332 protein-coding genes, 7 tRNA genes, 3 pseudogenes and 2 riboswitches (1 of these 344 only partly in view) are annotated in these 406119 nt (G+C 60.7%); of the genes and pseudogenes, 146 read left to right on the forward strand and 196 right to left on the reverse strand.

What is annotated here, in order from left to right:
• The 4 genes from pstA to OC537_RS08910 form a co-directional block, all read right to left on the reverse strand.
• On the reverse strand, positions 1-76 hold the beginning of the coding sequence (gene pstA / locus OC537_RS08895; RefSeq protein ID WP_262110819.1) for a phosphate ABC transporter permease PstA. The gene continues 1574 nt to the left of window position 1, outside the view; 76 of the gene's 1650 nt are visible here — the first part of the coding sequence; it begins with the start codon at positions 74-76; its stop codon lies off the left edge, out of view.
• 51 nt (positions 77-127) lie between these two features.
• A complete protein-coding gene (locus OC537_RS08900; RefSeq protein WP_163149793.1) occupies positions 128-2365 on the reverse strand; it encodes an ABC transporter permease subunit in 2238 nt (745 codons plus the stop codon).
• A 204-nt stretch (positions 2366-2569) separates the two neighbouring features.
• The gene (gene tadA, locus OC537_RS08905) at positions 2570-3109 is read right to left on the reverse strand and encodes a tRNA adenosine(34) deaminase TadA (protein WP_106886378.1); all 540 of its coding nucleotides are present in this window, start codon (positions 3107-3109) and stop codon (positions 2570-2572) included.
• The gene (locus OC537_RS08910) at positions 3106-3267 is read right to left on the reverse strand and encodes a hypothetical protein (protein ID WP_262110820.1); all 162 of its coding nucleotides are present in this window, start codon (positions 3265-3267) and stop codon (positions 3106-3108) included. The genes tadA and OC537_RS08910 overlap by 4 nt, the downstream gene beginning before the upstream one ends.
• Positions 3268-3520: 253 nt before the next feature.
• Here OC537_RS08910 and OC537_RS08915 point away from each other — a divergent pair.
• The 4 genes from OC537_RS08915 to aceA all read left to right on the forward strand — a co-directional run bounded on the left by OC537_RS08915 (position 3521) and on the right by aceA (position 7692).
• A tRNA-Pro gene (locus OC537_RS08915) sits at positions 3521-3597 on the forward strand.
• Positions 3598-3854: 257 nt separating this feature from the next.
• Positions 3855-3995, forward strand: a complete 141-nt coding sequence (locus OC537_RS08920) for a hypothetical protein (protein WP_163153711.1) — start codon at positions 3855-3857, stop codon at positions 3993-3995.
• Positions 3996-4698: 703 nt separating this feature from the next.
• Positions 4699-6306 carry a malate synthase A gene (gene aceB, locus OC537_RS08925; protein ID WP_262110821.1) on the forward strand — a complete coding sequence of 536 codons (1608 nt, stop codon included), beginning with the start codon at positions 4699-4701 and terminating at the stop codon, positions 6304-6306.
• A gap of 72 nt (positions 6307-6378) precedes the next feature.
• Positions 6379-7692, forward strand: coding sequence for an isocitrate lyase (aceA, locus tag OC537_RS08930; protein WP_262110822.1), 1314 nt, complete (start codon positions 6379-6381; stop codon positions 7690-7692).
• A 110-nt stretch (positions 7693-7802) separates the two neighbouring features.
• On the opposite strand, the gene hda is transcribed toward aceA, so the two are convergent.
• From hda to upp, 3 genes are all read right to left on the reverse strand, one after another.
• The gene (gene hda / locus OC537_RS08935; protein WP_162520047.1) at positions 7803-8504 is read right to left on the reverse strand and encodes a DnaA inactivator Hda; all 702 of its coding nucleotides are present in this window, start codon (positions 8502-8504) and stop codon (positions 7803-7805) included.
• 102 nt (positions 8505-8606) lie between these two features.
• Positions 8607-9635: a DUF2066 domain-containing protein gene (locus OC537_RS08940; RefSeq protein WP_262110823.1), complete on the reverse strand. Its 1029-nt coding sequence runs from the start codon at positions 9633-9635 to the stop codon at positions 8607-8609.
• Between the two features lie 143 nt (positions 9636-9778).
• The gene (upp, locus tag OC537_RS08945) at positions 9779-10405 is read right to left on the reverse strand and encodes a uracil phosphoribosyltransferase (RefSeq protein ID WP_005302745.1); all 627 of its coding nucleotides are present in this window, start codon (positions 10403-10405) and stop codon (positions 9779-9781) included.
• A 175-nt stretch (positions 10406-10580) separates the two neighbouring features.
• Between upp and purM the strand changes: the two genes are divergently transcribed.
• Both purM and purN read left to right on the forward strand, forming a co-directional pair.
• Positions 10581-11618 carry a phosphoribosylformylglycinamidine cyclo-ligase gene (gene purM, locus OC537_RS08950; protein WP_262110824.1) on the forward strand — a complete coding sequence of 346 codons (1038 nt, stop codon included), beginning with the start codon at positions 10581-10583 and terminating at the stop codon, positions 11616-11618.
• A gap of 8 nt (positions 11619-11626) precedes the next feature.
• A complete protein-coding gene (purN, locus tag OC537_RS08955; protein ID WP_162520046.1) occupies positions 11627-12265 on the forward strand; it encodes a phosphoribosylglycinamide formyltransferase in 639 nt (212 codons plus the stop codon).
• A 109-nt stretch (positions 12266-12374) separates the two neighbouring features.
• On the opposite strand, the gene OC537_RS08960 is transcribed toward purN, so the two are convergent.
• The 5 genes from OC537_RS08960 to OC537_RS08980 all read right to left on the reverse strand — a co-directional run bounded on the left by OC537_RS08960 (position 12375) and on the right by OC537_RS08980 (position 18333).
• Complete coding sequence (locus OC537_RS08960; protein ID WP_410050467.1) at positions 12375-13136, reverse strand: Nif3-like dinuclear metal center hexameric protein; 762 nt, start codon at positions 13134-13136, stop codon at positions 12375-12377.
• 142 nt (positions 13137-13278) lie between these two features.
• The gene (locus OC537_RS08965) at positions 13279-14613 is read right to left on the reverse strand and encodes a sigma-54-dependent transcriptional regulator (RefSeq protein ID WP_262110825.1); all 1335 of its coding nucleotides are present in this window, start codon (positions 14611-14613) and stop codon (positions 13279-13281) included.
• 55 nt (positions 14614-14668) lie between these two features.
• Positions 14669-15703: a sensor histidine kinase gene (locus OC537_RS08970; RefSeq protein WP_106886368.1), complete on the reverse strand. Its 1035-nt coding sequence runs from the start codon at positions 15701-15703 to the stop codon at positions 14669-14671.
• 105 nt (positions 15704-15808) lie between these two features.
• The gene (locus OC537_RS08975; RefSeq protein WP_262110826.1) at positions 15809-17230 is read right to left on the reverse strand and encodes a sigma-54 dependent transcriptional regulator; all 1422 of its coding nucleotides are present in this window, start codon (positions 17228-17230) and stop codon (positions 15809-15811) included.
• 254 nt (positions 17231-17484) lie between these two features.
• Positions 17485-18333, reverse strand: coding sequence for a DUF2726 domain-containing protein (locus tag OC537_RS08980; protein ID WP_262110827.1), 849 nt, complete (start codon positions 18331-18333; stop codon positions 17485-17487).
• A 257-nt stretch (positions 18334-18590) separates the two neighbouring features.
• On the opposite strand from OC537_RS08980, the gene OC537_RS08985 reads away from it, so the two are divergent.
• From OC537_RS08985 to ppx, 3 genes are all read left to right on the forward strand, one after another.
• Complete coding sequence (locus OC537_RS08985; RefSeq protein ID WP_106886366.1) at positions 18591-19103, forward strand: glycine cleavage system protein R; 513 nt, start codon at positions 18591-18593, stop codon at positions 19101-19103.
• Positions 19104-19179: 76 nt separating this feature from the next.
• Entirely contained in the window at positions 19180-21249 is a 2070-nt protein-coding gene (ppk1, locus tag OC537_RS08990) for a polyphosphate kinase 1 (protein ID WP_111910114.1), read from the forward strand.
• A complete protein-coding gene (gene ppx / locus OC537_RS08995; protein WP_106886364.1) occupies positions 21239-22729 on the forward strand; it encodes an exopolyphosphatase in 1491 nt (496 codons plus the stop codon). The genes ppk1 and ppx overlap by 11 nt, the downstream gene beginning before the upstream one ends.
• A 59-nt stretch (positions 22730-22788) precedes the next feature.
• Here the strand turns inward: ppx and mgtE are convergent, their stop codons facing one another.
• From mgtE to OC537_RS09065, 14 genes are all read right to left on the reverse strand, one after another.
• The gene (gene mgtE / locus OC537_RS09000) at positions 22789-24132 is read right to left on the reverse strand and encodes a magnesium transporter (protein WP_262110828.1); all 1344 of its coding nucleotides are present in this window, start codon (positions 24130-24132) and stop codon (positions 22789-22791) included.
• A 124-nt stretch (positions 24133-24256) separates the two neighbouring features.
• Positions 24257-24426, reverse strand: a riboswitch (M-box (ykoK) riboswitch).
• A 155-nt stretch (positions 24427-24581) separates the two neighbouring features.
• A complete protein-coding gene (flgL, locus tag OC537_RS09005) occupies positions 24582-25790 on the reverse strand; it encodes a flagellar hook-associated protein FlgL (protein WP_163149759.1) in 1209 nt (402 codons plus the stop codon).
• A gap of 3 nt (positions 25791-25793) precedes the next feature.
• Positions 25794-27782: a FlgK family flagellar hook-associated protein gene (locus tag OC537_RS09010; protein ID WP_163149756.1), complete on the reverse strand. Its 1989-nt coding sequence runs from the start codon at positions 27780-27782 to the stop codon at positions 25794-25796.
• A gap of 3 nt (positions 27783-27785) precedes the next feature.
• Positions 27786-28898, reverse strand: coding sequence for a flagellar assembly peptidoglycan hydrolase FlgJ (gene flgJ / locus OC537_RS09015; RefSeq protein ID WP_262110829.1), 1113 nt, complete (start codon positions 28896-28898; stop codon positions 27786-27788).
• Positions 28899-29016: 118 nt separating this feature from the next.
• Positions 29017-30114 (reverse strand): flagellar basal body P-ring protein FlgI, encoded by a 1098-nt coding sequence (locus OC537_RS09020; protein ID WP_262110830.1) that lies wholly within the window; start codon positions 30112-30114, stop codon positions 29017-29019.
• A 61-nt stretch (positions 30115-30175) separates the two neighbouring features.
• Positions 30176-30847 carry a flagellar basal body L-ring protein FlgH gene (gene flgH / locus OC537_RS09025; protein WP_111910119.1) on the reverse strand — a complete coding sequence of 224 codons (672 nt, stop codon included), beginning with the start codon at positions 30845-30847 and terminating at the stop codon, positions 30176-30178.
• 26 nt (positions 30848-30873) lie between these two features.
• Entirely contained in the window at positions 30874-31662 is a 789-nt protein-coding gene (flgG, locus tag OC537_RS09030) for a flagellar basal-body rod protein FlgG (RefSeq protein ID WP_033131136.1), read from the reverse strand.
• Between the two features lie 93 nt (positions 31663-31755).
• Positions 31756-32502, reverse strand: a complete 747-nt coding sequence (gene flgF, locus OC537_RS09035; RefSeq protein WP_111910120.1) for a flagellar basal-body rod protein FlgF — start codon at positions 32500-32502, stop codon at positions 31756-31758.
• A 146-nt stretch (positions 32503-32648) separates the two neighbouring features.
• Entirely contained in the window at positions 32649-34007 is a 1359-nt protein-coding gene (gene flgE / locus OC537_RS09040; protein WP_106886358.1) for a flagellar hook protein FlgE, read from the reverse strand.
• Between the two features lie 10 nt (positions 34008-34017).
• Positions 34018-34755 (reverse strand): flagellar hook assembly protein FlgD, encoded by a 738-nt coding sequence (locus OC537_RS09045; RefSeq protein WP_106886357.1) that lies wholly within the window; start codon positions 34753-34755, stop codon positions 34018-34020.
• A 105-nt stretch (positions 34756-34860) separates the two neighbouring features.
• Complete coding sequence (gene flgC, locus OC537_RS09050) at positions 34861-35280, reverse strand: flagellar basal body rod protein FlgC (protein ID WP_005329775.1); 420 nt, start codon at positions 35278-35280, stop codon at positions 34861-34863.
• A complete protein-coding gene (gene flgB / locus OC537_RS09055; RefSeq protein ID WP_005329774.1) occupies positions 35280-35678 on the reverse strand; it encodes a flagellar basal body rod protein FlgB in 399 nt (132 codons plus the stop codon). The genes flgC and flgB overlap by 1 nt, the downstream gene beginning before the upstream one ends.
• A 62-nt stretch (positions 35679-35740) precedes the next feature.
• Positions 35741-36565 (reverse strand): CheR family methyltransferase, encoded by an 825-nt coding sequence (locus OC537_RS09060; protein ID WP_005329773.1) that lies wholly within the window; start codon positions 36563-36565, stop codon positions 35741-35743.
• Positions 36566-36582: 17 nt separating this feature from the next.
• The gene (locus OC537_RS09065) at positions 36583-37494 is read right to left on the reverse strand and encodes a chemotaxis protein CheV (RefSeq protein WP_025327540.1); all 912 of its coding nucleotides are present in this window, start codon (positions 37492-37494) and stop codon (positions 36583-36585) included.
• 237 nt (positions 37495-37731) lie between these two features.
• Here OC537_RS09065 and flgA point away from each other — a divergent pair, with 237 nt between their 5' ends.
• From flgA to OC537_RS09080, 3 genes are all read left to right on the forward strand, one after another.
• Positions 37732-38337, forward strand: a complete 606-nt coding sequence (gene flgA, locus OC537_RS09070) for a flagellar basal body P-ring formation chaperone FlgA (RefSeq protein ID WP_316044153.1) — start codon at positions 37732-37734, stop codon at positions 38335-38337.
• A 94-nt stretch (positions 38338-38431) separates the two neighbouring features.
• Positions 38432-38752, forward strand: a complete 321-nt coding sequence (gene flgM, locus OC537_RS09075; RefSeq protein ID WP_025327542.1) for a flagellar biosynthesis anti-sigma factor FlgM — start codon at positions 38432-38434, stop codon at positions 38750-38752.
• A complete protein-coding gene (locus tag OC537_RS09080) occupies positions 38749-39165 on the forward strand; it encodes a flagella synthesis protein FlgN (protein ID WP_168234730.1) in 417 nt (138 codons plus the stop codon). The genes flgM and OC537_RS09080 overlap by 4 nt, the downstream gene beginning before the upstream one ends.
• Positions 39166-39198: 33 nt before the next feature.
• Here OC537_RS09080 and yfcE read toward each other — a convergent pair whose 3' ends face one another.
• Both yfcE and OC537_RS09090 read right to left on the reverse strand, forming a co-directional pair.
• Positions 39199-39753: a phosphodiesterase gene (gene yfcE, locus OC537_RS09085; RefSeq protein WP_262110831.1), complete on the reverse strand. Its 555-nt coding sequence runs from the start codon at positions 39751-39753 to the stop codon at positions 39199-39201.
• Positions 39754-39763: 10 nt separating this feature from the next.
• Positions 39764-41401, reverse strand: coding sequence for a peptide ABC transporter substrate-binding protein (locus OC537_RS09090; protein WP_262110832.1), 1638 nt, complete (start codon positions 41399-41401; stop codon positions 39764-39766).
• A gap of 300 nt (positions 41402-41701) precedes the next feature.
• On the opposite strand from OC537_RS09090, the gene OC537_RS09095 reads away from it, so the two are divergent.
• Positions 41702-42613 carry a DMT family transporter gene (locus OC537_RS09095; protein ID WP_139744494.1) on the forward strand — a complete coding sequence of 304 codons (912 nt, stop codon included), beginning with the start codon at positions 41702-41704 and terminating at the stop codon, positions 42611-42613.
• Positions 42614-42794: 181 nt separating this feature from the next.
• On the opposite strand, the gene rsuA is transcribed toward OC537_RS09095, so the two are convergent.
• Complete coding sequence (rsuA, locus tag OC537_RS09100) at positions 42795-43487, reverse strand: 16S rRNA pseudouridine(516) synthase RsuA (protein ID WP_262110833.1); 693 nt, start codon at positions 43485-43487, stop codon at positions 42795-42797.
• A gap of 174 nt (positions 43488-43661) precedes the next feature.
• Between rsuA and OC537_RS09105 the strand changes: the two genes are divergently transcribed.
• Positions 43662-44849, forward strand: coding sequence for an HD-GYP domain-containing protein (locus OC537_RS09105; protein WP_163135163.1), 1188 nt, complete (start codon positions 43662-43664; stop codon positions 44847-44849).
• Here the strand turns inward: OC537_RS09105 and OC537_RS09110 are convergent.
• Entirely contained in the window at positions 44846-45034 is a 189-nt protein-coding gene (locus tag OC537_RS09110) for a hypothetical protein (protein WP_005331455.1), read from the reverse strand. The genes OC537_RS09105 and OC537_RS09110 overlap by 4 nt on opposite strands.
• Positions 45035-45249: 215 nt before the next feature.
• On the opposite strand from OC537_RS09110, the gene OC537_RS09115 reads away from it, so the two are divergent.
• On the forward strand, positions 45250-46143 hold the full coding sequence (locus tag OC537_RS09115; protein ID WP_163153923.1) for an EamA family transporter: 894 nt from the start codon (positions 45250-45252) through the stop codon (positions 46141-46143).
• 137 nt (positions 46144-46280) lie between these two features.
• Positions 46281-48086, forward strand: coding sequence for an extracellular solute-binding protein (locus OC537_RS09120; RefSeq protein ID WP_410050472.1), 1806 nt, complete (start codon positions 46281-46283; stop codon positions 48084-48086).
• Positions 48087-48172: 86 nt separating this feature from the next.
• On the opposite strand, the gene OC537_RS09125 is transcribed toward OC537_RS09120, so the two are convergent.
• Positions 48173-48565: a DUF2750 domain-containing protein gene (locus OC537_RS09125; RefSeq protein ID WP_005331447.1), complete on the reverse strand. Its 393-nt coding sequence runs from the start codon at positions 48563-48565 to the stop codon at positions 48173-48175.
• A 94-nt stretch (positions 48566-48659) separates the two neighbouring features.
• Positions 48660-49217, reverse strand: a complete 558-nt coding sequence (locus OC537_RS09130) for a hypothetical protein (protein WP_262110835.1) — start codon at positions 49215-49217, stop codon at positions 48660-48662.
• A gap of 248 nt (positions 49218-49465) precedes the next feature.
• On the opposite strand from OC537_RS09130, the gene OC537_RS09135 reads away from it, so the two are divergent.
• Entirely contained in the window at positions 49466-49714 is a 249-nt protein-coding gene (locus tag OC537_RS09135) for a TIGR02647 family protein (protein ID WP_025327553.1), read from the forward strand.
• On the opposite strand, the gene OC537_RS09140 is transcribed toward OC537_RS09135, so the two are convergent.
• The 7 genes from OC537_RS09140 to OC537_RS09170 form a co-directional block, all read right to left on the reverse strand.
• A complete protein-coding gene (locus OC537_RS09140; RefSeq protein ID WP_262110836.1) occupies positions 49701-49997 on the reverse strand; it encodes a hypothetical protein in 297 nt (98 codons plus the stop codon). The two genes, OC537_RS09135 and OC537_RS09140, sit on opposite strands and share 14 nt — an antisense overlap.
• Before the next feature lie 95 nt (positions 49998-50092).
• The gene (locus tag OC537_RS09145) at positions 50093-50302 is read right to left on the reverse strand and encodes a cold-shock protein (protein WP_005331438.1); all 210 of its coding nucleotides are present in this window, start codon (positions 50300-50302) and stop codon (positions 50093-50095) included.
• Between the two features lie 205 nt (positions 50303-50507).
• Complete coding sequence (locus OC537_RS09150; protein ID WP_106886347.1) at positions 50508-51608, reverse strand: dihydrolipoamide acetyltransferase family protein; 1101 nt, start codon at positions 51606-51608, stop codon at positions 50508-50510.
• A 94-nt stretch (positions 51609-51702) separates the two neighbouring features.
• On the reverse strand, positions 51703-52689 hold the full coding sequence (locus OC537_RS09155) for an alpha-ketoacid dehydrogenase subunit beta (protein WP_106886346.1): 987 nt from the start codon (positions 52687-52689) through the stop codon (positions 51703-51705).
• A gap of 68 nt (positions 52690-52757) precedes the next feature.
• Positions 52758-53855 (reverse strand): pyruvate dehydrogenase (acetyl-transferring) E1 component subunit alpha, encoded by a 1098-nt coding sequence (gene pdhA / locus OC537_RS09160; RefSeq protein WP_106886345.1) that lies wholly within the window; start codon positions 53853-53855, stop codon positions 52758-52760.
• A 261-nt stretch (positions 53856-54116) separates the two neighbouring features.
• Positions 54117-55133: a succinylglutamate desuccinylase gene (gene astE, locus OC537_RS09165; protein WP_234569732.1), complete on the reverse strand. Its 1017-nt coding sequence runs from the start codon at positions 55131-55133 to the stop codon at positions 54117-54119.
• Between the two features lie 273 nt (positions 55134-55406).
• Entirely contained in the window at positions 55407-55616 is a 210-nt protein-coding gene (locus OC537_RS09170) for a DUF1127 domain-containing protein (RefSeq protein WP_005331430.1), read from the reverse strand.
• 523 nt (positions 55617-56139) lie between these two features.
• On the opposite strand from OC537_RS09170, the gene OC537_RS09175 reads away from it, so the two are divergent.
• Positions 56140-57033, forward strand: a complete 894-nt coding sequence (locus tag OC537_RS09175; RefSeq protein WP_262110837.1) for a DNA replication terminus site-binding protein — start codon at positions 56140-56142, stop codon at positions 57031-57033.
• Between the two features lie 119 nt (positions 57034-57152).
• Here the strand turns inward: OC537_RS09175 and OC537_RS09180 are convergent, their stop codons facing one another.
• The 33 genes from OC537_RS09180 to rfbB form a co-directional block, all read right to left on the reverse strand.
• Positions 57153-60995, reverse strand: coding sequence for a DEAD/DEAH box helicase (locus OC537_RS09180; protein ID WP_262110838.1), 3843 nt, complete (start codon positions 60993-60995; stop codon positions 57153-57155).
• 217 nt (positions 60996-61212) lie between these two features.
• On the reverse strand, positions 61213-61866 hold the full coding sequence (locus OC537_RS09185) for a YceH family protein (RefSeq protein ID WP_042649459.1): 654 nt from the start codon (positions 61864-61866) through the stop codon (positions 61213-61215).
• 172 nt (positions 61867-62038) lie between these two features.
• Positions 62039-62491 carry a glycine zipper 2TM domain-containing protein gene (locus OC537_RS09190; protein WP_139744481.1) on the reverse strand — a complete coding sequence of 151 codons (453 nt, stop codon included), beginning with the start codon at positions 62489-62491 and terminating at the stop codon, positions 62039-62041.
• Between the two features lie 177 nt (positions 62492-62668).
• Complete coding sequence (locus OC537_RS09195; RefSeq protein ID WP_262110839.1) at positions 62669-64396, reverse strand: PglL family O-oligosaccharyltransferase; 1728 nt, start codon at positions 64394-64396, stop codon at positions 62669-62671.
• Between the two features lie 86 nt (positions 64397-64482).
• Positions 64483-66567 carry a YjbH domain-containing protein gene (locus OC537_RS09200; protein ID WP_262110840.1) on the reverse strand — a complete coding sequence of 695 codons (2085 nt, stop codon included), beginning with the start codon at positions 66565-66567 and terminating at the stop codon, positions 64483-64485.
• Positions 66564-67319 (reverse strand): capsule biosynthesis GfcC D2 domain-containing protein, encoded by a 756-nt coding sequence (locus OC537_RS09205; protein ID WP_316044150.1) that lies wholly within the window; start codon positions 67317-67319, stop codon positions 66564-66566. The genes OC537_RS09200 and OC537_RS09205 overlap by 4 nt, the downstream gene beginning before the upstream one ends.
• The gene (locus OC537_RS09210; protein WP_262110842.1) at positions 67316-67987 is read right to left on the reverse strand and encodes a YjbF family lipoprotein; all 672 of its coding nucleotides are present in this window, start codon (positions 67985-67987) and stop codon (positions 67316-67318) included. The genes OC537_RS09205 and OC537_RS09210 overlap by 4 nt, the downstream gene beginning before the upstream one ends.
• Before the next feature lie 70 nt (positions 67988-68057).
• Positions 68058-68288 (reverse strand): hypothetical protein, encoded by a 231-nt coding sequence (locus OC537_RS09215; RefSeq protein WP_262110843.1) that lies wholly within the window; start codon positions 68286-68288, stop codon positions 68058-68060.
• Between the two features lie 154 nt (positions 68289-68442).
• Positions 68443-70620: a polysaccharide biosynthesis tyrosine autokinase gene (locus tag OC537_RS09220; RefSeq protein WP_262110844.1), complete on the reverse strand. Its 2178-nt coding sequence runs from the start codon at positions 70618-70620 to the stop codon at positions 68443-68445.
• Between the two features lie 62 nt (positions 70621-70682).
• Entirely contained in the window at positions 70683-71111 is a 429-nt protein-coding gene (locus tag OC537_RS09225; protein WP_262110845.1) for a protein tyrosine phosphatase, read from the reverse strand.
• 65 nt (positions 71112-71176) lie between these two features.
• The gene (locus OC537_RS09230; RefSeq protein WP_316044151.1) at positions 71177-72292 is read right to left on the reverse strand and encodes a polysaccharide export protein; all 1116 of its coding nucleotides are present in this window, start codon (positions 72290-72292) and stop codon (positions 71177-71179) included.
• Positions 72293-72483: 191 nt separating this feature from the next.
• Positions 72484-73662: a glycosyltransferase family 4 protein gene (locus OC537_RS09235; RefSeq protein WP_262110847.1), complete on the reverse strand. Its 1179-nt coding sequence runs from the start codon at positions 73660-73662 to the stop codon at positions 72484-72486.
• Positions 73663-73696: 34 nt separating this feature from the next.
• Positions 73697-74782 carry a glycosyltransferase gene (locus OC537_RS09240; RefSeq protein ID WP_262110848.1) on the reverse strand — a complete coding sequence of 362 codons (1086 nt, stop codon included), beginning with the start codon at positions 74780-74782 and terminating at the stop codon, positions 73697-73699.
• Positions 74779-76203 carry an O-antigen polysaccharide polymerase Wzy family protein gene (locus OC537_RS09245; protein WP_262110849.1) on the reverse strand — a complete coding sequence of 475 codons (1425 nt, stop codon included), beginning with the start codon at positions 76201-76203 and terminating at the stop codon, positions 74779-74781. Before OC537_RS09245 ends, OC537_RS09240 begins: the two co-directional genes overlap by 4 nt.
• 7 nt (positions 76204-76210) lie before the next feature.
• Complete coding sequence (locus OC537_RS09250; protein WP_262110850.1) at positions 76211-77278, reverse strand: glycosyltransferase family 4 protein; 1068 nt, start codon at positions 77276-77278, stop codon at positions 76211-76213.
• Between the two features lie 38 nt (positions 77279-77316).
• Positions 77317-78363 carry a glycosyltransferase family 2 protein gene (locus OC537_RS09255; protein ID WP_262110851.1) on the reverse strand — a complete coding sequence of 349 codons (1047 nt, stop codon included), beginning with the start codon at positions 78361-78363 and terminating at the stop codon, positions 77317-77319.
• Positions 78364-78367: 4 nt separating this feature from the next.
• On the reverse strand, positions 78368-79483 hold the full coding sequence (locus tag OC537_RS09260) for a polysaccharide pyruvyl transferase family protein (RefSeq protein WP_262110852.1): 1116 nt from the start codon (positions 79481-79483) through the stop codon (positions 78368-78370).
• Positions 79484-79505: 22 nt separating this feature from the next.
• Complete coding sequence (locus OC537_RS09265) at positions 79506-80531, reverse strand: nitroreductase family protein (protein ID WP_262110853.1); 1026 nt, start codon at positions 80529-80531, stop codon at positions 79506-79508.
• Positions 80532-80553: 22 nt separating this feature from the next.
• Positions 80554-82071: a hypothetical protein gene (locus OC537_RS09270; RefSeq protein ID WP_262110854.1), complete on the reverse strand. Its 1518-nt coding sequence runs from the start codon at positions 82069-82071 to the stop codon at positions 80554-80556.
• A gap of 85 nt (positions 82072-82156) precedes the next feature.
• Complete coding sequence (gene wecA / locus OC537_RS09275; protein WP_262110855.1) at positions 82157-83236, reverse strand: UDP-N-acetylglucosamine--undecaprenyl-phosphate N-acetylglucosaminephosphotransferase; 1080 nt, start codon at positions 83234-83236, stop codon at positions 82157-82159.
• Between the two features lie 470 nt (positions 83237-83706).
• Positions 83707-85692 carry a polysaccharide biosynthesis protein gene (locus OC537_RS09280; RefSeq protein ID WP_262110856.1) on the reverse strand — a complete coding sequence of 662 codons (1986 nt, stop codon included), beginning with the start codon at positions 85690-85692 and terminating at the stop codon, positions 83707-83709.
• Complete coding sequence (locus OC537_RS09285) at positions 85689-86714, reverse strand: MraY family glycosyltransferase (protein ID WP_262110857.1); 1026 nt, start codon at positions 86712-86714, stop codon at positions 85689-85691. The genes OC537_RS09280 and OC537_RS09285 overlap by 4 nt, the downstream gene beginning before the upstream one ends.
• Positions 86714-87670, reverse strand: a complete 957-nt coding sequence (locus OC537_RS09290; protein WP_262110858.1) for a UDP-glucose 4-epimerase family protein — start codon at positions 87668-87670, stop codon at positions 86714-86716. The genes OC537_RS09285 and OC537_RS09290 overlap by 1 nt, the downstream gene beginning before the upstream one ends.
• Entirely contained in the window at positions 87670-88437 is a 768-nt protein-coding gene (locus tag OC537_RS09295) for a glycosyltransferase (protein ID WP_262110859.1), read from the reverse strand. The genes OC537_RS09290 and OC537_RS09295 overlap by 1 nt, the downstream gene beginning before the upstream one ends.
• Positions 88438-88548: 111 nt before the next feature.
• Positions 88549-89976, reverse strand: coding sequence for a glycosyltransferase family 39 protein (locus OC537_RS09300; RefSeq protein ID WP_262110860.1), 1428 nt, complete (start codon positions 89974-89976; stop codon positions 88549-88551).
• 380 nt (positions 89977-90356) lie between these two features.
• Positions 90357-92570, reverse strand: coding sequence for a glycosyltransferase (locus OC537_RS09305; RefSeq protein WP_262110861.1), 2214 nt, complete (start codon positions 92568-92570; stop codon positions 90357-90359).
• Between the two features lie 4 nt (positions 92571-92574).
• Complete coding sequence (locus tag OC537_RS09310) at positions 92575-94083, reverse strand: GT99 family glycosyltransferase N-terminal domain-containing protein (protein WP_410050468.1); 1509 nt, start codon at positions 94081-94083, stop codon at positions 92575-92577.
• 17 nt (positions 94084-94100) lie between these two features.
• A complete protein-coding gene (locus OC537_RS09315; RefSeq protein ID WP_262110863.1) occupies positions 94101-95417 on the reverse strand; it encodes an ABC transporter ATP-binding protein in 1317 nt (438 codons plus the stop codon).
• Complete coding sequence (locus tag OC537_RS09320) at positions 95407-96225, reverse strand: ABC transporter permease (protein WP_111910156.1); 819 nt, start codon at positions 96223-96225, stop codon at positions 95407-95409. The genes OC537_RS09315 and OC537_RS09320 overlap by 11 nt, the downstream gene beginning before the upstream one ends.
• Before the next feature lie 82 nt (positions 96226-96307).
• A complete protein-coding gene (rfbC, locus tag OC537_RS09325; protein WP_111910157.1) occupies positions 96308-96850 on the reverse strand; it encodes a dTDP-4-dehydrorhamnose 3,5-epimerase in 543 nt (180 codons plus the stop codon).
• Between the two features lie 60 nt (positions 96851-96910).
• On the reverse strand, positions 96911-97789 hold the full coding sequence (gene rfbA, locus OC537_RS09330; RefSeq protein WP_111910158.1) for a glucose-1-phosphate thymidylyltransferase RfbA: 879 nt from the start codon (positions 97787-97789) through the stop codon (positions 96911-96913).
• A 115-nt stretch (positions 97790-97904) separates the two neighbouring features.
• A complete protein-coding gene (rfbD, locus tag OC537_RS09335) occupies positions 97905-98792 on the reverse strand; it encodes a dTDP-4-dehydrorhamnose reductase (RefSeq protein ID WP_262110864.1) in 888 nt (295 codons plus the stop codon).
• Positions 98792-99877, reverse strand: coding sequence for a dTDP-glucose 4,6-dehydratase (rfbB, locus tag OC537_RS09340; protein ID WP_262110865.1), 1086 nt, complete (start codon positions 99875-99877; stop codon positions 98792-98794). Before rfbB ends, rfbD begins: the two co-directional genes overlap by 1 nt.
• 970 nt (positions 99878-100847) lie before the next feature.
• Between rfbB and OC537_RS09345 the strand changes: the two genes are divergently transcribed.
• The 7 genes from OC537_RS09345 to OC537_RS09375 all read left to right on the forward strand — a co-directional run bounded on the left by OC537_RS09345 (position 100848) and on the right by OC537_RS09375 (position 119959).
• Positions 100848-101522 (forward strand): response regulator, encoded by a 675-nt coding sequence (locus OC537_RS09345; RefSeq protein ID WP_042649691.1) that lies wholly within the window; start codon positions 100848-100850, stop codon positions 101520-101522.
• On the forward strand, positions 101522-102904 hold the full coding sequence (locus OC537_RS09350; RefSeq protein WP_162627184.1) for an ATP-binding protein: 1383 nt from the start codon (positions 101522-101524) through the stop codon (positions 102902-102904). The genes OC537_RS09345 and OC537_RS09350 overlap by 1 nt, the downstream gene beginning before the upstream one ends.
• A 182-nt stretch (positions 102905-103086) precedes the next feature.
• Positions 103087-114228: a VCBS domain-containing protein gene (locus OC537_RS09355; RefSeq protein ID WP_262110866.1), complete on the forward strand. Its 11142-nt coding sequence runs from the start codon at positions 103087-103089 to the stop codon at positions 114226-114228.
• A 15-nt stretch (positions 114229-114243) separates the two neighbouring features.
• Complete coding sequence (locus OC537_RS09360; RefSeq protein ID WP_262110867.1) at positions 114244-115773, forward strand: TolC family protein; 1530 nt, start codon at positions 114244-114246, stop codon at positions 115771-115773.
• A complete protein-coding gene (locus OC537_RS09365; protein WP_262110868.1) occupies positions 115757-116527 on the forward strand; it encodes an efflux RND transporter periplasmic adaptor subunit in 771 nt (256 codons plus the stop codon). The genes OC537_RS09360 and OC537_RS09365 overlap by 17 nt, the downstream gene beginning before the upstream one ends.
• The gene (locus OC537_RS09370; protein ID WP_262110869.1) at positions 116520-117860 is read left to right on the forward strand and encodes an efflux RND transporter periplasmic adaptor subunit; all 1341 of its coding nucleotides are present in this window, start codon (positions 116520-116522) and stop codon (positions 117858-117860) included. Before OC537_RS09365 ends, OC537_RS09370 begins: the two co-directional genes overlap by 8 nt.
• Positions 117860-119959 (forward strand): HlyD family efflux transporter periplasmic adaptor subunit, encoded by a 2100-nt coding sequence (locus tag OC537_RS09375; RefSeq protein WP_262110870.1) that lies wholly within the window; start codon positions 117860-117862, stop codon positions 119957-119959. The genes OC537_RS09370 and OC537_RS09375 overlap by 1 nt, the downstream gene beginning before the upstream one ends.
• A 204-nt stretch (positions 119960-120163) precedes the next feature.
• Here OC537_RS09375 and glk read toward each other — a convergent pair whose 3' ends face one another.
• The gene (glk, locus tag OC537_RS09380; protein WP_262110871.1) at positions 120164-121132 is read right to left on the reverse strand and encodes a glucokinase; all 969 of its coding nucleotides are present in this window, start codon (positions 121130-121132) and stop codon (positions 120164-120166) included.
• 345 nt (positions 121133-121477) lie between these two features.
• On the opposite strand from glk, the gene OC537_RS09385 reads away from it, so the two are divergent.
• Entirely contained in the window at positions 121478-122335 is an 858-nt protein-coding gene (locus OC537_RS09385) for a MurR/RpiR family transcriptional regulator (RefSeq protein WP_041204309.1), read from the forward strand.
• 161 nt (positions 122336-122496) lie between these two features.
• Positions 122497-123936 (forward strand): pyruvate kinase, encoded by a 1440-nt coding sequence (gene pyk / locus OC537_RS09390; protein WP_106886329.1) that lies wholly within the window; start codon positions 122497-122499, stop codon positions 123934-123936.
• Positions 123937-124002: 66 nt separating this feature from the next.
• On the opposite strand, the gene OC537_RS09395 is transcribed toward pyk, so the two are convergent.
• From OC537_RS09395 to OC537_RS09410, 4 genes are all read right to left on the reverse strand, one after another.
• Positions 124003-125037: an efflux RND transporter periplasmic adaptor subunit gene (locus tag OC537_RS09395; RefSeq protein WP_262110872.1), complete on the reverse strand. Its 1035-nt coding sequence runs from the start codon at positions 125035-125037 to the stop codon at positions 124003-124005.
• 14 nt (positions 125038-125051) lie between these two features.
• A complete protein-coding gene (locus OC537_RS09400; protein WP_262110873.1) occupies positions 125052-128114 on the reverse strand; it encodes an efflux RND transporter permease subunit in 3063 nt (1020 codons plus the stop codon).
• A gap of 162 nt (positions 128115-128276) precedes the next feature.
• Positions 128277-130601, reverse strand: coding sequence for an acyl-CoA dehydrogenase (locus tag OC537_RS09405; protein WP_106886327.1), 2325 nt, complete (start codon positions 130599-130601; stop codon positions 128277-128279).
• Positions 130602-130648: 47 nt separating this feature from the next.
• Complete coding sequence (locus OC537_RS09410; protein WP_106886326.1) at positions 130649-131302, reverse strand: TetR/AcrR family transcriptional regulator; 654 nt, start codon at positions 131300-131302, stop codon at positions 130649-130651.
• A 463-nt stretch (positions 131303-131765) separates the two neighbouring features.
• On the opposite strand from OC537_RS09410, the gene OC537_RS09415 reads away from it, so the two are divergent.
• Both OC537_RS09415 and OC537_RS09420 read left to right on the forward strand, forming a co-directional pair.
• The gene (locus tag OC537_RS09415; protein ID WP_106886325.1) at positions 131766-132506 is read left to right on the forward strand and encodes a phosphatase; all 741 of its coding nucleotides are present in this window, start codon (positions 131766-131768) and stop codon (positions 132504-132506) included.
• An 86-nt stretch (positions 132507-132592) separates the two neighbouring features.
• A tRNA-Thr gene (locus OC537_RS09420) sits at positions 132593-132668 on the forward strand.
• A 246-nt stretch (positions 132669-132914) separates the two neighbouring features.
• On the opposite strand, the gene OC537_RS09425 is transcribed toward OC537_RS09420, so the two are convergent.
• The 4 genes from OC537_RS09425 to OC537_RS09440 all read right to left on the reverse strand — a co-directional run bounded on the left by OC537_RS09425 (position 132915) and on the right by OC537_RS09440 (position 140020).
• Positions 132915-133910 (reverse strand): sulfate ABC transporter substrate-binding protein, encoded by a 996-nt coding sequence (locus OC537_RS09425; RefSeq protein WP_106886324.1) that lies wholly within the window; start codon positions 133908-133910, stop codon positions 132915-132917.
• 341 nt (positions 133911-134251) lie between these two features.
• Positions 134252-135667: an efflux transporter outer membrane subunit gene (locus OC537_RS09430; RefSeq protein WP_262110874.1), complete on the reverse strand. Its 1416-nt coding sequence runs from the start codon at positions 135665-135667 to the stop codon at positions 134252-134254.
• Positions 135660-138809 carry an efflux RND transporter permease subunit gene (locus tag OC537_RS09435; protein WP_059168624.1) on the reverse strand — a complete coding sequence of 1050 codons (3150 nt, stop codon included), beginning with the start codon at positions 138807-138809 and terminating at the stop codon, positions 135660-135662. The genes OC537_RS09430 and OC537_RS09435 overlap by 8 nt, the downstream gene beginning before the upstream one ends.
• 17 nt (positions 138810-138826) lie before the next feature.
• The gene (locus tag OC537_RS09440; protein ID WP_163135250.1) at positions 138827-140020 is read right to left on the reverse strand and encodes an efflux RND transporter periplasmic adaptor subunit; all 1194 of its coding nucleotides are present in this window, start codon (positions 140018-140020) and stop codon (positions 138827-138829) included.
• A gap of 152 nt (positions 140021-140172) precedes the next feature.
• Between OC537_RS09440 and OC537_RS09445 the strand changes: the two genes are divergently transcribed.
• The 3 genes from OC537_RS09445 (at position 140173) to OC537_RS09455 (ending at position 142878) form a co-directional block, all read left to right on the forward strand.
• Positions 140173-140814: a TetR family transcriptional regulator gene (locus OC537_RS09445; protein WP_059168626.1), complete on the forward strand. Its 642-nt coding sequence runs from the start codon at positions 140173-140175 to the stop codon at positions 140812-140814.
• A gap of 99 nt (positions 140815-140913) precedes the next feature.
• Positions 140914-141582, forward strand: a complete 669-nt coding sequence (locus OC537_RS09450; RefSeq protein WP_262110875.1) for a class I SAM-dependent methyltransferase — start codon at positions 140914-140916, stop codon at positions 141580-141582.
• Between the two features lie 117 nt (positions 141583-141699).
• Entirely contained in the window at positions 141700-142878 is a 1179-nt protein-coding gene (locus OC537_RS09455) for a dicarboxylate/amino acid:cation symporter (RefSeq protein WP_025327613.1), read from the forward strand.
• Between the two features lie 66 nt (positions 142879-142944).
• Here the strand turns inward: OC537_RS09455 and tesB are convergent, their stop codons facing one another.
• From tesB to rnm, 6 genes are all read right to left on the reverse strand, one after another.
• The gene (gene tesB, locus OC537_RS09460; RefSeq protein ID WP_103244559.1) at positions 142945-143808 is read right to left on the reverse strand and encodes an acyl-CoA thioesterase II; all 864 of its coding nucleotides are present in this window, start codon (positions 143806-143808) and stop codon (positions 142945-142947) included.
• 205 nt (positions 143809-144013) lie between these two features.
• Complete coding sequence (rluB, locus tag OC537_RS09465) at positions 144014-144937, reverse strand: 23S rRNA pseudouridine(2605) synthase RluB (RefSeq protein ID WP_103244558.1); 924 nt, start codon at positions 144935-144937, stop codon at positions 144014-144016.
• A gap of 111 nt (positions 144938-145048) precedes the next feature.
• Positions 145049-145621 carry an SMC-Scp complex subunit ScpB gene (scpB, locus tag OC537_RS09470; RefSeq protein WP_262110876.1) on the reverse strand — a complete coding sequence of 191 codons (573 nt, stop codon included), beginning with the start codon at positions 145619-145621 and terminating at the stop codon, positions 145049-145051.
• Between the two features lie 100 nt (positions 145622-145721).
• Positions 145722-146618, reverse strand: coding sequence for a segregation and condensation protein A (locus OC537_RS09475; RefSeq protein WP_171276470.1), 897 nt, complete (start codon positions 146616-146618; stop codon positions 145722-145724).
• On the reverse strand, positions 146611-147231 hold the full coding sequence (locus tag OC537_RS09480; RefSeq protein ID WP_103244556.1) for an L-threonylcarbamoyladenylate synthase: 621 nt from the start codon (positions 147229-147231) through the stop codon (positions 146611-146613). The genes OC537_RS09475 and OC537_RS09480 overlap by 8 nt, the downstream gene beginning before the upstream one ends.
• A 138-nt stretch (positions 147232-147369) precedes the next feature.
• Positions 147370-148251, reverse strand: coding sequence for an RNase RNM (gene rnm, locus OC537_RS09485; RefSeq protein WP_262110877.1), 882 nt, complete (start codon positions 148249-148251; stop codon positions 147370-147372).
• A 421-nt stretch (positions 148252-148672) separates the two neighbouring features.
• Here rnm and OC537_RS09490 point away from each other — a divergent pair, with 421 nt between their 5' ends.
• The 11 genes from OC537_RS09490 to OC537_RS09540 all read left to right on the forward strand — a co-directional run bounded on the left by OC537_RS09490 (position 148673) and on the right by OC537_RS09540 (position 160331).
• On the forward strand, positions 148673-150310 hold the full coding sequence (locus OC537_RS09490; RefSeq protein ID WP_262110878.1) for an anthranilate synthase component 1: 1638 nt from the start codon (positions 148673-148675) through the stop codon (positions 150308-150310).
• Complete coding sequence (locus OC537_RS09495) at positions 150303-150902, forward strand: aminodeoxychorismate/anthranilate synthase component II (protein ID WP_262110879.1); 600 nt, start codon at positions 150303-150305, stop codon at positions 150900-150902. Before OC537_RS09490 ends, OC537_RS09495 begins: the two co-directional genes overlap by 8 nt.
• Before the next feature lie 9 nt (positions 150903-150911).
• Positions 150912-151925 carry an anthranilate phosphoribosyltransferase gene (gene trpD, locus OC537_RS09500; protein ID WP_262110880.1) on the forward strand — a complete coding sequence of 338 codons (1014 nt, stop codon included), beginning with the start codon at positions 150912-150914 and terminating at the stop codon, positions 151923-151925.
• Complete coding sequence (gene trpCF / locus OC537_RS09505; RefSeq protein WP_262110881.1) at positions 151922-153409, forward strand: bifunctional indole-3-glycerol-phosphate synthase TrpC/phosphoribosylanthranilate isomerase TrpF; 1488 nt, start codon at positions 151922-151924, stop codon at positions 153407-153409. The genes trpD and trpCF overlap by 4 nt, the downstream gene beginning before the upstream one ends.
• Positions 153410-153606: 197 nt before the next feature.
• Positions 153607-154800, forward strand: coding sequence for a tryptophan synthase subunit beta (gene trpB, locus OC537_RS09510; protein WP_262110882.1), 1194 nt, complete (start codon positions 153607-153609; stop codon positions 154798-154800).
• Entirely contained in the window at positions 154797-155603 is an 807-nt protein-coding gene (gene trpA / locus OC537_RS09515) for a tryptophan synthase subunit alpha (RefSeq protein WP_262110883.1), read from the forward strand. The genes trpB and trpA overlap by 4 nt, the downstream gene beginning before the upstream one ends.
• 1099 nt (positions 155604-156702) lie before the next feature.
• Entirely contained in the window at positions 156703-157569 is an 867-nt protein-coding gene (locus OC537_RS09520) for a toll/interleukin-1 receptor domain-containing protein (RefSeq protein WP_262110884.1), read from the forward strand.
• Between the two features lie 114 nt (positions 157570-157683).
• On the forward strand, positions 157684-158106 hold the full coding sequence (locus OC537_RS09525) for a VOC family protein (RefSeq protein WP_262110885.1): 423 nt from the start codon (positions 157684-157686) through the stop codon (positions 158104-158106).
• 290 nt (positions 158107-158396) lie between these two features.
• Complete coding sequence (locus OC537_RS09530) at positions 158397-158690, forward strand: helix-turn-helix domain-containing protein (protein ID WP_262110886.1); 294 nt, start codon at positions 158397-158399, stop codon at positions 158688-158690.
• On the forward strand, positions 158674-159990 hold the full coding sequence (locus OC537_RS09535; protein WP_262110887.1) for a HipA domain-containing protein: 1317 nt from the start codon (positions 158674-158676) through the stop codon (positions 159988-159990). The genes OC537_RS09530 and OC537_RS09535 overlap by 17 nt, the downstream gene beginning before the upstream one ends.
• 98 nt (positions 159991-160088) lie before the next feature.
• The gene (locus OC537_RS09540; protein WP_005332143.1) at positions 160089-160331 is read left to right on the forward strand and encodes a DUF3297 family protein; all 243 of its coding nucleotides are present in this window, start codon (positions 160089-160091) and stop codon (positions 160329-160331) included.
• 38 nt (positions 160332-160369) lie between these two features.
• On the opposite strand, the gene OC537_RS09545 is transcribed toward OC537_RS09540, so the two are convergent.
• Together OC537_RS09545 and OC537_RS09550 are read right to left on the reverse strand one after the other, a co-directional pair.
• Complete coding sequence (locus OC537_RS09545) at positions 160370-161005, reverse strand: DMT family transporter (protein WP_262110888.1); 636 nt, start codon at positions 161003-161005, stop codon at positions 160370-160372.
• 98 nt (positions 161006-161103) lie between these two features.
• Positions 161104-161592 carry a DMT family transporter gene (locus OC537_RS09550; protein ID WP_262110889.1) on the reverse strand — a complete coding sequence of 163 codons (489 nt, stop codon included), beginning with the start codon at positions 161590-161592 and terminating at the stop codon, positions 161104-161106.
• A 100-nt stretch (positions 161593-161692) separates the two neighbouring features.
• Here OC537_RS09550 and OC537_RS09555 point away from each other — a divergent pair, with 100 nt between their 5' ends.
• Together OC537_RS09555 and OC537_RS09560 are read left to right on the forward strand one after the other, a co-directional pair.
• The gene (locus OC537_RS09555) at positions 161693-162586 is read left to right on the forward strand and encodes a LysR family transcriptional regulator (protein WP_262110890.1); all 894 of its coding nucleotides are present in this window, start codon (positions 161693-161695) and stop codon (positions 162584-162586) included.
• Between the two features lie 148 nt (positions 162587-162734).
• Entirely contained in the window at positions 162735-163838 is a 1104-nt protein-coding gene (locus OC537_RS09560) for a YdcF family protein (protein WP_262111027.1), read from the forward strand.
• 153 nt (positions 163839-163991) lie between these two features.
• On the opposite strand, the gene OC537_RS09565 is transcribed toward OC537_RS09560, so the two are convergent.
• The 8 genes and pseudogenes from OC537_RS09565 to OC537_RS09600 form a co-directional block, all read right to left on the reverse strand.
• Positions 163992-164360 carry a DUF1428 domain-containing protein gene (locus OC537_RS09565; RefSeq protein WP_103244539.1) on the reverse strand — a complete coding sequence of 123 codons (369 nt, stop codon included), beginning with the start codon at positions 164358-164360 and terminating at the stop codon, positions 163992-163994.
• Positions 164361-164417: 57 nt separating this feature from the next.
• A complete protein-coding gene (locus OC537_RS09570; RefSeq protein ID WP_262110891.1) occupies positions 164418-165779 on the reverse strand; it encodes an MFS transporter in 1362 nt (453 codons plus the stop codon).
• Positions 165780-165947: 168 nt separating this feature from the next.
• Positions 165948-166841, reverse strand: a complete 894-nt coding sequence (gene cyoE, locus OC537_RS09575) for a heme o synthase (protein ID WP_106886300.1) — start codon at positions 166839-166841, stop codon at positions 165948-165950.
• Positions 166842-166851: 10 nt separating this feature from the next.
• On the reverse strand, positions 166852-167184 hold the full coding sequence (locus tag OC537_RS09580; protein ID WP_202046727.1) for a cytochrome o ubiquinol oxidase subunit IV: 333 nt from the start codon (positions 167182-167184) through the stop codon (positions 166852-166854).
• Between the two features lie 75 nt (positions 167185-167259).
• Positions 167260-167907, reverse strand: a pseudogene (locus OC537_RS09585) (cytochrome o ubiquinol oxidase subunit III); the annotation flags it as partial.
• On the reverse strand, positions 167876-169852 hold the full coding sequence (gene cyoB / locus OC537_RS09590) for a cytochrome o ubiquinol oxidase subunit I (RefSeq protein WP_262110892.1): 1977 nt from the start codon (positions 169850-169852) through the stop codon (positions 167876-167878). The gene cyoB and the pseudogene OC537_RS09585, both read right to left, overlap by 32 nt.
• 3 nt (positions 169853-169855) lie before the next feature.
• Positions 169856-170974, reverse strand: coding sequence for a cytochrome o ubiquinol oxidase subunit II (gene cyoA / locus OC537_RS09595; RefSeq protein WP_163154034.1), 1119 nt, complete (start codon positions 170972-170974; stop codon positions 169856-169858).
• A gap of 499 nt (positions 170975-171473) precedes the next feature.
• Complete coding sequence (locus OC537_RS09600) at positions 171474-171917, reverse strand: carboxymuconolactone decarboxylase family protein (protein WP_262110893.1); 444 nt, start codon at positions 171915-171917, stop codon at positions 171474-171476.
• Positions 171918-172035: 118 nt separating this feature from the next.
• On the opposite strand from OC537_RS09600, the gene OC537_RS09605 reads away from it, so the two are divergent.
• On the forward strand, positions 172036-172944 hold the full coding sequence (locus tag OC537_RS09605; protein ID WP_262110894.1) for a LysR family transcriptional regulator: 909 nt from the start codon (positions 172036-172038) through the stop codon (positions 172942-172944).
• Positions 172945-173035: 91 nt separating this feature from the next.
• Here the strand turns inward: OC537_RS09605 and OC537_RS09610 are convergent, their stop codons facing one another.
• Together OC537_RS09610 and OC537_RS09615 are read right to left on the reverse strand one after the other, a co-directional pair.
• Positions 173036-173365, reverse strand: a complete 330-nt coding sequence (locus OC537_RS09610) for a DUF3634 family protein (RefSeq protein WP_163135299.1) — start codon at positions 173363-173365, stop codon at positions 173036-173038.
• A gap of 93 nt (positions 173366-173458) precedes the next feature.
• Complete coding sequence (locus OC537_RS09615; protein ID WP_262110895.1) at positions 173459-174427, reverse strand: nucleoside hydrolase; 969 nt, start codon at positions 174425-174427, stop codon at positions 173459-173461.
• Positions 174428-174692: 265 nt separating this feature from the next.
• On the opposite strand from OC537_RS09615, the gene OC537_RS09620 reads away from it, so the two are divergent.
• Complete coding sequence (locus OC537_RS09620) at positions 174693-175250, forward strand: HutD family protein (protein WP_111910189.1); 558 nt, start codon at positions 174693-174695, stop codon at positions 175248-175250.
• Positions 175251-175282: 32 nt separating this feature from the next.
• Here OC537_RS09620 and OC537_RS09625 read toward each other — a convergent pair whose 3' ends face one another.
• Together OC537_RS09625 and azu are read right to left on the reverse strand one after the other, a co-directional pair.
• Positions 175283-175486, reverse strand: a complete 204-nt coding sequence (locus OC537_RS09625) for a hypothetical protein (RefSeq protein ID WP_106886293.1) — start codon at positions 175484-175486, stop codon at positions 175283-175285.
• Between the two features lie 209 nt (positions 175487-175695).
• Positions 175696-176136, reverse strand: coding sequence for an azurin (azu, locus tag OC537_RS09630; RefSeq protein WP_163147912.1), 441 nt, complete (start codon positions 176134-176136; stop codon positions 175696-175698).
• Positions 176137-176437: 301 nt separating this feature from the next.
• Here azu and OC537_RS09635 point away from each other — a divergent pair, with 301 nt between their 5' ends.
• On the forward strand, positions 176438-177475 hold the full coding sequence (locus tag OC537_RS09635) for an FAD:protein FMN transferase (protein ID WP_262110896.1): 1038 nt from the start codon (positions 176438-176440) through the stop codon (positions 177473-177475).
• Between the two features lie 42 nt (positions 177476-177517).
• Here OC537_RS09635 and OC537_RS09640 read toward each other — a convergent pair whose 3' ends face one another.
• Positions 177518-177943: an Hsp20/alpha crystallin family protein gene (locus OC537_RS09640; RefSeq protein ID WP_262110897.1), complete on the reverse strand. Its 426-nt coding sequence runs from the start codon at positions 177941-177943 to the stop codon at positions 177518-177520.
• A 257-nt stretch (positions 177944-178200) separates the two neighbouring features.
• Here OC537_RS09640 and OC537_RS09645 point away from each other — a divergent pair, with 257 nt between their 5' ends.
• The 7 genes and pseudogenes from OC537_RS09645 to OC537_RS09675 all read left to right on the forward strand — a co-directional run bounded on the left by OC537_RS09645 (position 178201) and on the right by OC537_RS09675 (position 187913).
• On the forward strand, positions 178201-179847 hold the full coding sequence (locus OC537_RS09645; RefSeq protein WP_111910192.1) for a tetratricopeptide repeat-containing response regulator: 1647 nt from the start codon (positions 178201-178203) through the stop codon (positions 179845-179847).
• A gap of 59 nt (positions 179848-179906) precedes the next feature.
• On the forward strand, positions 179907-180869 hold the full coding sequence (locus OC537_RS09650; RefSeq protein WP_262110898.1) for an ion channel: 963 nt from the start codon (positions 179907-179909) through the stop codon (positions 180867-180869).
• 112 nt (positions 180870-180981) lie between these two features.
• Entirely contained in the window at positions 180982-181788 is an 807-nt protein-coding gene (gene xthA / locus OC537_RS09655; protein ID WP_262110899.1) for an exodeoxyribonuclease III, read from the forward strand.
• Positions 181789-181969: 181 nt separating this feature from the next.
• Positions 181970-182419: a hypothetical protein gene (locus tag OC537_RS09660; RefSeq protein ID WP_262110900.1), complete on the forward strand. Its 450-nt coding sequence runs from the start codon at positions 181970-181972 to the stop codon at positions 182417-182419.
• A 297-nt stretch (positions 182420-182716) separates the two neighbouring features.
• Positions 182717-184225, forward strand: a complete 1509-nt coding sequence (locus OC537_RS09665; RefSeq protein WP_262110901.1) for an efflux RND transporter periplasmic adaptor subunit — start codon at positions 182717-182719, stop codon at positions 184223-184225.
• Between the two features lie 153 nt (positions 184226-184378).
• Positions 184379-187506: pseudogene (locus OC537_RS09670) on the forward strand (efflux RND transporter permease subunit).
• A 44-nt stretch (positions 187507-187550) separates the two neighbouring features.
• On the forward strand, positions 187551-187913 hold the full coding sequence (locus OC537_RS09675; protein WP_262110902.1) for a copper-binding protein: 363 nt from the start codon (positions 187551-187553) through the stop codon (positions 187911-187913).
• A 69-nt stretch (positions 187914-187982) separates the two neighbouring features.
• Here OC537_RS09675 and OC537_RS09680 read toward each other — a convergent pair whose 3' ends face one another.
• The 11 genes from OC537_RS09680 to OC537_RS09730 form a co-directional block, all read right to left on the reverse strand.
• Positions 187983-189677 (reverse strand): pyridoxal phosphate-dependent decarboxylase family protein, encoded by a 1695-nt coding sequence (locus OC537_RS09680; protein ID WP_262110903.1) that lies wholly within the window; start codon positions 189675-189677, stop codon positions 187983-187985.
• A 173-nt stretch (positions 189678-189850) separates the two neighbouring features.
• Positions 189851-190867 carry a lipoate--protein ligase A gene (locus OC537_RS09685; protein WP_262111067.1) on the reverse strand — a complete coding sequence of 339 codons (1017 nt, stop codon included), beginning with the start codon at positions 190865-190867 and terminating at the stop codon, positions 189851-189853.
• Between the two features lie 173 nt (positions 190868-191040).
• Positions 191041-192240, reverse strand: a complete 1200-nt coding sequence (locus tag OC537_RS09690) for an ABC transporter permease (protein WP_262110904.1) — start codon at positions 192238-192240, stop codon at positions 191041-191043.
• A gap of 90 nt (positions 192241-192330) precedes the next feature.
• The gene (locus OC537_RS09695; protein WP_262110905.1) at positions 192331-193539 is read right to left on the reverse strand and encodes an ABC transporter permease; all 1209 of its coding nucleotides are present in this window, start codon (positions 193537-193539) and stop codon (positions 192331-192333) included.
• On the reverse strand, positions 193540-194229 hold the full coding sequence (locus OC537_RS09700) for an ABC transporter ATP-binding protein (protein WP_262110906.1): 690 nt from the start codon (positions 194227-194229) through the stop codon (positions 193540-193542).
• Positions 194222-195361 (reverse strand): efflux RND transporter periplasmic adaptor subunit, encoded by a 1140-nt coding sequence (locus tag OC537_RS09705; RefSeq protein ID WP_262110907.1) that lies wholly within the window; start codon positions 195359-195361, stop codon positions 194222-194224. The genes OC537_RS09700 and OC537_RS09705 overlap by 8 nt, the downstream gene beginning before the upstream one ends.
• Positions 195362-195443: 82 nt before the next feature.
• Positions 195444-198605, reverse strand: a complete 3162-nt coding sequence (locus OC537_RS09710) for an efflux RND transporter permease subunit (protein ID WP_262110908.1) — start codon at positions 198603-198605, stop codon at positions 195444-195446.
• The gene (locus OC537_RS09715; RefSeq protein ID WP_262111069.1) at positions 198598-199632 is read right to left on the reverse strand and encodes an efflux RND transporter periplasmic adaptor subunit; all 1035 of its coding nucleotides are present in this window, start codon (positions 199630-199632) and stop codon (positions 198598-198600) included. The genes OC537_RS09710 and OC537_RS09715 overlap by 8 nt, the downstream gene beginning before the upstream one ends.
• Before the next feature lie 41 nt (positions 199633-199673).
• Positions 199674-200120: a YeeE/YedE family protein gene (locus OC537_RS09720; protein WP_234569052.1), complete on the reverse strand. Its 447-nt coding sequence runs from the start codon at positions 200118-200120 to the stop codon at positions 199674-199676.
• A gap of 13 nt (positions 200121-200133) precedes the next feature.
• Complete coding sequence (locus OC537_RS09725) at positions 200134-200547, reverse strand: YeeE/YedE family protein (RefSeq protein ID WP_262110909.1); 414 nt, start codon at positions 200545-200547, stop codon at positions 200134-200136.
• Entirely contained in the window at positions 200547-200861 is a 315-nt protein-coding gene (locus tag OC537_RS09730) for an ArsR/SmtB family transcription factor (RefSeq protein WP_262110910.1), read from the reverse strand. Before OC537_RS09730 ends, OC537_RS09725 begins: the two co-directional genes overlap by 1 nt.
• Positions 200862-200953: 92 nt before the next feature.
• Between OC537_RS09730 and OC537_RS09735 the strand changes: the two genes are divergently transcribed.
• The 3 genes from OC537_RS09735 (at position 200954) to OC537_RS09745 (ending at position 202816) form a co-directional block, all read left to right on the forward strand.
• Positions 200954-201139: a DUF2892 domain-containing protein gene (locus OC537_RS09735; RefSeq protein WP_106886276.1), complete on the forward strand. Its 186-nt coding sequence runs from the start codon at positions 200954-200956 to the stop codon at positions 201137-201139.
• 365 nt (positions 201140-201504) lie between these two features.
• On the forward strand, positions 201505-201870 hold the full coding sequence (locus tag OC537_RS09740) for a hypothetical protein (RefSeq protein WP_262110911.1): 366 nt from the start codon (positions 201505-201507) through the stop codon (positions 201868-201870).
• Between the two features lie 217 nt (positions 201871-202087).
• Positions 202088-202816, forward strand: coding sequence for an MgtC/SapB family protein (locus tag OC537_RS09745; RefSeq protein ID WP_025327670.1), 729 nt, complete (start codon positions 202088-202090; stop codon positions 202814-202816).
• Positions 202817-202885: 69 nt separating this feature from the next.
• Here OC537_RS09745 and OC537_RS09750 read toward each other — a convergent pair whose 3' ends face one another.
• The 5 genes from OC537_RS09750 to OC537_RS09775 form a co-directional block, all read right to left on the reverse strand.
• Positions 202886-203896, reverse strand: coding sequence for a substrate-binding domain-containing protein (locus OC537_RS09750; protein WP_139744916.1), 1011 nt, complete (start codon positions 203894-203896; stop codon positions 202886-202888).
• Between the two features lie 27 nt (positions 203897-203923).
• Positions 203924-205339 carry a glycoside hydrolase family 32 protein gene (locus OC537_RS09760; protein WP_410050469.1) on the reverse strand — a complete coding sequence of 472 codons (1416 nt, stop codon included), beginning with the start codon at positions 205337-205339 and terminating at the stop codon, positions 203924-203926.
• Positions 205339-206703, reverse strand: a complete 1365-nt coding sequence (locus OC537_RS09765) for a sucrose-specific PTS transporter subunit IIBC (protein WP_163147894.1) — start codon at positions 206701-206703, stop codon at positions 205339-205341. The genes OC537_RS09760 and OC537_RS09765 overlap by 1 nt, the downstream gene beginning before the upstream one ends.
• A gap of 83 nt (positions 206704-206786) precedes the next feature.
• Positions 206787-207743 (reverse strand): aminoimidazole riboside kinase, encoded by a 957-nt coding sequence (locus OC537_RS09770; RefSeq protein WP_262110912.1) that lies wholly within the window; start codon positions 207741-207743, stop codon positions 206787-206789.
• 115 nt (positions 207744-207858) lie between these two features.
• Positions 207859-209349 carry a carbohydrate porin gene (locus OC537_RS09775; protein WP_262110913.1) on the reverse strand — a complete coding sequence of 497 codons (1491 nt, stop codon included), beginning with the start codon at positions 209347-209349 and terminating at the stop codon, positions 207859-207861.
• A gap of 290 nt (positions 209350-209639) precedes the next feature.
• Here OC537_RS09775 and OC537_RS09780 point away from each other — a divergent pair, with 290 nt between their 5' ends.
• The gene (locus OC537_RS09780; RefSeq protein ID WP_262108247.1) at positions 209640-210602 is read left to right on the forward strand and encodes an IS1595 family transposase; all 963 of its coding nucleotides are present in this window, start codon (positions 209640-209642) and stop codon (positions 210600-210602) included.
• A gap of 49 nt (positions 210603-210651) precedes the next feature.
• Here OC537_RS09780 and dnaJ read toward each other — a convergent pair whose 3' ends face one another.
• The 3 genes from dnaJ to grpE form a co-directional block, all read right to left on the reverse strand.
• On the reverse strand, positions 210652-211779 hold the full coding sequence (dnaJ, locus tag OC537_RS09785) for a molecular chaperone DnaJ (protein WP_042649830.1): 1128 nt from the start codon (positions 211777-211779) through the stop codon (positions 210652-210654).
• Between the two features lie 112 nt (positions 211780-211891).
• Positions 211892-213817 carry a molecular chaperone DnaK gene (gene dnaK / locus OC537_RS09790; protein WP_042649831.1) on the reverse strand — a complete coding sequence of 642 codons (1926 nt, stop codon included), beginning with the start codon at positions 213815-213817 and terminating at the stop codon, positions 211892-211894.
• Positions 213818-214151: 334 nt separating this feature from the next.
• A complete protein-coding gene (gene grpE / locus OC537_RS09795) occupies positions 214152-214727 on the reverse strand; it encodes a nucleotide exchange factor GrpE (RefSeq protein WP_042649832.1) in 576 nt (191 codons plus the stop codon).
• A 264-nt stretch (positions 214728-214991) separates the two neighbouring features.
• Between grpE and nadK the strand changes: the two genes are divergently transcribed.
• Positions 214992-215876, forward strand: coding sequence for an NAD(+) kinase (gene nadK, locus OC537_RS09800; protein WP_262110914.1), 885 nt, complete (start codon positions 214992-214994; stop codon positions 215874-215876).
• A gap of 39 nt (positions 215877-215915) precedes the next feature.
• On the opposite strand, the gene OC537_RS09805 is transcribed toward nadK, so the two are convergent.
• Positions 215916-217076 carry a sensor domain-containing diguanylate cyclase gene (locus OC537_RS09805; protein ID WP_262110915.1) on the reverse strand — a complete coding sequence of 387 codons (1161 nt, stop codon included), beginning with the start codon at positions 217074-217076 and terminating at the stop codon, positions 215916-215918.
• Positions 217077-217399: 323 nt separating this feature from the next.
• On the opposite strand from OC537_RS09805, the gene recN reads away from it, so the two are divergent.
• The 8 genes from recN to OC537_RS09845 all read left to right on the forward strand — a co-directional run bounded on the left by recN (position 217400) and on the right by OC537_RS09845 (position 228478).
• A complete protein-coding gene (gene recN, locus OC537_RS09810) occupies positions 217400-219064 on the forward strand; it encodes a DNA repair protein RecN (protein WP_262110916.1) in 1665 nt (554 codons plus the stop codon).
• 502 nt (positions 219065-219566) lie between these two features.
• Positions 219567-220460 (forward strand): DHHA2 domain-containing protein, encoded by an 894-nt coding sequence (locus tag OC537_RS09815; protein WP_262110917.1) that lies wholly within the window; start codon positions 219567-219569, stop codon positions 220458-220460.
• A gap of 387 nt (positions 220461-220847) precedes the next feature.
• Entirely contained in the window at positions 220848-221288 is a 441-nt protein-coding gene (locus tag OC537_RS09820; RefSeq protein ID WP_163135351.1) for a universal stress protein, read from the forward strand.
• Between the two features lie 247 nt (positions 221289-221535).
• Positions 221536-222699 (forward strand): efflux RND transporter periplasmic adaptor subunit, encoded by a 1164-nt coding sequence (locus OC537_RS09825; protein WP_262110918.1) that lies wholly within the window; start codon positions 221536-221538, stop codon positions 222697-222699.
• A complete protein-coding gene (locus OC537_RS09830) occupies positions 222696-224753 on the forward strand; it encodes a MacB family efflux pump subunit (RefSeq protein ID WP_262110919.1) in 2058 nt (685 codons plus the stop codon). Before OC537_RS09825 ends, OC537_RS09830 begins: the two co-directional genes overlap by 4 nt.
• 2 nt (positions 224754-224755) lie before the next feature.
• A complete protein-coding gene (locus OC537_RS09835; RefSeq protein WP_262110920.1) occupies positions 224756-226171 on the forward strand; it encodes an efflux transporter outer membrane subunit in 1416 nt (471 codons plus the stop codon).
• Positions 226172-226304: 133 nt separating this feature from the next.
• Positions 226305-227111, forward strand: coding sequence for a siderophore-interacting protein (locus OC537_RS09840; protein ID WP_262110921.1), 807 nt, complete (start codon positions 226305-226307; stop codon positions 227109-227111).
• Between the two features lie 260 nt (positions 227112-227371).
• Entirely contained in the window at positions 227372-228478 is a 1107-nt protein-coding gene (locus OC537_RS09845; RefSeq protein WP_262110922.1) for a 3-deoxy-7-phosphoheptulonate synthase, read from the forward strand.
• Positions 228479-228953: 475 nt separating this feature from the next.
• Here OC537_RS09845 and OC537_RS09850 read toward each other — a convergent pair whose 3' ends face one another.
• Entirely contained in the window at positions 228954-229361 is a 408-nt protein-coding gene (locus OC537_RS09850) for an H-NS family nucleoid-associated regulatory protein (RefSeq protein WP_025327689.1), read from the reverse strand.
• A 393-nt stretch (positions 229362-229754) separates the two neighbouring features.
• Positions 229755-230699 (reverse strand): DNA-binding transcriptional regulator DsdC, encoded by a 945-nt coding sequence (gene dsdC, locus OC537_RS09855; RefSeq protein WP_262110923.1) that lies wholly within the window; start codon positions 230697-230699, stop codon positions 229755-229757.
• A 230-nt stretch (positions 230700-230929) separates the two neighbouring features.
• Between dsdC and dsdX the strand changes: the two genes are divergently transcribed.
• The 3 genes from dsdX (at position 230930) to OC537_RS09870 (ending at position 234117) form a co-directional block, all read left to right on the forward strand.
• On the forward strand, positions 230930-232267 hold the full coding sequence (gene dsdX, locus OC537_RS09860) for a D-serine transporter DsdX (RefSeq protein WP_111910220.1): 1338 nt from the start codon (positions 230930-230932) through the stop codon (positions 232265-232267).
• 16 nt (positions 232268-232283) lie between these two features.
• The gene (locus OC537_RS09865; RefSeq protein ID WP_262110924.1) at positions 232284-233615 is read left to right on the forward strand and encodes a D-serine ammonia-lyase; all 1332 of its coding nucleotides are present in this window, start codon (positions 232284-232286) and stop codon (positions 233613-233615) included.
• Between the two features lie 325 nt (positions 233616-233940).
• Complete coding sequence (locus OC537_RS09870) at positions 233941-234117, forward strand: hypothetical protein (protein WP_106886258.1); 177 nt, start codon at positions 233941-233943, stop codon at positions 234115-234117.
• A gap of 84 nt (positions 234118-234201) precedes the next feature.
• Here OC537_RS09870 and icd read toward each other — a convergent pair whose 3' ends face one another.
• Both icd and OC537_RS09880 read right to left on the reverse strand, forming a co-directional pair.
• A complete protein-coding gene (icd, locus tag OC537_RS09875; RefSeq protein WP_139745922.1) occupies positions 234202-235455 on the reverse strand; it encodes an NADP-dependent isocitrate dehydrogenase in 1254 nt (417 codons plus the stop codon).
• 190 nt (positions 235456-235645) lie between these two features.
• Positions 235646-236521, reverse strand: coding sequence for a helix-turn-helix transcriptional regulator (locus OC537_RS09880; RefSeq protein ID WP_262110925.1), 876 nt, complete (start codon positions 236519-236521; stop codon positions 235646-235648).
• A gap of 129 nt (positions 236522-236650) precedes the next feature.
• On the opposite strand from OC537_RS09880, the gene manA reads away from it, so the two are divergent.
• Together manA and OC537_RS09890 are read left to right on the forward strand one after the other, a co-directional pair.
• Positions 236651-237850 carry a mannose-6-phosphate isomerase, class I gene (manA, locus tag OC537_RS09885; protein WP_262110926.1) on the forward strand — a complete coding sequence of 400 codons (1200 nt, stop codon included), beginning with the start codon at positions 236651-236653 and terminating at the stop codon, positions 237848-237850.
• 164 nt (positions 237851-238014) lie between these two features.
• A complete protein-coding gene (locus tag OC537_RS09890) occupies positions 238015-239103 on the forward strand; it encodes an alpha/beta hydrolase (protein ID WP_262110927.1) in 1089 nt (362 codons plus the stop codon).
• 99 nt (positions 239104-239202) lie between these two features.
• On the opposite strand, the gene OC537_RS09895 is transcribed toward OC537_RS09890, so the two are convergent.
• Entirely contained in the window at positions 239203-239352 is a 150-nt protein-coding gene (locus tag OC537_RS09895; protein ID WP_106886253.1) for a hypothetical protein, read from the reverse strand.
• 673 nt (positions 239353-240025) lie between these two features.
• On the opposite strand from OC537_RS09895, the gene OC537_RS09900 reads away from it, so the two are divergent.
• Positions 240026-241927 carry a PTS fructose transporter subunit EIIC gene (locus OC537_RS09900; protein ID WP_262110928.1) on the forward strand — a complete coding sequence of 634 codons (1902 nt, stop codon included), beginning with the start codon at positions 240026-240028 and terminating at the stop codon, positions 241925-241927.
• A 212-nt stretch (positions 241928-242139) separates the two neighbouring features.
• Here the strand turns inward: OC537_RS09900 and OC537_RS09905 are convergent, their stop codons facing one another.
• From OC537_RS09905 to OC537_RS09920, 4 genes are all read right to left on the reverse strand, one after another.
• Positions 242140-244461, reverse strand: a complete 2322-nt coding sequence (locus OC537_RS09905) for an Ig-like domain-containing protein (RefSeq protein ID WP_262110929.1) — start codon at positions 244459-244461, stop codon at positions 242140-242142.
• 277 nt (positions 244462-244738) lie between these two features.
• On the reverse strand, positions 244739-245596 hold the full coding sequence (locus tag OC537_RS09910; protein WP_262110930.1) for an aldose 1-epimerase: 858 nt from the start codon (positions 245594-245596) through the stop codon (positions 244739-244741).
• Positions 245593-247044, reverse strand: a complete 1452-nt coding sequence (locus tag OC537_RS09915) for a sugar porter family MFS transporter (protein WP_262110931.1) — start codon at positions 247042-247044, stop codon at positions 245593-245595. Before OC537_RS09915 ends, OC537_RS09910 begins: the two co-directional genes overlap by 4 nt.
• Before the next feature lie 90 nt (positions 247045-247134).
• Positions 247135-250413, reverse strand: coding sequence for a DUF5107 domain-containing protein (locus OC537_RS09920; protein ID WP_262110932.1), 3279 nt, complete (start codon positions 250411-250413; stop codon positions 247135-247137).
• 119 nt (positions 250414-250532) lie between these two features.
• On the opposite strand from OC537_RS09920, the gene OC537_RS09925 reads away from it, so the two are divergent.
• Both OC537_RS09925 and OC537_RS09930 read left to right on the forward strand, forming a co-directional pair.
• Positions 250533-251747, forward strand: coding sequence for an ROK family transcriptional regulator (locus OC537_RS09925; RefSeq protein ID WP_262110933.1), 1215 nt, complete (start codon positions 250533-250535; stop codon positions 251745-251747).
• 130 nt (positions 251748-251877) lie between these two features.
• Positions 251878-252159 carry a hypothetical protein gene (locus tag OC537_RS09930; protein ID WP_262110934.1) on the forward strand — a complete coding sequence of 94 codons (282 nt, stop codon included), beginning with the start codon at positions 251878-251880 and terminating at the stop codon, positions 252157-252159.
• Between the two features lie 544 nt (positions 252160-252703).
• Here OC537_RS09930 and OC537_RS09935 read toward each other — a convergent pair.
• Positions 252704-253576, reverse strand: coding sequence for a LysR substrate-binding domain-containing protein (locus OC537_RS09935; protein ID WP_262110935.1), 873 nt, complete (start codon positions 253574-253576; stop codon positions 252704-252706).
• Positions 253577-253674: 98 nt separating this feature from the next.
• Here OC537_RS09935 and OC537_RS09940 point away from each other — a divergent pair, with 98 nt between their 5' ends.
• The 15 genes from OC537_RS09940 to OC537_RS10015 all read left to right on the forward strand — a co-directional run bounded on the left by OC537_RS09940 (position 253675) and on the right by OC537_RS10015 (position 273506).
• The gene (locus tag OC537_RS09940) at positions 253675-254088 is read left to right on the forward strand and encodes a hypothetical protein (RefSeq protein ID WP_080741044.1); all 414 of its coding nucleotides are present in this window, start codon (positions 253675-253677) and stop codon (positions 254086-254088) included.
• A 975-nt stretch (positions 254089-255063) separates the two neighbouring features.
• Positions 255064-256968 carry a fructose-specific PTS transporter subunit EIIC gene (locus tag OC537_RS09950; protein ID WP_111910234.1) on the forward strand — a complete coding sequence of 635 codons (1905 nt, stop codon included), beginning with the start codon at positions 255064-255066 and terminating at the stop codon, positions 256966-256968.
• Between the two features lie 453 nt (positions 256969-257421).
• The gene (gene uhpT, locus OC537_RS09955; protein ID WP_262110936.1) at positions 257422-258828 is read left to right on the forward strand and encodes a hexose-6-phosphate:phosphate antiporter; all 1407 of its coding nucleotides are present in this window, start codon (positions 257422-257424) and stop codon (positions 258826-258828) included.
• Between the two features lie 212 nt (positions 258829-259040).
• Positions 259041-259346 carry a PTS fructose transporter subunit IIB gene (locus tag OC537_RS09960; RefSeq protein WP_139745935.1) on the forward strand — a complete coding sequence of 102 codons (306 nt, stop codon included), beginning with the start codon at positions 259041-259043 and terminating at the stop codon, positions 259344-259346.
• On the forward strand, positions 259347-260114 hold the full coding sequence (locus tag OC537_RS09965) for a PTS sugar transporter subunit IIA (RefSeq protein ID WP_262110937.1): 768 nt from the start codon (positions 259347-259349) through the stop codon (positions 260112-260114).
• Positions 260115-260250: 136 nt separating this feature from the next.
• Positions 260251-261183: a pseudouridine synthase gene (locus OC537_RS09970; protein WP_410050470.1), complete on the forward strand. Its 933-nt coding sequence runs from the start codon at positions 260251-260253 to the stop codon at positions 261181-261183.
• The gene (locus tag OC537_RS09975) at positions 261180-261647 is read left to right on the forward strand and encodes an NUDIX hydrolase (protein WP_262110939.1); all 468 of its coding nucleotides are present in this window, start codon (positions 261180-261182) and stop codon (positions 261645-261647) included. Before OC537_RS09970 ends, OC537_RS09975 begins: the two co-directional genes overlap by 4 nt.
• Before the next feature lie 319 nt (positions 261648-261966).
• A complete protein-coding gene (mnmA, locus tag OC537_RS09980; RefSeq protein WP_106886237.1) occupies positions 261967-263073 on the forward strand; it encodes a tRNA 2-thiouridine(34) synthase MnmA in 1107 nt (368 codons plus the stop codon).
• A 23-nt stretch (positions 263074-263096) separates the two neighbouring features.
• Positions 263097-263708 carry a high frequency lysogenization protein HflD gene (hflD, locus tag OC537_RS09985; protein ID WP_041205352.1) on the forward strand — a complete coding sequence of 204 codons (612 nt, stop codon included), beginning with the start codon at positions 263097-263099 and terminating at the stop codon, positions 263706-263708.
• Positions 263709-263744: 36 nt separating this feature from the next.
• Positions 263745-265115: an adenylosuccinate lyase gene (gene purB, locus OC537_RS09990; RefSeq protein WP_111910240.1), complete on the forward strand. Its 1371-nt coding sequence runs from the start codon at positions 263745-263747 to the stop codon at positions 265113-265115.
• Between the two features lie 152 nt (positions 265116-265267).
• On the forward strand, positions 265268-266398 hold the full coding sequence (locus OC537_RS09995) for a cupin domain-containing protein (RefSeq protein ID WP_262110940.1): 1131 nt from the start codon (positions 265268-265270) through the stop codon (positions 266396-266398).
• A 380-nt stretch (positions 266399-266778) separates the two neighbouring features.
• Positions 266779-268191 carry a pyruvate kinase PykF gene (pykF, locus tag OC537_RS10000; protein WP_025327713.1) on the forward strand — a complete coding sequence of 471 codons (1413 nt, stop codon included), beginning with the start codon at positions 266779-266781 and terminating at the stop codon, positions 268189-268191.
• 148 nt (positions 268192-268339) lie between these two features.
• Positions 268340-271660, forward strand: a complete 3321-nt coding sequence (gene mscK / locus OC537_RS10005; protein ID WP_262110941.1) for a mechanosensitive channel MscK — start codon at positions 268340-268342, stop codon at positions 271658-271660.
• A 129-nt stretch (positions 271661-271789) separates the two neighbouring features.
• The gene (locus OC537_RS10010) at positions 271790-272398 is read left to right on the forward strand and encodes a LysE family translocator (RefSeq protein ID WP_025327715.1); all 609 of its coding nucleotides are present in this window, start codon (positions 271790-271792) and stop codon (positions 272396-272398) included.
• 97 nt (positions 272399-272495) lie between these two features.
• Positions 272496-273506 carry a beta-propeller fold lactonase family protein gene (locus OC537_RS10015; protein WP_262110942.1) on the forward strand — a complete coding sequence of 337 codons (1011 nt, stop codon included), beginning with the start codon at positions 272496-272498 and terminating at the stop codon, positions 273504-273506.
• Between the two features lie 72 nt (positions 273507-273578).
• Here the strand turns inward: OC537_RS10015 and OC537_RS10020 are convergent, their stop codons facing one another.
• The 3 genes from OC537_RS10020 to OC537_RS10030 all read right to left on the reverse strand — a co-directional run bounded on the left by OC537_RS10020 (position 273579) and on the right by OC537_RS10030 (position 276521).
• On the reverse strand, positions 273579-274145 hold the full coding sequence (locus OC537_RS10020) for a YSC84-related protein (protein WP_106886231.1): 567 nt from the start codon (positions 274143-274145) through the stop codon (positions 273579-273581).
• A 251-nt stretch (positions 274146-274396) separates the two neighbouring features.
• Positions 274397-275137, reverse strand: a complete 741-nt coding sequence (locus OC537_RS10025) for a dienelactone hydrolase family protein (protein WP_262110943.1) — start codon at positions 275135-275137, stop codon at positions 274397-274399.
• Positions 275138-275282: 145 nt separating this feature from the next.
• Positions 275283-276521, reverse strand: coding sequence for a uracil-xanthine permease family protein (locus tag OC537_RS10030; protein WP_162520060.1), 1239 nt, complete (start codon positions 276519-276521; stop codon positions 275283-275285).
• A gap of 295 nt (positions 276522-276816) precedes the next feature.
• Here OC537_RS10030 and OC537_RS10035 point away from each other — a divergent pair, with 295 nt between their 5' ends.
• The gene (locus OC537_RS10035; RefSeq protein WP_262110944.1) at positions 276817-278013 is read left to right on the forward strand and encodes a Hint domain-containing homing endonuclease; all 1197 of its coding nucleotides are present in this window, start codon (positions 276817-276819) and stop codon (positions 278011-278013) included.
• A 110-nt stretch (positions 278014-278123) separates the two neighbouring features.
• Here OC537_RS10035 and OC537_RS10040 read toward each other — a convergent pair whose 3' ends face one another.
• Positions 278124-279833: an NAD-dependent malic enzyme gene (locus OC537_RS10040; protein ID WP_106886227.1), complete on the reverse strand. Its 1710-nt coding sequence runs from the start codon at positions 279831-279833 to the stop codon at positions 278124-278126.
• A 268-nt stretch (positions 279834-280101) separates the two neighbouring features.
• Here OC537_RS10040 and mobA point away from each other — a divergent pair, with 268 nt between their 5' ends.
• The 3 genes from mobA to OC537_RS10055 are packed head-to-tail and all read left to right on the forward strand — an operon-like array spanning position 280102 to position 282619.
• Complete coding sequence (mobA, locus tag OC537_RS10045; protein ID WP_262110945.1) at positions 280102-280731, forward strand: molybdenum cofactor guanylyltransferase MobA; 630 nt, start codon at positions 280102-280104, stop codon at positions 280729-280731.
• On the forward strand, positions 280728-281483 hold the full coding sequence (gene mobB, locus OC537_RS10050; protein WP_262110946.1) for a molybdopterin-guanine dinucleotide biosynthesis protein B: 756 nt from the start codon (positions 280728-280730) through the stop codon (positions 281481-281483). Before mobA ends, mobB begins: the two co-directional genes overlap by 4 nt.
• 59 nt (positions 281484-281542) lie before the next feature.
• Positions 281543-282619: an FUSC family protein gene (locus OC537_RS10055; RefSeq protein ID WP_163147863.1), complete on the forward strand. Its 1077-nt coding sequence runs from the start codon at positions 281543-281545 to the stop codon at positions 282617-282619.
• Positions 282620-282692: 73 nt separating this feature from the next.
• On the opposite strand, the gene OC537_RS10060 is transcribed toward OC537_RS10055, so the two are convergent.
• From OC537_RS10060 to OC537_RS10100, 9 genes are all read right to left on the reverse strand, one after another.
• On the reverse strand, positions 282693-284066 hold the full coding sequence (locus tag OC537_RS10060; protein ID WP_262110947.1) for an HD-GYP domain-containing protein: 1374 nt from the start codon (positions 284064-284066) through the stop codon (positions 282693-282695).
• An 87-nt stretch (positions 284067-284153) separates the two neighbouring features.
• Positions 284154-284711 (reverse strand): DUF3332 domain-containing protein, encoded by a 558-nt coding sequence (locus tag OC537_RS10065; RefSeq protein WP_171276551.1) that lies wholly within the window; start codon positions 284709-284711, stop codon positions 284154-284156.
• A 160-nt stretch (positions 284712-284871) separates the two neighbouring features.
• Positions 284872-286167: a methyl-accepting chemotaxis protein gene (locus OC537_RS10070; RefSeq protein ID WP_262110948.1), complete on the reverse strand. Its 1296-nt coding sequence runs from the start codon at positions 286165-286167 to the stop codon at positions 284872-284874.
• A gap of 193 nt (positions 286168-286360) precedes the next feature.
• A complete protein-coding gene (locus OC537_RS10075) occupies positions 286361-286825 on the reverse strand; it encodes a GNAT family N-acetyltransferase (RefSeq protein WP_139745249.1) in 465 nt (154 codons plus the stop codon).
• Between the two features lie 62 nt (positions 286826-286887).
• Positions 286888-287343, reverse strand: a complete 456-nt coding sequence (locus OC537_RS10080; protein ID WP_234570534.1) for a DoxX family protein — start codon at positions 287341-287343, stop codon at positions 286888-286890.
• Entirely contained in the window at positions 287340-288092 is a 753-nt protein-coding gene (locus OC537_RS10085; protein ID WP_262110949.1) for a DNA-binding domain-containing protein, read from the reverse strand. The genes OC537_RS10080 and OC537_RS10085 overlap by 4 nt, the downstream gene beginning before the upstream one ends.
• On the reverse strand, positions 288085-288927 hold the full coding sequence (locus OC537_RS10090; protein ID WP_262110950.1) for a DUF692 domain-containing protein: 843 nt from the start codon (positions 288925-288927) through the stop codon (positions 288085-288087). Before OC537_RS10090 ends, OC537_RS10085 begins: the two co-directional genes overlap by 8 nt.
• A 61-nt stretch (positions 288928-288988) precedes the next feature.
• A complete protein-coding gene (locus tag OC537_RS10095; RefSeq protein WP_025327732.1) occupies positions 288989-289252 on the reverse strand; it encodes a DUF2282 domain-containing protein in 264 nt (87 codons plus the stop codon).
• 363 nt (positions 289253-289615) lie between these two features.
• Entirely contained in the window at positions 289616-289954 is a 339-nt protein-coding gene (locus OC537_RS10100; protein ID WP_410050473.1) for a hypothetical protein, read from the reverse strand.
• 467 nt (positions 289955-290421) lie between these two features.
• On the opposite strand from OC537_RS10100, the gene OC537_RS10105 reads away from it, so the two are divergent.
• Positions 290422-291351 carry a DUF1837 domain-containing protein gene (locus OC537_RS10105; protein WP_262110952.1) on the forward strand — a complete coding sequence of 310 codons (930 nt, stop codon included), beginning with the start codon at positions 290422-290424 and terminating at the stop codon, positions 291349-291351.
• Entirely contained in the window at positions 291344-293437 is a 2094-nt protein-coding gene (locus OC537_RS10110; RefSeq protein WP_262111073.1) for a DEAD/DEAH box helicase, read from the forward strand. The genes OC537_RS10105 and OC537_RS10110 overlap by 8 nt, the downstream gene beginning before the upstream one ends.
• Positions 293438-293616: 179 nt before the next feature.
• On the opposite strand, the gene OC537_RS10115 is transcribed toward OC537_RS10110, so the two are convergent.
• From OC537_RS10115 to OC537_RS10130, 4 genes and pseudogenes are all read right to left on the reverse strand, one after another.
• On the reverse strand, positions 293617-293883 hold the full coding sequence (locus OC537_RS10115; RefSeq protein ID WP_244073210.1) for a hypothetical protein: 267 nt from the start codon (positions 293881-293883) through the stop codon (positions 293617-293619).
• Positions 293884-294284: 401 nt separating this feature from the next.
• Positions 294285-294710, reverse strand: a complete 426-nt coding sequence (locus OC537_RS10120; protein WP_262110953.1) for a YybH family protein — start codon at positions 294708-294710, stop codon at positions 294285-294287.
• Between the two features lie 116 nt (positions 294711-294826).
• On the reverse strand, positions 294827-296101 hold the full coding sequence (gene thrC / locus OC537_RS10125; RefSeq protein WP_262110954.1) for a threonine synthase: 1275 nt from the start codon (positions 296099-296101) through the stop codon (positions 294827-294829).
• A pseudogene (locus OC537_RS10130) lies at positions 296098-296352 on the reverse strand (homoserine kinase); the annotation flags it as partial. The pseudogene OC537_RS10130 and the gene thrC (OC537_RS10125), both read right to left, overlap by 4 nt.
• 559 nt (positions 296353-296911) lie before the next feature.
• Between OC537_RS10130 and OC537_RS10135 the strand changes: the two are divergent.
• The gene (locus tag OC537_RS10135) at positions 296912-297097 is read left to right on the forward strand and encodes a hypothetical protein (protein WP_262110955.1); all 186 of its coding nucleotides are present in this window, start codon (positions 296912-296914) and stop codon (positions 297095-297097) included.
• A gap of 149 nt (positions 297098-297246) precedes the next feature.
• On the opposite strand, the gene OC537_RS10140 is transcribed toward OC537_RS10135, so the two are convergent.
• The 6 genes from OC537_RS10140 to OC537_RS10165 all read right to left on the reverse strand — a co-directional run bounded on the left by OC537_RS10140 (position 297247) and on the right by OC537_RS10165 (position 304535).
• Positions 297247-298197, reverse strand: coding sequence for a transposase (locus tag OC537_RS10140; RefSeq protein WP_262110956.1), 951 nt, complete (start codon positions 298195-298197; stop codon positions 297247-297249).
• A gap of 128 nt (positions 298198-298325) precedes the next feature.
• Complete coding sequence (locus tag OC537_RS10145) at positions 298326-298727, reverse strand: YybH family protein (protein WP_262110957.1); 402 nt, start codon at positions 298725-298727, stop codon at positions 298326-298328.
• Positions 298728-298845: 118 nt separating this feature from the next.
• Positions 298846-300120 (reverse strand): threonine synthase, encoded by a 1275-nt coding sequence (thrC, locus tag OC537_RS10150; RefSeq protein WP_262110958.1) that lies wholly within the window; start codon positions 300118-300120, stop codon positions 298846-298848.
• Positions 300117-301085: a homoserine kinase gene (gene thrB / locus OC537_RS10155; protein ID WP_262111074.1), complete on the reverse strand. Its 969-nt coding sequence runs from the start codon at positions 301083-301085 to the stop codon at positions 300117-300119. Before thrB ends, thrC (OC537_RS10150) begins: the two co-directional genes overlap by 4 nt.
• A gap of 40 nt (positions 301086-301125) precedes the next feature.
• A complete protein-coding gene (gene thrA / locus OC537_RS10160) occupies positions 301126-303585 on the reverse strand; it encodes a bifunctional aspartate kinase/homoserine dehydrogenase I (RefSeq protein ID WP_139745240.1) in 2460 nt (819 codons plus the stop codon).
• A gap of 260 nt (positions 303586-303845) precedes the next feature.
• Entirely contained in the window at positions 303846-304535 is a 690-nt protein-coding gene (locus OC537_RS10165) for a tRNA/rRNA methyltransferase (RefSeq protein WP_168234623.1), read from the reverse strand.
• Positions 304536-304729: 194 nt separating this feature from the next.
• On the opposite strand from OC537_RS10165, the gene aceK reads away from it, so the two are divergent.
• Entirely contained in the window at positions 304730-306457 is a 1728-nt protein-coding gene (aceK, locus tag OC537_RS10170) for a bifunctional isocitrate dehydrogenase kinase/phosphatase (protein ID WP_111910042.1), read from the forward strand.
• Positions 306458-306540: 83 nt separating this feature from the next.
• Here aceK and OC537_RS10175 read toward each other — a convergent pair whose 3' ends face one another.
• Positions 306541-306930 (reverse strand): META domain-containing protein, encoded by a 390-nt coding sequence (locus OC537_RS10175; protein ID WP_111910041.1) that lies wholly within the window; start codon positions 306928-306930, stop codon positions 306541-306543.
• Positions 306931-307097: 167 nt separating this feature from the next.
• Between OC537_RS10175 and OC537_RS10180 the strand changes: the two genes are divergently transcribed.
• Complete coding sequence (locus OC537_RS10180; RefSeq protein WP_111910040.1) at positions 307098-307574, forward strand: hypothetical protein; 477 nt, start codon at positions 307098-307100, stop codon at positions 307572-307574.
• A 4-nt stretch (positions 307575-307578) separates the two neighbouring features.
• Here OC537_RS10180 and OC537_RS10185 read toward each other — a convergent pair whose 3' ends face one another.
• Positions 307579-308058, reverse strand: a complete 480-nt coding sequence (locus OC537_RS10185; protein WP_262110959.1) for a putative 4-hydroxy-4-methyl-2-oxoglutarate aldolase — start codon at positions 308056-308058, stop codon at positions 307579-307581.
• A gap of 115 nt (positions 308059-308173) precedes the next feature.
• Positions 308174-308572 carry a DUF3293 domain-containing protein gene (locus OC537_RS10190; RefSeq protein WP_262110960.1) on the reverse strand — a complete coding sequence of 133 codons (399 nt, stop codon included), beginning with the start codon at positions 308570-308572 and terminating at the stop codon, positions 308174-308176.
• 385 nt (positions 308573-308957) lie between these two features.
• Between OC537_RS10190 and arcA the strand changes: the two genes are divergently transcribed.
• Positions 308958-309677, forward strand: a complete 720-nt coding sequence (arcA, locus tag OC537_RS10195) for a two-component system response regulator ArcA (protein ID WP_010673581.1) — start codon at positions 308958-308960, stop codon at positions 309675-309677.
• Between the two features lie 121 nt (positions 309678-309798).
• Here arcA and OC537_RS10200 read toward each other — a convergent pair.
• Both OC537_RS10200 and OC537_RS10205 read right to left on the reverse strand, forming a co-directional pair.
• Positions 309799-309873, reverse strand: a tRNA-Gly gene (locus OC537_RS10200).
• Positions 309874-309977: 104 nt separating this feature from the next.
• Positions 309978-310051: transfer RNA gene (locus OC537_RS10205), tRNA-Gly, on the reverse strand.
• A gap of 201 nt (positions 310052-310252) precedes the next feature.
• Here OC537_RS10205 and cydD point away from each other — a divergent pair.
• The 4 genes from cydD (at position 310253) to OC537_RS10225 (ending at position 314684) form a co-directional block, all read left to right on the forward strand.
• The gene (gene cydD, locus OC537_RS10210; RefSeq protein ID WP_262110961.1) at positions 310253-312022 is read left to right on the forward strand and encodes a heme ABC transporter permease/ATP-binding protein CydD; all 1770 of its coding nucleotides are present in this window, start codon (positions 310253-310255) and stop codon (positions 312020-312022) included.
• Complete coding sequence (cydC, locus tag OC537_RS10215) at positions 312015-313760, forward strand: heme ABC transporter ATP-binding protein/permease CydC (RefSeq protein WP_262110962.1); 1746 nt, start codon at positions 312015-312017, stop codon at positions 313758-313760. Before cydD ends, cydC begins: the two co-directional genes overlap by 8 nt.
• Positions 313761-313916: 156 nt before the next feature.
• Positions 313917-314288: an Rcs stress response system protein RcsF gene (rcsF, locus tag OC537_RS10220; protein ID WP_005325859.1), complete on the forward strand. Its 372-nt coding sequence runs from the start codon at positions 313917-313919 to the stop codon at positions 314286-314288.
• A gap of 9 nt (positions 314289-314297) precedes the next feature.
• Positions 314298-314684, forward strand: coding sequence for a DUF488 domain-containing protein (locus OC537_RS10225; protein ID WP_262110963.1), 387 nt, complete (start codon positions 314298-314300; stop codon positions 314682-314684).
• A gap of 71 nt (positions 314685-314755) precedes the next feature.
• On the opposite strand, the gene OC537_RS10230 is transcribed toward OC537_RS10225, so the two are convergent.
• Positions 314756-315748: an NAD-dependent epimerase/dehydratase family protein gene (locus OC537_RS10230; protein ID WP_262110964.1), complete on the reverse strand. Its 993-nt coding sequence runs from the start codon at positions 315746-315748 to the stop codon at positions 314756-314758.
• Positions 315749-315956: 208 nt separating this feature from the next.
• Here OC537_RS10230 and tsaA point away from each other — a divergent pair, with 208 nt between their 5' ends.
• Positions 315957-316661 (forward strand): tRNA (N6-threonylcarbamoyladenosine(37)-N6)-methyltransferase TrmO, encoded by a 705-nt coding sequence (gene tsaA / locus OC537_RS10235; protein ID WP_262110965.1) that lies wholly within the window; start codon positions 315957-315959, stop codon positions 316659-316661.
• Positions 316662-316735: 74 nt separating this feature from the next.
• On the opposite strand, the gene OC537_RS10240 is transcribed toward tsaA, so the two are convergent.
• From OC537_RS10240 to OC537_RS10250, 3 genes are read right to left on the reverse strand one after another with little or no spacing between them, the layout of a single operon-like run.
• Positions 316736-317857, reverse strand: a complete 1122-nt coding sequence (locus OC537_RS10240) for a beta-ketoacyl-ACP synthase III (RefSeq protein WP_262110966.1) — start codon at positions 317855-317857, stop codon at positions 316736-316738.
• Between the two features lie 55 nt (positions 317858-317912).
• A complete protein-coding gene (locus OC537_RS10245; RefSeq protein ID WP_262110967.1) occupies positions 317913-319076 on the reverse strand; it encodes a vWA domain-containing protein in 1164 nt (387 codons plus the stop codon).
• Entirely contained in the window at positions 319077-319919 is an 843-nt protein-coding gene (locus tag OC537_RS10250; protein ID WP_163147334.1) for an AAA family ATPase, read from the reverse strand. It abuts the gene before it with no gap.
• A 163-nt stretch (positions 319920-320082) separates the two neighbouring features.
• On the opposite strand from OC537_RS10250, the gene cysK reads away from it, so the two are divergent.
• The 5 genes from cysK (at position 320083) to OC537_RS10275 (ending at position 324895) form a co-directional block, all read left to right on the forward strand.
• Positions 320083-321051, forward strand: coding sequence for a cysteine synthase A (gene cysK, locus OC537_RS10255; RefSeq protein ID WP_262110968.1), 969 nt, complete (start codon positions 320083-320085; stop codon positions 321049-321051).
• A gap of 440 nt (positions 321052-321491) precedes the next feature.
• Positions 321492-321749, forward strand: coding sequence for an HPr family phosphocarrier protein (locus OC537_RS10260; protein ID WP_005303128.1), 258 nt, complete (start codon positions 321492-321494; stop codon positions 321747-321749).
• Between the two features lie 44 nt (positions 321750-321793).
• On the forward strand, positions 321794-323521 hold the full coding sequence (gene ptsI, locus OC537_RS10265; protein ID WP_262110969.1) for a phosphoenolpyruvate-protein phosphotransferase PtsI: 1728 nt from the start codon (positions 321794-321796) through the stop codon (positions 323519-323521).
• Between the two features lie 43 nt (positions 323522-323564).
• Positions 323565-324074, forward strand: a complete 510-nt coding sequence (crr, locus tag OC537_RS10270; RefSeq protein ID WP_005325875.1) for a PTS glucose transporter subunit IIA — start codon at positions 323565-323567, stop codon at positions 324072-324074.
• A gap of 275 nt (positions 324075-324349) precedes the next feature.
• On the forward strand, positions 324350-324895 hold the full coding sequence (locus OC537_RS10275; protein ID WP_262110970.1) for a cytochrome b: 546 nt from the start codon (positions 324350-324352) through the stop codon (positions 324893-324895).
• A 69-nt stretch (positions 324896-324964) separates the two neighbouring features.
• Here OC537_RS10275 and OC537_RS10280 read toward each other — a convergent pair whose 3' ends face one another.
• The 3 genes from OC537_RS10280 to OC537_RS10290 all read right to left on the reverse strand — a co-directional run bounded on the left by OC537_RS10280 (position 324965) and on the right by OC537_RS10290 (position 330479).
• Positions 324965-328723 carry an AAA family ATPase gene (locus tag OC537_RS10280; RefSeq protein ID WP_262110971.1) on the reverse strand — a complete coding sequence of 1253 codons (3759 nt, stop codon included), beginning with the start codon at positions 328721-328723 and terminating at the stop codon, positions 324965-324967.
• Positions 328720-329946 carry an exonuclease SbcCD subunit D C-terminal domain-containing protein gene (locus OC537_RS10285; protein WP_171276575.1) on the reverse strand — a complete coding sequence of 409 codons (1227 nt, stop codon included), beginning with the start codon at positions 329944-329946 and terminating at the stop codon, positions 328720-328722. The genes OC537_RS10280 and OC537_RS10285 overlap by 4 nt, the downstream gene beginning before the upstream one ends.
• Before the next feature lie 104 nt (positions 329947-330050).
• Positions 330051-330479, reverse strand: a complete 429-nt coding sequence (locus OC537_RS10290; RefSeq protein ID WP_106886193.1) for a GNAT family N-acetyltransferase — start codon at positions 330477-330479, stop codon at positions 330051-330053.
• Positions 330480-330659: 180 nt separating this feature from the next.
• Here OC537_RS10290 and rdgC point away from each other — a divergent pair, with 180 nt between their 5' ends.
• On the forward strand, positions 330660-331571 hold the full coding sequence (rdgC, locus tag OC537_RS10295; RefSeq protein WP_106886192.1) for a recombination-associated protein RdgC: 912 nt from the start codon (positions 330660-330662) through the stop codon (positions 331569-331571).
• A gap of 84 nt (positions 331572-331655) precedes the next feature.
• On the opposite strand, the gene OC537_RS10300 is transcribed toward rdgC, so the two are convergent.
• The gene (locus tag OC537_RS10300) at positions 331656-332270 is read right to left on the reverse strand and encodes a GDSL-type esterase/lipase family protein (RefSeq protein ID WP_262110972.1); all 615 of its coding nucleotides are present in this window, start codon (positions 332268-332270) and stop codon (positions 331656-331658) included.
• A gap of 115 nt (positions 332271-332385) precedes the next feature.
• Here OC537_RS10300 and ggt point away from each other — a divergent pair, with 115 nt between their 5' ends.
• On the forward strand, positions 332386-334167 hold the full coding sequence (ggt, locus tag OC537_RS10305) for a gamma-glutamyltransferase (protein WP_262110973.1): 1782 nt from the start codon (positions 332386-332388) through the stop codon (positions 334165-334167).
• Between the two features lie 189 nt (positions 334168-334356).
• Here the strand turns inward: ggt and OC537_RS10310 are convergent, their stop codons facing one another.
• Positions 334357-335658, reverse strand: a complete 1302-nt coding sequence (locus OC537_RS10310) for a sigma-54-dependent transcriptional regulator (protein ID WP_262110974.1) — start codon at positions 335656-335658, stop codon at positions 334357-334359.
• Positions 335659-336027: 369 nt separating this feature from the next.
• Here OC537_RS10310 and OC537_RS10315 point away from each other — a divergent pair, with 369 nt between their 5' ends.
• The 5 genes from OC537_RS10315 to OC537_RS10335 all read left to right on the forward strand — a co-directional run bounded on the left by OC537_RS10315 (position 336028) and on the right by OC537_RS10335 (position 340443).
• A complete protein-coding gene (locus OC537_RS10315; protein WP_234570209.1) occupies positions 336028-336606 on the forward strand; it encodes a hypothetical protein in 579 nt (192 codons plus the stop codon).
• Positions 336607-336693: 87 nt separating this feature from the next.
• Entirely contained in the window at positions 336694-337788 is a 1095-nt protein-coding gene (locus OC537_RS10320) for a hypothetical protein (protein ID WP_262110975.1), read from the forward strand.
• 54 nt (positions 337789-337842) lie between these two features.
• Positions 337843-338520: a C39 family peptidase gene (locus tag OC537_RS10325; RefSeq protein WP_106886187.1), complete on the forward strand. Its 678-nt coding sequence runs from the start codon at positions 337843-337845 to the stop codon at positions 338518-338520.
• A gap of 7 nt (positions 338521-338527) precedes the next feature.
• The gene (locus OC537_RS10330; protein WP_106886186.1) at positions 338528-339187 is read left to right on the forward strand and encodes a hypothetical protein; all 660 of its coding nucleotides are present in this window, start codon (positions 338528-338530) and stop codon (positions 339185-339187) included.
• Positions 339188-339249: 62 nt separating this feature from the next.
• Positions 339250-340443, forward strand: coding sequence for a transporter (locus OC537_RS10335; protein WP_262110976.1), 1194 nt, complete (start codon positions 339250-339252; stop codon positions 340441-340443).
• Between the two features lie 460 nt (positions 340444-340903).
• Here the strand turns inward: OC537_RS10335 and OC537_RS10340 are convergent, their stop codons facing one another.
• Together OC537_RS10340 and puuR are read right to left on the reverse strand one after the other, a co-directional pair.
• Positions 340904-342181 carry an NAD(P)/FAD-dependent oxidoreductase gene (locus OC537_RS10340; RefSeq protein WP_262110977.1) on the reverse strand — a complete coding sequence of 426 codons (1278 nt, stop codon included), beginning with the start codon at positions 342179-342181 and terminating at the stop codon, positions 340904-340906.
• Between the two features lie 49 nt (positions 342182-342230).
• Positions 342231-342842, reverse strand: a complete 612-nt coding sequence (gene puuR, locus OC537_RS10345) for an HTH-type transcriptional regulator PuuR (protein WP_111910023.1) — start codon at positions 342840-342842, stop codon at positions 342231-342233.
• A 309-nt stretch (positions 342843-343151) separates the two neighbouring features.
• On the opposite strand from puuR, the gene OC537_RS10350 reads away from it, so the two are divergent.
• The 4 genes from OC537_RS10350 to OC537_RS10365 all read left to right on the forward strand — a co-directional run bounded on the left by OC537_RS10350 (position 343152) and on the right by OC537_RS10365 (position 349477).
• The gene (locus OC537_RS10350; protein WP_262110978.1) at positions 343152-344615 is read left to right on the forward strand and encodes an NAD-dependent succinate-semialdehyde dehydrogenase; all 1464 of its coding nucleotides are present in this window, start codon (positions 343152-343154) and stop codon (positions 344613-344615) included.
• Positions 344616-344846: 231 nt separating this feature from the next.
• The gene (gene gabT, locus OC537_RS10355; RefSeq protein ID WP_262110979.1) at positions 344847-346145 is read left to right on the forward strand and encodes a 4-aminobutyrate--2-oxoglutarate transaminase; all 1299 of its coding nucleotides are present in this window, start codon (positions 344847-344849) and stop codon (positions 346143-346145) included.
• Positions 346146-346351: 206 nt separating this feature from the next.
• A complete protein-coding gene (locus tag OC537_RS10360; RefSeq protein WP_262110980.1) occupies positions 346352-347731 on the forward strand; it encodes an APC family permease in 1380 nt (459 codons plus the stop codon).
• Positions 347732-348166: 435 nt separating this feature from the next.
• Positions 348167-349477 carry an APC family permease gene (locus OC537_RS10365; protein ID WP_106887887.1) on the forward strand — a complete coding sequence of 437 codons (1311 nt, stop codon included), beginning with the start codon at positions 348167-348169 and terminating at the stop codon, positions 349475-349477.
• 94 nt (positions 349478-349571) lie between these two features.
• Here OC537_RS10365 and OC537_RS10370 read toward each other — a convergent pair whose 3' ends face one another.
• On the reverse strand, positions 349572-350027 hold the full coding sequence (locus OC537_RS10370; RefSeq protein ID WP_262110981.1) for a hypothetical protein: 456 nt from the start codon (positions 350025-350027) through the stop codon (positions 349572-349574).
• Between the two features lie 296 nt (positions 350028-350323).
• Here OC537_RS10370 and OC537_RS10375 point away from each other — a divergent pair, with 296 nt between their 5' ends.
• The 5 genes from OC537_RS10375 to OC537_RS10395 all read left to right on the forward strand — a co-directional run bounded on the left by OC537_RS10375 (position 350324) and on the right by OC537_RS10395 (position 357665).
• Positions 350324-351478: a Na/Pi cotransporter family protein gene (locus OC537_RS10375; RefSeq protein ID WP_262110982.1), complete on the forward strand. Its 1155-nt coding sequence runs from the start codon at positions 350324-350326 to the stop codon at positions 351476-351478.
• Between the two features lie 152 nt (positions 351479-351630).
• Positions 351631-352101 carry an FKBP-type peptidyl-prolyl cis-trans isomerase gene (locus OC537_RS10380; RefSeq protein WP_106886177.1) on the forward strand — a complete coding sequence of 157 codons (471 nt, stop codon included), beginning with the start codon at positions 351631-351633 and terminating at the stop codon, positions 352099-352101.
• Positions 352102-352348: 247 nt separating this feature from the next.
• On the forward strand, positions 352349-353116 hold the full coding sequence (locus OC537_RS10385; RefSeq protein ID WP_262110983.1) for a DODA-type extradiol aromatic ring-opening family dioxygenase: 768 nt from the start codon (positions 352349-352351) through the stop codon (positions 353114-353116).
• 161 nt (positions 353117-353277) lie between these two features.
• Positions 353278-356490 (forward strand): response regulator, encoded by a 3213-nt coding sequence (locus OC537_RS10390; protein ID WP_262110984.1) that lies wholly within the window; start codon positions 353278-353280, stop codon positions 356488-356490.
• 212 nt (positions 356491-356702) lie between these two features.
• Positions 356703-357665 (forward strand): IS1595 family transposase, encoded by a 963-nt coding sequence (locus tag OC537_RS10395; RefSeq protein ID WP_262110985.1) that lies wholly within the window; start codon positions 356703-356705, stop codon positions 357663-357665.
• A gap of 48 nt (positions 357666-357713) precedes the next feature.
• Here OC537_RS10395 and OC537_RS10400 read toward each other — a convergent pair whose 3' ends face one another.
• Positions 357714-357914 (reverse strand): YbfA family protein, encoded by a 201-nt coding sequence (locus OC537_RS10400; protein WP_025327782.1) that lies wholly within the window; start codon positions 357912-357914, stop codon positions 357714-357716.
• Positions 357915-358128: 214 nt separating this feature from the next.
• Between OC537_RS10400 and OC537_RS10405 the strand changes: the two genes are divergently transcribed.
• Positions 358129-358422: a hypothetical protein gene (locus OC537_RS10405; RefSeq protein ID WP_262110986.1), complete on the forward strand. Its 294-nt coding sequence runs from the start codon at positions 358129-358131 to the stop codon at positions 358420-358422.
• 75 nt (positions 358423-358497) lie between these two features.
• Here the strand turns inward: OC537_RS10405 and OC537_RS10410 are convergent.
• Together OC537_RS10410 and OC537_RS10415 are read right to left on the reverse strand one after the other, a co-directional pair.
• Positions 358498-358571 (reverse strand) — tRNA-Cys (locus OC537_RS10410).
• A gap of 57 nt (positions 358572-358628) precedes the next feature.
• Positions 358629-358704: transfer RNA gene (locus tag OC537_RS10415), tRNA-Gly, on the reverse strand.
• Between the two features lie 248 nt (positions 358705-358952).
• Between OC537_RS10415 and OC537_RS10420 the strand changes: the two genes are divergently transcribed.
• On the forward strand, positions 358953-362390 hold the full coding sequence (locus tag OC537_RS10420; protein ID WP_262110987.1) for an ATP-binding protein: 3438 nt from the start codon (positions 358953-358955) through the stop codon (positions 362388-362390).
• Between the two features lie 23 nt (positions 362391-362413).
• On the opposite strand, the gene OC537_RS10425 is transcribed toward OC537_RS10420, so the two are convergent.
• Both OC537_RS10425 and OC537_RS10430 read right to left on the reverse strand, forming a co-directional pair.
• Positions 362414-363256: an SPOR domain-containing protein gene (locus OC537_RS10425; protein WP_262110988.1), complete on the reverse strand. Its 843-nt coding sequence runs from the start codon at positions 363254-363256 to the stop codon at positions 362414-362416.
• 460 nt (positions 363257-363716) lie between these two features.
• The gene (locus tag OC537_RS10430) at positions 363717-364601 is read right to left on the reverse strand and encodes a LysR family transcriptional regulator (RefSeq protein ID WP_262110989.1); all 885 of its coding nucleotides are present in this window, start codon (positions 364599-364601) and stop codon (positions 363717-363719) included.
• Positions 364602-364808: 207 nt separating this feature from the next.
• Here OC537_RS10430 and OC537_RS10435 point away from each other — a divergent pair, with 207 nt between their 5' ends.
• The 4 genes from OC537_RS10435 (at position 364809) to OC537_RS10450 (ending at position 369939) form a co-directional block, all read left to right on the forward strand.
• A complete protein-coding gene (locus tag OC537_RS10435) occupies positions 364809-365945 on the forward strand; it encodes an alpha/beta hydrolase (RefSeq protein WP_262110990.1) in 1137 nt (378 codons plus the stop codon).
• 100 nt (positions 365946-366045) lie between these two features.
• Entirely contained in the window at positions 366046-367551 is a 1506-nt protein-coding gene (locus tag OC537_RS10440) for a cyclophilin-like fold protein (protein WP_262110991.1), read from the forward strand.
• Between the two features lie 32 nt (positions 367552-367583).
• Positions 367584-368777, forward strand: coding sequence for an MFS transporter (locus OC537_RS10445; RefSeq protein ID WP_262110992.1), 1194 nt, complete (start codon positions 367584-367586; stop codon positions 368775-368777).
• 100 nt (positions 368778-368877) lie between these two features.
• Positions 368878-369939, forward strand: a complete 1062-nt coding sequence (locus tag OC537_RS10450; RefSeq protein ID WP_262110993.1) for an NAD(P)-dependent alcohol dehydrogenase — start codon at positions 368878-368880, stop codon at positions 369937-369939.
• A 464-nt stretch (positions 369940-370403) separates the two neighbouring features.
• Here the strand turns inward: OC537_RS10450 and OC537_RS10455 are convergent.
• Positions 370404-370493, reverse strand: a tRNA-Ser gene (locus OC537_RS10455).
• A 373-nt stretch (positions 370494-370866) separates the two neighbouring features.
• Between OC537_RS10455 and OC537_RS10460 the strand changes: the two genes are divergently transcribed.
• Both OC537_RS10460 and OC537_RS10465 read left to right on the forward strand, forming a co-directional pair.
• Complete coding sequence (locus tag OC537_RS10460) at positions 370867-371784, forward strand: L,D-transpeptidase family protein (protein WP_106886166.1); 918 nt, start codon at positions 370867-370869, stop codon at positions 371782-371784.
• A 19-nt stretch (positions 371785-371803) separates the two neighbouring features.
• A complete protein-coding gene (locus OC537_RS10465; protein ID WP_262110994.1) occupies positions 371804-372802 on the forward strand; it encodes a DUF481 domain-containing protein in 999 nt (332 codons plus the stop codon).
• A 63-nt stretch (positions 372803-372865) separates the two neighbouring features.
• On the opposite strand, the gene OC537_RS10470 is transcribed toward OC537_RS10465, so the two are convergent.
• The 3 genes from OC537_RS10470 to OC537_RS10480 all read right to left on the reverse strand — a co-directional run bounded on the left by OC537_RS10470 (position 372866) and on the right by OC537_RS10480 (position 375422).
• The gene (locus tag OC537_RS10470) at positions 372866-373588 is read right to left on the reverse strand and encodes a MaoC family dehydratase (protein ID WP_262110995.1); all 723 of its coding nucleotides are present in this window, start codon (positions 373586-373588) and stop codon (positions 372866-372868) included.
• 252 nt (positions 373589-373840) lie between these two features.
• Entirely contained in the window at positions 373841-374782 is a 942-nt protein-coding gene (gene rlmF, locus OC537_RS10475) for a 23S rRNA (adenine(1618)-N(6))-methyltransferase RlmF (RefSeq protein WP_262110996.1), read from the reverse strand.
• A 151-nt stretch (positions 374783-374933) separates the two neighbouring features.
• Positions 374934-375422 carry a C40 family peptidase gene (locus tag OC537_RS10480; protein WP_025327795.1) on the reverse strand — a complete coding sequence of 163 codons (489 nt, stop codon included), beginning with the start codon at positions 375420-375422 and terminating at the stop codon, positions 374934-374936.
• Positions 375423-375698: 276 nt separating this feature from the next.
• Here OC537_RS10480 and OC537_RS10485 point away from each other — a divergent pair, with 276 nt between their 5' ends.
• Both OC537_RS10485 and OC537_RS10490 read left to right on the forward strand, forming a co-directional pair.
• The gene (locus tag OC537_RS10485) at positions 375699-376421 is read left to right on the forward strand and encodes a 4'-phosphopantetheinyl transferase family protein (RefSeq protein WP_111910004.1); all 723 of its coding nucleotides are present in this window, start codon (positions 375699-375701) and stop codon (positions 376419-376421) included.
• Positions 376418-377266 (forward strand): tetratricopeptide repeat protein, encoded by an 849-nt coding sequence (locus OC537_RS10490; protein WP_262110997.1) that lies wholly within the window; start codon positions 376418-376420, stop codon positions 377264-377266. Before OC537_RS10485 ends, OC537_RS10490 begins: the two co-directional genes overlap by 4 nt.
• A gap of 132 nt (positions 377267-377398) precedes the next feature.
• On the opposite strand, the gene OC537_RS10495 is transcribed toward OC537_RS10490, so the two are convergent.
• Both OC537_RS10495 and ribB read right to left on the reverse strand, forming a co-directional pair.
• Positions 377399-377641, reverse strand: coding sequence for an Lpp/OprI family alanine-zipper lipoprotein (locus OC537_RS10495; protein ID WP_025327798.1), 243 nt, complete (start codon positions 377639-377641; stop codon positions 377399-377401).
• 223 nt (positions 377642-377864) lie between these two features.
• A complete protein-coding gene (ribB, locus tag OC537_RS10500) occupies positions 377865-378518 on the reverse strand; it encodes a 3,4-dihydroxy-2-butanone-4-phosphate synthase (RefSeq protein WP_262110998.1) in 654 nt (217 codons plus the stop codon).
• Between the two features lie 104 nt (positions 378519-378622).
• Positions 378623-378782: riboswitch (FMN riboswitch) on the reverse strand.
• Positions 378783-378991: 209 nt separating this feature from the next.
• Here ribB and purU point away from each other — a divergent pair.
• Positions 378992-379828 (forward strand): formyltetrahydrofolate deformylase, encoded by an 837-nt coding sequence (purU, locus tag OC537_RS10505; RefSeq protein WP_005326970.1) that lies wholly within the window; start codon positions 378992-378994, stop codon positions 379826-379828.
• Positions 379829-379892: 64 nt separating this feature from the next.
• On the opposite strand, the gene OC537_RS10510 is transcribed toward purU, so the two are convergent.
• The gene (locus tag OC537_RS10510) at positions 379893-381161 is read right to left on the reverse strand and encodes a YdgA family protein (protein WP_262110999.1); all 1269 of its coding nucleotides are present in this window, start codon (positions 381159-381161) and stop codon (positions 379893-379895) included.
• A gap of 107 nt (positions 381162-381268) precedes the next feature.
• On the reverse strand, positions 381269-382750 hold the full coding sequence (cls, locus tag OC537_RS10515; RefSeq protein WP_168235567.1) for a cardiolipin synthase: 1482 nt from the start codon (positions 382748-382750) through the stop codon (positions 381269-381271).
• 96 nt (positions 382751-382846) lie between these two features.
• Here cls and OC537_RS10520 point away from each other — a divergent pair, with 96 nt between their 5' ends.
• A complete protein-coding gene (locus OC537_RS10520; RefSeq protein ID WP_161507403.1) occupies positions 382847-383398 on the forward strand; it encodes a DUF1439 domain-containing protein in 552 nt (183 codons plus the stop codon).
• On the opposite strand, the gene OC537_RS10525 is transcribed toward OC537_RS10520, so the two are convergent.
• Entirely contained in the window at positions 383389-383829 is a 441-nt protein-coding gene (locus OC537_RS10525; protein ID WP_410050471.1) for a GNAT family N-acetyltransferase, read from the reverse strand. The genes OC537_RS10520 and OC537_RS10525 overlap by 10 nt on opposite strands.
• A gap of 326 nt (positions 383830-384155) precedes the next feature.
• On the opposite strand from OC537_RS10525, the gene OC537_RS10530 reads away from it, so the two are divergent.
• Entirely contained in the window at positions 384156-384854 is a 699-nt protein-coding gene (locus OC537_RS10530; RefSeq protein WP_168236563.1) for a lytic transglycosylase domain-containing protein, read from the forward strand.
• Between the two features lie 505 nt (positions 384855-385359).
• Here the strand turns inward: OC537_RS10530 and aqpZ are convergent.
• The 4 genes from aqpZ to OC537_RS10550 all read right to left on the reverse strand — a co-directional run bounded on the left by aqpZ (position 385360) and on the right by OC537_RS10550 (position 388355).
• Positions 385360-386046, reverse strand: a complete 687-nt coding sequence (gene aqpZ / locus OC537_RS10535) for an aquaporin Z (RefSeq protein ID WP_025327805.1) — start codon at positions 386044-386046, stop codon at positions 385360-385362.
• A 315-nt stretch (positions 386047-386361) separates the two neighbouring features.
• On the reverse strand, positions 386362-386883 hold the full coding sequence (gene ruvC, locus OC537_RS10540; protein WP_106886154.1) for a crossover junction endodeoxyribonuclease RuvC: 522 nt from the start codon (positions 386881-386883) through the stop codon (positions 386362-386364).
• A gap of 266 nt (positions 386884-387149) precedes the next feature.
• Positions 387150-388055: a Gfo/Idh/MocA family protein gene (locus OC537_RS10545; protein ID WP_262111001.1), complete on the reverse strand. Its 906-nt coding sequence runs from the start codon at positions 388053-388055 to the stop codon at positions 387150-387152.
• Between the two features lie 63 nt (positions 388056-388118).
• Positions 388119-388355, reverse strand: a complete 237-nt coding sequence (locus tag OC537_RS10550) for a hypothetical protein (protein ID WP_262111002.1) — start codon at positions 388353-388355, stop codon at positions 388119-388121.
• A 455-nt stretch (positions 388356-388810) separates the two neighbouring features.
• Between OC537_RS10550 and OC537_RS10555 the strand changes: the two genes are divergently transcribed.
• Positions 388811-390535: a hypothetical protein gene (locus OC537_RS10555; protein WP_262111003.1), complete on the forward strand. Its 1725-nt coding sequence runs from the start codon at positions 388811-388813 to the stop codon at positions 390533-390535.
• Positions 390536-390647: 112 nt separating this feature from the next.
• Here OC537_RS10555 and OC537_RS10560 read toward each other — a convergent pair whose 3' ends face one another.
• From OC537_RS10560 to OC537_RS10575, 4 genes are all read right to left on the reverse strand, one after another.
• The gene (locus tag OC537_RS10560; protein WP_262111004.1) at positions 390648-393086 is read right to left on the reverse strand and encodes a YgiQ family radical SAM protein; all 2439 of its coding nucleotides are present in this window, start codon (positions 393084-393086) and stop codon (positions 390648-390650) included.
• 101 nt (positions 393087-393187) lie between these two features.
• Positions 393188-393559: a hypothetical protein gene (locus tag OC537_RS10565; protein ID WP_106886146.1), complete on the reverse strand. Its 372-nt coding sequence runs from the start codon at positions 393557-393559 to the stop codon at positions 393188-393190.
• Between the two features lie 94 nt (positions 393560-393653).
• Positions 393654-396791 carry an efflux RND transporter permease subunit gene (locus tag OC537_RS10570; protein WP_106886145.1) on the reverse strand — a complete coding sequence of 1046 codons (3138 nt, stop codon included), beginning with the start codon at positions 396789-396791 and terminating at the stop codon, positions 393654-393656.
• Positions 396791-397843 (reverse strand): efflux RND transporter periplasmic adaptor subunit, encoded by a 1053-nt coding sequence (locus tag OC537_RS10575; protein ID WP_163153455.1) that lies wholly within the window; start codon positions 397841-397843, stop codon positions 396791-396793. The genes OC537_RS10570 and OC537_RS10575 overlap by 1 nt, the downstream gene beginning before the upstream one ends.
• Before the next feature lie 210 nt (positions 397844-398053).
• On the opposite strand from OC537_RS10575, the gene OC537_RS10580 reads away from it, so the two are divergent.
• Together OC537_RS10580 and OC537_RS10585 are read left to right on the forward strand one after the other, a co-directional pair.
• The gene (locus OC537_RS10580; protein WP_262111005.1) at positions 398054-399610 is read left to right on the forward strand and encodes a sensor domain-containing diguanylate cyclase; all 1557 of its coding nucleotides are present in this window, start codon (positions 398054-398056) and stop codon (positions 399608-399610) included.
• Between the two features lie 33 nt (positions 399611-399643).
• Positions 399644-400507, forward strand: a complete 864-nt coding sequence (locus OC537_RS10585) for a patatin-like phospholipase family protein (RefSeq protein WP_262111006.1) — start codon at positions 399644-399646, stop codon at positions 400505-400507.
• Between the two features lie 68 nt (positions 400508-400575).
• On the opposite strand, the gene OC537_RS10590 is transcribed toward OC537_RS10585, so the two are convergent.
• Together OC537_RS10590 and OC537_RS10595 are read right to left on the reverse strand one after the other, a co-directional pair.
• Entirely contained in the window at positions 400576-401937 is a 1362-nt protein-coding gene (locus tag OC537_RS10590) for a sodium-dependent transporter (protein WP_262111007.1), read from the reverse strand.
• A gap of 195 nt (positions 401938-402132) precedes the next feature.
• Positions 402133-402399, reverse strand: a complete 267-nt coding sequence (locus tag OC537_RS10595; protein ID WP_005298604.1) for a helix-turn-helix domain-containing protein — start codon at positions 402397-402399, stop codon at positions 402133-402135.
• Positions 402400-402657: 258 nt separating this feature from the next.
• Between OC537_RS10595 and OC537_RS10600 the strand changes: the two genes are divergently transcribed.
• The 3 genes from OC537_RS10600 to ompA (OC537_RS10610) all read left to right on the forward strand — a co-directional run bounded on the left by OC537_RS10600 (position 402658) and on the right by ompA (OC537_RS10610) (position 405993).
• Positions 402658-403251 carry a hypothetical protein gene (locus tag OC537_RS10600; RefSeq protein ID WP_262111008.1) on the forward strand — a complete coding sequence of 198 codons (594 nt, stop codon included), beginning with the start codon at positions 402658-402660 and terminating at the stop codon, positions 403249-403251.
• Positions 403252-403559: 308 nt separating this feature from the next.
• Complete coding sequence (gene ompA / locus OC537_RS10605; protein WP_025327822.1) at positions 403560-404579, forward strand: porin OmpA; 1020 nt, start codon at positions 403560-403562, stop codon at positions 404577-404579.
• A gap of 415 nt (positions 404580-404994) precedes the next feature.
• Positions 404995-405993 (forward strand): porin OmpA, encoded by a 999-nt coding sequence (gene ompA, locus OC537_RS10610; protein WP_106886139.1) that lies wholly within the window; start codon positions 404995-404997, stop codon positions 405991-405993.
• The last annotated feature ends 126 nt before the right edge of the window (positions 405994-406119 follow it).

Below are 406119 nucleotides of genomic sequence, written 5' to 3' on the forward strand. Positions count from 1 at the left end.
CGGCTACCAGACTCAGGCTGACGGCGCCGCCTGTCATCCAGATCCAGGGGGCCCCTGATTTAAACCACTTACCCATTGTTGATTCCTTGTCCATATACAGAACGCCGCTTTTTAAGAGAACGGCTCATTACAGAGAGCTGTATTTTTCGCGCAACCGCTGACGAATGAACTCGGCCAGGGTGTTGAACATAAAGGTGAACACAAAGAGGACGAAGGCCGCGAGGAAGAGCACCCGGTAGTGGGAGCTGCCCACTTCCGACTCCGGCATTTCCACCGCTATGTTCGCCGCCAGGGTACGCAGCCCCTGGAACATGGAGAAGTCCATGATGGGGGTGTTGCCGGTGGCCATCAGCACTATCATGGTCTCGCCCACGGCGCGGCCCAGGCCCATCATCACCGCCGAGAAGATGCCCGGACTCGCGGTCAGGATCACCACACGGCTCAGGGTCTGCCAGGGGGTCGCACCGAGCGCCAGTGACCCTTGAGTCAGGTGCTTGGGCACCGAGAAGACCGCATCTTCGGCGATGGAGAAGATGGTGGGTATGACGGCGAAGCCCATGGCGATACCGACCACCAGGGAGTTGCGCTGGTCAAACTTGATGCCCATCTCATGGGTCAGCCAGATGCGCGAATCGCCGTGCATGAAGGCATTCTCGATGAGCGGGCTCAAGGCGAAGGCGCCCCAGCCAATCAGCAGCAGCACAGGAATGAGCAGGATGGCGTGCCAGCCCTCCGGCAGCCAGGACTTGCCGCGCTCCGGCAGGTAGTTCCACACCAGGGCGGTGAGCAACATGCCCATGGGCAGCAGCAGCAGCAGCAGGATCACCCCGGGCAGCGCACCCTCGATGATGGGCGCCAGCCACAGACCCGCCAGGAAGCCGAGGATGACGGTCGGCAGCGCTGCCATGATCTCCACCGTCGGCTTGACGTATTTGCGCAGCCCCGCCGACATGAAGTAGGCGGTGTAGATGGCACCGGCCACGCCGAGCGGTACCGCAAACAGCATGGCGTAGAAGGAGGCCTTGAGGGTCCCGAATACCAGGGGCACCAGGCTCAGCTTGGCTTCGAAGTCGTTGCTGGCAGAGGTGGACTGCCACACATACATGGGCTCGGGATAACCTTCGTACCACACCTGCTGCCACAGGGCCGACCAGGTCACCTCGGGGTGATCGTTCTCCACCTCAAAGACCTTGAAGTCATTCCCCTGCTGGGTCAGCAGCAGGTTGTGGCGGGGAGAGATGGCCAGGGCCGCCAGGGCGCCGCCTTCTATGGTCTCGCCGAGCAGCTTGGCCTCGCCGGTGGCGTGGAAGAAGTTGATGGTTCCGTCTTTGGCGGCACTGATGAAGCCCTTGCGGAAATGCTCCGGGGTCAGCAGCGCGACCGGGCCGTCGCCCTTGAAGTCACGAATCTGGGTGAACTGGCGCTTGCCGTCCTTCGCCACCTCGAACCACTGGGAGATGACGCCATTGTCATTGCCTACCAGCAGGGAGGAGGCGCCGGAGAGCAGGGCAACCTGGGTCACGTCGGCGTTGGGAGCATTGATCTCCATGACGTCGCGCAGGGAGATGTCGCTCAGGTTGTGGATGTCATAGACCGACAGGCGATTGCCTTCACGCACGAACAGGATGCGCAGGTTGGGGGTCAGCAGCATCTGATCCACGTGACGAGGCAGGGAAGGAATGGCGTAGTTCTGGCTGCTCCACTCGACTTCCCCGGAGAGGAAGTTCTCCTCACCGCTCATCACCGTCATCACGCCGCGGCCATCCTCGGTCACGGCGGCGGTGGCCATCTTGTCCTTGGTCGCTTCGAACACCATGCGGGTCAGCGCCTTGCCTTGGGGATCTATCACCACAGGCTCTTCGCCGAAGGGATATTGCAGGCTGGGCTCGATGACGCGCACGTCGTTCGGATAGGAGACCTTGAACGAGGGCTGCACCACAGTGGCCTTGCCGTCGGCAAAGCCATAGGCGATGAGCTTCTGGCCCGGTGCCGGCACGGCGACGGCGGTGACGTCACCGGCGACACTGGCCTGGCCCAGCACTTGGCCTACCTTGACGCCGCCATCCGCCTTGACGGCGAAGAAGCTGACCTGACCCTGGTCGTTGAAGCGATACCCTATCTCGTTCTGCTCCTCGACCCCGAGCCAGGCGGTCTTGCCCTGCGTCGGCAGGGTAAAGGAGGAGGTTGCCTCTACGCTGGCGCCATTGAAGATGGGTTTCACCACATAGAGCAGGTAGAAGAAGATAAGCAGCAGGGCCACCAGTACCAGGGCTCCCCCTGTGGTGACGCCGTATTTGGCCAATTTATCCTTGATCCGGCGTTTTCTACTGCCCGCCATGACCAGGTTTAACGATTCCGATGACATGCAAGACCTCAATGTGAGCTAGGCTTGGCGGCATTATATGGCGGTTGCATGACAGTTTTGTTACATCAGGAGCCTCTGTGAAGAGGTTATTTCAGGGGGGATACAGGCAGGAGAATGAGGGCAAACAGCAGTGCCAACCCTCTGTTTTATATGAGGATGTGTGAAGAAATTCAGAGCGGGGGCAAGATGATGCCCCCGTCTGCCTCAGAGGGCGGGGCCACCACTTTGTTTCAGCGCCTCTCTGGCCGCCTTCTTCTCGGCGCGCCTCCGCTTGAAGAAGTCCGACAGCTGGGCCGAGCAGGCCTCTGCCAGCACCCCCCCCGTCAACGCCACCCTGTGGTTGTGGCGCGGGTCCTGCAAAATGTCGAACACCGAGCCCGCCGCCCCCGTCTTGAGATCGCGGGCCCCGTAGACCACCCGCTTCACCCGGCTGTGGATGAGGGCGCCGGCACACATGCAGCAGGGCTCCAGCGTCACATAGAGGGTAGTGTCGAGCAGCCGGTAGTTCTGCTGCGTGATGCCGGCGGCACGGATCGCCATGATCTCCGCATGGGCGCAGGCGTCATGGGCGCTGATGGAGCGGTTCCACCCCTCGCCGACCACCTCGTCCCCCAGCACCAGCACGGCACCGACCGGGATTTCGCCTATCCCTTCCGCCCTGGCCGCCAAGGCCATGGCATGACGCATCCAGCGCTCGTCCTGCCGTGCCTGATCAAAGACATCATTGTTTTCTGATGGCGTCACGCCCTTACCTCTCTGTCGCTATGCAACCTGCGCACCTCGGACAACAGCACAGTGCCGACTAGGATCTCACCCGTTTCCCCTTCCGCCCTGGCCGCCAAGGCCATGGCATGACGCATCCAGCGCTCGTCCTGGGTGATCTGCATCCCGGCTGCGTTCATCTGTGCTGGCTCCACGGCCGTTCCTCTCATTTATCTGTATTCATCATCAAAGACGGCCCTGTCCGCTCGGCCCGGATACAGGGCATCGGCACCGGGCGAGGTGGGCGGCGATTATGCCAAAACTCCCGCCAAGGCCCAAGTTGCATCTTGGTTGAGCAATAAAGAAGCAATCGGCATCTCCCTGATAAAAAAGGAGTTGCACCCTTAGGATCATCCTATTAGACTCCTTTCCCGTCAGCCGAGCTGACTCCGTCGGTGTGTAGCGCAGCCAGGTAGCGCATCTGCATGGGGTGTAGAGGGTCGGAGGTTCGAATCCTCTCACACCGACCATTTTCCCCGAAAATAGCCCAGTCAAACGACTGGGCTATTTTTTGCCTGTTTTCTGCCCGTCCCCTGCACGTGCTCTTCTTATCTCACCCCTGTGGCTTGCACAGAGGCCGTGCCGGCATAAATTTTATACAGAACCACTTGAAGCTTTCATAAAGTCCCGCTAGGATACGCAACTTTTCCGCCGGCCATCAGACAGGGAGGTGGCGTCAGGGTGAGGGAATCACCAACCGGCTTGCAATCCATTGAGGCAAGCACCCATGAATCAAGCAGTCGACACACAGCCCGATCAGCCCCTTCTCTCCTCACCCCATTCCGATCTCGAATCCACAGACACCGGCCTCGGCGGCACAGTGCATCTGGACGTGATCGATCTCGCCGCGCCGGATGATGACTACTGAGGCGGATCTGGCCCAGTCCCTCTCCAACCCTGCGGACGAAAGGCCGGTTTTGCTGTCCGGCACCCCGTCCTGACCCGGCTAAAAAGCCGTCAACGAAAATAACCATAAAATGCTGATAAACATCCAGGGATTGGTGTTATTCACTACTCCGTTCCCCGTCATCTCCCTCCCCCCTGCTCCAGCCCCTTGATACAAACCTACGTTATTGCTCGTCATTTCAACCACTCGCTCTGCGCTGCCCCCGCTTCGCAAGATTTGACCATTTGGTTTTAAACAGCAGTTCACCTGTCAATGGCTTCACATGCCAGATGCCGACTGTGTTGGCAGCAGGCATTTCATACAGCTGTTTTCGCAAAGCCTGGAGTAAGGTCGGGATTTGTTTTTGCATTGGTAATTTTATTACGTAATTAATTACATATTTGATGTGCCGCACCTGGCTCTTTCATCCCCCCTGACGGCCTTGCCAGCCGAGAGCATAACCATCTGCGTAGAGCTTTTATGCTAATCACGTAAACACTTTAAAAACATCGACTTAAATACCAACCAAAAACACCTGTTTTAAAAATCAAGTTGACGAACCAAGCATTATTTTGCACCTTATGAGTCGTGTTACCCCGCTGTTACGGGGAGTTTAAGAGAAACGGATATAGACGTTAGTCGTAGTTAGTAAGTTCAAAATGTAACTTTCAAAGGAGTGAAACCTATGTCGGCACCGGCCCAGACCATCAGCAGCACCCGTCTGCGCATCCAAGGCGAGATGCTTCCCGATTACGCGCAGATCCTGACGCCGGATGCGGTGGCCCTGGTGTCCGAACTGGTGGAACGCTTCGCTCCTCAGCGCAATGAACTGCTGAAACAACGGGTGGCTCGCCAGGCCCGCATCGATGGCGGCGAGTTGCCGGACTTCCTGCCCGAAACCGCCCACATCCGCGAAGGCAGCTGGACAGTGCGTGGCATCCCCGCCGATCTGCAAGACCGCCGTGTGGAGATCACCGGACCGGTCGAGCGCAAGATGGTCATCAACGCCCTCAACGCCAACGTAAAAGTGTTTATGGCGGACTTCGAGGATTCACTGGCCCCCGCCTGGAACAAGGTGATCGAGGGTCAGATCAACCTGCGCGATGCGGTCAACGGCACCGTCTCTTACACCAGTCCGGAAGGCAAGGCTTACACCCTCAATCCCGATCCTGCAGTGCTTATCTGCCGGGTGCGCGGCCTGCACCTGCCGGAAAAACACGTCACCTTCGATGGCGACGCCATCCCTGGCGGCCTGTTCGACTTCGCCCTCTACTTCCTGCACAACCACAAGGCGCTGCTGGCCAAGGGCTCGGGCCCCTACTTCTACCTGCCCAAGCTGCAGAGCAATCTGGAAGGACGCTGGTGGAGCGAGGTGTTCGCCTGGACCGAAGACAAGTTCGGCCTGCCCCGCGGCACCATCAAGGCCACGGTCCTCATCGAGACCCTGCCGGCCGTGTTCGAGATGGACGAGCTGCTCTATCAGATGAAGGATCACATAGTCGCCCTCAACTGCGGCCGCTGGGACTACATCTTCAGCTACATCAAGACGTTGAAGAACCACCCTGATCGCGTGCTGCCGGACCGCCAGGTGGTGACCATGGACAAGCCCTTCCTGTCGGCTTATTCACGGCTGCTGATCAAGACCTGCCACAAGCGCGGCGCCCTGGCCATGGGCGGCATGGCCGCCTTTATTCCGGCCAAGGATCCGACAATGAACGCCGAGGTCTTTGCCAAGGTGAAAGCGGACAAGGAGCGTGAAGCCAACAACGGCCACGACGGCACCTGGGTCGCCCACCCCGGCCTCGCCGATACCGCCATGGCGGTGTTCAACGCCGCCATCCCGGCTGGCGCCAAGAACCAGATAGGCGTACTGCGCGAGCAGGATGCCCCCATCACGGCCGCCGAGCTGCTGGCCCCTTGCGAGGGCGAGCGCACCGAGGCGGGCATGCGCACAAACATCCGGGTCGCCCTGCAATATCTGGAGGCCTGGATCAACGGCAACGGCTGCGTGCCCATCTACGGCCTGATGGAAGATGCGGCCACCGCCGAGATCTCCCGCACCTCCATCTGGCAGTGGATCCGCCACGGCAAGAGCCTGTCGAACGGCCAGGTGGTGACCAAGGCGCTGTTCCGCCAGATGCTGGCCGAGGAGCAGCAGGTGGTCAGACGCGAACTGGGCGAGACCCGCTGGCAGTCAGGCCGCTTTGCCGAGGCGAGCGAGCTGATGGAGCAGATCACCTGCGCCGACACCCTGATCGATTTTCTGACGCTGCCCGGTTACGAGCGGCTCTGAATCCGGGCCCCGGAAGGGACTCGTCCATAACAAATCAATGGAAACGTGAAATCAATGAAAGAGGGAACTGATATGGCACTGACCCGTGAGCAACAGATCCAGGCTATCGAGAAAGACTGGGCAGAAAACCCCCGCTGGAAAGGGATCAAACGCGGCTACAGCGCCGAAGACGTGGTGAACCTGCGTGGCAGCCTGCAGCCGGCACACACCCTGGCCCAGCGCGGCGCCGACAAGCTGTGGGAGTTGATCCACGGCGGCGCCAAGAAAGGCTACGTCAACTGCCTCGGCGCCCTGACCGGTGGCCAGGCGGTGCAACAGGCCAAGGCAGGCATAGAGGCCATCTACCTCTCCGGCTGGCAGGTGGCGGCGGACAACAACCTCTCCTCCACCATGTACCCGGATCAGTCCCTTTACCCGGCCAACTCGGTACCGTCCGTGGTGGATCGCATCAACAACTCCTTCGCCCGTGCCGACCAGATCCAGTGGGCCAACAAGGTGGGTCCGCAGGATGCCGGTTTCATCGACTACTTCCTGCCGATAGTGGCGGATGCCGAAGCCGGTTTCGGCGGCGTGCTGAACGCCTTCGAACTGATGAAGGGGATGATTGAAGCGGGCGCCGCCGGCGTGCACTTCGAAGATCAGCTGGCCTCGGTGAAGAAATGCGGCCACATGGGCGGCAAGGTACTGGTCCCCACCCAGGAAGCGGTACAAAAGTTGGTCGCCGCCCGTTTGGCAGCCGACGTCTGCGGCACCACAACCCTGGTGATTGCCCGTACCGACGCCAACGCGGCCGACCTGCTGACCACGGACGCCGATCCCTACGATGCTGGCTTCCTGACCGGGGAGCGCACCGCCGAGGGCTTCTACAAGGTACAAGCCGGTATCGAGCAGGCCATCTCCCGCGGCCTGGCCTACGCCCCTTACGCCGACATGGTGTGGTGTGAAACCGCCAAGCCGGACTTGGACGAGGCGCGCCAATTCGCCGAAGCCATCAAGGCGCAGTACCCGGACACCATACTGGCCTACAACTGCTCCCCCAGCTTCAACTGGAAGAAGAACCTGGACGATGCCACCATAGCCCGCTTCCAGCAGGAGTTGTCAGACATGGGTTACAAGTACCAGTTCATCACCCTCGCGGGCATCCACAACATGTGGTTCCACATGTACGAGCTGGCCTACCAGTACGCCCGTGGCGAAGGGATGAAGCACTACGTCGAGATGGTGCAGCAGCCGGAATTTGCCGCCGCCGAGCGTGGCTACACCTTCGTGGCACACCAGCAGGAAGTCGGTACCGGTTACTTCGACAAGGTGACCACCGTCATTCAGGGTGGCCAATCTTCAGTGACAGCCCTGACCGGATCCACCGAAGAAGATCAGTTCCACTAATCACCCCATGACGCGAGCCACCTCGCTCGAACAAAAACCCCGGCCTGATGCCGGGGTTTCTTTTTGCTCGCCACTCAAGGATGTGGCGCAGACAGGCAATCACCATTGTCTCAGAGTTCGAGTATCTCTTTGACAAAGGGAATGGTGAGCTTGCGCTTGGCGCGAAAGGAGGCGTTGTCGAGCTGATTGAGGGTGGTGAGCAGGGTGCGCATGTCGCGGGACAAACGGTTGAGCAGGAAGCGGCCCACGTCTATGGGCAGTTTGAAGCCCCGCAGCTCGGCACGCAGCTGCAGGGCACTGAGCTTGCCTTCGTCATCGAGCTCGTCGAGATGGAAACTCACTCCCCAGTCGAGGCGGGAGGCGAGATCCGGCAGTTGCAGCCCCAGCTTGCGCGGCGCGCTGCAGCCGGTGACCACCAGTGTCCCCTCCCCCTTCTCCCGCCAGCGATTGTAGAAGTCGAACAGGGCCCGCTCCCAGAGCCCATTGCCGGCGATGGCTTCCAGGCTGTCGAGACAGACCAGGGGCAGGCTTTCGAGGGCGTCGAGCATGCTGGGATCCAGCTGTTCGAACTGATCCAGGGAGAGATAGGCGGCGGCGGCGTCGCGGGCATTGACCTCGGCGCAGGTGGCGTGCAGCAGGTGGGAGCGTCCGGAGCCCTTGGCTCCCCAGAAATAGAGGAAAGGAGCGCCCTGACCGATGGCCGCATTCTTGAGGGCGGTGATCAGATGGGCGTTGTTGCCGGGATAGAAACTGACGAAGGTTTCATCATCCGGTAATTGTACGGCTAAAGACAGTTGGGCCGGTTGCTTCACTCGTTGGGCTTTGACTGTGATATTTGCGGGCAAGTGTATCACCAGAGCGGCAGATAGAGAACCGCCCGGGTCATGCCGGGCGGTCTGGAACTTCCCCTGGGATCAGGGCTGCGACCATTGGTAACGCAGACCGCTCTCATTGTCTTCGATCTGGTGCAGGCGGCTCTCCAGTTGCAGGCCCCTTACCAGCTCGGCCTTGTCCCCCTGCAGCGACAGGTTGAAGGTGACCTTGTCCCCCTCCAGCTTGCCGATCGCCACCTTGGTGACGCTCGCCATGCCCTGCAACATCTTCTGTATCTGGATCATGCCGTCGATGCCGGACAACCCTTCCACCACCAGGGTCTGGCTGGAGACGACCCCGGACAGGCGAGTGCCGTACTGCTGTACCAGCCAGCCCGCCAGGGCATCGGCCATGCCCTGCGCCACCTCGGCCTGGGTACCTGAGCCGGCCCCCTTGGTCAGCTCGGTCAGCTCTGCGCCGCCCGAAGCTCCCGGCTTGGCGCCATAGAGCCCCCAGTCGATGCTCCACTTCTCCCCTTCCGGCGTCAGCTTGCCCAGCACCACCATCTCGGCGCCATAGCGCTCGCTCGCCTTGAGGATGGGGTCGGCAAAACGGCCCCAGACATCGGTGGCACTGACCGCCATGTTGTCATCGAGGTCCATCAGCGGGATGCTGACCGGCAACCCCATGGCCTGGGCCTGACCACGCAGGGCGGCGGACCAGCCGTCGCTGGACTGATCAGGCAGTATGCGACGCTCCCCTTCATCTATTACCAGCCAGATCGCCATTTGCGGGCGGACGGGTCCGAGCAGGGGGAACTTGCTCTGGCCTACCAGGGCATTGACCTTGGCCACGTTGAAATCGGCCTTGAGAAACTTGACCGGCCCCACATCCTGATAGCCGTAGTGCTGCACATAGTCACCGGGAGTCGCCAGCGCCTTGACCACCTCGGGCTGGGTGAGGATGTCGCGCCTGCCGGTCACCTTGACGAGCACCTCCCCCAGTGCCTGGGACTGGGCGGCCGTCATGTCGCCGCTGGTTGGCGCCTTGCCCTGATAGAGGTCGGTCACCTGGGCAGCCGACACCATGAGTGGCAGACAGCAGAGGAGAGTCGCTAAGCGTTTCAGCATAAAGAAGATTCTCGAAATGGGGGATGCTGCTTATGGTAGCGGCAAGGCGCGTATGGCAGCAAGCAGGAGGGCGGGATAAACGACGGAGCCGGCAAGTTGCCGGCTCCGTTTGCGCTCAGAGAGAGCGGCTATGACGTCAGGGGTTACTTGGTGCCGAAGATCTTGTCACCGGCATCCCCCAGACCCGGGACTATGTAGCCCTTCTCGTTCAGCCCCTGGTCGATGGAGGCGCAGAACAGCTCCACGTCGGGGTGAGCGGCTTCCAGCGCCTTGATCCCTTCCGGGGCGGCAACCAGCACCAGCACCTTGATGGACTGGCAGCCCTTCTTCTTCAGCAGATCTATGGTGGCTATCATGGAGCCGCCGGTGGCCAGCATGGGGTCGATGACCAGGGCCAGACGCTCTTCGATGTTGCTGACGATCTTCTCGAAATAGGGAACCGGCTGCAGGGTCTCTTCATCGCGATAGATGCCAACCACGCTGACACGGGCACTCGGCATGTGCTCGAGCACGCCATCCATCATGCCAAGACCGGCGCGCAGTATGGGCACGACTGTGACCTTCTTGCCCTTGATCTGGTCAACTTCCACTGGCCCGTTCCAACCATCGATGGTAACTTTCTCGGTTTCGAAGTCAGAGGTCGCTTCGTAGGTCAACAGACTGCCCACTTCCTTGGCCAGTTCACGGAAACGCTTGGTGCTGATGTCGCCTTCGCGCATCAGGCCGATCTTGTGCTTGACCAGGGGGTGTTTGACTTCAACGACTTTCATTATTATCTCCTCGAACCGGCGCCAAAAAATCGCGGAATCATACAACAAAAGCCACGGCTTGTAGAGCTTTTCCACGTAAAAACGCGCAAACGATTTTCTTTCTGCTTTTACCCGCCCACTGGTAGAATACGCCCCGAATTTTACCCTCCACTTCTCTATATGACGGGGAATACGCGTGACTGACAAAACCTCACTGAGCTACAAGGATGCTGGCGTAGATATCGATGCCGGCAATGCACTGGTTGAACGTATCAAGGGCGTGTCAAAGCGCACTCGTCGTCCTGAAGTCCTTGGTGGTCTTGGCGGCTTTGGGGCCCTGTGTCAAATCCCTGCTGGCTACAAGGAGCCGGTACTGGTATCCGGTACCGACGGTGTGGGCACCAAGCTGCGTCTGGCCATCGACCTGAAGAAGCACGACACTGTGGGCATCGATCTGGTGGCCATGTGCGTCAATGACCTCATAGTGCAAGGCGCCGAACCCCTGTTCTTCCTCGACTACTATGCCACCGGCAAGCTGGATGTGGACACCGCCGCCGCCGTGGTCACCGGCATAGGTGCAGGCTGCGAGCAGTCCGGTTGCGCCCTGGTGGGCGGCGAGACCGCCGAGATGCCAGGCATGTATGAAGGGGAAGACTACGACATCGCCGGTTTCTGTGTCGGTGTGGTGGAGAAGAGCGAAATCATCGACGGCAGCAAGGTCGGCGAAGGGGATGCCCTGATCGCCCTGGCCGCGAGCGGCCCCCACTCCAACGGTTTCTCCCTGGTGCGCAAGATCCTGGAAGTCTCCCAGGCCGACGTGCATCAGCCGCTGGGTGAGACTACCCTGGCCAACGCCCTGCTGGAGCCAACCCGTATCTACGTCAAGCCGGTGCTTAAGCTCATCAAGGAGTGCGAGATCCACGCCCTGTCCCACATCACAGGTGGCGGCTTCTGGGAGAACATCCCCCGCGTGCTGCCCGCCAATACCCAGGCGGTGATCGACGAGCAGAGCTGGCAGTGGCCGGCGGTGTTCAGCTGGCTGCAGCAGGCCGGCAACGTCACCCGCCACGAGATGTACCGCACCTTCAACTGCGGCGTCGGCATGATCATCGCCCTGCCGGCGGATCAGCTGGAGAAGGCACTGACCCTGCTCAAGGCCGAAGGCGAGAATGCCTGGCACATAGGCCATATCGCCAAGGCGGCCGATGGCGAAGAACAAGTCATCATAAAATGACCTCCCCTATGAAACGGATCCTAGTGCTGATCTCCGGCAACGGCAGCAACCTGCAGACCCTTCTCGACCACTGCGCCAGCGGCAAGATTGCCGGTGACGTGGTCGGCGTCATCAGCAACAGGGCCGATGCCTATGGGCTGGTACGCGCCAAGGAAGCCGGGGTGGCCACCGCCATCCTGGCCCAGCAGCAGTTTGCCAGCCGAGCCGAGTATGACGCCGCCCTGCTGGCGCTGATGGCGGACTATCAGCCGGATCTGGTGGTACTGGCCGGCTTTATGCGGATCCTGAGTGCCGATCTGGTGCGTCACTTCGCGGGAAGGATGATCAACATCCACCCCTCGTTGCTGCCGAAATACCAGGGCCTGCACACCCACCAGCGCGCCATCGAGGCGGGGGACAGCGAGCACGGTGCCAGCGTCCACTTCGTGACCGAAGAGCTGGACGGCGGCCCGGTGATCCTGCAGGCTCGCGTCCCCATCTTCGAAGGGGACAGTGCCGACGAGGTGGCGGCCCGTGTTCAGGCCCAGGAACACAGCATCTACCCCCTGGTGGTGCAGTGGTTCTGCGAGGGACGGCTCAAGATGCAGGAGGGCGCAGCCCTCTTGGATGGCGCCGAACTCGGCCCCGCGGGCTATGCCAGCGAGTAACCGCTACTCGCTGCATGCAAAATGTAACAAGGGAGGCTTTGGCCTCCCTTGTCATTTCTACCTATTGCTGCTGTCACGTCCGATGACGCCGCTACGCGGCCAATCGGCCCTACACCGGGTTGTCGATATCGATAAAGGTGACCTCCAGGCCATGTACTGTGGCAAGCCACTCCCCCAGCGCCTTGACGCCGTAGCGCTCGGTGGCGTGGTGGCCGGCGGCGTAGAAGTGCATCCCCATCTCCCGGGCGGTGTGTATGGTCTGCTCCGAGGCTTCCCCCGAGATGAAGGCATCTATGCCCTGCTCGGCCGCCTGATTGATGTAGCTCTGGCCACCGCCGGTGCACCAGGCCACCGAGCTGATGAGCTCGGGGCCGCTGTCGCCGCAGTGGAGTGGCTCGCGGCCGAGGCGCTCGGCAATCAGCCTGGCGAAGTCGCTGCCGCTCATGGGGGTTTCCAGCTTGCCCACCATGGCCACGCTCTTGCTGTTCCAGGGCTCCAGGCCGCGGCGCACCTTGATGCCGAGCAGCCTGGCGAGCTGGGCGTTGTTGCCCACCTCGGGGTGCACGTCCAGCGGCAGGTGGTAGGCGAAGAGGTTGATGTCGTGGGTCAGCAGGGTCTTGAGACGGCGCTGCTTCATGCCGGTGATCTGGGGCGGTTCCCCGCTCCAGAAGTAGCCGTGATGGACCAGGATGGCATCGGCATCCAGGGCCACGGCCGCATCGATCAGGGCCTGGCTGGCGGTGACACCGGTGACCACCCGGCGGATGCGCTCGCGCCCCTCCACCTGCAGCCCGTTGGGACAGTAGTCCTTGATGGCGTGAGGCTCGAGCAGGTGATTGAGCACGGTTTCCAGTTTGCGATGAGAGATCATAGGAGTCCCTTGTAAAGGCGCTGCTCCCCCTTGTCTGCGATCAGACTCTTGTCTGCAGTGACAACGGGGCCCAGGCTCATGATGCCGAGGGCCCCATGATAATCGAGCCGGGCCGGCAAGGCCATGACACCGGCAACAGGGGCTAGGCGGGCAGCTCTATGCCGGCGTCACGCATCTGGGCCAGCTTGTAGCGCAGGGTGCGCGGGCTGATGCCGAGCTTGTCGGCCACCTCCTTGCGGCTGCCGTTGCACTCCTGCAAGGTGTCCAGGATGATCTGGTGCTCCTGCTGCTTGAGCTCGCCCCCCAGTCCCTCCCCCGACAGACGCTCGAGAGGGCGCACCAGCTCCTCGTCCGTCTCCTCCAAGATCAGATGTTCGCAGCCGATGAGCCCGCCTGGGCAGAGGATCAGGGCCCGCTGCACCACGTTGTCCAGCTCGCGCACGTTGCCGGGCCAGGGGTGGGCCAGCAGGCGCTCGCGCGCCTCATCGGCCAGCTGCGGCGTCGGCAGCCCCTGCTGACTGGCATGGAGCGCCAGCAGGTGCTCCGCCAGCGGCAGTATGTCGCCGGGCCGCTCCCAGAGGGAGGTCCAGCGCAGGGGGAAGACGTTGAGACGGTAGTAGAGATCCTCGCGAAACAGGCCATCCTGCACCGCTCTTTTCAAATCCCGGTTGCTGGTGGCGATGACCCGCACATCCAGCGGGATCATCTTGCGGCTGCCGAGCCGCTCCACCTCTTTCTCCTGCAATACCCGCAGCAGCTTGGCCTGCAGCCCCAGATCCATCTCGGTGATCTCGTCGAGCAGCAGGGTGCCCCCCTGGGCCTGCTCGAACTTGCCCGGGCACCCCTGCACAGCGCCGGTGAAGGCCCCCTTCTCGTAGCCGAACAGGGTCGCCTCCAGCATGTTTTCCGGGATGGCGGCGCAGTTGATGGCGACGAAGGCCTGCTCGGCGCGGCTGGAGTGGTCGTGGATGTAGCGAGCCAGCACCTCTTTGCCCGTCCCGCTCGGGCCTGTCACCATGACGGTGGCCTCGCTTCTGGCCACCCGGGTTGCCAGCTGGAACAGCTCGGCGGTCTTGGGATCCCCGTACACCACGGCGCGCTTCTCCACCTTCTGGGCCGGCACATAGCGGCTGACCTGGTTGAGCAGCACCTCGGGGGAGAAGGGCTTGGCCAGATAGTCGATGGCCCCTTCCCGCATGGCGCGCACGGCCCCGTCGATGTTGGCGTAGGCCGTCATCAGGAGTACAGGCACCTGGGGATATTGCTGGCGGATGTTGGCCAGCAGGGTGAGGCCGTCCATGCCTCCCATCTGAATGTCGGAGATCACCATATCAAAGCGCTGGCGGGAGAGCGCCAGCAGGGCCCGCTCGCCGCTGTCCACCTCGCGGCACTCGTAACCGCCGAGCAGCAGGGTATCCACCAGCGCCTCGCGCAGACCGTTGTCGTCTTCCACCACCAGAATGCGGGCCTGGGTCATGCCACACCTCCAACAACCGGCCCGCAGGCCTTGCACCACAGGGACAAGATGGGATTCATGCTACACCTCCAAGCTGCACCGCTTGCTGATGCAGGGGGAACGACAGGGTAAAACAGGTCCCTTCTCCGGGGACCGAGGCCACGCTGACCTCCCCCTGATGGGCACGCACCACGGATTGCACCACGGCAAGCCCGAGGCCTGTGCCCTGGGAGCGGGTGGTGAAGAAGGGTTCGAAGATCTGGCTGAGCAACTGGGCAGGCATCCCCTTGCCATTGTCGAGGACGCGCATCTCCACCCGGTTGCCGCTGCGCACCGCGCTCACCAAGAGCGAATCGGCCCCGGCCTGTCTGGCGTTGGCGATCAGGTTGTTGATGGCACCGGCCAGGGCGCTGCTGTTGGCGAGCAGGCAGAGATCCGGCTCAGGCGCCTCCATGTGCAGCGCGCAGCCCTGCTGCTGGCAGAAGGCCTCGGCACCGGCCTGCACCTCCGCCAGCAGCCCCTGTACCGAGACCGGGGCCACCACCTGGTTGTCGCCGTTGCGGGCAAACAGCAGTATGTCGTTGATCTGCTTCTCGAGATCCTGCAGCCGGGCCATCAATTTTTGCTGGAACTGGGTGCGGGATTCCGGTTTCAGGGTGCGATTCGCGAGGTTTGCCGCATAGAGCATGGCGGCGGAGAGGGGGGTGCGGATCTGGTGTGCCAGGGAGGCCGCCATGTTGCCAAGGGCCGACAACCGTTTCATGTGGTTGACCCTGTCCTGCAACTGGCGCGTCTCGGTGAGATCCGTGATGAACACCAGCTGGCCGGGCTGATCCGGCAGCGGCTGGGTGGAGAGTTGCACCCGGCGCCCATCGCGCAGGGAGATCTCGTGACCGTCGTCTTCCCTGGGCTGGAAGCAGCGGGCGATGATCTGGCGCCAGGCCTGCCCCTCCAGCGGCTCCCCCAGCAGGGTCAGGGCGGCCGGGTTGGCGCGGGTGATCCGCCCCTCCCCATCGAGCAGCAGCACGCCGGTCGGCAGTGCCGTGAAGATGGCATAAAGCTGACTCACTTCGTGTGACTGGAGCGGATTGTCCTGCTGCGAGATTGTCATAAAGCTGACCTCAAACTGGCGATTGGGTCAGCTTATTCAATTTCCATGCCAGTAAATTACTGGTTATATATCAATACCTTGACTCTGGCCGTCAAAGCATTGACCTCAGTTGTCCTTGCTCATGCCGTATTTTTTCATCTTCTCAACCAGGGTGGTGCGGCGCATGCTCAGCAGGTCGGCGGCCCGGGCCACCACCCCGTCCTGGGATTCCAGGGCCTGACGGATCAGCTCCACCTCGAGATCCGCCAGCATCTCCTTGAGATTGAGCCCCTCCTGGGGCAACTGCATGGGCAGCGGCGCGGCCAGGCCGGGATCCAGCACGGGAGGCGTCTGGAACACGGCGGCCAGGGCATCCCGCTCGTCCATCTCGGTGAGCCGCTCGTCCCTGGGCTCGCTTGGCAGCAGACGGTAGCGACCTGGCAAGTCCGCCACGTCGATGATCTGGTTCGGGTAGAGGATCAGCAACCGCTCGATGAGGTTCGACAGCTCCCGCACGTTGCCAGGCCAGGGGTACTGCATCAGGGATTCCATGGCCCGCTGGGTCAGGCGGATGATCCCCCTGTGCTGCTCCGCATGGCGGTTGAGCAGCTCCTGCAGCAGCAGGGGGATGTCGTCGCAGCGCTCGCGCAGGGGCGGCGTCTCTATGGGGAAGACGTTGAGGCGATAGTAGAGATCCTCGCGAAAACCCTGGGTACGGATCATCGCCTCCAGATCCCTGTGGGTCGCCGCTATGATACGCACATCGGCCTGGATGGGCTTGCCGCCCCCTACCCTGTCGAACAATCGCTCCTGCAGCACCCGCAGCAGCTTGACCTGCATCGGCAGCGGCATGTCGCCGATCTCGTCGAGGAACAAGGTGCCCCCCTGGGCCAGCTCGAAGCGGCCGCGACGGGCGGCGATGGCGCCGGTGAAGGCCCCCTTCTCGTGGCCGAACAGCTCGCTCTCCAGGAGCTCCGCCGGAATGGCGCCGCAGTTGATGGGCACGAAGGGGCCCGAGCTGCGGGCAGAGAGTTCGTGGATGGCGCGGGCCACCACCTCCTTGCCGGTCCCAGATTCCCCCAGGATCAGCACGTTGGCGTCTGTCTGTGCCACCTGGCCTATGAGGCGGCGCACCTCCTGGATCCCCCGCCCCTTGCCCACCAGCAGTCGCAACAGGGTCTGGCCCTTGTCGTGCACCTGCTGACGGGGATGGAGGGAGATGAAGGCCTGACAGAAGTGCAGGTGACGTGTCAGGGACTCATAGGTATAGGGCTCGTCGCTGCCGCCGATGAAGTTGCTGTTGGGGTGATCGGCCTGCATCAGGGAGAGGAAGGGGATGCGGGGGAAGGCGGCCAGCAGCTCACCGAGGGAGCGCTCCAGCAGCTTGCCCGTCAGTATCCCTTGCAGCGGGCCGGAGGATTCGATGGCCACATCGAGATCGGCTTCCACCACCTCCTGCCAGGGGATCCCCATGAAGGAGAGCACGGTTCCCAGTTGCTGACGCCGCTGTTCATCGGCATCAACGATCAACACCCCCATAGCCATCATAATTTATCTTCCTTACACACCTGACGCCAACTTATTGTTTTTTAAGTGCTTATGATATTGAGCTATGCACTGTGTTGCAGAGGGCACAAAGTGCCAAAATTCTGGCGGTTTGTCAAAACTTGTCGCGATCAGCGCGGTCCGACCGGGATGGGGATCACACTCAGACAGCCTCTGTCGGCCAGACGCCCTGGGACGGAGTGGAACGCGGTGCAGGAGGTGCAAGGCGCCGGCCACTGCCGGCGCCAGAGAGGGGCTCAGTGCCTGGCCTGCTCCTGGGGGGCGGCGTAACGGCACTCGGGGAAACGGCTGCAGGCCAGGAACAGGCGGCCGGCATGAGGACCCTTTTTCGCTTCCCGGGCCACCAGGGGCGCCGCGCAGCGGGGGCAGTGGGGCGCCGAGGCGGAGGCGTCCTCCTCTTCCTCATCCGGGCCGATGAAGGGGTTGTCCATCAGCACCGGCTCCTGCTCGTCAAGCTGGGGCGGCTCGGCCTGTGGCGCCCTGGGCATGCGCCCCCCGTGGTGGGAGGCACTCAAGTCCACCCCATCGAGCAGCAAGGGGTTGAAGGTCGGCTCGCGGCGCTCCCCCGGCAACAGATCCTCCACCGGAAGGCTCGTCTTGACCAGCAGGGGCAGCAACTGCTCGCGCAGCTCCTCGACCTGGTAGTGGCTGCTGGCCGGGATCTGCAGCAGCGGCAGGCCGGCACTGTCACAGGCGGACTTCAGCAAGAGATCCCGCACCTTGCGTTTCTGGTGGCGATGGGCACTGTCATCGAGTTCGACGGCGCAGAGGAAGGAGAGATCCGTCGGGTGGCAGAGCAGATAGTCAAAGCGCTTGGCGCTGATCATGTCGAACGCCTGCTGCCACTTGCCCTTGCCCAGGCGCGCCTGGGGGGTCAGCACATCCGCCACCCTGACCTTGGCAAAGACCCGGGCCTGGTCGCCGACCGCCAAGTCCAGCACCCCGAGGAAGGCGCGCTCCGCCGGACTGAACAGGGTCTCCTGCAGCTCATAGGGCTCGGCCTTGCCCCTCTTGCTCCTGCGCCAGAGGATCACCAGCAGGAGCAGCACCAACAACACGGATCCCGATACGACAAGGCTATTCATAAACACATACCCCGTTCACAAGACATATCCAGTTCATCAAACACGAAGGGGCAACACTCTACCACGGGGGAACCCCGGCAGGCAGAGCTGAAATCACCGCTGCTCCGGCATTCGCGTTTTTTCACTAAATTTGCGTGGGGCGGGCTTCATATGGCCTGTCGCAGCAGGCACAATGCTAGAGCCTATGGACGTTTCGGCGCACAGAGTCGCAGCCAGACGTCAACCGACCCCAGGCAGTCCCATTCAAGGAGAGCAGGATGCAAAAGCAATTGGTCGTCACCGTGATCGGCGCAGACAAGCCCGGCATAGTCGAGAGCCTGGCCGACACCATCACCCGGCAGCAGGGCAACTGGCTGGCCAGCTCCATGAGCGAACTGGCGGGGCAGTTTGCCGGCATCCTGCACGTCGCCGTGCCGGACGAACACTACCGCAGCCTGTGCGAGGCACTGGTGATGCTGCCGGGTCTCACCGTGAGCTTCGCCGAAGGCCAGCTCAGCCCCGAGCCCGCCCATCAGCTGATGCTGAGCGTCACCGGCAACGACAGGCCCGGCATAGTCCACGAGGTGGCCAGCATATTGCGTCAGCTCAACATCAACGTCGCCGACCTCACCACGGGGTGCGAGCCAGCCCCCCACTCCGGGGCCCCGCTCTTCTATGCCCATGCCCTGGTGGCCCTGCCGCCCCAGCTCGAACTCGACGATCTGATCACGGCGCTGGAGTCCCTCTCCGACGATCTGGTGGTCGACATCGATCACGATCTGACCGAATAACGCGGGTTGTCATAAATTTGTCATGGTTTGACGCCATAACTTCCGCGCAGACGCAACCTGAGTACAGAGGCACCAGATGAGCACCGACAAGCAGTATGAAGAGAAAGAGCTTAGCTGGCTCTCATTCAATGAACGGGTGTTGCAAGAGGCGATGGACAAGACGGTCCCCCTCATCGAGCGGGTCCGTTTTCTGGGGATCTTCTCCTCCAACCAGGATGAGTTCTTCAAGGTACGGGTCTCGGACGTCAAGCGCCGCATCCTCATCAACGAGGTGCACGGTGGCGATGACGAGGCCAAGGTGTTGCTGCGCGCCATCCAGCAGAAGGTGATGGCGCTCGGCGAGGCGTTTGACAACACCTACAAGGAGTTGCTGATCGCCCTGGCCCGCCACAACATCTTCCTGGTCAACGAGAACCAGCTCTCCGAGTCGATCCAGCAGTGGCTGCGGGTCTTCTTCAGGGAGAAGGTGCTGCGCCACATCATCCCCATCCTCCTCAATAAAGAGGTCAACCCGGTCAAGTTCCTCAAAGACGAGCACACCTATCTCGCCATCGAGATGAAGAAGAACGGCCAGGTGATCCAGTACGCCCTGGTGGAGGTGCCGACCGACGATCTACCCCGCTTCTTCCAGCTGCCGCCGGAGGGGACCCGCCGCAAGAAGCAGATCATCATCCTGGACAACGTCATCCGCTTCTGTCTCGACGAGATCTTCAAGGGCTTCTTCGACTACGACGAGATAGCGGCCTATGCGGTCAAGCTGACCCGGGATGCGGAGTACGATCTCTCAGACCAGCTGGACCTGAGCCTGGTGGACAAGATGAGTGATGGCCTCAAGCAGCGCCTCACCGCCATGCCGGTGCGCTTTGTCTACGAGCGGGAGATGCCCGCGGCCATGATTAGCTTCCTGAAACTCAAGCTGCAGATCAGCTCCTACGACGCCATCATGCCGGGCGGGCGCTATCACAACTTCAAGGATTTCATCGGCTTCCCCAACGTGGGCCGGGACTATCTGGAAAACCCCAAGCTGCCGGCCCTCGATTGCCGCGATTTCGACGGTTTCGTCAACGCCTTCGACGCCATCACCAAGCAGGACATACTGCTCTACTACCCCTATCACAAGTTCCACCACTTCACCGAGCTGGTGCGCCAGGCGGCGTTCGATCCGGCGGTGAGCGCCATTCGCATCAATATCTACCGGGTCGCCAAGAAGTCACGGATCATCCACTCCCTCATCGACGCCGCCAACAACGGCAAGAAGGTGACAGTGGTGGTGGAGCTGCGCGCCCGTTTCGACGAGGCGGCCAACATCGACTGGGCCAACATTTTGACCGATGCGGGGGTCAAGGTGGTGTTCGGGGTGCCGAGCCTCAAGATCCACTCCAAGCTCTGCCTCATCACCCGGCATGAGCATGGGGAAGCGGTGCGCTACGCCCATATCGGCACCGGCAACTTCAACGAGAAGACCGCCAAGATCTACACCGACTTCTCCCTGCTGACCCGCCACCCGGACATCACAGCCGAGGTGGAGGGGGTGTTCGAATACATCGAATACCCCTATAAACGCTACAAATTCAACCACCTGCTGGTCTCCCCCATCAACAGCCGCCGCCAGCTCTATCGTCTCATCGACAGCGAGCTGGCCAACGCCAAGGCGGGCCAGCCCAGCGGCATCACGCTCAAGATCAACAACCTGGTGGACAGAGACCTCATCAACCGCCTCTATGCCGCCGGCCAGGCGGGGGTGCCCATCCAGATGATCATCCGCGGCATGTGCGCCCTGCGTCCCGGGGTGCCTGGCCTGAGTGACAACATCCAGGTCATCAGCATCATAGACCGCTTCCTCGAGCACCCCAGGGTGATGGTGTTCCACAACAAGGGCAACCCCCAGCTGTTCATCTCCAGCGCAGACTGGATGAGCCGCAACATCGACGGCCGCATCGAGGTGGGCACCCCCATCTACGACGATCGGCTGAAACAACGCATCCTGGACATCCTCGAACTGCAGCTGAGCGACACCTGCAAGGCGCGCGTCATCGATGCGGACCAGAAGAACGAATACGTGAAGCGGGGCAACCGCCGCAAGATTCGCTCCCAGGTTGCGATTTACGACTATCTCAAACGTATCGAGTCAAACAATGGACAATAGTCTGTACGCCGCTGTCGATCTGGGGTCGAACAGCTTCCACATGGTCATCGCCCGCCTCAACGAGGGGCGGATGCAGATAGTCGATCGCATCAAGGAGCGGGTTCGCCTCGCCGAAGGGATGGATGAACAGCGCCGCATGTCGGCGGAAGCCATGGCCCGGGGGCTCGACTGTCTCGCCCTGTTCGCCGAGCGGCTGACCAACATCAAGCCGGATCAGATCCGCATCGCCGGCACCTACACTCTGCGCCGCGCCAGCAACGCCCGCGACTTCGTGCGCGAGGCGGCCGAGGTTTTGAACCATCCCATCGAGATCATCAGCGGCCAGGAAGAGGCGCGCCTCATCTATCAGGGGGTCGCCCATACCCAGCACATCGAAGGCCAGGTGCTGGTGGTGGACATCGGCGGCGGCAGCACCGAACTCATCATAGGTGAGGGCTTCGAACACAAGGCCCTCACCAGCCGCAAGATGGGCTGCGTCAGCTTCACCCAGAGCTTCTTTGGCAACGGCAAGCTGAGCGAGAAGGCCTTCAACAGCGCAGTGCTGGAGGCGCAGCATCAGCTCGCCCCCATCATCAACCAGTACCGCAAGCTCGGCTGGCAGAGCTGCCTCGGCAGCTCGGGCTCCATTCGCACAGTGCGCGACGTCTTGCAGGGGGAAGAGTGGACAGATGGCGCCATCACGCTGGCGGGACTGGAGCGGCTGAAAGAGGAGATGCTCAGGCACAAGCGGGTCGACCAGCTCAAACTCGCCGGCCTCACCGAGGAGCGCCAGGGGGTCTTTGCCGCCGCCGTGGCCATACTGCTCGGGCTCTTCACCTCATTGCCCATCGATCGGATGGAGTACTCCGACGGCGCCCTGCGCGAGGGGCTGCTCTATGAGTTCGAGGAGCGGCTGCAGCACCACGACATTCGCGAGCGCACCGCCCTGGCCCTCAGCTCCCACTACCACATCGACAAGCGCCAGGCCACCCGGGTGGAGCAGAGCGTGCTGGCCCTGTTTGATGCCCTGAGCGATCCCTGGGAGATGCCCATCGAGCCCTATCGCGCCATCCTCGGCTGGGCGGCGCGGCTGCACGAGATCGGTCTGGCCATCAACTACAGCGGCATCCATCGCCACTCCGCCTACATCCTGCAGAACACGGATCTGCCCGGTTTCAACCAGGACGATCAGGCTCTGCTGGCCGCCCTGGTGCGCTTCCAGCGTAAGGGGCTCAAGCTCTCCGAGCTGCCCGCCCTGCCCAACCACGACGAGCAGACGGTGCTGCGCTGCATCCGCATACTGCGCCTCGCGGTGGCCGCCCACCACAGGCGCCAGGACAACCTGCTGCCAGAGTGGCGAGTGCAGGCCGCCGGGGATCAGCTGGTGGTCACCCTGCCAACCGACTGGTGCGAGGAGAACCGCCTGCTGATCCAGAACCTGGAGAAGGAGCACCGCTATTGCCAGGAGCAGGGCTGGCCCCTGCTGTTCCAGCTCGGGTGATCGTTCACCTCAAACGAAAAAAAGGCAGCCGATGGCTGCCTTTTTGCTTTCTGTCGTTGTCACTGCAGCTCGGGCAGCAGCCACTTGGCGATTTCGAAATAGATGATGAGGCCGGTGCCATCCACCAGGGTGGAGATGAAGGGGGCCGACACCACGGCCGGATCGATGCGCAGCCGACGCAGCACCATGGGGATGATGGAGGCGACCGTCGCGCTCCAGAGTACGATGGCGATGATGGTGAGGGTGACCACCATGCCGATCTCGGGGCCCACTCCCAGGCTCCAGGCCCGCACCCAGGCCGCGATGGCGATGGCCACCGAGATCAGCAGACCGGTGGAGAGCTCCTTCTTCAGCACTGTGCCGAGGTTGCGCAGACTCACCTCCCCCACCGCCATGGCCCGTACTATGGTGGTGGTGATCTGGGTGCCGCTGTTGCCGCCGGTGCCGATGAGCAGGGGGATGAAGAAGGCCAGGGCGATGGCCGCCTCCAGTTGCTCCTCGAAGGCCCGCAGCACTGTGCCCGTATAGGCCTCCGCCACGAACAGGATCAGCAGCCAGCCCACCCGCTTGCGCCACAGCTGCCAGGGAGTGGCCTGCAGATAGAGGGTATCCAGGGGGGATGAGCCCCCCTGCAACTCCGCATCTTCGGTGGATTCGAGCTCCAGGATGTCGGCGGCGTCATCCACGTGGAAGACCCCCACCAGACGCCCCTGATCCTCCACCGGCAGGGTCGAAATGTCGCGATCGATCAGCAGACGGGCGGCCAGCTCCTGATCCGCCCGGGCGTTGATCCGCACCGCCTCCCGCTCCATCAGCTCGCTCACCGGCCGCAGGGGATCGGCGATCAGCAGGGATTTGAGGGAGACGCTGCCGAGCAGGCGCCGCTCGCCGTCGACCACATAGAGGTGCTGAAACAGCTGGGCCTTGTCCCAGGCGTCGTGGATCAGCCGCTTGGCGCTCTCCACCGTGGTCCCCTGGTCGACGGCCAGGTATTCGTGGCGCATGTTGGCACCGACCGACTCGCTCGGCCAGTCCAGCAGGGAGGCGTAGATGGCTTGCGCCTGGGTCGGGAAGCGGGCCAGCAGCCTGGTGCGATCCTGAGAGCCCAGCTTGCGCAAGATGGCCACCATATCGCGCCGGGGAATGGCCTCCTGCAGCACGCCCACTATGCTGCCATGCAGGCGCAGCAGCAGCTGGCCTGCGCTCTCCGCCGACAGGGAGGCGAGCAGGGCGGCCCCTCGCGGCGCAGGCAGGGTATCGAAGACGCAGTTGAGCTCTTCCGGGCGCAGGGTCAGCAGTTGATCGGCACGCTGCACCGGGTCCAGGTTGTGGTCTAGCCAGCCCTGCAGGGCGGCGAGATCGAGCAGTTGATGACGGTTGAGCAGGGTGTGTGTTTTCTTCATCACAGATATCCTCATGTGATTTCAGGCAGGGCCTGAAGGCAACCGGCTCGCACCGGTCGCTGTCGACAAGAAAACAGCAATTTGATTGACGAGTAACAGGCAGGAAATGACGCCGTCCGGCGTGTTTTCATCCCCACGTACCAGCTTTAGCACTGCATAACGTATCCGGCACGCCGGAAGCCACTTGGGTTGACACCTTAATCCGATGAAAACTGTCCTGATCTTGGGCGTCTCTGGACGTCGTGAGATCAGTGGCCTGTGTTTATGCAGGAGCCTCGCCTAACGAGATGCTGCGAAAAATGCGCGCCACCTGGGTGGTGCGGGCGGCATCATCTGTCCGGGGCCTCCCCGAGTCAAGGCCATTGGGCTGCTGGCAACGGGTTGTTACAAATTGGAGGGGAAAGGGGCAGTAGGTAGAGCGGACTCCCCCTGCCCGGGGGAGCCAGCCATCAGCGGATGTAATCGAACAGGGTCAGCTTGCTTATCTTGCCGAAGGCGAGCTGGGAGGCGCTCATGGCAGCGTCCTCCTTGGAGAGCGCCGCAATCACCTCGTACATGTCCGCCTCGGAGACCTTGGCCCGCGCCTGCTGGTTCAGGGTACTGAGCCCGTCGTTCGACCCCATCACCTGCTCCAGGCTGTTCATCCGGCCACCCAGCTCGCCGAGCCCTCTGTCTATCTTGGTCCTGGCGTTGTTCATGTGGGTGGTGGCATCCGCCACCGCCAGCTGGAAGCCGTCAGCCGAGAGGCTGGGGTCGCGCAGGGCAGTGAGGAAATCGGACATGCCGTTGAGCACGCTGTCGTTCTTCGGCTTGTCCAGCACTAAGGTCTGATCCGCCCCCCCTGCCGGCAGGTCCAGGGTCAGCTCCAGTCCGTTGAAGGCTATCTTGTTGCCCGCGCTGTAGTCCCCGTCCTGGATCAGACCACCGCCGCTGTCCCGGATCTCGTACCTGTCCGGCGGTCCCACCTGAGTGCTCACCGTGAACTGGTTGCTGGCAAGAGACGAATCGTAGTTGTTGCGATAGAAGCTCTCGAAGTTCCCCTGATCCCCCACCCCCACCTTGATGTTGGCGCTGGTACCACTGGCGGTGCGCCGGGTCGCCACCATCTCGAACAGATCGAAGCCGGAGTCATTGGCCGGGATCTGCACGGTGGAGGAGACCTGGATGCTGCGCTGCCCGGTGTCCCCCTGGAACACATAGTTGCCGCTCGCATCCTTCACGAAGGGCTGGGTCTTGCTCTGGTTGCCGCCGAAGATGAACTCCCCCTGGGAGTTCTTGCTGTTCATCAGATCGAACATCTGCTTTTGCAGCCCCTCCAGCTCGCTCGCGATGGCGTTGCGCTCCTCCGAACCCATGGCCGAGCTGTTTGCCTTCTGGATCAGGGTCTGGGCGCTCAGCATGGCGTTGTTGAGGGAGGTGAGCACAGTCTCCTCGTGGCCCAGGCTGTTCTCCAGCAGGCTGCCGTTGACGCCGTACTGCTTGAAGAGATCGATCTCCTTGGTCAGCGCCAGCTTCTGGCTCATGCCGGCGGGGTCCTCCCCCGCCCGGGAGAATTTGTCCCCCGAGATCAGCTGCTCATAGGCGGTATTCTGGCGCTCGCTGACCTTGCCCATGGAAGCAAGGTTGCGGTCATAGATCATGTTGGTGGTGATGCGCATGACTTACCTCACGGAAGACAACAGGGTATCGAAGATGGTCTTGGCGGTATTGACTATCTGGGCCGAGGCCGCATAGGACTGCTGGAAGCGGATGAGGTTGGCCGCTTCCTCCTCCAGATTGACCCCGGAGACGCTCTCGAAGATGGCGGTGCTCTGGGTCAGCTTGGCCTCATTGGCCTGCAGCAGCGTCTTGGCCTGGCTGGCCTTGTTGCCCACCCCGGTCACCAGGGCGCTGTAGGCGTCGTTGAAGGTCATCTTGTCGTTGCTGGTGGCGGCGTTGTTGTTCTTGCGCACCAGCTCCTTGTTCTGCAGCTCCGCCAGCGCCAGCCCGTTGCCGTTGTCGGCAAAGCCATCCTTGTTGTAGCTCAGGGTGAAGCTGTCGTTTGCCTCCACCTTGCCGGTGATGCTGAAGTCGTAGCCCGGGGTCAGGGCCGGCACTATGGGCGTCCCCAGCGGCATCTCGAGGGCGGACATCAGGTTCTGCCCCTTGCTGGAGGCAGGAGCCACCCCGAGCAGGTTGTTGTTCTTGTCATAGACCTCGTAGTTGCCGCTGCCGTCGATCTTGATGACCTGGGGAGCGTTCGGGTCCAGGGCATTGGTGCCAAAGCCAGACCCAGTGCCTGTGTTGTAGACACTGTTCACCTTGATCTCGCCCGAGCCCAGGTTCTGGGAATTCTTGTCCGCCTTGATGGGGGATGCCAGGGCAATGTCTTCCGGCCTGGTAGCGGCCTGCTCCATGCCAGCGGCGGCGTGCTTGGTGGGTTGCAACACTATCTTGTCGCCCCCGACCGGGGTGCCGGACAGGTCGATCTCGATGCCGTGCCCCGCCACCTCGAACTTGGCGGGGGGGGTGGTGCCAGTCGCCACCGAGGTCCGCTGGCCTGAGCCGTCGATGGAGAAGACCTCATAACCGGTGGCGCTGTTGAACTGCACTTCGTAATCGAAGGTGGTCACCTCTGAGCCCTTGCCGGGCACGAAGTTCACGCTGGCCGCCCCGTTGCCCTGGTTGCCGGCATAGGGGAGCCCCTGGCTCCCCTTGAGGGAGAAGAGATCACCCCCCAGCTCGTTGTCCAGATCCATGCCGAGGCGGTTCTGCTGGTTCATGGCATCGGCCATGGCGACCGCCAACTGGCCCAGCTCCCGCTTGGCGGGCTCCAGATCGTTGCGCGCCGTGAAGAGGCCGCCGATGGCGCCCCCCAGATCCTTGTCATTGATGTTGGCCTGGTTGGCCCCCAGGGTGAGTTGCAGCCTCGCATCCCGGGAGTCCGGGCTGCCCGGCACCACCTTGAACTGGGCCACGCCGCCGTCCAGCACCAGGGAGTGTCCCGTGCTCATGTTGACCAGCATGCTGCCGTTGGGCTGGGTCACGGTGCGGACTTCCATCTTCTCGGAGAGCTGGCGGATAGCCTCGTCACGCTGATCGAACAGCATCAGGTTCTCCTCCGGCGAGCCCTGGGTGCGGACTATGGCCTGGTTCAGATCGTTGATGCTGTTCAGCAGGCTGTTCACCCTGTCCGTCTCGTCCCCTATGGTGGAGTTGATGGTGTCGCTCTGCTTGTCGAGCTGGGCGGAGAGGGTGTGGAAACGGTCAACCATGCCGCTGAGCTCGCTCAGGGTGGTCTTTCGCCCGCCCACTTCCGCCGGCGATTCGTTGGCGGTGTGGAAGGCCTTGAAGTAGGAGGTGATGGTGGTGCCCACGCTGTTGCTGGCATCCCCCAGCAGGCTGTCGAGCTGGAACAGCTGATCGTAGCGCGAGCCTGCGGCATGGTAGGCGGAGGTATCGCGGCGCACCTCAGCCTGTGCGTAGGCGTTGATGACCCGCTCGCTCACCATGTCGCCCGTGCCCAATCCGACGGAATTGGTGTAGATCAGGGTGCGTTCACGTACATAGCCCTGGCTGTTGACGTTCACTATGTTGTTACTGGTGGTCTGCAGCAGTCGCTGCTGGGCCAATACACCCGAAGTCCCGATTCCAAGCAGATCGCTTGCCATAGCTTACAGCTCCATCTCTGTGTTCCTGGTCGCAGCGTTGCCGGGCATCGAGTAGCCGGCGATGGCATCACTGCGCAACACTTGTTTAAGTTTGCTGGCGTACTGGGGATCGGTGGCATAACCGGCCTGCTGCAGCGCCTCGAAGTAGCGATCCGGGCTGTCCACCTTGGCCAGCGCCCCCTTGTAGCGGGTCCCCGAGGTCAGGAAGTCCACATAGTCGTTGAAGCTCTCTTCAAACGACTCGTAGGAGCGAAACGCCGCCTTCTGGCGCGACGCCACCCCTTGCTCGTACTCCAGGGTGCTCACCACGGCCTTGGGCCCTTCCCAGCGGGGATCGGCCTTGATGCCGAACAGGTTGTGGCTCATCTGCCCTTCCCCATCCTTGATCACCCGCTTGCCCCAGCCGCTCTCAAGGGCGGCCTGGGCCACCAGCACAGCCGGGCTCAGTCCCAGCTTGTCCGCCGCCTTCTTGGCCAACGGCATCAGACGCTCGACAAACTCCTCCGGACTGTCGAACACCTTGGCGCTCTCATCCAGGGCCGAGGCCCGCGGGCTGCTGCCCATGGGAGGCACGGTGCGATGGGGGCGTCTGGGCAGGTTCAACGGAGACTCGGCCCCATTCAGCTCACCCTTCATCTCGCTCTTCATTTCGTTATCAGCAAAATCTTTGCCAACTTTGGAGGCTGCGATCAGATCGTTGGAGGCGCTGGGGGCTTCATAGGGTTTGTAGACCCGCTCGGTGCGCTGGGGCAGCTTGAGAACCCGGCCGTCGTTATGGGTGAAGGTCTTCTCGGGAGAGAACTGCTTGGCCACCATCTCGGCGATGCCAAGACCCCCCTTGCTCGACATATCGGAGACCCGCTGCTCGTCCAGCATCCCCTCGTAGAACTGGGTGTAGCTGCTGTTCATCGGGTTATCCTGGGTCAGCACCGAGTTGGCCTGGCGCATCCCCTTGAACAGGGTCTGGGTGAAGATGGACTCGAACTGGCGGGCCGCCGCCATCAGTGCCTCTTGCTTCCCTTCCTTGCTGTGGCTCATCTGGCGCAGCTTGTCCAGGTTCTGAACGTCCTGCACCATGCCAAGATTGATACCACTCTGGGTGTCGAACTCTGCCATAACCTTCCTCTTTGCCGCCCGTGGCAACCTCTTGCCGCTCAAGAAATGACTGTATTACCTATTGGCTCTCTGGGCTGGCTGCTGCGCCGCCAACCCAGAGACTCGCCGGGACAGCCTGTTACAAGATGACCAGCTGTCCCTGAATGGCGCCCGCCTGCTGCAGGGCCTCCAGGATAGCCATCAGATCCCCCGGGGCTATCCCCACCTGATTCACCGCCCGCACCAGATCGTCCAGGGTCGCCCCCGTGTCGAGCTTGAACATACGCCCCGGATCCTGCTGCACGTTGATGGTGGAGTTGTTGGTGACCGCGGTCTGCCCCCCCGCCAGCGGATTGGGCTGGGAGACCTGCTGGTTCTCGGCTATGGTGACCGTCAGGCCCCCATGGCTGATGGCGGCAGGCCGCAGCTTGACCTCGCTGCCGATGACTATGGTGCCGGTGCGCGAGTTGACGATGATCTTGGCGGACTCGGTGGCCGGATCCACTTCCAGGTTTTCGATGGTCGCGAGGTAGGAGACCCGCTGGCTCGGATCCCGTGGGGCAAACACCTTGATGGAGGTGGCGTCCAGGGCCTGGGCCGTATTCGGACCCACCAGATCGTTGACCACGTCGGCCACCCGGCGGGCCGTGGTGAAGTCGGGCCGGTTCAGGTTGAAGGTGATGGTGTCCCCCTGGGAGAAGGAGTTCGGCACTTCACGCTCCACTGTCGCCCCGTTGGCGATGCGCCCCACTGTCGGGGTATTGACCACCACCTTGGAGCCATCCGCCCCCTCGGCCCCGAGACCACCGACCACCAGGCTGCCTTGGGCCACCGCATAGACGCGGCCGTCCAGCCCCTTGAGGAAGGTCTGGAGCAGGGTGCCGCCCCGCAGACTCTTCGCCTCGCCGATGGCGGAGACGGTGACGTCTATGGTCTGGCCCGGCTTGGAGAAGGGGGGCAGATCGGCGTGAATGGCCACGGGCGCCACGTCCTTGATCTTGGGCTTGATGTTGTCCGGCACCTTGATGCCGAAGTTGTTGAGCATGGTCCTGAAGGTCTGCTCGGTGAAGGCGTTGTTCTTCTCGCCCGTGCCGGGCAGGCCCACCACCAGACCGTAGCCGATCAACTGGTTGCTGCGCACCCCTTCCACCGAGCTGAGATCCTTGATGCGGGAGGCGTGCGCCAGCCCAAGCGGCAAGATACAGCACAGCAGGCCGAGCAAACGGAGTCGGTTCATGACATCTCCTAACTAAACCATTCCGGCTTCGGGTCGCCACTGACGATCCGGAGCCCGAGTATTAAATGGGCCACCAGGGACCGTTGAAGAAGCTGGTCAGCCACCCCTGTTCCTGGGTGTTGGCCAGATCGCCGGTGCCGCCGTAATGGATGCGCGCATTGGCGACCCGCTGGGACGAGACGCTGTTCTCCGAACTCACGTCCTCCGGGCGCACCAGACCGGTGATGCGGATGTATTCGTTGCCGTTGTTGAGCATGATCCACTTCTCGCCGCGCACCAGCAGGTTGCCGTTCGGCAATACCTTGATCACGCTGACCGAGATGTTGCCCTGCAGGCTGTTGCTCTGATCCGCCTTGGCCTGGCCCTTGAACGCACTGCTCTGGCCGATGGAAGCCGACAGATCATAGGCGCCTGCCGTCACCGGCACCCCGCCCAGAGTGACGGGTTCCAGCTCCATCTTGTTGTTCTTGCCGCTCTGGGTATTGGCCTTCTTCGACGCCGAGGTCGATTCCGCCAGCTCTATGGTGATGATGTCACCCACCCGGTGGGCCTTGATGTCCGAGTAGATGCCGTTGACCTGTTCGGGCTGGAAGATGGCCCCGGTCGGGCGCACCGACACCGGCTCCGACTCGCCATACACGGGGGCAAATTCGGGGTCGTCGGGTCTGGCGGTATTGGGAGTGCTGGTACAGCCTGCCAGTGTCAGCAGGCCCAGCATCCATAGGGCTTTCATCATGGGCCTCCGCTTATGTTTCAGGATTAGGTGCGCTGGGTCAGGAAGGACATCATCGAGTCTACTGCCGAGATGACCTTGGAGTTCATCTCATAGACGCGCTGGGCCTGAATGAGGTTCACCAGCTCCTCGGTCACGTTGACGTTGGAGGTCTCCAGCATCCCCTGCTTGACGACCCCCAGGCCGTCCGCACCGGCAGTGCCCTGGATGGGGGCGCCGCTCGACTGGGTCTCGAGGAACAAGTTCTCCCCCATGGGTTGCAGGCCGGTCGGGTTGACGAAGTCGGTGGTGTTGATCTGGCCCACCACCTGGGACTGGCCATCCCCCTTGAGCTGGACGGACACCTGGCCATCCTCCCCCACCGTCACGCTCTGGGCGTTCTCGGGGATCTGGATCTCCGGCTGCAGCGGGTAGCCGTTGCCCGGGGTCACTATGGTGCCCTCGTCATTGAGGGTGAACTGGCCGTTGCGGGTGTAGGCCGCGCTGCCGTCCGGTAGCTGGATCTCGAAGTAGCCGCGGCCGCTTATCATCAGATCCAGGGAGTTGTCCGTGGTCTGGACGTTGCCCTGGCTGTGGTTTTTCTGGGTGGCGACCACCTTGGCCCCCGCCCCCAGCATCAGGCCGGAGGGCAGCTCGGTATCCGCCGAAGAGCGACCACCTGGCTGGTTGATATTCTGATAGAGCAGATCCTCGAAGATGGCGCGGGCCTTCTTGTAGCCCACTGTGCTGGCGTTCGCCAGGTTGTTCGAGGTGACCGAAATGTTGGTCTGCTGGGCATCGAGGCCGGTCTTGCTGATCCAGAGTGCAGGATTCATTTCATCTTCCTTAATTAGCGGATCTAGGGTGCAGGGTCATGTCATCTTTTGATGTGCGAATCCAGAGTGCAGAGTTCATGTCATGCTCCTTGATTAGCTGATACGCAGCAGCTGGGTTTGGGCCTCGTCATTCTCCTCGGCGGTCTTCATGATCTTGACCTGAGTTTCGAACTGACGTTGCAAGCGAATAAGGTTGGTCATCTCGTCGACCACGTTGACGTTGCTTCCCTCGAGGGAGCCGGCGATCAGGCCGACCTCGGCAGAGGCTGCCTCCTTCTGGCCATCCTTGCGACGAAACAGGCCATCCTGGCCCTTCTCCACCGCATCGCTCGGGGGATTGACCAGCTTGATGCGCTGGAAATCCTCCGGCAGGTTGGCGGCGGCCCCCTCGGGACGGCCGCTGATGGTGCCATCCCGGTTGATCTCGATCTTCTCCATGGGCAGCGGCAGCACTATGGGCTGACCGGCGTCATCCACCACGTTGAGCCCGGTGGAGGTCTGCAGATTGCCGGTGGCATTGAGCTGCAGATTGCCCATGCGGGTATAGGCCTCTGCCCCATTGGGATCCTGCACCGCAATCCAGCCCTGGCCGTCGACGGCGACGTCAAGATCCCGCCCCGTGGTCTGCAGCAGGCCGTGCTGCAGGTTCTGCCCCGGCCGCTCGGTCATGGCGAACACCCGCGTGGGCAGTCCTTCGCCAAACGCCTGCATGCTGCGCGCCTGCTCGAAGTCAGACTTGAAGCCTATGGTGTTGGCGTTGGCCAGGTTGTTGCCACGCACAGCCAGGCTGTTCATGTTCTCCTTGGCCCCGGACATGGCGATATAAAGCAGGTGATCCATGGGATCCTCCGTCAAACAGATGACTCTCGCAGGACAACTGCAAATTGAGTGCCAAGAGGAATGGAAAGGGTGAAACAGCGGAGGAAAAAACGCCGCATCGGAAACGACAAGGGGCGCATGAGCGCCCCTTGTCACCGCGAAAAACCTTAGCGGATCTGCAGTATGTTCTGCTGCAGTGAGCTGTTCACTTCCAGCGAACGGGAGTTCGCCTGGAAGTTGCGCTGGGCGGTGATGAGGTCCACCAGCTCAGTGGTCAGATCCACGTTGGACTGCTCCAGAGCAGACGACTTGATGGAGCCGAAGGTGCCGGAGTTCGGGGTGCCCGGCAGGGCATCACCGGAGAGCAGGGACTGGCGCCAGGAGGTGTCCCCCACCTGGGTCAGCCCCTGGGAGTTGGCGAACTTGGCCATGGCCACCATGGCCACCTTGACGGTGGTGGCGTTGCTGTAGGTCGCCGAGACTATGCCGTCAGCTGTGATTTCGACCTTGGTCAGCCGGCCGACGGTGGAGCCATCCTGGGTCAATTTGTTGACCTCGAACGGCGAGGCGTACTGAGTCACTGTACCGAGCTTGAGCTCGATCTCCTGGGTGCCATCGGCGCCATTGTTGATGATGCCGGCGCCCGGGGTGCCCAGCGGCTCTGTCTTGATGATGGCCGGCGTGGTGGGGGTCTGCATCTTGCCGGAGGCATCGAAGGTGACGCGGGCGCTCAGGGGGGCCTGGCTCAGGCCGGTGGCCATGGTGGTGGCGGCACCACCCACGACGTCGATGGGCTTGTCCCCTTCATACATATACATGCGCCAGGCCGTCGGGCTCGCAGGCTGGGTCAGGTTCGCGGGATCCGCCTCCTTGACGAAGTACTGGGTGATGGTGTGCGGCTCCCCCAGGGAGTCGTAGACCACCACAGAGGTGGAGGAGGAGTAGGTGCTCGAATCCTTGGGGTCGAACTTGGAGGCATCGGCGGCGCCATTGCCCGCCGCCAGCGGCGAGGCGGTGGACGGCAGGTTGAAGCTGGCCTCTATCTGCGAGGTCTGGACCGGCTCACCGGCCTTGTCCGGGATCTGGATGGGCTTGGTCGCGTTGATGCTCACCGCCTTGGGAGTGCCATCAGAGTTGATCTCGTACCCCTGCAGGTAACCGCCGGAGTTGCTGACCATGTAGCTGCTCTCGTTGAGCTTGAAGGCACCGGAGCGGGTGTAGCTGCGATCCAGGTTGGTCAGGCCATCGGAAGTCACGAAGAAGCCGTTGCCCTGGATGGCGAGATCCAGCGCGTTGTTGGTGAATTGCAGCGCCCCCTGGTGGAACTGCTGCGCCACCGCCCCCGTCGCCACCCCGTTGCCGACCTGGGTCTTGGCGTTGACGAAGATGGAGTTGGCGTAGACGTCGGCGAACTCGGCGCGGGACTCCTTGAAGCCGGTGGTGTTGACGTTGGCAATGTTGTTCGCGGTGACGTTCAGGTCTTTTTGAGCCGCATTGATGCCGCTGAGGGCATTGTTGAATGACATGTCTTTCTCCTTAGATCACTGCGTTAGGGGTCGGCGTCGGTGTCGCAGTCGACTTGCCGGTCGTCCCGCCAATTTCCAATACGTCGGTCAGATAGATGCCACCCAGTCCCTTGAGCTTGAGGGTGCTGGGGTTGGTGCTGGTGCCCAGGGTGACGCTCTCCACCTTGGCATAGGTCAGGGCCGGCACGCTCTCGGACTTGCCATTGACGGTGGCGTGCGCCTCTATCGAATACTTGCCGCTCTTGGCCAGGTTGCCGTCCTTGTCCTTGCCATCCCACTCGAAGGCCACATTCCCCTTCTGGTCCCCTTCGATGGAGAACTCCTTGATCACCTGACCGCTCTCGTCCTTCACCGTCACCTTGACGTTGCTGCCACCGTCCCCGGTGGCGATGACGCCGGAGAGGGTGCTCCCCTTCTCCAGATAACCGGTGTTGGAGGGTATGAGCACGTTCTGACCCACCAGGGCCGAGGCCTGCAGCGCCTGGCTGGAGGTCATCAGGCTGTTGAGGCTCTCCATCTGGGTGGAGAGGCTGCTGATCCCCTGGGACGTCGACATCGAGGTCATCTGGGAGAGCATCTGGGCGTTATCCACCGGCTTGAACGGATCCTGGTAGGAGAGCTGCATGGTCAGCAGCTTCAGGAAAGACTCCTGATCCAGCTCCTTCTTCTGGGTCGGGGTGTTGGTGGTATTGGTCTGGGCGGACGACGTCCGGTTGACCCCCAGCAGGCTGTCATAGGTATCTGCCACTTATGATTCCCCCTCTGTCCGGGTTTGCCGGGCGCCGTTCAGGTCGAACCCATGGTCGCGGTCATGCAGACCGTCACTGATCTCTCTCATCCGGGTTCACCTCTATCAGGACTTGCCGAGGCCGAGCGTCTGCTGCAGCATCTTCTTGGCCGCATCCGCCACCTGGACGTTGGTCTGGTAACTGCGGGAGGCGGCTATCATGTCCGCCATCTCCTCCACCATGTTGACGTTGGGCTTGAAGATGAAGCCATCCTTGTCCGCCATGGGGTGGTTCGGGTTGTACTCCTTGAGCAGCGGCGCATCACTCTCGACTATGCCCTTCACATCCACCCCTACCGAGGCCTGCTTGTCTGACATGGCCTGATCCAGCTGGGCGGCAAAGACTGGCCGCCTGGCATGGTAAGTTTTTTCCACGCTGGAGCTGACGCTGTCGGCGTTGGCCATGTTGCTGGCCACCGTATTGAGACGGACGGACTGCGCGCTCATGGCAGAGCCTGCAATGTCAAAGACCTTGAACAAACTCATTACTGATCTCCTTTCAACGCCTTGAGCAGGCCGCTTATCTTGCCATTCATGAATTCGAGGGAGGCCTGGTACTCGAGGCTGTTGCGCAGAAACTCGCTGCGCTCCTGCTGCACATCCACGGTATTGCCGTCACCTGTATCCGGTTGCAGGGGGTTGCGATACTGGGTCGACCCGGGGGCATCCATCTGCAAGGCGAAATGCTTCTCGCTGGTGGTGGACAGCCCGAACCCTTGCTGGCTCTGGGCATCCTGCAACGCCTGGGAGAAGTTGATGTCACGGGCCTTGAAGCCCGGCGTATCCGCGTTGGCGATGTTGCTCGATAACACCTCCGCACGCTTGGCGCGAACGCTCAGCGTGTACTGGTGAACACCGAATGCCTTGTCGAATGAAATTGCCATAACGCACCTCCTGCTTCACGAATGTTTAGCAAGAGGTGTGCCAAAGAGGGACGAGGGGGGAGTTATTTGACCTTGTAGACGATGCCGGGGTTGCAGCGGATCATCTCGAACTTGTCGGTGAGGCCCGCCAGGGACTCCGAGGCCCCCAGCATCAGATAGCCGCCAGGATTGAGGCTGCTGGCAAACTGGTTGAGGATCTTGGACTTCACCTCTGGCGCAAAGTAGATGAGCACGTTGCGGCAGAAGATGATGTCAAACTTGCCGAGCAGGCTGTAGCTCTCCAGCAGGTTCAGGGGCCGGAAGCTGGTCAATTTTCTGACACGCTCCGATACCCGCATCTTGTTGTCGCCACAGGGCTCAAAGAACAGCCGCTTGCGCTCGGGTGACAGGCCGCGAGCCAGTGCCAGGCTGTCGTAGACCCCTTCCTTGCACTGGTTGAGCATGGTGCTGGAGATGTCGGTCCCCACTATCTGCACCCCGCCCGGCAAGGTGCCGGGACGTTTGACCTGCTGCTCCAGCGCCGTCATGGCGATGGAGTAAGGCTCCTGCCCGGAGGAGGAGGCCGCAGACCAGATCTTGATGGGACGACCACTCTTGCCGAGCTCGGGGAAAATCTTGTCACTCAGCAGCTGGAACGGGTAGGTATCGCGAAACCACAGGGTTTCATTGGTGGTCATGGCATCGACCACGGCCATCTTGAGCTCCCGTTCACGCACGTTCATCGCCCGGGTCACCAGTTCAGACAGACTCTCGATACCAAACTGAGTCATCAAGGGCGACAGACGGCTCTTGACCAGATACTGTTTGTTGTCACCCAGCACTATGCCGCTCTGCTGCGCCAGAAAATTGCTGAATTGCCTGTATAAGTCGTCCGAAAGTGTCTTCATGCAGTTGTTCTTCTTTATTAGAGAGCGCCTTGTACGGCCTTGGCCAATTCATCAGGCTGGAATTTGGCAATGAAGTTGTTCGCACCAACTTTCTGCACCATGGCCTGATTGAACACCCCACTGAGGGATGTGTGCAGGATAACATGCAAATCCTTGAGGTTGGGATTGTTGCGGATCTCGGCGGTGAAGGTGTAGCCATCCATCTCCGGCATCTCGATGTCGGAGATGACCAGGGCAATCTGATCGAGGATGGGGCCCTGCTTGGCCATCTCCAGCAGCATGTTGAGGGCCTCCCGTCCATCCTTGGCCAGCACGCACTGCACCCCTATGGCCTCCAGCGCCCGCTGTACCTGCTTGCGCGCCACCGAAGAGTCGTCGGCGACCAGCACAGGACGGCCGTGGGGATTGCGCTCCACGCTGGCTTCCACCAGCTCGGCACTCACCTCGGTGGAGACCGGCGAGATCTCGTTGAGAATGCGCTCCACATCCAGGATCTCCACCAGCTCGCCATCCACCTCGGTCACCGCCGTCATGTAGTTGATGCGACCGGCGCCCTTGGGGGGCGGCAGTATGGACTCCCAGTTCATGTTGATGATGCGCTCGACCGAATGGACCAGGAACCCCTGAACGGATCTGTTGTATTCGGAGATGATGATGAAGCACTTGGAGATGTCCTGGATGGGGCGCTTGCCCATCGCCATGCTGAGATCGATCACCGAGATGGTCTGGCCGCGAATGTGCGCCACACCGCGAATGCAGGAGTTGAGCTTGGGCATGACGGTCAAGGGAGGGCACTGCAGCACCTCACGTACCTTGAATACGTTGATGCCAAATCTTTGACGTCCGTTGAGACGAAACAGCAGCAGCTCCAACCGGTTTTGTCCCACCAGCTGGGTCCGTTGGTTGACCGAGTCCAGAATACTCGCCATAAACACTCCCTAAAAAAACGCTTGGCACTGATCGTGCATGTTGTGTGTGCATGCACATTGGCTTGCATCAGACTATCGATGTCTCGACAACCGAAATCTGCAGCAAGCATAGTTAACTGCGATGGTGTACGTGAACAACTTATCGACCGGTAAGCAAAAATGATTAATAGACTTTTCCTCATCTTACTGCCGTTTTGCAGCCTCTCTCACGCCATGGCATCCGAGGTGACCGACTATCTGCAGGAGCAGGCACAGACGTTCGTCCTCGACCAGTTGGATGTCCCCCTCGATGCCCAGGCCGAGGTGACCGCCGGTACCATAGATGAGCGCCTCCCCCTGAACCACTGCGAAGAGGGGCTGACTATATCTCTCCCGGCCAAGATGGAGATCCGCCGCAACACCACCGTCTACCTCAAGTGCGAGGGAGACAAACCCTGGGATCTCTACCTCCCGGTGCGGGTCAGCATCCAGAAACCCTATGTCACAGTCGCGGCTCCCGTGGCCAAGGGGGACATACTGAGCGAGTCCATGCTGACCCTGGCCTACCAGGATCAGACCCTGATCCGCGGTGACTACCTCACCGACCCGGCCTCCCTCATCGGGGTGCGCAGCAAGCGTGAACTCAAGCCGGGCCAGCCAATCAGGCTCACCCAGGTCTGCGTGGTCTGCAAGGGGGACCAGGTCACCCTGAGTGCGGAAAACAGCAGCATGCAGATCAAAACCATGGCCCGAGCCTTGCAAGATGGCAGCTTCGGAGACATGATCAGGCTCGTCAACATTCGTTCGGGCAGAGCGGTGCAGGGCCAGGTGAGTGCCGTCGGCTCTGTGGTGGTCACATTCTGACTGTTTTATTAATGCAGCAATATTTTTCTAAAGTTCTGACCGCCGTCACCGATAAACAGGTAAGCGAACAGTAAAGCAGACGAAGGTAAACCGTATGGCTATCAACAATATCAACAACTTGGCAAACAGCCGGTTGCAAAACAGTGGGACCAGTCAAGGTGTAGCCACCAAGTCCGCGACCTCTGCCGAGAGCAATCGCGCGGCGACCGTCAAGACCGACTCTGTCTCCTTGACCAGTGAGGCGCAGCAATTGCAACAGATGCAGAAGACCCTCAACACCGCCTCCACCGGTAACGAGAGCCGCGTCGAAAGCCTGAAGAAGGCCGTGGCAAGTGGTGAATACAAGGTCAACAGCGAAGCCGTGGCCAGGAAGATGTTCAGCTTCGAAGCGGATCTGGACAAACGGCTGGGATGATGGACCTGCCTTCGCTGCTGCACGCCCAGGACGACAACCTCTCCCAGATGCAAGGTTTGCTGGCAGAGGAATTTGACCTGCTCAAGGCACACCGGGCCCTGGCCTTGCCGGCGCTGGCCGAGCGCAAGCAGCAACTGCTTGAGGCCATCGAGACCCTGGACAAGAGATTGGCCGAGCTGCCCGATCTGCAGCAACAACTCGGCGCCTTCCCGACCCAGTTGCAGGCCCTGCAAGCCAAGCTGGAAGCCTGTCAGGAGCAGAACAACCTTAACGGTCGGCTGCTCGAGCTCAGCATCATCTCCAATCGCCGCCTGGCGAGCTTTCTCAGCAAGTTGCGAGACAGCAACTCCCTGACCTATGACGCCAAGGGCAATACCCGCTCCGGTACCCGCTCCCTGGGGATCAAGGCCTAATTCTCTCTCCTTCCTTCTCTTGATACCCTGCCGTCAGAGCACCAGTTCCATCAGCCTTGCCCCATCGCGGCAAGCATGAATGCTCATGACGCCATCCTCATACCGGCCATAGCTGGCCGCCCATTCTCCCCTCGGAAAGCAGATGGAACCCGGGTTCACCAGCACCAGCTCCCCTCCCTGCCGCGCTTCTCGTCGCAATATGGGCAGGTGGGTATGGCCGCTGATGAAGAGGCTGCCCGCCGGCAGAGGCACCGCCTCGGGATCATAGAGATGTCCATGGCTGACGAACCAGCGCCGCCCGTCCACCAGCAGCTGGTTGTAGGGGGCCGTGATGGGGAAGTGCAGCAGCATCTGATCCACCTCGGAATCGCAGTTGCCCCGCACCGCCATGATCCGGGGGGCCAGCTGGTTGAGCCGCGCCGCCACGGCGGCAGGATCATAACCCGCCGGCACCGGATTGCGCGGGCCGTGGTTGAGCAGATCCCCAAGCAACAGATAGTGATCCGGCTGCCAGGGTGCAAGCTGCGCCAGCACCTGCTCCAGGGCGGTCAGGCTGCCGTGCAGATCGGAAATGATGGCTATCTTCATCGCACACTCCTCATGGCTGGCTGAAGTAGAGATCCTTGGTGGCGATGGCCCCCTTCAGGTTGCTGCTCGGCAAGCCGCGCAGGGCGGGGTCCACCAGCCTCATCTGGTTGTAGTGATAGACGGGGATGACAGGCATCTCCTCCATCAGCAGCTGTTCGGCCTTGCGGTAGAGCCCGGTTCGGGCGGCGCCATCCAGGGTGTCCGCAGCCTGTTGCAGCAGGCCGTCGAAGGCCGGATTGCAGTAGCCGCTCTCGTTCTGGGGATCCTGACAGCGGAAACTGCCCAGCATGGACGAGGGCTCCACATAGTCACCAAACAAGAAGGAGCGGGCCAGCATGAAGTCGCCGCTGTCCTTGGCCACCTGATAGGCATTCCACTCCATGTTGTCGAGGCTGACCTCCACCCCCAGCGGCTTCCACATGGCCGCGACCGCCAGGGCCAGCTTCTTGTGGTTCTCCGAGGTGTTGTAGGTCAGTGTCAGCTTGAGGGGGTGGGCACTGTTGTAGCCCGCCTCCGTCAGCAGGGCGGCAGCCCTGGCCAGACGGGTCGGCATGTCCTCCAGGGCCAGCGCCGAACCCAGCTCTTCGTAATCCGGCATGCCGGGCAGCAGGGACCAGGCCGGCCGCTCCCCTTGGCCGCTCACCTTCTCGGTCAGCAGGCGGCGATCCATGGCCATGGAGAGCGCCTGACGCACCCGCACATCCTGCAGCTCGGGGCGGCGCAGGTTGAAGGTATAGAGGTAGGTGCCCAGCAGCGGCAGACCCCAGATCCGCTCCGGGGTCTCTTCCATGGTCTTCTGGTAATACTCCAGCGCCACCTTGTTGGTGAGCTGGATCTCCCCCGCCTCGTAGCGCAACCGCTCCGCGTGCTGGGAAGCCAGGGGCAGATAGGTCACCCGCTGGATCCGGGTGTGGGCATCATCCCAGTACTGGGGGTTGCGCTCGGCTTCGATACGCTCGTTCGGCACCCAGTTCACCAGCCGGTAGGGGCCGTTGCTGACCAGCTTGCCAGGCTGGGTCCACTGCTTGCCAAACTGGGTGATGGCCCGCTCGTTGACCGGCACGAAGGGGCGCTGGCTGATGAGCTGCAGGAAGTAGGGTACGGGCCGCTCCAGGGTCACCTTGAGGATCTGATCGCTCTCGGCCTCCACCCCCAGGGCATCGAGATCGAGGGCTCCGGCATAGATGGACTGGGCGTTGTTGATGCCGGTCGCCAGCATGAGACCGGCGGAGGGCGAGGCCTGCGCCGGGCTCAGCAGACGCCGCCAGGCGTAGACGAAATCCCGGGCGGTGAGCGGCTCGCCGTTGGACCACTTGAGCTGCGGACGCAGGAAGAAGCGCCACACCAGGCCATCCTCACGCGTCTCCCAGCGCTGGGCCTGAGCCGGCACTATCCTGCCCTGCCCATCCTCGCTGACCAGCCCCTCGAACAAGTCCACCAGCACCACCTCCCCCGGGAAACCGGAGCGGATCTGGGCAGGGTCGAGGGATTCGGGTTCGGCGCCGTTGCCCTTGACCAGGGTCTGCCTGTCAGAGAGCGCAGGCTGCTGCACCACTGTGGTCGCCTGCAACGGCGGCGCCAGCATCAGTCCGAGCAGCAAGGGAGAGAGCCAGCGACGGGCTGGCCGGGCGGCGAAACGGTAAAGCATGACATCAACCTCGTTCAATTCACTTTATTTCAAGAAGGGGAAGGCCGGCGGCGCGCCTTAAAACGAATGCATGATGCCGCGCTTGTTATCCCCGAAGACGCCCCGTATTGTATCGGGCTTGCCCGGCAGATGGAGTCTTTCGGGCTATTTTTTTCAGGGGATTTTTCCCAAATATCAGCCATGGGTGCGCAAGATCGCCTGAGGGCCCCCTCGACTCGCCTCGCATGAAGGTCAGTCAGGCCGCCATGGCGCTCGATACTGGCATCAGCCCGGCTGATTTTTACCGTTTCAGGGGTCTTTATGGGGTATGAGTGGCTGGCGCTGGCTGCCGCCAGTTTATGGGCAGTCGCAGCCCTGATTTCCGTCAAACCGGCGCGCCATCTGGGGGCCTTTGCCTACAGCCGCTGGCGGATGTTTCTGGTCAGCCTGATGCTGGCCAGCGCCAGCCTGGTCACGGGCGGCTGGCAGACACTCACCGAGAGCGCCCTGCCCCTGCTGGCGTTGTCGGGGCTCATCGGCATCTTCGTCGGTGACACCGCCCTGTTCGCCTGCATGAACCGGCTGGGGCCCAGGCGCAGTGGCTTGCTGTTCTCCTGCCATGCGCTCTTCTCCGCCCTGCTCGGGCTCTGGCTGTTTGGGGAACAACTCGGTGGCTGGCGTCTGGTGGGGGCCTTGCTGGTGCTGGCCGGGGTCATGCTCGCCATCCTGTTCGGCCGCCGTGGCAACCCGCAGCAGGCCCAACAGCACAACGAGTGGGAGCAGGTGCGCGGCCACCTCGCCGTCGGCATCGCGCTTGGCCTGACCGCGGCCCTGTGTCAGAGCCTGGGGGCCATCATCGCCAAGCCGGTGATGATGGCTGGCAACGTGGACGCGGTGAGCGCCTCCGGCATCCGCATGGGGAGCGCCCTGCTGGCGCACTGTGCCTTGCGGGTGCTGCGGGTGCCGCTCGCCATGCCGCACAACCCCATCAACCGCCAGGTGCTGGGCATGATAGGCATCAACGGTTTCCTGGCGATGGCGCTCGGAATGACGCTCATCCTGGTTGCCCTGCGCCAGGGGGACGTGGGCATGGTGGCCATCCTATCCTCCACCACCCCGGTCATACTGCTGCCCCTGCTGTGGTGGCACTCAGGGATGCGCCCTGCCCTGCCCGCCTGGGCCGGTGCCCTGCTGGCCACCCTGGGCACGGCCATGGTGTTGGGAGCGGGGTAAGTCGGGGGTTGATGTTGGGCTTAGCTTCGCGCCAACCTACGCCCAATCCTCAGGATCGTCCGAACAGGCTTCGCTATTCGAATCTACAAAATTCAATTGGTTCTGCAGGTTCGATTAGCCGCGTCGCGGCGTCATCGGACGCGGTAACATCATTGCGAACGTTCGCCGTCGGATGGCGTGATTAGAACTGGGCCACTTCCTCGGCGGTCAGCTCCCGGTATTCCCCCAGTGCCAGCTCGTCGTCCAGGCCGAGCGCCCCGATCCGCTCCCGATGCAGCCCTATCACCTTGTTGCCGATGGCGGCAAACATCCGCTTCACCTGATGGTACTTGCCCTCGTGAATGGTCAGCCTGGCCTCGCACTCCCCCAGGATCTCCAGCTGGGCGGGGCGGGTCTTGTCGGTCTCGTTGCGCAGGTAGACGCCATCTTCAAACAGCGAGATGGCCTCTTCGCTCACGGGGTCGGCCAGCCAGACGTGATAGGTCTTGGCACACTCGTGGCGCGGCGAGGTGATGCGGTGGGACCACTTGCCATCGTCGGTGATCAGCACCAGGCCTGTGGTGTCAAGATCGAGCCGGCCCACCACGTGCAGCTTGCCCATGGCGGGCTCATCCAGCAGGTGGAAGACGGTGGCGTGATCGGGGTCCTCGTTGGAGCAGACGTAGCCTTCCGGCTTGTGCAGCATGAAGTAGCGATTCTGCTGATTCAGGGTCAAGGTCACGCCATCAAACTCGATCAGGCTCTGCTCATTGATGTGGAAGGCGGGCTGCTTGACCAGGATACCGTCCACCATCACCTCCCCCTGACGGATCAGCTTGCCCGCCTGGGAACGGGTCAAATCGGAGCAATCGCAAAGAAATTTATCGAGCCGCATGCACAAAACCTCGGAATCCAACGTTATCAAGGGGCGTCATTATATAGGCCGGCCCCCACAACGCCAGCACTAAGGGAGAAGTTAGGCAGATGGCGCCTGACGCCATGATGTGCCAGTGATAGACTGCCGACAGAGCGCCGACACCACGCATAATAATAATCCCAGGAAGCCACCATGAAGCCGACTCAGCCTCATCCCGTCATCCCCGTCAACCAGTTGCAACCTGGCATGTACGTGCTAGCCATCGCCAGCCAGACCGGTGCCATGGAGATAGCCCAGACGGGGCTGGTGACCAACCGTCAGCAGGTGGATGCGCTGATCCGGCGCGGCGTGCTGACGGTGAGGGTGGATCTCGCCCGCAGCAAGCTGCCCGGGATAGAGCAGGTCGTCTCCCCGAGCCCGGCCCACAGCGCCGGCTCGGCGCGTCCCGCAGGCAGTGGCGAAGGGCGCGAGCTCAAGATCCGCCGTCTCTATCAGGAGGCGCGCGAGCTGCAGGGCAAGTTCATTCGCCACCTCAAGGCCGGGGAACCCATCGACATCACCCCGCTGGCGGCGGTCGCCGAGGAGATGGTGGACACCATGTTCACCCATGGCGACGCCATGCTCTGTCTGGCGCGGATCCGGGCCAAGGATGCCTACCTGATGGAACACTCCATGAACGTGGCCATACTGCTCGCCAACTTCGGCCGTTATCTCGGGCTTGAGCGCAACGTGCTCAAGGAGCTGACCCTGGGCGGCCTGCTCCACGACGTGGGCAAGATCATGACCCCGGACGAGGTGCTCAACAAGCCGGGCAAGCTGACCGACGAGGAGTTTGGCGTGATGCGCCAGCACGTGGTGCACAGCTACGACATCCTCAGCAATACCGCCGGCATCACCCCCACCATGCTGGAGGTGGCCGCCAACCACCACGAGCGCCTCGATGGCACCGGCTATCCCCAGCGGCTCAAGGGGGAACAGCTCTCCCTCTATACCCGCATGAGCGGCATCGTCGATGTCTACGACGCGGTGACGGCAGACAGGGTCTACAAGCAGGGGATGCAGCCGACCCAGGCGTTTCGCATCCTGCTCAAAGGCATCGATCAGCACTTTGATGCCGAGCTGGTCACCAAGTTCATCAAGTGCATGGGGGTCTATCCGGTGGGCACCCTGGTGCAGCTCTCCAACCAGCGGCTGGCGGTCGTGATGCAACGCAACGAACAGCAGCCTCTCAAGCCGGTGGTCAAGGTGATCTATCACGCCACCCAGCGCCACTACCTAGAAGTGCAGTGGCTGGATCTCGCCAGAAATGGGGGGCAGGAGAGCATAGAGAACACGGTCGATCCCAAGGAGTTTGGCATCAACCTGGCCAACTTCGTCTAGCGAGCCTGGGACTCAGGTGCCTGCTCGCGGCAATAGCGGAGGAGGAACTCCTCATCCAGCGGGGAGAGATCGAAGCGGACGCAGGCCTCTTCGATGGCCCGGATGTCGTGTTCATGGTGTTCGCTGAGCCAGCGTACGGCGCGGCGCAGATCCTCACCATGGGGCAGCAGGGTATGGTCGCTCATGGTACACCTCCAGTCAGCCATAGAAACCCGCCCGTCACATCGAGCGCTCTCCTACTAGCTTAGTCCTCCCCCGACATGCCGCCCTCTCCTCCCGAACCACCCGGCGCGATCGCACGCCACCCCGCTTGCGGCTTGACGCCGACCACCCCATCGAGGGTATGCTCGTTGCCTTCCGGCGCCATCTCATGGCTCTGCTTCTCACACAAGGACGCTGTATGCAAGCCAAGGACAAGTGTCTGGCTGCCCTGGTCATTCTCTGCTGGGGACTCAACTTCGTGGCGATCAAATGGGGGCTGGAGGGCATACCGCCGCTGCTGCTGGGAGCGCTGCGCTTCGTCGGCGTTGTCTTCCCCGCCATCTTGCTGGTGCCCAGACCCGCCATGCCCTGGCGCTGGCTGCTGGCCTATGGCGGTGCCATCAGCCTGGGGCAGTTTGCCTTCCTGTTCTGCGCCATGAAGTTCGGCATGCCGGCGGGCATGGCCTCCCTGGTGCTGCAATCCCAGGTGGTGTTCACCCTGCTGTTCGCCATGATCTGGCTGGGGGAGCGCTGGCAGCCCCACCACTGGGTGGCGCTGCCGCTGGCGGGGGCCGGCCTCTATCTCATCGCCACCAACGGCGAGGGCAACCTGACCCTGCTCGGCTTCGTGCTGACCCTGTGCGCCGCCGCCTGCTGGGGCCTTGGCAACGTCATCAATCGCCAGATTGGGCTGCGCTATCAGACCTCATTACCCAGCCTCATCGCCTGGGGCGGCCTGGTGCCCATACTGCCCTTCTTCGCGCTCTCCTGGCTGTTCGAGGGGCCCGATGTCATTACCACCAGCCTGCTCAACTTCAGTTGGCAGGGGCTCTTGTGCGTGCTCTATCTGTCCCTGGTCGCCACCTGGCTTGGCTACGGCCTCTGGGGGCGGCTGCTGATGCGCTATCCAGTGGCCCAGGTGGCGCCACTCTCCCTGCTGGTGCCCTGCGTCGGCATGGTGGCGGCCGCCCTGCTGCTCGATGAGCACCCCACGACCCTGCAGTGGCTGGGCTCGGGCCTGGTGCTGCTCGGCTTCGTGGTCCATCTGCTGGGCGGAAAAATGAGGCTGTTCAAGGCACAAGCCGAACATTGACCTCGATGGGGAAACTTCCCATGATGGATCAGGCCCTCACGGGCCTCACAACTTGACCCCGGCAGGACGCCAACCATCAGGAGAGCAAGGACATGCTGCACAGTTCACCCTCGGTCATCCCCACTTTGCCGCGTGTCATGCGGGTCGCGGCCGTGATGCTCCCCCTCTGCTGGAGCGCCTTCGGCTGGAGTGTCACCCTGCCGGCGGATCTCAAGTGGGAGAGCAACGACACAGACCCCGTCTATGCCGATCCACAGGCCAAACGGGGCGGCACCTTCCGTGACTTCATGTCGAGCTTCCCGCTCACCTTGCGCAAGTACGGGCCCGACTCCAACGGCAGCTTCGCCGGTTACGTTCGTGAAACCAATCTGCCCCTGCTCGCCACCCATCCGGTGACCGGCAATCCCATCCCCATGCTGGCCAACCAGTGGGCTTTCGGCGCCGATCACAAGACCCTCTATTTTCGCCTAAATCCCAAGGCGCGCTGGTCAGACGGCCAGCCCGTCACCGCCGATGACTGGCTCTTTACCCTCAAGATGATGCGCAGCAAGGAGATAAGCGACCCCTGGTACAACAACTACTACAGCACCCAGATAAGCGAGGTGACTAGGTTCGATGATCACACCCTCGCCATCACCAGCGGCACCGAGAAGAGCCGGGAGGATTTGCTGGAATCCCTGCCGTTCAGCCCGGAGCCGAGCCATGCCATCCAGCTCACGGCCAACTGGGTCAAGGAGTACAACTGGAAGGTGCTGCCGGTCACCGGTGCCTACCAGATTGGCGAGCTGAAGAAGGGCAAGTCGGTCACCTTCAACCGGGTCAAGGATTGGTGGGGTGACGGGGAGCGCTACTTCCAGCACCGCTTCAACCCGGACCGGATAGAGATCAAGGTGCTCAGGGATCAGAACATCGCCTGGCAGCACTTCCTGCGTGGCGATCTCGACAGCTTCCCGCTGGTCATGCCCAACTGGTGGCACGACAAGAGCAAGACAGCCGAATTCGAGAAGGGCTATATCGAGCGGCTCTGGTTCTACAACCAGACCCCGCAGTCCCCCATGGGGCTTTACCTCAACACAGCAGACCCGCTGCTCAAGGATCTCAATGTGCGGCTCGGCATCCAGTACGCCCTCGCCCTCGACAAGATGATCGCCACCCTGCTGCGGGGAGACTACCAGCGCCTCAACAGCTACGGCTCGGGCCAGGGGGCCTTCACCAACACCGACATCAAGGCACGCCCCTTCGATCCCAAGATCGCGCGAGACTACTTCGCCAAGGCGGGCTTCACCAAGACGGGGCCGGATGGCATCTTGCAAAACGACAGGGGCCAGCCCCTCTCCCTTAGCATCACCTACACCACGGCGGAGCATGCCCAGCGCCTGACCCTGCTGCGGGAAGAGGCGAAGAAGGCGGGTCTCAATCTGGAGCTGAACCTGATGGATGCCTCCGCCGGCTTCAAATCCATGCTGGAGAAGAAGCATCAGAGCGCCTGGATGGCCTGGAGCAGTGGCCGTTACCCCGCCTACTGGGAGCACTTCCACAAGGTCAACGCCAACAAGCCCCAGACCAACAACATCATGAACCTCGATGACGACGCCATCTCGGCCCTGGTGGAGCAATACGACAAGGCCTTCGACTTCGGCAAGAAGGCCGAACTCTCACGCCAAATCCAGCAGCGACTCTATGAGCTGGCCAGCTTCGTCCCTGCCTATCAGGTCCCCTATACCCGGGCAGGCGCCTGGCGCTGGATAAAACTGCCCAAGATTCCGGCAACCCCCCAGAGCGATCTGCTTTACTGGCCCCTGGATGGCGCCAACTCGGGCTACAGCTTCGGTGGCCTGCTCTGGATTGACGAGGAGCTGAAAGCGGAGACCAAAGCCGCCATCAAGCAGGGCAAGACCTTCCCTCCCGTCACCCTGATCGACACCCGCTATCAAAAGCCCTGAGCCCTCTCCACGCTCTGGCTCGACACAAACAAAAGACCCCGCACTGTGGCGGGGTCTTTTTTGTGGCAGCAGCGCCTGGGCGGGACTTAGCCGCGCTTGGCCTGCTTTTGCGCGATGGCGTCGGCCACGTCGGCCGGATCCAGCACTATGCCTTCCTGCTCCGGGGTCGGGAACACGGCCACGCAGAGCTCGTCCTGCTCCATGCCGTCGACCCAGCGATCCAGCCACACCTTGAGGGTGATGGACTGCGGCTTGCAATCTGCCCACTCGCCTTCGGCCCACGCCTTGGCGTATTCCGGATGCGGCCAGACCGGGATGCAGTCTTCGTCTTCGGTGGTCAGCATCATGACGCCGTGCTCGTCGGTCAGAACAAACAGCTCTTCGTGCTCGACCAGCTTGCTGATGAAGTGATCAAAGCGGTAGTCGGCGTTCAGTTGCAGCGCGGCATTGCGCTCGGTGTCGCTAAGTTCATAGCTCATTGGTCAAGTCTCTCATTCAATAAAGGGCGACATGTTCACATCTTGCTGGCGCCTTGTCCAGCAAGAGTGCTCAGTCACTCCTGTTTCGGCTATCTCAGCCCAGCACCGGGGTCACCAGGGTGATCTCCGCCGTCTCGCAGAAACGCTGGCGCAGCCAGTAGGCGGACTCCACCTCCACGAAGCAGAGCTGATCCCGACCGGCCCAAGCCCCTGCCATGATCTGCTCGAAGCGTCTCTGCTGCTGCTGCTCCCAGGCGACCGCCAGCTTGGAGCCATGGGCTTCATCCACCACCCCACGGCGCAGCTCGAACAGGTTATCGGTGATCGGGCTGTTGATCTTGCCAGGGCTGTGCCAGTACATCAGCAGGTTGTCCAGCATCTCTTCGTCGTAACTCGCCAGCGCGTCCAGCTCGGGAGTCTCATCCTGGCCGCCAGCCCCGAAATCGCACCACCCCGCCGCCAGAGGGGCCAGACTCTGGACCACGCTCCCCTTGGCATGCTGGCGCAGGGCGGCGACATCCGCCCCCTTGATGGATGGCAGCCAGAGATCCCCCTGATGCTCATCGAGCAAGGGGAGCAACAAGGAAGGTGCATAAACAGGAAAGCGGGGACCTAGGGTGTGCAGCAGAGATACCAGTGTGACAGTGATCATGAGACGCGCCTTGAGCTGGAAGACCTGGGTTCATACCTGGCCAGGGGGATAAAAGAGAGGCTATTCTACCATGTTTGCCGGCACGCGGACTCTGCTCGTCCAACCAGCCGTGGCGTGACGCTTCCGGCCAAAAAAGCAGCGTTCGGGCAACCCCGGCCCAGACAAAGCCCAATACTTTGAGCCAGCGCCCACTAAAGTCAAACCGGGAATGCTAGTTTGCATACATCTTTAGCGTAAGGAGTGCATCCATGAGTGGGATCGACCAGGTTTCTGACGATTTTGTGAATGAGCTGAAAATACTGGCATGCTTTGATCCGGCAAACATGAGTCTGGGGATCAAGTTACGCAGCGACATGTCTGAAGAGTTGTGCCTCGCGGCGCAACGCCTGCATCAACAAGGCATGATCAGTGCCGTCGATGGCGGCTATCTGACCCCCTTCGGCATGACCATGCTGGAGCATCTTCAACACCTGCTGGTGGCACTCAAGCCGAATTGAGTTCCTGCGGCGCCCAGAGCGAGAAGTTGAGCAATTCCCAGCGCTTTCCCTGCCGCAGCAGACAAGCAAACAACAAAGGACCTTCGGGTCCTTTTACCTTGCCATCGATCAACCACTCCCCCGCCCGCTTCGGGACAGGCTGCACCTTGATCTCCTCGGGCTGCTCAGCCTTGCCCAAACGGACCTGCACGAATTGCTGGCACACTGTCACGGCCTCGTTTGCCGCGGGATCCGGCACGGGAGTATTGGCAAGCGCCACGGTCAACAAGAGTGATGGGAGCATGATGATGGTCATTGGCAAAGGTGACTTATGAATATGCCATAAAACAAAAAGCCGTGGCACCAGAGGTACCACGGCTTTCTTAAATTCTGTAAGAATTACAGAGCAGTTACGTTCTCAGCCTGCGGGCCTTTCTGACCTTGGGTCACGGAGAACTGTACGCGCTGACCTTCAGCCAGGGTACGGAAACCGTTACCGCTGATAGCGCTGAAGTGAACGAAAACGTCCGGGCCGTTTTCTTGCTGGATGAAGCCAAAACCTTTGGTTTCGTTGAAAAACTTAACGGTACCGGTGATCATGTTAGACATATCTTTAACCTGTATTCAAAATAATTACTTATGCTTTTCAGCGGATAAAGCTCAAAAACGGGATTAACTTATGAACAACAGGAAAAGATGCAAAACATCATATTCATTGACATAACTAACGCCCTTTCAAGCTGGTTTAGATTATACGTGCCTTTGTCGATTACGCAACCAAATTTGCACCCTGCCAGGGGCAGGGTGCAATCACTTACGCATCCGCCGCTTCCAGTGCCTGAACCAGGGCTTTGAGGAAGCGCGCCGCCTCCCCGCCGGTACAGGCTCTGTGGTCAAATGTCATCGACAAGGGCAGTGCCCGGACCGGTCGTGCCTCCCCATGGATGAAGACCACTTTTTCGAACAGCTTGCCCGCCCCTATGATGGCCACCTGGGGTGGCGTGACGATAGGACTGGCAAAACGGCCTGCGATGGCGCCAAAGTTGGTGAGGGTGATGGTCGCCCCCTGCAGCATCTCCCGCGGCACGGCGCGCGCCTTCACATCGGCGATCATCCGATCCAGCCCGTGCCGAATGTCCGCCCTCTCCCGCTCGGCCACGTTCTCCATCACCGGCACATAGAGCCCGTGTTTGGAGTCAACCGCGATGGCCACATTGACCTCCTTGAACAGCCGTCTCGACAGGGTATCCCCGTCAAACCAGGCATTCATGGAGGGCTCGGCGCGACACGCCACCCCGATGGCCTTGATGAGACGCACCGTCACGTCTTCGTCTGCCCGCCAGTGACGCAGGTCCACCTCGTCGGTGATGCTGACCGGCACCACAGTCTGATGGGAGTGTTCCATCGCCTTGGCCATGGCCCGGCGCGAGCCCTTGAGGAACTCGTTGCCGCTGCTCTGCAACGCTTCGAAGGCGCCCTGCACATCCTGCTCGGTCACCATGCCGGCACTGCCAGTGCCTTTGAGCCTGTCGATGTCCAGCCCCAGCTTTTGCGCCAACAGACGCACCGCCGGCATGGCCTGCACCAGGGCGCCACCGGGCGCCATGGCACCCACTACGAAGTGATCCTCGATGTGCTGTTGATGGGCGCTGACCTTGCCCACCACGGTGCCGTCGTCCTCCCCCCCCTCGAACTCCACCAGGGGAGCGCCGATGTGGAGTATGTCTCCCTCCTGGCCGCACAGCCTGGCGATCACCCCCGCCACCGGCGAGGGCACATCCACCAGTGCCTTGGCAGTTTCCACCGACAGCAGCACCTGATCGACACTCACGGTGTCGCCGGCACTGACCTTCCATTCGACTATCTCGGCCTCGGCCAAGCCTTCGCCCAGATCCGGTAATTTGAAAAATTTCATGACCAGTTCTCCATCCGCGGGAACATCACCAAAGATTGACCGACTTCATGGCTCTTCCTTGCTCGGGCGCCTGGGCGCCAACCGTTGAAAAACGTCATAGCCACTTGTTCTCCATCAGTTGGTGAGCCGCATCCGCGATATCCTGCTCGGTGATGAGGTAATACTCCTCGTTGCGATAGTAGGGAACGGCGGCATCCACCCCGGTGAGCCTTCTTGGCGGCGCCTTGAGGGAGGTCAACGCCTCCTCGGTGACCCGCGCCACGATTTCGGCACCGACCCCGAAGCTGCCACAGGCCTCGTGCACCACCAGCAGACGCCCGGTCTTGCGCACCGAGGTCAGGATACTCTCCATGTCCAGCGGCTTGATGGTAGCGAGATCCAGCACCTCGCACTGGATATCCTGCTCCGCCAGCAGTGCGGCGGCTCTCATCACCTCCTGGATGCAGGCCCCCCACGCGACCACGGTGAGATCCCGTCCGGGCCTCAGGGTGAAGCAGACATCCAGCGGCAGGCCGACGCCGTCATCCACCACATCCGATTTCATGGAGCGATAGATGCGATCCGGCTCGAAGAACATAACCGGATCCGGATCCCGAATGGCCGAGAGCAGCAGGCCATATGCCCGTCTCGGGCTGGAGGGGATGACCACCCTCAGACCCGGGATATGGGCAAACAGGGCTTCGACGCTCTCGCTGTGGTGCTCGGGCGAATGGATGCCGGCGCCATAGGGGGAGCGGTAGACGATGGGACAGGAGAGCCGGCCACGGGTGCGGTTGCGCATCCGCGCCGCCTGGCAGATGATCTGCTCCATGCCGGGGAAGATGAAGCCCTGGAACTGGAACTCGGCCACGGGTTTAAGTCCCTGGGTCGCCATGCCGACCGCCACCCCGGCGATCAACCCCTCCGCCAGCGGCGTGTCTATCACCCGCTTGAAGCCGAACTTGTCGCGCAGGCCCACGGTGGCGCGAAACACACCGCCGTTGACCCCCACATCCTCACCCAGCACCACCACGTCGGGGTCGTGCTCCATCTCGTGATGCAGCGCCAGATTGATCGCTTCGAGCAACGTTATTTCACTCATGCAGCCTCCCCAGACCCAGAACCATCTCGTGATGCATTGTCAGGTGAATCGCATCGCGCAGTGTCATGTCACTCATGGTGTGTCTCCCCGCCGCGCTGCTGCATGCCCTTGGCGATGATGCGCTGACGCTGGGCACGGTACTCCCTCGGCAGCTCTGCAAACTGGTAATCGAGCAGGGTTTCCGGCGCCTGGGGTGCCATGCCTTCATAGGCGGCCACGGCACGCTCGACCTCCCGGCTCGCCTCCGCCAGCAACGCCTGCTCCTGATGCTCGTCCCACCAGCCCTGATCGGCCATGAACTGGCGTAGCCGCTTGACCGGCTCCTTGGCCCAGGCGGCTTCCACCTCGGCGGCCTCGCGATAGCGGGTCGCATCGTCGGCAGTGGTGTGATCCCCGAGCCGGTAGCTGACGGCTTCGATAAGCGTCGGCCCCTTGCCGCTGCGGGCCCGCTCCATGGCGGCGCGGGTCGCCTCATAGACGGCCACCACGTCGTTGCCATCGACCTGCAGGCTGCGCACTCCGGCCCCTATCCCCTTCTGGGCCAGAGTAGGCGCGCTCGACTGCAGCTTGCGCGGCACCGAGATGGCCCACTGGTTGTTGTTGATGATCATCACCATGGGGAGGTGCCAGACACCGGCGCAGTTGAGCCCCTCGAGAAAATCTCCCTTGGAAGTGCCGCCATCGCCTATGGTCACCACGGCGACCCTGGGCTGGTTGCGCAGCTTGAAGGCGGCCGCTATGCCGGCGGCATGGGTGATCTGGGTGGCGATGGGGACGCAGATGGGCAAGTCTTCCGACAACTCGCCATCGGCCTTGTAGAAGACACTGCCTCGTTCATCTCCGCCCCAATATTGCAGGTTCTGCTCCATGGGCACGCCCCGCACATAGAGGGTGGGCATGTCCCTGTAATAGGGCACATAGACATCCTCCGGCCGCATGGCGAGACCGACCCCGATTCCCACCGCCTCAGCCCCCAGATGGGAGGGAAAGGTGCCGAGCTTGCCGGTTCGCTGCAGTGCTATCGCTTTCTTGTCGTAACTGCGCACCATCACCATGTTGCGGTAGAAGGTGTGCAGCATCGCCTTGTCCAGCCAGGTCGGCAGTGTCGCGACCGGGCGCCCCTCCTCATCGAGGTAACGAAGGAAGGGGATGTCGACATGGGTCATAACTGGCTCCTTGCCGTTGTCAGCGTCACCACCATGAGGTGACCCTTAGAATGTAAATAAGATGTTAAGCAAAGGACAAGGTGATTCAGTCAGGTAAGACCAGTAGAAACTTCTTTAATTTCAGAAAGAAGATGAGATTTTCGGCGAGCAGAAACGAAGAAGGGAGCCCTTTCGGGCTCCCTGTCAGGGCGAGTTCGGGATCACGTCCATCTTGGCCACGCCGCCTGGGGCGCAGGGTTGACGTGAAAATATAGGCTCAGATCACTCCCACAGACGGGTCGGCACCACCAGCAGCATGGTCCGCTGGCCGATGGCCACGTTGGCATTGGGGAAGACCACCGCCTCCCGCGCTTTCTCTACCCTGTACTGCCGATCCCCGTCTTCCGCCAGCACAAACCCCTGGGGAAATTCGGTGAAATTGTCCACATCGCTGGCAAACAGGAAACGAAACGCGGCCGTTTGCTTGTTAATCACCCGATCGATGGCAAAAATCGTGAAGTCATCTGCCCGCCAGGGCTCGAGCACCACCTCATCCTGAGTCACCAGCTCCTGCAACGCCTGACGCGCCTCGATGAAGCGGGTCATGTCGTTCTCGCCAAAGGGGCGCACCTTGCCGAGCTCCACCGTGAAGGCATGGGCGCCATGCTGGTGCGAGCTGTAATAGCTGAAGGTGGTGGTCGGGCCGCTCGAGAGCAGTATGGTGCGCACCCCGCAGGCCCCGAGGAACTGCACCTGCTCCTTGCAGTGCGGCCGCTCGTGAGGAAAGGGGTAGACCGCAAACTTCTCGTGGCGGGAGCCGCGAATGGCGGTGTGCAGATCGTAGTGATAACGGGGCCGGGCGGGATCGGCGAAGAAGCGGCTCACATACTGCTCCAGGCGCATGGCGCGAATGCGCTCCCTGTTGCACAGCCCCTCCCCCTTGCTGTGGGCTCCAGAGAAGAGCCGGTTCATGTTCTCCTCCACCTCGCGCGCCCCCTGATTCATGGCGGCCGGGTTGCCAAAGAGGAAGAGCACCCGGTGGCGGGCCTGAAGCTCCCCGCCGAGCAGCCGGGTCAGCAGCTGGTTGCAGATCTCGATGGGGGCTGTCTCGTTACCGTGAATGCCGCAGGAGAGCACTATGTCCTTGCGCCCGCCAGGAGACTCACCCACGGGCTCCAGGCAGAGCACGCCGGTGTCCCACACGCTCACCCGGGTGCCGTTGGCCAGGTCGAAGGCAAAGGGCTCGAGCTGCCACTCGTGGCGGCGGGTCAGGGCCAAAAAGTCATGCTGGGGAATCATCCATCTCACCCTCTTGTCTGGAATGCTATGGCCGGATTATACGCAAGGCAGGCGGGCTTAAAATCAATTTTTAAACAAATTCAAACAGTAAGGATACAAAGTTGGCGAGGGATGATGACAACTCATGCCGCAGGGGGCAAACAGAAGGAAAAACAGACAAGGGGAAATGACAGGAAGCGGCAACAGGGAAAAAGTCAGGCCCGTTTGAGGGCGAACAACATCAGGCAGAGCAGTTCAGATCAGCAAGAAAACGAGGCATCCATGCCCGGTATATCAACCACGCCAGAACGGCTTGGTGGTCTCTTGATAGCGGTCAGCTTCGTTCAGACCAATGTCCTTGAGCAGGTAGGCGGGCAGCTCGGAGAGCTGGCGACGGCTGCGGCTGCGTTCCAGCCAGGTCAGGACGGTCATCTTGACGCGAGCAACCAGATTCGATTCGCTGGAATCCTGGTAACCGGCTTCGGTATAAGTCATGTTGGCCATGATATGGCTCCTCTCTCTAGTTCTGCGCAAGGCTCGGATTTGATGCGCAAAGCTTAGTCAGGACGAGGAGGTGCCTCAATTGACGAATTTTGATACATGAGATTAGTAAAAGTAATGGCTGATCTCGCCATGGGGCAAAATACAAATTATTGATTTATATGTGAAATATTAGCCAGAGATTCCCCCTCCCAGCCGTGCAGCATTTTCTCCTGCCCCATCGGCTTCTAACTATGCAGTTTCCCACGTTAGCTATGCAGAGCCCGAGTTCGAGACAGGACGCTGCCACCCCTGCCGCACCGCCAATTGTTAACCATTGGATCACTTAAAGATCGTTATTTAACAGGATGATACAGACAGGCAACTCCCGAAAGGCGGCCACGGCAGCCGCCCTTGCACCGCGCTTGAAAGGCGACACTTGGCGCCTTCCCGTCATGCTGGTATGGTTATTTATACAGTGGTTTAATCATGCCCCCTGATCGCCACCTTTAGGGCGACGGATTGGGGAAACACACAGGATATGCCGATGGACACCTTTACCCCCACCGCCGCCCTGCGTCAACAGATGGACGCGCTGGAAGACGCCCTTGCCCGTCTCGCCAGACTGCTCGGCCAGCTCGAGTTGCTGGAGGCCCATGTCTATCCCCTGCCCGCCGTGCCGCAGGGGGAAGAGCATGACCCTATCGAGGCCATCGAGGTAGGTTATCTCTCGGGCGAGGCGGCACTGGCCGCGGCCGTGACGGCCTTTCAGGATCACAGCGCCCGCCCCGGCTGCTCCACCAAGGCGACTCACCGCCTGCCTGGCTGGTTGCGCTTCCCCGCCGCCAGCGCCCCCTTGCTGCACCCGCTGCTCGACGAGATCAACGGCCACAAGCTCGCCTTCAAGGCCCTGGTGCAGGCCGCCGGCGGGCGAGACGAGAAGTTCGAGCTGGTGCACAGCGCACTGCCCGGGGTCATCACCCTGCAGGTCTATCGCAAGCTGACCCTGCTCACCGGAGAGCTGCATTCCCTCGGTTTCACCTGGGCCGACAAGCAGAGCATCAGCCGGCTCAGCCGCGAGCAGGTGCTGGAGATGCTGGAGCGCAGCCGCCGCTATGTACCGGCGCTCTCCAGCAACGAGGAGTGGAGCAAGATGGTGGATCAGGAGGTGTATGACATTCGCCGCCTGCCGGCGGATGCGCAGCTGCGGATCCGCCGACCGGTCAAGACCCACCCCATGATCAACCTGCTCTGGCTGGACAGGGAGCCGCGCAAGCAGCAGCTCAAGGCGAGCCTGCCCCTGCTGCTCTGCTCGGACAACCCGCCCAGCGTCACCCACCTCGGCCACTATCCGCCCAAGCTGCGCCAGGCGCGGCGGGATCGCAAGATTGGCGGCGAGGCCATCATAGAGCGGCTGCACCTCTATCGCTATCAGGGCTAGCGCCTCTTAATCAGACCCATGAGAGGGGCCCCAGACGCGGGCAATGAGCCCCTGAAACAGAGAAGGGGGATGGTCACCAGGACCATCCCCCTCTCGCACCCAGGCAGGCAGCACCGCTCCTAGCTCATCAGCAGGGCGCGCAGGCTCTCCACGTCCAGGCCACGCACCTCGGACTGGCCGCTCAGCAGGCCATCGGCCAGGGCCCGCTTCTCGTCGTGCAGCGCCACTATCTTCTCCTCCACCGTCTGCTCGCACACCAGTCGATAGACTGTCACCGGCTGGGTCTGGCCCATGCGGTGCGCCCGATCGCTCGCCTGATCCTCCACCGCCGGGTTCCACCAGGGATCCAGGTGCAACACTGTATCGGCCTGGGTCAGGTTGAGGCCTGTGCCCCCCGCCTTGAGGCTGATGAGGAACAGAGGAACCGGTTCATGACGAAAACGCAGTATGGACTCCTGGCGGGACTTGGCGGAGCAGCCCCCGTCCAGATAGCAGTAGTCCCATTTTTTGAGCTCGATGCGGGCTCGCAACAGGCTCAGCAGATCGACGAACTGGCTGAACACCAGCACCCGGTGGCCGCCATCTATGGCTTCCTCCAGGAGCGCCATGGCCTCGTCCAGCTTGCTGCTGGTCTGGGACCACTCCGGCATCACCAGCTCGGGGGAGCAGCAGAGCCGCCGCAAGCGGGTCAGGCCGCTCAGCACGTGCATCAGGGCGCGGCCATCGGCGCTTTGCACCTGCTGCACCACCTCGCGCCTGGTCGCCTCGTAGAGCTGACGCTCTTCGGGGGAGAGGCTGATATGGTGGATGATCTCGGTCTTGTCCGGCAGCTCGGTCAGCACCTGCTGCTTGAGGCGGCGCAGGATGAAGGGGCTGATCACCGCCCGCAGCAGCGCCATGTGCTGGGGATCCTTCACCGCCTTGCCGAAGCGGCGCTTGAACTCGCCGAGGCTGCCGAGCAGGCCCGGGTTGATGAAGGTGAACAGGCTCCACAGCTCCCCCAGGTGGTTCTCGATGGGGGTGCCGGAGAGGGCCAGGCGAAAATCCCCCTCGAGCTGGAACAGCAGCTTGGCACGCTGGGTGCCGGCATTCTTGATCTGCTGCGCCTCGTCCAGCACCATGCTCGCCCAGCGGCGGGACTTGAGGGACTGGGCCAGGCTGCCGAGCATGCCGTAGTTGACCAGGATGATCTGGCCCGCCTTGGCCTCCTGGATCAGGGTCTCCCGCTCGGCGGGATTCTCGAACACCACCACCTCCAGCTCGGGGGCGAACCGGGTCACCTCCTCCTGCCAGTTGGTGACCACGGACTTGGGCACCACCACCAGGGCTGGGCCGAGGTGCTGGCGCATGCGCAGCACCATGAGCGCCTGCAGCGTCTTGCCAAGGCCCATGTCATCGGCGAGACAGGCGCCAAAGCCATGGTGGGCCAGGGTCGCCATCCAGCGCACCCCGTCCTTCTGATAGTCCCGCAGAGCCGTCAAGAGCTCGGGGGCACACTCCACCTCCTGCTGCCACTCCTGCTGCAGGGAGTGCCAGGCATCATCCCCGGCCGTGGTCACCGCCGACAGCAGGCGAGCCAGGGGGTAGGCCAGCTTGTTGTTGATGCGCTGCTCGGTGTCCAGCATGGCCCCCAGCATGGTGAGGCGCTCCACCAGCTTGTCGCTCAGCATCAGGCTGGTCTTCTCGTCGAGCTGAACGGTGCGCTGACCCGGGGTCAGCTGGCGCAGGATGAGGCGCAAGTCGAGGATCTGGTGTTCGTCCAGCGCCAGTGCCCCCTCCACCTGGAACCAGTCCTGGCGACGCTCGATGCGCAGGCTCAGGGCCGCCTCGTCGAGGCTCTTGAGACGGGCGCTGTCCTGATGCCAGTGAACGACCACTCCGGCGTCCACCAGCTCGGGCAGCGCATTGACCAGGGTCAGTGCCTGCTCACCGTCCAGCTTCCATTCGTTGCCCGGCAGACCTATGGGCAGCTGGTTGCGCAGCAACTGGGCCTCGGCCTTCTCGGCAGCCAGATCCCGTTGCCAGTAGTGATAGTCCCTGACGCCCTGGCGCACTATGGCCTCCCCCTTGCCAAGGGGCAATGGCGGCAGCTCCCCCTCCCGGGTCACCAGCTGGACCAGCAGCTGACCATCCTGCCAGTCCAGCTGGACCGAGGGCACTCCGGGCCAGGGGGTCAACTCGGCATTGCCACTGAGCCCCTCGACCTGGCTGTGCCAGGGCAGCTCGGGAATGGCGTCCAGGGTGCGTTGCAGCTCGGCGAGCCCGTCCGCTGGCAGCAGCGGAATGGATTCCAGCGCAGGCAGTCTGTCCAGCAGGGCCTGCGGGGTCAGGATGAGCTGCCAAAGATCCTGGGCCAGCGGCACTATGTGCGCCCCTCGCGCCGCAGCGGCCGGGCTCAAGACGGCGCTCATGCCCTGCTCGGTGGCGACCACCTGCAGCAAGGGGGCGCTGATGGCCAGTTGCAGCTTCTGCCCCTTGGCGTTGAACAGGCGCGGATGGCTGGCCAGAGGGGCCCAGGCGTCCCGCGGCAGCTTGCTCATGCCCCGTGGCAGGGTGCGCACCAGAGCCCAGTCCGCCTCGTCTAGCAGGGCGGCATACTGGGTGGAGAGCAGGGCAGGATCGACCCGGCGCCCGGCGGTCCACTCCCCCTTGGTGCTCTGCTTCTGGATCTTGCACTCGAGCTCGGGCCCTTCCGCATGGAGCAACCATACCAGCCGCTCCTGCGCCTTGCGCACGCCGCTGGAGCGCCCCAGCCCCTGCAGCCAGTTGAGCCAGCTGGCCGAGGCGGGGGTCTTGTCCTCATCCTCTACGTCGCTGGCCGCCTCGGGGGCTGGGGTGGCACGCAGTTGCTGCAACGGGGGACGCTCGGCCCCCTCTCCCAGCAAGAGGCGCAACAGATCCTGGCAGAAGGCCATCAGGCGATGACGGGGCTCGGCCTCCAGCACATGGGAGAGATCCCACTTGTGCAGTATGGCCACCTGGGGGCTCTGCTCGCCGTGGCGCGCGAGGGCGCAGAGATCCAGCCAGAGGTAGCCCCAGTGGAGCTCCTCCAGCGGCAGTTGCAGGGTATCGAACAGGCCTATCGCCTGACCGTGGCGATCACCGGCCCACTGTCCCAGCAGATCCGAAAGCAGGGGGAAATGGTTGCCAAGGCTGCGCTGCCACTTCTTGCGCTGCTCGCTGGCGAGCACGGGATCGGCCTGCTGCAGCCAGCCAAGCCAGAGCAGGGCGCTGAACATCCTGGGCCAGGGCTCTTGCGCCGCCGCGGCCTGCCACTGTCCCAGCGCGCCGAGTAGCCGCTCCGCCAGGGGCTGTTCATCCCCCCGCTCGGCCAGTTGTTGCAGGGCCGGCCAGTGAGTGGTCACCTCGCCGGCCAGCGGGCCGCAGAGCCACTCCCACTCGCTGGCCAGCGCCTCGAGCCGGCTTGCCAGCGCAGGGGCGCAGGCCGCGGTCACGGACGCCAGCGGCCAGTGCGCTTCAGGCTCGGCGTCGAGCAGGGTCTGCAGGGCTAAGTGTTCCAGCAACAGTTGTTGCCAGGCGAGGCTTGAGCCCGGCAGCAGGCGGTGGGCATCGGGCAGGTCCAGCAGGCTCAAGAGATCCGCGCTCTGGTAGTAAGCGGGGATCTGCCCCGCCTCCCCCAGGCAGAGTTCGCGCACCACCCCTTGCGCCATCTCCTGACCCGTGACCGAGGGGACCCGGGTCCAGTCCGGCATGGGGCAGGCCCCTCCCCGCACCGCCAGGATCAGGGTCAGGGTGCCCTCCGCCGTCAGGCTCCACTGCTGCTCGTTGCGCAGCCGTATCAGTCCCTGTTGTTGCAACTGGTTCAGCGCGTCCGTCAGCGCCTGCCCGGGCGAGCGCTGCGCGTACAGCGTCTCTTGCAAATAACGGGTACTGGCGGCGCGCTGCAGTTGCAGCTCGCTGAGCAGGGCATGGCAATCCGAAGAGAGGGTGAAGGCTGACATCAGAACTCGCGGGCAGGTGCAAAGGCGGAATTTTAACGGGAAAGCGGCGGCGGCTCGACCCTTAACCGCGAATTAGTACAAAAAAAGCGGCCAGGCTCATAAAAGCGGGGACAGGGGGCCGGCGGACCATCCTCTGCGAGGCGCTCTGCGGGCGGCCAACGGGGCATGAAAAAAGGCGCCGCAGCGCCTCTTGATGGGGTAAGCAAACTCGCTGGATTCAGCCTTCCAGGTGCGCCAGACGGGCCTCAAGGGCCTGCAACTGCGACTTGAGGCGCTCAACCTCCTCTTCCAGCTGGCTCAGGCGATCGGCGGCAGGAGAGGCATAGCTGCTGGCGGGGGCGGCCTCGGCCAGGGCTTCCAGATCGATTTCGCCACCAAACAGGTGGGCATAGCGGGATTCCCGCTTGCCCGGCTCCCGGGGCAGCTTGACCACATAGGGGCCCCGCTCGACCAGCGCGGCCAGCACCGCATCCACCTCGGTCACATCGTCGAAGCTGCACAGCCGGTTGGTGCGCGAGCGCAGCTCCCCCGGGGTCTGGGGGCCCCGCAGCAAGAGCTCGCAGATAATGCCGAGCTCCTGGGCGCTGAACTTCAGTTCACCGAACTCGGTGTTGCAGAAACGGTGCTGATAGCGGGGCACCCGGGCATTGAAGCCGGCGGTGTTGACCACCAGACGGCGGCGGATCAGTTCGTCGATGACGGCGCGGATATCCAGCTCGGCGAGCTCGAGCACGGGTTCGCGGTTGCTCTTCTGGTTGCAGGCATTGACCAGTGCATTGAGAGAGAGAGGGTACTGATCCGGCGTGCAGATCTCTTTCTCTATCAGGCAGCCGATCACGCGAGCCTCTAATGGGCCTAGTACTATCTCCATTTCATACTCCCTTGCCAAACAAGACGTTAAGACGGTTATCTTAGCCAAGGCGCTCTCGCCGTCCAGCACTGAACCGCATTTTTGCGAGCCGATGAAACCCTTGATGAAACATCGTACAATCCGGCCGCAACCAGGGGGCTAGCCCCCGGACATCATACCGCCAGGCAGCCCCCTAGACGGACTTGTCGACCCGGGTATCGGTTCCCGTGGTCAGGATGCGCACCTTGTCCCCCTTGTTGAACGTGAGCGCGGGATCCTGATCCTGCACGACGTTGAGCAGTTTTCCCGCCTCGGTCTTGATCAGCAACTCGACCGTCTGCTTGCCCTGCACGCTCTGCTGGTTGCCCTGACGGCGACGGGAAGCCTCGGCCCCCGCCACTGCCCCCACTGTGGTCGCGACTGTCTGACCCGAGCCACCACCAAATTGGCTGCCGACGGCCGCCCCCAGGGCCGCGGCCCCTATGGTGCGAAGTGGCCGGGTTCCGCCCTGCTGGGGCGCCGCCTCTTGGGTCAGGATGCGGCTCTCTTGCACGGTGCCGTATTCCACCTGGGCGCTGGTGCCTGCTAGGGCCGGTGTGCCCATCAGAATGAGCAGGCTGGTAACCATGAATGCAATCTTCTTCACTATGTCGACTCCGATGACGACTGAGACCCGATGGCGCCGGCACCGCACCTGCGCGGCCCCGCCATCCCCATTCGGGAGACTACACCGCCGATCCTGACTGTGAGCTTGCCTGAGGTGGAAATGATCACGGCCGCAAGGCGGCCGTGATGGGAGAAGGGAAAGCGGTGCCCGGCCCGCTCATGAGGAGGGCTTGGGCTCCAGGGTAGCGGCGACCGAATTGGCCGCCGAGGCGGTGAGCAAGGGCTCACCCGGATAGAGCATCAGCGCCTGGGTGCGCAGGCGGTCGGCCTCCTCGGTCCGCCCCAGCGCATTGAGGGCAATCACCATGTTGGCGTAGATGTTGGCCCTGGGGGTATGACGCACGAACGCCTGCCCCCAGTCGAGATAGGCTTCCAGCTCTGACTTGTTGTTGGCCTGCAAGCCCACCATCAGGCGCACCGCGTTGACGTCGAACTCCACCCGGGTCAGCCAGGCCATGGGGTTGACGATGTCGAGCAGCAACGCAGGATGCTTGTAGCCGCCGCGCTCATACTTGGTCACCACCCAGGCGGTATGCAGAGCCGTCAGCATGAAGGGGACGACGATCAGGGGAATGCCAATGGCCAGGAAACGCAGCAAGAGCCAGGGGCGGTAGACATACTCCCGCCAGTTGGCGTGGCCAGCCGTTCCCCCCTCCTCCACTTCCGCATCCAGCACATGGATGAGCAGCAGCAGCGCCCACCACAGGGCGATGGCGTGGTAGAAGGGATACTCGGTCTGGGTGTGCAGCAGTATGGGGATCACCAGCGCCAGCAAGGCTGCCCCCTTCACCCAGCCAGCCCTACCCAGTCGCCACAGCAGAGCCCCGCCCATCAGCGCCATGCCGAGCATGGGGGCAAGCCCACCTTCCACCGCCCAGTAGAGAAACTCGTTGTGGGGGTGATCCAGGTTGTACTCGATCTGCACCATGGCGGGATTGAGCGCCTTGTCCGCCATGTAATGCTGGAGGAACACGGACTCGAAACTGCCATAGCCCCAGCCGGTCCAGGGCGCCTCGGCAATCAACTTGGCGGCATAGGGCCAGTAGATGGATCTCATGCCGCCGGACTGATATATCTCCAACCCCCGCCTGGCCCCCGCCATCCAGTACTGGGATGCCAGCCCGAGCGCTATGCCCAGCCCAATCAACCCCAACACCCGGCCCAGCTGCCGCTGGCGATAGAGCTGCGGCGCGAGCAGGAGCAAGGCCAACAGCCCGCCAAGCTGCCCCACCCGCGACTGCAGCACCACCAACAGCAGGCTGGCTGCCAGGATCACGCCATAGCGCAGTCCCCGCAGCCAGCCGTTGGCCAGCCCCCGCAGCTCCAGCCAGATCGCCAAGGCAAGCCCGGTCGCCATAAAGCTCGCCATCACGTTGGGTTGCTGGAAGATGCCGTAAGGGCGATTGGTCCGGGTGTCGTAGCCTATCCAGTTGCCCGGTACCAGCAGGTAGTACTGTACCAGGCCGAGCAGCGCCTCTATGGCTACCGCCCCCAGCAGCAGGTAGAGCAAGCGAGCCCGCATCTGACGGTCCAGTCGCCATTGATAGAGACAAGCGAGAAACAGCAGACCGGCAAACAGCCCCAACAGGCGGGGGATGGCATAGTCCTTGAGCTCGAAGCCCGGATAGGCCATGGGCAACAACAGCAGCAAAGCCCCCAGCCACAGGACCGTCAGCAAAGGCGAGACCACCAGCCGCTGGCAGAGAGTGACCTGCCACAGTCCCAGCGCCATCACCAGGCTCGCGAATATCCAGCCCCAGGCGTTGAAGGGCAGATAGAGCCCGGCCCCGCCCGGGTTGTGCATGAAAAAGTGCATGCCCAGCAGCCAGTACAAGACCGATGTTCCCCAAAAAACCTTATGAACCAAACTGCACTCTCTTCCCATCTATGCCTCATCATGCATAAAAAAGCCGTGACAGTGAAAACACTATCACGGCTCATCAGACTAGCGAATCAATACCGAGAAAGGATTTACAACGGCAGGCGTTCAGTCATGTCATACAAGGTATGACTACGGCTGAGCATTTGCCCCCCATCTCTTGTCAGAGGAACCCACCCAATGGTTCCTTTGGATGTGGTGGGGCGAATCAACATGAGATCAAAGGGAATCGTGATGTAAATGCCTTTGGTGAAACTGCCTTCCCCATACTCTTCGGCCGAAACATCCGTCAAAGTTGCGTATGCACCCATCACAATCCCGGAGTCAAAGCGCTTGGAGAAATCAAAAGTGGCACCCAGGTCACCAGCCAGATAGCGTCCGACAGCTACCTTGGCGGTGACATTGTCCATGAAAGGCAACTGCCAATAGCCAGTCAGGTGACCTGTTGCGACATCGTAGTCAGCCATCTTCAGGGTATTGTTCCAATCACGCTGCTTGACCCAGTTAGTATCCAGCCCCAGAGCCCATGACTGACCGAAAGGACGATAAAGCACCTCTCCCCCGACCCCGGCGTACATCATTTCCAGATATCCACCGTATGCCTGGCCATACCACTCCTGACCAAATTGCTCCATATGGGTTAACTGGAGATTATTCAGCAGGACATTGGACGAGTCGACATACTCTCTCACCCAGGTTCGCACTCTCGGCAGTGCATCAGTGTCTGCTGGTGGTGTCTTGTAATTAAATTTGTCGTAGTTATTAGCGATGTTAAAGAACAACGTACCCTGTAACCAGTCTTTATCAGTAAGGCGCAGCTCACTGTTGGCATTGATACCGATCTGATACATATAAAATGATTCAGGACCCCCGAAAGATTGGGTCAGAGTCGGATCAAATGAATAAGAGAACCACTCTGGTTCAGATTGGTAGCGAACATCCCCCTGAACCGCGTCTGGCACTTTTTGATGATCTTTTGCCACTATCTCCTGCCCAAGGATCTGGGGCTGGTTAGCCTTTCGCACAGAATCAAGATCAATCACTGTCTCTTGCAGCTGGAAGTCACGCTGGCGTTCGATAACTCTCAATTCGTCGATAGTCTCAGGCAGATGGTTAACCGCAACCAAAGCCGTACGGTCGAGAGTTTCTTGCTGGTCTCTGTATTTATGCTGTTGTCCCAGCAAGGTTACAGTATTATGTTCACTATAAAGTGATGCCGAATTCCAACCAGCATTGCTTTCAAACTGCCCCGCCATTGCTGACCAATCGACCTTAGAGGTATCAGCTGGGACCTTATTCTCTGAATATACAGGGCGTGGTTCATCCAAATGATTCTGGCGTAGATCATTAAAATTGGTACGAAGAGTGACACCCCACATCAGAGTGTTTCCTCTCTGATAACTAAGATGGGTGTCCATGTAATCAAACAGGCGATAAACAGCACCTATATTGATGGGTGATGAATGATCTATTTTCCCAGCAAATTCATTACTATAATCATTACCATCATATTCCAATTTTAACCGGAGTGGCTGCCAAGGCGTTTGGTATTCCACACCACCAAACAATGCAGCATTGCCATGAAACATATTCCCAGTTTCAAACTTACCACCACCACTGGAATAACTATCATCGCGGGAGCACCAATCATCCTTCCACTTGCAAAAAGGATTAGTAATATTTCCGCTTTCTCCCATATTCCCCCAGCCCATGCCAAGGGTGAAGTCAAACGGGCCAACACGCTTGGTGCCAACAACATACTCGCTGTCAAACAACCCCGTTCCCATCAGGTCACGGAATCCCAGAGAAATATTCGGAATCCAGGTAGATTCTTCCAGCAACCTGACTTTGACATCCATTCCTTTGTCTTTGTAAGTCTGGTCACCACTGAAATCGGGGTTTGCACTATAGAGGCGGGTTCTCACATCGGTATAACGCAGAGTGGCCTCAAGCCAGTCGAACGGCTGCACTGACATGGACCAGCGACGGTACTGATCATCATCAAAATAATTGACACTGAATTCACCCGTCTTAGCCATTCTGGCGGTTGGCATTTGCAACAGGCCAACTCCGCCGAAGTCACTTTGTGATGGTCCCAACGGCTCAAAAATGTCAGCATCGGCGTGGGTTGCAAAGGATACCAGCAGGGCAATCAGTGAGAGTCTTGGGTAGGTCATTTGGGCATCCGATTCGCTAACAACGTCAACATGCGTTTATTCAAGTCTTGATACTGCTCAGGCAGCACACTTGGCGCAAAACCGACAAACAGGGTCGCTCCCGGCATGGCTTCGACATGGCGTTCATTCCAGATAGCAACGGGGATCCACTCAGGTTTTCCACTGGGTGCAATCAGATAAGCACCGGTGTCATCACTCCCCGACAAGAGATCCAGCTTCTTCCAATACTCTCGTAACCCTGCAGCAGGCAAAACGGGGCCTTCGCCGGGGTGACCGATCAAACCGGCCAGATAAATTTGCGGGCGACGAGGGGCCAGATAGAGCTGATAATCCCCTTGCAATACGGGGTTGACACCTGAAGGTACCAGGCTGATATCCGGATCCACAGGCAATTCGAAACGACCCGTCAAATGCAATTGCTGTAACTGTTGATGCAACTGTAAAGCGGAATGGGCGAGTTCATCTTCATCATGCTGTTGCCAGTACGTTGCCAACAAGGTGAGATCTTTCAGCAAGGCTTGCTGTTGATACTCAATATCCTTTTGACGCGCAGGCGTAGATATATGCGTGACAGGCCAATAGTTATCGTACTGTGTGACCACGGGGTCTAACAATGCCTCACTCAACAGCATGGACTGGGGATGAGTCATTGTTGCTGTCGGTTGACCTTGCCACCAAATAGACACGGACACATCAGCCATAACGGGGGAAGGCCCCAAGGTGGCGAGCAATATGCTATATATTATTTTCATGATGAATAGGGCTTAAGGAATGTCATTTCTATCATTGGCAAGGAAGGGCCTAATTGCTGCTGGAATTTACGAACTTGACCTGTCTGCTCATCAATCCAGAAATGATTCAGCCATCGCTCTTCATTCGGGGCTGTAACGACGTGTTCTTCTACAATCGTCGTCTTATAGGGACGATCCATAATATTCAGGACCTCATGACCCGCCTGAGTGTAATGCATGCTCAAGGGATAGCCACTGGTGTATTGCTTCGACCACTCAGCTACGCTATACCACACCATTGATGGCGTCTTATCTACACGAGAGGTCTTCAATGGATCCTTATCCAGACTCCCCAGATAGCGCAAGTCATTTGGCAAACCCACTGTTTTAATCAAGCGCCCATGTTGGGTCACGAACATAGCACCATCGGCACTCATCCATGACATGCGCGGGCCATTGACATAAGCCAACACGACCAAGGCCTGGGGTAAATCCCCCACCTTGATATAGGCACTCGCATAGGGCAACGCTCTCAATTCGGATGAGGTCAGTACAATATCATCAGGCTTGTTAAACACATAACCCAAGGTTTCGATTGTCTGATGGGTCGAGGTGCTGCATCCAGCCAATAAAAAAGTGGCTGACAATGCCAATAATCGGGAGGGGAAATAAGATAAATGCTGTGCCACGTACAATAAACCATCCATGAGGGATAAGAAGAAAAACAAGGCTGCTCAAACTGAGCAGCCTTGTTGAATGTTATCGGGTTGACGTGGTGGTGCTGGTATTATCGTTGCGGTTATTTGACTCAGACACGGCAACAACAGCCACCAGTGCGGCAGCAGCGCCAACGACGATGGTAGTGGTAGCCACACCAGCAGCAGCACCGGCCGCGCCAGTACCAGCAGCTCCGCCAGCAGCTTCCTCTACAGCCATGGCATTAGCAGAAACAGCCAGCAGGGCGGCCAAAACAAACGCAGTCTTCTTCATACTATCTTCCTTTTTGTTGACATAGCTAAAACATAATACTGAGAAGGTGAAAACTCCCAGCCTTATCTAGTATTACTCAAAGGAGGCATCAATTGAACCTTCAATTTCGCCTCACTGACTATTACCAATCCCTTATCTATTATCTGCGGCCGGATCAAGCTTTGGTTTTATCACCATAGCTATATTGATAATATCCGTAATTACCGTAATAACTGCTGGCTTTCTTTTCTACCGCATTGAGCAGAATGCCCTTGATCACCACGCCATTTTGCTCGAAGCGACGAATCGCCACTTCCACCTCTTTCACCGCTGTCTTGGCAAAACGCGCCACCAGCAAGGAGGCCCCCACATGCTGGCCGACGATGGCCGCATCGGTGACCGCCAGGATCGGCGGAGAGTCAACGATAACAAAGTCATAATGCTCGCTGGCCCAATCCAGCAAGGCCTTGAAACGAGGGTGCATCAGCAGTTCAGATGGGTTGGGCGGCACGGCGCCACGACAGACAAAATCGAGCCCATCAAAGCCGGTCTTGCTGATCACCTGCATCATCTCGGTCTGACCAGCCAGATAGGCGCTCAAGCCCGCCCCCATCTCCTGTCCCATGACTTTTTGCATATATCCCTTGCGCAAGTCAGCATCGATGACCAGCACCTTTTTGCCCCCCATGGCCAGGGTGGCGGCAAAGTTGGTAGACACAAAGGTTTTGCCTAGGCCGGGACCAGGACCAGAGATCATCACTATGTTGTTTTTGGCCTCCATCATGGCGAAATGGAGACTGGTACGCAGGCTGCGCAGCGACTCCATCGCCAAGTCTGCCGGATTACGGGCAGCCAGCAAGGCTTCATTGAGTGGCATCGCATGGCGCCGTTTCTTCTTCTGTTGCTGCTCTATCTTGGCCTGATCCTCTGAATAGGGGATCGTGGCATAGACGGACAGCCCCATCTCTTCCAACTGCTCGGGGCTCTCGACACCGCGGTGGAATGCTGCACGCACCAGGATGAGGCCCACAGACAGCATGCCCCCAAGCAGAGTGGCCAGTACCACGATCAGCGGCTTCTTCGGCTTGACTGCCCGGGTTTCGACTGCAGCATCGTCGATGATCCGCACATTGCCGATGGTGCCCGCCTTCATGATATTGAGCTCCTGCTGCTTGTTGAGCAGCTGGACGAAGATCTCCTGACCGACTTGCACATCACGGGTCAGACGCAAAATCTCCTGTTGGGTTTTTGGCAGACGCTTGATCGACTTGTTGATCACATTTTTGGTATTCATCAAGGTCTGGCGCTTTTCCATCAGAGCGATGTAAGCGGGGTGCTGGCGGGTATAGAGTTGCTGCAACTCGGCTTCACGGAAGGTCAACTCATTGAGCTGCTTCTCGAGGCCCACCATGGTATCCAGTGCGGCTTTAGCTTCCAGCGACAGATCGACCGACTCATTCTGCTGGCGATATACATTCAACAGCTCTTCAGAACGATTCAGCTCATCTTTGACCTGAGGCAGATGAGTCTGCAAGAAATCCAGGCTCTTCTGGGCCTCTTCGGTCTTGCGCACCACGTTCTGCTGCAGGTAGTTCTGGCTGATGTTGTCGAGCACCGCACGAATGCGGCCCTTGTCTTCCCCTTCCAGCGCCAGCGAGATGATCCCGGTACTTTTGCCCTTTTCACTGACCTGAAGAGCACGCTGCAGCTCTGCGATCACATCCAGTACCGGCTGCTTGACTAGCATGAATACTTGCCCCTCATCGGCAGCCACATCAGACAGCAACAGGGTCACATCATCTTTCTCAAGCAGCTTACCTACTTGCCCTTCCAGCACCCGCCCTTCAATTTCGAGGGTAAAGTGTTTGTCTGCGTCAACCGTCAGCGTTAGCGGCGTCCCCACCAACTCCGGCGCCACCTCAAAACGGCTCACCGCCATCTTGGGATAGGGATGCCCCATCAGCCGCGACAGGCCACGGCCAACCAGCGGGAAGAAGTCGGGTGTCACTACGGTATCGAGATGAAGCTCTTGTACCGTACGGCCAAGCACCATACGAGAAGTCAGTAGCTCAATCTCGGCGGCAGCATCAGGCTGTTCACCGCCCAATACATCAGCCATATCCCCGAGCAGCGCAGCACCACTGGCTTTTTTCTCCACCTGCAGTAAGGCGTTCGCCTTGAAGACTGGGGTCGCCAACAGGGCATACGCAACGCCAAGTACCATAAACAGAGCGGTGATAGTCACAATCCACCAACGGCCATCGATCAGGTAGCCCAGCAGGCGCCCCAGATCGATCTCGTCATTCTCCACCGCGGCACTGCTCTGCCGGGACGAAACAGAAGAAGTCGTCATTAAACACAATCCATTTTTATTGTCAGATAGAACCTGAACACAGACCCAGACTGCAGCTGTTGTTACAGTTTTTTCGCCCACCCATCGGCACTACGCACCAATAGCTGGTAAACATGTTCATAAGCTTCCCGGCTAAGACGATAGGGATCGGGCACTTCGCTCTCCCCCTGCCAGTGGCCAAACAGCATGGTTTTGCCACGGGCCCCCGGGTCAATGGCCGTGACGGCAGAAATATGCCCTTTCTCCATCACCAGGATCAGATCGGCATCCTGACAGAGTGCGCGGGTCAGTTGGCGCGCCGAGTGTCCATCAAGGGAGAGACCATGCTGCTGTGCCACCTCGCTCGCGACCTTGTCGGCTGGTTTATCAACCAAGGCACTGACCCCGGCAGAACTGATATCACGGTCGGGTAAACGCTCGCGCAGCAGGCGCTCACCTGTCGGGGAGCGGCATATATTACCCACACACACGACTAGAATCTTCTCAAACATATTGCTGTCGCTCTTTCATCTTCCACCCGGCACCAGAGTACACCGAGTCAACACCACACAGAGATTTACCAGTTGCGAACCCGCAGCATGCCTTCGGTCAGCTCGTTAAAGCCGTTGATGGAGGGCACCAGTTGACTCAACACGCGATTCCAACGCGTCACCGGGGCCGTGGTGACGTAGACCACATCGTATGGTTGCAACGCAAACTCGGTCCCCATCACCAGCGCGGTGGCATCACTCAGGTCAAGCTGATAAATGGTGGCTTTCTCTTGCGCTTTCGCGGCGGGGCGCAATACGAAGATGCCGGTTGCATTGGCTGCATTCTGGTTAAGGCCCTCGGCACTGCTCAGCGCTTCGGTCAGGCTCATCCCCTCACGACCAATAGTCAGGGTCGATGCCTTGTTGACCTCACCCATCACAAAAACTTTCTGGGCATCGTTGCGCGGCACATAAAGCATGTCGCCGTCACGCATCAACTGATTGTGAGAGAGATCCCCATACTGCAGCAGATCCTGCATGGAGAGCGGGAACTCCTTGCCCTGGCGGGTCAACACCACATGGTGCCAATCCGCAGTGGGGGTCAGTCCACCAGCCAGATTAAAGGCATCGAGCAGGGTCATCGGCACATTGGTGATGGGCTGAGCACCCGGCTTGGTCACCTCACCGGAGATATAAACCTTCTGGGAGCGGAAAGCAGCAATGCTCACATCCACCTGCGGGCTCTCGATATACTGGGCCAGACGCTTGGCGATATCGGTACGGATCTCCGCGACAGTTTTACCCACCACGGCCACCTTGCCGATATAGGGGTAGAAGATGGTGCCATCGGCATGCACCCAGTTGCCCGCTTCGCTGGCACTGCGGTAAGAACCGGCCGGAATGGTCAACTCGGGGTGATCCCACACGGTGACATTGAGGATGTCACCCACACCAATCCGGTACTCGTAACGGCTGATCTCGCTATTGAGCTCGGGGTTGGCCTTGCCCACCACCGGCGCCTTGCGTAGCTGGCTGATCAACGCCGGTGTAACCGGATAGACATCTGCCAGCTGATCAACATCAACGGAACCTGTAGCCACCTCGGTTTTGCCACTGGTGGAAAGATTGGTACCGGGCACCACAGTGCATGCACTGAGCAGGGCCACGGCCGACAACAGGGGAATGAGCTGAATCCTTTTCACTACCACACCTTATTAAGATTGCCATCAAGAACTGAACGGAAAAATCGCCGTATGATAGCGGATTTTATAAAAACTAGAGAGCATTTTCTCTCAGATTAAACTCTCTAACTCACATCAATTAAATATATGCCTAGCTTCTATGCATACAGCTAAAGTAACATGAGGAATATCAAAAACAGACGCAAACATAGCTAACTAAAAATGCTATCAATACGACTATCACTTTTTTTATTTATAGGTATTCCATCGGCACTCAAATTATATTTAGATAGCATGTCAATATATTTTTCTATCACGACTCGCTCATCAAACTTGTGAAGTACTAAATTTCTGCCTGCCATCCCCATGTCAACGCGTTCTTGTGTAGATTGGTTAATAATCAGCTCCATAGCTGCGGCAAGTGAATCCCGATTTTTGACTTTGCATAAGAATCCGGTCTTGCCATGAATAACAACATCTTTGCAGCCAGGTGCATCAGAAACGATAAGCGGTTTGGCCATCGCAGCAGCTTCTAACATCGTTCTCGGAATACCTTCTCGATAAGATGGCAACACCACACAATCAACATTGGCAATAACAGTTCTTACGTCATCTGTTGTTCCCAAATACTCAACAATTCCTTCTGATTCCCATACGCTTATTTGTTCACGACTGATAAGACTGGGGTTAGGAACATCGCAAGCACCGAGCAATTGAAAATGTGTCTTTGGATATTTACTTTTAATCACTCTCGCAGCTTCAATATATTCTCCGATTCCTTTATCCCACAACATTCTTGCAATCAGCAGAAATGTTGTGGGATTGTTACCTGACGAAGAGGATATGGGTGAAAAATGTGATACGTTTACACCTTCGCCATGCAGTAGTTTAGCTTTATTCTCACTAACCAAGCTATACGCTAAAAATGCTTGACGATCATCTTCATTTAAAAACCATACTTCTTTAGGGTAACGGAATGCCATTTTATAGAGCTGCCGTGCAATTTTGGCAATAAAATTGTCATTGACAAATGTATACCCTAAGCCAGTCGTAATCGCCAACGATGGTATTCCGGCCATTTTAGCAGCCAAAGAACCATAAATATTTGGTTTGATTGTGTAATGAATAATAAAATCTGGATTTAGCTTACGATAGTAACGATACAATAAAGTCACTAACTTTATATCGTCGAAAGGATTGACACCTTTGGCAGACATGGGCAGATCAATAACATCACAGCCCATGTCTTTAAGATTACCAGAAAATTTATCATTAGGGGCGACTACCGATATATTATACCCATCACTGAGTAATCGCTTTAATAAACCATAGCGAAAATTAAAAACAGACCATGCGGTATTGGCCGCGATGACTATATGATTTTTATTCACAGATACCTCTGAAAATCTAGATTTGGCGTCAACACTACTGATACAAATATATCCAACTCTCCGCCTGAGCATTCAACGAATAACATGTGACTATTCTATCTCTCGCTGCAACACCTATCATTTCAATCTCATTACTGCTCATCTGCAGCACTTTTTTAATTCCATCTGCCAACGCAAGATGATCTCTTGGAGGCACCAAAATACCACATTCTCCAACAACCTCTTTGACGCCACCACAATCAGTTGCAACCACAACCCGCTGACATGCCATGGCTTCGGCAACCACTAAACCAAATCCCTCCCAGGCAGATGAGAGAACAAAGAGATCTGCCGCACTCATCCAATCGTGTACATTCCGCTGCAGCCCCAAAAAATGTACTCGTGCGCTTAATCCTAATTGAGCAGTCAGTTCTTCAATCTTTGCTTGCTCTTCACCAATGCCAATAATCGCCAAATGCGCAGGATTTACATCGTGAGGCAACTGGCGAAAAGCAGCTAATAAGTTGGGATAATCCTTAGCCTCGGAAAAACGGCCCACCGCCAAGATAAGTGGCGTGTTCTCAGCCAGTTGTAATTGTGTTCGTAAACTAGAACGACTTATCGGATTAAAAGTAAAACGCTCACTATCAATACCATTTGGCATTGCTACCATTTTCTTTGCTGGTACCGCACCTTTGACAATAAAAGCATCAACAGCTTCTTGACTAACATTAGTGCTGAGATCACACACCCCATCAGTTACGCGATACGCCAACATGCGGCCACGCCCCCCCTCGTTCGAACTGTGGGCAGTACAAATTAGTTTTCGCATGTGGGTGCTGATACGTAGTAAACGAGTGAAAATGTTGGCGTGAACCATATGGCTGTGTACCACATCGGGCTTAAATTGCTTGATTAACTGCCGCGCTTGCCAATAGGCTTTAATAAATCCAAATGGGGTTTTAGCCATATTGAGCTCTGCGACGTCAATCTTGGCAGATAGCGGGCGGTTAACCGTTTCACCGGTCATCGAGATTAAAAATACTTCATGGCCTTTAGCGACAAATTGATCGGCTAAATCACACACTTGCCGTTCAGCCCCGCCCATGCCAAGACCGGTAATGATGAGGGTGATCTTCATTGTTGATAATGAGCCTTACATTTAGTGCTTAAAAAAAAGACAACCATCATAATAAAAATATAGATGGCAGAAACGAACAAGACATTAAAACCATTTCTTGGAGAAAATAGTAATATAGGAAATATTGCGATAATAAAGATTCTTGCTTTAATATTGGATAATGATTTTAGTTCTATCTTCCTTAATCCAAAACCTAATAAAAATGAACAGAATAAGAAAATGATGAATATCTTACCCGATAATATATATAACTCACCTATTATGGAGCTCCCCAAACCTGCGCCATTGAAAAACATAGCCGGATTGGCACTATGTGAGATAAATGTTGTAATACTTGAGTTGTAAAAAGGCTCATTGGGGGAAAACAATAGAAAAACTCTAGACGCCATTGGTATAAATGATTGCAATAAAGACTGAACTGGATACTCCAGATCTGCAAAACTAATATAGCCAACAACTGAGAGAGACACCCCTTGAGAATATATGAAATGCAAAAAAGAATTCAACATGTCACTATCGGCAGTTACATCATTAGCACGAGCTGAATATTGAAAAACAAGGGTCATACAAAAATAGCAAAACAACCCTAACAATAGTAATTTGACAAAATTAATTTTATTTTCACCAGTTAAGTAATAGACATACACCAATGTAAGTAGTGATGTTACTAACCCTCCCCTTGCTCCTGTCAATCCACTCAAAATTGCCATAATTAAATAAATCAGGAAATATTTTTTATTGTTATTTTCAACAAGTACCAATACTGAAAAACTGAAAAAATAGATTAAACCAATTATGCTAGATGAACTACCACCATCTATTTTTTCTTGATATAACGATAAATAACCACCACTAAAAGTGGATATGATCGCTTTAATTGTTGAAATTCCATTTATAAAGCATGACAATAAAAACATAACCTTTAAAAATAAGATTGCCTTAGCTGATATATGAAATTCAATTTTCTTATTATAGCTATTTCGTTGAAAAGGAGTTACATAACCAAGTGTAATAAACAACAAAAATGAATTAACCAATAACACAAGCATAACTTGGTCTTGCGGGCTTGGCGAAAATGATGTCATCCAAGTAACTTGCAACAATTCAGTTAACGAGTTAACCAAGTTTTCTTTCATACCCAACATTGATGAAAAAACAACCGCCACAAAACGCCCAAAAATAAAAAAGATAAATGAAATATAAAAAAATGTTATTACCGAGTTTATTTTTACACCATTAATTTTGCACAAAAGAAAAACAAACACTAGCGTTGTCAACGACAAAACCGACACATAAACATGTGTTATATTTTCACCAATAAATAACGAAGCATAAATATAAATAAAAAAAATGAACGTTAGGGTAAATGAAATTCCTTTTCGAGTATAACTATGCTTATACTGATTTTTTATTGCATACATACCACACTCACATTGACAAGAGTTTAATCCAACGCTCTGTTATTACAGGCAAAGAAAAGTCTTTTGAATTCTCAATTGACTTCGAGCTGAATTCATACCAATCAGCCTTAATGGCCATATTTATCCCTTCAGATAAAGAAATAATATTACCAGCTTCGCACAACCATCCAGTTTCTCCATGTTTAATAATTTCAGCTGGGCCAGTATCACAATCAAAAGAAACAATTGGTAAGCCATACGCTTGCGCTTCGATCAATACTAATGGTAAACCTTCGAATCTCGAGCTCATCACAAAAAATGAGGCTTGCTGATAATGCTCTGCAATATTGCTTGTTTTTGGTACAAGTTCTGTACTGGATTCAATATTTAGTTTGCATCGTAGTTGTTCGAGCAAGGTTTTGTCTTCCCCGTCGCCAACAATGCGCAAGCGCCAATCAGAGTGCTGCGGAACAACTTGTGCCCACGCTTGCAGCAATAAGTCAAACCCTTTGATATTAGTCAAACGACCAGCAGCCAAAAATAGCTTTTCTTTATGGGGATTAATTGCTGAAGGCAGTTCGATAGTGACAGGGTTTGGAATTGCGGTGATATTTGCTTTGCTGATGGTGTTAGCAAGCCAGAACTCTCTATCTCGTTCGGTTAAGGTTATAACATCATCGGCAAACAGTGCTGCGACTTTTCGTGCTAATCGACGAGCGAATTTACCTAAATCATTATGATAAAAAAAATGTTCCCAACAAATATGACGAATATTAAGCCCTATTACCGCTGGTAATGCATAGAGAGCCAACATCGAATCAACATCAACTAAAATATCGATTTTATGCTGCTGTAAGTAGCGGCGTAACTTTACAATAGCTGTTGGAAATCGCAGCATACCACGACCGATCTTTGTATACAGCTGACTTACCTGAATACCTTCGGCTAATTCAAAAAACGGTCTATCACCACATTGTAAACTCAGCATATGGACTTGATAACCATGGCACTGCAACTCGCTAGCAATAACTGATGAAACACGTTCAGTTCCTCCAGCTTGATTGAGATTCCCCACAAAAAAACAGATTTTTTTCATTTATCCCTTCTATCTAATTATTTAAAGCATAAATCAGATCAACTATGAGAACTTGGCATTAACATGAATTTCAGTTTTATTATGTAAAACATAAAGATGGAAGCCAAACCATATAATTTTATGTTTGCCATCATCATACAAAACTTAAAATGAGGTGGAATTTCTGCGGATAAAACATAAGGGTTGGCGTCTGGAAATAGTTGCCAAGTTTGCATACTCACGGACTTCCATTCACCATATATTAAAAATACCTTCTGCTTTATTTTGAATACCATCAAATCATGAGCATAAAAATCATTATCAGTAGCAGAGGTTAAAAAGTCACTGACGTAGTTCACCGTTGACAAAATGTCCTTTCGCTTAGATGAACTCATGCCTTTTGTAATGGAATTCGTATTCTGCTGATTGTAATTATATAAGTATTGCTCAACATGGATGATTTTATTAGAAAGATGGAAGCATTTCATTACGTAAATAAAATCCTCCAGATAATTAATTCCATCGATAAATGGGTGTTTGATCTTCATGATAATTTCACGGCTGATTAATTTATTCCATGTATAACCGCGTTGTTTATCACACAGCAGCTGCTTTAAACATGCATAACCTGTTTGCTCAGCTGGCATATGAATATGCTCTAGTTTATTAGCATATACAGCCGCATAATCACACACCACCACATCGGCGCTTTCTTCGATGGCTTTGGTGTACATGGCTTCTAGCCAGTTAAGTTCTACCCAATCGTCACTGTCGAGATGTATTACATAATCACCCGTAGCAAGCTCCATCCCTTGAGCGCGAGTTGCTGCAACACCACGATTCTCTCTGCTGATTAAGGTCACCAGCCCTTGCCGAGCGGGGTAACGCGATATTACTTGTTTGATGATATTCAGGGAGGTATCTTTGGAGCCATCATCGATGATAATAAACTGCACATCATCGAGGGTTTGTTCCATCAAGCTGATAATAGCGCGCTCGACATACAGTTCGGTGTTATACACTGGCACGATTACAGAAACTTTTGGTACAAAACTGTTGGGCGCTTGAACGTCGAGAACTAGGCTATGCGTCATGCTGTTATTCATCTTTTTATCTAGCTTTTAATGCTTGTTTTAAAAACGTCGCAGCAAATTGCTGTTTTTCGGCCTTTAGCTGATTTACCTTGGCGAAATCAATGGGTTGATTAATAAGCTCCACGCTTAAATCGGTTGGACTAAAAACCAACCGTTTCTCTAAACAAAACATCTTTAATACCGAGGTAAAACGCGCTAAGCCACGACCATGGTTTCCAATAGCGATAAAAGGTTTATTGAAAATAATCGAAAATACCACACCGTGGAATGAGTCAGTCACCACATACTCAGCATCCATAAATCCACGCAGCCATTGGGTGACAGGCGGGTACACGCAGTTTTGCTCTGGCATCACGGTAAAAGATGTTAATCCACGCTCGCTGGCCACTGCATTAATTATTTGCTGTTTTTCAGGAGCCTTATCGAGCACATACACCATCATATTGCCCTTGCTCGCGGGGGTATTATCTTGCACGACCAGTTGGCAATAAGCTTCTTTTTCTAACAATAAAGTTGGGTCAATCACATGCTCGACGGTTGTCCCAAAGTACTGTTGGCATAAATTTACCGCACTATCCTCGCGCACGCCAACAGCATCAAAGCGTTGCAATAACCGAGCATACTCCGCCAGTTGCTCAGCAGTAAATTCACCACAATTATCAATCCCGAACGAGGCAGCATAAGCAATGCGCTTGGCTGTTTCATTTTCACCTAAAAATGATAGAAAGAAAGCTGATATCCCAGGCGAAAAGGCTGGTCGCCAAACTTGATCACTCCCAACGATATAAGCATCAAAATGATAATTTTTTATATAATCTAACTCTGAAATAGAATATATATCTTGAGTCGTGCGAATATGCTCTGCTGTAAACCTGTTAGTATGCTGGCCAATCTCGCGTTTCTGCTCATCAGTTATTGGCAGTACACTACCAATTGGGCGTCGTAGAATATACTTCCTCACGACATTACCAATAACACTCTTAATACCAAGATAGGGTAGTTTATACTGCCAACCAAAATTCACGGTCAGCACATCATGGCCACTATTTTTTAAATGGTGCTGTAAAGCAAATGCTTGTAGTAAACCACCGTAGTTATTGTGTAAAGGTTGAGTTAAAATAGCAATTTTCATTTCGGTCACTTCAATAATTAATTTAAATTTTCACTAAAACTTCATTTAGTTCACGTCGTTGTGAAAGTGTTACTCTAAATTTATCTTTAGCGATACCTATTGGTATAACACAAATGATTTTTTCAGACTCAGAAATATCAACAATTCCAGTAAGCAGTTTTTCTTCTTGGATCAACTTTCCCCAGTTAGCAGGACAGTTTGCAATTTTATAGAAATGAAGAGCGTACAGCATATTCATCAAAAACATTCCACCATCAATATATAATTGATTTCGCTCACCTACTGTATAAAAATAATTACGATCAACTGTTAGCAGCAGCACTTGATTTATATTTTCGGTATATCCAGTCAAGCCACCTTGAATGGCTAATAATTTATCAATTCGCTCTTTATCTTCAAGTAAGTAAACTTTACATGCCTGGCGATTACACACCGATGGAGTATTAAGAGCTAAAGAGATAGATTGCTCAATCAGTGCGGCAGGGACTAACTCACCGGTGTATTCCCGAACACTTTTTCTGGAATTAGAAAAACATAAAAAGTCTGCTGAAACAGATGAATAAAAATCATCTCGTTGATAATCTATTGCGCCTTTAAATTCTTCCGAGTAATAATTTCCTAAAATATCTTTATATTCTATATATTGCGCTTGCGTGTAATAATCACTAATATCAACTCTCATTCTCTGATGCAACTCATAATATTCACACATAACTTGGTAAGCAACGCGAATTTGTGAGCGATTTACATTTTCTTTAATCAAATTCAAGGAAAGGCTTGGATGTAAATTTTGTATGCGTTGCTGTGCAAATCGTGGTTTAGTCTTACTAAATAACAGACCTTTTTCAACTGAATGATAATCAAGAATTAATTGACACTCTACTTTGTGAAGACCATGCTGATTGAAAACTGTCGAATGTTTCAAATACAGATTAAAGTCATTGATAAAATTGGACAACAACAGTCGAAAATTTCTAACGTCAGATATTTTTTTTATTCCATTAGAACCAATCAATTTTTTTATTATATATTTTATTTTGCTTTTCAAGCTACACTCCATTACTACCATATTAAAATATTTTGCGAATATGCTCTTTTACAAATTCACGTTCAAACTTTTCAAGACCGAATACATATATAAAAGTTAGTGTGACTATTACAATAACGGACGACATAAAAATGAAGTTTATAATGACATTATCGACATTCAACTCAACATATTTAAGAGTCAGGAGCGTTGATGCTAAAACAAGAGATATTCGACCGATGACTTTAATTAAAAATCCAGCCACATCGAGCTCTATCAAATTTCTTAAAAGTACAAATCTAAATAATAGTGCAATTATCGATGTACATATCGACACATAAAAAACCGAGTGTGCATGGAATCCATTGTTTAATAGTAAATACGACACGGGTAAGTTTACCAATAAAATACTGCCTACAATAGCCTGATAACGCCTGATATTACCTGTTGCTTGTACTGATGCCATCAGACTTCCCGACAAACTTGTTATTAGAGCATCAATCAAAATTAGTTGACAAAATAATACCGCATGCTCCGGAGGGTTAACCAACCACAGCGTTAACACAGTGTGTGTCTGCAACATTATTGGCAATGCCAGTGTATACAATAAGAAAAATGTATACTTTGACCCGCACATTATCAGCTGGTGCATATACGCATAATTACCACAAGCGTAAGACTTCACAATTTGCGGATTAATTGAAATCTGTAAACTACTGACAAAACCAGTGATAGCACTGTTAACCTGAAACGCAATAGCTCGAGCAGCATTAACAGCGGATCCAAAAAACAAATTAAGTAATATGTTTATTCCTTGGTTTGTTGCTACTGCGGCTAAATTACCAAACAAGTTCCAGCCTGTATAGTTAAGCAAGGTTTTAAATAGCACGGTATCCCAATACAATGAGAATCGTGCAACTGTAAATTTTCGATGAGCATAGGTATAATAGCAGCCAAACGTCAGCAGACTTACCGCTGTCATTAACAACGCATAAAACTGCAATCGGTCACCATCATGTGATACTAGTAAAAACACAACAACTAATTTAAGTAATACATCAACAATGCTGATATAAGCAAAAGCACTCATCTTTTCATATGCTATGATTGCGGCATTATATGGAACACTAATAACAGTACAACAAAATGAAAAAAGAGCACAATGAAACACTACATTTGCAGCAATGATTCGATCTACAGGAATGACCAGCTGAGTGTTTATCAACCACAAACCCAGAGTCTCGGCTATAACTACTATAATAAATATTATTAAGATATGAATATTTACACTCATCTTAAAAACATTAGCAAGCTGGTTTCTATCACCTTTGCCTAGCTCGAATGACAAAAACCGTTGAGTAGCTGAAGACATGGCCCCACTCAAAAAGGCCATCATGGTTACGACACCACCAACGACATTGTAAATACCGAAGTCCTCTACACCGAGAACGTTAAGCACCACTCTAGACGTATATAGTGTGACAACCAATGTGAGTATCATTCTAAAGTAGAGAAACAATGAGTTTTTAACTATACGGCTGTTTTTCTTTTGATTATCCATTAATAAAATTTTCCTTACGCCACACGAATGACCTGCATAAGCTGGCGAAGTTCTATGTTTCTCCGTTAATCTGCTTTCAGATGGATTAACTTCTTTTGGCTCGGGCAGAATCAGAGGATGGAGCTTTTATCCCTTTTACCCAGCGCCCCAACTTCCACGCATATGTCAGACAAAGCGAATAAGCCACAAACAGCAACAGATAGAGCCCCATCATCAGCCACTCTGGCAATTTGGCCTGTTCGGCCAGAATACCAAAGAACACCACACCGAGGTTGGCAACGACAATCAGCAATAGGGATTCGCGAGGAGTAAAACCGGCGTGCAGCAGAATATGATGCAGATGATTGCGATCCGGACGCAGAGGGGATTGGCCTTTGCGAATACGGCGGATCATGATGCCCACCATATCCATCAGTGGCAGGCCGATCAACCAGAGTGCGGTGACAGGGCGAAACGCCGGTTTCAGTTCGTGATGCTGTGAACCAAACAGCACCAGGTAGCCGATGATAAAGCCGAGGAACATGGAGCCGGCATCACCCAGGAAAATCTTGCGTTTAAAAGGAGGAATATTGAGATTGACCAGCAGATAGGGCACCAGGGCAATGGTGATGACCAGGCAGAGCTGAGCCATATCAGGCATGGTGTTGGCAAACAGGATAGAGAGCCCGACCAGCGAGATGCCGGCCATGCTGCCAGCCAGACCATCAATACCGTCCATCATGTTATAAGCATTGATGGCGGCGCAGACCGCCACAATGGCGACCAGCAGATCCACAAATGGAATGGTGAGATTACCAACCCCCAGCACATCACCAAACTGATGCAAGCTGATATCGGTCGAGAGGCAGAGCACCAGTATCAGGAGGGCTTGCAGGCTAAGCCGGATCCAGGGGGAGATATCCTTGGCATCATCAATAGCGCCAATCACCATCATGCAACCGGCACAGCTCAGCATGATGATGATCGAACTTTGCAAGGGAATCGTGAAGAAGACGCTGAGGTAAACCCCCAGGCACACCGCGATACCGCCAATCAGAGGGACTGCACCGACATGCTGTTTACGCTGATTAGGTAGATCAACGAGTTGTAATTTAGCTGACAATGGGCGCAAGCAGGCGATAGCCAGCGCGGTCCCAAAGAACGCAACCAGACCGGACGTTTCCATTTTTTTCATCCCTAGAAATTATCAGGTTCGCCTCTTGGCACGACCTGCTTTTAATTTTCCTGACGGCAGCCAGCATTTATTTAATGACAAATTTGACCGTAACAACCCAGAAAGAAACCGACTCAAAAAACAATAAATTGGCTACCGCCCCTGAGTTACAGCTCCCAGTGCGCTCGCAGTCCATATATTGTTAATTTTGCCAAATATTTATGACGGTTTTTGTTCCTGTACACCTTGACAAGCGAGACGGCAAGGCGCTCGTTATGCTTGTCCATCGTTATAACCATGATCATTCAGGCCCTATTCAGCACAAGAAGATACAGGATTAATTTTGAATTGGCGGGCGTGATTCTACCTGCGGTTTGCTCAAAATGGTAGCCAATCTGGCCTACTCAGGACTCAGGCGGTCAAAAAGCAACCAATCGGCTCATATACGAAAAACGCCCAATGATGGGCGCCTAAAAAGTGGGTCAGTGATTCGCAAGAGAAAAATCTATGCTGTGTGTGGGGAGTGGTACAACATTGTCACTTGAAAGACCGCGCTGTTTGGCCAGCCAGACCAGGTCACAGATGCCGTCCGTTGGCTCAAATGCGGCAGGCGCATGCATTAAGATCTCTCGTACTTGCTGCTGATCAAAATGGTGACAAGCCTCATCCAGCGAGGTCAACAAGGAACGCAAACGCTCCCATGGCAGCCAGCTCTCTTGTGCCACCATGACCCTGGGATGTTCGGTTCCTCTGGCATCATCACCAATCAGTAACTCTTCATAGAGCTTTTCACCCGGCCGCAGACCGGTCACTTCGATGGCAATATCGCCATCTGGTCGCTGCTCATCACGCAGAGTCAGCCCGCTGAGCCGGATCATCCGTTTAGCCAACTCCATGATCCGTACCGGTTGTCCCATATCGAGCACAAACACGTCTCCCCCTTTCCCCATGGCTCCCGCCTGGATTACCAGCTGGGCAGCCTCTGGAATCGTCATGAAGTAACGAATGATGTCGGGATGCGTCAGGGTTATCGGCCCACCTTTATCAATCTGCTGTCTAAACAACGGAACCACTGAACCGGAAGATCCGAGTACATTGCCAAAGCGAACCATACAAAAACGGGTGTTATGCTTCTCACGGGTCAAAGCTTGCAATACCAGCTCGGCTAGGCGCTTGCTGGCCCCCATGGTATTAGTCGGTCGTACCGCCTTATCGGTGGAGATTAGTACGAAGGTCTCTACCCCTGCCTCAATGGCAGCCTGAGCTGCGTAAAGAGTTCCAAAGACATTGTTGCGGACACCTTCGATGATGTTGAACTCGACCAGCGGCACATGTTTGTATGCTGCGGCGTGGTAGACAGTCTGGATGTGAAAGCTCTGCATCACAGTCTTGAGACGATGCTGGCGCTGTACTGACCCCAATAAAGGAACTAGTTCAGTTTCAATATCTTCACGCTGACACTGCTCGCGCAAGTCTTTATGTAAGATATAGAGGGCGTATTCAGATAGCTCGAACAATACCAATGTAGATGGCCTACACCGCAGGATCTGGCGGCACAACTCAGATCCAATAGAACCCCCAGCACCAGTCACCATGACCGCCTTGGCCGTTATATTCGCCTCCATCAATCTGGTTACGGGTTCTACTGGATCTCTGCCCAAAAGATCGTCTATGGAGACCTCCTTGAGTTGATCGATACGTGCAGAACCATTGACCAAATCTGCCATACCAGGGATAGACAATACTTCACAAGAGAGGGGTTCAAGTGCATTGATCACTTCCTGACGACGAGCCCTGGTGCTGCTCGGCATGGCCAGCAAGATCTTCTGTACCCCATGGTGGTCAATCAGGGTTGGCAGCTGAGCACTGTGATAAACGGTACAGCCCTGGATCACGCACCCCTGTTTGGCGGGATCGTCATCAATAAAGGCAACGGGATAAAACTCATTGCCTTGCAACAAGGCCATTTGCAGCTGTCGGCCAGAAGAGCCCGCGCCGTAGATCAACACCTGAGTACGAGCCAAACGGGTGGTATTAAGGAGCGCTCGGAAAAATAGCCGAACACCACCGACCAGCAGCACCAGAAAGGAGAGATAGATAACCGATACCGTTCTGGGCAGGAAGATATCGAAATAAAACGCAGAGATAACGAAGAAGCAGGTTGAAAGAAATGCCCCTAGTGAGATTGTCCATAACACCCGAAAGCTGACATATCGCAACACAGCGCGATACAGCCCCAGCCGCACAAACACACTGATACTAACGATAATAATTGCGCCGAGCAGTGCCCAGTGATGGGGGCTATCGATTGGCCAGTTATGTTCAAGCCGGATCCAGTACGCACCCCAATAGGTCATGGTGATCAGGATCATATCAACGGTGACAGATACGGCACGCTTGCTGGCACGTGAGAGGGAGCCCAGGCAAGTCAGTAGCCAGCTTCCACCGGGTAAAAGCTCATTTCTCATTCTGGAACTCCTGCATTCAGGTGATACGCAAGAAACGCTAACGGCAAGTAGGCAATAACCAGACCGATCACACCATCGAGCTGGCCCAATACAATCATGACAGCGATCGGTGCAAGCCAGAGGCAATTTATAAGAAGCACAGCCAATGTCACGTTTCGATGGCTCTGCCAACGCCTCGCCGCATACTGAAATGCATGGGTCCGATGAGCCTCGCTCAAACGACACTTCAGACGATAGCGATTCAGCAAAGTCCAGGTCGCATCAACCACAAATACCCCGAGCATGACGAGCCATGCCCACAGGAATTGAGGTGCAGAAGCGGCATCCAGCAGCATCAGGGAAGCCAACATCAAGCCAAGAAAACCACTGCCACCATCCCCCATAAAGATCCTGGCGGGCGGAAAATTCCAGCACAAGAAGCCCGCCGCCGAAATCCCCAGTAGCAGGATCAAGCTGGCAGACGACCACTCCCCCCCAACCAGATAATGAAATAACGCCATGAACAGGCAGACGACAACGGCCTCGCCTGCCGCCAAGCCATCGATGCCATCCATAAAGTTGTACAGGTTGATAAACCAGATCACCCCCAGCCAGGCCAGTAGATAACCGAACCAGGCGAGATCTAACTGCCAGCCAAAGAAAGTCAGCGCTGGCAAACCATCAACCGCAGATACCACCAAGGCTGCCGCCATGCTCTGCACAATCAGGCGGGTTCGGGGCTTGAGAGAGATGTGGTCATCGATAAAACCAACCAGTGCAATGCCCAGCGCCGCAGCCCATATCAATGCGAAGCTGCTCTGGGATATGCCGGAGGACAGTGGGATCAGGGTGACAAACAACGGGGCTGCCAGCAGAAAGGTCGCCACGATAGCCATTCCACCGCCTCTCGGGGTAGGCACCTGATGCGAACTGCGATGATTGGGTTGGTCAAGCAAGCGGGTCTGGGCGTAGCGCCTGAGCAGGCCGGTCATGGTGATTGAAAGAAAAAGACAAAACATCAACAACAAAACAAATGCCAGCATCAAGACGACTCACTATGGGAAGATGCCATCAGAGATAGGGTCTGAGAGAGCGAATAGGGTGCCGACCATTGTAATCGGCTCTGAGCCTTACCGGTATCCATTTCCAGAGAGCCATAAATCCGTTGTAGCTTGGCATCAATCCCCAAACAGCGTCCAAGCCCTCTTATCACTCCTGGTGGGAGATAAAACAACCGACAGGCAACCCCTTCTGTTTCTGCAATCGCCGCCAATAACTGCGACGTCGACACTGCGACCGGATCTGCGACCAGAAAGACCTGGTTCACTGCAGCAGGGTGCGCCATTGCATGGGCAATGAAGTCACACAGATTAGGCAACGCCAACAAACTGCGCGCATTGTTCAAACGGGCAAAAGGGAGTGGGATCCCTTTGCACACCCACGTCATCATGCTGGCAAAGTTAGCCTTCACCCCTTCCCCGTAAATAAGAGGAGGACGAATGATGGTTACCGCCATACCACACTCTTTCGCGAGTGCCATCAGCCCCTGCTCCGCCTCATACTTCGAGCGTCCATAGGGATCTTCTGGCGGACTCTGCACATTCTCATCAAATGGCTTGCCTGGCTCGGTCTGCTCGCCATTCACTTTGATCGAGCTAATAAAGATGAAGCGCTTCACCCCTGCCTCAGCAGCCTGCCGAGCAAGCGTGAGGGTGCCCTCAGTATTCACCGCTCGAAAAGCCGCCAGGGGATCTGTCGCGGTATCTGACATCACATGCACCCTAGCTGCACAGTGAACAACCACATCCACTTGTTGCAATTGGGCTGTCCAGTTTGCATCTGCAGTCAAAGAGGGAGCCTGAACCTGGTACGAAGCAAGCGGGTGACTTCGCACCGCACCTTTCACATTAGCCCCCAGACTAAGCAGGTGTTCACAGACCGCCTTGCCTACAAATCCGCTGGCACCTGTAACCAATACTGTACTTTTGATATCTGCCATTACCACCAACGCCAGCCGTGAATATTGAAGAAAGTCACCATGGAACGCCCAAACATCCAGATATGGCGCCAGCCTTTGCGCGATGCATGACCACCGTGATGGACAACCTTCACCTGAGGGACATAGGCAATCCGGCTGATCTTTCCTGCCCGCAAACTGATGTCAAAATCTTCAAAATAGAGGAAAAAGCGAGGGTCAAACCCTCCGAGCTTTTGCAGAACATCTGTACGAAACAACATAAAACAACCACTGACAATGGTTGGGTCCCACAGCACATCATGATTGTTGAGCTGATCTACCATTTCATATTTTGCCAGGCGCGCCTGGAATAACTTCTTCACACTCGCAGGAGCAAAACCACGCAGCAATAAATCAAATACGGTTGGATAGCGTTTGCAAAGCCGTTGTACCTCACCATCTTCCCATGTAGCAAAAGGCGTCAATAATCCGCAATCCGGATGTTGCTCCATAAATTCAAGCGCTTTTTTAAGCGCATTTGGTGCGACTTCTAGATCGGGATTCAGTATTAGATGGTACTTGGAATTTGTCAGCAAAGCTCGATTATGGCCAGCCCCGAAACCAGGATTTAATGGGTCAATGATCAGCTCACTATCACCTCCAAAATACTTAACTATATAATCAAATTGAATTGAGGAGTCTTGGGCAGGAGAATGATCAATAAGTGACAACAGGGCATGTATTTTAACACCAGAAATGCCATCAACTGCTTGTTTAAGCTTCTTTAGAGTCAGGGATAACATCGACATATTAGCACAGTACGTTACGATGCTAATAGATACGTCAGGCCTTGTCACATTATATCCCCCAAGAAATGCGAGTGCTTTTCATCAATAACTCACCATCTAGCATGCAGAGAGTCATGGCTTGGTGATCACAACAATACCATCAAAATTTACTCTCTTGTATGTGTGCAAGCAAGATTCAAATGCATTTATTACATCACTATGTGAATGATGTGCATATAGAACAACATGGCCGTCATTAATATAAGAGCATACCTTATTTACATCATTTACATTAGAAAGCATATCGATATTTACTTCATCAGATGCATAGTTTTCAAGGTAGTACCTATAATATGCTTCATTCGGGCTCCAGGTCGCATAGATTTTGTAACCTTTACCACTATATTTTTCTGATATAAATTTTGCGGCCTCTTTATATTGCTCGTTAGCATACACGTTCGCTTGAGTTCCTGCCGAGGGAGAAACAAATACGATGAGTGATGCTATCACCAAAATAAAAAATTTGTTATCAGACAGCGATAATGTTGCATTAAGTATAAGATAGACACACCAAGGTATAATGAATATAAAATGTCTAGGATGGAGTATTCCTGATTTTTTACAAACAAAAGCTAACACACATATTGAAACAGCAATACATATAGCAACTTGAGTTTCAGAAGTTTTTCGTTTGAAAAGAAAGTAAATTGCTGACAACAGAATTAATATGGAACTTAATCCAAAGTAACCATAAATCATATGCAACATTGACTGCAGTGCTTGTAGATATGATATTTGGGACCACGCGACCCCACCACTCGCGGTAAAAAGCAGGCTGTGATATGAGAGGAATATCCAACTAAAAACAAATGGAATTGGTATTAGAGGGAGTGCATAGCGTCTTTCCTTGAGATCACTGTAAGCAACAAAAACATATACAGCGCCAATAAAAACAGCCATGTAGTAATGTGTCAAAAATGAGATAGTGGCAAGAACATAAAAAGTAAAACGCCACATAGACTCATTACTACCAGCTTCTTTTATCTTATAAAAAACTAAAAGACATAATAAAGATAACATCAAGAAAAATATATAACTTCTCGCTTGTGTTGCATAATTTTGAGTCACAGGGTGCCACAGCATAACTAATGTAGTTACGGTAATCAAAATTCCAAGCGGATAATTTTTACGCCGCCAGCAAGATACGAATATGGTAATGGACGTCAGTGCAATGACGAAAATATTAAAACCACGTAGAGAGATCTCACTATCACCGAATAAAGAAGCCCATCCCTTTAAGGAGATATCATACATAGGAGGGTGCTGCTCTCCTGCTTTGACAGTCAAAAAGCTATCATCCATTTTAATCTGCATGACTGTTTTTCTTTCAAACTGACTATCTAAAATAGGATGGTAACGGACTACGGCCGCAGTGAACAATTCGTCAGACCAAAAACCTCTTTCATCAAGGGTCGGGATAACTTTCCAGATAGCACATAATGCTATCAGAAAATAAAAGGAAAGTTCCAATACTTTCCCAAAATTTGAACAACGCTTCATTATTAATTTTATCCGATTAGGGTTTTCAATTTACTTTCTTTAATTGTTTAAGAAAATTTAAGAATAACTTTATTATACTTTTATATACAGATTTTTATTGTGAGTCTGGAGTCAAAAAATAAAACCAGAGCTTTCAAACATACTAATTTACCAACCTGACACTATATTAAAAGTTATTCTCAATGACTTATTGTCAGGAGATGATAATTTAGTGAACATACTATTCCTCACTTTATTATTAATGGTCGCACGGCTACTTCAGATAAATTTTTAGCGTGAAGATTTACTCTCTGATAATGAACCGCATGACCAACCTTTATTATCGAAACAACCAATATAATTATAATTTTTGATTTTGTTAAATATGGTTTAAACCCATATCACTTAATAATTTCATGAATTGGTTTTCGACTCAACAAGCGCTTGATTGCTCTCTGCAATTTAAATGGAATAAAACGTGCGAATGAACTGACAATAGGCATGTTTCTAACTTTCCATAGATACTGTAAAAGTTGTTCTTTTCTTGATAACAGCACAGTACTAGGAGCAAGATTTAGCTTTTCATTCCACTTCTTGACCAATATAGAACCATCAGCAGGCGTCAAGACTGCCAAACCACTCAGGTATTTATCTTGATAGAAGATATCATCTCGCTCTATTTCATCACAAACTTCAGCTGAAACAAGGAAATTGCTTAGCTTGGCGCCCTGGGCATACGTACGCCAAAATGCTGCACAATCAATAGGTTTGATATTCCAGGGTAATAATAAAGAGTGATTTCTAGTTTCGATACGCTCGACAAAAGCACCAATATTCGGACAGACAACAGGGTATTCATGCTCAAGCGCAATTGAGAGTGTATAGCTGTATGTCTCAGGCCATAACGCAGGGAACCAGACAACATGAGGCTTAATACTATGAAGTTTTTCTTCAAGTTGATCCAGTCTATATGCACCATGGCTCACAACACCACGTAAAGGACGATAACCATAGCCTAGTAGATGAAACTCTATGTTATCTGGATCACACAGCAAAGCGACTTGTTCTAGTAGATCAGCTCCTTTTTCCCGACTCAAAGCACCAAGGATTAGTACACGAAGCGGATCACCCGGTTTATGACTCTGTTTAGGTTCAGAGTAGCAATAAGCATCTGGATGGTATGTCACAATTGCCTTGCTGGATAGCTCACTTTTATTCCCATATAGCCTACTAAATCGCTGATATACATCTTTACTGGGATAAATAATCCGCTCAGCTCGAGAAAGTAAAGGATATATACCACTGCGCCATTCCTCACCTGAGACACTGATCTGTGCTGCATCTCTACAGACATCATCATGATTTTGATTATCCTCACTCACAAATTGCCCATAACGGTCTGTAAGCGTTGGATTACCATTTAGCATATAGTAATCATGAATCGTCACGTCATAGGATACGCCTAGCGAACTAGGTAGTAACCAAGTTCGTGGTGGCAGCCCCATGCTGTGATGGAAGTGTACTCGACCAACTCTTAGATCTCGTAATAAACTCACTAATAATTCATATTCTGTGTGAACATTGAATACGAATGCATCACTCTTATCACCGTCCAAAGCGCTCAAATAAAGATTAACATATCCTTCTCGGCTCCCGGGGGTTAGGCGAAGAAACCATGCCTTTTCCAAATAATAAGATGCAAGCTCAGAAACATGTTGAGCTACTCCACCACCGAGGTGATGCGCGACAGCTAAGATAACTGGGAGGCCTGCCTCGGCTATGTATTTTATCTTAGCCATCAACCTAGCTTGTCTCGCCGGATCTTGTGCAATAAATGCCATGACATCGTGGGTATAATTAGGGTGTAGTGTGTTAAGTAACTCTAATGCACGAGCTTTTCTTGGGTCCCCTTCCTCCAGAAAACTGACACCGCCTTTGTGATAGGCAAACACATTTAATTGATGATAATTCTTCCACCCCAACTTGTGCGCGCGCTGGCACCAGTCATTTTCCTCACCATAACCTTTACCGAAGGTTTGCTCATCAAAATAACCAACCGAGTCCAAGCAATCTCTACGGATATACATGCAAAATCCGACGCCTGTAGGTACTTCAACGAGCTCGCGTTCAAGAGGAAGATTAGAGAAAAGGCGATCTAGCACATTAACATCCAAACCACAATACAGTTCATTATCCTGACAAAAATGAGGAAAGCTACATATTGTAGCATTATTGGAAAATGGAGTTAAGCTTGCAACCCGATCATGACTATATGCTGCTTTTCGCATTCTATTAAGCCAATCCAGATTAGAAACCTCTACATCGCTGTTAAGTAACAGTACGTCTCTATCTTTATTCAGGCTCATGCCATAGTTTACTGTACCGACAAAACCTTTATTAACCTCATTTTCATGTAACTCGAAGCCTAAATTACCAGATTCTTGTCTAAGCCAATTCGTTAACTCTGGCTCGGGTGAGCAATCATTAATGACTATAAGCTGAGCCCACGGTGGAATACTAGACAGCAACGAGAATATACACTCTTTGGTTTCATCAAGTCCACGATACACAGGTATAATAACGTCAAGATTTCTTATTAACATAAATTTACTCATAAATTCAAATAAAACGGCTTATATAAAAATTTAAAATTCTGTTGTTACGTATCTTGTTTAAAAGCTCATCACTCTCTTTGATTTTTTTATCACGTAAACGTAACTCATCAAGAGTGTCAGAATATTTTTTTGAAAGAGTATTGAATTGCTCTGTTATCTGCTCAACTACCTGAGTTACATGCCCGTGTGCCTCACCTTCTTCAACTAGCCGCCTATTAACGTCCGTGAGTTCTTGTGATAGCATATTTACCTGATCAGTGAGAGCTTGCAGTCTCTCGTTACGATGCACTCTAAGTTCATTACTTGCCCATACCTGAGCAATCAGTTTTGTTTGAAGATCGTCAAAATCATTCTCTTTTGGTAAAGTCATATCATCATCTCTCATATAACAATCCAAATGATATTCAATGATAGCTTTCTCACCTGGCTCACCTAGACGAAAACGCAGATAACGGGGGGACAACTGACATGCTCGAGGAACTAAATAAGCAAAAAGATAGAATGCCAAGCGTCTGACTAAAGATACAGAATGAGGTGATTCTTTTGCCAGATGACATAATGAGCTCTCACCGAAGATTGTCACCGGAACCCCTAGAAATAGAGCTTCTAGCGCAACACTAGAATTGATAGTCATTATTTTTTTACAACGAGCAACAAACTCTAGACTGGTTGGCGATTCATCGATTGGCATTCTTCCTTCACGTAGCGTAAAAAGGCTACCTGGATGAGGACGAATCAACAGGCTTGATGTAGCTGTTTGGCTGCGAGCAGCAAGTATAATGGACTGGTTATCCATTCCATTACCAAATGCAACTAAATTGGAATCATCTTCAACCTGAAGTGCTATTCCAATCTCAGACGTTTTCCCCGGCAAATGTTTAATAAAGCTAGGATCTTTCAAAAAAAACATAAGAAGATCATTTAACTTTATTCCATTTAGAGACCAATCCCTAAATTCACGTTCACGATTTTCAGCTTCAGAATTTCCATTGACGCCCTGAAAATCAACGTAAGCTGTATCACGATATATATGTCCACGCAGGGGGCCTAACTCCTGATGAATTACAGGAATACCAAGTCGTTGACAAACTGCGGAAAGTGATGGGACATTTAAAAATGTAATCACAGCTTCAATCTTATTTGGCGCAGAACATAACATCTCATGAAGTTCTTCTTCATAAGCAATATCACGCTCACATAAGAAATGACGAAAAACGGCTAAAGGGTTACTGTTATGAATACGCAACCATTCGTCAAAACGCCCTGTATCTAACCAAGCATAATGATGCTGTGGAGGCTGTGTATTTTTTGGTAATATATAATCAAGCCTTGTTGCAGCATCATCTGTGCACTCCCAGCGGTCTTCCCATTGCTCAATAGGACGCACATAGTCGCGCCCTGTAATGAACATACAAGATTCAGTAGCCCATTCACACAGTAGGCGATAATAACACCACAGATATGGTGCTGGTACGGACCTAAAAGGGTAAGCAGGTAAAAAGGCAGCTAACATTGTTAATACCGATGAGTTCAGGCCAGAACAGTAATTGGAGCATGTACAACACCGCCCAATTCTCGGGGAGACCAGAACTTGACCGCTCGCATTGGTCGGCGCTGATCAAGTTCTTCACGCATTCCTCCTCTGAGGGAGGCCAAGCCACAGTGCAGCAAATAATCACCACTATTGATTGGTAAAGTAACTTGATAAGTCACTATTTGGCGACCTGGTTTCAAAGTGAGAGAATGGCCGGCAGCAATATTGTTATCACCCCATATATCACCACCTTGAGTCCGACTCAAAGAAAGTCCGAGCACTACATCTTCAATAACCTCACACGCCAAGAGCTCAAAGCGCAGTGTTAAAGTCTCCCCAGATTTAACTAAAGGTTCTTCATGATAAGGTGTACCGTCACTTTTTAATATTGTCAGGCTAGTTATAATAGCGCGGGCAGAACCAAATCGTTTTTCGCCCAACACCATATTTGCTTCATTTTTTTGCATCTCAAGTAAGAGCGATTGCGATGGACATTCTCCGTCATTTTCACTGGCTACTGATGCAGATGTCTCTGCTTTTTCTTCCGACAATATCATCCCTTTTTCATACGCCATGACAGCTGCTAAGACATCAGTGGTATCACCAATCAGGCGCCCTCCTTCCATAACCAGGCATCTATCGGCATACTCTAGAATACTACCAGTCGAGTGCGTCACCATTAGAATAGTCACCCCCTTAGCTTTAAGGGCTTCCATTCGCTTGAAACATTTATACTGAAAACCTATATCCCCAACAGCAAGTGCTTCATCTACGATCAAAATCTCAGGGTCGATACATGCTTGTACTGCAAATGCAAGACGGACATACATACCACTAGAATAAGTTTTAACCGGTTGTTCCATAAAATCGCCGATGTCCGCAAAACGTGCGATTTCTTCAAACTTAGCATCAATATCTGCCTTACTTAACCCTAATACACTGGCATTGAGATACACATTATCACGACCACTGAATTCAGGATTAAAACCAGCCCCTAGCTCGAGTAATGCTGCAATACGCCCATTAACACTGATTTCACCATGAGAAGGATTTAGGGTGCCGCATATCAGTTGTAGCAATGTAGACTTTCCGGCTCCGTTATGACCAATGATACCAACGGTTTCCCCTTTCTTTATCGTGAAGTCAATTGATTGCAGAGCCCAAAACTCACGAAAGTACTGCTTAGAGGCACGTCGAAATAAACGTAACACACGCGGAATAATAAACTGTTTGAGTCGATCGACAGGTTGCCCATACACTTGGTAGCATTTGCTCAGCCCATGTACTTCAATTGCTACTTTGTCAGAGCACATCAGCAAACCCCTTACGCGTTTTCTGGAACAAGGCAAATCCTGCATACATAACTACCGTTGCGACAATTAATGTCGTGCCATATAATTCCCAAGAAGGCATTTTCCCCCAGTAAAGCACATCACGTACTTGTGCAATAACAGGAGTAAGTGGGTTGATGTTCAACCAGTGGCGGTACTCTTCAGGCAATGCTTCAATCGGATAAAATATAGGAGAGAGGAACATCAGTATGGTACTGATAACTCCTACCAATTGAGAAAGGTCACGTAAGTAAACTCCCATTGCTGCAAGTGCCCATGAAATACCCATTATTAAAAAAATGAGCGGGATAATTACTATAGGAAAAAGTAGTACAGTAATGGGAGGTGTACCAATAACAATGGCATAGAAAGTAAGCCATACCATGAAGCTAATAAACATATTTATCATAGCACTGCCCAATGCAACCCAAGGCAGTATATCGAGTGGAAATACCACTTTCTTGACATAGTTGACATTTTCAATAATCAATCGTGGAGCACGATTGAAACACTCTGAAAATAGATTAAAAACCATTAGACCAGCAAAAAGTACCAATGCAAATTCACTACGAGAGTCACTACCACCACTCCAGCGAGCTTTGAATACCACACTAAATATGAATGTGTAAACAGCTAGCATGAACAGTGGAGTAAATAAAGCCCACAAATTTCCAAACAGTGAACCACGATACCTCGCTGCAACTTCGCGACGCACTAACGTTATAATCAGATGGCGATTATTTAATATCGATAAGATACGGATGGGGGAAATACTACTATCTCGGTTCATAATTACCCTTGAAAAAAACTAAAATAAGTCCCGCACCATACAGCTAGAACATCTATATATATTTATTTACACTGATGCAAAATTAAAAAATGTCAGCCTTGGAAAATGAAAAGGCATTCTCATCTTTTTTTGACAGAATAGGTTCATCTAATGGCCAATTAATGTTCAAGTCTGGGTCTTTCCAGAATATACTTCTGTCACTTTGTGGATGATAATAATTAGTCGTTTTATATAAAAACTCCGCCGTCTCGCTCAGAGTTACAAAACCGTGGGCAAACCCTTCCGGGATCCACAACTGCCGCTTGTTTTCACCTGACAGATGCACACCTACCCATTGACCAAAGGTTGGTGAGGTTTTGCGGATATCTACCGCAACATCGAACACATCACCGGCCACACAACGCACCAGCTTTCCTTGGGCATGAGGCAACAACTGATAGTGCAAACCACGTAATACCCCTTTCGAAGATTTAGAGTGATTGTCCTGCACAAAGTTAACCGGATATCCTACCGCCTCTTCAAACAACTTGTGATTGAAGCTCTCAAAGAAAAAACCACGCTCATCACCGAATACCTTGGGCTCAAAAATAAGCACGTCAGGAATTGCTGTTTTGATTACATTCATCTGTTTATCCACATTTAATTCGGTCTTTAGAGAGGGAGTATCTTCCCTCCCCATATCACATCAGGCTTTAGCAACCATTCTTAACAAATATTGGCCATAAGCATTCTTCGCCAACGGCGCTGCAAGCTCACGTATCTGGTCAGCACTGATAAACTTTTGGCGATAGGCGATCTCTTCCGGACACGCCACCTTCAACCCCTGACGCGTCTCGATGGTCTGAATAAAGTTACTCGCTTCAATCATGCTTTCATGAGTACCGGTATCAAGCCAGGCATAGCCACGCCCCATCATGGCCACCGACAGATTGCCGTGCTCCAGGTAAATACGGTTCACATCGGTGATTTCGAGCTCACCACGCGGTGACGGCTTCAGGCTCTTGGCAATCTCGACAACTCTGTTGTCGTAGAAATAGAGGCCGGTGACCGCATAGTTGCTCTTGGGCTCCAATGGCTTCTCTTCCAGCGAAATAGCTGTTCCCTTACTATCAAACTCCACCACCCCATAACGCTCAGGATCATGAACGTGGTAAGCAAAGACCGTAGCACCGCTCTCTTTGGCCGCTGCCGCCTCCAGCTGTTTCTGTAGGTCATGGCCGTAGAAGATATTGTCACCCAGCACCAACGCACAAGGATCTGCACCGATGAACTCCTCACCCAGAATAAAGGCTTGTGCCAACCCGTCCGGGCTTGGCTGCACCTTGTATTGCAGCTTCAGGCCCCACTGACTGCCATCACCCAACAATTGCTCAAAGCGAGGAGTATCTTGCGGCGTGCTGATGATCAAAATATCCCGAATACCCGCCAGCATCAGGGTGCTGAGCGGGTAGTAAATCATCGGCTTGTCATAGATAGGCAGCAGTTGCTTGCTCACCGCCATCGTCACAGGATAGAGGCGGGTGCCTGAACCACCGGCCAGAATAATGCCTTTACGTTTGGTCATGATGCTTGTGTTTCTTATTCACGAATTGCAAAAGAAAAGGGTGGCTTGCGGCCACACCTTTTAAGTTTTATCCCTGCTAGCCAAGGATGCATTCAATACACCCCTTGTTAGCCATTTACTTACCCAGGATCTCAGCCAACATCCGCTCCACACCGACTGTCCATTCCGGCAGTACCAGATCGAAGGTACGCTGGAATTTACTGGTATCAAGACGAGAGTTATGAGGACGTTTGGCAGGGGTCGGGAAGGCGCTGGTCGAAACGGCATTGACCTGAGTCACTGCCAACTCGACACCGGCGTCCCGTGCCTTGGCAAAGACCAACAGGGCATAGTCAAACCAGGTGGTGGTGCCCGAGGCGATCAGATGGTAAAGCCCAGCAACCTCAGGTTTATTCTGCGCCACGCGGATCGCATGAGCTGTACAATCTGCCAGCAGTTCGGCACCGGTCGGAGCGCCAAACTGGTCATTGATGACAGACATTTCGCTGCGCTCCTTGGCAAAGCGCAACATGGTCTTGGCGAAGTTGGCGCCACGAGCGGCATACACCCAGCTGGTGCGGAAGATAAGATGGCGAGAGCAAAGCGCAGCAGCATGTTCCCCAGCCAGCTTGGTCTCCCCATAGACGTTGAGCGGTGCAGTCTCATCGCTCTCGACCCAGGGGCGCTCGCCACTGCCATCGAATACGTAATCGGTGGAGTAGTGGACCAGCCAGGCACCCAGCGCTTCGGCTTCTTTGGCAATCGCGGCCACGCTGGTGGCGTTGAGCTGCTCGGCGAATTCCCGCTCGCTCTCTGCCTTGTCGACGGCGGTGTGGGCCGCTGCATTGACAATCACATCCGGCTTGAGCAGGCGCACCGTTTCCGCCACGCCGGCCGGGTTGCTGAAATCACCGCAATAATCGGTGGAATCGAAGTCGACTGCGGTGACTCGGCCCAACGGGGCGAGTGAGCGCTGCAACTCCCAGCCTACCTGGCCATTCTTGCCGAACAACAGGATATGCATCAGGCACGCTCCCCGTAGTTCTGCTCGATCCAGGATTGATAGGCGCCGCTCTTGACGTTACCGACCCACTGCTGATTTTCCAGGTACCACTGCACTGTCTTGCGGATACCTGATTCAAAGGTTTCTTGCGGCTGCCAATCCAGCTCGGCGCTCATCTTGCTGGCGTCGATGGCATAACGACGGTCGTGACCTGGGCGGTCAGTCACATAGGTGATTTGATCACGATAGGAGCCGGCTTTTGGCACCATCTCATCGAGCAGATCGCAGATGGTGTGCACCACCTCCAGGTTCTGCTTCTCGTTGTGCCCACCGATGTTGTAGGTCTCGCCCATCACGCCAGTGGTGACCACGGTATAGAGTGCACGGGCATGATCTTCCACATAGAGCCAGTCACGGATCTGATCGCCCTTGCCATAGACAGGCAGCGGTTTGCCATCCAGGGCGTTGAGGATCACCAGCGGGATCAGTTTCTCGGGGAAGTGATAGGGACCGTAGTTGTTGGAGCAGTTGGTGACCACGGTCGGCAAGCCGTAGGTACGACGCCAGGCGCGCACCAGATGGTCGCTGGAGGCCTTGGACACAGAGTAGGGGCTGCTCGGGGCATAAGGGGTCGTTTCGGTAAAGAGCGGCAATGCCTCACCGGGAGCCACTTCATCGGGATGGGGCAGGTCGCCATACACTTCGTCGGTGGAGATATGGTGGAAGCGGAATGCCGCTTTGCGTGTCTCGTCCAGGTCGTTCCAGTATGCACGGGCGGCTTCCAGCAGCATGTAGGTGCCGACGATATTGGTTTCGATGAAATCGGCAGGTCCAGTGATGGAACGATCGACGTGGCTCTCTGCCGCCAGATGCATCACGGCATCCGGCTGGTGCAGGGCAAACACTCGATCCAGCTCGGCGCGGTTGCAGATATCCACCTGCTCGAACGCATAGCGAGCGCTGGCTGAAACCTCTGCCAAGGACTCCAGATTACCTGCATAGGTCAGCTTGTCGAGGTTGACCACTGAGTCTTGGGTATGCTGGATGATATGGCGAACAACCGCCGAGCCGATAAAGCCGGCACCGCCGGTTACAAGGATCTTCATTGAAAGGTTCCCGATTGCAATCTAATGAAAAGGAAAGATGTTTGGTAAAAGTCTGCTGCTGTGTATCACTCTGTTTTTTCTTCATAAAGTAAAGTGATTGCACTGAAATTACGAATGCTTGAACACACTCTGGGTCACTCGTGTGGGCATGCGAACTATCTGTCTGTTGCCTGTCTGCACTAAGAAGGATCTTCAAGACGAGAGGATTAACGGCGATGAACCAACGCAAGATTGAAATGGATAAATGATCACGCTACCGCCCTTGAGTTACAGCTCCCAATACGCTGCTTCTAACCTGATTGTGCGCGCTGTTGGTCATCATATCCTCCAGCTTCTTGTTTTACTTGATGCCTGACAATGGCGTCACATCACATTGCTCACCAGGTATTCCTGGCGCCTGTATTGCCCACATTTTGGGCAGTTAACCCGATTTTGGGCCAGATTCTATCTCGTTTGGCCTGTGGATGAACAGTCAAAACATCACAGGCTACATACCCGCTATGGATTCATTAATATCTTTGTAGTTATTGTTAACTCTCTACCAAAGAACCCCAATCCCAACAATGAGAGACATTGCCTTACCTGGCCGTTGCTCTTGTAGAAGAGAAAAGTCACTTGTTTTCAAAACCTTACAAACGATGTGAGTGGACGCGACATCAGAGCCAAGATTGTGTTGCCAGGCATGGCCTCCACGCTGTAAACCGCCTAAAGCATAAGGATTTCTCGGCCCCGGCCCGTGCGATAGGAACGGTCGCAACCCTTGGTGCTGAAGTGCTGGGTGAGCCCAAGGTTGCCGTTAGCTTTGGTTGAGGGGTCATGAATCCGCCTGGTCACGGAGTGAGGCGGAGCGATGATAATAAAGGCAGGCACGATTCAGTCCCGATACAGGGGGGTTATGTAGGATCCTCGTTGACTCTCCCCCTTAGACACCCTCTAATTGACAGCCTGGACCCTTATCATCATGCATCTTATGAAAATCCTACTGGTCGAAGACGACAAGCTGCTCAATCATCACCTCACCACGCTGTTGACCGAGGCCCAGAATCAAGTCCACAGCACTGACAGTGCCCAGGTGGCGCTGCACTATGCGGCCGACTACCCCATCGACGTTGGCATCATCGATCTGGGCCTGCCGGACATGGACGGCCTGCAGCTCATCAGCCGGCTGCGCGAACAGCAGATCCCCTTCCCCATCATAGTCCTGACGGCCCGGGGCAACTGGCAAGACAAGGTGGAGGGTCTGGAGGCCGGCGCCGACGACTATCTGGTCAAGCCGTTCCAGAAAGACGAGCTGCTGGCCCGCCTCAATGCCCTGGTTCGCCGCAGCGCCGGTTTCATCTCCCCCCGGGTGAAGGCGGGTGACTACGAGCTGGATCTCTCCCGCAAGGAGCTCACCGTCGCCGGCGAAGTCACTGTGCTCACCAGTTTCGAGTATCTGATCCTGGAATACCTGATGCGCAACGCCCGCCAGGTGGTTTCCAAGCAGCAGCTGCTGGATCAACTCTATGGTGATGGCGAAGGGGATCCGAACACCATAGAGGTGATGGTGAGCCGACTGCGCAAGAAGCTGGATCCGGAAGGGGTCATCTCACCCATCTCCACCATCCGCCGTCAGGGTTACATCTTCAACCTCTCCTGCAGCTGATGCCCCGTTTCATGCTGCACCCCATGCAACTGATCCGCCGCTCGCTGCACCTCAAGCTGATGCTGAGCGCCATGCTGGTCATCGCGCTCATCATGACCTTCTCCGTCTATATCCTCTATCTTGGTCACGCCGAGGAGCAGGCGCAGAAGGCCAGCATCCGCATGCAGGAGAATCTCTCCAAGCTCTTCTCCTCCAAGCAGCCCGATCCCCATGCCATCACGGATCTCGGCAACATCACCCCGGATGCCATCGACCCCAATCTCGACACCCTGATCTGCCGCTCCGACGGTGAGCTGAGCTGGTCCAGCCTGCACATGCCCGAGGTGATCACCATGAAGGGGACCATCTGCCGGGATCTGATGAAATACCTTGGCGGCCTGGATCAGGACTATTTCTTCAAGCTGCACACCATCAAGAACGGCGAGAGCTACTTCATCTACAGCCTGCGCTTCCTGCGCAACCACGGCGACGGCCCCACCACCTACTACGTGGTCATGGTCGATTCCGCCAAGCGTTACCAGGCCCAGACCCGGGAGTATCTCTACCGCTGCATTCGTCAGGCACTGCTCTCTTATTGCCTGCTCGGGGCCCTGCTGCTGCTCACCAGCTTCTGGAGTCTCTCCTCCCTGCGCACCATGGCGCGGCAGATTGACGAGATCCGCGCAGGCTCCCGGGAGTCGCTCTCCAACGACTACGAGCGGGAGCTGACACCGCTGACCGAGTCGGTCAACCAGTTGCTGGAGAACGAACGCCAGCAGACTCAGCGTTATCAGCACGCCCTGAACGATCTGGCCCACAGCCTGAAAACCCGGCTGGCGCTCATCCAGATCACCGCCCAGGAGCTCAAGCTCGGCCACGATATCCATGACAACATCAGTGAACAGATCACCACCATGGATCAGATCATCCAGTACCAGCTGCGCCGGGCCGTCACCGGACGAAAACGCCTTGCCAGCAAGGGTACCGAGCCTGTGCCCCTCATAGAGAAGCTGCTGGCCAGCCTCACCAAGGTCTACCGCCACAAGAAGCTGCAGACCGTCTTCCAGTTTGATGACGACGTCTTCTTTCACGGTGAACAGGGCGATCTGATGGAACTGATGGGCAACCTGCTCGACAACGCCTGCAAGTTCGCCATCAGCGAGATCCAGGTGCGGGTCAACCGCCAGGGCAGCGGCCTGCTCATCGTGGTGGAAGACGACGGCCCGGGCATAGACCCCGGCAAATCGCAGCAGATCTTCCAGCGCGGTGTGCGGGCAGACAGCTCCCCCGGCCAGGGGATAGGGCTAGCGGTGGTGACCGAAATCGTGCACAGCTATGGCGGCAAGATCCGGGTTGACGAGTCACCACTCGGCGGCGCCAGGTTCCATATCACCCTCCCCTGACACCCCAGACCCCAGACCCCAGACCCCAGACCCCAGACCCCAGATATGGGGCCGAATACCAGAGGTGATTTCCAGACCCATTTGGTCTCAAAAATTCATATTTATCATCTGGCTGCATTAGAAACTAAACCAAGGTTGTGGCATAACTTAACACCATTAACTAACGCACGGATGCGATAGCCATGGTCAACAAGCCTGCCAACCCGTTCTTCAAACCCCAACAGCAGATGCTGGCGTTGGAGCCGCGCATTCTGTTTGATGGCGCCGCCGCCGTCGCCGCCGAGCATCAGAACCAGGATACCCAGGCCACCCCGGCTGACGCCCCGGATCATGGGGCGCCCACGCAGATGGCCCAGCCTCGCCAACTGCTGGTCATCGATTCCCGCATCGAGCAGGCCAGCCAGCTGACCAAGAACCTCGACAGCCATGTCAGCCTGCTGCTCATCGACAAGCAGACCGACGCCCTGGCCGCCATCGGCGCCAAACTGGCAGAGCTGGGTCAGGTTGATGCCGTCCAGATCCTCTCCCACGGCGCGGCCGGCCAGTTCACCCTCGGCAACCGTACCCTGACGGCCGACAACCTGGCCAGCGTCAGCCAGCAGTTGCAAGGCTGGCAATCTCACCTGAGCGAGCAAGCCGACATCCAGCTGTATGGCTGCCGGGTCGGTGCCGGGGAGTCGGGACGAGCGCTGGTCAGTGCCCTCGCCAAGTGGACCGGCGCCGATGTGGCGGCATCCAGCGATGATACCGGCGCCAGCAGCAAGGGGGGGAACTGGGAGCTGGAGGTGAGCAAGGGCCTCATCAGTCAACCCCTTTCACTCGATCGGGCGGCGATGCAGAGTTACGATCGGCTGCTCGCCAACGCCGACCCCAGCAGCAGCCTGCCCCTTGGCAGCGCCAATGTCCTGCTGGGCGAGCAGTTCGAATTCACTGTCACCGTCAGCAACGAGGCGAGCCAGACCGGCTATGCCCCCTATCTGGATCTCTACCTGCCCGGCACCGGCAAGGACGGAGACGATGGGGTCAGCTTCATCAAGGCCAGCTATCTGGGCCAGGCACTCAAGACCCACAGCGTGGTGTTCGACGCTTCTGGCAATGCCACCCATCCCCTTGCGGTCGATGACAGCGGCAACCCCCTCGTCATCCGGGCGGCTGACGTCGGCCTGCGTGCCGGTGATACCCTGGTGGTCGTCGAGATCCCCTTTGGCAGCGTCAATCAGGGTCAACCGGATATTCCTATCCAGATCACCGCCCAGTTGAGCAATCTGGCCGACACCAGCTACTCGGCGGCGTCGCCGGATCTGACCATCGGCATTCGCAGCGGTTTCCAGTATGGCAATGACGCCCTCAACAACCCTCTCGACGATCCCAGCCTGGTCGAGGGGGACTTGCACAGTTTTGTGGTCAAACCGACCGTCATCCGCTTCGAGCACAGCCTCGACATGCCCGAAGGCGAAACGGCGACCGGCCCCAACTTCAACCACACCCTGGTCCTGACGGCCATCCCGGCCGATGGCCAGACCCTGAACAACGTCGTCATCAGCCAGACCCTGCCCGCCACCATCCAGGTCACCGCCATCACCCCGGGGCAGAATGGCATCCTCACCTCGGTCACCCTCTCGGATGGTCGTGTCCTCACCAACCCGGCACTCATCACGGCGGCCATCAACAGCGACAGCCTCTTCATCCAGGCCTTTACCGTGACCTACAGCAGCCTCGCCGCCGCCACCGATACCCTGGTCAAGTTCTACGTACCCGAGGCCGATGCCAACGGTCAGCAGGTGATCAACCCCAACAGTGGGGATGCGGTACAGATCACGATCGCGGCCCCCACCGCCAGCGGTGAGTGGACCCCGCTCGACAGCCGGGATCTGACGCCTCCCGCCACCAGCATCGACTTCGCCGGCCAGGGTGACCCCATCGGCTTCACCGCCCGCTCCATCGCCCTGCAAAAAGAGGTCAGCCTCGCCATCGACGGCGGCAAGGCCGGGATCTCGCCGGGCGATACCCTGGGTTACAGCATCAAGATGACCCTCTCCGACTACTTCGCCTTCGGCAAGAATCTGTTTGGCGAGGGTCAGTTTGTCGTCACCGATACCCTGGGGGACGGTCAGACCCTGACCGGCACCCCCACCCTGACCCTGACGCGCAATGGCGCGAACGAGACCATTGCCCTGGTCTACACCACGACGGTCAATGCCGACGGCTCCACCAGCATCAGCTTCGACATCGGCCAGTCCCTGGCCAACGCCTTCCCCTTGCTGAGCTGGCTTGCCGGGGATCTCGCCTTCGATGACGACCAGCAAGGGGCCACCCTGGCGCTGCTGAGCTACAGCGCCCTGATCAGCCAGAGCTACACCCCGCCGGCCGGCAACCCCCAGAGCGAGATCAACGAAGGGGATGCCATCGGCAACAGCGCCAGCGTCACCGCCAGCGTCCTTGAAAATGGCACCAACCTGACCGGCGGTACCGAGTCAGACAGCTCCCAGACCACGACGCGCATCCCCACCAGCCAGGTCGAGATCGCACTGACCAACATCAACGGGGTCGGCAGCCCGGGGGGGGCCATCGAGCTGCGCCCGGGGGATCAGGTGACCTTCCGGCTCAGTTACGATCTGGTCACCGGAGACTACGAACAGTTCAAGCTGACGGCTTACCTGCCCTTGCCGCTGTTCGATCTGACGGGCATCAACTGGAGCGAAGGAAGCGGCGTCGGCCAGTGGCACGTCGGCAGCGGTGACACCAACCTCGGCAATCTGGTCAGCATCAGCAATGGCCCCGGCAACTCCCTCGTCTTCGATTTCGGCAGCTATGCCACCAACGCATTGGGGGGCAGCCGCATCGAGGTGGAGTTCACCCTCAGGGTCGGCGATCAACCCTTCGCCGATCAGCGCACCCTGGACGTGCTGGCGCAATCGAGCCAGGTGACCACCCTCAACAAGACCCAGCTCAGCAGCTCTGACGTCACCGTCATCACCTCCATCGCCGAGCCGGATCTCGCCATCGGCCACGGGGTCGTCTCATCGAGCAACGGCACAGTGACCGGCACCACCGGCAGCTGGCAGGCACCGGGCAGCGGCGGGGTCCCCTTCACCGGCCCGATCACCGACATAAATGCGGTGAATGGCAGCGTCACCGACATAGATGGCGCTGATAGGCTGCGCCTGGCGACGGCCATCGAGAACCGGGGCGGTGGCGGGGCCTTCGATGTGGTCACCAGCATCACCCTGCCCGCCGGCCTCTCTTTCCTGAACGGCTCGCTGGCGGCGGCCAACCTGCAGATCTATCGGGGCGATGGCACCCCGCTGGTGCTGGGGACCGACTACCAGGTGAGCGGCAACACCATCAGCTTCCTGGATGCCGGCAATGTGGCGACCTTGTTGCCGGGACGGGATGGCACTGCGGCGGCCAATGGGGGCAGCAATCTCATCGTCATCACCTATGAGGTGGAGGTCGCCACCGACATCCGGGCCAGCAGCACGCTGGAGACCAGCGCCATCCTCAGCAATTACGCCAGCGTCAACAACGGGCAAGACTTCACCCCCGTCGATCTGACCGACAAGGGGAACGCGCAGATCGCCGCCCCGACCCTCACCATCGACTTCAGCAATGGCGATGCCGCCTCCGCCTCCAGTGCAGGCCACACCTCGGGGGCCAATCTGGTGATTGGCGAGAGCATGGGCTATGACATCCGGGTGACCCTGCCGGAGGGGAGCACCCAGCAGCTCAACATCAGCGATCTCATTCCCCCCGGCTTCAGGCTCGACACCAGCTTCAACGGCGGCAAGGGTTATGAGCTCATCACCACCGGCTTTGCCGGCAGCATCAGCGAGCCCACCCTGGGGGGCGCCGGGGTCGGCACCAATGGCGCTGATGCCCTCTTCAGCTTCAGCGCAAGCGGCGCCAACGCCGACAACAATGAGGGCAACAACAGCTTCACCCTGCGGCTGCGGCTGGTCGCCGACAATGTCGCGTCCAACCAGGCCGGCACCGGCCTCAGCAATGGCGCTACCCTGCACTACCTGGATCCCGACGGTGACGCCGCCGGCGGCAGCGCCCTGACGCGAGAGGTCACCACGGCCCCCGCTCCCTCTGCCTTCATCCAGGAGCCGGTGCTCACCATAGCCCAGAACCTCATCACGACCCCGCCGCCCTACGGCTTTGAAGAAGGGGATGCGGTCAGCTTCAACATAGTGATCAGCAACAACGGCCCCCTCGACGCCTTCGACATCCGGCTAAGCGATCTGCTGCCCGGCCAGCTGAGTGGCTACAACCTGGTGTCGGTCATCTATGATGGCGTCGATGTCAGCAGCCAGTTCGAACTGGTAGGCAATCAGTTGCAGACCAGGGCCGATGCCAACCTGGATATCGCCGTGGGCAAGCAGCTGACCCTGGTGCTAAGCGGAGTGGTCAATGCCAGCGCCACCAACTTCGCCCAGTTGACCAACCAGGCCGAGGTAGAGTGGACCAGCCTGAACGGCAACCTCGGCACCGCGGCCGATCCCGCCGGTGAACGCACCGGTGCCGACGGCCTGCCCGCCAGCCAGGTGCTCAACGACTACCGCGCCATCAATCAGTCACTGATCCCCATCGCCAGCGGCATCCTCATCTCCCGGGTCGGCGGCGTGGATGACACCGGGGGCGGTGCCACCGATGCCAGCCATGAGCAGGTCACTGTCGGCGAGATCATCCGCTACAAGGTGGTGGCCCTGATCCCCGAGGGGGAGAACGACAACTATGAACTGAGGGTCAGCCTGCCCAAGGGACTGAGCTTCCTCGACAAGGGGCAGGTGCGTCTCGCCCTCATCTCCAGCGGAGGGCTGACCAGCAGCCTGAGCGGTAGTGCCATCACGGGCGCCGACGTGGCAGGCAACGAGACCAGCAGCGCCGCCCAGGCCATCTCTTCGACCCTGGCCAATGGCTTGCAGGGCCTGCTCGACGCGGCCCAAATCGAGATAGTGACCGACGCCAATGGCAACCAGACCATCATCTTCCGGCTGGGGGATATCTCCAACCTGGATGCGGACGGCGACCTCGAGGGCATTGCCATCGAGTTCAACGTGCGGGTCGACAACAGTGCGGGCAATCAGGCCGGCGCCCAGCTCGGGGTCTTTGCCAGGGATTATGTGGGCGCGGATCCGGACAATCTGATCCAGCGCGGGGCCAGCCAGACCCTCTATCAGGACATCATAGAGCCCAGCCTGGGTGGCCTGGACAAGACGGTGATCGCCTTCGACCCCAGGGCCATCGACAGCAACACCGGCCGCGCCCAGGTCCAGATAAGCTTCGCGCAGTCCGGGGGCCTGGCCGCTTTCGAGCCGCGCCTGACCGACGGTTTCCCCGGCGGCAGCAACTATGCGCTGACCAGCCTGACCATCACCCTGGGGGGGACCCTCTATACCTACGACAGTGGCGACAGTGCCAACAACTATGGCCTGCCGCCGGGCGTCACCGTCATGGTCACCCAGGGCGACAGCTTCGCGGTCGACTTCTCCCGGCTCGATGGCGGCGCAGAGGTGACCCTGGTCTATAGCGTCGATCTGCCCAATGGCGCCACCATTGCCGGCACCGACGCCACCCTGACCTGGTCCAGCCTGCCGGAAGACTTCAGCGGCTGGGGCGGCTCCACCGTCGGCACGGACGGCAGCGCCAGCGGCGAGCGCACCGGCCAGGATGGCCAGGGCAACACCCTCAACAACTATGTGCTCGCCAACACAGCCGGGCTTGGCCTCGTCAGCGGCACCCTGTGGAACGACACCGCCAGTGCCACCGCCAGCACCCAGCCGGATGGGCCCGGGCTCGCGGGCCAGACGGTCACCCTGGTCTGGGGCGGGCTGGATGGGGACCTCGCCACCGCCGGGGACAACCAGAGCTTCACCACCACCACGGATGGCAGTGGCCGCTTCTCCTTTGGCATCTTGCCGGCGGGCGTCTATCGACTCGATGGGCCGGCGGGGAGCACCATCACGGACGCAGGCTATGGCACCTTGCAGGTTCGCATCGACAGCGATGGCGGCACCCTGGGGCAGATCGGGCTAGTGCTCACCGAGGCCGGCATCGACGCCGGCCAGTTCGAAGCCGGTGCCAACATCGGCTATGTGGAGCTCAACGATGCGCCCACCCTGGGCAACACGACCCCGGCCCAGAGCGTGGATGAAGATCAGGATCTCCAGCTGGTCGGGCTCTCGGTGGCCGACATGGACGCGGGCAGCGGTACTCTCACCCTCACCCTGACGGTGACCCAGGGCGTGCTCTCCCTGGGGAGCGCAACCGGCCTGAGCGTGGTCACCAACAACGGCGGTGGCCAGCTGGTCTTGACCGGCAATCTGGCCGCCCTCAATGCCGCCCTGCTGACCCTCAATTACCGTGGCAACCAGGATTACAACGGCAGCGACACCCTCTCGGTGCTGATCAACGACAACGGCCAACTGGGTGACAAGCTCAACGGCGACGGCATTCCCGGCAATGCCGAGGATGCCCTGACGGCCACCACCAGCGTCCTCATCACCCTCAACCCGGTCGACGATGCCCCCGTCGCCCAGAACGACACCACCACGGCGCGGGAAGCGGGCGGTACCGCCAACAACCTGCCCGGCACCTCGCCCCAGGGCAATCTGCTGCGCAATGACACCGACGTGGACATCGCCACCAACAGCGACATCCTGCACCTTGGCCAGGTGACCAGCACGGCCACCGGCAACAGTGCCACCACCAATTCGGTCGATGTCGAGGCCAGCATTACCGGCAAGTACGGCACCCTCTATGTGTTGCTCGGGGGTGGCTATCGCTACGTCCTCGACAACGACAACCCCGATGTGGAGAGGCTGCGCCTTGGCAGTGACACCCTGACCGAGCAGTTCGACTATCAGGTGATCGATGACGAGGGCGTCAGCAATCAGGCCAGTCTCATCATCACCATCCAGGGCGCCAACGACGCCCCCTTGGGCAGCGACGATGCAGGCAGCGCCACCGAGCAGGGGGTCGGCCAGGCCGGCACGGATGCCATCGGCAATGTGCTCACCAACGACACCGACATCGATGCGGGAGACGGCAAGGGGGTCAGCAAGCTCGCCCTGGGACCGGACACCAACCTCAGCCAGATAACCGATGTGCCCGGCGGCAGCACCAGCGCCAATGGTGCCGTCATTGTCGGGCTCTACGGCACCCTGACCCTGGGGGCCGACGGCAGCTATCGCTACCTGGTGGACAACAGCAATGCCGCCGTCCAGGCCCTGAGGCAGGGGGACACCCTCACCGAGACCTTCAGCTACAGGGTCACGGATCTGGGCAACCTCCACGACATCGCCGCCCTGGTGATCACCATCAACGGCAGTAATGATGCCCCTGTGGCGGTGGATGACACGGGCACCGCCGTCGAGGCCGGGGGACTCGGCAACACCACCCTCGGCAGCAATGCCACCGGCAACGTGCTCGCCAACGACGGCGACCCCGACGCCGGCAACCCCGATGAAACCCGGCATGTCGCCACTGTCCGCACCGGCACCACAGGGGGCACGGGCACTGCTGGTACCCTGGGCTCCCAGTTGCGGGGCGACTATGGCTGGCTGCTGCTCAATGGGGATGGCAGCTACACCTATGTGATCGACAACGACCTGGCGGCGGTGCAGGCCCTGCGTCTGGCGACCGATACTCTGGCCGACCGCTTTACCTACTCCCTGGTGGATGCCGCCGGCGCCAGCAGCCTGGCCACCATCACCATCACCATCCAGGGGGCCAATGATACCCCCACCGCCGTCCCGGATGCGGCCATCGCCATCGAAGGCATCGATCAGGCAAGCGGCACCAATCCAGGCGGCAACGTCCTCACCAACGACACGGATCCCGATCGCAACGGGGAGCAGTTCACCGTCACCGGCGTCAGCTTCGGGGCCACCAGCGGCACCGTCGGCAGTGCAATAAGCGGCCTCTATGGCACCCTCACCCTCAACGCCGACGGCAGCTACACCTATGTACTGGACAATGCCAATGCCACGGTGCAACGACTGCTGCCCGGCGAGAACCTGGTCGAAGCATTTGACTATCAGATGCGCGACCTTGGCGGCCTCGTCAGTGCCCAGACCCTGACCATCACCATCCAGGGGCGCAACGACACCCCGCTGGCGGTGGCCGACACTGGCACCGCCGTCGAGGCGGGGGGGGCCAACAACACCACCCTCGGCAGCAACGCCACCGGCAACGTGCTCGGCAACGACACGGATCCCGAATCGGGCAACCCCGACGAGCGCAAGACGGTCAGTGCTGTGCGGACAGGCACCGGCACCGCCGGCACTCTCGGCAGCCAGCTGAGAGGCAACTATGGCTGGCTCACCCTCAACGGGGATGGCAGCTACACCTATGTGGTCGACAACAGCCTGGCGGCGGTTCAGGCCCTGCGCCTGAGCAGCCATACCCTGACCGACAGCTTCGGCTACACCATGCAGGATGCCAATGGCGCGACCAGCCAGGCCAGCGTCACCATCACCATCCAGGGAGCCAACGATGCCCCCGTCGCCACGGCCGATACCGCCACCGCCATCGAGGCCGGCGGCCTGAACAACGGCCTACTGGGGACAGATCCCACCGGCAACCTGCTCACCAACGATACTGATCCGGATCGCAACGGGGAGCAGCTCACCGTCACCGGGGTCAGCACAGGCGCCACCAGCGGCATCATTGGCAGCGGGCTCAACGGTCTCTATGGCACCCTCACCCTCAACGCCGACGGCAGCTACCGCTATGTGCTGGACAATGCCAATGCCGCAGTGCAGCGACTGCTGCCGGGGGAAACCCTCACCGAGCAGTTCGATTACCAGATAACGGATCTCGGGGGCCTCGTCAGTGCCCAGACCCTGACCATCAGCATCCAGGGGCGCAATGACACCCCGGTGGCAGTCGCCGACAACGGCACCGCCGTCGAGGCGGGGGGCGTCAACAACAGCACCCTGGGCAGCAACGCCACCGGCAACGTGCTCGGCAACGACACGGATCCCGAATCGGGCAACCCCAACGAGCGCAAGACGGTCAGCACAGTGCGGACCGGCGCTGGCACAGCCGGCACTCTCGGCAGCCAGCTGAGGGGCAACTATGGCTGGCTCACCCTCAACGGGGATGGCAGCTACACCTATGTGATCGACAACAGCCTGGCCGCGGTCCAGGCCCTGCGAACCAGTGCCGACACACTGACCGACAGCTTCGGTTACGGCATGACGGACGCCAACGGTGCCAGCAGCTCAGCCACCCTGACCATTCGTATCCAGGGGGCCAACGACACCCCCGTGGCCAGCAACGACATCGGGATCGCCGTCGCCGACAATGGTGCAGGCAATGTGGTCAATCCCAACGGCAACCTGCTGGGCAACGATACCGACATCGACAGCGGCGACAGCCTTATCCTCAGCGGTGGGCGAGCGGGAACTGAAGCCGCAGGCGGCACGCTGGCCGCCGTCACCCAGGTCCTTCCCCTCACCCTGACCGGGCTCTATGGCACCCTCACCCTGTATCAGGATGGCCGTTACCAATATGCCCTCGATACCGGCAATGCCACCGTTCAGGGGCTGGGGCCCCTGCAGACCCTGAACGACCACTTCACCTACCAGGCGCAAGATCTGGCGGGCGCGGTCGATCTTGCCCAGCTCACCATCCTCATACGGGGGCGCAACGATGCCCCGGTCGCCAACCCGGATCAGGCCCAGGTGATCGAGGCGGGCGGACTCAATAACGGGCAACCCGGCCTGGATCCCGGCGGCAATGTGCTCGGCAATGACAGCGATCTGGAGGGCGATGCCCTGACGGTGACGGGCGTTCAGCATGCCGATGGTCAGAGTGCCGCCCTGGGGACTGTGCTGCAGGGGCGCTATGGTGAGCTGGTGATGAATGCCGATGGCAGCTGGCACTACCGTCTGGACAACAGCCTCGCCGAGGTGCAGGCCCTGCGCGGGCCTGACCAGACCCTGACCGAGCTCTTCAACTACCAGATCGCGGATCTCTGGGGCGCCGCCAGCGCCAGCACGCTCACCCTGACCATTCGCGGCAGCAACGACACGCCGATTGCCGTGGATGACAAGGCCAATGCCATCGAAGCCGGCGGCATTGACAACACGGCGGCGGGGCTGGATCCCGTCGGCAATGTGCTGGACAACGACAGCGACGTGGACAGCCAGGCCAACGGCGAGACCAGGACAGTGCTCACCGTCAGCGACACGCTCGGCAACAGCGTCAATGCGGGTCAGGTTTTGCAGGGACGCTATGGCCAGCTCATCCTCAATGCCGATGGCAGCTACCAGTACCTGATTGACAATGACAACCCCGAGGTCGAGGCGCTGCGACTGGCCAGCCAGACCCTCACCGAGGTGTTCAGCTACCGCATGCGCGATCAGGGGGGAGCCCTCTCCGAGGCACGCCTGACCGTCGTCATCCAGGGGGCCAACGACAACCCGGTCGCCCAGGATGACAGCGCGGTGGCAAACGATCAGGTGCAGGCCCCCCATGCCTCGGGCCAGGTGTTGCCCAACGATGGTGACGTCGATGGCGATGATCCCCTGCGCGTCACCGGGGTGCGCAGCGGCACCGAGGACGGCAGCGGCAATGGGGGCACCCTCGGCCAGCCGCTCGCCGGGCGCTACGGCTGGCTGACCCTCAACCAGGATGGCAGCTATAGCTACACCATAGATCTGACCAACCCGGAAGTGCTGGCCGCCGCCGGCCTCGGCCAGGTGCTGCAGGATGTGTTTACCTACACCCTGGGGGATGGCAGCGGGGCCACCGATCAGGCCCAGCTGGTGATCCACCTGGACATCTCAGCCCCCTATGTGCCCCCGCCCGACACCAGAGGCGCCGGCCCCCATGATCTCGATCAGGGGACAATGGGGGATCTGGGTACGCAGCTCCCCGACCTGACCCCGGCCATCTTCGTCACCCCAGTGGTGCAGAACATCAACCGGCTGCTCGGCGCCAGTTCAGAGCGCACCGACGGCAGCCTGCTGTTCTTCGGCCTGACCCCGGAGATCCACAGCCAGAGCATAGGCCAGGGCCTGGGCCAGCTGGAGGGGACCTTCGTCAGCCAGAGCGTGCAGGAGAGCTGGCTGGCCCAGGAACAGGATCTGGCCAGCTTCCTCGGTCGTCACGGCCGGGTCAGCCTCAGCGCCGACGGCCTGCTCAGCGATGAGTCTGTGTTTGCCATGACGCCACAGGATATGCGGCCCCATGGCACCCCCGATCCCGCTGGCAAGGCCAGCAGTTTTACCAGGCAATTGCAGGATGCGGCAGGCCGCGCCATGACAGGCACTGCGCGCACCGCCACCCTTGCCACCAAATCAGGCACTTGATTCTAAGGACAGATGATGCCCAGACTCGCTCCCCGCCCCTTGACCCTGACTTCCAGCCTGCTGCTCTGTGCCTGCAGCACCCTGCCACCCGAGACCTACACGGAGCAGGACAAGACAGACCGGATCCGCTTCGATCGTCAGCTGATGTACGATCAGCAAGAGCCCGTGATCCACCCCCTCACCTTCTATGAAGCGGCGGCCAGGGCCCTCAAATACAACCTGGACTATCGCCTCAAACTGATGGAGGGCGCGCTCGCGGCGGATCTGCGGGATCTCTCCAGCCATGAGATGCTGCCCCAGCTGGTCGCCTCCGCCGGGCTGGCCGGACGCAGCAACGACTCAGGTGGTACCTCGATCGGGATCGAGGACGGTGAGGAGAGCCTGCGCGCCTCCACCTCCCAGGAGCGCTACCGCGATCTGAGCGGTCTGGGGCTAAGCTGGAGTCTGCTCGATTTCGGCGTCGCCTATTACCGCAATCAGCAGAAGGGGGATCAGGTGCTGATGGCCGAAGAGCGCCGTCGCAAGGTGGCCCAGAACGTGCTGCAAGATGTGCGCAGCGCCTACTGGCGTGCCCTGGGGGCCCAGCGCCTGCTGCCCGAGGTCGACAAGCTGCTGGCCAGAACCCGGGTGGCCCTCGACTCTGCCCGCCAGGCCGAGACGCAAGGCTTGTTGCCGCGCCAGCAGGCGCTGGCCTACCAGCGCGCCCTCATCGATTCCGTTTCCCTGCTCAATCAGCGCCGCCAGGATCTCGAGTTCGCCCGGGCCGAACTCGCCGCCCTCATCTCCCTGCCCTCCGGCAGCAAGATGGTGCTGGCCGATGATACCCCCGAACCCCAGTTGCCGACCCTGGCCCAGAGCATCGACAACCTGGAGCTGATGGCGCTGGAAAACCGCCCCGAGATCATGGAGGAGTGGTATCGCAAGCGCGCCAACCAGCAGGACATCAAGATAGCCAAGGCCGAACTCTGGCCCAACGTGAGCCTGAACTGGGGCTACAACTACGACTCCAACCAGTACCTGTACAACAACCACTGGTCCGAGACAGGGTTGCAGGTCTCCATCAACCTGCTCAAGTTCCTGCGGCTGCCCGCCATCCAGAACCTGGAGGTCTCCCAGAAGGTCACGGATGATGCCAGACGTGTCGCCCTCTCCATGGCCGTGCTGACCCAGGTCAGGGTCGGGGTGCTGCGCTACAACCTGGCCGCCCAGGAAGTGGCCTTCGCCGACGAGAGCCTGCGTGTTGATCAGAGCTTGCTCCACTATGCCCAGGCCGCCCGTACCAGCGATCAGGGGTCCGAGCTCGAGGTCATCCGCACCGAAGGGCGCTACCTGCTCTCCCGCTATCAGCGCGAGGCCGCCTACTCCCAGGCCCAGGCCGCCTGGGGCCGGCTCTACAACTCGGTCGGCCTGGACGTGCAGCCAGAGGCCATCGCCCAGCACGACGTCCAGACCCTGGCGAAAGCCATCGAGCAAACCATCAAGAAACAGGAGAACCAGGCCTTGCTGACTTCCAATGGCGGAGTGCCCTATGTCCTTCCCAACTAACACCAGCCCCTGGTGGCTTCTGCTGGTGCCGCTGACCGCGCAGGCCAGCCCCGCCCTGGCTCCGGCCACAGGCACCTTGCAGGACGATCCCAATGCCATTCGCATCCTGCTGACCGCCAGCCTGGAGACGACCCTCTCCAGCCAGATGAGCGGCACCCTGGGCAAACTGCAAGCCAGTCTCGGCCAGCCCGTCAAGCAGGGGGCCCTGCTCGCCCGTTTCGACTGTCGGGAAGGCGAGGCCCAGGCCCGCGTCGCCCAGGCGGAGTTGCAGATGGCCCGCCAGGATCTCGCCGCCAAACGCAACCTGCGCAAGCTCGATGCGGTGGGCGATCTCGAGGTGGCCATCGCCGCCACCGGGGTACAAAAAGCCGAGGGCGCCCATGCCCTGGCCCAGGCGCGCACCAGCTACTGCGACGTGCGGGCCCCCTTCGCGGGTCGCATCGCCCAGGTGCAGGCCAAGCCCTATCAGACCATGACCGCCGGCACCCCCCTGTTCGATCTGGTCAGTGACGGCCCCCTCAAGGTCCGCCTCAACGTCCCCTCCCGGCTGCTGTCCGGGCTGCAACAGGGGCAGGCCCTCGAGATCAACGTGCTGGAGACGGGCAAGCCCTACCAGGCCAGGATCAGCCACATCAATGCCCGGGTCGACGCCGTGGCCCAGACAGTCGAGCTGGAGGCCAGACTGGACGCCCCTTATCCCGAACTGGTCGCGGGCATGAGTGGCGTGGCCCGCATTCTGGAGTCCCATGACTGAATCGCTCCCGCCGCCTCAACTGCTGCTGGCCTTGCATGCCCTGCGTGACCGGGCCCTGGCCGCCCGAAGTCTCAATGCCCTCGCCTTCTCCATGGCCAACGATCTCTATCAATTGCTGCCGTTTCATCAGGCGCTGGTGTTTGCCCGCCATGGCCAGTCCCAGGAGCTGCTCTGCGTCTCCGGACTGGCCAGGCCCAGCGAAGACTCCCCCTATCTCATCTGGCTCGGCAGGATGAGCCGCTGGCTCGATACCCAGATCTCGGGTCATGACCCCGTCTGGCTGGCGCGCGAGACCCTCTCCCTGCCGGAGGATCTGGCCGAAGGCTGGGCCGAGTGGTGGCCGGAGGGGGTGTTCTGCGTCCCCATCCAGCGCGACGATGGCGAGCGGCTTGGCCTGTTCTGCCTGCTGCGCGAGAGCGAGCCTCCCGCCCCCCTGCTGCCCCTGCTGCAAGGTCTCTGGCAGACCTGGGCCTATTGCTGGCACAGCCTGACCCACAAGCCGCCCCTGCTCGGTTGGCGGCCCAGTCGGCGCCAGCTCATCCTGCTGGCCCTGGCCGCCGGCGTCATGCTGCTCATCCCCATACGCCAGAGCGCCCTGGCGCCGGCCGAAGTGGTCTCCCGCACCAGCCTGGTGATCAGCAGCCCCCTCGCCGGGGTCATAGAGCAGATGGCGGTGCGCCCGAATCAGACGGTGGCCGCGGGGGCTCCCCTGTTTCGCCTGGACGAGACCACGCTGCGCAACCGGGCTGAGGTGCTGACCCAGGAGGTGGCCGTGGCCGATGCCGAACTGCTCGCCGCCAGCCAGCGCGCCTTCGACAATCCCCAGAGTCGGCGCGAGCTGACCCTGCTCACCGGCCGGGCCCAGCAAAAGCGTGCCGAACTGGCGGGGGTCGAGCTGCAACTGTCCCGCAGCCAGGTGACGGCCCCCCGGGACGGGGTCGCCGTGTTCAGCGATGCCAACGACTGGCTCGGCAAACCTGTGGTGACCGGGGAGCGCATCATGCAGCTCGCCGATCCCCACCAGCCCGCCATGCGCATCTTGCTGCCGGTGGCCGATGCCATCGCCCTCGAACCCGGGGCCGACGTCACCCTGTTCCTGAGCGCCTATCCCCTGGATCCCCTGCGCGGCAAGATCCTGGAGACCAGCTATCAGGCCCAGCCGGGGGCCGACGGCGTGGTCGCCTACCGGCTGCTCGCCACCATAGAGTCGCCGCCCTCCCATGCCCGTCTCGGCCTGCACGGCACCGCCAAGCTCTATGGCGAGCGCGTGCTGCTCGGCTACTACCTGCTGCGCCGTCCCCTGGCGGCCCTGCGCGCCTGGAGCGGCCTCTGATGCTGGATCCCGCCGACCTGCCCCTGCCGAGCCTGCGCGATGATCTGCGACTCTGCCCGGCGGACAGAACCGCCAACGGCGAGCCGGCCTGGCTCATTCAGGACATGGTGATCAACCGCTTCTACCGCATCGGCTGGTTCGAGTTCGAGTGTCTGGTACGCTGGGCCGGGCAGACGCCCCGCCGCCTGCAGCAGGCGCTGCAGCACGAGACGGCCCTGCATCCCGAGGTGGAGCAGATCCTCGCCTTCAGCCAGTTTCTCGAGCGCCATCAGCTGGTGCGTCCCAGCCCCCAGGCAGTGGACAGGCTGCGCCAGGCGAGCGAAGGCCGGGCCTGGCTGAAGGGACAGTGGTGGTTGCATCACTACTTGTTTTTCCGCGTCCCCCTGCTGCGCCCCCAGGGCCATCTCCAGCGGCTGGCGGCACGGCTTGACTGGCTGTTCAATCCCCTCACCGCCTGGCTGGTGGCGGGGGCCAGCCTGCTCGGCATACTGCTGACCCTGCAGCAGTGGGACAGCTTCACTCACGCCGTGGTGGAGTCCTTCTCCCTCGACGGCCTGCTGAGCTTCGCCCTCGCCCTGATCCTGGCCAAGACGCTCCATGAGCTGGGCCATGCCCTGGTCGCCACCCGGCTCGGGGTGCGGGTGGCCCACATGGGGATCGCCTTCGTGGTGCTCTGGCCCATGCTCTACACGGATACCAGCGAGAGCTGGAAGCTGGCCCGCTCCCGCCAGCGGCTCGCCATCGCCAGCGCCGGCATACTGACCGAGCTGGCCCTGGCCGGGCTGGCAACCCTGGGCTGGGCCCTGTGTGCGGAAGGGGCGCTGCGCAACGGCCTGCTCTACCTCGCCACCACCAGCTGGATCCTCTCCCTCGCCCTCAATGCCAGCCCCTTCATGCGCTTCGATGGCTACTTCATCGTCTCGGATCTGCTCAACTTCCCGAACCTGCACGAGCGGGCCTCGGCCCTGGCCAGGGTGGCCCTGCGCCGTTCCCTGCTCGGCCTGATGGAGCCCTGGCCCGAGCCCTTTGCGGTGCGCCAGCGCCGGGCGCTCATCGGCTTTGCCATCCTGACCTGGCTCTATCGCCTGGTGCTGTTCCTCGGCATCGCGGTCGCCGTCTACTTTCTGTTCTTCAAACTGCTGGGGATACTCCTGTTCATGGTCGAAATCGGCTGGTTCATCCTTCTTCCCGTCTGGCGGGAGCTGACCCATTGGTGGCGGGCCCGCGCCAGGGTGACCCGTCCACGCCGGGTCGGGCTCGCGCTGGGGCTGCTCACCCTGCTCATCCTGCTGGCCCTGCCATGGCACAGCCAAATCAAGGGAGTCGGGGTCGCGCGGGCGGAGCGCCAGCTGCAGGTGTTCACCCCCTTCCCCGCCCGCCTGGAGAGCCTGCGGGCCGCCGGGCCCGTCAAGGCGGGGGAATCCCTGCTGCAACTGGTGGATCCCGATCTCGACTGGAAGGTGCAGGGCAACACCCAGAGCATCCAGACCTATGGCGCGCGCCTGGGCGGCATGCTGGATGACCCCTTCGGGCTCAGTGAACAGATAGCGACCCGGGAGCGGCTCAGGGTGCAGTACAGGGAGGCGAATGCGACACGGGCTGAGATAGACAGGCTCAGGCTGGCGGCCCCCTTCAGCGGCCTCTGGCTGGATGTGGATCCCGAGCAGCGGCCCGGCCAGTGGCTCAACAGCCAGCACCCCATAGGCGTCCTGATCGATCCCGGCCAGTGGCAGGTCGATGCCTATGTGGCGGCGGATGAGATAGCGCGTCTGCGGGTCGGCGATCCGGTACGCTTCTATCCGGACGGCGCCCTTTCGCCCCTCCATGGCACCCTGGTCGATCTGGGCACCACCCGGGTCGCCAAGCTCAAGCACCCCATGTTGAGCGCCCGCTTCGGGGGCCCCATCACCACCAGCCAACAAGGGGAGGAGCTGCAACCAACCCATCCCCTGTTCCTGGTGCGGATCCGGCTGGATGAGGCCCCGGCCACCCTGCGGGAGACCCGCGGCACCCTGGTGCTGGAGGGGAGCCGACGCAGCCTGCTGGCCGAGGGGAGCACCTGGCTGCTCGCCGTGCTGCTGCGGGAAAGCGGCTTCTAGGCCCCATGGATGAAATGGCGGACATAAAAAAACCGGCCGCAAGGGCCGGTGAAACAGTTCAGGCTTGTCAGGTGACAATTCGCACCCAGCGGATGAAGACAGCTTCCAATTCCCTGTGAAACCCTGCCCTCTTGAGTACGTGATCTCACTCTACGCCAGGGTCACTGAATCGGGACTGAACCATTTGTGCATTCTTTATCCGCCTCAGAGGCGTATCCCGAGGGACTGGCGCAGATAGGCACCCGCTCCCAGCAGGCCGGGGCCCTCATGGGTGATGAGGAACACCGGAATGTCCTTCAGATAAGGCTTGAAGCGCCCCTTGTCCTCGAAGGCGACCCGAAAACCGGAGCCGATGAAGAACTCCTGGAAGCGGGGCACTATGCCGCCGGCGATGTAGACGCCGCCGAAGGTGCCCAGGTTGAGCGCCAGGTTGCCGGCAAAACGGCCCATGAGCACGCAGAACAGGCTCAGGGTACGGCGGCAATCCAGGCAGTCACCCGCCAACGCCCGCTCGGTGATGTCTTTGGGGGCAAAGGGCTCGGGTTCACGGCCGTCGGATTTGACCAGGCCGCGATAGAGATTGACCAATCCCGGGCCCGACAGGAAACGCTCGGCCGACACATGGCCCAACTCGCCACGCATCACCTGCAGCACGGCATCTTCCTCTTCCGTGTTGGCGGCGAAATCCACGTGACCGCCCTCCCCCGGCAGACTGAGCCACTGCTCGCCCGCCTGCACCAGGTGCGCCACCCCAAGGCCGGTACCTGCGCCATAGATGGCGATGGGCTTGCCGGCCACGGGGGCGGCCCCCCCGAGCTGGATGCGATCCGCCTCAGCCAGCACCGGGACGGCCATGGAAACGGCGGTGAAATCGTTGATCACCTGCAGGCGATCCAGGCCGAGGTTGGCCTGCATCTCGCGGATGGAGAACTCCCAGCTGTGGTTGGTCATGGCGACCCAGTCGCCGTTGATGGGACAGGCGATGGCAATGCAGGCTTCGCCCACCTTGACGCCATGCTCCTCCAGATAGAGGCGCACCACGGCCTCGAGGCTGGGGTGGGCAAGCCCGGAATAGGTCTTTGCCTGGGAAATGGCGCCAGTCGCCAACTCGCAGAGGGCCAGCCGGGCATTGGTACCGCCTACGTCGCCCACCAGCGCATGGGTATGCTGCATAACAAACTCCTTCGTTACCGACTCGGGGCGGCCCTTACCGTCCCGACATTGTTATTTGGTTGCAATACTACCCGAGCCCCTTCCCTTGCGGCGCGTCGGATGAATGCAACTGTGCGCCCGCTCACAGTGTTGTTGCTTTGCAACATTTGTAAGCGTTTTCAAGGGTCGGATGGAAGTTTGTAACCAAAAGCACGAAATAATTAGACATGAGTCATACTTTGTGGGGACGAGATTAGTTCCGATAAGCGCTTGTCTTGTATAGTCATCAAGTAGATTGGAAACCTGCTTGAGCTGTGAATTTAGTGCACAGACACTGAAGTTAAATTACAAAAATGCCTGGTGGTAATGATGAATACCCTCGATAAAATTACGAACAATTTGGAAAGTTTCAGTAAATCAGAGCGTAAGGTGGCTGAAGTGATCCTGGCGTCGCCCCAGACCGCCATTCACTCCAGCATTGCCACCCTCGCCAAGCTGGCCGATGTCAGCGAACCGACCGTCAATCGCTTCTGCCGTCGTCTCGATACCAAGGGCTTCCCCGACTTCAAGCTGCACCTGGCCCAGAGCCTGGCCAACGGCACCCCTTATGTGAACCGCCACGTGGAAGCGGAAGACGGGCCCGACACCTATACCGCCAAGATCTTCGAATCCACCATGGCCTGTCTCGATGCCGCCAAGAACAGCCTGGACATCTCCGCCATCAACCGCTGCGTCGATATCCTGACCCAGTCCAAGAAGATCAGCTTCTTCGGCCTGGGCGCCTCTTCCGCCGTGGCCCGCGATGCCCAGAACAAATTCTTCCGCTTCAACATTCCCGTGGTGAGCTTCGACGACATCGTCATGATGCGCATGAGCTGCATCAACAGCAGCGAAGGGGATGTGGTGGTGCTGATCTCCCACACCGGCCGCACCAAGGCGCTGGTGGAAATCGCGGCCCTGGCCCGTGAAAACGATGCCACCGTCATCGGCATGACCGCCAAGGATTCCCCCCTGGCCCGGGAGTGCAACCTGGTGCTCTCCATGGACGTGCCGGAAGACACCGACGTCTATATGCCGATGGCGTCGCGCATCGCCCAGCTGGCCCTGGTGGACGTGCTGGCAACCGGCTTTACTCTGCGCCGTGGCATGAAATTTCGCGAAAACCTGAAGAAAGTCAAAGAAGGTTTGCGCGAATCCCGCTTTGATACCCCGCATAATTCCTGAATCATTCGGGGGTCCGCCCCCGACTGTCTATGCCACCGGGCTTGGTGTAGTATCGTAATTTAATAACACAAGGCCACCCAGATGGCCTGCAAGCAGGCGCCATGCCACATGCTTGACGGGGCAGTATTTCAAGTCATATCAACTTCACATTGGAGTCTTTCATGCCAAGACGTACAAAGATTGTAACCACACTCGGTCCGGCGACCGATCGCGACGGCATCCTCGAGGGGATCATTCGCGCCGGTGCCGACATGGTGCGGATGAACTTCTCTCACGGCACTCCTGAAGATCATATCCTGCGCGCCAACCAGGTGCGTGAAATCGCCGCCAAGCTGGGCCGTCATGTGGCCATCATGGGGGACCTACAAGGCCCCAAGATCCGCGTTTCCACCTTCAAGGATGGCAAGATCTACCTCGCCATCGGTGACAAGTTCATTCTCGATGCCGCCCTCGGCAAAGGTGAAGGCTGCCAGGAGCAGGTCGGCATCGACTACAAGAGTCTGCCAAACGACGTGGTGGCCGGCGACATCCTGCTGCTGGACGATGGCCGCGTGCAACTGAAAGTCGAGCAGGTCGAAGGCACCCGCATTCACACCACAGTCACAGTGGCCGGGCCTCTCTCAAACAACAAGGGCATCAACAAGAAAGGGGGCGGTCTCTCCGCACCGGCCCTGACCGAGAAGGACAAGGAAGACATCAAGACCGCCGCCCGCATGAACGTGGATTACCTGGCCGTCTCCTTCCCCCGCAGTGGCGATGATCTGCGCTACGCCCGCGAACTGGCCCGCGAAGCCGGCTCCAACGCCAAGATAGTGGCCAAGGTCGAGCGCGCCGAAACCGTCGCCAGCGACGAGGCGATGGAAGACATCATTCTCGGCTCCGATGCCGTCATGGTGGCCCGTGGCGATCTCGGCGTCGAGATCGGCGATCCCGAGCTGGTGGGCGTACAGAAGAAGCTTATTCGTCACTCCCGTCGTCTGAACCGCGTGGTCATCACAGCGACCCAGATGATGGAGTCCATGATCAACGCCCCGCTGCCGACCCGCGCCGAGGTAATGGACGTGGCCAACGCCGTGCTGGACGGCACCGATGCTGTGATGCTCTCCGCCGAGACCGCCGCCGGCCAGTTCCCTATAGAGACGGTCACCTCCATGGCCAGCGTCTGCGTGGGTGCCGAGAAGCACCCTAGCCTGAACGTCTCCAACCACCGCATGAGCTACACCTTCACCTCGGTGGAAGAGGCCGTGGCCATGTCCACCATGTATGCCGCCAACCACCTGGAAGGGGTCAAGGCGATAGTGGCACTGACCGAGTCCGGCACCACACCGCTGCTGATGTCCCGCATCAGCTCCGGCCTGCCGATCTTCGCCATGTCCCCCCACAACAAGACCCTGGCCTGGACCAACCTCTACCGCGGTGTCACCCCTGTGCTGTTCGACGGCGACGAGAGCAAGCCGGTCTACGAGGTGTGCCGCGAGGCGCTGGACGTGCTCAAGGCCAAGGGCCTGGTCCAGAGCGGCGACATGGTGCTGCTGACCCACGGCGACAAGATGGAAACCGTGGGCAGTACCAACACCTGCAAGGTGATGATGGTCGAGTAATCCCTCGCTTGGACATCGACAACAACGGCTCCCGCGGGAGCCGTTTTTTATGGCGCCAGACCAGGTTCAGCCACGAAACAGCTCCACCTTGTCCCCATCCTGCAGGCTGCCGGCGCCGCGTACCACCACCCTGTCCCCCAGCTTGAGGGCGCCGCTCACCGCCACCTGCCGGTTGTCGCCAAACAGCACAGTCACCGGTACCCGGTTCACGGTCAGCGCCTCGCCGCGCTGCTCCACCTGATAGACCACGCTCCCCTCGGTGCCGAGCACCAGGGCATCCCGCGGCAGCAACATGGTCTGCTGCTCCCCGAGCGGCAGCGCCACCCGCACCGGCGAGCCAATGATGAAGCGGCCCGGCTCTGGCCTGAGGCGCAGCTCGATGAGGCGCGACTTGGGATCGGCGCTCGCCGCCCGCTGGTAATAGACGGCGTGGCCGCTGAGCTGATCCCCCTCGACCCGCAACCTGGCCTTAGCTTCCAGCTGGCTGGCCCAGACGATGGGTGCCCGCAGCCGGATGTCCGGCTGATCCGGGTTGACCAGCTCCAGCGCCCGCTCGCCCGCGTCCACATGCTCCCCCGGCTGGATGAAGTGCTCGTTCACCACCCCATCGAAGGGGGCGAAGATGTGGGTTCTTTGCAACTGTGCCTCGATCTGGCGAACCTGTACCAGGGCCAGCTGCTCCGCCAGCTCGGCCTGCTCCACCTCATAGCGCGCCTTGTCGTACTGGCTCTGGGAGGCACTCTTCTGCTGGTGCAGCCGCTCGAGGCGCTGGAACTCGGCGCGAGCATAACGCAGCTTACTCTCCTCCCTCCCCTGCTCGGCCCGGGACTGCTCGAGGGAGAGGTGCAGGGTGGCGGCGTCCAGGCGCAGCAGCTCGTCCCCCGCCTTCACCCGGCTGCCGAACTCGGCAATCCACTCCACCCGACCGCTCACCTCGGTGCTGAGGGCCGCCTGCTGGCGGCTCGCCACCGTGCCGCTGACCCAGATGCTGGCCCCCGCCTCCCCCTGGGTCACGGCCGCCAGTGTCACCACCTTTGCCCCGGCAGGCCCTGCTGCCAGCAGGGCCAGGGTCATCATCATCCTTGTGAACATCTGCATCATCGATAGGCTCCTTCTCAGGCCCGCTGCCGGATGGCGTGGGGTGCGTCGACCCGCTCACCCAGCCGCAGGAAGGCGGGTAACAGGATCAGGGTAAACAGGGTGCTGCAACTCATGCCGCCGACGATGACGGTGGCGAGCCCGCGGTAGATTTCGCTGCCCTCGCTCGGGCTCAGCATCAGCGGCAGCATGCCGAAGATGCTGGTGAGGCTGGTCATGGCGATGGGCCTCATCCGGCTTTGCAGGGCATCGGCCACCGCCGACTGGCGGCTCATCCCTTCCCGCTCGGCCATGCGGGTCTGGTGCACCAGCAGGATGGCGTTGTTGACCACCAGCCCCAGCAGGATCACGAAGCCGATAATGGTGAGCAGGTCCATCGGCAGCGGCACCAGCAGGCCGCTCAGGTGCAGCGCCAGCACGCCGCCCACTGTGGCGAGCGGCAGGGTCAGCAGCACCAGCACGGCATCCTTGAGGGAGGCGAAGACCCCCCACAGCAAGATGAGCAGTATCATCACGGCGAACAGGAAGATGCCGCCGAGGTTGTCCAGCGCCTGCTGCAGGCTGTCGGCATTGCCGGCAACCCTGAGCTCGCCCCCGACCGGCAGCAGCGGCCGGATGGCGGCAAAGCTCTTGGTCTGCAGGGTCTCCAGCACCTGCTCCATGCTCATCCCCTCAGGGGGGGTGATCTGCAGGCTGATGCTGCGCCGCCCGTCGGCCCGAAAGATGCTCTCAGGCCCGAGGCCGGGCTCCACCCGCAGCAGCTCGCCAAGGGGGACTATGCGCCCGGACGGAGTCGCGAGCGGCACCGCCTTCAGCTCGTCCGGGTTGGCGGAGGCCTGGCCCATCAGCAGGATGTCGAGCCGCTCCTCCCCGTCGAAATACTCGCCGACCCGCAGGCCATCGCCGAAGGTCTGGATGATGGCGGGCAAGGGGCTGCGATCCCAACCCACCTCGGCAAGACGCCTGTCCTGGGGCACCAGCCGCAGTTCGGGGGCGGTGAAGTCGAGCCCGGGCTCAGGCCTTATCTGGGCCCCCGGCAAGTCCCGCTGCACCATGGCCATACTCTCTCTGGCCGCCTGATAGAGCGCCGGCAGCTCGCCCCCCTGGATCAGCAACGAGATGCCGTTCTCGCTGTCGAAGCCGCCAAAGAGCGACCCCTGACCGCCGAAGACCCGGGTATCGGGTATGCCCACCAACAGCTGTTTCATCAGGAGCTGCTCCAGCGCCTTGATCCGGGTCTCGTCCCTGGGGCGCACCCCGATCTGGGCGCCGCCCGGGTAGCGCAATATGTAGTAGTTCTTGAGGGTCGGCTCCTGCTCCCCCTTCATGTAGGGATCCAGCCTGGCAATGAGCGTGTCTATCACCTCCTCCCGCTGGGCCTTGAGGTTGACCCCTGGGGTGAAGCTCATCCACACATCGATGGCATCCCGCTTCACGTCCGGCAGGTAGTTCATCTTGGGCAGCAGCAGCCAGCTGGCCAGCACGGGCCCGCTCATCATCAATACGATGAGGGTCCAGCGCCGGGGGGCAGTGCCGGTCCAGCGGATAACATGGCGGGTGGTGCGCCGCCAGAGCCCGTCATAGGGATCGACCAGCCGCTCGCGCCCCATCCAGCGCGCCGCCACGGCGGGCAGCACGGTAACGGCGACCACCATGGAGACGGTGACGGCGCAGGCGATGGTGAGCGCGAGATCCGCAAACAGCTGCCCCTCCACATCGTTGAGCAAGAGTACCGGCAGGAAGATGGCGACAGTGGTGAGGGTGGAAGCCACCAGGGCTGTCCACACCCGGCTGGTGCCTTCCAGCGCCGCCTCGGCCTTGCTCAGATCCCCCCGCTCATGGCGCCGGTAGATGCTCTCCAGCACGACGATGGCTGCATCCAGCACCATGCCGACGGCGAAGGCGATCCCCGCCAGGGAGATGATGTTCAGCGTCCTGCCCATCACCTTGAGCAGGCAGAAGGTGAGCATGATGCTGATGGGGATGGCGATCGCTATCATCAGGGTCGCCTTGAGCTGGCGCAGGAAGACCCAGAGGATGGCGCAGGAGAGCAGCACTCCCAGCCCCAGGTTGGCGGTCACCATGCCCACCGCCCGGTTGATGTAGAGGGAGGCGTCGAACGACTGCTCCATGTGCAGACCGACCGGCTCCAGCACCTCGCGGTTGAGCTCCTCCACCTTGAGCTTGATCCCCTCCAGCGCCGCCAGGGCATTGGCCCCGCTCTCCTTGAAGATCTGCGCCGCTATGGCGGTGTTGCCGTTCTGGATGCGCAGCACAGGGTTCTCCTCCCGGGCCACCCTGACTTCCGCCACATCCCGCAGATAGATGGGCAGGCCGTCGCGCCAGTCCACCACCTTGTCCCCCAGGGTGGCCACGTCGTAGCGACCGGCGAAGCGCAGCTTGTACTCCCAGCGGCCTATATCGAGGGTGCCGGCCGACACGTCCCAGCCAGTGGTTGCCCGGCTGGCGAGCACGGGTATCTCCACCCCCAGTTCGGCGGCGCGATAGGGGTCGAAGCGGATCTGGATCTGACGCTCGTTGATCCCCTCCACCTCCACGGTCGACACCCCGGGGATGCGCTCAAGCTCCGGCTTGACCCTCGCCTCGATCAGCGCCTGGTGATCGTCTATCGCCCCCTTGGCACCCGGCAGTTGCTGGATGAAGAAGAAGGTCAGGGTGTCGTTGCTGCTGTAGTTGTTGACGTAGGGGCCGCCGATCTTGTCCGGCAGGCCGGAGACCCGGTTCAGGCGCGAGATGACGTCGAGCTGGGCCCGCTGCATGTCGGTGCCGAGGGCAAACTCCATGTCGATCTCGGTAAAGCCGGGATAGCTGTTGCTGGTGAGGTTTTTCAGCCCCTGCACCCCCTGCATCTCCTGCTCTATGGGGTCGGTGATTTCCGACTCCATCTCCTGGGGCGAGGCCGAGCGCCAGTCCACCGAGATGTTGAGGTGAGGACGATCGATGTCGGGAAACAGCTGGACAGGCAGTCCCCGGATGCTGAGCAGGCCCAGCAAAAAAATGAGCACGACCGAGACCGCCACCCAGATGGGGCGTTCGATCGCCGTTTTGGCGAGGTTCATTCACTCTTCCTGAGTTGTTGTTATCGGCCATTCCGCTGGCCTTGCTTCCTGCCCCAAGGGTGGGGGCCATTGCATTTAACTGGAATTAATCGAGGTTGTAAATGCCTGGTTAACAAACAAAAAAACCGGCCACATGGGCCGGTTGTCAGTTCACTCTCGGGGTCAGGCGGCGTGCACAACCGGGTTCGGTTGAGACAGACCTTCCAGCTCGCCCGGGGCGAAGTTGTCCACCTGAATGGCCTCGTAGCGCAGGGCATCGGCGGCCAGCAGCTTGTCCGCCTCCTCCTTGCCGAGGATGGACTGGGACAGGGCCGCGGCCACCAGCTCCGGCAGGGCCATCTTGCGGGGCAACTTGCCCTCTTTCTGGGCCTGCACCAGCTTCTTCTCGATGGGCTGCACCGCCACCATGGCCTGGAAGGCGCGCTCCATCAGACCGACCGGATCAGCGTCATCCTTGCCCACGTAGCAGAGTGCAGTCAGACGATCGCGGAACTCGCCCGGGGTCATCATGGCCAGACAGATGGCGTGGCAACGCTCGTCTGCCGGCATCTTGTAGCCCACGCCAAACGGGAAGACCACGCGTTTGAGCACGGCGCCTACCACCTTGTTCGGGAAGTTCTGGAAGAAGCCCTCGAACGCCTTGCCGATGAGGTAGAGGTTGCGCTCTACCGCGTACTGCACGAACGGCAGATCCGAGACCATGCGGCCCTGATCCTCGTAGTGCTTGAGGGTGGCGGAAGCCAGGTAGAGGTGGCTCAGCACGTCGCCCAAACGGGCGGAGATCATCTCCTTGCGCTTGAGATCGCCACCCAGCATCAGCATGGAGACGTCGGCGCACAGGGCCAGCCCTTTACTCATGCGAGAAAGCTGCTTGTAGTAGCGGGCGGTTTCGCCAGCCACAGGGGCATTGTTGAACTGACCCAGGGTCAGCCCCTGGAACAGGGCGCCGAAGAAGTTGCCGGTACCGAAGGCGATGTGCTTCATCAGCAGGGCATCAAACTTCTCCAGGCCACGCTCCACATCGGTGTCGGCGGCGGCTTCCAGCTCGGCAAACACGTAAGGGTGGCAGCGAGTGGCCCCCTGCCCGAAGATCATCAGGTTGCGGGTCAGGATATTGGCCCCTTCCACCGTGATGGCGACCGGAATGCCCATGTAGGCGTAGCCGGTGTAGTTTTTCGGGCCGAGCTGAATGGCGCGACCGGCGTGGATGTCCATGGAGTCATCCATGATCTGGCGCGCCATTTCGGTCATGTGGTACTTGGAAATTGCGGTGACAATGGCCGGGGCTTGACCCAAGTCCAGGGAACCTGCGGTCATGCGACGGGCCCCTTCCAGCTGATAGGTGAGGCCGCCGATGCGGGCCAGCGCTTCCTGCACCCCTTCAAACTTGCCGATGGACATGCCGAACTGCTTGCGCACGTAGGAGTAGGCCCCCACGGTACGGCTCGCCATGTGACCGCAGGCGGTGCCGAGGGCAGGCAGCGAGATGCCGCGACCGGCGGAGAGGCACTCCACCAGCATGCGCCAGCCACGGCCGGCATAATCCGGGCCACCGATGATCCAGTCGAGCGGAATGAACACATCCTTGCCGAAGGTCGGGCCGTTCAGGAACGCCAGACCCATGGGGTAGTGGCGATCGCCCACGCGCACGCCCGGGTGGCTGGTGGGGATGAGGGCGCAGGTGATGCCGAGCTCTTCCTTGTCACCCAGCAGTTTCTCCGGGTCATAGAGCTTGAACGCCAGCCCCAGCACTGTGGCGCGGGGCGCCAGGGTGATGTAGCGCTTGTTCCAGTTCAGGCGAATACCCAGCACCTCTTCACCCTTGTACATGCCCTTGCAGACGATCCCCTTGTCCGGGATGGCGCCCGCGTCCGAGCCCGCTTCCGGACCGGTCAGGGCGAAGCAGGGCACTTCCTTGCCGTTGGCCAGCCCCGGCAGCCAGAAGTCCTTCTGGGCCTGGGTACCGTAGTGCATCAGCAGCTCGCCCGGGCCGAGGGAGTTCGGCACCATGACGGTGACCGCCACGCTCAGGCTCTTGGTGGCAATGCGGGTGACTATGGTGGAGTTGGCAATCGCCGAGAACTCGCGACCGCCATAGGATTTCGGAATGATCAGGGAGAAGAAGCCTTCCTTCTTCAGATAGTCCCAGACCGGCTCTGGCAGGTCTTTGGTTTCGTTGACGATCTTGAAGTCGTCCACCATGGCGAGCAGGGTCTCGACCTGATTGTCGATGAAGGCCTGCTCCTCGGCGCTCAGTTCGGCCTTGCCGTAACCGTGCAGTTTCTTCCAATCCGGGTTGCCGCGAAACAGCTCGCCATCCCACCAGACGGAGCCGGCTTCCATGGCCTCCCGCTCGGTGGCCGACAAGGGCGGCAGTATCTTCTTGAAGATGCCGAACACAGGACGGGTCACCACCTTTTTACGGATGGCGGGCACGCCGAGCACCACGGCTATCGCCAGCACCAGCAGGACAAGCAATGTGATCATACCGAAGTTCCTTCTATTTCACTGTTTCCGTTGATTATTGTTAGGTGTTACACGGCCAGGGAGAGCCTGGTCGACTCCACGGGCGCCCCGACACCGGACGCCAGATAAGGAATAACGTTGCGCACCAGCCCTTCCACATCGAGCTGCTGGCCAAAATCGGCCTGGGCGATGTCACGCAGGGCATCGGCGGAAGCCATGGTGAACACCACTGTGCCCAGGGTGAAGTGCAGGCGCCAGAAGAGATCCGCCGGCGACAGGGCCGGGTTGGCCTTGGAAATCGCCTGGGTGATCCCGTGCAGGGTCGCCCCGTAGTGGGTGGTGATGAAGCGACGCAGGTGGCCCTGGCTGTCGATGTAGCCGCGCCCCAGCAACTGCATGAAGAGCGCAGGGCCGTTGGCCCGCACCGCCACCAGCTTCATCAGGGGGTCGACGAAACTTTCGAACACCTGCAGCAGGGTCAGCTGCTCCTGCGCCATCAAGGTCTGCAGACGAGCATCCAGCTCAGGCATGAAGATACTCAGGTAACGATCGAGCACCGCCTGGATCAGCTCCTTTTTGGAGCCGAAGTGGTAGTTGACCGAGGCCAGGTTCACATCGGCCTCGCTGGTGATCAGACGCAACGAGGTATCGGCGAATCCCCGCTCGGCAAACAGCACCTCGGCGGCGTCGAGAATACGGTTTTTGGTATCGATTTTACTCACTGGACACCTCACTTAAACGAATGTTTAAAAAGTACGTTTCACGCCCAGTCATGTCAAGAGAATGTGAACAGGTGTTGGCGAAATGTTTTCAACCAAAAAAGCGGGAACAAGATGGGAACTTAGCGGCCAGGCAGGACTCTATATCTATGCCACTGCAATTAAACATTAAGTCTCGCCCAACTTGCGCCATGCTAGTTGGGCATTTTTTTATCCGGATGGCGGCGAGAATTGCGGGCGAAAAAAAACCGTCGCAGGGGCGACGGTGGGGAAAAGTGAGTCGAATCATCCAGTTTCGACTCATCGATGAGAGTTCAGGCTTGCATCGATGGGGCTATGCTCGCAGACAAAGATGGTCAGACTTTGTCAGTCCTGGCGTAATTTGTGACAAAGTATGGCAGGCCGCCACATGGCCCGACTCCGCCAATCTTGCTATGCTGGCGCCTCATGCCAGAGGGGAGAAAAGATGAAGTACCAGGTCGATACCCACACGCACACCGTCGCCAGCACCCACGCCTACAGCACCATCCACGATTACCTGCCCATTGCCAAGGCCAAGGGGATCAAGCTCTTTGCCACCACGGATCATGGTCCCGACATGGCCGATGCGCCCCACTTCTGGCATTTCGTCAACCTGCACGTCCTGCCACGGGTGGTGGACGGGGTCGGCATACTGCGCGGCATCGAGGCCAACATCAAGAACATAGACGGCGAAATAGACTTCCCCGAGCGCTACGAGTCGCGCCTTGACATGATCATGGCCGGCTTCCATGAGCCCGTGTTCCCCCCCTGCGATCAGGCAACCCATACCCAGGCCATGATCAACGCCATCCGAAGCGGCCGGGTCGACATGATAAGCCACCCGGGCAACCCCGCCTTCCCCATCGACATCCAGGCCGTGGTCAGGGCCGCCGCCGAGTACAGGGTGGCGCTGGAGATCAACAACTCCTCCTTCAGTCACTCCCGTCCGGGCAGTGAAGGCAACTGCCGCGCCATTGTCGAGGCGGCGAGGGATCTGGGTGCTTACCTCACCTTCGGCTCAGACTCCCACGTGGCCTTCAGCCTGGGGGATTTTGACCACTGCCACCGGCTGGTGACCGAGGCTGGCTTCCCCGAGGAGCGGATCCTGGCACGCACCCCCCGCGCCCTGCTCGCGTTTCTCGAGAGCCGTGGTCGCGCCCACATTCCGGAATTTGTCGATCTCTGAAGTGTGCCTGTAACTCCATGAGCAGGCTCATAAAAGCAGTCCTGGCTCATTGACTTGCCAGCACATTTTCGGGAATCTAGGGACAAGCCGGTGTAGCTCAGTTGGTAGAGCAGCGCATTCGTAATGCGAAGGTCGCAGGTTCGACTCCTGTTTCCGGCACCAGGTAAAACAAAGGGTTAGCTTCATCCAGACGCTAACCCTTTGTGCTTTTTGTGATGTGGGCCCCCGCCAGGGACCCTGCTTGTCCCGCGAGCGCCCAGCCCATTTCTTTCATATACCGGCGATGTCCGGTTCTTCCATTCTGCCCCTTGCACGCCAGCCGGGAGGCTCAGCAGTCAAGGCATGAGCCCCAGGCGAATGGTCCCAAGATGGCGGCACCTGGCCGGGCTTTGGCCGCTCGGGCACCTCTTACCGCACGGCATAGATCTGGTCGAACACCCCGCCCTCCTTGAAGTGGGTGCTCTGGATAACAGGCCACTCGCCAAAGGTCTTCACCACGTTCAGGAAGGTAGCGTTCGGGAAACGATCGGCAAATTCGGCGAGGATAGCCGGGCTTCGCGGGCGCAGGTAGTTGTTGGCGGCGATGCGCTGGCCTTCGTCAGACCACAGGTAAGTCAGGTAGGCCTCAGCCTCCTTGCGGGTGCCCTGCTTGTCGACCACCTTGTCGACGACCGCCACCGGGAGCTCGGCCACGGCGGTGACGCTGGGGTAGACAACCTCGAAGCTGCCACGACCGAACTCGCGGGCTATCATCTCGGCTTCGTTCTCGAAGGTGATCAGCACGTCGCCTATGCGGTTCTGGATGAAGGTGGTGGTGGCCGCGCGGCCACCGGTGTCGAGCACGGGGACTTGCTTGAACAGCTTGCCGACGAACGCCCTGGCCGCCTGCTCGTCGCCCCCCTGCTCCAGTACATAGCCCCAGGCCGACAGGTAGGTGTAGCGGCCGTTCCCCGAGGTCTTGGGGTTGGGCACTATCACTTGTACCCCCTCCTTGAGCAGATCAGGCCAGTCCTTCAGCCCCTTGGGGTTGCCCTTGCGCACGATGAACACAGTGGCCGAGGTGAAGGGCGCGCTGTTGTCCGGCAGGCGGGCCGCCCACTCTTTCGGGACCAGGCCGCCATGCTCGGCCAGGGCGTTGATGTCGGTGGCCATGTTCATGGTGATGACATCGGCGGGCAGGCCGTCGATGACTGCCCGCGCCTGCTTGCTCGAGCCGCCGTGGGACATATTGATCTGCAGCGGCTCGCCGCCTTCCGCCTGCCAGTGTTTCTGGAAGGCGGCGTTGTAGTCCTTGTAGAAGTCACGCATCACGTCGTAAGAGGCGTTGAGCAGGGTGGCGGCCTGGGCCAGCGGGGCCAGGGCCAGTCCTGCGGCGAACAGGGTGGCGGGCAGGAGTCGTTTCATTGCACGTCCTTGGAATGAGAGTCGAGTGACCAACTATAAGATCCCCCCATTTATTCTTTGAAAGAATAATTAGTGCGTAGCTTATGCGATTAATAGCATCCCCTCGGCCGGACTCAGCGAACGAACCGGATGCTGACTGCGAGCCGGTCGCCGGTTTTCTCTGGCCGGTGATGACGGTAAGGGCTGGTGCACATCCTAGAAGGCGCTTGTGCAGGCTTGCTCCCGGTCTGGGCGGGTTTCTCCCCGCAACCAGGCTGGGCTTTGCATGGTCAATCGCACCTAAAAAAGCAGGGCGAACCGGATGGTTCGCCCTGTGACTGTCACGCTGTCAGCGAGAGAGACTAGCCCTGCCCTTCAAAGGCCGCCGGGGCCTCCTTGGGTGCCTGCCAGCCGCCACCGACCGCCTTGTAGAGGGCGACCTGGTTGCTGAGCTGGGCCAGGCGGGTGCTGATCAGCCCCTGTCTGGCGCTGAACAGAGATCGCTGGGCATCCAGCCTCGTCAGATAGCTATCCACCCCTTGCTCGTAGCGGAACTCCGCCAGCTTGAAGTAGGTCTGGTTGGCATCCACCAGATCCTGCTGGGCCTGCAGCTGCTGCTGGTAGTCCGCCTGGGCGCCGAGGGTATCCGCGACCTCCTTGAAGGCGGTCTGGATGCTCTTCTCGTAGCTCGCCACCGCCTGCTTGGTGCCGACCTCGGCCACGTCCAAATCTGCCACCCGCTTACCACCGTCGAAGATGGGCAGGTTTATCTGGGGCATGAAGGTCCAGGTGCCGGTGCCGCCGTCAAACAGCCCGCTCAGCTGGTTGCTGGCGGTACCCGCCGTCGCGGTGAGCGAGATGGTCGGGAAGAAGGCGGCACGGGCCGCGCCTATATTGGCGTTGGCCGCCTTCAGGCTGTGCTCCGCCGCCAGTATGTCGGGCCGCTGTTGCAGCAGGCTGGAGGGGGCCCCCACCGGGATGGCCGCCAGTTGCACCTCGGCCAGGGTCGCCGGTTGCCCCTCCAGCACCGGCACTTCTGTGCCGAGCAGCAGGGCCAGACCGTTTCTGTCCTGTTTCACCTGACGCTGGTATTGCGCCTGGCTGACCCGGGCATTCTCAAGCGCCGTGCGCCCCTGCGCCAGCTCCATCTCGGAGGCCGCTCCCAGCCGGTACTTGTGCTGGGTCAGGGCATAGCTCTCCTGCTCGGTCGCGAGCGTCGCCTGGCTCAGCGCCAGCAGCTCCTGATCCGCCAGCAGGGTGAGGTAGGCATTCGCCACCGAGGCGATCAGCGCTATCTGGGTGCTGCGCTGGGTCTCGATTTGCGCCAGGTAGTTCTCCAGCGCCTGATCTTTCAGGCTCTGGATCCGGCCAAACAGGTCCAGCTCATAGGCGGTGATGCCGATGTCGGCGCCGTACTGGCTGCTGATGCCCCCCTGCCCCGTGCTGCTGAGATCGTCGGATCCCTGCTGACGGGTGCCGGAGCCGCTGGCGGCCAGGGTCGGCAACTGGGCCGCCCGCTGGATCCGGTATCTGGCCTCATAGGCCTCGACGTTGAGGGCCGCGAGCCGCAGATCCCGGTTGTTCTCAAGGGCAGTGTCGATCAGCTTTTGCAGCGCCGGATCGAGGAACTGTTGCTGCCAGGGGGCCAGCGCCCCCTGGGTGGCGAGATTCTCTTGCCAGGAGGCGCCTTGCGGCACCTCGGGGCGTTGGTAATCGGGGGCCATGGAGCAGGCCCCCAGCAGCAGCGTCACACTCAGGGCGACCAGGGTCTTAGTCATGTTGGGTCTCCTTGGTCAGCGCGGCGCGCTCCTCGGCTGAACTCTGCTTGGTGAAGTAACGCATCACCAGCACGAAGAAGAGCGGCACGAAGAAGATGGCGAGCACTGTGGCCGTGATCATCCCCCCCATGACGCCGGTGCCGATGGCGTTGCGGCTGCTGGCGCCGGCACCAGTGCTTATCACCAGCGGCAAGACGCCGAGGATGAAGGCGAGGGAGGTCATCAGGATCGGACGCAGACGCTGACGGGAGGCTTCCACCACCGCATCGCCGAGCTTCATCCCCTTGTCATGGAGCTCCTTGGCGAACTCCACGATCAGGATGGCGTTCTTGGCCGAGAGCCCGATAGTGGTGAGCAGGCCCACCTGGAAGTAGACGTCATTCTCCAGGCCCCGCAGGGTGGCCGCCAGTATGGCGCCCAGTACCCCGAGCGGCACCACCAGCATGACAGAGAACGGTATGCTCCAGCTCTCGTACAGCGCCGCCAGACAGAGGAAGACCACCAAGAGCGAGATGGCGTAGAGCGCCGGCGCCTGGGAGCCTGCCTGACGCTCCTGGAAGGAGAGCCCCGTCCACTCTATGCCGATACCTTCCGGCAGCTGTTTCACCATCTGCTCTATGGCCGCCATGGCGTCACCGGTACTCTTGCCGGGGGCCGCTTCACCGACTATCTCCATGGCGGAGACGCCGTTGTAGCGCTCCAGGCGCGGCGAGCCGAAGCTCCACTCGGTGCTGGCGAAGGCGGAGAAGGGCACCATCTGGCCCGCGCTGTTGCGCACGTACCACAGCTTCAGATCCTCCGGGTTCATCCGGAAGGGGGCATCCGCCTGCAGGTAGACCTTCTTGACCCGGCCTCTGTCGACGAAGTCGTTCACGTAAGAAGAGCCCCAGGCCGCCGACAGCGTGTTGTTGATGTCGCTGATGGAGAGCCCCTGAGCCAGCGCCTTCTCGTAATCTATCTTGATGTCGAGCTGGGGGGTGTCTTCCATCCCGTTCGGGCGCACCCGCACCAGGTTGGGATCCTGCGCCGCCATGCCGAGCAACTGGTTACGGGCCTGCATCAGCTTCTCGTGACCCAGACCACCGCGGTCCTGCAGGAAGAAGTCGAAGCCGGTGGCCGTGCCGAGTTCCGGGATGGGAGGCAGGTTGAAGGCGAAGACCTGCGCCTCCTTGATGCTGAACAGATAGCCCATGGCGCGGCCTATGATGGCATTGGCACTGCGCTCCTCGCCTTTACGCTCGCTCCAGTCCTTCAACTTGATGAAGGCCATGCCGCTGTTCTGGCCGCTACCGGCGAAGCTGAAGCCCGCCACCGTCAGCACCGAGTCGACGTTGTCCTTCTCGTTCTTGAGGAAGTAGTCGCGCATGTCGGCCAGCACCACCTCGGTACGCTCCTTGGTGGCCCCCACCGGCAGTTGCACCATGGACATGATGACCCCCTGATCCTCTTCCGGCAGGAAGGAGGTAGGCAGGCGCATGAAGAGCACCGCCAGCACCGCCAGCATGGCCAGATAGATGATGCTGTAACGGGTCCCCTGCTTGATCACCTTGCGCACGCCGTTCTGGTAGCGGTTGGCATTGGTGTCGAAGAAGCGGTTGAACCAGCCGAAGAAGCCGCGCTGGGCACCGAACTCCCCGTGTTTCATGGGTTTGAGCAGGGTGGCACAGAGCGCCGGGGTCAGGATCAGGGCCACCAGCACAGAGAGCACCATGGCCGAGACTATGGTGAGGGAGAACTGGCGATAGATGGCGCCGGTCGAGCCGCCGAAGAAGGCCATGGGCACGAACACCGCCGACAGCACCAGGGCTATGCCCACCAGGGCGCCGGTGATCTGGGTCATGGACTTGCGGGTCGCTTCAAGCGGGGAGAGCCCCTCCTCGCTCATCAGCCGCTCCACGTTCTCCACCACGACGATGGCGTCATCCACCAGCAAGCCGATGGCGAGTACCAGACCGAACATGGTCAGGGTGTTGATGGAGAAGCCGAAGGCCGCCATGACCCCGAAGGTACCGAGCAGCACCACGGGCACCGCTATGGTCGGGATCAGGGTCGCCCGGAAGTTCTGCAGGAACAGATACATGACGCAGAACACCAGGAAGATGGCCTCGATCAGCGTCTGCACCACCTCCTCGATGGAGATCTTCACAAAGGGCGTAGTGTCGTAGGGGTAGACGATCTTCATGTTGGCCGGGAAGTAGCCCGACAGCTCATCGAGCTTGCCGCGCACCTCGTCCGCGGTATCCAGGGCATTGGCCCCGGTGGCCAGCTTGATCGCCAGCGCCGCCGTGGCCTGACCGTTGTAGAGTGCGGAGGCATCGTAGCTTTCGCCGGCGAGCTCGACCCGGGCTACGTCCTTGAGCAGCACCTTGGAGCCATCCTGGTTCACCCGCAGCAGTATGTTGTTGAACTCCTCCGGGGTGGAGAGACGGGTCTGCCCCATGATGGTGGCGGTGAACTGCTGATCGTTCACCGCAGGGGTGCCCCCCAGCTTGCCGAAGGCCACCTGGGCGTTCTGGGCCTGGATGGCGGCCTGCACGTCTCCCGGGGTCATCTGTACCCGGTTGAGCTTGTGGGGATCCAGCCAGACACGCATGGAGTACTGGCTGCCGAACAAGGTGATGTCACCCACCCCATCCAGCCGGCTCAGTGGCTCCTTGATGTTGGAGACCACGTAATCGGCGAGATCGTCGTTGGTCATGCTGCCATCGGTGGAGATGAAGGCGGCCACCATCAGGAAGCTGCTGGAGGTCTTCTGAACCCGCACACCCTGCTGTTGCACCTCTTGGGGCAAGAGCGACATGGCCTGCTGCAACTTGTTCTGCACCTGCACCTGGGCGATGTCGGGATCCGTGCCCGGCTTGAAGGTGAGGGTCACGCTGACGTTGCCGGACGAATCGGACTGGGCAGACATGTAGAGCAGGTGATCCAGCCCGGTCATGTTCTGCTCGATGATCTGGGTCACCGAGTCTTCCACCGTCTTGGCGGACGCCCCCGGGTAGCTGGCGGAAATGCCAACGGCCGGCGGGGCTATGGTCGGGTACTGGGCGACCGGCAGGCCTATGATGGCCATGGCCCCGGCCAGCATGATCACCAGGGCGATTACCCAGGCGAAAATGGGTCTGTCTATGAAAAATCGTGCCATGAGGCGACTACTCCATCCTACTGCTTGGTGACCTGGGTCTGATCGGCTTGTGCTGTCGTGGTGTTGCTGGCGCGCTCAGCGGGCGCCACCAAGGCACCGGGTTTGACCTTCTGCAGACCAGCCACTATCACCTTCTCGCCGGCCTTGAGGCCGGACTCCACCACCCAGCTGTCGCCAACCACGCGGCTGAGCTGCACTTCCCGCAGCTCGACCTTGTTGTCCGCGGTCACCACCATGACGGTGGCACCGCCTTTGGGGGTGCGGGTCACGGCGGTCTGCGGCACCAGCAGGCCTTGCGGGCGCTCGCCCTCTTGCAGGGTGGCGCGCATGAACATGCCGGGCAGCAGCAGATCATGGGGATTCGGGACCAGGACCCGCAGGGTCACCATGCCGGTGGTCTCGTCCACTGTCACGTCGGAGAACTGCAATGAGCCCTCTTCGCTGTACTGGCTGCCATCTTCCAGCTGGAAGCGCACCTTGGCGCCCTTGCTCTCGTCCTGGACGAGCTTGCCGGCAGCGACCTGGCGCTTGAGGCGCAGCAGATCGGCGGTGGACTGGCGCACGTCCACATACATGGGATCGAGCTGCGAGATGGAGGTGAGGCTGTCGGCCTGCTGGGCGGTGACCAGGGCACCCTCGGTCACCGCGGACTTGCCGATGCGACCGCTGATGGGGGCGGTGATCTTGGTATAGGCCAGGTTGATGTTGGCGCTCTGCAGGGCGGCCTTGGCGGCCCCAATCTCGGCGACCTGCTGTTTCCAGGCCGCGTCGGCGTCGTCATACTCCTGGCGGCTGATGGCTTTCACCTTTACCAGCTCGGCATAACGCTGGGCCTTGAGGCGGGCACTCTGCTCGTTGGCCTGTGCCTTGGCCAGGTTCGCCTTGGCGCTGGCGACGGCGGCCTGATAGACGGCGGGATCGATCTGGTACAACAGCTGGCCGGCCTTGACGTCGCTGCCTTCGGTGAACAGGCGCTTGAGGATGATGCCATTCACCTGGGGACGCACCTCGGCCACCCGCAGGGGGGCGGTGCGGCCGGTGAGCTCGGACATGAGTTGCAGCGGTGCGGCATGGAGAGTGACCACGTCCACGGCGGCAGGCGGCATCTCGCCCGCCCCTTGCCCGGCCTCGCCCTTGTCGCCACAACCAGCCAGCAGGCCGCTTGCCAACAAGGCAAGGCCCACCGAACGTGCGAGAATGTGTTTATGCATGGAGTTTCTGAGCCTCTGTTTCAAACAAAAAAAACCACAAAACCACAGGGTTTATAGGGCCCCTGTTGGTAAAACTGCGAAGATGAGGCAATATACATACATTCATAAATGTATGTAAGTAACTTTTTCCCCTTTTAACAGGTACAGATCCGATGGCCAGAAGAACCAAAGAAGAAGCGCAGCAGACCCGCTGCCACATCATGAGCACGGCCCTGAATCTGTTCTGCCAACAGGGATTGGCGAAGACCAACCTGACCGACATCGCCAAGGCGGCAGACCTGACCCGGGGTGCCATCTACTGGCACTTCAAGAACAAGGAGGAGCTGTTCGTCACCCTGTGGGAGGAGCTGTGCGCCCCCCTCTCCCACCAGCTCGATGCCTGTGTGGATGAGCAGGAGCCGGATCCCCTCGGCAAGCTGCGCCTCTTCCTCAAGGAGGTGATATGCAAGATCAGCACAGAACCCGCCCACCAGCAGATGTTCACCATCATGTTCAATCTGGAGTCGCTGGAAGGAGAGGCCATCTCCCTGCGGGATCACATGCGTCAGCAATCCATCAACTTCTTCCGGGATCTGGAGATCACCCTGGGCAACGCCGTGCGCCTCGGCCACCTGCCCCAAGGGCTGGATCTGCGCCGCGCCACCACGCTGCTGCACTGCACCCTGGATGGCTACATCATCAACTGGCTGCACTTCCCGGAGCGCATCAACCTTGTTCAGGAGGCCGACTTCCTGCTCGACACCCTGTTCGGCCTGCTCGCCAACCCCTCGCCCTCGCTTCTGCGCCGTCCCTGATGGCGCTGGTTGCACGCAGGGCCGGGGAGGATCCTCAGCAGATCTGAACAGAGCGGGGCAAATTTGCTAGAGTAGCCGCCCACCTTAGAGACGAGCCCTATGTCACTGTCACTCTCACCCGCCCAAGGCACCCAAGGCGCTGCCCTGCTGGCGCCGCGCCCCGCCCTCATCGGCCAGGCCCACTCCCCCTTCCTGGCCCGCTTGCAGCCAGGCGCCCATCTGCTGGAAGCCGGCTGCGGCGCGGGGGAGGATCTGCGCCATTTTCGGGAGCTGGGGTTCATGGTCACCGCCTTCGATGCCAGCCTGAGCCAGGCCAGCGCCGCCTCGCGCCTGTGCGGCCAGCCGGTGCGGGTCTGCCGCTTCGAGCAGATGCACAACGTGCTGCCCTATGACGGCATCTGGGCCAGCGGCTCGCTGCCCTGCCTGACCGAGGATGAGCTGGCCCCTTCCCTGATGCACCTCGCCGGCCTGCTCAAACCCCAGGGGCCCCTCTACTGCTCCTTCCCCTATGGCGAGAGTGAACCCGCCAGCCCCTTGCCCCCCTCACAGGAGGAATATCCGCTGCTGACCCGGCTCGATGAGGCCCGGTTGACGCAGCTGATCGCCCCCCTGCCGTTTGAGCTGCATCAGAGCTGGTGCAGCCAGGATGCGGTGCATGGCCGCTGGCTCCATGCCCTGCTGATCCGCGACCCCAATTCCGCCACAATTAATCAATATCGCGGCCGTCGATCCAGACAGGGTGCCCGACGTGATTCAGCATCCAGGTAACAATATTTAACTCTGAGTTAACCAGGTGATGGCAGACAAGATGCGGCATTTGTGTTAAAAAGCGGCATTAAAATCAAGATTAAATAACAAAACAGACACCAACACCTGGATTCCCCCATGAAACTCGTCCTCAATCTGATTGCCGGCATCCTCGCCGGTCTCCTGCTCGGCCTCTACGCCCCGGAATGGGTCGCACGGGTGCTGTTCACGGCCAAGACAGTGATAGGTCAGCTGATCACCTTCACCATTCCGCTCATCATCCTGTTCTTCATCATGAGCGGCATCGCCAGCCTGCCGAAGAACTCCGGCAAGCTGCTCGGCAAGACGGTGGCCCTCTCCTACTGCTCCACCATACTGGCGGGCCTGTTCGCCTTCACGGTGGCGAGCCAGCTGATCCCGCAGCTGACCACGGCCGCCGAGCCCACGGCGCAGGCCGCCATCAAGCTCAGCTCCTACATCAATCTCGAGATACCGCCGCTGTTCGGGGTGATGTCGGCCCTGGCCGCCGCCTTCGTGTTCGGCATCGGCATCAGCGCCACCCAGGCCACCGATCTGCGCCGGGTCGCCGATCAGGGCCGTGACATCATAGACCGCCTGCTGGCCCGCGTGATCATCCCGCTGCTGCCCTTCTACATCGCCGGCGTCTTCGTCGAGATGACGGTGGAAGGCACAGTGTTCGCCACTCTCAAGACCTTCGGCGTGGTGCTGGTGATGGCCATCGTCATGCACTGGCTCTGGCTCTCCGTGCTCTTCATCGGCACCGGGCTGGCGCTGGGCCGCTCCCCCGCCATGCTCATCAAGAACATGCTGCCCGCCTACTTCACCGCACTCGGCACCATGTCCAGCGCCGCCACCATCCCGGTGGCACTGCAGGCCAGCAAGAACAACGGCGTGAGCGACGGCATCGCCAACTTCACAGTGCCCCTGTGCGCCACCATTCACCTCTGCGGCTCCACCATCACCCTGGTAACCTGCGCCACCGCTGTGATGTTCCTCTCCGAGCATCTGGCCATCCCGGGCTATGGCACCATGCTGCCCTTCATCATGATGCTCGGCGTCATCATGATTGCGGCGCCGGGAGCCCCCGGTGGCGGCGTCATGTCGGCGCTCGGCCTGCTCACCTCCATGCTCGGCTTCGGAGAGGCCTCCATCGCCCTGATGATCGCCCTCTACTTGGCCCAGGACAGCTTCGGCACCGCCTGCAACGTCACAGGTGACGGCGTCATCGCCCTCTGGGCCGACCGCTTCGCCCAGGGCGAAGAGACCCTGGCCGCCCCACAGCGGGACGCCGCCTGAGGGCCTGCGCCGCAATAAAAAAACGGGAGCCACTGGCTCCCGTTTTTTTATTGCTGACATTTGAGGTCAACCGCGCCGGCGGATAACCCCCTCCTGCGCTGTGCTCGCCACCAGCACGCCGTCGCGGGTGAAGAACTGACCGCGTACCAGACCACGGCCGCCGCTGGCGCTCGGGCTGTCCACCACATAGAGCAGCCAGTCATCCAGCCGGAACTCCCGGTGGAACCACATGGAGTGATCTATGGTCGCTACCTGCATGTCCGGCTCCCAGTAGGAGACCCCGTGGGGCTGCAGGGCGGTCAACAGGAAGTTGAAATCAGAGGCATAGGCCAGCAGGTAGTTGTGCACCCGCTGGTCATCCGGTATCTGCCCATTGGCCTTGAACCAGACGTGACGCAGGGGCGCCTCTATCGCCGGACGGATGGGGTCAACCAGGGTCACCGGGCGGATTTCGATGGGCTGCTCGCAGAGGATCTTGTCGCGCAGGGTGGCCGGGATCAGCTGCTCGTAGGGACGCACCAGCTCCAGCTCGCTCTTGAGCAGTTCAGGCGGGGTGATCCCCACCGGCATTTGGGCCTGATGTTCGAAGCCGCTGGCCTCCACCTGAAACGAGGCATTGAGGTAGAAGATGGGCTTGCCGCCCTGAATGGCCTTGACCCGGCGGGTGGAGACTGTCTGACCGTCGCGGATATTCTCTACGTCATAAACGATGGGACGAGTCACATCCCCGGGGCGCAGGAAGTAGGAGTGGAAGCTGTGGACCTGGCGATCGGCGGCCACCGTCTGCTTGGCGGCTGACAAGGCCTGCCCCATTACCTGTCCGCCAAACACGGCCCGCAGACCGAGATCCTGGCTCTGGCCCCGAAACAGGCCCTCCTCTATTTTCTCCAGCGCCAGCAGTGCCAGCAGCTCATCCAGTACCTTGCTCATTCTTATCTCCTGTATTCAGTGCGGGAAAGGCTAACAAGCCCGCCCCGCCAGGGCAACCTTGCTGACGCCCATTCTCCCGCAGCCACCCTTTTCCGACCTCCTCCTTCAAAAGGGGGAGGAGAATCGCCACAAACAAAAAGCCCGCACCAGATGGTGCGGGCTTTTGCCTGGCCCGGGCCGACCACGTCATGCCACAGGCATAGGCTTACTTGCTGCCGGTGCCGGAGTTGCGGGTCGAGGCTTGCGGCTTGCGGCGGGCAGTGGTGCTGCGAGCGCGCGGCTCCTTGCCCTGCATATCCTTGTGGCGCTTGACGGCACGACGGATCTGGGCGGCCTGCTTGTGGCGGGTGCTCTTGCCATCCTGCTGCAGGTCGACCTTGGACTCGGTCTCGTTGGGCAGGTTGACCAGGCCGCGCAGGTAGTTCACCTCGGGCAGTTTGAGCTCCTGCCAGCCACCGCGGGGGATGCCGCGATCCAGGGTGACGTCACCGTAGCGGATGCGCATCAGGCGGCTCACCTGCACTTCCTGGGATTCCCACAGGCGGCGCACTTCACGGTTGCGACCCTCGGTCAGGGTGACGTTGAACCACTGGTTCAGCCCTTCACCGCCGGCCGGCTTGATCTTGTTGAACCTGGCCATGCCGTCTTCCAGCTGCACGCCCTTGCGCAGGCGCTGCAGCATGGCTTCGGTGATCTCGCCAAAGACGCGCACCGCGTATTCCCGCTCCACTTCGTGGCTCGGGTGCATCAGCCGGTTGGCCAGCTCGCCGTCTGTGGTGAACAGCAAGAGGCCGGAGGTGTTGACGTCGAGGCGGCCGACCGCAATCCAGCGAGCCCCGTCCATCTTGGGCAGACGATCAAACACGGTGGGACGACCTTCCGGATCGTGGCGGGTACACATCTCCCCTTCGGGCTTGTGATACGCCAGCACGCGGCAGATCTGCTCCTCGGCCGCACGGGTCTTGACCTGGTGACCATCCACCCGGATCACGGCGTTCACTTCGACGCGATCCCCCAGCATGGCGACCTTGCCATCCACGCTGACCCGACCTGCGGTGATCAGGGCCTCCATCTCACGACGGGAGCCTTGACCCGCGCGGGCCAATACTTTTTGCAGTTTTTCACTCATCGGGTTTACCTGATTGTTGATCGCTGCCCGCTGACATAGCGGACAACATTGACTCCTGTGACGCGCCCTCTGGGCATCGCCACCACGTTAATGCGCAAGACGGCCTGCCGCTTATTGACCGTCGCTCCCCTCGCCCAGCATGACCGGCAAGGGGGAGTGCAGCTCGGGATCCAGCTCGGGGAGCTGCTCCAGACTCTGCAGATTGAAATAGTCCAGAAATTCTCGGGTGGTGGCGAGCAGCTCGGGGCGACCCACCACCTCCTTGTGACCTATGCTGCGCACCCAGCCGCGCTCTTTCAGGGTATTCACTATCTGGCTCGATACCGCCACCCCGCGGATGGCTTCTATCTCGGCCCGGGTGATGGGCTGACGATAGGCAATCAGGGTCAGCGTCTCCAACACGGCGCGCGAATAGCGGGGCGCCCGTTCGCTCCACAGATGCGACAGCTCCTCGGCATACTCCTGGCGCGCCTGGAAGCGCCAGCCGGAGGCGACCTCCTTGAGCTCCACCCCCCGCTCACTGTAGTCCTGCCTGAGCTCCGCCAACAGCAACTGCACATAGCGGCTGGTCACCGGATAATCCGCCAGTACGCTGCTTTTCAGCTCGCTGACATTGAGCGGACGACCGGCCACGAACAGCGCCGCCTCGATCAGGGTTTTTAAGCGTTCAGCAGGCAGCGCCATCACGCATCCCTCCCTGAATCAGGGTATAGGGTATTGAGTCGTTCAGTGGGCAGCACCACGGTTGCCCTCCCCGTCCAGACTGCCCGAGGCGAACCGCCACTCAGTGTACCTGCTCATGCTCTCCCCCTTCCCCCTGGCTCGCCAATGCAAAATGGATGGGACCCAGCGGCTCGGCCTGCAGGATCCAGATCAGCTGCTCCTTGCACAGCTCCAGCAGGGCCAGGAAGGTCACCAGTACCCCCATGCGCCCCTCTTCGGCCCGTAGCACCTGCTCCAGCCGCAGGGTCTGGCCCAGGGAGAGCATGGCGAGGATCTCCGCCATCCGCACCCGGGTCGGGATCTGCTCGCGGCGGATCTGGTGATGTTCAAAATGAGTCGCGCGTTTTACCACACTTTGCATGTAAAGGGCGAGCTCAACCAGCGAAACATCGGGGGTCAGCGGCTTCAAGGCGCCAAAATCCGGTGGCAGGGCGGTGGCGATGAAGATCTCCCGCTCCAGCCTCGGCAAGGCGTTGACCCGCTCCGCGCCCAGCTTGTAGCGCTCGTACTCCTGCAGCCGGCGGATCAGGGTGACGCGAGGGTCTTCTCCCTCCTCCTCGTCTTCCAGCTCCGGAGCCTTGGGCAGCAGCAGGCGGGATTTTATCTCCGCGAGCCAGGCCGCCATCAGCAGGTATTCCGCCGCCAGCTCCAGATTAAGCCCCTGCATCAGCTCCACGTACTCCATGTACTGGGCGGTGATCTGCAGGATAGGCAGGTTCAGGATGTCGAGCTGCTGACGCCGGATGAGGTAGAGCAGCAGATCCAGCGGCCCCTCGAAGGTGTCGAGGAACACCTCGAGCGCATCGGGCGGAATAAACAGATCCTGGGGCAGCTCATGGTAGGGCTGCCCCAGCACTTTTGCGATGGGCGAGGGGGCCATAGGCGGGGGAAGCAGGCCCTCCCCCGTCGCACCCGGCGCGATCATCGCCTCGGGTACGGGCTCGGCAGTATCACTCAAACGGCGTCGGATCCCCGGCACCGCGACGGCGCAGCACGGGCTCGTCGTCGGAGAAGTCCACCACAGTGGTGGGCTGCTCGCCCAGATAGCCACCGTTGACCACCAGATCCAGCTGCTTGCCGAGCTTGTCGGCGATCTCTTCGGGATCGAACTCCGCCATCTCGGAGCCCGGCAGGATCAGGGTGGTGGAGAGCAGCGGCTCACCCAGAGCCTCCAGCAGGGCCAGCGCTATGTTGTTGGCGGGCACCCGGATGCCGATAGTCTTCTTCTTCTCGTTCATGAGGCGGCGCGGCACCTCCTTGGTGGCCTTGAAGATGAAGGTGTAGGGGCCTGGGGTGTTGTTCTTCACCAGCCGGAAGGCGGTGTTGTCCACCTTGGCGTAGGTGGAGATCTCCGAGAGATCCCGGCACACCAGGGTGAAGTCGTGGTTCGGATCGATGCGGCGGATGCGGCAGATGCGCTCCAGCGCGTCCTTGTTGCCCATCTGGCAGCCCAGGGCATAGCCGGAGTCGGTGGGATAGACGATGACGCCGCCGTTTTGCAGTATCTGCACCGCCTGACCGATGAGGCGAACCTGGGGATTGTCCGGATGTACGTAAAAATGCTGACTCATATGCTCTTCTCGCGATAGGGGCACACCGGGTGCCCGCTTCATGGTCACGGGCCGCCTGGCCCATGACACTACCTTAACCTGTTTGGCACAGACTCGCCCGTACCAAAGACGCGATCCGACCGGATCGGCCTCCTCCTGTCAGCGGCTGGCCAACAGGCTGGCATGCTGCTCCTGGCTGAGCCCGAAGTGATCGGGGTGGCCGAGCCAGAGTGGCATCCCCTCCTTGGGCAGCCACAGATGGCGGCCCAGCTCGGTCCAGTTGGAGGGGAAATGAAAATCCGATCCCACCGAGATGTAGAGATCGTGATCCTTGGCCCACTGGCCAAGATTGGCCCGCTCCTGGGGGCTCTGCTGGGGCAGGGAGACCTCCATGGCATCGCCACCGGCCGCCTTGAAGGCCACCAGCAGCCGCTTGATCCACTTGGCGGTGAGACCGTAGCGGCTGGGGTGGGCCAGCACCGCCAGCCCGCCCGCGGCGTGAATGGCGGTGATGGCCTCACCCATCTCGGGCCACTCGGCGGGCACATAACCCTTGTTGCCCCGGCTCAGGTACTTCTTGAATACCTTTTGCATGTTGTCGGCCACCCCGCGCGCCACCAGCACCCGGGCAAAATGGGCCCGGGTCACGGCGGCGTCACCGGCCAGGGCCTTGGCCTCTTCATAGGTGCCCGGGATCTGGCACTTCTCCAGACGACGCCCTATTTCCAGGGCGCGCGCCTCGCGGCGGGCCCGCTGACCGGCCAGGAAGGCGACCAGCTGCGGATTTTTTTCATCCACCCCGAGCGCCACTATGTGGATCTCGTGGTGCTCCCAACCGCTGGAGATCTCGACCCCGCTCACCAGTCGCAGCGGCAACTGCTCGGCTTTGATCGTTGCGCGGACTTCATCAAGCCCGTCAAGGGTATCGTGGTCAGTGACCGCTAACACTTCCACCCCTTTCTCGGCGGCGCGGCGCACCAGTTCGGCGGGGCTCAGCACGCCATCCGAGGCCGTGGTATGACAGTGAAGATCGAATCTCATCGGCTTGTTTCGCTCTCATCAGGGGGCCTGCTTGGGAAAAAGAAGGCAAAAAAGCGACTTGACTTGGCCGCGGCTTTATCGTTTTCTGTAGGCACTTCATTGCAAACATCTTTTTACAGGACTCTATCATGCAAACGACTTCCATCCTGACCATCTGGTGGTGGCACACTCCCTGACATGCGGGCGTGTGGTCGTTGCTGTACCTGTAATCTGACAGCAAATTAAGAACCCAAAGAAAAAGCCCGCTGACCCCAGCGGGCTTTTTTATTATCCGGCAAATGGACCTGTGATGAAACCGACAATTCAGACAAGTGCACTGACATGGCGATGGCGAACTCGCTGACGTGACGAAAAACCAATCCCAATTCGAGAGAAACGCCATGAACATCGGTTACACACAACACATGCAAGGGAAGGCATTATGACAGGCAACAAGACCCGGTTACCCCTGGGCGAATTCGATACCATCAGGCTCAATGCCCCTTATGTGACAGATCCCCTGGCGCTCTACACCCAGCTCTGCCAGCACAACCCCAACAACCTGCTGCTGGAATCGGTGGAGATAGACTCCAAGGCCGGCACCCAGAGCCTGCTGCTGGTGGATGCCTGCCTGCGCATCGAGTGCCGTGGCCGCACTGTGCGGGTCCGCGCCCTCACCAGCAACGGCGTCCAGTTGCAGCGCCTGCTCGAGCAGCGTTTACCCGCCGTCATCACCCAGACCCGGGTGGCGGACGAGCTGCAACTCGACTTCCCGGCCTCCGACCGCACCCTTGACGAAGACAGCCGCCTCAAGGGCAGCAGCGTGCTGGACGTGCTGCGCACCCTGCAACAAGAGCTGCAGTGCCAGCAGGGTAAAGAGGCCCTCTTCATGGGAGGCAGCTTCGCCTACGACCTCATCGCTTCCTTTGAAGACTTGCCCGAGGTGCCGGAAGGGAGCAACGACTGCCCCGACTACTGCTTCTATGTGGCCGAGACCCTGATCACCATAGATCACATCAAGCAGAGCACGGCGCTGCTGGCCTGTCTCTTTGGCGGCGAGCAGGACGAGAGCCAGCTCGATGAGCGTTACGCACAGCTGACCGCGCGCCTCGAGGCCTTCAAGCAGGCCTGCCAGCAGCCGCAACCGGGGGCGCAAGGCGCCAAGCCCCTCACCGGTAACCTCCATATCGACAAGAGCGATAAGCAGTTCTGCGCCGAAGTGGAGAAGCTCAAGGGCTTCATTCGCCGTGGCGACATCTTCCAGGTGGTGCCGTCCCGCAGCTTCTCCCTGCCCTGCCCCGACCCGCTGGCCGCCTATCGCCGCCTCAAGCAGACCAACCCCAGCCCCTACATGTTCTATGTGCAGGATGAGGGCTTCACCCTGTTTGGCGCCTCCCCGGAGAGCGCGGTCAAGTTCTGCGCCGCCAGCCGCCAGGTGGAGATGTACCCCATCGCCGGTACCCGCCGCCGTGGCCTCAACCCCGATGGCAGCATCAATCTGGATCTGGACGGCCGCATCGAGCTCGAACTGCGCCAGGACGAGAAAGAGGTGGCCGAGCACCTGATGCTGGTGGATCTGGGTCGCAACGACATCGCCCGCATCTCCGAGCCCGGCACCCGCTACGTGAAGGATCTGCTGAAAGTGGATCGCTACAGCCACGTGATGCACCTGGTCTCCCGGGTGGTGGGCCGCCTGCGCTCGGATCTCGATGCCCTGCACGCCTATCAGGCCTGCATGAACATGGGCACCCTGACCGGCGCCCCCAAGCTGCGGGCCAGCGAGCTTATCCGCATGGTGGAAGGCAAGCGCCGCGGCAGCTACGGCGGCGCCGTGGGCTACCTCAACGGCGCGGGGGAGATGGACACCTGCATCGTCATCCGCTCCGCCTTCGTGAAAGCGGGTCTGGCCCATGTCCAGGCCGGTGCCGGCGTGGTCTATGACTCCAAGCCCCAGGCCGAAGCGGACGAAACCCGCGCCAAGGCGGCCGCCGTGCTGGCCGCCATCGCCGCCAGCCATGGCACCTCCCTGCAAGCCCTGAGCGCCCAGCAGGAGCAACATAAGGACGTGAGCCATGACTAACATCTTCCTGCTCGATAACTTCGATTCGTTCACCTACAACCTGGTGGATCAGTTCCGCACCCTGGGCTATCCGGTGCGCATCTACCGCAACAGCCTGCCGGCGACCCGCATCATGCAGGAGATAGAAGCCTGTGACGGCGATGCCGTGCTGGTGCTCTCCCCGGGACCGGGCGCCCCGCACGAGGCCGGTTGCCTCATCGATCTCATCAAGCTGGCCCGCGGCCGGGTGCCCATCCTCGGCATCTGCCTCGGTCATCAGGCCCTGTGCGAAGCCTACGGCGGCACCGTCGGGGCGGCGGGGGAAATCGTCCACGGCAAGCGCTCGCTGATTGAGCACAACGGCCACGGCGCCTTCGCGGGGCTGCAAAGCCCCTTGCCGGTGGCCCGCTATCACTCCCTGGTGGCGACCTATGTACCCGAAGAGCTGCAGGTGATTGCCCACTATCAGGGCATGCCCATGGCCATAGAGCAACGGGACGAGCGGGTGCTGGGCTTCCAGTTCCACCCGGAATCCATCATGACCTCGGAAGGGGCCCGCCTGCTGACCCAGGCGCTCGCCCACATCACCCGTCCAGAAAGCCACGTGCGGTAAGGAGACCCCATGCATCATCATCTCAACACCCTCTATCAGGGGCAGTCTCTCACCCGCGACGCCGCCCGCGATGCCTTCGGTCAGGTGGTCCGTGGCGAAGTGGATCCCATCGTCCTCGCAAGCTTGTTGACTGCTCTCAAGATCAAGGGGGAGACCCCGGAGGAGATCGCCGGCGCCGCCGAGGCGCTGCTGGCGGAAGCCCGTGATTTCCCGCGCCCGGACTATGCGTTCTGCGACATCGTCGGCACAGGTGGCGATGGCCTCAACACCATCAACGTCTCCACCACCTCGGCCCTGGTGGCCGCCGCTTGCGGCCTCAAGGTGGCCAAGCACGGCAACCGCTCGGTCTCGAGCAAGTCGGGTTCCAGCGATCTGCTGGACAAGATGGGGATCAAGCTCGACATGAGCCCGGCGCAGGCCCGCCGCTGTCTGGACCAGCTCGGCATCTGCTTCCTGTTCGCCCCCCAGTACCACGCCGGGGTGCGCCACGCCATGCCGGTGCGCCAGGCCTTGAAAACCAGGACGCTATTCAACGTCTTGGGGCCGCTTATCAACCCCGCCCGCCCCAGCTACCAGCTGATGGGGGTCTATGCCCCCGAGCTGGTGCGTCCCATCGCAGAAACCCTGCTGGCACTGGGGCTGAAAACCGGTATGGTGGTACACGGCGCCGGGCTGGACGAAGTGGCCATTCACGGTCCGACCCAGGTGGCCGAGATCCGTGACGGCGAAATTCGCGAGTACCTGCTCACCCCGGCCGACTTTGGCCTCGAGACCTACCCGGTCAGCGCCATCCAAGGGGGGGAGCCGGAAGAGAACCGCGCCATCACGGACGCCATACTGGCGGGCGAAGGCACCGCGGCCCACAACGCCGCCATCGCCGCCAACGTGGCGCCGCTCTTGGTGATGGCGGGCAAGGCCTCGGACTTCAAGCAGGCGGCCGCGCAGGTGCTGGCCAAGCTTGCAAGCGGTGAAACCCGCCTGCTCGCCCAGGCACTCGCCACCCTGAGCCATCAGGAGGCATGATGTCAGTCACTACTCACGACAGCCAACAAGGCAGTACCACTCTTAGCAAGGATATCGAGATGCTCGACCCCCTCTCCTCCCCCGATGCCTTCCTGAATCGGGCCTCCATCAACCAGACCATTCTCGGCAAAATCGTGGCCGCCAAGCAGGAGTGGGTCGCGGCCCGCAAGCTGGCCCAGCCCCTGGAAAGCTTCCAGGGCGCCCTGGTGCCAAGCGATCGTGACTTCGAGGGGGACCTGCGTGCAGGCTCCACCCGATTCATTTTGGAGTGCAAGAAAGCCTCCCCCTCCAAGGGGCTGATACGCGACGACTTCAGCCCCGAGGCCATCGCCGACATCTATGGCAACTACGCCACCGCCATCTCTGTGCTGACCGACGAGCAGTTCTTCCAGGGGGATTTTGCCTTCCTGCCCAGGGTGCGCGCCCGGGTCAAGCAGCCGGTGCTGTGCAAGGACTTCATGATTGACCCCTATCAGGTCTATCTGGCCCGCCACTATCAGGCTGACGCCATCTTGCTGATGCTCTCCGTGCTCACCGACGAGGGCTATCGCGCCCTGTTCAAGGTGGCCAGGGAGCTGGGCCTCGGGGTGCTGACCGAGGTGAGCAATGCAGAGGAGCGGGATCGCGCCCTGGCCCTCGGCGCCCCCGTGATTGGCATCAACAACCGGGATCTGCGGGATCTCAGCGTGGATCTCGCCCGCACCAAGCAGCTGGCCAAAGATATTCCGAGCGATCGGGTGGTGATCAGCGAGTCCGGCATCAACCACCGCGCCCAGGTGGCGGATCTGCGCGCCCATGCCAAGGGCTTCCTGGTGGGCTCCTCCCTGATGAGCGAGCCGGATCTGGAGGCGGCGGTACGCAAGCTTGTGCTGGGCCAGAACAAGGTGTGCGGCCTCACCCGCCCCGAAGATGCCGCCGCCGCCCATCAGGCAGGGGCCCTGTTCGGTGGCCTTATCTTCGTGGCGAAAAGCCCGCGCTACGTGGACATCCCCGCCGCCCGCGCCGTCATGGCCGGGGCGCAGCTCTGTTACGTCGGGGTGTTTCGCAATGCCCAGCCCGCCACCATCGCCAAGACGGTGGAGGCCCTGAACCTCGCCGCCGTGCAACTGCACGGGGATGAAGACGCCGCCTATATCCAGACCCTGCGTACTCTGCTGCCCGAGGGTTGCCAGATCTGGAAGGCGGTCGGCGTCACGAGCGGCGAGCCGCTGCCCGCCCTCGACTTCCCGGCGGATCGCCTGCTGCTGGATACAAAAATCGGCAGCCAGAGCGGCGGCACCGGTCAGGCGTTCGACTGGGCCATGCTGGCCAAGCTCGACAAGAGCAAGCTGATGCTGGCGGGGGGGCTCAATCCCGACAACGCCCTGCTGGCCGCCCGGGTGGGTTGCCTCGGCCTTGATTTCAACTCCGGGGTGGAGAGTGCCCCGGGCCAGAAGGATGCGCACAAGATAGCGGCGGCCTTTGGCGCCCTGCGCCAACTGTAAGAGTGCCCTGCGCGCCCTCTGAACATGCACCAAATTAATGAACTGCATTTGCCTATAAGCACAAGGAATAATCTATGACTCTGCTCAACCCGTTTTTCGGTGAATTTCGTCGATGACATGTATGTGCCCCAGCCATACGCCTCAGCCCGCCAAGGCTCATACCTGATCTCAATTGCAGAATGTAAAGGAAGATAACCATGACCCTGCTCAATCCGTTTTTTGGTGAATTTGGTGGCATGTATGTGCCCCAGATCCTGATCCCCGCCCTGCTCCAGCTGGAGAAGGCCTTCGTCGATGCCAAGGATGACCCGGCCTTCGTTGCCGAGTTTGAGGAGCTGCTCACCGAGTATGCCGGTCGCCCGACCCCCCTCACCCTAACCCGCAATCTGACCAAGGGCACCAAGACCCGGCTTTACCTAAAGCGTGAAGATCTGCTGCACGGCGGCGCCCACAAGACCAACCAGGTGCTGGGTCAGGCCCTGCTCGCCAAGCGCATGGGCAAGAGCGAGATCATCGCCGAGACAGGCGCCGGTCAGCATGGCGTCGCCACTGCCCTGGCCTGCGCCCTGCTCGGCCTCAAGTGCCGGGTCTACATGGGTGCCAAGGATTGCGAACGCCAGAAGCCGAACGTGTTTCGCATGAAGTTGATGGGGGCCACAGTGATACCTGTGCACTCCGGCTCATCCACCCTGAAAGATGCCTGCAACGAGGCGCTGCGCGACTGGGCTGCCAACTACGACAGCGCCCACTACCTGCTCGGCACCGCCGCCGGCCCTCACCCCTTCCCCACCATAGTGCGGGAGTTCCAGAAGATGATCGGCGAGGAGGCCAAGGCCCAGTGCTTCGAAAAAGAAGAGCGCTTGCCCGACGCCGTGATCGCTTGCGTCGGCGGCGGATCCAACGCCATCGGCATGTTCGCTGACTTCATTGACAACAAGGAAGTGCGCCTTATCGGGGTCGAACCCGGTGGTCACGGCATCGAGAGCGGCGAGCACGGCGCACCGCTCGGTCACGGCAGCAAGGGGGTCTTCTTTGGCATGCACTCCTACCTGATGCAGGACAACCAGGGCCAAATTCAGGAGTCCTACTCCGTCTCGGCGGGGCTCGACTTTCCCTCCGTCGGCCCCCAGCACGCCCACCTGGCCGCCATCGGCCGGGCCGAGTATGTCTCCATCACCGACAAGGAGGCGCTCGACGCCTTCCAGGAGCTGGCCAAATCCGAGGGGATAATCCCTGCGCTGGAGTCCTCCCACGCCCTGGCCCACGCCCTCAAGATGGCCCGCAGTGAACCTGAGAAAGAGCAGGTGCTGATCGTCAACCTCTCCGGCCGTGGCGACAAGGACATCTTCACCGTTGCCGACATTTTCGAGAAAGAAGGAACCCTGTCATGAATCGCTACGCACAACTCTTCTCCCGGCTGGATGCCGTCAATCAGGGCGCCTTCGTGCCGTTCGTGATGCTGGGTGACCCCACCCCCGAACTCTCCCTGGCCATCGTCGATGCCCTGGTCGAAGGGGGCGCCGATGCGCTCGAATTGGGCATTCCCTTCTCCGATCCGGTAGCGGACGGCCCCACCATTCAGGGGGCGGCCCTGCGCGCCTTTGCCAGCCACACCACCCCGGACGACTGCTTCACCCTGCTCGCCCGCATCCGCGCCAAGTACCCGCAGCTGCCCATTGGCCTGCTGGTCTACGCGAATCTCGTTTATGTGCGCCATATCGACGGCTTCTACGAGAAGTGCCAGCAGGCAGGGGTGGACTCCGTGCTGGTCGCCGACGTGCCGGTGCAGATGTGCGCCCCCTACAAGGCGGCGGCCGACAGGTTCGGCATCGACAGCATCTTTATCGCCCCGCCCAACGGTGACACCGAGACCCTGAAAGCCGTGGCCGAGCTCGGCAGCGGTTACACCTACCTGGTGAGCCGCGCCGGCGTGACCGGTGCCGAGACCAAGGCCGGCATGCCGGTGGATGGCCTGATCAACACCTTGCGCGAGTTCAATGCCCCCCCCGCACTGCTCGGCTTTGGCATCAGCGAACCGACCCAGGTGCGCGAGGCCATCAAGGCCGGCGCCGCCGGTGCCATTTCCGGCTCCGCCGTGGTGAAGATCATCGAGACCCACCACAAGAATCCGGAGCATATGCTCACTCGTCTGAAGGAGTTTGTGGAAGGGATGAAGGCCGCAACCAATAAGTAGGGGCTGGTATAGGGTCAGATGCCGTTGACCATGAGTACGGAAAGGGAGCCTGATAGGCTCCCTTTTGTTATCCGGTGTCAGAGGCTGGCTTCTCTGTAGGTCTGATTAGCGAAGCGTAATCAGACGATCGCGGAGTTGATGTGGTGACGCGGCTTCGCCACGCAGTGGCACACCGTAGGGTGCAATCAGCGCAGCGCATTGCACCGCAAGAAATCGTCTGTTCCACGACGACAGACTCTCGCCGGATTCCCGAACCAGCGGCTGGCCCCTTGATGCGGCTACGCCGCATGGGATGCGAGGACTCCGTCCTCGATGGGGTTTCGCCCGCCCTTCGGGCCTGGGCGAGTGACTTTTCTTTGCGTGGCCAAAGAAAAGTCACCAAAAGAAAGGCCACCCCCGCTTATTCGCCCGACTGATGTCGGGTTCCTTCGGCTCACCCTCTTGTCCAACGGCACGCGCCGATGGGCCGTCCATGGCCCAACGCCACTCGCTCGGCATCCTGCCTCGCGGCCTGGACAAGAGGGCTCGCCTCAGCGAATAAGAGGGGGATCAAAACCGTGCTAACCCGCAGCCCCGTCTAACAGCAGATATGCTCCCTCTCCCCTTGGGAGAGGGCTGGGGTGAGGGGCGTTTTCGCACTTCTGCTCACCCAGCAGCCCACTTAAAACGGCAGTTGCTCACTAATTGATTGAACCAGCTCAGATTTCTATCAACCAGCCCTTCCCATGCCTCGTTCAGGGCCCTTAAGATAGCCAAACGACAATCCATCTTTCGGGAGAACACCATGACAGCGATTGTTGCTATCTCGCGGGTGAAAAGCAGCGAACTGGGGGCTGAAACTCAGGGGCGGTAGCCTTGCCGACGCTTGCTATCACCAACTCCTTCATAGTTTTTCTATACAGGGGTAATGGAAGCGTTAAACAAGGAGGTCAAGCGAATACATTCAAGCATCAGAGACAGACTGGTAATATTTTGATTTAATTTGATTTTTTTCGTGGCAACTATCAGGGCAGAGCGGAGTTATATGGAAGGCTCTGCCATCGGATTAGTGCTGCCTTCTATCTAATCACTGTTAGCACCTAATTAGGAGTTAGTACGAATGTCATCCGTTTTTTTAAGCCATAACTCGAAAGATAAGCCATGGGTAAGAGCATTGGCCGAACGGTTAATGGCTGATGATGTAGTGGTTTGGCTGGATGAAGCTGAAATTAACATTGGTGATTCTTTAATCGATAAAATTGCAGAAGGAATTAAGGAGATGAAATTTGTAGCAGCAATCATTTCCAAAAATTCTGTGGAGTCCAGCTGGGTTCAGAAAGAAATAAGTATTGCTATGTCAAAGGAAGTGGCTGGGCGTAAAGTAACTGTGCTTCCTTTGGTGATCGATGATTGTGAACTGCCTCCTTCACTATCTGACAAGCTATATGCAGATTTCACAAACCCTGATAATTTCGAAGCTTCATATGAAAAATTGCTTAGGGCTATAGGAATAAAAAGGTCTGATAAATCAATACAAGAGCAGAAGAAATCTGCACCTATTAAAACAGAAAGCAAACCAATAGCTACAAATGAAGTACCTCAAGAACCTGAAATAAAAATAATTGGTATTCTAAAAGATCGTACTCGACAAGATAGAGAATACTCAGGACTACAGGATTACTATTTCCAGCTTTCAAAAAGACCGTCGAGAGATTGGATTCACTTCTTCGATGAATCAAGGCGCTTCCCACGGCATTCAATGTGGAGACGAGCCTGGATTGAAAGTGATTGCGTAGTTGTAAAATGTGCGACTGATGAATTGCAGCGCTATCACCTTAAAGATCTTAAGCAAGACGTGGCGAATGCCAATGAGAACTTGGCTCGGGCAATAGAACTGCATAACGCTAGAGAGAAAATTGAAGCGGAGCGTAAAGAAGCCGAACGTATTAAAAGAGACAACTTATTAGATGATTTGGATTTTAGCTAATCCGGTAACGTCAAGTACTAACAAGCGCATGTTGTCGGACTGGTTCTCTGCTTCGCTACAAACCAGCCGCAAATGCGGGCGTTAGACGCTGCACAGCCACCGCAGGGAGCCCTCATGTATTCGCATATTTTTTTTGGTGTCACTGACTTTGAGCGGGCTTTAGTTTTCTATAACTCATTGATGTCTTGCTTGGGCCTAGAAACTCGTTTCTGTGATCGAAATAGGCCTTGGGCCGGCTGGCATAGCGCTGGCGGCACTCAACCCCTCTTCCTCATAGGAAAACCATACAATGAACAGCCGCATAGTTGTGGCAACGGCAGTATGGTGGCTTTTCAAGCAAATAACCGTGCAATAGTTGATGCCGCCCATAAAACAGCACTAATCAACGGTGGTATTTGCGAGGGTAAACCAGGCTTGCGCCCTGAATATCATGAAAACTATTACGGTGCATACTTCAGAGATCCTGATGGCAACAAAATCTGTATTGCTTGTCACGCACCTGAAAGCGAAGCTAATGTCCTAGTAAACAACGTCTAACAATGCGCTCACAGAAATTAGGACCCCCACCTTTATGAGCAAGACGCTGCACAGCCAGCGCACCAAAGGTGGGTGTCCCAGTTTTGGCGTGGGTCTGTAAGCGGAGTCAACCCTGCCTCGGCCACCCCATCCCTCGCCACCTTCCTTTTCTAAAAAAAGTGAACCCCTCTACACTTTTATCTCGCAACCAGCACCAAGACCATAAAAAGTGCACCATCGTACACTTTTGATTGCTGTTTACTCTTGCCATAAGTTAAGGTGTAACAACCTACACTTTTTTCGTGATCATGATGGCAGACGCATCGTTGCAATCCGGCCCGAAAGAACTGGATCCCGCCTCGCTGGGGCTGGCGATCCGCGAGAGGCGCAAAGCCGCCAGGATGACCCAGGAGGTGACGGCCTCACTGTGCGGCATCTCCAAGAAGACCCTGATCAAGATTGAAAAGGGGGGTGATGTCTACCTCTCGACCCTGTTACAGGTGATGAAGGCGCTGGGGCTGAGGTTGCAATTGGTGCAAGAAACGGGCTCACAGGTAGCGAGCGGCAACAGCCAACCAGAGGTCGGTGATGATGAGTGGTTCTGAGCACCATCGGCTTGAGCTTCGGCTGGGTAATCAGCTGATCGGCCATCTCGAATATGACTCCAGCCGGGATGCGTTTCAGCTCGGCTATACACCTGCGTGGCAGGCGCGCGGATTCCCGCTCTCCCCCCCGCTGGCGCTGGATGGCTCGGCCAGCAGCGCCCAAGTCCGGGCGTATCTCGGCAACTTGCTGCCTGAAAATCGCGGTCTGGACCATCTGATTGAGGCGCTCTCCGTTTCGCGCAGCAATCTCTTTGCCCTGATCCACGGCATCGGCCGCGATGTCTCAGGGGCTGTCACCTTTACCCTGCCCGCAGAGCCCGACGTCCCCACCCATTTTCGCCCCATCACCCCGGAAGAGCTGTTGCTGCGCCTCGATCAGCCCGAGATCTGGCCGCTGGAAGTCTGGGATGGTCGCCCCCGCCTCTCGGTTGCGGGCGTGCAGGCCAAGCTCAACCTGCTGCGACTCGAGGGGGCGCTGGGATTTGGCGAGGGCGAACTCTGTTCCACCCACCTCCTCAAGTTCGAGCACCATCCTCATCTGGTGATCAATGAATTTGTGACCATGCGGCTGGCCGCACTGCTGGGCATGCCGGTGGCACAGGTCGAACTGCACAGGGTCGGCCAAGGCGATAAGTCCCACCGAGGCTTGCTGGTGGAACGCTTCGATCGGCGCCTCGATGAGGATGGCGTGAGGGTACGCCGCCGCCACATGATCGATGCCTGTCAGGGGCTGGGGTTTCCCGTCGCCCGAAAATATGAACGCAACTTCGGTGACGGGCGGGATGTGGCCCATATTCGGGAAGGGGTGAGCCTGCCACGGTTGTTCAGTCTCAGCGCCCTCTGTGTCAATCCGGCGCAGGCCAGACTGGACATGCTGCAATGGCTGCTCTTCAACCTCTGCGTCAACAATCACGATGCCCACGGCAAGAACTACAGCTTCTTCGTATCAAAAGCCGGGCTGATGCCCACCCCCTGGTACGATCTGGTCAATGTGGGGCTTTACCCCGAGTTCAACCAGCATCTGGCCATGGCCATCGGCGACGAGTTTGCTCCCGAGGCGGTCAACGCATGGCAGTTGCTGGAGATGGCTGAAGCATGTGAGCTGCCCAAACGCCTGTTGCAACAGACCTTGCACAAGATGGCCAACGACATCCTTCACCATCTGGATGCCGCCATCGCCATGGTTGAGACAGACAATCCCGCCGAGCTGGCTTATCTGGCAGGCTACCGAGATGACGTTGAGCGCCGTTGCCACCATTTTCAGAAGCAGGCGACGCTGTTGCCCGAGCTGCAACTGTAGCCGGGCCTTGCCCACCCCCATGGGACGCAGCCCAGCCTTGAGCCCATGGCGGGCATTGCCTACAATGACCCACTTTTTATCACACTCAGGTCTATAAAATGAGCGACAACAAACCAGCACTGCCCGACCGTCTGGCGGCCAACCCGCGCAGCCCGCACCATGTGGCGGAGTGCTTCCAGCATGAGATCGGCATTCGCGTGAACGGCAAGGAGCGTACCAATGTCGAGGAGTACTGCATCAGCGAAGGCTGGGTGAAGATCCCCTCCCCCAAGGCCAAGGATCGCTACGGCAATGCCATGCTGATCACCGTCAAGGGCACCGTAGAAGCCTTCTACGCCTAAGCCGCCCTGACCGCGTGCCCCCTGCAGGGGCGCGACCTTTATTTCAGAACACCGGCCAAGCGCCGGTGTTCTGCTTTTTGGGGCTGGCCCTGGCCCACAGGCGGCCTCTCTTTCTTTCCCTTCATTTCTCTTCCTTTCGCCTTTTCCCTTCCGCCAGGGCGTGATCTGGTTGGTCCTTGCCGAGGCAAGGGCGGCGCGCAGTCCTCCCAGATGTCGCCACGCCAGCTCCCCTCATGGCGAAGGGCGCGGCTTGCCGGCTTGCCGGCTTGCCAGCGTTGTAGTGCGGCGCCCGCCAGCACCAGCAGAATGCCGAGCAGATCGCTCGCGGCCAGCCGTCCGGCCAGGGCATCGAGCAGTGCTCCCCCCAGCAGTTGCCCCGCGACGATCAGCAGGGCGCAGGCCAGGGCGCCGATCCGGCCTATGGCCCAGCTGCTGATGGCGACGAAGAGCGCCCCCAGCACGCCGCCGAGCAGCAGCCAGGGATCGAGCCCGGCGAGCCGCTCCCAGGGCGCACCCTTGAGGATGAGCAGGGCGCCGAGCAGCCCAAAGCCGAGCAGATGGTTGGCAAGGGAGGCCGTCATGGCGCTACGGGCGCTGGCGAGGCGGCCATTGAGGGTGCGCGACAGACTCACCGCCACGCCGTTCAGCAGTCCCAGCAGGATCAATATGGTCATAGTGTTTCTCCTAGCCGAGTACGATGAACAGGGCGCCAGCCAGCACAAGCAAGGCGGCGAGCAGTCCCAACAGGATCAAGAGGGTCATGGTGTTTCTCCTAACGCAGCACTATGAGCAGGGCGCCGGCCAGCACCAGCAAGGCGGCGAGCGCGTCCTTCCCCGAGGGGCGGCGGCGGGTCAGCCCGAACCAGCCTCTGGCGTCGCACAGGGCGCCAAACAGCAGCTGGCCGAGCAGTAGCAGGGCCAGGGTGCCCGCCATGCCGAGGGGGGAGTTGAGACAGAGGGCCGCCAGCACCACGGTGAGCGCCCCCGGCAGGCCGCCGAGCCAGGCCCAGGGCGGGGCCGCCTCCGGCGTCGGAGATCGGGGGGCGAGACACCACAAGAGCGCGGCCACCAGGGTGCCGACCCCGTGGACCAGCCAGCTCCCGAGCCAGGGGTCGGTGGCGCGGGCCAGGGCGCCGTTCTGGGCGATCATCAGCGCCAGCAGCAGGCCGGCGGTGAAGGCGGCCAGGGCGCCGATAGTCTGGCCAGCTATCTGGCCGAGGGCGAGGCGTCCGGGGCGGCGGTCAATAAGAGGGGGGATCATGGGGTCACTCCTTGGTTGAACAGAGGAGCAGGGTAAATTGTTTTCGATATAGGGATAATCTACCCTTATTGAACAACATTGTTTCCGCATTGAGAACAACATGAACCAGGATGCCTTCGCCCTGCTCCCCGCCTTCGTCGCCGTGGTGGAGGCGGGCACTTTCTCCGGCGCCGCCCGCCAGCTCGGCCTCAGCAAGTCGGTGCTGAGCAAGAAGGTGAGCCAGCTCGAGCAAACCCTCGGTTGCCAGCTTATCTACCGCACCACCCGCTCCCTCGCCCTGACCGAGGCGGGGGAGCGCTACTTCGAGACGGTACGCCATGCGGTGCGCCTGGCAAGCGAAGGGGAAGATGCCATCGGCGCCCTGCAATCGGCGCCGCGCGGCCTGCTGCGGGTGACTGTGCCCATGGTCTATGGTCGGCGCCACATCGCCCCCTTTATCCCCGAATTTCTCGCCCTCTACCCCGAGGTGCAGTTGCAGCTCGAGATGAGCGACGCCCTACAGGATCTGGTGGCCGAGGGGTTCGACGTGGCGGTGCGCATCGGCGAGCTGGAAGATTCGAGCCTGGTCGCCCGCCGCCTCGCCCCCTGTCACAGCACTCTGTGCGCCGCCCCCGCCTACCTGGCGCGGGCCGGCACGCCCCGTACCCCGGCCGATCTCGAGCGCCACAACTGCCTCTTCTACTCCCTGTTTCGCGGCGGCACCCAGTGGCGGCTGCAAGGCCCCGAGGGGGAGGTGGCCATCACCCCGCGGGGCAATTTCGAGGTCAACAACAGCGACGCCATCCACACGGCGCTACTGGCGGGGCTCGGCATAGGCAACATGCCGGACTTTATCGTGGAGCGGGATCTCGCCACCGGTCGGCTGGTGCCCCTGCTGCCAGACCACGCCCTGCCCGAGCACGGCATCTGGTGCCTCTATCCGAAGCGCCGCCACCTGCCCGCCAAGGTGGAGGCCTGGCTGGGGTTTCTCCACGAGCGTCTGGGTCTGCGCTAGGGGGTTACCGGGATAACCGAAGCGGTTCACGTTTTTTTCATCGGGAAAGGAGTAGAGTAGGCAATTACCAAGCACCTGTTTTAATTGAAAAAGGCTCCAGGGGAGCATGCCATGGCATAGCGCCCCTCCCCCTAGGTGGAACGCCATGATGAAGAAAACTGCGATTGCCCTGACCCTGGCCAGCCTGCTGGCGCTGCCGGTGGTCACCGCCTCCGATGCCTGGGCCGCCCCGGTGCGCTCCCTGCAAAAGGAGCAAAATTACGACCAGTACATCAGCAAACGCCAGGTAGTGGATCAGCTACTGGCGGATGCCGCCCGCATCTTCCACTCCCCCGCCCGGGTCTCAGATGCCGGTTTCACCGCCAAGATGCCGAGCAACATGGAGCAGGTCACCGAGCTCCTGCTGCAAGCCCATCAGCTCGAACCCTACCGCACCGATCTGCTCATCTCGGCGGCCAACGCCCAGATCTACAACGGCAACGTGGACAGAGCCATCGCCCTGTTCGAGCAGGCCCTCAGCACTGCGCCGGACGATCTGGATCTCAACACCTATCTGGCCACCTGGCAGCGCTTCAAGGGCGATCAGGCCAAATCCGATGGCTACGTCAAGCGGGTCGGCGAGCTCAATGCCGGTCGGGCCGCCGATCTGCAGCGGCTGTTCGACACCGTCGACCGGGTAATCGCCACCCCCCTCAAGGAGCGCCAGGGGCGGGGCGAGAAGAAGGGGCGACAGGCCATCGTCACCCTGGGCTATGCCCTCAACCCCGATGGCTCCATGCACGAGATCCTGCTGGGGCGCCTCGAGACCACCCGCGCCCTGGCCCAGGCCAACCCGGCGGCCCTCATCATACTGACCGGCGGCGTGCCCCAGAACCGCCAGACCGAGGGCAAGCTGATGGCGGACTGGCTGGCGAAGAAGGGCATAGACAGATCCCGCATCATCGAGGAGAACTACGCCACCAGCACGGTGGAGAACGCCCTCTACAGCGGCTATGTCCTCGCCCGCCACGAGATTGAGTACGCCACCCTGGTGAGCTCGGCGAGCCACGTGCGCCGGGGCCAGACCCTGCTGGAAATCGCCTGCTGGCAGAGCGGCCCGGCCAATATCCGCATCGACAGCGTCGCCTACCCGGACAAGCCCCTCTCGGCCCTGGCCAAGGCGAGCCCGGAGGAACTGCTCGGCATCTACCGCGACGCCCTGCGCACCTATGGCCTCTGGAGTTACCGCTCGGCGCCCCTTATCGAGCGCTGATCCCCTCCCCGACCCAGCAAAAAGCCCGCCGAATGGCGGGCTTTTTCATCATCTGACGGGCTTGGGTGTCACTGGCGGGGTTTCAGCCCTTTAGCTCCAGCCACAATGGTGAAGCCCCCCAAGATCAGACGGGCTTTTTGCTCTGGTGGCCCCTCAGCCCTTGAGCTCCAGCACTGTGGTGAAGCCCCCGAAGATCATCCGGGCGCCATCGAAGGGCATGGTCTGGTGCATGGGGCTGGCCGGATCCATCCTGGGGTCCTGCATCATCTTGGTCATGGCCTCGTCACGCACCGCCTTGCTCGGCCACTCCACCCAGGAGAAGACCACGCTTTCGTCCTCCTTGGCCGCCACCGCGCGGTAAAAGTCGGTCTGCTTGCCGTGGGGCACGTCATCCCCCCAGCACTCCAGCACCCGGGTGGCCCCATATTCGAGAAAGATGGGGTCAAATAGCCCCGCATGGTCGATCAGGGCCTGCTTGTTGACCGTGGGCACGGCGATCACGAATCCGTCCACATATGACATGAGCCTTTCCTCCTGTGATTGAGGATCTCAGCATAGCAGCCGCGCCCCTGGCTGCCCTCAGAGGGCCACCAGCCGCTCCAGATCGCTGCGGGTCAGGCGCTTGCTGTCCACCTTCACGTAGAGAGAGTGCTCCTCAGGCACCAGCAGCACGTCGCTCACCCCGTCGCAGGCGCGGATCCGCTGCTCCAGGGCCGGACTCGCGGCCACCCCTTCCGGCAGCACTATGCGCAGGCTGCTGACGTAGGGGGGCTCGGCCATGGTGAGGCTGACCCCGAACCAGAGCAGAGCCAGGACGGCGCAGCCGCCAAACACCAGGGGGCCGCCCCCCAGGCTGTAGAGCAGGCCCCCCAGGCTGCCGCCGATGGCGACGCCGAGGAACTGGCTGGTGGAGTAGACCCCCATGGCGGTGCCCTTGTAACCCGGCGGGGACTCCTTGCTGATGAGGGATGGCAGCAATGCCTCCATCACGTTGAAGCCGACGAAGAAGAGTTGCAGCCCCAACAGCAGGCCCCACAGCTGCAGGCCTGCCTGCCACAGCACCAGCTCGGCAACCAGCATCACCAGCACGCAGGCCTGGAACACCCGCTTCATCTGGCGGTGCTTCTCGGCATAGATGATGAAAGGCACCACGCTCACGAAGGCGATCAGCATGGTGACCAGATAGGCCTGCCACTGGTGCTCCCGAGCCAGGCCCGCTTGTTCGAGCAGCGGCGGCAGCGCCACAAAGCTCGACATCAGCAGGGTGTGGACGCAGAGGATGCCGAGGTTGAGCTTGAGCAGACGTCCATTGGTGAGCACGGTGCGAAAACCGCCGCGCACCATGGCGGACTCGCGATTTTGCAGGTGGGCAGCCGGGGTCGGCACTACCCAGATCACCATGGCGATGGCCGCCAGCGCCAGCAGGGCGATGAGCCAGAACAGGCCGGATAACCCCACCGCCTGGGTGATGAGGGGGCCAGTCACCATGGCGATGGCGAAGGTGATGCCAAAACTCACCCCGATGAAGGCCATGGCCTTGGTGCGGTTCTGCTCCCGGGTGAGATCAGACAAGAGTGCCATGACGGCGGCGGAGATGGCGCCGCTCCCCTGCAGGGCGCGGCCGACGATGACCCCCCAGATGGAGTCGCTCAGGGCGGCGATGACGCTACCTGCCGCAAACATCAGCAGGCCGCCGACGATAAGGGGCTTGCGGCCGATGCGATCGGAGAGCAGCCCGAAGGGGATCTGGAACAGGGCCTGGGTCATGCCGTAGATGCCGATGGCCAGACCGATCAGCGCCTCCGAGGCGCCCGCCAGGGACATGCCGTAGGTGGTCAGCACCGGCAGGACCATGAACATGCCAAGCATGCGCAACGAGAAGACGGAGCCGAGCGCCCAGGTCGCGCGGCGCTCGCCCCTCGTCATGGTGAAATCATTCATGATGGCCTCGATAGGTCAGAGAGAAGAGACACAAAGGGGCGGATGACAAGGCACGCCACACCCGAAAAAGCCGACAATGCGCCCCGTGGGGCGGGCCACATAATAACAGAGCCGGGAAGGTTCCCGGCTCTGGATTCTATTGATTTTCCTGCGTCATATCACAGTGACTCAAGGCAGCATGCTCACCAGCACGGGTGTTGCGTCCGGCTGGAAGTCCACCGACATCATCACGCTCAGGCAGGTAATGGTGACGATGGAGAACATGAACAACTTGCGGGCCCAGAGGGAGTCATCCACCGCAGCCTTGTAGCCAGACAGCGCCATCCCCAGCCACCAGACGCTCACCGCGGTGGCGACTATCAGGTACTTGTAACCGGCGTAGCCGCCGAGGAACAACATCAGAGTCGGCACCATGAACGCCAGTATGTAGAGGGTGATGTGGTGCTTGGCCACAGATATCCCCTTCACCACCGGCAACACAGGGATGTTGGCGGCCTGGTAATCCTTGAAGCGGAAGATGGCAATCGCATAGGAGTGCGGCATCTGCCACAGGCTGAAGATCGCCAGCAGGATAAGCGCACCCGAGTCGAACTGGCCGCTCACCGCGCAATAGCCGATGACGGGTGGCGCGGCGCCGGAGAGGCTGCCGACCAGGGTGCCATAGACGGAATGACGCTTCATGTAGAGGCTGTAGACCCCCACATAGACCAGGAAGCCCAGCACCGCCAGCAAGGCGGCCAACGGATTGGCCGCAAAGTAGAGCAGTGCAATGCCCGCAACGCCCAGTGCGCTCGCATACCAGAGCGACACACCGGGGGCGATGAGCCCCCTCACCAGGGCGCGGTTCTTGGTGCGCTCCATGATGCAGTCGATGTCCCGGTCGATGTAGTTGTTGAACACACAACCGGAGGCGACCACCAGTGACACCCCCGCCATGGTCAGGATGAACAGGGGCACATCCAGGCTCCCCTTCGAGGCCAGCAGGAAGCCGCCGATAACCGAGATGAGGTTACCGAAGATGATGCCCGGCTTGGTCACTTGCAGGTATTGCTTCATCATCACATCAAGCCGCTCAGTGAACCATCATGTTGATGTTGAGGTTGTACATGATCCACAGGGAACCCACGACCACGATGGCGATGATGAGCACGGTAAAGACCAGTGCCACCAGGTTCCACCGCTCCTCGGAGGAGGTGTTCATGTGCAGGAAGTAGATCAGGTGCACGAAGATCTGCACCACCGCCATGGCCACTACGGTGCCGAGCACCATGGCATGGGAGGCGGAGCCGTCCATCACCATCCAGAACGGGATCGCGGTCAGGATGAGTGACAGCACGAAGCCGGTCATGTAGGACTTGACGCTGCCGTGGCTGGCGCCGTGATTGTCAACGGAATGAGTGCTCATTTACATGACCCCCTTCAGATAGGTTCTGACACTGTCGTGGCTGGCACAGTCAATATTGTCAACAGAATGACTCATTTACATGACCCCCATCAGATAAACCACGGTGAAGACGCAGATCCACACCACGTCCAGGAAGTGCCAGAACAGGCTCAGGCACATCAGGCGCGTGCGGTTGCGCTCGGTCAGCCCCTTCTTGCTGATCAGTACCATCATCACGATGATCCAGATAAGGCCGCTGGTCACGTGGATACCGTGGGTACCGACCAGGGTGAAGAAGGCGGACAGGAAGCCGCTGCGATCCGGGCCCGCATCATTGACGATCAGATGATGGAACTCGTAGATCTCCATGGCGATGAAGCCGGCGCCAAGAATGAAGGTGACCAGCAGCCAGGTGTTGACCGCAGAGACCTTGTTCTTGTTCATGGCCAGCATGCCGAACCCGAAGGTGATGGAGCTCAGCAGCAGCAGCATGGTTTCGGCAAACACGAACGGCAGTTCGAAGATGTCCTTGCCGGTGGGGCCGCCGGCGGTGCCGTTGACCAGGACTGCATAGGTTGCGAACAGGGTCGCAAACAGGATGCAGTCGCTCATCAGGTAGATCCAGAAGCCGAACACCTTGGTGGCGCCGGCATCATGGTGCCCATCCTCATGGGCACCGTGAGAGTGATGTAGAACGTCAGTCGCCATGGAGTTAAGCCACCTTGTTGATATTGTCGAAATGCTGACCTTCGATGCGCTCGATTTCGTCAACCTGTACGTAGTAGTCCACATCGTCGTTGAAGCTGTGGATGATCCAGGTGGCGATCATGCCGACGAAGCCGGCGATGGCCATCCACCAGATGTGCCAGATCATGGCAAAGCCAAACACCACGCTGAAGGCGGCGATGATGACACCGGCACCCGAGTTCTTCGGCATGTGGATGGGGGCGTATTTGGCCGGCTGGCGATAGGCGCTGCCGTCCTCTTTCGCTTCCCAGAAGGCGTCCAGACCCTTCACCTTGGGCTCGATGGCGAAGTTGTAGAAGGGGGGCGGAGAGGAGGTGGCCCACTCCAGGGTACGGCCACCCCAGGGATCACCGGTCCAGTCACGGTTCTTCTCGCGGTCACGGATACTGACCACGACCTGGATCAGCTGGCACAGTACGCCGATGGCGATGAGGCCGGCGCCGCAGGCGGCAACCACCAGCCAGCCGTGGAACTCGGGATCTATGTTCTGGCTGACACGACGGGTCATGCCCATGAAGCCCAGCACGTAGAGCGGCATGAAGGCCACGAAGAAGCCGGTGATCCAGAACCAGAAGGCACGCTTGCCCCAGACGTCATCGAGCTTGAAGCCGAACGCCTTCGGGAACCAGTAGGTGATACCGGCGAAGCAACCGAACACCACGCCGCCGATGATGACGTTGTGGAAGTGGGCGATCAGGAACAGGCTGTTGTGCAGCACGAAGTTGGCGGCCGGCACGGAGAGCAGTACCCCCGTCATGCCACCCACGGTGAAGGTGATGATGAAGCCGACGGTCCACAGCATGGGGGAGCTGAACTCGATGCGACCGCGGTACATGGTGAACAGCCAGTTGAAGATCTTCACCCCGGTCGGGATGGAGATGATCATGGTGGTGATGCCGAAGAAGGCATTCACGTTGGCGCCAGACCCCATGGTGAAGAAGTGGTGCAGCCAGACCACGAAGGAGAGCACTGTGATGGCCACGGTCGCCCACACCAGGGAGGTGTAGCCGAACAGCTTCTTCTTGCAGAAGGTCGCCACGATTTCGGAGAAGATCCCGAACACCGGCAGCACCAGGATATACACCTCGGGGTGACCCCAGGCCCAGATCAGGTTGATGTACATCATCATGTTGCCACCCATGTCATTGGTAAAGAAATGGGTACCCAGGTAGCGGTCTGCGGTCAGCAGGGCGATGGTGACGGTCAGGATCGGGAAGGAGGCGATGATCAGGATGTTGGCGCACAGGGCGGTCCAGGTGAACACCGGCAGACGCATCATGGTCATGCCGGGGGCACGCATCCGGATGATGGTGGCAAAGAAGTTGACACCGGTCAGCAGGGTACCCAGACCGGAGATCTGCAGACTCCAGATCCAGTAATCGACCCCGACCCCCGGACTGAACTCCAGCCCCGACAAGGGCGGATAGGCCAGCCAGCCGGTCTGGGCGAATTCACCGACCCCGAGGGAGACGTTGATCAGCACCACGGCCGCGGCGGTAAACCAGAAGCTCAGGTTGTTCAAGAAGGGGAAGGCGACGTCACGGGCACCGATCTGCAGCGGCACCACTATGTTCATCAGGCCGATCACCAGCGGCATGGCCACGAAGAAGATCATGATGACGCCGTGGGCGGTGAAGATCTGATCGTAGTGGTGCGCGTTCAGGTAGCCTTCGCTACCGGCGGAGGCCATGACCTGCTGACCACGCATCATGACCGCATCGGCGAAGCCGCGCAGCAGCATGACCATGCCCAGGATGAGATACATGATACCGAGGCGCTTGTGATCCACCGAGGTGAACCACTCTTTCCACAGATATTGCCACTTGCCGTAATAAGTGATGAGACCGGCAAGCGCCAGCCCACCCAAGATGATACCGGCTATCGTGACCATGATGATGGGTTCATGGTACGGAACAGCCTCGAGTGTCAATTTTCCAAACATCGATTATTCCTCGGATCCTGCTTTCACACTCTTGTCAGCCATAGACGTGGCCATGTGTCCGGCATGCTCGTCATGACTCATGGCCGCGTGGTCCATGGTCTCTTCGTTCGCAGCGTCATGGTTCATGGCCTTGTGGTCCATGCTCCCTTCTTTTGCAGACTCATGATTCATGGCCTTGTGGTCCATGGCGCCGTCTTTTGCAGCGTCATGCTTCATGGCCTCGTGGTCCATGGCGCCGTCTTTTGCAGCGTCATGGCCGCCATGGGACATGCCGCCCATGAACTTGTTGATCACGTTGACGAACAGCTTGGGATCGGCGCTGGCGAAGTACTCAACCGGGTGGTTTTCGCTCTTCTTGGCCAGGGCATCGAACTCACCCATGGTGCTCAGCATCTTGGGAGACTGTTTCACCTTGGCGACCCAGGCATCGAAACCGGCCTGGTCCTGGGTGGCAATCGCCTTGAACTTCATGCCAGAGAAACCGGCGCCGCTGTAACTGCCGGAGATCCCCTTGTACTGACCCGCCTCGTTGGCAATCAGGTGCAGCTTGGTCTGCATCCCGGCCATGGCGTAGATCTGACCACCCAGCTGGGGGATGAAGAAGGAGTTCATCACAGTGTCTGAGGTCACCCGGAAGTTGATCGGGGTGTTGACCGGGAAGGCCAGCTCGTTGACCGAGGCGATACCCAGCTCCGGATAGACGAACAACCACTTCCAGTCCAGGGAGATCACATCGACCTGGATCGGCTTGACGTCAGATTCCAACGGCTTGTAGGGATCGAGGGAGTGGGAGGTTTTCCAGGTAATCACTGCCAGGATGGCAACAATAATGACGGGCACGGTCCAGACGACCGCTTCAATCTTGTTGGAGTGGGACCAATCCGGGGTGTATTTGGCAGTGGTATTGGATGCTCTGTATTTACGAGCAAATGCCACCGTCATAATAATCACAGGAATCACCACGATTAACATCAACCCGAGTGCGGTCAATATCAGTGACTTCTGCTCCAGACCAACCTGCCCCTTGGGGCTCATCAGAGCCATGTCGCAGCCACTCAGCAAGCCAGCGGTTGCCATCAACAGCAAAGCGCCCAAGCCCCTCTTTACTTCAAAAGGTCTCATGCAATGTCCTCATCGTTTCAAGGCTTATTGGTATAATAAAAATGCCGCATTTTATTGCATCAGACCGGCATGTGAACAACATGAAAAATTAATCCCAAAAATGTTCCAAGGGTGGTGAAAACAGGTGTCAGATGTTAATCGCTTGACAGCGACCAATTTATTAAATTCACAGACCCTCGATTCATCTCCCGTTAATTTATCTCCCCGCCAAAATCGTTCACCAATTAATCAACCAGGCTCATTACCCTTATTTTCAGAGGGAGTAACAGGGCAAAAAAGAGCCATTCAGACCTCCCTTGATGCACAGGTGTCCTCTCCATTCCTTGATCTGGATGCGCATATTCCGAGGGGGAATAAAAAAATAATTAATCAAACGAATGTATGATTAACTTCCCGGGGCCGACAGAAGCGCAGAAGGGGCTGCCCTGTCTGAGACCCGCCATGAAAAAAGGGCCTCGAATAGGCCCATTTAAGACGACAGCCCACCGCAGGGTCTCCCTCAGGGGTGTTTATGCTCCATCCGGGTCGCCACTGCGATGCGGTTCCAGGCGTTGATGGTGACCACCTGCATCAGGCACTGGGCCAGCAGGGTTTCCCCCAGCAGGGCCAGGGCCTGCTGGTAGGTCTCCTCGGTGAGCCCGCTTTCGGCTATCAGAGTCACCTCGTCGGTCAGGGCCAGTACCGCCCGCTCCCGCGCATCGAACAGCGGGGATTCGCGCCAGGCGGACAGCGCCAGCAAGCGCTGGGGGCTGTCCCCATGCTTCATCGCCACCTCGGCGTGCATCTCGATGCAGTAGGCGCAACCGTTGAGCATGGAGGCCCGCAGCTTGATGAGCTCCTTGAGCGACAGCGGAATGTCGGTCCCGCCGAGATAGGACTCGAGGCCCATCATGGCCGAGATGGCGGCGGGCACCTGGCTGGCAAGCTGGATACGTTCTGACATGGCAATACTCCTTGGATGAGCGCCCCATGGGCGATGAGCACATTGTTCACGCTTTCATCCATGGATAGAATACCGCCACAAGCTGCAACAGTTTTGCATTTACCGCAAAGGTGCTCCCATGCTGGATCGCGTCCGTATCCTGGCTCAGGTGGTGGAGTCGGGGAGTTTCTCCCGGGCCGCCCGCGCCCTCAACCTGGCCCCCTCCTCGGTGACCCGCACCATAGATGCGCTGGAGCAACAGCTGGGGATCCCGCTGTTCAAGCGCAGCACCCGCCAGCTGGTGCTGACCGAGCAGGGGGAGTACTTCCTTGCCCGCTCGGTGCGCCTGCTGGAGGAGGCCGATCAGCTGGTGCAATCCCTGCAGCCCCTGCCGGTGGCGCCAGAGGGCCCGCTGCGGGTCTCGGTGTTCGAGAGCTTCGGGACCAGCTGGCTGGCGCCGCGCCTGCCGGCCTTCCTGGCCCGCTACCCCGGGGTGCGGCTCGAGATCGAGCTCGACAACCGGCTGGTGGATCTCGACGCCGAAAACGTGGACCTAGCGGTGCGCGTCGGACGCCCAGTGGACAGCGGTCTCCATAGCCGCCACCTGCTCACCAACCGGACCCTGCTGGTCGCCTCCCCCGCCTATCTGGCCCGCCATGGCGAGCCCGCCCATCCCGATGAGCTGGCGCACCACAACTGCCTGATCCGCGGCCATGGCCGTCAGCGCCAGCACTGGTATTTCCGGCAAGGGGGGCAGCGGCACAGAGTCGCGGTGCGGGGCAACCTCGCCTCGGTCGGCGGCACGCCGCTGCTGTGCGCGGCCGAGGCGGGCTCCGGCATACTGCTGCTGTCGAGCTGGATGGTGCAACAGGGGCTGGACAACGGCACATTGCAACCCCTGCTGTCAGAGTGGCAGGCCTCCCCGTACGAGGATCGGCATGACGAGATCCATGCGGTGTTTAGGGGCGGCCGCTTCTTGAAGCCCCAGACCCGCGCCTTCATCGACTTTCTGATAGAGGTGATGAAGCCCTTGCAGGGGCCGCGCTGATAGCGGCGGCCTCTCCAGGGCTTATGGGAAATGAAAACGCCGGGCAAAGTGCCCGGCGCAGGAAGTGAACGACAGCATCAAGAGAAAGCGGTCAGCGAGCATTACGCCCATCCGGGGTCTGGGCCGCGCCTCTATAGTCCCCATAGGGGAAGACGTTGCGCAGGCGCTGGGCCACGGGCTCCGGGATGGAGCGGGAGAAGACGAGCCTGACCCCGTTGCCATCGCGCTGACCCAGGATGCGCCCTCGCACCGGCTCCTGCTGCAGGATCTGTTTGGCCTGGGCCAGGAAGCGCGGCGGCACCGAGCCTCGCTTCACCTGCACCTTGCCAGGGGCAAGCCGGATCTCGAACAGGGCGCCGCGCCCCAGGGTCATCAACCACCCGATCAGGGCGACTGCCACCAACAACGACAACCAGGCCATCTCTCTCTCCCTTTGCCAGCCTCGATGTGCGTCAGTATATGTGGCGACGGCCAGCGAGGAGTGGGCGGACATCACGTTTTGCCCATCCCCGAGTCAGCAATCCTTCCCCCAGGCCACCAGCGTCTCGCGATAGAGCGCCAGCAGGGCTTGATCCCGCACCGCCACCCCGACCCGCTGGGCCGGGTAGTCCGCCCACTCATCGTGGGGATGGGACTTGCCGTCGAACTTCTGCAGGGTGTGGCCTATGGCGGGGCCATGGTCGATGACCCGCACCGGGCCCTCCCGCAGGGTGAACAGCTCGGGATCGATCACATAGGCGATGGCGGACGGATCGTGCACGTGGCAGCCATTGAGGCCGATGCGCTCGGAATAGAAACGCAGGTAGAAGCGGCTCACCGCCCACAGGAAGCGACCGGGCTCACCGGCATCGTCCCGCAGGGCATCCAGGTAGGCGCTGCTGAAGAAGCTCTGCTGGGTCACATCCAGCCCTATGATCACCAGGGGCCAGGGGGCGGTGAACACCCGATCGGCCGCCTCGGGATCGTCGTGAATGTTGGCCTCGGCATAGGGGGTCACGTTGCCGCGATGGCCGTTGACGCCAAAGGCGCCTCCCATCACCACCACCTGCTTCACCAGCGCGGTGATCTCGGGGGCGGCCTCGAGCGCCAGCGCAAGGTTGGTGAGCGGCCCGATTGTCACCAGGGTGATCTCGCCGGGGTTGGCCTTCAGCGTCTCGACTATGTATTGCCAGGCCGGGCGGGGATCCGGGGTCAGGGTCACCTCCCCCGCCTCCACATCACCCAGTCCGCTCGGGCCGTGTACCACTGTCGTCGGCCCCACGGGCTCGCGCAGCAGCGGCGCGGTGGCGCCCTGGGCTACGTCCGCCTTCATGCCGTATTTCTGCTTGAGCCAGAGGGCGTTGCGGGTCCCGTTCTCTATGGTGGCATTGCCAAACACTGTGGTGATGGCGAGCAAGTCGATGGCGGGGTGGGCTTCGGCAAAGAGTATTGCCATGGCGTCGTCGATACCGGGATCGGTATCCAGAATGATCTTGTGGGTCATGGGGCCTCCATACGGCAGAAGTGCCAGTGTAGCGACCTCGGGCCCGTTTAACAGCGTCAGGATCACAGCCTCGACCTTTGGCCTGCCATCCCCCCGCCGACCGGCGACATCTTGAGCACCTCATCCGGGGGCCCGTCAGGGTCAGGGGCCGCAGTGGCGACATTCTGGGCAGTCGGCCCGCCCCCAGGCCCCCGCGCCTTGTGGGCGGGCCTGCGGGATGGTATCACTTGGCCTCACTCTCCCCACTCCTCGCCGAGGCGCCAACGTGATCACCCTGATTAAAGAGTCTGACCAGCTGAAGATGCCCTGGAAAAACAAGCAGGGCACCACGGCCCAGATCCTGGTCTCCCCCCCGGGATCGAGCCTGGAAAAACTCGACTTTGACTACCGGCTGAGCTCGGCCCCCATCAAGGCGGCGGGCCCCTTCTCCAAGTTTCCCGGCTATCAGCGCATCCTGCTGCCCGTCAGCGGCGCAGGTTTCGTGCTCAACGGCCACCCCTATGCCACCTTCGAGGCGGCCCACTTCAGCGGGGATGACGAGACCCACTGCGAGCTGCTGAAAAAGGAGGTGACGGATCTGGGGCTCATCTACGATCCCGCGCGCATCAGCGCCAACGTGCGGGTGCTCAATGTGCCCTTCCCCCTGACCCTCACCCTGGAGGCGGACAAGACCTACCTCTGCCACCTGCTGAGCGGCCAGCTGACGGTGGCAGGCCAGGCCGTGGCCATCAACGAGACCCTGGTAGTTAAAGGGGAGGAGAGCATCCGCTTCGAGTGCGGGAAAAAGACCACACTAGCCTTCTTTACCCTGCAAGCCCGGTAAGGGAGACACCCGCGTAGGCCCTGGGGTCTGGCTCAACGTTTGGGTGCTCGGCCGCCGCTGTCGAGACAGGCCTGCATGCTGTCGTAGGGAACATAATGCTTGGTGCGGCCGTAGTAGGTGCCACCCTGGGGGTGGCAGATGCCGTTGCGGCTCTTCTTGACCGGGGGCTCTGCCGCCAGCGCCAGGGCGCACACCAGCATCAGGCAACAGCTGACCACCCATTTTACTGCTCTCATCACCTAAATCCGTCCAATCGGCGTTTGGGCTAACAGGCCCGTTTGCGGCTTATTTTATCCTGTTTGCACCGCAACCACCCCTCGCAAGATCACGAAACGCACCATTCATTCAATCGCTTGGCTCATCTGTACCGCGCGATCGACACAAGGTATCCGCATCATAAAAAAAGCCGGGATATCCCGGCTTTTTCCTGTCAGGCCAGCGCGGCTCAACCGACCTTGAAGGCCCCCTTCATCATGGCGAAGTGGCCGGGGAAGGAGCAGAAGAAGGTGAGATCCTTGCCCGCCAGCCCCTCGGTCTTGAAGGTGACGCTGGTGCTCTCGCCGCCCCCCACCAGCTTGGTGTGCGCCAGTATCCTGGCATCGTCCTTGGGCAGGTAGTCGTGATCGGCGCCGGCGCTCATGCCCGCGGTGGCGACGGCCTGATAGTCGGCGGTGCTGGCCAGCACCCAGTTGTGACCCATGTTGGCCACCGGCAGCTTGCCCGTGTGATTGAGGGTGATGGTCACCTCCTTGCAGGTGGCCGGCACGCTCATCTCTTTGAGGTTGAACTGCATGGCGTCATTGCCTTCGATGACCAAGGCGCACTCATCGGCCAGCGCCGGGGCAGCCAGGGAACTCAGCAGCAGCAGGGTTAACACCTTTTTCATCATCTTCTCCTTTGATTGGCGAGGAATGGCAACCCCCTTGTCTGTCGCATCGCACGGCGACACGCAAAGATGCTGTCATGATCGATCTTCATTGTACCCAAATGTCACCGGATGGCAGCGGCTTTTGCTCAAAGCTGCGGACCAGGTCACTCCCGGGGTCCATTGAACTGTGGAACAGATTTGCCGGCGTCACCCCGGCGCGGCTTAATTATTTCCACCCAGACCCGGCGCCCGGGGCTCGTCAATTGCGGCGCCCTTGGCTAAGCTGCTCCCCCGTCGATGACTCCCGCGAGAATGCAAGATGAAGACCCTCTCCCTGGCCCCCCGCGGCCTGCTGCTCTCCCTGATGCTGCTGTTGACCGCCTGTCAGCCGGCGCCGACCCAGACCCGCATCCAGGGCAATACCATGGGCACCTACTATGCGGTGACCCTGAGCGACCCCTTCCCCGGTGGCCAGGCCGCGCTGCAGGAGGAGCTCGATACCTTGCTGGCGCGCATCAACCAGGAGATCTCCACCTATGATCCTGGCTCCCTCATCTCCCGCTTCAATCAGGGCTCAGGCAAGGCTCCCATGGTCATACCGGCCAGCATGGCCAGGATAGTGCAGCAGGGTATGGATGCGGGGCGCCTCACCCAGGGCAAGCTGGACGTCACAGTGGGCCCCCTGGTCAACCTGTGGGGCTTCGGGCCGGACAAGCGCCCGGTCAAGCGGCCCACCGCAGAGCAGATTGCCAAGGCGCGGGAGCGAGTCGGCATCGACAAGCTCAGCCTGACGCCCCAAGGGGAGCATTTCCTGCTCGGCAAGGCGATCCCCGACCTTTATCTGGATCTCTCCACTCTGGGGGAAGGGGCGGCGTCCGACGACATCGCCGCGCTGCTCGAGCGCAAGGGGGTGCACAACTACCTCGTCGAGGTGGCGGGCGCCGTGCGCAGCAAGGGGCACAACGACAAGGGCAACCCCTGGCGGGTGGCCATAGTCGAGCCCTCGGACAGGCCGGGCGCCATCGAGGATGTGGTCATCCCGAACGGTATGGCCCTCAGCACCGCCGGCAGCTATCGCAACTATTACGAGCTTGATGGCCGGCGCTACTCCCACATCATAGATCCCGCCACCGGCGAGCCCGTCACCCACAAGCTGGTCTCCGCCAGCGTCATCACCCCCACGGCGCTCGAGGCCGATGCCCTCGACACCGCCCTCATGGTGATGGGGCCCGAGCAGGCGATGGCCTTTGCCACCGAGCACAAGCTGGCGGTCTATCTCATCGAGAAGACGTCCACGGGTTTTGCGGCGCAGCACACTCCCGAGTTCGCCCCCTACCTGGTACGCAGGCAGCCATGAACGACGAGGCCCCGCAATGCGGGGCTTTTTCATGACGGCGCGCTATTCGATGGGAACGCGATGGGGCGCCGGGGTGACCGCCTGCTTGGGCAGTTGCAGGGTGAGGATGCCGTTCTCGAAGCGTGCGCTGACCTGATCCGGCGCCACCTCCACCGGCAGCTCGACGGTGCGCGACACGCTGCCATAGTAGCGCTCGCTGCGCAGGGAGCGATCTTCCTTGCTCTGGCTGTCGTGCTGGCGAATCTCCGCCTTCAGGGTCACCAGTTTGCCGTGCACATCTATCTGGATGTCCTCCTTGGCCACCCCGGGCAGCTCGGCCTGCAGCAGGTAACCGCCGTCGTTTTCCCTCAGATCCAGCGTGATCCGGCTGGGCAGGGGATCCCCGTGCAGGGGCCGGATGTAGAAGCCGGAGGCCATATCGTGGAACAGGTCATCAAACAGGCTGGTTCGGCTCGGTAGCAAACTCATTTGATTCCTCCTTGTGGTACGGGTGATGGCTGCAGATCGCCGGGATCTGCCTCCCTTCAAGTCTAAAAAGCGGGCCGAACCGTGCCACTGCCATCTCGCGTCCGGTTGACGAAGATCAAGGGCGCGCCATGATTTTTTGCAGGCCGCCTCTTGTCTTGGCGGGAAAAACGGGGCCCCCTTCCCATGTTCAATTGCCTGTCTGCGGACTTTGGTGGCACACTTCTCCCACCAGCCCGCAGCGCCTCGATGCAAGACAGATGCAGACACCGGATCCCGCACCAGAGAAGAAAGCCCAGCCCAAACCCAGGCGCATCCTGCTGGTCAACGAGCAGCGTTCCTTTCAGATGATGATGAAGGCGATGCTGATCAACATCGGCATCAACCGCATCACCTACATCAATTCCGCCGACGAGGCGCGCCGCCGCTGCCAGAAGGAGAGCTTCGACATCTATCTGCTGGACTACGAGCTGGGGGCGGGCGAGAACGGTCGCCAGTTGCTGGAGAGCCTGCGGGACCAGCAGCTGATCCCGCCCCAGAGCGTGGTGATCATGGTCAGCAGCGACAGCTCCCGTGCCATGGTGCTGAGCGCGCTGGAGGCCGAGCCCGACGAATACCTGATGAAGCCCTTCTCTCAGGAGCAGTTCTCGTTTCGCCTGAAGCGCGCCCTCGCCCGCCGCCAGTCCCTGGAGAGCGTCTTCATCGCCCTCACCCAGAACGATCTGCCGGCCCTGGTCGAGGCCTGCGCCAGACAGGCCGATGCGGTGCCGCGCTTTGCCAACTTCTGCCGCTGCCTGCAGGCCGACACCCAGCTCAAGCTCGGCCAGGCCAAGGAGGCGCGCAGCCTGATGCGCCAGCTGCTGGCCGGCCAGGAGAACAGCTGGGCCAGATTGACCCTGGGCAAGGCCTGCTACCGTCTGGCGCTCTATGACGAGGCGGTGAGCCACCTGCAGGCGACGCTCAAGAACACCCCCCTGATGGTGGAGGCCCACCTCTGGCTGGCGGAGTCCCTGCTTTCCCTTGGCAAGGAAGAGCTGGCCCAGCAGGAGCTGCGGCGGGCGGCGGACATCTCCCCCCAGTCGGTGCAGCTCTCCCGCCGGCTGGCAGAGGTGTGCCTGCAGCGCCACGACTACGGCCAGGCCAAGGATGTGCTGCTCGCCCTCATCGATCTGTCGCGCAACTCCATCCACCGCACCCCCCACTATCTGGGGGCCTACATCCAGACCCTGACCCTCTACGCCCTCAACAGCAACGACGGCTATCACATCGCCAACCTGCAAAAGCAGGTGAACTCGGCCCTGTCGCGCATCCGCGATTCCCTGATGATGTCGGAGTTCAACTACCCGGTGTTCGAGCAGATCTGTCAGGCCAGGGTGCGCATCGCCCTGGGGGAGCTGCTCAAGGGCAAGAAGATGCTCTATCGCGCCAACCAGAACTGGCTGGACAAGCCCGAGACCATGCCCCCCGCCCTGCTCGGCGAAACCATACTCGCCCTCTACCAGCTCGGTGAGTTCGAGTACGCCGAGAGCCTGCAATCCCTGCTGGCGGAAGATGAAGACCGGCTGCTCACCACCTGCATCCAGGTGACCCGGGACGACAAGACGGTGCAGGAGCGCCGTCAGCGCTACCAGCAGCTCAACGATCTCGGCATCAAGGCCTACCAGAGCGGGGAGCTGGAGCAGGCCCTCGGCCATTTCCGCGAGGCCCTGCGCCGGGCTCCCGCCAATACCGGCGCCGCCCTCAACAAGATCCAGGTGCTGCTGCAACTGATGCAGAAGAACCGCAAGAGCCCGGAATTCGGCGCCGAGTGCAAGGAGACCCTGGAGGTGCTGGAAGGCATCCCCCTGAATCCCGCCCAGCAGGATCGCTTTCGCAAGCTGCGCCAGGAATTTAACCAGCTCGCCTAGCCAGCGGCGCCTCTCCCTCACCTATGCTGATACAGACTCAGGCAAGGAGGGGCGACAGCATGGCGATGTGCCGATACCTGGTGGCAGATGGCCGCCACTGCAGCGAAGAGGCGGGGGATCACGACCTGTGCCACTGGCACGACCCCCACGCCTCTCACTCATCCCCGGACACCGCTGCGGCGCTGGAGCACTATGTGCGCCAGGGGGGCCTGTGCCACGGGTTGCAACTGGCCCGCGCCGATCTCGCCGGTCTCAACCTGGTGAACAGAGAGGGCCCCCGGGGATTCCTGCTGGAGCAGTGCAACCTCTATCGCGCCAACCTGCGGGGCGCCCACCTCTACGGCATTCGCATCAAGGGCGGCAGCCTGATGAAGGCCGATGTCAGTGACGCCAACCTGCACTGCGCCGAGTTGCACGACGTCAACCTGCTCGGCATCCGCTGGAAGAACACCCGGCTCGACAACCTGGATACCGGCAAACGGCTGATGCAGGACAGGAAGGGGCGAAGCGAGCGGGATCCTGTGCAGGCCCGCGTCTGGTTCAAGGAGGCGGAAGAGACCTACCGGGATCTGCGCAAGGCCTCGGAGGCCCAGGGGATCTTCACCATGTCCGGCCGCTACATCCAGCAGGAGCTCACCATGCGCCGCCTGCAGATGCCGTTCTGGTCCTATCACCGCTTCGCCTCCTGGATAGTGGACTTGTTCTGCGGCTACGGCGAGGCCCCCATGCGGGTGGTGCTCTTCTCCCTGCTGCTCATCTTCATCTGCAGCATCTTCTACTTCTTCTGCGGCCTCAACTTCGCGGGCAACCACCTCATCTACCGCCCGGAGGCGACCCTCGAAGAGAACGCCATCTTCCTGCTCGAATGCCTCTACTACAGCGTGGTGACCTTCACCACCCTGGGTTACGGCGACTTCACCCCGGTCGGCCTCTCGCGGATCTTCGCCGCCTTCGAGGCCTTCACCGGCAGCTTCACCCTGGCGCTGTTTGTGGTGGTGTTTGTCAAGAAGATGACCCGCTAAGCCCGGGGTCGGGGCACAGGGAGGCTGCACGCCCCTCCCCTGGCCCCTCTTGCATCCAGACCGGATTCCTAGTCCAATAGCGACTAATAAAAACGACATGAGCATTCCTGACATGAAGATCATCTCTTTCAATATCAATGGCCTGCGTGCCCGTCTTCATCAGTTGCAAGCCATCATCGACAAGCACCAGCCGGATGTGATCGGCCTGCAGGAGATCAAGGTTCACGACGAGGCCTTCCCGGTGGCGGACGTGGAAGCCATGGGCTATCACGTGGTGTTCCACGGCCAGAAGGGTCACTACGGGGTCGCCATCATGAGCAAGCAGCCGCCCCTCGACGTGCAGAAGGGGTTCCCCACCGATCCCGAGGATGCCCAGCGCCGGATGATCATGGCCAGCTTCAAGCGGGAAGATGGCTCCCTCATCAAGGTGATGAACGGCTATTTCCCGCAAGGGGAGAGCCAGGATCACGAGACCAAGTTCCCGGCCAAGCAGAAGTTCTATGAGGACCTGCAGCACTACCTCGAGACCCACCACACCCCGGACGATCCCCTGGTGCTGATCGGCGATATGAACATCTCCCCCACGGATCTCGACATCGGCATCGGCGAGGCGAACCGCAAGCGCTGGCTGCGGGATGGCAAGTGCTCCTTCCTGCCCATAGAGCGGGAGTGGATGGAGCGCCTCAAGGGGTTCGGGCTGACCGACACCTTCCGCGCCGCCAACCCCACCGAGTGCGAGCGCTTCTCCTGGTTTGACTACCGCTCCAAGGGCTTTGACGAGAACCGGGGCCTGCGCATCGACCTCATCATGGCGTCCAATGCCCTCAAGGACAAAGTGACCGAGACCGGCATCGACTACGAGCTGCGCGGCATCGAGAAACCCTCGGATCACGCCCCTATCTGGGCCTGCTTCGCCTGATCCCGGCGCCAGGCACGCCCTAGCAAAGAGACCCAGCCCCCGCCGATGCGGGGGCTTTTTTGTTCACAGCCCGCCATTTCTTAATCCATATCAACTCTTTGGCAGACGGGGTTTGCCACGCCTTGACCTTCACCTTTCGGCAAGGTTTACATTCGGCTCATCCGTCGCAGGGAAACCGCCCATGTTGTCATCGAGATTGCCCACAGTGCTCATCGCCCGGCTATTGCTGGCGCTGCTGCTCGTCTGCAATCTCACCCTCTGCATCAGCTGGCATGGCGCGGCGGCAAGGGAGGAGGCGACATCCCCATCCCTCGCCATGACCAGTGCCGCCAATCTGCCCGCGGCCATGCAGGGGCTCCCCTGCCACGACGGCGGTGATGGCTACGCTGCCGCCGACCTCAATCAGGACGAGTGCCAGATGCACGGCGGCCTCACCTCGCCAATAGGCGCCGGCCTGCCACTGCTGGCCGCCCTGCTGACCCTGCTCGCTCTGCCCCTGTTGCTGCTGCCCCCCGGGACCACCAGCCAACAGCTGGAAAACTGGCTGCGGGACCCCTTTCTGCGCAGTCGCGGTACCCACCCTCCCTCCTGGCCGCGCCGACACCTGATGCTGTCGGTGCTGCGTCACTAGAACGATCTTCTCCTGTGCATGAGGCAAGGCTCACCTTGCCCCTATCTGCACACCTTGCCTGACCCTGTGACCACTGGCCCCGCCAGCAACAGGGAGCCGTGCGTCCGCTGACTCGTCAGCAGCGCCCCGTTTGCCGCCAGCCCCTTGGTGATGCCTTGTCCATCACCCGCCCGGCGGCCTGCACAAGAGAAGACGTATGATGTCACCAGCCCACTGTTCACCCACCCAGGTTGCCGCCTTAGCGGGCGCCCTCTCCTCCTGCACTTTCTGCATGCAGATCCGCGCCGGAGGCCAGTCATGAACAAGAGAGTCCTGATGTCGGCCCTGCTGCTCGCCCTCGGCGCCGGTGGCGGCTACTGGGCCGCCAAACAGAGCACTGATGGAGCCACCGTCAAAGAGAAGACGCCGCTCTACTGGGTCAACCCCATGGATCCCCGCGACAAGCGCGACGGCCCTGCCAAGGACAACATGGGGATGGACTTTATCCCCGTCTATGAGGAGCAGAAAAACGGCTCGCCCGGTACCGTCACCATCAGCCCCGAGATCCAGCAGAACCTGGGGGTACGGCTGGCCAAAGTCGAAAAGCTGCCCATCCACCAGCAGATCGAGACGGTGGGCTATGTCGGTTATGACGAGGACAGGCTCGAGGCCATCAACGCCCGCATGGCGGGCTGGATCCGCACCCTGGCCATCAAGAGCGAGGGGCAGAAGGTGGCCAAAGGCACCCTGCTCTACGAGATCTACGCCCCGGATCTGGTCAACGCCCAGCATGAGTACCTGCTCGCCCTCAACACCAGCAACCCCCTGCTGCTGCGCGCCGCCGAGGGAAAACTGAAGTCCCTGCAGGTGCCGGCGGATCAGATTGCCGCCCTCAAACGCAGCCGTCGGGTGCGTGAAACCATTGGCATCTATGCCCCCAGCAGCGGCTATGTCTCGGAGCTGAAGGTGCGCGAGGGCCAGTATGTGGAACCCGCCGCCGCCCTGTTCAACATCAGCACCCTCAAGCAGGTGTGGGTCAGTGCCGAGGTGTTCGAGCGCCAGGCTGCCCAGCTGAAGGTGGGGGATCCTGTCACCATGACCCTCGACTACGCCCCCGGCCGCCGCTGGCAGGGCCGGGTGAATTACCTCTACCCGACCCTCGACGCCGCTACTCGTACCCTCAAGGTGCGGCTGCGCTTTGACAACCCGGATGAGTTCTTGAAACCCAATATGTTTGCCAAGGTGACGATTCAGGCGGGCAAGGGAGAGCCGCAGCTGGTGGTACCGAGCGAAGCGGTGATCCGCACCGGCAGTCAGGACAGGCTGGTGCTGGCCCTGGGGGATGGCAACTTCAAGTCGGTCGCCGTCACCCTGGGTCCCCAGTTTGGCGACAAGGTGGCCATCAAGGCGGGAGTCGAAGCGGGGGACAGCATAGTCAGCTCGGCCCAGTTCCTGCTCGATTCGGAATCTGCCATCGACTCGGACTTCCAGCGCATGACGGCGGTGCGCCCGGCCCAGGTGTGGACCCAGGGGACTGTGCAAAGCATGGATCTGGCCAGCCGCACCCTGATGGTGGCCCACCAGCCCATTCCCGAGTGGCAGTGGCCCGCCATGGAGATGGAGTTCACCGTCGCCGAAGGGGTCGATATCAGCAAGCTGGTCGAGGGGCAAAGCCTCCACCTGCAGGTGATGCAGGAGGGGGACGAGTACCACATCACCAGCATCCATCAGGAGAAGGCGCCAGCAACCGACGGCGCAGCCAAGCCAGTGACGGATGAGATGGAAGGCATGGATCCTAGCCAGCACGATATGGGGGCCAAGCCATGATCCCTTCCAGCATTCGCTACGTTGCCAACAAACAGGCTCCGCGCTCAGCGCCATATGAGAAAGGAGCCAGATCATGATCCCTTCGATCTCTTGCCGCTTTACTAGCAACCATGTCCTGCCGTTCACTCCACGCCAAGAGGGAGGAGCAAGATCATGATCCCCTCGATTATTCGCTGGTCAGTGGGTAACCGCTTTCTGGTGCTGCTGTTGACCGTCATGCTCACCGCCTGGGGGCTCTGGTCGGTCAAGCAGACCCCGGTGGACGCCTTGCCGGATCTCTCCGACGTGCAGGTGATCATCAAGACGGCCTACCCGGGGCAGGCGCCCCAGGTGGTGGAGGATCAGGTCACCTACCCGCTCACCACCGCCATGCTGGCGGTGCCGGGGGCGACCACAGTGCGCGGCTACTCCTTCTTCGGTGACTCCTTCGTCTACGTGCTGTTTGACGACAGCACGGATCTCTATTGGGCCCGCGCCCGGGTACTGGAGTATTTAAGTCAGGTGGCCCCGAGTCTCCCCGCCTCCGCCCGCCCCCAGCTCGGCCCCGATGCCACCGGGGTGGGTTGGGTCTATCAGTACGCCCTGGTGGACAGAACCGGCAAGCATGACTTGAGCGAGCTCACCTCCCTGCAGAACTGGTTCCTCAAGTACGAGTTGCAGACGGTAGAGGGGGTCTCCGAAGTTGCCACAGTCGGCGGCATGGTGCGCCAGTATCAGGTACGGGTCGATCCGGACAAGCTGCGTGCCTACGGCATCCCGCTCTCCCTGATCGAGACCGCCATCCAGCAGGGCAACCAGGAGACAGGCGCCTCCGTCATCGAGATGGCGGAAGCGGAGTACATGGTGCGCTCGAATGGCTATCTGAAAAGCGTCGAGGATCTGAAGCAGATCCCGCTCGGCACCACGGTGCGCGGTGCCCCCCTGCTGCTCGGCGATGTGGCGGATGTGGTCACCGGCCCCCAGATGCGGCGCGGCATCGCCGAGCTCAACGGCGAGGGGGAAGTGGTGGGCGGCATCATAGTGATGCGCTACGGCGAGAATGCCCAACATACCATAGACGGGGTCAAGGCACGGCTGGCGGAGCTGAAGAGCAGCCTGCCGGAAGGAGTAGAGATCGTCACCGTCTATGATCGCTCCGACCTTATCCAGCGCGCCATCGACAACCTCTCCGGCAAGCTGCTGGAGGAGTTCGCCGTGGTGGTGCTGGTCTGCCTCGCCTTCCTGTTCCACCTGCGCTCGTCACTGGTGGTGGTCATTACCCTGCCCATCGCCATTCTGGTGGCCTTTATCGTGATGCACCTGCAGGGGATCAACGCCAACATCATGTCGCTCGGGGGCATCGCCATCGCCATCGGCGCCATGGTGGATGGTGCCATAGTGATGATCGAGAACGTCCACAAACACATGGAGCGGGAGGCGCTCACCGACAAGAACCGCTGGCGCATCATCACCGAGGCGAGCATAGAGGTGGGGCCCGCCATCTTCTTCTCCCTGCTGATCATCACAATGAGCTTTTTGCCGGTGTTTGCGCTGGAGGCGCAGGAGGGGCGGATGTTCCACCCGCTCGCCTACACCAAGACCTACGCCATGGCCGCCGCCGCCGCGCTCGCCATCACGCTGGTGCCGGTGATCATGGGGTACTTTATCCGTGGCAAGGTGCTGGCCGAGCAGGCCAATCCCCTCAACCGCGGCTTGAGCCAGGCCTATATTCCGCTGCTAGGTGCCGTGCTGGCGCGCCCGAAAACCACCCTGATGGTGGCCGCCGTGGTCACTGTGGCGGGCTTCTGGCCGCTCAAGTACCTGGGCTCGGAGTTCATACCGCCGCTCGACGAGGGGGACATCATGTACATGCCCACCACAGCAGCCAACATCTCGGTGGGCAAGGCGCGGGAGATCTTGCAGCAGACCGACAAGCTGATCCGCACCCTGCCCGAGGTGCAGAACGTGTTCGGCAAGGCGGGGCGAGCCGAATCGGCCACAGACCCTGCGGATCTGGTGATGATGGAGACCAGCATCCAGCTGAAACCCCGGGATCAGTGGCGCCCCGGCATGACCCCGGAGAAGCTCAAAGAAGAGCTCGACTCCCTCATCCGCTTCCCCGGCCTCACCAACGCCTGGGTACCCCCCATCAAGACCCGCATCGACATGCTGGCCACCGGCATCAAGACCCCGGTCGGCATCAAGATCGCGGGGCCCGATCTCAAGGTGATCCAGCAGCTTGGCCAGCAGCTGGAGCAGATCGTCGGCAAGGTGGAAGGCGCCGCTTCGGTCTACGCCGAGCGGGTGGCGGGCGGTCGCTACGTCAAGGTGGATATCGACCGGCTGAAAGCGGCCCGCTACGGCCTCAACATCGCCGACGTGCAGGCGGTGCTCGCCACCGCAGTGGGCGGCATGGAGGTGGGGCAGACCATAGAGGGGCGCGAGCGCTACCCCATCAACCTGCGCTATCCCCAGAGCTACCGGGACTCGGTGGCCAGCCTCGAGCTGCTGCCGGTGGTGACTCCGAGCGGCGCGCGCATCGCCCTGGCGGACGTGGCCCGGGTCTACATCAGCGACGAAGCTCCCATGCTGCGCAGCGAGAACGCCCGCCTGAACGGCTGGGTCTACGTCGATATTCGCGGCCGCGACATCGGCTCCTTTGTGGCAGAGGCCAAGGCCGAGGTGGACAAGCAGCTGGTGCTGCCGGCGGGTTACGCCCTCACCTGGTCCGGTCAGTACGAATACATGGAGCGGGCCAAGGCGCGTCTCGCCTACGTGGTGCCATTGACCGTCGCCATCATAGTGCTGCTGCTCTATCTGGCGTTTCGCCGCTTCCAGGAGGTGCTGCTCATTCTCACCACACTGCCGCTGGCGGTGGTGGGCGGGATCTGGACCCTCTGGCTGCTCGACTTCAACCTCTCGGTGGCGGTGGGGTGGGCTTTATCGCCCTGGCCGGGGTGGCGGTGGAGACAGGTGTCTTGATGCTGGTCTACCTCAACCACGCCTGGGATGACCTGGTCGCGAGCGGCAAGCCGGACAAGGCGGGCCTGCACCAGGCAGTCATTCACGGCGCCGCCCTGCGCCTGCGCCCCAAGATGATGACTGTGGTGACCATCATAGCCGGCCTCTTGCCCATCATGTGGAGCCAGGGCACCGGCTCCGAGGTGATGCAGCGCATCGCCGCCCCCATGATAGGCGGCATGGTGAGTGCACTGGTGCTGACCCTGCTGGTGCTGCCCGCCGCCTACTACCTGTGGCGCAGCCGAAGCCTTGGCAAGGCCGAAACCCGGCAAGCCGACTGACCCGCATTCACCACCGACTTTGAATAAACAACGAGGAAAAGATCATGAACTACAAGACGCTGACCCTGACCCTGCTGATGGGCCTTGCCACCCACACCGGCCTGCAGGCCGAGGAGATGATGAATCATGATGGCCATGACATGAACCAGATGGGGCAAATGGAAGGCATGAACGAGATGGGCGAGATGGCGATGACCAAGGGGGTCATCAGCCGTATCGACGAGGCCAACGGCAAGGTGGGGATCAAGCACGAGGCCATCGCCAACCTCAAGATGCCCCCCATGACAATGGTGTTCCTGCTGGCGGATCCGGCCCAGCTTCAGGGGCTGAAAGTGGGGGATGCGGTGCGCTTTCACGCCGAGAACCCAGCGGGCAAGCTGACGGTGACGGCCATCCAGAAGCAGTAACGGCTCACCACCACAATAAAAACGGCGGGCACCATGCCCGCCGTTTTTTATCTGCTCTCTCGGCCGGAGTCAGCCGCGAATATGGTCGATAAAGGCGTCGATCTGCTCCCGGGTGCAGGCGGGGTTCATAAAGACCGCCTTCTCCCCTGCGATATAGGAGTACTTGCCGCGGGCGTCGTACTCCGAGTGGGCCACCGCCTCCACCCAGTTGGTGTAGAGTCCCACCTTGCCGCGCTGCTTGAACAGGTTGCGGTGGTATTCGGTGTTGCGGGCCAGCCGCGCCTTGTAGGCCGCATCCGGGCTGCGGGCCAGCTCGAAGGCGAACTCGGCTTCCGGATCCTGCACCCACTCGGGGTTGTAGATCTTGAAGCCCACGCTCGGCCCCTGATTCTCCTGGGCCACCAGCTTGACGTTGCCGAGCTGGCTCAGACGGAAGCGGAAGTAGTTCGCATTTTGCAGGCAGTGGGCCAGCACGGTGCGATAGCCCTCGACCCCCAGGTAGTTGAGGGCCGCGTAGGCGCCGAACAGGCCGCTCGCCCCCCGGGAGCACTCTATGGTGGACTGCAGGTGGGTCTGGCCCTGGATGTCCCGCTCGAAGTAGGAGAAGTTCTCCGGATCGTTCTCCATCGCCTTGAGATCCTCCTGCTCCTTGATCATCACCAGGCTGGAGGTGTAGGGCACATAGCCCCACTTCTGGAAGTCGACAGTAAAGGAGTCGGCGTATTTGAGCTCGGCGAAGCGGGCCACGTTGCGCTCTATCCCCGCCAGGGTGGCGCCGTTGATGGCCAGCGGGTTGGCGGCAAAATCGTAGTCGAGGAAGAAGATCATCGACCAGCCGATGGCGGCATCCACGTGGATGTGGGGCTTGACCGCCACCTCGAACCGCTCGCACAGCCTGTCCCGCAGCTCCACCACAGGTTTGACCTGGTCTACCCCGAAGGTGTCCGTGGTCCCCATGGTGAGCATGATGGTGGGCACCACGTGTTTCAGGGCGAAGCAGGCGGTCAGGGTGCGCTCGAGATCCAGCAGATCGATGTCGTTGTTCTCGCCGACCTGGATGCGGATGGTCTTGTGCTCTATGTCCACCCCGAGCAGGGAGAGGTTGGTGATGTTGGAGTAGTGGCCGCCCTGGGAGTTGATGATGCGGTAATCCTGATAGTGGCCGAGCCCCTTGTGCTTGGCCTCGGGCAGGCTCTTGCGGATACCGAGCAGGTAGCCGTAGAGGTTACAGAAGGTCCCCCCCTGGGTGAAGATGCCGGTGGCGCGGGCCGGATCGTAGCCCGCCAGCAGCGCTATCTGGCGCACCACCTTTTTTTCGAGCTCCTCGGCCACCCCGGCATACTCGGAGTAGACCAGGTTGGGGTTGGCCAGGATGCCGAGCTGGGCGCCGTAGATGGCGGGATCCGCCGACATTGTGATGACGTTCTCGACGCTGGAGGGGTTCTCCCAGTCTTTCGACAGGGCGCCGGCGAACAGCAGCTCCGTCATGGGCTCCCCCGGGGTGCGCATCTGTGCGGGCACCGGCATGGTCTCGCAGAGATCGGCGAGACGGGCGTGGCCATCTGGCCAGGCGTTCAGGCGCGCATCCGGGGCTAGCCCCCTTGCGCGAAACTCGTTGAGGGTGGCAAAGCCGGGCTCACGAAACACCGGCCAGAGATCGGGATTGCGGGAGAAGAAGTTGGCTTTGACGGTGGCGAAACGGGCGGAGAACTCGGGGTGGACGGCGTTGACGCCGTCATCTTTCAGATAGACAAGATCGCTCATGATAAGACCATTAGTACTGCAAATGTGCCCCGGTTATACCCCCGGGGCGGCGCAGGAGACAGCGACAATAACTAATGGCCTGCCCTACTTTTTATCATGACCACGGCAGTCGGGGGCTGGCGGCACCCTGGCGCCGGAGCCCGTGCTCCGTTTCGTGATCCGGGTCATGCCTCTTAGCGCAGGGCCGTCACCAGCCAGGCCTCCAGCTCCGCCAGCTCATGGGCCCTGGCCGGGAAATCCCCCATCAGCGAGTGCAGCAGCGCCGCCATCGCCTCAGGCTTGTAGGGCGCCCCCACCAACCGCTCTGCCAGGGCATCCAGGGGCGCCGGATCCAGGCTGTCGCTGAAGATCTGCGCCCGTCCTATCACCCCCTTATCCACGTCGACATGCAGCTCCACCCCGCCCCAGCCGAAACGCTCGTCCAGCTGATGGCTGAAGGCCGGGGCATGGCCGAAGTTCCACTCCCAGCTGCGTTGGCGGGCGAAGGTCTCGGCGAAGCCGGGCAGGTCCGGCATTTGCTCGGGGGAGATATGCTCGGGCGCTACCCGCTCACCGTAGTAGTGGAAGAAGGCCTCGATGAGGGCGTCATTCACCTGCTGATGATCTATCCCCGGCAGCAGTTCGCAGAGGTTGGCCACCCGGCTGCGCACCGAGGAGATCCCCTTGGCCGCCAGCTTCTTGGGATCGGGGTTGAGGTAGTTCGCGAGTCGACCGAGGTCTGCGTCCAGCAGCAGGGTGCCGTGGTGAAAGCCGCGATCCTGGGTCTCCCGGTAGGCCGAGCCCGACACCTTGCGATCCCCGTCCGCCGTGGCCACCAGCAGATCGTTGCGCCCCGAGGCAAAGGCCGCTATCCCCAGCCGCCTGAGGGCATCCAGCACTATGGCGGTGGAGACGCTCTTGTCATAACCGGGCTTGCCCGCCATGAAGGTGAAGCAGCTGTTGCCGAGATCGTGAAACACGGCCCCGCCCCCGCTGCTGCGCCGCGCCAGGGTCACGCCGTCCTCTTCCATGCGGCGGGTGTTGCACTCCTTCCACGGATTCTGCGCCCGGCCTATCACCACCGTATTGGCGTTGCGCCACAGGAAGAGCACCCGCTGGGCGGGATCCATCTGGCGGAAGATGCACTCCTCCACCGCCAGGTTGAACAGGGGGTCGTGGGAGTCGGAGACGAGCAGGCGTAAGGGAGACATGGGAGGAGACATAGGGGGACCTCATTGGAAAAGGGGGAGATTACCATAACACCCTGCACCCGGGGCGTCGTCCCCTGACATCTGACCCCTGACCGCCTGCCACAGCGGCGGCGCAAAGAGACGCACCAGCGGGCAGCCACTACTTCGTGCTGTTCGCGGCGCACGGCGCTCGCCTAGTCACCCCGCAGGGCGACCACGGGGTCCAGGCGCACCGCCCGCAGGGCGGGGGCGACCCCGGCCAGCAGACCGACCAGGGCGCTGCACCCCAGGGCCAGCAAGAGATAGAGAGGATGGAGGCTGAGCGGCAAGCCGGCCGCCAGCAGCGCGAACAACAGCTTGAGCCCGCCGAGCAGGGCCAGCCCCATGGCTCCCCCCAGCAGTGCCAGCACCACGGCCTCCAGCAGGAACAGCAATAGAATGCGCCGCCGTGGGCAACCCAGCGCCATCAGCAGGCCCACCTCGGGGATCCGCTCCTGCTGGGCGATGCTCATGATGCTGAAGATGCCGACCGCCCCGATCAGCAGCGAGATGATCCCCAGCCCACCGACCGCCAGCTTGATGATGGAGAGTATCTTGTCGAGGCTCGCCAGCATGTCCTGCTGGGAGGTGAGGGTAAAATCCTCGGCGCCGTGGCGAGCGATCAGCACCCGCCGGATCTGGGCGGTGATCTCGGCCTCCGACCGCCCGGCGCCATAGATGACGTCTATCTCCTGCAGCCCCTCCTTGTTGAACAGCGCCTGGGCGTGGGCGGCGGGCAGATAGATCATGTCGTCCAGATCGAAGCCGAGAAATTGCCCCTTGGGGGCCAGCACCCCGGCCACCCGAAAGCGACGATCCCCGGCCCGCAGCAAGCTCCCCGGCGCATCGCCGCCGGGGAACAGCTCAGCCGCCACCTTGGCGCCCAGCACCGCATAGGCGCGGGGCATGGCACTGTCATCTGCGGGCAGAAAACGCCCCTGCACCAGGGTGAGGCGCCAGCCGGAGAGCGCCGCCGAGCCTGTGCCCAGAATGGCGGTGCTGCGGGTCAGCCCGCGGCTGCGCACCTCCCCCTGCCCCTGCACCACAGGGAGCGCCGCTTCGACGCCCTGCAATCTGGCGAGGGCATCGGCATCCTCCAGCAGCAGGGGACGGCTGCTGGAGAGGATGCCGGGCGGGCCGCCGGCGGTCTCGGTCTTGCCCGGGGTCACGGCGATCAGCCGGGTACCGAACTGGGAGAAACTGTCGAGCAGATAGAGCCTGAGCCCCTCGCCTATGCCGGTGAGCAGGGTCACAGAGGCGATTCCGATGGCGATGCCGAGCGCCGACAACAGGCTGCGACTGCGCCCTGCCAGCAAGGCACGCCAAAGCCAGAACAGCAGATCAGCGAGGCGCATCGGCCACCACGCCATTGTCCGCTACGTTGGCCAGTGACTCGCCACTGCCGCACCACAAGGTTGTCTTGCGCCCCATCAGATTCATCAGCCTCAGCTCCATTGTCCGCTGCGCAGACTGGTGACCGGATCCTGCCGTGCCGCCCGGGAGGCGGGCAGCCAGCTGAAGAAGAGCCCGGTCAGCAGGGCCGCCGGTATGGTGCAGAGGGTCGCGAGCCAGGGCACGGCCACCGGGAAGCCGGGCCAGATCAGCGCGGCGAGGGCCACCAGGGCATAGCCCAGCAGGGTGCCGATGAAGGCGCCACCGCCGCTCAGCAGCAGCGCCTCCCACAAAAACAGCTGGCGGATCTGGCGACTGTCGGCCCCCAACGCCTTGAGCAGGCCGATCTCTCCGGTGCGCTGGCGGGTGCTGATGAGCGCCAGATTCATCATCATGATGCCGGAAACCAGCAGGCTGATGGCACCAATGCCGGCAACCGCCAGGGTGAGGGTGGCCAGAATGGTGGAGAAGGTGGCCAGCATGGCGTCGCGCCTTACCAGAGTCACATCGAGCACCCCGTGACGCGCCTGCATCAGTTGCTCCAGCCGCTGCACCAACTGGGGCACCGCCTGCCCTCCCAGCGGCTGGATCAGCAGACGAAACAGCCCCTCGGTATTGAACAGCCCCATGGCGCTGCCCACCGGGATCAGCGCCGCCTCGGCCATGTCCATCCCCAGATTGCTGCTCTGGCTGGTGAAGACCCCCACCACCCGAAAGCGGCGATTGTCAAAGCGCAGCCACTGGCCGAGGGGATCGGCCTGACCGAACAGCTCACGGGCCGCCACTTCCCCGAGCAGGGCCACCGGCCTGTCCTCCCCGGCGTCCCCCGGCAACCAGCGGCCGGAGAGCAACTCAAGTCCGTGGGTATGCCGCAACCCGTTGCTGCTGCCAAGCAACATGGTCTGACGCACCCGGGCCCCCTGCTTGGCCTCGGCAAAGCCCATCACCAGCGGCACCAGCCTGAGCTGGGGTAGATGCTGGCCCAGGTAGTGCATGTCATCCAGGGTGATCTCCCTCAGGCTGTTGCCGGTCACCGGCGGCAGCCCGCCTGTGGTCTCCTTGCGACCCGGAAACATCACCAGCAGATCCTTGCCAAGGGAGCTGAACTGCTCGGCCACATAGCGCCTCGCCCCCTCCCCCAGCGCGGTGAGCAGCAGCACGGACGTGACGCTCAGACTCACCGCCATGATCAATACCAGTGCCCGCGTGCGCTGGCGCAATAGCGCCACGGCGGCGAAGCGGAGGGCATCGGGGCGCCGCATTCAGCCCCCACCGCTGTCGCTGCTGATGCGGCCGTCATCCATCGAGATCCGCCTGCCCGCCCGCTCGCCGAGGCGGGGATCGTGGGTCACCACCATCAGGGTGATCCCCTGCTCCCGGTTGAGCCCCTCGAGCAGGGTGATCACCTCTTCCCCGGAGCGGGAGTCGAGATTGCCGGTGGGCTCGTCCGCCAGGATGAGGCGCGGCGCCATGGCCATGGCCCGGGCTATGGCCACCCGCTGGCGCTGACCACCGGAGAGCTCGGCGGGCCTGTGGTCGGCCCTGTTGTCCAGCCCCAGATCCTCCAGCAGACGCTGGCTGCGGCGATGGCGCTCGGCGGGGAGGACGCCGCACAGCATCAGCGGCAGCTCGACGTTTTCCCGGGCGGTGAGGCGAGCGATAAGGTGAAACGACTGGAACACGAAACCGATGCGATGGCCGCGCAGCTGGGCCAGCGCCGACTCTGACAGGGTGGCAATGTCCTGGCCCCCCAGCCAGTATTGCCCCTCGTCTGGCCTGTCCAGCAGCCCCAGCACGTTGAGCAGGGTCGATTTTCCTGAGCCCGAGGGGCCCATCACCGCCAGATACTCCCCCTCGGCGACCCGAAGAGAAACGTGTTCGAGGGCCGCCACCTCAGTGCCCCCCAAGGTGAATCGGCGGCTGACGGCATCCAGGCGAATGAGATCACTCATCTGCCGGCTCCGTGGCGGCGCTGAAGGGCCCCTCCCCGACTATCTGGCCGGGCTGGGCCGCCAGCCGGTCACCGGCGGCGAGCCCCTCTGCCACCTCAATCCAGTTCCAGTTCTCCACTCCCCAGCGGGGCAGTACCCGCACCAGCTTATCCCCCTCCAGCCGCAGCACGCTGCCATCGTCGGCCCGGCTGCTGGCCGCCACCCGCAGCACATCGGTGGCGCGGGTCACCTCCACCTCGAGATCGGCGCTGTAGCCGATAAGCAGGGGCACGTCGCCGGGCGGGGCTGTGAGTACCGCCTCCACCTCCACGGTGCGGGCCTGTTTCTCCAGCTCCTTCACATAGGGGGCGATGCGGGTGACGGTGGCGGCAAAGTCGCGCCCGGGCATGGCGTCGAGCAAGACCCGGGCAGACTGGCCCACCTTGAGGCGGGCGGCATCCACTTCATCTATGGGGGCTGAGACATAGAGGCAGTTATCGTCGATGAGATCGATGACGGGGGGCATGGCCACTCCTGGGGGTGAGGGGGTCATGTATTCGCCAAGCTTGCTGTTGACCTCGGCCACCACGCCGGCAAAGGGGGCCTGCAGGCGGCGCTCGGCCAGGCGGGCCTCCACCTGGGCGACCAGCGCCTCGTCGACCCGCTCCTGCTGGCGGGAGGCACGGCAGATATAGCGGCGGGTATGGGCCAGGTTCTGGGCCTGCTCGGCCAGGGTGCGGGAGGTGAGGTTCTTGGCGAGCAGGGTGGCCAGCCGCTGGGCCTCCCGCTCGTAGTAGGTGGCCTCGCTGCAGCGCTCCTCGCGCTGGGTCTTGCCGAGGGCCTGCTGGGCGCGGGCGCGGCTGAGATCGGCCCGAATGTCCTCGCTCCAGAGGGTCAGCAGCAGATCCCCCCTGGCCACCCTGTCCCCGGCCTTGACGGCGATCTGCTCCACCACGCCGCCACCGGGCAGACTCAGCCCGGCCCGCTGGCACGACTTGATGGTGCCGGCCCGGGTGTTGACCAGGGTCACCAGCACATCCCCCCGCCCGACCGCCACCAGCTTGACTGGCGTCGCCTGCGGCCACCACCACAATGTCAGGGCCGCTAGCGCCACCCCGGCGCCCGCCGTCCACCACAGCCAGCCTCTCTTCATCGCGCATCCTTTCGCTATCGACCCCCGTCACGACTGACGGGAGAGCAGGGCATCATTTCGCCTTAGCTAGTGACTCCCGTCATCAGCGTCGGGAGAGCAGGGCGTAATAGAGCAAGGGTATCACCACCAGAGTGAGCAAGGTGGAGACCAGGATCCCGAAAATCAGGCTGATGGCCAGTCCGTTGAAGATGGGATCATCGAGGATGAACAGGGCACCTATCATGGCCGCCAGCGCCGTCAGCATGATGGGTTTGGCCCGCACCTGCGCCGCTTCGATCACCGCCTGCTCGAACGCTATTCCGGCGCTGCGCTGCTGCTCGATAAAGTCCACCAGCAGTATGCTGTTGCGCACTATGATCCCGGCCAGCGCTATCATCCCTATCATAGAGGTGGCGGTAAACTGGGCACCCAGCAGGGCGTGGCCCGGCATCACCCCGATAATGGTGAGCGGGATGGGCGCCATTATGATGAGCGGCACCAGATAGGAGCGGAACTGGGCCACCACCAGCAGGTAGATGAGGATCATCCCCACCCCGTAGGCCAGCCCCATGTCGCGGAAAGTCTCGTAGGTTACCTTCCACTCCCCGTCCCACAACAGCGCCACCTCCCCCAGCTTGTCAGGTTGCTGCACGTAATACTGGGGCAGCGCGATGTCGGCACCGGCGGCAAACATGCCGTAAAGCGGGCTGTCGGTATGGCCGCCCATGTCGGCCACCACCATCACCATGGGCCGCATGTTCTTGTGCATGAGGTAGCTGGGGGCCACCTCGTCTTTGCGACTCACCAGCTCGGATACCCGTATGAGCTGCCCGCTCTGGCTGCGCACCTTGAGGGCCAGCACGCCCGCCAGATCCCGCTTGTCGCCGGGAGCCAGTTCGATGCGCACTGGCACCGGATATTTGGCGCCGTTCCCCTGCAGCCAGCTGGCATCCTGATAGCCCACCCCGCCATTGAGGGTGTTCACCAGATCCCCGAGATCGACCCCGAGCAGGGCAGCCTTGCTGCGATCCACCACCAGCCGCCACTGGGGCTGCGGGTCGGTCAGATAGATATCCACGTCCACCAGATCCGCCGTGGCCACAAAACGGGCCTGTACGGCGCGAGCGGCCGCTTCGCGGGTGGCCTGAGTCGGGCCATAGATCTCGGCAACGATAGGTGACCAGACCGGCGGGCCGGGGGGTACTTCCACCACCTTGAGATTGCCCCCTGCCGCACTGGCGATGGCCTGCAGCGGCTCCCGAACCGACTGGGCAATCTGGTGACTGCTGCGATCCCGCTCATGCTTGTCCACCAGATTGACCTGAATATCCCCCACATTGGCGCCGCTGCGGATGAAGTAGTGGCGCACCAGGCCATTGAAGTTGATGGGGGCGGCGGTGCCGGCGTAGATCTGGTAATCCTTCACCTCCCCCACCTTGGCAAGCTCCCGCCCGACCGCCAGCAGGGTGCGCTCGGTCTGCTCCAGGGTCGCCCCCTCCGGCATGTCGAGCACCAGCTGGAATTCCGACTTGTTGTCAAAGGGGAGCATCTTGAGCACCACCCACTGCACCACCGGCATGGCGGCGGCCGCCCCGACCAGCAGCAACACTACCAGCCAGAGTTTGCGTCTGGCCCTCTTGGCGCCGTCACCGATCAGGAAAGGGGTCATCAGCCGGTGAAAGAGGCCTGCCTTGGCCTCGCCGTGGGCAGCATGCACCTCCCCCTTGAGCAAATGGCTCGCCAGCCAGGGTGAGAAGATAAAGGCCACCAGCAGGGAGATGAGCATCCCCATGCTGGCATTGATGGGAATGGGGCTCATGTAGGGGCCCATCAGCCCGCTGACAAAGGCCATCGGCAGCAGGGCCGCGATCACGGTCAGGGTCGCCAGTATGGTCGGCCCGCCCACCTCGTCCACCGCCCCCGGAATCAGATCCTTGAGCGCCCCCTTGCACAAACCGCGATGGCGGTGGATGTTCTCCACCACCACTATGGCGTCATCCACCAGAATGCCGATGGAGAAGATCAGCGCAAACAGCGACACCCGGTTGAGGGTAAAACCCCAGGCCCAGCTGGCAAAGAGGGTCAGCGCCAGGGTGATGACGATGGCCACCCCCACCACCAGCGCCTCGCGCCAGCCCATGCTCACCAGCACCAGCAGCACCACAGCCGTGGTGGCGAAAACCAGCTTGCCGATCAGGGTGTTGGATTTGGTCTCGGCGGTGACGCCGTAGTCCCGGGTCACCGTTACCTCGACCCCAGCCGGGATCAGCCGGTTCTGCAAACTCTCGACCCGCGCCTCCACCCGCTTGGCCACATCGACCGCGTTCTGGCCCGGCTGCTTGCCGATGGCCAGGGTCACCGCCGGATAACTGGCTTGCCCCTGCCCCATCCAGCTGCGCTTGGTCGGGGTCTCCTGACCCAAAGAGACCCTGGCCACATCGCCGAGATAGACAGGCCGGCCATCGTGCAGCCCCACCACCAGTTCTCGGATCTGCTGCTCGCTTTGCAGGAACTGCCCCACCTGCACCTTGATCTCACTGTTGTCCTGCTCGATGGCCTGTGTCGGGCCCACCTGATTGGCGGCCGCAAGGCGCTGGCTCAGCTCGCCCCAGCTGATGCCGTGGGCGCTCAGGGCCGCCGGATCCGGCATCACCCGCAACACGGCGCTCTGACCGCCGAGCGTGTAAATATCGCGGGTACCGGGAATGCGCTTGAGTTCGGTCTCCAGCTCATGGGCGACCCGGGTCAGCTCGGGTGCCCCCAGTTGCTTGCTCCCCTCTTTACTCCATAAGGTCAGACTGACGATGGGGACATCATCGATCCCCCGGGGTTTCACCAGCGGCTGACCGACTCCGATCCCCTGTGGCAGCCAGTCGCGGTTGGAGTCGAGCTGGTTGTTGAGATCGACGATGGCCTGCTCGCGGCTCACCCCCACCTTGAACACCACCACCAGCAGGGCGCCATCGGGCTGGGAGAAGGAGTAGAGGGTATCAATTCCCTTTATCTGGGAGACCACCTGCTCGGCAGGGGTGGTGACGAGGGACTCCACTTCAGCCGGGGTGGCCCCCGGGAAGGGGATATAGACATCGGCGAAGGTGACATCAATCTGCGGCTCCTCCTCCTTGGGGGTCACCAGCACCGCAAACAGACCGAGCAGCAGCCCCACCAGCGCCAGCAGCGGGGTGATGGCCGAGCCCTGAAACAGCGCAGCCAGCCGACCGGCAGGCCCCAGCCTCTCCCTGTTGCCGTTCAGCTCGCTACTCATGGGCCAGCTCCTGCTGCTGCGCCCAGGCATGGGGGGCCAGCTTGTCACCGGCTTGCAGACCGGCCAGGATCTCGCACTGTCCCTCGACGCAATGGCCGACCCGCACCGGCGTCAGGGCCCAGCCAGCGGGCTGCTGCAGATAGACGCCATTGAACTCCCCTTGCCGCAGCAGGGCGCGATCCGGCACCTGCAACACCTGACGCTCACCCTGTTTGAGCCGCACCTTGAGCCACATGCCGGGCAATACCCCGGCGGTTTGCGGCGGCAAGTCGAGACGCAACCTGAAGGCGTGGCTCTGGCTGTCGGCGTAGTTGAAGCGGGTCAGTTTAACCGGGGTAACGGTGTTGCCATCAGGTAGCAGCACCTGCACATCCGAAGGCTGACGAGCGAGCGTCAGGGCGGATTGGGGCAGCTCCACCTCCACCCTCAAGGTGTCGAGGGAGAAGCCCGACAGCAGCGGGGTGCCGGGGGCCACCGTCTCCCCCAGCTCCACCAGCCGTTTGGTCACCACTCCGGCGTAGGGGGCCAGAATGCGGGTATAACCGTAGGCCTCGCGGGCCTGGGTGAGGGCCGCCTCGGCCGCATTTACCTCGGCGCGGGCGGCGCGATCCGTCGCCTGGGCGTTGTCGAGCTGGGCGCGGGTGATCACCCCCTTGGCGATCAGCGCCTGAAAACGGGCGAGCTGGCGCTCGGCCTCCACCTGCTGGGCCTGCGCCCTGGCCAGCCGCGCCTGCGCCCCTGTGACGGCGGCAAACTGCTCTTTGCCGCTGATCTCGAGCAGCGGTTGCCCCGCCTGCACCTGATCGTTCACATCCACCAGCATGCGGGAGACCCGGCCGCTGGTCTGGGCCGCCACCGTCCCCTGATTGATGGCACTGACGGTGCCATCCAGCGTCAGCCAGTCGGTCACCGGCTGTGGCGCTACTGTCAACGGGGCCTGACTCTCCCCTTCTGCAGCCAGGGCGGATGTCATGGCCTGCGATGTCATCACCAACATGGTGATCCCCAGCAACCGGATCTTTTCCATCATCACTCTCCTTCCCTGGCGTAATCAGTCACTTCACCGGCTCAGGCGGTATGGGACTGGCGAGCCTTGTTCCGTGCGCGCACCAGCCCCCGGTCGACCAGCAGGATCCCGGCCACCATGGCCGCTATAAACAACAGTATCATGGGCTGACCGCTGGAAATGAGGCTCAAAGCCGGCCCGGGACAGATGCCCACCAACCCCCAGCCTATGCCAAACAGCGCGGCCCCACCGATCAGACGGCGATCCAGCCTGGGGGCCGGTACGGCGACTATGGGCTCCCCCAACAGACTCCGGCGACGGGGTTTCACCAGCAGAAAATAACCCGGCATAAAGACCAGCAGGGCGCCCCCCATCACGAAGGCGAGGCTGGGATCCCAGACCCCCGCCAGATCGAGAAAACCGGTGACCCGGGCGGGATCCACCATGCCGGAGATGGCCATCCCCAGTCCGAACAGCAGGCCCGCAAGCAAACTTGTCAGCAACTTCATGGCGATCAGCCTCTTACAACAGATGATGAGTAACGAAGACGGTGATAAAGCCCGCCGCCATAAAGGTCAGGGTTGCGACTATGGAGCGCAGGGAGAGCCGCCCCATGCCGCAGATGCCGTGACCACTGGTACAGCCATTGCCAAGACGGGTACCGACGCCCACCAGCAGACCGGCCAGCAGCACGACGGGCCAGCCGGGCAGGGTGGTGAATGCGGGCATGCTGGCCCAGCCCAGGGTCAACGCCAGCCAGGCACCGCCCCCCAGCCCCAGCAGAAACAGCACCCGCCACGGCGCCCGGTGTTGCAAGGCGCCGGCCAGAATGCCGCTGATCCCGGCGACCCTGCCGTTGAACAACATCAGGATCAGGGCCGACAGCCCCGCCAGCATGCCGCCGCCCAAAGAGAGCAGCCATTGGCTTTCCATCATCAAGATTCCTTATTTTCTGAGTGACAAAAATGGGTTTGCAGCGCCGCCAGCACATCGGCGGCCGCCTCGCTCACCAGCGAGTAGTAGATCTGCTGTGAGACCTTGCGCGAACGGATAAGGCCATGGCGCTTTAGCACCGACAACTGCTGGGAGAAGGCCGACTGCCCCAGCTGGCTGTGGGCAAGCAGCTCCCCGACGCCCTTCTCTCCTTCCACCAGCTGACAGAGCACCATCAGGCGTTCGGGATGAGCCAACGCCTTGAGCAGGGCGGCGGCGGCCGTCGCGTGTCCGTTCATCTCGTCGAATGGGCTCATAAGCATAAATTAGCAATTGCTGATATTTAGTCTATTGTATAAATCAACACTAAATTAGCAACTACTAAATAATAGAGGGAAGGGAGAGAGACATGACAGTTGATAACGGAGTCAGAGTGGTCGCGGGCTGCATCTTGCTGCTCTCGCTGCTGCTCACCGCCTGGGTCCACCCGGGCTTCGTCTGGCTGAGCGTCTTTGTCGGGGCCAACCTGATCCAGAGCGCCTTCACCGGCTTCTGCCCCGCCGCCATGATCCTGAGGCGCCTGGGCATGAAATAGCCCCGAGCGGACGATAAAAACGAGGGGGCTCTGGCTCCCTTTTGCTAAAACCTCATTTTGTTTCAATATGTTGCTGCCGGGGGCCCAGGGTTTACCCCGGCGGCCGTATCGGCTACCATGTCGCCTCTAATCAATAGCGGAGACCGTCGGTGGGCAACTCATCAAGTGACAGATCCACGCCGACTCCTGTCGTCGGCACCCAGGTCGCGAGCTAGCCGCAGAGTCCCTCTGCCGCAACTCGCAGCCCTGCGAGAAGCGGAAATCCACTCCCCTCTTCTCTTTTTACACTTGACGTCGGGTGACTCCTGGCCAACTGCCATGGGCGCCTTGCCTGCATAGTTTCTGCTTCCCACAAGGAGGCTGCTATGCGTTTGATATCAACCCAGTCTGTATCGACTCACCCCCTGCTGAACAAGCTGGGCCTTGGCATGTTGCCGCGCTGGCTGCGGGGCAAACGGCGCCAGCACCACTACCGGCTGCAGATCCGCTGCGAGGATCGCGCCGACCTGGATCAGGTGCTGGAGATGGTGAGCCACACCCTGCAACCGGCCGGGCTGTACCCGGTGCAGTCCATGACACCGGGTCGCAGCGGCGGGCGTGAGCTGGTGCTCAACCTCCAGTGCACCCCGCCCCAGCGCCGCTATCTGGTGCAGTTTGTCCATCAGGTCGGGGCAGCTCACCCGGTTCGCTGGGAACTGCGCCCTCGCGGTGGCGATCCCGAGCGCACCTGACAGCACCATACTCTGTCAACCAGCGTTCAGGGGGCCGGCCATGCTGGCCCCCTGAACTGTCAGCGGCGCCCTATGGGGCATGCGCAGGGGACGCCCCGCACGCCTTGTTTCATTTTTTGCTGGCCAGCAGCGCAATCATCGCCGGGTTTTTCAGCCCTCTTGTGCGGCGTTTCATCATGGATTGCGCGCAGCCATCACTCATCAGAAGGAGTACCCCATGAGAATGTGGCAACAATTTGATCTGCTTGCCCTGCTCGACACCCTGGCCAGCCTGCTGCTCGCCTTCGTGCTCGGCAGCCTGGTCGGGCTGGAGCGCCAGTACCGCCAGCGCACCGCCGGTCTTCGCACCAACGTGCTGGTCGCCGTGGGGGCGGCCCTCTTCGTCAACCTGGCCCAGCGCATCTATGACCTGCACGGCGGCAGCTATGGGGTGGTGCACGTGGTGGCCTATATCGTCTCCGGCATCGGCTTTCTCGGCGCCGGTGTCATCATGCGCGAATCGGGCAACATCCGCGGCATCAACACCGCCGCCACCCTCTGGGGCGTGGCGGCGGTGGGGGCGGCCAGCGGCGCCGGCTTCGCCATGGAGGCGGTGCTCGGCGCGCTCTTCGTGCTGGCGGCCAACACCCTGCTGCGCCCCCTGGTCAATCAGATCAACCGTCATCCGGTGGACAACACCGACACCGAGGTGACCTACCGCGTCACGGCGCTCATCCGCCGCACCCACCAGAAAGAGGTGCTCCCCTGGCTGGAGCAGAAGCTGGAGCAGGCCAACTACCCCCTGAGCGAGCTGGATATAGAACCCTTCGGGGAGCAGGACATCGAGATCTCGGCTGTGCTGCTCGCCACCTCCATCGACGGCGACGAGCTGGACGCCCTGATGAAGACGCTGGGGGAGCATCCCCGCATCAAGCAGATCTTCTGGCGTGCCAGCACCACGGATTGAGCCCGCTGCCAGCAGCAAAAAGCCCCGCCAGTATCGGCGGGGCTTTTTCATATGAGACGTGATGGATGACTAGCGGCGGCTGCGCCAGCGCACTCTGGGGAGGATCACCTGGGCGGTCTGTGCGGGGGGATTGCCCGCGATCAGCTGCTGCATCAGCTCGAAGGCGGCCCGGGCCAGGGCCGGACAATCCTGGGCCACGGAGTCGATGCGCATGGGAATGCAGTCGAGCAGATCGTGATCGTCGAAGGTACAGAGCCGCATCCCTGTCTCCATCAGCCCCGCCTCGTTGAGGTAGCGCAGCACCCCCTCCAGCAGGGTAAAAGAGGCGGTGAATAGCCCGCGGGGGGGCGCTCCCAGCTCCTCCACCAGCTCGGCCATCAGCTGATAACCCGAGCGCGGCTGATAGTCGCGATGGCGCACCCGGGCGGCATCCGCCTCAAAGCCGGCGCGATGGAGCCCCAGTTCATAGCCTGCCAGCCGGTGGCGACTGGGGGAGAGATCCAGCAGGCCGCCGAAGTAGTAGATCTCCTCGTCGCAATCGATCGCCATGTCCTGCACCAGCTCGGCGGTCGCCTTGCAGGCGTCCGAAATGACCATGGGCAGGCGCGACTCGCCGATATGGCGGTCGAGCTGCACCACCGGCAGACGGTCGTGAATGCGGGCATAGATGTCGTCGCTGTGACCACTGGAGGCAACAATCAGCCCATCCACCTGACGGCTGATGAGATTGTCCACCACCCGCTGCTCCAGGGTGGGGTCATCCTCGGAGCAGGCGATGAGCAGCTGGATCCCCGCCTCCCGGCAGTGGGCCTCGAGGGCGCGCGCTATGCTGGCGAACCCGAAGTTGGTGAGATCGGGGATCACCAGCCCCCAGGTGTAGCTGCGGGTCTCGCGCAGGGAGCGGGCATGAAAGCTCGGCTGGTAGTGGCACTCATCCGCCACCGCCTGGATCCGCTTGCGGGTATCGTCGGCAATCCTGTACTCCGCACTCTTGCCATTGAGCACCAGACTGGCGGTCGCCTTGGAGACCCCCGCCAGTTCGGCTATCTGGGCAATAGTGATCCGTTTCTTCTTCTCCACCTGGCCTCCCGGCTGACTAGCACCGGGCTATTGTACTAGGCAAGCCGCCAGCGGCCAGTGATCAAGGCAAATTTTGCAGCCATCATCGCCGTTACCCGATGAAAGTTGCGGCTTTTCCCCGGGGAAGTAGCGCGCCGACAGGCTCTGGCGACCCTGATCCACGAAGCACTCCAGGCTGGAGCTGTCGCACAGCACTGTGATCTTGCCTCCAAGCCAGGGGACGGCTCTCTCTTCCCATGCCCCGCTCTGCCAGTTCTGGCGCCGCAGGATGATGCGCCCCGGCTGCCACACCAGCTCGGCCACGGCGCCGAACCAGAGGCTGCCCTCACCGCCAAGCGCCAGATCGAGCCAGGCCGAGTCGATGGCCAGCCCCGGAAACTCCCTGAGCGTCCCTTCGAAGCGGGTCTGCTCCCCCTTCAATGCCGCGAGCTCCGCCACCGGCCGCTGGCAGAGCCAGTCGTCCTGCCAGAACAGCTCTCGCGGGCAGCTCATCTGATGGATCCAGCCATAGGGGATGGTGGGCTGGCTCATCTCGTTCTCCTCCGGCAGACCCAGCCAACCAAACAAGAGGCGCCGCCCCTGACTGTCTCGGGTGGTTTGCGGCGCATAGAATTCGAAGCCCCTGTCCAGCTCGTGGAAAGCCCCGTGCTCGAACTGCTCGCCGTCGAACTGCCCCGCCAGCCAGCCGCACTGATAGAGGTTGCGATAATACTCCCCTTGCGGGGCAATCCCCTGGGGGCAGCAGATCAGCAGGTGGCGATCCCCTAGGGGGAAGAGGTCCGGGCACTCCCACATATAGCCAAAGTCCCCGAGACCGCCGTGCCCGCTGCCAGCGATGGGGCCCACCAGCGTCCAGGCATCCAGCGCGTCGCCGCGATAGAGCAGCACCTCGCCCCGATCGTCCAGGGTGCGTGCTCCCAGCACCATGAGCCACTGCTGGCCGTCGTGCCACACCTTGGGGTCGCGCACATGGCCGCTGTAGCCTTGGGGCAGATCCAGCACGGGGCCCAGCTTGTCGAAACCGCCCTCACCGTCGGCGCGGGCCAGACACTGGAAGGCGGTGCGGCTGCCGTCCGGGTATTTGACGTTGCCGGTGTAGACGAGGGTCAGGCGCCCCTGTTCGTCGCTCACCGCCGAGCCGGAATAACAGCCGTGGCTCTCATAGGCCTCGGTGGGCAAGAGCGCCACCGGCTCGTGCTGCCAGTGCAGCAGATCGGCCGAAGTGACGTGACCCCAGCCCTTGTTGCGATGCTCGCAGCCGAGCGGATTCCACTGGTAGAAGAGGTGGTAGCGCCCGTCGTGCTCGATGAAACCGTTGGGGTCATTGAGCAGCCCCACAGGGGCTGCCAGGTGCCAGCGGGGCCTATGGGGATCGGCCGCCGCCTTGAGCTGTCCGGCCAGCAGGGACCGGACAATCTGGTTGAGGAGATAAGCGTCCTTCATCACTCCACCTTGTACTTGAGCAGGTAGGAGGCGACGAAGGCGGCACCGAAGGCGATCACCAGCCCGATGACGTAGTGGATGAGGCTCATGGGCTGGACTATTGCCATGCCCGGAATGCCGGTCAGGCCCACCGCCGTCATGCCCACCTTGGCCGCCACCACGTAGGCGCCGCCGCAGGCACCGCCGAACAGACCGGCCAGGAAGGGTTTGATGTAGCGCAGGTTGACGCCGAAGATGGCGGCCTCGGTGATGCCCAGCAGGCAGGACATGGCCGCCGGCACGGTAATCGCCTTGATCTTCACGTCCCGGGTCTTGAAGTAGACCGCCAGGCAAGCCCCGCCCTGGGCCACGTTGGCCATGGCCCAGATGGGCAGCAGGAAGTTGACGCCTATGGCAGGGTTGGTGAGCAGCCCCGCCTCTATGGCGTGGAAGCTGTGATGGATGCCGGTGATGACGATAAGGGAATAAGTCCCGCCGAATACCAGACCCGCGAGCCAGCCCGCCTGCTCATAGAGGGCGCTCAGACCAAAGGAGATGCCATCCCCCAGCACCCGTCCCGCCGGGCCGATGAAGAGCAGCGCCACGAAACCGGTGATGATGACGGTCAAGAAGGGGGTGAGGATGAGATCCAGGGCGTCCGGGATGCGCTTGCGCAGCTGTTTCTCCAGGTGGGACATGAACCAGACCGCCAGCAGCACAGGGAAGACGGTGCCCTGGTAGCCTATCATGGCCACATCCAGCCCGAAGAAATCCATGGTCTTGAAGCCCCCCGCCACGCCCCAGGCGTTGGTCAGGGCCGGGTGGGTGAGAATCCCACCAAGGGTCGCCCCCAGATAGGGGTTGCCGCCAAACTCCCGCGCCGCGGTAAAGCCGATCAGGATGGGCAGTATGATGAAGGCTGCCGAGCTGAACATGTCGAGCATGACGAAGAGGGCGCTGTCGGCGTTGACCCAGCCGTAGGTGCGCACCATGCCGAGCAGCCCCATCAGCAGGCCGGAAGCGACGATTGCCGGGATGATGGGGACAAAGATGTTGGAGAGGGTCCGCGCCAGCCGTTGGGCGACGTTGAGCTTGGCCGTCGCCATGTCGGTCAGCTCCGCCTTGCTGGCCGTCCCGGTGCCGGTCAGCGCCACGAACTCCGCATAAACCTTGTTGACCAGACCGGTGCCGAAGATCACCTGGATCTGGCCGGCGTTGCTGAAGCACCCCTTGACCCCGTCCAGCTTGTCGATGGCGGCCTTGTTGACCTTGCTGTCGTCCGCCAGCACCAGCCGCAGTCGGGTGGCGCAGTGAGCGGCGCTGACGATGTTCTCCTTGCCCCCAAGCAGGGGCACCAGATCCTTGGCTATCGCACTGATATTCATAATCTTCCTCTTATGACCCGCCACGCTGGCGGGCCCTAGTCACATGAGAGTAGGGGCTGTCGAGTCGGGCTTCTAGCCGCAGCTCAACAGCCGCTTGCGCCTGATCGCAAAAATTCATCCAGTTCGGTGCGGGTCGGCAGCGCCGTCATGGCCCCCTTGGCGGTGGTGGCGAGCGCGCCGCAGCCGTGGGCCTGAGCCAGGATGGCGGGCAGCTCGCTCAAGACAGGCAATCGCTCACCCTCTGCCAGCGCGGCCAACAGACCCGCGACGAAGGCATCCCCCGCCCCCGTGGTGTCGAGCGGGGTCACTTTCTGCCCCACCCACTCCAGCAGCTCGCCACCCAAACGGGCTACCACACCGGCCGCCCCCCGGGTCACCAGCACCAGGGCCGGGCCCGAGAGGGTGGCAAGCCCAGCGAGCAGATCATCCTCGCCGCTCAGCAGTTGCAGCTCCTCCACCGAGAGCTTGACCACGTCCGCCAGGGTCATGGCCGCGATAACCTGCGGCAGCATCTCGGCGGGATTGCCCCACACCTCGGGGCGCAGGTTGGGGTCGAAGCAGACCCGTCCCCCGACCGCCTTGATGGCGGCCATGGCCTGCAGGCAACTGCTGCGCACAGGTTCGTTGGCGAGCGCAATGGAGCAGCTGAGCAACCACTGACCGGCCTCGAAGCGGGGCAAGTCAGCCGGTTCTAGGAACTGGTCGGCACTGGGGCGCACCATGAAGGTGAAGCTGCGCTCCCCTGCTTCATCGAGCTCCACCAGCACCGTGGAGGTTCGGTGGGCCGGATCCTGAGTCAGATGACGGATATCGACGCCCTCTGCCACCAGGGTATCGGCCATAAAGCGGCCGAAGGGATCGGCACCGACCCGGCCGATAAAGGCCGATTCACCGCCGAGCCGCGCCACTCCCACCGCCACGTTGGCGGGCGCACCGCCCGGACACTTGAGGTAGTGCAGCTCCCCTTCCGGGATAAGATCCACCACCGCATCCCCCATTACCCACACACGATTCCCCACCTTGCTACTCCACTGCTGCATCGGATCCACTGCCAGAGCCGGGCTCTGTTCTCTTGGTCGGCATTATCAGCTAAACCGTTTTAGCTAACCAATAGATCCCGGCGCCGTCTGCCATTTTTGTGATCGGGATAACGAACTAGAACCAGGTTTCCATCTGCACGCCAAAGTTCCACTCGCCACCGGCGGTGAAATCGCTCTGGCCCATGGCATCTGTGCTGGCGTAGTTGTCGAGCTCGGAGGACCAGTCCATCCAGGTGGCGAATACCCGCAGCTCGGGCCGCTCGAAGAAGCCGGCGGTCTGCGCCTTGAAGGTGGGGGCGAAGGTGAGCTTGGTGAAGTTGCCGCTCACCGCCTGACGCCCCTTGTAGCCTTTGGGATCCAGATCCATGTACTGCCAGGCGGCCTCGTAGACCAGCTCGACGTTCTGGCTCAGCACCTGGGCCACCCGGGTGTTGAGGGTCAGCCACTGATACTCGTCCCCCTTCACGTAGCGATCCTGGCTCTGCTCCGCCAGCAGGGCCGGAGCCAGCCGCCAGCGCGGGTTGAGATCGGTGGCACCAAACACGGCGACCCGCACCGCGTCGGCGTCCGGCAGCAGCTCGCTGTCGGAGCCCAACCCCTTGAGCTCGGCCCCCAGGCCATGGCCGTAGAGCACGGCGGCCTTGGAGAAGCCGGGATTGATGCCGAAGAAGCTCTCACCGTGATAGGCCAGCAGGGTGTGCGCCCCCTTGTTCGCCGCCTCGCTGCCAACGCCGCCGTCGTTGATGCGCGCCTCGTTATCCTTGGCCGAGAGGCCGCTGAGCATCCACTGCCAGTTGCCGACCCTGTTGTTCATGGTGAGGATGTAGCTCTCGATGTCGGACAGGCCGCTGGCGCTGATGTCGCCGTAGTCACGGCCGTAGAGGGAGAAGTTCGCCTTCCAGCTGTCGGCCAGCTGCACGTCGTAGACGCCGCCGCCGGTACCGGCCAGGAAGACCACGTCCGAGTCGAGCCAGTGGATGTCGAAGTTGTCCCGATCGAAGCGCTTGCCCGCCCATAGCACAGAGTGCTGGAAGGGGCCGCTGAAGCTCGCCAGGTCGCCGATTTCGGCAAACACCTGACGGGTGTTGAGGCTGGAATCGCTGGCGGTCCAGTCGTTGCTGGTCTCCACTCCGTCCGCCAGCATCAGCTTGTAGCGGGCCCAGCTGCCGTCATCGAAGGTCTGGGTCTTCAGCAGATTCGCCTCCATGTAGGTGTCGTCTTCGTTGCCAAGGCGACCCACGGCCCCGCCCACAGAGCCGGCCGGCGTCACGTAAGGGCCGCCGCGCCCGCCGTTGCCGTTGCTATTGACCAGGAGGCCCGAGCGGGCATAGCCGTGAAACTCGAAGCCCTGGGCACCGGCGGTCTGCTTGTCCACCTTCTCGCTCTGGGCCTTGGCCACCACTGCCGTCTCCCGGGCCTCGCTCGCCTTGCTCTGGGCCTCGTCGGCCCGCGCTTCGGCGGCGGCGGCGCGGGACTCAGCCGCCTGCACCCGCGCCTCCAGCGCCGCCAGACGCGCTTCGATACCGCCCTGTGCCGCCCACAGCGGGCTGCTCATTCCCAACCCCAGCGCCACCGCCAGCGCCAACTTGCTCTTGAACATCGTCATCTTCCTCACCTGTCATCTGCCGCCCGTCCGGGCGCTGTTGTTATGGACGAGCAGAGAATAGCTAAACCGCTTTAGCTAACTCAATATGCCAGCTAAACCGTTTCAGCCACTTGTGATCAGAGTAACGTTTGCACAGGGAAAACCGCCGGGAGTTGTGAGGAGGATCCCTCATCGGGATCCACTCAATAGGGCGGATCCGGGGCAAATCGCAGGCAAAAAGAAAGGCGCTGTCCCAGTTATGTGTTGAAAGGCTAACCTTGAAGTAGGTCATCACCTTGAGGGCCTCCATCATGGATACCCAAGCCTTTCAACATCTACTCTCTCTTTTCCCACAGCTCACTTTGCGCCAGCGTCGCCTCGCGCAACATGAACTCACCGCTCCTCACCCCATCACCTCGTTAGCCACCCAACTCCCCCCTTGCCAATGTTGCCCTCACTGCCAGGCCGAGGCCGCGCAGTTGGCTCCCTGGGGCTGGAGTCGAGGGCTGCGTCGCTATCGCTGCAAGCAGTGTCTGCGTACCAGCTCCGTTCTCACCAAGACGCCACTGGCCCGACTTCGCAAGGCACAGTGCTGGGAAGACTATGCCCAGGCCCTCATCGACGGGCTGACCGTGCGACAGGCTGCCGCCCGCTGCGGGGTCTGTAAAAACACCGCCTTTTTGTGGCGTCACCGCTTCCTGAAAGCCATGGCGAGCCACCAGGCGGCACGGGAAGGGGGTATCGTCGAAGTCGATGAGACCTTCTTCCTGGAGTCGTTTAAAGGGCAACGTGGTTTGCCCCGCCCGGCCCGTCATCGTGGGGGCAAAGGCCGTACCCGAGGCACAGGGTCGGATTACATCCCGGTGATGGTGGTTCAGGACCGGGCTGGTCACCATGCGGATTTTCAGTTGGAGAAAATGAATGCCGAGACGGTGATAGCGTTTTTGACACCCCTTGTCTCGTCAGATGCGGTGTTGTGTAGCGATGGCGCCGGGGTGTATGCCAGTTTCAGCAAAGCGCAGGGAGTGACCCATCAGGTCGTGCGCAATCGTCAAGGTGAGCGCGTGGTTGGCGCGTACCACATCCAGCATGTAAACGGATATCACCGTCGGTTGAAAGAGTGGATGGATCGGTTCCATGGGGTAGCGACCCACTATCTGAGGAATTATCTGGGTTGGCGAAGGATGCTGGAACGCTATGGACGGGAAGTGACTATCCCACGTTGCTTGTATGAGGCGCTGGGGCGCCCCATGCAACACGTAATTGGGACATAGCCAAAAGAAAGCCGGCACTGAAGGCCGGCTTGGGTCACGCGGGTTGCGGTTACTTGGTCAGATCGTCGAAGAAGCGTTTCACCCCTTCGAAGAAGCCTTCGGATTTCGGCTTGTGGGTCTTGGCGGCGGCACCGCTGAAGGACTCGTCCAGCTGGCGCAGCAGATCTTTCTGGGTCTCGGTCAGCTTGACCGGGGTCTCGATCACCACCTTGCACATCAGATCCCCCACCTGGCCGGAGCGCACGGACTTGACGCCCTTGCCCCGCAGGCGGAACAGCTTGCCGGTCTGGGTTTCCGCCGTGACCTTGAGCTTGACCCGGCCATCCAGGGTCGGCACTTCGATCTCGCCGCCGAGCGCCGCCGTGGTGAAGCTGATGGGCACCTCGCAGTAGAGATCGTTGCCGTCACGCACGAAGATCTCGTGCTCCTTGACGTGGACCTGTACGTAGAGATCCCCGGCCGGTGCGCCGGCCTCCCCCGCTTCCCCTTCGCCGGAGAGACGGATGCGATCGCCGGTATCGACGCCCGCCGGGATCTTGACCGACAGGGTCTTGGTCTTCTGGTAGCGCCCTTCCCCATGGCACTTGCGGCACGGATCCTTGATGATCTTGCCGCGACCGTGACAGTGGGGGCAGGCCTGTTGCACCGCGAAGAAGCCCTGGCGCATCTGCACCTGACCGGAGCCGTGGCAGGTCGGGCAGGTATGGGCCTGGCTGCCGGTGTGGGCACCGGACCCGTTGCAGACCTCGCAATGGACCTGGGTCGGGATCTTGATCTCCTTGGAGACCCCGCGCACCGCCTCTTCCAGCGTCAGCTCCATGTTGTAGCGCAGGTCGGAGCCACGGGCCGGGCCGCGACGACCACCCCCACGACCACCGAAGATGTCACCAAACACATCGCCGAAGATGTCACCGAAATCGGCACCACCGCCGTGGCCACCGCCCTGGCTCTGATCCACGCCGGCATGACCGTACTGGTCATAGCGGGCACGCAGGTTCTCGTCGGTCAGGACCTCGTAGGCTTCCTTGACCTCTTTGAACTTCTCTTCCGATGCGGCATCACCCTGATTGCGATCCGGGTGATACTTCATCGCCAGACGCTTGTACGCCTTCTTGATCTCGCGCTCGTCGGCACCTTTCGATACCCCGAGCACTTCGTAGAAATCGCGCTTCGACATACTCATCCTGTTCTACTTAAGCCGTTATGCAGACGGGCGTTGGTTACCCAACGCCCGTGAAATCATTGACTGAGCCGATGGGCAGAGTCTGCTCTGCCCATCTGGGTTGGGCTTATTTCTTGTCGTCTTTCACTTCTTCGAACTCGGCGTCGACCACGTCGTCGTCAGCCTTGGCGGAAGAAGAGGAGTGACCGGCCTCGGCACCGGCGCCTTGCGCCTGAGCCTGCTGCTGGGCAATCTCCATCAGCTTCTGGGACGCTTCCATCAGGGCCTGTTGCTTGGCTTCGATGGCAGCCTTGTCGTCACCCTTGATGACGGCTTCCAGCTCGGACAGTGCGGTTTCAATCTTGGTCTTGTCGTCGGCAGGCAGGGCGTCACCGGCTTCGGTGACCTGCTTGCGGACCGAGTGGACCAGACCGTCAGCCTGGTTGCGGGTCTGCACCAGCTCTTCGAACTTCTTGTCTTCCGCCGCGTTGGCTTCGGCTTCGCGTACCATGCGCTCGATCTCGTCATCAGACAGACCAGAGGAGGCCTGGATGGTGATCTTCTGCTCCTTGTTGGTCTCCTTGTCTTTCGCGGAGACGTGCAGGATACCGTTGGCGTCAATGTCGAAGGTCACTTCGATCTGCGGCAGACCGCGCGGTGCCGGACGGATGCCTTCCAGGTTGAACTGGCCCAGGGACTTGTTGTCGCTGGCACGCTTGCGCTCACCCTGCAGCACGTGAATGGTCACGGCAGACTGGTTGTCTTCGGCAGTGGAGAACACCTGAGACTTCTTGGTCGGAATGGTGGTGTTCTTCTCGATCAGAGCAGTCATCACGCTGCCCATGGTTTCGATACCCAGAGAGAGCGGGGTCACGTCCAGCAGCAGTACGTCTGTCTTGTCACCGGACAGTACGGCCCCCTGGATGGCAGCACCCATGGCCACGGCTTCGTCCGGGTTGACGTCTTTACGCGGCTCTTTGCCAAAGAAGTCGGCAACGGTCTTCTGAACCAGCGGCATACGGGTCTGACCACCCACCAGGATGACGTCGTCGATCTCGCCAACCGCCAGACCGGAGTCTTTCAGGGCGACACGAACCGGCTCCAGGGAGTCTTTCACCATGTCTTCCACCAGGGATTCCAGCTTGGCGCGGGTCACCTTGATGTTCATGTGCTTCGGACCTGTGGCATCTGCAGTGATGTACGGCAGGTTGACGTCGGTCTGCTGGGCGGAAGAGAGCTCGATCTTGGCTTTCTCGGCGGCATCTTTCAGACGCTGCAGAGCCAGCTGGTCGTTGCGCAGGTCGATGCCCTGCTCACGCTTGAACTCGTCTACCAGGTAGTTGATGACGCGGTTGTCGAAGTCTTCACCACCCAGGTGGGTGTTACCGTTGGTCGCCAGTACTTCGAAGGTGGTTTCACCTTCCACTTCGTCGATCTCGATGATGGAGATGTCGAAGGTACCGCCGCCCAGGTCATAGACGGCAACCTTGCGCTCGCCCTTGACCTTGTTCACGCCATAGGCGAAGGCCGCAGCAGTCGGTTCGTTGATGATGCGTTTTACATCCAGACCGGCGATGCGACCGGCATCCTTGGTGGCCTGACGCTGGGCGTCGTTGAAGTAGGCCGGTACTGTGATGACCGCTTCGGTCACCGGCTCGCCCAGGTAATCCTCGGCGGTCTTCTTCATCTTCTTCAGCACTTCGGCAGAGATCTGCGGCGGTGCCATCTTCTTGCCTTTGACTTCTACCCAGGCGTCACCGTTGTCAGCCTTGGCGATGGCGTACGGCATGATCTTCAGATCGCGCTGTACTTCTTCATCTTCGAAACGACGGCCAATCAGACGCTTGATAGCGAACAGCGTGTTCTTCGGGTTGGTGATGGCTTGGCGCTTGGCCGGCTGACCAACCAGGATTTCGCCGTCATCGGCATAGGCAATGATGGACGGAGTAGTACGGTCGCCTTCCGCGTTCTCGATCACGCGAGCATGGTCGCCATCCAGAATAGCAACGCAGGAGTTGGTAGTACCCAGGTCAATACCGATGATTTTACCCATTTGACGAATCTCCAAATACTTTGAATAAACTGGCGAGGGGCTCGCCTTAAATACGTTAACGGCTAGGTGGGGCCTGCCACTGTGGCTTTCAAGCACCCGACATCAAATTCTTTCCGTGTCACCTAAGTTTCCATGCCACTGAAATCAGATGCCGCCGTGGCCTTGCCACCTATATGGGGTCTCGAGCCGACGCTTCAAGCCCTGACCTTAAAAAACCGCGCATTCTTGCCCCTTGGGCGCAAGAGTGCTTGCCAAATGGCGCCAATCAATACCCTGATGGCGCCGCTACCAATAAAAAGCCCGCCGAGCGGCGGGCTCAGCACAGCGACGGGACTCAGGCCGGGGCCTTGGAGACCATCACCATGGCCGGACGGATCACCCGACCGTTGAGTTCATAGCCCTTCTGCATCACGGCGATGACGGTGTTCGCTGCCACTTCGGCATTGTCGATCATGCTGATCGCCTGATGGGCGTTGGGATCGAACGGCTGGTTCAGCGGATCCAGCGGGAGCAGGCCAAACTTGGCCACCGAGCTCTGCATGGATTTGAGGGTCAGCTCGACCCCTTCGATCATCGGCTTGAGCGCCTCATTTTCCTTGTCGGCCAGCTCGATGGCACGCTCCAGGTTGTCCAGCACCGGCAGCAGCTCGCCGGCGAACTTCTCCAGCGCGAACTTGTGGGCCTTCTCCACGTCCTGAGCGGCGCGGCGACGCAGGTTTTCCATCTCGGCGACGGCACGCACGGCGCGCTCACGCTCTTCCAGGGAGGCCTGCTGGGCTGCCTCCAACTGGGCCTCCAGCTCGGCAATGCGGGCCTGCTCGGCTGTCACTTCACTGTCTACATCGGTCGGCTCGACTGGCTGGGCTTCCACTTGCTCCATCGCTTCAACCTTTTGTTCTTCGTGGCTCATGACATCTCCAATATTCAGGGGTTACTTACGAGGGGTTGCTGACGTTCAGGTAAGCGACACGCGTCAACGGACCCTGTGTTGGCGCTATTATGGGGACGCAGCCCCGTCTTTCAAGGGGAAAAGGGCATATCAGGCGCAATGCCTCTCGCCAGCCGGCCAGCTTGCCGCTTTTCGGGGCCGATTGCGCCAAGGGGCATGGAGACAGACAAATCCCCGGCAAAGCGCGGTATACTCCCCGCAAGACTTCCCCAGACCCGATAACCTATGGATTCTCCGTTCAAAGCCGTTGCCCTCATCGGCAAGCCCCATCATGAAGGGGCCAACCAGACCCTCAGCGGCCTGCATCAATACCTGAGTACCCGCGGTTTTCGGGTGCTGCTGGAGAGCCGGGTCGCCCAGACCTTAGGGCTCTTGGGTGACAACGTGATGGATCTGGTGCAGCTCGGTGAGCAGGCGGATCTGGCCATAGTGGTCGGCGGTGACGGCAACATGCTGGGGGCGGCCCGGGTGCTGTCCCGGTTCGATGTGGCTGTGATAGGGGTGAACCGGGGCAACCTCGGCTTCCTGACCGATCTCTCCCCCCAGGATTACCTGCTGCCCCTGGAGCAGGTGCTCTCCGGCCACTTCAAGAGCGAGCACCGCTTCCTGCTGGAGGCCGCCGTCTATCGCCACGGCGAGCGCAAGTCGAGCAACCTGGCGGTCAACGAGGCGGTGCTGCACCCGGGCAAGATAGCCCACATGATAGAGTTCGAGGTCTATATCGATGGCAGCTTCATGTACAGCCAGCGCTCGGACGGCATCATAGTGGCCACCCCCACCGGCTCCACCGCCTACTCATTGTCGGCGGGGGGCGCCATCCTCACCCCCAAGCTCAACGCCATCACGCTGGTGCCCATGTTCCCGCACACCCTGAGCAGCCGCCCCATAGTGCTGGATGCGGACAGCGAGGTACGGCTGCTGGTCTCCCCCGACAATCAGGACGACGCCATGCAGGTGAGCTGCGACGGCCAGGTGACCCTGGCGGTCCACCCGGGGGACGAGATCCTCATCAAGAAGAGCCAACACAAGCTGCATCTGGTGCACCCGCTGGATTACAGCTACTTCCACGTGCTGCGCAACAAGCTCGGCTGGGGTAGCAAGCTGTTCTAGCCAGCGGGCCCGGGCCGCAACAAGGCTGGCGGCGAGAGCCTAGCCCTCGCCGCCCTCAACCAGCCGAAGCTGTCCGGGTTCGAGCTGCAGAAGCACGCCATTTCGCCCCGCCGCCTTGACCCTGTACATGGCCTCGTCGGCCTTCGTCAGCAAGTGCGCCAACCCTGTATCAGCACAGGCGCAGACGCCCCCCACACTGACAGTCACCCCCTCGCACGGCGGGCAGGCCCCCTGACGGGAGCCCGTCTCTATCTGGCGGCGGATCCGGTCGCAGATGTCATGGGCCATCTGGCCGTTCACCCCTCCCATGATGATGGCGAACTCCTCGCCACCTATGCGCCCCACCAGATCATCCTTGCGCGCCTCGGCCACCAGCACCCGGGCCACGAACCGGATCACCTCATCACCACAGCCGTGACCAAATCTGTCATTGACGCTCTTGAAGTGGTCTATGTCGAGCACCACCACGCAGCGCATCTGCCTCGGCCGCGCCCGCTCCCCCTGTCTGAACAGGCCCCGCCGGTTGAGCACCCCGGTGAGGGGATCCCGCTCCGAGAGGGCCAGCAGCGCCTGCTCCGCCTCCACATAGGCCACTAGGGGCAGCAGCAATACCGAGCCTATGGTCAGCACCATGTGCATGAAGAAGATGGCATCGAGCAGCCAGTCTCCCTCACTCACGGGGCCATTGGCCCCCAGCAAGAGCAGCAACCCCTGGCTCAGCAATATGGTGAAATGCAGCAGGTAGATGACGGCGACGGCATGGAGCACCCGCTTCTGGTGGCGGCTGAGGGAGACGATGAGACAAGCACACCAGAGGTAGACCACAGACTCCATCAGGGCCAGCACCATGCGCACCTCGAAATGGCTCGACAACCCCAGATAGGCAAGCAGCAACAGGGCAACCCCTCCCCACAGGGTGCGGGGGCGCCATGACAGACCGTAGAGGGCATAAAAGCCGGCCAGTAACAGCAATATGCTCATGAGGGAGACCAGGCCACCGACCCTGATCCCCAGGGCCGGATGGCCACTCCCTATCCCCAGACTGAGCAGCAAGATGGAGAGGGAGAAGAGGAAGGCCGACAGGGACCAGAACAGGAAGTTTCGCCGACCAGGCTTCAAGAAGTGGATGAACAACATGAGCAATGCCGACATCAGATTGATTGCCAGGGAGATCAACAGCAGGGTCGGGGTGTGGATCATCTAGACGCATCCTTGGTGAAGAGCATGGTGGCCTGCCCGTTGAACCTGAGCCTAGCCTGTCTCGAGTGTGTCTCAGCCACCCCGACTCCACAAGTTCACTGCCTCGACAAGACCCCAAAAAGGTGAACGAATACAGGCTGATCGCGCGCCTGCCCTCCAGGGACACATCACCCATGGGATGCCATGACGGCCAGTTGTGACCCCTCGCACAGCCCCTCACCCCCTTGCCCGGCAAAAAATCCCGCCCCGCACACTTTACTGTATATAAGACCAGTATATACTGGATGCATACACAGTAATGTTGACCCATACAGGATGAGACCATGCTGACCCAGCTGACCGTCAACAACTTCGCCATCGTCAAGTTTCTCGAACTCGATCTGCAATCCGGCATGACCTGCATCACAGGGGAGACGGGGGCAGGCAAATCCATTGCCATCGACGCCCTCGGCCTCTGCCTCGGCGAGCGGGCCGAAGCCAGCATGGTGCGGCCGGGCAGCGACAAGACGGAAGTCAGTGCCCGTTTCCTGCTGGACGGCAACCCTGCCGCCCGCGCCTGGCTCGCCACCAACGAGCTGGAGAACGAGGGTGAGTGCATAGTGCGGCGGGTACTCTCCGCCGAGGGGCGCTCGCGCAGCTACATCAACGGCGTCCCCGTCCCCCTGGTGCAGCTCAAGAGCCTGGGTCAGTTGCTGGTCAACGTTCACGGCCAGCACGCGCATCAGCTGCTGCTCAAACCCGACTATCAGCTCGCCCTGCTGGATGGCTATGCCGGCCACCACCTGCTGCTCGATGAGGTGCGCCAGCACTATCAGCTGTGGCGCCAGCTGCAAAACGAGCTCAACCGCCTCAAGGCCGAACAGCAGCAGCGGGAAGCCCGTCGTCAACTCATCGAATATCAGGTGCAGGAGCTGGATGAGTTCGCCCTGCAACCCGGGGAGTTTGAGGCCATCGAAGAGGAGCACCAGCGCCTCGCCAACGGCACCGAGCTGATGCAGGAGTGCGGCTATTGCCTCGACCTGCTCTATGACAACGAGGAGACCACCATAGCCGGCCTGCTGCAGGTGGCGGTGGACAGGGCCGAGACCCTGGCCGGCATGGATAGCCGCCTTGGCAACGTGCTCGGCATGCTGAACGAAGCCCTGATAGGGGTGCAGGAGAGCCACAGCGAGCTGCGCAGCTATCTGGATCTGCTGGAGCTGGATCCCGAGCGTTTCAACGAGCTGGAGGCCCGCCTCTCCAAGGCGATCAATCTGGCCCGCAAGCACCACGTCAAGCCGGCGGATCTCCCGTCGCACCATCAGGAGCTGGCCAAGGATCTCGCCCGTCTCCACTCCGATGAGGAGCGGTTAGAGGGGATGGAGGATGAACTGGCCGAGGCCCGTCAGGCCTTTGTCCAGGCGGCAGAGGTGCTCAGCCAGAGCCGTCAGCGCTACGCCCAGGAGCTGGCCACCCAGGTGACCGCCAGCATGCACGAGCTGGCTATGCCCGATGGCCGCTTCGCCATCGAGGTGCGCCCCGACGCCCAGAGCAGCCTGTCGCCACTCGGTATCGATCGAGTGGAACTCATGGTCACCACCAACCCTGGGCAGCCCATACAGCCGCTGGGCAAGGTGGCCTCCGGCGGCGAGCTGTCGCGCATCAGCCTCGCCATAGTGGTAATCAGTGCCCGCAAGATCTCCACCCCCACCCTGATTTTCGACGAGGTGGACGTAGGGATCAGCGGCCCGACGGCGGCAGTGGTGGGCCGTCTGCTTCGCCAGCTCGGCGAATCCACCCAGGTGATGGTGGTCACCCACCTGCCCCAGGTGGCCGGCAAGGGCCACCAGCACATGGTGGTCAGCAAGCACACGGACGGCAAGACCACGGAGACCCAGATGCAGGCGCTCAACCAGGGTGCCCGCCTCAACGAGCTGGCCCGTCTGCTGGGCGGGGATCAGATCACCGACAACACCCTGGCCAACGCCCGCGAGCTGCTTACCTCCTGAGGGCGGTGCGGCAAGCCATCGACGCAGCTCGCCGCCCCAGGGGCGGCGAGCCATCAGCCCCTTCGATGACCTGACAGGGAGTGAGTCATCAGCCTTCCGGCGCCAGCCCTGGCATGTCATCAACCTTTTCGATTCCCTGACCGGGGAGGTGAGTAACCACTCTCCGGCAGCCTGCCTTGAGTGGCGAGCCATCCCCCTCGGTGGCCTGCCCAGAGAAGCGGGACTTCAAGTCTTTCGGTAATCTGCCCGAAATCAGGAACCCAAGCATGCCCACTCAGTGACCCCATGCCCCGGACCCGCCGCCAGCGGCCCTGATCAATGACGGCGGTGCACCCTCTCCTTCTCCGACTCTCGGTGCCCCAGGCCAGAGGCCAGAGCCTGGCCGGATTTGCCCCCATCACCGCCAGACAGTAGAGTGGAACCGACTCGGGCCCCATGGCCCTCTCAGGCCCGGCGCCGCGACATGCGGCCGAGCCCATCACCCCACATCAGGAACCGCCTCATGCTTCATGTCTTTGGCCACAAGAATCCCGACAGCGACAGCATCTGCACCGCGCTGGTCACCGCCGACTGGCTCAACCGTCAGGGTCGCACCGCCCAGGCCTATGCATTGGGTGACCCCATTGCCGAGACCCGCTTCATCCTGGAGACGGCAGGGGTGGAGGCCCCCCCGGTTCTGACGGGCAGCGTCGCCAACAAGCCGGTCTTTCTGGTGGATTTCAGCGAACTGGAGCAGGGACCTGAGGGGTTGGCCGAGGCCGATGTGCAGGGCCTCATCGATCACCACCGCATCGGCACCCTCATCACCCGTGGCCCCCTCGATGCCTGGATCAGGGCTGTCGGGTGCAGTGCCACCGTGCTGCTGGAGCTGATGGGCCATGCCAATCTGTCCCGCGCCCAGGCCAGGTTGTTGCTGGGGGCCATCATCAGCGACACCTTCAACTTCACCTCCCCCACCACCACGGCAGAGGACAGGCTAGCGGTCGACCGGCTGCTGCCCATCGCCGATCTGGCCCTGGCCCCCTTTGCCCAGACCCTGCTGGAGCGGCGCACCCAGTTGGGCGATACCCCCCTGTGCGAGCTGCTCGTTGCCGACGAAAAGGCCTACCAGATAGCGGGCCATTCCCTCATGGTCAGCCAGATCTGCGTGATGGATCCTAGCCAGGTGCACAGCCGGATGGAGGAGCTGCATCAAGCCATGGACGCGAGGCTGACCCTGGACTCGCTGGATGGTTATGTCTTGATGCTGACCGATCTGGCCAAGGGAAGCAGTGAGCTCCACTTTGCCAGCGGGGGCATACTGCCCGCCGAGCCGGTCCAGCTGGCGGGGGCCCTCAGCCGCAAGAAAGAGGGGCTTCCCTGGTTGACCCAGCAGCTGTCAAAAGTGCCCCGCTAAGCCCTGTCACAGTGGCGGCCCGCCGACCGCCACTGTGATTGCCCGCCCTTAGACACCAGATCCCGGCACCTTGGCTTGAAGCCAGGCGAGCAGCATGATCACCAGGCACATCCAAGACAAACCCCACTGCTGTGCTGCCCATAGACCATTTACCCATCTCATTCCTCCATCAAGGGAGCCATGGGCGGCATGTCTTCATTCTCCGTTCAACTGCGTCTGTTATGCTGATGTAAACGAAGATGATCTTGCGCGCCCTCACCGACAAAGGATGACGTCTGGCGCCCACAGACAGACAAGTGAGTACCATGCAATACAGAGCGGGATCACTGTGGTAGGGGACAGCTCCTTTGTTCCCGGTGACCCGCGCCATGCCAAGGAGAACTGCTTATGACCCACACCAACATAGTGCTGTTGCTGGAAGGCAAGGATTACGAGCAGGAGACGCTGGCCAAGGCGAGCCGCCTGGCACAAGGGCTGGGCTGCGACTTGACCTTGCTGCACCTGACGCACAGCAGCAAGGTGCGCCGCAAGAGCCTGTCACTGTCCGAGGAAGAGCGCAGTGCCCAGGGCACGCTGGATGCCAAGGCCATCATCAGCGAACTCATCACCCTGCTGCCTCATCCTGTGGATTACCACTGCCTGGTGGTCGATGACGTGGTCAGGGATCTGGGCCAGTGGCTGAGCTCCCACTCGACCTCGCTCCTGCTGGTCGGCAGCCGCCACCACTGGATGGAGGGATCGCTGGCACGCCTGCTCATCTACAAGCTGCCCGTCGATATCCAGATCTGCCACGAGCCCTATGCCGAGCAGCTCAAGGCCGTCGGCTGAGTACCCGGGAGCCCGCTCAATGAGCGAGCTCCCTGCATTTATCCCCTCGGTAGACCTCCCAAGCCCCTTGCACCGCCTCCAGCAGGTATCATGCAGGTCTGGCCTTCCCTCCCCCGGCTGACACTCACCCACCTTAATTGACAACTTCATCTACATGATTTCTTACATATTGCTCGCTTCTTTTTAAGTGCCATTTGCTGCAGGATATCGCCCTTGCACGCCTTCACTCGTTTCGTTCAGGTGATAAATGAAGACTCTTCCAAAACCAGGCAAGTACGCCCTGTTCGCCCTGGCGCTGCTGGCCTTCGTGGTCTGGCTGGCCTGGCCCGGCAAGACCCCGGACCCCGTGCTGACTGCGACCGTGACCCGTCAGGACGTGGAGCAGACGGTGCTGGCCAGCGGCGCCCTGCAGGCCATAGAGCAGGTGGATGTGGGGGCCCAGGTCTCGGGTCAGGTCACCTATCTGGCGGTAGAAGCCGGGCAACAGGTCAAGCAGGGGGATCTGCTGGCAGAGATAGATCCCCTGATAGCCCAGAACAACCTCAAGACCGCCGAGGCCGAGCTGGCCAGCCGCCGTGCCCAGCTCAAGATCAAGCAGGCGCAGCTCAAGCAGAACGAGCTGGCCTGGCGCCGCCAGCAGCAGATGTTCAGGCAGGAGGCGAGCTCCCGGGCCGATCTGGAGAGTGCAGAGGCGCAGCTGGCCGTCACCCGGGCCGAGTTGCAAAGCGCCCAGGCGGACATCGACAACGCCCTGATCAAGGTGGAGCGCACCAAGACGGAGCTCGGCTATAACCGCATTCAGGCCCCCATGGATGGCACAGTCGTCTCCATAGTGACCCGCCAGGGGCAGACCCTGGCCGCCAGCCAGACGGTACCGACCCTGCTCAAGCTCGCCAACCTGGACACCATGACGGTCAAGGCGCAGATCTCGGAGGCGGACGTCACCAAGGTCAGGGCCGGCATGCCGGTCTACTTCACCCTGATAGGAGACCCGGACCGCCGCTATCACGGCACCTTGCGCACTGTCGAGCTGGCCCCCACCAACATCAACGAGCAGAGCGCCAACACCACGACCACCAGCAATGCGGCCATCTACTACTACGCCCTGTTCGATGTGCCCAACCCCGACCATCAGCTGAGGGTCGCCATGACGACCCAGGTCACCATAGTGCTGGGTGAACGCAAACAGGTATTGGCCATACCCCAGACCGCCCTCGGCAAGAAGCTGGGGGAGAACGAATATGAGGTCACCCTGCTCAAGGAGGACGGGCAGAAAGAGACTCGCCGCATCAAGACCGGCATGAAGGATGACATCAAGATAGAGGTGGTGAGCGGCCTGAACGATCAGGACAAGGTGACTCTGGAGCAGGGCAAGCCCGTCCAGAACGATGAGATGGAGATGGTTCCGTGAGCGAGCCCCTGATCCAGCTCAAGGGCATAGAGCGCCGCTATCAGAGCGGGGAGCACGAGGTGACTGTGCTGCACCCGCTGGATCTGACCATAGCGGCGGGGGAGATGGTGGCCATAGTCGGCGCCTCCGGCTCCGGCAAGTCCACCCTGATGAACCTGCTGGGCTGTCTCGATCGCCCGAGCGGCGGCCAGTATCTGTTTCGCGGTCAGGACACCGCCGGCCTGGATGCCCTGGCCCTGGCGCGGCTGCGCTGCCACCACTTCGGTTTCATCTTCCAGCGCTACCATCTGCTGCCCCATCTGGATGCGGCCGCCAACGTGGAGATCCCCGCCATCTATGCCGGCACATCCCGCCCCGAGCGCCAGATACGTGCCCGCACCCTGCTGGCCCGTCTGGGTTTGAGCGATCGCAGCCACCACAGGCCGGGCCAGCTCTCCGGCGGTCAGCAGCAGCGGGTCAGCATAGCCCGGGCGCTGGCCAATGGCGGCGAGGTGATCCTGGCCGACGAGCCCACCGGCGCCCTCGACAGCCACAGCGGCAAGGAGGTGATGGCCATCCTCAAGGAGCTGCACGAACAGGGTCACACCATCATTCTGGTGACCCACGACATGGCGGTGGCCAACCATGCCAATCGCATCATCACCCTGCGGGACGGACGCGTGGTGGAAGACAGCGGTCAACCGGCTGCCAGCCCCGTCATCTCTGCGAGTCAGGCCCACGGGGAGGAGAGTCAGCAGATCCCGCAGGCCGTCACCAACCCAGTCTCCGCCCTCCCCCGACCAGCCGCCGGGCAGGAAGCGCGCGAGCCGGCGCCGGACCGGATCGCCACAGTCTCCGTCGCCAGGCGCGGCAGCCAGGGCTGGGATCGCTACCGGGAGGCGGGTCGCATGGCCCTGCACGCCATGCTGGCCCACCGCATGCGCACCTTCCTCACCATGCTCGGCATCATCATCGGCATCGCCGCCGTGGTCAGCGTGGTGGCGCTGGGTCAGGGGGCCCGCGCCAAGGTGATCGACGACATCAACGCCATGGGCACCAATACCATCGACATCTTCCCCGGCAAGGATTGGGGCGACGAGAAGGCCGCCAGCATCCAGACCCTGAACGAGCGGGATCTCGACGCCCTGCTCGGCCAGCCCTATCTGGAGGGGGCCAGCCCCCAGATCGCCACTTCGGGCCAGCTGCGCTATCGCAACAAGACCAGCAGCGGCAGCGTCGTGGGGGTCGGCAGCGACTTCTTCCGGGTCAAGGGGATGACCCTCACCCAGGGTCGCCTGCTCGATGAGCGGGACATCCGCAGCCGGACGGCGGTGGCCGTGGTGGATGGCAAGACCATAGCCAGCCTGCTCGGCAAGACGGATCCCGTCGGCCAGGTGGTGCTGGTCGGCACCCTGCCGGTGCGCATCGTCGGGGTGGTGGCCCAGGAGACCGGCTTTGGCCCCAGCAGCCGGTCGGTCAATGTCTGGCTGCCTTACAGCGCCGTGATGAGCCGCCTCATCTCCCAGAATCACTTCAGCCAGATCACCATAAGGGTCAAGGACGGGGTCCAGCCCGCGCTGGCCGAGCAGGCCGCCGTGGCGCTGCTGACCCAGCGCCACGGGGTGAAGGATTTCTTCACCTTCAGCAGCGACAGCATCGTCAAGTCGGTGGAGAAGACCACAGCCACCCTGACGCTGCTGGTCTCCGCCATCGCGGTGATCTCCCTCATCGTCGGCGGGGTCGGGGTGATGAACATCATGCTGGTGTCCGTGGTGGAGCGCACCCGCGAAATAGGGATCCGCATCGCGGTCGGCGCCCGTCAGTCCGACATCTTGCAACAGTTTCTGATCGAGGCTGTAATGGTCAGCCTGCTGGGGGGTCTGCTCGGCATCGGCCTGGCCATGTTTATCGGTTTTATCTTCTCCCTGCTCGTGGAGAGCTTCCAGATGCGTTTCTCGCTCTTCTCCATCCTGATGGCCTTCGGTTGCTCCTCGCTCATCGGGATCCTGTTTGGTTACCTGCCCGCCCGCAATGCGGCCCGGCTCGATCCGGTCGAGGCACTGGCGAGGGAATGATGATGCACAACTTATCCGGCCGGGGGCTGCGCCTCTCGTCCAACCAGGAGCGCAGCCGCTTGTCAAAAACGGCGCTTAGCCTGGTTCTCACCGCCTGCCTCAGTGCCTGCAGCCAGCAGAGCACCTACCACAGACCCGAGCTGGACGTGGCGCCAGCGTGGCAGCAGGACGCCCGGGATCTTGGCAGCCAGCAGGCCGGGCTCTGGTGGCAGGGGTTCCAGGATCCCGCCCTCGACCGACTTGTCGATGAGGTGCTCGCGGCCAATCCGGACATGCAGGTGGCGGGGCTCAGGCTCAAAAGTGCCCTGCTCGGCGCCGATCTCGCCGACACCAACCTCACCCCGTCGGTCAACGCCAGCCTGGGGGCGAGCGGCAACAAGAACATGAAGGACGGCAGCGCCAGCAGCAACCTGGGCCCCTCCTTCAACCTGAGCTATGAGGTGGATCTCTGGGGCAGGCTCGCCTCGGTGCGGGATCAGGCCCAGTGGGAGGCAGAGGCCAGCGAGCAGGATAGCGCCGCCACCCGCCTGATGCTGGTAGGCAAGACCCTGGAGCAATACTGGCAGCTGGCGTATCTCGGCTCGGCCCTCTCCCTTGGCGAGCGTCAGCTGGCCAACTACGAGCGGATAGAGCGGCTGACCCGGGCAAAATATGACGCCGGCGCCGTCACCCGCCTCGATCTGGTGCAGGCCAGCCAGCAGAAAGCCGGCAAGCAGGCGGAGCTCGCCTCCCTCACCCTCCAACGGGAGCAGGCCGGCAACGCCCTGCGCCTGCTGCTCGGCCGCAGCAGCGGCCCGCTGGAATTTGCCCCGGCTTCCCTCGCCATGGGCCCCATTCCGACGCTGGCGGTCGGCATCCCCGCCGATATGCTGGCCAGGCGCCCAGACGTGCGGGCCGCCGAGCTGCGCCTTCGCAAGACGCTGGCCAGAGGGGACGAGATCCGCACCGGTTTCTACCCCACCCTCAGCCTCACCGGTGGCGCCAGCACCACCTCGGACACCCTGACCCAGGTGCTGCAGAACCCGGTGGGGACCCTGGGCGCGACCCTGGCGCTCCCCTTCCTCGAGTACAACAAGACCCGGCTCTCCATCGCGAGCTCCGAGATTGACTATCAGATAGCCGAAACCGAGTTTCGCAAGCAGCTCTATACGGCCCTGCTGGAGGTGGAAGACGGCCTGGCCGCTCGTCAGCAGGGGGAGCAGCGGCTGCGTTATCTCGAGCAGCAACTGGCCTATGCCAAAGAGGCCGAGCGGCTGGCGGGGGCCCGCTTCCTGGCGGGCGCCACCGGGGTTCAGCCCTGGCTGGACGAGCAGAATCGACTGTGGGATGCGGAGCTCGGCGTGCTGGCCCAGCAACAGAGCCAGCTCAAGACCATGGCCGGGATCTACCGGGCGCTGGGAGGGAGCGATCGGAGCTAGAGCCTGGTCATCCCCCAGGGCAGCCGGCATGGCCTCCATGCTGGCTGCCCTTGCCCCTTCCCTGCCACAAAGCAATTGATAATAATTTTCATTTAATGAAAAATGAGCGCTCTCGTCTGTCAGGAGTACTCAAATGTCACAGTCCGCCCCGGTCAATCGCCCTCGCCTGCTCACCGTCAAGCATGTCCATGATGTGAGCCCTCATCTGCGCCGAGTCTGCCTGACCAGCCCCGAATTGGCGGATTACCCCTTCAGCTGTGGCGGCGCCCATATCAAGATCATGCTGCCCCGGCCGGGCCAGAGCGAGATAGTGCTGCCAACCCCGACCCCCAAGGGTCCCCGTTGGGAGGATCCGAGCCAGAAGCCCATCATCCGCACCTTCACCATCCGCGCCTTCCGCCGCGAGGCCCTGGAGATCGACATCGACTTCGCCCTGCACGGTGATGTTGGCCCCGCCAGCCGCTTCGCCCTCCACGCCAAGGCGGGGGACAGGCTCGCCATCTCGGGCCCGGGCGGCCCGGACCCCATGTTGCAGCTGGCCGATCACTACTACATGGCCGGCGATCTCACCTCATTGCCCGCCATCAGCGCCATGGCCGAGGTGATGCCGGCAGAGGCCCGGGGCCATATCGCCCTGCTGGTGCCCCATCAGCAAGATGTGCAGGATCTGCCGCTGCCCGAAGGGGTCAGCCTACGCTGGTTTGTCGGCACGCCGGACCAGACCGGCCCCCTGGTGGAGTACTTCACCGCCCAGCCTATGGCTGCCGAGGGAAGTTATTTCTGGTTCGGGGGGGAAGAGGGTCTGGTGGTGCCCCTGCGTCGTCATGTCAGGCGAACCCTGGACACCGATCGCCAGCGGGTCTATGCCGTGCCTTACTGGCGCAGCGGCAAGGATGAAGACGCCTACCATCAGGATCGCCACATCGTTATGGATAGCTGATAACCATCTGTATTCCTTGTACTTATCAGGCCTTCTCCCGCTCGGGGGCGGGCCTGGTTGCCATTCTCCCCTCCGCTCTTACGGCCCGCCCCCCCATCTCTGGTGATCCTCTCGGTAGTGCTTGCATTTGAGACTGGCAGCAAGATAATGATAATCACTCTCAACAAAGATGATATGTCCTAGGCGCAGATCCCCTGAACCAGACACCCGAGCGTTACGGGCCCATCGTCGACCCCATTTCCACAGCAAGGTAATCCCAGATGGCTGTTTTGAATTCGGTAATGCGCGCCTTCGCGGTGGAGGCGCTCCCCACCCCTGCCGACCTGTTGGCACAGCACCCCTGCTTGGCCGATATGGCGCAGCATATTGACCAGCACCGCCACCAGGTGCGCCAGATCCTGAGCGGGGCGGACGATCGCCTGCTGGTGGTGATAGGCCCCTGCTCCATCCATGATCCCGTCGCCGCCCTCGACTATGCGAAAAGGCTGGCACGGCTCGCCACCGAGTATCAGGAGAGCCTGCGGATAGTGATGCGCACCTATTTCGAAAAACCGCGCACCACTGTCGGCTGGAAGGGGCTGGTATTCGACCCTCATCTCGATGGCAGCAACGACATCGGTCACGGGCTCCACCTGGCCCGTCAGCTGCTGCTCGACATCAACCGGCTGGGGCTGGCCACCGCCACCGAGTTCCTCGATACCACCAGCTTCCTCTATCTGGCGGATCTCATCAGCTGGGGGGCGATCGGCGCCCGCACCACCGAATCCCAGGTACACAGGCAGCTGGCTTCGGCCCTGCCCTGCCCGGTCGGCTTCAAGAACGGCACAGATGGCAACATCCGGGTGGCCATCGATGCCATTTTGGCCAGCGAGGCCTCCCATCTGTTCACCGCGCCTGGCAGCCAGGGGGGCATGGTGGTGATCAAGAGCGAAGGCAATCCGGGCGGCCACATCATTTTGCGCGGCGGCACCCTGCCGAACTATCACCAGAGCGACGTGATGGACGCGGCCGAACGCCTGGCGCGCCAGGGGCTCAACCCTCGGCTGATGGTGGATTGCAGCCACGGCAACAGCCAGAAGCTGCACCAGAACCAGCTCCTGGTCGCCGGGGAGCTCTGCCGCCAGTTGCGAGGCGGGAGCACTGCTGTTGCCGCCGTCATGGTCGAGAGCTTTCTGCAAGGGGGCAGCCAGAAACCGGCGCCACTGAGCGAGCTGCAATATGGCTTGTCGGTCACCGATGCCTGCCTCGGCTGGGAAGAGAGTGAGACCCTGCTGGCCATGCTGGCCGATGGGGTCATGGCGCGCCGTCAATTTGCACACAGTCGCTCCATTCCCCTTCGCAATGATCTCGGCCAGCCGGTCAGCTGACCTATTTCCTATTTATTCGCAGCGGGGTCGCCAGGCCCCTATTCAATCTCCAACCCGAGAAATGACATTCACATATTGTCTGAACAGGGGTGTCAAATAGGGCAGTCATGGGGAAAGAAAAATAGTGCGAGCGGGACAAGAACTTCCCCATTGATAGAAAAATGCGCGACCAGGCAAAGCGGGAGGCATGCCCGCAAATCCATCTATTTCATCCCACAGCGATGGGCCATTATTTGTCATCTTGTGTCATCAGAGATAACAAATGGGCTGTATGAGTCCTCATTCTGTCACAGGGGGGTGCGACAGCGATTGGCTTACCGCCAATGGATAGTTTTTATTGGCCCATGATGGTCATGGCTATTGTGGACGGGCGACCCAAATTAGGTGGCTTCCTGGATGGGCAATAGATAGACAGGCTCCTGAAAATAATAATGCCACCCCTTGGGCGGCATTATTGACGACGCTATCCTGGCAATCAGATCAGGAAGTCGTTCAGATCCTTGCCCAGCGCAACTTGCTCGGCAATGGCTTTGGGCATGCGGCCCTGGCCGGTCCAGGTCTTCTCCTGGCCATCTTCCTGATACTTGTATTTGGCAGGACGCGGAGCACGCTTGCTCTTGGTCGCGCCAGCAGCGGCCGGAGTGGCCACGCTGCCGATCAGCTCGCGCGGATCTATGCCAGCCTGTTGCAGCATCTCGGTAAACTCGCTCAGCTTGCGCTGACGCTCTTCCTGCTCGGCCCGCTCTTGCTCTACGGACTCGGCACGCTCGTTATATACCAGATCAAACTTTTCTTTCGCTTCTTGCAGTTGCTCAAACGGCAGTTCACGAATGGCAGCGCGCAAGCTGCGAATGTTCAGCAGAACCTTCAGAAACTCGTTCATTACTTCCTCACAGAATTATTTTTGTATGTCACAGGGATAACTCATTTTGAGAATAGCATGTCCACTCGATAACAACATAATGATTTTATAGTGCCAACGCTATTCCTGACAATCTCATGGTCATTATTCACTGTGGTTAATTCACATCAGGGATCTTATCGGATCACCGCTCAACAGACATTATTTCTTCAACATGGGTTAATCGGCCCCACTTGCCCAGGTATTTGTCACAGAGATAAAAGGGGTGTCATCCAAGCACCTGCATTCATATATAACAAGCCATAGCGCAGCCCACAGCCGCCAGCACAGAATGTACAAATATTGGCCGCCTCATTCTAAGGTCGAATGAAATGAGAGCGAGACCGGGCAGCACTCTGTATCCCTCTCCCTGATTCAATCAATTTCCTTTGCCTGGGCGCTTATCCATTCGATGAATGCCTGGATCTTGGGGCACTGGCGATGGGGGAGCGTGGCCATGTAGTAGCGTTGATTGCAGCGGACCGCCTTGCCAGGGAAGGGCTCCACCAGCTCGTTTCGCTCCAGCCGCTGGCGCACCAGGTTCTTGCGGCCCATGGCCACGCCGGCATGATTGATGGCAGCTATGATGGCCAAGTCGGAGCGATCGAAGCCCATGCTCGACTGACAGGCTTCTAGGGAGATCCCGGCCTGGCGAGCCCAGCTGCACCACTCATCGGTGTCGGAGTCATATCCCCAGGCCTGCCTGTCGTGCAGCAGGCGGCAGTGGTTCAAGTTATCCGGGTTATCGAGCAACTGGTGCCGCTCGGCATATTCGGGGCTGCACACCGGCACCATGTATTCATCCATCAGCGGGTGGATGGCGAGCCGCTCCGGCACCTTGTCGTCAAAATAGAGAGTCAGGTCGATGCCATAGCCGTGCAGGTTGACATTCTCGTTGCCGGTCATGATGTTGAGATCGATCTGGGGGTGCAGGCGGGAAAAATCCGCGAGCCGCGGCACCAGCCAGCACTGGGCGATGGAGGGGCGGGAATAGACTGTCAGGGAACCGGAGAGCTCCTGATTCTTGATCTCCAGGATCTCCTGATTGATGAACTCGAGTGACGACTTGAGTGCCCAGAAGACCCTTTGCCCCTCAGTCGTCAGCATCACCTTGCGGTGAAAGCGCTGGAACAGCTTGAAACCGAGCTCCTCTTCCAGCGCACCTATCCGGTGGCTCACCGCGCTCGGGCTGAGCGCCAGCTCATCCGCCGCCAGGGCAAAGGAGCTGTGGCGGGCCGCCGCCTCGAAGGTGTGCAGCTTGGAGAGCTGATAGCCGCTCAGCAGCTTGTTTCTCGATACATAGTTGTCTTCGGTATACATCCGCCTTCCCCATCACAGGCTCAACATCGCCGCCATGATATCCCGGACGACCCTATTTAGGATGACGCAAACGAACCCAAGTCACATAAATACCGCTAAATGTGATGAATGTGGCACCTTTGCATCAACCCAGCTCATCCAAGAGGCCATTTTCATCATTTGTCAGCCCGGCGCCCTTGCCGTTCAATAGGCCCATCATTCATCTCTTACCATCCTTGTCGAGGCGCAGTATGAATTCTGAAGTGTGGGTCGTCGGTACCTTGCTGACTAGCATCATTCTGATTGTCTTCACCATAGTGAAGGGCAAGGTGCATCCTTTCCTCGCCCTGCTGCTGGCGAGCTTCTATGTCGGCACCATGATGGGGATGAACCCGGTCAAGATGGTCAATGCCATGGAAGAGGGCATAGGCGGCACCCTGGGCTTTCTCGCCGCCGTCATCGGTCTTGGCACCATACTCGGCAAGATGATGGAGGTGTCGGGGGCGGCGGAGCGCATAGGTCTCGCCCTGCAAAAGTGCCGCTGGCTCTCGCCCCAGGTCATCATGGTGCTGGTCGGTCTGGTGTGCGGCATCACCCTGTTTGTCGAAGTCGGTGTGGTGCTGCTCATTCCGCTGGCCTTCTCCATCGCCCGCAAGACCAAGACCTCGCTGCTGACCCTGGCCATTCCGCTCTGCACCGCCCTGATGGCCGTGCACTGCATAGTGCCACCCCACCCCGCTGCGCTCTATGTCACCAATCAGCTGGGTGCCGACATCGGCTCCGTCATCGTCTATGGCCTCGCGGTCGGGCTCTTTGCCTCCCTGGTGGGCGGCCCCCTGTTCCTGAAACTGCTGGGCAAACGGGTGCCGTTCAAGGAGGTGCCCGCCGCCTTTGCCGACATCCAGGCCCGGGATGAGGCAAGCCTCCCGACCTTGAGCGCTTCGCTGTTCACCGTGCTGCTGCCCATACTGCTGATGCTGGCCAAGACGGTGGCCGAGCTCAACATGGATCACGCAAGCCACCTCTACACAGTGCTGGAGTTTATCGGCAACCCCATCACCGCCATGTTCATCGCCGCCTTCACCGCCTACTACGTGCTGGGGATCCGTCAACGCATGAAGATGGAAGGGCTGCTGGACAAGACCGAAGAGTGCTTCTCCTCCATCGCCAACATCTTGCTCATCATAGGGGCGGGCGGCGCCTTCAACGGCGTGCTCAAGGCCAGCGGCCTGGGGGACAGCCTGGCGACCATACTCTCCCAGCTGGACATGCACCCCATACTGCTCGCCTGGCTGGTGGCCATAGTGCTGCACGCCGCCGTGGGCTCGGCCACCGTCGCCATGATGGGGGCCACCGCCATCGTCTCCCCCATCATGGTGCACTACCCGAACATCAGCCCCGAGATCATGACCCTGGCCATCGGCTCAGGCGCCATTGGCTGCACCATGGTGACCGACTCCCTGTTCTGGCTGGTCAAACAGTATTGCGGCGCCACCCTGAATGAAACGCTCAAGTACTACACCAGTGCCACCTTTGTCGCCTCCCTGATGGCGCTGGCCGGTACCTTCCTGCTCTCCTATATCGTGTAAAAGACAGAGACATCCCATGAAAAACATCGACGTCCAACAGCTCATTACCCAATTCCCGCTGGTGCAATCCCTGATAGCGCTCGAGCCGGTGACCTGGTTCAACCCCAATGCCACTACGCTGGCGGTCGGTCTGCCCTATGTGGGGCTCGATGGCAACGATGTGGCGGATGCGTCGGCTCGCCTGGCCCGCTTCGCCCCCTATATGTGTGACGCCTTCCCCGAGACCCGCGCCAGCAAGGGCATTCTGGAGTCCGAGATAGCGGCCATCCCGGCGATGCAGGCAACGCTCAATGCGCGCTACGGCGTCGAGCTGACCGGCAAGTTGTTGCTTAAAAAAGACAGCCACCTGCCCATCTCCGGCTCCATCAAGGCCCGTGGCGGCATCTACGAGGTGCTGACCCACGCCGAACGGCTGGCCATCAAGGCCGGATTGCTCTGTGAAGAGGACGATTATCGCAAGCTGTTCACGGACGAGTTACGCCAGTTCTTCGGCCAGTACAGCATTGCGGTGGGGTCGACCGGCAACCTCGGCATGTCCATCGGCATCATGAGTGCCAAGCTCGGCTTCACCGTCACAGTCCACATGTCCGCCGATGCGCGGGAGTGGAAGAAGCGCAAGTTGCGCGAACACGGGGTGATCGTCGTGGAATATGCCGAAGATTACGGGGTAGCTGTGGAGCAGGGGCGCAAGGAGGCCGAGCGCGATCCCAACTGCTTCTTCATCGACGACGAGAACTCCCGCACCCTGTTCCTCGGCTACTCGGTAGCCGGTGAGCGGGTGAAAAAGCAGTTCGATGAGATGGGCATCAAGGTGGATGCCGAGCACCCGCTCTTCGTCTACCTGCCCTGCGGCGTTGGCGGTGGCCCGGGGGGCGTGGCATTTGGCCTCAAGCTCGCGTTCGGGGACAACGTCCACTGCTTCTTCGCTGAACCCACCCACTCTCCCTGCATGTTGCTCGGGGTCCACACCGGATTGCACGACGCTATTGCGGTGCAGGATCTGGGCATAGACAACCTCACCGCCGCCGATGGCCTGGCGGTGGGACGTGCCTCCGGCTTCGTCGGCCGCGCCATGGAGCGGCTGCTCGATGGCTTCTACACCCTGAGCGATCAGGAGATGTATGACCTGCTGGGGCTGCTGGCCCGGGACGAGCAGATCCGCCTCGAGCCTTCGGCCCTGGCCGGCATGCCGGGCCCCTGGCGGGTCAGCGCCGATGGCGACTGGCAGGCATCGCGCGCTCTGGATGCTGGGCGCATGGCGCAGGCCACCCACCTGGTGTGGGCCACCGGCGGCGGCATGGTACCCGCCGAGGAGATGGCAAAATACCTCGCCACCGCCCAGCTCTGAGCTTTTTTTCAACCGAAAAACCCGCCACCCCGGCGGGTTTTTCTCTTCTGGGATCAGCAAGATGGCATGCTCTTTGCCCAAGCTTGGCTACCCCCCGTGCCCCTCCCCTTGCCGTCAATCCCCCCAAGTTGGTTATTTTGTGATACGATAGAGGCCGTTTTTTGACATCTGCGCCCCGTTGTCGCCTTGATCCTGCAAGATCACCACCCAGTCCGGTGGGCACAACGAGCTTGGGCGCAGCACCACAAGTGACCCGGTTGAGTCAATGCTGGCGGCCTGTGCCGGCGAACGACACCAGGGGCACCTTAGATAAGGAGATCGGGCTATGAAACAGTATCAAAGCTGGCTTGGACAATATCTGATGAGCCGTCGCGATGGCGATCACGCCATGGCTTCCGAACTCGCCAACTCCATCTGCGAGTTCTGGCAGGCGCAGGGGGATGAGGCCGAAAGCAGCAAATGGCAGCAGCTCTACCAGCAGCACGTGGAAAAGACCACCTGAGGGCGGCACCTTCAGGCTTTCTGGCCTGTCACCCATAAAAAAACCGGCGCTCATGGCGCCGGTTTTGCTTTTTCGGATTTCCGATCACATCTGGTCGACCATGTCCTGGGCGAACTGGGAACAGGAGCGCAGGGTGGCGCCTTCCATCAATCGCTCGAAGTCATAGGTGACTGTCTTGTTGGCGATGGCAGCTTCCATGCCCTTGACGATGAGGTCGGCCGCTTCGGTCCAGCCCAGGTGGCGCAGCATCATCTCGGCGGAGAGGATGAGGGAACCCGGGTTTACCTTGTCCTGACCTGCGTACTTGGGCGCGGTGCCGTGGGTCGCCTCGAACAGCGCCACGCCGTCGCCGATGTTGGCGCCCGGGGCTATGCCGATACCACCGACCTGAGCGGCCAGGGCGTCGGATATGTAGTCACCGTTCAAGTTCATACAGGCGATGACGTCATACTCGGCCGGACGCAGCAGTATCTGTTGCAGGAAGGCATCGGCGATGACGTCCTTGACGATGATGGTCTTGCCGGTCTTCGGGTTCTTGAAGGAGCACCAGGGGCCGCCGTCAATCAGCTGGGCATCGTACTCTTTCTGGGCCAGGGCATAGCCCCAATCCTTGAAGGCACCTTCGGTGAACTTCATGATGTTGCCCTTGTGCACCAGGGTCACGGAGTCGCGATCGTTGTCGATGGCGTACTCGATGGCGGCACGGACCAGACGCTCGGTACCGGCCTTGGACATGGGCTTGATGCCGATGCCGCAGGACTCGGGGAAGCGGATCTTCTTCACGCCCATCTCGTTTTGCAGGAAAGCGATCACCTTCTTGGCTTCATCGCTGTCCGCCTTCCACTCGATGCCGGCGTAGATGTCTTCGGCGTTCTCGCGGAAGATCACCATGTCGGTCAGCTCGGGGTGCTTGACCGGGCTCGGGGTCCCTTCGTAGTAACGGACCGGGCGCAGGCAGACATAGAGGTCCAGCTCCTGGCGCAGGGCCACGTTGAGGGAGCGAATACCGCCACCGACCGGGGTGGTCAGCGGGCCCTTGATGGCCACGCAGTATTCACGAATGAAATCCAGGGTTTCGGCCGGCAGCCAGGCACCTTCACCATAGATATGAGTCGATTTCTCGCCGGTATAAATCTCCATCCAGGCGATTTTGCGCTCGCCCTTGTAGGCTTTCTCGACCGCAGCGTTCACCACGTTCAGCATGGCCGGGGTCACGTCCACACCTATGCCATCCCCTTCGATAAACGGAATGATGGGGTTGTGGGGAACGTGCAGCTTGCCGCTGGCATCGACTGTGATTTTCTGACCCTGGGTCGGGATAACTACTTTGCTTTCCATCGGCATCTCCTAACTTCCGTTTGTTATCAATCTGATCGTTGCGCGCGGCCATCTTAGCCCATCCATTTGCATAATCAAATGGCGGGCGTGCATGTCCGACCATAGTCGGGGACTGGATCACAATGCGCCGCTTCTGTCCGCTCCCCAAGAGGCGCAAGACCGTGCAGTTCGGCCATGGCGAGCGCCGCCGTCATGGCGTCAGGCTCTCGCTCTGCCCCTGAGGCTGGCTCAGGGCGCGGTACTGGGAGGGGGTCAGCCCTGTCTTTTGCTTGAACACCCGGCAGAAATAGTTCACATCGCTGTAACCACAGCGGCTGGCCACCTCTTCCAGCCGGAAGCGATATTTTTTCAGCATGAACTTGGCCCGATCGATGCGAACCCAGCTGATGTAGTCCGCCAGGCGCATGTGCCCCTGCTCGCGAAACAGGTGGGAGAGGTGGCTGGCCGAGACGTTGAAGCGGTGGGCGATGGAGTCACGGGTGATGGGGCGGTGAAAGTTCTCCTGGATATAGATGCAGATGCCGTGAAACAGGTCAGCCCCTCTCGGCCGCTCGAAGGTGGACTCCGCCAGCAATTGACGGGCGCTGGTGAGCAGCGCCTGCAACAGGTGGTTGTCGGTGGGGGAGCGGCCCGGGTCTTCCACCAGCACGTTGAGGGCCGCCAGTATGTGTTCATTCACATGGCCGGCCCGGGCCATGATGCTGTGCTTTTGCACATCGAAGAAATCCGGGTCTTCCCGGCGCTTGCTCACCAGGCTGAAACCGAGCTGGCGCTTGCCAAACAGCAGGCTCAGCACAGAGCAGTCCATGGTCCAGAGCGGCTTGTTCCAGCCGTTGGGGGGTATGTAGAGCGCCTGCCCCGGCAGCACGCTGACCTCCTGGCAACCCGACTCCCTGTCCCAGATCTGGTTGAGGTATTCGCCGCTGAATACCAGCTCGAGGCGGGGAAAGTTGACCTGGTAGCTGAAGCCGGGTGGCACCCCCTGATCCTGGGCAAACCAGATCTGTTCGAAGGGAACCTGGTCGTGGAGGGCTCCGTCGAGCAGCTGGCTGAAGATGAGTGACATGATGATCCCGATCAAGAGAGAGGCAAGCGATTGCGGCGGCAAAGGCCGCCCATGTTATAGTCCGGGCCGGACCGTCAATTCCACCCTTTTCTTCAAACCACTTTCTTCACGACAAATGAGGCGTCCCTTATGAGCAGTCGAGATCTGCCCTCCTTTCTGTTGATGCAAAATCCGATTCAAGGTTATGACTGGGGCAGCCATGACGCCCTCACCACACTGTTTGGCATCCCCAATCCGGCTGGCAAACCCCAGGCGGAACTCTGGATGGGGGCCCACCCCAACGGCTGCTCAGAGGTGACCCTGGCGGGAGATGTGCAGAAACTCTCGACCCTGATAGAGCGCGCCCCCGCCGCCGTGCTGGGGGACGCCACCGTCGCCCGCTTCGGCAGCCTGCCCTTCCTGTTCAAGGTGCTGTGTGCCGAGAAGGCCCTCTCCATCCAGGTGCACCCGAGCAAGGCCCAGGCCGAAGCTGGCTTTGCCAAGGAAGAGGCCGCCGGCATCTCGCCCAAGGCAGCCAATCGCAACTACAAGGATCCCAACCACAAGCCGGAGCTGGTGTTTGCCCTCACCCCCTATCAGGCGATGAACGGTTTTCGCGCCATCCCGGCCATACTGGCGCTGTTCGATGCCATGGCGCTGCCGGCGCTGGCCGAGCTGACTGCGGCGCTGCGCCAGTCACAGGATGAGGCTGGCTTGCAGCACTTCTTCCACCAGATGCTGATCCTGGACGGTGCGCGCAAGGAAGAGGCCCTTGCGGGTCTGCTGGCCTATGCCGCCGCCCGTCAGGATGACGAGACCTTGGCGCTGATCACCAGCCTGGCCGCGCAGTACCCGGGGGATGTCGGTCTCTTCTCGCCGCTCTTGCTGAACGTGGTGACCCTCAAGCCGGGTCAGGCCATGTATCTGGACGCCTGCACCCCCCACGCCTATGTGCGCGGCACCGGCCTTGAGATCATGGCGAACTCCGACAACGTGCTGCGCGCCGGGCTCACCCCCAAATACATAGATGTGGCAGAGCTGCTGGACTGCACCCGCTGCCTGCCCAAGCCGGACGATCAGATCCTGCTGGCCCCCCACCTTGAAGGGGCTGTGCAGCACTTCGAGGTGCCGGTACCTGACTTCACCTTCAGCGTCTACCCGGCCGGTGAGCACGCACTCACCACCGCCAGCGCCGAGATACTGTTTGCCATCGATGGCACAGTGACCCTCCAGCAGGGTGAGCAGTCACTGCGCCTGGAGAAGGGGCAATCTGCCTTCGTCCCCGCCGCCACCGGCAGCTACCGGCTGCTGACCGAGGGGCGGGTCGCCCGCGCCGGCAACCGCTGCTAGGGAGCGCCATGCCCCCCTGAATCCACAAGGGCCATCTTCGGATGGCCCTTGTCGTTTCTGCCCCAAGGAAGAGTGGCCGGATCCCGACTAGGCTCTTCTCCATCGGTCAGGATTTCAAACGAGTCACTGACCACTTGACGAGGGCACGAGAGAAGGAGAGCACAGTGTTTATAGTGACCAACCGTGTGGTGAACGAGGGGAGCAAGAGCCCCCTTGGCGTCTTCGGCGACAGGCCGGAGGCAGGCCCGAATGAGTTGCGACTGGCGGAGGCCAGCCGCCAGGGAGACAAATGGCAGCTGGACTTGCTGCCCGACCAGATCACCCCCGAGATGGCCGAGAGCGTGGGGCTGGATCCCGCCGCCAGCTACCCGGCCAGCGCCTATGTGGCCCGCAAGCTGCTGGAGCGCTGCGCCGGCACAGGGACGGGCAAACAGAAGCTCAAGACCGGCAAGCACCTGCTGCTGTTCGTCCATGGCTTCAACAACGATCTGAAGGATGTGCTGGAGCGGGCAGCCGGCCTCGAGGCCCAGTATGGGGTCGAGGTGCTCTGCTTCAGCTGGCCCGCCAATGGCGGGGGCGCCCAGGGGGTATTGAGCTACAAGAGTGACAAGCGCGATGCGCTGGCCTCTGCCGGGGCTCTGGATCGGGTGCTGGAGAAGATGAGGTTGCTGCTCGAGGAGTTCAATGCCCAGTATGTGACCGAGCTGGAGGGCAAGGCCCAGAAGAAGTTTGCCGGCAACGGCGAGGCCTGGGATCGCTACTTCTCGAAGGAGGTGAACAAGCGCTGCCCCTTCACCATCAACCTGATGCTCCACAGCATGGGCAACTACCTGTTCAAGCACCTGCTCGGCAGCAGCACCTACAACGCCAATCACCTGCTGTTCGACAATGTCGTCATGGTGGCCGCGGACACCAACAACGAGCACCACGCCGAGTGGGTCGACCGGATCCAGTGTCGCAACCGCCTCTACATCACCATCAATGAGCGAGACAGCGCCCTCCTGGCGTCACGGATGAAGATGGGGGAGCAGCAGAAGGCGCGGCTCGGCCACTACACCAAGCAGCTGGACTCCAAGACGGCCACCTACGTCGACTTCACCGATCAGCCCCAGGTGGGGGACTCCCACGCCTACTTCGAGGGGGATGCCATCACCAACAAGAAGGTGGCGGCCTTCTTCCACACTGTGCTCAACGGCGGCACGGGGGAGAGTGCGGCGCACTTCGACATAGCCCAGAATGTCTACCGCCTGTAAATCAGGGCACCCTTTCACCTTGAAAAAAACCACCGCCCTGAGTCAGGGCGGTGGTTTTTCATTATCTGCTCAACCGATGGCCATCATGGCCGTCGGGGGCTAGTGTTCTGCCGCTTCCGGCTGGGGAACTTCCGAGCGTTCCCGCTGCAGTTCATCGACCCTGGCTTGCCATTTGTCATGGGCCTGTTTTTGCCCCTGTGACTCAAATTCCTGGCGCATGGTGTCGATTTCTTGGTCAAGTTTTTCCATCAGGATGTCTCCTTACATCTCGGGTTACACACTGGCTGACGGCACTGTTGGCCAACCTGCTCTACCCGATTGGACACCAAGTCTTCCCCGATTGTCCAACTAAATAAACGATTTATTATGCAAAAACCAATCTAAAAAACAGTTTCAGGCCCCTTATGAAACCATATAAAAGCCACCTGAAGCGATCTGGTTAAACTCAATATTTTCTTTGATTATCAATACATTGAAATTATCCACCTCGGCCTTGTCGCCGCCCTTGCCCGGGGCTTCTGGTTATGCACATTTTTTTCACGACCTCCGCTTGGGCCCGCCTTGCCCATGCGAAGCCGCTCCCGGGCTGCACTTTTGCCGGGCCGCTCACATTTCAGGGTGCGGCCACAGCACACAAATCTCCAACCCGCACTCCTGGTGTGGGATAGGTATATCGTCGCCCACTTCTGACAACCGCATCAAAAACACATTTAACTAATTGTTTTTAAATGAATTAAAAACCAGACAGCCAAACTGTAAAAACGACATAAAAATGCGAGCGGGGTCACAGGACGGGGGTGCTGACACAAAAATCCAGTAAAGGGCACATATCTCCGATTTCGACTCTGGGGCAAGAGCGAAACAATAGGCGGGTCAATTGTTACCCATCGCAACGGCTCCAAGAAGGAGCCAGGAGACACCTATGCTCACCTCATTGATAGACGAAGGATTGATCTGCCTCGACATAGCGGCCAACGACAAACAGGGGCTCTTTGTCGAGCTGGCAGCCCGGCTCAAGGCCTGCGGCAAGATAGCCAATCAGGATCAGTTCGTGCGCGACCTCTGGGCGCGGGAAAACCTCGACAACACAGGGTTTGAGCAGGGGGTCGCCCTGCCCCACGCCAAGAGCGAGGCCGTGCTGCAGCCCGCCATCGTCATCGGCATCAGTCGCCAGGGAATAGACTACGGCGCTGAAGATGGGCAGCCCTCCAGACTCTTCTTCATGATTGCCTCCCCGGCAGGGGGCGCCAACCATCATATCGAGGTGCTGGCCGAGCTCTCCACCAAGCTGCTGGAGCCGGGCTTTATCCCGCAGGTGCAAGCAGCCACCAGCAAGGCCGAGGTGCTCAAGCTGCTGGCGGCCCAGGCTCCCGCCAGTGCGGCCGGCAGCAAGCCAGCCCAGATCAGGGCGCCGCAACCCAGCGCACCCGAACCCCAGGATCGCAGCATCAAGGGCCAGCTCAACACCCTCAAGCAGCACCTGCTGTTTGGCACCTCCCACATGATCCCCTTCATCGTCGCGGGGGGCGTCTTGCTGTCGCTCTCGGTGATGATGAGCGGCAAGGGCGCAGTGCCCGAGGCGGGTGTGCTCAAGGACATGGCCGACATGGGCATCGCCGGGCTCACCCTCTTTACCGCCGTGCTCGGCGGCTACATCGCCTACTCAATGGCGGACAAACCGGGCCTGGCGCCCGGCATGATCGGCTCCTGGATTGCGGTGCAGCAGTTCCACACAGGTTTTCTCGGCGCCATCCTGGTGGGCTTTATCGCCGGCCTCATCGTCAATCAGCTCAAACGCATCAAGCTACCGGACTCCATGAGTTCGCTCGGCTCCATCTTCATCTATCCGCTGATCGGCACCTTCCTGGTGTGCGGCATAGTGATGTGGGTCATAGGTGCGCCCATCGCCGCCATGATGGAGGGGATGAACCACTGGCTCTCCAGCATGGCAGGCTCCGGCAAGGTGATGCTGGGGGCCATCCTCGGTGGCATGACCGCCTTTGACATGGGCGGCCCGGTCAACAAGGTGGCCACCCTGTTTGCCCAGACCCAGGTCAACACCCAACCCTGGCTGATGGGGGGCGTCGGTATCGCCATCTGCGTGCCGCCCCTTGGCATGGCGCTGGCCACCCTGCTCTCCCCCCGTCGCTACAAGAAAGAAGAGCGTGAAGCGGGCAAGGCTGCCGCCATCATGGGCATGATAGGCATCAGCGAGGGGGCCATTCCCTTTGCCGCCGCCGACCCGGTGCGCGTCATTCCGGCAATCGTCGCGGGCGGCATAGTCGGCAACATCACCGGCTTCATGATGCACAGCATCAACCACGCCCCCTGGGGCGGCTGGATAGTGCTGCCTGTGGTGGAAGGCAAGATGGGCTACATCCTGGGCACAGTGCTCGGCGCCCTGACCACGGCCCTTATCGTCAACCTGCTGAAAAAGCCGGTAACCGAGGATGAGACAGTGACAACCGCCGACAGCGGCTATCAGATCATCGAAGCTGAAGGGGAAGCGGACGTGCTCGCCATCACCGCCTGCCCGTCCGGCGTGGCCCACACCTTCCTCGCCGCCAAGAGCCTGCAAAAGGCGGCCGCCAAGGCCGGCATCAAGCTCAAAGTGGAGACACAGGGCGCCAACGGCATCATCAACCGCATCACCCCCCAAGACGTGGCCAACGCCCGCTGCGTCATCCTGGCCCATGACGTTGCCATCAAGCACCGGGAGCGCTTCGCAAATATCGAAATAATCGATGTCAAAACGAAGGATGCTATCCACAATCCAGATGGATTGCTGGCCCGCACCCTGGCTGGCAGCAGCAAGGTCGCCTGACAACGCCGGTTTGCCGTGCTGAACATAAGGGGCCGCCAGGCCCCTTTTTGCAGTGGCAGAAGATGAGGGCGCAAGCTCGCCTCCCCCCCAGTCCCCTTGCCAACCCCATAAAAATCCGGCGCCAGAGGGGGCGCCGGAGAACGTCATGGTGGCGGTCGCTATCGGCTGGCTTGCCGGTCGGACGCGGCGCGCTCACCTGTCACATAGCCGGATTAAGGGGTCGGCTTGACCAGGGTATCCAGCCCGTTCACCGTCAGGGTGCCTCTGCCTCGGGTCATCTTGTGGAAGTTGGTGCCTTGCTGGGACGGGTTGTCTGTCCGGGTCAGCAGGGTGGCCCCGTTGTTGTAGTTCTGGATCTCGGTGGCGGTGAGCGGCCGATCAGACAGGATCAGCAACAGAGTACGAAACGCCCTCTGCGAGGTGGCCGCGCTCGGCACCCTGGGCTTCTGGTCGGCCGGGATCAGGGCATAGGTATCGAGGCTGGCGGGATCCGTCATCTCGGAGGCGTCCATCAATCCCATCAGGTAGAGCTCGATGTCGGCGTAGTTGGCACTCACGTTGTTCAGCTGGCCGACGATACCGAGCCAGGGAGCCCAGTGCCCGGTAACGGGTGGCACCACCCAGTTCGCCCAGCGATGGGCCATCTCATGCAGTATGGGGCCATAGGTCGAGGTCGACAGGTACTTCTTCTTGTAGAGGAAGAAAACCCCCTGCAGCTTGCCATCCGAGTGAAACGCCGCCGTCTCATCAAACATACCCAGGCCTATGCCCGCCACATCGTTTCTGACGTGGGCATATTCACCTGTGGGCATGTCCGGGGGGACATCGTCGTTGTTCATCACCACAGTGATGAAGTCGAAGGCATCGCTGAACTGGTTGTAGACCTGTCCGGTCAGATCCTTCAGGGCACTCTGCCCCTCGAGGGAGTTGATGGAGGTCGTATTCCAGAATGCAAAGGCTTCCGGGCTCAGTTGCAACGAGGCCAACTGGTTTTGCCGTGGCTCGATGATGATGGGGGCCTCGGGGGCCGTCGGCATCACGCTCAGCCGGGCCGCCGTGCTGGTGACGCCCCCCAGGCTGGCGCTGATGAGTGCCACCCCCTCGCTCAGGCCGCTTGCCTCCCCCCGGCTGCCAGAGGCATTGCTGATGAGCGCGATGGCGGGCGCATCGGAGGACCAGAGGATGGCGTCGTCGTCCGTCACCTCCTGGTTGCTGCCATCGGAGAGGCTGGCCATGGCCTGATATTGCACCTTGTCTCCCACCATGACAGAGGCAGCCGCCGGCGTTACCTCCAGGTTGGTCACCACGGCGGATGAGACGGTCACCGGGGCCGAGGCGGTGAAGGCGGTGCCGTCGAGGGTGCCGCTCGCCATTATGGTGGCAGTTCCCACCGTCTGGCCCGTCACCAACCCCTTGCTCCCCGCCTGGTTGCTGACGCTCGCTATCCCGGGTTGATTGCTTTGCCACTGAATGAGGGCGTTGTCGGTGACATCGAACGAGGTGCCATCGGTGAGATAGGCCGTGGCGACATATTGTGTTTGCAGACCAGCCGCAATGGCGCTCCCCATGGACTGCACCTCAAGCCCGATGACGGCGGCCGAGCTCACCCTGAGCGGCTCGGTCGCCTCGAGGGAGACACCGTTGATCATGCCGCTCACCCCTATGGTGGCACTCCCCGGAGTCAGCCCGGTGACCAGCCCTGTCTCGCTGATGCTCGCCACCACCGGATCGCTGCTGTGCCAGGTCAAGGCGTCATGCTCGGTCACCTCTATGGGATCACTGTCATCGGACAGGGTGGCGAAGGCGTGCAACTGCGCACTCAACCCCATGGGCAGCGGATCCTCGGGGGCATGGATGTCCAGCCCGGTGATCACCGCATCCGTCACCGTCAGCGGGGCCGACGCCTGGAAGGAGACGCCGTTGAGGGTGCCGCTGGCCTCAATGTTCGGCTCCCCGACCGCCACCCCGGTGGCGAGGCCCTTGTTGCCGGCCTCGTTGCTGACCAGGGCGCTGCCCTCGTCACTGCTGCGCCACTGCAGACCTGCGGCCTTGGTCACGTCTCGCGACTGGCCGTCGGAGAAGGTGGCGATGGCCACGAAGGGCTGGTTCAATCCCACCGGCACCCTGGCCGTGGCCGGGGTCAGTTGCAGCTCTGTCACATAGGCATCGATCACCTCCACCCTGGCGGTGGCGCTATGAGACTCACCATTGACTGTGCCCGTGCTGGTCAGGGTGGCCGTGCCTGGGCCGCCCCCCGTGGCGAGGCCCTGCTCATCCACCCTGACCACGGCGGTGTCGCTGCTGCTCCAGACAAGGTCGGGATGCCCGGTCACGTCCTGCACGGCGCCATCATCCCAGGTCGCCTGTACCTGGAACTGCTGCTCGACGCCGACGGGCACCCTGATCTCTTCCGGACTAATCCGCAACGAGGCAAGGGAGGGCCCCTCCCCCGTTGCGCCCTCCTCGTCATCACTGCCACACCCCAGCAGCGCCAGCGCTGCCAATCCTGCTATCAACCACTTGCCCACTGCCATGCCCATTTCTCCCTAAACCATTCCCTTGCCCGGTGCGCTTAGCCTGCGCCGGGGCCGCCTGTCGCTGCGGCTGTTTGAACCTGACGGGGAGTAGAGCAAGGGGGTATTTTACCGTCCACCGAAAGCCACGGCGCAGACAGCCTGGGTTAAGAAAACCGCGATGAAACCCGGCAACCCGCCCCCAAGTCCCTGACCAGCCGCCCTTTATCCGTCGCCGAACCCCGCCGGGCACCAAGGAGTGAGGCCCTTTCGGGCCCCTGTCATTGCCAACCAGGAGTCATGGCGCCGGGCGCAGGCTGAGGGTCATGCCAAGGCTCATGCGATCGCCGCGCGCCAGCAGCCGCAGACCGGGATGACCGGCCATATGGTGGGCATTGGCGGCGTGACTCTGGGGCTCCAGGCAGACGAAGCCGCTCCCCTCATCAGGCTGATAGAGCATCAGGAAGGCGCAATCGCTTGAAACCAGCAGGCGCTGCTGGCGGGCAGGTTGGTCAATCTCCGCCTGACCGCGCCAGCCGCCATAACAGTGGTTGAGCCACCCTTGTGGCCGCTGCCACTGGCGAAAATCGAGGTTTGACAGCAATTCGCTGCTCCAGCTAGTCGGCAGATGATCCGGCCCCTCCTGCCAGACGCCGCTCGCAAGAAAGCGAATGCGGGTCTGCTCGTCACGCCAGAAGAAGGGATGGAAACCCGCGCCGTAGAGGCAGGGCACCTCCCCCAGATGGGTCAAGCCGAGGCGCGCCACCAGGCTTGGCCCCTGCAGCCGATAGTCGATCTCCGCCAGATAGTGAAAAGGGCCATTCTGGCTGGTGAGCTGCAAGGTCATCGAGCTGTCGGTCAACGCCACCGGCTGCCATGGCAGTAGCCAGCCATCCCCGTGCAAAAAGAAGTCGGGATCGCGCTCGCTTTCGGGCAACGAATAGTCCTCTCCCCACAGTTCGAACCGGTTGCCGGCCACCCGATTGGCCAGGGGCAACATGGGAAACAGGGCGCTCTGCCCGGGATGCCAGGGCTGCGCCGGGTCTGTGCTTCGCAGCAGCGGGCGCCCTTGGTCATCCTCCAGCCCCAGCAGGCAGGCCCCCAATGCAGAGACCCGCATCCGAAGATGCGGGTTACCCAATGTGTATACAGTCATACCGCCGTGCTCACCTTGGCCGGGGTCAGCTCCACCTTGCCCTGGGCCAGCTGGGCTTCCAGCGCTTCCAGGGTGACCCCCTTGGTCTCGGGCACCTTGCGGTAGATGAAGATGAGGCCGGCGAAACAGATGAGGCCGTAGAGCAGGAAGCTGCCAGCGGCGCCGAGCCCGGCGTTGAGCAGCGGGAAGGTGTAGGTCAGCACGAAGCAGGCAATCCAGAGCGCCAGGGTACCCGCCGACATCGCCAGACCCCGCACCCGATTGGGGAAGATTTCCGAGAGCAGCACCCAGGTGACCGGCGCCAGGGTCAGGGCATAGATGGCGATGGCCGTCATCACCAGCAGCAGCACCGGCAGTCCCAGCACGCCGCTGGCATAGGCCGCCGCCATCATGCCGTAGATGATGGTGAGACCGGCCGAGCCAATCAGCATCAGCTTGCGACGGCCGATCTTGTCCACCATGGGCAGCGCGATCAGGGTAAACAGCAGGTTGATGAGGCCGGTGGCGACGATGGATTTGAGGGTGCTGTTGATGTCAAAGCCGGCGGAGGCGAAGATCTCCTGCGCGTAGTTGAAGATGACGTTGATGCCGCACCACTGCTGGAAGACCGCCAGCACAATGCCGATGATGAGGATGGGGCGCACCGAGGGCTTGCCCAGATCCGACAGCGACACCTTGTGGGTCTCACCCACCAGGGTCTGGCGGATCTCGGCCAGGGTCTGCTTGGCATAGGCATCGCCGCCAATCTTGCCGAGCATGCGGGAGGCCTTCTCATACTGACCATCTTTGGCCAACCAGCGCGGCGACTCCGGCACGAAGAACATCAGCACCAGAAACGCCAGGGCGGGCACCAGTTCGGCACCGAACATCCAGCGCCAGCCGGACTGGCCATTCCAGGTCGCCAGAATGTCGGCCTGGGTGGCGTTGCTCGCCACCGGATCGGCGATCATCAGGTTCACCAGCTGGGCCGCCAGCACCCCCAGGACTATGGTGAGCTGGTTGATTGCCACGAACTTGCCCCGCTTGTCGGCCGGGCTTATCTCGGCGATGTACATGGGGGAGAGCGCAGAGGCCAGACCTATCCCGATCCCGCCTATGATGCGATAGACCACGAACAGATCGAAGTTGCCGGCTGCGGCCGTGCCCCAGGCCGAGATGGTGAAGAGGATGGCGGCCAGGATCAGCGGCTTCTTGCGACCGAAGCGATCGGCGGTCCAGCCGGAGATGGCAGCCCCCAGCACGCAACCCACCAGCGCCGAGCTCATGGCCCAGCCGGACTGGGCCGGATCCGTGATGGCGAAGTAGGCCTCATAGAAGGGCTTGGCCCCGCCTATCACCACCCAGTCGTAGCCGAACAGCAGGCCACCGCAGGCGGCCACCAGGCAGATCATCCAGATGTAGCCCATATTGAGCCCACCCGTATCCAATTGATTTCGCGAACTTTTCATGACGCACTCTCTCTATCTTGTCGATTGTAGGGTACTGGGGCGCTTCGCACCGTGGCGAAGCGCCGGTTTTTGTTATGAGTGTTATGAGTGTTATGAGTTGAGTGAAAGATCACGGCAGATCAGGGCAAAGAGGTGCCCCTTGTCGTGGGCCGGGTTCAGGGTGAGCAGCTCTCGCAAGCTCTGTTCACAGCCATAGTGCTGACCCAGCCCCAAGAGGCCGAGCGCCCTGACCAGCAGGCAGTGCTGGCGGTGTTTGTGCTGGGGGTCGTCATCGAGCACGATGAGATCGGGCAGGGAGACGGCGAAGAAGTCCGCCTCGACCCGCTCGCCCATGGCCTGCTCGGCCCAACCGACCATGCCTTCAAACAGACGCTCCGCCTCAGCAGCGCGGCCGAGGCGCGCCAGCGCCATGCCCTGATAGAAGAGGTAATCCACCGGCTGATCGTTGTAGTAGCGGCTGGCCCCCAGCGACCCCTGACCGAGACAGGCCTGTTGCAGGCACTGGGCCGCCAGACTCTGGTTGTCACAGGCCAGATGGCAGAGCGCCAACAGGTAGTGGATGTCGTTGTCGGTCTGCCCCACCAGCCGCCCCTCCCCCAGATTGAGGGGGTAGTGCAGCGCCTGTTGCAGCAGCGGTATGGCCTGCTCGTGACCTCCTTGCGCCATCAGTGCCAGCGCCCGGCGCTGCTGGTTGATGAGGTACTGACCTGTCACCTTGCCCTCGCCCCCCTCCCAGGGATGGAATTCGCGCAGCCGCAAGATCTCGGCCGCCGCATCCAGCTGGCCGGTGATGTGATAAAGGCTGAGCAGTTCGGCAGTCAGATCGTCGCGCTTGAGGGCCACCTCACTGTGTGCCTCCAGCAGCGCCAGCCGCTCGGCGGGGGCCATGGCGCCGCGCTTGTGCAGCTGATCCAGTTCAAACAAGAGGCGGGCATCATCCGGCTTCAAGGCGAAGGCGCGACTCAGGCACTGCTCGGCCGCCGCCAGATCGCCGCTCTTGTTGAAGTGATAGATGCCAAGGTTGCGCCAGGCAGGGGCAAACCCGGGCGCCTGCTCGCACACCCCTTGCCACAGGGCGATGGCTTGCGGGTAGTTGCGCTTGCTGTAGTGGAAGCAGCCCAGCAGATAGCTGGCAAACCAGCTGTGGGGCAGCTGTGCCAGCATGGCCACCTCCCCCAGGGTATTGGGGAAGCGCACCTTGTGGCCAAAGGCCTGCTCGGCCCGTTGCAGCAGGGCATACTGCGCCTCACCTTCCGGCAACAGACTGGCCTGGAACAGCAGCGGCAGGGTCTCTTCCACCGGCAGCAGCGAGAGCAGTTGCTGCGCCAGCTCGGGGCGACCCAGCGCCAGCAGGTCACTTGCGAGGAAACAGAGGTTCACCCCGCGCCCGTTGCACAGGGTGCGCAGCGCCTCGAGATCGGTCGGCTGTTCACTCGCCAGCCAGCGCAGTAAGGCCAGCTGATAGTGGAGCGGATAACGGACTCGCTGCTCGTCTATATAGGCAAGGGCCGCCTCCCGCTGACCGCACTCCAGCAGCGCCAGCCCCTTGAGGGCGATGGCACCATAGTGGGTACCGTTGACCGCGAGACTCTTCTCGACAAAGGGCAGCGCCTGCGATGGGTCACGGCGCACCATGGCGATGCGGGCCAGCCCGAGGAAGCCGCCGTCGCGGCAATTGCCGCTCCAGGTCGCCTTGTAAAAATCATCGAAGGCGGCGTCCAGTTGGCCTTGGCGCTCCTGGATATGGGCCCGCAGCAGGCTCGCCTTGCCGCACTGGGGGTTCTTGTTGAGGCGATGGGCACGGACCAGCGCCTGATTGACGTAGGCCAGCGCCTGCTCATAGTTGGCGCGGTTGTACTCCAGGGTCGCCAGCGCCAGGTTGCAGCGATAGTCGCCACTGTCGAGTTCCAGCGCCCGCAGGTAGTAATCAAAGGGCGAACGGCTGGCGTGCAGATACTGCTCAAGATGCTGGCCGATGAAGTAGAGCTCGTCGACCGAGTCGAGATTGACGGCAGGCTCAGGCGCCGTGGCCGGATCCGGCAGGGCCTCGCCCGCGGGCAAATGCTCGAGATAACTCAGGATCGGCTGGCCCTGCTCATCCAGCAGCCGTACCTGCAAGCGTCCCTCGCTGGTGATGGCGAACGGCTCAAGCCAGGCCTGACCCGGTTGCAACTCCAGCGTCTGGGTGAACAGCACGCCGCCCTCGTCACTCACCTCGAAGCGGGCGTGGCACAGCGGCGCGATCGCGTAGGCGCCGCACAGCAGGCCGTCATCGGTGCGCTCCAGCTTGATGGCGGCGCGGGTATTGGCGTTTTGCAGGGTGCCCAGGGTGTTGTAGGGCAGGAAGTTCTGCACGAACACCTTCTCCTCCCCCGCATCCAGCCAGGTGAAGTCGGGCTGGTTGTCGGTGTAGACCCCTGTCATCAGCTCTATATAGGGGCCGTTGTCGTCGGTCAGGTTGCGATCCCAGGCCAGACCGAAGTCGCAGTTGCCCCAGCTCCACTGCTTCTTGCCGGGGGATACGTGATGATCCGCCACGTGCAACAGGCCGCCCCGCTCGTCATGGCAGTAGGCACCGACGAAGTCGTAGTCGGACTTGTCCGCCATGTAGGAGGTGGGCACCGGGATGTTGCGGTAACGGGAGATATCGACCCCGGCGGAGTAATCCACCTTGTAGTAGGTGCCACGGGCGATGGGGAAGGCGCTCACGTCGCGCTTGCCGTGGTCATAGACGGCGGTGACATCGGGCGGGAAGACGCTCTGGTGGGCATCGCCCCCCTTCACCGCCGGATTGGACCACCAGAGGAAGTGACGCGGGGTGTCGTTGCCGTTGAACACCTTGCCGGTGATCTCGATCAGCGCCTTGTCCGGGTAGAGGGTAAAGCCCGCCATCACCTGCAAGCCGCGCATCGCCTCCACCTCGCCGAGCCAGACGGTCTTGGCGCCGCCCTCGTGCTCCTGGATGGTGAAGTCCACCGGCATAAAGGTGGTGGGCCTGTGGTGCTGGGGCCAGTTGAACTCGATGCCGCCGGAGATCCAGGGCCCCACCAGCCCCACCAGCGCCGGCTTGATCACCTCGTTGTAGTAGACAAAGTCGCGCTGCATCACCTTGTCGTAGGCGCGGTGGATGCGGCCACCCAGCTCCGGCAGCAGCATCACCTTGATGAAGTCATTCTCCAGCCAGACCGCCTGATAGGACTTCATCTGCTTCTGACCGGTGAGGGTGTCGATCACCCCATAGGGATAGACGGCCCCCGAGGAGCCCTGATAGACCCGCTTCTCGAGAAACATGGGGTTGGGATCTTCGGCACCGACCTCGTAGGTCGGCAGGGTGACGGCTTCTACCCAGACTCTTACATCAGCTCTCATCAATCTCGCCTCATTCAACATTTATTAGTAAACGTTTCGATGAGGCCAGTTTAGAATGGTCATTACAGCGATTTTCGCTTAAAGATCACGCAATACAGTAAGCGGAGTTTAGTGAACTGATGATCGTCGGCCTGAACAACCAGAAAGTCCGCCACCACAACAAGCAGGTGCTGCTGGCGCTGCTCTACCAGCTCAAGGAGGCGAGCAAGTCCACCCTGGCCCGCCACTGCGAGCTCTCCATCCCGGCGGTCAGCAAGATCCTCGACGAGCTGGTGGCCGATGGCGCCATCAGCCACAGCGAGCAAAACCTCTCCCTGCGCGGCATCAACGGCGGCAGCTACCGCATCGCCAGCGGCAAGGGAGCCATCCTCTGCCTCAACATCAGCCCCACCAGCCTGGAGAGCATACTGGTGGACAACCTGATCACCCCGCTGGATGAGTTCAGCGGCCAGAAGATAGCGCCGCAGACCCCGGAGGAGCTGCTGCGCCTGATCGAGGCCCACTACTACCAGCACAAGCGCCGCCACAAGGGGCTGGCGATCCGGCTGGCGCTGGCGGTACACGGCCAGGTCAACCCGGCCACCGGGGTGTCGCAAACCATGCCGCAAGCCCCCTGGCACGCGCCGGTCGAGCTCAAATACCTGCTGGAGGAGCGCCTCGGCTGCGAGGTGATGGTGGACAACGACTGCATCATGCTGGCGCTGGCCCAGAAGTGGCAGGGCCGGGAAAATGGCGGGGATTTTTGCGTCATCAACGTCGACTACGGCATAGGCTCCGCCTTTATCATCAACGGCCAGATCTACAGAGGCGCCCTCTTTGGCAGCGGCCAGATAGGCCACACCATCATCAATCCGGACGGCAGCGCCTGCGCCTGCGGCCGCTACGGCTGCCTGGAGACGGTCGCCTCGCTGTTTGCCATCAAGAAGCGGGCCAGGGTCTTTCTCAAGCAGCAAGCCAGCGCCGACAACCCGGCGCCGGCGGGCGGGGAGCTCGACACGGCCCAGCTGCTCGCGCTCTACCATCAGGGGGATGCCATGATCCGCGCCCTGGTGGACGAGGGCGCCCGCGCCATTGGCCTGAGCCTCTACAACTTCCTCAATATCCTCAACATCAACCGCATCTGGCTCTATGGCCGCAGTTGCGACTTCGGCGAGCCCTGGTTGCAGACCATCGTCAGCCAGACCGGTGCCAACCCCTTCGACTGCAGCGATGCGGTCAATGCGACCCAGCTGCGCTTCGGCGAACTCACCCGCCCCCAACAGGTGATGGGCATCGGCTATCTCTATGTGGAGCGGGCATTGGCGCAGCGTGATGCGGCAGGCTTTAGCCAGTGAAAACGGGTCGCCCCTGCCCCGACAAAGAAAGGGTCTACCTCACTCAGTGGACCAACACCACATGGGGGTAGGAGAGCCAAGTGGAGAGGAATATGATGGGCGCGCCATCCAGAGCGGGAGCCAGTGCATCATGACAGCCCAGAGTGAACAGCAAAAACAGAACGAACAGCAGGCGCAGAGCGAGATCCACCGCTGCGACAAGTGCGGGGAGCGCACCCGCCATATAGTGGTGCTGGTCCCTCGCGATCACAGTCAGGACATCATGCCCAAAGACCCGCGCAAGGCCTTCTGGCAAGCCTTTCGCACCAGCACCCTCACCAATTGGGCATTCGGCTCGACCCTGGCCTATCAGACCACCCATGTGCGCCACCTTATCTGCGAGCGCTGCGGCGAGAAATTTCTCGAGTATTGAGTACCTGTTGCCCCCGGCAAGGGGCAATAGCCAGCCTGCTGCCGCACAAATATGCCCGCACTCTCACTCATTTGTTGATCACCGATCGGTTTCTCGCAAAGCGCCGTTTTACCCCCTTCCACCACAGCTTGCTATGCCCCGCTTGCAACCAGGCCCCCTCGGGATCGCTGCCTGTGCCGCGACAAGGTAATCGAACGGCCATGTCCCGTTATATCACCGGTTGACCGCAGCAGACTGGAAGCTGTCGTCACAGGGGGTAGCGTGGTTTTTAGGTTGGCGCAGAGCGTAGCTAAGCCCGACAGGCAAGCATTATTGCGCCAGCCAGAGCGGAATAAACGTGGATGCAAGAGATTGGCACACCAGAATTCACGATACATTTCGCGGTAAACCTTGGCTTCACTTCGTTCAGCACCAGCCCAAGATTTTTAGCCCAGGATACGAGATGAGCCATATATCCAACGAGACGGCAATCGAAACGACGGCTCCTTGCCCATGAAGTGCTTCCTGATCGCACAAGCTGGGCTGAGCCCCTTTCTTCAGTGCTCTACTGCCCTTCACCATCATTTGGCGTTACAACATTATGCTGCATTTCTCTTAGAAACAGATTGGTTAAATCTTGAACCGTTCCATCCATCTCTCCCCGCTGGCGATAAACTGCAATTGTAATATTTGGGAGTGCAGGGAGCTGGGTCAATCTCTGGCTATGCTTTGGGGGTGTTTGAGAAAATAAAGCGACGACACCCAGCCCAGCCTCTGTAGCAGCCTGTAAAGCTGCAAGGCTACTGCTCTCAAATACTATATGCCAAGGAATATCTTCTCTATTCAATGCCTCTAATATACGATTACGCCATGAGCAGGGTTGACTAAATATGACTAAAGGTAATGATTCACCTTGATGTTCGAACCCATGCGCTGCAAACCAATAAAGTGGAAAACTGAATTCCTGAATTGGTGCTGGCGCATTGGCAATCGGCATGCTGACCAACACATCCAGCTCACCACGTTCAAACGCAGCAAATAGTGACTGCTTGTTAGTCACCTCAACCCGCAAGCTTAATCCAGGATGCACACAAGCAAAGTCTGCTAGTACGCGGGTAAAGTGATTACTCACAAGATCTTCAACCAAACCAATACTGCAATGCAGCTTACCTTGTGATGCAGGCTTTAGACTCAGTTGATCGGTCAGACTCAAAATACGTTCTGCATAAGGTAATAACGCCTCCCCCTCAGTACTTAAACGTATTCCTCTGTTGGAGCGAAGCAGCAATGCATGGCCTAGTTGCTGCTCTAAACGCTGAATTTGCTGGCTAAGCGCTGGCTGTGTTTTCCCTTGCAATATTGCGGCCCGGTTAATGCTGCCACATCGTACAACACTCACGAAAGAGCGCAGCAGTGCGGTATCAAAGTCATTTGTCATAAAGGAATCTTATAGCTGCCATTCATTTTTGCAGTCTACCTATGAACTGTGGCATCCGCTAGACTGAGCATGCTTTTATTTTTTAGCTGGAGTTCACGATGTATGTTTTAGCTGTCATTCTTGCGATCGCAGGTTCGGTCGTATACCACCTTTCGATTAAATTTGTACCTAGTGGTGTCAATCCATTTTTATCTCTGTCCTTGAGTTATGGCATCGCCCTTTTATTATGTTTACCTGGCATTTATTTTTATGACGGTAGTCGCAGCTTCCAAATATTAAACTGGAGTGTTGCGGGCGTGGCGCTGGGAATTTTGGGGATTGAGCTTGGATTCTTGTTGCTATATCGAGCCGGTGGTCATTTAGGAATATCTTCATTCCTGACCAATGCGGCAGGTACACTCTTGCTTTTACCTATTGGACTCTTGTTTTTTCGAGAAGCCTTTTCAGTCACTCGATTGCTGGGCATGGGTGTCGCCCTCTGCGGTCTATGGATGATGATGCCACGTAAATAATAAAGCCCATAGGTTCGACTAGCAAAGCTGATTCAGGTATTGGCGTATCTTGGATATTGAATTTTCGAACGCCACAGCAACCTTCAGCGGAGTAGGTGGATGCTTAATTTAACGGCACCTCATGTTCATTTAGAAATGGCAAACTGAAAAGCATCCAAATTAAAGCATGTCCTTACTTGCGCCAATAGAGCTAACTGAATTATACAAGAATGAATCTATACAGACGTCCCCCAATAACTAAACCAGATTGCTTGTGAAATTCATATCCAGCCTGGCCATTGCGGCGCCACTCGGCTTGACCCCGGAACTTATCCGGCAGGATTTTCATATGGATTTACTTTAGCGGGCGGTGGGACGCCTTTATCAGATCGCGATCGGTGTCGCGGCCGTTATGGTGGGAATTGGCTGGCTAATACAGCGCCACCACGCCAGATAACAGTTCAGTAGGGTGCAATAAGCGCAGCGCATTGCACCTCTACCTTTCTGCCACCACACAAGCGGTGCAATTCACTTCGTTCATTGCATCCTACGGCGCTGGGCGGTGCTATGGCTGCCCCCACAAATCCCGCTCGCCAAGCCCATTTCTCCAGTTTGCACTCCCCCAAGCTCCCCTGATGACAGCCATTTATGTGCGTTGTCTCACATCTAGCCCCATCATAAACCCTCACAAATTTACAGAATAAGCTTCTCTCTCCCGTCCAGACTGGTAGGGCCACGGCAATTCGGTCACAAGGAAATTCCTGCTAACAACATGATTTTATATGTAAAAACCAATTAAATTCGCTGCTGCTGCCCAACTCCTCGCTTTGGGATCCGGCTCACACCCGGGATTTTACCGCACAAAAATCCAGTCATTCGCACATTTGTCCGATAGGGTTGCTTGCGCCCCGACGCGATAATAGTCGTGTCAATTTTGTCTGCATGCCGTGTGCACGGCATGCCAACAGGCTCCATCAAGGGAGCAGGGAGAACACCATGATCACCACCCTTATCAACGAGCAACTGATCGCGCTCGATTTAAAGGCCAGCCGCAAGGAGGAGGTCTTCAGCGAGATGACCCGCTTGCTGGTCGCCCAAGGCAAGGTCAGCGACGAGCAGCAGTTCATCAAGGACTTGTGGGCCCGGGAAGAGCTGGACAACACCGGCTTCGAGGAAGGCGTAGCCCTGCCCCACGCCAAGAGCGCGGCGGTGAGCACTCCGGCGGTGGCCATCGGCATCAGCCGCAGCGGTATCGATTACGGCGCCGAGGATGGCAAGCCGTCCCGGCTGTTCTTCATGATTGCCTCCCCGGCGGGCGGCGCCAACCACCATATCGAGGTGCTGGCCGAGCTCTCCGCCAAGCTGATCGAAGAGGGCTTTATCGACGCCCTGCTGGCGGCCAAGAGCCCCGCTGCCGCGCTGGCCCTGCTGCTTGAGAAGAGAGAGGAGCAAGCCGCCCCCGCCGCCGACAAGGGCTTCATCATAGGTGTCACCGGCTGCCCGGCCGGCATAGCCCACACCTATCTGGCGGCAGAGTCCCTGGAGCGCGCCGCCAAGGAATTGGGTTACGAGGTGAAGGTGGAGACCAATGGCTCCATCGGCGTCAAGAACAGCCCGACCGCGGCCGAGATTGCCCGCGCCAGCGCCATAGTCGTGGCCTGTGACAAGCAGGTGGACATGGCCCGCTTCAATGGCAAGCCGCTCATCAAGACAGGAGTGAAGGCCCCCATCAAGGATGGCAAGGGACTGATCGAGCAGGCCCTCAAGGCCCCCGCCTATGTGGCGGACAAGGATGAGCGCAAGAGCGAGGAGAAAAGCGCTGGCGGCAGTTCCGACCTCTACCGTTACCTGATGAACGGCGTCTCCCATATGATCCCCTTCGTGGTGACCGGGGGCCTGCTGATCGCCCTGGCGCTCGCCATCGGCGGGGATCCGACCCCGAGCGGCATGCAGATCCCGGCAGGGAGCATGTGGAACCAGATCCTCAACGTGGGCGTGGCCGCCTTCACCCTGATGATCCCCATACTGGCGGGCTACATCGCCTACGCAATAGGTGACAGACCCGCCCTGGCGCCGGGCTTTATCGGCGGCTGGATAGCCAACAACGGCAGCTTCTACGGCGCCGACGCCGGGACCGGCTTTATTGGTGCCATCATCGCAGGCCTGCTGGTCGGTTATCTGGTGCGCTGGATAGCGACCCGCCACTACCACAAGATGGTGCAACCCCTGGTGCCTATCCTGATCGCCCCCATCGTCGGGTCGCTCTTTATCGCTGCCGTCTTCATCTTCATCATAGGTGCGCCCATCGCCGACATGATGACGGGTCTGAACGCCATGCTGCTCTCCATGAGCGGCGGCAGCCTGGTGCTGCTGGGCATAGTGCTCGGGGGCATGGCGGGCTTTGACATGGGTGGCCCGGTCAACAAGGTGGCCTTCCTGTTCTCGGTCGGCATGATTGCCTCGGGCCAGACCCAGTTCATGGGCGCCATGGCCTGCGCCATACCGGCGGCGCCGCTCGGCATGTCGCTCGCCACAGTGCTCGGTCGCAAGCTGGGCATCTTCGATGCCTCCGAAATCGAGGCGGGCAAGGCCGCCGGTGCCATGGGCCTGGTGGGGATCTCCGAGGGAGCCATTCCGTTCGCCGCCCGTGACCCGCTCGCCGTCATTCCCGCCAACGTGCTGGGCAGCATGACAGCCGCCGTGATGGCCTTCCTGTTTGGCATCACCAACAGCGTCGCCCACGGTGGCCCCATCGTCGCCCTGCTGGGTGCGGTCAACAAGCCGCTGCTGGCGCTGCTCTGCATGATCTGTGGCGCCATAGTCACCGGCGTGGTGGCGGTTGCCCTGAAAAAACTGCGGGTGAAGAAAACCGACCAGGTGGAACTGGCCAAGGCGGCCTGAACCTTGTCCACCACAGGCACTTGAGATGACAGTAGGCCACCCCCGGGTGGCCTCCTTGTTTTTTGCGCGCTCGCCCCCTTTTTGCGAGCCTGACGGCGCCTGCCCCTGCGGCGGCGCACCCATCCAGGCTCTCGGGCTCTTGAACAAACTCTGTGATCCCCTTCACGCTTCACGGCCACAAGCCGCCAAACTAGGAAATTTTCCTAATCCCCCTAGGCATGGCTCTCACGCCATCCACAGCCCGCCTCTTTACAGTCGACCTACCTGATGTAGTTACCCGGCACGCCATGGTGCGTTCGGGCATGGGTTCAATCGACAGGGGAGCGCTCTGCAGTTCGCCCTCTTCCTGTCGCCCTTCCCGTGGCGTGACCTCCCATAACAGATTGAACGAGTTCAATACACAAATGAGGAACGCGGCGGGAATAGCGTCTATCTCGCAGAGGATGAACGAAGATGTTTAAACTGCTCGAACAGGTCCGGTTCCCCACCCTGGACCTGCCGGTCGAAGCCCGGCGCAAGCTCTGGTTCAAGCCATTCATGCAATCTTATCTGGTTGTATTCATTGGCTATCTGACCATGTATCTGATCCGCAAGAACTTCAACATCGCCCAGAACGACATGATCCAGGAGTACGGTCTCTCCATGACCGAGCTTGGTATGATAGGCCTCGGCTTCTCCATCACCTACGGGGTGGGCAAGACGGTCGTCTCCTACTATGCCGACGGCAAGAACACCAAGCAGTTCCTGCCGCTGATGCTGATCCTCTCCGCCCTCTGCATGCTGGGCTTCAGTGCCAGCATGGGGGGCACGGGTTTTAGCCTCTACTTCATGATCTTCTTCTATGCCCTGAGCGGCTTCTTCCAGAGCTGTGGTGGCTCTTGCAGTTACTCCACCATCACCAAGTGGACTCCCCGCAACAAGCGCGGCACCTACCTCGGCATGTGGAACCTCTCCCACAACGTGGGCGGCGCCGGGGCGGCCGGTGTGGCGCTGTTCGGTGCCAACTACCTGTTCGATGGCAACGTGCTCGGCATGTTTATCTTCCCGTCCGTCATCGCCCTCATCGTCGGCTTCGTCGGCCTGCGTTTTGGCAGCGACTCGCCGGAAGCCTATGGTCTGGGCAAGGTAGAGGAGCTGTTTGACGAAGTCGCGAGCGAAGAGGACATAGCCACCGAAGAGCAGAAGTTGACCAAGGGTCAGATCTTCGTGAAGTACGTGCTGATGAACAAGGTGATCTGGCTGCTCTGCTTTGCCAACATCTTCCTCTACGTGGTGCGCATCGGCATCGACCAGTGGTCCACCGTCTACGCCCACCAGGAGCTCGGCTTCTCCAAGGAAGTCGCCATCCAGGGCTTCACCTTCTTCGAAGTGGGCGCCCTGGTCGGCACCCTGATGTGGGGTTATCTCTCGGATCTGGCCAACGGTCGCCGTGGTCTGGTGGCCTGTGTGGCACTGGCGCTGATTATCGCCACTCTGGGTCTCTACCAGCACGCCACCACCCAGTTCATGTTCCTGGGCTCTCTGTTCCTGCTGGGCTTCCTGGTGTTTGGTCCGCAACTGCTGATCGGCGTGGCCGCCGTGGGCTTCGTGCCCAAGCAGGGCATCAGCGTGGCCGATGGCGTCAAGGGCACCTTCGCCTACCTCATCGGTGACAGCTTCGCCAAGCTGGGTCTGGGCATGATAGCCGACGGCACCCCCATCTTCGGCCTGACCGGCTGGACCGGCACCTTCGCGGCGCTGGACATGGCCGCCGCCGCCTGCCTGGTGCTGATGGCCTGCGTGGCCGTGGCCGAGGAGCGCAAGATCCGCCGTATCAAGCGCGAGTTGAAAGCCGCCGAGCTGGCCACCCAGTCCGCCTGAACCCGCGTTAACTGAATGCAACCGGCCCCGCCTTCTGGTGGGGCCGGTTTTTTATTGCCGCCCATCAGAAGCATATGAATCCATACTCTTGCCATCCTCTGTGCACGCAGGCACCACAGGGCGGCCAAGATCCCACTTTCACCCCGCACCTTTGGCAAACCCGCGTGCTTGGCGCTATCTTGTGGCCCCATCCCCACTTGCCTAGAGAGCCCATGAAGATCCTCGCCGTCACCGCCTGCCCCACCGGCATAGCCCACACCTACATGGCCGCCGAGGCGCTGCAAACCGCCGCCGACAAGCTGGGACTGAAGATCAAGGTGGAGACCCAGGGCGCCATGGGACTGGAGAACGTGCTGACCGCCAGGGACATCGCCAGCGCGGATCTGGTGCTCATCGCCTCCGACATCGAGATAGAGCAGAAGGAGCGCTTCCTCGGCTGCGCCGTGCGCCAGGTATCCCTGGAGTCCGTGCTGCTGGACGCCGCCGCCGTGCTCAAAGCCGCCACCCCCGGCGCCTGAATGCTCCGCCGCGAGCTCACCTTCTGCTGCCACCAGGGCTTGACCATCACCCAGGCCAAGCAGCTCTGTCGACTGGCCGGGCTGTTCAAATCCCAGATCCTCTTCATCAACATCAGCCGTCGCCAGCGGGCAGAGGCGAGCAGCCAGCTCGCCCTGCTCACCCTGGCCACCCAGCCCGGGGATCTCTGCCAGCTGCTGATCGAAGGGCTGGATGCGGAGCTCGCCCACATGGCCTTCACCTGCTGGTGCGTGGAGCTGGGCCAGCCGCTGGGGCGCCCCGCCACCTCGGCCCGGGCCGAGCAGCGCCTGGCCGCCGCCCTGCCCGACTACGGTTTTTCCCTCGCCCAGCTCGGCCACAGCTCGGCGCCCCTCGACAAGGCGCTGGCGTTGCAGGTCCTGGTGAATCTGCTGCCAGGGGAGCGGGTGCGTGACAGAGCCGCGCTGGAGCAGGCCATAGCAGCGCGGGAACAACTCGCCGCCACCATCATCCGGCCAGGGCTGGCCATGCCCCATGTGATCTGCCCCGCCATCACCAAACCCGCCCTCTCGCTGCTTGGCTGCGATGAGCCCATCGACTGGGGATCGGCGCTCGGGCCTGTGCAGACCATCATATTGCTGGCCATTCCGGCCGCTCTGGCCCCCGAGCAGTTGCGCCCCCTCACCCGGCTGGCCCGCGCCCTGATGAACGAGGTGGTCAGCACGGCGCTGCTGCACGCAAGCTCGGCCCCCGCCCGCCAGGCCATCGTCATCGACAGCCTGCTGAGCTGAATCTCCCAGCCCCCTCTCCCTGCGAAGGGGGAGGCAGGGAGCGGATTTGCCAAACCCTTTCCCTCCATGCCCCTATGACCCAAGGCGGGCGCCTCCGTGATACACTCCGGCATCCCCTGTTTTTGGTATGCATGCGATGAAACCTGCCCGTCCCCGCCTCTCCCTCTCCGGCCGCATCAGCGCCGCTGGCCGCCCCACACAGGATGAGGCCCACAAGCCCGGCCTTGCCCGCTCACTGGCCGGTACCTGGCAGGCGGGCGACGCCAGAGTGGCGGGGCAAAAACCAGAGGTGGCACCGGCAGATCGCAAGCTCTTGCTGCTGAACAAGCCCTACATGGTGCTCTGCCAGTTCACCGACGAGGCGGGGCGCGAAACCCTCAAGGATTACATCAAAGAGCCCGGCATCTATGCCGCAGGGCGGCTCGACCGCGACAGCGAGGGGCTCTTGCTGCTCACCAACGACGGCAAGCTGCAGGCGCGCCTCACCCAGCCGGGGGAGAAGACCCCCAAGACCTATTGGGTGCAGGTGGAAGGGGTGCCGAGCGAGGCGGCACTGGCCGCCCTGCGCGCCGGGGTCGAGCTCAACGACGGCATGACACTGCCCGCCGGGGCGCGCATTATGGATGAACCCGAGCTGTGGCCGCGCAATCCGCCGATACGGATGCGCAAGGAGATCCCCACCAGCTGGCTGGAGATAAAAATTGTGGAGGGGCGCAATCGTCAGGTGAGGCGGATGACGGCCCATATAGGCCACCCCACCCTGCGCCTCATTCGCTACGCCATAGGTGACTGGACCCTCGACGGTCTGGCACCCGGCCAGAGCCGCAGCCTGCCCGCCCCCGAGCTGGCACCGGCCAGGCGCAAACCGTCATCACCCCGAGCCAGTGGCAGCGCAGCCAAACCGGCAGGCGAAGCCCCGCGCCGGGCAAGCCAGCCCCAGCAACGGGACAAGCCGCGCGGTACGGGCAAACCCGGATCACCCACGGCGGGCGAGAACAAACCCCGCAGCAGCGGCCGGGGCACGGCCCGCCGACCCGCCCGTCATCCCGGAGACAAGGAGTCATCATGATCGAACACCCGCCCCTGCAGAGTCGCCTGACGGTGGCCGCCCTGGTGCACTGGCAGGGTCGCTTCCTGCTGGTGGAAGAGGAGATCAAGGGGCAGCGCCGCTTCAACCAGCCCGCCGGCCACGTGGAGCCGGGGGAAAACCTGATTGAGGCGGCCTGCCGCGAACTAAAAGAGGAGACGGGGCTGACTGCCACCCCCAGCGCCTGGCTCGGGGTCTATCTCTACAAACCGGCGGACAGCGAGGCCACCTTCGTGCGTACCGCCGTCATCTTCGACCTTGAAAAGGCGCCGGGTCAGCACCATCCAGAGGATCCCGACGGCGATGTGCTGGCCTGCCACTGGCTCACCCTGGCGGAGATAGCCGAGTGCAAGCCGGCCCTGCGCAGCCCATTGGTGTGGCAGTGCATCCAGGACTATCTGGGGGGCACTCGCCTGCCCCTGTCGGCGCTCAAGGCCTTTATTTGAGAACCTGTCCACGATCTTGCTGCGAGGCAGTGATCAAGGCTCATGTGCTGCTCGCTTGTTTGTAATCAGGAAAGCTCATGTGTATTTACACACTCCGGTTCCTGCGCTGCTCTTTACCGAGCTTCCGACCTCTCGTGACAGCTCCTGAACAGGCCATTTAGGATCATTTGGCACCATTTATTTCATCATGGTGCCGACAAACAGAAAAACGATTTCCCGACGCCGGGCTCCCGAGGGGAACGACGGCAGGGAGATGTGACCGGGGGCGCAAAACTCTGGTAGAATACGCCCCGTTTAAACGAACTGGTAACTTCGACTAATGACAGACAACAGCCAAATCAAGGTGATCGTCGGCATGTCCGGCGGCGTGGATTCTTCCGTCTCGGCCTACCTGCTCCAGCAGCAGGGTTATCAGGTCGAAGGCTTGTTCATGAAGAACTGGGAAGAAGACGACACGGACGAGTACTGCTCCGCCTCCCAGGATTTGGCTGATGCCAAGGCCGTCTGCGACAAGCTGGGGATGAAACTCCACACCATCAACTTCGCCGCCGAGTACTGGGACAACGTGTTCGAGCACTTCCTGGAAGAGTACAAGGCGGGGCGCACGCCGAACCCGGATATCCTGTGCAACAAGGAGATCAAGTTCAAGGCGTTCCTCGAGTTTGCCGCCGAAGAGCTGGGTGCCACCTACATCGCCACCGGCCACTATGTGCGCCGTGACGACAGCACAGGCCGCCCGCGCCTGCTGCGCGGTCTCGACAACAACAAGGACCAGAGCTACTTCCTCTACACCCTGAGCGAAGCCCAGGTGGGTCAGAGCCTGTTCCCGGTCGGGGATCTGGAGAAGCCGGAGGTGCGCCGCATCGCCGAGCAGCTCGAGCTCATCACCGCCAAGAAGAAGGACTCCACCGGTATCTGCTTTATCGGTGAGCGCAAGTTCAAGGACTTCCTGGCCAAGTTCCTGCCCGCCCAGCCCGGCCCCATCGAAACCGTGGATGGCAAGGTCATCGGCGAGCACCAGGGCCTGATGTATCACACCCTGGGCCAGCGCAAGGGACTCGGCATCGGTGGCATGAAGGATGCGACCGAAGAGGCCTGGTACGTGGTGGACAAAGAGGTGGAGCGCAACACGCTAGTGGTGGCGCAGGGGGAGCATCCCCGCCTCTACTCCGATGGCCTGATCGCGAGCCAATTGCACTGGGTGGATCGCACCCCGATCCGGGCGCCGCTTCGCTGCACCGTCAAGACCCGTTACCGCCAGCAGGACATCCCCTGCCTCATCCAGCCCATCGACGATGAGACCATCAGGGTCATCTTCGACGAGAAACAGGCTGCGGTGACCCCGGGCCAGTCCGCCGTCTTCTATGACGGGGAAGTCTGCCTGGGCGGCGGCATCATAGAACAGCGTTTCAGCCATCCGGTTTGAATCCTTAACAGAAGGCAGCAGACGTGAGCGACAAATTCCAAGACAGAACCATGGCTTTCGCCGGCATCTGCCAGGCGGCCTATCTGGTGCAAAAAGTGGCCCGTGACGGCAACTGCGACGAGGCCTCCCTGCGCGAGAGCCTGCAAAGCGTGCTGGTGACCAATCCCAAGCAGCCGCTGGAAGTGTTCGGCAGCCACCTCGCGATCCGCGACGGCTACCGCGCCCTGGTGGAGCAGCTGGGGGCCGACGGCAGCCAGAAGAACGCCGAGCTGACCCGCTACGTGGTGAGCCTGATTGCGCTGGAGCGCAAGCTGGCCAAGCGCAAGGACATTCTCAACATGCTGGGGGAGCGGATCGGACAGATCGGCCGCCAGCAACAGCATTTCGATCTGCTCGACGAGCAGATCCTGGCCAACATGGCGAGCATCTACAGCGATCTCATCAGCCCCATAGGGCCGCGCATCCAGGTAGCGGGTACCCCGCTGTTCCTGCAGCAGCCCCTGGTGCAGCACAAGGTGCGCGCCCTGCTGCTGGCAGGCATCCGTGCCGCCGTGCTGTGGCGCCAGCTTGGCGGCAGCCGTACCCAGATCATCTTCGCTCGCAAGAAGATGGTGGAACTGGCCAAACGTTTTTGAGTTTCTAACCCCCCACACACATCAGGAGTTCACCCCATGGAGCTGTCCGCGCTGACTGCTGTTTCCCCGATTGACGGTCGTTATGGCGACAAGGCCGATGCCCTGCGTCCCATCTTCTCCGAATTCGGTCTGCTGCGTTTTCGCGTCGAAGTCGAGGTGCGCTGGTTGCAAAAACTGGCCAGCCACGCCGGGATCCCGGAAGTCCCTGCCCTGAGTGCGGCCGCGAGCGCCCTGCTGGACGACATAGTCCTGAACTTCAACGAAGCGGACGCCGCGCGCATCAAGCAGATAGAGCGCACCACCAACCATGATGTGAAAGCGGTGGAGTACTTCCTCAAAGAGAAAGTGGAAGTGAACCCCGAGCTGGCCGCCGTCAGCGAATTCATCCACTTCGCCTGCACCTCGGAAGACATCAACAACAACTCCCACGGCCTGATGCTGAAAACCGCCCGCGACCAGGTCATCAAGCCTTATTGCGAGAAGCTGATTTCCGAGCTCAAGCGCCTGGCCCATGAGTACCGCGACATGCCGCTGCTGTCACGCACCCACGGCCAGCCGGCGACCCCGAGCACCATGGGCAAGGAGATGGCCAACGTCGCCTATCGCCTGGAGCGCCAGTACAAGCAGATCATGGCGGTCGAGATCCTCGGCAAGATCAACGGCGCCGTGGGCAACTACAACGCCCACGTGAGCGCTTACCCTGAAGTGGACTGGCACCAGTTCTCCGAGGAGTTCGTGACCTCCTTGGGCCTGACCTGGAACCCCTACACCACCCAGATCGAGCCCCACGACTACATCGCCGAGCTGTTCGACGCCATGGCCCGCTTCAACACCATCCTGATCGACTTCGACCGCGATGTGTGGGGTTACATCTCCCTGGGTCACTTCAAGCAGCGCACCATAGCGGGCGAGATCGGCTCCTCCACCATGCCGCACAAGGTCAACCCCATCGACTTCGAGAACTCCGAAGGCAACCTGGGGCTGGCCAACGCCGTGTTCCAGCACCTGGCGAGCAAACTGCCCATCTCCCGCTGGCAGCGTGATCTGACCGACTCGACCGTGCTGCGTAACCTGGGTGTGGCCGTGGGTTACTCCCTGATTGCCTATCAGGCGACCCTCAAGGGCATCTCCAAGCTGGAAGCCAACGCGGATGCCATGGCCGCCGATCTGGACGCCAACTGGGAAGTGCTGGCCGAGCCCATCCAGACAGTGATGCGCCGCTACGGCATCGAGAAGCCCTACGAGAAGCTCAAAGAGTTGACCCGTGGTCGCCGCGTGGATGCCGAAGGGATGCGCACCTTCATCGACACCCTGGAACTGCCCGAGGCCGTCAAGGTCGAACTGAAGAAGCTGACCCCGGCCAACTACCTCGGTCAGGCCCAGCGTCTGGTCGATCTGCTGAAGTAAGCGGCTAAACCGAACCGGCGGGGGCTCTGTCATGACGGCAGGGCCCCCGTTGATTTTGGCCCATTCGATAGCGTCATAGGCTATCGGGCCATTTCAGAGCCTTTGCCCAAGCCAAGTTTGGGCAAGATCTCTCACAAGATACGAGAAGCACCATGTACGAACTCAATCTGGATATTGCCCACTTCCTCGAGCACTACTGGCAGAAGCGCCCGCTCCTCATCAAGGGTGGCTTCAAAGACTTTCAGGATCCCATCAGCCCGGACGAGCTGGCGGGCCTGGCCATGGAGGAGGTCATCGAATCCCGCCTGGTGACCCGTTTCGACGGCAAGTGGGAGGCTGCCCACGGCCCCTTCGAGTCTTATGATCACCTGGGGGAAGAGAACTGGACTGTGCTGGTGCAGGCCTGCAACCACTGGGCCCCCGAGGTGCACGAGCTGGCGCTGCCGTTCCAGTTTATCCCGGGCTGGCGCTTTGACGATGTGATGGTGAGCTTCTCCACCCCTCACGGCGGTGTCGGCCCCCACATCGACAACTACGACGTCTTCATCACCCAGGGCCAGGGCAAGCGTCACTGGCGGGTCGGCGATGCCAATCCCCTCAACGAGTTTGCCGCCCACGCCGCCCTGCTGCACTGCGAGCCGTTCGAGGCGATCATCGACGTCATCATGGAGCCGGGCGACATCCTCTACATTCCGCCCGGATTCCCCCACGAGGGCTACGCCATCGAGCCCTCCCTGAACTTCTCCGTGGGCTTCCGGGCACCGGACGCCAAGGCGCTCATCTCGTCGTTTGCCGATCACCTGATCGACAACGATCTGCGCACCGAGCGTTACGGCGATGCAGACCTCAAGCCCCGCGCCCGTCACGGCGAGATCCAGCCCCATGAGCTGCACCGCCTGCGGGAATTGATGCAACAGGCCCTGGATGACGAGACCCTGTTCAAGGAGTGGTTCGGCACCATGATCTCCGAGGCCAAGCACGATCTGGACGTGAGCCCCATGGAGCCTGACTACAGCGCCGAGGAAGTGGCCGATCTGCTGACCCAGGGCGAGCCCGCCATCAAGGTGCCGGGGCTGCGCTCTGTCTGGTTCAGCGGCGAAAGCCGTAGCTGCTACATCGACGGCGAGGCCTGGACCCTGCCGAGCGAAGATGCGGCCGCCATCTCCCTGTTGTGCGACAAGGACATCATCACCCAGGCCGACATGGTGGAACTCGCCGATCAGGCCGGCTTCCTGCAACTGCTGACCCGTCTCATCAACCGCGGTTACTGGTTCTTCGGCTAAGCCTGCGCAACAGGCGCGCCGCCTGCCCGGGCGGCGCACCTGGTCGGACGCTGACGCCCGTCCTGCGTTGTGGCGGCCCAATGACTACACTGGGTGACGGCCAGAGGGGGAAAGGGGCTCAGGTTCCCTCGCTGGCGGTCTCATCCCTTGTTGGTCATTTAACTACATGGGATCAGGCCATCGAGGGGGCGAGAAATGGGAACCAAATGGCCTCACTCGCGGAAAATCAATTATTTTAGCCCCTAAAATCAGCTGTGAGCGAAAACGTTATCTTTCAAATTGAGGCGTTTTTAGCTCAAAACGTTGTTTCTGGATCATAAAAAGTATCCAAAAACTGGTGTATATTGCACGGCGGAAACTCCTTAACCATGAAGACTGACATGAAAAAGACCAAAATCGTCTGCACCATAGGTCCCAAGACCGAATCCAAAGAAATGCTCGGCAAGATGCTCGACGCCGGCATGAACGTCATGCGCCTGAACTTCTCTCACGGTGATTACGAAGAGCACGGCACCCGTATCCGCAACCTGCGTGAAGTGATGGCCGAGACCGGCAAGCACGCAGCCATCCTGCTGGATACCAAGGGTCCGGAAATCCGTACCATGAAGCTGGAAGGTGGCAACGATGTCTCTCTGGTCGCCGGCCAGACCTTCACCTTCACCACCGACCAGACAGTGGTTGGCAACAAGGACAAAGTCGCCGTGACCTACGCCGGCTTCGCCAACGACCTGCGCGTCGGCAACCGCATCCTGGTGGATGACGGCCTGATCGGTCTGGACGTCATCGAAATCACCGAGCGTGAAGTCATCTGCAAGGTGCTGAACAACGGTGATCTGGGCGAGAACAAGGGCGTCAACCTGCCGGGCGTCTCCATCAAGCTGCCGGCCCTGGCCGAGAAAGACAAGCGTGACCTCATCTTCGGTTGCGAGCAGGGCGTGGACTTCGTTGCCGCCTCCTTCATCCGCAAGAAAGAAGACGTGCTGGAAATCCGTGAGCACCTGAAGGCCCACGGTGGCGAGAACATCCAGATCATATCCAAGATCGAAAACCAGGAAGGCCTGGACAACTTCGACGACATCCTGGCTGTCTCCGACGGCATCATGGTTGCTCGTGGCGACATGGGTGTGGAAATTCCGGTTGAAGAAGTGATCTTCGCCCAGAAGATGATCATCACCAAGTGCAACAAGGCACGTAAAGTGGTCATCACCGCCACCCAGATGCTGGATTCCATGATCAAGAACCCGCGTCCGACCCGCGCCGAAGCCGGTGACGTGGCGAACGCCATCCTGGATGGTACCGACGCCGTCATGCTGTCCGGCGAATCCGCCAAGGGCAAGTACCCGCTGGAAGCCGTGACCATCATGGCCACCATCTGCGAGCGTACCGACGCCGTGATGCCGTCCAACCTGTCTGCTGCCAACGACAGCAACAAGCTGCGCATCACCGAAGCCGTCTGTAAAGGCGCCGTCGAGACCTCCGAGAAGCTGGACGCCCCGCTGATCGTGGTTGCCACCGAAGGCGGCAAGTCTGCCAAGGCCATTCGCAAGTACTTCCCGAAAGCCTGGATCCTGGCCATCACCACCAACAAGAAAACTGCTGCCCAGCTGGTCCTGACCAAGGGTGTGGTTGCTCACGTGGTTGACAGCATCGCCTCTACCGACGATTTCTATCGCATCGGCAAAGAAGCGGCACTGCAAAGCGGCATGGGCCTGAAGGGTGACGTGGTCGTCATGGTCTCCGGTGCCCTGGTACCGAGCGGTACCACCAACACCGCCTCCGTTCACGTACTCTAATCAGTCTTGAACCGATAAAACGGCGCCCTGGGGCGCCGTTTTTTTTATCTCTCCCCCCTGCTGCCTCTCTCGCGCCGGTGCTAGAATCCACGCGGATTTCCCCCCAGTGGGAAACCTCCCGAATTTCGCATAATCACCCGGACGTTTTATGCCCTCAATACAGTTCAGAAGAGCCTCGGCCACCCTGTTGCCGCTGCTCTGTTTACTCATCAGCCTCTGCGCCCCCCAAGCCATGGCGCAGGATCTGCCCCAGCGCGCCACGGTACAGCGGGCGCTCGATGCCCTCGGCAAGTCAGAGACCCTGACCGTCAGCCAGCAGGCGGATCAGAAGTTGCTGACCGATACCTTAGCCCTGCTCGACAGCATCGAGAAGGAGCAGGCCAAGGCCAAGGCGCTGACACAGCGGGTACGCTCCCTGCCCGGCGAAATGAAAGAGATAGGCGCCAAGATAGACTCCCTGGCCCAGGACAAGGGCCCTGAGCAGCTCAAGAGTGAATACGCCAGCATGAGCCTGGCGGAGCTGGAGAGCCGTCAGCCGGAAGTGCTGGCCAACATGCAGGATGCCCAGGAGGCCCTCGGCACCATAGGCAGCCAGATCACCAGCCTGCAAACCCTGCCGGAGCGGGCCCAGGCCAACATGAGCCGCGCCTATCAACGCAGCCAGGAGATCCGCACTCGCCTGAACTCCGGGGATGGCGTGAGCAGCGCCGAGAAGATGAAGCTCAATACCGAGCTGGCATTGCTGGACCTGCAACTGGCCAACCTGCAAAAGGATCTGGACAACCGCACCAGCATGCAGGATCTGGCGGTCAAGCAGCGCGACTACCAGAGTGCGCGCCTCGCCCATGAGGAGCAAAAACTGCAGGCCCTGCAGGAGCAGAGCAGCGCCAAGCGCCTCGGCGACACCGAGAAGGCCGCCGAGCAGACCGGCGAGCTGGTCGCCACCCAGGACAACCCGCTGGTGCAAAAAGAGCAGGAGATCAACCACCAGCTCAGCCAGCAGCTCATCAGCGCCACCACCAACCTCAACCTGCTCGCACAGAAAAACCTGCAGGCCAAAAGCTGGCTGGAGCGCGGCACCCAGACCGAGCGCAACCTGAACGAACAGGTGCAGATGCTCAAGGGCAACCTGCTGCTCTCCCGCATCCTCTATCAGCTCTACCAGCAGCTGGAGGCCGCCCCCTCCACCCTGGTGAAGAACCTGGAAGAGCAGATAGCCGACCTGCACCTGGCCCAGTTTGAACTGAGCCAGCAACGGGATCAGCTGTTCCAGAAGGGCCAGTATCTGGACAACCTGATCGCCAACAGCAGGGAGACCGTCAGCGAAGAGGACAAGGCTAACCTGGTCAAGCTGATCGATACCCGCATCAGCCTGCTGGATCAGCTCAACCGCCAGATGGATGCCCAGCTGACCAACGCCATCAGCCTGCAGCTCACCCAGCAGCAGCTGACGCGCATCTATGCCTCCATCGAATTCACCCTGCAACAGCACATCTTCTGGGTCAGCAGCAACAAGCCCATCGATGGCAAGTGGTTCATCAACTGGCCGGGTCATGCCTACAAGCAGGTCTCCGACTGGGTGCTCAAGCCGGATTGGCAAGGCTGGGGCGACATGCTGCTGGCGGTCTCCCTGCTCGCCTTGCCGCTGCTGCTGGTGGGTGGCCTGCTGCTGTGGAAACGCCCGACCCTGGTCAAGCGCCAGCAGAAGATCGCCAAGGACCTCGGCCGCTTCCGCCAAGACAGCCAGTGGCACACCCCGCGCGCCCTGCTCTACACCGTATTGCAACGCCTGCCGGGTACCCTCTTCATCCTGGCCGCCGGCCTGCTGCTGGCCTATTGCGGCCTGCTGAGCCCGCGCCTCATCTTCCAGATCACCCTGAACCTGGCACTGGGCTACCTGGTGTTCAGCGTCTACCTGTCGGTGATGCGCCCAGGCGGCATAGGCGAGAGCCACTTCCGCATCCCGCGGGACGAGTTGCAGGCCAAGCGCACCAGCATGCGCTACCTCTGGCTGCCCCTGCTGCCCCTCATCATGCTGTCGACCAAGGCGGTGGTGGAACCCTCATCGCTGGGCAATGATGTCATCGGCCAGGCGCTGACCATGCTGCTGCTGGGGCTGACCGCCTACCTGGTGCTGCCCATCTCCCGCGCCCGCATCAAGGGCGAGGCCAGCATGCTGCAGACCATGACGGCGGTCGCCCTGGCGCTGGCGCCTGTGGCCCTGATGGTGCTGGCGGCCCTCGGCTACTACTACACGGCCCTGAAGCTGACCGGTCGCCTGATCGAATCCTTCTACCTCATCATCATCTGGAGCCTGGTCTATCGCACCGCCCTGCGTGGTCTGGAGCTGGCGGCCCGCCGTCTGGCCTACCGCCGCGCCGTCGCCAAGCGCGAGCACAAGCCTTCGGAAGATGCGGAAGGGGGCGAGGCCATCGAAGAGCAGCCCATGGATCTGGAAGAGGTCAGCCAGCAGTCCCTGCGCCTGACCCGCATCATGTTGCTGCTGGTGTTCGGCGTCGCCTTCTACTGGCTCTGGTCCGATCTGGTCGCTGTCTTCACCTACCTCGACAGCGTGGTGCTGTGGCACAAGAGCGAGGGCACTGGTGCCAACGCCGTGCTCTACCCCATCAGCCTGAGCGACGTGCTGACCGGCCTCTTCCTGTTCGGGGCGGCCCTGTCGCTGGCCCGCAACCTGCCAGGCCTGCTGGAGGTGCTGGTACTCTCCAAGTTGCGCCTCGCCCAGGGCACCGCCTACGCCTTCACCACCATGCTCAACTATGTGCTGATCGGGATGGGCTCGCTCACCGCGCTGGCCATGCTGGGTGTCCAGTGGGAGAAGCTGCAGTGGCTGGCCGCCGGCCTCTCGGTCGGTATCGGTTTTGGCATGCAGCAGATAGTCTCCAACTTCATCTCGGGCATCATCATACTGTTCGAGCGCCCGGTACGGATCGGGGATACTGTCACCATCGGCACCATCTCGGGCACGGTCAACAAGATCCGCATCCGCTCGACCACCCTCACCGACTTCGACCGTAAAGAAGTGATCATCCCGAACCAGCAGCTGATGATAGAGCGACTGATTAACTGGTCCCTGTCCGATACCGTCACCCGGGTCATAGCCCGGGTCGGGGTGGCCTATGGTTCGGATCTGGAGCTGACCCGCAAGCTGTTGATGCAGGCGGCCACGGAGAACAGCCGGGTCTTGAAGGACCCAGCCCCCATCGTCTACTTCCTCACCTTCGGCCCCAGCACCCTGGATCACGAGCTGCGCTTCTTCGTGAGCGAGCTCGGGGATCGCAACCCGGCCATCGATGAGCTGAACCGCCGGATAGACGTACTGTTCCGTGAACACGGCATCGACATCGCTTTCAACCAGATGGACGTTCACATCAAGAACAGGCAAGGGGACGAGCAGAAGATAGAGTCCCGCCCGGCCCTGCCGCCGCCCAATGGTGGCAAGCCGGCCTGATGCCGACCTCCTGCCCCTGCAAACAGGCTCCATATTGGAGCCTGTTTTTTTACCCGAGCCGCCGGACTTGAAAGCGGGAACAGGCCCCCAATATAGGGAAGACAACGGAATGTCACCCACGAGGATCTCATGGACTATCTCTACGCCGTGGTGCTCTTTGCCATCTCGGCATCTGTCACCCCGGGACCGAACAACATCATGGTGATGAGCGCCGGCGCCAACTTCGGGATCAGGCGCAGCCTGCCGCTGCTCATGGGGATCTGCGTCGGCTTCACCCTGATGCTGTTGCTGGTGGGGCTGGGTTTCGGCCAGCTGTTCACCCTCTTCCCCAGCCTGCACTTCGTCATCAAGTGTGTCGGCACCCTCTATCTGCTCTATCTCGCCTGGCTGATTGCCCGCTCCGCCGACGAGGTGACGGGAGACGCCTCTGCCCGCCCTCTGGGGTTCCTCAAGGGCGCCCTGTTCCAATGGGTCAATGCCAAGGCCTGGGTGGTCGCTACCGGCGCCATCGCCGCCTTCACCAGCGCGGGGGCCGACTTCCACCAGCAGAACCTGACCATAGCCCTGACCTTCTTCATCGTCTCTTTCCCCTGCGTCGGGCTCTGGCTCCTGTGTGGCACCCTGCTCAAACGCTGGCTGACCAATGCCCTCGCCCGCCGCCGGTTCAACCATGCCATGGCGGCCCTGCTGGCCCTCTCGGTGGTACCCGTCATACAAGAGATCCTGAGCCGACCCTGACGCGGCTCCATGAGGCTGTGGATGGCGGGCGCCATCCATGGGACCATGCCTTATCTCCCTGCCCCTCGCTGGGCACTCTTTTTCTCTGGAGCGTGCAATGGAACAAGTGGTGTATGTGGCCAACCCGGTGAGCGGGTTGATCCATGTGTTTCGACTGGAAGAAGGCGAGCTGGCCCCGCTGCAGCAAGTCCAGACCGGCGGCGAGGTGCAGCCCCTGGTCATCAGCCCGGACAAGGCCTGGCTCTATGCCGGCGTGCGTCCCGACTTTCGGGTGCTGAGCTACCCCATAGCCGCGGATGGCCGGCTCGGAGCGCCCAACTCGGCGCCGCTCTATGGCAGCGCCTCCCACAGCTGCACCGATGGGACCGGGCGCCTCTTCTTTGCCGCCTCCTACGCCTTCGACCATGTCAGCGTCTCGCCCATGGACGACGCTGGCCGGGTGCTGGCGCCACACCAGCGCATCGACCGGCTGATGGCTGCCCATTCGGTGACCCTGTTGACAACGGAGCAGGGCGAGCAGGAGCTGCTGGTGGCTTGCCTCAAGGAGGATGTCATTCGTCGCTTCACCCTGGGAGAGGATGGTCAGCTGAGCCCCCATCCCCTGGCTGACATCCACACCGCCCCCGGCGCCGGGCCCCGCCATCTGGCGCTGCACCCCACCAACGGCGATCTCTACTGCCTCAATGAGCTAGATGCCACCCTCAACCGCTATCACAGGGAGGCGGATGGTCGCATCGGCGCGCGAGAGAGCCTGGATATGCTGCCCGAGGGTTATCAGGGAGAGCGCTGGGGGGCCGACATCCACCTGACCCCGGATGGGCGTTTTCTCTACACCAGCGAGCGGGCCAGCAGCCTGCTCAGCCTGTTCGGGGTCGACGAGGAGGACGGCGCCCTGACCCTGCTGGGCCACTTCCCGACCGAATCCTGTCCCCGTGGTTTTGCCATCGACCACAGCGGCCACTATCTGATCGCCACAGGGCAGAAGTCCCACAGCCTGGCCGTGCACCGCATCGCGGCGCAGACGGGGGAGCTCAGCCTCTCATCCCGCCAACACGTAGGGGAAGGAGCCATGTGGGTGAGGGTGCTGACGCTGGACAAGCCCGCCTAGCGCGGTTCAAGGCTGCAGAAATGCTCGCGGCGCTCTGATGAGCGCCGCGCAGTGGCCATTAATGTCTGGGCGTTATTTGGTGCCGTTGAGATCGTCATCCGGCCAGTATTTGTAGCCCTGCATGGTAGCCTGCACCGCCACCCCCTTCTCGGTGAGCTGGTACATCTTCACCTTCTGGAAGTCGGCATTGGCCGCCTCGCTGACCACCACCTTGCCATCGTCCGCCGACTTGGCGGCCAGATCCGCCTGGGCGCTGGCATCGAAGCCTGTGGTGATGAATCTGTCCAGGGCGGCGGCATCGTTGAAGATGATCACGGCCTGGAATTTCTTGATCCCCATGCCGATCCCCATGCCGGCGGTCGCCATCTTCATGTAGGTGTCGCGACCGGTGCGGTTGTCACGAAGCACCCCATAACCACTGCCGGCGCTCAGTACCAGCAGGTTGTTGTTCACATTGGTGAAGACGGCATAACCCTTGGATCTTGCCACCTCCTGTCTGGTGCCCGCATCCTGACCATACAGGGTGGAGAGGGTCTGCTGGCGCATCTGTTGAATGTGGTTGCGTTGCTCGGCGGGGGTATCCCCCTTGGCACAACCAACCAGCAGCAGAACGGCCAGAATATGAGTCCATAGACGCATGTCATTACTCCTTCGTGTCTCGTGTGCGGGGGGCTGAGGGGGCCTCCCGCGCCAGAATCGGGTCAGAGGCCATCCCTGTGACCCGTTATCAGCATTCACCGTCCGGTGCCCCGGGGGCGCTGGCCAGATACAAGTACCTCATCGAGTCAGTATAACCAGCGCCACTGAACTTCTGCTGACCCGGCAAGCAGTGGTGCCCCGCCACGCGGGGCCATTGGTGGCATGATCCCGCTTCGCCGCCTAAGGCTGCCCTACCCCTTGGTCACCTCGCCGAGAAACTCGGTGAAGCGCCGCCAGGACTTGGCATCGGCATCGGCGCGGTAATTGTCCGAGCCAAAGACGCTGAAGGCATGGGGGGCGCCGCTGTAGCTGGTCGCCTCATGCCGGATGCCGGCGCTCTCCAGCTCGGTGATGAGGGCCGCAAACTGGCCCAGCGACACCGCCTGATCCGCGCTGCCATGCTGGATCAACAGGCTGGCCCTGGTCTGCTCGTAGTTCTGACCGGCCGGGGTCTCCAGCCCCCCGTGAACGCTGACGATCCCCTTGAGGCTAGCGCCGCTGCGGGCCAGCTCCAGCACGGCGGCGCCGCCAAAGCAGTAGCCCATCGCCACCGCATTGTCGAGCCGGCCGCCCTGCCTGCCCGCCTCGGCGAACCCTGCCTGCAACAGCTTGCGCATCCTGGGTCTGTCCTGATAAAGCGCCCCGGTGAGCTTCTTCCTCTCTTCCACGGCGGTCGGTCTGACCCCTGCCCCGAACAAGTCCACCGCGAACACGCTGTAACCGAGCGCCACCAGCATCTCGGCCCGCTTCACCTCGTAATCCGTCAGCCCGTCCCAGTCGTGAACCAGCACCACCAGGGGCGCCTGCTTGTCGGCGGCAGCCAGGTAATATCCTTCGAAGGGCTGACCGTCAACCTGGTAGCGCACAGCACCGGCCTGGGCCGCGCCCCCCCAGATAAGCCCAAGCAGGGCCAGGATCCATCTCGTCTTCATGTTCGTCTCCTTGACTGTGAACAACGCCACTGATTGTAGTCGCCGAGCCGAGCCTCAAGGGATCAAGGCTCTCCCGGCCGGGTGCTACAAAAGCAAGAGGCCACCCTGGGGTGGCCTCCTGTCATCGCTGCGGCTGAGGAGGCGTTTAGTCCTTGGCCGACTCCATGGCACCCTCTTCGGAGTGCTGGGGCAGGATGAGGTTGAGCAGGATAGCGGCCACCGAGGCCAGGCCGACACCGGCCAGGGCGAAGTCACCTATCTTCATCTCCAGCGCGCCGACACCGACCGTCAGGGTCACGGCGACTATGGCGATGTTGCGGGCCAGCCCCAGATCCACCTTGGACTCCACCAGGGTCTTGAGACCGATGGCGGCGATGGATCCGAACAACAGCAGCATGATGCCGCCCATCACCGGCATGGGGATGGAGGTGAGCAGGGCGTTGAACTTGCCGAAGAAGGCCAGAATGATGGCGAACACGGCGGCCCAGGTCATGGTGACCGGGTTGAAGTTGCGGGTGATCATCACGGCACCTGTCACTTCCGCATAGGTGGTGACGGGGGGGCCACCGATGAAACCGGCGAAGCAGACACCGATGCCGTCACCGGCCAGGGTGCGGTGCAGGCCAGGATCCTTGGTGTAGTCCTTGCCGGTCACACCGCCGATGGCCAGCACGCCACCTATGTGCTCTATGCAGGGGGCTATGGCCACCGGCAGCATGAAGAGCGCAGCGGCCCAGTTGATCTCCGGGGTCTCAAAGTGGGGCAGCGCCAGCCAGGGGGCGTTGACCATGCCATCGAAACTCACCTGACCCATCAGCACGGCGGCCACATAACCGGCGATGACGCCGGAGAGGATGGGGATGAGCTTGATCCAGCCCTTGCAGAACACGGCCGCGATCAGGGTCACCGCCAGGGAGATCCCCGCCAGGGTCAGCGCGGTGGCAGGCGCCACCACCTGCTCGGCCCCGGCACGGCCCATGGCCATGTTGCAGGCCACCTGGGCCACCGACAGGCCAATCACCATGATCACCGGGCCAATCACCACGGGCGGCAGCAGCTTGTGCACAAAGCCCATGCCGCGCACGCGAATGAGGGCCGCCAGGATGAAGTACATGAAGCCGGCGGCAAACAGGCCGAACATGGTGGAGGGCAGGCCCCAGGTCTGGGTGGCATAGATGATGGGGGCGATGAAGGCGAAGCTGGAGCCGAGGAAGATCGGGACCTGGCGACGGGTGCAGAGCTGGAACAGCAGGGTGCCTACACCGGCGCCAAGCAGGGCCATGGAGGGGTTCAATCCGGTGAGCAGGGGCACCAGAACCATGGCACCAAAGGCAACAAACAGAATTTGCAGCCCGGCGACGCTTTGCTTGACCAAGGAAAACATGGGTATCCTTAATTTTTTGATAACTGACAGGGATAATTGACACTTTTCAGTCATCACAAGACTTTTTCAAGGCATTAGATGCGCTATTCGGCGTCATTCGTTACCTTTCACTGCTTGGGGAGGGCATGAAACTGGCTTTTTAGGCGGGATTCGTTGCTACAAGCATCGAGTATGCGATTTTACGCACTTTTGTGGCCGACGCCAATCGTTTTTCTGGCGAGATAGCATGGCAAGGGTTTCAGCGAGCTGGCCTCTATACTTGACTGCGTGAATCCAGCCAGACAAGGAGCTCCCCATGTCACTGCCCTCGTTCAAACCCAGCCAGCGCCGACTGCTGCTGGGATCGGCCATCGCCCTGGCCCTGTTTGCCACCCCCTTCAGCTATGACTTCGACCATCACCAATGGCAGCCGAACCAGGCCCACGCCAAGTCCTGCTTCGTCGCCGGCACCCGCATCCTGATGGCCGATGGCAGCGAGCGCCCCATCGAAACGCTGCAGGCCGGTGAACAGGTGCTGGATCAGCATGGTCAGATCAACCGGATCCTGGCGGTCGAGCGCGTCATCCTGGGCAACCGGAGACTCTACGGGCTCAATCGTCTGCCCCCCTTCTTTACCGCCGAACACCCCTTCTTGAGCACCCGCGGCTGGGTGGCTATCGCACCCGCCATGACCCGCGCCGAGCAGCCCACCCTGGCGGTGCAGCCGCTCTTTACCGGCATGCGCATCCTGTGCGGACCGGCAGCGGTCGCGCTCACTGGCAATCTGGCGCTGGCGGCCCAACCCGCCGAGCTGCTGGTCGAGTCTCTCTACTGGGTCGACAGCCCGCCCACGACGGCGCTGTTCAACCTCATTCTGGATGGCAGCCACAGCTATATCGCCAACTCGCTGATCGTTCACAACAAAGGGGGTGACGGCGGAAGCGGCGGCAATAGTGGCAGCGGGGGCGGCAATAGCGGTGGTGGCGGCAGCAACAGTGGCAGCGGAGGCGGCAACAGTGGCGGGAGCAATAGTAGCAATTCTGGAAACAATAGCGGCGGTGGCGGCAATAGTAGCCAAAACGGAAACAATGGTGGGGGCGATGACCACAGCGGCGGCCACGGCAGCGATGACAGCGGCAGGGGCGAAGATGCCGGCGGGCGGGATGACAAGGGCAGAGACGCCGTCGACGCCAATGGCAACAAGCTCAGAGGTGATGGCAGCATAGATGACAACGGTGTGGATGCCGTCGATGCCAATGGCAACAAGCTGAGAGGTGACGGCAGCATAGATGACAACGGTGTGGACGCCGTCGATGCCAATGGCAACAAGCTAAGAGGTGACGGCAGCGTAGATGACAACGGCGTGGATACCGTCGACGCCAATGGCAACAAGTTGAGAGGTGATGGCAGCATTGATGACAACGGCGTGGACGCCGTCGACGCCAATGGCAACAAGCTCAGAGGTGACGGCAGCGTCGATGACAGCCTGCTGCCACCGCCTAGTCAGCCCTGAGGGGCGAGCGGCCCGAGCCCCTGAGGGAAGCGACCGGGTCAACAAGAAGAGGGTGGCCAGGGCCACCCTCTTTCATTTTATCCGCGCGGCCATCAGGCCCGGCGCACTCCTCAGACCCTGCGATAGGGCAGATAGACAGGCTCCCACATGTGGCTCAGGATGTGCTGCTGCAGATCCTGGCCAATCAGCGGGTGGGAGGGGTCGCGGCGCACTATGTCCTTGAGCACCGCTGTCGCCACGTGTACCGAGATGCTGCGCAGCTCGCTGATCCGCGGGTAGACGGTGCCCCGGGCCAGATCCGCCTCATCCACGCACTCCGCCAGCGCGAAGGCGGCTGTGGTGAAGATCTCCGGGCTTATCTCGCGAAGCTGGCTGACGATGGCGGCCAGCCCGACACCGGGGAAGATGAAGACGTTGTTGCCCTGCCCGATTCTGAAGGTCTGGCCCTCATGGTGCACGTCCTTGAACGGGCTGCCGGTGGCGACTATGGCGCGGCCCTGGCTCCAGCGGAAGATGTCCTCCGGCAGCGCCTCGCAGTTGGCGGTGGGGTTGGAGAGGGGGAACACCATGGGGCGCTCGCAGTGGGCCAGCATCAGCTGGATGTGCTCCTCCTGGAAGGCGCCACCGGCCCCGCTGGTGCCGAGCAGCACGCTGATGGGCACGTGGCGCAGCACCTCGGTCAGCCCCGCCTTGCCCTGCAGATCCCACTGGGCCAGCAGCAGGCCCGGCTTGGCGTAGCGGCGCTTGTATTCATCCAGCCCCTCGCGGTTGTCACACACCAGCCCCTGGGTATCCAGGATGTAGATGCGATCCCGGGCCGCCTGCGGGTCCAGCCCCTCGCGGATCATCCCCGCGCAGATCTGATCCGCCACCCCGACCCCGCCGGCCCCGGCACCATAGACCAGGTAGTGCTGCTGGCCCAGGGTCTCGCCCTTGGACTTGACCGCCCCTATGATGCCCGCCAGCACCACGGCCCCTGTGCCCTGGATGTCGTCGTTGAAGGACGGCAGCGTCTGCTGGTAGCGGGAGAGGTTGTTGAAGGCGTTGGACTTGCTGAAGTCCTCCCACTGCAAGACGGCGTTGGGGAAGTGGCGCTTGACCCCGGCCACGAACTTGTCGATGAAGTCGTCATACTCCTTGCCGCGGATGCGCTTGTGGGGCTGACCCAGGTACATGGGGTCATCCAGCAGCGCCTGGTTGTCGGTGCCCACGTCCAGCGCTATGGGCAGACAGCAGGCGGGATGGATCCCGGCCCCCAGGGTATAGAGGGAGAGCTTGCCGATGGGGATGCCCATGCCCCCCACCCCCTGATCGCCGATGCCGAGGATCCCCTGGCTGTCGGTGACCACTATGATGCGCACCGCCTTGGCGTCCATGTGGCGGGCGAGGGAGCCCATGTCATCGACGTTCTTCGGGGTGATGTAGAGACCGCGCGGCTTCTGGAAGCGGTGGCTGAACTCCTGACAGGCCTTGCCCACGGTCGGGGTATAGATGTAGGGGGTCATCTCCTCCACGTGGCGCGACAGCAGGGCGTAGAACAGGGTCTCGTTGCGATCCTGCAGGGCCCGCAGATTCTGGTACTTCTCGATGTCGCTGCAGGCGCTCAGGAAGCCCTGATAGACCCGCTCCAGCTGGGCTTCGAAGGTCTGCACCTGGGGCGGCAGCAGGCCATCGAGCTCGAAGTCGGCCCGCTCCTGTTCGGTGAAGGCGGTGCCCTTGTTGAGATTGCGATCGTTGAGCAGATCGGTGCCTGTCAGTGCAACGGGGCGAAAATCCTCTCCCTGTGCGTCTTTCCACAGCAGATATTGTCCGGTAGCCATAGTCATTCTCTTTGATTTACATGATGTTGCCATTAGGCAGGAGAGCAAGACTCAGATTGCAGGGGATCATATGACGTTTGGGGATTCGGTTTTGTGAGCTTGGGCATACCCTGCGGCCAAAGCCCCCTCTCCTGCCGGGCTCATGGCCGCCGGGCTTGCCCCGGCGGGGCGCTTGGCGCAAGATCGGCAGACATTCGATGCCGCAAGCGCCCTTGCTAGAGCAGACGCTGAACAGGCGGCATATCACCTCACAGACCCCTGGAGCCCCATGAGCCGCAGCGACCTCACCTTCCCCGTCTCCGCCGTGATCCTGGCCGGCGGCCGTGCCACCCGCATGGGGGGCGACGACAAGGGTTGGGTGCCCCTGGCGGGCAAGCCCCTGATAGTCCACGTGCTCGAGCGCCTGCGCCCCCAGGTGGACGAGGTGCTGATCAACGCCAACCGCAGCGAGGAGCGCTACCGGGCGCTGGCCCCCGTCATCGGCGACGCACAGGCCGACTTTCAGGGGCCGCTGGCGGGCATGCAGGCCGGCCTTGCCGCCGCCCGCCACGACTGGGTGCTGTTCGTGCCCTGTGACGGCCCCGCCCTGCCACGGGATCTGATGGCCCGTTTTCGCGCCGCCATGACACCGCAGAGCGAGCTGGTGGTGGCCCACGACGGCCAGCACCTGCAACCCGTGGTCGCCCTGCTCCATCGCGCCCTGCTGCCCTCACTGCAACTGGCCCTGGCAGAGGGAGAGCGCAAGACCGGGGCCTGGTTTGCCCGCCACCGGATGACGGTAGTGCCCTTTGCCGATGCGCCTGATGCCTTCGTCAATCTCAACAGCCCGGCCGAGCTCGCCGCCTACGAGGCGAGCCTGTCACATCCCGAGCCGCTGGCGGGGGGACTTCGACCATGAGCGCCCCAGGGCCCCTGCTCGGCTTCGTCGCCTGGAGCGGCACCGGCAAGACCACCTTGCTGGAGCGCCTCATTCCCCTGCTCGGCCAGCGCGGCCTGCGGCTCGGGGTGCTCAAGCATACCCACCACCATTTCGACATGGACAAGCCTGGCAAGGACAGCCATCGCCTGCGCCAGGCCGGTGCCCGCCAGGTGATGGCGGCCTCCTCCCTGCGCCACGCCCTGATCTGCGAGACCCCGGAGCAAGAGCCCTCCCTGGAGACGCTGCTGGCCCGCTTCGACTGGGAGCGGCTCGATCTGCTGCTGGTCGAGGGGTTCAAGCATCACCATTTTCCCAAGATAGAGCTCCATCGCCGCGCCCTAGGCCGACCGCTGCTGTTCCCAGGCGACCCGGACATAGTGGCGCTCATCAGCGATGAGCCCGAGGCAACCACCCTGCCCCAGTTTCGTTTCGAGGCCCTGGACGCCATCGCCGACTTCATCTGCGCCCGACTACCCCGGGATGCAAGCCACCAGCCCCCTTTGTCGCCGCCGCTGCGCCTGCTCGCCCTGGCCCTGGAGGCCATGCCCAATCCGGCGGGGGAGGCTTGCCTGCCCGGCCACCTCAGCCAGGATGCCAACGGCTGCTTGCAGGTGCGCCCGGCAAGTGCTTTCATGCCCTCTGCCCTGCCCTTGGCCAACTGCGTGATCGAATGCCCCGCCCGATCGGCCATCATCCCAGGTGAGCGGGTCCGGATCCGCCTCTTGCCCTGATGGGGAGCGTCAGCCGGCACGGCAACACGAGAAGATCAACCTGACATGAGACGACTCCCTTGCGCCTGAACACGCCTCTCTCCCGCTTCGATCTGCTGATCTATGGTCGCTACCGCCTGGTCCACGGCCTGCGCATCGCCCTGGCCTTCACCCTCACCTTCCTGCTGACCCGGGAGCTCAAGTTGCCGGAGAGCACCTGGCCCCTCATCACCCTGGTGGTGGTGATGGGCCCCATCTCGTTCTGGGGCAATGTGCTCTCCCGGGCGCTGCAACGGGTGGTCGGCACCATCTTCGGCGCCGCCTGCGGTGTGGTGGCCCTCTATCTGGAGCTCTACTCCCTGCCGCTGATGCTGGTCTGGTGCTGCGCCATCATGTTCCTGTGCGGCTACCTGGCGCTTGGCAAGCGCCCCTATGTGGGGCTGCTCATCGGCATCACCCTGGGGGTCATAGTCGGCGGGGTGCCGGGGGACATAGAGACGGCGCTCTGGCGCAGTGGCGACGTCATCCTGGGTTCCATGCTGGCCCTGCTGTTTTGCAGCATCTACCCCCAGCGGGCCTATACCCACTGGCGGCTGCAGATGCACGACAGCCTGCAGCAGGCCGGGCGTCTCTATCACACCCACCTCTCCCCCAATATCCTGGAGCGCCCCAGGCTGGCCCAAAGCCACGCCCGTCTGCTCACCAAGATAGTCAGCCTGCGCCCCCTGCTGGCGCCCGCCGTCAAGGAGACCCGCCTCAACAGCACCCTGTTCGAGGCCGTCCAGACCACGATGCGCAACACCTTCTGCACCCTGGAGATGCTGGCCAACACCTACTGGCGCGATCGCCAGAGCCACTTCCTGATGCAGAGCCACCCAGGGCTGCGCGCCTGCCAGCAGGCCACCGAGGCGGTGATCATCCAGCTCGCCCTCATGCTCAAGAGCGGCGACAGCAGCGCCGCCGAGCAGGCCATAGCCCGATTGCAGGCGGCAGCCGCCGAGGTGCAGGCCGAGGTGCGCCCGGGGGCCGATGACGAGGCCACCATCAGCGGCTACCTCTGGCTCAACCTGCAGCTCACCGAGCAGATTGCCCACCTCCACCGCCTGCTGGGGCTGGTGATGAACCCGCCCCGCAGCCAGGGCAACAAGTCGAGCTAACAAAACGCCCCGCATTGCGGGGCGTTCCTGTCTTTGGTCTCCGGCCCCTGGGGCCATGACGACGCCAGCGGCCTTAACCGGCCTGCGCCAAGGGCTGCTCGGGGCTGAGATAGAGGGAGAAGTCCCGGATCCCCGCCTGAAGGGCGGCGAAACAGTCGGGATCGATGGCGCTGCCCAGATGCTCGGCCATCATCTCCAGCGCCTGGGGCACAGGGATAGCGCCGCGATAGGGGCGCTTGGCGGTGATGGCATCGAAGATGTCGGCGGTGGTGATGATGCGCGTCTCAAGGGTAATCTCGTCCCCCTTCAGCCCCTTGGGGTAGCCCTTGCCATCGAGCCGTTCATGATGGGCCCCGGCCACCTGGGCCAGCTCCCTGAACGCCCCTATGCGACCCAGGATCTCCTCGGTATAGGCGGCATGCATCTGCACCGCGGCCCACTCCTGCGCATCTAGCTTGCCCGGCTTGTCGAGGATGGCGTTGCTCACCCCGAGCTTGCCCACATCGTGGAGCAGGGCACCCCGCTTGAGCCAGCGCCGTCTCGATTCAGGCAGCCCCATCTGGGCGGCAAGAATGTCGGTATAGAGCGCCACCCTGCCGCTGTGGCCCGCGGTATAGGGGCTCTTGGAGTCCACCACCTGACCGAAGGCCGCGGCTATCTCGTCCAGATAATCTTCATCGAGCGCCACCTCCCCCTGCCCGGCCGGGTGGTCGAAGACCCACTCGGTCAGCCTGGGGTCCACCAGCCCTTGCCAGAAATCCTCGTCCGCCAGCGCTTCAAACTCGCCGACCAGGGCGGGATCAAACCAGCTGCCGCTGCGCTCGCGCAGCTCCCTCAGCGCCGCATCCGGGCCTGCGGCGGCGTGAAACACATCCACCACCTGACAGAGCAGGGCAATGCGGGAGAAGAGGGGGATAGCCTCCCCCGCCAGTTGCAGCGGTCGCCCCTTGCCATTCCAGTGTTCATCGAGGGAGAGGATGCCGTTGGCCACCTCGTCACCGAAGCGCAGCTGGCGAGCTATGTCCGCCCCCCGGTGACAGCGGGTCTGGATCAGCTCGTTGGCTATCTGATCGCCGTTGCGAAAGATGTGGAACAGGCTGCGAAAACGGCCGAGCAGATCCGCCTGCAAGCCGGTGTGACCCAGCACGAAGTTGACCACCTCGGAGAGGGAGCCATCCACCAGCTTGAAGTCGCGTTTGAAGTGAAGATCGTCGGTGAGATAGAGCTCGCAGATGCGGGCGGCATTGCTGCTGCACCCCAGATCTTTAAGCAGAAGGGTGTAATAGAGGTCATGGCGCTGCCGGGCATCCAGTCCCAGCCGCTCCCCCAGACGGGCACCTATCCAGCAACAGCGGATGCAGTGCCCCCGTGGTTGACCCTCAGTCATGTCCAGGGCATGGCTGAGGGAACCAATCAATTCAGCCAACCGCAATCCGGTCACCGTCATAGCCTACTCCTTTAGACATAATGGCGATCTTGCCAGCCGCTTGTTTATACCCTTTTCAGAGAAAAAAAGATCAGCTTTCTGAAGAGGTTAAACCGCTACCTTGCCTGCGCTTGCCTTCTCGTCCAGCTGCTTGCGGGTCAGGGTCGAGACCAGCTTGTCATCCAGGTAGATGTCCAGCAGCTCGCCGCGCATCTCCCCGCGCATCATGTCGCGATGACCGTCGATGTAGTGGATCTCCATCTGGGCCGTACGCTCGTCCGGGTAGCTCACCTTCACCTCGCGCACCCCTTGCGGCAGCATGGCGAGCGGCACCTTGTTGAGGGCCGGATCCAGATGCTGGTTGACCTTGATCACCGCATCGGCCTTGTGATCCACCAGGGCCGGCGACTTGCCGGTGATGGGGTTCTTGCCCGACCAGAATTCGATGGTGTTGAACACGAACAGATCCGCCGTCGCCGCCAGGCCATAGACGGGGGAGAGCAGCACGAAGACACCGGCACGGCCATAGCGATTGTCCACCACGCTGAGGTTGCCCTTGGTCACCATGGAGGAGAGCCCCATCTGCCCCATGCAACCGCTGAGCCCCATGCTCGCTACCGTCCCCAGCAGCAGGGCCAGGGCCCTGCCTTTGTGTCGTACTGCCATTGTTTTCTACCCGCTCAATGAAAAATGAGGCGGCAGCCTAAACAAGGCGGCGAATCGCCACAATTCACAAGGCCGGGATCATACAGCCAGGGTTCAGCTTGGGGGCTCGTTCGCTCACTCTTTTGGCGATCTCGTCAGAGGGTGTCGCCAGAGCAGGGGGTCAGATGGAGAGTGCCGAGACCGTCTGCGAGACCCGGCTCGCCTCCTGGTGGATGTCGCTCATCAGCTTGTCCACCTCGGCTATCTGCTGCTTGCCGAGTTCGGCGCTGCCCGCCACCCCGGCCATGTCGTCAGTCACCCTGGCGGTCAGCTCGCGGTTCTTCTGCACCACCTTGGCTATCTCGGCGGTGGAAAGAGAGGTGCGGGCCGCCAGCTGGCGTACCTCGTCGGCCACCACGGCAAAGCCCCGTCCCTGCTCCCCCGCCCGCGCCGCCTCTATGGCCGCGTTGAGGGCCAGCAGGTTGGTCTGATCGGCGATGGCGCTGATGGTGGAGACGATGGCCTCTATGCTCCTGGACTGCTCGTTGAGCTGACCGATGAGGGCGATGGCCTGATCCACCTGGGCGGCGATGAGGGAAGAGGTATCGACCACGGCGCGCAGCCGCTCGGCACCGGCCTCGGCACTGCTCAAGGTCTCCTGCGCCGTGCAGTGGGCGAGGCGGGCCGCTTCCCGGGTGGCGTGGTTCTGCTCGATGCGGGCCGTGATGTCGCTGGCGAACTTGACGACCTTCACCACCTTGCCGTTCTGGTCACGGATAGGGTTGTAGCTGGCCTCCAGCCAGACTGCCTCCCCCCGGCTGTTGTGGCGCATGAAGAGGCCAGACTTGAACTGGCCACGGGCCAGCTCCTCCCAGAATTTGGGCTGCTCGCGCAGGAATGCCTCGTCACAGAAGATCCTGTGATGCTTGCCCGCAATCTCGTTCAGGCGATAGCCCATGGCGTCGAGGAAGTTGGCGTTGGCGCCGATGATCTCGCCGCTCGGGGTGAACTCTATCATGGCCCGGGAGCGGTCCAGCGCCTGGGAGAGCGCCTCCAGGTGTTGCAGCCGCTGATGCCGGGCCGTCACGTCGCTGGCCAGCTTCACCACCCGGGTCACCCTGCCCTGGGTCTTCACCGGGAAATAGCTCGCCTCCAGCCAGCGGGTCTCGCCCTTCTGGTTGACCCGCTCGAAGATGCCAGACTGGGGCTGACCCTGCCGCAGCCGGCTCCAGAACTGCTGATAGTCGGTGGAGCCGGTCCAGCCCTTAGGGCAGAGCAGGCTGTGGTGACGCCCAAGCAGCTCGCCAGCGCCATATCCCATCAGGCTCAGGAAGGGGTCGCTGACCTCCAGGATCTCCCCGTCCGGGCTGAAGATGATGGTCGCGGCACCGCCCTTGATCCCCTGGGCGAAGCCCTGCTCTTCATCGAGCCGGGCCTGACAGGCCTGCAACTGCGCCTTGAGTTTGTGATTGAACATGACACTCCTACCTCGTTGACGATCCGGATCGGCACCACAGCCTCCCCCCACTGACTGTATCGGCCCCGCAAGTCCCAATATGAGTGGTCAGATGACCTTGGGTCATGGGGGGCGCGCAGTGTATAGAAAAGCGACTAGGCCGCCAAGGGCTGCCAGTACGTAAAAGAATCTGCCGAGGATCACTGCGGCTAGTTCAGGGGGCGGGACACCACTCCAGGCAGGCCGGATTGGAAACAAAACCTAGTCGCTCGTAGAGCGGACGCCCCTGCTCGCTGGCGTGCAGCCACAGCTTGCCCAGTCGCTGTTCCCGGGCATGGGCCGCCATGGCATCGAGCAGGGCGCTCGCCATGCCCCGCTTGCGCCAGGCCGGCACTGTATACATGTTGAGCAGATAGGCCTCGCGCCCCGCCAGGTTGCCCGGATAGGGTGGCCGCACGAAGAGCGCCAGGGTGCCGCACGCCACCGCTTCTCCCTCGACCTCCACCAGCCAGGAGCGGGCGCTGCCATCTGCCTGTGCCGCGCTGAAATAGGATTGGGTCGCCTGCCACAGCGCATCGCTCGCCTGCGGGTCATCGAGCTCCCCCAGTTCACCAAACAGCGCCATGCGAAGATGCACCAGGGCGGGAATATCGACGGCCAGGGCCTCGCGAACCATCATCTCTTTCTCCTCGAATGGCATGACAAGAAGGGGCCCGCAGGCCCCTTCATCTGACAGCCACGTTAATGGCCGCTGCGTCCCCTGGCAAGGCGCCAGTGATCCAATGACAGGGGGCCTGCGCCCCACACCGCCAGGGTCAGCAGCATCCAGCCCCACAGCTGGTGATCGTGAAAGCCCCCCGCCCACAGGGTGGGATAGGAGATGACCGCCATGGCGTTGAAGCCAAACAGCAGCAAGGCGACCGGGCGGGTGAAGAGCCCCGCCAGCAGGAAGAGCGGCAGCAGCAGCTCGGTCGCGGTGCCCGCGTAGGCCGCCCACTGCCAGGGCAGCAGGGGCACCTGGTACTCGAACTCGAACAGGTAGAGGGTGGAATCCCAGGCCGTGAACTTGAGCCAGCCGGATCGCAGGAAGACGGCGGCGACCCAGAGTCTGGCCAGCAGCAGCAGGGCGCCGCTGCACCAGGGCAGGATGCGCTCGGCAAAGAGGCCAAGCGGCTTGGAGAGAGTCTGTGTTGTCATGGGGCAAGCTCCAGATCGACCAGCAGATCGAGGGTGATGAGGGGGGCAAGGTGCTCGGCCATGGCCGGATCCTGTGCCAGCAGGCTGGCCAGCGGCCTGCCCTGCTGGCAGCCTTGCAGCAGGCGCCAGGGGGTTGCCTCCAGAGGGACGGGTTCGACCCTGTGGCCGGGGCGTTTTTTAAGGGCCAGCCAGCAGGGGGCATCCAGCTCGCTGACCGTCTCCCCTCCGTGCAGTGCCATTTGCCAGAGCGCCAGCACAGGATGCTGGCTCTCGAGGAGCAGCAGATCGCAGGCGGGGTGCAGCACCAGCCGATCCCACTGGCTCGGGGCAAGGGCGGCGAGCCGCTCGGCGGGCCAGCGCCTTGCCTCGGGCGCCAACAGGGAGGCGCGCTCCAGCAGCCACTCGAAGCGGGCCAGCTCCCCGAGCCAGGGCAGGGCTTGGGTGGTCGGCAGGCGGGTGAGCCAGTCGCCAAAGCCTTCCCCATAGTGCATGACGCTCCCCTCCTCCAGGGGCTCGGCCAGCACGAATCCCCGGGCCGCGGCGGCGAAGAACTCTTCCCCCACCATGGCCGCGACGGCGGGATAGCTGCTGGCGAGCACCTCGGTGAGGCCGAGGATGACGTTGTTGCGATAGATCTGCAGCACGGCGTCGGGGGTAAAGCGCCCCGGCTGGATGTGCCAGAGGATGGCGTCATCCTGGCCGAGCAGGCCGCTGGCAAAGTCCTGTTGCAGGCGGGCAAGCTCAGACATGGGCTACCTCCTGCAATGTTTGCTGCGCCGCGCTCAGGATCTCGCTGGCAAGTTGCGCCTCCCCCAGCAGCACAGGCAGCGGGGGTATCTCCAGATCCCACTCGATCAGGGTGGGGATGGCGCGCTGCTGGCACAGCTGCCGATAGAGCTCCCACACGGGGGGCGCCACCGGGGTGCTGTGGGTGTCGATATAGAGGTGCCCCTGGGGCAACACCTTGTCGGTAAAGCCGGCCAGGTGGATCTCCCCGACCGTCTCGAGGTCGATGGCGGCCAGGTAGTCGGCGCAATCCAAGCCGTGATTGACGCTGCTGACATGGAGGTTGTTGAGATCGAGCAGGATGCCGCAGCCGCTGCGCCGCGCCAGCTCGGCCAGAAACGCCGCTTCGCCCATCTCCCCGGGCAGTTGCAGATAGGAAGAGGGGTTTTCGATGAGCAGTTGCCGGCCCAGGGCCTGTTGCACCCTGTCTACCTTGTCGCTCATGTGCGAGAGGGCTTCTCGGGTGTAGGGCATGGGCAGCAGATCGTTGAAATAGCGCCCGCCTATGCTGCCCCAGCTCAGGTGCTCGGAGACCCGCACTGGCGCTATGGTCGCCACCAGGGCCGCCAACTGGCGCAGGTGCGCAGGGTCGAGCGAGTCGGCGGAGCCCAGCGACATGCCGACCCCGTGCAGGCTGACGGGATAGTGCCCGGCCAGTTCGGCCAGCACCTCAAAGCCTTTGCTGTGGCGCTCGAAGTAGTTTTCGCTGTGCACCTCGAGCCAGCCGACCCCGGGCAGGGTCTGGCGGATCTCGTCATAGTGGGGGGGGCGTAAACCTATACCGATCAAGGGGTTCATGGCAGGGCTCTCTCAAAAGAAGGGGCCATGATGTGGCGGGCGCCACACCATGGCACTGGGCTTATTTGGGTTGCAGCGACCCGCCCGCCAGTTTTTCGCACAGGCCCTTGGGCATCACCACGAAGGCATCGCCCTGGGCATCCATCTTGGCGGTACCGGCGCAGGAGCCGCCCTTGGTGGCGCAATCGTTCTTGCCCGCCTTGACCACGCCGTAGCACTTCTCCTTGTCGTCCGCAGCCATGACTGGCGCGGCGATGAACTGGGCACCCAGGGCCAGCAGACCCGTCATGGCAGAGGCGATGGCAGTACTCTTTTTCACGTTCATATCCATATTCCTTGTTGTCTAGAGTGGTGTCTCCGGCGGATGTCATCCGGTTACGTCCAATAGAACCGGCCCAGGGGAGAAAAGATTTCCCAAAAAATGAAAAAACCTGAAAAAAAGCCAACAAAATACCAACAAGCAATTGTTTTTTAAGGGATATAAATTTAATCAAAAAAAGGCGAAGTGAATCATCGCGGCTCTCCCTCACCAGGGGAGCCTTGCGCCGCCCTTGCCGAGGGCGCCGGGATAACGTCCATCTTGCTTGGGCATCACACCGGCATCACAACAAGAGAGGGGCCCATGGCCCCTCTCTATCCCTTAGGCGAGCCCCTTCCCAAGGCGCTCGCTCACCCCTGGCCCCAGGGCTCAGGTGGTCTTGACGCACTTTTGCACGAAGCTGTTCTTGGCCGCCCCGGCAAGCTTCTTGTCGGCGGCAGCCTTCTCGCACTGGGCCGTCTTGTCGGCGGCGGCATCCGTCTTCACGCACTTCTGGATAAAGCTGTTCTTGGCTGCCCCCGCCAGCTTCTTGTCGGCGGCAGCTTTTTCACACTGGGCTGCCTTACCGTTGGCCGAGGCATCCTTGACGCACTTGCCCACGAAGCTGGTCTTGGCGGCGCCCGCCAGCTTCTTCGCCGCCGCCTGGGCTTCGCACTCTTGCTGCGCGCCAGAGGTTGCGCCCTGGGCCACCCCCATTCCCATGCCCATTACCGTCACACACAGACTCAACACCATCAGGATCCGCTTCATATGACCAACTCCCTTCTCTATCCATTGTGGTTAGCCCCCACTCACGCGGGCCAAACGAGGCACTCTCGCCTCGCTGCACTATAGTCCCCCCGCCCCGTGACAACAAAAAGCGCACCGGCTCGCCGAATACGCCATCCCACATCCCGCCCCTTCCTCCCCGCTCAGCCTCTGCGATTGTTGAGCTGGCGCAAAAAACGCAAATCTTCCTGATAGTTGCGTCACTTTCTGACTGGTTTGCGTATGAGGCTTGGGCATATGCTGGTCATTCGGCGCCTATAGCACCATCCGGGCCCCGCCCGCTGGTTAATGGAGCGCATTGGAAGCTGTAATCCAGGGGCGGTAGCATCCATATAAGCTGATGACAATCCTATGGAAACAAATTTACATTAAATTTACACTTAACCCTTAATATGAAGAGAGCTACTATGGAATTTGATGTTGTCGTTGAAGATGATTTTATAAATTTATACTTGGATGACGACTTGGAACCAATTAAAAATAAAAAAGTTTTATCTCTAATTAATGATTACCAAGATGGTAGATGGCGGCATAGTAAATTTCATAGTTTTATCTGGGATAATATTGCAGAGACATCATTGTCTTTTTCTGAAAGAGAGTGCTTGGTGGATCAGTCTCATACAAAACTGGTAGAAGCAGCACGAAGCCTACGACTTACTGACTCTGATAGTGACATTGGCAAAGGAAGCGAATTAGCCGAGATTGTACTATATGGCATAATGAAACATCATTATGGTGCATTACCAGTAGTACCAAAAATATTCTACAAACAAAATTCTCAAGATAATGCTAAAGGTGCAGATAGTGTTCATCTAGTTATTGATAGTAACAATAACTTTACCATTTGGTTTGGTGAAGCCAAATTTTTTAATGACATTAGTGACTCAAGGTTAGGTGATATTGTAAAATCAGTTGGGAATTCATTGAGCACTGATAAACTAAAGCGTGAAAACTCTATAATCACTAATGTAAGTGATATCAATAATTTAATTACAGATGATGCTTTATGTAATGAGATAAAACTCGCGCTCAGCAATAGGGCTTCGATTGATAACATAAAGCCAAGACTTCATGTGCCGATCCTATTGCTTCATGAATGTAAGATAACTTCTTCTTACTCTTCTCTAAGTCATGAATATAAAGAAAACATTATAAGCTATCATATAGAACGAGCGACCTCATATTTTAAAAAGCATATAAAACAATTATCATCCATTCACCTTTATGAGTCGGTAACTTTCCATTTAATATTATTCCCAGTACCAGGTAAAGCTAAAATAGTCGATAGATTTGTAGGTGATGTAATACGTTACAAGGAGGCTGCCAGTGATGATTGATAATTTTGACGCACTGCATAAAATCAATGATCTAATCAATACTGGAGATATTGATGAAGCGAGGAATCAAGTAATAAAATTACTTGCAGAATTAAAAAAAACAAATAAACAATTCCCTGCCCCATTAAATCACTTTATTCGAAGTGTAGGCCTATACCCCTATTTACAATTAGACCAGGCGTCTTGGCAAGAGAAATTTATTTACGAATCATTTAAAGTAGATATAGGTGGTTCAAGTGCAACTTTACATAGAGAGCAATCACTATTACTTAAGAAACTAATAAACGGCAACAGTATCGCTGTAAGCGCACCAACTAGTTTTGGGAAAAGCTTTGTTGTCGATTCATTTATTGCAATAAGAAAACCCAAAAATGTTGTTGTCATTGTACCAACAATTGCATTAACTGATGAAACACGCAGAAGGATGCATCGGAAGTTTTCTAAAGAATACAAAATAATTACAACAACAGATGTTCAACTAGCAGATAAAAATATTTTTATATTTCCACAAGAAAGAGTCTTCAGTTATATCAATACAATTGAAAGTATCGATATATTGATCATAGATGAGTTTTATAAAGCAAGTAAAAAGCATGATAAAGAACGTTCATCATCATTACTTAGAGCCATCATTAACCTAAGTAAAATAGCGAAGCAACGCTATTTTTTAGCGCCAAACATCAAACATTTAAGGGATAATATTTTTACCGATGGTATGGATTTTATTAGTTTAGATTTCAACACTGTTTTTCTCGAAAAACATGATCTATATAAAGATATACAAAACAAAAAGTTTTCAAAAAGCGATGCCCTTTTAAAAATAATATCTGAGTCATCTGGAAAAACTCTAATTTATGCTGGTACTTACTCAAGTATAGGTGAAGTATCAAATCTTATTATTGACTCAGTTGATAGCTCATGCAGCAAACTATTAAGCGATTTTTCATCTTGGCTTACCAAAAACTATAGTAGAAACTGGAGTCTAACCAGCTTAGTAAAAAGAGGTTGCGGTGTTCATAATGGTCAACTGCATAGATCTCTTAGCCAAATACAAGTTAAATTATTCGAAGAAGATAATGGTTTAGAGATGTTACTTTCAACATCTTCAATAATAGAAGGAGTAAACACATCTGCCGAGAATGTCGTTTTATGGAAAAATAAAAATGGCCAACCTAAATTAACCGACTTTACATATAAAAATATAATAGGTAGAGGTGGTAGGATGTTTCGCCATTTCATAGGTAACATTTATCTATTAGAGGAGCCACCAAAGGAACAAGAAAATACTTTAGAGCTGGAATTTTCAGATGAATTAGCAGCAAGCCTAGATGATTCAATATCACAAAAGTTAACCCCTGAACAGATTGCAAAAATAATTGAATATAGAGAGGAAATGGCTGATATATTAGGAGAAGAGTCATTTAAAAGAATACAAAGTGATAATGTCTTTACTGATAGTGATACATCAGTTGTATTAAGTGTGACGAGGGCGCTGTCTGATTCACCACAAAATTTCAATGGCTTAGGATATCTTAATAGTAAGCATCCTGAACAATGGGATAGATCTTTATATAAAGTTATTGAGATCATACCTGGCTATATCGGAGCCCCATATAAGAAATTCGTAGAGTTCATCAAAGTCATTGCAAATAACTGGGCTTTTGACTTCCATCAACTCTTAGATGAATTAAGTGATCATGACATAAGTATTGATGAGTTTTTTGACTATGAGCGAAAAGCCAGCTTTAAATTATCATCTTTACTAAATGAAGTAAATATAATATACCAAGAGTTATACCCTAAGCATGGGGTTGATATCTCTTCATTCGTAGCCAATCTTTCGCATGCATTCCTTCCCCCAAATGTATATATTTTAGAGGAATATGGACTACCTAGAATGATATCTAAGAAGATTCATAGTTCTGGTATTATTGATTTGGAAGATATAAGCACACCTATACACGATGTATTAGCTCAATTAAATTATATAGGCTTAGAGCAAATCTCAAACAAAACACATAACCTTGACTCATTTGATTTATATATATTAAGGCACTTCTTCGATGGGATATCTCATCCTAAATAACAAAACAATGAAAAAATTCAGGTGCTTTCCTTTATGAGCAAGTCCCATAGTCGTTCTCACAAAAAGCAACTCAGAGAACACAATGGGCACTGAGCCACTCCGTATTGATATCATTAATAAAAAAACCATCCCGCACGGGATGGTTTTTTTATTGGATGGCTCGCAAAGCGAGGGCCCTCTTACCACCGCCCCTGGGGTGGCTGCTGGTTTCGCGACTCCACCATGGCGATCAGGATGGCCATCAGGCTCGATATCAGCATCAGCACCATGGCGATGGGCAATGAGAACAGGGCGTAATAAGTGCGCCCGATTTCTGCCAGTACGGTGTCTGCGGACACCATAAATGGCAGCGGCAACAGCATGAGCAAGGCGAAGTAGAAGATGATCCTGGCGATCATCAGGGGGGTCTTGAGGGACTGGGTCACTATTTTTCGGTACGGCCACATGATGGTTTGCTCCCTGCACTGTGGTGTTGTTGTCGATCAGCCGCGCCTTCGAGGCATCTGCTGCCCTGCTCGTCCATGAAGGGTGTCAAGCAGCCCCCTGATTAGCAGCCACGGCAGGCCGGGTCAATGGGCCACGGGGGGCCGGAAATGACCCGCCGACAGGGTTGTGCTACCAAGGGCGAGCATAACGACAAGAGTGCAAACCAGATGCGTAAAAAAGTCGCAGCAATCACTATCAGCGCGCCTTTCACCCGCAGGTTGTGAGGTACAACCAAAACGGGGAGTTGCGCCGGGAGCTCCGCTGTGATGCCCCCCTCCCGGGCAGAGCGACGCCCTGTGTGCGGCTAAGGTTGCCCGGCTTGGATACTTGGTCTTGGTTGCGCGGATCCCATGGCACTCTGCTAGTCGGTAGCAGGCTGGTCGCCGGGCCGCAGCGCCTCCAGCAACGCAGTCCCATAGGAGTTGTCTATGGTGCAGCGCCACTGCCTATCCGCTTCCTTGCGAAACACATAGGTGGCGCGGCGGTTCTCGTTGATCCAGCCACCCTCGCCGTCCGGGTAGCGCAGCCGGGTCTCCATGATCACCAGGGCGTTGTCGGCCCCCTCTATCACCTCCATGGCCCCCTGGGTCACCTCAAGCTGGCCGTCAAAGTGATCGGAGATGGCGGTGAAGGCGCGGCGGATGGCGGGGATGCCGCGCGCCACCATGCCGGGTTTCACCACCAGGGCGGCGTCCTCGGCGTAGAAAGCCATCAGGGCATCGAAGTCGCGCCGGGAGATGGCGGCGTCACAGGTCTCGATCAATGTGCGAAGGGGATGCTGACTCATACCGTACTCCTTGTTTCAGGGTGATCATCCAGGGCTGGATTCCCCGCCCTATGCCGGAAATAAAAAATCCCCCGTTCTTTGCAAAAAGGCGGGGGATTTTCATTTTTCATGGGTGCTTAACCGAGCAGGAAGGCCTTGAGGCGGCCAAAGTCTGCGGGCAGGTTGTGGGAGAGCAGCGGCAGGGCGGCGTGCTTGGCAAGCGGGCCCGGCAGCGGCACATCCAGCCCCAGGATCTCGTCCACCGACTCCTTGAACTTGGCAGGATGGGCGGTGCAGAGGAAGACCCCCACTTCGTCCTCGGCGAGCTGCTCGTTCAGCAGATCCCAGGCGATGGCGCCGTGGGGCTCGCACAGGTAATCGAGCTGATGCAGGCGCTGCAACGCATCACGAGTCTCGGCATCGCTGCGCATGCCAGAGCCCAAGGTCTCCAGCGCCCAGCCTTCACGGCGGCACAGCTCTTCCACTCGCGGCCAGTTGTTGGGGCGGCTCACATCCATGGCGTTGGACAGGGTCGCGACCGTCTGGTGCGGCTCCCAGCTGCCGGTTTTCAAGTAGCGCGGCACTGTGTCGTTGGCGTTGGTGGCGGCGATAAAGCGCTTCACCGGCAGCCCCAGCGCCTTGGCAATCAGGCCCGCGGTCAGGTTACCGAAGTTGCCGGACGGCACGCTGATGACCGCCTTATGGCGCTCGGATTGCGGCAGCTGGGCCACCGCCTCGAAGTAGTAGCAAACTTGCGCGAGCAATCGGCTGATGTTGATGGAGTTGGCGGAGTTCAGGCCGATGGCGGTCTTGAGCCCTTCGTCATCGAAGGCATCCTTGACCAGCGCCTGGCAGGCATCGAAGTCGCCGTCGATGGCGATGGTGCGGATGTTGCCGCCGAGGGTGCAGAACAGCGCCTCCTGCAGCGGGCTGATCTTGCCCTTGGGATAAAGGATCACCACTTCTATCCCCTCCAGGCCATAGAAGGCGTGGGCCACGGCGGCGCCTGTGTCACCCGAGGTGGCGGTGAGTATGGTGATCTTGTCGTTGGTCCTGAAAGTCGCCAGACACTGGGCCATAAAGCGGCCACCGAAGTCCTTGAACGCCAGGGTCGGGCCGTGGAACAGCTCGAGAGCATAGGTGCCGTCTTTGAGCTTCACCAGGGGCGCCGGGAAGGTGAAGGCTGCGTCGATCAGCTCGCTGACCTTAGGCAAGGGCACTTCGTCCCCCAGCAGATGGCTGATGATGCGAGCGGAGCGCTCGGCCAGCGGCAAGTCCAGCAGGGCATCCACCTCGGCCAGGGGCGCAATCACCTCGGGGAAGAAGAGCCCCTGCTCGCGGCCCAGACCCTGACGCACCGCCTGGGCGAAGCTGACCTGTTCACTCTTGTCCTTGATATTGTAAAGATTCATAGCTCGCTTCCTGTTACCCGTGCCCCGGCCATGTCCAGTTTGCAGACCCGGGCAAATCCATCTTCGTTTTGCACGAAATGTGCATCCATCCAATCCTTCATGCGCTCGGCCTGGGCCAGATCCTTCATCACCACGAAGACGCTGGGACCCGAGCCCGAGATGCCGGTGGCCAGGGCCCCGTTCTGAGCCGCCTGGGCCCGCACCTCGTTGAAGCCTTCGATAAGCGCCGCGCGGTAGGGTTCGGCAATTAAAACCTGGGACACCCACCTTTTTGAGCCAGCCATTGCTTAGCTGGCTATCACTCTCATCACACACAGCTCCTCCAAGAACCCGCTAGAGATCGGGCAAGCAAGCGATTTTTACTTGTCGGGCCGCGTGTTCAGACGTGGTAATGCCTGACATCAGACAAATGCCAAGGGGGGGGTAAAACAGGATCTAACGGATTAACAAGGTGGTTGATGGCATCGTCGCTGGCCGCAGTGCCAGGCAAACTGCTGGCAATGGTCTTTGTCACCCACCACTCTGATGCCCTGACGCCTGAACAGTGTCACTTGTTTCAACCAACGGGCACCATCAAGGCCCAATCGCGCCAGAATGGGAGCCAAAACCTGGGACACCCACCTTTCTGAGCCAGCCATTCCTTAGCTGGCTATCTCTCTCATCACACACAGCTCCCCCAAGAACCCGCGAGAGATCGGGCAAGCAAGCGATTTTTACTTGGCGGGCCGCGAGTTCAGACGTGGTAATGCCTAACACCAAACAAATGCCAAGGGGAGTAACACGGGATCTAACGGATTAACAAGGTGGTTGATGGCATCGTCGCTGGCCGCAGTGCTAGGCAAACTGCTGGCAATGGTCTTTGTCACCCACCACTCTGATGCCCTGGCGCCTGAACAGTGTCACTTGTTTCAACCAACGGGCACCATCAAGGCCCAAAACCAAGCAAAACCAAGCAAAACCAAGGACACCCACCTTTTTGAGCCAGCCATTGCTTAGCTGGCTATCACTCTCATCACACACAGCTCCTCCAAGAACCCGCTAGAGATCGGGCAAGCAAGCGATTTTTACTTGGCAAGCCGCATGTTCAGACGTGGTAATGCCTGACACCAAACAAATGCCAAGGGGGGAAAACGGGATCTAACGGATTAACAAGGTGGCTGATGGCATCGTCGCTGGCCGCAGTGCCAGGCAAACTGCTGACAGTGCTCTTTGTCACCCACCACTCTGACGCCCTGGCGCCTGAACAGTGTCACTTGTTTCAACCAACGGGCACCATCAAGGCCCAATCGCGCCAGAATGGGAGCCAGGTGAGCAGGAATATAACCCCGCTTGTCAGCTCTTATCGCGCGACCTGTCCAATCCACCAGCATTAGATAATCGGTAAAGGCATAAGGCAGGCCCTCCGGTTGGGCTTGGCTTGCGAATGGCAGCAACAAAGGTGGCAATGGCGCGTCTGGTTGCTCTCCCTCAAAGCGTTGCTTGATGCTGGTGTAATCGCTCTCCTCAGGTCGGTCCGCCAATGCCGCCCGTATCGGGTTGAGATCAACGTAGGCCATGCAGGCCAGCAGGGCTGATTCTGTGAGCAGAGCCTGACTCTTGAAGCGCCCTTCCCAGAAATGGCCCTTGCAGCTATCTTCCCGATTCGCCTGCCGTGCCAGGTTTTCATTGAGCAGCCGCACAAACCAGCTGATGGAATGAAGCCGCTCCCGCCACTGCCCTATCAGTTGTTGCACCATAGTCCGTTCGGGCTCAATCAGGGATTCCCCCTGATACCAGCGCCGCACCAATAGCGGCCACTGGAACAGCGCCGCCCAACGTTCGGCCACCTCCCGCTCACTCCAACTTGCTGCGGTGTCGGGCTCAACCTTGAGCACCAGGTGATAGTGGTTGTTCATCACCGCATAAGCGCAAATACCGATGGCAAACAGTCGCGACAGTTGGCCCAGCTTGTCGACCACCCATTGGCGACGATGCTCGTAACTCTGACCAGAATGGGCATCTTCCCCGCACAGAAAAGCTCGCCGCACGCAGCGGCTGACCACATGGTAGTAAGGCGTATCTTGCAGGCTGATTTGACGTGAACGGGCAATGGTCATGGCTCACCCCCTGAGATGTGACCTCTCAAGCCAAGTACACGACTAAACCGCTGTCAAAAAGGTGGGTGTCCCGACTTACTCCTCCCGACTTACTCCGTCAGAAACTGGCGAGAACAGTGATTCGGCGGTTACTCAACCATACCCAGCAGCGCAGTGCCGTAGGAGTTGTCTATGGTGCAGCGCCACTGGCCATCGCTCTCTTTGCGAAACACATAGGTGGCGCGTCGAGTCTCATCCACCAGGCCGCCTTGCCCGTCGGGATAACGCAGCCGGGTCTCCATGATCACCAGGGCGTTGTCGGCCCCCTCTATCACCTCCATGGCGCCTTGGGTGACCTGGAGTTGGCCCTGAAAATAATCGGAGATGGCCCCGAAGGCGCGGCGAATGGCGGGGATGCCGCGCGCCACCATGCCGGGTTTGACCACCAGGGCGGCGTCCTCGGCATAGAAAGCCATCAGGGCATCGAAGTCGCGCCGGGAGATGGCGGCGTCACAGGTCTCGATCAATGTGCGAAGGGGATGCTGGCTCATACCGTGCTCCTTTTTTCAGGGGGATCATCCAGGGCGAGGTTTCCCGCCCCTATGCCGGAAATATAAAATCCCCCGCTCTTTGCAAAAAGGCGGGGGATTTTCATTTTTTCATCAGTGCTTAACCGAGCAGGAAGGCTTTGAGGCGGCCAAAGTCTGCGGGCAGGTTGTGGGAGAGCAGCGGCAGGGCGGCGTGCTTGGCGAGCGGGCCCGGCAGCGGCACATCCAACCCCAGGATCTCGTCCACCGATTCCTTGAACTTGGCGGGATGGGCGGTGCACAGGAAGACCCCGACCTCGTCCTCGGCGAGCTGCTCATTCAGCAGATCCCAGGCGATGGCGCCGTGGGGCTCGCAGAGGTAATCGAGCTGGTGCAGGCGCTGCAACGCATCGCGAGTCTCGGCATCGCTGCGCATGCCGGACCCCAAGGTCTCCAGCTCCCAGCCTTCCCGGCGGCACAGCTCTTCCACCCGCGGCCAGTTGTTGGGGCGGCTCACATCCATGGCGTTGGAGAGGGTCGCGACCGTCTGGTGCGGCTCCCACTGACCGGTTGTGAGGTAGCGCGGCACTGTGTCGTTGGCGTTGGTGGCGGCGATAAAGCGCTTCACCGGCAGCCCCAGCGCCTTGGCAATCAGGCCTGCGGTGAGGTTGCCGAAGTTGCCGGACGGTACGCTGATGACCGCCTTGACGCGGTCGGCTTTGGGCAGCTGGGCCAGCGCCTCGAAGTAGTAGCAAACCTGGGCCAGCAGGCGGCTGATGTTGATGGAGTTGGCGGAGTTGAGGCCGATGGCGGTCTTGAGCCCTTCGTCATCGAAGGCATCTTTGACCAGCGCCTGACAGGCATCGAAGTCGCCGTCGATGGCGATGGTGCGGATATTGCCACCCAGGGTGCAGAACAGCGCCTCCTGCAAGGGGCTTATCTTGCCCTTGGGATAGAGAATGACCACCTCGATCCCCTCCAGGCCATAGAAGGCGTGGGCCACTGCGGCGCCGGTATCACCGGAGGTAGCGGTGAGTATGGTGATCTTGTCGTTGGTGCGGAAGGTCGCCAGACACTGGGCCATAAAGCGGCCACCGAAGTCCTTGAACGCCAGGGTCGGGCCGTGGAACAGCTCCAGGGCATAGGTGCCGTCTTTCAGCTTCACCAGGGGCGCCGGGAAGGTGAAGGCGGCATCGATAAGCTCGCTGACCTTGGCCGCGGGCACTTCGTCCCCCAGCAGGTGGCTGATGATGCGAGCGGAGCGCTCGGCCAGCGGCAAGTCCAGCAGGGCATCCACCTCGGCCAGGGGCGCGATGGTTTCGGGGAAAAAGAGCCCCTGCTCGCGGCCAAGGCCTTGGCGCACCGCCTGGGCGAAGCTGACCTGTTCACTCTTGTCCTTGATATTGTAAAGATTCATAGCTCGCTTCCTGTTACCCGTGCCCCGGCCATGTCCAGTTTGCAGACCCGGGCAAATCCATCTTCGTTCTGCACAAAATGTGCGTCCATCCAATCCTTCATCCGCTCGGCCTGGGCCAGATCCTTCATCACCACGAAGACGCTGGGACCTGAGCCGGAGATGCCGGTGGCCAGCGCCCCGTTCTGGGCCGCCTGGGCCCGCACCTCGTTGAAACCTTCGATAAGCGCCGCGCGGTAGGGTTCGGCAATCACGTCTTTGAGCACGCTGGCGGCCAGCCCTTCTTGCCCGGTGTAGCTGGCGTGGACAAAGGCAGCCAAGCGGCGGCCGTAGGTGAGGCAATCCTGACGGCGATATTGGGCCGGCAGTATGGCGCGGGCGGCGGCGGTGGAGACCACAGTGCCCGGGTAGCAGACCACCCAGTACCACTGCTCGAACACCGGAATACCCTGGCTGATGACGCCGTGCTCTTCGAGCACCAGCTGCATGCCCCCCAGATAGCAGGGGGCCACGTTGTCGTAGTGAACCGAGCCGGAAATCTTGCCTTCCATCTCTCCCATCAGCAGCAGCATATCGTGCTCATCAAGCGGCTCACCGTGGAAGGCGTTGAGCCCTTCCAGTGCCGCCACCACGCTGCAGGCGCTCGATCCCAGACCCGAGCCCACCGGCAGGTTCTTCTCCAGCACCATCGCCAGCGGCTTGAGTTTGATGCCGCGCTTCTCCAGCGCCTCCCCATAGGCAAGCCAGCAGTCATAGAGGATGTTCTTCTTGGGATCATCCGGCAGTTTGTGGGCATAGCGGCCCACGGAGGAGAGGGCAAACGCCACATCGGCAGCCTTTACCTGGACGCGATCCCCCAGCAGGGAGCCATCCACGGGGGCGAGCGCCGCCCCCAGGACATCGAATCCCACGCTCAGGTTGGCGCTGGAGGCCGGGGCATAGGCGACCACGCTGCCGCCCTGCACCATGGCATCTTGTTCAAAATCGGGGTTCATCGCTGAACTCATGTTACAGCTCCTGCTTCCAGTTCTGGGTGCGCAGCACGTCGGCGAAGACGCCGGCGGCAGTCACTTCGGTCCCTGCGCCATAGCCGCGCAGCACCAGGGGGATGGGCTGGTAATAGGTGGAGAAGAAGGCGAGCGCGTTCTCTCCGTCTTTCACCTTGAACAGGGGCTCATCGGCACCGACCGCCTTGATGGCGACCTTACACTTGCCTCCTTCGATGGAGCCCACGTAGCGCAGCACCTTGCCCTCGCTCTGAGCCAGGGCGAACTGATCGCGGAACCAGCCATCGGCCTCGGGCAGACGAGCCATAAAGGATTCCACATCGCCGCTCACATCAAAGCCAGGGGGCAGCGCCTGCTCCACTTCCACATCGGAAAGCTCCAGCGCCATGCCGGCCTCGCGGGCCAGGATCAGCAGCTTGCGAGCCACATCCATGCCGTTCAGATCGTCGCGAGGATCCGGCTCGGTGAAGCCGTTGCCACGGGCAATCTTGGTTGCGTCGGAGAAAGCCATCCCCTCATCCAGCTTGCCGAAGATAAAGGAGAGCGACCCGGACAGGACGCCGTCGAAGGCGCGCAGCTTGTCACCGGCCTTGATGAGGTTCTGCAGGTTCTCGATGACCGGCAGGCCCGCGCCCACGTTGGTCTCGTAGAGGAACTTGCGGCGAGTCTGGCGGGCGGTGCGGCGCAGCGCCTTGTAGTAATCCAGCGACCCTGTGTTGGCCTTCTTGTTCGGAGTGACCACGTGGAAACCGGCGGCCAGGAAGTCAGCATACTGAACGGCGACCGCCTCGCTCGAGGTGCAATCGACGATCACCGGGTTGATGAGGTGGCTCTCTTCCACCAGCTTCTTCACCGCTTCCAGGCTGAAGCTGTCACGGGCTTCCACCAGCTGCTCACGCCAGTTGGCGAGGCTCAGCCCATCCTTGTTGACCGCCATCTGGCGGCTGTTGGCGATGCCGACTACCCGCAGGCCAGTGCCCTGCTCGGCGAGCACCGGCTGCTGGCGGGCAATCTGATCCACCAGGGCCGCACCGACGCCGCCCACACCGACCACGAAGAGATCGATGAACTGCTGGCTGCCGAAGAAGTTCTGGTGGCACGCCTTGATGGCTTCCGCCACCTTGCGATCCCGCACCACCGCAGAGATGGAGCGCTCGCTCGAGCCCTGGGCGATGGCGACTATGTTGATGGAGGCCTGGGCCAGGGAGGTGAAGAAACGGGCCGCCATCCCCTTGCTGGTGCGCATGCCATCCCCGATCAGGGAGATGATGGCGAGATCGCTCATGATCTCCAGCGGATCCAGCAGTTGGTTCTTGAATTCCAGCTCGAACTCGCGCTCCAGCACCTTGCGGGTCTTGTCGCTGTCATAGCTGTGGATACAGAAGCTGACGCTGTATTCGGAGGATGACTGGGTGATCAACACTATGCTGACACCGGCGCGGGAGACGGCGGAGAAGATGCGACCGGCCATGCCCACCATGCCCTTCATGCCGGGGCCGGAGACGTTGAACATGCACATGCCGGAGAGATCGGAGATGGCCTTCACTTTCAGGTCATCATCCCCCTGATCGACCCCGATCAGGGTGCCCGGCCCTTGCGGGTTGAAGCTGTTCTTGATGAGGCAGGGAATGTGGAACTGGGCCACGGGGGCTATGGTTTTCGGGTGCAGCACCTTGGCGCCGAAATAGGAGAGCTCCATCGCCTCTTTATAGGAGAGGGTTTTGAGCAGGTAGGCATCCGGCACCAGGCGCGGGTCGCAGTTGTAGCAACCTTCCACGTCTGTCCAGATCTCGCAGCACTCGGCGTCCACGCAGGCGGCCAAGACGGCTGCACTGTAATCAGAGCCGTTACGGCCCAGCAGCACAGTCTCACCCTTGTCGCTGCCACCGGTGAAGCCCGGCATCAGGTAGAGACAATCGGTGCGCAGCCCCTTGGCGGCAAAGCGCAGGCGGGAGGCCTCGATGTCCACATGGGCTTCCAGATAACCGCCGTCGGTCACCAGCAACTGCTCCGGCACTATGAGATCCAGTTCGAGGCCACGGACCCGCAGCAGCTCGTGCATGAAGGCGATGGAGAGGTTTTCCCCCCGGCTCAGGATGCGGGCCTGGACGTTGTCCGGGCAGAGGCCCAGCAGGCGGATGCCCTGCATCAGGCGCTCGACCTGATCCAGCTCATTGGTGAGACGAGACTGCAGCGCCTTGTCATCCAGCGCCGGGTAGGCCGCCTTCAAGCCCGCCAGCAGACGGGAGAAGATGCCGTTGATCTCGAACAGGGTGGCGCTTGCATCCATGCCGCGACTGGTCTGCTCCACCAGGGCGACCAGGTGGTTGGTCACCTTGGCCGGTGCCGACAGCACCAGGGCAACCTGGGATTGGCCGTGGGTGTTCACCGCAATATCGGCGACCCGTAAGAAACGCTCTGCGTCGGCCAGTGACGACCCGCCAAATTTCAACACTCTCATCGCTTTCTCTCCCTGTAAATCTATGAAATTCAATCTAAAAACCAATCCAACAAAAAGGCCCGTACTGGGTGGGTACGGGCCTTTTAAGATTTCTGTGCTTGTTCGTCAGCGCATCAACCGGCCCCAGTGCCACCTGTGGTGGTACCGGTAATAATGGTGGTGGTGATGTTGGTGAATAGCTGCATGACGAACACTCTTGAACGAAACTGGTTGTTAGCAATACCTTGCCGGACCTTGGGCTGTCAACCTAAACCTCTTTGCTACTCACGCCCAAATCGGCGCGCAAGGTCTTTGCAGAGCAGATGCAGCATATTCAGATCCCGCTGCGGCAGCATGGGCACTCGGTCCATCACCCATTGATGCAGTTTTTCATCCTGAGAAACTCCGAGTTCACCAAGTAATTCTGCTGTTTTTGATTTGAGTACGCGAACCTGCCCGGCACCATCAAAATTTTCTGCTACCGCCTGGGGCTCGTCCAGCAGGGGACTCATCTCGTAGGCATACAGCATGATCGCCTGCCCCAGATTCAAAGAGGGATAACTCACCTTGAGGGGCAGGTAGCTAATGAGATCCACCTGGGCAAGCTGCTCGTTGGAGAGACCCGACTCCTCGCAACCAAAGACGATGGCCACCTTCCCAAGGGAAGGCTTGGCGCGGATCTGATCGCGGATCTCGGCCGGGGTGAGGTAGTGCTGATAGCGGCCACGCTGGCGGGCCGTGGTGGCAACCACCAGATCCATGTCGGCCAGGGCCGCTTCCAGGGTGTCGAAGGCTTCTGCCTCGGCCAGGATCTCCTGGGCGCCATGGGCGACCCAGCTCGCCTCCTCCTCTTCGTGTACCCGGCTCCCCACCAGTCGCATGGCGTCGAAGCCCATGGTTTTCATGGCGCGGGCGGCCGCACCCACGTTCGCCGCGCGAGCGGGGGCAACCAGTACAAAATAGAGTTTCATCGGGTTTCTCCTGAACAGGGCCGACGCCGCGAATTGCAGCAAACCGCCGGCAAAACAGGGGCGCAATCTACCGTTTATCCCCGAACATTGCCACTTGAACAGATGTTTGGATGTTGCCATAGTGGCCGGACGAGTGGGCCCCCGACCTACCGGCACAGACGCCATGGGCCCGATACATCACAAGGAAGAGAGAGATGCAGCAGCCATTGGAACAGGCGGTCGCCGAGACGATCTTGCAGCGTTTCGAATCGTTTTACAGCCGCTTTCTCGAGATAACCCAGGGCAGCAAGAGCCGCTTCGAGAACAGCGACTGGTTGGGGGTGCAGCTCGCCGGGCGCGAGCGCATTCGCCTCTATGATCATCACGTCGGCGCCACCACGGCCCTCATCAAGCAGATGATGGGGGAGCAGTTGCCGACCCAGGCCCTGCTCAAGCAGGTGAAGGGAGCCTTCAGCGATCTGCTGCCCCGCTGTGAGAACTTCGAGGTGGCGGAGTCCTTCTTCAACTCCGTCTATCGCCGGATCTTCCGCCATCGCAACATCCGCGACGAGAACCTCTACATCCACCCCTTTCGCAGCCGGGGTGAGCACCCGGATCTGAGCGCTCTGCTGCGGGTCTATCGCACCGACCTTGCCCACCTGCCCCAGACACTGAGCCAGCTGCTCGGGGATTACAGCTTCACCCTGCCCTTTGAGGACAAGCAGCGCGACATCATCGACATTCACCGCCATCTGGCGGAGAGCGGCCCGGCCATACTGCACGAGGAGCCGTTCGCCATCGAGCTGCTCAAGGAGGTGTTCTACCGCAACAAGGGGGCCTATCTGGTGGGGCTCATTCGGGTTAAAGGCGAGGTGCATCCCTTCATCCTGCCCCTGCTCAGCACGGGCCAGAGCATCTATGTGGACACCGTCATCTTCGAGCCGGAGCTGGCCTCCATCGTATTCGGCTTCGCCCGCGCCTACTTCATGGTCTATGCCCCTGTGCCGGCCCTGTTCGTGCTCTTCCTGCGCCAGATCATGCCCCGCAAGCCAGACTACGAGATCTACAACGCCATCGGCTGCCAGAAGCACGGCAAGACAGAGCTCTATCGCCACTACCAGCAGCACCTGGCCCAGAGCCGGGAGCAGTTCGTCATCGCCCCCGGCATCAAGGGGATGGTGATGAGCGTGTTCACCCTCCCCTCCTACGATGTGGTGTTCAAGGTGATCAAAGACGAGTTCACCCCGCCCAAGGATGTGAGCCACGAGCAGGTGAAGGCGAAATACCGGCTGGTGAAACAGCACGACAGGGTGGGCCGCATGGCCGACACCCAGGAGTTCACCAACTTCGAGTTTCCCCTGGACCGCATCTCCCCCGAGCTCCTGGCTGAGCTCAAGTCGGTGGCGCCCTCTGCCCTCACCATCACAGCCGACAAGCTGGTGATCAAGCACCTCTACACAGAGCGCAAGATGATCCCGCTGAACCTCTATCTGGATCAGGCGGACGAGCAGCAGACCCGGCTCGCTCTGGAGGAGTACGGCAACGCTATCCGGCAACTGGCGGCGGCCAACATATTCCCGGGTGACATGCTGTTCAAGAACTTCGGCGTGACCCGCCACGGCCGGGTGGTCTTCTATGACTACGACGAGATCTGCTACATGACGGAGTGCAACTTTCGCCAGATCCCGCCGCCGCGCTACCCGGAGGACGAGTGGAGCGCCGAGCCCTGGTATTCGGTGGCCCCGAACGACATCTTCCCCGAGGAGTTCGCCACCTTCCTGCTGCAAAAGCCCCAGGTGCGGGAGATCATGATGCAGGTGCACAAGGAGCTGTTCGATGCCAACTACTGGAAGATGCTGCAGGGCAACATCAAGGAGGGGGTGTTCGAGGATGTCTATCCCTACAGGCGCAAGAAGCGCTTTCGTTTTCAACGGGGAGGATGAGCCCGGTTGAAGCAGCAAAAAGGGACGCCGTGGCGTCCCTTTTTCTGGCGTCAGGCTGCGACAGCCCCTGACGACAAGCCCGCTTATTTCACCGCATCGAAGGTCAGCAGCGTGGCCTTGCCGGCATCCTTCAGCACCAGCTGTTTGCCGCTTATCTGGAAGCTCGCCACCTTCTCCAGCGTCTGCAGGTAGTTCATCTCCTTGCCGGCCAGATCCCCTGCGCACATCATGCGCGTCGAGCCCATGGCGCCCAGCGTCAATACGCCGTCGCCCTGCTGGGTGATGCCGCCAAAATAGCGGTTGCAGCCGCCCTTGCCCGCCACCTTGTCACCGGCGACCTGCAGGGTGAAGGTATCACCGCTCGCCCCTTGCAACTGCCAGGTAGATGCTTGCAGCTCTGCCAGGGTGGAACCCGTTGCCATGGCGCAGCCTCCCAGGGCCAGCGCGGCCAGCAGGGTCAGTTTCTTGTTCATGAGTGCACCTCGTGATGGAGAAAGTCGTGAAGACACAGAGTGAGGGGGCTTGTTTAGCACGACTCTGGCGTCGATTAAAACTCTTTTATTGTGATCGGGGTTCCCTTTACTCCCTGCTGGCATGTGCCATGCTTGTAGTCCTGTTCGGACCCAGGGAGGGGAAACGAATGGTCAAGTCTCTCGTCATCGCACTCGCATCAAGCCTCGCCTTTTCGGCCCAGGCTGCCGACTGGAGTTTTCTCCAGACCGAATCAGACAGCCAGCTCTACGTGAAAAGCTATTCCGGCGTATTGCTCGGCAACCAGACCCATACCGGCGACAATTTCGATATCTGGCTCATCAACACCGGTTACCAGTATCCGGTAGAGGATGACATCAGCCTCTACATGGAGGCCGGGCCCGCAGTGGGCCGGCGCAGCGAACAGGCCGGTTTCAATATCAGCTCGGGGGTGCGCTACCGCCTCTCCCCCTCGCTCAACATCGGCAGCCAGCTCAAACAGCTGGAAGTGAGCAAGGCCAGCACCCTGGTGGAGCTCAACAGCAGCCTGCTGGTGACGCCGCAGTTGGCCATCACGGCCAACTACGGCCTCAGTGCCTTCAGCACAGAGCACTTCCTCACCCTGGGGGTAGGTTTCAACTTCTGAGGGATCAGAGGAGCCTGGCGCCACTGACCAGCACGCCATTGAGATCGGCGTAGACATAATCCCCTGGCGCTATGCTGACCCCGGCAAACGACAGCACCACATCCAGTTCCCCTTGTCCGCGTTTCTCGGTCTTGATCGGACAGGCCGCCAGCGCCTTGATCCCCAACGCCAGCGTCGCCAGGGTACCCAGATCCCGCACGGCGCCGTGGATAAGGATCCCTTCCCATCCCTGCTCCACCGCCTTGATGGCCAGCTGGTCCCCCAGCAGCGCCCGGCGCAGGGAGCCGCCCCCATCGATCACCATCACCTTGCCATGACCTGGACGGTTAACCAGTTCGCGCACCAGGCTGTTGTCCTCGAAGCAGGAGAGGGTGACCGCCTGGCCGTAAAACAGCGGCTTGCCGCCATAGTCGTGAAACAGCGGCTCTGCCACCTGCAGGGCATCGCCATGTTGATCGCAAAGGTCGGGCAGTAGATCCAGCATTGTCAGCATCCTTCCATGGAGTGAATGAGTCCGCTCATTCTTTCATCATGTGGACAGGCTGACAATCCAGCGAACAGCAGCTATCCCCGTATGGTGTGGCCCGTTCAGCCTCTCATCATGCAGAGGATCTGAGAGTCCAGCGGGACGCCAGCTTGCCAAGGTGGCATGGCGCCCCCTTCAGCAGGACGGGCACCAGCCAGAGTTCCCCCTCCTCCACCCAGTAGAGGGCGTTCTGCCCGAAGCGGGCGGCCAGCCGCATGGCTTCGGCCCGAGGGAGACGCAGCAGCAGGGATGCCTCCTGCCAGCACTCATCTGGATCGCTGCCCCACACGGGCCCCATCACCAGGGCATCGGCAAGCTGGCGTGACAAGGCACGTTGACGCCGGGCATTGCGGCGCATCCCCACCCACCGGCTGGCCGGATTCCATGCCGTGACGATGGCGTAGGCAGGCCAGGGGGGCGGGCCGAAGGGGGCAATAAAACACACATTTCTGTAGTTTTCCCACAAAGTCATGTCAACCACATGTTGCATCCCATTACATTTCTTAAGGGCGAAAAAGCGGGCCAGCCCAAGTATGATGCAGCGAACCTCGGGATTGACTTATATCAAACCTGAGTTAAAAAGTTGCTATCTGACGGCAAAGAGTGTTGTTATGCGCCTGTTAACTGATAAAATGCAGCAACTTTTGTAATGGACTACCCTTCCAGGCTTCTCTCGATCAGACTTGTTGAGAGCCTATGTGCGGCACAGGGATGTTTGCCAACATAGATACCAAATTCGCGATGATTCGACCTGATATTCATACCCAGGATGACGTAATAAATTTTCAGGACCGGTCGGATAACGCCAAAGAGTGTTAAAATTTCGATAATTAACTGATAAGAATCTGGGAATACTCATGCAAACACCACATATTCTGATCGTCGAAGACGAGCTGGTCACCCGCAACACCCTCAAGAGCATCTTCGAGGCCGAAGGCTACATAGTGCTGGAAGCCAACAATGGCGACGAGATGCATCAAGCCCTGACCAGCCACACCATCAACCTGGTGATCATGGACATCAACCTGCCAGGCAAGAATGGCCTGCTGCTGGCACGCGAGCTGCGTGAAGATGACAACATAGCCCTGATGTTCCTGACCGGCCGTGACAACGAAGTGGACAAGATCCTGGGGCTGGAGATTGGCGCCGATGACTACATCACCAAGCCGTTCAACCCCCGCGAGCTGACCATTCGTGCCCGCAACCTGCTGAGCCGCACCATGAACGTGGCCGCCGGTGGCGAAGAGAAGAAGCTGGTGGAGCGTTACCTGTTCAATGGCTGGGCGCTGGACATCAACAGCCGTGCCCTGGTCAGCCCGGCGGGCGACATGTTCAAGCTGCCCCGCTCCGAGTTCCGCGCCATGCTGCACTTCTGCGAGAACCCGGGTCAGATCCAGACCCGTGCCGAGCTGCTCAAGAAGATGACAGGCCGTGAGCTCAAGCCCCACGACCGTACAGTGGATGTCACCATACGCCGCATTCGCAAGCACTTCGAGAGCGTGGGCGATACCCCGGAAATCATCGCCACCATTCATGGCGAAGGCTACCGCTTCTGTGGCGAGCTGGAGCAGGAATAACCCCCTGCCCGGTGAAGCGAGAGGCGCCTGTGGGCGCCTCTTCTGTTTGTGGCGGGCGCCACCGCGCGAGCCCGCCAAAACAAAAAGCCCACTCAGTCGAGTGGGCTTTTTGCATGAAAGCTGGAGCGGGCAGCGGGAATCGAACCCGCATCATCAGCTTGGAAGGCTGAGGTAATAGCCATTATACGATGCCCGCAAGGCATCAAGAACGCAGTAGATACAAGGCATGGAATCGGCGTCTGAAGAGACGTGCCAGAAGGAGGCAGCAACAAGACGGGACAGGTACCGGGTATCAGAATGTGGAGCGGGTGATGGGAATCGAACCCACGTATGCAGCTTGGGAAGCTACCGTTCTACCATTGAACTACACCCGCGTCAGTGGCCTCTACTATATGCATTTTGCCGACGAGCGCAATCACCGCCTTCGTGTTTTTTGCCATAAATCAAGCTGTTCGACCAACTATTGAGCATGGAGCTGCTTTTTCAAACAAAGACGTTCACACTCCCGGATCTGCGAGGTTGCCAAGCCGTGGGGGCGACGATAGTCTTGCGCCACTCGACCGAGGAGGGTGGTAATGGACAAGAACAAGCAGAAACATCTCTATGGCTGGTTGCGCAAACAATCGGGCCATGGCCGGCGCTGGATCGGCCTTTCCATTGGTCTGGGCATGGGTCAGGGCATACTGATGGTGATGCAGGCCTGGCTGCTGGCCACCCTGCTCCACGGCTTCATCATAGAGGGCACCACGCCCGAGCAGTCCATTCCCCTCTTTATTGCCCTGCTGCTGGTGACCCTGACCAAGGCCGCGCTGGCCTATGGCCGTGAGGTGACGAGCTTCAAGGCGGGCAGTGCGGTGCGCCAGGCCATCCGCGAGCTGGTGCTCACCCGCCTCGCCCGCCTCGGCCCTGCCTATATCCAGCGCCGCCCCGCCGGCAGCTGGGCCAGCCTGCTGCTCGAGCAGATCGAAGACATGCAGGAGTTCTTCTCCCGCTATCTGCCCCAGATGGCCATAGCCGTCTTCATCCCCCTGGTGATCCTGGTGGCCGTGTTCCCGGTCAACTGGGCCGCCGGCATCATCTTGCTCGGCACAGCGCCCCTCATCCCGCTCTTCATGATCCTGGTGGGTGTCGGCGCCGCCGATGCCAACCGCCGCAACTTCCAGTCCCTGGCACGGCTTTCCGGCCACTTCCTCGATCGCCTCAAGGGCTTGCGTACCCTGCAGCTCTTCATGCGCACCCAGGCGGAGGGTGAGGCCATTCGCGACGCCTCGGAAGATTTTCGGGAGCGCACCATGGAGGTGCTGCGGCTCGCCTTCCTGAGCACGGCCGTGCTGGAATTCTTCGCCGCCATCGCGGTGGCCCTGGTGGCGGTCTACTTCGGCTTCTCCTACATAGATCACCTCAACTTCGGCAACTATGGCGTCAAGGTGACGCTCTTTACCGGCCTGTTCGTGCTGTTTCTCGCTCCCGAGTTTTACGCGCCGCTGCGGGAACTCGGCGCCCACTACCACGCCAAGGCGCAGGCCATTGGCGCCGCCGAGCAGTTGCTGGAGTTTCTCGAGGCCGAGGTCAGCGAACCGGCCTCAGGGAGTGCCCCCTTCCAGGCCGATGGCCCCATCAGGGTGGAGGCCCGCGCCCTGGAGGTGCTGAGCGCCGAGGGCAAGGTGCTGGTCGGCCCCATCGATTTCACCCTTGAGGCAGGCACGCGCACTGCGCTGGTCGGGATCAGCGGGGCGGGCAAGAGCTCGCTGGTCAACGCCCTGCTCGGCTTTGCCCCCTATCGCGGTTCGCTCTGCGTCAACGGCCAGGAGCTCGCCGAGCTGGACATGAGCCAGTGGCGGCTGCAACTGGGCTGGCTCTCCCAGAACCCCCAGCTGTTCCACGCTTCCCTGAGAGACAACCTGCTGCTGGCCAGGCCCACGGCCAGCGATGCCGAGCTGGAAGCGGCCCTGGTGCGGGCCCAGGCCTGGGAATTTGCCAAAGAAAAGGGGTTCGACTACCCGGTCGGGGATCAGGCCGGTGGCCTCTCCGTCGGTCAGGCCCAGCGCCTCGCACTGGCCCGCACTCTGCTCAAGTCCACCCAATTGATGGTGCTGGATGAACCCACTGCCAGCCTGGATCGCCACTCCGAGCGCGCCATCATGAGCACACTCGAACAGGCAGCAGTGGGCCAGACCCTGCTGATGATCACTCACCGCCTCGACCAGCTCAGCCAGATGGACAACATACTGGTGCTGGAGCGCGGCCAGCTGGTGGAGCAAGGCCACTTCGCACAACTCTGCCAGGCACAGGGGCCCTTCGCCCGTCTGCTATCCCAACGTTCAGGGGATTCTCTCGATGACTGATCTACTGCCGTTCCTGCGTCTCTACCGCCAGCACTGGCTCAGCCTCTCCCTCGGCCTGCTGCTGGCCCTGGTCACCCTGGTGGCCGGGATGGGGCTGCTCTCTTTATCAGGCTGGTTCCTCTCTGCCGCCGCCGTGGCGGGGCTGGCGGTCGCCAGCCGGGACACCTTCAACTACATGACCCCGGCCGGCGGGGTGCGCTTCTTCTCCATAGTGCGCACCGCCAGCCGCTGGGGTGAGCGAGTGGTGAGCCACGACGCCACCTTCCGGGTGCTCACCAGGTTGCGAGTCTGGTTCTGGCAACGACTCTCCCCCCTCTCCCCCGGCACCCTGGCCGGTTTTCGTCAGGCGGATCTGCTCAACCGTCTGGTGGCCGACATCGACGCCATGGATCACGTCTACCTGCGCCTCGTCACCCCCATAGGAGCGGCCCTGCTCAGCTGCGCCGGGCTGGTGTTCTTCCTCTCCTTCTTCGACAGCCGCCTGGCGCTGACCCTGGGGGCCATATTGCTCTTCGGCATGCTGGCCCTGCCGCTGGTGTTCTATTTCGCCGGTCGGGCCCCCGGTCGTCGACTCATCGCCGAAAAATCCACCATGCGCACCCGCATGGTGGATTACCTGGACGGCCATGCCGAGCTGCAGATGTTCGCCGCCGCCCCCAAGGCGCTGGCCGAGCTGCAACAGGCCGAGCAGGCCCTGATCCAGGCCCAGGCCCGCATGGCCAGGGTGAGCGGCCTCGCCAGCTTCTCGGTCCAGCTGCTCAGCGGCTGGACCCTGACCCTGATGCTGTGGCTCGCCGGTCACGGCGTCGGCGGTGGCACCCCGGACCCCATCACGGCGCTCATGGTGTTCGCCACCCTGGCGAGCTTCGAGGCGCTGCTGCCCCTGGCGGGTGCCTTCCAGCACCTCTCAACCAGCCTCACCTCGGCCCGTCGTCTCAACGAGATACTGCAAGAGGCCAAGGCGCCAGAGTGGGGAGAGGAGCAAGCGCCCGCGACTCAAGGCGCCTTGCAGATACGGGATCTCCACTTCGCCTACCCGGGCCAGGACGGCCCCGTGCTGCGAGGCTGCACCCTGCAACTGAACCCCGGCGAGAAGCTGGCGCTGCTGGGGCAGACAGGGTGTGGCAAGTCCACCCTGATGGGGCTGCTGACCCGGGAGTGGACGGCCCAGACCGGCGAGATACTGCTGGATGGCAAGCCGCTGACCCAGTATGGCGAAGGGGCCCTGCGCGCCTCCTGCTCAGTGGTGAGCCAGCGGGTGCATCTGTTTGCCGATACCCTGCGAGGCAACCTCAAGCTGGCCGCCCCCGACGCCAGCGACGAGCGGCTGACCGAAGTCCTCACCCAGGTGGGTCTCACCACCCTGCTGGCAGGCGAGGATGAAGAGGCCGAGAGCGGGCTGGACGCCTGGCTCGGGGATGGCGGCCGTCCCCTCTCCGGCGGGGAGCGCCGCCGCATCGGCATCGCCCGCGCCCTGCTGCACGACGCCCCGCTCTGGCTGCTGGATGAGCCGACCGAAGGCCTCGACAGCCAGACCGAGCGGGAGATCATGGCCCTGCTGCTCAAGCTGGGGGCAGAGCGCTCCCTGCTGCTCATCTCCCACCGCCTGCTGGGGCTGGAACAGATGGACAGGGTGGCCCTGATGGAAGAGGGCAAGATCCGCCTCTGCGCCCCGCACCGGGCGCTGCTGGAAGATGACTACTACCGCAGCCTGCACCAGCGGCTGGCTCCCGCCTGATGAAAGCAAATGAACAAGGGGCACTGATGTGCCCCTTGTCTTGTGGATAGTGCCAAGATCCCCGTCACACCTCGCCTCCCGGGCGAAAAATGGGGCTGGTCGCAGGCAGCGACTGACCCCTATAATGGCCCCCTCACTGTTCAACAAGACCTCGACATGAAACGCCTGATCCTGATGATGCCCCTGATTGCCTCCGGTTGTGCCGACTTCGCCTTCAACAGCAATCTGGACAAGGAAAACTTCGACGAGTATTTCAAGCCGGGCGGCGTCCGGATCTATGAGCAAAACCAGCTCGCCGACCTCAACTACCTCTACCTCGGCACAGTCGAGGGCGAATCCTGCCAGGCCGACGCCAACCAGGCGGTGCCCAATGCCGGTGAGGCACGCACCCTGGCTCGCCGCCGCGTGGCCGACATGGGCGGCAACGGCGTCAGCTTCGACAAGTGCGCCGAATTCAGCGACGTGCCTGGCTGCCTGAAGCAGGTGATCTGCTACGGCCAGGCGCTGAAAGTGGCCGAAGAGAAGTAAGGTCTCGGCATGGCCCTCGCCATAGTACGCCTCGGCAGCCCCCGTCTCGAGGGTGAAGGCTTGCGCATCGGCACAGTGCGCCGTCCGCCTCGCGGCGTGCCCAAGAGCGATTTTGCCAGCCAGGATTGGTACGACGTCTGGTTCCCCAACCTGGCCCCCAGTCCCGAAACCATGAAGCTGGGCCAGGCCGCCGAGACCCCGGCCCAGTGGGCCGCCTTCTGCAAGCAGTACAAGGCCGAGATGGCGGCCCCGGCCGCGAGGCACGATCTGGCGCTGCTGGCCGCCCTCTCCCACCACACCCAGCTGTCGGTGGGTTGCTATTGCGAGCAGGAGTCCCGCTGTCATCGCAGCATCTTGAAAGAGCTGCTGGTCGGCTGCGGCGCGCTGCTACGCTGACGCCAGGGAAAAACGAGAGAGGGCACCCCGGGGTGCCCTCTCTCGTTTGCCTCTGCGCTCCCCCTGCCGACCTATGACGGCGAGAACTCCCGCAGCCGCTGCCGCAACGCCGCCTCCTCGGCCAGGGTCATGCCAGCCAGGGGCGTCTGCTCGTTGCTCGCCAGCCACGCCACCAGATCGGCCACCGTCTCCTCCAGCGGCCGGAAGTTCAGGCCATGAACGATGGCGGCCTCGGCGCTGATGCTGCCATAGCCGGCAAACTCGGTCTGGGTGTTGGGCAACAGCGTGGGATAACTCTGCCAGGGTTCGACCCCGGCCGCGATCAGGGCGGGCCAGGGGGTCCACTCCGGTTGCAGGGGGGAGGCCGGTATCAGGCGGGCCGCCAGACGCTCCACCCAGTCCACCAGCAAGATGCCGGGCTTGACGAGGTTGAAGCAGCCCTCCAGCCGCTGTTCGGCGGCCCGCAGCACGAACTCGGCGCAATCGCGCACATCCAGGTATTGCAGCCTGTCCTGCCCCTCCCCCGGCAACAGCCAGGATCCTCCTTGTTGCACCCGTTGCACCCACCAGGCCAGGCGGCCGGTCGGGTCGAAGGGGCCGCACAGCACACCGGGGCGCAGTATGCAGAGCCGCTCCCCCCAGCGGGCCCGATACTCGGCCTCGCACAATACCTTGAGCGGACCGTAGTCACTGGCTGACTCGCCGGGGGCCACTTCGTGCAGAGGCGCCGACTCGTCCATCTCGGGACGGGCGAAGTCACGATAGACGCTGATGGTGGAGATGAAGATGAGCCGCTCGCAGCGCCCGAGCAGGGCCGCCGAGAGGCTGGCCGCCTGCGCTGGGTCATAGCAGCAGGTGTCTATGGCCAGCTCCCAGTGCAGTCCCTCCCCCAGCAAGGGATCCAGGTTCTGATCCCTGTCCCCCTGCAGCTGGGTCAGCTCGCGCCAGTCAGGGTGCTGACGGTGACCCCGATTGAACAGCGTCACCTCATGACCCCAATCCAGGGCCAGCGAGGTGAGGTGGCGGCCCAAAAACCCGGTGCCGCCGATAATAAGCAGTTTCATCCCTGTCTCTCCTGTGCGCCGCTGTGCCATGACCCCGGCCAATCCCTTTCCTCCCCCCACCCTACGCAAGTTGGCCCCAGGGCACAGCCTCAGATGCCGCGCACTGCGACCGGGATCACAGCGGGCGGCAAGGGCTCCCTCCTGTGGCGACGCCTGCGTTTTCGGCACGCCTGTGCTACATTGCCGGGGTTTTCAGCCAGGATCCGCCATGAAGTTCGACATCGACACCCTAGGGATCATCCGCTCTCCCTACAAGGAGAAGTTCGCCATCCCCCGCCAGCCCGGCCTGGTCAAATCGGCCCGCGCCCGCCTGGAGCTGCTGCCTCCCTACGATCAGCCGGATGTGCTGCGCGGCATAGAGCAGTTTTCCCACCTCTGGCTCAGCTTCGTGTTTCACCAGACCATGGCCCAGGGCTGGCACCCGACGGTGCGTCCGCCGCGCCTCGGCGGCAACGAGCGGGTCGGGGTCTTTGCCACTCGATCCACTTTCCGCCCCAATCCCCTCGGCCTCTCCGTGGTCGAGCTGCACAGGGTGGGCCGAGAGCGTGGCAAGCTGTGGCTCGATCTCGGCGCCGTGGATCTGCTGGACGGTACCCCTGTGGTCGACATCAAGCCCTACATTCCCTATGCCGACAGCCTGCCCCACGCCCGGGGTGGCTTCGCCCCCGAGGCCCCCACACCGCCGCTGTCGGTGAGCTTCACCCCGGAGGCGGAGCAGCAGCTCATGCCCTGGCTCAAGGCCCACCCCGAGCTGCACCAGCTGGTGAGCGAGGTACTGGCCCAGGATCCCCGCCCCGCCTACAAGAAGGGCAAGCCGGACGACAAGGAGTACGGCGTCAGGCTGTTCGACCTCAATGTGCGTTTTCGCATCAGCGAGCCCGACTGCCTGGTGTCGGCCATAGAGCCCGCCTGATCTTCGCCAGCCCAGGCCCATAAAAAAACCACCCGCCCGGGTGGTTTTTTGCTGCCGCCGCCGGATGGCGGCAATCAGAGGCGCTGCAACAGCAGGCTGCCGATGGAGTAACCGGCGCCGAAGGAGCAGAGCACGCCGCGAGCCCCGCTCGGCAAGTCCTGGTTGAACAGGTGGAAGGCGATGACTGAGCCCGCCGAGCTGGTGTTGCCGTAGCTGTCCAGGATCACCGGCGCCTCCTGCTGGCTGGCGTCGTGCCCCAGCAGCTTGCGGCCGATGAACTGGTTCATGGTGAGGTTGGCCTGATGGAGCCAGAGCCGGCTTAAAGAGTCTGCCGCCCACCCCTGCTCATCGAGCTGAGCGCTTATCTGGTCACACACCAGGGGCAGCACCTCCTTGAACACCTTGCGCCCCTGCTGGCGGAACAGCTTGTCATCACCATAGCGGGTACGCGGGCTGAAGCGGTTCAGGAAGCCGAAGTTGTTGCGGATGTTGTTGGAGTACTGGGTCACCAGCTTGCTCGCCACCAGTTGCCAGGGGTTGGCCACCTTGCAATCTTCTTCCCGCTCCAGCAGCACTGCGGTGCAGGCGTCGCCGAAGATGAAGTGGCTGTCTCTATCCCGGAAATTGAGATGCCCCGAACAGATCTCGGGATTCACCACCAGGGCCAGTCTGGCGGTGCCGGCCGCCAGCAGATCCGCCGCCGTCTTGATGCCGAAGGTGGCGGAGGAGCAGGCCACGTTCATGTCAAAGGCCATGCCGCTCGCCCCCAGATAGTGCTGCAACTCGATGGAGAGCGCCGGATAGGGGCGCGGCATGTTGGAGGCCGCCACTATGACGAGATCTATCTCGCCGGGCTCGCGACCGGCGGCGATCAGCGCCTGCTCGGCGGCGGCCACCGCCATCTCCACCATGATGGAGGGCTGGTCATCGGGGCGCTCCGCCAGCAGGGGCTGCATGATGTCGGGATCCAGCACCCCTTCCCTGCTCACCAGATGGCGGCTCTTGATGCCCGAGGCCTTCTCGATGAACTCGCAGCTCGAATGCTGCTTGGCGGGCAGTTGGCCCGCGTCGATGGCGGAGGCGTTCTCCTCGTTGTAGAGATCCACATACTGGTTGAAGGCCGCCACCAGCTCTTCGTTGCTGACGGCAAAGGGCGGGGTATAGAGGCCTGAGCCACTGATTACGATAGAGGTCATCTTTGCTCCTGGCCGGGTGCAATCCCGGCTTGTCTGTTTTTTTGGGTTCAGAGGTTCATAGCTGATCGATCGCTGCGGCGAGACCAGCCAGGGTCAGCGGGTGCATGCGCCCGCCAATCACGTCATTCATCAACTTGATGGAGGGGTGCCAGAGCCACTCCTGCCTGGGGACCGGGTTGATCCACACCAGCTTGGGGAAGTGGTGCTGCAGGCGCTCGAGCCACACCTGGCCGGGCTCCTCGTTCCACTGCTCCACGCTGCCGCCGGGCCAGGTGATCTCGTAGGGGCCCATCTTGGCGTCCCCCACAAAAATCACCCTATAGTCGCTGCCGTAGGTGCGCAGCAAGCTCAGGGTATCGACGCGCTCCTGAGCGCGGCGGCTGTTGTCATGCCAAACGAAGTCGTACAGGCAGTTGTGAAAATAGAAGAACACCAGGTGCTTGAACTCGTGGCGCAGGGCACTGAAGAGGCGCTGTACCTCGGCCACGTGGGCATCCATGGATCCCCCCACATCGAAGAACACCAAGAGCTTGACCCCGTTGTGACGCTCGGGGCGCAGCTTCACATCGAGCCAGCCCTGGCGGGCCGTGCTGCTGATGGTGTCGTCGAGATCCAGCTCCGAGGGATTGCCCTTGCGCACCCAGCGCCTGAGCTTGCGCAGGGCCAACTGGATGGCCCGCTGGCCGAGCGGCGAGTCGTCGCTGAAGTTGCGGTAGTGGCGCGCCTCCCACACCTTGGTTGCCTTGCCATGCTGGCCCTCGCCTCCCATGCGGATCCCCTCGGGGTGAAAGCCGCCATGGCCGAACGGGCTGCTGCCCCCTGTGCCCACCCACTTGTTGCCGCCGGCGTGGCGCGCCTTTTGTTCGCGCAGGCGCTGGTTGAGGGTCTCCAGCAGCTTGTCGAGCCCGCCGAGGGAGTTGAGCAAGGCTTTCTCCTCAGAGCTCAATAGCCGCTCGAACTCCTTGCGCAGCCAGTCATCCGGCAGCGTCTCGGGCAGCAGGGGGATGGCTTCCAGCCCCTGGTAGTACTCGGCGAAGGCACGATCGAAGCGATCGAGGTGGGCCTCGTCCTTCACCAGCAGGCAGCGGGACAAGCGATAGAAGTCGTCCATGTCCACGCTGGCGAGCCCGGCCGCCAAAGCACCATGGAGATCCAGCAACTCGCGCAGGCTGCAGGGCAGCTTGTGACGGCGCAGATGGGTGAAGAAGTCGATCAGCATTCAGCCGCCGCGCCGCGCCAGGAAGGCCAGCTTCTCGAACAGGTGCAAGTCCTGCTCCGTCTTGAGCAGGGCGCCATAGAGGGCGGGCACCAGCTTGCCCGGCTCCCGGCTGCGCAGCGCCTCGGGGGCTATGTCATCGGCCAGCAGCAGGCGGATCCAGTCCAAGAGCTCTGAGGTGGAGGGTTTCTTGCGCAGCCCCTCCACATTACGCAGCTCGAAGAAGAGATCCATCGCCTCAGCGAGCAGGCTCTCCTTGAGGTTGGGATGGTGGAGTTTAACAATGGCCTGCATCTCGGCCTTGTCGGGAAAGCGGATGTAATGGAAGAAGCAGCGGCGCAGGAAGGCGTCCGGCAGCTCTTTCTCATTGTTGGAGGTGATGATGACCACGGGACGCTGGCGCGCCTTGATGCGCTCCCCTGTCTCGTAGACGTCGAACTCCATCCGATCCAGCTCCAGCAACAGATCGTTGGGAAACTCGATGTCGGCCTTGTCAATTTCGTCGATGAGCAGCACAGGGCGCTGCTCGGCGCAAAACGCCTGCCACAATTTGCCCCGGCGAATGTAGTGGTGGATCTCCCCCACCCGGGGATCCCCGAGCTGGGAGTCCCGCAGCCGGGCCACCGCATCATATTCATAGAGCCCCTGCTGGGCCTTGGTGGTGGACTTGATGTGCCAGCTGATGAGGTCGGCACCGAGCGACTCGGCGACCGCCTCGGCCAGCACCGTCTTGCCGGTGCCCGGCTCACCTTTGATCAGCAGCGGCTTCTCCAGCACTATGGCGGCATTGACGGCCATACTCAGTGACCTTGATGCGAGATAGCGATCGCTTCCTGCAAATCCCATGAGATCCATTCCTTTGGTCGCAGGAGAACCTCAAGGTCCTTCGGCGAGAGAGAATAAGTTCTATATGTTGTAATAACATATTGTTATAACGATTCGTCACTTCTCATTCAGAAACCACAGGGTAATCTTGTTTCATCGCCTTAACAAACACAGGGATAGCACCATGAGCAAAATTTTTGAGGACAACAGCCAGACCATAGGCAACACCCCGCTGGTTCGTCTCAACCGTGTTACCAAGGGCCGCGTGCTGGCCAAGATCGAGAGCCGCAACCCGAGCTTCAGCGTCAAGTGCCGGATCGGCGCCAATCTCATCTGGGATGCCGAAAAACGCGGCGTATTGACCAAGGGCAAGGAGATCATCGAGCCTACCAGCGGCAACACGGGTATTGCCTTGGCTTTCGTGGCGGCTGCCCGTGGCTATCCCATCACCCTGACCATGCCGGCCACCATGAGCCTGGAGCGCCGCAAGCTGCTCAAGGCGCTCGGCGCCAACCTGGTGCTGACCGAAGGCCCCCTCGGCATGAAGGGCGCCATCGCCAAGGCCAACGAGATCCTGGAATCCGAGCCGGGCAAGTATGTGCTGCTGCAGCAGTTCGAAAACCCCGCCAACCCCGAGATCCATGAGCAGACCACTGGCCCCGAGATCTGGGATGCCACCGACGGCGAGGTGGATGTGTTTGTGGCAGGCGTCGGCACCGGCGGCACCATCACAGGGGTCTCCCGCTATATCAAGCAGACCAAGGGCAAGGCCATCATCTCGGTCGCGGTCGAACCGGCCGAGTCCCCCGTCATCAGCCAGAAACTGGCGGGTGAAGAGATCAAGCCCGGCCCCCACAAGATCCAGGGCATTGGCGCCGGCTTCATTCCGGGCAACCTGGATCTGACCCTGCTGGACCGCGTCGAACAGGTGAGCAGCGAGGAGTCCATCGAGATGGCTCGCCGCCTGATGGAAGAAGAAGGCATACTGGCGGGGATAAGCTCAGGCGCCGCCGTGGTGGCTGCCGCCCGTCTGGCCGAGCTGCCGGAGTTCAAGGACAAGACCATAGTCGTCGTGCTGCCAAGCGCCGCCGAACGCTACCTCTCCAGCGCCCTCTTCGCCGGCGTGTTCAGCGAGCAGGAACTGCAGCAGTAATTGATCGTCTTACATCAAAACAACGGCGCCCCTGGGGCGCCGTTTTCATTATGCGCTAAACTCAGTAGCCATCAGTGTCAGTCGGCCCCTTATTTTTTGGGGTAAAATAACAAACTTGGGCCTGACAAAAAAAGCAGACATTCTGTGATAAATCTCATATCCTGTGCCGCGTCACGAGGTGTTTACCGGCTAGGTATCACAAGGTAACAAAGTGTTATTTTTCGTTATAAATTAATTTCAGGCCAGTCCTGACGCGGCTTTCAGCCCGATAACGAAAAGACTTAGCCTGGACGCCGAATACTGCACAGAAAATTGACCTGGATTAAACCATTGCAGGTCTGATTTCGTTACTTTACAACATATCCATACTGACACGGTGAGACAGGAAGCCTCATTAGCGACCATCTCTCCACACAATATCAATAATATGGGGTGAAACCATGTACGAGAAGTCTGTTGTTATTACTGCTGAAAACGGCCTGCACACCCGTCCCGCAGCTCAGTTCGTGAAAGAAGCCAAAGAATTCCAAAGCGAGATCACTGTGGTCTCCGGTGGCAAATCCGCCAGCGCCAAGAGCCTGTTCAAGCTGCAGACCCTGGGCCTGACCAAAGGCACCAACGTGACCATCCAGGCCGACGGCCCGGACGCTCAGAAAGCCGTTGAGAAGCTGGTTGCCCTGATGGACGAGCTGGAGTAATCCAGCTTTACTCCTCCCCCACAGTCGTTTTAATAGGAAGGATTATGATATCTGGCATTCTTGCGTCCCCCGGTATCGCATTCGGTAAGGCGCTTCTTCTGAAAGAAGATGAAATCGTTATCAATCAGGGCAAGATTTCTGCTGACCAGATTGACGTCGAGATCAACCGCTTCCTCGAAGCCCGCACCAAGTCAGCCGCACAGCTGGAAGCCATCAAAGAGATGGCCGGTCGTACCTTCGGTGAAGAAAAAGAGGCCATCTTCGAAGGCCACATCATGCTGCTCGAAGATGAGGAGCTGGAAGGGGATATCAGATCCTTCATCAAAGACAACAAGGCGTCCGCCGACAAAGCCATCTATGAGGTGATCGAACAGTACGCCAAGATGATGGCCGAGCTGGATGACCCCTATCTGCGCGAGCGCGCCACCGACTTCCGTGACATCGGTACCCGTCTGGTGAAGAACGTGCTGGGCATCGCCGTTGTCAACCTGAGCACCATAGACGAAGAGGTCATCCTGGTCGCCAAAGACCTGACTCCGTCCGAAACCGCTCAGATCAACCTGAAATACGTGCTGGGTTTTGTCACCGACATCGGTGGCCGTACCTCTCACACCTCCATCATGGCCCGCTCCCTGGAGCTGCCGGCCATAGTGGGCACCAACGACATCACTGCGCGCGTCAACAACGGTGACATGCTGATTCTGGATGGCATCAACAACCAGATCATCATCAACCCGACCGCCGAGCAGCTGGCTGAAGCCAAGAGATTCCAGGCCCAGTTCCAGGCCGAGAAGGACGAACTGGCCAAGCTGAAAGATCTGCCCGCCATCACGCTGGATGGTCATCAAGTCGAAGTCTGCGCCAACATAGGTACCGTCAAGGATACCGAGGGTGCCATCCGCAATGGCGCCGAAGGCGTGGGTCTGTACCGCACCGAGTTCCTGTTCATGGACCGTGATGCGCTGCCGACCGAAGATGAGCAGTTCAAGGCCTACAAAGAAGTGGCAGAGGCCATGCCGGATCAGCCGATCATCGTCCGCACCATGGACATCGGCGGCGACAAAGAACTGCCCTACATGAATTTCCCGAAAGAGATGAACCCCTTCCTGGGCTGGCGTGCCGTGCGTATTTTCTTCGATCGCGAAGACATCATGCACGCCCAGCTGAAGGCCATACTGCGCGCCTCTGCCTTCGGCAAGCTGCGCATCATGTTCCCGATGATCATCTCCGTCGAAGAGTTCCGCAGCCTCAAGGCAACCGTGGAACAGCTGAAGGCCGAACTGCGTGCCGACGGCAAAGCCTTTGATGAATCCATCGAAGTGGGTATCATGATCGAGACCCCGGCTGCTGCCGTGATGGCTCATCATCTGGCCAAGGAAGTGGATTTCTTCAGTATCGGTACCAATGACCTGACCCAGTACACCCTGGCTGTCGATCGTGGTAACGAGATGATTTCCGCCATGTACAACCCGCTGTCACCCTCCGTCCTGACCCTGATCAAGATGGTAATCGACGCTTCCCATGACAATGGCAAGTGGACCGGTATGTGCGGTGAACTGGCTGGTGACGAACGCGCCACCCTGCTGCTGCTGGGTATGGGTCTGGATGAGTTCTCCATGAGCGCCATCTCTGTACCGCGTATCAAGAAGCTTATCCGCAACACCAACTTCGAAGATGTGAAGGCAATGGCAGACCAAGCTCTGAGCTATGCGACCGCCGCCGAAATCGAAGCCTGTGTAGATAACTTTATTAAGCAGAAGGCAGTCTGCTAAGATCGGCTGCAAACAGCGACAATCATCTCTAGGAGCTTTTACTATGGGTCTGTTTGATAAACTGAAGAAACTGGTCTCCGATGACAGTTCTGACACCGGCGGCATCGAAATCTTCGCTCCGCTGTCTGGCGAAATCGTGCCCATCGAAGATGTGCCTGACGTTGTCTTCGCCGAGAAGATCGTCGGTGATGGCATCGCCATCAAGCCGGCTGGCAACAAGATGGTTGCTCCGTGCGACGGCACCATCGGCAAGATCTTCGAGACCAACCACGCGTTCTCTCTGGAATCCGACTCTGGTATCGAGCTGTTCGTTCACTTCGGTATCGACACCGTCGAGCTGAAAGGCGAAGGCTTCACCCGCATCGCCCAGGAAGGTCAGAAGGTCAAGCGCGGTGACACCATCATCGAGTTCGATCTGGCCGTACTGGAAGCCAAGGCGAAGTCTACCCTGACTCCGGTCGTCATCTCCAACATGGACGAGATCAAAGAGCTGATCAAGATGACTGGCGCCGTGACCGTGGGCGAGACCCCGGTTATCCGCATCAAGAAATAATGCAACGCTGGCTGGTGCCAGCTGCTGCAACAAAAAACCGAAGCCCTGGGCTTCGGTTTTTTTATGGGCAACACCTTGGGTCCGCCTGCCCCTTAGCCATCTGGGGCTAGCAGGTTCCCTGACCGGGCAAGGGCAATCCGATGCAAAAGCGCGGTCAAGATCAAGGCATTGTCCGACAAGCCTTGTAGCATGGGTGTGGAAACCACGGGATCCCGGCGCCGTGCGTGACGGGATGGACCAGGGCAATGCAATGCGCCCTCCGGAAGGAGATGAAGATGCTGAAGAATACGGAACAACGTTATGGCAGCCTGAGCATAGGGTTGCACTGGCTGACCCTGCTGCTGATGGTGGCCGTCTATGGGCTGATGGAGTTCAGGGATATTTTCCCCAAGGGCTCGACCGGACGCGACCTGATGAAGGAGTGCCACTTCATGGTGGGCTTGCTCATTCTGGCGCTGGTGCTGGCGCGACTGCTGGTGCGCTTTGGCAGCCCCTCGCCACGCATAGTGCCCGCCCCCTCCCCCCTGATGCTCAAGCTCGGCCACCTCGCCCATCTGGCCCTGTACGGCTTTTTGATCCTGACGCCGCTGCTGGGTTGGCTGCTGCTGAGCTCGGGTGGCAAGCCCATCCCCTTCTTCGGATTAGAACTACCCGCCCTTATCGCGCCGGATGATGGCTTGAAGGGAACGATAAAAGAGCTGCACGAGACGCTGGCCAACATAGGCTATGCCCTTATAGCCCTGCATGCTGCGGCGGCCATCTATCACCATCATGTGCTCAAGGACAACACACTGACCAATATGTTGCCCGAGAAAAAATAGCCCGGGCGGACAACAGCAACAAAAAGGCTCCGATACCGGAGCCTTTTTGTTATGGCTGAAGCGTCACCCTCAGGGCAAGACCACCCGGCTCTCGCCACCGCCGAGGGCCTCGACCCGGATCTGCACGCCGATCCGCTCCACCAGAGTCTGAACGTGGGAGATGACCCCGATCTGGCGGCCCGCCGCCTGCAGGGAGTCCAGGCTGGAGAGCGCCAGATCCAGGCTGTCCGGATCCAGGGTGCCGAACCCCTCATCGATGAACAGCGATTCGACCTGGGTCTGGCGGGAGGAGAGGCTGGAGAGGGCCAGCGCCAGCGCCAGCGACACCAGGAAGCTCTCGCCGCCGGAGAGGGAGTCCACAGACCTCACCTCGTCCCCCATGTCCAGATCCACCACTTGCAGCGCCAGATCCGTGCCGGGCACCCGCTCCAGCCGATAGCGCGGCGACAGTTCGCCAAGCTGGGCGTTGGCCTCCAACAATAGACGTTCGAGCGTGAGGCTCTGGGCGAAGGTGCGCAGCTTGGCGCCGCTGGCGGAGCCGATAAGCTCGGACAGTTGCAGCCAGTGATCCGCCACCGCCTGCTGGGCGGCCAGTGCCTCCTGCAGGCTCCCCGCCTTCTGCGCCGCCGCCTCGGCCTGGGCCAGGGTGCTCTTGCACTGGAACAACTGCTCTTCCAGCTCGCCGCAGCGGGCCTCGCAGGCCCCCAGACGCTCGGCAAGGGCCTCGGCCGTGAGGGCGGCCAGCTCCCCATGATGCTCCCGATAGCGCGCCAGCTTGGCCTCCTCCTGAGCCAGCGCCCGCTGACGCTCGGTCAGCCGGGTGCGGGCCTCGACCAGGGCATCGTCCAGGCGCTGCAAGGCGCTGCGGCGAGCCCTGAGATCATCCGCCGTGATGGCCAGCAGTCGACGCAGATCATATTCGGCGATGCCGAGGGTGCCGGAATGGGCCGCCCAGCGCCCCAGCGCCTCGCGGCGACGACGGCTGCTCACCTGCCTGTCCTGCTCGAGATGGGTCAACCTGGCCTTGAGCTCGGTCTGCTTCTCCCGGGCGACCCGCAGCGCGGTCACCGCCTCCTCAAGCTGACTGGCCACCAGTTGCAGCCGCTGCTGCCACTCCTGCTCGACCAGGGCGATGGCACGGCCTCCGAGGCAGGCCTCCCGGCTGGCGAGCAGCCCCTGACGCTGCTGCTCATGCTCCTTGTAGTCGCGCTCCAGCTTGTGCAGCAGCTCGTTCTGGCTCTGCACCCGCGCCTCCTGGGCGCTCAGGGCCGGGGTCAAAGTGGCCAGCTCGCCCCCTAGCTGCTCCCATTCGCTCTGTCCGCGCAGATACTCCTCGCAGGTCTGCTGCCACTCCTGCCATTGCCGGCTGCCAAGCCACTGGCGCCAGGGCTCGGCCCCCATCTGTTCATCGAGACGGGCCTCCCCCAGTGCCAGGCGTTGGCGCAGTGACGCCTCCTGCTCGGCCAGCGCCTTCAGCTCGGCCTCCCACTCAATCTTCTGCCGCTCGGCGTCCTGCCACTGCTGCTCAAACTGCTGATGGCGGGCGGTCAGCTCGGTCAGCTGGCTGCGCAGCCCCAGCAGCCTCTGCTGCCCCTGCTGGGCCTGCTGCAGTCGTCGCTGCCCGGCCACGAGATCCGACTCCAGAGCCTCCCCCTGCGCCAGCAGGCGAGCCAGCAGCTCGGTCCACTGCGCCGGGCTTTGCCGCAAGGGCAGCCCCTGCCCCAGCAGGGCATCCCCTCCCAGTTGCAGCCAGCGCTGGACCATCTGCTCGGAGCGCGCTTCCAGCTCGGGTTGATGCTGCTGACGGGCGACCAGCTGACGCGCCAGCTCGACCCGCTCGCTCTCCCCCTGAATATGCTGATGGTTGAGCTGCTCCCACTCCAGATCCAGCTGACGGACACGCTCGGCCAGTTGCGCCAGTATGCCGGCCACCTGGGGCTGGCTCCGGGTGTAGGGATGCTCTTCGGCGCCGCAGAGCGGGCAGGGCGTGCCATCGCTCAACACGTGGCGATACTGCTCGAAGCTGGCCACGGCGCGGGCCTGCTCCAGGGCATGGCGCGCCTCGCCGCGCTGGGTGGCGAGCCGAGCCAGCGCCGGAGCCAGCTCCTCATGCTGGGCCCTCAGCCGGGCAAGATGCTGCTCGAGCAGCGCCATCTCCTGCTGCAACCGCTCCTGCTGCTCGCTGTGGTTGCGGCCCGCCTGGGCCAGCTCCAGCAGTTGGCGAATCCGGGCCAGTTGCTCTGTCTGGGCCTGACGCTGCTCCTGCGCCCTGGCTACCTCTGCGTCCCACTCCTGCGCCTGCAGCTCATCGTGCAGCTGTTGCAATCGGGTGCGCTCCTGCTGCCAGTAGTCGCGCTCCTGCTGCCCCTGCTCCAGCCGGCTGGCAAGATCCCGCAGGGCATGGCCCTTGTGCTCACGGCTTTGCAGCACCCGCTGCAACAACTCCCTGTCCGCCGCCCAGTCCTGGATGGCCGCAAGCAAAGGCTGCCACTGGCGCGCCAGCGGGGCCAGGGCCTTGCGCTCCTCGAGCCAGAGAGCCCACTGCTGACGGCGCACCGTCAGGGCCTCGACCCGACTCGCCTGCTGCTGCCACTCCTGCTGTAGCGCCAGTTGCAGGGCCCGTGCCTGGGTCCCCTGCTGCCGGGTCTCCTGCAACTGCTGGCCCTTCTCCTTGAGCCGGGTATCGAGCTCCTGCGCCCGCTTGAGCTCGGGTTGCAGGGCCCCCCACTCCCGCTCGGCGGCAATCTTGTCGGCCAGCAGTTGCTGCTCGCGCAGCGCGGCCTGCTGCAACACAGGTTCAACCTGCTCCAGCTGGGGGGCAAGCTGGCCTATCTGCAGCTCCTGCTGCTGCACCTCCAGGGTGAGGCGGGCGAGTTCGTCGTGATCGGCGCGGGCCACCTGAGCCTGTTCGGCGCGGGCAAACTCTTCCCGCCCGGACGCCGCCTCGCCATGGGCCGCCTCGGCGGCGGCCAGCGCCTCCTGCCCCTCCCGGCAGGCCTGCAACTGGGCGGCAATCCGTCCGTTGAGATCCCGCAAGTCCTGCAACAGCTGACGCTGCTGCTGTTCGTGCTTGAGGCTGGTGGAGAGGCTCAGCTGCCGGGCGACCCAGCGCTCGCGTGTCTCGTCGTCCATCAGGGCCACGTCGCCGAGCCGCTGCTGTATGGTCGCCAGCGCCTGCTGCTCGGCCCGCGCCCGCTCATGGGTCTGGATGGAGATGGCGGAGTAGAGCTCGGTGCCCGTCATCCGCTCGAGCAGGGCGGAGCGCTCATCGGCGCTCGACTTGAGGAAGGCGGCAAACTCCCCTTGCGGCAGTATCACGGCGCGGCGGAACTGCTCCCAGGAGAGGCCCACCAGCTCGTCGATGCGATCCTGCAGCTCCCGCTTGCTGCCGGAAAAGACCTGCCCCGACTCGACGTCGGTCAGGCTGCGCTCCTGGGCCTGGAAGCGCCCCTCCGAGCGATTGCGTGCCCGCCGTACCGCCCAGCGCGCCAGGTAGATGCGGCCGTCACAGCCGCGGAACTGCACCTCGGCATAGCCGCTGGCGTGGCCGCGGCTGAGGATATTTTTCACATCATTGGCGGTTAATTTTTCTTTTTCGTCTTCATCCGCTCGGCCAATTTTCTCAACATTCTTGCGATTGGCGATAAAGCGCGGCATCTCGTCATAGAGGGCGAGACAGATAGCGTCGAGCAATGTGCTCTTGCCCGCACCCGTGTTGCCCGTGATGGCAAAGAGCCCGGCAGCCCCCAAAGCGCCACCTGCGAAGTCGATGGTGAAAGCGCCGGTCAGGCTGGCCAGGTTTTCCCCTGCAAGAGACAAGATTTTCATGTGTTGGATTCCTTGACCTGCTCCAGGATCTCTTCAAACGAGGCGACCAGCTCGGCCGCCGGCTCCCCCTCGAACTGCCGCTGATAGCAGAGACGGAACACCTCTGTGGGGGATAGCTCATCCAGCCTGCGCCGCTCGCGGCCATCGGCCAGCCCCTCCCCCGAGCCCTGATACTGGGTGCTGATGCGGGCCAGACGCACCGGCTTGCCCGCCATGACCGCCAGAATGCGCTCGCGGATGCGGGCCTCGGGCTTGGGCAGCAGCAGGCGCACCTCGAGGAAGGGCTGCGCCTCCTGGGGACAGTCGGGCAGGGAGAGCGCCTCTATGGCGGTGAGCGCCTCCTCGAGTGTGCTCTGGGGCAGGCGTATCATCTCCACCGCACGGGGCACAGGGATCCGCTCCAGCCCCGCCAACTTGCCCCCCTCAAACCTGACCTCCAGCACCTGATGGTTGTAGTTGGCCTCGGCGAGGGAGAGCGGTAGCGGCGAGCCACTGTAGTGCACGCCCTCGGCCGGGCTCTGGGCCAGATGGAGGTGGCCAAGGGCGGTGTAGTCGGCGGTGGCGAAGATGTCGGCAGGCAGGGCATGCTGATTGCCGCCGAGCACCCGCCGCTCGGAGAGCTCGGAGAGCTGACCCGCCGCCAGGTAGGCATGGCCCATGGCGATCAGCGCCTGGCCGGGCTCGCAGCGCGCACGGCCTTGCGCCAGCACTTCCTGGTAGATCTGGCGAACCCCTTCGATCAGCCGATCCTGCCCCTCTTCGAGCGGCTCCACCCGCAGGTCGCTGCTGCGAAGAAAAGGCACGGCGGCGCACCAGGCGGCAACCTTGCCCTCCCTGTCTTGCAGTGGCACCAGCAGGCGATCGGTTTCGAGCCTGCCCTCCCCGTCCCGGCTGATGCTGCCCACCAGATGCAGGTCGAAGGCCCGCAGCAGCTCGTGGGGGGCGTCCAGCTTGGAGGGAGAGTCGTGGTTGCCACCGATCAGCACCATGTTGAGACGGGGCATCTCGGCGCGCAGCCTGGCCAGGAAGCGATAGAGCTGCTGCCAGGCGCTGGCGGGAGGATTGGCGGTATCGAACAGATCCCCTGCTACCAGCAGGGCGTCGATCTGCCGCGTCTTGATGGTGTCGGTCAGCCAGTCGAGAAAGGCATCGTGTTCGAAGCGGCGCTCATGACCATGGAGTTGATGGCCAAGGTGCCAGTCGGCAGTGTGCAGGATCTTCATGAAAAGCGGCTCGAAAGATAAGAGGGGGGGCAGTGGTACCCGATGAGGACAAGATGAGGATACGACCCTCTTTTTTCAAGCAAAACAGGCCGGTGACGTCAGATTCAGACGGCTTGGAAATGCATCTGGTACTGGGGATGACCGGTCAGGGGATCCGAGACCTCACCCCCGATCCTGAACCCGTGGCGGCGATAGAAGCGCACCGCCGGCTCGTTCTCCACGAAGACCCGGGTATGGAGCGCCCCCACCTGTTGCTTGGCCTCCTGCAGCAGGGCATGACCAACCCCGCGTCCCTGGCGGTCGGGTCGCACGAAGAGGGCGGCCAGGTAGTCATCCACCAGGGCCATGAAACCGAGCAGTTCCCCGCGCTCTTCAAACACCCAGATGCGGGCGTGGTCGAGGTAGCGGGTACGCAGCTCCTCCTGAGCCTGCCACCAGCAGGAAGCGTCAACGAAATCATGGGCCTGCAAGGATGCCAGCAGCCAGATCTCGACGATCTCTTCCATGTCTTCCGGCCGGCTCGCTCTCAACATATTCGCATCCTTGTTAACAATTTGAACACTCGCAGTCTAGGGGAGTTCGATGACAAGACGGGCGGTCAAGATGAGGCCATGTGAAGTCGATCGCCCTTTATTTAGCGAGAATGATTGGCTGATCACAAAGCGCCTCTCTAGTACAATGCCCGCCGGACAATCTATGAGACCGAGGACCCCATGTGGTTTAAAAACCTGCAGATTTATCGCTTTACCCGCCCCTTTGACCTGACTGTGGATCAGCTGGAAACCCAGCTCGAGGCCTGTGCCTTCACCCCGTGCGGCAGTCAGGACATCTCCCGGTTCGGGTGGGTCAAGCCCCTTGGCAAATTCGGCTCCACCCTGACTCACAGCGCCTCTGGCCACATCCTGCTCTGCGCCCGCAAGGAAGAGAAAATGCTGCCGGGCACGGTGGTCAAGGAGATGCTGGCGGAGAAGGTCGAAGCGATCGAATTCGAGCAGGGCCGCGCCCTCAAGAAGAAGGAGAAGGAGGCGCTGAAGGAGGAGATCATGCATACCCTGCTGCCCCGCGCCTTCAGCCGTACCAGCCAGACCTTCGCCTGGATCAATCCGGCCGACAACCTGATGGTGGTGGACGCCGGCTCCGCCAAGAAGGCGGACGATCTGCTGGCGCTGCTGCGCAAGAGCATAGGTACCCTGCCGGTGGTCCCGGTGGCCCTCAAGAACCCGCCCGAGATCACCATGACCGAGTGGCTGAACGAGGGTAACCTGCCCGCCAGCTTCACCCTGGAAGACGAGGCCGAGCTGCGCAGCGCCATGGAGCACGGCGGCATCATCCGCTGCAAGCAGCAGGATCTGATGAGCGACGAGATCAAGAATCACCTGGCCAACGACAAGCTGGTGACCAAGCTGGCCCTGAACTGGGGCGAGACCCTGAGCTTCGTGCTGGGGGACGATCTCTCCATCAAGCGCCTCAAGTTCAGCGAAGAGTTGCGCGAGCAGAACGACGACGTCACCAGCGAGGATCCCGCCGCCCGCCTGGATGCGGACTTTGCCCTGGTGACCGCCGAGCTGGCCCAGTTCATCCCGGCGCTGTTTGCCGCCCTGGGTGGCGAAGAGCAGTCCCTCTGAGTTGTCCCTTGCCTGTAAAAAAAACCGCCTCGGCGGTTTTTTTTGATCCCGGGCGGCCCCGCCGACGCGGCAGGAGCATCGGCCTCATAGAGCGCCGCGCTCCTGCAAAAGCCGGTGAAGCCGCTCGGCCAGGGCGCCATATCCCTGCGCATTGAAGTGCACGGCGTCGGACTTGAACCCGGGAGTGCGCAGCAGCTCGCCAATGCTGTCATTGTCCAGCACCAGTCCGTACTGCTGTGCCAGCTCCCCGTAGAGGGGCGCACCATCGGCAAACAGGGACTTGCGAGGCACGGCCACCAGCAGCACCTGGGCGCCGCTGCCCTGCACCGCCTCTATCATGGCGGCGAGATTGGCCTTGAGCGCCCCCTCCCCGCTGCCGCGCAGCATGTCATTGCCTCCCTCCAGCAAGATCACCAGCGCGGGCCTGTGCTCGGCCAGCAGCGCCGGCAAGCGGGCCCTGCCCGCCTGACTCAACTCCCCCGAGACCCCGCCATTGATGACGGGGTGGCCGCTCAAGCTCGCCAGTACGCTGGGGTAGCTCTGGGCCGGACTGACCCCGCGCCCCTCGGTCAGGCTGTCTCCGAACGCCAATATGGTCTCCCCCGCCGCCAGAGGTCTGAACTCCGGCTCGCCACAGGCGGTCAGCAGCAGGCAGAGCAGCCCCGTCACGCAACGCCTCACCAGTCCCTCCTTGTGCATCCTGGGCCTCTCCTTGATATTTTTGTAACCATATGAGTATAAAGACAATCTTTCAATCGGGCTCCAAGTGTGCCACATTCCGATGACTGTACAAGAAACCGACAAGGAGCCTGTCATGTCCCTCAAACCCCTCGCCCTGCTGGTCGCCTTCGGCCTGCTCACCGGCTGCGCCCCCCAGAGTGCCTTTCATTATGTCCCCCCTCCCCAGACCCTGACAGCCCCCGAGGCGGCCAGCGGCTGGACCGACAAGCCGGGCTGGCAGGGGCGAGACTTCATGGTGGCCGCGGCCAACCCGCTGGCGGTGGATGCGGGCTACCAGATCGTCAAGGCGGGAGGCAGCGCCGTCGATGCGGCCATCGCCGTCCAGCTGGTATTGACTCTGGTGGAGCCGCAATCTTCCGGGATCGGTGGCGGCTCCCTCATGTTGGTGTGGGATGGCAAGCAGGTGGCGGCCGTGGATGGCCGGGAGACGGCACCGGCGGCGGCCACGGATCAGCTGTTCATGAAGGATGGCAAGCCGATGGCGTTCTATGACGGCGTGGTGGGCGGCCGCTCGGTCGGCGCCCCCGGTACTGTGCGTGCCCTGGCGCTGGCCCACGCCCGCTATGGCAAGCTGCCCTGGGCCAGCCTGTTCGAGCCTGCCATCACGCTCGCCGAGCAGGGTTTCATCATCAGCCCTCGTCTGGCCACCCTGCTCGCCAAGGATCCCTATCTGGCCAAAGACCCCGAGGCCAGGGCCTACTTCTACCAGGCGGATGGCAGCCCCAAGGCGGCGGGCACCCGGCTCACCAACCCGGCCCTGGCCAAGGTACTGCGCACCCTGGCAAGCGAGGGGCCCGACGCCTTCTATCGCGGCCCGCTGGCGGATGCAATGGTGGCCAAAGTCCATGCCCATCCCACCAACCCCGGGGTGCTGAGCGCCGCGGATCTGGCCAGCTACAGCGCCAGGCTGCGGGACGGCCTCTGCTTTGACTATCGCCAGAGCGAGGTGTGCGGCTTCCCGACTCCCTCCTCGGGCACCCTGGCCCTCGGCCAGATCTTCGGCATGCTGGAGAGCCGTGACATGGCGGCCCTCAGGCCGGTGCAAGGGGCGGACGGCCGGCTGGCCGCCTCAAGCGAGGCAATCCACCTTTACAGCGAGGCGGCGCGGCTCGCCTTCGCCGACCGCAACCAGTATGTGGCGGACGGAGACTTAGTCGCCGTGCCGGTGCGCGGCATGCTGGACAAGGACTATCTCGCCGAGCGGGGCCGGCTCATCGGCGCCAAGTCCATGGGCGTCGCCCAGCCGGGCACGCCGCCACTGGCGCTGGCCCGTGGTCAGGATGCCACCCCCGAGCTGCCCTCCACCAGCCACGTCTCCATAGTGGATGGGGACGGCATGGCGGTCTCCATGACCAGCTCCATCGAGGATGGCTTCGGCTCCCGGCTGATGGTCAACGGCTACCTGCTCAACAACCAGCTCACCGACTTCTCCTTCACCTCGGTGGATGCCGCCGGTCTGCCGGTGGCCAACCGGGTGGAGCCCGGCAAGCGCCCGCGCTCCTCCATGTCGCCCCTGCTGGTGTTCGACAAGCAGAGCAAGCAGCTGGAGATGAGCCTGGGCTCCCCCGGTGGCTCGGCCATCATCAACTACGTGGGCAAGGCGCTGCTCGGCACCCAGGACTGGGGGCTGAACCTGCAGCAGGCCATCGACCTGCCCAACTTCGGCAGCCGCAACGGCCCCACCGAGCTGGAGCAGGGACGCACGCCCGAGTCCGTTATCCAGGGGCTCAAGGCCAGGGGGCACGAGATAGTGCTCAGCGAGCAGACCTCGGGCTTGCAGGGAGTGCAACGCAATGCCGGTGGCTGGTTTGGCGCCGCAGACCCGAGGCGAGAGGGGGTTGCCAAGGGCGAGTGATCCCCTGGCGCACATCAACGGAGGCGGCGCATCGTCAGTGCCTGCTGGCCGCGGACAGGGCCTGACGGCCGCATCCCTACTCCTCCAGACCGGTTTGCGCACATTTGCACAAATAAAAACCCGGGCCTGTTGCCCGGGCTTGGCACTGAACGGCAGGGGCAAAGGCCGCCATGCACGCAATGACGGGAACTACAGCAGATCGTGCTTGTCCAGCAGCCGGTAGAGGGTGGCGCGCGAGATGTCCAGGGTGCGCGCCACCTCCTCCAGCTGGTCAGGGAAACGGGCCAGCGTCCGTTGCAGCGCCTGGCGCTCTGCCGCCTCACGCACGGCCTTGAGCGAGCCATCGAGCAACAGGGAGTCCATGTTGGTCAGCTCCATGTCATCGGCCTCGATGAAGGGGCCAGAACTCATGACGGCTGCCCGCTGTACCCGGTTGCGCAGCTCCCTGACATTGCCGGGCCAGCCATAGGACTGCATGGCCTGACGCGCCTTGTGGGTAAAACTCAGCATCCTCCCTCCCCGCACTTCTGCCAGGATATCGTCGGCAAGCAGCTGGATGTCCTCCGCCCGTTCGCACAAGGCAGGGGTGCGCAACCGCACCACGTTGAGCCGATAGTAGAGGTCCATGCGAAATCCACCGCTGGCCACCGCCTGCTCCACATCGATATTGGTGGCGGCGATGACCCTTACGTCCACATTCCGAGTCAGATGACTGCCCACGGCCTCTATGCTCTGCTCCTGCAAGAAGCGCAGCAGGGTCGCCTGATCCTCCAGTGGCAACTCCCCGATCTCGTCGAGGAACAGGGTGCCGCCATCGGCCGCTTCAATCTTGCCTATCTTGCGGCTCTGGGCACCGGTGAAGGCGCCCTTGACGTGGCCGAACAGCTCGGACTGGATCAGCTGATGGGGCATGGCGCCGCAGTTGACGGCCACAAAGGGACTGTCTTCGCCGAAGGTGCTGAAGTGCAGCTCACGAGCCACCAGCTCCTTGCCGGTTCCGCTGGGCCCGGTCACCAGCACGGGCAGGCGGCAATGTTGCAACCGCATGATCTGCTCGCGCAACTGGCGAATGGCGCTGCTCTCCCCCTGGATGAAGCGCAGTTGAGCCGGCATCTTGGGGCGATGGCGCCGGATGAGCTGCGCCATTCCCAACGCATGACCCAGGCTGTGGGAGAGTCTTTCCTGATCGAGCGGGAAGGTGTGGAAATCATGGAAACAGGCTGCAAGCAGGTTGCGCAGGGCTTCACTTGCCAGGCAATCACGCTCGATCAGGCCAATCCACAGGCTGCTGGAGTGTTGGCCAATCAGGGAATACAAGGCGTCATGCTGATCCGGCTTGATGGCCACCAGCACCAGGGGATAACTCTTTTCCTGCAATTTCTGTTCTGCCACCGCCAGGGAACTTGCCTGCTCCACTTGCCATTCGCTTTTTATCAGCAGGCTTTCCAGCACGGCACATGAATTGATGAGTAACAATGCCGTTTCTGTCATAGGGAAAACTCCTTGTTATAGCCTCTGCACGAGAGAGTCTGACCATTGCTCTTTGAGGCTCACTCTTTCATCTGGCAAGGGCATAGCGATCATCAAATGACGCCAACTCAAGGTAACCAGACGATGATAACTATAAACCATCCCGCATTTAGACTGATGACACCACAATAATGAGACAGCAAAATTAACGGTGAGAAACAATAAAGTCATTGATAAACAATATGTTGATGAATCATATAAAAGTTCATTATCAAAACTGAGACTTAAACACAAATAGCTCAAATGCAAAAACAATACATATCAATAAGTTACTAACTGGCACATTCATTGCTCTCTCTAATAAGCCCTCCTGGCATATGGAGACAGAGCATGAAAACATATATTGCACTGGCAATTATTTCCCTTTCCGCATTCGCACAGCAGTCGCAAGCAGAGAATCGTGTTGATCTCGGCTCGCAAGCGCTCAGCAATATTCGTGGCGCCATGGGTGTCAATATGGTTGCCGGTAATAACAACCAGCAGGGCAACCTCGCCGCCATAGCACTATCAGGGCCGGCCATCGTTCAATTTAGCCAACAGAATCAATCCACTACCAATCTCAATGGCAACCAGAGCGTGGCCATTCTGGGCTCGGCGCTCAGCCAGAGTCAGGGGCTGGTCGGGATCAATCAGGGCGCAGGTGAGGCCAACCAGCAGCTCAATGCCTTCGCTTTGTCGCTGGATGACAGCGGCATCGGCGTGGTGACCGACATCAACCTCAGCACCAGTGTTGCAAAGACACCTTCAGGCAAGGTGCCCCCCAACACAACCACCAGTATCTATCTGGATGACAACGCCCTGACGGGCAGTAAAGGCGTCATCCAGGTGAACCAGGTCACGGGACAGGGAAACCAGGCAGTCAACATGGTCTCCCTGCCTCTGGCTGGCGCAGTAACGACATCCCCATGATGTCGCAGGGATCGGAAGCCGAGTCCAGGGGCGTAGGTTCAGCCGATGGGCAAATCTTCCACAGAAAGTTCAATGGAGAGACTCATTATGCGTGGACTTATTTATAGCTCATTAGCCGCTGCGGTTGTCATGGCCATGTCGGGCACCGCCTCCGCCGATTCTCGCGGTGACAAGGATGAGACAGGGGCAACCTTGACCAAGAAGGTCAAGGCAGAGGTCGATGTAGAGTACGAAGGCACTGTCCGTGTCGGCGGCTATATCAATGTCAACAAACTCGGCATGGCGGTGGTGGACAACCAGCAATCCAGCTCCATGATCGGCACTGCCAACACAAGAACGGAGAACACGAGCAAGATCGACGGCTCGTTCAAGGATGCATCCGGTAACGTCGGTGCCAACGTGGCCGCTGGTGACTCCAACGTACAAGGCAACAGCGCTTCCCTGGCTGCCTATGACGAAGTCGATGCCGCGTTCATGGAGGGTCGTGGCTATCCCGGTCAAAACGGGGCTGCCGGTGGCTCTTCGGATGCCGAGATCTTCTCCGACCAGAGCGCCAGCCATAACTGGACCTCCAACAAGGGTCATCAGAACAAGGCCGGGATCGGCGATGGTGCGTTCAAGGATGCTGCGGGCAACATAGGTGCCAATGTGACATCTGGCTCGGGTAACGTGCAGGCCAACAACATGGCGGCCTCCGTGTCCACCGGTAACATGGCCGTGGCCACCGTCGCCAACAGCCAGAACGTCTCCAATAACCGCACCACCAACGAGAGCCTGAGCGCCACCAAAACCGTGGACAAAAGCCTAGTTACCATGGGGTTCGTGGCTGGTGGTTTCTACAGTGGAACCAGTAAGCAGTCCAATGACGTCTATCCGGAAATCTGGAAAGACGGGGATCACCCGGGTGGTGACGAAATGTGGGGTCATATCGACTACGACAATCAAGGTAAAAACGACGGCAAGTTCGAATTCAAGGAAGTTGGCAACGTGGCGCTCGCAGGTGCCGCTGTTGGCTACATCCCCGTGATCAACACCTATACCAGCCGCGAAACCTTCAACCGGGCAACCATCGATGGCGGCGCCTTCAACGGTGCCGTGGGCAACATCGGGGTGAACGTGTCGTCGGGCACCAACAACCTGCAAGCGAACAACCTCTCGCTGGCCGCAGGTTTTGCCGAGTAATGTTCTTCAGAGGGGGCCTTTGCGCCCCCTTTTTTTCAGGACATGGAGGTCTCAATGCGCTGGCTACTGCTGTTGTTATTCTGCCCTGCTGCCTGGTCGGCCAATATGCCATTAGGAGAGCATCTCCCGGCACTGGGGGATCTCAACAAACCGGTACAGAGCATTCTGGAGCGCCGTTATGCCAATATCGAGCGCCAACATACAGATTTCAGCTGTGGGGCTGCCGCAGTCGCAACCATACTGCGCTACTCCTACGGCCATGTAACCAATGAACGCTGGGTGATGGATGGCATGTTGGCCATGGCAGACCCGGCACAGGTCAAACACTATGGCTTCTCCATGCTCGACATGAAGCAATATTTGCAAATGCTCGGCATGCGCGTCAGAGGGTATCGCCTGGGAGATGAAAAACTGCGGCAGGTGAGAGTACCCACCATAGTGCTGCTCAATATTCGCGGCTATCAGCACTTTGCCGTGCTGCGTGCCATCGATCGCCACGACCGTGTCTATCTGGCAGATCCGGCCCTCGGAAATCGTGTCATTACGTTCCAGGAGTTCAAGGAAAGCTGGAACGGCATACTGCTCGCCGTTATTGGTGCCGGTTATCGCCCGGATGCGCCTCTGGCCAATCCTTCTCCTCCACTCTCTGCCAGAGGAAAAGATGGGCTGTTCGCCCCCGTCAATGAAACATCCTTGCTGGAATTTGGTTTTCAGCACAAAGAGCTAATGTGAGGTCATCATGAATACCCGACCCGCTATATGCCTCATCTGCAGTCTGGGTGGCTTTGCCTGCCCACTGCTGGCCGATTCGGATCCTCTGGCACTGCTGTCAGACCATTTTGCTCCTGAACTGGCCGATGGAGAGCTGGCCCATTTACGCGGTCGCTATGTCAGTACCCACGGGATCAGCTATTTCGGCATCGAGTTCATTTCAACCCTGACGACGGCTCAGGCCCAGCAAACTGCCGCCATGAACCTGGCGCTGAGCGTGGTGCAAAATAAACCCAAACTGGATGTACGCATCAAGGATGAGGTCAAGACAGTAACAACGACGCCTCCGAGTGCTCCCGTACAAGGCGCTGGCCTGGTGCAGGTAGTGCAGTTGGAGGGGAGCGGCAACAGCTCGGTGAACCAGGCGGGTATTACACTGACGGCCCCCGAAATGACGGGGCAGATCGTCTCCGCGGGTAATTACGAGCATCAGGGGAACCTTGGCACTGCTAGTTACCGCGTTTCAGGCAATTATGCCGGGCTGCAACTAAACTCGTCCGATGGACGAGTCCGATTGGAACAGAGTTTGAGAGGAACCGATTTCAGTCGAGGTCTGCTGCAACTCAATAGAGTCAGGGGTGACGGTTTGCAGACGCTCAATCAGACCAGGATCTGGCTTTCTCGCTGAGAACAGATGAATCCCATGGACTGAACTATAAAAAGGATAATAAACAACAAGGACGTATCTCGATGAAACAGTCTACCGTGCTGTTGATTGCACTGACCCCTTTCGCCTGCTGGGGCGCGACCGCAGAGGAAGAGGCCCTACAACAACAGCTTGATCAGCTGCGTCAGCAATTGATCCAGCAAAATCAGGCACTCCATCAGTTACAGGCCCGCCTGGAGGCCGTCAAGGCCACCGGTGCGACCGCGGTCGCCGCAGAAGGGGCTGTCGCCGCGGCCCCCTCCCAACCTGACCCGGCTCGCCGGGCCCCCGAAGTCGGTCGCAGTACCGAAGACCTCATGATCGAGCAGCACAACGTATTCGATCGTGCGTTGACCCTCGATTTTGGCCTCTCTTATCAGCACTACAATCGCAAGGATCTCGCCCTGCGCGGTTTTCTTGCCCTGGACGCCATCTTCCTTGGAGAAATCAATCTCGACAGAGTCCGCTCCGATCAATGGACGGCAGACCTGGTGACCCGTTACACCCTCAATGATCGCTGGCAGCTGGAACTGGCCGTGCCCTATATGTACCGCAACACCAACTACCAGAGCACCGGCAAGGAGAACTCCAGTCGTGAGTTTGAGGAGCAGACCGTCAGCGATGGCGGGCTCGGCGATCTCAGCCTCGCCATCTACTACAGAGTCCTGGCCGAGGATGAAGATTGGCCGGATCTGGTCTGGAACCTGCGGACCAAGGCGCCGACCGGCAAGGATCCCTACGGGATAGAGATCATGACCTCGGAGTCCGGCAACCTGATGGTCCCCAAGGATCTCGCCACCGGCAACGGGCTCTGGCAGTTGTCCACCGGCTTCTCCCTGGTCAAGACCATGGACCCCGCCATACTGTTCGCCAACCTCAACTATGGCCACAGCCTCAAGCAAGACTTTGACGATGTCTCCTACCAGCCCGGCGATCAGCCAGGCAGCATCCAGCTGGGTGACTGGTATGAATATGGATTGGGGGTCGCGTTTGCACTGAACGAGCGCTTCAGCCTCTCCTTCAACATCAACCAGCGCATCACCCTTGAATCCAGCCAGGGAGCCGAAGGCTTTGACATGGAGAAGGTCACCGGCTCAGATGCCAACGCAGCCAGCTTCGGGATGGGGTCAACCTGGGCCATTACGGACAAGCTCTCCATGGCGGTCAACTGGTCGGCAGGGCTCACCACGGATGCGCCCGATTACAGCATAGGGCTGCGCTTCCCCTACAGATTCTGAGACCGGCGACTCGATGCAGCCTGAGCTGGCAGATAATGGCGCCACACCATTGAAGCTGGCCCAGGTTGTTCACCCAGAACAGAGGGAGGCATGATGCCTCCCTCTGTCGTTTCATCTGCCTCCTGGCTGCCAGCGACCACCTGTGGGCAGCCGCGTCTCCGTGAAAGGAGTGCCTGGGGCACCCTCGCACTCAACACACATCCACCCAACAGGGAGCGCCTCCCCCTATTGAGCCACCGAATCACCAGAGGCTCATGCCCTTCACCATTCGGCCGTCATGACGCCATAGCGCGATCATCGTTTATGAGCGACCCCAGTTTTTCTTGCAGGGTAAGCGGCACCTCTGCGGTACAGGGGATGGCTTGCCACTCCCCCTTATGCGACAGCCGAATCACCAGAGGCTCATGCCCTTCACCATTCGGCAGTCATGACGCCATAACGCGAACGGCGTTTATGGGCGTCACACCCCCAGCCTGTCTCGCAGGGTATACCAGGCGGCCCCCGCGGCGGTGAAGGGGATGCGGAACAGACGCCCGCCCGGGAAGGGGTAGTGTGGTAGCTTGGCGAAGGCGTCGAAGCGCTCCGCCTGGCCACTCAGCACTTCCGAAAGCAGCTTGCCCGCCAGATGGGTACAGGTCACGCCGTGGCCGCTGTAACCCTGCATGTAGTAGATGTTGTGACCGATACGGCCAAACTGCGGCAGGCGCGACAGGGTCAAGAGGAAATTGCCGGTCCAGGTGTACTCAACCTTGACGTCCGCCAGCTGGGGGAAGGTCTTCTGCATCTTGGGGATGATCAGCCGCTCTATGTCTGCCGGATCCCGCGCCCCATAGACAACGCCGCCGCCGTAGATCAGCCGGTGATCCCCTGTGGTTCTGTAGTAGTCGAGCAGGTAGTTGCAATCTTCCAGGCAGTAGTTCTGCGGCAGCAGGGAGCGGGCCCGCGCCTCCCCCAGTACCTCGGTGGCGATGACTTGCGTGCCGCACGGCATGCTCTTGCTCGCCAGCTCTGGCACCAGGTTGCCGAGATAGGCGTTGCCGGCCACCACCACGAAGCGCGCCTTCACCGCCCCCTTGGCCGTCTTCACCAGGGCAATCTGGCCCGGAGTGATGCTGGTGACGGCGGATTGCTCGAAGATGCGACCACCCAGGGTGCGGATGGCTTCCGCCTCCCCCAGCGCCAGGTTGAGAGGGTGGATATGGCCGCCGCGCTTGTCCAGCAGGGCGCCGATGTAGCGATCGCTTGCCACCACCTCACGCACCCCTTCGGCATCGAGCAGCTCCAGCTGATCGTTGCCCCACTTCTGCCAGCGGGCATGTTGTGCCTTGAGCTCGTGGAGCTGCTTCTGGGTCTCGGCGGCAAAGACCCCCCCCTGCTGCAGATCGCACTGGATGTTGTAGCGCTGGATCCGCTCGCGGATGATGTCTCCCCCCTCAAACAACATGGAGCCGAGCAGCCTGGCCTGATCCGGCGGGCAGTTCGCTTCTATGGTGTCGATGTCGCGGCTGTAGGAGTTGACTATCTGGCCGCCGTTGCGGCCGCTGGCGCCAAACCCCACCCTGGCCGCCTCCAGCACCACCACCTTGTAGCCCTTCTCCACCAGGTGCAGGGCGCTGGAGAGGCCGGTATACCCGGCCCCTATGACGCAGACGTCGCACTCAAGCTGCTCGGTGAGCATCGGGTAGGGGGCGTGCTGGTTGGCACTGGCTGCGTAGTAACTCTTTACATGTTCGGTCATGATCCCTGCTTCCTTACCGGTTCGTTTCCAATATTCGCGCTGTTCAATGTCAAAAGCTGGCGGGGGTGTGGGCGCTGACGATGCGGCAGACCTGCCCCGACGGATTGCTGAAGCTGTGGGGCTCACCGGTGTCGATCACATAGCTGTCCCCGGCGCACAGCTGATAGGTCTGCCCGGCCAGGCTCAGCACGACAGAGCCCTCCAGCACTGTACCCACCTCCTCCCCCAGGTGCTTGACCTGCCCCCCGGTGTCCGTGCCTGGGGCATAGGTCTCCAGCATGAAGCCGAGCTGGCGACGATTGTTGCCGTTGTGCACCAGCTTCATGGAGACCCCCTGGCTGCCCAGCTCGATGAGCTGCTCCGCCTTGATCACCACGCTCGGCGCCCGCGCCTCCTCCTCGGCGAAGAAGCGGGAGAGCGGCAGCTCGTAGACGCTGAGCAGCTTCTGCAACGAGGCGACCGAGGGGCTCACCTTGTTCTGCTCTATCATGCAGATGGCACCGTGAGTCAGGCCGCTCAGCTCGGCGGCCCGGCGCTGGGAGAGCCCGAGGCGACGGCGAAGGAGGGCGAGCCGCTCCCCCATGGTTTTATCCATCCCTTTGTCAGACAAGGGGTTATCCGTCATGGTCTGCCACTGGACCTCACCTTGTGGTTGCTGCATCCCCACCTCCTTGTATGGCCATTCGAATACCTTGTGGCGGCTGGTTAAAATAATGCGTCAATCCCGGCACCCTGTTCGCTATCCTGCACAGCTGAGAGCGTTCATTATTTTGCACACCTCACCGAATGAGAAACGCTAGAATCGACCTGAGAGCCCCATTTCTAGCATGCACCGCACCATTCACTCAAATATATTTAACACTTGAAAAACATTTCGGCTCACTTTATGGTCGTTACGTGCTTATTATTCTATACGGTGGCACCACGGGATGAGTTGGCCACCCAGACCCACAATCGAGGCTTCCTATCTATGTCAGCATCACAACCCGCACTCTCCCTGATCAAGTCCCTTGCCTATATAGATGGCCGCTGGTGCGAGGCCCATGGCGGACAAAGCTTCGAGGTCCTGAATCCGGCGACCGGCCAGCTCATCACCCAGGTACCCGACATGGGCGAGGCGGACACCCGGCTCGCCATAGCGGCGGCTCACAATGCCCAGCCCGCCTGGGCTGCCCTCACCGCCAAGGAGCGCGGCAGCCGGCTCCACGCCTGGTTCGAACTCATCATGGCCAGTCAGGATGAACTGGCCCGCATCATGACCTGCGAGCAGGGCAAGCCGCTCGCCGAGGCCAAGGGGGAAGTGGCCTATGGCGCCAGCTTCATCCAGTGGTTCGCGGAAGAGGGCAAGCGCGCCTATGGCCGCACCATTCCCGGTTTCTCCGGCGACCGGCGCCTGGCCACCATCAAGCAGCCGGTGGGTGTGGTGGCCGCCATCACCCCCTGGAACTTCCCCATCGCCATGATCACCCGCAAGGCGGGACCTGCACTGGCCGCCGGTTGCACCATCGTCATCAAGCCTGCCGCCGAGACACCGCTGTGTGCGCTGGCGCTGGCGGCCCTGGCCGAGCAGGCGGGCATCCCCGCCGGGGTCATCAACATAGTCACCTCCCATCAGGCGGCTGCCGTGGGCTACGAGCTGTGCCGCAACCCCAAGGTGCGCAAGCTCTCCTTCACCGGCTCCACCCGCATCGGCAAGCTGCTGATGCGCCAGTGCGCCGACACCATGAAGCGGCTCTCCCTGGAGCTGGGTGGCAACGCCCCCTTCATCGTGTTTGACGATGCCGACCTCGACGCCGCCGTGGCCGGGGCGCTCGCCTCCAAATACCGCAACGCCGGCCAGACCTGCGTCTGCGCCAACCGCATCCTGGTGCAGGCCAGCGTCCATGACGCCTTCGCCGAGAAGCTGGCCGCCGCGGTGCGTGGCTTCAAGGTGGGGGATGGCATGGGTGAAGGCACCCAGATCGGCCCCCTCATCAATGCCGCCGCCGCCGACAAGGTCGCCTCCCTGGTCAGCCAGGCCGAGGCCGCCGGGGCCAGCGTGCTGGTGGGGGGGCAAGCCCACCCCGCCGGCCCGCTCTTCTACCACCCCACCATCCTGACCGGCGTGACCCGGGACAACCCCATACTGCAGGAGGAGATCTTCGGCCCCGTCGCCCCCCTGGTGCGCTTCGAGACCGAGGCCGAGGCCATCGCCATCGCCAACGACACCCCTTATGGCCTGGCCGCCTACTTCTATGGCCGCGACATTGCACGGGTGTGGCGGGTGGCCGAGCAGCTGGAATACGGCATGGTGGGCATCAACGAGGGGATCATCTCGACCGAGCTGGCGCCCTTTGGCGGCATCAAGGAGTCGGGGCTGGGTCGGGAAGGGGCGGCAGAGGGGCTGGAGGAATACCTCGAGACCAAATACCTCTGCTTTGGCGGCATCCGTTGATGCTCATGCCCCTCAGAGGCATCGCTGAAAAAGATGTCTCTGACACCAGTCCATCGTTTTTATAGATAGACATGGGCGCCAGCTCGGCCTCACGAGAGCCTCGACGGCGCCCTGCGGTACGCCACCCGCGCCCCGCACCAGACATGCCGCCCTGCCAGATGGCAGTGCGCGGTTCAATCGACGAGCAGATTGCACAGGAATATCAGGGGCCATGCCCCTCAGGGAGGAAAGATGAGTCAGTCAGAACAGCATTCAAACCAGGCGTGGCAAGCGCGCCGTGAAGCGGCCGTGGTACAGGGCGTCGGCACCCTGCTGCCGGTCTTCATCGACCGGGCGAAAAACGCCGAGCTGTGGGACGTGGAGGGCAACCGCTACATCGACTTTGCCTCCGGCATCGCCGTGCTCAACACCGGCCACAACCACCCCAAGGTGGTCGCCGCCGTGCGCGAGCAGCTCGAGAAGTTCAGCCACACCTGCTTCCAGGTCACCCCCTACCCGGGCTATATCGAGCTGGCCGAGAAGCTGAACGCCCTGGTGCCGGGCCCGACCCCCAAGCGTACCCTCTTCCTCTCCACCGGCGCCGAGGCGGTGGAGAACGCCATCAAGATAGCCCGCGTCCACACCGGCCGCAGCGGCACCATCGCCTTCAAGGGCGGCTTCCACGGCCGCACCATGATGGGGATGGCGCTCACCGGCAAGGTGGTGCCCTACAAGACCGGCTTCGGCCCCTTCCCGGGGGAGGTCTATCATCTGCCCTTCCCGGCCGACTACCTGGGGGTGAGCGAGGCCGATGCCCTGGGGGCGCTGGATCTCTGCTTCAGCGCCGACATCGAACCGGCCCGGGTGGCCGCCATCATCATAGAGCCGGTGCAGGGTGAGGGGGGCTTCTATGTCGCCTCCCCGAGCTTCCTGCAAGCCTTGCGCAAGATCTGCGATCAGCACGGCATACTGCTCATCTGCGACGAGATCCAGACAGGTTTCTGTCGCACCGGCAAGACCTTCGCCACCGAATACAGCGGCGTCGAGCCGGATATAATGACGCTCGCCAAGAGCCTGGCAGGCGGCTTCCCGCTCTCGGCCGTGGTGGGCAAGAGCGAAATCATGAACGCCGCCAAACCCGGTGGTCTGGGCGGCACCTATGCGGGCTCCCCCATCGCCTGCGCCGCCGCCCTGGCGGTGCTGGAGGTCATCGAGGAGGAGCTCCTGAACCAGCAGGCCCTGGTGCAGGGAGAGCAGATCAAGGCGCGCCTGCACCAGCTGGCGGAGCGGTTTGACAGCATAGGCAACATCCGCGGCCCCGGCGCCATGGTGGCCATGGAGCTGGTCAAGGGGCGCGATGCCACCAAACCGGACCCGGATCTCACCAAACGGCTGGTGGCAGAGGCAGGCAAACGGGGCCTGGTGCTGCTGGCCTGCGGCGTGCGTGCCAACGTCATCCGCTTCCTCGCCCCCCTCACCGCCTCCCCGGCGCTGATCGACGAGGGACTCGACCTGCTGGAGCAGGCGCTGGCCGCCGCCAGTCAGGGTTAGTGCCCGCGTTTCTCGCTGGCACGAACAATATCGTCAGATAACGACAGGCCGTCCATCGCGGATGGCCTGCTTATACGGTATCATCTCGCCCCCAAAAATGATGGCAGGAGCACTTGGCTCCCTCTGTGACCAGTCACCCTGTCATGGGGCCCTGCCCCTGCTCGGCAGGCGGGCCCTTCACCACTGCATTCTTAGGAGACGGCCCCATGGCCCCACGCCCTGCGCGACTGAAACAAACCCTGACCCTGTGGCAAGTGGTCGTGATGGGCCTGGCCTACATGACCCCCATGGTGGTGTTCGATACCTTCGGCATCGTCACCGACATCACCCAGGGTCATGTCACCACCGCCTACCTGCTGGCCCTGGTCGGGGTGTTGTTCACCGCCTCCAGCTACAGCAAGATGGTGCGTCACTACCCGATCGCGGGCTCGGCCTACACCTATGCCCAGCGGGAGTTCTCCCCCGTGGTGGGCTTCATGGTGGGCTGGTCCTCCCTGCTCGACTACATCTTCCTGCCGATGATCAACATGCTGCTGGCCAAGATCTATCTGAGCGCCCTCTTCCCCGGCGTCGAGCCCTGGATCTTCATCCTCGGCATGACGGTGCTGATGACCGCCATCAACCTGCGCGGCATCGATCTGGTGGCTAACCTCAACGGCCTCATCATCTTCATCCAGGTGGCCATCATGCTGGTCTTCCTCGGCCTGATCGCTCATGGGGTCTATCAGGGGGAAGGGGTCGGCACCCTCAGCCTGCAGCCCATCTACAGCAGCAGCACAGAGATCTTGCCGCTGCTGACCGGGGCCACCATCCTCTGCTTCTCCTTCCTCGGCTTCGACAGCCTGAGCGCCCTCTCCGAGGAGACCCCGGAGGCCGGCAAGGTGATCCCCAAAGCCATCATCCTGACCGCCCTGCTTGGCGGCCTCATCTTCGTGGTGGTGGCCTATGCCCTGCAGCTCTACTTCCCGGATGCCTCCCGCTTCAAGGCGCCGGACGCCGTGCTGCCGGAGATCGCCCTCTATGTCGGCGGCAAGCTGTTCCAGAGCGTGGTGCTGGTCTGCGCCTGCGTGGCGGTGCTGGCCTCGGGGCTCTCCTCCCACGCCGGTGTCTCCCGCATCCTCTACGTGATGGGACGGGACAAGGTGCTGCCCCAACGCACCTTCGGCTACATCCATCCCAAGTGGCGCACCCCCGTGTTCAACATACTGCTGGTGGGCCTGCTGGCCTTGTCGGCCATCAGCTTCGATCTGGAGATCGCCCTGGCGCTGATCAACTTTGGCGCCCTGGTGGCCTTCACCGTGGTCAATCTGTCGGTGATCTCCTGCTACTACCTGCGTCAGGGGCGCAACAAAACCTGGCAGGATCGCCTGCAATACCTGGTGCTGCCCCTGCTCGGGGCAGGGACTGTGGCCATACTCTGGCTCAACCTGGAGCAGACCTCCCTGGTGCTGGGGCTGATCTGGGCCGCCATCGGCGGGATTTACCTGTTTTTGCGCACTACGGTCTGGCGGGTCTCGCTGCCGAGCCAACCGGCGGCAAGCCTTGCCAGCAGCGGGCTGGCCCCCCTGCCGTCGACACAGGAATAGGCGCGGTTTATTGATGTAAACCCTGTCCTTGCGCATTCTCTTGCCGGGAATGCCGATCCTGGCTTGTCATCCCCCCCCATCTGGGGCAAAATGCGCGCCGATTTGAATAACCGATGTGATCCTCACATCGGTTATTTTTCATTTTGAAAACAAGTGTCTACTTCGAGGCCGGAACCACTCCGGAAATGATATCTAGGTTCAGATGGACCTAATGCCGCAATGAGGAAAAACATGGGGCTCTTATTGGCTTTGTCTCCGGTTGTCGCCGGAACCTGCTTTGGTCGCCGCGCGACCAACGTCTGTGGTTTGCATACCGATCCGCTGCGGATGCGAGAAACCAGTCCCATGGCCTCACGCCATTCCACCTCCTGCCTGCCGTGCAAGGAGGAAGCCTGAGTGAGCCAGCAACCCGTTCGTCTGATAAAAACCCTCAGCATGTGGCAAGTGGTGGTGATGGGCCTGGCCTATCTGACCCCCATGGCAGTGTTCGACACCTTCGCCATCGTCGGTGACATCACCGAGGGCCGGGTCGCCACCGCCTACCTGCTGGCGCTGGGCGGCATTCTGCTGACCGCCTTCAGCTACGGCCATCTGGTGCGCCGCTTCCCGTCCGCAGGCTCCGCCTACACCTATGCCCAGAAGGTGTTCCACCCCTATGTGGGCTTCATGGTGGGCTGGTCCTCCCTGCTCGACTACATGTTCATGCCGATGATCAACATACTGCTGGCCAAGATCTATCTGACCGCCATGTTCCCGAACGTCGATCCCTGGATCTTCATCTTCGGCCTGGTGACAGTGATGACCTTCCTGAACCTGCGCGGCATCAAGCTGGTGGCCAACCTCAACGGCTTCATCGTCTTTATCCAGGTTGCCATCATCCTCACCTTCCTCGGCCTCATCGCCTGGGGACTGCTGCACGGCGAAGGGACAGGCACCCTGCTAAGCAGCCGCCCCTTCCACCTGGAGTCCGCCGGCATGCTGCCGCTCTTCACCGGCGCCACCATTCTCTGCTTCTCCTTCCTCGGCTTCGACGGCCTGAGTTCGCTGTCGGAAGAGACCCCGAACGCCGGCAAGGTGATCCCGCGCGCCATAGTGCTGACGGCGCTCATCGGCGGCATCATCTTCGTCACCGTCTCCTACAGCCTGCAGCTCTTCTTCCCGGATCTGGCCCGCTTCAAGGAGCCGGACGCCGTGCTGCCGGAGATCGCCCTCTACGTCGGCGGCACCCTGTTCCAGAGCGTGGTGCTGGTGTGCACCACGGCGGCCGTGCTCGCCTCCGGCATGGCGGCCCACGCCGGCGTGTCGCGCATTCTCTACGTGATGGGGCGCGATCGCATGATACCGGAGCGGGTGTTCGGCTATATCCACCCCACCTGGCGCACCCCGGCCATCAACGTGCTGCTGGTGGGGGCCCTGGCCCTCTCCGCGGTGTCGTTCGATCTGGATATGGCGCTGGCGCTGGTGAACTTCGGCGCCCTGGTGGCCTTCACCTTCGTCAACCTGTCGGTCATCGGCCAGTTCTGGGTGCGCGAGAAACGCAACAAGAGCCTGAAGGATCACCTGCTGTTCCTGGTGCTGCCGCTGCTGGGGGCCGCCACCATAGGGGCGCTCTGGATCAACCTGGAGCAGAGCTCCCTGGAGCTTGGCCTCATCTGGGCGGGGATCGGGGTTACCTACCTCTTCCTGCGCCTGGCGGTGTTCCGCATCCCCTTCCGTCAGTACGAGGAAACGGCCGACGGCCAGTAAGTCCAGTCACCAAAAGAAAGAGGGGAGCTAGCAGCTCCCCTCTTTTTATCCTGGCCTGGCCGATTGCGCCGCCCTGTCGCTGGCGAGCAGATGCTCAGTAGACGCCCGTTTTACGCAGCACAGCCCTGCCCGCCGCCTGCGCCGGATCATTCACCGCGTTTTCGACCCGCGACTTGGTATTGCGCGCCTTGTTGTAGGTCTCGTCCACCCCGGTGGCCTGAGCCGCCTTGCGTTTGGCGTAGTCGGCGGGGTCATCCACCGCGTTCTCGACCTGCGCCTTGGTGTTGCGCGCCTTGTTGTAAGCCTCGTCCACCCCGGTGGCCTGAGCCGCCTTGCGTTTGGCATAGTCAGCGGGATCATTGACGACATTGTCTACCCGCTGCTTGGCACTCGCCGCCGAGCAGCGACTGTTCACCCCGGTCGCACTGTTGACGGCAGAACCGATCGCGACCTGTTCGGCGCTGCAACCGGAAGAGAGGGGGTTCGCCTGGGACGGCAGAGAGAGCAGGGCCAAGGGAAAGAGAAGAAGGGACCAAGGTTTCATGATCATGACTGACTCACCATTGCTAATAACATGACCAGACAGTCTACCCCTGCGGGGAGGAGAGTGTTACCTGAACCCCTGTCATCTCGCCCTTAACGCGTCAATTTCTAACGCAACCCACCGAAACACCAGTTCAATCAACCAAAACAATAAAATTTAACAGAACAAATGCACAACAGAGATACACCGGAGGCTCGCTGTCACCAAAACATCATAAAAGTGTCACTTTGTCATATTTCTGTCATGGAGCCTTGTTGTAATGCGCCCGTCCATTTCAACGCAGAACGACCCCAAGAGGCCATATGCACAGCACCGCATCTTCCGCACCCCAGCAGACCCGCCGTCCCGGCCCCCTGTTCAACTGGCTCGCGGTGATCACGCTGATCTACCTGATCCTGGTCGCCGTTGGCGCCGTCTCCCACGGCTTCAAGGGCTTCTCCGGCGGCGCCGAGGGCGCGGCCCAGATCTTCGCTTTCGCCAACAACCCCTTCGTTGCCCTGCTGCTCGGCATCCTGGCCACCGCCCTGGTGCAATCCTCCAGCACGGTCACCTCGGTGATCGTCGGCCTGGTGGCCGGTGGCCTGCCCATGAATATGGCCATCCCCATGGTGATGGGGGCCAACCTCGGCACCACCATCACCAACACCATAGTCTCCCTCGGTCACATCCGGGACAGGGAAGAGTTTCGCCGCGCCTTCGCCGCCGCCACAGTACACGACTTCTTCAACCTGCTGGCGGTCTTCATCTTCCTGCCGCTGGAGCTGATGTTCGGCCTGCTGCAGCAGAGCGCTGAGTGGATCTCCGGCCTGCTGATGGGCTCAGCCGACATGTCGATGAAGGGGATGGACTTCATGAAGCCCCTCATCTCGCCGTCGCTGGATCTCATCGACTCGGCCGTCGCCTTCCTGCCGGGCAAGGGCCCCGCCATCGCCACCATAGTCATCGGCATACTGCTGATCCTGGGTTGCGTCACCAGCCTCGGCAAGGTGCTGCAACGGGTCATGGTGGGCCGTGCCAAGGAGCTGCTGCACAAGGCCCTGGGTCGTGGCCCCCTGACCGGCATCGCCTCCGGCACCCTGGTGACTGTGATGGTGCAGTCCTCCTCCACCACCACCAGCCTGATGATCCCCCTGGCCGGCGGCGGCGTGTTCAACACCCGCCAGCTCTACCCCTTCACCCTGGGGGCCAACATAGGCACCACCATCACAGCCCTGCTGGCCGCCACCGCCATCAGCGGTGCCGGTGCCCAGCTGGCGCTGACCATAGCCCTGGTCCACGTGCTGTTCAACCTGTTTGCCGTGGTGCTCATCTACGGGGTCCCCTTCCTGCGGGAGCTGCCCATCAAGGCCGCCGAGACCCTGGCCCGGGTGGGCAGCGAGAACAAGCTGCTGGCGCTGGGCTATGTGGCCGGGCTCTTCTTCGCCCTGCCCGCCCTGATGATGGTGGCGGTGAAGTAATCCGCCACATGAGACGAGGGGGCCAGGTTCTGGCCCCCTCGTCCTCTGTCAGCCCCGTCACATCCTCCTGCGTCCCACTCGCCCTCCCTCCCCGACTGGGATAAGATGCCGTTCTCATTGCACTCTTTGCATTTCAGGGAATAGGAAAACCGATGAAATTCATTCTGATAGCCTTGCTCGTCGCCGGGGTGGCCTACTACTTCTACTCCAGCAGCAACAACAAGAAGTTGGCCGAAGAGAACGTGCGCAAGGGCGCCGAGTTCCTCGCCAGCAACAAGGAGAAGCCCCTGGTGACCACCACGGCCTCCGGCCTGCAGTACGAAGTGCTGACCCAGGGCAGCGGCACTGTTCACCCCACCGCCACCAGCAAGGTGAAGGTGCACTACGAGGGCAAGCTGCTGGACGGCACCGTATTCGACAGCTCGGTCGCCCGCGGCGAGCCCATCGAGTTTGGCCTCAATCAGGTGATCAAGGGCTGGACCGAAGGGGTGCAGCTGATGGTGGAAGGGGAGAAGACCCGCTTCTACATCCCCGCCAATCTTGCCTACGGCGATCGTGCCGCTGGTAAAATTCCACCTGGCTCGGTGCTGATCTTCGACGTTGAGCTGCTGGGTATCCAGTAAGCTGCCGCCGCCCGACGGGGCCTTGACGACAAAGCCGGCGCAGTGCGCCGGCTTTGTCGTTTCTGCGCCATTTCGTTCGCCCTTACAGCTCAGACTATTAACCAAAAGTGAACGGTGCTTATCCATAAAGCCTGATTGTTAACCCAACCATTGGGGCAGATAATGACCACATAGTCAGCGGCATGTCGCCCTGACCTCGGGTTTTCGGTGCGCAGCACGCATCGGCACAACGCATATGGAGTCTGTCATGGCTATCGCCCCCGTCTGGTTCATCTCCCACGGCGCCCCGGATCTGGTGCTGCGGGATCAGCCTGCCACCCGGTTCCTGAAACAGCTGCGCCTTGAGGGTATCAGGGGGCTGGTGGTTCTCTCGGCCCACTGGTTCAGTCGCAGCGAGCTGCAGCTCAACGTCGAGCCGAACCCGGCCCTGATGTACGACTTCTACGGCTTCCCCGAGCCCCTCTATCGGATCCGCTGGCCGGCCAAGAGTCCACAATGGCTGCAGGAGGCGGTGAGCGATCAGCTGCTGCTGGCGGGCTTGCCCGCCACTGCGGTAAACCGCGAGCTGGATCACGGGGTCTGGTCGCCCCTCTCCCTGATGGATCCCCAGAGCGAACTCCCCCTGGTGCAGCTCTCCATCCCGGCCGGCTTCACCCCGGCCCAGCTGTGGCAACTGGGGGAGGCGCTGCAGGGCCTGCGTGCGCAGGGCATCGCCATCCTCGCCTCCGGCGCCATCACCCACAACCTGAAGGCGCTCGGGCCGGACGACAGCCCCGTGCCCCGCTGGGCGAGCGATTTCGTGCACTGGCTGGAGCAGACCATGGATCAAGGTGACAGGGCGGCGCTGGAAGATTATCGGGCCCGGGCACCGGGCGCCGTGGAATCCCATCCCCATGACGATCACCTGCGTCCGCTGTTCGTGGCGCTCGGGGCGGCGGGAAGCGACAGGCCGACCAGGCTGCACCAGAGCTGGGACTATGGCAGCCTCTACATGGGTGCCTACAGGTTCGGTTGATCCCGGCAACGCCTGGGTACGGATGGCGGCTCACGCCGCCATCTTTGTGCCTTTCATGCTGGCTGCGGCCAAATAAGGGACTCGTTATAGCCATTTTCCGGTAGAATGGCCGCCTTTGGCCCAGACCCGGCAAGGATGGCTGTCCCGTTCCAGGTGGCATGATGAACCTCTATCGATCACTGATCCTGCTCTGTCTGCTGTTCATCCAGCCTGCGCTGGCCTTGACGCTGCACAGCCGTCACGACCCCGAGATAGCCCCTCCCCGCTGGTCCAAGGCCGAGCAGGGCTGGTTGCGGCAGGCAAGGCAACTGCGGGTCGGCCTTCTCGCAGAGGATTACCGCCCCTTCAGCATGATCGTCTCAAAGCACAGGTTCGAGGGGATCTCCGCCGATTACCTCGGCATCCTCGCCCATCTACTGCAAAAGCCCCTGTCACTGCACCTCTTCGCCGACAAGGAGAGCGCCCTGCTCGCCCTGCGCCGGGGAGAAATCGATCTGGTCAACCTCGGCAACCTGACCCTGGCGGACACCGAGGCCTCCAAGATCCGCCTGAGCAACCCCTACTTCAGCAGCGCCCTGGTCTTCTCGACCCCCAAACCCTATCAGGGCCCCCTGCTGGCACCGGGCCAGCGCGTCGCCGCCGTAGTGGGGCAGATTGATACCCAGAGGTTCAGGCTCTACTACCCCACCCTCACCCTGGTGACCCATCCCTCCAACATGGAGGCCTTCGACGCCGTCTTCTTCGGCCGCCAGGAGATACTGCTCAGCGACGCCCACGCCATGCACTACCTCAACAGCGAGCGCTTCGACCACCTCAGGCAGCGCGGCGAGGCACAACCCAGCCTGGCACCGGCCGACTTTCGCTTCGCGGTCTCCGCCCGGGTGCCGGCCCTGCTCGGCCTCATCAATCGCGGCCTGGAGGCCATCGACGACGGAACCCGCAACGCCATCTTCAGCCAGTGGAACGGGCCCATACGTGACATGAATGACAGCGCGAGCGAGCGCTATGACGCCGCCGAGCTGGCCTGGATGCGCCAGTCTCCCCCCATCAAGGTGTGGCTGATGGACAACCTCTACCCCTATGGCGCCATGGATCACGACGGCCAGCTCACCGGCATGACGGTCGACATGCTGGCCAAGGTGAGCAAGCGCACCGGCCTCACCTTCGAGTTCATCCGCTTCGACTCCGACCGGCAGCGGGACAAGGCCATCCGATCGGGGCGCCTCGATCTCATCGGTGCCATCTCCCGGCCCGTGGCCGAGCGCTATGGCCTGCGCCCCTCGGTTCCCTATGCCTCGGACGACATCTACGTGATCCTCACCCATCAGGGGGAGGAGAGCATGGACTCGCTGCAGAGTCTGGCGGGCAAGCGCGTGGGGATGACCCGCCATACCCCGCTCGCCGATCAGCTGGAGGGCAGCAGTCTCACCATCATGGAGAGCGCCGAGGAGGCGATGCAGGCCGTCGAGGGGGGCAGGCTGGATGCCGCCATAGTGCCGCTCTATTTTGCCCGCCACGCCCTGGACAATGATCCGCGAACCCGGCTGCGCATCGCGGGGCCCGCCGATGACGAACCCATACGAATGGGCTTTGCCAGCCAGCCCGGCAACGAGATGTTGATGAATATCCTCGACAAGACACTGCTCGCCATCCCGCCCAACGAGCTGGCCATGACGAGCTACGAGTGGCGCAACCGCAAACTGCCGGTGCCGGGCTTCATCGAGCGCCACGCCCACGCCTTCTACCTGTTGTTTGCGGTGCTCCTCGCCCTGGCCCTGGTGCTGATCTATCGCAACCTCATGCTCAAGCGGCTGGCCCGCGCCGAGCAGGCATCCCGCCAGCAGTTGGAGGCCCACGTGAGGTTCATCAAGGCGCTCGGGGAGAGTCAGCCCCACCCCATAGTGGTGCGGGACAAGAGCGGCAAGGTATTGTTGTGCAACAGCAAATACCTGGCCCAGCTCGGTGCCCGCCCGGAAGAGGTCATGGGTCAGCCCTTCGCTCAGGGATTGGAAGGGCTGATCGACTCCCTGAGCATCTCCGCCCTGGAGCAGGACTTTGCGAAGGTGGTGCAGCATGGCCAGCCCATCTTTGCCGATCGGATTTTCAATCGCGAAGGGAGCCAGACCCACATCTATCACTGGATGGTGCCCTACTTCGATGCCGAGGGGGCCATCAGCGGGGTGATCGACGGCTGGATCGACATCACGGACCGCAAGCAGCTGGAGGAGGCCCTGCGCCAGGCCAAGCTGCAGGCCGACAGCGCGAGCCGGGCCAAGAGCGACTTTCTCGCCACCATGAGTCACGAGATCCGCACCCCCATGAACGCCATCCTCGGCATGCTGGAGCTCGCCACCGAAGATCCCGCCCTCAGTCGCCATAGCGCCGAGCTGCTGCGCATCGCCGCGGACTCGGCGAACGGTCTGCTGGATCTGCTCGGGGATACCCTGGATATCGCCAGCATAGAGGCGGGCCAGATGACCCTGACCCCGACCCCCTGCGAGCTGACGCCGCTGCTGCTGTCGGTCACCCGGGTGTTCGGGGGCATGGCCGGGCAAAAGGGGCTGGCCTATAGTGTCGAACTGCCCGTCACCCCCCTGCCGACTGTGCTGATCGATTCCCTTCGACTGCGCCAGATCCTATTCAACCTGATCGGCAACGCCATCAAGTTCACGGAGCAGGGCGAGGTGAGCATTAGCGCCGCCCTGACGGGAGACACCCTGCACGCCCCCGTGCTGCACCTGGTCATCGCAGACACCGGAGTCGGCATCCCGGCGGACAAGCTGCCCCAGCTGTTCACCCCCTTCTACCGTGCACACTCCCCCGAGCAGTACCCGGGCAGCGGCCTTGGCCTGAACCTGGCCCGCATCCTGTGCCAGATGATGGGAGGAGAGATAGGCATCGACAGCGAGACGGGACGGGGGACCCGCCTCGAGATAAAACTACCCCTGACCCTGGCCACCCCGGCTCTCCCGCAGGTGACGGCCCCCCTCCCTCCCCGGGAGCCAGGGCCCCGGCTGCGGATACTGGTGGTGGATGACAACCATGCCAACCAGATCCTGCTGCGCCAGCAGCTCAAGCACCTGGGACACGAGGTGAGCGTGCGCAGCAACGGGCTGGAGGCCTTGCGCGCCGTCGGCAGCCACCCCTTCGATCTCGTCATCACCGACTGCCAGATGCCGGTGATGGACGGCTTCGAACTGACGCGCAACCTGCGCGCCCGTGGCCATGAGCTGCCGGTCTGGGGCTTTACCGCCCACGCCTTGCCCAGGGAGCGAGAGCTCTGCCTGGCCGCCGGCATGAACGACTGCCTGTTCAAACCCATAGGCCTAGCCCGCCTGCGCGCGGCGCTGGCCGAACTCGGCCGGGAGGCATGACGGGGCGCCATCGGGGGTGTGAAGGGGGAAGAGAGAGGCGCTGGGTGAGGATAAGCACGGTGGAAACCCGCCCTGGTGCAAGCCAGGGACTGACTTCTCAGCCATGCGGGAAAGAGGCCCATGCGAGGGGCCGGCCATAAAAAAAGGCGCTGTCCCAATTACATGTTGAAAGGCTAACCTTGAAGTAGGTCATCACCTTGAGGGCCTCCATCATGGATACCCAAGCCTTTCAACATCTACTCTCTCTCTTCCCACTGCTCACCTTGCGCCAGCGTCGCCTCGCGCAACATGAACTCACCACCCCTCACCCCATCACCTCGTTAGCCACCCAACTCCCCCCTTGCCAATGTTGCCCTCACTGCCAGGCCGGGGCCGCGCAGTTGGCTCCCTGGGGCTGGAGTCGAGGACTGCGTCGCTATCGCTGCAAGCAGTGTCTGCGTACCAGCTCCGTTCTCACCAAGACGCCGCTGGCCCGACTTCGCAAGGCACAGTGCTGGGAAGACTATGCCCAGGCCCTCATCGACGGGCTGACCGTGCGACAGGCTGCCGTCCGCTGCGGGGTCTGTAAAAACACCGCCTTTTTGTGGCGTCACCGCTTCCTGAAAGCCATGGCGAGCCACCAGGCGGTACGGGAAGAGGGTATCGTCGAGGTCGATGAGACCTTCTTCCTGGAGTCGTTTAAAGGGCAACGTGGTTTGCCCCGCCCGGCCCGCCATCGTGGGGGCAAAGGCCGTACCCGAGGCACAGGGTCGGATTACATCCCGGTGATGGTGGTTCAGGACCGGGCTGGCCACCATGCGGATTTTCAGTTGGAGAAAATGAATGCCGAGACGGTGATAGCGGTTTTGACACCCCTTGTCTCGTCAGATGCGGTGTTGTGTAGCGATGGCGCCGGGGTGTATACCAGTTTCAGCAAAGCGCAGGGAGTGACCCATCAAGTCGTGCGCAATCGTCAAGGCGAGCGCGTGGTTGGCGCGTACCACATCCAGCATGTGAACGGGTACCACAGGCGTTTGAAAGAGTGGATGGAGCGGTTCCATGGGGTAGCGACCCACTATCTGAGGAATTATCTGGGTTGGCGAAGGATGCTGGAGCGCTATGGACGGGAAGTGACTATCCCACGTTGCTTGCATGAGGCGCTGGGGCGCCCCATGCAACACGTAATTGGGACATAGCCTAAAAAAAGACAGCCTGGGCTGTCTTTTTTCATTGTGGGCAAGGGATCAGTAGAAGATCCGCTCGCCCCGTTCGCTCATCTTGAGCCACACCGGTTTGGTGCTGGTCTTGTTCCAGATCCGGTGCAGGTAGCTGTAGAAGCGGGCGCGATCGCGGCGAAACAGCATCACAGGGAAGGCGAGCAGACCCACCATCAGTACGAAGATGCGGCGAAGGATTATCTGAGTCAGGGAGAAGGGATGAAACATGATTTAACGCCTCACTGGTAAGACCACTGAGCAAAGATTACTCCACAAACTGTAGGATTACTACACCAACAAGCCCCTTTTTTTATAAAAAAACCGCCTAAAAACCAGAAAGTGAAACTGGGTTACATTATTTAACCAAAGAGTAACAAGGCTGGCAAAAACTACGCCTTGGGCAAGAGTTAGAACATGGGCAGATGAATGGGGGGAGAAGCACATGAAACTGGCAGATGTTGCTGTCCTGAGCGTGCTCGGTCTGCTCGCCTGGTCACAGTGGCAGGAGTGGCGACTCAATCGGGATGACTCCATCACGCTGGCGTACCAGGGAGTGCCCGTCGTCAGCCTGTGGCAGTGCGGTCAACTGAAGCAGAAGATGGCCGATCTGACCGACCACGCCGCCGAGCTGCAACTTCAGTATCGGGGGCAATCCCTCGACGAGATAAGTCACTATCTGCAAAGAGAGTGGCGCAAGCAGGGCTGCGAGCTGTTATTGACCCAGCAAGGATATTGAACGCAAGGGGATATGCCGAAACACGTTTCCGGGATGAAACAGGGCATGGAACAAGAATGAAACTAAGGAAGAATATGGAGGCACGTTCCGGAGTCGAACCGGACTAAACGGATTTGCAATCCGCTGCATAACCGCTTTGCTAACGCGCCATGCTGACAAGACTGATTGTCTTGAAAGTGATATCCATCGTTGGTGCGATGGAAAATTGGAGCGGGAAACGAGACTCGAACTCGCGACCCCGACCTTGGCAAGGTCGTGCTCTACCAACTGAGCTATTCCCGCCTGACTGCCGTGTGCCAGTTGCCTGACAACGAGGCGCATTATACGTACCCCGAGCCCGGGCACAACCCTTTTTTATGACTTTGCGCGCTTTTCCGGAGCGTTTGCTCAGGCTTTAAACGCCTTGCTCAAAATTCCCGCCACTCCCTGTGACCCGACGAGCGAATTTAAGATAAAGCCATTGAAATAGTTAGTCTTTAGTCAGAAACTCACTGCGCTTAGTAACTGGATTCTCAATTGAAAATCACACAATGAAATGGATCTTCAGGCCTCGTGGGCTCAGACCGCAGCTGATGCTGGCTTTCTTCATGTTGGGCCTGGTGCCCTTCCTGGTCGTCACCCTGTTTTTCCTCTACAGCCACGGCAAGGACCTCACCACCCAGACTTCCAACCATCTGGTCTCGGTGCGCAACATCAAGAAGAGCCAGCTGGAAGACTACTTCGGCAACCTCAAAGAGCAGATCATCAACTTCTCCCAGCAGGACTTTGCCGGCAACAGTATCGGTCGCTTCTACGGTTTCACCGGGGCCTTCGAAAAGCTCGGCACCACGCCTCAGGAGGCCCGCGCCCGCGCCCAGGCCCGCTATGTGCCCGGCTCCTGGGACAAGCTGCAACAGCCGGACAGCCAGGTGGAGATCGAGCCCTCCATCAGCGCCCTGATCCTGGCAGACGAGATGTATGGCCGGGTGCACCAGCGCTTTCACCGCGGCTACGCCGACATGGTGCGCAAGTCCAACTACAGCGACATCTTCCTGGTGGATCTCAACGGTGACGTTGTCTACTCGGTCACCAAGCACCCTAACTTCGCCACCAACCTGCTCTCCGGTCCCTATCAGGCCAGCGGCCTTGGCAACACCTTCGCCAAGATCAAGCGTCGCCTCGACGGCGGCCAGAAACCCCAGCAGATCTTCGAGTTCACCGACTTTGGCCGCAACGAGCTGACCGGCCAGGTCGTCGCCTATCTGGCCGCCCCCGTGATGCAATACGACTATGTGCGTGGCGTGGTGATCTTCGAGCTGCTGCCGGACAAACTCAACCAGATCATGGCGGAGCGGGAGGGGCTCGGCGAGACCGGCGAGACCATCCTCATAGGCCCGGACAAGCGGATGCGCGCCAACGCCTGGCTGGCCCCCGAATTCAGCGTGGAGAACAGCTTCAGCCCCAACTTCCGGCCGTTGCAGACGCCGCTCGTCATCAAGGCCCTCTCCGGCGAGCAGGGGGTCGGTCCCTTCCTCTCCTATCACGATGACGAGGTGCTGGCCGCCTACACCCAGGTCAAGGTGTTCGACACCGAGTGGGCCTTCATCGCCGAGGTCTCCACCAGCGAGGCCTATGCCCCCATACGCCAGCTGGAGACGCTGGTGATCCTGCTGGGGGCGGGCTCCCTGCTGCTGCTGATCCTGTTCTCGCGCTGGCTCTCCCACTCCATCACGGCGCCGCTGCGCTCCCTCACCGCCGCCGCCGAGCAGGTGGCTGATGGCGCCCTGGAGCACCCCATCACCATTCCCCGCACCGACGACGACATCGACCGGCTGGCCCAGGCATTCCGCCACATGCAGCGCTCGGTGAAAGACAAGATAGAGCTCATCGAACGCCAGACCCAGGAGCTGCAACAGCAGGTCAAGCTGACCCACAAGCAGAACCTCAGCCTGCAGCAGGCGGACAAACTCAAGGATGAGCTCTTGGCCAACACCTCCCATGAGCTACGCACCCCCATCCACGGCATCAAGGGGATGGCGGAGTCCATGCTTGCCAGCCAGCAGGATCTCACCGAGGGGCAGCAGAAACAGCTCGGCCTCATCATCAAGAGCGCCGACGGCCTGGCCCGCCTGGTGGACGATCTGCTCGACTATCACCAGATGCGCTACGGCCAGCTGGAGATACACCCCCAGCCCGTTTCCTCCAAGGGGGTGATCCGGCTGGTGCTGGATCTCTGCCAGCACCTGGTGCAGGCCAAGCCCCTCACCCTGGTGGACATAAGCCCGGCAGAGCTGCCACCGGTGCTGGCGGACGAGCAGCGCCTCGAACAGGTGCTCTACAACCTGGTGGGCAACGCCATCAAGTACACGCCCCAGGGCAAGGTGGTGCTGAGCGCCCTGGTGGAGGGCAACTTCCTGCGCATCAGGGTGACAGACACCGGCATCGGCATCGCCAAGGACCATCTGGAGCACATCTTCGAACCCCTGGTGCAGATGAGCCCGGAAGTGAGCAAGCAGGGGGCCGGGCTCGGGCTTTCCATCACCCGCCAACTGGTGCACCTGATGGGGGGTGAGCTCTTCGTGGAGAGCGAGCCGAGCGTCGGCTCCACCTTCGCCTTCACCCTGCCGCTCGCCAGCGGCAAGGCGGGCAGCCTGACCCTCGACAGCCGCCAGATAGAGCATCAGCTGGTGCGCCAGCAGCCCCTCATACTGCCGGACTGGGAGAGCGACGATCTGCCCCCGCCCCCACCAGACGCCCCCCTCATCCTGGTGGTGGATGACGAGCCCATCAACCTGCACATCCTCCGCCACCTGCTGCAGCCCTGCGGCTATCGCATACTGCCGAGCAGCGACGGCCACGACGCCCTGGCCAAGCTGGCCCAGGAGCCGGTGGATCTCATACTGCTGGATGTGATGATGCCGACCCTGTCCGGCTTCGACGTCTGCCGCCGCCTGCGCCAGCAGCATCCCAAGGACAAGCTGCCGGTGCTGCTGCTCACCGCCCTCAACCAGCCCAAGGACATCGAAGAGGGCTTCAACGCCGGGGCCAACGACTATCTGGTGAAGCCCTTCTGCAAGGAGGAGCTGTTTGCCCGGGTCAGGGCCCTGCTGGAGGCCAGTGCCGGCCGCGCCTCCCTGGTGGAAAATCACCTGCTCAAGCAGGAGATAGAGCACCGCCTGCGCCTGCAGGCCCAGCTGCATCAGGATCAGGAGCGGCTGCTGGCGCTGCTCGGGGAAGGGGCCGATCCCATGGTCTTCATCGACGAGCAGGGGGTGGTGCTCTTTGCCTCCCGCGCCCTGGCCCGCTTGCTGGGCCAGGAGCCGGAAGCCATGGAAGGCTTGCCCCTCGACGAGTGGCTGGCGACCCCGCTGGCGAGCCAGTGGCCCGACATGGTGGCGCGGCCGGAGCAGGATCTGAGCTTCCTGGTGGCGGGCCAGAAGGATGGGCTCAATGCACGGGCCCTGCCCATCAGCCTGGGGGGTCAGCACGCCTTCGCCCTCACCCTCAGCACCGAGCAGCGCCAGGACGACAACAGGGTGATGGCGCTGGAGAACGCCCTCAAGAGCCTGTCGCGCCAGGCCATCATCGAAGATGGCCAACTGCTGGGTGAACTGAGCCGGCTGGGGGGGGAGTTTAGATCGCTCGCGGACAACCTCATTCGCCAGCAGGATGACGAGCCCCTGCGCCGGGCCCTGGTGGACACCATGCGCCTCACCCTCGACACCTGGCAGCAGAGCACCGGCAAGGGCAAGATAGTGCTGGCGGAGAAGAGCAAGCTGTGGCGCGTCTACATGGACAGATCCAGCCCCCAGACCCGCACCCTCGACAAATACCTGAGCCTGGACACCCTGCCCAAGGCGCCGCGCTGGAAGACGGTGGTGGCCAGCGCCGAATACGTGCTCAAGCAGTGCCCCCTGAGCGAGGTGCAGCAGCAGAGCCTGCACCAGAGTACCCAGCTGCTGCGCCAGCTCGCCAGCCGCAAGGGGTGAGCCCCGTCATCCAAGCAGCAGGGCTACTGCTGCAATTCGCGCTTCACCTGGGCGAATGACTTGGGCCAGGGATCCGCCTTCTGCAGGGCTGGCGACAGCGTGCGAATGGCCGCCTGGGCCTGGCTCATGCCGGCATACTCCCCCTTCAGCACCACGAACCAGGGGCTGCCGTTGAACCGGGTCTGATAGACCCACACCTGGCCAGCGAGCCGGTTGGCGAGCACAAACTGCTCTATGGCCGCCAGGCTGCGGGACCCCATCAGTTGAACGCTGAGGTGGTTGCCGTTCTTCTGTTGCAGGACCCTGGCTGGCGTCAGGCTCACCTTGCCGGGCGCAGTGGCTTGCGCCTTGGCCGCAGGCTTTATCTCGGGCTTGCTCTCGGACGTGGGCGCCGGTTTGGCAGCGGGCTTGGGCCCAGGCTCGGAGGGGACGGGATCCTTGGCCGCAGGCTGAAGAGCGGCTGGGGGGAGGCTCGCCGGTATCCCCATGGGCGGCTGATGGGCCACCTGTTCTTGCGCCGCTATCTCTTGCGGCGCTGTAAAGACGGCCGCGCTCGGCTCGCCCATCATGGGGGTGACTGTCACCCCGGCTGTCATCCCCTCCCCTTTCTCTCCATCAGCCCCGGCCGTCAGCGCAGGCAGGGGGAAGCTCGCCTCATCCCCTTGGCGGGCGGTTGCTGCGGCGCCGCTCGTCCGGGATTGGAGCGAAGAGGCTTCTGCTGGCGCGGGGGACGTCTCGGGCGCGCTCTGTCGAGCAGGGCTCACATAGCTCAACATCAGCATGCAGAGGGCGCCGGCCGCCAGACCTATCCCTATCTGGCGAATGAGAGAGGCGGAGTTGCACTTGGGCAGATGGCATTCGGTCATATGTCCTCCTGGACGGCATGAGAATGGGGGGCCGCCGGTGCGGCAGAAAGAGATCATGGACCGGCATGGGGACGGCCGCGCGGCGCGGCAGAAAAGGGGCGTCGTCCGTGAGAGCAAGCCCGAGTCAGGATGTCACCCCATGCCGCCGTCCCTCAGCGTCTTGGCGGGCTTGAAGAGAAACGGGCAGGGCTCAACCTGCTGCCACCTCGCTTGCCATTCGTTGCCTCCCATCGACGCCGAGCACCATACCGGGGTAGCGCTGAACTTGGCCTGAATCCTGCGCCTATCCAGGAGCCTTGCCCCTGACCAGGAGTTTGTTTCCTCTGGTATTTGTCCAAAAACGCCCTGATGGGCGATGTCGCCATCAGCGCCCGTGCCCGAGTCCATCCTGCGAGCAGGGTTGAGGCATCATGGCGTTCACCCTGTCGGCGCCATATGCCAAGGCATCTGGCTTCTCTCCTCACAGTTTCAGCGTGTCGATGAGGGCTCTCAAGGCGGGCGACACGTTGCGATGGGGGTAGTAAAGATAGAGGCCATCCAGGCGGTGGCTGAACCGCTGCAACACCCGGATCAGGGTTCCGCGCACCAGTTCATCGGCGACCAGCTCCTCAGGGACATAGGCCAATCCCAACCCCATTCTTGCTGCCGCCGCTTCCATGTAGCTGTCGGAGAAGACCCACTGTCCCTGGGGCCTATGCTTGACCAGTTTGCCCTCCTGCCACAGCTCCCACTGATAGAGGCTGCCATCGGCAAACTGATAGGCAATGCAGGGATGCACCGCCAGCTCGGCCAGTGTCTGCGGAAAGCCGTATTGCAGAAAATGATCCGGCGTCGCCACCATCACCATCTCCATATCAGGGGTAATGCGCACGGCCACCATCCCCTCGCCCACCTCGCCGCCCAGTCGCACACCGGCATCGAAGCGCTCGTCGATGATGTTCACGAAGCGGCTTTCGCTGATGAGCTCCAGTCGAATGTCAGGATAACGCTGTCTGAAGATGGCCAGCTTGGGCAACAGCACCTTGTCGATGGCGTGCTGACTGGCGTTGATCCTCACAGTGCCGGAAGGGATGTCGCGAAAATGGGCTAGGGTGGCGAGCCCCGCATCCAGGGACTGAAAGCCGCTTTGTGCCGTGCGGTATAACTGCTCGCCAGCCTGGGTCAGCGACAGGCTGCGGGTGGTGCGCACCAGCAGTTGCACCCCGAGCCTGGCCTCGAGATCCCGGATGGTACGACTGATCCCGGACTGGGCCAGCCCCAGCCTGGCAGCCGCCCGGGTAAAGCTGCCTTCCCGGGCAACCAGCATGAAGACGTGGAGATCGTTGTAATTCTCGCGGCTTGTCATCTTGTTCCACCCACATTTTTCAGCCAGCCAGAGTTTGTTCAACGTCCATTGGACGCCCTGATTAAGAACACAAGCGCATCAATGTTATCAAAAAACCCGATCTAATCATCATCAATAGTTCTAACTAGAATGCAGCTCATGGTTCACAACACCATCAAACCACCCTCAGGACCACGAATCAGAAATCCGATTTCAAGGAGCTTTACCATGAATGTTATCCCCAAGAAGCTGACCGCTATCGCGTCTGCCCTGCTGCTGGGCGCCGCATTGACCGGAGTCTCCACCATGAGCCATGCCCAAACTGCCAATCCCACTGAACCCGTCTCCATGGTGACCCAATGGGACAAGACCTTTGCCCAGAGCGACAAAGTCGAGCATCGCAAGGTGACCTTCAAGAACCGTTATGGCATCACCCTGGTCGCTGACCTCTATCTGCCGAAGAACCGGGGAAACGCCAAGCTGGCGGCCATTGCCCTGGGCGGCCCCTTTGGCGCGGTGAAGGAGCAGTCGAGCGGTCTCTATGCCCAAACCCTGGCCGAGCGCGGGTTCGTCACTCTGGCGTTTGACCCCTCCTACACCGGCGAAAGCGGCGGCCAACCGCGCGATGTGGCCTCACCCGACATCAACACCGAAGATTTCAGTGCCGCCGTCGATTTCCTTGGCCTGCAAGGGGAGGTGGACCGCTCTCGGATCGGTCTGCTGGGGATCTGCGGCTGGGGTGGTATGGCCCTCAATGCCGCCGCCGCCGATACTCGCGTCAAAGCCGTGGCGACCAGCGTGATGTATGACATGAGTCGAGCCATGGGACATGGGGTGGGCGATGGCAAGGATCGTTACACCACGGCCGATCGCCGCGCCATATTGAAACACCTGAACGAACAACGCTGGCAAGACGCAGAAAGTGGCTCTTTTGCCCATAGCAATCACGATCTCTATGTCGACCAGAAGGGTAAGGTCACGGCAGCCAGCCGGACCCTGCCAGAGGCACTGCCGGACAATCCGCATCCGGTACTCAAGGAGTTCTTCGATTACTACCGTGTCCCGCGCGGTTTCCATGCGCGTTCGGTGAACTCTAACGGTGCCTGGACCACCACCATGCCGCTGTCGTTTATGAACATGCCGCTGTTGAGCTATGCCAGCGAGATCACGATTCCTACGCTTGTCGTCACCGGCGAGAACGCCCACTCGCGCTACTTTGCCGAAGATGCCTTCAAGGCCGTGGGAAGTCAGCAAAAAGAACTGGTCGTGGTACCGGGCGCCAACCATGTGGATCTCTACGATAACGTGGCAGGCAAGATCCCCTTTGGTCAGTTTGAGCAGTTCTTCAAGACCAACCTGAAGTAAAGACCAAGCACGCGGCGGGCCATACCGCCGCGCGTTTTCCATCGGATGCGGTGTCACATGACGTGTCTGCTGCACGAAAGCTGATGTCGGGAGATCGGCAATGACCACTAAAACACGCACCATACTGCCGGCCTTGCTGTTGATCGCGGCGGCACTGGCCGCCTCGGCCATGCTCTTTATCGGGCAACCGCAGATGGGGGCCATCCCTTCAGGCGCACGCCTTGATGCCATCACCCGCTCACCCCATTACCGAGGCGGTGAATTTCAGAATCTAGAGCCCACACCTGTACTGACCGGTGACAGCAGTACCCTCTCGATCATCCTGTCGGGGTGGCTGAATCCTGCCAAAGATCTGACTCCCGCCGCCCCCCTCGCTGCCGTCAAGACCGACCTTCACCGTCTCGACCACCATGCGGATCTGGTGATCTGGCTCGGACACTCCTCCTATTACGTCCAGTTGGCGGGCAAACGCATCCTGATTGACCCCGTCTTTAGTGACAATGCCGCCCCCCTGCCCTATGCCAATGAAGCTTTTGCAGGCAGTAATCCGTATAGCGCCGGGGATTTTCCCGACATTGACTACCTGCTGATCAGCCACGATCACTGGGATCATCTCGACTACCCAACCCTGAAGGCACTGCTGCCTAGGGTCAAGGCGGTAGTCAGCGGACTCGGTGTCGGCGCTCATCTGGAGCGCTTTGGCTACCCACAGGCCCGCATCCATGAGGCGGATTGGAACAGCACCCTGCAACTGGATCCCGAACTGACCATCCATCTCTTGCCTGCACGTCATTACTCCGGGCGATTGTTTAAGAAGAACCAGACGCTCTGGGTCGCCTTCGCCCTTAAGAGTGCCCGGCAAACCCTGTTCTTCAGCGGTGACAGCGGCTACGGTCGCCACTTTGCCGATATCGGCCGGCGCCTGGGGCCAATCGACCTAGCCGTACTGGACATGGGGCAATACGACCCGCGCTGGCCACTGATCCACATGACACCGGAGGAAGCTGCCAAGGCAGCAGAGGATCTGCAAGCCCGTGCCCTGATGCCAGCTCATCTGGGCAAATTTGCCCTGGCCAACCACCCCTGGATGGCGCCGCTGGATCGGATCAGCCTTGCCAGCGACGGCAAGCCCTATCGTTTGCTGACACCACGAATCGGCCAACCCCTCGCCATGGCTAGCCTCCCCGACACCACGGCCTGGTGGCAGCAGGAGTTCGCTCAAAACGTCACCCTCAGCCTCAACGGACAAGACAACATGCGCATCAAGATGACCATCAATGGCCGCACGGCCGTGGCGACGCTCGACGATACGCCGAGCGCCCGGGACTTTTTCTCCCAGCTCCCCCTGACCCTGGCACTGGAGAAGTACGCGCAGACGGAGAAAATTGCCTACCTGCCGCGCAAGCTGACGACTCAGGCGGCGCCAGAGGGGATAGACCCGCAAGTCGGAGACATCGCTTACTACGCACCCTGGGGCAATCTGGCGATCTACTACCGGGACTTCGGTTACTCGAGCGGCCTCATCCGCCTGGGACGCCTTGCATCGGGTCTGGATGCCTTGACCGCCCAGCCTTCGGGCACCCTCACCATTGAAGCCGTCAAATGACGCACCTCCATCCTTCAATATCAGGTCGTAAAATGAAGACTCATCATGCCGCTGTCGAATCCCTCCCCGCAGTACAAGAACATTGGGGGGCCGTGGGGGCCATGTCCCTCTGCGTGGCTCTGCTGATCGCCGCCGAGTTTATGCCGGTCAGCCTGTTGACCCCGATCGCCCGCGATCTCGGTGCCAGCGATGGCCAGGCGGGCCTTGCCATCTCCATCTCGGGTCTCTTCGCCGTCATCGCCAGCCTGCTGGTCACCCGGGTCTGCGCCCACCATGAGCGTCGTCATGTGCTGATGGTATTGGCACTGGTGATGCTGCTCTCCCTCATCCTGATCGCGCTGAGCCCCAACTTTGCGCTGCTGATGCTGGCCCGGGCCCTGCTGGGCGTGGTGGTCGGTGGATTCTGGGCACTGGCCACCGCCACCATCATGAGGCTGGTGTCCCCCGACTCGGTGCCTAGAGCCCTCGGCCTCATGTACACCGGCAATGCCGTCGCCACCGCCTTTGCCGCTCCGCTCGGCAGTTATCTGGGTGGCATCATCGGCTGGCGGGGCGTGTTCTGGCTGCTTACACCGCTGGTGGTGCTGAACCTGCTGTGGATGGCCGTCAGCCTGCCCTCGATGCGAAGCAAGCACAGTGCTGATCCAGTTCTGGGGCTGCTCAAGCGACCCAATGTGGCGATGGCCATGCTCGGCGTCATGCTCACCTTTGCTGGCGCCTTCTGTGCGTTTACCTACTTCCGACCGTTTCTGGAGACACGTACCCAAACCAGCCTGCAGGAACTCTCCTCCCTGCTGCTGGCACTGGGAATGGCCGGATTCGTGGGCACCACTGTGGCCAGCGCCACCCTGCATCGTCACCTCTATCGGCTGCTGCGATGGCTGCCCCTGATGCTTGCACTCATCACCCTTGGCCTGCTCGCCATGCAGCACTCCTTCTGGGGCGTCGCGCTGATGCTGACCCTGTGGGGTGCCATCAATGCCGCCATTCCGGTTGCCTGGTCAGCCTGGATAGCCCGGGGGATCCACGATGCCCCCGAGAGTGGCGGCGGCCTCATCGTTGCCGCCATCCAGCTCTCCATCATGCTGGGGGCTGGCATAGGTGGCTGGCTGCTCGATCACTACACCATAGGCGCCACCTTGATTGGCAGCGCCGCCCTGTTGATGGTGGCCACGCTGGTGGTCGGCAGCGGCAAGCGGCTGCACCCCTCCCAGGTGAACGGATGAGGTTCCGATCCCGTGACTCAACCCGTTCAAGACGCCGTGCAGCCCCTGCGTTGCACAGAGATACCCCGGCAACTGTTGCCACCCCATCGGAGAGAACACCATGATTAAATCCGTCAACGCGTATGCGGCCGCCTCGGCCACGGCACCGCTGGCACTTCATCCCATCACTCGCCGACTGCCACGCCCCGATGATGTGGAGATCGACATTCTCTACTGCGGCGTCTGCCATTCGGATCTGCACACCGCCCGCAATGACTGGGGCTGGGCCCGCTATCCCATAGTGCCGGGCCATGAAATCATCGGCCGGGTGGTTGCCATCGGCAGCCAGGTCAGCAGATTCAAGGTTGGCGACCGGGTCGGGGTCGGCTGCATGGTGGACGCCTGCGGTCATTGCGAGGCGTGCGAAGAGGGTCATGAGCAACATTGCAGCGAGACAGCGACCTACACCTACGGCGCCCCCGACCGTATCGATGGCAGCCTGACCCAAGGCGGTTATTCCGAGAAGATCGTGGTCAAGGAGGGATTCGTCGTGCGCATTCCCGATAACCTCGCCTTGCAGGGGGCGACGCCGCTGCTGTGCGCCGGCATCACGACCTGGTCACCCCTGAAAAACGCCGACATCGGCCCCGGCAGCCGGGTCGCCGTCGTGGGACTCGGCGGTCTCGGCCATATGGCCATCAAGCTGGCCAAGGCGATGGGTGCCGAAGTGACGCTGTTTACCCGCTCGCCCGGCAAGGAAAAGGATGCCCATCGGCTCGGCGCTGACAGGGTCGTCATCTCGACCGATGCCGCCCAGATGGCTCAGGTTGCGGGTCACTTCCACCTCATCGTCGATACCGTGCCCTATGTGCACGATCTCAATGCCTACATTTCCACCCTGCGTTTCAAGGGGTCCCTGGTACTGGTGGGTTATCTCGGCCCGCTCGAACCGGCCCTGGACAGCATGCCCATGGTGATCGGCGGCAAGGCGGTAGCGGCCTCCATGATTGGTGGTATGGCTGCGACTCAGGAGATGCTCGATTTCTGCGGCCAACACGACATAGTGTCGGATGTGGAAGTGATTGCCATGCAAGATATCAACGATGCCTATGAACGGATGCTCAAAAGCGATGTGAAGTACCGCTTCGTCATCGACATGGCCTCCCTCAAGGTGGAAGCCTGACAATCCCGGGCGGCCGCTCAGGTCTTCGCACATGAGAAGAAGAGCGCACAGTCACACAGTGGCGATCGCCGTGAAGCCATGACCTGCACAGTCATGGCATCTCTGATATTCAAGGGGCCTGGAGCAGGTCCCCATTGCATGCCGATGCCCTGGAGCGCCGCAGTGCAACCGGTGTGATCGAATGCCTACAGCCGGGTCATGGTCGATGACTCGCTTTTTCAGCCGCCTTGCGGCTGTTTTTTTGCAGCTTGCCGATGGTAAAGGGGCTGCCCTCAGGTGAATGAGGAGTGCGCAGGCGATGAAGATATGTGGATTTCACAGAACCGAGTACGGCAGCAGGAGCCGGTATTGCCACGTCCTCACAGGTGTCATGCCCCAGACTCAATGCCATGCGCTCTGGTCGCGCGCCATAAACAGCACATAAACAAAAAACCCAACCTGTTTGACAGATTGGGTTTGATAAATGGCGGAGAGACAGGGATTCGAACCCTGGGTGGCATTGCTGCCACAATTGATTTCGAGTCAATCCCGTTCGGCCACTCCGGCATCTCTCCGCGGGCCCTCATATTGACCCAACCCGAGTCGGGAAATCAACGTAAATCTCGTTGCAGATCAGACGACTGGCTATTAAACCGTCAGTCTGTGCCGACTCCCCCTCCCCTTGCCAGGCCCAGGCCTGCTTGCCGACGTGCGGCGCCAAGGTGTCAGACATGGTCTCAGGGCCGACCACCCCGGCACCGATTCAGGCTTATCCGCCTTTCCCCGACAAACCGGGGGCTGAGGGCCGAAAATCCCCCTCAACCTGCCTCAATAGGGCCCGGGAGAAGGGTGGTCCGACGCTGGTAATCCCCGGTCGATTGGTTGACAATCTCCGCTCATTTTTGGGGAGGGAAGCGCTTCCCTCGAGAACTGCCGATAGGAAACACCATGCACAATACCCGTATCGTCTCACTGCTGCTGGCCGTTGCCAGCCTCTGGACCACGCCGGCCTGGTCGAAAACCTATCCGCTTCCGCCAGCGGACAGCCGTCTCATCGGTGAGCTGGAAGACTACATAGTCCAACCTGGCGATCATCTGGAGCTGGTTGGCAAACATACCCAGATTGGCTTTTTGGCGCTGCTCGAGGCAAATCCGGGGGTTGACCCCTATTTGCCCACACCCGGCACCCGGCTGACCCTGCCGACCCAGATGCTGCTGCCCGATGTGCCGCGGGAGGGCATCGTCATCAACCTGCCGGAGCTGCGCCTCTATTACTTCCCCAAGGACAAGGCGGAAGTAATGGTGCTACCCATCGGCATAGGTGACATAGGCCGCGAGACCCCTGAGATGACCACCACAGTCATCGCGAAGAATCCGAACCCGACCTGGGTACCCGGCCCCATGGTGCGCAAGTCCTGGCTGGAGCAAAAGGGCATAGACCTGCCGGCCGTGGTGCCCCCGGGCCCGGACAATCCCCTCGGCAAGTTCGCCATGCGCCTGGGCTATGGCAACAAGGACTACCTCATTCACGGCACCAACAAGGAGTTCGGGGTCGGTCTGCGGGTCAGCGCGGGCTGCATCCGGCTGCGCCCGGACGACATAGAGACCTTGTTCAGCCTGGTGCCTGTCGGTACCCGGGTACAGGTGATCAACCAGCCGGTCAAGACGGCGTTGGAGCCGGACGGTCGCCGCTGGCTGGAGGTGCACTCCCCCCTCTCCCGCACCGAGGAGGAGATGTCCGAGGGTGCCCCGCTGGTGCTCTCCCCCGAGGTCGAGCAGTTCATCGCGGCCCCCGAGATAGATGGCTCCCGGGTGACGGCCCTGCTCGACGACAAGAACGGGCTGCCCCGCCCCATCAGCGGCTAAGACTCTCCCGGAGATCACCATGACGAGATGCGGCCTTCCCCTGCTGGCGCTCCTGTTGACCCTGCTGCCGGGCTCAGCGGCGTTGGCGGACATACTGTGGATGCAGAACGGCGATCGCCTGACCGGCACCATAGAAGAGATCACGGACGATCAGATCCGCATCAAGCCATCCTATAGCAAGGCCCTGACCGTCCAGCGCCATGCCATCAAGCGCTGGCGCCTGGACAAACAGGAGAAACCCAAGCCGCTGACCAAGACGGGGATCCCCTTGCTGGACTCCCCTGACGAAGTGAATGCCTGGCTCCTGACCGGTACCAGCGACCTGAACATCAAGCTCAAGGAGAACACCAAGAAGACCAACAACGTCAACCTCAAGGTCTCCACCGAGCTGGCCAATCTGGACTGGCGTTACAGCCTGGATGGCGAATATATCTACGAGACGGCGAACAACATCACCGACAGCCACGAATACAAGCTCAAGCCCAAGCTCGACTTCTTCTTCGACGACCACTGGTTCCTGAGCTCCTCCATCGACATCGACTACAACCTGATCGAGGCCGGATACCTTGAAATAGACTATGCCTCCGGCCCCGGCTACCGCTTCTGGAATGACAAGCGACGCCGCCTGGAGCTGATCAGCCAGCTGGGTCTGGAGCGGGCCTACTTCACCCCTGATGTGTGGAGCAACTCGGATCTGTTCGACGAGCGGATCATCAACTACCCCTTCCTCAGCCTGGGATGGGATTATCGCCAGCCCCTCGAGCTGTGGCAGGAGAAGTTTGAACTCTTCAGCAAGGGGCGCTACGAGAAGTTCATCGATCAGCCCTCACCCTATCTGACCAGACAGCAGTCCATCAACGGCAGCCTGGGGCTCAGGTACTATTTCAACGATCACCTGCGCCTCTCCTGGTCGAGCGAGCTGGATTGGGACGACGCCTGGCTCGACTATCAGGACGCAAGGACCAGTCTGAGCGAGAAGGAGTGGCGCCATATCATCACCCTGGGCGCCAGCTTCTAGGAGTCCTGAAACGACACAGGCCCACCGAAGTGGGCCTGTGTGTATCGCCGTGAGGGACGTGCATCAGAAATAGATACGGGTGACCGACTCGATGACGCAGCCAGGGCGGCGGATCCCCTCGATCTCTATCTTGATCTCCTTGAGCAGCTCGATCCCGCCCTTGATGGGGGTCACTCTGGACAGCTTGGTACGGGCACGGATGTTGCTGTCCACCTTGATGGGGTATGGGAAGCGAACCTGCTCCAGACCGAAATTCACCACCATGCGGGCGCTCGGGAATTCCGGCGTCGCCTCGTCCACCGAGCCGGTGAGCTGGGGCAACAGGGCCAGGGTCAGGAAACCGTGGGCAATGGTGGTCTTGAACGGCGACTCGGCCGCCGCACGCTCGGGGTCGGTGTGGATCCACTGATGGTCCCCGGTCACCGCCGCGAACTGATCGATCAACCCCTGGTTTATCTGCAACCACTCACCCACATGGGTCTCTTCCCCGATCCGGGCCTGCAGCTCGGCGTAGAGGGTGGCGGCTTCGCCACTCAGCTCCACCGCATTCTCTTCGATCAGGGTCGGCTGGCTGTTGACCGCCTGAGCCTGGGATGCGCGCTGCTGCCGCACCAGCGACTGGTCGGCCTGCAGATCCAGCACCCGTCCCAGCAAAGGGTGAAGGTGTGCCTTTTGCTGAAACTCACGCCAGTAGTCACGGATCGCCGGAGAGAGCCAATCCTTGAGCTCAAAGGGGTGCTGCGCCAGGATTTCGCGCTTGTGCTTCAGAAAATCGACAACTTTCATGTACCGATCCCTATTCGATTCAAAGCCTGTAAAGAGGTCTAACCAGTCCCATTTTATGAAAGTTTCACAGGTAAGTACAAAAAAATCTCGGCGTACAACTGTACCGGGGATGAAAGTGGTCACTAACACGCAGGGAGAAACGGGCAGGCATAAAGAGGAAAAACGATTGCGGTGACGGCTCCTGGACGGAAACCGTCAAGGCAGGAAAAGGAGGCAGTCTGGGGTGTTTTTACTCTCAACCCCCCCTTTCCCTCAGCGGCCGGGGGCAGACCACCAGGCGATTCGGCTCGCCTCGTCCAGGAAGCTCCAGGCCAGGATCCGGCTCACCTTGTTGCCCTGCGCCATGTCGATCACCCTGACATCCTGCGCCCCCACCCGAGCCAGCGCCTTTCGTGCGGTAGGCAGATTCTCCTTTTTCGACACCAGCGAGCTGAACCAGAGGCACTGACCGGCAAACTCCTTGCTCTGCTCTATCATGCCGGCCAGAAACGCCGCCTCGCCACCCTCGCACCAGAGCTCCGCCTTTTGGCCGCCGAAGTTGAGCACGGGAGTCCCTGTCACCGCCTTGCCGAGGTTGCGCAGCTTGCGCTCAGTCCCCTTGCTCGCCTCCGCCAGAGAGGCGTGGAACGGCGGGTTGCACAGGGTCAGGGCGAAGCGCTCCTTCGGCCCCAGGATGCCGCGAAAGATCTGTTTGGGGTTGTCCTGATGGCGGCACACTATCTGGCTGCCCAGACCATTGCTCGCCGCCAGCAGGGTCGCCGCCTTGACCGACACGGGGTCGATGTCCGACCCCACGAAGCGCCAACCGTACTCACGGGCCCCCAGCAGGGGATAGATGCAGTTTGCCCCGACGCCTATGTCCAACACCCGCACCCCCTTGCCCCTTGGTACTTCCCCCGCACTCTCGGCCAGCAGATCCGCCACCCGATGCAGGTAATCGACCCTGCCCGGAATGGGAGGACAGAGGTAGCCCGGCGGCAGATCCCAGTGCTGGATGCCGTAGTGCAACGCCAGCAGGGCCCGGTTGAGCGCCTTGACGGCGGCCGGAACGGCGAAATCCAGGGTCCGGGTGCCATGCTCGTTGACGAACACGAAGGGCAGCAGCTCGGGGGTACGCTGACAGAGGGCGTCAAAATCGTAAGGGGTCTGGTGGCGATTGCGCGGGTGCAATCCGGATTTATGCTGGGTCTTCATGCTGGGCCTGCCGAGGATCGAGGGGGCCACACTATAGAGAGTCGGCCAGGGAAAGTCTAAACGAGGACCATAAAAAACCGGGCTTCGTGGAGCCCGGTTCAAGTGAGGTTGGAAAAACAGTCCGTACTGCGAGCCGTTTGTCCAGCCTGACTCAGATCTCGATACGGCGTGCCTGCCAGAACTTGCTGCGCCAATAGGAGTTGTCTAGCTTGGAGCGGGTCACCCCGGCGCGGGTGGAGGCGTGGATGAACTCACCGTTGCCGACATAGATGCCCACATGATTGAGGCGGCGGTTGATCTTGAAGAAGACCAGATCCCCTTCTACCAGATCCTGCTTGGAAACGCGGGTGCCTTCATGAACCTGGGAGCGGGTATCGCGGGGCAATTCGATGCCGACGGCATTGCGGAACACTTCACGGGCGAAGGCGGAGCAATCTATGCCTCGCTGGCTGCTGCCCCCCATGCGGTAAGGGACGCCACGCCACTCTTTGTATACGGTCAGGATTTCGTTGACATCTGGGGTGGGTGAAACTTCAGGTTCAATCACGGGTTCCATCATGGAAACCTCGATCTTGCTCGCGACCTCGGTCTGGGGTGCAGAAGCACAACCCACCATTCCGAGCGCGACCAGCAGTAGCATCAGGTGGCGCAATCCTTTATCCCCGCAAATAGAGTGAAACTTGTTAAAATGCAGCCCGACAGGGCAATTTATAAGGCAACAGCACCCGACTATATCCAAGAATTCTATCGAGGCAAGCGAAAATCCCTATCGACCTCACATTTTTGCAAGGAAATGCACTGTTTTGCATGATTAATGTGATCATGGCCAAACAATATACAATCGCAAAAGTAGCGGTTTTGCCCTGTCAAAACGGATCGTTATCGCTGTTTCGACCTCATTTTAAAGTGAAATATTATGCTCTATGCGGATCTCTATTTGTTAAAACCGGCGCTCATCGACGCCGAGCAGTTGATCAGGCTGCAATCAGAGCTCTCGCCGGACGAATATCGCCATTGGCATGAGATCCGCCAGCCTGGCCGCCAGCGAGAGTACCTGCTCGGCCGGATACTGCTGCGCCGCCTGCTGGCCGAGCGGCTTGGCTGTCCGCCCGATACGCTGGTGTTTCGCACCAGCGAGCACGGCAAACCCACCCTGGTCAGCCATGACTGGCAGTTCAATCTCAGTCACAGCGGGGACTGGCTGGTGCTCGCCCTCTGCCAGCAAGGCCCCCTCGGCGTGGATGTCGAGATGGGCTTGCGCCAGCGCCCCGTCCTGCCATTGGCCCAGCGTTTCTATGCCCCTGACGAATATCAGTGGCTGCTTGCCCTGCCATCCCGGGAGCAGGCCTCGGCCTTCTATCGGCTCTGGTCACGCAAGGAGGCGGTGCTGAAAGCCCAGGGGGCCGGCATTGCCGCCGGGCTCGACAAGGTGCGTTTTGTGCCAGAAGAGGGGTGGCGGCTGGACAACCGGCTCGATACCCGGAGCTATCAGGTGCTGGACTGGCGTTTTGGCAGCGGTTGGCTGAGCCTCGCCGCTCCGACTCGCCAGATCAATGGCTACCTGCTGGACGAGCGCTTGAAATCCACGCCCCTGGACCCCATGTTGATCCACACCATTTTCCGAGAGTCAGCCTCATGATCGTCGACATCAATCCCCAGAACTTCCACGCCGAACTGATCGATGCGTCCATGAAAAAGCCGGTCGTCATCTATTTCCACGCCCCGCAGATGCCAGAATGCCAGGGCATGACCCCGCTGGTGGAGACCCTGGTCGGCCCGGCCAATCCCGCAGTCACCCTGGCCAAGGTCGACATGAACGATCCCCAGCTGCAACCCCTGGCCAGCCAGCTGGGTCTGCGCGCGCTGCCCGCACTGGTGCTGTTCCATCAGGGGCGCCCGGACGAGCAGGCCATCCTGGAAGGCCCGCAAGATGAGGCCACATTGCGCCAGTACTTCGCCGCCTTCGCCCCCAAGGAAGAGGAGCTGCTGCTCGAGCAGGGTCAGCAAGCCCTGACTGAGGGTCAGGCAGATGTGGCCCATGCCCATCTCACCCAGGCCCACCGACTGGCCCCCGAGCGTCACGACATCAGTCTCTGGCTGGTGCAGGCGGCGCTGGATCTGGCTCTGCTGGATGAGGCGCAGGCGCTGCTCGCAACCATCCCCATGGTGGCGCAGGATGATCACTATCAGACCCTGAGTTCCCGTCTGGCCCTGGCGCTGCAAGCCAGTGACAGCCCGGAGCTGCGCGCCCTGGAGCAGCGTCACGCCGAGACACCGGACGACGACGCCCTCAGCCAGGAGCTGGCGGTGCAGTACAGTCAGGTTGGCCGTCAGGAAGAAGCGCTGGCGTTGCTGTTCAGCATTCTCAAGCGCGACATGGCGTTTGGCGATGCCAAGAAGATCTATCTCGATATCCTGACCACAATGGGGGCACACCCGGCTGCGCAGAGTTATCGTCGCAAGCTCTATAGCCTGCTTTATTGATCGATGAAGATATCAGGGGATGCCGAGCAATCGGCATTGCCTTGTTCAGGCAGGCAGTGCAGTAATAAGGGAAATGACGAATTTCAGGCAAAAAAAAATGGCGCATTAAAATGCGCCATTTTTTCGCATGGATTACTTCTTGTAGGAAGTAGCCATGTTGTCGATGCGCTGGTTAGCACGAGCTGCTTCTTGGTTAGCAGTTGCGATATCAGCAGCCATCTTGGATTGATCAGCACGAACTGCGCTAACATCTTGAGCCAGTTGGTCAACTTTGTTAGACAGATTCTGAACGGAAGTTTCCAGTTCGCTGGTGTTTGCACAACCGCCCAGCAGGGCAGACAGACCAACAACACCTACCAACAACATTTTCTTCATTTTTAAAGCTCCCTTTAACTCGCCAGACGTTTAGCAAGCGGCGTGATTATGGCACAAATAAATACGAGTTTGGATAGGCCCCATCACAGATAAATGCATTAAAACCCTCATTTTTTTTTAAACGCACACTTTCTGTGCAAATCTAAGTCAAAAACGAGTGCTCTGGATGAGGTTCGCACCAAGCGTAACCAAAAAATGCCCTTATTACAATTTCGTATGAAGCTTAAGCCGAACGTTCAGACAGCATTTGACGATATTGCACCAGATCTTCGATGGTCAGCACCGGCATCCAGTGCTGGCGACCAAAGGCCACCAGATCCGGCAACCTGGCCATGGAACCATCGGCCTTGGTCAGCTCGCACAACACCCCGTAAGGCTTGAGGCCGGCCAGCTGCATCAGATCGACAGTGGCTTCGGTATGGCCACGCCGGGTCAGCACGCCGCCGGTGCGGGCACGCAGCGGGAAGACATGGCCTGGGCGATGCAGATCCGATGGCCGGGCGCCGTCGGCGATGGCGGCCTGGATGGTGGTGATGCGGTCGGCGGCGGAGACACCCGTGGTGACGCCCTGGGCCGCTTCTATGGTCACGGTGAAGGCGGTCTGATAATGGCTGGAGTTGGCCTCCACCATCATGGGCAGCTCGAGCTGGCGTACCCGCTCGTCGGTCAGGCAGAGGCAGACGATGCCGGAGCACTCGCGGATCATCATGGCCATCTGTTCGTTGGTCATGGATTCTGCGGCGAAGATGAGGTCGCCCTCGTTCTCCCGATCTTCATCATCGGCCACCAGCACGCCACGGCCGGCACGCAATGCGGCCAGCGCGGCTTCGACGCGGGCAATGGGATCACCAAATTCACTGAGTAGAGACTGATTCATGGTAAGACTCCTAAACAAGACAAGGACCAGAATCAGGGCATGGAAAGGCAGACAGAGATAGGTATGCAGCAGCCGGCCCGCGGGAGCCATGACTGCAATATCTGTCTTATCCTCTTTCATCCGGACTGTGACCGTCGGCTCCGGCATCTCACCGGATCTGCTGACCCCGACCCAGGTTCCAAACCAAGGTCGGGCGCTCGCGGGCTCCCCGAGTCAGATCGGGATACCGCCGGTGGGGAATTTCACCCCGCCCTGAGAATAAGCGCAGACAGCCTAAAGAAAAAAAACGCAGGATACCAGCCCAAAACCCATCAAAGATGAATAGGATGCCGCGCACCGCCGCCCGCTGGCGACTTGCTACTCAGCTGCACGGCGCGCTGTCCTTTCTGATTTTGTTTATGGCATAGTGCCAGCAAAAACGTGCAGCCCGCGCAGACTCGGGCGCCAACACCACAAACGGAATCATGACAGAGATGGAAAAGAAAATACTGCTGACCGATTGCCCCGACGCCAAGGGGCTGATCGCCAAGATCACCAACATCTGCTACAAGCACCAGCTCAACATCAACAAGAACGACGAGTTCGTGGATCACGAAAACGGCCGCTTCTTCATGCGTACCGAGCTGGAGGGTCGCTTCAATGACGAGACCCTGCTGGCGGATCTCGACGACGCCCTGCCGGCGGGCGCCCAGCGCCGGCTGGTCAAGGCGGGCAAGAAGCGCATCGTCATCCTGGTCACCAAGGAGACTCACTGCCTCGGCGACATCCTGATGAAGAACTACGCCGGTGCGCTGGACATGGACATAGTGGCGGTGATCGGCAACTACGACACGCTCGCAGAATTGACGGGCAAGTTCGACATCCCCTTCCATGCCGTGAGCCATGAAGATCTCAGCCGCACCGAGCACGAAGAGCAGGTACGCGCCCTCATCGACGGCTACCAGCCGGATTACGTGATCCTGGCCAAGTACATGCGGGTGCTGACCCCGAGCTTCGTGGAGGCCTATCCGCGCAAGCTCATCAACATCCATCACTCCTTCCTGCCCGCCTTCATCGGTGCCCGCCCCTATCGTCAGGCCTTCGATCGCGGGGTCAAGCTGATCGGTGCCACCGCCCACTTCGTCACCGACGACTTGGATGAAGGCCCCATCATAGAGCAGGACGTGATCCACGTGGGCCATGCCTTCAGCGCCGACGACATGGCCAAGGCGGGACGGGATGTGGAGAAATCCGTGCTGAGCCGTGCCCTGGAGCTGGTGCTGAACGAGCGGGTCTTCGTCTACGGCAACAAGACTGTGGTGTTCAAGTAACCCTGTCCGTCGTTCGACGCCCAGCAAAAAGGCTCCCGAGGGAGCCTTTTTCGTCTGGCTGCGCTTATTGAGGCAGGGGCAGACCGTTGATGGTGACCAGCCCCTTGTCGAGCTTGAGCTCTGCATTGAGGTGCGCCGGCTCCGCCTTCAGATAACCCAGGGCCGTGAACTGGGCCAGCATGGGCGCCAGCTGCGGCACCGCCTTGCCCAGCTGGTCCCCGAGGCTGGCATTGAGCAGCCCGGACAGAGCCTGCATCCCCTCCTCGCTTCCCATCAGCTGTGCCAGGGTCGTTGGCGCCAGCTTGGCCTCCCCTTTCAGGCTGACGGGCTCGCCGTTGAGCCGGGCGCTGAGATCGGTCAGCTCCAGCGTGGCGCCCCGTTGCAGCATCTTGTCCAGCGCCTGCTGGACAGCCGCCTCGTCCACCCGCTGGCTGCTGGCCTCCTGCAGGGTCTGATAGCCCTCCAGATCCAACCCCTTGAGCGCCAGATCCAGACTCCCCTGGGTCAGTGCCAGGCTGTCGCTCTCGTTCTCCAGATTGAGGGTCGCCACCTTCATCTGATAGCGGCTGGAGAGGGTCTGGGCATCATCCCCCGCCAGCTGGGTGTTGGTGCTGACCCCCTGCAACGAGAGCTTGACGCTCTCCGGCAGTTGCAAGGAGAGGGCGGACAGCGTCATCTCGCTGTTAGGAGATAGCCAGATGCCGCTGATCTCGGCCATGTCGGCACTGCCCTTGAGATCCGCCAGGGCCAGATCCATCTTGCTCTGCGCATCGTGAACCGTCATGCCCAGCCACTGGAAGACCACATGGCCATTGCCATCGAGATCCCCGCGATAATCCCCGCTCAGGGGCAGGAAGCTGAACTCGTTGAGCCCCTCCTTGACCTTGAAGTCGCTGGCCCAGAAACGGGAGCTGTTGCTCATGGTCCAGAGGCTGCTGGCCGACTCCAGGCCAAGCTGCCACTGCTGCATGCCGAGGGCGGTGAAGACCGGGGCCAGGGTCCCCGCCGAGGTGTCGAGCAGCATGTTGCTCTTGATATAGAGCGGCAGCAGGCGGCTGTTGACGCGCAGTTGCAGCTCTATGGGCTCGCTTCCCGCCATCTGGGGATCGAAACTCGCCAGCGTCTGGGGTGTCACCACCACCTTGAGCACCCCATCACGGGTGAACAGGTTCTCGCTGGTGGGTAACCAGGTGATCTCGACCCCGCTCTCCTGCTTGGCCCTCACGATCTGCTCCCCCAGGATGCGGTCGAAGGCATTGCCCGTGTACCAGCAGGCGCCCAGCCCACCCACCACCAATGCCGCTCCGGCAGCCATGGCCACTGTCTTTTTCATCTGCTCTCTTACTCCTGATTTTTCTATGGCGGGTGCATAGGCGCACTCTACGGGGAGTATGGGAACACAAGCAAGCCAGATCCCGGCTCATGGCCCATTCTCGACTGTCACAGCAAGGGGCTGAACAGGTAGAAGATGTTCTCCAGCAATTTTTTGTACCAGGGGCGGGCCCGCCACTGGGTCAGCGACATGGGGGTCGCCTCCAGCATGTAGCCCTGCACCAGCTGATTCATCTCGGCGACAAACACCGGGTTGTCGATAAGCAGGGTGATCTCGAAATTGAGCCAGAGGCTGCGTCTGTCGAGATTGACCGTGCCCACCAGGGCGAAGTCGTCGTCCACCAGCACGCTCTTGGTGTGCAGCAGACCGGCATCATAGCGGTAAATTTCGACCCCGGCCGCCAGCAGATCCTCCATGAAGGAGTTGCTCGCGTGGTTGGCCATCAGGGAGTCGTTGCGCGCCGGCAGCACCAGTTGCACCAGCACGCCTCGCGCCGCCGCCGAGGAGAGCGCCGCCGCCAGGGGGTCGTCCGGTACGAAATAGGGGGTGGTCAGCACCAGATGGTGGCGCGCCTGGTAGATAGCCAGCAGCAGGCTCTGCTGGATGCAGTCACCGCCGACGAAGGGGCCTGAGGGGATGAGTTGGGCCCGATAGTTGGTTTGCGGCCAGGCCTCGGGTTCGTGCTGCAGGCTGTCGAGCAGCCGCTCGCCGGTCTCCATCTCCCAGTCCCAGACGAAAGTGGACCACATCAGGGGCACCACTGGCCCCTGCACCCGGATCATGATGTCGACCCACTGGCCGACACCGGCATCCTGTTTGAAGAAGCGGGGATCCACCATGTTCATGGAGCCGGTGTAACCGACCCTGTCATCTATCACCACCAGCTTGCGGTGCATGCGCAAGTCCTGGCGCTGGAACGGGATGCGCCAGGCACCCACCGGCAGCACCTCCACCACCTTGACCCCTGCCGCGCGCAGCGACTTAGGCCAGCCGGAGCGGAAGAAGGTCTTGCTGCCGACGGAATCGAGCAACAAGCGACAATCCACGCCGCGCGCCGCCACCTCGACAAGGGCCTCGCACACCGCGTCCACGTCCCCGCCTGGATGCCAGATGTAGAACTCCAGGTAGCAGGACTGGGAGGAGCCGCGGATGTCGCGCACTATCTCCTGAATGATGGTGTCGGGCTTGTGCAGCAGCGTCATCCGGTTGCCCGAGAGCATGGGCATGGCCAGCCGCCCCTGGATCAGATCATGGAGCGGGCGCGCCTTGCTGCCCACCTCGCAGCAGTGCTGGGGGAAGAGGCGGGCGAGCTGGCGGATCCAGATGGCGTAAGGGCGGTACATGGCCTGGGCACGTTCGGCCCGCTTGCGGCCGAGCCGTATCTCCCCAAACAGCACATAGAAGCCGACCCCGGCAAACGGGATGGCATAGATGAGCGCCAGCCAGGCGAGGGATACCCCTATGGGGCGCCGCTTCATCACCACTCGCAGGGAGATCCCCGCCACTATCACGGTGTGAAACAACAGCAACAGCCAGCCGAGAAAGCGGGAGAACAGCAACTGAATGTCGTATTCCAGACCGTCGAGCAAGACGACTCCTTGGTGTAATGAACAAAGGGCATGGGCAGATCCCACAGGGCCACAATGGTATGCTGTGGGACAAACCCATTCTATCAGGTCGTTAGCATGATCCTGCAATCTATGCTGCTGAGTCTGGCCATGCTAGGTCAAGGCTCATATGACATCAATGAGCAACAGATAAACCAGTACCTGCAATCCCAGGTGCAAGTCGACAAACAGCTGGAGTTGCCCGGCATCATCAAGGCCCATGTCCAGCTCGAGCAGAGCGACGTCCAGATCGGCCGCCAGAGCCCGGATACCGCCAGGGTCTTTGGCAAGGGCAAGCTGAAGATCTCACTGCCGGACCAGACCCAGTACGACGCCCTGCTGAACATGACCTATGAGGCGAGGCCGCGCTACGACAAGGCCCAGAGCGCGCTCTTCCTCGACAACATGAAGCTGATTGACTACAAGCTGGAGCCCGCGGCGGCCGAGCAGAAGTTCGGTTTCATGCTGAGGATGCTGCTGCAGAGCATGGAGAAGCGGCTGGAGACCCAGCCCGTCTACAAGCTCGACGACAAGGATCCCAACCAGGCCTGGCTCAAGGAGAATCTGCTGGGGCTGGAGCTGTCACCGGGCAAGATCCGCCTGCTGACCAAGCCGAAGGATCAGTTGTAGACAGTGGCCGTCGCCTGACGCACCAGCAGCTCGATCTGATAACCCTGTTCGCGCTGCTGGTGATAGAGGGTATGAAGCGGTCCGTCGAGTTCATGAAGAGGAAGGTGGGCAAAGCCCGCCTTGAAGTAGAAGGGTTTTTCGAAGGGCAAGGCGTGGCAGATCACGGGCTTGTCCAGCAGATCGCTGCAGGCATGCTGCAGCAGCCGGGAGCCCAGCCCCAGTGACTGGTAGTGCGGCAACAACCGGAAACCGCACAGGTGGTAATAGTCCTGTTCGTCGCGCAGGCGCACGGCCCCCACCAGCCAATGGGCATCCCGTACCACGAAGATCCGTTCGGCCAGATCCGGCACATAGTGGGAAAACGTCGTCTCGTAATAGTCCCTGATCAGGGAAAGATCCGCATCACAGTACTCTTCGAATCTGAGCTCCATCGCCCGCCTGCTTCTCATACCCATTTCGCTCTGGCCACCTGGCCCTCTCTTGACCCATCAACCGGCCCCACGAAGAGATCAGACCAGAGTGGAGCAACAGCAAGATAACACGCCTTTAACTTACAAAAAAGCCAATAGCCAGCTGGGGAGTTGCGGCGCCGTCCATTGCCTCTTGCGAGGCTGCAGCACCCGCCTCGGGGAGCCAGTGGCCCCCTCTGCCCGGGCATTTCTTGCGACTCCTCGTCGGGGCCCTTGTTCTGCCTCGCCACGGATGCTTTACTCAACGTGGCTAACAAGGCTTAAGGAGCAAGCCGTTGAAAGCATGGATGTTGCTGGGAGCCATTTTGCTGTTCCCCCTCAGTGTCTGGAGTCAGACGCCGCCACCGGCCGAGGTGGTGGTCCTGACATCCGAGTCGATCCCGTCCCCCAAGGTGGCAGAGCCCGCACCGCCCCCAGCCGCGCGCCAGATCCAGGTCTACAAGTCGGTGCAAAAGAACGGTGTGGTGCGCTATTCCGACATGATGCCGGAGCAGGGTCATTACGAGTTGCTGCTGTTCAACGACTGCTACGCCTGCGATCCCGCCTCCAGGGTCAACTGGCGCACCACTGGCCTCTTCCTCTACGACTATGCCAGCACCATACAGGCGGCGGCCAAGACCTATCAGGTGGAGCCAGCCCTCATCCGGGCGCTGATCCACGCCGAATCCGCCTTCAACCCGCTGGCCGTCTCCCGCAAGGGGGCCATGGGGCTGACCCAGCTGATGCCGGCGACTGCCCGCGAGCTCGGGGTCGGCAATGCCCTGATGGCCGAGCAGAACATCTTCGGCGGGGTGAAATACCTGGCGGGCCTGCTCAAGCAATATGACGGCAACGTTGCCCTGGCCACGGCCGCCTACAACGCCGGGGCCGGTGCGGTGCAAAAACACGGCGGCATACCCCCCTATGCCGAAACCCGGGCCTATGTGGCGCGGGTCAAGTTGCTGCACCAGCGCTATAAAGAGATGCTGAGCGCCCGGGGCCTGTAAGCCCTTTGCAAGACACAAGCACGGCGGCATCCCCTCCCATACATGCAGAAACCCGGGCCTAGGTGGCACGGGTCAAGCTGTTGCACCAGCGCTATAAAGAGATGCTGAGCGCCAGGGGCCTGTAAGCCCTTTGCAAGACACAAGCTCGGCGGCATCCCCTCCCATACATGCAGAAACACGGGCCTAGGTGGCGCGGGTCAAGATGCTGTATCAGCGCTATAAAGAGATGCTGAGCGCCCGGGGCCTGTAAACCCTTTGCAAGACACAAGCACGGCGGCATCCCCTCCCATACATGCCGAAACCCGGGCCTATGTGGCGCGGGTGTGGCGCGGGTCAAGCTCCTGCACCAGCGCGATAAAGAGATGCTGAGTGCCCGAGGTTTGTAAGCCTTCCCCCTCTCCCTCAGCCAGCCAATAAAACCGGGGTCATCCCGGTTTTGCTGCCCTCCAGAAACAAAAAAACACGCCCGCAGGCGTGTCGATACCACACATAGTTCAGTAACTGCTCACTCTTTGGTGGCGATCACGCGATAGGCCAATGCCCCCAGAATGGCACCGACGATGGGAGCGACCCAGAACAGCCAGAGCTGGCTGACGGCCCAGTCACCCACGAACAGTGCCACACCCGTGCTGCGAGCCGGGTTCACCGAGGTGTTGGTCACCGGGATGCTGATGAGGTGGATAAGGGTCAGGCACAGACCGATGGCGATCGGGGCAAAGCCCGCCGGTGCGCGGCTGTCGGTGGCCCCCATGATGACGAACAGGAAGAAGCCGGTCATCACCACTTCACACACCAGTGCCGCCAGCAGGCTGTAACCGCCCGGTGAGTGCTCACCATAACCGTTGGAGGCGAAGCCGGCGCTCACATCAAACCCGGCCTGGCCGCTAGCGATCACATAGAGCACACCGCCCGCCGCGATACCGCCAAGAACTTGAGCCACGATGTAAGGCACGACGCCCGATGCAGGGAAACGGCCACCGGCCCACAGACCCAGGGTCACGGCCGGGTTCAGGTGACAACCAGAGATGTGACCTATGGCGAAGGCCATGGTCAGCACGGTCAGACCGAACGCCAGAGCCACACCCAGCAGGCCTATCCCCACATTCGGGAAAGCGGCAGCCAGCACGGCACTGCCACAGCCCCCCAGCACCAGCCAGAAGGTGCCCATAAATTCAGCTGCAAATGGTTTCACTCTCATATCTCCCGATGATGACTAGAACAGGAGCCTGGAAAAGGCTCATACGGACACTGCTATTCAACAGGCGCCATATTATGGGAGTGTGGTGGAGTAAGACGAAGCCGGCTTTATTTACGCAAAATGTGTGATGTGCATCACAAGTTGTTGATTAAACGGGAGCTTCCGCACCCAAGCTGCCGCCATTTCTCATCAGAGTCCCCCCTGATCGTGCGACAGCTTGTGACCCAATCAGCGCTTTTGACAACAGCACGGCGGGTAATAGGCTTGTGCCAGGCGCGATGGGGCGTCCTCGCAGAGCCCGTCTGGGGATCAGCGGTAACGACCACGCACCGAGCTGGTGGCACGCCCCGCCATCTTGATGAGGCTCTGGCGGGTGTGGAAGTGACAGAGCGCCACCCCGAGGGCATCCGCCGCATCCGCCTGGGGGGTGGCAGAGAGCTTGAGCAGATGGGTCACCATATGCTGTACCTGCTCCTTGGCTGCCCCACCCGTGCCCACTACCGCCTGCTTGATCTGGGTCGCCGAGTATTCGCTCACCGGCAGCAGGGCGTTGACCGCCGCCACTATGGCGCTGCCCCGCGCCTGACCTAGCTTCAAGGCGGAATCGGCGTTGCGGGCCATGAAGACCCGCTCGATGGCGAAGTCATCGGGCTTGAACTGGGTGATGATCTCGCTCACCCCGTCATACACCTGCTTGAGGCGCGACGGCAGCTCGCCCAGGTCGGTGCGGATGCAGCCGGAACCCAGATACTCCGCCTTGCCCGCGACTATGCGGATGACGCCGTAGCCGGTGATCCGCGAACCGGGGTCTATGCCCAGAATAATGCTCATGAAGGGATCACCTTGTGCGCCGCAACCGGGCGCTCTTCACCGGCCCGTGGCAGGCCCGGCGCCATTTGCGAAACGTTGCTCATCACACTCTGTTGCTCTGCAGATCTTTCATGGGCGCCAAGATAGCAAACAAGCGTCCCCTTGGCTCGCGCGGCGGCGCCCTCCCCTGCCAACCGCGCAGGGATGCGTCATCTTGTACAGTACTTCGGTTGTTTTCTCGCCCCTGTGGCCCATCGGCAGTCCATGGGAAAGGCAAACCGGGTTCACTACCCCGCCAGCTCCACCAGTCGCTCCGCCAATTGGTGGCTGTGCAGATAGCTCTCGATAAGTCCCCCATCTGCCTTGCCCGTTTCAATTTGCTGATACCAGTGATCCAGCATCGCAACGAATCCCCGGCTTGCCAGCACCGGCTGCCAGTCATCGGGGGCCAGGGTCTGCACCACCTTGCCCTGGGCCAGGGTGCCTCTGGTGCAGTTCTCCAGGTGGAGCGACAGGTTGTCGCCATAGGCATCGATGCGCTCCTCGGTGAGGCCGGCGCTGCGGTTCATGCTGCCACTCACCGCCACCTGCCCGCTCTGCCAGGCGACGCTCACTCCGGCCAGCAACCCGGGCTGCTGGGCACTTCGCCGCAGCACAGCGTGGAGATCTCCGCTCGGCAGGCCACCATAGAAGCAGAGGCTGTCGAGCACATGGATAAAGTCGTCGAACAGGAACTGGCGCGGCAGCCCCGGCAAGGCGTGTCTGTGCTTTTGCCAGTGGAGTTCGGTGAGCGGCTCGGCACGGGCGGCGCTCATGGCAGGCAGATAGCGGCGGTTGAAGCCCACAAAGAGCGGGCAATCCTGCGCCAGGGCGAGGTTGGCGAGCACCTCTACCTCGGCGTAATCAAAGCAGAGCGGCTTGTCGACAAAGGTGGGGATGCCGGCGCACAGGCACTGCTCCGCCAGCTTGCCATGTACGGCGGTGGCGGCGTGGATCATCACGGCGTCCGGGCGGCTCCCGAGCAGCGCATCCACCTCGGTAAAGCACTCGGCGATCCGGTACTGGCGGGCCAGCTTGTCCAGCACTTGGGGATTGCGGGTGCAGAGCAGCGGGGTGACCCGCTCGTCGCTGGCGAGCAGCGGCAGATAGGCCTTCTGGGCGATATCACCGAGGCCAATCAGGGCAATGCGCATGGGAACTCCTTGTCATGAGTGCGATGGCACAGGGTAACATCCGGCCTTGCTATAGAGCGTTTTCTATTCGAGCTTTTTCGAGAGCCCCTTGGCCTCTCTGGCATCCAGCCATTTGCCCACTCTGGCCCCCAGCTCGGAGCAGAGCATGGCGCTGACCACAGCCCAGAGCAGCTGGTTGAAATCAAAGTTCGCCTGCTTCTCAAACAGCAGGGGCACCATGAGGTTGAAGGCAATGATCCCGAGCACCAGCCCGAGCCCGCTGCCAATCTTCTCTCTTCTGGATCGGACTTTTACCACCATCTGCTCACTCCTGTCGGGGATGACCGCTGCAATATGTATGGGGAAGAGGTCATTATCTCCTCCCCCTTAAATCAGCCGCCAAGATAGCAAAGTCACTGTCACCTGGCCGCTTTTGATTGCGTCTTGCTATGCACTTTGATGACCTGGTTCAAAAAACGATAAATTTCTGATGGTTGTATCACTTTGGATACTCGCATCATCGGCTTCGTTTGGCTTACTATGGCCATCAAAAACCTGTTGAGCTGCGATGGGCTGCTGCCCACGCTGGGCAATGGAGCATTTTGGAATGCTGTCATCCACGGGCGGTAGTTTACTTCCCTAGTCTGACGGGAGAGAGCAGACGACCTCGAGACCAGATATAGAACGCAGTCAAAAAAGATGGGTGTCCCAGAATTGCCGACGACAGATGCGGCGAATGCAAAGAGGAAGACCGGCTGACAGTTGAACAGTGCTTCGTGGGCGTTTGCTTCATCCCTCTCGACGGTAGCGGGCAGAAGTTCTTCGGCTTCTCGGAATTCCTCGCGGGCCTCGCGCTCATGGTGTTGGCTTGGACAATCGCCGACGTCCGCTACCGGTTCCGAGTCCGGACCGCCCCCATACCTCTGCTGGGCATTACGTTCTCGGTCGTCGCCACCGTCGGTGTGCTCACGCTGCTGACGGACCTCTGGCGCGCCGAGCAGTGGCTCGTGCCAAAGGGTAACCTCCTGACGCCCGCGTCGTGGCAAGCGATCCTGGGCGGACTGTTCCTGCTGACGTTCCTCACCTGGACTTGGTTCGCGTTCATCCGGCCGCCCACATACGGTCGGCACAACTCTGAGCGCTTCGCACAGACCCTGTATCGATTCATCCTCAAGGGTTCACCGGCAGAGCTCGCAGTCATCGCAGACGAACTCGCCTACTCTGCCCGGGCGCTTGTCCGCCACGCCACAGATAGGGGCAGACTGAAGAACTATCGGCTTGAGCGCGAAGATGAGAAGAGGAAGAACCCGCCAAAGGTGGAGGGATACGCCAACGACCTGCTTCTGCTCATCGCCGACAAGAGGCTTTGCCGTTCAATTGTCGAGTCATCCCCGGGCACTGCGCTGACCGTGTTCCAAGCAATGGCCAAGATGAAGAAGCATGGCATCCAGGTGGAGACCTTCGCCAAGAATATCGTCAACGAGGCGCTGGCAAACAAGGACTCCTTCCTTTATCACGAGGCCAAGGGCTACGAATCGGGCCTGATCGGATACCACAAGCCGCTCAGTCAGGCGATGTTCTCGAACTACGAGATGGCCGAGACGATCGGAACTCTCCTTGACCCCGACATATACGGCAAGAGGGAATGGGACGCCACTCAATGGGAGGCTTACTGCAGGATGGTGTTGATGACCTTCAGCAGCTATGTCAAAGGAGGGGATGGAGGCCATTCGCCTGTGCTGTGTCGCGCGATGGGCTACATCGAAAACGCAGCCTCCGACCTCTACACATTAAACGAACTCCCCAGCGCTTGGGACACCGACTCGTCCCGCCGTCTTCGCATCGTCGTCGAGTTCGTCAAAGACGCGGTCAAGATTCTCGACGAGAAGGGGGTTCCCGATCACATCCGCATTCGTGTGAGAGAGCAGTACGGCCATCCGCGCGAGACCTTTTACGATCACATAGCCAACATGATCTTCGAGGTGATCTTCCACGCTTCAGCAGTCAGATCGCCACAGTGGGGATGCTGGACGATTCAGCACAACTCGGTGTGGGGAAAACTGTTCAACTTCAATCACCTTGATGGTCCCGCCGGCAAGGTTGTGAAGTTCAAGGTGCGACGGCTCCTGTACGACGAGATTGCCGACATGAAGCGCCGCCCCAATTTCAAAGGCGCAAAGATTCTCGGCTTCTGCCTGAACGTGATGGGGCTCACTGTCAGGCAAGATGACTACGACAAGGACAGCCGGGCGCTCCAAAAGGCCGTACTAGCCTGGACGAAGAAGAACTATGTCTGGCTGCATGGGTACAACCCGCGGGTCGCTGAAGCGTGTTTGGTGGACGGCATGACATACGATGGGGAGAACCGACGACTGGTGCGCACGTATCCTGCCGAAGGACTCCAGCGCAAACCACATTACGTTTACCTTGAACTGGACCCTTCGCCACCAGAGCGAGAACCGGAAGCTGAGGTTGCTCCTCAACCTGAGGCCAAGACATAGCTCTCCGAGCTCCCCCAGCTATCGGATGAACAAGCCACAGACCAACCAATAAAACAAGGGCGACCATCTGGTCGCCCTTGTTGTTTCTGGCTCTCCCCAATAACAGGGAATATCAGCGAGCCGGTCGCTTGGCGCCATTGCCTTTGGTCGCAGGCTTGCCGCCTTGAACGGCGGGTTTGGCGCCCGGCTTCACCGAGCCTGCGCGGGTCGGTGCCTTGCCCTTATGGGCGGGTTTGCCAGCCGGTTTGCCTTGAGCTGCCCCTTGAGCGGCGGGTTTGCCGTTGCCAGCCCCTTTGCTGAGCTGGGAGCCTACTGGCTTGCCATTGCCCGCCTTGCCGCCCTTGCTGGCGGCAGGGGTGTCGCTGCGAGGCTTGCCTTGGGCGGCGGCGGCCCCTTGCGCGCCTGCACCCTTACCGCCAGTGGCCTTGTTGCCAGCCCCATTCCCCCGCTGGTGGACGATGTTGCTATGCCGGGTCAGGGCCGGTTTCAGCCCCTTGTTGATGCTGCGCTCGGCCTTGGCTTCGCCGCGACCTCCCGGCGGCACCAGGCAGTTGGGGCCGTTGCCGATGAGGTGACCCTTGCCCATCTCCAGCAGGGCCTCGCGGATCATGGGCCAGCCGGCCGGATCGTGGTAACGCAGCAGCGCCTTGTGCAGGCGGCGACGACGCTCTCCTTTCACCACGAACACATCCCCACCCTGGCGGCTCACCTTGTTGAGGGGGTTTTTCTCCGTGTAGTACATGGTGGTGGCGTTGGCGAGCGGCGACGGATAGAAGTTCTGCACCTGATCCAGCTTGAAGCTGTTGGTCTTGACCCAGAGCGCCATGTTCACCATGTCTTCATCCGTGGTGCCCGGGTGGGCCGAGATGAAGTAGGGGATCAGGTACTGCTGCTTGCCCGCCTCTTTGGAATACTTGTCGAACAGCTCCTTGAAGCTGTAGTAGCTGCCCATGCCCGGCTTCATCATCTTGGAGAGCGGGCCCTCCTCGGTGTGCTCGGGTGCGATCTTCAGGTAGCCGCCGACGTGGTACTTGGCCAGCTCCTTGATGTAGCGCGGATCTTCCACCGCTATGTCGTAGCGCACCCCGGAGGCGATCAGTATCTTCTTGATGCCCTTCACATCCCGCGCCTTGCGATAGAGATCGATAGTGGGGGTATGGTCGGTGTCCATGTGCGGGCATATGGTCGGCCAGACGCAGGAGGCGCGGCGACAGGTCTGCTCGGCCTTGGGGCTCTTGCAACGTAAGCGGTACATGTTGGCGGTGGGGCCGCCGAGATCCGAGATGACGCCGGTAAAGCCCGGCACCTTGTCGCGGATCTCTTCGATTTCTTTGATGATCGACTCTTCCGAGCGGCTCTGGATGATGCGTCCCTCGTGCTCGGTGATGGAGCAGAAGGAGCAACCGCCGAAGCAGCCACGCATGATGTTGACCGAGGTCTTGATCATCTCGTAGGCCGGGATTTTCTCCTTGCCATAGGCCGGGTGCGGCACCCGCTGATAAGGCAGGCCAAACACGCCGTCCATCTCGTCGGTTTCCAGCGGGAAGGCAGGTGGGTTGACCCAGATGATGCGATCGCCGTGGGCCTGGGAGAGCGCGCGGGCGCAGCCCGGGTTGGTCTCGTGGTGCAGGATGCGCGATGCATGGGCGTAGAGAACCTTGTCTTCCTTCACCCGCTCGAACGCCGGCAGCTTGACGTAGGTCTTCTCCCACGGCTTCTGCTTGGGCGGCTGCACCAGCACCGGCTTGGCCTCCTGCTCCACCGGCGCCGTGCCCTCGTCGTCACTGCAGGGCGCCCCTTCCATATAGGGGTTCATGATGGGATCGATGCGGCCAATCTGATCCAGCTTGCTCGAATCCACTCCGCGCCAGCCCGGCAGCGGCTCCTTGCGGATCACGGCGGTGCCGCGAATGTCCTGCATGGTCTCTATGGTCTCGCCATTGGCGATGCGGTGCGCCACCTCGATGAGGGGCCGCTCGGCGTTGCCATAGATGAGGATGTCGGCCTTGGCGTCCAGCAGTATGGAGCGACGTATGGTCTCGGACCAGTAGTCGTAGTGGGCGATACGGCGAAGGGACGCCTCTATGCCGCCTATGACCACAGGGACCTCCTTAAAGGCCTCCTTGCAGCGCTGGGTGTAGACCAGGGTGGCGCGGTCCGGCCGCTTGCCCCCCACATCCCCCGGGGTGTAGGCGTCGTCGTGGCGCAGCTTCTTGTCGGAGGTGTAGCGGTTGATCATGGAGTCCATGTTGCCCGCGGTCACCCCGTAGAAGAGGTTCGGCTTGCCCAGGCGCATAAAGTCATCCTTGGATGACCAGTCCGGCTGGGCGATGATGCCGACCCGAAAGCCCTGGGACTCCAGCATGCGGCCTATGACCGCCATGCCGAAACTCGGGTGATCCACATAGGCGTCACCGGTCACCAGGACTATGTCACAGCTGTCCCAGCCGAGCTTGTCCATCTCCGCTCTGGACATGGGCAGGAAGGGCGCAGTGCCGTAGCACTCGGCCCAGTAGCGGGGATAGGAGAAAAGGTGGGTAACCGGCTGCATTTTGAACACCTGGAACAATTCGGGTCGCGCATTATACCGGCAGAGACAGGCGGGGGCGATGGCTTTTTGCCCCCATAGAACAAGGGGAGAAGCGGCCGCTCTCAGAGAGAGGGGCGGGCCAGCATAAACCTGTGGTGGTGGCGCAGCAGCAGCTGATAGCCACCGAGCAGGCACCAGATGAAGGCTGGCGCCAGGAAGATGGGGTGAGTGGCAAGGCGCAGCATCAACAGGCCCAGCAGGATGAGGGCGAAGGGGCGGCTCTCGTAGAGCCACTGCGGCCAACCTCGCCGCCGCGGCTGGCGAGACTTGTCTGGCCTGCGATGGGCACTTCGCCTGAACCAGGCGAGCGACCCGGCCAGATAGAAGGCCAGCCCGGCCAGCAGCAGCGCAGGCTGCCCGGCAAGGCTCAACAGCAGCAAGCCGCTGCCCAGATAGAGAAAAGGCAACGGCTCGTAGATGGCGGATGGCAGCATGAAGGATGACCCCTGTGGGAACTGGTCATATGCTAACCAGCCCGGCCTCGGCCGCCACCTCTTTTGCATCCCGCCCCCCGGATGGGGGGCAGGATCAGGCCGCCGGCTTGTCCCGGCTCTCGGGGGCGGCCTCGCTGACCCGGGCGTTCCCCTCGGCCAGCGCCTCGTCCACCAGCAGATCCCGCGCCCCCGTCATCCCCGCCCGTCTGGCGATCAGGTGATAGATGGCCGGCACTATCAGCAGGGTGACCAAGGTCGCGAGCGACAACCCGAAGAAGACCACGGTCCCCACGGCCATCCGGCTCTCATACCCCGCCCCCATGGAGACCATCAGGGGCACTGCGCCTATGATGGCGGTCAGGGAGGTCATCAGTATGGGCCGCAGACGGCGCACCGAGGCGGCTATGATGGCCTCCTCGAAGGATTCCCCCCGCTGGCGCAGCTGGTTGATGAACTCCACGATGAGGATGCCGTTCTTGGTCACCATGCCGATCAGCATGATCATCCCTATCTGGCTGTAGATGCTCAGCTCCTGTCCCGTCAGCCAGAGGCCGAGCAGGCCGCCGAAGATGCCGAGGGGCACAGTCACCATCACCACGGTCGGGGTCAGCAGGCTCTCGAACTGCGCCACCAGCACCAGGTAGACCACCAGCAGGGCGAGGCCGAACACCATCACCATCTCCCCCTGGTTGTCGCGATAATCCTTGGACTCACCGGCGTAATCCACCGTCATGCCGCTCGGCAGATGCTCCCCTGCCCAGCCATCGAGGAAGTCGAGCGCCTCCCCCAGGGTGTGGCCGGGGGCCACGTCTGCGGTCAGGGCAATCGCCTTCTGACGCTGGTAGTGGTTGAGCCGCTGCGGGCTCGCCACCTGGGTGACCGTGGCCAGGGTGGAGAGGCTCACCATCTCGCCATTGGCGGCCTTGAGATAGATGCGGCTGACGTCCGAGATGCCATTGAACTGGGTCTGGTTGGCCCTCAGGTAGACGTCATACTCCTCCCCCCTGTCCACATAGGTGGTCTGGCTGACGCCGCCGAGCAGGGCCTGCAGGGAGCTGGCTACTGTGGAGACAGGAATGCCGAGCTGGCTGGCCCGCTCCCGCTCTATGGTCACCTGCAGCTCCGGGGTCTTCTCGGCGTAGTCGAGATCCGGAGTCAGCATCAATCCGCTCTGGCCGGCGGCCTGTTGCAGCGCCAGCCCCTGCTGATAGAGTTCCGCATAGTCGGAGCCCTGCAGCACGAACTGAACGGCGGCGGTGGAGCCTCCTCTGAATCCTGGCTGGAAGGTGCGGATCATCACATCCGGAATGCCGGCCAGCCGCCCGCTCAAGCTACGGCCAAACTCGGTGGCGGTCTCGTCCCGCAGGGCCCAGTCAGTGAGCTGTATGATGACCATGCCGGTCTGATCGCCGCCGCGCCCGAAGGCCGGGGTGCTGAAACTCATGGCCTGCACCACCCCCTTGCCGAGCAGCGGCATGATGGCGGCCTCCACCTGCTGCATGTTGCGCTTCATCCGCTCTATGCTGGTGCCCTCTGCCCCTTTCACGAACACATAGATGACACCCCGGTCTTCGGTCGGGGTCAGGCTGGCGGGCAGCTTGCCAAAGAGGACGCCGATGCCCCCCAGGCAGAGCAGCAGCACCAGCGGCATCCAGACGGAGCGGCGCAGCACCCAGCCCAGCAACCGACGATACTGTGTCTCCACCCGGCCAAGGCCCCGATCCAGCGCCGCCGTCAGGGCATTGGGCTTGTCCACGGCACGCATCAGCCAGGAGCCCATGGCCGGGGTCAGGGTGAGCGCCACCAGAGAGGAGAAGAGCACCGCGAGCGATAGCAGGATCGCAAACTCGGTAAAGAGTCGCCCGACCATACCCTCCATGAAGGCGATGGGCACGAACACCATCACCAGCACGGCGGTGGTGGCCACCACGGCAAAGCCCACCTCCCGGGTGCCGTGCCAGGCCGCCATCAGGGGAGATTCACCCCGCTGCAGGTGGTGGTGGATGTTCTCCACCACCACTATGGCGTCGTCCACCACCAGGCCGATGGCGAGAATGAGCGCCAGCAGGGTAATGAGGTTGATGGAAAAACCGAGATACCAGGCGCCGATGAAGGCCGAAATAAGCGACACCGGCACAGTGATGGCGGGGATCAGGGTGGTGCGCGCCTGCCCCAGGAAGAGGTAGAGCACGGCCACCACCAGCAGGGCGCAGATGGCGAGGGTCTCGTACACCTCGTCGATGGCCTGCTTGATGAAGACGGTGGAGTCGTAGTCCACCTCCAGGGTGGCCCCCGCTGGCAGGAAGCGCTGCATCTCTGTCATCTTGCGCTCTATGCCCTGGGCCACCGCCAGGGGGTTGGCGGTGGATTGCGCGACTATGCCAATGCCTAAGCTCTCGCGGCCGTTGCGCTGATAGGCGCTGTCTTCATTCTTGGCCCCCACCTCAACATCGGCGATGTCCGCCAGGTAGATGCTCTGACCATTGACGGCTGTCTTCACCGGCAGGCCGCGAAAATCCTCGGCGCTGTGATAGAGGCGGGCTATCTGCACCGCCATCGTCATGCTGTTGTTGCGGATCTCCCCCCCGGGCAGCTCTATGTTCTCCCGCTTGAGGGCATCCTGCACATCGGCCACCGTGATGCCGCGGGCCGCCATGTCGGCGGGGCGCAGCCTCACATACATCACCTGAGTCAGGTCACCGGAGAGGGACACCTCGCTCACCCCGTCCACCAGGCTCAAGGAGTCGACCAGCATGCGGTTGACGTAGTCTGTCATGGCGGTGCGGTCCATCTGGGTGCTGCTGAAGTTGAGCCAGATAGCCACATCGCCGTTGCCGTTGTCCTTGGTGACCATGGGCTCGTCCGCCTCGTCCGGGAGCTTGGGCCGGGCGCGGGAGATGGCGTCACGCACATCCGAGGTGCCCTCCAGCATGTTCCAGCCGAGCTTGAACTCCACAGTGATGGAGGAGCGCCCCTTGCGGGTCACAGAGTTGATGTTCTTGATGCCGCTGATGCCGGAGAGCTGATCCTCGATGGGCTTGGTGACCTGGCTCTCCATCACCTCGGGGGCCGCCCCCTCATAAGTCGTGGTGATGGAGACGGACGGCGTCTGCACGTCCGGCATCTCCCGCACCGTCAACTTGGCGAAGGCCACCAGGCCGAATACGGTGAGCAGGGCACTGATGACGACCGCCACCAGGGGGCGGCGCACTGACATATCGGAGAGCCACATCAGCCTTTCACCTCGGTCAGATCGCGGACCAGGGCGCCGTCACGCAGGTTGACCAGCCCCTCCACCGCGATGCGATCGCCGACGTTCAGCCCCTTGAGCACCCACACTTCCTCGCCATGGGTATCGCCAAGCTCCACCGGAATGCGTTTCACCCGGCCGTCCGCCTCCAGGCGGTAGACGAAGCGAAGCTCCCCCGCATACTCCACCGACTGGGCGGGGATCAGGGTCATCTTCTGGGCAGGCAGGGAAAGATCTACATTCATCAGCATGCCGGGCCTCAGCTGGCCGCCGGGGTTGGGAAGTATGACCCGCGCCTTGATGTTCTGGGTTTCGTTGGAGATGCGGCTGTCGAGGGTCTCCAGCACGCCGGAGAAGGATTGATCCGGCCAGGCCGAGCTGGTGGCCGTCACCGTCATGCCGGGTTTGAGGAGGGAGAGGTAGCGCTCCGGCACCGCCAGATCGAGCCGCAATCTGGCCAGCTCGTCCAGGTGAAGCAGCACGTCGCCGCTGTTGACCAGGGCCCCTTCGCTGAGATCGATCAGGCTGACGGTGCCGTCGAAGGGGGCCGCCAGGGTGCGCAATGACAACTCATAGCGCGCCGCGTCTACCCTGGCCTGGGCCTGGGCCACTGTCGCCTCCTGCCCTTCCAGCTCCGAGGTGGTGATGGCACCGCGCGCCACCAGGCGGCGCATATCCCGCAGCTTGCGGCTCTCGTCGCGCACGCTGGCACTCTGCTCGGCAAGTTCAGCCTGCTGCTTGCCCGCATCCAGGGCGATCAGGGTCTCCCCCTGCTTGACCCGCTGACCGGAGCGCACCGCAATCCTGACGATGCGCCCCGTGACCTCGGGGCTGACCACCACGGAGCGATTGGCCGCCAGCTTGCTGACCAGCTTGATGGAGGGCTCTGCCAGGCTCTGCCTGACCGTTTCCGCCCTGATGTTGACCTGTCTGGGTTCGGGCTTGCTGACCGGTTTGGCCTGCCGGAAATACCAGGTGCCGGCCCCCAGCAGCAGGAGAAGAGGAACAAGCCACAGCCATACGCGCATTTTCATCAAACAATCCATGCAAGGTAAGAGATAAGGAGAAGAGGGAACTTCATCAATGATGGCATCATGTTACCCCCTGACTATGCCGTGACTATGTATAAATGTGACAAAACGTAACAGCCCGGGGGATAGATCATCAAAATCACATCCAGTTGAGACTGCGGTTTTTTTCTGCCTTACACTGATGTGCCGCTCCCGTCATCTTCCCGGTGCCCCATGCCCACATTGCCCCATGCCTTTGCCAAATATCGGTTGCAGTGGCTGCTGCTGGGACTGAGCATGCTGTTGCTGCTGCTCGCCCTGCAGCACGCCTTGCGCCAGATCACCGAGCTGAACAGGCGTGACGTCATCAATGCCGCGGCCCAGCTCAGCAGCCAGCACCAGAGGATGGAGGCCTTTCTCGAGGCCATGCGCGGCCAGGCCGAAGAGCGGCTGCGCAGCAACCCCCAGTCGGCCCTCTCTCGCCAGCTTTATCCGGCGCTGCAAGCCGATTCGAGCGGCAACCTCAGCCTGGATCGCATCCCCGTCGATCTGCCCCCCGCCCTCATCGGCAACCTGACCGGGCTGGGCCCCTTGCCCGCCCCGAGCAGCGAACGGGAGGCCCGAATACACCTGGCGCTCAGCCTATCTCCCCTGCTCGCGACCGCCAGCAAGCTGCTGGACAAGGCCGTGGCCTGGATCTATTTCACCAGCACCGACAACTTCATCTATCTCTACCCCTGGGTGCCCTCCAACCAATTTCGTTTCGACCCCGGCATCTACCACAAGTCTTACTGGCAGGAGGCACTGACCCGCCACCCGCCCGCCGAGCACGCCACGTTGTCGCGCCCCTATCAGGATTTTGCCGGCAAAGGGCAGATGATCACCCTGTCCCAGCCCATCACCCAGGTCGGGCAGATCATAGGCCTGCTCAGCATCGACATAGAGATAGCCACCCTGGAGCAGACCCTGCGCCGACTCTCCCCCCAGAGCGGCACCCTGTTTCTGGTCAATCAGCACCGGCAGATCCTGGCCAGCAGCCAATCCGGCACGGCGCCGCCCCTGAAACAGGAGGCATCACGGGCGTATTATCACTGGCAGCAGGGCGCCTTCCAGCTCGTCCATCCCGTCCCGGACACGCCGCTCATCCTGATCCACCGCATCGCGCTGCTGCCCCTGCTCGAGATGCTGCTGTGGCAATCGGCGACGGCGCTGCTCACCCTGCTCTGTCTGGTGGTGGCCATCTTCTCCAGCCTGCGATCCCGCCGTCTCAATCGTCGGTTGAACTACCTCTCCAGCCATGACGCGCTGACCGGCGCCTTCAACCGCCACCACTTCGATGCCTTCGAGCGCCGCCACATACTGGCGGGCAGCCGCCACATAGGCGCCATCATGTTCGACTGCGATCACTTCAAGCTGGTCAACGATCGCTTCGGTCACGGGGTGGGGGATCAGGTGCTGATCCGTCTGGTTCAGCTCTGCCAGCCTCTGCAGGACCTGGGCTGCACCCTGATCCGCTGGGGCGGCGAGGAGTTTCTGCTGCTGGTCACAGGCAAGGATCTCCCCCTGGCTCAGCTTGCCGAACAGCTGCGGCTGCGCATTGCGGAACACGACTGGACCGAGATAGCCCCCGAACTGAGGGTGACCGTCAGCCTGGGCCATTGCCGCCAGGGCCCAGACGTTCGCCTGCAGGAAGTCATTCGCCGTGCCGATATTGCCCTCTATCAGGCCAAGGCCAATGGCCGCAATCGCAGCGAAGGCTGGCAGGGTGACGCACAGGAGAAGCAGGAGTAAGCTGGAACCCCAACTCACAACAGGAGACGCACAGTGGCACGAAAACCCCGCCTGGGCCTGGCCCTTGGCAGCGGCGCCGCCCGCGGATGGGCGCACATCGGCATCATACGGGCGCTGGAGCGCCTCGGTGTCAAACCGGATCTGGTGGCCGGCTGCTCCATCGGCAGTTTCGTCGGTGCCGCCTATGCCGCCGGCGAGCTGGACAAACTGGAGTCCTGGGTGCGCGGCTTCAGCCGCTTGCAGGTGATGGGGTTGCTCGATCCCGCCCTCTCCGGCGGCCTGTTCCGCGGTGACAAGGTGTTTGGCATCGCCGCCAACCACCTCGGCGATCCCGCCATCGAGAGCCTGCCGCTGCCCTTCGCCTGCGTCGCCACCGAGCTCGATACCGGCCGCGAGATCTGGCTGCAAGAGGGGCCCCTGCGCCAGTGCGTGCGCGCCTCCTGCGGCATGCCCGGCATTCTGACCCCGACCCGGGTTGATGATCGCTGGCTGGTGGATGGCGCCGTGGTCAACCCTGTCCCCATCTCCCTGGCCCGGGCCATGGGGGCAGAGGTGGTGATCGCCGTCAACCTCAACACCGACCTGCATCAGCCCTGGACAGACGAGCCGGACGAACCCGCCCCGGGAGGCCTCTTCAGCCAGTGGCTGGGTCGGGGAGAACCCAGCACACCCGGCATGTGGGGGGTGATGACAGGCTCCATCAACATCATGCAGGAGCGTATCACCCGTGCCCGCATGGCCGGGGATCCCCCCGAGATCCAGCTCTGTCCGCGCCTTGGCAGCCTCTCCATCATGGACTTCCACCGCGCCAGCGATGCCATCAACGAGGGGGAGGCTTGCGTCGAGCGCAACCTGGACCAGCTCAAGGAGGAGCTCTCCCGACTCGGTGTGATCTGAGGGCGCCATCGGGACACGCCAATGAAAAAGAGCGCCATAAGGCGCTCTTTTTCTGTCCGGACCGCGGGTCAGAACAGCCCCAGCCCCTTGAGCATGACGATCAGGATGAGCGGCGGCGACACGTAACGGATGATGAAGAACAGCGGCTTGAGGATGGCCAGCTCCAGCTCGCCCCCATTGGTCAGCGCCGTCTTCATCCGCTCGAAGCCCCAGACCCAGCCCACGAAGAGGCAGAGGAAGATACCGCCAAGGGGCATCAACACGTTGGAAGAAACGAAGTCGAACAGATCGAAGAAGGTCTTGCCCGCTATCTGCACGTCCGCCAACGTGCTGTTGGAGAGCGCGCAGGTCGATCCGACCGCCCCCAGCACCAGCAGATTGATCAGGGTCGCCCTTCTTCGGCTCATGTGGAAACGCTCGGAGAGCACCGAGACCGGCACTTCCAGAATGGAGAGCATGGCCCCCGTCGCCGCTATGGCGGAGAGTACGAAGAAGAGCACCATGAAAAGGTGACCAAACGGTATGCTGGCAAACACCGCCGGAATGGTGATGAACAGCAGGGAGGGACCGGCGGTCGGCTCGAAACCGAAGGCAAACACCGCCGGGAAGATGGCGATCCCCGCCAGCATGGAGACGAAGAGGTCGGCGCACATCACCCGGACAGTGGTGAGCGGTATGTGCTGATCGTCCCGAAAGTAGCTGCCATAGGTCATCATGCAGCCCATGCCGATGGAGAGCTTGAAGAAGGCCAGCCCCATGGCCGTCAGCACCACGCCGGCGGTGACCTTGGAAAAATCAGGAGAGAACAGGAAATTCAGTCCCTCGCTCGCCCCGGGCAGGGTCAGACTGCGCACCCCGATCACCAGCAGCAGGATGAAGAGCACCGGCATCAGCCGCTTGGTGACGGCCTCTATTCCCTTCGACACCCCCATCAGCAATATGCCCCCCATCAGCGCCAGCACCAGCCACTGCCACAGCAGGCTCTGCAAGGGATCCGTGATGAGCGAATTGAAGGCCGCCCCCGTGATGGCGGGATCGGTCGAGAGGATCTCGCCGCTGGCCGCCTTGAAGATGTAGGCAAACACCCAGGCCGCCACTTCGGAGTAAAACGACATGATGAGGAAGGCCGCCGTCACCCCCATGGCCGCGATCAGCCACCAGGGTTGCCCCTTGGGCGCCAGCTTGATGAGCCCGCTCACCGCATCGGATTTTGCCTGACGCCCCAGCATGATCTCCGAGATCATCACCGGCAGCCCCACCAGCAGGGTGGCGATGACATAGACCAGCAGAAAACCGGCGCCCCCGTTTTCCCCGGTCAGATAGGGAAATTTCCAGATGTTGCCAAGGCCGACCGCCGAGCCCAGGGTCGCGGCAAGCACGCCGAAGGTGCTGGTAAAGCCATCTCTGGCTTTGGGAAGGGTATTGCTCATTCGTGTCTCGCTCTGTGGATCAGGGGCCTGAAATTAAAGGGTCGGAATTTTCCGAGGATTAATCCAGCTTGCCAAGGTGATTTAGTTGAAATCGCCACATGAAGCACACAACGCACTCTTTATTTAAATAAATGCCTGTTTTGACAAATAAAAAATGCCGCCTCGCGGGCGGCATTTTTATCAAGGCTCAGGCAATCAAGCCTTGGCAATATCGTCCGGACCGATCTGACCGATTTCGGCGACTTTCTTGTCGGCCAGCAGCCAGAGAGTGAACTTGTGCAGTTCCGGGTGATGAGCCAGGGCGACTAGGAAGGCGCCTCCAACTTCACGGTAACCCAGTTCATAGTTCTTCAGGGTAGTCGGGGGGACGCCCAGCAGATCGGCAAACTTGGGACGGCTCAGGCCAACCGCTTCGCGGATCTGACGGATCTTCTTGCCAACAGTTACGATATTTGAATTCATGTGTTCCATACTCCGTTCGGCGGATTCACTCCACCTTTATTTTTCGCGACGACTCGTAGTCAAGTGTATCAGTTTTGAACGGACTCGTTATGGTCGAGCCTCTATCTTTAATAAGCGTCTTTCGACGACAACCCTAACAAACCTCGGGGATGGTAATCGCAGAGTCGCTTCAGGTAAACAGTCTCGAAGAGAAACCTTTATTGTTGCCACGGCCATAACTCGTATAATTCGCCGGTTATCCCTTAAAGAGTATTCAGCATGGCATTTCCCGGCATCATCTCCCGACTTCACCCGGATTCAGACCCGGATTCCCTCCCCCGTCAGCTCCGTCAGAGTCAGCAAACCCGGGCCGAGGCACTCTGGCTGCCCGCCGCCATGCAGAGCGAGGCCGCATCCGTACTGGCTTCCCTCCCGGACAAGTGCAGCCTCTATCTCGAGCAAGCCACCCCGCTGCCCCTGCGCAGCCACGATGGCGTCCTGCAGCAAGATGGCCGCCTGTTGCTTGGCAATGGTAACCACATGACGCTGGCGACGGCGAAAGGGGATGGGGGACTGGTGCCCGAGCAGGGCCTGCAGGAGATGGCCCAGTGGCTGGAAGCGGGCCATCAACATTTCATCTGTTCAGCCGCGATTCAGCCGGTGGCCAGGGCCATCCTCAATATCTGGCCCCTGGACCCCTACCTCGCCCGTCATTTTTTACTCGGCTTCACACCCTTGCTGTGCGAAGCAACCGAGGCCGACTATCTCGCGGTTTTTGCGGCCAGGGACGCCATCGCGACCCCGCAGCACGCTTGGGTTGAGGCCTATATGAAGCTTGAGCGAAAGCTGCATCGCGCCTACTTGGATCACTAATAAATCCAGATAAACAGCCAGTTATCCATACGACACAATCTGCCCCACAGATTATCTGTGAGCTTGATCATGTTTTGAAATGAGCATAAAGTGCGCCACGTCATCGGAATGACATCGGCTGTTCGTGGCGAAGTATGCGCTCTCGATAGTGCAACTCGCTCACTTGTGCACCCAGATAACGTGCCTCCTGGATGGATCTAGGATCCCTGCTCGGCGCAACCCTTGTTGCCCGGCAGAGCCAGCAGCTTACATAAATTACAAAGTGCGAAGCACGTGAACAACGTGCCATCTCAACGAGGATTAATTTTATGATGAAAATGGCTCCTTCCCTGATCGCCATCGCCATGGCTGCCATGGGTGCAACTGCTGCACACGCCGCTGATGATATCTACTTCGGTGCCGGTGTCGGTGCAACTCACTTCAACGGTCTGAACAAGATCGAAGGCGTGAACGCTGGTGAAGAAGACGCGGCTGCTGCCAATGCCTTCGTCGGTTACAACTTCAACGAGTACTTCGGTTCCGAACTGGGCTACCAGTACACCGGCCGTGGTAACACCGATGGCAACCGTTACGAGAGCCAGGGTGCCACCCTGTCCGGTATCGCTCGTCTGCCGCTGGGCAACGACTTCTCCCTGTTCGGTGAAGCTGGCGCCTACTGGGGCCACACCGACGGTATGGGCACCAGCGATACCAAGGTATCCCCGCTGGCCGGTGCCGGTGTGACCTACAAGGTCAACGACGCGCTGGATCTGCAAGCTCGTTACCGCTACATGTGGGACGTGGCTGACCTGCACGCCGACAACGTACGCTACAAGTCCAACCAGAGCGTTGCGACCCTGGAAGCCGTTTACCACCCGTTCCGTACTTCCTACGTAGCACCGGCTCCGGCTCCTGTTGTTGAAGAAGCTCCGGCTCCTGCTCCGCAGATCGTTGAGAAGAACTTCGCCCTGAACTCCGACGTGCTGTTTGCCTTTGGCAAAGACAGCCTGAAGGCCGAAGGCGTGGAAGCCCTGAACGCCCTGTACCAGCAGATCGTTGAGTTCCAGCCGAAAGACGGTAACGCCGTTGTTGTTGGTTACACCGACCGTATCGGTTCCGACGCTTACAACCAGAAGCTGTCTGAAGCCCGTGCCCGCACCGTTGCCAACTTCCTGGTCAGCAAGGGTATGGCTGCCAGCAAGGTTGCCATCGAAGGTCGTGGCGAAGCCAACCCGGTTACCGGCACCAAGTGCAACGGCGTAACCGCCAAGGCTCAGCTGATCTCCTGCCTGGCCCCGGACCGTCGCGTAGAAGTGCGCGTATCCGGCGTACAGGAAGTTCAGCAGTAATCTGATTCGCTCAGATAACGCAAAAAGGGGATGCCACGGCATCCCCTTTTGCATGTCTGTCGCCTCAAACGTCACCCTCTATCTCATCACGCTGTACCTGCCCCCCTATCTGCTCAGGCCCCGCGCCACCATAGTAGCTGCATATCTGTGCAGAAACTTGATCAAGCCGATTCAAAAGAATACAGTAGCTGCGCTTGTAAGACATTGGATGAACTATTAAAAGTGCCCATTGCCCGGTTAGTTGTCCATGGAGAAACAGCTTCATGAGAATCCAGGTTACCATCCATTTTTTATTCAAGCCGTCCGTGACCAGGTCACGGAATCGCAACATGACAACATGAAGTGTCATCTGCGATCGGTATAACAAAGAGTGCGCAGTACGCCCATAGCACGGCAACTCAACGAGGATAAAATGATGAAAATGAAAATGGCTCCAACCCTGATTGCTCTGGCTATTGCAGCCATGGGAACCTCCACCGCCCAAGCGGCCGATGACTGGTACACAGGTATGGGTGCAGGTTGGGCTTATGGCCATGACCTGGACTCCTTCGGTCTGGATGCTGACAAGGACGCCACCGCGATCTCCCTGTTCGGCGGTTACAACTTCAATGATTACTACGCGGCCGAACTCGGCTACCTCTACGCCGGCAAGGGTGGCGTCGATGGCGTCGACTTCAAGACCCAAGGAGCGACCCTGTCCGGTCTTGCCCGTCTGCCGCTGGGTGACATCTTCTCCGTGTTCGCCGAAGGCGGTGCCTACTTCAACCATGTCAACGGCAATGGCGAGAGCGACAACGGCACCTCGCCGCTGGCCGGTCTGGGTCTGACCGCCAAGGTCTCCGACCTCATCGATCTGCAGGCCCGCTACCGCTACATCTGGGATCTGGGTGACGAGCAGAAGACCTGGAAAACCGACATGAGCGTCGCGACCCTGGAACTGGTGATGCACCCGAACCGCACCTCCTATGTGGCACCTGTGGTCGCCCCCGTGGTCGCCGAGCCCGAGCCTGTCATGGTCGACAAGAACTTCTCCCTGAGCTCTGACGTGCTGTTTGCCTTCGGCAAATCCACCCTGAAGCCGGAAGGTACTGCCGCCCTCAACACCCTGTATCAGCAGATTGTTGACGTTCAGCCGAAAGATGGCAGCGCCGTGGTGGTAGGTTATACCGACCGCATCGGTTCTGACGCCTACAACCAGAAGCTGTCCGAAGCCCGTGCCCGCACCGTGGCCGACTTCCTGGTCGGCAAGGGTCTGCCGGCAGGCAAGGTCGCCATCGAAGGCCATGGCGAAGCCAATCCGGTCACCGGCACCCAGTGTGACGGCGTCAAGGGCAAGAACGAGCTGATCGCCTGCCTGGCGCCGGATCGTCGCGTCGAAGTGCGCGTCACCGGCGTGCAGGAAGTCAAACAGTAAGTTCAGCTGCATGCGGTCAATCCGCATGTCTAGTCCTGAAATAGGTTTACACATTTTCGTCTAGCTTCACGTGACTCAGAACCCCCGATGCACTGCATCGGGGGTTCTGTATTTCAAGGCATGATG

The sequence above is a fragment of the Aeromonas sp. Marseille-Q5825 genome, from assembly GCF_946892685.1.
In the GTDB taxonomy this organism is placed as follows: domain Bacteria; phylum Pseudomonadota; class Gammaproteobacteria; order Enterobacterales; family Aeromonadaceae; genus Aeromonas; species Aeromonas rivipollensis.

What these genes read in the sequence shown, in the direction of transcription:
- OC537_RS08900 (WP_163149793.1), bottom strand. Translation starts at nt 2,365, where the DNA reads ATGTCATCGGAATCGTTAAACCTGGTCATGGCGGGCAGTAGAAAACGC.
- OC537_RS08910 (WP_262110820.1), bottom strand. Translation starts at nt 3,267, where the DNA reads ATGAACGCAGCCGGGATGCAGATCACCCAGGACGAGCGCTGGATGCGT.
- OC537_RS08920 (WP_163153711.1), top strand. Translation starts at nt 3,855, where the DNA reads ATGAATCAAGCAGTCGACACACAGCCCGATCAGCCCCTTCTCTCCTCA.
- aceB (WP_262110821.1), top strand. Translation starts at nt 4,699, where the DNA reads ATGTCGGCACCGGCCCAGACCATCAGCAGCACCCGTCTGCGCATCCAA.
- aceA (WP_262110822.1), top strand. Translation starts at nt 6,379, where the DNA reads ATGGCACTGACCCGTGAGCAACAGATCCAGGCTATCGAGAAAGACTGG.
- OC537_RS08940 (WP_262110823.1), bottom strand. Translation starts at nt 9,635, where the DNA reads ATGCTGAAACGCTTAGCGACTCTCCTCTGCTGTCTGCCACTCATGGTG.
- upp (WP_005302745.1), bottom strand. Translation starts at nt 10,405, where the DNA reads ATGAAAGTCGTTGAAGTCAAACACCCCCTGGTCAAGCACAAGATCGGC.
- purN (WP_162520046.1), top strand. Translation starts at nt 11,627, where the DNA reads ATGAAACGGATCCTAGTGCTGATCTCCGGCAACGGCAGCAACCTGCAG.
- OC537_RS08960 (WP_410050467.1), bottom strand. Translation starts at nt 13,136, where the DNA reads ATGATCTCTCATCGCAAACTGGAAACCGTGCTCAATCACCTGCTCGAG.
- OC537_RS08965 (WP_262110825.1), bottom strand. Translation starts at nt 14,613, where the DNA reads ATGACCCAGGCCCGCATTCTGGTGGTGGAAGACGACAACGGTCTGCGC.
- OC537_RS08970 (WP_106886368.1), bottom strand. Translation starts at nt 15,703, where the DNA reads ATGACAATCTCGCAGCAGGACAATCCGCTCCAGTCACACGAAGTGAGT.
- OC537_RS08975 (WP_262110826.1), bottom strand. Translation starts at nt 17,230, where the DNA reads ATGATGGCTATGGGGGTGTTGATCGTTGATGCCGATGAACAGCGGCGT.
- OC537_RS08980 (WP_262110827.1), bottom strand. Translation starts at nt 18,333, where the DNA reads ATGAATAGCCTTGTCGTATCGGGATCCGTGTTGTTGGTGCTGCTCCTG.
- OC537_RS08985 (WP_106886366.1), top strand. Translation starts at nt 18,591, where the DNA reads ATGCAAAAGCAATTGGTCGTCACCGTGATCGGCGCAGACAAGCCCGGC.
- ppk1 (WP_111910114.1), top strand. Translation starts at nt 19,180, where the DNA reads ATGAGCACCGACAAGCAGTATGAAGAGAAAGAGCTTAGCTGGCTCTCA.
- ppx (WP_106886364.1), top strand. Translation starts at nt 21,239, where the DNA reads ATGGACAATAGTCTGTACGCCGCTGTCGATCTGGGGTCGAACAGCTTC.
- mgtE (WP_262110828.1), bottom strand. Translation starts at nt 24,132, where the DNA reads ATGAAGAAAACACACACCCTGCTCAACCGTCATCAACTGCTCGATCTC.
- flgL (WP_163149759.1), bottom strand. Translation starts at nt 25,790, where the DNA reads ATGCGCATCACCACCAACATGATCTATGACCGCAACCTTGCTTCCATG.
- OC537_RS09010 (WP_163149756.1), bottom strand. Translation starts at nt 27,782, where the DNA reads ATGGCAAGCGATCTGCTTGGAATCGGGACTTCGGGTGTATTGGCCCAG.
- flgJ (WP_262110829.1), bottom strand. Translation starts at nt 28,898, where the DNA reads ATGGCAGAGTTCGACACCCAGAGTGGTATCAATCTTGGCATGGTGCAG.
- OC537_RS09020 (WP_262110830.1), bottom strand. Translation starts at nt 30,114, where the DNA reads ATGAACCGACTCCGTTTGCTCGGCCTGCTGTGCTGTATCTTGCCGCTT.
- flgH (WP_111910119.1), bottom strand. Translation starts at nt 30,847, where the DNA reads ATGAAAGCCCTATGGATGCTGGGCCTGCTGACACTGGCAGGCTGTACC.
- flgG (WP_033131136.1), bottom strand. Translation starts at nt 31,662, where the DNA reads ATGAATCCTGCACTCTGGATCAGCAAGACCGGCCTCGATGCCCAGCAG.
- flgF (WP_111910120.1), bottom strand. Translation starts at nt 32,502, where the DNA reads ATGGATCACCTGCTTTATATCGCCATGTCCGGGGCCAAGGAGAACATG.
- flgE (WP_106886358.1), bottom strand. Translation starts at nt 34,007, where the DNA reads ATGTCATTCAACAATGCCCTCAGCGGCATCAATGCGGCTCAAAAAGAC.
- flgC (WP_005329775.1), bottom strand. Translation starts at nt 35,280, where the DNA reads ATGAGTTTGTTCAAGGTCTTTGACATTGCAGGCTCTGCCATGAGCGCG.
- flgB (WP_005329774.1), bottom strand. Translation starts at nt 35,678, where the DNA reads ATGGCAATTTCATTCGACAAGGCATTCGGTGTTCACCAGTACACGCTG.
- OC537_RS09060 (WP_005329773.1), bottom strand. Translation starts at nt 36,565, where the DNA reads ATGAAGACACTTTCGGACGACTTATACAGGCAATTCAGCAATTTTCTG.
- OC537_RS09065 (WP_025327540.1), bottom strand. Translation starts at nt 37,494, where the DNA reads ATGGCGAGTATTCTGGACTCGGTCAACCAACGGACCCAGCTGGTGGGA.
- flgM (WP_025327542.1), top strand. Translation starts at nt 38,432, where the DNA reads ATGGCTATCAACAATATCAACAACTTGGCAAACAGCCGGTTGCAAAAC.
- OC537_RS09080 (WP_168234730.1), top strand. Translation starts at nt 38,749, where the DNA reads ATGATGGACCTGCCTTCGCTGCTGCACGCCCAGGACGACAACCTCTCC.
- yfcE (WP_262110831.1), bottom strand. Translation starts at nt 39,753, where the DNA reads ATGAAGATAGCCATCATTTCCGATCTGCACGGCAGCCTGACCGCCCTG.
- OC537_RS09090 (WP_262110832.1), bottom strand. Translation starts at nt 41,401, where the DNA reads ATGCTTTACCGTTTCGCCGCCCGGCCAGCCCGTCGCTGGCTCTCTCCC.
- OC537_RS09095 (WP_139744494.1), top strand. Translation starts at nt 41,702, where the DNA reads ATGGGGTATGAGTGGCTGGCGCTGGCTGCCGCCAGTTTATGGGCAGTC.
- rsuA (WP_262110833.1), bottom strand. Translation starts at nt 43,487, where the DNA reads ATGCGGCTCGATAAATTTCTTTGCGATTGCTCCGATTTGACCCGTTCC.
- OC537_RS09105 (WP_163135163.1), top strand. Translation starts at nt 43,662, where the DNA reads ATGAAGCCGACTCAGCCTCATCCCGTCATCCCCGTCAACCAGTTGCAA.
- OC537_RS09110 (WP_005331455.1), bottom strand. Translation starts at nt 45,034, where the DNA reads ATGAGCGACCATACCCTGCTGCCCCATGGTGAGGATCTGCGCCGCGCC.
- OC537_RS09115 (WP_163153923.1), top strand. Translation starts at nt 45,250, where the DNA reads ATGCAAGCCAAGGACAAGTGTCTGGCTGCCCTGGTCATTCTCTGCTGG.
- OC537_RS09120 (WP_410050472.1), top strand. Translation starts at nt 46,281, where the DNA reads ATGCGGGTCGCGGCCGTGATGCTCCCCCTCTGCTGGAGCGCCTTCGGC.
- OC537_RS09125 (WP_005331447.1), bottom strand. Translation starts at nt 48,565, where the DNA reads ATGAGCTATGAACTTAGCGACACCGAGCGCAATGCCGCGCTGCAACTG.
- OC537_RS09130 (WP_262110835.1), bottom strand. Translation starts at nt 49,217, where the DNA reads ATGATCACTGTCACACTGGTATCTCTGCTGCACACCCTAGGTCCCCGC.
- OC537_RS09135 (WP_025327553.1), top strand. Translation starts at nt 49,466, where the DNA reads ATGAGTGGGATCGACCAGGTTTCTGACGATTTTGTGAATGAGCTGAAA.
- OC537_RS09140 (WP_262110836.1), bottom strand. Translation starts at nt 49,997, where the DNA reads ATGCTCCCATCACTCTTGTTGACCGTGGCGCTTGCCAATACTCCCGTG.
- OC537_RS09145 (WP_005331438.1), bottom strand. Translation starts at nt 50,302, where the DNA reads ATGTCTAACATGATCACCGGTACCGTTAAGTTTTTCAACGAAACCAAA.
- OC537_RS09150 (WP_106886347.1), bottom strand. Translation starts at nt 51,608, where the DNA reads ATGAAATTTTTCAAATTACCGGATCTGGGCGAAGGCTTGGCCGAGGCC.
- OC537_RS09155 (WP_106886346.1), bottom strand. Translation starts at nt 52,689, where the DNA reads ATGAGTGAAATAACGTTGCTCGAAGCGATCAATCTGGCGCTGCATCAC.
- pdhA (WP_106886345.1), bottom strand. Translation starts at nt 53,855, where the DNA reads ATGACCCATGTCGACATCCCCTTCCTTCGTTACCTCGATGAGGAGGGG.
- astE (WP_234569732.1), bottom strand. Translation starts at nt 55,133, where the DNA reads ATGATTCCCCAGCATGACTTTTTGGCCCTGACCCGCCGCCACGAGTGG.
- OC537_RS09170 (WP_005331430.1), bottom strand. Translation starts at nt 55,616, where the DNA reads ATGGCCAACATGACTTATACCGAAGCCGGTTACCAGGATTCCAGCGAA.
- OC537_RS09175 (WP_262110837.1), top strand. Translation starts at nt 56,140, where the DNA reads ATGGACACCTTTACCCCCACCGCCGCCCTGCGTCAACAGATGGACGCG.
- OC537_RS09180 (WP_262110838.1), bottom strand. Translation starts at nt 60,995, where the DNA reads ATGTCAGCCTTCACCCTCTCTTCGGATTGCCATGCCCTGCTCAGCGAG.
- OC537_RS09185 (WP_042649459.1), bottom strand. Translation starts at nt 61,866, where the DNA reads ATGGAGATAGTACTAGGCCCATTAGAGGCTCGCGTGATCGGCTGCCTG.
- OC537_RS09195 (WP_262110839.1), bottom strand. Translation starts at nt 64,396, where the DNA reads ATGGGAAGAGAGTGCAGTTTGGTTCATAAGGTTTTTTGGGGAACATCG.
- OC537_RS09200 (WP_262110840.1), bottom strand. Translation starts at nt 66,567, where the DNA reads ATGACCTACCCAAGACTCTCACTGATTGCCCTGCTGGTATCCTTTGCA.
- OC537_RS09205 (WP_316044150.1), bottom strand. Translation starts at nt 67,319, where the DNA reads ATGAAAATAATATATAGCATATTGCTCGCCACCTTGGGGCCTTCCCCC.
- OC537_RS09215 (WP_262110843.1), bottom strand. Translation starts at nt 68,288, where the DNA reads ATGAAGAAGACTGCGTTTGTTTTGGCCGCCCTGCTGGCTGTTTCTGCT.
- OC537_RS09220 (WP_262110844.1), bottom strand. Translation starts at nt 70,620, where the DNA reads ATGACGACTTCTTCTGTTTCGTCCCGGCAGAGCAGTGCCGCGGTGGAG.
- OC537_RS09225 (WP_262110845.1), bottom strand. Translation starts at nt 71,111, where the DNA reads ATGTTTGAGAAGATTCTAGTCGTGTGTGTGGGTAATATATGCCGCTCC.
- OC537_RS09240 (WP_262110848.1), bottom strand. Translation starts at nt 74,782, where the DNA reads ATGAAGATCACCCTCATCATTACCGGTCTTGGCATGGGCGGGGCTGAA.
- OC537_RS09245 (WP_262110849.1), bottom strand. Translation starts at nt 76,203, where the DNA reads ATGTATGCAATAAAAAATCAGTATAAGCATAGTTATACTCGAAAAGGA.
- OC537_RS09250 (WP_262110850.1), bottom strand. Translation starts at nt 77,278, where the DNA reads ATGAAAAAAATCTGTTTTTTTGTGGGGAATCTCAATCAAGCTGGAGGA.
- OC537_RS09255 (WP_262110851.1), bottom strand. Translation starts at nt 78,363, where the DNA reads ATGAATAACAGCATGACGCATAGCCTAGTTCTCGACGTTCAAGCGCCC.
- OC537_RS09260 (WP_262110852.1), bottom strand. Translation starts at nt 79,483, where the DNA reads ATGAAAATTGCTATTTTAACTCAACCTTTACACAATAACTACGGTGGT.
- OC537_RS09270 (WP_262110854.1), bottom strand. Translation starts at nt 82,071, where the DNA reads ATGGATAATCAAAAGAAAAACAGCCGTATAGTTAAAAACTCATTGTTT.
- wecA (WP_262110855.1), bottom strand. Translation starts at nt 83,236, where the DNA reads ATGGAAACGTCCGGTCTGGTTGCGTTCTTTGGGACCGCGCTGGCTATC.
- OC537_RS09280 (WP_262110856.1), bottom strand. Translation starts at nt 85,692, where the DNA reads ATGAGAAATGAGCTTTTACCCGGTGGAAGCTGGCTACTGACTTGCCTG.
- OC537_RS09285 (WP_262110857.1), bottom strand. Translation starts at nt 86,714, where the DNA reads ATGCTGGCATTTGTTTTGTTGTTGATGTTTTGTCTTTTTCTTTCAATC.
- OC537_RS09290 (WP_262110858.1), bottom strand. Translation starts at nt 87,670, where the DNA reads ATGGCAGATATCAAAAGTACAGTATTGGTTACAGGTGCCAGCGGATTT.
- OC537_RS09295 (WP_262110859.1), bottom strand. Translation starts at nt 88,437, where the DNA reads ATGTCGATGTTATCCCTGACTCTAAAGAAGCTTAAACAAGCAGTTGAT.
- OC537_RS09300 (WP_262110860.1), bottom strand. Translation starts at nt 89,976, where the DNA reads ATGAAGCGTTGTTCAAATTTTGGGAAAGTATTGGAACTTTCCTTTTAT.
- OC537_RS09305 (WP_262110861.1), bottom strand. Translation starts at nt 92,570, where the DNA reads ATGAGTAAATTTATGTTAATAAGAAATCTTGACGTTATTATACCTGTG.
- OC537_RS09310 (WP_410050468.1), bottom strand. Translation starts at nt 94,083, where the DNA reads ATGTTAGCTGCCTTTTTACCTGCTTACCCTTTTAGGTCCGTACCAGCA.
- OC537_RS09315 (WP_262110863.1), bottom strand. Translation starts at nt 95,417, where the DNA reads ATGTGCTCTGACAAAGTAGCAATTGAAGTACATGGGCTGAGCAAATGC.
- OC537_RS09320 (WP_111910156.1), bottom strand. Translation starts at nt 96,225, where the DNA reads ATGAACCGAGATAGTAGTATTTCCCCCATCCGTATCTTATCGATATTA.
- rfbC (WP_111910157.1), bottom strand. Translation starts at nt 96,850, where the DNA reads ATGAATGTAATCAAAACAGCAATTCCTGACGTGCTTATTTTTGAGCCC.
- rfbA (WP_111910158.1), bottom strand. Translation starts at nt 97,789, where the DNA reads ATGACCAAACGTAAAGGCATTATTCTGGCCGGTGGTTCAGGCACCCGC.
- rfbD (WP_262110864.1), bottom strand. Translation starts at nt 98,792, where the DNA reads ATGCATATCCTGTTGTTCGGCAAGAATGGCCAGGTAGGCTGGGAGTTG.
- rfbB (WP_262110865.1), bottom strand. Translation starts at nt 99,877, where the DNA reads ATGAAGATCCTTGTAACCGGCGGTGCCGGCTTTATCGGCTCGGCGGTT.
- OC537_RS09345 (WP_042649691.1), top strand. Translation starts at nt 100,848, where the DNA reads ATGAAAATCCTACTGGTCGAAGACGACAAGCTGCTCAATCATCACCTC.
- OC537_RS09350 (WP_162627184.1), top strand. Translation starts at nt 101,522, where the DNA reads ATGCCCCGTTTCATGCTGCACCCCATGCAACTGATCCGCCGCTCGCTG.
- OC537_RS09355 (WP_262110866.1), top strand. Translation starts at nt 103,087, where the DNA reads ATGGTCAACAAGCCTGCCAACCCGTTCTTCAAACCCCAACAGCAGATG.
- OC537_RS09360 (WP_262110867.1), top strand. Translation starts at nt 114,244, where the DNA reads ATGCCCAGACTCGCTCCCCGCCCCTTGACCCTGACTTCCAGCCTGCTG.
- OC537_RS09365 (WP_262110868.1), top strand. Translation starts at nt 115,757, where the DNA reads ATGTCCTTCCCAACTAACACCAGCCCCTGGTGGCTTCTGCTGGTGCCG.
- OC537_RS09370 (WP_262110869.1), top strand. Translation starts at nt 116,520, where the DNA reads ATGACTGAATCGCTCCCGCCGCCTCAACTGCTGCTGGCCTTGCATGCC.
- OC537_RS09375 (WP_262110870.1), top strand. Translation starts at nt 117,860, where the DNA reads ATGCTGGATCCCGCCGACCTGCCCCTGCCGAGCCTGCGCGATGATCTG.
- glk (WP_262110871.1), bottom strand. Translation starts at nt 121,132, where the DNA reads ATGCAGCATACCCATGCGCTGGTGGGCGACGTAGGCGGTACCAATGCC.
- OC537_RS09385 (WP_041204309.1), top strand. Translation starts at nt 121,478, where the DNA reads ATGATGAATACCCTCGATAAAATTACGAACAATTTGGAAAGTTTCAGT.
- pyk (WP_106886329.1), top strand. Translation starts at nt 122,497, where the DNA reads ATGCCAAGACGTACAAAGATTGTAACCACACTCGGTCCGGCGACCGAT.
- OC537_RS09395 (WP_262110872.1), bottom strand. Translation starts at nt 125,037, where the DNA reads ATGATGCAGATGTTCACAAGGATGATGATGACCCTGGCCCTGCTGGCA.
- OC537_RS09400 (WP_262110873.1), bottom strand. Translation starts at nt 128,114, where the DNA reads ATGAACCTCGCCAAAACGGCGATCGAACGCCCCATCTGGGTGGCGGTC.
- OC537_RS09405 (WP_106886327.1), bottom strand. Translation starts at nt 130,601, where the DNA reads ATGATCACATTGCTTGTCCTGCTGGTGCTGGCGATAGCCGTGGTGCTC.
- OC537_RS09415 (WP_106886325.1), top strand. Translation starts at nt 131,766, where the DNA reads ATGAAGTACCAGGTCGATACCCACACGCACACCGTCGCCAGCACCCAC.
- OC537_RS09425 (WP_106886324.1), bottom strand. Translation starts at nt 133,910, where the DNA reads ATGAAACGACTCCTGCCCGCCACCCTGTTCGCCGCAGGACTGGCCCTG.
- OC537_RS09430 (WP_262110874.1), bottom strand. Translation starts at nt 135,667, where the DNA reads ATGACTAAGACCCTGGTCGCCCTGAGTGTGACGCTGCTGCTGGGGGCC.
- OC537_RS09435 (WP_059168624.1), bottom strand. Translation starts at nt 138,809, where the DNA reads ATGGCACGATTTTTCATAGACAGACCCATTTTCGCCTGGGTAATCGCC.
- OC537_RS09440 (WP_163135250.1), bottom strand. Translation starts at nt 140,020, where the DNA reads ATGCATAAACACATTCTCGCACGTTCGGTGGGCCTTGCCTTGTTGGCA.
- OC537_RS09445 (WP_059168626.1), top strand. Translation starts at nt 140,173, where the DNA reads ATGGCCAGAAGAACCAAAGAAGAAGCGCAGCAGACCCGCTGCCACATC.
- OC537_RS09450 (WP_262110875.1), top strand. Translation starts at nt 140,914, where the DNA reads ATGTCACTGTCACTCTCACCCGCCCAAGGCACCCAAGGCGCTGCCCTG.
- OC537_RS09455 (WP_025327613.1), top strand. Translation starts at nt 141,700, where the DNA reads ATGAAACTCGTCCTCAATCTGATTGCCGGCATCCTCGCCGGTCTCCTG.
- tesB (WP_103244559.1), bottom strand. Translation starts at nt 143,808, where the DNA reads ATGAGCAAGGTACTGGATGAGCTGCTGGCACTGCTGGCGCTGGAGAAA.
- rluB (WP_103244558.1), bottom strand. Translation starts at nt 144,937, where the DNA reads ATGAGTGAAAAACTGCAAAAAGTATTGGCCCGCGCGGGTCAAGGCTCC.
- scpB (WP_262110876.1), bottom strand. Translation starts at nt 145,621, where the DNA reads ATGGCGCTGCCTGCTGAACGCTTAAAAACCCTGATCGAGGCGGCGCTG.
- OC537_RS09480 (WP_103244556.1), bottom strand. Translation starts at nt 147,231, where the DNA reads ATGAGTCAGCATTTTTACGTACATCCGGACAATCCCCAGGTTCGCCTC.
- rnm (WP_262110877.1), bottom strand. Translation starts at nt 148,251, where the DNA reads ATGAGATTCGATCTTCACTGTCATACCACGGCCTCGGATGGCGTGCTG.
- OC537_RS09490 (WP_262110878.1), top strand. Translation starts at nt 148,673, where the DNA reads ATGACAGGCAACAAGACCCGGTTACCCCTGGGCGAATTCGATACCATC.
- OC537_RS09495 (WP_262110879.1), top strand. Translation starts at nt 150,303, where the DNA reads ATGACTAACATCTTCCTGCTCGATAACTTCGATTCGTTCACCTACAAC.
- trpD (WP_262110880.1), top strand. Translation starts at nt 150,912, where the DNA reads ATGCATCATCATCTCAACACCCTCTATCAGGGGCAGTCTCTCACCCGC.
- trpCF (WP_262110881.1), top strand. Translation starts at nt 151,922, where the DNA reads ATGATGTCAGTCACTACTCACGACAGCCAACAAGGCAGTACCACTCTT.
- trpB (WP_262110882.1), top strand. Translation starts at nt 153,607, where the DNA reads ATGACCCTGCTCAATCCGTTTTTTGGTGAATTTGGTGGCATGTATGTG.
- trpA (WP_262110883.1), top strand. Translation starts at nt 154,797, where the DNA reads ATGAATCGCTACGCACAACTCTTCTCCCGGCTGGATGCCGTCAATCAG.
- OC537_RS09520 (WP_262110884.1), top strand. Translation starts at nt 156,703, where the DNA reads ATGTCATCCGTTTTTTTAAGCCATAACTCGAAAGATAAGCCATGGGTA.
- OC537_RS09525 (WP_262110885.1), top strand. Translation starts at nt 157,684, where the DNA reads ATGTATTCGCATATTTTTTTTGGTGTCACTGACTTTGAGCGGGCTTTA.
- OC537_RS09530 (WP_262110886.1), top strand. Translation starts at nt 158,397, where the DNA reads ATGGCAGACGCATCGTTGCAATCCGGCCCGAAAGAACTGGATCCCGCC.
- OC537_RS09535 (WP_262110887.1), top strand. Translation starts at nt 158,674, where the DNA reads ATGATGAGTGGTTCTGAGCACCATCGGCTTGAGCTTCGGCTGGGTAAT.
- OC537_RS09540 (WP_005332143.1), top strand. Translation starts at nt 160,089, where the DNA reads ATGAGCGACAACAAACCAGCACTGCCCGACCGTCTGGCGGCCAACCCG.
- OC537_RS09545 (WP_262110888.1), bottom strand. Translation starts at nt 161,005, where the DNA reads ATGACCATATTGATCCTGCTGGGACTGCTGAACGGCGTGGCGGTGAGT.
- OC537_RS09550 (WP_262110889.1), bottom strand. Translation starts at nt 161,592, where the DNA reads ATGATCCCCCCTCTTATTGACCGCCGCCCCGGACGCCTCGCCCTCGGC.
- OC537_RS09555 (WP_262110890.1), top strand. Translation starts at nt 161,693, where the DNA reads ATGAACCAGGATGCCTTCGCCCTGCTCCCCGCCTTCGTCGCCGTGGTG.
- OC537_RS09560 (WP_262111027.1), top strand. Translation starts at nt 162,735, where the DNA reads ATGAAGAAAACTGCGATTGCCCTGACCCTGGCCAGCCTGCTGGCGCTG.
- OC537_RS09565 (WP_103244539.1), bottom strand. Translation starts at nt 164,360, where the DNA reads ATGTCATATGTGGACGGATTCGTGATCGCCGTGCCCACGGTCAACAAG.
- OC537_RS09570 (WP_262110891.1), bottom strand. Translation starts at nt 165,779, where the DNA reads ATGAATGATTTCACCATGACGAGGGGCGAGCGCCGCGCGACCTGGGCG.
- OC537_RS09580 (WP_202046727.1), bottom strand. Translation starts at nt 167,184, where the DNA reads ATGAGCACTCATTCCGTTGACAATCACGGCGCCAGCCACGGCAGCGTC.
- cyoB (WP_262110892.1), bottom strand. Translation starts at nt 169,852, where the DNA reads ATGTTTGGAAAATTGACACTCGAGGCTGTTCCGTACCATGAACCCATC.
- cyoA (WP_163154034.1), bottom strand. Translation starts at nt 170,974, where the DNA reads ATGAGACCTTTTGAAGTAAAGAGGGGCTTGGGCGCTTTGCTGTTGATG.
- OC537_RS09600 (WP_262110893.1), bottom strand. Translation starts at nt 171,917, where the DNA reads ATGTCAGAACGTATCCAGCTTGCCAGCCAGGTGCCCGCCGCCATCTCG.
- OC537_RS09605 (WP_262110894.1), top strand. Translation starts at nt 172,036, where the DNA reads ATGCTGGATCGCGTCCGTATCCTGGCTCAGGTGGTGGAGTCGGGGAGT.
- OC537_RS09610 (WP_163135299.1), bottom strand. Translation starts at nt 173,365, where the DNA reads ATGGCCTGGTTGTCGTTGTTGGTGGCAGTCGCCCTGATCGGGTGGTTG.
- OC537_RS09615 (WP_262110895.1), bottom strand. Translation starts at nt 174,427, where the DNA reads ATGACCCACAAGATCATTCTGGATACCGATCCCGGTATCGACGACGCC.
- OC537_RS09625 (WP_106886293.1), bottom strand. Translation starts at nt 175,486, where the DNA reads ATGAGAGCAGTAAAATGGGTGGTCAGCTGTTGCCTGATGCTGGTGTGC.
- azu (WP_163147912.1), bottom strand. Translation starts at nt 176,136, where the DNA reads ATGAAAAAGGTGTTAACCCTGCTGCTGCTGAGTTCCCTGGCTGCCCCG.
- OC537_RS09635 (WP_262110896.1), top strand. Translation starts at nt 176,438, where the DNA reads ATGAAGACCCTCTCCCTGGCCCCCCGCGGCCTGCTGCTCTCCCTGATG.
- OC537_RS09640 (WP_262110897.1), bottom strand. Translation starts at nt 177,943, where the DNA reads ATGAGTTTGCTACCGAGCCGAACCAGCCTGTTTGATGACCTGTTCCAC.
- OC537_RS09645 (WP_111910192.1), top strand. Translation starts at nt 178,201, where the DNA reads ATGCAGACACCGGATCCCGCACCAGAGAAGAAAGCCCAGCCCAAACCC.
- OC537_RS09650 (WP_262110898.1), top strand. Translation starts at nt 179,907, where the DNA reads ATGGCGATGTGCCGATACCTGGTGGCAGATGGCCGCCACTGCAGCGAA.
- xthA (WP_262110899.1), top strand. Translation starts at nt 180,982, where the DNA reads ATGAAGATCATCTCTTTCAATATCAATGGCCTGCGTGCCCGTCTTCAT.
- OC537_RS09660 (WP_262110900.1), top strand. Translation starts at nt 181,970, where the DNA reads ATGTTGTCATCGAGATTGCCCACAGTGCTCATCGCCCGGCTATTGCTG.
- OC537_RS09665 (WP_262110901.1), top strand. Translation starts at nt 182,717, where the DNA reads ATGAACAAGAGAGTCCTGATGTCGGCCCTGCTGCTCGCCCTCGGCGCC.
- OC537_RS09675 (WP_262110902.1), top strand. Translation starts at nt 187,551, where the DNA reads ATGAACTACAAGACGCTGACCCTGACCCTGCTGATGGGCCTTGCCACC.
- OC537_RS09680 (WP_262110903.1), bottom strand. Translation starts at nt 189,677, where the DNA reads ATGAGCGATCTTGTCTATCTGAAAGATGACGGCGTCAACGCCGTCCAC.
- OC537_RS09685 (WP_262111067.1), bottom strand. Translation starts at nt 190,867, where the DNA reads ATGTCTCCCTTACGCCTGCTCGTCTCCGACTCCCACGACCCCCTGTTC.
- OC537_RS09690 (WP_262110904.1), bottom strand. Translation starts at nt 192,240, where the DNA reads ATGCGCCTCGCTGATCTGCTGTTCTGGCTTTGGCGTGCCTTGCTGGCA.
- OC537_RS09695 (WP_262110905.1), bottom strand. Translation starts at nt 193,539, where the DNA reads ATGCGGCGCCCCGATGCCCTCCGCTTCGCCGCCGTGGCGCTATTGCGC.
- OC537_RS09700 (WP_262110906.1), bottom strand. Translation starts at nt 194,229, where the DNA reads ATGAGTGATCTCATTCGCCTGGATGCCGTCAGCCGCCGATTCACCTTG.
- OC537_RS09705 (WP_262110907.1), bottom strand. Translation starts at nt 195,361, where the DNA reads ATGAAGAGAGGCTGGCTGTGGTGGACGGCGGGCGCCGGGGTGGCGCTA.
- OC537_RS09710 (WP_262110908.1), bottom strand. Translation starts at nt 198,605, where the DNA reads ATGAGTAGCGAGCTGAACGGCAACAGGGAGAGGCTGGGGCCTGCCGGT.
- OC537_RS09715 (WP_262111069.1), bottom strand. Translation starts at nt 199,632, where the DNA reads ATGGAAAAGATCCGGTTGCTGGGGATCACCATGTTGGTGATGACATCG.
- OC537_RS09720 (WP_234569052.1), bottom strand. Translation starts at nt 200,120, where the DNA reads ATGAAGTTGCTGACAAGTTTGCTTGCGGGCCTGCTGTTCGGACTGGGG.
- OC537_RS09725 (WP_262110909.1), bottom strand. Translation starts at nt 200,547, where the DNA reads ATGATGGAAAGCCAATGGCTGCTCTCTTTGGGCGGCGGCATGCTGGCG.
- OC537_RS09730 (WP_262110910.1), bottom strand. Translation starts at nt 200,861, where the DNA reads ATGAGCCCATTCGACGAGATGAACGGACACGCGACGGCCGCCGCCGCC.
- OC537_RS09735 (WP_106886276.1), top strand. Translation starts at nt 200,954, where the DNA reads ATGACAGTTGATAACGGAGTCAGAGTGGTCGCGGGCTGCATCTTGCTG.
- OC537_RS09740 (WP_262110911.1), top strand. Translation starts at nt 201,505, where the DNA reads ATGCGTTTGATATCAACCCAGTCTGTATCGACTCACCCCCTGCTGAAC.
- OC537_RS09745 (WP_025327670.1), top strand. Translation starts at nt 202,088, where the DNA reads ATGAGAATGTGGCAACAATTTGATCTGCTTGCCCTGCTCGACACCCTG.
- OC537_RS09760 (WP_410050469.1), bottom strand. Translation starts at nt 205,339, where the DNA reads ATGAAGGACGCTTATCTCCTCAACCAGATTGTCCGGTCCCTGCTGGCC.
- OC537_RS09765 (WP_163147894.1), bottom strand. Translation starts at nt 206,703, where the DNA reads ATGAATATCAGTGCGATAGCCAAGGATCTGGTGCCCCTGCTTGGGGGC.
- OC537_RS09770 (WP_262110912.1), bottom strand. Translation starts at nt 207,743, where the DNA reads ATGCAGCAGTGGAGTAGCAAGGTGGGGAATCGTGTGTGGGTAATGGGG.
- OC537_RS09775 (WP_262110913.1), bottom strand. Translation starts at nt 209,349, where the DNA reads ATGACGATGTTCAAGAGCAAGTTGGCGCTGGCGGTGGCGCTGGGGTTG.
- OC537_RS09780 (WP_262108247.1), top strand. Translation starts at nt 209,640, where the DNA reads ATGGATACCCAAGCCTTTCAACATCTACTCTCTCTTTTCCCACAGCTC.
- dnaJ (WP_042649830.1), bottom strand. Translation starts at nt 211,779, where the DNA reads ATGTCGAAGCGCGATTTCTACGAAGTGCTCGGGGTATCGAAAGGTGCC.
- dnaK (WP_042649831.1), bottom strand. Translation starts at nt 213,817, where the DNA reads ATGGGTAAAATCATCGGTATTGACCTGGGTACTACCAACTCCTGCGTT.
- grpE (WP_042649832.1), bottom strand. Translation starts at nt 214,727, where the DNA reads ATGAGCCACGAAGAACAAAAGGTTGAAGCGATGGAGCAAGTGGAAGCC.
- nadK (WP_262110914.1), top strand. Translation starts at nt 214,992, where the DNA reads ATGGATTCTCCGTTCAAAGCCGTTGCCCTCATCGGCAAGCCCCATCAT.
- OC537_RS09805 (WP_262110915.1), bottom strand. Translation starts at nt 217,076, where the DNA reads ATGATCCACACCCCGACCCTGCTGTTGATCTCCCTGGCAATCAATCTG.
- recN (WP_262110916.1), top strand. Translation starts at nt 217,400, where the DNA reads ATGCTGACCCAGCTGACCGTCAACAACTTCGCCATCGTCAAGTTTCTC.
- OC537_RS09815 (WP_262110917.1), top strand. Translation starts at nt 219,567, where the DNA reads ATGCTTCATGTCTTTGGCCACAAGAATCCCGACAGCGACAGCATCTGC.
- OC537_RS09820 (WP_163135351.1), top strand. Translation starts at nt 220,848, where the DNA reads ATGACCCACACCAACATAGTGCTGTTGCTGGAAGGCAAGGATTACGAG.
- OC537_RS09825 (WP_262110918.1), top strand. Translation starts at nt 221,536, where the DNA reads ATGAAGACTCTTCCAAAACCAGGCAAGTACGCCCTGTTCGCCCTGGCG.
- OC537_RS09835 (WP_262110920.1), top strand. Translation starts at nt 224,756, where the DNA reads ATGCACAACTTATCCGGCCGGGGGCTGCGCCTCTCGTCCAACCAGGAG.
- OC537_RS09840 (WP_262110921.1), top strand. Translation starts at nt 226,305, where the DNA reads ATGTCACAGTCCGCCCCGGTCAATCGCCCTCGCCTGCTCACCGTCAAG.
- OC537_RS09845 (WP_262110922.1), top strand. Translation starts at nt 227,372, where the DNA reads ATGGCTGTTTTGAATTCGGTAATGCGCGCCTTCGCGGTGGAGGCGCTC.
- OC537_RS09850 (WP_025327689.1), bottom strand. Translation starts at nt 229,361, where the DNA reads ATGAACGAGTTTCTGAAGGTTCTGCTGAACATTCGCAGCTTGCGCGCT.
- dsdC (WP_262110923.1), bottom strand. Translation starts at nt 230,699, where the DNA reads ATGTATACCGAAGACAACTATGTATCGAGAAACAAGCTGCTGAGCGGC.
- dsdX (WP_111910220.1), top strand. Translation starts at nt 230,930, where the DNA reads ATGAATTCTGAAGTGTGGGTCGTCGGTACCTTGCTGACTAGCATCATT.
- OC537_RS09865 (WP_262110924.1), top strand. Translation starts at nt 232,284, where the DNA reads ATGAAAAACATCGACGTCCAACAGCTCATTACCCAATTCCCGCTGGTG.
- OC537_RS09870 (WP_106886258.1), top strand. Translation starts at nt 233,941, where the DNA reads ATGAAACAGTATCAAAGCTGGCTTGGACAATATCTGATGAGCCGTCGC.
- icd (WP_139745922.1), bottom strand. Translation starts at nt 235,455, where the DNA reads ATGGAAAGCAAAGTAGTTATCCCGACCCAGGGTCAGAAAATCACAGTC.
- OC537_RS09880 (WP_262110925.1), bottom strand. Translation starts at nt 236,521, where the DNA reads ATGTCACTCATCTTCAGCCAGCTGCTCGACGGAGCCCTCCACGACCAG.
- manA (WP_262110926.1), top strand. Translation starts at nt 236,651, where the DNA reads ATGAGCAGTCGAGATCTGCCCTCCTTTCTGTTGATGCAAAATCCGATT.
- OC537_RS09895 (WP_106886253.1), bottom strand. Translation starts at nt 239,352, where the DNA reads ATGGAAAAACTTGACCAAGAAATCGACACCATGCGCCAGGAATTTGAG.
- OC537_RS09900 (WP_262110928.1), top strand. Translation starts at nt 240,026, where the DNA reads ATGCTCACCTCATTGATAGACGAAGGATTGATCTGCCTCGACATAGCG.
- OC537_RS09905 (WP_262110929.1), bottom strand. Translation starts at nt 244,461, where the DNA reads ATGGCAGTGGGCAAGTGGTTGATAGCAGGATTGGCAGCGCTGGCGCTG.
- OC537_RS09910 (WP_262110930.1), bottom strand. Translation starts at nt 245,596, where the DNA reads ATGACTGTATACACATTGGGTAACCCGCATCTTCGGATGCGGGTCTCT.
- OC537_RS09915 (WP_262110931.1), bottom strand. Translation starts at nt 247,044, where the DNA reads ATGAAAAGTTCGCGAAATCAATTGGATACGGGTGGGCTCAATATGGGC.
- OC537_RS09920 (WP_262110932.1), bottom strand. Translation starts at nt 250,413, where the DNA reads ATGAGAGCTGATGTAAGAGTCTGGGTAGAAGCCGTCACCCTGCCGACC.
- OC537_RS09925 (WP_262110933.1), top strand. Translation starts at nt 250,533, where the DNA reads ATGATCGTCGGCCTGAACAACCAGAAAGTCCGCCACCACAACAAGCAG.
- OC537_RS09930 (WP_262110934.1), top strand. Translation starts at nt 251,878, where the DNA reads ATGACAGCCCAGAGTGAACAGCAAAAACAGAACGAACAGCAGGCGCAG.
- OC537_RS09935 (WP_262110935.1), bottom strand. Translation starts at nt 253,576, where the DNA reads ATGACAAATGACTTTGATACCGCACTGCTGCGCTCTTTCGTGAGTGTT.
- OC537_RS09940 (WP_080741044.1), top strand. Translation starts at nt 253,675, where the DNA reads ATGTATGTTTTAGCTGTCATTCTTGCGATCGCAGGTTCGGTCGTATAC.
- OC537_RS09950 (WP_111910234.1), top strand. Translation starts at nt 255,064, where the DNA reads ATGATCACCACCCTTATCAACGAGCAACTGATCGCGCTCGATTTAAAG.
- uhpT (WP_262110936.1), top strand. Translation starts at nt 257,422, where the DNA reads ATGTTTAAACTGCTCGAACAGGTCCGGTTCCCCACCCTGGACCTGCCG.
- OC537_RS09960 (WP_139745935.1), top strand. Translation starts at nt 259,041, where the DNA reads ATGAAGATCCTCGCCGTCACCGCCTGCCCCACCGGCATAGCCCACACC.
- OC537_RS09965 (WP_262110937.1), top strand. Translation starts at nt 259,347, where the DNA reads ATGCTCCGCCGCGAGCTCACCTTCTGCTGCCACCAGGGCTTGACCATC.
- OC537_RS09970 (WP_410050470.1), top strand. Translation starts at nt 260,251, where the DNA reads ATGAAACCTGCCCGTCCCCGCCTCTCCCTCTCCGGCCGCATCAGCGCC.
- OC537_RS09975 (WP_262110939.1), top strand. Translation starts at nt 261,180, where the DNA reads ATGATCGAACACCCGCCCCTGCAGAGTCGCCTGACGGTGGCCGCCCTG.
- mnmA (WP_106886237.1), top strand. Translation starts at nt 261,967, where the DNA reads ATGACAGACAACAGCCAAATCAAGGTGATCGTCGGCATGTCCGGCGGC.
- purB (WP_111910240.1), top strand. Translation starts at nt 263,745, where the DNA reads ATGGAGCTGTCCGCGCTGACTGCTGTTTCCCCGATTGACGGTCGTTAT.
- OC537_RS09995 (WP_262110940.1), top strand. Translation starts at nt 265,268, where the DNA reads ATGTACGAACTCAATCTGGATATTGCCCACTTCCTCGAGCACTACTGG.
- pykF (WP_025327713.1), top strand. Translation starts at nt 266,779, where the DNA reads ATGAAAAAGACCAAAATCGTCTGCACCATAGGTCCCAAGACCGAATCC.
- mscK (WP_262110941.1), top strand. Translation starts at nt 268,340, where the DNA reads ATGCCCTCAATACAGTTCAGAAGAGCCTCGGCCACCCTGTTGCCGCTG.
- OC537_RS10010 (WP_025327715.1), top strand. Translation starts at nt 271,790, where the DNA reads ATGGACTATCTCTACGCCGTGGTGCTCTTTGCCATCTCGGCATCTGTC.
- OC537_RS10015 (WP_262110942.1), top strand. Translation starts at nt 272,496, where the DNA reads ATGGAACAAGTGGTGTATGTGGCCAACCCGGTGAGCGGGTTGATCCAT.
- OC537_RS10020 (WP_106886231.1), bottom strand. Translation starts at nt 274,145, where the DNA reads ATGCGTCTATGGACTCATATTCTGGCCGTTCTGCTGCTGGTTGGTTGT.
- OC537_RS10025 (WP_262110943.1), bottom strand. Translation starts at nt 275,137, where the DNA reads ATGAAGACGAGATGGATCCTGGCCCTGCTTGGGCTTATCTGGGGGGGC.
- OC537_RS10030 (WP_162520060.1), bottom strand. Translation starts at nt 276,521, where the DNA reads ATGTTTTCCTTGGTCAAGCAAAGCGTCGCCGGGCTGCAAATTCTGTTT.
- OC537_RS10035 (WP_262110944.1), top strand. Translation starts at nt 276,817, where the DNA reads ATGTCACTGCCCTCGTTCAAACCCAGCCAGCGCCGACTGCTGCTGGGA.
- OC537_RS10040 (WP_106886227.1), bottom strand. Translation starts at nt 279,833, where the DNA reads ATGGCTACCGGACAATATCTGCTGTGGAAAGACGCACAGGGAGAGGAT.
- mobA (WP_262110945.1), top strand. Translation starts at nt 280,102, where the DNA reads ATGAGCCGCAGCGACCTCACCTTCCCCGTCTCCGCCGTGATCCTGGCC.
- mobB (WP_262110946.1), top strand. Translation starts at nt 280,728, where the DNA reads ATGAGCGCCCCAGGGCCCCTGCTCGGCTTCGTCGCCTGGAGCGGCACC.
- OC537_RS10060 (WP_262110947.1), bottom strand. Translation starts at nt 284,066, where the DNA reads ATGACGGTGACCGGATTGCGGTTGGCTGAATTGATTGGTTCCCTCAGC.
- OC537_RS10065 (WP_171276551.1), bottom strand. Translation starts at nt 284,711, where the DNA reads ATGGCAGTACGACACAAAGGCAGGGCCCTGGCCCTGCTGCTGGGGACG.
- OC537_RS10070 (WP_262110948.1), bottom strand. Translation starts at nt 286,167, where the DNA reads ATGTTCAATCACAAACTCAAGGCGCAGTTGCAGGCCTGTCAGGCCCGG.
- OC537_RS10075 (WP_139745249.1), bottom strand. Translation starts at nt 286,825, where the DNA reads ATGATGGTTCGCGAGGCCCTGGCCGTCGATATTCCCGCCCTGGTGCAT.
- OC537_RS10080 (WP_234570534.1), bottom strand. Translation starts at nt 287,343, where the DNA reads ATGACAACACAGACTCTCTCCAAGCCGCTTGGCCTCTTTGCCGAGCGC.
- OC537_RS10085 (WP_262110949.1), bottom strand. Translation starts at nt 288,092, where the DNA reads ATGTCTGAGCTTGCCCGCCTGCAACAGGACTTTGCCAGCGGCCTGCTC.
- OC537_RS10090 (WP_262110950.1), bottom strand. Translation starts at nt 288,927, where the DNA reads ATGAACCCCTTGATCGGTATAGGTTTACGCCCCCCCCACTATGACGAG.
- OC537_RS10095 (WP_025327732.1), bottom strand. Translation starts at nt 289,252, where the DNA reads ATGAACGTGAAAAAGAGTACTGCCATCGCCTCTGCCATGACGGGTCTG.
- OC537_RS10100 (WP_410050473.1), bottom strand. Translation starts at nt 289,954, where the DNA reads ATGGGCATGGGAATGGGGGTGGCCCAGGGCGCAACCTCTGGCGCGCAG.
- OC537_RS10105 (WP_262110952.1), top strand. Translation starts at nt 290,422, where the DNA reads ATGGAATTTGATGTTGTCGTTGAAGATGATTTTATAAATTTATACTTG.
- OC537_RS10110 (WP_262111073.1), top strand. Translation starts at nt 291,344, where the DNA reads ATGATTGATAATTTTGACGCACTGCATAAAATCAATGATCTAATCAAT.
- OC537_RS10115 (WP_244073210.1), bottom strand. Translation starts at nt 293,883, where the DNA reads ATGTGGCCGTACCGAAAAATAGTGACCCAGTCCCTCAAGACCCCCCTG.
- OC537_RS10120 (WP_262110953.1), bottom strand. Translation starts at nt 294,710, where the DNA reads ATGAGTCAGCATCCCCTTCGCACATTGATCGAGACCTGTGACGCCGCC.
- thrC (WP_262110954.1), bottom strand. Translation starts at nt 296,101, where the DNA reads ATGAATCTTTACAATATCAAGGACAAGAGTGAACAGGTCAGCTTCGCC.
- OC537_RS10135 (WP_262110955.1), top strand. Translation starts at nt 296,912, where the DNA reads ATGGCATCGTCGCTGGCCGCAGTGCTAGGCAAACTGCTGGCAATGGTC.
- OC537_RS10140 (WP_262110956.1), bottom strand. Translation starts at nt 298,197, where the DNA reads ATGACCATTGCCCGTTCACGTCAAATCAGCCTGCAAGATACGCCTTAC.
- OC537_RS10145 (WP_262110957.1), bottom strand. Translation starts at nt 298,727, where the DNA reads ATGAGCCAGCATCCCCTTCGCACATTGATCGAGACCTGTGACGCCGCC.
- thrC (WP_262110958.1), bottom strand. Translation starts at nt 300,120, where the DNA reads ATGAATCTTTACAATATCAAGGACAAGAGTGAACAGGTCAGCTTCGCC.
- thrB (WP_262111074.1), bottom strand. Translation starts at nt 301,085, where the DNA reads ATGGTGCAGGGCGGCAGCGTGGTCGCCTATGCCCCGGCCTCCAGCGCC.
- thrA (WP_139745240.1), bottom strand. Translation starts at nt 303,585, where the DNA reads ATGAGAGTGTTGAAATTTGGCGGGTCGTCACTGGCCGACGCAGAGCGT.
- OC537_RS10165 (WP_168234623.1), bottom strand. Translation starts at nt 304,535, where the DNA reads ATGAAACTCTATTTTGTACTGGTTGCCCCCGCTCGCGCGGCGAACGTG.
- aceK (WP_111910042.1), top strand. Translation starts at nt 304,730, where the DNA reads ATGCAGCAGCCATTGGAACAGGCGGTCGCCGAGACGATCTTGCAGCGT.
- OC537_RS10175 (WP_111910041.1), bottom strand. Translation starts at nt 306,930, where the DNA reads ATGAACAAGAAACTGACCCTGCTGGCCGCGCTGGCCCTGGGAGGCTGC.
- OC537_RS10180 (WP_111910040.1), top strand. Translation starts at nt 307,098, where the DNA reads ATGGTCAAGTCTCTCGTCATCGCACTCGCATCAAGCCTCGCCTTTTCG.
- OC537_RS10185 (WP_262110959.1), bottom strand. Translation starts at nt 308,058, where the DNA reads ATGCTGGATCTACTGCCCGACCTTTGCGATCAACATGGCGATGCCCTG.
- OC537_RS10190 (WP_262110960.1), bottom strand. Translation starts at nt 308,572, where the DNA reads ATGACTTTGTGGGAAAACTACAGAAATGTGTGTTTTATTGCCCCCTTC.
- arcA (WP_010673581.1), top strand. Translation starts at nt 308,958, where the DNA reads ATGCAAACACCACATATTCTGATCGTCGAAGACGAGCTGGTCACCCGC.
- cydD (WP_262110961.1), top strand. Translation starts at nt 310,253, where the DNA reads ATGGACAAGAACAAGCAGAAACATCTCTATGGCTGGTTGCGCAAACAA.
- cydC (WP_262110962.1), top strand. Translation starts at nt 312,015, where the DNA reads ATGACTGATCTACTGCCGTTCCTGCGTCTCTACCGCCAGCACTGGCTC.
- rcsF (WP_005325859.1), top strand. Translation starts at nt 313,917, where the DNA reads ATGAAACGCCTGATCCTGATGATGCCCCTGATTGCCTCCGGTTGTGCC.
- OC537_RS10225 (WP_262110963.1), top strand. Translation starts at nt 314,298, where the DNA reads ATGGCCCTCGCCATAGTACGCCTCGGCAGCCCCCGTCTCGAGGGTGAA.
- OC537_RS10230 (WP_262110964.1), bottom strand. Translation starts at nt 315,748, where the DNA reads ATGAAACTGCTTATTATCGGCGGCACCGGGTTTTTGGGCCGCCACCTC.
- tsaA (WP_262110965.1), top strand. Translation starts at nt 315,957, where the DNA reads ATGAAGTTCGACATCGACACCCTAGGGATCATCCGCTCTCCCTACAAG.
- OC537_RS10240 (WP_262110966.1), bottom strand. Translation starts at nt 317,857, where the DNA reads ATGACCTCTATCGTAATCAGTGGCTCAGGCCTCTATACCCCGCCCTTT.
- OC537_RS10245 (WP_262110967.1), bottom strand. Translation starts at nt 319,076, where the DNA reads ATGCTGATCGACTTCTTCACCCATCTGCGCCGTCACAAGCTGCCCTGC.
- OC537_RS10250 (WP_163147334.1), bottom strand. Translation starts at nt 319,919, where the DNA reads ATGGGATTTGCAGGAAGCGATCGCTATCTCGCATCAAGGTCACTGAGT.
- cysK (WP_262110968.1), top strand. Translation starts at nt 320,083, where the DNA reads ATGAGCAAAATTTTTGAGGACAACAGCCAGACCATAGGCAACACCCCG.
- OC537_RS10260 (WP_005303128.1), top strand. Translation starts at nt 321,492, where the DNA reads ATGTACGAGAAGTCTGTTGTTATTACTGCTGAAAACGGCCTGCACACC.
- ptsI (WP_262110969.1), top strand. Translation starts at nt 321,794, where the DNA reads ATGATATCTGGCATTCTTGCGTCCCCCGGTATCGCATTCGGTAAGGCG.
- crr (WP_005325875.1), top strand. Translation starts at nt 323,565, where the DNA reads ATGGGTCTGTTTGATAAACTGAAGAAACTGGTCTCCGATGACAGTTCT.
- OC537_RS10275 (WP_262110970.1), top strand. Translation starts at nt 324,350, where the DNA reads ATGCTGAAGAATACGGAACAACGTTATGGCAGCCTGAGCATAGGGTTG.
- OC537_RS10280 (WP_262110971.1), bottom strand. Translation starts at nt 328,723, where the DNA reads ATGAAAATCTTGTCTCTTGCAGGGGAAAACCTGGCCAGCCTGACCGGC.
- OC537_RS10285 (WP_171276575.1), bottom strand. Translation starts at nt 329,946, where the DNA reads ATGAAGATCCTGCACACTGCCGACTGGCACCTTGGCCATCAACTCCAT.
- OC537_RS10290 (WP_106886193.1), bottom strand. Translation starts at nt 330,479, where the DNA reads ATGTTGAGAGCGAGCCGGCCGGAAGACATGGAAGAGATCGTCGAGATC.
- rdgC (WP_106886192.1), top strand. Translation starts at nt 330,660, where the DNA reads ATGTGGTTTAAAAACCTGCAGATTTATCGCTTTACCCGCCCCTTTGAC.
- OC537_RS10300 (WP_262110972.1), bottom strand. Translation starts at nt 332,270, where the DNA reads ATGCACAAGGAGGGACTGGTGAGGCGTTGCGTGACGGGGCTGCTCTGC.
- ggt (WP_262110973.1), top strand. Translation starts at nt 332,386, where the DNA reads ATGTCCCTCAAACCCCTCGCCCTGCTGGTCGCCTTCGGCCTGCTCACC.
- OC537_RS10310 (WP_262110974.1), bottom strand. Translation starts at nt 335,658, where the DNA reads ATGACAGAAACGGCATTGTTACTCATCAATTCATGTGCCGTGCTGGAA.
- OC537_RS10315 (WP_234570209.1), top strand. Translation starts at nt 336,028, where the DNA reads ATGAAAACATATATTGCACTGGCAATTATTTCCCTTTCCGCATTCGCA.
- OC537_RS10320 (WP_262110975.1), top strand. Translation starts at nt 336,694, where the DNA reads ATGCGTGGACTTATTTATAGCTCATTAGCCGCTGCGGTTGTCATGGCC.
- OC537_RS10325 (WP_106886187.1), top strand. Translation starts at nt 337,843, where the DNA reads ATGCGCTGGCTACTGCTGTTGTTATTCTGCCCTGCTGCCTGGTCGGCC.
- OC537_RS10330 (WP_106886186.1), top strand. Translation starts at nt 338,528, where the DNA reads ATGAATACCCGACCCGCTATATGCCTCATCTGCAGTCTGGGTGGCTTT.
- OC537_RS10335 (WP_262110976.1), top strand. Translation starts at nt 339,250, where the DNA reads ATGAAACAGTCTACCGTGCTGTTGATTGCACTGACCCCTTTCGCCTGC.
- OC537_RS10340 (WP_262110977.1), bottom strand. Translation starts at nt 342,181, where the DNA reads ATGACCGAACATGTAAAGAGTTACTACGCAGCCAGTGCCAACCAGCAC.
- puuR (WP_111910023.1), bottom strand. Translation starts at nt 342,842, where the DNA reads ATGCAGCAACCACAAGGTGAGGTCCAGTGGCAGACCATGACGGATAAC.
- OC537_RS10350 (WP_262110978.1), top strand. Translation starts at nt 343,152, where the DNA reads ATGTCAGCATCACAACCCGCACTCTCCCTGATCAAGTCCCTTGCCTAT.
- gabT (WP_262110979.1), top strand. Translation starts at nt 344,847, where the DNA reads ATGAGTCAGTCAGAACAGCATTCAAACCAGGCGTGGCAAGCGCGCCGT.
- OC537_RS10360 (WP_262110980.1), top strand. Translation starts at nt 346,352, where the DNA reads ATGGCCCCACGCCCTGCGCGACTGAAACAAACCCTGACCCTGTGGCAA.
- OC537_RS10365 (WP_106887887.1), top strand. Translation starts at nt 348,167, where the DNA reads ATGTGGCAAGTGGTGGTGATGGGCCTGGCCTATCTGACCCCCATGGCA.
- OC537_RS10370 (WP_262110981.1), bottom strand. Translation starts at nt 350,027, where the DNA reads ATGATCATGAAACCTTGGTCCCTTCTTCTCTTTCCCTTGGCCCTGCTC.
- OC537_RS10375 (WP_262110982.1), top strand. Translation starts at nt 350,324, where the DNA reads ATGCACAGCACCGCATCTTCCGCACCCCAGCAGACCCGCCGTCCCGGC.
- OC537_RS10380 (WP_106886177.1), top strand. Translation starts at nt 351,631, where the DNA reads ATGAAATTCATTCTGATAGCCTTGCTCGTCGCCGGGGTGGCCTACTAC.
- OC537_RS10385 (WP_262110983.1), top strand. Translation starts at nt 352,349, where the DNA reads ATGGCTATCGCCCCCGTCTGGTTCATCTCCCACGGCGCCCCGGATCTG.
- OC537_RS10390 (WP_262110984.1), top strand. Translation starts at nt 353,278, where the DNA reads ATGAACCTCTATCGATCACTGATCCTGCTCTGTCTGCTGTTCATCCAG.
- OC537_RS10395 (WP_262110985.1), top strand. Translation starts at nt 356,703, where the DNA reads ATGGATACCCAAGCCTTTCAACATCTACTCTCTCTCTTCCCACTGCTC.
- OC537_RS10400 (WP_025327782.1), bottom strand. Translation starts at nt 357,914, where the DNA reads ATGTTTCATCCCTTCTCCCTGACTCAGATAATCCTTCGCCGCATCTTC.
- OC537_RS10405 (WP_262110986.1), top strand. Translation starts at nt 358,129, where the DNA reads ATGAAACTGGCAGATGTTGCTGTCCTGAGCGTGCTCGGTCTGCTCGCC.
- OC537_RS10420 (WP_262110987.1), top strand. Translation starts at nt 358,953, where the DNA reads ATGAAATGGATCTTCAGGCCTCGTGGGCTCAGACCGCAGCTGATGCTG.
- OC537_RS10425 (WP_262110988.1), bottom strand. Translation starts at nt 363,256, where the DNA reads ATGACCGAATGCCATCTGCCCAAGTGCAACTCCGCCTCTCTCATTCGC.
- OC537_RS10430 (WP_262110989.1), bottom strand. Translation starts at nt 364,601, where the DNA reads ATGACAAGCCGCGAGAATTACAACGATCTCCACGTCTTCATGCTGGTT.
- OC537_RS10435 (WP_262110990.1), top strand. Translation starts at nt 364,809, where the DNA reads ATGAATGTTATCCCCAAGAAGCTGACCGCTATCGCGTCTGCCCTGCTG.
- OC537_RS10440 (WP_262110991.1), top strand. Translation starts at nt 366,046, where the DNA reads ATGACCACTAAAACACGCACCATACTGCCGGCCTTGCTGTTGATCGCG.
- OC537_RS10445 (WP_262110992.1), top strand. Translation starts at nt 367,584, where the DNA reads ATGAAGACTCATCATGCCGCTGTCGAATCCCTCCCCGCAGTACAAGAA.
- OC537_RS10450 (WP_262110993.1), top strand. Translation starts at nt 368,878, where the DNA reads ATGATTAAATCCGTCAACGCGTATGCGGCCGCCTCGGCCACGGCACCG.
- OC537_RS10460 (WP_106886166.1), top strand. Translation starts at nt 370,867, where the DNA reads ATGCACAATACCCGTATCGTCTCACTGCTGCTGGCCGTTGCCAGCCTC.
- OC537_RS10465 (WP_262110994.1), top strand. Translation starts at nt 371,804, where the DNA reads ATGACGAGATGCGGCCTTCCCCTGCTGGCGCTCCTGTTGACCCTGCTG.
- OC537_RS10470 (WP_262110995.1), bottom strand. Translation starts at nt 373,588, where the DNA reads ATGAAAGTTGTCGATTTTCTGAAGCACAAGCGCGAAATCCTGGCGCAG.
- rlmF (WP_262110996.1), bottom strand. Translation starts at nt 374,782, where the DNA reads ATGAAGACCCAGCATAAATCCGGATTGCACCCGCGCAATCGCCACCAG.
- OC537_RS10480 (WP_025327795.1), bottom strand. Translation starts at nt 375,422, where the DNA reads ATGCTACTGCTGGTCGCGCTCGGAATGGTGGGTTGTGCTTCTGCACCC.
- OC537_RS10485 (WP_111910004.1), top strand. Translation starts at nt 375,699, where the DNA reads ATGCTCTATGCGGATCTCTATTTGTTAAAACCGGCGCTCATCGACGCC.
- OC537_RS10490 (WP_262110997.1), top strand. Translation starts at nt 376,418, where the DNA reads ATGATCGTCGACATCAATCCCCAGAACTTCCACGCCGAACTGATCGAT.
- OC537_RS10495 (WP_025327798.1), bottom strand. Translation starts at nt 377,641, where the DNA reads ATGAAGAAAATGTTGTTGGTAGGTGTTGTTGGTCTGTCTGCCCTGCTG.
- ribB (WP_262110998.1), bottom strand. Translation starts at nt 378,518, where the DNA reads ATGAATCAGTCTCTACTCAGTGAATTTGGTGATCCCATTGCCCGCGTC.
- purU (WP_005326970.1), top strand. Translation starts at nt 378,992, where the DNA reads ATGGAAAAGAAAATACTGCTGACCGATTGCCCCGACGCCAAGGGGCTG.
- OC537_RS10510 (WP_262110999.1), bottom strand. Translation starts at nt 381,161, where the DNA reads ATGAAAAAGACAGTGGCCATGGCTGCCGGAGCGGCATTGGTGGTGGGT.
- OC537_RS10520 (WP_161507403.1), top strand. Translation starts at nt 382,847, where the DNA reads ATGATCCTGCAATCTATGCTGCTGAGTCTGGCCATGCTAGGTCAAGGC.
- OC537_RS10525 (WP_410050471.1), bottom strand. Translation starts at nt 383,829, where the DNA reads ATGGAGCTCAGATTCGAAGAGTACTGTGATGCGGATCTTTCCCTGATC.
- OC537_RS10530 (WP_168236563.1), top strand. Translation starts at nt 384,156, where the DNA reads ATGTTGCTGGGAGCCATTTTGCTGTTCCCCCTCAGTGTCTGGAGTCAG.
- ruvC (WP_106886154.1), bottom strand. Translation starts at nt 386,883, where the DNA reads ATGAGCATTATTCTGGGCATAGACCCCGGTTCGCGGATCACCGGCTAC.
- OC537_RS10545 (WP_262111001.1), bottom strand. Translation starts at nt 388,055, where the DNA reads ATGCGCATTGCCCTGATTGGCCTCGGTGATATCGCCCAGAAGGCCTAT.
- OC537_RS10550 (WP_262111002.1), bottom strand. Translation starts at nt 388,355, where the DNA reads ATGGTGGTAAAAGTCCGATCCAGAAGAGAGAAGATTGGCAGCGGGCTC.
- OC537_RS10560 (WP_262111004.1), bottom strand. Translation starts at nt 393,086, where the DNA reads ATGCAGCCGGTTACCCACCTTTTCTCCTATCCCCGCTACTGGGCCGAG.
- OC537_RS10565 (WP_106886146.1), bottom strand. Translation starts at nt 393,559, where the DNA reads ATGCTGCCATCCGCCATCTACGAGCCGTTGCCTTTTCTCTATCTGGGC.
- OC537_RS10570 (WP_106886145.1), bottom strand. Translation starts at nt 396,791, where the DNA reads ATGTGGCTCTCCGATATGTCAGTGCGCCGCCCCCTGGTGGCGGTCGTC.
- OC537_RS10575 (WP_163153455.1), bottom strand. Translation starts at nt 397,843, where the DNA reads ATGAAAATGCGCGTATGGCTGTGGCTTGTTCCTCTTCTCCTGCTGCTG.
- OC537_RS10580 (WP_262111005.1), top strand. Translation starts at nt 398,054, where the DNA reads ATGCCCACATTGCCCCATGCCTTTGCCAAATATCGGTTGCAGTGGCTG.
- OC537_RS10590 (WP_262111007.1), bottom strand. Translation starts at nt 401,937, where the DNA reads ATGAGCAATACCCTTCCCAAAGCCAGAGATGGCTTTACCAGCACCTTC.
- OC537_RS10595 (WP_005298604.1), bottom strand. Translation starts at nt 402,399, where the DNA reads ATGAATTCAAATATCGTAACTGTTGGCAAGAAGATCCGTCAGATCCGC.
- OC537_RS10600 (WP_262111008.1), top strand. Translation starts at nt 402,658, where the DNA reads ATGGCATTTCCCGGCATCATCTCCCGACTTCACCCGGATTCAGACCCG.
- ompA (WP_025327822.1), top strand. Translation starts at nt 403,560, where the DNA reads ATGATGAAAATGGCTCCTTCCCTGATCGCCATCGCCATGGCTGCCATG.
- ompA (WP_106886139.1), top strand. Translation starts at nt 404,995, where the DNA reads ATGAAAATGAAAATGGCTCCAACCCTGATTGCTCTGGCTATTGCAGCC.